Origin of the sequence: Rhodococcus indonesiensis (genome assembly GCF_047782815.1) — a bacterium.
Lineage (GTDB): Bacteria > Actinomycetota > Actinomycetes > Mycobacteriales > Mycobacteriaceae > Rhodococcus > Rhodococcus indonesiensis.
Genome location: NZ_CP180630.1, coordinates 4266808 through 4724009 on the forward strand (window position 1 = coordinate 4266808; position 457202 = coordinate 4724009).

Annotated in this window: 399 protein-coding genes, 1 tRNA gene, 5 pseudogenes and 2 riboswitches (2 of these 407 only partly in view); of the genes and pseudogenes, 184 read left to right on the forward strand and 221 right to left on the reverse strand. The window is 69.5% G+C overall.

Going from position 1 to position 457202, the window contains the following annotated elements; translation table 11 throughout:
- Nucleotides 1-458 carry the 3' portion of a hypothetical protein gene (locus ACM26Y_RS19580; protein WP_416061649.1) on the forward strand. Its footprint begins 520 nt before the window's first position, so 458 of the gene's 978 nt are visible here — the last part of the coding sequence; the start codon falls outside the window, past its left edge; it ends in the stop codon at nucleotides 456-458.
- A gap of 111 nt (nucleotides 459-569) precedes the next feature.
- Here the strand turns inward: ACM26Y_RS19580 and fbaA are convergent, their stop codons facing one another.
- A complete protein-coding gene (fbaA, locus tag ACM26Y_RS19585) occupies nucleotides 570-1607 on the reverse strand; it encodes a class II fructose-bisphosphate aldolase (protein ID WP_003938365.1) in 1038 nt (345 codons plus the stop codon).
- A 151-nt stretch (nucleotides 1608-1758) separates the two neighbouring features.
- Here fbaA and ACM26Y_RS19590 point away from each other — a divergent pair, with 151 nt between their 5' ends.
- Together ACM26Y_RS19590 and ACM26Y_RS19595 are read left to right on the forward strand one after the other, a co-directional pair.
- Entirely contained in the window at nucleotides 1759-2553 is a 795-nt protein-coding gene (locus tag ACM26Y_RS19590) for a DedA family protein (RefSeq protein WP_289381546.1), read from the forward strand.
- Between the two features lie 23 nt (nucleotides 2554-2576).
- Nucleotides 2577-3242 (forward strand): DedA family protein, encoded by a 666-nt coding sequence (locus tag ACM26Y_RS19595; RefSeq protein WP_289381545.1) that lies wholly within the window; start codon nucleotides 2577-2579, stop codon nucleotides 3240-3242.
- Between the two features lie 99 nt (nucleotides 3243-3341).
- Here ACM26Y_RS19595 and ACM26Y_RS19600 read toward each other — a convergent pair whose 3' ends face one another.
- From ACM26Y_RS19600 to ACM26Y_RS19620, 5 genes are all read right to left on the reverse strand, one after another.
- Nucleotides 3342-4388: a GTP-binding protein gene (locus ACM26Y_RS19600; RefSeq protein WP_416061650.1), complete on the reverse strand. Its 1047-nt coding sequence runs from the start codon at nucleotides 4386-4388 to the stop codon at nucleotides 3342-3344.
- 17 nt (nucleotides 4389-4405) lie between these two features.
- The gene (locus ACM26Y_RS19605) at nucleotides 4406-5566 is read right to left on the reverse strand and encodes a glycoside hydrolase family 76 protein (RefSeq protein ID WP_416061651.1); all 1161 of its coding nucleotides are present in this window, start codon (nucleotides 5564-5566) and stop codon (nucleotides 4406-4408) included.
- Nucleotides 5567-5642: 76 nt separating this feature from the next.
- Nucleotides 5643-6308, reverse strand: coding sequence for a TrmH family RNA methyltransferase (locus ACM26Y_RS19610; RefSeq protein ID WP_003938370.1), 666 nt, complete (start codon nucleotides 6306-6308; stop codon nucleotides 5643-5645).
- Nucleotides 6309-6310: 2 nt separating this feature from the next.
- Complete coding sequence (locus ACM26Y_RS19615; protein ID WP_416061652.1) at nucleotides 6311-6892, reverse strand: hypothetical protein; 582 nt, start codon at nucleotides 6890-6892, stop codon at nucleotides 6311-6313.
- A gap of 63 nt (nucleotides 6893-6955) precedes the next feature.
- Nucleotides 6956-7723 (reverse strand): SDR family oxidoreductase, encoded by a 768-nt coding sequence (locus ACM26Y_RS19620; protein ID WP_416061653.1) that lies wholly within the window; start codon nucleotides 7721-7723, stop codon nucleotides 6956-6958.
- A gap of 63 nt (nucleotides 7724-7786) precedes the next feature.
- Between ACM26Y_RS19620 and ACM26Y_RS19625 the strand changes: the two genes are divergently transcribed.
- Nucleotides 7787-8233 carry a hypothetical protein gene (locus tag ACM26Y_RS19625; RefSeq protein ID WP_289381535.1) on the forward strand — a complete coding sequence of 149 codons (447 nt, stop codon included), beginning with the start codon at nucleotides 7787-7789 and terminating at the stop codon, nucleotides 8231-8233.
- 25 nt (nucleotides 8234-8258) lie between these two features.
- Here the strand turns inward: ACM26Y_RS19625 and ACM26Y_RS19630 are convergent, their stop codons facing one another.
- The 9 genes from ACM26Y_RS19630 to clpB form a co-directional block, all read right to left on the reverse strand.
- On the reverse strand, nucleotides 8259-9002 hold the full coding sequence (locus ACM26Y_RS19630) for a lysoplasmalogenase family protein (protein ID WP_416061654.1): 744 nt from the start codon (nucleotides 9000-9002) through the stop codon (nucleotides 8259-8261).
- 46 nt (nucleotides 9003-9048) lie between these two features.
- On the reverse strand, nucleotides 9049-10185 hold the full coding sequence (galK, locus tag ACM26Y_RS19635) for a galactokinase (RefSeq protein ID WP_416061655.1): 1137 nt from the start codon (nucleotides 10183-10185) through the stop codon (nucleotides 9049-9051).
- Nucleotides 10182-11288, reverse strand: a complete 1107-nt coding sequence (galT, locus tag ACM26Y_RS19640; RefSeq protein WP_416061656.1) for a galactose-1-phosphate uridylyltransferase — start codon at nucleotides 11286-11288, stop codon at nucleotides 10182-10184. Before galT ends, galK begins: the two co-directional genes overlap by 4 nt.
- A 10-nt stretch (nucleotides 11289-11298) precedes the next feature.
- On the reverse strand, nucleotides 11299-11838 hold the full coding sequence (gene pyrE, locus ACM26Y_RS19645; RefSeq protein WP_048772104.1) for an orotate phosphoribosyltransferase: 540 nt from the start codon (nucleotides 11836-11838) through the stop codon (nucleotides 11299-11301).
- Nucleotides 11839-11915: 77 nt separating this feature from the next.
- Nucleotides 11916-12512: a LemA family protein gene (locus ACM26Y_RS19650; protein WP_416063713.1), complete on the reverse strand. Its 597-nt coding sequence runs from the start codon at nucleotides 12510-12512 to the stop codon at nucleotides 11916-11918.
- Between the two features lie 107 nt (nucleotides 12513-12619).
- Nucleotides 12620-13408: an SDR family NAD(P)-dependent oxidoreductase gene (locus ACM26Y_RS19655; protein ID WP_416061657.1), complete on the reverse strand. Its 789-nt coding sequence runs from the start codon at nucleotides 13406-13408 to the stop codon at nucleotides 12620-12622.
- A gap of 46 nt (nucleotides 13409-13454) precedes the next feature.
- Complete coding sequence (locus tag ACM26Y_RS19660; protein WP_416063714.1) at nucleotides 13455-14114, reverse strand: hypothetical protein; 660 nt, start codon at nucleotides 14112-14114, stop codon at nucleotides 13455-13457.
- A gap of 30 nt (nucleotides 14115-14144) precedes the next feature.
- Entirely contained in the window at nucleotides 14145-15050 is a 906-nt protein-coding gene (locus ACM26Y_RS19665) for a hypothetical protein (RefSeq protein ID WP_416061658.1), read from the reverse strand.
- A gap of 76 nt (nucleotides 15051-15126) precedes the next feature.
- Complete coding sequence (gene clpB / locus ACM26Y_RS19670; RefSeq protein WP_416061659.1) at nucleotides 15127-17682, reverse strand: ATP-dependent chaperone ClpB; 2556 nt, start codon at nucleotides 17680-17682, stop codon at nucleotides 15127-15129.
- Nucleotides 17683-17922: 240 nt separating this feature from the next.
- On the opposite strand from clpB, the gene ACM26Y_RS19675 reads away from it, so the two are divergent.
- Both ACM26Y_RS19675 and ACM26Y_RS19680 read left to right on the forward strand, forming a co-directional pair.
- Complete coding sequence (locus ACM26Y_RS19675; RefSeq protein WP_416061660.1) at nucleotides 17923-19083, forward strand: FAD-binding oxidoreductase; 1161 nt, start codon at nucleotides 17923-17925, stop codon at nucleotides 19081-19083.
- A gap of 153 nt (nucleotides 19084-19236) precedes the next feature.
- The gene (locus ACM26Y_RS19680) at nucleotides 19237-20283 is read left to right on the forward strand and encodes a type IV toxin-antitoxin system AbiEi family antitoxin domain-containing protein (RefSeq protein ID WP_003938384.1); all 1047 of its coding nucleotides are present in this window, start codon (nucleotides 19237-19239) and stop codon (nucleotides 20281-20283) included.
- A 32-nt stretch (nucleotides 20284-20315) separates the two neighbouring features.
- Here ACM26Y_RS19680 and ACM26Y_RS19685 read toward each other — a convergent pair whose 3' ends face one another.
- Nucleotides 20316-21869, reverse strand: coding sequence for an AMP-binding protein (locus tag ACM26Y_RS19685; RefSeq protein WP_416061661.1), 1554 nt, complete (start codon nucleotides 21867-21869; stop codon nucleotides 20316-20318).
- Between the two features lie 172 nt (nucleotides 21870-22041).
- On the opposite strand from ACM26Y_RS19685, the gene ACM26Y_RS19690 reads away from it, so the two are divergent.
- The 7 genes from ACM26Y_RS19690 (at nucleotide 22042) to ACM26Y_RS19720 (ending at nucleotide 27929) form a co-directional block, all read left to right on the forward strand.
- Nucleotides 22042-22824, forward strand: coding sequence for an FAD-binding oxidoreductase (locus ACM26Y_RS19690; protein WP_416061662.1), 783 nt, complete (start codon nucleotides 22042-22044; stop codon nucleotides 22822-22824).
- A 135-nt stretch (nucleotides 22825-22959) separates the two neighbouring features.
- The gene (locus ACM26Y_RS19695; RefSeq protein ID WP_416061663.1) at nucleotides 22960-24120 is read left to right on the forward strand and encodes a 4Fe-4S dicluster domain-containing protein; all 1161 of its coding nucleotides are present in this window, start codon (nucleotides 22960-22962) and stop codon (nucleotides 24118-24120) included.
- Nucleotides 24117-24578 carry a Crp/Fnr family transcriptional regulator gene (locus tag ACM26Y_RS19700; protein WP_416061664.1) on the forward strand — a complete coding sequence of 154 codons (462 nt, stop codon included), beginning with the start codon at nucleotides 24117-24119 and terminating at the stop codon, nucleotides 24576-24578. Before ACM26Y_RS19695 ends, ACM26Y_RS19700 begins: the two co-directional genes overlap by 4 nt.
- The gene (locus ACM26Y_RS19705) at nucleotides 24568-25428 is read left to right on the forward strand and encodes an FAD/NAD(P)-binding protein (RefSeq protein ID WP_416061665.1); all 861 of its coding nucleotides are present in this window, start codon (nucleotides 24568-24570) and stop codon (nucleotides 25426-25428) included. Before ACM26Y_RS19700 ends, ACM26Y_RS19705 begins: the two co-directional genes overlap by 11 nt.
- On the forward strand, nucleotides 25428-26201 hold the full coding sequence (locus tag ACM26Y_RS19710) for a hydrogenase (protein ID WP_003938390.1): 774 nt from the start codon (nucleotides 25428-25430) through the stop codon (nucleotides 26199-26201). Before ACM26Y_RS19705 ends, ACM26Y_RS19710 begins: the two co-directional genes overlap by 1 nt.
- A complete protein-coding gene (locus tag ACM26Y_RS19715; protein WP_416061666.1) occupies nucleotides 26185-27477 on the forward strand; it encodes a Ni/Fe hydrogenase subunit alpha in 1293 nt (430 codons plus the stop codon). The genes ACM26Y_RS19710 and ACM26Y_RS19715 overlap by 17 nt, the downstream gene beginning before the upstream one ends.
- Nucleotides 27474-27929 carry a hydrogenase maturation protease gene (locus tag ACM26Y_RS19720; protein ID WP_371382388.1) on the forward strand — a complete coding sequence of 152 codons (456 nt, stop codon included), beginning with the start codon at nucleotides 27474-27476 and terminating at the stop codon, nucleotides 27927-27929. The genes ACM26Y_RS19715 and ACM26Y_RS19720 overlap by 4 nt, the downstream gene beginning before the upstream one ends.
- Before the next feature lie 13 nt (nucleotides 27930-27942).
- Here ACM26Y_RS19720 and ACM26Y_RS19725 read toward each other — a convergent pair whose 3' ends face one another.
- Complete coding sequence (locus ACM26Y_RS19725; protein WP_416061667.1) at nucleotides 27943-29652, reverse strand: 3-ketosteroid-delta-1-dehydrogenase; 1710 nt, start codon at nucleotides 29650-29652, stop codon at nucleotides 27943-27945.
- 246 nt (nucleotides 29653-29898) lie between these two features.
- On the opposite strand from ACM26Y_RS19725, the gene ACM26Y_RS19730 reads away from it, so the two are divergent.
- The 4 genes from ACM26Y_RS19730 (at nucleotide 29899) to ACM26Y_RS19745 (ending at nucleotide 34085) form a co-directional block, all read left to right on the forward strand.
- Nucleotides 29899-31065, forward strand: coding sequence for a Rieske 2Fe-2S domain-containing protein (locus ACM26Y_RS19730; protein WP_003938394.1), 1167 nt, complete (start codon nucleotides 29899-29901; stop codon nucleotides 31063-31065).
- Between the two features lie 29 nt (nucleotides 31066-31094).
- Entirely contained in the window at nucleotides 31095-32276 is a 1182-nt protein-coding gene (locus ACM26Y_RS19735) for a hydroxylase (protein ID WP_416061668.1), read from the forward strand.
- A gap of 28 nt (nucleotides 32277-32304) precedes the next feature.
- Nucleotides 32305-33213: a biphenyl-2,3-diol 1,2-dioxygenase gene (gene bphC, locus ACM26Y_RS19740; protein ID WP_416061669.1), complete on the forward strand. Its 909-nt coding sequence runs from the start codon at nucleotides 32305-32307 to the stop codon at nucleotides 33211-33213.
- 146 nt (nucleotides 33214-33359) lie between these two features.
- Entirely contained in the window at nucleotides 33360-34085 is a 726-nt protein-coding gene (locus ACM26Y_RS19745; protein ID WP_003938397.1) for an IclR family transcriptional regulator, read from the forward strand.
- A gap of 71 nt (nucleotides 34086-34156) precedes the next feature.
- On the opposite strand, the gene ACM26Y_RS19750 is transcribed toward ACM26Y_RS19745, so the two are convergent.
- Nucleotides 34157-34804: a PadR family transcriptional regulator gene (locus tag ACM26Y_RS19750; RefSeq protein WP_003938398.1), complete on the reverse strand. Its 648-nt coding sequence runs from the start codon at nucleotides 34802-34804 to the stop codon at nucleotides 34157-34159.
- A gap of 240 nt (nucleotides 34805-35044) precedes the next feature.
- On the opposite strand from ACM26Y_RS19750, the gene ACM26Y_RS19755 reads away from it, so the two are divergent.
- The 4 genes from ACM26Y_RS19755 (at nucleotide 35045) to ACM26Y_RS19770 (ending at nucleotide 37440) form a co-directional block, all read left to right on the forward strand.
- Nucleotides 35045-35428, forward strand: coding sequence for a nuclear transport factor 2 family protein (locus ACM26Y_RS19755; protein ID WP_003938399.1), 384 nt, complete (start codon nucleotides 35045-35047; stop codon nucleotides 35426-35428).
- 11 nt (nucleotides 35429-35439) lie between these two features.
- Entirely contained in the window at nucleotides 35440-35688 is a 249-nt protein-coding gene (locus tag ACM26Y_RS19760) for a hypothetical protein (RefSeq protein WP_416061670.1), read from the forward strand.
- A gap of 118 nt (nucleotides 35689-35806) precedes the next feature.
- Nucleotides 35807-36346, forward strand: coding sequence for a flavin reductase family protein (locus tag ACM26Y_RS19765; protein WP_003938401.1), 540 nt, complete (start codon nucleotides 35807-35809; stop codon nucleotides 36344-36346).
- Nucleotides 36347-36450: 104 nt separating this feature from the next.
- Complete coding sequence (locus ACM26Y_RS19770; protein WP_054372660.1) at nucleotides 36451-37440, forward strand: LLM class flavin-dependent oxidoreductase; 990 nt, start codon at nucleotides 36451-36453, stop codon at nucleotides 37438-37440.
- Here the strand turns inward: ACM26Y_RS19770 and ACM26Y_RS19775 are convergent.
- Together ACM26Y_RS19775 and ACM26Y_RS19780 are read right to left on the reverse strand one after the other, a co-directional pair.
- Nucleotides 37418-38629, reverse strand: a complete 1212-nt coding sequence (locus ACM26Y_RS19775) for a sensor histidine kinase (protein ID WP_416061671.1) — start codon at nucleotides 38627-38629, stop codon at nucleotides 37418-37420. The two genes, ACM26Y_RS19770 and ACM26Y_RS19775, sit on opposite strands and share 23 nt — an antisense overlap.
- Nucleotides 38626-39258: a response regulator gene (locus tag ACM26Y_RS19780; RefSeq protein WP_010593252.1), complete on the reverse strand. Its 633-nt coding sequence runs from the start codon at nucleotides 39256-39258 to the stop codon at nucleotides 38626-38628. The genes ACM26Y_RS19775 and ACM26Y_RS19780 overlap by 4 nt, the downstream gene beginning before the upstream one ends.
- A 148-nt stretch (nucleotides 39259-39406) precedes the next feature.
- On the opposite strand from ACM26Y_RS19780, the gene ACM26Y_RS19785 reads away from it, so the two are divergent.
- Nucleotides 39407-39787 (forward strand): hypothetical protein, encoded by a 381-nt coding sequence (locus tag ACM26Y_RS19785; RefSeq protein WP_416061672.1) that lies wholly within the window; start codon nucleotides 39407-39409, stop codon nucleotides 39785-39787.
- 112 nt (nucleotides 39788-39899) lie between these two features.
- Here ACM26Y_RS19785 and ACM26Y_RS19790 read toward each other — a convergent pair whose 3' ends face one another.
- Genes ACM26Y_RS19790 through dnaK form a run of 4 tightly spaced genes read right to left on the reverse strand, consistent with a single transcriptional unit; the run spans nucleotide 39900 to nucleotide 44007 of the window.
- Nucleotides 39900-40307: a heat shock protein transcriptional repressor HspR gene (locus ACM26Y_RS19790; protein ID WP_003938406.1), complete on the reverse strand. Its 408-nt coding sequence runs from the start codon at nucleotides 40305-40307 to the stop codon at nucleotides 39900-39902.
- A complete protein-coding gene (gene dnaJ / locus ACM26Y_RS19795) occupies nucleotides 40307-41488 on the reverse strand; it encodes a molecular chaperone DnaJ (RefSeq protein ID WP_054372657.1) in 1182 nt (393 codons plus the stop codon). Before dnaJ ends, ACM26Y_RS19790 begins: the two co-directional genes overlap by 1 nt.
- Before the next feature lie 33 nt (nucleotides 41489-41521).
- Nucleotides 41522-42166, reverse strand: a complete 645-nt coding sequence (gene grpE / locus ACM26Y_RS19800; RefSeq protein ID WP_289379443.1) for a nucleotide exchange factor GrpE — start codon at nucleotides 42164-42166, stop codon at nucleotides 41522-41524.
- Nucleotides 42163-44007, reverse strand: coding sequence for a molecular chaperone DnaK (gene dnaK / locus ACM26Y_RS19805; protein WP_003938409.1), 1845 nt, complete (start codon nucleotides 44005-44007; stop codon nucleotides 42163-42165). The genes grpE and dnaK overlap by 4 nt, the downstream gene beginning before the upstream one ends.
- Before the next feature lie 239 nt (nucleotides 44008-44246).
- Here dnaK and ACM26Y_RS19810 point away from each other — a divergent pair, with 239 nt between their 5' ends.
- A complete protein-coding gene (locus tag ACM26Y_RS19810) occupies nucleotides 44247-44744 on the forward strand; it encodes a hypothetical protein (RefSeq protein ID WP_416061673.1) in 498 nt (165 codons plus the stop codon).
- A 169-nt stretch (nucleotides 44745-44913) separates the two neighbouring features.
- A complete protein-coding gene (locus ACM26Y_RS19815; protein WP_416061674.1) occupies nucleotides 44914-45822 on the forward strand; it encodes a type IV toxin-antitoxin system AbiEi family antitoxin domain-containing protein in 909 nt (302 codons plus the stop codon).
- 73 nt (nucleotides 45823-45895) lie between these two features.
- Here the strand turns inward: ACM26Y_RS19815 and ACM26Y_RS19820 are convergent, their stop codons facing one another.
- The 3 genes from ACM26Y_RS19820 to ACM26Y_RS19830 form a co-directional block, all read right to left on the reverse strand.
- The gene (locus ACM26Y_RS19820) at nucleotides 45896-47347 is read right to left on the reverse strand and encodes a dynamin family protein (protein WP_416061675.1); all 1452 of its coding nucleotides are present in this window, start codon (nucleotides 47345-47347) and stop codon (nucleotides 45896-45898) included.
- Complete coding sequence (locus ACM26Y_RS19825) at nucleotides 47344-49170, reverse strand: dynamin family protein (protein WP_416061676.1); 1827 nt, start codon at nucleotides 49168-49170, stop codon at nucleotides 47344-47346. The genes ACM26Y_RS19820 and ACM26Y_RS19825 overlap by 4 nt, the downstream gene beginning before the upstream one ends.
- A 119-nt stretch (nucleotides 49171-49289) precedes the next feature.
- Nucleotides 49290-51482, reverse strand: a complete 2193-nt coding sequence (locus tag ACM26Y_RS19830) for an IniB N-terminal domain-containing protein (RefSeq protein ID WP_416061677.1) — start codon at nucleotides 51480-51482, stop codon at nucleotides 49290-49292.
- A gap of 245 nt (nucleotides 51483-51727) precedes the next feature.
- Here ACM26Y_RS19830 and ACM26Y_RS19835 point away from each other — a divergent pair, with 245 nt between their 5' ends.
- From ACM26Y_RS19835 to ACM26Y_RS19855, 5 genes are all read left to right on the forward strand, one after another.
- On the forward strand, nucleotides 51728-53530 hold the full coding sequence (locus ACM26Y_RS19835; protein WP_416061678.1) for an Hsp70 family protein: 1803 nt from the start codon (nucleotides 51728-51730) through the stop codon (nucleotides 53528-53530).
- 3 nt (nucleotides 53531-53533) lie between these two features.
- On the forward strand, nucleotides 53534-56002 hold the full coding sequence (locus ACM26Y_RS19840) for a LuxR C-terminal-related transcriptional regulator (RefSeq protein WP_416061679.1): 2469 nt from the start codon (nucleotides 53534-53536) through the stop codon (nucleotides 56000-56002).
- On the forward strand, nucleotides 55993-57489 hold the full coding sequence (locus tag ACM26Y_RS19845; RefSeq protein WP_416061680.1) for a hypothetical protein: 1497 nt from the start codon (nucleotides 55993-55995) through the stop codon (nucleotides 57487-57489). Before ACM26Y_RS19840 ends, ACM26Y_RS19845 begins: the two co-directional genes overlap by 10 nt.
- Before the next feature lie 92 nt (nucleotides 57490-57581).
- Nucleotides 57582-58901: a S1 family peptidase gene (locus ACM26Y_RS19850; protein WP_416061681.1), complete on the forward strand. Its 1320-nt coding sequence runs from the start codon at nucleotides 57582-57584 to the stop codon at nucleotides 58899-58901.
- Between the two features lie 130 nt (nucleotides 58902-59031).
- A complete protein-coding gene (locus tag ACM26Y_RS19855; protein WP_416061682.1) occupies nucleotides 59032-60333 on the forward strand; it encodes a S1 family peptidase in 1302 nt (433 codons plus the stop codon).
- A 399-nt stretch (nucleotides 60334-60732) separates the two neighbouring features.
- Here ACM26Y_RS19855 and ACM26Y_RS19860 read toward each other — a convergent pair whose 3' ends face one another.
- The gene (locus ACM26Y_RS19860) at nucleotides 60733-61407 is read right to left on the reverse strand and encodes an ammonium transporter (protein WP_371382369.1); all 675 of its coding nucleotides are present in this window, start codon (nucleotides 61405-61407) and stop codon (nucleotides 60733-60735) included.
- Between the two features lie 482 nt (nucleotides 61408-61889).
- Between ACM26Y_RS19860 and ACM26Y_RS19865 the strand changes: the two genes are divergently transcribed.
- Nucleotides 61890-65222 (forward strand): heterodisulfide reductase-related iron-sulfur binding cluster, encoded by a 3333-nt coding sequence (locus ACM26Y_RS19865; protein WP_416061683.1) that lies wholly within the window; start codon nucleotides 61890-61892, stop codon nucleotides 65220-65222.
- A gap of 123 nt (nucleotides 65223-65345) precedes the next feature.
- Here ACM26Y_RS19865 and ACM26Y_RS19870 read toward each other — a convergent pair whose 3' ends face one another.
- The 3 genes from ACM26Y_RS19870 to ACM26Y_RS19880 all read right to left on the reverse strand — a co-directional run bounded on the left by ACM26Y_RS19870 (nucleotide 65346) and on the right by ACM26Y_RS19880 (nucleotide 68014).
- On the reverse strand, nucleotides 65346-66290 hold the full coding sequence (locus ACM26Y_RS19870; RefSeq protein ID WP_416061684.1) for a type IV toxin-antitoxin system AbiEi family antitoxin domain-containing protein: 945 nt from the start codon (nucleotides 66288-66290) through the stop codon (nucleotides 65346-65348).
- A 153-nt stretch (nucleotides 66291-66443) separates the two neighbouring features.
- Nucleotides 66444-67595: an alkane 1-monooxygenase gene (locus ACM26Y_RS19875; protein WP_416061685.1), complete on the reverse strand. Its 1152-nt coding sequence runs from the start codon at nucleotides 67593-67595 to the stop codon at nucleotides 66444-66446.
- A gap of 215 nt (nucleotides 67596-67810) precedes the next feature.
- Nucleotides 67811-68014 (reverse strand): cold-shock protein, encoded by a 204-nt coding sequence (locus ACM26Y_RS19880; RefSeq protein WP_003938894.1) that lies wholly within the window; start codon nucleotides 68012-68014, stop codon nucleotides 67811-67813.
- A 146-nt stretch (nucleotides 68015-68160) separates the two neighbouring features.
- On the opposite strand from ACM26Y_RS19880, the gene ACM26Y_RS19885 reads away from it, so the two are divergent.
- The 5 genes from ACM26Y_RS19885 (at nucleotide 68161) to ACM26Y_RS19905 (ending at nucleotide 74548) form a co-directional block, all read left to right on the forward strand.
- Nucleotides 68161-69426: a pyridoxal phosphate-dependent aminotransferase gene (locus ACM26Y_RS19885; RefSeq protein WP_054373990.1), complete on the forward strand. Its 1266-nt coding sequence runs from the start codon at nucleotides 68161-68163 to the stop codon at nucleotides 69424-69426.
- 363 nt (nucleotides 69427-69789) lie between these two features.
- A complete protein-coding gene (locus tag ACM26Y_RS19890; protein WP_416061686.1) occupies nucleotides 69790-71079 on the forward strand; it encodes a YibE/F family protein in 1290 nt (429 codons plus the stop codon).
- A gap of 114 nt (nucleotides 71080-71193) precedes the next feature.
- Entirely contained in the window at nucleotides 71194-72456 is a 1263-nt protein-coding gene (locus tag ACM26Y_RS19895; RefSeq protein ID WP_416061687.1) for a PP2C family protein-serine/threonine phosphatase, read from the forward strand.
- An 11-nt stretch (nucleotides 72457-72467) separates the two neighbouring features.
- Complete coding sequence (locus tag ACM26Y_RS19900) at nucleotides 72468-74108, forward strand: sensor histidine kinase (RefSeq protein ID WP_416063715.1); 1641 nt, start codon at nucleotides 72468-72470, stop codon at nucleotides 74106-74108.
- On the forward strand, nucleotides 74105-74548 hold the full coding sequence (locus tag ACM26Y_RS19905; RefSeq protein ID WP_003938889.1) for a response regulator: 444 nt from the start codon (nucleotides 74105-74107) through the stop codon (nucleotides 74546-74548). Before ACM26Y_RS19900 ends, ACM26Y_RS19905 begins: the two co-directional genes overlap by 4 nt.
- Before the next feature lie 21 nt (nucleotides 74549-74569).
- Here ACM26Y_RS19905 and ACM26Y_RS19910 read toward each other — a convergent pair whose 3' ends face one another.
- Both ACM26Y_RS19910 and ACM26Y_RS19915 read right to left on the reverse strand, forming a co-directional pair.
- Nucleotides 74570-74995, reverse strand: coding sequence for an ATP-binding protein (locus ACM26Y_RS19910; RefSeq protein WP_010593278.1), 426 nt, complete (start codon nucleotides 74993-74995; stop codon nucleotides 74570-74572).
- A 69-nt stretch (nucleotides 74996-75064) separates the two neighbouring features.
- Entirely contained in the window at nucleotides 75065-76471 is a 1407-nt protein-coding gene (locus ACM26Y_RS19915) for an Hsp70 family protein (protein ID WP_416061688.1), read from the reverse strand.
- A 154-nt stretch (nucleotides 76472-76625) separates the two neighbouring features.
- On the opposite strand from ACM26Y_RS19915, the gene ACM26Y_RS19920 reads away from it, so the two are divergent.
- Nucleotides 76626-77141 (forward strand): protein tyrosine phosphatase, encoded by a 516-nt coding sequence (locus ACM26Y_RS19920; RefSeq protein WP_416061689.1) that lies wholly within the window; start codon nucleotides 76626-76628, stop codon nucleotides 77139-77141.
- Here ACM26Y_RS19920 and ACM26Y_RS19925 read toward each other — a convergent pair.
- Complete coding sequence (locus ACM26Y_RS19925) at nucleotides 77112-78740, reverse strand: polysaccharide biosynthesis tyrosine autokinase (protein WP_289382312.1); 1629 nt, start codon at nucleotides 78738-78740, stop codon at nucleotides 77112-77114. The two genes, ACM26Y_RS19920 and ACM26Y_RS19925, sit on opposite strands and share 30 nt — an antisense overlap.
- Nucleotides 78740-97549, reverse strand: a complete 18810-nt coding sequence (locus tag ACM26Y_RS19930) for an amino acid adenylation domain-containing protein (RefSeq protein WP_416061690.1) — start codon at nucleotides 97547-97549, stop codon at nucleotides 78740-78742. The genes ACM26Y_RS19925 and ACM26Y_RS19930 overlap by 1 nt, the downstream gene beginning before the upstream one ends.
- Nucleotides 97550-97818: 269 nt before the next feature.
- On the opposite strand from ACM26Y_RS19930, the gene ACM26Y_RS19935 reads away from it, so the two are divergent.
- Both ACM26Y_RS19935 and ACM26Y_RS19940 read left to right on the forward strand, forming a co-directional pair.
- Nucleotides 97819-99600 carry a DUF4012 domain-containing protein gene (locus ACM26Y_RS19935; RefSeq protein WP_416063716.1) on the forward strand — a complete coding sequence of 594 codons (1782 nt, stop codon included), beginning with the start codon at nucleotides 97819-97821 and terminating at the stop codon, nucleotides 99598-99600.
- A 422-nt stretch (nucleotides 99601-100022) separates the two neighbouring features.
- Nucleotides 100023-101081: a right-handed parallel beta-helix repeat-containing protein gene (locus tag ACM26Y_RS19940; protein WP_416061691.1), complete on the forward strand. Its 1059-nt coding sequence runs from the start codon at nucleotides 100023-100025 to the stop codon at nucleotides 101079-101081.
- Nucleotides 101082-101144: 63 nt separating this feature from the next.
- On the opposite strand, the gene ACM26Y_RS19945 is transcribed toward ACM26Y_RS19940, so the two are convergent.
- Genes ACM26Y_RS19945 through ACM26Y_RS19985 form a run of 9 tightly spaced genes read right to left on the reverse strand, consistent with a single transcriptional unit; the run spans nucleotide 101145 to nucleotide 112797 of the window.
- On the reverse strand, nucleotides 101145-102194 hold the full coding sequence (locus tag ACM26Y_RS19945; RefSeq protein WP_416061692.1) for a nitroreductase family protein: 1050 nt from the start codon (nucleotides 102192-102194) through the stop codon (nucleotides 101145-101147).
- On the reverse strand, nucleotides 102187-103347 hold the full coding sequence (locus ACM26Y_RS19950) for a polysaccharide pyruvyl transferase family protein (RefSeq protein ID WP_416061693.1): 1161 nt from the start codon (nucleotides 103345-103347) through the stop codon (nucleotides 102187-102189). Before ACM26Y_RS19950 ends, ACM26Y_RS19945 begins: the two co-directional genes overlap by 8 nt.
- Before the next feature lie 2 nt (nucleotides 103348-103349).
- The gene (locus tag ACM26Y_RS19955) at nucleotides 103350-104918 is read right to left on the reverse strand and encodes a lipid II flippase MurJ (RefSeq protein ID WP_416061694.1); all 1569 of its coding nucleotides are present in this window, start codon (nucleotides 104916-104918) and stop codon (nucleotides 103350-103352) included.
- A gap of 19 nt (nucleotides 104919-104937) precedes the next feature.
- Nucleotides 104938-106122, reverse strand: coding sequence for a glycosyltransferase family 4 protein (locus ACM26Y_RS19960; protein ID WP_416061695.1), 1185 nt, complete (start codon nucleotides 106120-106122; stop codon nucleotides 104938-104940).
- Complete coding sequence (locus ACM26Y_RS19965; RefSeq protein ID WP_416061696.1) at nucleotides 106119-107618, reverse strand: O-antigen polymerase; 1500 nt, start codon at nucleotides 107616-107618, stop codon at nucleotides 106119-106121. The genes ACM26Y_RS19960 and ACM26Y_RS19965 overlap by 4 nt, the downstream gene beginning before the upstream one ends.
- Nucleotides 107618-108739, reverse strand: coding sequence for a glycosyltransferase (locus ACM26Y_RS19970; protein WP_416061697.1), 1122 nt, complete (start codon nucleotides 108737-108739; stop codon nucleotides 107618-107620). The genes ACM26Y_RS19965 and ACM26Y_RS19970 overlap by 1 nt, the downstream gene beginning before the upstream one ends.
- An 8-nt stretch (nucleotides 108740-108747) precedes the next feature.
- A complete protein-coding gene (locus ACM26Y_RS19975) occupies nucleotides 108748-109890 on the reverse strand; it encodes a glycosyltransferase (protein WP_416061698.1) in 1143 nt (380 codons plus the stop codon).
- A 48-nt stretch (nucleotides 109891-109938) separates the two neighbouring features.
- On the reverse strand, nucleotides 109939-111267 hold the full coding sequence (locus ACM26Y_RS19980) for a UDP-glucose dehydrogenase family protein (RefSeq protein ID WP_416061699.1): 1329 nt from the start codon (nucleotides 111265-111267) through the stop codon (nucleotides 109939-109941).
- A gap of 39 nt (nucleotides 111268-111306) precedes the next feature.
- Entirely contained in the window at nucleotides 111307-112797 is a 1491-nt protein-coding gene (locus ACM26Y_RS19985; RefSeq protein WP_416063717.1) for a sugar transferase, read from the reverse strand.
- Nucleotides 112798-113642: 845 nt separating this feature from the next.
- On the opposite strand from ACM26Y_RS19985, the gene ACM26Y_RS19990 reads away from it, so the two are divergent.
- Nucleotides 113643-114575: a UTP--glucose-1-phosphate uridylyltransferase gene (locus ACM26Y_RS19990; protein WP_416061700.1), complete on the forward strand. Its 933-nt coding sequence runs from the start codon at nucleotides 113643-113645 to the stop codon at nucleotides 114573-114575.
- A 23-nt stretch (nucleotides 114576-114598) separates the two neighbouring features.
- Here ACM26Y_RS19990 and ACM26Y_RS19995 read toward each other — a convergent pair whose 3' ends face one another.
- From ACM26Y_RS19995 to ACM26Y_RS20010, 4 genes are all read right to left on the reverse strand, one after another.
- A complete protein-coding gene (locus tag ACM26Y_RS19995) occupies nucleotides 114599-115918 on the reverse strand; it encodes a UDP-glucose dehydrogenase family protein (RefSeq protein ID WP_416061701.1) in 1320 nt (439 codons plus the stop codon).
- Between the two features lie 92 nt (nucleotides 115919-116010).
- Entirely contained in the window at nucleotides 116011-117252 is a 1242-nt protein-coding gene (gene manA, locus ACM26Y_RS20000) for a mannose-6-phosphate isomerase, class I (RefSeq protein WP_416061702.1), read from the reverse strand.
- Nucleotides 117253-117294: 42 nt separating this feature from the next.
- Nucleotides 117295-118374, reverse strand: coding sequence for a sugar phosphate nucleotidyltransferase (locus ACM26Y_RS20005; protein ID WP_416061703.1), 1080 nt, complete (start codon nucleotides 118372-118374; stop codon nucleotides 117295-117297).
- A gap of 109 nt (nucleotides 118375-118483) precedes the next feature.
- The gene (locus ACM26Y_RS20010) at nucleotides 118484-119134 is read right to left on the reverse strand and encodes a hypothetical protein (RefSeq protein WP_416061704.1); all 651 of its coding nucleotides are present in this window, start codon (nucleotides 119132-119134) and stop codon (nucleotides 118484-118486) included.
- Nucleotides 119135-119394: 260 nt separating this feature from the next.
- Here ACM26Y_RS20010 and ACM26Y_RS20015 point away from each other — a divergent pair, with 260 nt between their 5' ends.
- Together ACM26Y_RS20015 and ACM26Y_RS20020 are read left to right on the forward strand one after the other, a co-directional pair.
- The gene (locus ACM26Y_RS20015; protein ID WP_416061705.1) at nucleotides 119395-119571 is read left to right on the forward strand and encodes a hypothetical protein; all 177 of its coding nucleotides are present in this window, start codon (nucleotides 119395-119397) and stop codon (nucleotides 119569-119571) included.
- 140 nt (nucleotides 119572-119711) lie between these two features.
- Entirely contained in the window at nucleotides 119712-119855 is a 144-nt protein-coding gene (locus ACM26Y_RS20020; RefSeq protein WP_416061706.1) for a hypothetical protein, read from the forward strand.
- 81 nt (nucleotides 119856-119936) lie between these two features.
- Here ACM26Y_RS20020 and ACM26Y_RS20025 read toward each other — a convergent pair whose 3' ends face one another.
- The 3 genes from ACM26Y_RS20025 to ACM26Y_RS20035 all read right to left on the reverse strand — a co-directional run bounded on the left by ACM26Y_RS20025 (nucleotide 119937) and on the right by ACM26Y_RS20035 (nucleotide 121820).
- The gene (locus tag ACM26Y_RS20025) at nucleotides 119937-120815 is read right to left on the reverse strand and encodes a hypothetical protein (protein ID WP_416061707.1); all 879 of its coding nucleotides are present in this window, start codon (nucleotides 120813-120815) and stop codon (nucleotides 119937-119939) included.
- A gap of 318 nt (nucleotides 120816-121133) precedes the next feature.
- The gene (locus tag ACM26Y_RS20030) at nucleotides 121134-121439 is read right to left on the reverse strand and encodes a SelT/SelW/SelH family protein (RefSeq protein ID WP_416061708.1); all 306 of its coding nucleotides are present in this window, start codon (nucleotides 121437-121439) and stop codon (nucleotides 121134-121136) included.
- Between the two features lie 219 nt (nucleotides 121440-121658).
- Nucleotides 121659-121820, reverse strand: a complete 162-nt coding sequence (locus ACM26Y_RS20035; RefSeq protein WP_193788730.1) for a hypothetical protein — start codon at nucleotides 121818-121820, stop codon at nucleotides 121659-121661.
- Nucleotides 121821-121951: 131 nt separating this feature from the next.
- Here ACM26Y_RS20035 and ACM26Y_RS20040 point away from each other — a divergent pair, with 131 nt between their 5' ends.
- The 4 genes from ACM26Y_RS20040 to ACM26Y_RS20055 are packed head-to-tail and all read left to right on the forward strand — an operon-like array spanning nucleotide 121952 to nucleotide 128431.
- Entirely contained in the window at nucleotides 121952-123925 is a 1974-nt protein-coding gene (locus tag ACM26Y_RS20040) for a hypothetical protein (RefSeq protein ID WP_416061709.1), read from the forward strand.
- Nucleotides 123895-125403 carry an archaeosortase/exosortase family protein gene (locus ACM26Y_RS20045; protein ID WP_416061710.1) on the forward strand — a complete coding sequence of 503 codons (1509 nt, stop codon included), beginning with the start codon at nucleotides 123895-123897 and terminating at the stop codon, nucleotides 125401-125403. Before ACM26Y_RS20040 ends, ACM26Y_RS20045 begins: the two co-directional genes overlap by 31 nt.
- Nucleotides 125388-126821, forward strand: coding sequence for a glycosyltransferase (locus tag ACM26Y_RS20050; protein ID WP_416061711.1), 1434 nt, complete (start codon nucleotides 125388-125390; stop codon nucleotides 126819-126821). Before ACM26Y_RS20045 ends, ACM26Y_RS20050 begins: the two co-directional genes overlap by 16 nt.
- Nucleotides 126818-128431 (forward strand): ArnT family glycosyltransferase, encoded by a 1614-nt coding sequence (locus tag ACM26Y_RS20055; RefSeq protein ID WP_416061712.1) that lies wholly within the window; start codon nucleotides 126818-126820, stop codon nucleotides 128429-128431. Before ACM26Y_RS20050 ends, ACM26Y_RS20055 begins: the two co-directional genes overlap by 4 nt.
- Nucleotides 128432-129093: 662 nt before the next feature.
- Here ACM26Y_RS20055 and ACM26Y_RS20060 read toward each other — a convergent pair.
- Nucleotides 129094-129546 (reverse strand): MarR family winged helix-turn-helix transcriptional regulator, encoded by a 453-nt coding sequence (locus ACM26Y_RS20060; protein WP_416061713.1) that lies wholly within the window; start codon nucleotides 129544-129546, stop codon nucleotides 129094-129096.
- Between the two features lie 139 nt (nucleotides 129547-129685).
- Here ACM26Y_RS20060 and ACM26Y_RS20065 point away from each other — a divergent pair, with 139 nt between their 5' ends.
- Entirely contained in the window at nucleotides 129686-130870 is a 1185-nt protein-coding gene (locus ACM26Y_RS20065) for an MFS transporter (protein WP_416061714.1), read from the forward strand.
- A 259-nt stretch (nucleotides 130871-131129) separates the two neighbouring features.
- On the opposite strand, the gene ACM26Y_RS20070 is transcribed toward ACM26Y_RS20065, so the two are convergent.
- The 6 genes from ACM26Y_RS20070 to ACM26Y_RS20095 all read right to left on the reverse strand — a co-directional run bounded on the left by ACM26Y_RS20070 (nucleotide 131130) and on the right by ACM26Y_RS20095 (nucleotide 135017).
- The gene (locus ACM26Y_RS20070; RefSeq protein WP_003939556.1) at nucleotides 131130-131696 is read right to left on the reverse strand and encodes a dihydrofolate reductase family protein; all 567 of its coding nucleotides are present in this window, start codon (nucleotides 131694-131696) and stop codon (nucleotides 131130-131132) included.
- 207 nt (nucleotides 131697-131903) lie between these two features.
- On the reverse strand, nucleotides 131904-132527 hold the full coding sequence (locus ACM26Y_RS20075) for a GyrI-like domain-containing protein (protein WP_416061715.1): 624 nt from the start codon (nucleotides 132525-132527) through the stop codon (nucleotides 131904-131906).
- 228 nt (nucleotides 132528-132755) lie between these two features.
- Entirely contained in the window at nucleotides 132756-133529 is a 774-nt protein-coding gene (locus ACM26Y_RS20080) for an ABC transporter permease (RefSeq protein WP_416061716.1), read from the reverse strand.
- Complete coding sequence (locus ACM26Y_RS20085; protein WP_416061717.1) at nucleotides 133526-134320, reverse strand: ABC transporter ATP-binding protein; 795 nt, start codon at nucleotides 134318-134320, stop codon at nucleotides 133526-133528. The genes ACM26Y_RS20080 and ACM26Y_RS20085 overlap by 4 nt, the downstream gene beginning before the upstream one ends.
- On the reverse strand, nucleotides 134317-134685 hold the full coding sequence (locus tag ACM26Y_RS20090; RefSeq protein ID WP_054371969.1) for a DUF1048 domain-containing protein: 369 nt from the start codon (nucleotides 134683-134685) through the stop codon (nucleotides 134317-134319). The genes ACM26Y_RS20085 and ACM26Y_RS20090 overlap by 4 nt, the downstream gene beginning before the upstream one ends.
- A 2-nt stretch (nucleotides 134686-134687) precedes the next feature.
- Nucleotides 134688-135017 carry a PadR family transcriptional regulator gene (locus tag ACM26Y_RS20095; RefSeq protein WP_054371971.1) on the reverse strand — a complete coding sequence of 110 codons (330 nt, stop codon included), beginning with the start codon at nucleotides 135015-135017 and terminating at the stop codon, nucleotides 134688-134690.
- Nucleotides 135018-135579: 562 nt separating this feature from the next.
- Here ACM26Y_RS20095 and ACM26Y_RS20100 point away from each other — a divergent pair.
- Entirely contained in the window at nucleotides 135580-136689 is a 1110-nt protein-coding gene (locus ACM26Y_RS20100; protein ID WP_395705317.1) for a transposase, read from the forward strand.
- A 366-nt stretch (nucleotides 136690-137055) separates the two neighbouring features.
- On the opposite strand, the gene ACM26Y_RS20105 is transcribed toward ACM26Y_RS20100, so the two are convergent.
- The 3 genes from ACM26Y_RS20105 to bsh form a co-directional block, all read right to left on the reverse strand.
- Entirely contained in the window at nucleotides 137056-138336 is a 1281-nt protein-coding gene (locus ACM26Y_RS20105; protein ID WP_395705318.1) for a multidrug effflux MFS transporter, read from the reverse strand.
- A gap of 63 nt (nucleotides 138337-138399) precedes the next feature.
- Entirely contained in the window at nucleotides 138400-139422 is a 1023-nt protein-coding gene (locus tag ACM26Y_RS20110; protein WP_395705319.1) for a zinc-dependent alcohol dehydrogenase family protein, read from the reverse strand.
- 287 nt (nucleotides 139423-139709) lie between these two features.
- Nucleotides 139710-140681, reverse strand: a complete 972-nt coding sequence (gene bsh / locus ACM26Y_RS20115) for a choloylglycine hydrolase (RefSeq protein WP_119700014.1) — start codon at nucleotides 140679-140681, stop codon at nucleotides 139710-139712.
- A gap of 312 nt (nucleotides 140682-140993) precedes the next feature.
- Between bsh and ACM26Y_RS20120 the strand changes: the two genes are divergently transcribed.
- On the forward strand, nucleotides 140994-141887 hold the full coding sequence (locus ACM26Y_RS20120) for a helix-turn-helix transcriptional regulator (RefSeq protein ID WP_416061718.1): 894 nt from the start codon (nucleotides 140994-140996) through the stop codon (nucleotides 141885-141887).
- A gap of 251 nt (nucleotides 141888-142138) precedes the next feature.
- Here ACM26Y_RS20120 and ACM26Y_RS20125 read toward each other — a convergent pair whose 3' ends face one another.
- Complete coding sequence (locus tag ACM26Y_RS20125) at nucleotides 142139-143332, reverse strand: BTAD domain-containing putative transcriptional regulator (RefSeq protein ID WP_416061719.1); 1194 nt, start codon at nucleotides 143330-143332, stop codon at nucleotides 142139-142141.
- A 183-nt stretch (nucleotides 143333-143515) separates the two neighbouring features.
- Here ACM26Y_RS20125 and ACM26Y_RS20130 point away from each other — a divergent pair, with 183 nt between their 5' ends.
- A complete protein-coding gene (locus ACM26Y_RS20130) occupies nucleotides 143516-145399 on the forward strand; it encodes an endonuclease/exonuclease/phosphatase family protein (protein WP_416061720.1) in 1884 nt (627 codons plus the stop codon).
- A 62-nt stretch (nucleotides 145400-145461) separates the two neighbouring features.
- Here ACM26Y_RS20130 and ACM26Y_RS20135 read toward each other — a convergent pair whose 3' ends face one another.
- Nucleotides 145462-146526, reverse strand: coding sequence for a beta-mannosidase (locus ACM26Y_RS20135; protein WP_416061721.1), 1065 nt, complete (start codon nucleotides 146524-146526; stop codon nucleotides 145462-145464).
- Between the two features lie 186 nt (nucleotides 146527-146712).
- Here ACM26Y_RS20135 and ACM26Y_RS20140 point away from each other — a divergent pair, with 186 nt between their 5' ends.
- The 3 genes from ACM26Y_RS20140 to ACM26Y_RS20150 all read left to right on the forward strand — a co-directional run bounded on the left by ACM26Y_RS20140 (nucleotide 146713) and on the right by ACM26Y_RS20150 (nucleotide 148323).
- Nucleotides 146713-146961, forward strand: coding sequence for a type II toxin-antitoxin system Phd/YefM family antitoxin (locus ACM26Y_RS20140; RefSeq protein ID WP_124258610.1), 249 nt, complete (start codon nucleotides 146713-146715; stop codon nucleotides 146959-146961).
- On the forward strand, nucleotides 146946-147338 hold the full coding sequence (locus ACM26Y_RS20145) for a type II toxin-antitoxin system VapC family toxin (RefSeq protein ID WP_416061722.1): 393 nt from the start codon (nucleotides 146946-146948) through the stop codon (nucleotides 147336-147338). The genes ACM26Y_RS20140 and ACM26Y_RS20145 overlap by 16 nt, the downstream gene beginning before the upstream one ends.
- Nucleotides 147339-147504: 166 nt before the next feature.
- A complete protein-coding gene (locus ACM26Y_RS20150) occupies nucleotides 147505-148323 on the forward strand; it encodes a hypothetical protein (RefSeq protein WP_416061723.1) in 819 nt (272 codons plus the stop codon).
- A 75-nt stretch (nucleotides 148324-148398) separates the two neighbouring features.
- On the opposite strand, the gene ACM26Y_RS20155 is transcribed toward ACM26Y_RS20150, so the two are convergent.
- On the reverse strand, nucleotides 148399-148752 hold the full coding sequence (locus ACM26Y_RS20155) for a type II toxin-antitoxin system PemK/MazF family toxin (protein ID WP_416061724.1): 354 nt from the start codon (nucleotides 148750-148752) through the stop codon (nucleotides 148399-148401).
- Here ACM26Y_RS20155 and ACM26Y_RS20160 point away from each other — a divergent pair.
- On the forward strand, nucleotides 148660-149241 hold the full coding sequence (locus ACM26Y_RS20160; protein WP_416061725.1) for a GNAT family N-acetyltransferase: 582 nt from the start codon (nucleotides 148660-148662) through the stop codon (nucleotides 149239-149241). The genes ACM26Y_RS20155 and ACM26Y_RS20160 overlap by 93 nt on opposite strands.
- Before the next feature lie 7 nt (nucleotides 149242-149248).
- Here ACM26Y_RS20160 and ACM26Y_RS20165 read toward each other — a convergent pair whose 3' ends face one another.
- Together ACM26Y_RS20165 and ACM26Y_RS20170 are read right to left on the reverse strand one after the other, a co-directional pair.
- The gene (locus ACM26Y_RS20165; RefSeq protein WP_416061726.1) at nucleotides 149249-150280 is read right to left on the reverse strand and encodes a Ppx/GppA phosphatase family protein; all 1032 of its coding nucleotides are present in this window, start codon (nucleotides 150278-150280) and stop codon (nucleotides 149249-149251) included.
- A gap of 113 nt (nucleotides 150281-150393) precedes the next feature.
- Nucleotides 150394-150732 carry a helix-turn-helix domain-containing protein gene (locus ACM26Y_RS20170; protein WP_416061727.1) on the reverse strand — a complete coding sequence of 113 codons (339 nt, stop codon included), beginning with the start codon at nucleotides 150730-150732 and terminating at the stop codon, nucleotides 150394-150396.
- Between ACM26Y_RS20170 and ACM26Y_RS20175 the strand changes: the two genes are divergently transcribed.
- The 11 genes and pseudogenes from ACM26Y_RS20175 to ACM26Y_RS20225 all read left to right on the forward strand — a co-directional run bounded on the left by ACM26Y_RS20175 (nucleotide 150613) and on the right by ACM26Y_RS20225 (nucleotide 161008).
- Nucleotides 150613-151896 carry a competence/damage-inducible protein A gene (locus ACM26Y_RS20175; protein ID WP_416061728.1) on the forward strand — a complete coding sequence of 428 codons (1284 nt, stop codon included), beginning with the start codon at nucleotides 150613-150615 and terminating at the stop codon, nucleotides 151894-151896. The genes ACM26Y_RS20170 and ACM26Y_RS20175 overlap by 120 nt on opposite strands.
- 56 nt (nucleotides 151897-151952) lie before the next feature.
- Nucleotides 151953-152174, forward strand: a pseudogene (locus ACM26Y_RS20180) (hypothetical protein); the annotation flags it as partial.
- A gap of 57 nt (nucleotides 152175-152231) precedes the next feature.
- Nucleotides 152232-153095, forward strand: a complete 864-nt coding sequence (locus ACM26Y_RS20185) for a TIM barrel protein (protein WP_416061729.1) — start codon at nucleotides 152232-152234, stop codon at nucleotides 153093-153095.
- Nucleotides 153096-153218: 123 nt separating this feature from the next.
- A complete protein-coding gene (locus tag ACM26Y_RS20190) occupies nucleotides 153219-154616 on the forward strand; it encodes an MFS transporter (RefSeq protein ID WP_416061730.1) in 1398 nt (465 codons plus the stop codon).
- A gap of 2 nt (nucleotides 154617-154618) precedes the next feature.
- Complete coding sequence (locus ACM26Y_RS20195) at nucleotides 154619-155356, forward strand: alpha/beta fold hydrolase (RefSeq protein WP_003934560.1); 738 nt, start codon at nucleotides 154619-154621, stop codon at nucleotides 155354-155356.
- Between the two features lie 19 nt (nucleotides 155357-155375).
- The gene (locus tag ACM26Y_RS20200; protein ID WP_003934561.1) at nucleotides 155376-156536 is read left to right on the forward strand and encodes a hypothetical protein; all 1161 of its coding nucleotides are present in this window, start codon (nucleotides 155376-155378) and stop codon (nucleotides 156534-156536) included.
- A 5-nt stretch (nucleotides 156537-156541) separates the two neighbouring features.
- Nucleotides 156542-157336 (forward strand): HpcH/HpaI aldolase family protein, encoded by a 795-nt coding sequence (locus ACM26Y_RS20205; RefSeq protein ID WP_416061731.1) that lies wholly within the window; start codon nucleotides 156542-156544, stop codon nucleotides 157334-157336.
- A gap of 12 nt (nucleotides 157337-157348) precedes the next feature.
- Nucleotides 157349-158113, forward strand: a complete 765-nt coding sequence (locus ACM26Y_RS20210) for a FadR/GntR family transcriptional regulator (RefSeq protein WP_416061732.1) — start codon at nucleotides 157349-157351, stop codon at nucleotides 158111-158113.
- Nucleotides 158114-158120: 7 nt separating this feature from the next.
- The gene (otnK, locus tag ACM26Y_RS20215; RefSeq protein WP_416061733.1) at nucleotides 158121-159359 is read left to right on the forward strand and encodes a 3-oxo-tetronate kinase; all 1239 of its coding nucleotides are present in this window, start codon (nucleotides 158121-158123) and stop codon (nucleotides 159357-159359) included.
- Complete coding sequence (locus tag ACM26Y_RS20220; protein ID WP_416061734.1) at nucleotides 159356-160000, forward strand: class II aldolase/adducin family protein; 645 nt, start codon at nucleotides 159356-159358, stop codon at nucleotides 159998-160000. Before otnK ends, ACM26Y_RS20220 begins: the two co-directional genes overlap by 4 nt.
- Before the next feature lie 96 nt (nucleotides 160001-160096).
- Nucleotides 160097-161008 (forward strand): formylglycine-generating enzyme family protein, encoded by a 912-nt coding sequence (locus ACM26Y_RS20225; RefSeq protein ID WP_416063718.1) that lies wholly within the window; start codon nucleotides 160097-160099, stop codon nucleotides 161006-161008.
- Between the two features lie 52 nt (nucleotides 161009-161060).
- Here the strand turns inward: ACM26Y_RS20225 and ACM26Y_RS20230 are convergent, their stop codons facing one another.
- Both ACM26Y_RS20230 and ACM26Y_RS20235 read right to left on the reverse strand, forming a co-directional pair.
- Nucleotides 161061-161978: a TauD/TfdA family dioxygenase gene (locus ACM26Y_RS20230; protein ID WP_040781121.1), complete on the reverse strand. Its 918-nt coding sequence runs from the start codon at nucleotides 161976-161978 to the stop codon at nucleotides 161061-161063.
- Nucleotides 161979-162009: 31 nt separating this feature from the next.
- On the reverse strand, nucleotides 162010-162651 hold the full coding sequence (locus ACM26Y_RS20235) for a TetR/AcrR family transcriptional regulator (RefSeq protein ID WP_003934568.1): 642 nt from the start codon (nucleotides 162649-162651) through the stop codon (nucleotides 162010-162012).
- 299 nt (nucleotides 162652-162950) lie between these two features.
- On the opposite strand from ACM26Y_RS20235, the gene ACM26Y_RS20240 reads away from it, so the two are divergent.
- Nucleotides 162951-164441: an MFS transporter gene (locus tag ACM26Y_RS20240; RefSeq protein WP_416061735.1), complete on the forward strand. Its 1491-nt coding sequence runs from the start codon at nucleotides 162951-162953 to the stop codon at nucleotides 164439-164441.
- A gap of 17 nt (nucleotides 164442-164458) precedes the next feature.
- Complete coding sequence (locus ACM26Y_RS20245) at nucleotides 164459-166801, forward strand: arylsulfatase (RefSeq protein WP_416061736.1); 2343 nt, start codon at nucleotides 164459-164461, stop codon at nucleotides 166799-166801.
- Nucleotides 166802-166877: 76 nt separating this feature from the next.
- On the opposite strand, the gene ACM26Y_RS20250 is transcribed toward ACM26Y_RS20245, so the two are convergent.
- Entirely contained in the window at nucleotides 166878-168365 is a 1488-nt protein-coding gene (locus tag ACM26Y_RS20250) for an MFS transporter (RefSeq protein ID WP_416061737.1), read from the reverse strand.
- 178 nt (nucleotides 168366-168543) lie between these two features.
- Between ACM26Y_RS20250 and ACM26Y_RS20255 the strand changes: the two genes are divergently transcribed.
- The 3 genes from ACM26Y_RS20255 (at nucleotide 168544) to ACM26Y_RS20265 (ending at nucleotide 171645) form a co-directional block, all read left to right on the forward strand.
- The gene (locus ACM26Y_RS20255; RefSeq protein ID WP_416061738.1) at nucleotides 168544-170019 is read left to right on the forward strand and encodes an MFS transporter; all 1476 of its coding nucleotides are present in this window, start codon (nucleotides 168544-168546) and stop codon (nucleotides 170017-170019) included.
- Nucleotides 170020-170209: 190 nt separating this feature from the next.
- Complete coding sequence (locus ACM26Y_RS20260; RefSeq protein WP_416061739.1) at nucleotides 170210-170983, forward strand: IclR family transcriptional regulator; 774 nt, start codon at nucleotides 170210-170212, stop codon at nucleotides 170981-170983.
- A 74-nt stretch (nucleotides 170984-171057) separates the two neighbouring features.
- The gene (locus ACM26Y_RS20265) at nucleotides 171058-171645 is read left to right on the forward strand and encodes a TetR/AcrR family transcriptional regulator (protein ID WP_416061740.1); all 588 of its coding nucleotides are present in this window, start codon (nucleotides 171058-171060) and stop codon (nucleotides 171643-171645) included.
- A 31-nt stretch (nucleotides 171646-171676) separates the two neighbouring features.
- Here ACM26Y_RS20265 and ACM26Y_RS20270 read toward each other — a convergent pair whose 3' ends face one another.
- From ACM26Y_RS20270 to ACM26Y_RS20280, 3 genes are all read right to left on the reverse strand, one after another.
- Nucleotides 171677-172810, reverse strand: a complete 1134-nt coding sequence (locus tag ACM26Y_RS20270) for a Rieske 2Fe-2S domain-containing protein (protein ID WP_416061741.1) — start codon at nucleotides 172808-172810, stop codon at nucleotides 171677-171679.
- A gap of 47 nt (nucleotides 172811-172857) precedes the next feature.
- Nucleotides 172858-173124: a hypothetical protein gene (locus tag ACM26Y_RS20275; RefSeq protein ID WP_003934576.1), complete on the reverse strand. Its 267-nt coding sequence runs from the start codon at nucleotides 173122-173124 to the stop codon at nucleotides 172858-172860.
- A gap of 150 nt (nucleotides 173125-173274) precedes the next feature.
- Nucleotides 173275-174030: an SDR family NAD(P)-dependent oxidoreductase gene (locus ACM26Y_RS20280; RefSeq protein ID WP_416061742.1), complete on the reverse strand. Its 756-nt coding sequence runs from the start codon at nucleotides 174028-174030 to the stop codon at nucleotides 173275-173277.
- A gap of 132 nt (nucleotides 174031-174162) precedes the next feature.
- Here ACM26Y_RS20280 and ACM26Y_RS20285 point away from each other — a divergent pair, with 132 nt between their 5' ends.
- The 13 genes from ACM26Y_RS20285 (at nucleotide 174163) to ACM26Y_RS20345 (ending at nucleotide 189670) form a co-directional block, all read left to right on the forward strand.
- A complete protein-coding gene (locus tag ACM26Y_RS20285) occupies nucleotides 174163-175104 on the forward strand; it encodes an ERCC4 domain-containing protein (RefSeq protein ID WP_416061743.1) in 942 nt (313 codons plus the stop codon).
- 242 nt (nucleotides 175105-175346) lie between these two features.
- A complete protein-coding gene (locus ACM26Y_RS20290; protein ID WP_416061744.1) occupies nucleotides 175347-176099 on the forward strand; it encodes an SDR family NAD(P)-dependent oxidoreductase in 753 nt (250 codons plus the stop codon).
- Between the two features lie 161 nt (nucleotides 176100-176260).
- Nucleotides 176261-177301 carry an LLM class flavin-dependent oxidoreductase gene (locus ACM26Y_RS20295; RefSeq protein WP_064065753.1) on the forward strand — a complete coding sequence of 347 codons (1041 nt, stop codon included), beginning with the start codon at nucleotides 176261-176263 and terminating at the stop codon, nucleotides 177299-177301.
- Nucleotides 177298-178923, forward strand: coding sequence for a long-chain-fatty-acid--CoA ligase (locus ACM26Y_RS20300; protein ID WP_416061745.1), 1626 nt, complete (start codon nucleotides 177298-177300; stop codon nucleotides 178921-178923). The genes ACM26Y_RS20295 and ACM26Y_RS20300 overlap by 4 nt, the downstream gene beginning before the upstream one ends.
- 80 nt (nucleotides 178924-179003) lie before the next feature.
- Nucleotides 179004-180977: an LLM class flavin-dependent oxidoreductase gene (locus ACM26Y_RS20305; protein ID WP_416061746.1), complete on the forward strand. Its 1974-nt coding sequence runs from the start codon at nucleotides 179004-179006 to the stop codon at nucleotides 180975-180977.
- Nucleotides 180974-181699, forward strand: a complete 726-nt coding sequence (locus tag ACM26Y_RS20310) for an SDR family NAD(P)-dependent oxidoreductase (protein ID WP_054372017.1) — start codon at nucleotides 180974-180976, stop codon at nucleotides 181697-181699. Before ACM26Y_RS20305 ends, ACM26Y_RS20310 begins: the two co-directional genes overlap by 4 nt.
- A 138-nt stretch (nucleotides 181700-181837) precedes the next feature.
- A complete protein-coding gene (locus ACM26Y_RS20315; protein WP_416061747.1) occupies nucleotides 181838-182263 on the forward strand; it encodes a nuclear transport factor 2 family protein in 426 nt (141 codons plus the stop codon).
- 47 nt (nucleotides 182264-182310) lie between these two features.
- A complete protein-coding gene (locus ACM26Y_RS20320; protein ID WP_003934585.1) occupies nucleotides 182311-183408 on the forward strand; it encodes an LLM class flavin-dependent oxidoreductase in 1098 nt (365 codons plus the stop codon).
- A gap of 63 nt (nucleotides 183409-183471) precedes the next feature.
- The gene (locus ACM26Y_RS20325) at nucleotides 183472-183966 is read left to right on the forward strand and encodes a flavin reductase family protein (protein WP_003934586.1); all 495 of its coding nucleotides are present in this window, start codon (nucleotides 183472-183474) and stop codon (nucleotides 183964-183966) included.
- 5 nt (nucleotides 183967-183971) lie between these two features.
- Nucleotides 183972-185219, forward strand: a complete 1248-nt coding sequence (locus tag ACM26Y_RS20330; RefSeq protein WP_416061748.1) for a bifunctional 3,4-dihydroxy-2-butanone-4-phosphate synthase/GTP cyclohydrolase II — start codon at nucleotides 183972-183974, stop codon at nucleotides 185217-185219.
- Nucleotides 185220-185299: 80 nt separating this feature from the next.
- Nucleotides 185300-187201 (forward strand): helix-turn-helix domain-containing protein, encoded by a 1902-nt coding sequence (locus ACM26Y_RS20335; protein ID WP_416061749.1) that lies wholly within the window; start codon nucleotides 185300-185302, stop codon nucleotides 187199-187201.
- Nucleotides 187202-187296: 95 nt separating this feature from the next.
- Complete coding sequence (locus ACM26Y_RS20340) at nucleotides 187297-188349, forward strand: phosphotransferase family protein (RefSeq protein ID WP_416061750.1); 1053 nt, start codon at nucleotides 187297-187299, stop codon at nucleotides 188347-188349.
- A gap of 25 nt (nucleotides 188350-188374) precedes the next feature.
- Nucleotides 188375-189670, forward strand: a complete 1296-nt coding sequence (locus tag ACM26Y_RS20345) for an acyl-CoA dehydrogenase family protein (RefSeq protein ID WP_416061751.1) — start codon at nucleotides 188375-188377, stop codon at nucleotides 189668-189670.
- A 96-nt stretch (nucleotides 189671-189766) separates the two neighbouring features.
- Here the strand turns inward: ACM26Y_RS20345 and ACM26Y_RS20350 are convergent.
- A pseudogene (locus ACM26Y_RS20350) lies at nucleotides 189767-189853 on the reverse strand (hypothetical protein); the annotation flags it as partial.
- Nucleotides 189854-190026: 173 nt separating this feature from the next.
- Nucleotides 190027-191472 carry a cytochrome P450 gene (locus ACM26Y_RS20355; RefSeq protein WP_416061752.1) on the reverse strand — a complete coding sequence of 482 codons (1446 nt, stop codon included), beginning with the start codon at nucleotides 191470-191472 and terminating at the stop codon, nucleotides 190027-190029.
- Nucleotides 191473-191730: 258 nt separating this feature from the next.
- Between ACM26Y_RS20355 and ACM26Y_RS20360 the strand changes: the two genes are divergently transcribed.
- Both ACM26Y_RS20360 and ACM26Y_RS20365 read left to right on the forward strand, forming a co-directional pair.
- On the forward strand, nucleotides 191731-191943 hold the full coding sequence (locus ACM26Y_RS20360; RefSeq protein WP_416061753.1) for a hypothetical protein: 213 nt from the start codon (nucleotides 191731-191733) through the stop codon (nucleotides 191941-191943).
- Between the two features lie 25 nt (nucleotides 191944-191968).
- A complete protein-coding gene (locus tag ACM26Y_RS20365; RefSeq protein ID WP_416061754.1) occupies nucleotides 191969-192217 on the forward strand; it encodes an AAA family ATPase in 249 nt (82 codons plus the stop codon).
- Between the two features lie 25 nt (nucleotides 192218-192242).
- On the opposite strand, the gene ACM26Y_RS20370 is transcribed toward ACM26Y_RS20365, so the two are convergent.
- The 10 genes from ACM26Y_RS20370 to ACM26Y_RS20415 all read right to left on the reverse strand — a co-directional run bounded on the left by ACM26Y_RS20370 (nucleotide 192243) and on the right by ACM26Y_RS20415 (nucleotide 204682).
- Nucleotides 192243-194855, reverse strand: coding sequence for a LuxR C-terminal-related transcriptional regulator (locus ACM26Y_RS20370; RefSeq protein ID WP_416061755.1), 2613 nt, complete (start codon nucleotides 194853-194855; stop codon nucleotides 192243-192245).
- A gap of 153 nt (nucleotides 194856-195008) precedes the next feature.
- Nucleotides 195009-195425, reverse strand: a complete 417-nt coding sequence (locus ACM26Y_RS20375; protein ID WP_003934594.1) for a hypothetical protein — start codon at nucleotides 195423-195425, stop codon at nucleotides 195009-195011.
- Nucleotides 195426-195565: 140 nt separating this feature from the next.
- On the reverse strand, nucleotides 195566-196051 hold the full coding sequence (locus ACM26Y_RS20380) for a nucleoside deaminase (RefSeq protein WP_416061756.1): 486 nt from the start codon (nucleotides 196049-196051) through the stop codon (nucleotides 195566-195568).
- 295 nt (nucleotides 196052-196346) lie between these two features.
- The gene (locus tag ACM26Y_RS20385) at nucleotides 196347-197336 is read right to left on the reverse strand and encodes an ABC transporter ATP-binding protein (RefSeq protein WP_416061757.1); all 990 of its coding nucleotides are present in this window, start codon (nucleotides 197334-197336) and stop codon (nucleotides 196347-196349) included.
- The gene (locus tag ACM26Y_RS20390) at nucleotides 197326-198408 is read right to left on the reverse strand and encodes an ABC transporter ATP-binding protein (protein WP_416061758.1); all 1083 of its coding nucleotides are present in this window, start codon (nucleotides 198406-198408) and stop codon (nucleotides 197326-197328) included. Before ACM26Y_RS20390 ends, ACM26Y_RS20385 begins: the two co-directional genes overlap by 11 nt.
- Nucleotides 198405-199580, reverse strand: coding sequence for an ABC transporter permease (locus tag ACM26Y_RS20395; protein ID WP_416061759.1), 1176 nt, complete (start codon nucleotides 199578-199580; stop codon nucleotides 198405-198407). Before ACM26Y_RS20395 ends, ACM26Y_RS20390 begins: the two co-directional genes overlap by 4 nt.
- Entirely contained in the window at nucleotides 199507-200460 is a 954-nt protein-coding gene (locus ACM26Y_RS20400; RefSeq protein ID WP_416061760.1) for an ABC transporter permease, read from the reverse strand. Before ACM26Y_RS20400 ends, ACM26Y_RS20395 begins: the two co-directional genes overlap by 74 nt.
- Before the next feature lie 62 nt (nucleotides 200461-200522).
- The gene (locus ACM26Y_RS20405) at nucleotides 200523-202133 is read right to left on the reverse strand and encodes an ABC transporter substrate-binding protein (RefSeq protein WP_416061761.1); all 1611 of its coding nucleotides are present in this window, start codon (nucleotides 202131-202133) and stop codon (nucleotides 200523-200525) included.
- Between the two features lie 316 nt (nucleotides 202134-202449).
- Nucleotides 202450-203964, reverse strand: a complete 1515-nt coding sequence (locus tag ACM26Y_RS20410) for an MFS transporter (RefSeq protein WP_416061762.1) — start codon at nucleotides 203962-203964, stop codon at nucleotides 202450-202452.
- Nucleotides 203965-204046: 82 nt separating this feature from the next.
- Nucleotides 204047-204682: a TetR/AcrR family transcriptional regulator gene (locus tag ACM26Y_RS20415; RefSeq protein ID WP_416061763.1), complete on the reverse strand. Its 636-nt coding sequence runs from the start codon at nucleotides 204680-204682 to the stop codon at nucleotides 204047-204049.
- A gap of 453 nt (nucleotides 204683-205135) precedes the next feature.
- Here ACM26Y_RS20415 and ACM26Y_RS20420 point away from each other — a divergent pair, with 453 nt between their 5' ends.
- The 4 genes from ACM26Y_RS20420 to ACM26Y_RS20435 all read left to right on the forward strand — a co-directional run bounded on the left by ACM26Y_RS20420 (nucleotide 205136) and on the right by ACM26Y_RS20435 (nucleotide 209839).
- Nucleotides 205136-205825, forward strand: coding sequence for a nitroreductase (locus ACM26Y_RS20420; RefSeq protein ID WP_416061764.1), 690 nt, complete (start codon nucleotides 205136-205138; stop codon nucleotides 205823-205825).
- Between the two features lie 61 nt (nucleotides 205826-205886).
- A complete protein-coding gene (locus ACM26Y_RS20425; protein ID WP_416061765.1) occupies nucleotides 205887-207488 on the forward strand; it encodes an acyl-CoA synthetase in 1602 nt (533 codons plus the stop codon).
- Nucleotides 207485-208234, forward strand: a complete 750-nt coding sequence (locus ACM26Y_RS20430) for an enoyl-CoA hydratase-related protein (protein ID WP_416061766.1) — start codon at nucleotides 207485-207487, stop codon at nucleotides 208232-208234. The genes ACM26Y_RS20425 and ACM26Y_RS20430 overlap by 4 nt, the downstream gene beginning before the upstream one ends.
- Nucleotides 208235-208468: 234 nt before the next feature.
- Nucleotides 208469-209839 carry an aldehyde dehydrogenase family protein gene (locus tag ACM26Y_RS20435; RefSeq protein ID WP_416061767.1) on the forward strand — a complete coding sequence of 457 codons (1371 nt, stop codon included), beginning with the start codon at nucleotides 208469-208471 and terminating at the stop codon, nucleotides 209837-209839.
- A gap of 1389 nt (nucleotides 209840-211228) precedes the next feature.
- Here the strand turns inward: ACM26Y_RS20435 and ACM26Y_RS20440 are convergent.
- Entirely contained in the window at nucleotides 211229-212176 is a 948-nt protein-coding gene (locus ACM26Y_RS20440) for a TauD/TfdA dioxygenase family protein (protein WP_416061768.1), read from the reverse strand.
- Nucleotides 212173-212808 (reverse strand): TetR/AcrR family transcriptional regulator, encoded by a 636-nt coding sequence (locus ACM26Y_RS20445; protein WP_416061769.1) that lies wholly within the window; start codon nucleotides 212806-212808, stop codon nucleotides 212173-212175. The genes ACM26Y_RS20440 and ACM26Y_RS20445 overlap by 4 nt, the downstream gene beginning before the upstream one ends.
- Before the next feature lie 414 nt (nucleotides 212809-213222).
- Between ACM26Y_RS20445 and ACM26Y_RS20450 the strand changes: the two genes are divergently transcribed.
- Complete coding sequence (locus tag ACM26Y_RS20450) at nucleotides 213223-213813, forward strand: hypothetical protein (protein ID WP_416061770.1); 591 nt, start codon at nucleotides 213223-213225, stop codon at nucleotides 213811-213813.
- Between the two features lie 139 nt (nucleotides 213814-213952).
- Here the strand turns inward: ACM26Y_RS20450 and ACM26Y_RS20455 are convergent, their stop codons facing one another.
- Entirely contained in the window at nucleotides 213953-215209 is a 1257-nt protein-coding gene (locus tag ACM26Y_RS20455; protein ID WP_416061771.1) for a lipase family protein, read from the reverse strand.
- 171 nt (nucleotides 215210-215380) lie between these two features.
- Here ACM26Y_RS20455 and ACM26Y_RS20460 point away from each other — a divergent pair, with 171 nt between their 5' ends.
- The 3 genes from ACM26Y_RS20460 (at nucleotide 215381) to ACM26Y_RS20470 (ending at nucleotide 217842) form a co-directional block, all read left to right on the forward strand.
- Nucleotides 215381-215860 (forward strand): nuclear transport factor 2 family protein, encoded by a 480-nt coding sequence (locus ACM26Y_RS20460; RefSeq protein ID WP_416061772.1) that lies wholly within the window; start codon nucleotides 215381-215383, stop codon nucleotides 215858-215860.
- Between the two features lie 13 nt (nucleotides 215861-215873).
- Complete coding sequence (locus ACM26Y_RS20465) at nucleotides 215874-216704, forward strand: SDR family NAD(P)-dependent oxidoreductase (protein ID WP_237210665.1); 831 nt, start codon at nucleotides 215874-215876, stop codon at nucleotides 216702-216704.
- Between the two features lie 79 nt (nucleotides 216705-216783).
- Complete coding sequence (locus tag ACM26Y_RS20470) at nucleotides 216784-217842, forward strand: OsmC family protein (protein WP_416061773.1); 1059 nt, start codon at nucleotides 216784-216786, stop codon at nucleotides 217840-217842.
- 9 nt (nucleotides 217843-217851) lie between these two features.
- Here the strand turns inward: ACM26Y_RS20470 and ACM26Y_RS20475 are convergent, their stop codons facing one another.
- The 11 genes from ACM26Y_RS20475 to ACM26Y_RS20525 form a co-directional block, all read right to left on the reverse strand.
- Nucleotides 217852-218841, reverse strand: a complete 990-nt coding sequence (locus ACM26Y_RS20475) for an ABC transporter ATP-binding protein (RefSeq protein WP_416061774.1) — start codon at nucleotides 218839-218841, stop codon at nucleotides 217852-217854.
- Nucleotides 218838-219824: an ABC transporter ATP-binding protein gene (locus tag ACM26Y_RS20480; protein ID WP_003934601.1), complete on the reverse strand. Its 987-nt coding sequence runs from the start codon at nucleotides 219822-219824 to the stop codon at nucleotides 218838-218840. The genes ACM26Y_RS20475 and ACM26Y_RS20480 overlap by 4 nt, the downstream gene beginning before the upstream one ends.
- Nucleotides 219821-220726 carry an ABC transporter permease gene (locus ACM26Y_RS20485; RefSeq protein ID WP_003934602.1) on the reverse strand — a complete coding sequence of 302 codons (906 nt, stop codon included), beginning with the start codon at nucleotides 220724-220726 and terminating at the stop codon, nucleotides 219821-219823. Before ACM26Y_RS20485 ends, ACM26Y_RS20480 begins: the two co-directional genes overlap by 4 nt.
- Entirely contained in the window at nucleotides 220723-221670 is a 948-nt protein-coding gene (locus ACM26Y_RS20490; RefSeq protein ID WP_003934603.1) for an ABC transporter permease, read from the reverse strand. Before ACM26Y_RS20490 ends, ACM26Y_RS20485 begins: the two co-directional genes overlap by 4 nt.
- Before the next feature lie 79 nt (nucleotides 221671-221749).
- A complete protein-coding gene (locus tag ACM26Y_RS20495) occupies nucleotides 221750-223279 on the reverse strand; it encodes an ABC transporter substrate-binding protein (RefSeq protein ID WP_416061775.1) in 1530 nt (509 codons plus the stop codon).
- A 35-nt stretch (nucleotides 223280-223314) separates the two neighbouring features.
- Nucleotides 223315-224838 carry an ABC transporter substrate-binding protein gene (locus ACM26Y_RS20500; RefSeq protein WP_416063719.1) on the reverse strand — a complete coding sequence of 508 codons (1524 nt, stop codon included), beginning with the start codon at nucleotides 224836-224838 and terminating at the stop codon, nucleotides 223315-223317.
- 50 nt (nucleotides 224839-224888) lie between these two features.
- Nucleotides 224889-226433, reverse strand: a complete 1545-nt coding sequence (locus tag ACM26Y_RS20505; protein WP_416061776.1) for an ABC transporter substrate-binding protein — start codon at nucleotides 226431-226433, stop codon at nucleotides 224889-224891.
- Nucleotides 226434-226580: 147 nt separating this feature from the next.
- A complete protein-coding gene (locus ACM26Y_RS20510; RefSeq protein WP_416061777.1) occupies nucleotides 226581-227453 on the reverse strand; it encodes an alpha/beta fold hydrolase in 873 nt (290 codons plus the stop codon).
- A gap of 20 nt (nucleotides 227454-227473) precedes the next feature.
- Entirely contained in the window at nucleotides 227474-227905 is a 432-nt protein-coding gene (locus ACM26Y_RS20515; protein WP_416061778.1) for a PPOX class F420-dependent oxidoreductase, read from the reverse strand.
- Between the two features lie 4 nt (nucleotides 227906-227909).
- Nucleotides 227910-228935 (reverse strand): patatin-like phospholipase family protein, encoded by a 1026-nt coding sequence (locus ACM26Y_RS20520; RefSeq protein ID WP_003934609.1) that lies wholly within the window; start codon nucleotides 228933-228935, stop codon nucleotides 227910-227912.
- A 160-nt stretch (nucleotides 228936-229095) separates the two neighbouring features.
- Nucleotides 229096-229845 (reverse strand): DUF5995 family protein, encoded by a 750-nt coding sequence (locus tag ACM26Y_RS20525; protein ID WP_416061779.1) that lies wholly within the window; start codon nucleotides 229843-229845, stop codon nucleotides 229096-229098.
- Between the two features lie 120 nt (nucleotides 229846-229965).
- On the opposite strand from ACM26Y_RS20525, the gene ACM26Y_RS20530 reads away from it, so the two are divergent.
- Nucleotides 229966-230220: a hypothetical protein gene (locus tag ACM26Y_RS20530; protein WP_003934611.1), complete on the forward strand. Its 255-nt coding sequence runs from the start codon at nucleotides 229966-229968 to the stop codon at nucleotides 230218-230220.
- A gap of 30 nt (nucleotides 230221-230250) precedes the next feature.
- On the opposite strand, the gene dcd is transcribed toward ACM26Y_RS20530, so the two are convergent.
- Nucleotides 230251-230841 carry a dCTP deaminase gene (gene dcd / locus ACM26Y_RS20535; RefSeq protein ID WP_003934612.1) on the reverse strand — a complete coding sequence of 197 codons (591 nt, stop codon included), beginning with the start codon at nucleotides 230839-230841 and terminating at the stop codon, nucleotides 230251-230253.
- A gap of 98 nt (nucleotides 230842-230939) precedes the next feature.
- Here dcd and ACM26Y_RS20540 point away from each other — a divergent pair, with 98 nt between their 5' ends.
- Nucleotides 230940-232103 carry an alpha/beta fold hydrolase gene (locus ACM26Y_RS20540; RefSeq protein ID WP_416061780.1) on the forward strand — a complete coding sequence of 388 codons (1164 nt, stop codon included), beginning with the start codon at nucleotides 230940-230942 and terminating at the stop codon, nucleotides 232101-232103.
- A gap of 52 nt (nucleotides 232104-232155) precedes the next feature.
- On the opposite strand, the gene ACM26Y_RS20545 is transcribed toward ACM26Y_RS20540, so the two are convergent.
- Entirely contained in the window at nucleotides 232156-232533 is a 378-nt protein-coding gene (locus ACM26Y_RS20545) for a MerR family transcriptional regulator (RefSeq protein WP_416063720.1), read from the reverse strand.
- 202 nt (nucleotides 232534-232735) lie between these two features.
- Between ACM26Y_RS20545 and ACM26Y_RS20550 the strand changes: the two genes are divergently transcribed.
- The gene (locus ACM26Y_RS20550; RefSeq protein WP_416061781.1) at nucleotides 232736-234277 is read left to right on the forward strand and encodes a SulP family inorganic anion transporter; all 1542 of its coding nucleotides are present in this window, start codon (nucleotides 232736-232738) and stop codon (nucleotides 234275-234277) included.
- A 310-nt stretch (nucleotides 234278-234587) separates the two neighbouring features.
- Here the strand turns inward: ACM26Y_RS20550 and ACM26Y_RS20555 are convergent, their stop codons facing one another.
- The 4 genes from ACM26Y_RS20555 to ACM26Y_RS20570 form a co-directional block, all read right to left on the reverse strand.
- Nucleotides 234588-235013 (reverse strand): hypothetical protein, encoded by a 426-nt coding sequence (locus ACM26Y_RS20555; RefSeq protein ID WP_416061782.1) that lies wholly within the window; start codon nucleotides 235011-235013, stop codon nucleotides 234588-234590.
- 226 nt (nucleotides 235014-235239) lie between these two features.
- Nucleotides 235240-237498, reverse strand: a complete 2259-nt coding sequence (locus tag ACM26Y_RS20560; protein WP_234574764.1) for an NADP-dependent isocitrate dehydrogenase — start codon at nucleotides 237496-237498, stop codon at nucleotides 235240-235242.
- Nucleotides 237499-238530: 1032 nt separating this feature from the next.
- Nucleotides 238531-239061 carry a universal stress protein gene (locus ACM26Y_RS20565; protein WP_416061783.1) on the reverse strand — a complete coding sequence of 177 codons (531 nt, stop codon included), beginning with the start codon at nucleotides 239059-239061 and terminating at the stop codon, nucleotides 238531-238533.
- Nucleotides 239062-239194: 133 nt separating this feature from the next.
- Nucleotides 239195-239812, reverse strand: coding sequence for a TetR/AcrR family transcriptional regulator (locus ACM26Y_RS20570; protein WP_054371214.1), 618 nt, complete (start codon nucleotides 239810-239812; stop codon nucleotides 239195-239197).
- A gap of 62 nt (nucleotides 239813-239874) precedes the next feature.
- Here ACM26Y_RS20570 and ACM26Y_RS20575 point away from each other — a divergent pair, with 62 nt between their 5' ends.
- The gene (locus ACM26Y_RS20575; protein WP_416061784.1) at nucleotides 239875-240150 is read left to right on the forward strand and encodes an oxygenase MpaB family protein; all 276 of its coding nucleotides are present in this window, start codon (nucleotides 239875-239877) and stop codon (nucleotides 240148-240150) included.
- Here the strand turns inward: ACM26Y_RS20575 and ACM26Y_RS20580 are convergent.
- The gene (locus tag ACM26Y_RS20580) at nucleotides 240101-241378 is read right to left on the reverse strand and encodes an esterase/lipase family protein (protein WP_416061785.1); all 1278 of its coding nucleotides are present in this window, start codon (nucleotides 241376-241378) and stop codon (nucleotides 240101-240103) included. The two genes, ACM26Y_RS20575 and ACM26Y_RS20580, sit on opposite strands and share 50 nt — an antisense overlap.
- Before the next feature lie 214 nt (nucleotides 241379-241592).
- Here ACM26Y_RS20580 and ACM26Y_RS20585 point away from each other — a divergent pair.
- Nucleotides 241593-241663: transfer RNA gene (locus tag ACM26Y_RS20585), tRNA-Gly, on the forward strand.
- A 91-nt stretch (nucleotides 241664-241754) separates the two neighbouring features.
- On the opposite strand, the gene ACM26Y_RS20590 is transcribed toward ACM26Y_RS20585, so the two are convergent.
- The 7 genes from ACM26Y_RS20590 to ACM26Y_RS20620 all read right to left on the reverse strand — a co-directional run bounded on the left by ACM26Y_RS20590 (nucleotide 241755) and on the right by ACM26Y_RS20620 (nucleotide 250348).
- Entirely contained in the window at nucleotides 241755-242912 is a 1158-nt protein-coding gene (locus ACM26Y_RS20590) for a YeiH family protein (RefSeq protein WP_416061786.1), read from the reverse strand.
- 457 nt (nucleotides 242913-243369) lie between these two features.
- Complete coding sequence (locus tag ACM26Y_RS20595; protein ID WP_054371217.1) at nucleotides 243370-244404, reverse strand: AraC family transcriptional regulator; 1035 nt, start codon at nucleotides 244402-244404, stop codon at nucleotides 243370-243372.
- 186 nt (nucleotides 244405-244590) lie between these two features.
- Entirely contained in the window at nucleotides 244591-245415 is an 825-nt protein-coding gene (locus tag ACM26Y_RS20600) for an alpha/beta fold hydrolase (RefSeq protein ID WP_289378233.1), read from the reverse strand.
- Nucleotides 245412-245864: a MaoC family dehydratase gene (locus ACM26Y_RS20605; protein WP_416061787.1), complete on the reverse strand. Its 453-nt coding sequence runs from the start codon at nucleotides 245862-245864 to the stop codon at nucleotides 245412-245414. Before ACM26Y_RS20605 ends, ACM26Y_RS20600 begins: the two co-directional genes overlap by 4 nt.
- A 20-nt stretch (nucleotides 245865-245884) precedes the next feature.
- Nucleotides 245885-247591, reverse strand: coding sequence for a PHA/PHB synthase family protein (locus ACM26Y_RS20610; RefSeq protein WP_416061788.1), 1707 nt, complete (start codon nucleotides 247589-247591; stop codon nucleotides 245885-245887).
- Complete coding sequence (locus ACM26Y_RS20615) at nucleotides 247588-249108, reverse strand: long-chain-fatty-acid--CoA ligase (protein WP_416061789.1); 1521 nt, start codon at nucleotides 249106-249108, stop codon at nucleotides 247588-247590. Before ACM26Y_RS20615 ends, ACM26Y_RS20610 begins: the two co-directional genes overlap by 4 nt.
- Before the next feature lie 94 nt (nucleotides 249109-249202).
- A complete protein-coding gene (locus tag ACM26Y_RS20620) occupies nucleotides 249203-250348 on the reverse strand; it encodes an acyl-CoA dehydrogenase family protein (RefSeq protein WP_416061790.1) in 1146 nt (381 codons plus the stop codon).
- A 726-nt stretch (nucleotides 250349-251074) separates the two neighbouring features.
- Between ACM26Y_RS20620 and ACM26Y_RS20625 the strand changes: the two genes are divergently transcribed.
- The 8 genes from ACM26Y_RS20625 to ACM26Y_RS20660 all read left to right on the forward strand — a co-directional run bounded on the left by ACM26Y_RS20625 (nucleotide 251075) and on the right by ACM26Y_RS20660 (nucleotide 258303).
- The gene (locus tag ACM26Y_RS20625) at nucleotides 251075-251971 is read left to right on the forward strand and encodes a TauD/TfdA dioxygenase family protein (RefSeq protein WP_003934632.1); all 897 of its coding nucleotides are present in this window, start codon (nucleotides 251075-251077) and stop codon (nucleotides 251969-251971) included.
- Between the two features lie 49 nt (nucleotides 251972-252020).
- A complete protein-coding gene (locus ACM26Y_RS20630; protein ID WP_416061791.1) occupies nucleotides 252021-253073 on the forward strand; it encodes a 3-keto-5-aminohexanoate cleavage protein in 1053 nt (350 codons plus the stop codon).
- A 145-nt stretch (nucleotides 253074-253218) separates the two neighbouring features.
- Nucleotides 253219-254580, forward strand: coding sequence for an MFS transporter (locus ACM26Y_RS20635; RefSeq protein ID WP_416061792.1), 1362 nt, complete (start codon nucleotides 253219-253221; stop codon nucleotides 254578-254580).
- A 264-nt stretch (nucleotides 254581-254844) separates the two neighbouring features.
- Nucleotides 254845-255060 (forward strand): hypothetical protein, encoded by a 216-nt coding sequence (locus tag ACM26Y_RS20640; protein WP_003934635.1) that lies wholly within the window; start codon nucleotides 254845-254847, stop codon nucleotides 255058-255060.
- Nucleotides 255048-255422, forward strand: a complete 375-nt coding sequence (locus ACM26Y_RS20645; protein ID WP_416061793.1) for a hypothetical protein — start codon at nucleotides 255048-255050, stop codon at nucleotides 255420-255422. The genes ACM26Y_RS20640 and ACM26Y_RS20645 overlap by 13 nt, the downstream gene beginning before the upstream one ends.
- 291 nt (nucleotides 255423-255713) lie before the next feature.
- Nucleotides 255714-257540 carry an ATP-dependent zinc metalloprotease FtsH gene (ftsH, locus tag ACM26Y_RS20650; RefSeq protein WP_416061794.1) on the forward strand — a complete coding sequence of 609 codons (1827 nt, stop codon included), beginning with the start codon at nucleotides 255714-255716 and terminating at the stop codon, nucleotides 257538-257540.
- Between the two features lie 66 nt (nucleotides 257541-257606).
- The gene (locus ACM26Y_RS20655) at nucleotides 257607-257873 is read left to right on the forward strand and encodes a hypothetical protein (protein WP_371382294.1); all 267 of its coding nucleotides are present in this window, start codon (nucleotides 257607-257609) and stop codon (nucleotides 257871-257873) included.
- Between the two features lie 19 nt (nucleotides 257874-257892).
- On the forward strand, nucleotides 257893-258303 hold the full coding sequence (locus ACM26Y_RS20660) for a TIGR03668 family PPOX class F420-dependent oxidoreductase (RefSeq protein WP_416061795.1): 411 nt from the start codon (nucleotides 257893-257895) through the stop codon (nucleotides 258301-258303).
- 6 nt (nucleotides 258304-258309) lie between these two features.
- On the opposite strand, the gene ACM26Y_RS20665 is transcribed toward ACM26Y_RS20660, so the two are convergent.
- The 4 genes from ACM26Y_RS20665 to ACM26Y_RS20680 form a co-directional block, all read right to left on the reverse strand.
- Entirely contained in the window at nucleotides 258310-259722 is a 1413-nt protein-coding gene (locus ACM26Y_RS20665) for an alkaline phosphatase PhoX (RefSeq protein WP_416061796.1), read from the reverse strand.
- A 118-nt stretch (nucleotides 259723-259840) separates the two neighbouring features.
- Entirely contained in the window at nucleotides 259841-260506 is a 666-nt protein-coding gene (locus ACM26Y_RS20670) for an ArsR/SmtB family transcription factor (RefSeq protein ID WP_416061797.1), read from the reverse strand.
- Entirely contained in the window at nucleotides 260499-261803 is a 1305-nt protein-coding gene (locus tag ACM26Y_RS20675; protein WP_202967070.1) for an MFS transporter, read from the reverse strand. Before ACM26Y_RS20675 ends, ACM26Y_RS20670 begins: the two co-directional genes overlap by 8 nt.
- A gap of 447 nt (nucleotides 261804-262250) precedes the next feature.
- Entirely contained in the window at nucleotides 262251-262490 is a 240-nt protein-coding gene (locus tag ACM26Y_RS20680; RefSeq protein ID WP_416061798.1) for a hypothetical protein, read from the reverse strand.
- A gap of 190 nt (nucleotides 262491-262680) precedes the next feature.
- On the opposite strand from ACM26Y_RS20680, the gene ACM26Y_RS20685 reads away from it, so the two are divergent.
- Nucleotides 262681-263013 carry a hypothetical protein gene (locus tag ACM26Y_RS20685; RefSeq protein WP_416061799.1) on the forward strand — a complete coding sequence of 111 codons (333 nt, stop codon included), beginning with the start codon at nucleotides 262681-262683 and terminating at the stop codon, nucleotides 263011-263013.
- 24 nt (nucleotides 263014-263037) lie between these two features.
- Here ACM26Y_RS20685 and ACM26Y_RS20690 read toward each other — a convergent pair whose 3' ends face one another.
- The 5 genes from ACM26Y_RS20690 to ACM26Y_RS20710 form a co-directional block, all read right to left on the reverse strand.
- Nucleotides 263038-264420, reverse strand: coding sequence for a hypothetical protein (locus ACM26Y_RS20690; protein WP_416061800.1), 1383 nt, complete (start codon nucleotides 264418-264420; stop codon nucleotides 263038-263040).
- Between the two features lie 149 nt (nucleotides 264421-264569).
- Nucleotides 264570-265619 (reverse strand): TIGR03617 family F420-dependent LLM class oxidoreductase, encoded by a 1050-nt coding sequence (locus ACM26Y_RS20695; RefSeq protein ID WP_416061801.1) that lies wholly within the window; start codon nucleotides 265617-265619, stop codon nucleotides 264570-264572.
- An 18-nt stretch (nucleotides 265620-265637) separates the two neighbouring features.
- Entirely contained in the window at nucleotides 265638-266753 is a 1116-nt protein-coding gene (locus ACM26Y_RS20700) for an NDMA-dependent alcohol dehydrogenase (RefSeq protein ID WP_416061802.1), read from the reverse strand.
- Nucleotides 266754-266796: 43 nt separating this feature from the next.
- Nucleotides 266797-268230 (reverse strand): aldehyde dehydrogenase family protein, encoded by a 1434-nt coding sequence (locus ACM26Y_RS20705; RefSeq protein ID WP_416063721.1) that lies wholly within the window; start codon nucleotides 268228-268230, stop codon nucleotides 266797-266799.
- Between the two features lie 171 nt (nucleotides 268231-268401).
- Nucleotides 268402-268770: a hypothetical protein gene (locus ACM26Y_RS20710; protein ID WP_289381837.1), complete on the reverse strand. Its 369-nt coding sequence runs from the start codon at nucleotides 268768-268770 to the stop codon at nucleotides 268402-268404.
- Nucleotides 268771-269162: 392 nt separating this feature from the next.
- Here ACM26Y_RS20710 and ACM26Y_RS20715 point away from each other — a divergent pair, with 392 nt between their 5' ends.
- Nucleotides 269163-269609: a hypothetical protein gene (locus ACM26Y_RS20715; protein WP_416061803.1), complete on the forward strand. Its 447-nt coding sequence runs from the start codon at nucleotides 269163-269165 to the stop codon at nucleotides 269607-269609.
- A 116-nt stretch (nucleotides 269610-269725) separates the two neighbouring features.
- On the opposite strand, the gene ACM26Y_RS20720 is transcribed toward ACM26Y_RS20715, so the two are convergent.
- On the reverse strand, nucleotides 269726-270208 hold the full coding sequence (locus ACM26Y_RS20720) for a hypothetical protein (protein ID WP_416061804.1): 483 nt from the start codon (nucleotides 270206-270208) through the stop codon (nucleotides 269726-269728).
- A gap of 166 nt (nucleotides 270209-270374) precedes the next feature.
- On the opposite strand from ACM26Y_RS20720, the gene ACM26Y_RS20725 reads away from it, so the two are divergent.
- Together ACM26Y_RS20725 and ACM26Y_RS20730 are read left to right on the forward strand one after the other, a co-directional pair.
- Nucleotides 270375-271322 carry an intradiol ring-cleavage dioxygenase gene (locus ACM26Y_RS20725; RefSeq protein ID WP_416061805.1) on the forward strand — a complete coding sequence of 316 codons (948 nt, stop codon included), beginning with the start codon at nucleotides 270375-270377 and terminating at the stop codon, nucleotides 271320-271322.
- Nucleotides 271323-271445: 123 nt separating this feature from the next.
- Nucleotides 271446-274481 (forward strand): NAD-glutamate dehydrogenase domain-containing protein, encoded by a 3036-nt coding sequence (locus tag ACM26Y_RS20730; RefSeq protein WP_416061806.1) that lies wholly within the window; start codon nucleotides 271446-271448, stop codon nucleotides 274479-274481.
- 90 nt (nucleotides 274482-274571) lie between these two features.
- Here the strand turns inward: ACM26Y_RS20730 and ACM26Y_RS20735 are convergent, their stop codons facing one another.
- A complete protein-coding gene (locus ACM26Y_RS20735) occupies nucleotides 274572-276074 on the reverse strand; it encodes a PucR family transcriptional regulator (RefSeq protein ID WP_416061807.1) in 1503 nt (500 codons plus the stop codon).
- A gap of 136 nt (nucleotides 276075-276210) precedes the next feature.
- Here ACM26Y_RS20735 and gabT point away from each other — a divergent pair, with 136 nt between their 5' ends.
- Both gabT and ACM26Y_RS20745 read left to right on the forward strand, forming a co-directional pair.
- The gene (gene gabT / locus ACM26Y_RS20740) at nucleotides 276211-277599 is read left to right on the forward strand and encodes a 4-aminobutyrate--2-oxoglutarate transaminase (protein WP_416061808.1); all 1389 of its coding nucleotides are present in this window, start codon (nucleotides 276211-276213) and stop codon (nucleotides 277597-277599) included.
- Entirely contained in the window at nucleotides 277596-279041 is a 1446-nt protein-coding gene (locus ACM26Y_RS20745) for an NAD-dependent succinate-semialdehyde dehydrogenase (RefSeq protein ID WP_416061809.1), read from the forward strand. Before gabT ends, ACM26Y_RS20745 begins: the two co-directional genes overlap by 4 nt.
- 84 nt (nucleotides 279042-279125) lie before the next feature.
- Here the strand turns inward: ACM26Y_RS20745 and ACM26Y_RS20750 are convergent, their stop codons facing one another.
- Nucleotides 279126-279731 carry a TetR family transcriptional regulator gene (locus ACM26Y_RS20750; protein WP_416061810.1) on the reverse strand — a complete coding sequence of 202 codons (606 nt, stop codon included), beginning with the start codon at nucleotides 279729-279731 and terminating at the stop codon, nucleotides 279126-279128.
- A gap of 187 nt (nucleotides 279732-279918) precedes the next feature.
- Here ACM26Y_RS20750 and ACM26Y_RS20755 point away from each other — a divergent pair, with 187 nt between their 5' ends.
- The 4 genes from ACM26Y_RS20755 to ACM26Y_RS20770 all read left to right on the forward strand — a co-directional run bounded on the left by ACM26Y_RS20755 (nucleotide 279919) and on the right by ACM26Y_RS20770 (nucleotide 285591).
- Complete coding sequence (locus tag ACM26Y_RS20755) at nucleotides 279919-281337, forward strand: flavin monoamine oxidase family protein (RefSeq protein ID WP_416061811.1); 1419 nt, start codon at nucleotides 279919-279921, stop codon at nucleotides 281335-281337.
- A 262-nt stretch (nucleotides 281338-281599) separates the two neighbouring features.
- The gene (locus tag ACM26Y_RS20760; RefSeq protein WP_416061812.1) at nucleotides 281600-283027 is read left to right on the forward strand and encodes a gamma-aminobutyraldehyde dehydrogenase; all 1428 of its coding nucleotides are present in this window, start codon (nucleotides 281600-281602) and stop codon (nucleotides 283025-283027) included.
- 79 nt (nucleotides 283028-283106) lie between these two features.
- Nucleotides 283107-283997, forward strand: coding sequence for a universal stress protein (locus tag ACM26Y_RS20765; protein ID WP_289380644.1), 891 nt, complete (start codon nucleotides 283107-283109; stop codon nucleotides 283995-283997).
- Between the two features lie 52 nt (nucleotides 283998-284049).
- Nucleotides 284050-285591 (forward strand): APC family permease, encoded by a 1542-nt coding sequence (locus ACM26Y_RS20770; RefSeq protein ID WP_416063722.1) that lies wholly within the window; start codon nucleotides 284050-284052, stop codon nucleotides 285589-285591.
- Between the two features lie 34 nt (nucleotides 285592-285625).
- Here the strand turns inward: ACM26Y_RS20770 and ACM26Y_RS20775 are convergent, their stop codons facing one another.
- On the reverse strand, nucleotides 285626-286237 hold the full coding sequence (locus ACM26Y_RS20775; RefSeq protein ID WP_289380646.1) for a TetR/AcrR family transcriptional regulator C-terminal domain-containing protein: 612 nt from the start codon (nucleotides 286235-286237) through the stop codon (nucleotides 285626-285628).
- Between the two features lie 107 nt (nucleotides 286238-286344).
- Here ACM26Y_RS20775 and ACM26Y_RS20780 point away from each other — a divergent pair, with 107 nt between their 5' ends.
- Both ACM26Y_RS20780 and ACM26Y_RS20785 read left to right on the forward strand, forming a co-directional pair.
- The gene (locus ACM26Y_RS20780) at nucleotides 286345-287310 is read left to right on the forward strand and encodes a nitrilase-related carbon-nitrogen hydrolase (RefSeq protein WP_416061813.1); all 966 of its coding nucleotides are present in this window, start codon (nucleotides 286345-286347) and stop codon (nucleotides 287308-287310) included.
- Nucleotides 287307-288323 (forward strand): agmatine deiminase family protein, encoded by a 1017-nt coding sequence (locus ACM26Y_RS20785; RefSeq protein WP_416061814.1) that lies wholly within the window; start codon nucleotides 287307-287309, stop codon nucleotides 288321-288323. The genes ACM26Y_RS20780 and ACM26Y_RS20785 overlap by 4 nt, the downstream gene beginning before the upstream one ends.
- A gap of 176 nt (nucleotides 288324-288499) precedes the next feature.
- Here ACM26Y_RS20785 and ACM26Y_RS20790 read toward each other — a convergent pair whose 3' ends face one another.
- A complete protein-coding gene (locus tag ACM26Y_RS20790; RefSeq protein ID WP_416061815.1) occupies nucleotides 288500-289771 on the reverse strand; it encodes an NADH:flavin oxidoreductase in 1272 nt (423 codons plus the stop codon).
- A gap of 311 nt (nucleotides 289772-290082) precedes the next feature.
- On the opposite strand from ACM26Y_RS20790, the gene ACM26Y_RS20795 reads away from it, so the two are divergent.
- From ACM26Y_RS20795 to ACM26Y_RS20805, 3 genes are all read left to right on the forward strand, one after another.
- Complete coding sequence (locus ACM26Y_RS20795; protein ID WP_416061816.1) at nucleotides 290083-291390, forward strand: glutamine synthetase; 1308 nt, start codon at nucleotides 290083-290085, stop codon at nucleotides 291388-291390.
- Nucleotides 291391-291470: 80 nt separating this feature from the next.
- Nucleotides 291471-291821 carry a hypothetical protein gene (locus ACM26Y_RS20800; protein ID WP_416061817.1) on the forward strand — a complete coding sequence of 117 codons (351 nt, stop codon included), beginning with the start codon at nucleotides 291471-291473 and terminating at the stop codon, nucleotides 291819-291821.
- A 104-nt stretch (nucleotides 291822-291925) separates the two neighbouring features.
- Nucleotides 291926-292762 carry a mycofactocin-coupled SDR family oxidoreductase gene (locus ACM26Y_RS20805; RefSeq protein ID WP_416061818.1) on the forward strand — a complete coding sequence of 279 codons (837 nt, stop codon included), beginning with the start codon at nucleotides 291926-291928 and terminating at the stop codon, nucleotides 292760-292762.
- 63 nt (nucleotides 292763-292825) lie between these two features.
- Here the strand turns inward: ACM26Y_RS20805 and ACM26Y_RS20810 are convergent, their stop codons facing one another.
- Nucleotides 292826-293587 carry an SDR family NAD(P)-dependent oxidoreductase gene (locus ACM26Y_RS20810; protein ID WP_416061819.1) on the reverse strand — a complete coding sequence of 254 codons (762 nt, stop codon included), beginning with the start codon at nucleotides 293585-293587 and terminating at the stop codon, nucleotides 292826-292828.
- Between the two features lie 173 nt (nucleotides 293588-293760).
- Between ACM26Y_RS20810 and ACM26Y_RS20815 the strand changes: the two genes are divergently transcribed.
- The gene (locus ACM26Y_RS20815; RefSeq protein WP_003934691.1) at nucleotides 293761-294537 is read left to right on the forward strand and encodes an SDR family oxidoreductase; all 777 of its coding nucleotides are present in this window, start codon (nucleotides 293761-293763) and stop codon (nucleotides 294535-294537) included.
- 43 nt (nucleotides 294538-294580) lie between these two features.
- Here ACM26Y_RS20815 and ACM26Y_RS20820 read toward each other — a convergent pair whose 3' ends face one another.
- The 10 genes from ACM26Y_RS20820 to ACM26Y_RS20865 all read right to left on the reverse strand — a co-directional run bounded on the left by ACM26Y_RS20820 (nucleotide 294581) and on the right by ACM26Y_RS20865 (nucleotide 305003).
- Nucleotides 294581-295393 carry a MaoC/PaaZ C-terminal domain-containing protein gene (locus tag ACM26Y_RS20820; protein ID WP_371382232.1) on the reverse strand — a complete coding sequence of 271 codons (813 nt, stop codon included), beginning with the start codon at nucleotides 295391-295393 and terminating at the stop codon, nucleotides 294581-294583.
- Nucleotides 295394-295410: 17 nt separating this feature from the next.
- Complete coding sequence (locus ACM26Y_RS20825) at nucleotides 295411-296586, reverse strand: lipid-transfer protein (protein WP_268965719.1); 1176 nt, start codon at nucleotides 296584-296586, stop codon at nucleotides 295411-295413.
- Nucleotides 296583-297023 (reverse strand): MaoC family dehydratase, encoded by a 441-nt coding sequence (locus ACM26Y_RS20830; RefSeq protein ID WP_003934694.1) that lies wholly within the window; start codon nucleotides 297021-297023, stop codon nucleotides 296583-296585. Before ACM26Y_RS20830 ends, ACM26Y_RS20825 begins: the two co-directional genes overlap by 4 nt.
- On the reverse strand, nucleotides 297020-298132 hold the full coding sequence (locus ACM26Y_RS20835; protein WP_416061820.1) for an acyl-CoA dehydrogenase family protein: 1113 nt from the start codon (nucleotides 298130-298132) through the stop codon (nucleotides 297020-297022). Before ACM26Y_RS20835 ends, ACM26Y_RS20830 begins: the two co-directional genes overlap by 4 nt.
- Nucleotides 298133-299077 carry a bifunctional MaoC family dehydratase N-terminal/OB-fold nucleic acid binding domain-containing protein gene (locus tag ACM26Y_RS20840; protein WP_054371277.1) on the reverse strand — a complete coding sequence of 315 codons (945 nt, stop codon included), beginning with the start codon at nucleotides 299075-299077 and terminating at the stop codon, nucleotides 298133-298135. It abuts the gene before it with no gap.
- A complete protein-coding gene (locus ACM26Y_RS20845; RefSeq protein WP_289380113.1) occupies nucleotides 299074-300240 on the reverse strand; it encodes an acyl-CoA dehydrogenase family protein in 1167 nt (388 codons plus the stop codon). The genes ACM26Y_RS20840 and ACM26Y_RS20845 overlap by 4 nt, the downstream gene beginning before the upstream one ends.
- Before the next feature lie 99 nt (nucleotides 300241-300339).
- Nucleotides 300340-301224: an LLM class F420-dependent oxidoreductase gene (locus ACM26Y_RS20850; protein ID WP_416061821.1), complete on the reverse strand. Its 885-nt coding sequence runs from the start codon at nucleotides 301222-301224 to the stop codon at nucleotides 300340-300342.
- The gene (locus tag ACM26Y_RS20855) at nucleotides 301221-302087 is read right to left on the reverse strand and encodes an SDR family NAD(P)-dependent oxidoreductase (protein ID WP_416061822.1); all 867 of its coding nucleotides are present in this window, start codon (nucleotides 302085-302087) and stop codon (nucleotides 301221-301223) included. The genes ACM26Y_RS20850 and ACM26Y_RS20855 overlap by 4 nt, the downstream gene beginning before the upstream one ends.
- Nucleotides 302088-302091: 4 nt before the next feature.
- Nucleotides 302092-303795: an AMP-binding protein gene (locus ACM26Y_RS20860; RefSeq protein WP_416061823.1), complete on the reverse strand. Its 1704-nt coding sequence runs from the start codon at nucleotides 303793-303795 to the stop codon at nucleotides 302092-302094.
- Between the two features lie 14 nt (nucleotides 303796-303809).
- A complete protein-coding gene (locus ACM26Y_RS20865; protein WP_416061824.1) occupies nucleotides 303810-305003 on the reverse strand; it encodes an NADH:flavin oxidoreductase in 1194 nt (397 codons plus the stop codon).
- A gap of 218 nt (nucleotides 305004-305221) precedes the next feature.
- Between ACM26Y_RS20865 and ACM26Y_RS20870 the strand changes: the two genes are divergently transcribed.
- Entirely contained in the window at nucleotides 305222-306886 is a 1665-nt protein-coding gene (locus tag ACM26Y_RS20870; RefSeq protein WP_416061825.1) for a class I adenylate-forming enzyme family protein, read from the forward strand.
- Between the two features lie 68 nt (nucleotides 306887-306954).
- Here ACM26Y_RS20870 and ACM26Y_RS20875 read toward each other — a convergent pair whose 3' ends face one another.
- The 9 genes from ACM26Y_RS20875 to hsaA form a co-directional block, all read right to left on the reverse strand.
- Complete coding sequence (locus ACM26Y_RS20875; protein ID WP_416061826.1) at nucleotides 306955-308004, reverse strand: biosynthetic peptidoglycan transglycosylase; 1050 nt, start codon at nucleotides 308002-308004, stop codon at nucleotides 306955-306957.
- A 206-nt stretch (nucleotides 308005-308210) separates the two neighbouring features.
- Nucleotides 308211-308999 (reverse strand): SDR family NAD(P)-dependent oxidoreductase, encoded by a 789-nt coding sequence (locus ACM26Y_RS20880; protein WP_289380127.1) that lies wholly within the window; start codon nucleotides 308997-308999, stop codon nucleotides 308211-308213.
- A gap of 10 nt (nucleotides 309000-309009) precedes the next feature.
- Complete coding sequence (locus ACM26Y_RS20885; protein WP_003934705.1) at nucleotides 309010-309660, reverse strand: PaaI family thioesterase; 651 nt, start codon at nucleotides 309658-309660, stop codon at nucleotides 309010-309012.
- Entirely contained in the window at nucleotides 309657-310529 is an 873-nt protein-coding gene (locus ACM26Y_RS20890) for a MaoC/PaaZ C-terminal domain-containing protein (RefSeq protein WP_003934706.1), read from the reverse strand. Before ACM26Y_RS20890 ends, ACM26Y_RS20885 begins: the two co-directional genes overlap by 4 nt.
- A gap of 2 nt (nucleotides 310530-310531) precedes the next feature.
- Complete coding sequence (locus ACM26Y_RS20895; RefSeq protein WP_416061827.1) at nucleotides 310532-311782, reverse strand: lipid-transfer protein; 1251 nt, start codon at nucleotides 311780-311782, stop codon at nucleotides 310532-310534.
- Nucleotides 311779-313971: an acyl-CoA dehydrogenase gene (locus tag ACM26Y_RS20900; protein ID WP_416061828.1), complete on the reverse strand. Its 2193-nt coding sequence runs from the start codon at nucleotides 313969-313971 to the stop codon at nucleotides 311779-311781. The genes ACM26Y_RS20895 and ACM26Y_RS20900 overlap by 4 nt, the downstream gene beginning before the upstream one ends.
- Before the next feature lie 28 nt (nucleotides 313972-313999).
- Nucleotides 314000-315160 carry a steroid 3-ketoacyl-CoA thiolase gene (locus ACM26Y_RS20905; RefSeq protein ID WP_416061829.1) on the reverse strand — a complete coding sequence of 387 codons (1161 nt, stop codon included), beginning with the start codon at nucleotides 315158-315160 and terminating at the stop codon, nucleotides 314000-314002.
- A gap of 221 nt (nucleotides 315161-315381) precedes the next feature.
- On the reverse strand, nucleotides 315382-316056 hold the full coding sequence (locus ACM26Y_RS20910; RefSeq protein ID WP_003934710.1) for a TetR family transcriptional regulator: 675 nt from the start codon (nucleotides 316054-316056) through the stop codon (nucleotides 315382-315384).
- Nucleotides 316057-316225: 169 nt separating this feature from the next.
- Nucleotides 316226-317392, reverse strand: a complete 1167-nt coding sequence (gene hsaA / locus ACM26Y_RS20915; protein WP_003934711.1) for a 3-hydroxy-9,10-secoandrosta-1,3,5(10)-triene-9,17-dione monooxygenase oxygenase subunit — start codon at nucleotides 317390-317392, stop codon at nucleotides 316226-316228.
- Nucleotides 317393-317622: 230 nt separating this feature from the next.
- Between hsaA and ACM26Y_RS20920 the strand changes: the two genes are divergently transcribed.
- The 3 genes from ACM26Y_RS20920 to ACM26Y_RS20930 are packed head-to-tail and all read left to right on the forward strand — an operon-like array spanning nucleotide 317623 to nucleotide 319846.
- Nucleotides 317623-318798, forward strand: coding sequence for a Rieske 2Fe-2S domain-containing protein (locus ACM26Y_RS20920; RefSeq protein ID WP_371382223.1), 1176 nt, complete (start codon nucleotides 317623-317625; stop codon nucleotides 318796-318798).
- Complete coding sequence (locus ACM26Y_RS20925) at nucleotides 318776-319033, forward strand: hypothetical protein (protein WP_003934713.1); 258 nt, start codon at nucleotides 318776-318778, stop codon at nucleotides 319031-319033. Before ACM26Y_RS20920 ends, ACM26Y_RS20925 begins: the two co-directional genes overlap by 23 nt.
- Before the next feature lie 21 nt (nucleotides 319034-319054).
- The gene (locus tag ACM26Y_RS20930) at nucleotides 319055-319846 is read left to right on the forward strand and encodes an SDR family NAD(P)-dependent oxidoreductase (protein WP_003934714.1); all 792 of its coding nucleotides are present in this window, start codon (nucleotides 319055-319057) and stop codon (nucleotides 319844-319846) included.
- 419 nt (nucleotides 319847-320265) lie between these two features.
- Here ACM26Y_RS20930 and ACM26Y_RS20935 read toward each other — a convergent pair whose 3' ends face one another.
- Nucleotides 320266-320655, reverse strand: coding sequence for a VOC family protein (locus ACM26Y_RS20935; protein WP_416061830.1), 390 nt, complete (start codon nucleotides 320653-320655; stop codon nucleotides 320266-320268).
- An 837-nt stretch (nucleotides 320656-321492) separates the two neighbouring features.
- Nucleotides 321493-322230, reverse strand: coding sequence for an IclR family transcriptional regulator (locus ACM26Y_RS20940; RefSeq protein ID WP_371382220.1), 738 nt, complete (start codon nucleotides 322228-322230; stop codon nucleotides 321493-321495).
- Nucleotides 322231-322331: 101 nt separating this feature from the next.
- Between ACM26Y_RS20940 and ACM26Y_RS20945 the strand changes: the two genes are divergently transcribed.
- The 7 genes from ACM26Y_RS20945 to ACM26Y_RS20975 all read left to right on the forward strand — a co-directional run bounded on the left by ACM26Y_RS20945 (nucleotide 322332) and on the right by ACM26Y_RS20975 (nucleotide 329390).
- Nucleotides 322332-322763 (forward strand): nuclear transport factor 2 family protein, encoded by a 432-nt coding sequence (locus ACM26Y_RS20945; protein ID WP_416061831.1) that lies wholly within the window; start codon nucleotides 322332-322334, stop codon nucleotides 322761-322763.
- Nucleotides 322764-322820: 57 nt separating this feature from the next.
- Complete coding sequence (locus ACM26Y_RS20950; RefSeq protein WP_003934720.1) at nucleotides 322821-323660, forward strand: SDR family NAD(P)-dependent oxidoreductase; 840 nt, start codon at nucleotides 322821-322823, stop codon at nucleotides 323658-323660.
- 129 nt (nucleotides 323661-323789) lie between these two features.
- Nucleotides 323790-325250: an FAD-dependent oxidoreductase gene (locus ACM26Y_RS20955; protein ID WP_416061832.1), complete on the forward strand. Its 1461-nt coding sequence runs from the start codon at nucleotides 323790-323792 to the stop codon at nucleotides 325248-325250.
- Between the two features lie 44 nt (nucleotides 325251-325294).
- On the forward strand, nucleotides 325295-326629 hold the full coding sequence (locus ACM26Y_RS20960; protein ID WP_003934722.1) for an MFS transporter: 1335 nt from the start codon (nucleotides 325295-325297) through the stop codon (nucleotides 326627-326629).
- 19 nt (nucleotides 326630-326648) lie between these two features.
- Nucleotides 326649-327428 carry an SDR family NAD(P)-dependent oxidoreductase gene (locus ACM26Y_RS20965; RefSeq protein WP_416061833.1) on the forward strand — a complete coding sequence of 260 codons (780 nt, stop codon included), beginning with the start codon at nucleotides 326649-326651 and terminating at the stop codon, nucleotides 327426-327428.
- Between the two features lies 1 nt (nucleotide 327429).
- A complete protein-coding gene (locus tag ACM26Y_RS20970) occupies nucleotides 327430-327918 on the forward strand; it encodes a nuclear transport factor 2 family protein (protein ID WP_003934724.1) in 489 nt (162 codons plus the stop codon).
- A 584-nt stretch (nucleotides 327919-328502) separates the two neighbouring features.
- Nucleotides 328503-329390, forward strand: a complete 888-nt coding sequence (locus ACM26Y_RS20975; RefSeq protein ID WP_416061834.1) for an IS5 family transposase — start codon at nucleotides 328503-328505, stop codon at nucleotides 329388-329390.
- Between the two features lie 183 nt (nucleotides 329391-329573).
- On the opposite strand, the pseudogene ACM26Y_RS20980 reads toward ACM26Y_RS20975, so the two are convergent.
- From ACM26Y_RS20980 to ACM26Y_RS21025, 10 genes and pseudogenes are all read right to left on the reverse strand, one after another.
- Nucleotides 329574-329854: pseudogene (locus ACM26Y_RS20980) on the reverse strand (type II toxin-antitoxin system RelE family toxin).
- Nucleotides 329851-330126 (reverse strand): type II toxin-antitoxin system Phd/YefM family antitoxin, encoded by a 276-nt coding sequence (locus tag ACM26Y_RS20985; protein WP_416061835.1) that lies wholly within the window; start codon nucleotides 330124-330126, stop codon nucleotides 329851-329853. The pseudogene ACM26Y_RS20980 and the gene ACM26Y_RS20985 overlap by 4 nt, the downstream one beginning before the upstream one ends.
- A 539-nt stretch (nucleotides 330127-330665) precedes the next feature.
- Nucleotides 330666-332030, reverse strand: a complete 1365-nt coding sequence (locus tag ACM26Y_RS20990) for a Re/Si-specific NAD(P)(+) transhydrogenase subunit alpha (protein WP_416061836.1) — start codon at nucleotides 332028-332030, stop codon at nucleotides 330666-330668.
- A 443-nt stretch (nucleotides 332031-332473) separates the two neighbouring features.
- Nucleotides 332474-332860: an MmcQ/YjbR family DNA-binding protein gene (locus ACM26Y_RS20995; RefSeq protein ID WP_416061837.1), complete on the reverse strand. Its 387-nt coding sequence runs from the start codon at nucleotides 332858-332860 to the stop codon at nucleotides 332474-332476.
- A 258-nt stretch (nucleotides 332861-333118) separates the two neighbouring features.
- A complete protein-coding gene (locus tag ACM26Y_RS21000) occupies nucleotides 333119-333637 on the reverse strand; it encodes a gamma carbonic anhydrase family protein (RefSeq protein WP_416061838.1) in 519 nt (172 codons plus the stop codon).
- A 75-nt stretch (nucleotides 333638-333712) separates the two neighbouring features.
- Complete coding sequence (locus ACM26Y_RS21005; RefSeq protein WP_416061839.1) at nucleotides 333713-335098, reverse strand: FAD-binding oxidoreductase; 1386 nt, start codon at nucleotides 335096-335098, stop codon at nucleotides 333713-333715.
- Nucleotides 335095-336021 carry a PCC domain-containing protein gene (locus ACM26Y_RS21010; RefSeq protein ID WP_416061840.1) on the reverse strand — a complete coding sequence of 309 codons (927 nt, stop codon included), beginning with the start codon at nucleotides 336019-336021 and terminating at the stop codon, nucleotides 335095-335097. The genes ACM26Y_RS21005 and ACM26Y_RS21010 overlap by 4 nt, the downstream gene beginning before the upstream one ends.
- Before the next feature lies 1 nt (nucleotide 336022).
- Nucleotides 336023-337633, reverse strand: coding sequence for an AMP-binding protein (locus ACM26Y_RS21015; RefSeq protein ID WP_416061841.1), 1611 nt, complete (start codon nucleotides 337631-337633; stop codon nucleotides 336023-336025).
- A 5-nt stretch (nucleotides 337634-337638) separates the two neighbouring features.
- Nucleotides 337639-338808 carry an acetyl-CoA acetyltransferase gene (locus ACM26Y_RS21020; RefSeq protein ID WP_416061842.1) on the reverse strand — a complete coding sequence of 390 codons (1170 nt, stop codon included), beginning with the start codon at nucleotides 338806-338808 and terminating at the stop codon, nucleotides 337639-337641.
- Between the two features lie 52 nt (nucleotides 338809-338860).
- Complete coding sequence (locus tag ACM26Y_RS21025; RefSeq protein WP_416061843.1) at nucleotides 338861-339694, reverse strand: IclR family transcriptional regulator; 834 nt, start codon at nucleotides 339692-339694, stop codon at nucleotides 338861-338863.
- Between the two features lie 266 nt (nucleotides 339695-339960).
- Here ACM26Y_RS21025 and ACM26Y_RS21030 point away from each other — a divergent pair, with 266 nt between their 5' ends.
- The 3 genes from ACM26Y_RS21030 to ACM26Y_RS21040 all read left to right on the forward strand — a co-directional run bounded on the left by ACM26Y_RS21030 (nucleotide 339961) and on the right by ACM26Y_RS21040 (nucleotide 343295).
- Complete coding sequence (locus tag ACM26Y_RS21030; RefSeq protein WP_416061844.1) at nucleotides 339961-341298, forward strand: MFS transporter; 1338 nt, start codon at nucleotides 339961-339963, stop codon at nucleotides 341296-341298.
- A gap of 111 nt (nucleotides 341299-341409) precedes the next feature.
- A complete protein-coding gene (gene ilvC / locus ACM26Y_RS21035) occupies nucleotides 341410-342411 on the forward strand; it encodes a ketol-acid reductoisomerase (RefSeq protein ID WP_289380760.1) in 1002 nt (333 codons plus the stop codon).
- A 23-nt stretch (nucleotides 342412-342434) separates the two neighbouring features.
- Entirely contained in the window at nucleotides 342435-343295 is an 861-nt protein-coding gene (locus tag ACM26Y_RS21040; protein ID WP_416061845.1) for an SDR family NAD(P)-dependent oxidoreductase, read from the forward strand.
- A 299-nt stretch (nucleotides 343296-343594) separates the two neighbouring features.
- On the opposite strand, the gene ACM26Y_RS21045 is transcribed toward ACM26Y_RS21040, so the two are convergent.
- From ACM26Y_RS21045 to ACM26Y_RS21075, 7 genes are all read right to left on the reverse strand, one after another.
- Nucleotides 343595-343816, reverse strand: a complete 222-nt coding sequence (locus ACM26Y_RS21045) for a hypothetical protein (protein ID WP_416061846.1) — start codon at nucleotides 343814-343816, stop codon at nucleotides 343595-343597.
- Nucleotides 343817-344118: 302 nt separating this feature from the next.
- The gene (locus ACM26Y_RS21050) at nucleotides 344119-344595 is read right to left on the reverse strand and encodes a nuclear transport factor 2 family protein (RefSeq protein ID WP_416061847.1); all 477 of its coding nucleotides are present in this window, start codon (nucleotides 344593-344595) and stop codon (nucleotides 344119-344121) included.
- 36 nt (nucleotides 344596-344631) lie between these two features.
- Entirely contained in the window at nucleotides 344632-344790 is a 159-nt protein-coding gene (locus ACM26Y_RS21055; RefSeq protein ID WP_416061848.1) for an MmcQ/YjbR family DNA-binding protein, read from the reverse strand.
- A 14-nt stretch (nucleotides 344791-344804) separates the two neighbouring features.
- On the reverse strand, nucleotides 344805-345017 hold the full coding sequence (locus ACM26Y_RS21060; protein ID WP_416061849.1) for a hypothetical protein: 213 nt from the start codon (nucleotides 345015-345017) through the stop codon (nucleotides 344805-344807).
- Nucleotides 345018-345080: 63 nt separating this feature from the next.
- Nucleotides 345081-345809, reverse strand: coding sequence for an SDR family NAD(P)-dependent oxidoreductase (locus ACM26Y_RS21065; protein WP_416061850.1), 729 nt, complete (start codon nucleotides 345807-345809; stop codon nucleotides 345081-345083).
- 291 nt (nucleotides 345810-346100) lie between these two features.
- A complete protein-coding gene (locus ACM26Y_RS21070; RefSeq protein WP_416061851.1) occupies nucleotides 346101-346505 on the reverse strand; it encodes a hypothetical protein in 405 nt (134 codons plus the stop codon).
- Nucleotides 346506-346604: 99 nt separating this feature from the next.
- Entirely contained in the window at nucleotides 346605-347360 is a 756-nt protein-coding gene (locus ACM26Y_RS21075) for an SDR family NAD(P)-dependent oxidoreductase (protein ID WP_416061852.1), read from the reverse strand.
- A gap of 591 nt (nucleotides 347361-347951) precedes the next feature.
- Between ACM26Y_RS21075 and ACM26Y_RS21080 the strand changes: the two genes are divergently transcribed.
- The 3 genes from ACM26Y_RS21080 (at nucleotide 347952) to ACM26Y_RS21090 (ending at nucleotide 350949) form a co-directional block, all read left to right on the forward strand.
- A complete protein-coding gene (locus ACM26Y_RS21080) occupies nucleotides 347952-348884 on the forward strand; it encodes an alpha/beta hydrolase (RefSeq protein WP_416061853.1) in 933 nt (310 codons plus the stop codon).
- 24 nt (nucleotides 348885-348908) lie between these two features.
- Nucleotides 348909-350375: an APC family permease gene (locus ACM26Y_RS21085; protein WP_416061854.1), complete on the forward strand. Its 1467-nt coding sequence runs from the start codon at nucleotides 348909-348911 to the stop codon at nucleotides 350373-350375.
- A 193-nt stretch (nucleotides 350376-350568) separates the two neighbouring features.
- On the forward strand, nucleotides 350569-350949 hold the full coding sequence (locus tag ACM26Y_RS21090) for a DMT family transporter (RefSeq protein ID WP_416063723.1): 381 nt from the start codon (nucleotides 350569-350571) through the stop codon (nucleotides 350947-350949).
- Here ACM26Y_RS21090 and ACM26Y_RS21095 read toward each other — a convergent pair.
- The 8 genes and pseudogenes from ACM26Y_RS21095 to ACM26Y_RS21130 form a co-directional block, all read right to left on the reverse strand.
- Nucleotides 350921-351864 (reverse strand): annotated as a pseudogene (locus tag ACM26Y_RS21095) (integrase); the annotation flags it as partial. The gene ACM26Y_RS21090 and the pseudogene ACM26Y_RS21095 overlap by 29 nt on opposite strands.
- A 207-nt stretch (nucleotides 351865-352071) precedes the next feature.
- The gene (locus ACM26Y_RS21100) at nucleotides 352072-352569 is read right to left on the reverse strand and encodes a hypothetical protein (RefSeq protein WP_416061855.1); all 498 of its coding nucleotides are present in this window, start codon (nucleotides 352567-352569) and stop codon (nucleotides 352072-352074) included.
- A 104-nt stretch (nucleotides 352570-352673) separates the two neighbouring features.
- A complete protein-coding gene (gene bphC / locus ACM26Y_RS21105) occupies nucleotides 352674-353585 on the reverse strand; it encodes a biphenyl-2,3-diol 1,2-dioxygenase (protein ID WP_416061856.1) in 912 nt (303 codons plus the stop codon).
- Nucleotides 353586-353617: 32 nt separating this feature from the next.
- Nucleotides 353618-354796 (reverse strand): acyl-CoA dehydrogenase family protein, encoded by a 1179-nt coding sequence (locus tag ACM26Y_RS21110; RefSeq protein WP_416061857.1) that lies wholly within the window; start codon nucleotides 354794-354796, stop codon nucleotides 353618-353620.
- Nucleotides 354797-354828: 32 nt separating this feature from the next.
- Nucleotides 354829-355851, reverse strand: a complete 1023-nt coding sequence (gene dmpG / locus ACM26Y_RS21115) for a 4-hydroxy-2-oxovalerate aldolase (RefSeq protein WP_416061858.1) — start codon at nucleotides 355849-355851, stop codon at nucleotides 354829-354831.
- 39 nt (nucleotides 355852-355890) lie between these two features.
- On the reverse strand, nucleotides 355891-356793 hold the full coding sequence (locus tag ACM26Y_RS21120; RefSeq protein WP_003934759.1) for an acetaldehyde dehydrogenase (acetylating): 903 nt from the start codon (nucleotides 356791-356793) through the stop codon (nucleotides 355891-355893).
- Nucleotides 356794-356805: 12 nt separating this feature from the next.
- Nucleotides 356806-357591: a 2-keto-4-pentenoate hydratase gene (locus ACM26Y_RS21125; RefSeq protein ID WP_003934760.1), complete on the reverse strand. Its 786-nt coding sequence runs from the start codon at nucleotides 357589-357591 to the stop codon at nucleotides 356806-356808.
- A gap of 117 nt (nucleotides 357592-357708) precedes the next feature.
- Nucleotides 357709-358578 (reverse strand): alpha/beta fold hydrolase, encoded by an 870-nt coding sequence (locus ACM26Y_RS21130; RefSeq protein WP_054371298.1) that lies wholly within the window; start codon nucleotides 358576-358578, stop codon nucleotides 357709-357711.
- A 246-nt stretch (nucleotides 358579-358824) separates the two neighbouring features.
- Here ACM26Y_RS21130 and ACM26Y_RS21135 point away from each other — a divergent pair, with 246 nt between their 5' ends.
- From ACM26Y_RS21135 to ACM26Y_RS21150, 4 genes are all read left to right on the forward strand, one after another.
- Nucleotides 358825-359352, forward strand: coding sequence for a flavin reductase family protein (locus ACM26Y_RS21135; protein WP_040781099.1), 528 nt, complete (start codon nucleotides 358825-358827; stop codon nucleotides 359350-359352).
- A gap of 79 nt (nucleotides 359353-359431) precedes the next feature.
- A complete protein-coding gene (locus ACM26Y_RS21140) occupies nucleotides 359432-359881 on the forward strand; it encodes a VOC family protein (RefSeq protein ID WP_416061859.1) in 450 nt (149 codons plus the stop codon).
- 239 nt (nucleotides 359882-360120) lie between these two features.
- Entirely contained in the window at nucleotides 360121-361263 is a 1143-nt protein-coding gene (locus ACM26Y_RS21145) for a DUF6745 domain-containing protein (protein ID WP_416061860.1), read from the forward strand.
- A gap of 19 nt (nucleotides 361264-361282) precedes the next feature.
- Nucleotides 361283-361735 carry a hypothetical protein gene (locus tag ACM26Y_RS21150; protein WP_416061861.1) on the forward strand — a complete coding sequence of 151 codons (453 nt, stop codon included), beginning with the start codon at nucleotides 361283-361285 and terminating at the stop codon, nucleotides 361733-361735.
- A gap of 35 nt (nucleotides 361736-361770) precedes the next feature.
- Here ACM26Y_RS21150 and ACM26Y_RS21155 read toward each other — a convergent pair whose 3' ends face one another.
- The 13 genes from ACM26Y_RS21155 to ACM26Y_RS21215 form a co-directional block, all read right to left on the reverse strand.
- On the reverse strand, nucleotides 361771-362334 hold the full coding sequence (locus ACM26Y_RS21155) for an HD domain-containing protein (RefSeq protein WP_416061862.1): 564 nt from the start codon (nucleotides 362332-362334) through the stop codon (nucleotides 361771-361773).
- A gap of 277 nt (nucleotides 362335-362611) precedes the next feature.
- A complete protein-coding gene (locus ACM26Y_RS21160; protein WP_416061863.1) occupies nucleotides 362612-363817 on the reverse strand; it encodes a GNAT family N-acetyltransferase in 1206 nt (401 codons plus the stop codon).
- Nucleotides 363818-363924: 107 nt separating this feature from the next.
- Entirely contained in the window at nucleotides 363925-365364 is a 1440-nt protein-coding gene (locus ACM26Y_RS21165; RefSeq protein ID WP_416061864.1) for an ABC transporter ATP-binding protein, read from the reverse strand.
- A complete protein-coding gene (locus ACM26Y_RS21170; RefSeq protein ID WP_416061865.1) occupies nucleotides 365361-366197 on the reverse strand; it encodes an ABC transporter permease subunit in 837 nt (278 codons plus the stop codon). Before ACM26Y_RS21170 ends, ACM26Y_RS21165 begins: the two co-directional genes overlap by 4 nt.
- Nucleotides 366194-367141, reverse strand: a complete 948-nt coding sequence (locus ACM26Y_RS21175; protein ID WP_102031592.1) for an ABC transporter permease — start codon at nucleotides 367139-367141, stop codon at nucleotides 366194-366196. The genes ACM26Y_RS21170 and ACM26Y_RS21175 overlap by 4 nt, the downstream gene beginning before the upstream one ends.
- On the reverse strand, nucleotides 367141-368709 hold the full coding sequence (locus tag ACM26Y_RS21180) for an ABC transporter substrate-binding protein (RefSeq protein ID WP_416061866.1): 1569 nt from the start codon (nucleotides 368707-368709) through the stop codon (nucleotides 367141-367143). Before ACM26Y_RS21180 ends, ACM26Y_RS21175 begins: the two co-directional genes overlap by 1 nt.
- Nucleotides 368710-368764: 55 nt before the next feature.
- Nucleotides 368765-369595: a class I SAM-dependent methyltransferase gene (locus tag ACM26Y_RS21185; protein WP_416061867.1), complete on the reverse strand. Its 831-nt coding sequence runs from the start codon at nucleotides 369593-369595 to the stop codon at nucleotides 368765-368767.
- Nucleotides 369592-370848 (reverse strand): MFS transporter, encoded by a 1257-nt coding sequence (locus tag ACM26Y_RS21190; protein ID WP_102031595.1) that lies wholly within the window; start codon nucleotides 370846-370848, stop codon nucleotides 369592-369594. The genes ACM26Y_RS21185 and ACM26Y_RS21190 overlap by 4 nt, the downstream gene beginning before the upstream one ends.
- Nucleotides 370845-371873, reverse strand: coding sequence for an enolase C-terminal domain-like protein (locus ACM26Y_RS21195; RefSeq protein WP_102031596.1), 1029 nt, complete (start codon nucleotides 371871-371873; stop codon nucleotides 370845-370847). Before ACM26Y_RS21195 ends, ACM26Y_RS21190 begins: the two co-directional genes overlap by 4 nt.
- A complete protein-coding gene (locus tag ACM26Y_RS21200) occupies nucleotides 371870-372943 on the reverse strand; it encodes a PLP-dependent cysteine synthase family protein (protein ID WP_102031597.1) in 1074 nt (357 codons plus the stop codon). The genes ACM26Y_RS21195 and ACM26Y_RS21200 overlap by 4 nt, the downstream gene beginning before the upstream one ends.
- Entirely contained in the window at nucleotides 372940-373788 is an 849-nt protein-coding gene (locus ACM26Y_RS21205; protein WP_416061868.1) for a hypothetical protein, read from the reverse strand. The genes ACM26Y_RS21200 and ACM26Y_RS21205 overlap by 4 nt, the downstream gene beginning before the upstream one ends.
- Nucleotides 373785-375035, reverse strand: coding sequence for an ATP-grasp domain-containing protein (locus tag ACM26Y_RS21210; protein ID WP_416061869.1), 1251 nt, complete (start codon nucleotides 375033-375035; stop codon nucleotides 373785-373787). The genes ACM26Y_RS21205 and ACM26Y_RS21210 overlap by 4 nt, the downstream gene beginning before the upstream one ends.
- A gap of 285 nt (nucleotides 375036-375320) precedes the next feature.
- Nucleotides 375321-375992, reverse strand: coding sequence for a TetR family transcriptional regulator (locus ACM26Y_RS21215; protein ID WP_416061870.1), 672 nt, complete (start codon nucleotides 375990-375992; stop codon nucleotides 375321-375323).
- Between the two features lie 57 nt (nucleotides 375993-376049).
- On the opposite strand from ACM26Y_RS21215, the gene ACM26Y_RS21220 reads away from it, so the two are divergent.
- A complete protein-coding gene (locus tag ACM26Y_RS21220) occupies nucleotides 376050-376553 on the forward strand; it encodes an FBP domain-containing protein (RefSeq protein WP_416061871.1) in 504 nt (167 codons plus the stop codon).
- A 43-nt stretch (nucleotides 376554-376596) separates the two neighbouring features.
- On the opposite strand, the gene ACM26Y_RS21225 is transcribed toward ACM26Y_RS21220, so the two are convergent.
- The 3 genes from ACM26Y_RS21225 to thiD all read right to left on the reverse strand — a co-directional run bounded on the left by ACM26Y_RS21225 (nucleotide 376597) and on the right by thiD (nucleotide 379766).
- Complete coding sequence (locus ACM26Y_RS21225) at nucleotides 376597-377901, reverse strand: LLM class flavin-dependent oxidoreductase (RefSeq protein ID WP_416061872.1); 1305 nt, start codon at nucleotides 377899-377901, stop codon at nucleotides 376597-376599.
- Nucleotides 377901-378665: a 3-oxoacyl-ACP reductase gene (locus ACM26Y_RS21230; protein ID WP_416061873.1), complete on the reverse strand. Its 765-nt coding sequence runs from the start codon at nucleotides 378663-378665 to the stop codon at nucleotides 377901-377903. The genes ACM26Y_RS21225 and ACM26Y_RS21230 overlap by 1 nt, the downstream gene beginning before the upstream one ends.
- A 52-nt stretch (nucleotides 378666-378717) precedes the next feature.
- A riboswitch (TPP riboswitch) is annotated at nucleotides 378718-378810 on the reverse strand.
- Nucleotides 378811-378938: 128 nt separating this feature from the next.
- Nucleotides 378939-379766: a bifunctional hydroxymethylpyrimidine kinase/phosphomethylpyrimidine kinase gene (thiD, locus tag ACM26Y_RS21235; protein WP_416061874.1), complete on the reverse strand. Its 828-nt coding sequence runs from the start codon at nucleotides 379764-379766 to the stop codon at nucleotides 378939-378941.
- A riboswitch (TPP riboswitch) is annotated at nucleotides 379757-379852 on the reverse strand. Its footprint overlaps the gene before it by 10 nt.
- A gap of 338 nt (nucleotides 379853-380190) precedes the next feature.
- Here thiD and ACM26Y_RS21240 point away from each other — a divergent pair.
- Nucleotides 380191-381318, forward strand: coding sequence for a GAF domain-containing protein (locus ACM26Y_RS21240; RefSeq protein WP_416063724.1), 1128 nt, complete (start codon nucleotides 380191-380193; stop codon nucleotides 381316-381318).
- On the opposite strand, the gene ACM26Y_RS21245 is transcribed toward ACM26Y_RS21240, so the two are convergent.
- The 9 genes from ACM26Y_RS21245 to ACM26Y_RS21285 form a co-directional block, all read right to left on the reverse strand.
- On the reverse strand, nucleotides 381311-381583 hold the full coding sequence (locus ACM26Y_RS21245; protein WP_003934784.1) for a DUF3263 domain-containing protein: 273 nt from the start codon (nucleotides 381581-381583) through the stop codon (nucleotides 381311-381313). The genes ACM26Y_RS21240 and ACM26Y_RS21245 overlap by 8 nt on opposite strands.
- Nucleotides 381580-382593 (reverse strand): lipoyl synthase, encoded by a 1014-nt coding sequence (gene lipA, locus ACM26Y_RS21250; protein WP_416061875.1) that lies wholly within the window; start codon nucleotides 382591-382593, stop codon nucleotides 381580-381582. Before lipA ends, ACM26Y_RS21245 begins: the two co-directional genes overlap by 4 nt.
- A gap of 74 nt (nucleotides 382594-382667) precedes the next feature.
- On the reverse strand, nucleotides 382668-384068 hold the full coding sequence (gene lpdA / locus ACM26Y_RS21255; protein WP_416061876.1) for a dihydrolipoyl dehydrogenase: 1401 nt from the start codon (nucleotides 384066-384068) through the stop codon (nucleotides 382668-382670).
- A gap of 10 nt (nucleotides 384069-384078) precedes the next feature.
- Nucleotides 384079-385629 (reverse strand): 2-oxo acid dehydrogenase subunit E2, encoded by a 1551-nt coding sequence (locus ACM26Y_RS21260; RefSeq protein ID WP_416061877.1) that lies wholly within the window; start codon nucleotides 385627-385629, stop codon nucleotides 384079-384081.
- 1 nt (nucleotide 385630) lies between these two features.
- Complete coding sequence (locus tag ACM26Y_RS21265) at nucleotides 385631-386662, reverse strand: alpha-ketoacid dehydrogenase subunit beta (protein WP_017679840.1); 1032 nt, start codon at nucleotides 386660-386662, stop codon at nucleotides 385631-385633.
- Nucleotides 386663-386676: 14 nt separating this feature from the next.
- On the reverse strand, nucleotides 386677-387642 hold the full coding sequence (locus tag ACM26Y_RS21270; protein ID WP_416061878.1) for a thiamine pyrophosphate-dependent dehydrogenase E1 component subunit alpha: 966 nt from the start codon (nucleotides 387640-387642) through the stop codon (nucleotides 386677-386679).
- A 281-nt stretch (nucleotides 387643-387923) separates the two neighbouring features.
- A complete protein-coding gene (locus ACM26Y_RS21275) occupies nucleotides 387924-388187 on the reverse strand; it encodes a hypothetical protein (RefSeq protein WP_416061879.1) in 264 nt (87 codons plus the stop codon).
- A gap of 22 nt (nucleotides 388188-388209) precedes the next feature.
- Complete coding sequence (locus ACM26Y_RS21280; RefSeq protein WP_289378065.1) at nucleotides 388210-388503, reverse strand: hypothetical protein; 294 nt, start codon at nucleotides 388501-388503, stop codon at nucleotides 388210-388212.
- Nucleotides 388504-388907: 404 nt separating this feature from the next.
- Nucleotides 388908-389801: an IclR family transcriptional regulator gene (locus ACM26Y_RS21285; protein ID WP_040781113.1), complete on the reverse strand. Its 894-nt coding sequence runs from the start codon at nucleotides 389799-389801 to the stop codon at nucleotides 388908-388910.
- Between the two features lie 246 nt (nucleotides 389802-390047).
- Here ACM26Y_RS21285 and ACM26Y_RS21290 point away from each other — a divergent pair, with 246 nt between their 5' ends.
- Together ACM26Y_RS21290 and ACM26Y_RS21295 are read left to right on the forward strand one after the other, a co-directional pair.
- A complete protein-coding gene (locus ACM26Y_RS21290) occupies nucleotides 390048-390947 on the forward strand; it encodes a TIGR03619 family F420-dependent LLM class oxidoreductase (RefSeq protein ID WP_416061880.1) in 900 nt (299 codons plus the stop codon).
- Nucleotides 390944-391438 (forward strand): nuclear transport factor 2 family protein, encoded by a 495-nt coding sequence (locus ACM26Y_RS21295; protein ID WP_003934795.1) that lies wholly within the window; start codon nucleotides 390944-390946, stop codon nucleotides 391436-391438. The genes ACM26Y_RS21290 and ACM26Y_RS21295 overlap by 4 nt, the downstream gene beginning before the upstream one ends.
- 66 nt (nucleotides 391439-391504) lie before the next feature.
- On the opposite strand, the gene ACM26Y_RS21300 is transcribed toward ACM26Y_RS21295, so the two are convergent.
- Nucleotides 391505-393127 (reverse strand): acyl-CoA synthetase, encoded by a 1623-nt coding sequence (locus ACM26Y_RS21300; protein ID WP_416061881.1) that lies wholly within the window; start codon nucleotides 393125-393127, stop codon nucleotides 391505-391507.
- A 284-nt stretch (nucleotides 393128-393411) separates the two neighbouring features.
- Here ACM26Y_RS21300 and ACM26Y_RS21305 point away from each other — a divergent pair, with 284 nt between their 5' ends.
- The 6 genes from ACM26Y_RS21305 (at nucleotide 393412) to ACM26Y_RS21330 (ending at nucleotide 398394) form a co-directional block, all read left to right on the forward strand.
- Complete coding sequence (locus tag ACM26Y_RS21305) at nucleotides 393412-394350, forward strand: 3-oxoacyl-ACP reductase (protein ID WP_416061882.1); 939 nt, start codon at nucleotides 393412-393414, stop codon at nucleotides 394348-394350.
- A gap of 17 nt (nucleotides 394351-394367) precedes the next feature.
- On the forward strand, nucleotides 394368-395120 hold the full coding sequence (locus ACM26Y_RS21310) for an SDR family NAD(P)-dependent oxidoreductase (protein WP_054371312.1): 753 nt from the start codon (nucleotides 394368-394370) through the stop codon (nucleotides 395118-395120).
- Nucleotides 395121-395327: 207 nt separating this feature from the next.
- Nucleotides 395328-396467 carry a 12-oxophytodienoate reductase gene (locus tag ACM26Y_RS21315; protein ID WP_416061883.1) on the forward strand — a complete coding sequence of 380 codons (1140 nt, stop codon included), beginning with the start codon at nucleotides 395328-395330 and terminating at the stop codon, nucleotides 396465-396467.
- Nucleotides 396468-396510: 43 nt separating this feature from the next.
- The gene (locus ACM26Y_RS21320; protein ID WP_003939172.1) at nucleotides 396511-397401 is read left to right on the forward strand and encodes a hypothetical protein; all 891 of its coding nucleotides are present in this window, start codon (nucleotides 396511-396513) and stop codon (nucleotides 397399-397401) included.
- A complete protein-coding gene (locus ACM26Y_RS21325) occupies nucleotides 397398-397856 on the forward strand; it encodes a nuclear transport factor 2 family protein (protein WP_416061884.1) in 459 nt (152 codons plus the stop codon). Before ACM26Y_RS21320 ends, ACM26Y_RS21325 begins: the two co-directional genes overlap by 4 nt.
- Before the next feature lie 13 nt (nucleotides 397857-397869).
- Complete coding sequence (locus ACM26Y_RS21330) at nucleotides 397870-398394, forward strand: nuclear transport factor 2 family protein (RefSeq protein ID WP_416061885.1); 525 nt, start codon at nucleotides 397870-397872, stop codon at nucleotides 398392-398394.
- A gap of 9 nt (nucleotides 398395-398403) precedes the next feature.
- Here ACM26Y_RS21330 and ACM26Y_RS21335 read toward each other — a convergent pair whose 3' ends face one another.
- Nucleotides 398404-398988, reverse strand: a complete 585-nt coding sequence (locus ACM26Y_RS21335; RefSeq protein ID WP_416061886.1) for a helix-turn-helix domain-containing protein — start codon at nucleotides 398986-398988, stop codon at nucleotides 398404-398406.
- A gap of 49 nt (nucleotides 398989-399037) precedes the next feature.
- Here ACM26Y_RS21335 and ACM26Y_RS21340 point away from each other — a divergent pair, with 49 nt between their 5' ends.
- A complete protein-coding gene (locus tag ACM26Y_RS21340; protein ID WP_416061887.1) occupies nucleotides 399038-399877 on the forward strand; it encodes a class I SAM-dependent methyltransferase in 840 nt (279 codons plus the stop codon).
- A 37-nt stretch (nucleotides 399878-399914) separates the two neighbouring features.
- Here ACM26Y_RS21340 and ACM26Y_RS21345 read toward each other — a convergent pair whose 3' ends face one another.
- From ACM26Y_RS21345 to ACM26Y_RS21360, 4 genes are all read right to left on the reverse strand, one after another.
- Nucleotides 399915-400589, reverse strand: coding sequence for a hypothetical protein (locus tag ACM26Y_RS21345; protein ID WP_416061888.1), 675 nt, complete (start codon nucleotides 400587-400589; stop codon nucleotides 399915-399917).
- Nucleotides 400590-400635: 46 nt separating this feature from the next.
- On the reverse strand, nucleotides 400636-401550 hold the full coding sequence (locus tag ACM26Y_RS21350) for a TIGR03619 family F420-dependent LLM class oxidoreductase (RefSeq protein ID WP_416061889.1): 915 nt from the start codon (nucleotides 401548-401550) through the stop codon (nucleotides 400636-400638).
- A gap of 24 nt (nucleotides 401551-401574) precedes the next feature.
- Nucleotides 401575-402396 (reverse strand): SDR family NAD(P)-dependent oxidoreductase, encoded by an 822-nt coding sequence (locus ACM26Y_RS21355; protein WP_416061890.1) that lies wholly within the window; start codon nucleotides 402394-402396, stop codon nucleotides 401575-401577.
- A gap of 68 nt (nucleotides 402397-402464) precedes the next feature.
- A complete protein-coding gene (locus tag ACM26Y_RS21360; protein ID WP_416063725.1) occupies nucleotides 402465-403403 on the reverse strand; it encodes an NAD-dependent epimerase/dehydratase family protein in 939 nt (312 codons plus the stop codon).
- A gap of 80 nt (nucleotides 403404-403483) precedes the next feature.
- On the opposite strand from ACM26Y_RS21360, the gene ACM26Y_RS21365 reads away from it, so the two are divergent.
- Nucleotides 403484-404128, forward strand: coding sequence for a ScbR family autoregulator-binding transcription factor (locus tag ACM26Y_RS21365; RefSeq protein ID WP_040784311.1), 645 nt, complete (start codon nucleotides 403484-403486; stop codon nucleotides 404126-404128).
- Nucleotides 404129-404145: 17 nt separating this feature from the next.
- Here ACM26Y_RS21365 and ACM26Y_RS21370 read toward each other — a convergent pair whose 3' ends face one another.
- Together ACM26Y_RS21370 and ACM26Y_RS21375 are read right to left on the reverse strand one after the other, a co-directional pair.
- Complete coding sequence (locus ACM26Y_RS21370) at nucleotides 404146-405084, reverse strand: ScbA/BarX family gamma-butyrolactone biosynthesis protein (protein WP_416061891.1); 939 nt, start codon at nucleotides 405082-405084, stop codon at nucleotides 404146-404148.
- A gap of 404 nt (nucleotides 405085-405488) precedes the next feature.
- The gene (locus ACM26Y_RS21375) at nucleotides 405489-405803 is read right to left on the reverse strand and encodes a MerR family transcriptional regulator (protein ID WP_003939185.1); all 315 of its coding nucleotides are present in this window, start codon (nucleotides 405801-405803) and stop codon (nucleotides 405489-405491) included.
- A 432-nt stretch (nucleotides 405804-406235) separates the two neighbouring features.
- Between ACM26Y_RS21375 and ACM26Y_RS21380 the strand changes: the two genes are divergently transcribed.
- The 5 genes from ACM26Y_RS21380 to ACM26Y_RS21400 all read left to right on the forward strand — a co-directional run bounded on the left by ACM26Y_RS21380 (nucleotide 406236) and on the right by ACM26Y_RS21400 (nucleotide 409367).
- Nucleotides 406236-406853 (forward strand): TIGR03086 family metal-binding protein, encoded by a 618-nt coding sequence (locus ACM26Y_RS21380; protein ID WP_416061892.1) that lies wholly within the window; start codon nucleotides 406236-406238, stop codon nucleotides 406851-406853.
- Between the two features lie 82 nt (nucleotides 406854-406935).
- On the forward strand, nucleotides 406936-407721 hold the full coding sequence (locus ACM26Y_RS21385; RefSeq protein ID WP_416063726.1) for a pentapeptide repeat-containing protein: 786 nt from the start codon (nucleotides 406936-406938) through the stop codon (nucleotides 407719-407721).
- A 73-nt stretch (nucleotides 407722-407794) separates the two neighbouring features.
- Nucleotides 407795-408175 carry a hypothetical protein gene (locus ACM26Y_RS21390; protein ID WP_416061893.1) on the forward strand — a complete coding sequence of 127 codons (381 nt, stop codon included), beginning with the start codon at nucleotides 407795-407797 and terminating at the stop codon, nucleotides 408173-408175.
- A 10-nt stretch (nucleotides 408176-408185) separates the two neighbouring features.
- A complete protein-coding gene (locus tag ACM26Y_RS21395; RefSeq protein ID WP_003939189.1) occupies nucleotides 408186-408824 on the forward strand; it encodes a dienelactone hydrolase family protein in 639 nt (212 codons plus the stop codon).
- 249 nt (nucleotides 408825-409073) lie between these two features.
- A complete protein-coding gene (locus ACM26Y_RS21400; RefSeq protein ID WP_054371325.1) occupies nucleotides 409074-409367 on the forward strand; it encodes an ANTAR domain-containing protein in 294 nt (97 codons plus the stop codon).
- Here the strand turns inward: ACM26Y_RS21400 and ACM26Y_RS21405 are convergent, their stop codons facing one another.
- Nucleotides 409368-410978 (reverse strand): hypothetical protein, encoded by a 1611-nt coding sequence (locus ACM26Y_RS21405; RefSeq protein ID WP_416061894.1) that lies wholly within the window; start codon nucleotides 410976-410978, stop codon nucleotides 409368-409370.
- Nucleotides 410979-411073: 95 nt separating this feature from the next.
- On the opposite strand from ACM26Y_RS21405, the gene ACM26Y_RS21410 reads away from it, so the two are divergent.
- Nucleotides 411074-411397, forward strand: a complete 324-nt coding sequence (locus ACM26Y_RS21410) for a hypothetical protein (RefSeq protein ID WP_003939192.1) — start codon at nucleotides 411074-411076, stop codon at nucleotides 411395-411397.
- Between the two features lie 159 nt (nucleotides 411398-411556).
- Here the strand turns inward: ACM26Y_RS21410 and ACM26Y_RS21415 are convergent, their stop codons facing one another.
- Both ACM26Y_RS21415 and ACM26Y_RS21420 read right to left on the reverse strand, forming a co-directional pair.
- Nucleotides 411557-412477, reverse strand: a complete 921-nt coding sequence (locus ACM26Y_RS21415) for an alpha/beta fold hydrolase (protein WP_371382183.1) — start codon at nucleotides 412475-412477, stop codon at nucleotides 411557-411559.
- Nucleotides 412478-412538: 61 nt separating this feature from the next.
- A pseudogene (locus ACM26Y_RS21420) lies at nucleotides 412539-412856 on the reverse strand (helix-turn-helix transcriptional regulator).
- A 218-nt stretch (nucleotides 412857-413074) separates the two neighbouring features.
- Here ACM26Y_RS21420 and ACM26Y_RS21425 point away from each other — a divergent pair.
- A complete protein-coding gene (locus ACM26Y_RS21425; RefSeq protein WP_054371328.1) occupies nucleotides 413075-414139 on the forward strand; it encodes a TerC family protein in 1065 nt (354 codons plus the stop codon).
- Here ACM26Y_RS21425 and ACM26Y_RS21430 read toward each other — a convergent pair.
- Nucleotides 414123-414740, reverse strand: coding sequence for a TetR/AcrR family transcriptional regulator (locus ACM26Y_RS21430; RefSeq protein WP_003939196.1), 618 nt, complete (start codon nucleotides 414738-414740; stop codon nucleotides 414123-414125). The genes ACM26Y_RS21425 and ACM26Y_RS21430 overlap by 17 nt on opposite strands.
- Nucleotides 414741-414833: 93 nt before the next feature.
- Here ACM26Y_RS21430 and ACM26Y_RS21435 point away from each other — a divergent pair, with 93 nt between their 5' ends.
- Nucleotides 414834-416183 carry a cytochrome P450 gene (locus tag ACM26Y_RS21435; protein ID WP_003939197.1) on the forward strand — a complete coding sequence of 450 codons (1350 nt, stop codon included), beginning with the start codon at nucleotides 414834-414836 and terminating at the stop codon, nucleotides 416181-416183.
- Nucleotides 416184-416227: 44 nt separating this feature from the next.
- On the opposite strand, the gene ACM26Y_RS21440 is transcribed toward ACM26Y_RS21435, so the two are convergent.
- Both ACM26Y_RS21440 and ACM26Y_RS21445 read right to left on the reverse strand, forming a co-directional pair.
- On the reverse strand, nucleotides 416228-417439 hold the full coding sequence (locus ACM26Y_RS21440) for an FAD/NAD(P)-binding oxidoreductase (RefSeq protein WP_289381314.1): 1212 nt from the start codon (nucleotides 417437-417439) through the stop codon (nucleotides 416228-416230).
- Nucleotides 417440-417657: 218 nt separating this feature from the next.
- A complete protein-coding gene (locus ACM26Y_RS21445; RefSeq protein ID WP_416061895.1) occupies nucleotides 417658-419766 on the reverse strand; it encodes a thiamine pyrophosphate-dependent enzyme in 2109 nt (702 codons plus the stop codon).
- A gap of 128 nt (nucleotides 419767-419894) precedes the next feature.
- Here ACM26Y_RS21445 and ACM26Y_RS21450 point away from each other — a divergent pair, with 128 nt between their 5' ends.
- Nucleotides 419895-420869, forward strand: a complete 975-nt coding sequence (locus ACM26Y_RS21450; RefSeq protein WP_289381309.1) for an HAAS signaling domain-containing protein — start codon at nucleotides 419895-419897, stop codon at nucleotides 420867-420869.
- 6 nt (nucleotides 420870-420875) lie between these two features.
- On the opposite strand, the gene ACM26Y_RS21455 is transcribed toward ACM26Y_RS21450, so the two are convergent.
- Nucleotides 420876-421595 carry an HNH endonuclease family protein gene (locus ACM26Y_RS21455; protein ID WP_289381307.1) on the reverse strand — a complete coding sequence of 240 codons (720 nt, stop codon included), beginning with the start codon at nucleotides 421593-421595 and terminating at the stop codon, nucleotides 420876-420878.
- Complete coding sequence (locus ACM26Y_RS21460) at nucleotides 421595-422617, reverse strand: beta-ketoacyl-ACP synthase III (RefSeq protein ID WP_416061896.1); 1023 nt, start codon at nucleotides 422615-422617, stop codon at nucleotides 421595-421597. Before ACM26Y_RS21460 ends, ACM26Y_RS21455 begins: the two co-directional genes overlap by 1 nt.
- A gap of 262 nt (nucleotides 422618-422879) precedes the next feature.
- Here ACM26Y_RS21460 and ACM26Y_RS21465 point away from each other — a divergent pair, with 262 nt between their 5' ends.
- From ACM26Y_RS21465 to ACM26Y_RS21475, 3 genes are all read left to right on the forward strand, one after another.
- Nucleotides 422880-423938: a DUF4185 domain-containing protein gene (locus tag ACM26Y_RS21465; RefSeq protein WP_416063727.1), complete on the forward strand. Its 1059-nt coding sequence runs from the start codon at nucleotides 422880-422882 to the stop codon at nucleotides 423936-423938.
- Between the two features lie 30 nt (nucleotides 423939-423968).
- Nucleotides 423969-424577, forward strand: coding sequence for a class I SAM-dependent methyltransferase (locus ACM26Y_RS21470; RefSeq protein WP_054371335.1), 609 nt, complete (start codon nucleotides 423969-423971; stop codon nucleotides 424575-424577).
- A gap of 101 nt (nucleotides 424578-424678) precedes the next feature.
- Nucleotides 424679-426514 carry an acyl-CoA dehydrogenase gene (locus ACM26Y_RS21475; protein WP_054371336.1) on the forward strand — a complete coding sequence of 612 codons (1836 nt, stop codon included), beginning with the start codon at nucleotides 424679-424681 and terminating at the stop codon, nucleotides 426512-426514.
- A 116-nt stretch (nucleotides 426515-426630) separates the two neighbouring features.
- Here ACM26Y_RS21475 and ACM26Y_RS21480 read toward each other — a convergent pair whose 3' ends face one another.
- Together ACM26Y_RS21480 and ACM26Y_RS21485 are read right to left on the reverse strand one after the other, a co-directional pair.
- Entirely contained in the window at nucleotides 426631-429066 is a 2436-nt protein-coding gene (locus ACM26Y_RS21480; protein WP_416061897.1) for a VanW family protein, read from the reverse strand.
- Between the two features lie 244 nt (nucleotides 429067-429310).
- Complete coding sequence (locus ACM26Y_RS21485) at nucleotides 429311-430624, reverse strand: acetyl-CoA C-acetyltransferase (RefSeq protein WP_003939207.1); 1314 nt, start codon at nucleotides 430622-430624, stop codon at nucleotides 429311-429313.
- 143 nt (nucleotides 430625-430767) lie between these two features.
- On the opposite strand from ACM26Y_RS21485, the gene ACM26Y_RS21490 reads away from it, so the two are divergent.
- The 6 genes from ACM26Y_RS21490 (at nucleotide 430768) to ACM26Y_RS21515 (ending at nucleotide 436027) form a co-directional block, all read left to right on the forward strand.
- On the forward strand, nucleotides 430768-432114 hold the full coding sequence (locus ACM26Y_RS21490; protein ID WP_003939208.1) for a 3-oxoacyl-ACP reductase: 1347 nt from the start codon (nucleotides 430768-430770) through the stop codon (nucleotides 432112-432114).
- The gene (locus ACM26Y_RS21495) at nucleotides 432114-432971 is read left to right on the forward strand and encodes a MaoC family dehydratase (RefSeq protein WP_289380204.1); all 858 of its coding nucleotides are present in this window, start codon (nucleotides 432114-432116) and stop codon (nucleotides 432969-432971) included. The genes ACM26Y_RS21490 and ACM26Y_RS21495 overlap by 1 nt, the downstream gene beginning before the upstream one ends.
- Nucleotides 432972-433220: 249 nt before the next feature.
- Entirely contained in the window at nucleotides 433221-434444 is a 1224-nt protein-coding gene (locus tag ACM26Y_RS21500; RefSeq protein ID WP_416061898.1) for an alkane 1-monooxygenase, read from the forward strand.
- Nucleotides 434444-434605, forward strand: a complete 162-nt coding sequence (locus ACM26Y_RS21505) for a rubredoxin (protein ID WP_003939211.1) — start codon at nucleotides 434444-434446, stop codon at nucleotides 434603-434605. The genes ACM26Y_RS21500 and ACM26Y_RS21505 overlap by 1 nt, the downstream gene beginning before the upstream one ends.
- A gap of 1 nt (nucleotide 434606) precedes the next feature.
- Nucleotides 434607-434792 (forward strand): rubredoxin, encoded by a 186-nt coding sequence (locus ACM26Y_RS21510; protein ID WP_003939212.1) that lies wholly within the window; start codon nucleotides 434607-434609, stop codon nucleotides 434790-434792.
- Nucleotides 434789-436027 carry an NAD(P)/FAD-dependent oxidoreductase gene (locus ACM26Y_RS21515; protein WP_416061899.1) on the forward strand — a complete coding sequence of 413 codons (1239 nt, stop codon included), beginning with the start codon at nucleotides 434789-434791 and terminating at the stop codon, nucleotides 436025-436027. The genes ACM26Y_RS21510 and ACM26Y_RS21515 overlap by 4 nt, the downstream gene beginning before the upstream one ends.
- 131 nt (nucleotides 436028-436158) lie before the next feature.
- Here ACM26Y_RS21515 and ACM26Y_RS21520 read toward each other — a convergent pair whose 3' ends face one another.
- Both ACM26Y_RS21520 and ACM26Y_RS21525 read right to left on the reverse strand, forming a co-directional pair.
- Complete coding sequence (locus ACM26Y_RS21520; protein ID WP_054371341.1) at nucleotides 436159-436767, reverse strand: TetR/AcrR family transcriptional regulator; 609 nt, start codon at nucleotides 436765-436767, stop codon at nucleotides 436159-436161.
- A 66-nt stretch (nucleotides 436768-436833) separates the two neighbouring features.
- Nucleotides 436834-438009 (reverse strand): glycoside hydrolase family 3 N-terminal domain-containing protein, encoded by a 1176-nt coding sequence (locus ACM26Y_RS21525; protein WP_416061900.1) that lies wholly within the window; start codon nucleotides 438007-438009, stop codon nucleotides 436834-436836.
- Nucleotides 438010-438134: 125 nt separating this feature from the next.
- On the opposite strand from ACM26Y_RS21525, the gene ACM26Y_RS21530 reads away from it, so the two are divergent.
- The 4 genes from ACM26Y_RS21530 to ACM26Y_RS21545 all read left to right on the forward strand — a co-directional run bounded on the left by ACM26Y_RS21530 (nucleotide 438135) and on the right by ACM26Y_RS21545 (nucleotide 444339).
- The gene (locus ACM26Y_RS21530; RefSeq protein ID WP_010593519.1) at nucleotides 438135-438602 is read left to right on the forward strand and encodes a universal stress protein; all 468 of its coding nucleotides are present in this window, start codon (nucleotides 438135-438137) and stop codon (nucleotides 438600-438602) included.
- A gap of 44 nt (nucleotides 438603-438646) precedes the next feature.
- Nucleotides 438647-439729, forward strand: a complete 1083-nt coding sequence (locus ACM26Y_RS21535) for an isochorismate synthase MenF (RefSeq protein WP_289380178.1) — start codon at nucleotides 438647-438649, stop codon at nucleotides 439727-439729.
- A gap of 148 nt (nucleotides 439730-439877) precedes the next feature.
- Nucleotides 439878-440051 carry a DUF2613 domain-containing protein gene (locus tag ACM26Y_RS21540; protein WP_003939230.1) on the forward strand — a complete coding sequence of 58 codons (174 nt, stop codon included), beginning with the start codon at nucleotides 439878-439880 and terminating at the stop codon, nucleotides 440049-440051.
- Nucleotides 440032-444339: an alpha-(1->3)-arabinofuranosyltransferase family protein gene (locus ACM26Y_RS21545; RefSeq protein ID WP_416061901.1), complete on the forward strand. Its 4308-nt coding sequence runs from the start codon at nucleotides 440032-440034 to the stop codon at nucleotides 444337-444339. Before ACM26Y_RS21540 ends, ACM26Y_RS21545 begins: the two co-directional genes overlap by 20 nt.
- On the opposite strand, the gene ACM26Y_RS21550 is transcribed toward ACM26Y_RS21545, so the two are convergent.
- Entirely contained in the window at nucleotides 444275-445444 is a 1170-nt protein-coding gene (locus ACM26Y_RS21550) for an acyltransferase family protein (protein ID WP_003939232.1), read from the reverse strand. The genes ACM26Y_RS21545 and ACM26Y_RS21550 overlap by 65 nt on opposite strands.
- Before the next feature lie 191 nt (nucleotides 445445-445635).
- Between ACM26Y_RS21550 and ACM26Y_RS21555 the strand changes: the two genes are divergently transcribed.
- The gene (locus ACM26Y_RS21555; RefSeq protein WP_040784329.1) at nucleotides 445636-446856 is read left to right on the forward strand and encodes a DUF3068 domain-containing protein; all 1221 of its coding nucleotides are present in this window, start codon (nucleotides 445636-445638) and stop codon (nucleotides 446854-446856) included.
- 89 nt (nucleotides 446857-446945) lie between these two features.
- On the opposite strand, the gene ACM26Y_RS21560 is transcribed toward ACM26Y_RS21555, so the two are convergent.
- Nucleotides 446946-448172, reverse strand: coding sequence for a polysaccharide biosynthesis protein (locus tag ACM26Y_RS21560; RefSeq protein ID WP_416063728.1), 1227 nt, complete (start codon nucleotides 448170-448172; stop codon nucleotides 446946-446948).
- Nucleotides 448173-448262: 90 nt separating this feature from the next.
- On the opposite strand from ACM26Y_RS21560, the gene ACM26Y_RS21565 reads away from it, so the two are divergent.
- Nucleotides 448263-450020: a hypothetical protein gene (locus tag ACM26Y_RS21565; RefSeq protein ID WP_416061902.1), complete on the forward strand. Its 1758-nt coding sequence runs from the start codon at nucleotides 448263-448265 to the stop codon at nucleotides 450018-450020.
- Here ACM26Y_RS21565 and ACM26Y_RS21570 read toward each other — a convergent pair.
- Entirely contained in the window at nucleotides 449925-451160 is a 1236-nt protein-coding gene (locus ACM26Y_RS21570; RefSeq protein WP_003939089.1) for a glycosyltransferase family 4 protein, read from the reverse strand. The two genes, ACM26Y_RS21565 and ACM26Y_RS21570, sit on opposite strands and share 96 nt — an antisense overlap.
- 155 nt (nucleotides 451161-451315) lie before the next feature.
- On the opposite strand from ACM26Y_RS21570, the gene ACM26Y_RS21575 reads away from it, so the two are divergent.
- The 6 genes from ACM26Y_RS21575 to ACM26Y_RS21600 all read left to right on the forward strand — a co-directional run.
- Nucleotides 451316-452071 carry a class I SAM-dependent methyltransferase gene (locus tag ACM26Y_RS21575; RefSeq protein WP_040784250.1) on the forward strand — a complete coding sequence of 252 codons (756 nt, stop codon included), beginning with the start codon at nucleotides 451316-451318 and terminating at the stop codon, nucleotides 452069-452071.
- The gene (locus ACM26Y_RS21580; RefSeq protein ID WP_416061903.1) at nucleotides 452071-452955 is read left to right on the forward strand and encodes an ROK family protein; all 885 of its coding nucleotides are present in this window, start codon (nucleotides 452071-452073) and stop codon (nucleotides 452953-452955) included. The genes ACM26Y_RS21575 and ACM26Y_RS21580 overlap by 1 nt, the downstream gene beginning before the upstream one ends.
- 80 nt (nucleotides 452956-453035) lie before the next feature.
- A complete protein-coding gene (locus ACM26Y_RS21585) occupies nucleotides 453036-453950 on the forward strand; it encodes a dienelactone hydrolase family protein (protein ID WP_416061904.1) in 915 nt (304 codons plus the stop codon).
- Between the two features lie 70 nt (nucleotides 453951-454020).
- The gene (locus ACM26Y_RS21590) at nucleotides 454021-455160 is read left to right on the forward strand and encodes a phosphotransferase family protein (protein ID WP_416061905.1); all 1140 of its coding nucleotides are present in this window, start codon (nucleotides 454021-454023) and stop codon (nucleotides 455158-455160) included.
- The gene (locus tag ACM26Y_RS21595) at nucleotides 455157-456296 is read left to right on the forward strand and encodes a hypothetical protein (RefSeq protein WP_416061906.1); all 1140 of its coding nucleotides are present in this window, start codon (nucleotides 455157-455159) and stop codon (nucleotides 456294-456296) included. Before ACM26Y_RS21590 ends, ACM26Y_RS21595 begins: the two co-directional genes overlap by 4 nt.
- Before the next feature lie 29 nt (nucleotides 456297-456325).
- Nucleotides 456326-457202 carry the 5' portion of an aldehyde dehydrogenase gene (locus tag ACM26Y_RS21600; RefSeq protein ID WP_416061907.1) on the forward strand. Its footprint extends 572 nt past the window's final position, so 877 of the gene's 1449 nt are visible here — the first part of the coding sequence; its start codon is at nucleotides 456326-456328; its stop codon lies beyond the right edge, outside the window.

The following is a 457202-nucleotide window of genomic DNA, read 5'->3' on the forward strand; positions in this document are numbered from 1 at the left end:
TCGACCCCGTCGCACCCGCCCGGCGGGGCCGGCGAGGCTGGGTGATCGCCGCGCTCGTCGCGGGTCTGCTCGTCGGCGCCGCAGTGGCGGCCGCGGCCGTGAAGGTCTACCTGGACGACCGGGCGGCGAATTCCCCGGAGGCCCGGATCCGCGCCACCGTCGAGACCTTCGTCGGTGCGCTCGCCACCGGCGACCTGACGACGCTGCGCACCACGACGTGCGGCGGACTGCAGGAGTTCTACGCCTCGGTACCGCCCGAGCAGTTCGCCGACATCCACCGCACCGCCGTCGACCAGGGCACCGTGCCCGTCGTCACCGGCGTCGACAAGGTGCAGATCACCGACGGCCAGGCCATCGCACAGGTCACGGCGCACCCCGCCGGGACCCCGACCGACGTCACCCAGCGCACCTTCGACCTGGCCCGCGAAGGTGAGGACTGGAAGGTCTGCGGCGAATGATCCGTGACGAACGGTAGAGGGCGAACGGTAGAGGCGGAACGAAACGACGCGAGCGGTGACGCGGGCCGGGGCCCGTGTCACCGCTCGCGTCGGACTACTGCGCGGGCTGGATCAGCCGGCGGACACCGAGCGGCCCGCGGACTTGAGGTCGTTGCAGGCCTCGACGACCCGAGCGGTCATCGACGCCTCGGCCTTCTTCAGGTAGCTGCGCGGGTCGTAGGTCTTCTTGTTGCCGACCTCGCCGTCGATCTTCAGCACGCCGTCGTAGTTGGCGAACATGTGGCCGGCGATCGGACGGGTGAACGCGTACTGGGTGTCGGTGTCGACGTTCATCTTCACCACGCCGTAGCTCAGCGCCTCGTCGATCTCGGACTTCAGCGAGCCGGAGCCGCCGTGGAAGACCAGGTCGAACGGCTTCGAGCCGGCCGCCAGGCCCAGCTTCTTCGACGCGGCGGCCTGGCCGTCGGCCAGCACGGACGGCTTGAGCTTGACGTTGCCCGGCTTGTAGACGCCGTGGACGTTGCCGAACGTCGCGGCGAGCAGGTACTTGCCCTTCTCGCCGGCGCCGAGCGCGTCGACCGTCTTCTCGAAGTCCTCGATCGAGGTGTACAGCTTCTCGTTGATGGCGTTCTCCACGCCGTCCTCTTCACCGCCGACGACGCCGATCTCGACCTCGAGGATGATGTTCGCGTCCTTGGACAGGGCGAGCAGCTCCTGGGCGATCTGCAGGTTCTCGTCGATCGGGATGGCCGATCCGTCCCACATGTGCGACTGGAACAGCGGGTTCTCGCCGTTCTTCACCCGCTCCTGCGAGATGGCGAGCAGCGGGCGCACGAACCCGTCCAGCTTGTCCTTCGGGCAGTGGTCGGTGTGCAGTGCGATGGTGACGTCGTACTTCGCGGCGATGACGTGCGCGAATTCGGCGAGCGCGACGGCGCCGGTCACCATGTCCTTGACACCGAGGCCGGAGCCGAACTCGGCGCCACCCGTCGAGAACTGGATGATGCCGTCGCTGCCGGCGTCCGCGAAGCCCTTGATCGCGGCGTTGATGGTTTCGGACGAGGTGCAGTTGATGGCCGGGAACGCGAAGGAGTGATCCTTGGCGCGGGCGATCATCTCGGCGTAGACCTCGGGAGTCGCGATTGGCACGGCGGCTGTCCTCCAGATGAGAGTCGATGGGTGCCTTCCCGGGGGTGCGGGAGGGCTCCAGGGTTGTCCCTGCAGTATGTCAACTGTCGGCGCGCGGACACAGTCGGGTGCCCGCCATGATTCGGGTCACCGGCCTCCCACCGGTACTCTGGTGGCCGTGAGTGTGCTCGGAGGCCTGGAGTCCGTGACCGTCGTCCCGGAGACCGTGACGAATCTGGCGTTACTGCCGGGATTCCTGGACCCGGTGAATCTGCTCAACTCCTTCGGCACCTGGGTGCTCATCGGCCTGCTGCTCGTGGTGTTCATCGAGTCGGGTCTGCTGTTCCCGTTGCTGCCGGGCGACTCGCTGCTCTTCACCGCGGGTCTGATCGCCGCCTCGAAATCCGAGGAGATCCCGCCGTTCGCGCCGCTGTGGGTGCTGATGGTGACGATCCCGATCGCGGCGATCCTGGGCGACCAGGTGGGCTACTGGATCGGCGCCAAGGGCGGTACGCGCCTGTTCAAGGGCTACGACTCGAAGATCTTCAACAAGGGCTACATCGACCAGTCCGAGGACTTCTTCCAGCGGCACGGTCCGATCACGATCGTCCTCGCCCGGTTCGTGCCCATCGTGCGCACCTTCGCGCCGGTCGTCGCCGGCGCGTCCCGCATGAAGTACCCGGTGTTCCTCACCTACAACATCGTGGGCGGCATCGTGTGGGGTGCCGGCGTGACGCTGCTGGGCTATCTGCTCGGTCAGATCGCCTTCATCCGCGACAACATCGACATCATCTTCCTGCTCATCGTGTTCGTCTCCGTCGTCCCGATCATCCTCGAGGTCGGCAAGCACCTGATCGCCAAGCGCAGGGCCGCCGCCGTCGTCGAGGCCGAGGCCACCGCCGTCGAGGCCGAAGCCACTGCGGACACGGTGCCGGTGCCGACGACGCGTCGCGACACCACGCCCTGAGCACGCGCGCGAACGCGTCCTCCATGATTCTCGCCGCGGAGACCTTCGGTCCGCTCGAAACCGCCGGGCCCGCTCTGGTGTGGCTCGTCGTCGTGACGTTCGTGTTCGTCGAATGCGCCATCATCCTCGGCCTGTTCCTGCCCGGGGACTCCATGCTGCTGACCGCCGGGGTCGTGCTGGCCGCCCACCACTCCGGTGCGGCGCAGGTGTGGGCCCTGTCGGTCGGGGCGATGGTGGCCGCGATCGCCGGGAACCAGGTGGGTTACGTGATCGGCCACCGGCGGGGTCACCACCTCATCGCCCGCCGCAACGGCCGGTACCTCAACGTGGCGAACCTGCGGAAGGTCAATGCCCTGCTCGACCGGTACGGGTTCTGGGCGGTGCTGATCGCCCGCTGGATCCCATGGGTGCGGACGCTGTCGCCGCTGGTGGCCGGGGCCGCGCGGATGAACCACACCCGGTACACGATCGCGTCCACGATCGGTGCGATCCTGTGGGCGCCGGTCCTGCTGCTCGTCGGGTTCTACTTCGGCGAGTACCTCGAGCGGGTTTCGTGGCTGCTGCCGACGGTCCTCGCCGTGATGGCCGCCGTCCTCGTCGTGGGCACTGTGCTCGGCGTCCGGCAGTACCGGATCGAGATGGCGCGGCCGGCGGTGGACGTGGAGATCGCGGACGTCGACCCCGACTGACCGTCGGCCGTACGCGAGGTCCGACACGGCCTGAACGCTCCCGGACGTCGACAGCGGTCGCGACCGTTGTCGATGTCCTGAAGGTGTGTGGATGCGCGTTCAGGCGAGGGCGGGGTCCAGGATGCGGCGCGGAGTGTCCGGGTCCAGACGCACCCCGATGAAGACGATCTCCTGACCCGGCGTCTCGCCGGTCCGGGACCACGGCTGTGCCGGTTCGAGCACCAGGTTGGGGCCGGCCTGCGACCAGATCGCCGCGGTGTCCGGGTCGTCGGCGAACCAGCAGAAGCCCTTGCTGCGCAGCACCCCGTGCAGATTCTCCACGGCCGCCTCGAGCCGGGCGCGGTCGAAGGGGCGGTCGGCGCGGTAGACGACGCTGCGGATGCCGTACTCCTCGGTCTCGGGGGTGTGGCCGCCGGCGAGTTCCTCGGCCCAGCCCGGGGCGAGTGCCGCCGCCTCCGGGTCGTAGCGTCCGGTGCCGACGACCTCGCCGATCGAGACGGCGCCGTGGACGGTGCGCAGCAGCCGTGCCGTCGGGTTGAGCCGGCGCAGGGTGGCCTCGACGGCCCCGACGACGGCGTCGCTCACCAGGTCGGTCTTGTTGAGCAGCAGGACGTCGGCGAATTCGACCTGGTCGACGAGCAGGTCGGAGATGCTGCGCTCGTCGCCCTCGCCGGCCTCGAGATCGCGCTCGTCGAGTCGGTCGCCGCGCGTGAGCTCGGCGAGGAATGTGGTGGCGTCGACGACCGTGACCATCGTGTCGAGGCGCGCGAGCTGCCCGAGGCGGAAGCCGTCGTCGAACTCCCAGTCGAACGTCGCGGCGACGGGCATCGGCTCGGAGATGCCGGTCGACTCGATCACGAGGTGGTCGAATCGGTTCTCCCGGGCGAGCCGCGCGACCGTCTCGATCAGGTCCTCGCGGAGCGTGCAGCAGATGCAGCCGTTGGTGAGCTCGACGAGCTTCTCGGTGGTGCGGTCGAGGCTGCCGTCGACGAGCGCGGCGTCGATGTTGATCTCGCTCATGTCGTTGACGACGACCGCGACGCGTGCGCCGTCGCGGTTGGCGAGGATGTGGTTGAGCAGCGTGGTCTTGCCTGCGCCGAGGAAGCCGGAGAGCACGGTGACGGGCAGTGGGGTCGCGGCGGTCATGCCGTCGACGATAACTGTTATCGATAACCGTTTTCAAAACGGGTGCCGTCGGGTCGCGCAGAACTCGGCCCCGGCGCCCGCTCGGCGGCGACGGCGTACGCCGATTCCATCAGCATCCACCCGCTCAGCTGCACCGACAGATCCCGTTCCGCCACTCCCGAGCTGCGCACCGTGCCGCCGGAAAAACGCGCGATCCCGGGTGCCGTGCCGGGCAGCCGGGCCTGCACGGACCAGTCCCGCCCGAACAACGGCAGCCCCTCGATCTGCAGGCGGTTCGCCCACGCGGCCTGCGCGGACGCGAGCACGATCCGCGCCGCGAGCCGGCGAGCGCGTTCGTCCTCCGCGTCGACGACCGGCAGCGTCGTCGCGACCATCGCCAGGTACCGGACGAGGATGCCGTTGAACAGGCCCCCGTCCCCACCGCCACCGCCGGTGATCACCCCACGCTCGGCCAACTGGGTGTCGACGGCCTCGACGAGGGCGTGCACCCGCTCCCGGTGCCGCGGCTCGCCCATCTGCACCGCCAGCTCGGTCTCCAAGCCGAGCACGACACCCTGGCAGTACGTGTAGACCGCGCGCTCGACCCGGTCACCGCGGATCCCGTCGAAGATCAGGCCGGTCTCCGGATCGCGCAGCGTCTCGTGGATCCAGTCCGCCATCTCCTGGGCCCGCAGCAGCTTGCCGGTGCGGGCGAGCAGCAGCCCCGCCGGGCCGTTGGCCGGGGTGTTGTAGAAGTCGTCGCGGCGCCGCCAGGGGATGCCCCCGCCCCGCTCGGGTGCCCACGCCTCGAACAACTCCTTCTCGAGGACGGCGATGGCGTCGCGGCGGTCGACGTACAGGTGCCGCTGCGCGCGCTCGAGAGCGAGGCCGAGCCAGGCCATGTCGTCGAAGTAGTTGTTGGTCCAGCCGAGAAGGTTGCGGATCCGGTGCGAGCGCGTCAGCCGCACCACCCGGCGCCGGCGCCGCGGCGTCGCCTCCCGCTCGGCGGCGTCGACCGCGAGATCGATCAGGTGGGCCTGCCACCAGTAGTGCCAGGCGAGGAAGAGCCGCTCGCGGCGCACCGCCGGCCATCCGACGACTGCGAGCGCGGTGCCGGGCAGCGCCCACAACCGCCGCACGTGCCGCGACGTGACTGCAGCCTCCGCGAGATCCGCCCGCTCGGCCCACAAATCCGACATGTCGTCGCCAACCTCGTCTCACCGTCGCTACCGCTACCAGCTTTCCCCTATCGGCCGCACCTCGTCGAATGTTTCCTCACCAGGCGTGGTCGAGGTCGGCGTGCTGCCGGATCCAGGCGTGCATGGCGATCCCGGCGGCGACGCCGGCGTTGATGCTGCGGGTCGAGCCGAACTGGGCGATGGACACGGTCGTCGCGGCGACCTCCCGCGCCCGCGCCGTCACACCGGGGCCCTCCTGGCCGAACAGCAGCAGGCACGCGCGGGGCAGCTGCGCGGTTTCCAGCGGCACCGATCCGGGTGTGTTGTCCACCGCGACGATCGTCAGTCCCTGTCCGGCCGCCCAGCCGAGGAGGGAGTCGACATCGGGGTGGTGCACGAGATGCTGGTACCGATCGGTCACCATCGCGCCGCGACGATTCCAGCGCCGGCGGCCGACGATGTGCACGGCGGCCGCCGCGAACGCGTTCGCCGTGCGCACCACGGTGCCGATGTTCGCGTCGTGCCCGAAATTCTCGATTGCCACGTGCAGCGGATGGCGGCGGGTGTCGATGTCGGCGACGATCGCCTCGCGCGTCCAGTAGCGGTACGCGTCGACGACGTTGCGCCGGTCACCGTGGGCGAGCAGCTCCGGGTCGTAGCGCGGATCCCGCGGGGGTTCGGTGCCGTACTCCTCGACCCACGGACCGTACCCGTGCGGGTGCTCACCCCACTCGGTGGGACCCGGAACGTCGTCGAGTTGCACGGTCAGAACGTCGTGTTCGAGGTGGCAGCGATCGTGAAGCCGTGCCCGGTGGCGTCGTTGACGCAGGAGACGTCGGCGGCGGTGGTCTCGCACGTGTAGCCGAGCTTGCTCAACTTCGACCCGATCGGCAGGACCGGATCGTCGCCGCCGGAGGTGTAGACCGACCCACCCGAGCACATGAACTCCGCGGGTCCCGTGTCCTGCACACGAATACCGTTACCCCAGTTGACCATGCAGTTCTCGGGCCGCGGCGGCACCGGATCCGTGACGCCCTCGCAACCCGCCTCGGTGCGGGAGGGCAGCTTGACGATGCCGCACCGGAACCCGCCGTCCGGGCTGGTGAAGTAGTACGACTCGTTGCGCTCGTACTGCACGTCGGCGGGGGTCGTCGGAGCGCTCTCGGGGACCGAGGTGGTCGACGTGGTCTCGGTGGTCGTCGGGGCAGGGGCCACCGTCGTGGTCGTGGTGGTCGTGACGGCCGCGCTCGTCGACGACGCGGCAGCCGGCTCCCCCGCGTCCTCCGAAGAACTTCCGCACCCGGCCAGTGCCAGCACCGCGACCGCGGCCGCACCGATCGACGACATCCGACGCACGTTCACCCGACTCCCTTCCGTCGCTGATTCGCCCGCCACTCTAGCGAGACCGCGTCAGCTGCCGGTCACCCACCGGTTGACCAGGCGATTGAGCCGGGCGGGTGTGACCTGGGCGAAGGCGGCGAACGCCTTCGCCTGCCAGCCCACGGCGTGGTGGACACCTGCCGCCCGCCGGCCCGGACGGGTCAGCTCGTACAGGGCTCGCGCGACGTCGTCGGCGTCGAGCCGGATCCCCAGCCGCCGCGAGGCCCCGACGTTCATGTCCTGGGTCATCGCCGTGTCGACGAACAGCGGCCACAACGCGACCACCCGGATTCCGTGCGGAGCCCATTCCAGATCGAGGGCCTCGGTCAGCCCGCGCACGGCGAACTTGGTGGCGCTGTAGGTGACGAGCTCCGGCTGTCCGTACAGCGCCGACGCCGAGCAGAGGTTGACCACCTGGGCGCCGGGCGTGCGACGCAGGTACTCGAACGCGCTGTGGCAGCCGATGATCGTCCCGGCGACGTTGACGTCGACCATCTGCCGGTGCCGCTCGAGCGGGGTCGTCTCGAACGGCCCCGAGGCCAGGACGCCCGCGTTGTTGACGAGCAGGTCCAGGGTGCCGTCGGTGCAGAACGCCTTCAGTGCGTGCTCCCAGCCCGTCGCGTCGGTGACGTCGAGGACCGCGGTGACGACGCCGGGTTGCTCGGCGGCGAGCGCCTCGAGGCCGGCGGCGTCGACGTCGACGGCGGCAACCCGGTAGCCGCGGCGGGCGAGGAGCAGGGCGGTGGCGCGGCCGATTCCCGAGGCGGCACCGGTGACGAACGCAGTGGGCGAATCCATGGTTGCAGCGTAGCGACGCCGAACGTGGCGCAGGTCACGGACTATCCTGGCATCGGAGGAGCAATGAACCACGTTCGAGTCGTTCGTGCCGTCGCGTTCGTCACCGCCGGCTACCTCGTCGTCCTGGCCCTGTGGCTGGGGCTGTTCGTCGGCGACTCTCCCGAGGGCACCGTCCCCTACCAGATCATGTTCCTGCTGGCCGCGTACGGCTCGGCGCTGGGCATCGCCATGATGCTCGCCGGGCGGCCGCCGCGCGCCGACCGCCGCCTCGCCCGCCGCGGACTCGAGGGCTGGGCCACCATCACCTCGGCCCGGCACCTCGGGCACACCGTGGACAACGGCGAACTCACCGAGCTGGATCTCGACCTGACGGTGCCGGGTTCCCAGCCGTACCACGGACGGGTGCTCTACGAGATCGCCCGTGAGGATCTCGACCGGTTCGAGCCGGGCCGGGTCGTGGGCATCCGCGTCGACCCGCACGACCGGGACCGCATCGTCCTCTGCCCGTAGTCGACGTGCCCTGCGAGCGTGTCGTCTATACCGACGGCCGGGCTGCGGGGGCGGTCTCCCGGCCGAGCGCGAGCTTGCCTTCGACGAGGAGCAACTGCGCCAGCGCATAGGTCGCGAGCACGAACCCCTCCGCTGCGGCGCGCGCCCGCTCCGACCGCAGCAGCACCCGCCGCGCGACGATGGTGCCGTCCGACAGGGTGAACACCAGGCCGCCGAGACCCAGCCAGCTGCGCCGGTCCCCGCCCGGGATCGGCAGGTCGGCCAACCGGCGGGCTCCGGGGGCGAGCGACGGGTCCGCGGCGAGTGTCGCGGTGGTCCCGAGCAGCGCACCGTAGCCCGTCAGCGGGGCCGCCACCCGGGGCGCCTTCGCGCCGAGCAGACCGGCGGCGCCGAGTGCCGCGACCGCCCGCGGCACCGCCGCCGACCGGGTCGGGCGGGCACCGCGCCGGGCCAGCAGCGCCGAGTAGCAGACCTGCATCACGGCGAACGAGGACGCACCGCGCAGCAGCCGCGCGTCGTCGTCCGGGTCGATCATGAATACGTCGCCGACCGTCGCGCCGGTCAGGGCGAGCAGCAGCAGGGCGGTGTCCGACCGGTCGGTGTGCGGGGCGTGCCGCAGCACCCGCACCGCCAGCGCCGGCCCGATCAGCGGCTTCGCGACCCGCTGCAGCCGCTCGTTCCCGAGCACCCCGCCCACGACCGTCGCCGTCGCGGCTGCGGCGAACACCGCGTGCTCGGCGTTCCACCTGTCCCGGCTGAACCATCCCATGCCCGGCAGCGTACCGATCCGCGCGGCGTCACCCGGCCGGCTTTCCTCAGGCGCAGCGGCGGGCGCCCGCCGACGCCGTCGCCCGCAGGAATTTCGGGCGCGGCAGCTCCCGCTCGCGGGCGGCCACCGTGACGGCCTGTGCTACCGCGTCGACGTCCGTCGCCCGGCACAACGCGATCGCCGAGCCGCCGAATCCGCCACCGACCATGCGCGCACCCAGCGCACCGGCGCCGCGCGCGGCGTCGACGGCGCTGTCGAGTTCGACGGAGCTGACCTCGAAGTCGTCCCGCAGCGACCGGTGCGCGGCGTCGAGTATCGGCCCGAGCCGTTCCGGGGCATCGTCGCGCAGTGCGGCGACGGCGGCGCGGACCCGGGCGATCTCGGTGACGACGTGCCCGGCCCGGCGCCGCAGCACCGGGTCGGTCAGCGCATCGAGCGCAGCGACGGTGCCGACCTCGCGCAGGCTCCCGAGCCGGCGCGTGGCCTCCTCGACGTCGCGGCGCCGCTGCCCGTACTGTCCGTCGACGAGGCGGTGCGGGGCGTCGGTGTCGACGACGAGCAGTGCCAGGCCGTGCGATTCGAGGTCGATCGGGACGTGCTCGACCTCGCCGGTCGCGCAGTCCAGCAGAAGCGCGTGCCCGGCCCGCCCGCGCAACGCGATCTGCTGGTCCATGCCGCCGGTGGGGACGCCGACGTAGTCGTTCTCGGCCCGCATGCAGGCGGCGGCGAGGGCGGCCCGGCCCGGATCGTCGACCGGCAGTCCGGACAGCTCGGCCAGGGCGAGAGCGACGGCCGCCTCGAGCGCGGCCGAACTCGACAGGCCCGCGCCGATCGGCACGTCGGAGGCGATCGCGATGTCGGCCCCCGCGAATCCGGGCGGGTCGAGCGCGCCGATCACCCCGAGGACATAGGCGCCCCAGCCGCCGGTGTGTCCTTCGGGCTGCCCCAGCCGCCCGAAGGACACACCGCCGAAGCCCTCGCTCACCAGCCGGAGCGTGCCGTCGTCGCGGCGCCGGACGGCGGCGGCCGTCACTCGCGACAGCGCCAGGGGCAGGCACAGCCCACCCGCGTAGTCGACGTGCTCACCGATCAGGTTCACCCGGCCCGGCGCGCACCACACCCCCTCCGGCGCCGCGCCGAACGCCCGCGTGAACCCGGCTGCGGCGGCCGCGGCCACGGTCATCCGGCGAGTTCCCGCAGCCGCACCGCGATGCGTTCGGCGGAGGTGTCGCTGATCCATACGCCCATCGCGGACTCCGATCCGGCCAGGTACTTGAGCTTGTCGGCAGCGCGTCGCAGCGAGAATATCTGGCAGAACAGACGGCCGTACGGTCGCTCGTCGCCGACCGGCGCCTGGTGCCAGGCCGCGATGTAGGGGACGCGCTCCACGCCGTCGAAGAACAGGTCGACGCGACGCAGCAACTCCCGGTAGGCCACCGCCAGTTCGTCGCGCTCGGCGTCGTCGAGGGCGACGAGGTCCGGCACGTCGCGATGCGGGGCGAGGTGCACCTCGACGGGCCAGCGCGCCGCGGCCGGAACAAAGGCAGTCCACCGTCGTCCGGACCACACGACGCGGGTGCCCGCCCGGCGTTCCGCGTCGAGCACGTCGCGTTGCAGCAGCCGGCCCGTCGCCGCGTGGTGCGCGCGGGCACGCTGCAGCAGTACCTGCGAGCGGGGCGGCAGGAACGGGTAGGCGTAGATCTGGCCGTGCGGATGTTGCAGTGTCACACCGATTTCCGCGCCGCGATTCTCGAAGCAGAACACCTGCCGCACGTCGGGGGCGGCCGAGTGCTCGGCGGTGCGGTCGGCCAGTGCGTCGAACACCGTGCGGACCCGTTCGAGGCTCAGGTCGGCGAACCGGGCCTCGTGGTCGGCGGTGAACGCGACCACCTCGCAGCGTCCTGCCGCGGGCCGTCGCGGCCACAGCGGGTCGCCGTCCACCGGACCGGCGTCGGCGCTACCGGATCCGAGGGCCGGGAAACGGTTCTCGAACACCACCACGTCGTAGTCGTCGGCGGGGATCTCGGTGGCGGCCCGGCCCGGCCGGGTGGGGCACAGCGGGCAGTCCGCGGGGTCCGGCAGGAAGGTGCGGTCCATGCGGTGCGACGCCGAGACCACCCACTCCCCCGTGAGCGGGTCGAAGCGCAGTTCGGAGGCCGCCCCGGCCGGCGGCAGCCGCCGCGTGTCGTGCCGTTCCCGCACCGCGCCGCCCCCGGCGTACGGCTCGGTGTCGTCGAAGTAGAACAGTGCCCGGCCGTCCGCGAGGCGGGCCGCGGTCCGTCGCACCCGACCGGCCCTAGGCGTCCTGCAGTCCCAGGTCCTGCAGGCCCAGCAGGTAGCGGTACTCCACGCCCTCCGCGGCGATCACCTCGCCGGCGCCGGTGGCCCGGTCGACAACGGTGGCGACACCCACGACCGTCGCGCCGGCGTCGCGCAGGGCCTTGACGGCGGTGAGCGGGGAGTTGCCGGTGGTGGTCGTGTCCTCGACCACCAGGACCCGCTTGCCGAGCACGTCGGGGCCCTCGATCTGCCGCTGCATCCCGTGCGCCTTGGCGGCCTTACGGACGACGAACGCGTCGATCGGACGGCCCGGTGCGTGCATGACTGCGAGCGCGACCGGGTCGGCGCCCATGGTGAGTCCGCCGACGGCGTCGAAGTCCCAGTCGGCGACCAGTTCCCGGATGAGCTTGCCGATCAGGGGCCCGGCCCGGTGGTGCAGGGTGGCACGGCGAAGATCCACGTAGTAGTCGGCCTCCTTGCCGGACGACAAGGTCACCTTGCCGTGCACCACCGCCAGTTCTCGGACCAGCGCAGCCAACTCCTCGCGATCGGTCATCGCAACCCCTTACCGTCTCTCGTTCCACGCCGCGCCCGTGGGCGCCGGCGACGACGAGCCTAGCCGGGGTCCGGCGGTCAGGCGGCGACGGTGTCCGATCCGCCGGTCGGCGCGTCTGCGGAGGCGGCCGGCGCCGACGCCGGCGGGGCGACGGCGACGGGGGCGAGCGGGGCGGCGACCTCGAACAGCGGGACGGGCCCGACCGCGGCGATGCGTGCGAACACCGAGGTCGGGAAGGTGGTGGCCGCGGTGTTGATGGTGCGGCCGAGATCGTTGTGGACGCGGGCCGCCCCGGCGATGCGCTGCTCGCGGGTCCGCAGTTCGCGGGCGACGCGGATGAACGGCCAGTGGTTGACGCCGTCGAGGACGCCGATCAGCTCGTGCAGGGCCGCCGACAGGGTGTTCTCCGCGGCGGCCCGCTCCCCCAGGGACAGCCGCTGGTCGCGCATGGCGATCGCCAGGGATCGCGCCCCGACGACGGAGCTGAGCCGACTGCGGTCCATGCCTGCCCCGGCGGACGCCGCGATGAGTGCGGGTACCTGGTCGTAGCGGTCGTCGAGTTCGTTGGTCAGCAGGCGCAGGCTGTCGCGGTGGCGCATCTTCAGCACCCGGAGGCGGCGGACGGCGGCACGCGTCCACAGCAGCACGATCACCACGACCGCAACGACAATCACAAGAGCCACAGACGTCACAGGCCGGAATCTACCGCGCAGCCGCGGCGACACCCGGAGCGCGACGCGCCGTGTCGTGGCGCCGTGTCCGGACCGTTATCCGGCGCGGCCTACGTCCGGCCCCGGCCCCGGCCGACCAGGTTGGTCGCCCGGCGCACCAGGTTCTTCGGGACGAGCCGGCCCACCGTCGTGAGCACCTTGTACTGCAGGCCCGGGATGCTGATCACCTTGCCCGCCTCGAGGTCGGTGAGGGAGGTCCGCACCACGGTGTCCACGTCGAGCCACATCAGTTCCGGAATCGAGCTCATCTCGATCCCGGCCCGCTCGTGGAACTCGGTGTGCACGAAGCCGGGGCACAGCGCCTGCACCTTCACCCCGGTGCCGGCGAGCCCACCGGACAATCCCTCGGTGAACGAAACGACGTAGGCCTTGCTCGCCGAGTACGTCGACCCACGTCCGGAGAGCAGACCGGCGACGCTGGCGACGTTGACGATGCTGCCCTTGCCGGCGGCGATCATCGGCGGCAACGCGGCCCGGGTCAGCTGCATCACGGCGGTGACGTTGACGTCGAGCTGTGCCTGCAGCACCGCCGGGTCGGCCGTCCAGAACTCACCGGAGGTGCCGAAACCGGCATTGTTGACGAGCATCTCCACGCCCTCGGCGAGGCGGCGGGCGACGGCCGCGCGGCCGTCCTCGGTGGCCAGGTCGGCGGCGAGGATCTCGGAGGTGGTGCCGAAACGGGAGGCCAGTTCGTCGGCGAGGGACCGCAGGCTCTCCTCGCGACGGGCGACGAGCACGAGGTCGTACCCCTTGCCGGCGAGTGCGCGCGCAAAGCCTGCGCCGATGCCCGAGGTGGGGCCGGTGACCAGGGCGACGGGCCGGGTGGCAGCGGAAGTCATGGGGTAAAGCTAGCGCAGCGCGCCGGCCGTTTCCGGCGACGTGCGCTCAGCGCCGCGCGGAGGGGCGGCCGGGATCGTGCGCGGCCCGGTCGAGTTCCTGCGGCTCCACGATCGGCGGCAGCACGTGCAGGATTCCGGAGAGCCGGGCGACGGTCTCGATGGCCGAGTCCCATTCGCGGCCGGTGCTGCCCACGGGAATCGAGCCGAGGGTCCATTCGCCCTCGCTCCACAGCATCTGCACGTGCGGGGGGATCGACTCGGTGTACGCGACCATGCGCTGGTCACAGATGCGGCGGGCGATCTCGAGGTCGGTGGCGAACACGATGCGCGGTCCGATGGCGCCGAGCAGGTTCATGTCCGGGTCCTTCGGCGGCGGCGTCGACTTCAGGCGCAGGTCGATGTCGACGTCGGAGCCGACCTTGCGGCGCACCGCGACGATCGTCGCGGTCTCCTCGATGTCGAAGAGGATGAACTCCTCGCCGCGGCGGATGCCGTGGACGACGTCCACCGCGCCGAGATACTCCTGCTTGGCCAGGGCCGCCCGGTGCCAGTGCCCGGGCAGGGAGTCGTCGGCGGCGCTGTACTTGTAGCCCTGGGCGCGCGCCCAGATCTCCCGCACGCGACCGGACTGTTCACGCCGCGTGCGGTCGACGTAGAGCAGCGCCAACGCACCCGCGAGTGCGATCGCCGCCAGTCCGAACCACATCACCGTCATCGCGCGCCAGCCTATCGCGTTCTAGTTGCCCGGACTGCCGAAGGACGGCAGGGACGCGCTGACCACCGTGTCGGCGATCATCTCCCCGTTCCGCAGCGGCGACCCCTGCGCGACCACCGAGTCGCCGACCCGCAGCGCCGACGGCTCCGAACCGGCGAGCGACATGATCTGTGTCTCGGGGGTGAGCCGCACCGTGACGATCGAGCCGCCCATGCCGCTGAGCGTGAGGGACGTGCCGTCGTTGGCGGTGATGGTGCCGACGACGGTGCCGGCGGAGCCGATGACGTCGCCGAGCCCGCCGGGCAACTGCTCGAACGGCAGGCCGGGTACGGCCGGGTCGGTGGTGGGCGCGGGCGTCGTGGGGGCAGGCCGGGGCACCGTGGTCGTCGTGGTCGGGGCCGCGGCGCTGCGCTGCTGCGGGTCTTCGCCGCTGCCGCCGCTGAGCAGGTAGCCACCGAAACCGGCCAGCACGATCAACGCCACCGCGGCGAGCAGGATCAGGCCCCAGCGGCGGCGGGGCGGCTTCGCATCGAGCGGCGGGTACTCACCGGCGTGCGGCGGGGTCGGTGGCGCCGCGTAGTCCTGGGCATGGGGGTACTGCTGCGCCCCTGTGTACTGCTGCGTGGGGGCGTACTGCTGCGTGGGGGCGTACTGCTGGGTCGGGGCGTACTGGGGTTGCGGACCGTAGGGGCCGGGCTGCTCGAACGCCTGGGTCGGGTTCGGGGGCGGCGCCGTCGGATCGAACCGCGGGTCGTACGACGGGTAGACCAGGGTGGGGTCGACGGGCCGGCCGTACGCCTCGGTCGGGTCGGCGGTGTGCAGGACCCGGGTGTCGTCGGCGTCCGTCGCGCGCGCGTCGTCGTCGCGCCCCTCGTCGAGCGAGTAGGCGCGCTCCTGGGGAGTGCGCGGATCGTGCGGGTTCGTCATGGTCCCACCAAGGGTAGGCGCTCCGCGCCGGTGCGTCTTTCGGGCTGCTGGAGCAGCCCGAAAGACGCACCGGGCGCTATGCGCCTATGACCAGGTGGTCGCCGTCGTCGCTGACGCCCACCGAGACGGTGTCACCGTCCTTGATGTCCCCGGCCAGCAGCTTCTTGGCGAGCTGATCGCCGATCGACTGCTGGATGAGCCGGCGCAGGGGACGCGCACCGTACTGCGGGTCGTAGCCCCGCACGGCGAGCCAGAACCGGGCCGAACTCGACACGTCGAGCGTGAGCCGGCGGGCCGCCAGGCGCCCGGCCAGCTGCTCGAGCTGGATGTCGACGATCTGCTCGAGCTGGTCCTCCGTGAGCGAGTGGAAGACCACCACGTCGTCGAGCCGGTTGATGAACTCCGGCTTGAACGCCGCGCGCACCGCCGCCATGATGTGGTCCCGATCGCCACCCGCACCCAGGTTCGAAGTGAGGATGAGGATGGTGTTGCGGAAGTCGACGGTGCGGCCCTGCCCGTCGGTGAGCCGGCCGTCGTCGAGCACCTGCAGCAGCGTGTCGAACACGTCCGGGTGGGCCTTCTCGACCTCGTCGAACAGCACCACCGAGTAGGGCCGGCGACGCACCGCCTCGGTGAGCTGACCGCCCGACTCGTAGCCGACGTAGCCCGGAGGGGCACCGACGAGCCGTGCGACGGAGTGCTTCTCGCTGTACTCGGACATGTCGATCCGCACCATCGCGCGCTCGTCGTCGAACAGGAAGTCCGCGAGCGCCTTCGCCAGCTCGGTCTTGCCGACGCCGGTGGGGCCGAGGAACAGGAACGAGCCGGTGGGCCGGTTCGGGTCGGCGACGCCCGCCCGGGAGCGACGCACCGCGTCCGACACGGACTGCACGGCCTCGTCCTGGCCGACGACGCGCTTGCCGAGCTCGGACTCCATGCGCAGGAGCTTGGCGGTCTCGCCTTCCATCATGCGGCCGGCCGGGATGCCGGTCCACGCGGCGACGACGTCGGCGACGTCGTCCGGGCCGACCTCCTCCTTGAGCATGACGTCGCCGTCGGCGGCGGCTCCGGATGCGGCGGCCGCCCGCTCCAGCTCCTTCTCGAGCTGCGGGATGCGGCCGTAGCGCAGCTCCGCGGCCTTACCGAGATCACCGTCGCGCTCGGCGCGTTCCTCCTCGCCGCGCAGCGCCTCGAGCTGTTCCTTGATGCCACGCACCGAATCGATGGCGGTCTTCTCGTTCTGCCAGCGGGTGGTGAGCTGGTTCAGCTTCTCGCGTTCGTCGGCGAGTTCGGCACGCAGCTTCTCGAGGCGCTCCTTGGAGGCCTCGTCGGTCTCCTTCTGCAGCGCCATTTCCTCGATCTCGAGGCGACGGACGATGCGCTCGACCGAGTCGATCTCCTCGGGACGCGAGTCGATCTCCATGCGCAGCCGGGACGCGGCCTCGTCGACGAGGTCGATGGCCTTGTCCGGCAGGAACCGGGACGTGATGTACCGGTCGGAGAGGGTGGCGGCGGCGACGAGCGCGGAGTCGGTGATGCGCACGCCGTGGTGCACCTCGTACCGCTCCTTGAGGCCGCGCAGGATGCCGACGGTGTCCTCGACGCTCGGCTCGCCGACGAGCACCTGCTGGAAACGGCGTTCGAGGGCGGCGTCCTTCTCGATGTACTTGCGGTACTCGTCGAGGGTGGTCGCGCCGACGAGGCGCAGCTCGCCGCGGGCGAGCATGGGCTTGATCATGTTGCCGGCATCCATCGCCGATTCGCCGGTCGCACCGGCGCCGACGATGGTGTGCAGCTCGTCGATGAAGGTGATGACCTGCCCGGCCGATTCCTTGATCTCGTCGAGCACGGCCTTGAGGCGTTCCTCGAATTCACCGCGGTACTTGGCGCCGGCCACCATCGAGCCGAGGTCGAGCGCGATGACGGTCTTGCCGCGCAGCGACTCGGGGACGTCGCCGGCGACGATGCGCTGCGCGAGACCCTCGACGATGGCGGTCTTGCCGACGCCGGGCTCGCCGATGAGCACGGGGTTGTTCTTGGTGCGCCGGCTCAGCACCTGTACGACGCGGCGGATCTCGTTGTCACGGCCGATGACCGGGTCGAGCTTGCCCTCGCGGGCGCGGGCGGTGAGGTCGGTCGAGTACTTCTCGAGCGCCTGGTAGGTGCCCTCGGGGTCCGGGCTGGTCACGCGGGCGCTGCCGCGGACGGTGGTGAACGCGTCGCGCAGCGCGGCCGGGGTGGCGCCGTGCCCGACGAGGAGCTTGGCGACGTCGGAATCGCCGCCGGCCAGGCCGACGAGGACGTGCTCGGTCGAGACGTACTCGTCGTCGAGTTCGGTGGCGAGGTGCTGGGCGGCGGTCAGGGCGGCGACGGCTTCGCGGCCGAGTTGCGGTGTCTGGGTGGCGCCCGTGGCACGGGGCAGCCGCTCGACGAGCGTCTGCGCCTCCCGGTGCACGACGGTCGGGTCCACGCCGACCGCCTTGAGGAGCGGCGCGGCGATGCCGTCGGTCTGGTCGAGCAACGCGACGAGCAGGTGGGCCGGACGGATCTCCGGGTTGCCCGCAGCGGACGCGGACTGCATGGCAGCCGTCATCGCCGCCTGGGTCTTGGTGGTGGGATTGAACGAGTCCACTGCGAACCCCTTCCCTTCATTGAGCGAGCCGGTATCAATTCTGCACCCGCAAGCCTCCCGTCGCGGGCATTCGCAAGCTTCAACGGCACCAAACTTGAGTTTGTTCCGCTCAACTTTATCCGGCGATGTGATGTGCAGCACATACCGGGGTCGTCGAGCTGCCCGCCGTCGATTGTGGCCGAAACACCGTCACGGGACTACAGTGGCGGCGACCAGCAGAGACGGCGAGCAGGAGGGTGCGTGGAGGCCTTCGCCGTCGCCCGCGTCCAGCTCAGCTTCGCGTCGATCGTCGCGACCCCCGGCGGCGCCGAGCGCTTCGCCACCGCCTTCTACACCGCCCTGTGGAGCGACACCGTCGGGATCCGCGAGCTGTTCCCCGCCGGCATGGAGACGATGCGGCAACGGTTCGCGACCGCGGTCGGCTGGGCGGTCAACCGGCTCGGCGAGCCCGACACCGTCACCGCATTCCTCACTCAGCTCGGGCGTGACCACCGCAAGTACGGAGTCCGGCCCGAGCACTTCCGGGCCGCGGGCCGGGCGCTGCACACCGCCGTGCGCGAGTGCACCCCGCCGATCCTGTGGACCGACGCACTCGACCGCACCTGGGCCCGGGTGATCGACCTGCTCGTCGGGACCATGGCCGACGCCGTCGCCGACGACGAGCTGCCCGCCGCGTGGGGCGCCACCGTCGTCGGCCACGAACGAGTGCTGCCCGACCTGGCGATCATCCGGCTCGAGACGGACTCGCCGATCCCGTACCACGCCGGTCAGTACATGAGCGTGCAGATCCCGCAGCGCCCGCACATGTGGCGGTACCTGTCGGCGGCGATTCCTCCGAATCCCTACGGCCAGATCGAATTCCACGTCCGTCGCGTGTCGGGTGGCTGGGTCAGTCCCGCGCTCGTCGGCGAGACCGCCGTCGGCGACCGCTGGGTGATCGGACCCCCGCTCGGGGGGCTGCACGTCGACCGCGACAGCGGCGAGGACGTACTGATGATCGCCGCCGGCACGGGCCTCGCGCCGCTGCGGGCGCAACTGATGGAGATGGGCATGCGGGGCGACAATCCGCGCGTGCACCTGTTCTTCGGCGGCAAGTACCCGTGCGACCTGTACGACCTGCAGACCCTGTGGCAGCTGGCCACCACCAATCCGTGGCTCACCGTCGTCCCGGTCGTCGAGGAGACCGAGAACCCGTGGTGGCACCCGGTTCCCGTCGAGGATCCCCCACCGGGCCTGCACCGGCCCCTGCACGGCAAGCTCGGCAAGGTGGTGTCGCAGTTCGGCTCCTGGGCCGATCGGCAGATCCAGATCGCCGGCTCCCCCTCGATGATCCGCACCACCCTGTACGCGCTGTCCGCCGGCGGCACCCCGCGGCAGAACATCAGCTTCGACCCGCTCTAGGCGGCTGACGCCGCCGGTGTGTCCTTTGGGTTGCCCCGACCGCCCAAAGGACGCACCGCCGAGTTATCCCCAGCCGCCCGGTTCCTCCACAGATTGCGGCGATCGGCCGGCTGCCGGTTCCCGAAGAGCGTCGCGCGCCGAATCATGTCTGCCATGCGGTTTCTCCCGGACCTCCCCGAACTCGATCGCATCGTCATGTTCCAGCACGGGATCGTCACCCGTGCCCAGCTCGAACATTACGGACGTACCTGGCCGTGGATCCGGCACCGTCTCGAGAGCGGGCGGTGGCAGCAGGTGCTCCGAGGCGTGTACTCGGTGACGACCGGTCCACTGTCCCGGCCCGCGGCGCTGGCCGCGGCCGTCGCGTTCTCCGGTGAGGCCGCCGTCCTCAGTCACGGCACGGCCGCCGAGGAATGGGGAATGCTGTCCCACGATCCACTCGAACCGGTCCATGTCACCGTGCCGGTGGGATCGTCGGCGAAAGGGCAGTCTGCGACCTTCGCAACGGCGAGGCCGCGCGGCATTCGGTTGCCACATCTCGGAGAAATGCTCCATCCGGGTGTGATCGTCCACCGCAGCAAGGCCCACGCACACATCGGGGTGCCGACGATGCCCCCGCGCACCGGCCGGGCCGACACGGCGCTCGACCTGGCAACAGCCGCCCCCACCCCGCACGACGGCTACGTCCGGTTGATCCGGGTCGTCACCGACAGTCGCATTCCCCTCTCGGAGATCCGACGCCGAATGCAGGAACGAACCCCGTACCGCTACCGGAAAGCGCTCGAGGATGCGGTCCGATTGCTCGCCGACGGCGTCCAGTCGATGCTCGAACTCCGCTATGCGACCGAGGTGGAGCAACGACACGGTCTTCCCCCGGCGCATCGGCAGACGCCGACGGTCGTGGACGGGCGAACGCTGTACGAGGACTGCACCTACGACGTTCACGGCGCCGCGTTGACCGTCCGGCTCGACGGACGCAGGTTCCACTCGATGGCGGAGGTCGCCTTCCGGGACCGTCGCCGTGACAACGCCGCCGAACTCGCCGGCCGCTCCCGCCTGGTGTACGGGTACGACGAGGTCAGCCGTGACCCGTGCGGCGTGGCCGCAGAGATCGAAGCCGTCCTCACCCGCCTCGGGTGGCGACGCAGCACCGACAACAGGTGCAGTTGCGCTACCGGTGTGTCCTTTGGGTTGCCCTGACCGCCCAAAGGACACACCGGCGGCGAAGCCGCCTATCGGTACGACGCGCGCAGGGTCTTCTTGTCCAGCTTGCCCAGCGGGGTGAGCGGCAGGGCGTCGAGGAAGTCCACCGACTTGGGGGCGTGGACGGATCCCTTTGCGGCACGAACCTTCTCGATCAGTTCCTCCGCCGGAACGGACTGGCCCTCCCGCAGCACGACGCACGCCTTGACGGCCTCGCCCCACTTGGCGTCCGGCACGCCGACGACCGCGACGGACGCGACGGCCGGGTGCGACGAGATGACGTCCTCGATCTCGCGGGGAAAGACGTTGAAGCCGCCCGTGACGATCATGTCCTTCTTGCGGTCGACGATCGTCAGGAAGCCGTTCTTGTCGGCCCGCGCGACGTCGCCGGTGTGCAGCCAGCCGCCGCGCAGCGCCTCGGCCGTCTCGGCGGGCTTGTTCAGGTATCCCTTCATCACGAGCGGTCCGCGCACGCAGATCTCGCCGAGTTCGCCGCGGGGCACCTCGTTCAGGTCGTCGTCGAGCAGCCGCACGTCGAGCCACGGCACGGGCCGGCCGCAGGTGGCGAGGCGTTCGGGGTCGTCGGCGAGGTGATCCTCCTTGCGCAGCACGGAGATCGTCATCCCGCACTCGCTCTGCCCGTAGAACTGGAAGAACACCGGCCCGAGCCGCTCGATGCCCTCACGCAGCCGCGCCGGCGACATCGCCGACGCACCGTAGAACAGGGTCTCGAGGCTGGACAGGTCGCGGATGTCGAAGTCGGGGTGGTCGAGCAGCAGATAGATCATCGTCGGCACGAGCATCGTGGCGTTGATGCGGTGCTTCTCGATCGTCTCGAGCACCAGGCCGGGCTCGAAATACGGCAGTACGTAGAGGGATCCGCCGCGCAGGAGGGTGGGGACGAAGAACGCCGCCCCGGCGTGCGAGAGGGGCGTGCAGATCAGGAAGCGCGGCTCGTGGGGCCATTCCCACTCGGCCATCTGGATCTGGGTGAGCGTCGCGCCCGAGCGGAACGACCCCATGACGCCCTTGGGTTTTCCGGTGGTGCCACCGGTGTAGACGACGGACGAGGTGTCCTCCGCCGCCACGGGCGCCGCGACGAGCCGCTGCGGCGTGAACTGTGCCGCGAGAGCGAGGATGTCGGTGCCGACCCGTGAGGGACCGAGGGAGAAGACGTTCTTCAGCGTCGGAACCTGCGCCTTCAGTTCGGCGGCGCGTTCCTCGAAGTGGTTCGGATCGAAGATCAGCGTCTCGATAGCGGCGTCGCCGACGATGTACAGGTGATCCGACAGCGAGCCCATGGGGTTGAGCGCACTGTTGCGGCACCCGGCGACCATCGTCGCGCCCATCGAGATGAGCACCTCGGGACGGTTCTTCGACAGCATCGCCACCGACGAGCCCTGCCCGACCCCCACCGACGCGAGCGCCTGACCGAACCGGCTGATCTCGTCGCGCATCTCCCCGCCGGTGAGCACCACGTCGCCGAGGTACAGGGCCGGCTTGTCCGCGCTGCGTTCGAGGGCGGTGATGAGCAGGTCCGCGGTGAACACGGGGCGATGCAGGTCGGCGTACTCGTCGGTCATGGTCGTCCTTCCGGTCGTTGGGGCGGCGTGGTGACGGCTCGACGTGGCAGGGATCCCCCTTCGTCACCATAACCGCATCGGCGGCAGAATTGGAACATGTTTCATTCCGGGTGCGGCGCGGGCCTCCCCTAGAGTGGGGCCACCTTCACGCTCGAGTCCCGGGAGTCACACCATGCAGCCGGCCGGACAGTCCCTGCACGCCCCCACCTGTTCGGCGACCGTCGTCGAACACCACCGCCTGCGCCACGACGTCGCCGTGGTGCGTCTCGAAGCCGACACGATGGTGCCGTTCGCGCCCGGGCAGTACCTCGACGTCACGGTGCCGCAGCATCCACGGCTGCCGCGCCGCCTCTCCCCCGCCCTGCCGCCGTCGCTGGACGGCAAGCTCGAATTCCACGTGCGCACCGTGCCGGGCGGCTGGGTCAGCGGCACGATCGTCGTCGGCACCCGCCCCGGCGACGTGTGGACGATCGGCGCGCCGCAGGGCGGCACCCTGCACGTCGACGACTCCGGCCGCACCGTGATCATGGTGGCCGGCGGCACCGGCCTGGCGCCACTGCGCGCCCTGCTCCTCGACGTCGCGCGCCGGCCGGACCCGCCGCAGACCTTTTTGTTCGTCGGCGGCCGCACGCCCCGCGACCTGTACGCCGCCGACATGCTGATCCTGCTCGCCGAGGCGCTGCCGTGGCTGACGGTGGTGCCGGTCGTCGAATCGGTCGAGGACCCGGAGTTCGGCGACGAGTGGTACGAGCGCATCGTCGCCCACGTCGGCGACCCCGGGTTCCACCCCGACGAACTGCTCGAGGGCAGCCTCGACGAGGTGGTCACCTCCTACGGGGCGTTCGGCGACCACCAGGTGCTCGTGTGCGGGTCGGCGGCGATGGTCCGCGCGACCCTGCGCGAGCTCACCGGGACCGGGACGCCGGCCGGGAACATCCGGTTCGACCCGTACTGACCGACCCGTACTGACCGAGCCGCAACGGCCGGCCGGTTGACCGGGCGGTACGCCCGCGACGATACTCGAGGGGGCCACCAGCGCGACGAGTGAGAGCTGCGCCGGGTCGTGACCGTTCGAATCACGGGAGCTGCCATGGGTATTGCGGATTCGCACGCCGCCCCCCCGACACCGGCAATCCTGTCCCGCGCCCACCTCGACCGGCTGATCGAGGTGCTGCAGACCGAGGGATATCGCGTCGTCGGCCCCACCGTCCGCGACGACGCCATCGTGCTCGACGAGCTCGGGTCGGGACGAGAACTGCCCGACGGGTGGGGCGTGTCGACCGCACCCGGGCGGTATCGGCTGCGGCGGCGCGACGACACCGCCGTGTTCGGCCATTCCGCGGGTCCGCAGTCGTGGAAGCAGTTCCTGCACCCCGCCCGACAGCAACTGTGGTCGACCGCTCCGGACGGCAGTTACCGGCCCCCACCGGCGGGCGAGACCCGGTACGCCTTCCTCGGCGTCCGCGGCTGCGACCTGGCTGCGATCGGCATCCTGGGCACAGTGCTGACCCGCGGCGCCCATCCCGACGGGGCCACCGCGCGACGGTTCCGCGGGCTGTTCGTCGTCGCGGTCAACTGCACCGAACCCGGCGAGGTCTGCTTCTGCGCCTCGATGGCCACCGGTCCCGCCGCGGGCCCGGGGTACGACCTGGGTCTGACCGAGCGCGTCGACGAGCAGGGACACCGTTTTCTCGTGGACGTCGGGACCGACGAGGGCGCCCGCATCCTGGACCTGCTCCCCCACCGCGACGCCACCGCAGACGAGGCCACCGAAGCCCGCGACGCGGTGGCGGCGGCCGGCGACCGGATGGGACGGAGCATGCCCGAGGTCGACCTGCGGGCGATGCTCCGCGACGCCCGCGAGGCGGACGTCTGGGACGATGTCGCCGATCGCTGCCTTACCTGCGGAAACTGCACGATGGTGTGCCCCACCTGCTTCTGTACGTCGACGGAGGACGTCACCGACCTCGCCGACGGGCACGCCGGCAGGTGGCAGCACTGGGCGTCCTGTTTCGAACCGGACTTCTCCTACATCCACGGCGGTGACGTCCGGACGTCCGGCCAGAGCCGGTACCGGCAGTGGATCTCGCACAAGCTCGGCACCTGGCACGACCAGTTCGGCAGCTCGGGATGTGTCGGCTGCGGCCGTTGCATCGACTGGTGCCCGGTCGGCATCGACATCACCGCGGAGGCGGCCCGCCTCACCGGCGCGCTCGCCACCCACGACGACGAACCGGACGGGCATCGATGACGACCCCACCGCTCGACGGCATCCGGGCCCTGGCGGGGCTGGACCGGGAGGCGCGGGATCGGATCGCCGCGCTCGCCCACCCGGTCCGCTTCGCCGCCGGGGAGCACGTCTTCCACGAGGGCGGGGAGGCGCGCAGTTGCTGGCTGCTGCAGGAGGGCCGGGTGGATCTGTACACGGTGGTGCCCGGCCGCGGCCAGGTCACCCTCGACACGTTCGTCGACGGCGACGTCCTGGGATGGTCGTGGCTGACGCCGCCCCACCGCTGGCATTACGGGGCCGTCGCGGCCACTGCGACCTCGGCTCTGGAGGTGGACGCCGCGGCGCTGCAGGCGCTGAGCGAGGCCGACGCCGAGTTCGGATATGCAGTGATGCGGGCCCTGTTCGGGGCCCTCCTGGAGCGGTTGCAGGCCACCCGGGCGCGACTGCTGGACCTGTATGCGGGTTCCGATGTTCGGTGACCTCGCGCACGACACCGCAGCGGCGCCGGACGCGCCGATGCTGCCGAGCGCCCACCGGGTTCGCGCGCGGACCGTCGAGACCGCCGATGCGGTGACACTGTCGCTGGCCCCGCTGGGGGCGCCGCGACCGCGGTTCCGGCCCGGCCAGTTCATGATGCTCTACGCCCCCGGGGTCGGCGAGATCGCGATCTCGATCAGCGGGGATCCCACCGACACGACCGGGGAGCTGGTCCACACCGTACGGAAGGTGGGTGCGGTGAGCCGGGCCCTGCACGACGCCGCGCCGGGCGCCATCGTCGGCGTGCGCGGCCCGTTCGGGGCAGGCTGGGACCTCGAGTCGTGCACGGGCCGGGACCTGGTGATCGTCGCCGGCGGAGTGGGTTTGGCCGCGGTGCGGGCCGCCGTTCTCGGCGCGGTGGCCGCGCGCGGCGACTTCCGGCGCGTCGTGCTCGTGGTCGGAGCACGCCGGCCGGCCGAGATCCTGTATCGGCGCGAGCTACAGGACTGGGCCGACGGCGGCGTGGAGGTCCGGCTGACGATCGACCAGCCGGTCCAGGGCTGGTCCGGGCCGGTCGGATTCGTCACCGAGCCGCTGGCCCGGCTCGACCTCGATCCCGGGCGGACGACGGCACTGCTGTGCGGGCCGGAGGCGATGATGCGGTTCTCGGCCCGGGTGTTGCTGGGCAAAGGGATTCGGCTCCCGGACATCCGGGTCTCGCTCGAACGGAACATGCAGTGCGGGATCGGGCTGTGCGGGCACTGCCAGCTCGGCGAGATCCTGCTCTGCCGGGACGGCCCCGTGCTGGACTACGCGGTGGCCGGACCGCTGCTGCACGTACGGGAGCTGTAATGGACAGGCCGAAGCTCGCGGTGTGGAAGTTCGCGTCGTGCGACGGATGTCAGCTATCCGTGCTGGACTGCGAGGACGAACTGCTCGCCTTGTCGGGTGCGGTGCAGATCGCCCATTTCCTCGAACTGTCGAGCGCCGTCGACGACGGTCCGTACGACCTGTCGCTGGTCGAGGGCTCGATCACCACTGCCGCGGACGTCACGCGCATCCACCGGGTCCGGGAGCAGTCCCGGACCCTCGTCACTATCGGCGCGTGCGCAACAGCCGGCGGTATCCAGGCGTTGCGCAACTTCGCCGACGTCGCCGAGTTCACCTCGATGGTCTACGCCCACCCGGAGTACATCGAGACGCTGGCGACGTCGACGGCGATCGCGGCGCACGTGCCGGTCGACTTCGAGTTGCGCGGCTGCCCGATCGATCGGCGCCAGTTGCTCGAGGTGATCACCGCGTTCCTGGCCGGCCGCCGGCCGAACATCCCGAACACCAGTGTGTGCACCGAATGCAAGCGCCGGGGATTGACCTGTGTGATGGTCGCCGACGGCACGCCCTGCCTGGGACCGGTGACCCACTCCGGCTGCGGCGCCCTGTGCCCGGCGCAGTCGCGCGGCTGCTACGGCTGTTTCGGGCCGACGACCGACCCCAACATCGCGTCGCTGGCCGGGTGGCTGCGCACGTGCGGCATGAGCGACGACGACATCGACCGCGCCTTCGCGACATTCAACGTCGGCGCCCCCGTACTTGCCGAGAGGCACCGCGGTGAGCGGGAACCGTAGAGAGCTGACGGTCCGTGCTCTCGCCCGTGTCGAGGGCGAGGGCAGACTGAACGTGTCGGTGCGCGACGGGCAGGTGCAGCGCGCGGAGCTGAACATCTACGAGCCGCCCCGGTTCTTCGAGTCGTTCCTGCGGGGAAGGGATTTCCGCGAGCCTCCGGACATCACCTCCCGGATCTGCGGGATCTGCCCCGTCGCCTACCAGGTCAGCGCCTGCAATGCGCTGGAGCAGGCCTGCGGGGTCGAGCTCGACGAGCAGGTGCTGAACCTGCGCCGCCTGCTCTACTGCGGCGAGTGGATCGCCAGCCACGTGCTGCACATCTACTTCCTGCACGCCCCCGACTTCCTCGGCCTGCCCGACGCGATCGCCCTCGCCGAGCGGCACCGGAGCGCGCTCGAACGCGGGCTGGCCCTGAAGAAGGCCGGCAACGCGATCCTCGAGCAGATCGGCGGGCGACCCATCCACCCGGTCAACGTGCGGATCGGGGGTTTCCATCGCGCGCCGACCCGCACGGAACTCGCCCCGCTCGCCGAGCGGCTGCGCCGCGCCCTCGACGACGCGCTCGACACGGTCCGCTGGGTGGCCGGGTTCGACTTTCCCGATATCGATCTCGATCACGACCTGCTCGCCCTGCACCGGCCGGACCGCTACGCCATCGAGGACGGGCAGATCCGTTCGTCGACCGGATCCTCCTTCGCCGCAGCACAGTTCCCGGACCATGTGGTCGAACACCAGGTCCCGCACTCGACGGCCCTGTACGCGCGGCTCGACGGGCGCCGGTACCTGACCGGACCCCTGGCCCGATACACCCTGAACTCCGCGCAGCTGTCGGACACCGCACGACAGTCGGCACACGCGGCCGGACTGGGAGCACAATGCCGTAACCCGTTTCGCAGCATCGTTGTTCGCGCCGTCGAAACCGTCTATGCGGTGGAGGAGGCGCTCCGCCTGATCGCCGGATACGAGCGTCCCGGCCGGCCCGGCACCCAGGTCGCCGCCCGCGCCGCGACCGGGCACGGCGTCAGCGAGGCGCCGCGGGGCCTGCTGTACCACCGTTACGAGCTCGACGGCGACGGACTGATCCGCTCGGCCGTGATCGTCCCCCCGACCTCCCAGAACCAGGCTGCCGTCGAACACGATCTGCGCACGCTGATCGCCGGTCACCTGGAACTGTCCGATGCCGATCTGACATCGCTGTGCGAACGGGTGATCCGCAACTACGACCCGTGCATCTCGTGTGCCACACACTTCCTCGACCTCACGATCGACCGCGGGTGATCGCGACGAACTTCGTGGTGATCGGCGTCGGCAACGAGTACCGCCGCGACGACGGCGTCGGGCCCGCGGTGGCCCGGGCGGTCGGCCGGTCCCGGCCCGGATGGCGCGTCCTGATCTCCGACGGCGAGCCGACGGCAATGCTGGACGCGTGGGCCGGGACGCGGTTGGCGGTCGTCGTCGACGCCACCGTCGGCACCGGTCCGCCCGGCGCGATCCGGCGGCACGAGATCGGGGATGCGAGTCTCGCCCGCCGCCCGCGACACGCCGGCTCGCACAGCCTCGGCCCCGCCGAGGCGTGGGCGCTGAGCCGGACCCTGGGCGTCGACCCCGGTCGGGTCGTGGTCTACACCCTCGAGGTGGCCGAGGTCGGTTACGGCGTCGGCCTGACGCCCGCCACCGCCGCGGCACTGCCCGCCGTGGTGCGGGCAGTGATCGACGAATGCGAGCGGTAACGCCGCTGCCGAGTCATCCGTTCGCGGGAACGGCCGCCTTCGCGGCGTCCTGCGCGGCGATGTAGCCGTACACCAGACCCTGACCGATCGTCGCCCCCGCTCCCGGGTACGTGTTGCCGAAGGCGTTGGCGGCGGTGTTGCCGATCGCGTACAGGCCGTCGACGACGCTGCCGTCCTCGCGCAGCACCCGCGCCCGCTCGTCGGCCTTCACACCACCGCACGTGCCGAGATCGCTCAGCGTCATCTTCACCGCATAGAGGGGCCCGTCCGTCAGCGGCCGCAGGTTGGGATTGGGCTCGACGGTGGGGTCACCGTAGTACCGGTCGTAGGCACTCGCACCACGGCGGAAGTCGGCGTCCGTGCCGGCGGCCGCGGCATCGTTGAACCGGCGGAAGGTCTCGGTGAACGCCCCCTCCGGCAGGCCGGCCGCGCGGGCCAGCGCCGCCGGATCGTCCGCCCGGTGCGCGATTCCGGCCCGGATCCACGCCTCCGGGATGGGCTGCCGCGGGAACAGCCCGCCGCCGAAGATGTAGCTGTTGCGGTAGCGCTGGTCGAACACGATCCACATCGATTCGACCGGGTCACCGGCGCGTTCCCGGTCGAGCACGAGCTGGCCGAACGACATGTAGTCGGTCGCCTCGTTGACGAACCGGCGACCGGTGTGGTCGACGATGAAGGAGCCGGGCAGTGCCCGCTCGGCGAGCATCACCATCGGCGGGCGCCCCTTCATTGCGGCGACGGCGGGGAACCACCAGGCCTGGTCCATCAGGTCCGTCGCGGCGCCCACGTCGAGCGCGGCGCGGATGCCGTCGCCCGTGTTGCCCTCGGCGCCGAGACTCTCGTGCTCGCCGAGCCGTTCGGACTGGTACTTGTGCCGCAGCGCCATGTCGTGGTCGAAGCCGCCCGCCGCGAGCACGACACCGCGCCGCGCGGTCACGGTCACCTCCTGCCCGTTGCACGCGACGACGGCACCGGTGACCCGATCTCCCTCGGTGAGCAGCCGCACGAGCGTGGTCTCGGTCCACACCGGAATCCCGGCCCGGACCACGCCGGCGAACAGTCCGGCCGCGAGCGCCTGGCCCCCGGCGACGTACTCGCGCTTGAGGGCGAGCCCGGCGACACCCTGTGCGAGGCGACGGAAGATGCGCGGGAACGCCTTCGACGGCTTCCGCGCCATGAGGTTCATCCACTTGTAGTCGGCGCCGGTCACCGGCATCGGCAGGCCGGCCTTCATCAGTCCCGGCCGCAGCCGCTCGCGTTCGGGCCCGAGGACGGACACGTCGAAGGGACGGCACTCGCACGTGCGGCCGACGGCGGACCCGCCGGGCAGCTCGGGATGGTAGTCGGAATACCCCTTGGCCCAGAACAACCGCATGGGGGTGGTGCGCTGCAGCATTTCGACGGTGGCGGAGCCGTGATCGAGGAACGCCGCACCCCGCTCCGCCGGTGCGGACTCGCCGACCACGGACCGGATGTAGGTGCCGGCCCGGTCGAGCGTGTCACCGGAACCGGACTTGCGGAGCACGGGATTCGCGGGCACCCAGAAGGCCCCGCCGGAGCGCGCCGTGGAGCCACCGACGTACTCCGTCTTCTCGACGATCAGGGTGGACAACCCCAGCTCGTGCGCGGTGAGCGCGGCGGCCATGCCGGTGCCGGACCCGATCACGAGCAGGTCCACGGTGGTGTCGTGGGCGGGGGTCACCGGTACGGAATTCGTCGCCATCGATCTGCTCCTTCACGTCATTGCCGCTGGGGGACGAAAGGTCGTCGACGCCGGAGGGCGGTGCGGACCTCGGAGCGAGGCTAGGTCACGTCGACACCGCCCATCGGGAGGTGTCCCGCCCACCGGGACGCCCCCGGACGAACGGTCCGCCCAGCGGGAGAACCCCTTCTGTGCCGCTCACGACGCCGCCCAGCATGGCCTCGATGCCTGTTTCGGGCGCAGCACCCACCGGCTCCGGAGGACACGATGACGCAGAGCGCACCCCCCACCACACCCGACGACGAAGTCCGCACCATCGAGGCCGACGCGGAACCGACCCGCTTCGCGCGCGGCTGGCACTGTCTCGGGCTGGCCCGCACCTACCGGGACGGCAAGCCCCACCAGGTCGACGCGTTCGGCACCAGCCTCGTCGTCTTCGCCGACAGCACGGGCGAACTGCAGGTCCTCGACGCCTACTGCCGGCACATGGGCGGCAATCTCGCCCAGGGCGAGATCAAGGGCGACTCGGTGGCCTGCCCGTTCCACGACTGGCGCTGGGGCGGCAACGGCCGGTGCACCGGCATTCCGTACGCGCGCCGCGTCCCCCCGCTCGCGAGGACGCGGTCGTGGACCACCCTGGAGCGCAACCAGCAACTGTTCGTCTGGCACGATCCCGAAGGCAACCCGCCGCCGGCGGACGTGACGATCCCCGAGATCGAGGGCGCCGGCACCGACGAGTGGTCCGACTGGACGTGGAACTCGGTGCTCATCGAGGGCTCGCACTGTCGCGAGATCGTCGACAACGTCGTGGACATGGCGCACTTCTTCTACGTCCACTACAGCGTCCCGCGTTCGTTCGAGAACATCTTCGAAGGCCACGTCGCCACGCAGATCATGTCGTTCAACCAGCGCACCGACGTCGAGCTGGACATCGACTTCGGTGCGGACAACTTCTCGCGCTCCGAGGCGTCGTACCACGGCCCCTCCTACATGATCGACAAGCTGTGGACGGAGACCGGCGAGGCCACGATCGAGACGGTTCTCATCAACTGCCACTACCCCGTCACGCCCACCTCGTTCGTGCTGCAGTACGGCGTGATCGTCAAGCGCCTGCCGGGCATGTCCGCCGAGGAGGCGAATGCCATGGCCGCCCACTTCGGCGGGGGCACCGAGAAGACGTTCGAGCAGGACATCGAGATCTGGAAGAACAAGGCCAAGATCGACAATCCGCTGCTGTGCGACGAGGACGGTCCGGTCTACCAGCTGCGCCGCTGGTACCAGCAGTTCTACGTCGACGTCGCGGACATCACCCCGGACATGACCAACCGCTACGAGTTCGCGATCGACACCGCGAAACCGGCCGCACGGTGGGAACAGCAGATCGCCGAGAATCTCGCTGCCCGTGCGCAGTCCGCCCCCGAACCGGTCGCCTGAGCGTCCGCCGTCAGAGTCGAGGAGACACCATGAGTTACGAAGTCCTGAAGCACATCGACGCGATGGCGGACGATCTGTTCGCCGAAGGTGTGGAAGCCGAGTGGCTCGGCCGTCTCGCGGACGGGACCGCCGAGAAGATGAAGGAGGCCGGCTCGATCCGCATGCTCCAGCCCCGCGAGTTCGGCGGTTTCGAGTCGCACCCGAGGGAATTCGCGGAGACCGTGATGCGCACGGCCGCGCTGAACCCCTCCGCGGGATGGGTACACGGCATCGTGGGTGTGCATCCCTGGCAGCTCGCCTTCGCGGATCCCCGCGTGCAGCAGGAGATCTGGGGTGATGATCCGGACACCTGGATGGCGTCGCCCTACATGCCGGGTGGCATCGTCACCCCGGTCGACGGCGGCTTCCGGTTCTCGGGCAACTGGCAGTTCTCCTCCGGCACGGACCATTGCGACTGGGCCTTTCTCGGCGCCTTCGTCGGTAACCCGGACGGCTCGGTGGCGCAGCCCCCGAAGATGGCGCACGTCATCATCCCGCGCACCGACTACCGGATCGTCGAGGACTCGTGGGATGTGGTGGGCCTGCGGGGTACCGGGTCGAAGGACGTGGTGGTCGAGGACGCGTTCGTTCCCGAGTACCGCGTCATGTACTACGACGACCTGATCGACGGCAGCGCGGTGGCCCGCTACGGCCGCACCGAGACTCTCTACAAGCTGCCCTGGTCGACGGCCTTCCCGCTGGGCATCACCGCCGCCACGATCGGCATCTGCGAGGGACTGGTGCTGCACGCGGACGTCTACCAGGCCGACCGGATCAACGCGCAGGGCACCGCCGTCAAGGACGATCCGTACACGATGTACGTGTTCGGTGAGGCCGTCGCCGATCTGCGGGCCGCACGCGATTCGCTGCTGTCGAACGTCGACCGGATCTGGGATCTCGTCGACTCGGGGCAGACCCCGACGTTCGAGCAGCGCGCCGCGAGCCGGCAGACGCAGGTCCAGGCGGCGTGGCGGGCGGTGAACGCGATCGACCGCATCTACCCGCGCTGCGGTGGGAACGCGCTGCGGATGGACAAGCCCCTGCAGCGGTTCTGGCGCGACGCCCACGCCGGCCTGCACCACGCGATCCACCAGCCGGGCACGGTGCTGCACGCCGCGACCCTCAGCCGCCTCGGCGCGGACCCGCAGGGTCCGCTGCGGGCGATGATCTGACCGATTCGAGTTCAGCCGGGAGACGACAGTGTCCGACATCAAGAGTTTGGGCTACATCAAGATTCAGACCGACGACATGGACCGGTGGCGGACCTTCGCGTTCGACGTCCTCGGGTTCGCCGAGGGGTCGGGACCGGAACCCGGCGCCCTGTACCTGCGCATGGACGAGCGCACGGCACGCATCGTGGTCGTCCCCGGCGACAGCGACCGGGTGGTCGACGTCGGTTGGGAGGTGCGCGATCATGCGGCGCTGGCGCGGGTACGGCGCTCCGTGGAGGCCGCCGGCGTCGCCGTGAAGGTGCTCTCGGTCGACGAGGCGGACGCCCGGCGCGCCGAGGAGGTGATCGCCTTCCAGGACCCCTCCGGCACCTCCGTCGAGGTGTTCCACGGTCCCGTCCTCGACCACAGTCCGGTGGTGACGCCGCACGGTAATCGATTCGTCACGGGCGCACAGGGTCTCGGACACGTCGTACTTCCGGTCACCGATCCCGAAGCCACGTTCGGGTTCTACACCGAGGTGCTCGGCTTCCTGCCCCGCGGCGCCTTCCGCCTGCCGACGCCTCCCGAGGTCGGGCCGATGCGCATCCGGTTCCTCGGCGTGAACCAGCGACACCACAGCCTGGCGCTCATGCCCGTCCGCGCAGGCAAGGACCCCGGTCTGATCCACATCATGGTGGAGGTCGACACCCTCGACGCCGTCGGGCGGGCCCTCGACCGGGTGACGCGTGAGGGGTATTCCGTCTCGTCGACGCTGGGTCGGCACACCAACGACAAGATGGTGTCCTTCTACGTCCGCGCCCCCGGGGGTTGGGACATCGAGTACGGCACCGACGGGATGGTGGTCGACGAGCGGTACTACACCGCGGAGGAGATCACCGCCGACAGCTACTGGGGACACGACTGGTCAGGCAGCGAGCCACTCGGCGTGATGTCCTGATCGCCGCGACGGCCGGGCTCCGCACGACCGCCGTGCGGGGCCTCGCCACGCCCGGATCGGTGACGCACTTCACAACGCGCCCGTGATGTGACACTATTTCTAATCGAAATAGCCAGCTCATCCGCGCATGTGAGTGAGGAGCCTCCGTGACGATTCCCGCCACCCCCGCCACCCCCAGTGCCGTCATCGACCGGGTGGGTCTCGTCCTCGACACGTTCGACGAGACCGGACGGCTGACGCTCGCCCAGATCGTCCGCCGCACCGGTCTCCCCCGTTCGTCGGCGCACCGCATCCTCGAGCGCCTGGTCGAACTGCGATGGTTGCGACGCGAGGGCCGCGAGTACGCACTCGGGCTGCGGCTGATGGAACTGGGATCCCTCGCCGTGCACCAGGACGGCCTGTGCGCCGCCGCACGCCCCCACCTGCACGAGCTGCACCGCGTCACCGGACTGGTCGTCCATCTCGCGGTCCTCGACGGCACCGACGTCGTCTACCTCGACAAACTCGGGGGACGCCTCGACAGCGCCGTCCCGACCCGCGTCGGGGGGCGTCGGCCCGCACCGCACGCCGCCCTGGGTAAGGCGCTGCTCGCGTACGCCGGCGCCCAGGGTGCCGAGTTCGAACGCATCCGGGAGACGGGGGTTGCGTACGAACGCGGACAGGCCGTGCCGGGGCTCGGGTGCATCGCCGTTCCCGTCGGTCCCGTCGGCTCCGCTCCCGCCGCGGTCTCCGTGTGCGGGCCGTTGCAGCACATGCCGTTCGACCACCGGCTCAGCGGACGCGTGCGCATGGCAGCCACCGCAACCTGGCGCGGATACGACCGGCAGCGCTTCGCTGCCGCATCCCGGCGCCCCCGGCTGCACTCTGCCTGACCAAACCCGGCGCCTGACCAAACCCGGCGCCCGACCGACCCCGGCGCCCGACCGACCCCGGCGCCCGACCGCTATTCGGCGGGAGCCGGTCCGTCGCCGCCGTCCTCGTCGTGAGCGCTCAGCGTCTGCTCCACGGTGCGCCAGCTACCTCGCCGCCGCGGATGCGGAACACCGTTCTCGTCGATGTCGCTGCACGCGAATCGCGCTGCCGCCTCGTCGATCTCGTCGAGCAACTCCTCGAACAGCGCGATCTCCGTACGAAAGTACCGCTCGGACCAGCGCAAGCTCAGCAACGGGAACGCCCAGCTCGGTTCGACGTCCGAATGGTCCGCGTAGTTCCGGACGCGCCCGAGGTTCTCCTCGAGATTGGCGATGTGATCCCGCACGATCGACTTCAGCTTCTCGGGTTCGTTGAGGTGACCCAGGTACATACGCAGCATCACCCCGTGCTTGAGCACCGGAGCCTCGACCGGAGCCTCCCGCGACCATGCCCGGACCGCCCCCACGCCGGTCGGCGTGATCGAGTAGACACGCCGGCTGCGGGCCCCGGGCTCGGAGATCGATCGCGACCGCACGAAGCCCAGCTTCTCGAGTTTCTTCAGCTCCCCGTACACCTGGCTGACCGACGGACTCCAGTAGAAGAAGCTCAGGCTCCAATCCGCCCACTTCTTCACGTCGTTGCCCGTCATCTCCTCCCCCAGTGCCAAGACCCCCAGCACCGCCCAACTCGTCGCGGGTAGACCGGGATACGCGGCAGGAGCGGAATCGGACACCCCGCGAGCCTAACAACCCCGCCACCCTCGACCACCTGCGCCGATCTCCCGCTCCGCGGGCTGCACCGATGTCCCGCTCCGCGGGCTGCACCGATGTCCCGCTCCGCGGGAGACGAGCCCCCACTGCGGCGGCCGCGCCGTTAGCGTCCGGGAGAGCAGCCGCGAGAACCGACAGGAGCGTCCACGATGACCGACCTCGCCACCCGCACGGACCACATCCGCGCCACCGTCACGGCCTACCTCGCCGCCGTCGCGAACGGCACCGCGGACGAGATCACCGCCCTCTACGCGCCCGACGCCACCGTCGAGGATCCGGCCGGCAGCGAACCGAAGGTGGGTCACGAGGCCATCCGGGCGTTCTATCGCGCGGTGGAGAAGACCCGGAACGAAACGGAGTTGCTGACGCTCCGCATCACCGACGCCGGCGCCGCCTTCCACTTCCGGGTGGTCACCGAAGCCGACGGACAGCGCTACGAGATCGAACCCATCGATGTCATGACGTTCGACGAGAACGGCCTCGTCACGAGCATGCGGGCCTTCTGGGCCCCGGCCGACATGCGCCGGAACTGAGAGGGCCCGTCGTGCACCCTGTCACCTGCTGCACCTGCGGCAACCGCGTCCTCGCCGAGAAGTACAGTCCCGTCCACACGAGCATCCAGTGGCTCACCGACGCCGCACGGTCGTGCGCGCGCTTCCGCGCCGACGCCGAGCACGGTCGCGCCGCACTCCACACCTGCGCCGACCTGCGCGAGACCGTCGACGAGCTCGCCGACCGCGGTGAACTGTCGATCACCGCTCGCAGCTGCCCCACGCCCGGCCGGCTCGACTGACCGCGTCGTCCGAACCCGACCGGTCACCGCCGTCGCGCTCCCGCCGACCGGGAGCGATTTGCATCGCACGCACCGGCATGACGGACACTGGACACAGACCTACCCGAGAGGAGCCTCGATGGCCGCGGAACACACGGTGCTCGATCCCCGGACCATGCGCGACGTGCTGGGCAACTTCTGCACCGGCGTCACCGTCGTGACCGGCCACGACGGCCGTGAACCGCTGGGATTCGCGTGCCAGTCGTTCGCGTCGGTGTCGCTGGATCCACCGCTCGTGTCGTTCTGCCCCGCCCGCACGTCGCAGACCTGGCCGAAAATCCGGGAGATCGGCACCCTCGCGATCAACGTCCTGTCCCACGACCAGCGCGATACGTGCATGGCGTTCGCCGTCAGCGGCGGCGACAAGTTCACCGGCGTGGACTGGACGCGCGGGGACAACGGCGCACCCGCGCTCGCGGGCGCCCTGGCCCGGATCGAGGCGGTGGTCGAGGCCGAGCACGACGCCGGGGACCACACCATCGTCGTCGCCCGCGTCACCGGGCTCACCGCGCTGCACGACGACGGCCCGCTGCTGTTCTACCGCGGCGGCTTCGGGCGGTACACGACCGAGGCGATCCTCGACGCGGAGACCGCCACCGACGTGAACCCGGTGCGGTGACCGGCGACGAGGCGCACGTCACGGAATAGCGGACCGGCCGGGGTGGTTGGACCGGTCGTGTGCCCGGATCCCGACACCGGGCCCCGGACACGCGAAGGATCCCGGTGACCACACCACTATCGATTCTCGACCTGGCTCACATCGGCCGTGGCGAAACCGCGCGCGACAGCTTCGCCGCGAGCGTGGACATGGCGCAGCGCGCCGAGCAATGGGGCTACCACCGCATCTGGTACGCCGAACACCACAACATGCCGACCATCGCGTCGTCGGCCACCAGCGTGCTGATCGCGCACGTCGCCGCGCACACCTCCACAATCCGGCTCGGCGCCGGGGGCATCATGCTGCCCAACCATTCGCCGCTGACCATCGCCGAGCAGTTCGGCACCCTCGAGACCCTGCACCCGGGTCGCATCGACCTCGGTCTCGGTCGCGCCCCCGGCAGCGACCAGAACACGCTGCGGGCGTTGCGCCGCGACCCGTCGTCGGCCGACAGCTTCCCGCAGGACGTGCTCGAGCTGCAGGCCTACCTGCGCGGGCAGTCCCGCATCCCGGGCGTCGACGCCGTCCCCGGCAAGGGCACGAACGTGCCGCTGTACATCCTCGGCTCGTCGCTGTTCGGGGCGAAACTCGCCGCGCTGCTCGGTCTTCCGTACGCGTTCGCGTCGCACTTCGCGCCGCAGGCGCTCGAGGACGCCGTCGCGCTGTACCGGCGCGAGTTCCAGCCGTCCGAGCAACTGTCCGAGCCGTACGTCGTCGCGGGCGTCGGCGTGATCGCCGCGGACACCACGGACGAGGCAGACGCCCTGTTCGAGGCCACCAAGCGGCAGCGCATCCGGCAGATGCTCGGCCGGGGCCGCACGTTCACCGACGAGGAGGTCGAGATGCTGCTCGACGCCCCCGCCGGGCAGCAGGTGCTGCAGATGCTGCGCTACACCGCCGTCGGTACCCCGGGCGAGGTGCGCGACTATCTCGACCGCTTCACCGAGCGCGCGCAGGCCGACGAACTGATCGTCGTGTCCTCGGCGCCGGGCCGCAAGGCGTGGCTGCGCTCGCTCGAACTGCTGGCCCAGGTCAGCGGGCTCGTCCCGGCCTGAGGGCCGCGCCGTCGGGCTCGGTGGCCGGGACGGTGACGACCACCGTCGTCCCGTCGCCGGGCGCCGACCGCACCACGGCGGTACCGCCGACCGACTCGACGCGCAGCACGTGCGATGCCAGTCCGATGTGTCCCTGCCCGACCCGGTCGGGAAGCGTCGCCGGGTCGAACCCGCAGCCGTCGTCGGCCACCTCGAGCACCATGTCGGGGCCGCGGCGCACCAGCCGCACCCGCACCGACGTCGCCTTCGCATGCTTGACGACGTTTCCGAGCAACTCCCTCGCCACGGAGAACAGCAGCGTCTCCTCGCGCGGGAAGGACCCGTCGACGACGACGTCGACGGCGAACCCGCCGCGTCGGGCGCTCTGCTCGGCCAGCTCGCGCAGCGCCGTGGCGAGCCCGAGCTGCGACAGCACCTGCGGGTGCAGCGTCGTCACGGTCGAGCGCAACTGCCGGGCGGCCTCGCGCAGCGCGGTGTCCGCGGCGAGCAGCGCGTCGTCGGGACGCCGCTCGCCGGCCTCCTCCACGTCCAGGCGGGCGGCGAGCACGTTCTGCAGCGGACCGTCGTGCAGTTGTTCGGCGAGCAACTGCCGTTCGCGGCTCTCCGCGTCGAGGGCCTCGGTGACGAGCCGTCGCCGCGTGGCCAGCAGCGCGGCGACCGCGTCCGCCCGGTGCGCGAGCACCACGGACAGACCGGTCATCGCGGCAGCCAGCCACACCATGAAACCGAAGTAGAGGTACACCACCGCGGGCAGATCGACACCGTCGTCCCGGACCGCGTAGAACAACCACACGAGCAGGAAGCCTGTGGCGGTGGCGACGCCGACCGCCGCCGTCCACCAGGGCCGGTGCAGGAACGTGACGGTGACGGGCAGCAGGAAGAACACCGGCAGGAGCACCGACGTCGCACCACCGGAGGCGGCACACAGGCCGAGCAGCGCGACGATGTCGACCAGCGTGGGAGCCCACCACGAATGCCGGACGGGCCCGCGGAGCACCAGAACGAGCCACCCGAGCGCCGCGAGGGCGTAGCCGGTGAGGACGGTCAGGAACAGGACGGGCAGCCAGTGCGCCACCACGATCACCGGGCCCACCAGGGCCATGAGCGCGATCAGCGGCAGCCGCAGCATCGCCACCCAACGGACCGTGTCGCCGGAGTAGTCCCCGACCGCGGCGTCCCGGTCGCTCACTCGAGCATTCCCCGGCGCATCGCCTCCGCCACCGCCGCGGCCCGATCGGATACGCCGAGCTTCTCGTAGAGGCGCTGCACGTGCGTCTTCACCGTCGACGGCGCCAGGTACAGCTGCGCCGCGATCGACGGAACGGACCGGCCCTGGGCGATCATCGTCAGCACCTGCCGTTCCCGGTCGCTGAGCGCGGGCCCGGACGGTTCGCTGCGCCGGCGCACCTCCGCGACCAGCCCGGAGGCCAGCTCCGGGGCCAGCACGTCGCGGCCGTCCGCGCAGTCGAGCACCGCCGCGACGATCTCGGCGCGCGTCGACTCCTTGGGCAGGAATCCGCACGCGCCCTCCTGCAGCGCGTGATAGACGATCGCGGCGTCGTCGTGCGCGGACAGCAGCAGCACCCGCGTGGGCAACCCGTCGCGCCGGACGGCGGCCGCCACCGCGGCACCGTCGAGGTGCGGCATGCGGTAGTCGAGCAGGGCGACGTCCGGCCGGTGGGTGCGGATCAGATCCAGGGCGGCGGCACCGTCCCCGGACTCGCCGATCACCTCGATCCGTTCGCTGCCGGACAATGCCCGCACCACCCCGTCGCGGAACAGGGGGTGGTCGTCGCCGACCACCACGCGCACGGGCATACCTCATCGTGGCACGGGCACGCTTTCCGTGTCCCCCGGTCGGGGGACACGGGAATTCCTCCTCGCCGCATCCCGTCGGGGGACAGACCGGCGCCGGGAAGCGGCGCATAGTTGGGGCATCCCCGAGCAGGAGGGTCCCGAGCATCCGATGCACACCCGCAACCCGGTCGCGTGCCCCAGCATCGCACTCACCATCAGGAACGACACGAGCGAGCCGATGGTGCTGCGCGACAGCGCGTTGCCCGAGGGCCGGTGGGTTCTTCCACCGCCGCCGTCGCTGCGGCCCGGCGAAGCCGCGACCGTCGCCGCGAGCACCGGCGACGACCTCGGGATCGGGATCCGGTTGACGTATTCACTACCCGGCGGCGCCCGCGCGATCTTCCTCGCCCAGACGTACCGGTACGGCGACAGCAGCGTCGACGGCACCCGCATCGAACCGGACGAGGGATACGTCGTCCACACGCAGATCGACCGGCGCTTCCCGCACATGTGCGCGCACTACTCGGTGTCGCTTCAGGACCCCACCTGACAGCCGAACGTCCGCACCGCGTAACGACCGAATGTCACATCGCGTCGATCGAATCGACGCGATGTGACATTCGGCCACAACGGTATCGGGTGAATGCAGGGGCTGACCGGGGCTACCTGTCGCGCTGGTGCTTCGGCTTCCAGACCACCAGCGCGTTGCTGCGCGGTATCGGCACCAGCGCCCGGCGCGACGCGTGCAGCTGCGCGATCTCGGCTGCCATTTCCGTCACCCGCTGCTGCAGGGCCTCGACCTGATTGGTCAGCTCGATGATCCGCTTGATGCCCGCGAGGTTCACGCCCTCGTCCTGCGACAGGCGCTGCACCTCACGCAGCAGCGCCACGTCGCGGGGCGAGTAACGGCGTCCACCACCGCGGGTGCGGTGCGGGGTGACCAGACCGAGCCGGTCGTAGTTGCGCAGTGTCTGCGCGTGCATGCCGGCCAGTTCCGCCGCCACCGAGATCACGTAGACCCGGGCGTCGGGGTCCATCGGCGAATCGTTCCGGTTGCGGTTCTCGCTCATCATGCACCTGCCCAGCCCGCCCGTGGATCGAAGCCGTTCGCCTGCTCCGCGTGCATGTACGCCCGCAGCGCTTCGATCGCCTGATCGTCCAGATGCTGGGGCACAGCCACCTTGACCGTCACCAGCAGATCACCGGCGCCGCCCCCGCGCTTCGGGACGCCGCGCCCGCGCACCCGCAGCACCCGCCCGTCGGCGGTGCCGGCCGGGATCTTCAGCCCGACCCGTCCCTCCAGCGTGGGAACCGAGACGGTGGTGCCGAGCACCAGTTCGCCGTAGCTGACCGGCAGGACCAGCGTCAGGTCGTCGCCGTCGCGGCCGAAGACCTTGTCGGCGCGGACGTGCACGGTGACGAACAGGTCACCGGACGGCGCGCCGCGCAGTCCCGCCTCGCCCTGGCCGGCCAGCCGGATGCGCTGGCCGTCCCGGACCCCGGGTGGGATCCGCACCGTGATGGTGCGGGTGCGGTTCTGGACACCGGACCCGCGGCAGTCGGTGCACGGCTCGTCGATGATCGAACCGGTGCCCCGGCAGTCGTCGCACGGTTCGGAGAATCCGAACGCACCCTGGTTGCGCGAGACGATGCCACTTCCGTTGCAGCGCGGGCACACCCGCGGGCTGGTGCCGGGACGGGCACCGCTGCCGTGGCAGGTGGTGCACGGCGCCGGGTTGGTCAGCCGCAGCGGGACGGTCACCCCGAGCGCTGCGTCGCGGAAGTCCAGCGTCGTCTCGGCGTCCACGTCCGACCCGCGACGGGGTCGCGACGTGGCGCGCGCGCCTCCACCGCCGCCGCGGTTGAACAGACCGCCGAACAGATCGCCGAGACCGGCGTCGCCGGCCCCACCACCCCCGCCACCGAACAGGTCGCCGAGATCGAAGGTGGTGGTACCGCCGGAGAACCCGCCGCTACCGGCACCGGGACGGAACCCGCCGCCGAAGCCGCCGGAGGCGAACATCTGGCGGGTCTCGTCGTATTCCTTGCGCCTGGCCGGATCGGACAGCACGGCGTACGCCTCGCTGACCGCCTTGAAGCGCTCCTCCGTCTTGGTGTCCCCGGGGTTGGCGTCGGGATGCAGGTCCCGTGCCAGCTTGCGGTAGGCCTTCTTGATGTCGTCGGCCGACGCGTCGGAGGAGACACCCAGCTCCTTGTAGAAGTCCTTCTCGATCCACTCCCTCTGGCTCACCGGGTGTCTCCTCCTCTCGCTGCTTCTCTGTACTTACTCGTTGTCCGCACCGGAGTCCGGCTTTTCGGCCGGTGCGTCGCCCGACGGGACCGTGTCCGTCACGGTCACCATCGCGTGCCGCAGGATCCGCTCACCGAGCCGGTATCCCTTGCGCAGCACCGTGTCGAGCACCGGATTGGCGCCGTCGCCCTCCATGTGCACGGCCTCGTGGATCTCCGGGTCGAAGGCGTCGCCCGGGTCACCGAAGGCCTGGAGCCCCAGGCCCGACAGGACGCCGGTCAGCTTGTCCGCCACCGACTTCAGCGGCCCCTGCTCGAGGTCGCCGTGCGCGCGGGCCCGGTCGAGGTCGTCCACGACGTCGAGCAGCTGGGTGACCACCGAGGCCTTGGCCGCCTCGGTCGTGGCCACCCGCTCGCGCTCCACGCGACGCCGGTAGTTGGCGTACTCGGCGGTGAGGCGCTGCAGGTCCGCGGTGCGCTCGGCCAGCTGAGCCGATTCGGGCGACGGCTCGGCCGCGAGCGCGGCCTCCTCGTGTTCTCCCGCAGCCGGAGCTTCGGTGTCCGCCTCCTCCACAGGCTGCGACCCGGCGTCCGGGTCGCGCACCTCGAAGGTGTCGGGGTCGATCCGACGCTTGTCGGTGACGGTCACCGGCTCCTGCTCGGGCTGCCCCGCCGTCACTTCTTCTCCGAGTCGGTCGGCTCGTCGACGACCTCGGCGTCGACGACGTCGTCCGAGCCCGCAGCCGCGCCGTCACCGGCGGCAGCACCCGCGTCGGCGGCCTGCGACTCGTACAGGGACTGACCGAGGGCCTGCGACTCCGTCGCGAGCTTCTCGACGGCGGTCTTCACCGCACCGATGTCGGTGCCGGCGAGGGCGTCCTTGGTCTCCTTGATCGCGGCCTCGACCTTGCCCTTGGCGTCGGCAGCGACCTTGTCCGCGTTCTCCTGCAGGAACTTCTCGGTCTGGTGCACGAGCGACTCGGCCTGGTTGCGGACCTCGGCCTCCTCGCGACGCTTGCGGTCCTCCTCGGCGTGCGCCTCGGCGTCCTTGATCATCCGGTCGATCTCCTCCTTGGAGAGGCCGGAGCCCTCCTGGATCTTGATCGTGTTCTCCTTGCCGGTGCCCTTGTCCTTCGCGGTGACGTGCACGATGCCGTTGGCGTCGATGTCGAAGGTCACCTCGATCTGGGGGACGCCGCGCGGAGCCGGGGCGATGCCTCCGAGTTCGAACGAGCCGAGCAGCTTGTTGTGCGCCGCGATCTCGCGCTCACCCTGGAAGACCTGGATCTGCACCGAGGGCTGGTTGTCGTCGGCCGTGGTGAAGGTCTCCGACCGCTTGGTCGGGATGGTGGTGTTGCGCTCGATGAGCTTGGTCATCACGCCGCCCTTGGTCTCGATGCCGAGGGACAGCGGGGTGACGTCGAGCAGCAGCACGTCCTTGACCTCGCCCTTGAGGACGCCGGCCTGGAGGGCGGCGCCGACGGCGACGACCTCGTCCGGGTTCACGCCCTTGTTGGGCTCACGGCCACCGGTCAGTTCGCGTACCAGGTCGGTGACGGCGGGCATACGGGTCGAGCCGCCGACCAGGACGACGTGGTCGATGTCCTTGACGGAGATGCCGGCGTCCTTGATGACCTGCTGGAACGGCGCGCGGGTGCGGTCGAGGAGATCGGAGGTGATCTTCTGGAACTCGCTGCGCGAGAGCTGCTCGTCGAGGAACAGCGGGTTCTTGTCCGCGTCGACCGTGATGTACGGGAGGTTGATCGACGTCGACTGCGAGCTCGACAGCTCGATCTTCGCCTTCTCCGCGGCCTCGCGCAGACGCTGCAGGGCCATCTTGTCCTTGGTCAGGTCGACGCCGTGCTGCGCCTTGAACTTCTCGACCAGCCAGTCGACGACGCGCTGATCCCAGTCGTCACCGCCGAGGTGGTTGTCTCCGGAGGTCGCGCGGACCTCGACGACGCCGTCGCCGATCTCGAGCAGGGACACGTCGAAGGTGCCGCCGCCGAGGTCGAAGACCAGGATGGTCTGTTCCTTCTCGCCCTTGTCCAAGCCGTAGGCGAGGGCGGCAGCCGTGGGCTCGTTGACGATGCGCAGCACGTTCAGACCGGCGATCTGCCCGGCCTCCTTGGTGGCCTGGCGCTGCGCGTCCTCGAAGTAGGCGGGGACGGTGATGACGGCGTCGGTGATCTCCTCACCGAGGTAGGCCTCGGCGTCGCGCTTGAGCTTCATGAGCGTGCGCGCGCTGATCTCCTGGGAGGTGTACTTCTTGCCATCGATCTCCACGCTCCAGTCGGTGCCGATGTGGCGCTTGACCGAACGGATGGTGCGATCGACGTTGGTGACCGCCTGGTTCTTGGCAGGCTGGCCGACCAGCACCTCGCCGTTCTTGGCGAAGGCCACGACCGACGGGGTGGTGCGCGATCCCTCGGAGTTCGCGACGACTACGGGCTCGCCGCCCTCCAGCACGGAAACGACGGAGTTGGTGGTTCCGAGGTCGATACCGACCGCACGAGCCATAGTGCTTCTCCATTCTTCGCTGCGGCACGTCCGTGCCGCATGGGTGTTCATGCACAACCTGAGCCGATCCGACTCAGCTGAGCGCAGTCGACTCAAGCTTGCACCCGCCGGGAATCCCCAGTCAAGTCAAAGTTGAGTCATAGTCGCTCAAGTTGTCTGCCTTCTCCAACGGCACACCACCGCAGGTTGTTCCCGCCGTGATTCGCATCACACGAAATGTCGGAAGCTACGATCCCGGGGTGAGTACACGTCCGCAGCCGCCGCGCCCGGAGTTCTCGGTCACCCCGCTCCGCACCGCCGACACCCCCGGCCCGCGCATCGGCGCCGCGGTCTCGGCCTGGGTCCTGTCGTTCGTCGTCTTCGCCGGTCTCCTCGGCGCCGTCTACCTCGACCGCGAATCCGTCCGGGGCGCCCTCGAGCAGTCCCTGCGCAGCGCCAACCCCGGCACCACCGCCGAAAGCATCGCCGACACCGTCGCCCTCACCCTCGCCGGCTTCGCCGCCGCCGGCCTGCTCCTCGTCGCGCTCGCCGCCGTCTTCCTCGAACTGCTGCGCCGCGGCCGGCCCTGGGCCCGCCCCGCGCTCGCCGTCGTCTCCGCCGCCACCGTCGCCACGGCCGTCGCCGCCCGCAGCCTCCTCGCCGACGCCGGCGACGCCACCGCCGGCGTCCTGCTGTGGGCTCCCCTGCTGTGGGCCGGGCTCACCGTCGTCGGCGCCGTCGCGGCCTGGCGTCGCTGACCTCACCGCTCGTCGCGCGCGAAAGTGCCGTTTGCGCTCGTTCTTACGCGCGCAAGAGGCACCGACGCGCGCAAGGAGTTGTCCACAACCGGCGGCTTCGTCCACAGATCCCGCCCGCACGCGCGCTGAGCGCGCATCACGGACGGAGGTAGACCGCACGCTGACCGGTATGAACAACCCGACTCCACTACGGCGCGCGGCCCTGATCGCCTCCGGACACACACCTGCCGAACTACGCCACGCCCTGCGAACGGGACGACTACGGAAGATCGCTCCGGGCATCTATCTTCGCCGGGACGAGACCGACGGCCTCGACGACGTGGACCGGCATCGGCTGCGCCTGGAGGCCGTGGCTCCCACGCTGGACGCCGACGCGGTCTTCAGCCACGTCTCGGCCGCCGTCCTCCACGGCTTCGACCTGTGGAACGTGGACCTCTCCCGCGTGCACGTCACCCGCGGACGCACGTCGGGCGGCCGCCGGACCCCCCACCTGCACGTCCACGTCGGTGGCTGTGCCGCCGACGAGATCGCCACGTGCGACGGACTGCCGGTCACCTCCGCCGCCCGCACCGTCGTCGATCTGGCCCGCACCCTGCCCGGGGACCGCGCCACGGTGATCGGCGACTCGGCACTGCGCCTGCGCCGTGTCGACCCCGGCGCGCTGTCCGCCGCGGTGGCATCCGCGGGGACGAAGGCCGGCGTCGCCTCCGCCCGGCGGGTGGTGCCCTTCCTGGACGGACGTAGCGAAAGCCCGGGTGAATCCCTCAGCAGGCTGCGGATGCTCGAAATCGGGATGCCCCGGCCGCAGTTGCAGTACGAGCTGCGGACCGGCGAAGGCCGATTCGTCGCGCGCACCGACTTCTACTGGGAGGGAATCGCCGGCGAGTTCGACGGCATGGGAAAGTACGGTGCCGACGAGCCCGGTGTGACCGCCGAGATCGTCCGCCGGGAAAAGCTGCGGGAGGACGCCATCCGGCAGCTCGGCTTGGAGGTGATCCGGTGGACGTGGCCGGATCTGTTCCGTTTCCATGTCGTGCAGGCGCGGTTCGAACAGGCGGCACAGCGGGCGCGACGTTGAAGCCCACGAGCCTTGCGCGCCAAAGTGCCTCTTGCGCGGGTTCTTACGCGCGCAAGAGGCACCGACGCGCGCATCAGCCTGCGACGTCGGCGAGGATGCCCTCGCCGCTGCGGGCCGCCACGCTGCACGCGTTCGCGGTGAACCGGTCGAGCAGGGGGTGCTCGGCGCGGGCGCGCCAGGTGCGGACGGCGGCGACACCCGCGGCGTGGATCTCGGCGACGGTCGCATCCGGCGCGAGACCCAGGCGCTGGGCCGGGCCGATACCGAAACCACCGATCAGCCGCTGCAGTTCGAGCACGTCGTCCTCGCTCAGCGTGACCCGGGTCGAGCGCAGACGGCCGAGCAGGCGCAGCTCGGTGAAACCGTGGACGTCGGCGAGCAGCCGCTGCACGGAGGCGAGCAGAGGGCCGTCGTGGTGGGCGCGCAGGACCCGTTCGAGCGACATCAGCGCCGAATGGGCCTTGAGCTGATCGGCGCGCTGGCCGAACTGCACGTCGATCACCTGGCGCAGCTCGTCGAGCCCGCTGCGCGCCACCAGTTCCGCGGCCAGCGTCGGCGAGTCCCGCACGCCCAGAACGATCAGCGTGACGGCCATGCGAATCCCGAACAGGCCGAACCGGTCGACGAGGTGCGCCCGGGTGCCCGGGTCGACGGGCAGCGCGATGTCGGGACGGGCGAACCGATCCGCCGACAGCATCGCCACCTGGAGGTCCTGCGACGGCACCTGCGCGAGCGCCTCGAACGCGGCGAACTCGCTCTGCCGCAACGTCCGCGCGCCCAGCGCGAGCAGCCCCGCGACCGGCACCACGGCCTGGCACAGTCCGGTGCGCTCGAGCTCGCCGGCGAACCGGGCTGCCACCTCCTTGGCCGACATCATCGCGTCCATCCGGCCCGCGCCGACCTCGTCGGCACGCGAGACCACACCGATCACGCCGAGCGGGCCGGATTCGCCGCCCACGTGCTGGCCGATCCGGCCGAGGAACTGCACGTCGGCGGCCCCGAGGGTGCGCATGAGGTAGACGACGGCGTCGGCGCCGGAGGCGTCGTCGTCGGGGGTCAGCAGCTCGAACGTCCGGGCCGAGACGTCCTGTGACAGCGACGACGTGCCCGGTGTGTCGATGATCGTGGTCTGGGACAGCGCACTGGCCGGCCATTCGACGTCGATCCGGTCCACCCGGTCCGCGGTCAGCTCACCGAGATCGAAGGTGAGCCGGCCGTCGCGGCGCTGCACCGGCACCGGCAGGATCCGGTCGCCGTCGTAGTGGGCGGTCACCGAGGGGGTCGAGCCGCTGCGATACCACGTGACGACGCGCGTGCACTCGGTGGCATCGGTGGGGGCGATGTCCTGTCCGACGAGGGCGTTGAGCAGCGTCGACTTGCCGGCCTTGAGCGATCCGGCGAGCGCGACGCGCAGCGGCTGTTCGAGCCGCGCCGCGCACAGCGCAAGCTGCTCGGCGGCGCGCGGGTCGCTTCCGTACCGGGCACGCGCGGCCGCGACGAGTTCGCGGGCCTGCTCGACACTCACGCGTCGACCCCGGCCAGCTGTGCGGCCCGTTCGCGCAGCGTGGTCAACGCCCGCACGTGCGTCTCGAGTTCGGCGACGCGACGCTGCCGCTGCGCTTCCTCGACCGTCGCGGCCTCCTGCGCGGCGCGCAGCGACTCCGACAGCGACCGCAACGTCTGCTCGGCCAGCTCGGTGAAGTGGTCGCGCAGCTGGCGCTGGATCAGCCGGAGCCGGTCCTTCGACTCCTTGCCCACCTGGAACCCGACGTCGTCGGTGAACTTGCGGACGGCGATCTTGGCGTCTGCGCGGCGCTTAGCGATGCGTGCCTGCTTGTCGTCGCGATAGGCCTTGGTGCCGAGCACAACTCCCGCACCGACGGAGATCGGGTTGACCAGGGCCATACCCATGAGCGTGGTGATCAGCCCGAACATGAGCACTCCACCGTAGGAACCCTTCATTCCCACCAGCATCTTCTGGCCGACACCGATGCGGCCCGATTCGAGGTCCGAGAGCCGGGAGACGGGCTCGAGCAGTCCCTCGAGGTCGCCGAGGTGCAGATCGGGCAGGTCCACGGCATCGCTGTCGGCGAAGTGCCCCGCGACGACCTCGGCGAGCCACACCGAACGCTCGTGGGCCCACACGAAGTTGTCGCCGACGGACTCGGCGACCTGCTCCCCGAGCCATTCCCCGATCCGGGGCCACTCCTCGCCCGGGTCGCATTCGTCGACGGTGGCTTCGGCCTCGCGGGTGACGCGGCGCAGCCGGTCCCGCAGGTCGTGGTCGATGTCGGCGGCGAGGTCGGCGATCCCGTCGGCCAGGGTCTGCTGCCACTGGGCGGCCCGCGTGCGCAGCGCCTCCGCGGCGGCCTTCGCCCGCTGCAGTTCCGCGACGGCCGCCGCACCGGTCTCGGGATCGCGCAGCGCCGCGAGCTCGCTGCCCAGGCTCAGGGCGACGTGCTCGACGACCGACTTCACGTCCAGCGCGACGGAACGCCGGGCGACGTCGGCCCCGCGCGCGACGACCCGCTCGCGGAGGAATCCGTAGACCGATTCGAAGCCCGACTCCTCGTGCAGCGACGCGTCGTCGAGGCGCAGGGCGTGACTGCGCAGCAGCGACGAGACGGGCAGCAGGGGCACGTCGAGGTCCGCGCGCTGCAGGTGCCCACGGTCCGCGGCGACGATCTCGCGCCAGTGCGGGTACAGGTCCGTCTTGGTGATCAACACTGCCGCGGCCGGGCACAGCTGCAGCACCTGCCGCAGGAAGCTCAGTTCCGGCTCGGTGAACTCCTGGCTGGCGTCGGAGACGACGAACACCGCGTCGGCCGCCGGCAGTAGACCCAATGTCGCTGCGGCGTGCGGGTTTCCGTGCCCACCGACACCGGGCGTGTCGACGAGGACGAGTCCGTCGGCGAGCAGCGGGCTCGGCACGTTCACCTCGAGGCGGAGCACCTCGCGGCCACCCGCGCGCGGCGTGGCGGGCGTGACGCGCTGCAGCTCGTCGACGGGCAGGTCCACCCGGACGGGCTCGCGGCCGGGCTCGGCGAGCACGAGTTCGGCGAAGGTGCGGTCCGCGTTCTGCACGACGGTGGGGACGGCGGTGGTCTCGTCGTCGCCGACCGAGCACACCTCGAGGTTGAGGAGCGAGTTCACGAACTGGCTCTTGCCCTGTTTGAGCTGGCCGACGACGACGACCCGCAGGCGTGGGTCGACGACGCGGGTGCGCGCCGCGTCGAGCCTGGTGGCGAGGTCTCCGCGCTCGGCGGCGCGGATGTGTTCGGCGGCCGCGTCGATCAGGTCGACGAGGGCCGCGCGGCGAGCGGCGGCATCTGCGGAGGACGTGTGCATGGTGATCGCTTCGACTCGCCTTCTGTCGGAGTGCGGGCTGCACCGAGATTATGTCCTCTGCGAAGAACGCCGGCCCCGCGTGGTGCACGCGGGGCCGGCATCGGGGTCCGTGCAGTGGATCAGCCGAGGAAGGTGTCGAAGTCCGGGTCGGTGTCCGCACCGGCGCCGGCGTCGATCCCACCGTGCAAGTCGGCACCGGTTTCGGCGGAACCGAACAGGCCACCGGTGCCGCCGGCGCTGCCGAAGACGTCGCCGGCGTCGATGGACGACCAGGCACCGGTCGCGCCGTCGGCGGTGCCCGAGAGCTGGCCGCCGAGCTGCGAGGTGCTCTCGACCGCACCGCCGAGGCCGGCACCGAGCGAGCCGCCGGCGTCGGCGGCGCCCTCGATACCGCCGGTGACGGCGCCCTCGACACCGCCGGTGACGGCGCCCCCGAGCTGCGACGCGCCGCCCGCGGCGCCTTCGAGTCCGGCGCCGAGGCTGCCGCCCAGGTCGGTCGCGCTGTCCAGGCCACCGGTCAGCTCGCCACCCAGGTCGGTCGCTCCGCCGAGACCACCGGTCAGGCCCCCACCGAGACCCGCACCCAGATCCGCGGCACTGTCGAGACCACCGGCCAGGCCCCCACCGAGACCCGCACCCAGATCCGCAGCGCTGTCGAGCCCACCGGTCAGTCCACCGGCCAGCTCCCCGCCCAGGCCGGCCGCCCCGCCGAGACCGCCGGTCAGGCCCCCACCGAGTCCGGCGCCGAGGTCGGCGACGGTATCCAGGCCACCGCTCAGACCACCGGCGAGATCGCCCGCCGCCTCGCCGCCGCCGGCGAGCTGCCCGCCGAGGTCGAGCGCACCGTCGAGGGCGTAACCGAGCTGACCCGTCAGGTCGGCGTCGACGCCCAGACCGCCGCCGATAGCGGTGGCCAGCTGCGAACCGAGGTCCGCGGTGGAGTCGACGGTGCCACCGAGGCCCGCCTCGAGCACGCCACCGAGCGCGGAACCGAGGTTCGCGCCGGCCTCCCCGCCGACGGAGAACGCGGAGCCGAGCACCGCGGACAGGGTGCCGTCGGCACTCGATTCGACGGATGTGGACAGGTCGAGCGCGACGTCGAGGGCGTTGCCGAGTTCGAGGGTGGCAGAGTTCTCGAGGCCGAGTGCGCCGCCGAGCAGCCCGCCGACCGCGGTGCCGAGGTCCAGGCCGCCGGTGGCGTCGCCGCCGAGGAGGGCGCCGAGGTCGATGCCCCCGACGAGCCCTCCGTCGGCGCCGGCCTCGAGCACGGCACCGAGCGTGCCGCCGAGATCACCGGCGACGGAGCCGCCGGTCTCGAGCAGCGCAGACAGCGAGGCACCGAGTCCGGCGGTGACGCCGGTAAGGGCGTCGAGGTCCAGACCACCGGCGAGGCCGGTTCCGAGCTCGAGGACGGAGTCGAGGGCGCCACCGAGCTGGGCGGTGAGTTCGGTGCCCAGGCCGAGCGCCCCGCCGAGGGTCGCGCCGACGGCCGTCGCGAGATCCGCGCCCCCGGCGAGTGCCGCCTCGACGGCGGCGGAGAAGTCACCGCCCGCGGCGAGTGCCGTGTCGAGCAGCCCGCCCAGCGCCCCACCGAGCTGACCACCGAGCTCGCCACCGACCCCGAAGGCGGCTTCGAGCGCACCGGACAGGTCGAGCGCCGTACCGGCCGTCGCCCCGAGCGCCGCATCGAGCGCCGCGCCCAGATCGGCGACGACGCCGGTTGCGGCATCGAGTCCGAGGCCGCCGGCGAGTGCACCGGAGAGCACCGCGCCCAGGTCGAGGTCGCCCGCCAGGTCGAGGGCACCGGAACCGATGCCGCCGAGGGCACCGCCCGCACCGAGGGCCGCGCCGAACGCCGCGCCGAGTGCGGCACCGAGTTCGCCGCCGAGTTCCAGCGCCGCACCCAGCGTGCCGGTGAGACCGGCGGCCAGCTCGGCCGCGAAGTCGGTGTCGATGCCGAGCCCGCCGCCGAGTCCACCGCCGACGGCACCGGCGAGACCGAGGCCGGCACCGCCGGCGAGACCGAGGCCCGCACCGCCGGCCAGGCCGCCGGCGAGACCTCCGGCCGCACCGGCACCGATGGCGCCGGCCGCGCCCGCCGCCCCGCCGAGTGCCGCGGTGAGTTCGGCGGCCGTGCCCGCGAACAGTCCGCTGTCGGCGACCAGGGGTGCGACGGCGACGATGTCGGCGTGGCACACGTCGGCCAGTCCGGCCTGGGCCAGGGCGGCGTCGGGGTTCGCGCAGTAGCGGGCGAGGGCCTCCTCGTCGCGCAGCAGGCTGAGGATGAAGTCGAGCACAGCGTTGGTGGACATCGCATCTCCTGAGGTCGGTGTTCTGCGATTCACGCTACGAACGGCCGGTCCCCCGCCCAAGGGGGCCGAGACCCCCATCGGTCCGGGGCCCGTACGGGGGTGCGCGTTAGGGGATCGGGGCGGACAGGGGGATCGCCCCCGCACCAGGGTCGAAGGTCTCGTATCGGGCTAACGAGATCGTGTCCGATGACGACATTCAACGCGACACGGCGGACACGTCCGCCCCGAACAGGGAGCGAAACGACATGGCAGCAGGGCTCGGAGTCACGATCGGTTCGGCCGATTCGGTGGCGGCCACCGCGTTCGATCGCGCCGACACGTACCGCCCGGTCGTCCTGTCCCGTGCCAGCGAACTGCACCTTCCCCCCGACGACGCGCCACACCTCGGTCGCCGCCCGGCCGCACCGGGTGCACTGGTGTTCACCGACTTCGTGAGCCGCGTCGGGGATCCGGTCGGTGTGCTCGCCGACAACGGAGCGTCGTACTCCGGGGCGGACCTGACCGCGACGGCGATCGGCTGCCTGGTGCACGAGGCCTCGCTCGACCTGCCGGAGGCCCCCACGATCACGGTGGCGCATCCGGCGACCTGGGCCGGCTACACCGTCGACGCGCTGCGCGAGGCCCTGGTGCAGGCCGGGCTCGCGGACGTGACGCTGATGCCCGAGCCGATCGCCGCCGTGCGCTGGCTCGAGTCCACCCAGGGTTCCCTCGGCGACGGTGTGGTCGTCGTCTACGACCTGGGCGCCCGCACTCTCGACGTCTCGGTGGTACGCACCGGCGCCGAGCCGGTTCTTCTCGGCCGCCCGATCGCGAGCGAGGACGTGTGCGGCGGCCACCTCGACCATCTGGTCACCACCCATCTGCTGGACACCGTGCGCGACGACGTCGCCGACCTCGATCCGTTCGCCGCTCCGATGACGGCGGCGCTGGCGGAGCTGCGTACCCGGTCGAGGGCCGCGAAGGAGCAGCTGTCGACCGACACCGAGACGGTCGTCGCGATCGATCTGCCCGGTGTGCGGCGGGACGTGCGTCTCGTCCGCGACGAGTTCGAGGAACTGGCTCGCGGCCCGCTGCAGGAGTCGATGGCGCTGGTGCACGAGGCCCTGCGCGGGGCCGGGGTCGAGCCGTCGGATGTGGGGCGGGTGCTGCTCACCGGGGGCGGCGGCGCCATCCCCCTGGTCGCCGAGCTGCTCTCGGCGGAGCTGGGCGTCGCGGTGGCGGCCGGGCCGCATCCGGCCCACACCGCAGCCCTCGGGGCGGCTCAGCCGCGGGCGGGAGCCGCGGTCGCCGCCCTGGCGGACGACGATGTGCCCACCACCGTGCTGCCCGTGACGACGGACCGGCCGACCGAAGCGATCTCGACGGTTCGCCCGGCAGTCGTCCCCACCGCGACTCCGGCCGCCGCGGCTCCGGCCCCCTCCCGGTCGCGGCGCTACGTGCTCGCGGGGGCCGCGGCCGCTGCGCTCGTCGTGCTCGGTGCGGGTGGCCTCGCGGTGGGAACGCTCGGCACCTCCGACGCCTCGGAGGCCGGCGCGGGCGTCTCCACCTCCGCGACCGTCCCGGGCGCGACCCCCGCCTCGGCCGGGGGGCCGGCGACGACCGCGACCACGGGGTCCGGCACGAGCAGTGCCGTGCCCGGGACGACACCGGGTACCCGGGCCGCGGCCACGGCGGCGACGCCCGGGGCGCCGGGCACCGTCGCCCCTGCCGGGTCTGTTCCTGCCGGCACCTCCGCACCCGGTGCGGCGCCCGCAGCGCCGGCCCCCGGAGCTCCTGCTCCCGGAACCGTCGCCCCGGCTGCCCCCGTCCCCACGACCACGGTCGTCCCCGCTCCGGCTCCGGCACCCGCTCCGGCCCCGGCGCCCGCTCCCGCCCCGGCGCCCGCGCCGAACTACGGTTCGCAGGTCGGTGACGCCCTCGGCGGTGCCGGTCAGGGTGCCGGTGCGGTCGTCGGCGGCGCCGGCAACGCGGTCGGCGGTGTCGTCGACGGGGTCGGCGGTGCCGTCGGTGGCGTCGTCGACGGCGTCGGCGGACTCCTCGGCAACTGACCGATGCCGCAGCCTGTTTCCCTGCCGCGCGACGTCGCGCAGGCCGTCGCCGCGAGCCCACCCCGGCTGCTGCTCACCGGTCCCGCCGGCAGCGGCAAGTCCGCGTTGCTGTCCTCGGTGCGGCAGACGCTCGCCGATCGGGACCTCACCGTCGGCACCGATCCGGATTCGCCTGCGACGTCGGCGCTGGTGGTCGACGACGCGCACACCCTGCCCGCCGAGTCCGTCCTCGCGCTCGCCGAGCAGGTGCGGCGTGGCGAGCGGGCGGTGGTCGTCGCGACGGAGCCGCGGCCGCACCGCAGCGATCTGCGCGCGTTGTCGTCCGCGTTCGGCGCGCATTCGGCGCTCGTCGAACTGCGTCCCCTCAGCCCTCGCGAAATCGCCGGTCGGGCAGCAACTCTCGGACTCACGCCACGCCCGGAACCGATCCGCGCGGTGCACCGCCTGACCGGCGGGACCCGCGACGTCGTGGACGCGGCTCTCGTCGCACTGCGCGACGGCACCGATCCCCGACGGGCCGCCGCGGCCCGCGTCCGGGACCGGCTCGCCGGCGACGACCCGGACCTGCCTCGAATACTGGTGCTCGCCGCCCTCGGCGGCACCCTCGATCCGCTCGAGGTCGCCCCCGTCCTCGGCGTCGAGGCGGACCGCGCGCGTGAACTCGTCGACGCCGCGCGGGCCAGCGGTCTGCTCACCGTCGACGGCGACGTCCCGATCCCCGCGGCCGCCGCGGTGCCCGCCACCGTCCTCGGGTCCCACGGCGTCCGCACGCTCGCGCACCGGCTGGCGACGCTGCGTCTCGACGCTGGGCTGCTGTCCGCGGACGCCGCCCGAGCCCTCGCCGAGGCGGGCGTGGCCGACGCCCGCCTCGCGGACCTTCTCGTGATGCTCGCCGCCGAGGCCGCGCCCGCGCAGGCCCTCGCGCTGTACGACGCCGCGATCCGCGCCGGGGCCGACGCCGACGCGCTCGAGGTGCGCCGCGCCGAGACCGCCGGGCTCGCAGGTGATCTCGTTACTGCCGCCCAGCTCACCGACCGGCTGCTCGACCGCGCCGCGACCCTGCCCGGCGACGAGTTGACCGCCGCGACCCGCATCGCCGCGACCGTCGCCGCGCGCCGCGGCATGCTCGGCCGCAGCGCGGATCTGTACGAGTGGCTCGGTCCCGAACGCGCGGGCGCCGATGCGCCGATCGCCGCGACGGTGCTGCTCGCCGCGGGCCGTCCCGGCGCCGCTGCCCGGTTCGGCACGGCTGCGCCGGCACCGACGTCGTCCGCGGCGTCCGCTCAGTTGCTGGCTGCCGGCCTGCGCGAGTCCGTCGGCGGCGACGGGCGCGTCGCGATGAACAGCCTCACGCGGGCCCTGTCCGTGCACGGCGCCGGCGACCGGACACGGCTGCTGCCGGACACCCCGGAGGCGGTCACGGCCCTGCTGTGCCTGCACTCGGGCGAACTCGCCCATGCCGCCGCCGTGCTCGGCCGCGCCACCACCGTGCCCTCCGTGCGGCACCGCCTGCTCGCGGCCTGGACGGCGCTGGTCGGCGGCGATCTGCCGGCCGCCACGGCCGCCGCCGACGAGCTCGCCCCCGCGGTCACCGAGCAGCGGGACCAGCTGTTCCTGCACGGGCTGCGGGTGGGCCTGGCCCGCCGCGGCGGCGACGTCGGCGCGCTGACCGCCGCCTGGACCGCGGCGCAGGGCGTGGTGGCCGAGTACTCGGTGGACCTGCTGAGCCTGCTGCCCCTCGGCGAGTTGTGGCTCGCGGCGGTCCGGCTCGGCGAGGCCGACCGCATCGCCCATCTGATCGCTCAGGCGCAGGATCTCCTGTCGACCCTCGACGAACCGCCCCTGTGGGGCGCGACGCTGCACTGGTACGGGGTGCAGGCGGCCATCGCCGCGGACCGGCCCGCGGAACTGTTGCCACACGCCCGCGCGCTCGGGGCGGCGGCGGAGTCCACCGCCTACGCGTCAGCCCTGGCGCGGGCCGGTCAGGCGTGGCTGCGGGTGCTGCAGGGCGACGTCGACCCCGTGCGGGTGCAGGCGGCCGCGGAGTCGCTCGCCGCGATCGGCCTGCCCTGGGACGGAGCACGACTGGCCGGCGAGGCCGCGTTGCGGGTGGACGACACCGCGGCGGCGACGGCCCTGCTGCAGGTCGCGCGGGCCGTGCGGCACCCGTCCGCCGGGCCGCGCACCGCCGCACCGGCACCCGCTGCCGAGTCGCCGACGGCCCCGAGTCCCCTGTCGGATCGGGAGGCGGAGGTCGCCGACCTCGTCGTCGCCGGACTGACCTACCGCGAAGTAGGGTCCCGCCTGTACATTTCCGCGAAGACTGTCGAGCATCACGTCGCGCGCATCCGGCGGCGGCTCGGCGCCGGCTCGCGATCGGAGCTCATCTCGATGCTCCGTGCGCTCGGGCACGGGGCCGAGGCTCGGCAACCGGCAACCAGTGGGAACGGGGGGACTTCCGCATGTCCGTAGGCGTGGGCCTGAGAGTCGGCACCGTCGTGTCCGCCGTGGCCGTCACCTCCGCCGAGGGCATCCGTCCCGACCCCGAACCGGTCGAACGCCTCACCCGCCTGCACCTGCACTCCGACGGCACGGCGACGCTCGGCGTCCGCGACCCCGGCACCGGCGTGTGCAGCTCCTTCTCCGGCTTCGTCGACCGGGTGGGCGATCCGGCCGGGGTGCGCGCCGAGGACGGGGCGCTCTCCCGCGCCGAGGACCTCGTGGCGACCGCGATGGAATGCCTCCTCGCCGACGCCGCATCCCTGGTCGGCGACTCCCCGGCGACGGTGGCCGCCGCGCATCCCACCGAATGGTCGCCGGCCACCGTCGCAGTACTGCGCAACGCCCTCGACTACGTCGGGTTGCGGCACGTCGCCCTGGTGTCGGACGCCGAGGCCGTCGCGGCGTGGTTCGAGGCGCGGGTCGCGCAGCAGAGCGGCCGGCTCGTCGCCGTCTATCACCTGGACGCCGGCGGATCGACGGTGACGCTCGTGCGTTCCGGTGTCGCCGCGGGCCGCGCGTTCCGCTATCCCGAGGGCGACGCCCCGTCGGTGCCCTCGCAGCTGTCGGCCGCGCTCGGTGCGTTCGGCTGGCTCGTCAGCAACCTCGACGCCGTCGTGATCAGCACCGAGGACCCCATGGACCCGTCGGCGGCACAACTCGTCGCGCAGACCGTGAAGGCCGGGATGGGCGTGCGGTGTGTGCTGCCCCCGCAGCCGCAGCACACGGTGGTGCGGGGCGCGGCGCTCGCCGCCGCGGCCGGATCGGCAGACATGGTCGGCGCCACCCGGATCATCCCGGCGGTCCGTTCGGGCGCCGCCGCACGCACACCGCTCGAGCCCCCTGTCGCCACCGAACCGCCTGTCGCCACCGAACCCCCTGTCGACGCCGTCGCGACGACCGTCACCGACCGGATGCCTGCCGAGCCGGACCCCGCTCCGCGCAACCGGCTCGTCGTGAGCGGCGCCGTCGCGGCAGCCGTCGCGCTGCTCGTGGGACTGGGTGCCCTGGTGTTCTCGCTGCGGGACACCCCGGCCGGCACCCCGGTACGGGAGGCGGGCGCCGCCTATGAGTCGCTGTCGAGCGCCGTGCAGGTGCCGTCGACCACCGGGACTCCGCCTGGCACCAGCGCCGCCCCGGCGACCACCCCCGACGCGGCACCGGTCGCCGTCGACCCCGGGCCCGTCGATTCCGGGCCCGTCGTCACCGAATCGCTTTCCACCGCCGCGGTCGCACCGTCGGTCCGGTCCACCACGTCCCGCCCGGCGCCCACCACCACGCGCTCGACCACTACCGAACCCACCACGAGCGAGGCCACCCGCGACCGGAACCGGCCCACCCGGACGACAACCCCCACCGCCACCGCGACCGTCGCACCGACCACGACGTCCACGTCGACCCCCACCGGAACCACGGAACCGGACCCAACGGACACCACCAGTTCGGAGGCACCGGAGTGATACCCACCGTCCCGTACGCTGTCACACGGTCGTGCTCGCTCCCGCGACACGATCACGCACGAAACCCGTCAACTCATTCTCGAAGGGCCCCCATGCGTTACTCGTCGGCGTCGCGCGCCGCTGCTCGTACCACCGTCCGCCGTGTCGTCGTCGCTGCGGCGTCGGCACTGCTGCTGGCGGGGCCGCTCGCCGCGACCGCCCACGCCGACCAGCTGCCCGCGGATCAGTTGCCCGCCGAACTCGTCGAGGCCATCAGCCGGGACCTGAAGATCAGCGCCGACGAGTACCTCGAGCGGTCCGAGCGCGCCCAGGAACTGGCGGACTACGCGCGCACCTTCCGCGCCGAACGGCCGGACGACTTCGCGGGGGCATGGCTGGGCACCGACGGCCGGCCTGTCGTCGCGGTCACCAACCCCGACGCTGCCCGGCAGGCCGAGAACGACGGCTACCACGCCACCGTCGCGCCGGTGTCCGCGGACGGGCTCGAGCAGTCCCTCGCCGAGCTGAACCGCTGGGTCGCCGCGCTGCCCCGCGAACTTGCCTCCCAGGTGAACTCCACGTCGATCGACGTGTTCAACAACCGTCTGATCGTCGACATCGCCAACAGCCCCGCCGGCCGCGCCCTGAACCTGCCGACGCTGATCGCCAACGTCCAGGTCATGCTCACCCCCGGCCAGCCGCCGAACGAGCCGGGCCCGCTCGGAGGCGACACCTACATCACCGCCGACGGTGACGTCCGCTCGACGCCGCTCGACCGCATCGGCGTGTGCTCGTTCGGCTTCAACGCCGTCGACGCCGACGGATCGGCCGTCAACATCACCGCCGGTCACTGCGACGCGGTCGCCCGCGAGGAGGGCGGCTCCACCGTCTACCTGCCCAACCGGGAGAACATCGACGAGAGCGTGAAGATCGGCGCGTTCACCCGCTCGACCGTCGGCGAGGGCAGCACCCTGGACTACGGCATCATCGGCCTCGACCAGGCGGGCGCGGACGTCGGCCTGAACCGGCCCGTGATCCGCGGCGGCAACGGCTCGACGCTCACCGTCACCGGCACCGCGGCGCCCGTGGCCGGTGCCCCGGTGTGCAAGTCCGGGCAGTCGTCGTACTTCACGTGCGGCATCGTCGCCGCCGACCGGATCGAGACCCAGCTGGTCCGCGCCGACGGCACGAGCACCACGATCCGGGGCTTCGCGACCACGGTCTGCACCCTCTCCGGCGACAGCGGCGGTGCCATCGTCACCGGCACCCTCGCACTCGGGGTGATCAGCGGCTCCAACAGCTCCGGCGCCCCGGACTGCGTCGAGGCCAATCTCGTCCTCGCGCCGCAGGGCGGCACCTCCAGCCTCGGCATCGCGATCCAGGACATCGAGGCCGAGACCGGTGCGCGGGTGCGCACCGGCGCCGCGGCCTGACCGGTCCCGCGCCACGCCGCACGGCTGGGTGTTCGCGCGGCCGACCCCATATGATCGTCCCATCCAGCACCGGCCCGCCCGGGGCCGGTATCTCCACGCACCGTCGCGGAGATCAACGAGGAAGGCATCCATGCGACGCTCCTTCGCCCGTCGAGCAGCGGTCTACGGTTCGGCAGCGCTCATGCTGTTCGGCCCTGCCGCTGCCATCGCCCAGGCCGAACCGGCCCCGATCGAGGCGACGGCGCTGCCGAACGAACTCGTGGAGGCGCTGGCCCGGGACCTGCAGATGAGCCCCGAGCGGTACCTGACGGACGCAGCCCGCAGCCAGGAGCTGGCCCGCTTCGCCGAGACGGCGCGGGAGAAGTTCGCTGCCGTGTTCTCCGGGGTGTGGCTCGAGCAGGACGGCACGCCAAAGGTGGGGCTGACCGAGGGTGACGGTTACGACGCTGCCCGCGAGGCCGCCGAGGACGCCGGATTCACCGTCGAGGACACCGACCGGACCGAGACGGAGCTGCGCGACGAGCTGAAGGCGCTGAACGACTGGCTGGCCACCCAGCCGCCCGCCGTCGCCGACCTGATTCGCGGCGTCGCCATCGACGTCGTGCACAACGACGTCGTGCTGCGCACCGAGAACGTCGCCGGGATCCAGCTGCCCGACTTCCTGCAGGGCGCCCGGGTGCTGTTCGCGCCCGCACCGCTCGTCCCGGAGCCGGCCGCAGGAGACCTGCAGCCCGTCGCCGATCTCGCGGCCCCGACGGCCCTGTTCGGCGGCGACGCCTATGCCGCTCTCGGTGCCGGCGAGGGTCTGCGCTGCTCGCTCGGCTTCAACGCCGTCGACGGCTCGGACCGGCCGGTCAACATCACCGCCGGGCACTGCGACCCGAACCGGCCGTCGGCCGGCACCGAGTTCGCGTCGAAGGTGTACCACCTGATCGGCGAGGAGCTCGGCCAGCAGGTCGGCACCTTCGAGAAGACCAGCCTGGACGGTCACGACTACGCCCTGATCCGGCCCACCGGTGAGGCACAGGGGCGGTTCGAGAACAACGGGGTGCGGGTGCCGCTCGCGGCGCCGCTGCCGATCACCGGTATCGCCGAGCCCGTCGTCGGCGCCCCCGCGTGCAAGTCCGGCGTCCGCTCGGGCTACAGCTGCGGTGTCGTGACCGCGTCCGGTCAGACCGTCGAGGTCGGCCACCGCGTGCTGCGGGACGGCTTCTCCACCAACCTGTGTGCCCTGCAGGGCGACAGCGGCGGCACGATCGTCACCGGCACCCTCGCCCTGGGCATCTCCAGCGCGTCGAACGTCGGCCAGTACGGCATGTGCGAGATCGCCGGCGTGGTCAGCGGACTGCTCGGTGAGTCACCGGAGTTGTTTGCGACGCCGATTTCCGCGATCCTCGCCGAGAACCCCGGCCTGCGCGTGCGCACCTGGTGATCCTCACTGGGTGAGAGCTTCACGCTGAGTGCCTGACGAGGGCCCGCTTCCGATCGGAGGCGGGCCCTCGTGCTGTGCGGCGTGTCGCGCCGTCCGCGACGACCGGAAACCATCCGACCGGTTTAGGATCCTGAGCGTCCCGAGGTCCGGCTGTGGAGTGATCCGCAGCCGGACTGTTGTATATCCCGGCGTCCGTCGACGGCCGGTTCGACAGAAGGTGAGTGGCCGGTGTCAACAGATCTGTTGCTGGTCGGGGTCGATGTGGTGGTCTATGCCGCCGAGCTCGTGGTGCACCTTTTCCGGCTGATCACCCTCAACTCCTGAGGATGCCGAGAGAAAGCGACTGCGGCCCCGCCACCGGAACGGTGACGGGGCCGCAGGGGCTTGTCGGCGCGAGGACTACTTCTCGGCCCACTCCGTGGTGCCCGGGGGCGCCATGAGGGTGTTGATCAGGCCGATACCGGCGACGACCAGGGTCGGACCACCGGCAACGATGGTGCCGATGATGCCGCCGATGGTGGCACCCGGGATGCAACCGACGCCGACTCCCACGATGCAACCCGCGATCGCACCGATGATGGTGCCCACCAGTCCACCGACGGCGGTGGCGATGCCCAGCTGCGACGCGAAGTTCTGCTGCGCCTTCAGGTTCTCCTCGGGCGACGCGACGTCGTTCAGCTTCAGGCTGACGGGGTTGAGGCCCGGAGCGACCTTGTCCTCGGGGTCGACCGGAGTGGCCTTCGACGGGTCGACAACCGGCGTCAGGGTCAGGGTCTTGCCATCCTCGCTGATCTCCCGCTCGAAGGGCAGCTGCAGGTCACCGAGCTGGATGGCCAGCGGCAGGCTGACGACGGCGTTGCCGTCGCTGTCCTGCAGTTCCACGCTCTTGCCGTCGCCGGACACGGCGAACGAACCGGCGTCGATGACGGTGACGACGGAGTCGCCTTCCGCCTGGGTCTCGTAGTTGATCTTCTCCGGTGCCGTGACCGCGGGTGCGGCGTAGGACGTGCCGGCGGTGAGGCCGACGGCGGCGATGGTCATCGTCGCCACGGCGGCGAGCTTCCTGAACTTCATTCGATTCCGTTCTGTGACTTCGGCGCACGCCCCCGACGGACGCCCCCCAAGTTATGACACCAATGCGCCCCTGCGCACCGTAGGCCCTGATCGCGGGTGCGCGAAGCACATCTCGCGCAGCATCATAACCGACATCACAGGGATCGTCGCGTCCGGAATGTGCCGAATCCGTTGCCGGTCCGTTGCCCGACTCGGCGGTAGGGATATCGAAGCGTGACCGGTTACCGCACGTTAGGTATGCCTGACTCAATGAGTCGAAAGGTTTAACGCTTACCGTGGGCGGACACTCACGCTACGGCGCGATGCGGCAATTCGGCCGCCCCCCACGCGGTCGACCTCCACCAGGCACCGCGCCGCAGCACCGCGAGACTAGACTACCGTCCGGTAACTTCCTATAGCTACCGGCTGGTAACTTAGTTCGGGTTACGATGCGTGGGCTTATACCAGGCGGCCGCGGCCGCCCCCGACACGAAAGGCCACCTATGAATGCCCTGACGATCACGTTGGGCACGATCGGCGTGCTGCTCAGTCTGGTGTGCTGGTACTCGTTCATCGGTGGCGCGATGAAGATGGTGAACGTCGTTCGGATCGGCCAGCCGGCTCCGGATCGGTGGCAGCCGTTCTTCCCGCGCTTCAAGCAGATGCTCGTCGAGTTCGTCGCACACACCCGGATGAGCAAGTTCCGCACCGTGGGCTGGGCCCACTGGCTGGTGATGGTCGGCTTCATGCTCGGCGCGATCGTCTGGTTCGAGGCCTACGGCCAGACCTTCGATCCGGCGTTCCACTGGCCGCTGATCGGCAACACCGCCGTCTACCACCTGATCGACGAACTGCTCGGCCTCGGAACCGTGATCGGCATCACCGCGCTGATCATCATCCGGCAGCTGAACCACCCGCGGAAGCCCGAGCGGCTCTCGCGTTTCGCCGGCTCCGACTTCCGGGCCGCGTACTTCGTCGAGGCCGTCGTCCTCATCGAGGGCCTCGGCATGATCTTCGTCAAGGCCGGCAAGATCGCGACCTACGGCCACGCCAACCCGTGGACCGACTTCTTCACGATGAACCTCGCCAAGCTGCTGCCGGCGAGTGCTGTGATGGTGTCGATCTTCGCGTTCGTGAAGCTGATGTCCGGCATGATCTGGCTGTACGTCGTCGGCCGCAACATCACGTGGGGCGTCGCCTGGCACCGCTTCGCCGCGTTCTTCAACATCTACTTCAAGCGTGAGGACGACGGTGGCGTCGCCCTCGGCGCCGCGAAGCCGATGACGTCGAAGGGCAAGGCCATCGACATGGAGACGGCCGATCCGGACACCGACACCTTCGGTGCCGGGAAGATCGAGGACTTCTCCTGGAAGGGCTGGCTCGACTTCAGCACGTGCACCGAGTGCGGCCGCTGCCAGTCGCAGTGCCCGGCCTGGAACACCGGCAAGCCGCTGTCGCCCAAGCTGCTCATCACCTCGCTGCGCGATCACGGCTTCGCCAAGGCTCCCTACCTGCTCGCCGGTGGCCGTAAGGACCTCGGTGGCGACGAGATCGGACTGGTCGACGCCGAGGGCAACCCGGACGAAGCCAAGCTCGGAAAGATCCCGGCCGCAGCGCTGGCCGAGACCGACCGCCGGCTCGTCGGTGAGACCGTCGAAGGCGAGCTCGCACCCGTCATCGACACGGAGACGCTGTGGAGCTGCACCAACTGCGGTGCCTGCGTCGAGCAGTGCCCGGTGGACATCGAGCACGTCGACCACATCATCGACATGCGCCGCTACCAGGTGCTCATCGAGTCCGACTTCCCGTCCGAGCTCGCGGGTCTGTTCAAGAACCTCGAGAACAAGGGCAACCCGTGGGGCCAGAACGCCAAGGACCGGCTCAACTGGATCTCCGAGCTCGACTTCGACGTTCCGGTGTTCGGCCAGGACGCCGACAGCTTCGCCGACTACGAGTACCTGTTCTGGGTCGGTTGCGCCGGTGCCTACGAGGACCGGGCCAAGAAGACCACCAAGGCCGTCGCCGAGTTGCTCGCGACCGCCGGCGTGAAGTTCATGGTGCTCGGCGCCGAGGAGACCTGCACCGGTGACTCGGCCCGTCGCGCGGGCAACGAGTTCCTGTTCCAGCAGCTCGCGATGCAGAACATCGAGACGCTGAATTCGGTGTTCGAGGGCGTCGAGGACTCCAAGCGCAAGATCGTCGTCACCTGTGCGCACTGCTTCAACGCGCTCAACAACGAGTACCCGCAGGTCGGCGGCAACTACGAGGTCGTCCACCACACCCAGCTGCTCAACCGCCTCGTGCGGCAGAAGAAGCTGGTGCCGGTGGCGTCGGTGAGCCAGGACGTGACCTACCACGATCCCTGCTTCCTCGGCCGGCACAACAAGGTGTACGACGCGCCGCGCGAGCTGATGGCTGCGTCCGGTGCGAAGCTCACCGAGATGCCGCGGCACGGCGAGCGGTCCATGTGCTGTGGTGCCGGTGGTGCCCGCATGTGGATGGAAGAGAAGATCGGCAAGCGGATCAACATCGACCGCGTCGACGAGGCGCTGTCGACGAGTCCGTCGAAGATCGCCACCGGCTGCCCGTTCTGCCGCGTCATGCTCAACGACGGTGTCACCGCTCGCCAGGAGAAGGGCGAGGGTGAGGGCGTCGAGGTCGTCGACGTCGCGCAGCTCATGCTCGACTCGATCACGCGTCTCGAACCGGCGCAGCTCGGCAAGAACCTCGAGGTGATCCCGAGTGAGCGGCCCGCTCCCGCACCGGCCGCGGACTCGAAGGGCGCCGCCGTGGCGTCCGAGGCCGTCGCCGAGACCGAGGAGAAGGAACGCGTCGAAGAGATCGAGGAGGCGGCCGCGACGCCGGCAGCCCCCAAGACGGCCCCGGCCGGCGGTCTGCAGATGAAGGGCGCCGCCAAGGCTCCCGGCGCGAAGCCGGGCGGACTGCAGATGAAGGGCGGCCTGAAGGCTCCGGGCGCGAAGGCTTCCGGTGACGGCGCCGCAGCCGAAGCTCCCGCTGCACCCGCCGCCAAGCCCGGCGGACTGCAGATGAAGGGCGGACTCAAGGCTCCGGGCGCCAAGAAGGCCGCCCCCACCGGCGAATCCGCTCCGGCCACCGCCTCCACGGGCGAATCGGCCACCGCCTCGACGGGCGAATCGGCCCCGGCAGCACCGAAGGCCAAGCCGGGTGGGCTGCAGATGAAGGGCGGGCTCAAGGCCCCGGGCGCCAAGAAGGCCGCTCCGGCAGCTCCGGCCGCCGAGGCTCCCGCCACGGAGGCACCGGCTGCCAAGGCACCGGCCGCGCCGTCGGTCCCGAAGGCCAAGCCGGGTGGGCTGCAGATGAAGGGTGGGCTCAAGGCTCCGGGCGCCAAGAAGGCCGCCCCGGCGGCCGAGGCTCCCGCCACGGAAGCACCCGCCACGGAAGCACCCGCCACGGAAGCACCCGCTGCGGCGGCACCCGCTGCCGAGACTTCGGCGGCTCCCGAGCCGCCGAAGGCGAAGCCGGGTGGCCTGGCCTTCAAGGGTGGAGCAAAGGCTCCCGGCGCCCGTAAGGCCGCCGCGCCGACGGCTCCGGCCGCGACGTCCGAGCCGCCCGCGGAGAAGCCCGAGCCGGCTGAGAAGCCCGCCCCCGCGAAGGCACCGGAACCGGCGCACGCACCCCCGGGTGAGGCACCCGATCCGGACGCCCCGCCGGAGAAGGCACCGGAGCCGGAGACGCCGTCGACCAACGGAGCGGAAGCGTCGGCCAACGGTGCCGAGGCACCGGCCCCGCCGCAGGCCAAGCCCGGCGCGCTGGGCTTCCGGTCCGGCGCCAAGGCCCCCGGCCGGCGCTCGTAACACCCGCGACGCCCCCCACCTCGTGTGGGGGGCGTCGTCGTCTTCCTGAGCAGACACCTTTTCTACCGTGCTTGCACCCCCTGCAACGGGGGCAAGCACGCGACAGGGGGTGCAAGCTCGACGTCAGGGCCGGAACGTTCCGGTGGGCCGCGGCCCTCGCGCGGCCCGCACAATCGCCTCCCGGACACGCTCGGCGACCACAGCAGGTGTGGCCAGCTCGTCCCACACCCAGCGCACGACGGTCCAGCCGGCATCGCGCAGACGGTCTTCGCGCTGCTTCTCCCGCCACACCGTCTCCTCCGGCGCCACGCCGTCTCCCCGGTACTTCACACGACCGTCGAACTCACCGATCACCCCGTGGTCCGCGAGCAGGAAATCGACCCGGGCCAGCCACCGTCCACGGGCGTCGAGGATCGTCGCCTGGGTCAGGGGCATCGGAAGGCCGTCGCGGACGAACAGCACGCGGCTGCGGGACTCGCCGACGCTCTCGCTCCGCCCGTCCATGAACTGCGCCGCGCGCACGCCCTTCGCATGGCCGGGGTGGCGGACGTTGCGCGCCAGCGCATCGGTCACGTCGGCGACGGAGATCCCGCACGTGCGCAGGGCGTGATCCCCGGTGACGACGGCCTGCTCGAACGGAAGGGTGCGGACGAGGTCAGCGACCGTGCGCGCGACGGTGAGCACGCGCGCTCCGTCGACATCGGTGACCTCGTCCGGAGCGAACGGCGACGCATGCAGGTTCCGTCCCGGCGTGCGCTTCGCTCCCCCGGCGCGATTGCGGGTCAGGTGGACGTCGTCGAGCGGGGTGTTCCACAGGGCGAGGCCGTGCAGGACGGCGGCAGAGACGTGGCTGAGCGCGGCGTCGGACCGCATCCCGCCTGCCACCGCGACAGCCCGCCGCCGGTGGCGGCCGTATTCGTCGAGCTGCGCGAAACTCTCGGCCGGCAGGTAGGCGCCACGGTGGACGCGGTGCCAGTGACCGCGCCCGCACAGGCGCTGGATCTCGCGATCGCTGACGCCCCGCTCGAGTGCCGCGGCGCGCCGGATGATGTCGTGTTCGTCGCCCATGCAGTCACAGTGCCGTATCGGCCCGGGCGCGCACCGCGACGACGACGGGACCGACTCGATCTGTGGATGGATCTCCCGGTTGTGGACAACCGTGCCCGCACCGGAAACCACGTGCCGACACCTGAATTCGAGGGCGACCGCGGATGCACGGTGTCAGCTGTGCCGGGCGATCAGTTCCTCGCGACGGGCGGGATCGAGGTTCGCGCGTGAGACGTCCCCGTCGTAGTGGTCGAGCAGCCGTGGATCCATCACCTTGCGCCACAACGACGGAACGAACGACAGCAGGATCATGACCGCGTAACCGGCGGGCAGTTGCGGCGCCTCTTCCATCGTGCGCAGCGTCTGGTAGCGCCGCAGCGGGTTGGCGTGGTGGTCGCTGTGCCGCTGCAGGTGGTAGAGGAACAGGTTGCTGCAGCTGTGGTCGCTGTTCCAGCTGTGCCGCGGCGCCACGCGCACATAGGAACCGTCGGGTCGCTGCTCCCGCAGCAGGCCGTAGTGCTCGAGGTAGTTGGCGGCCTCGAGGAACATCACCGCCAGAACCGCCTGCACGATCAGCCACGGCGCGACGGACCACCCGAACACCGCGATCAGGCCGGCGTACAGCGCGACGGTCAGCGCCCAGGCGTTCAGGACGTTGTTGCGCGGGCTCCACCAGGGCAGTCCGCGACGGGCGAGGCGGTCGCGTTCGTACCGCCAGCCCGACCGCAGGCCCCCGAACACCGAGCGCGGCAGGAACTTCCAGTACGACTCGCCGAACCGCGCCGTCGCGGCGTCCTCGGGGGTGGCGACGCGCAGATGGTGACCGTGGTTGTGTTCGACGAAGAAGTGCCCGTACCCGGACTGGGCGAGGGCGATCTTGGCGAGCCGGCGTTCGAGGTCGGTGCGCTTGTGCCCGAGTTCGTGGGCGGCGTTGATGCCGACGCCGCCGACCACGCCGACGGTGGCGGCCATCGCGAACCGCTCGGGCCAACCCATCGGTGCGACGGTCCATACCCAGCAGGCGAAGACGAGTCCGGCGTACTGCAGCGGCAGGTAGAGGTAGGTGCACCAGCGGTAGTACCGGTCCTCCTCGAGCTCCCGCACGAGCTCGTCGGGCGGGTTGGCCTTGTCGACGCCGGTGAACCGGTCGACGAGCGGCACGATCACCGCGATCAGCAGCGCCCCGAACGCCCAGAACAGCCCGAGGTGCAGGTACTTTACGAGCGCCCACGCGACGAACGGGCTCAGCGGGACAGCGAGTCCGCAGAGCCACAGGTACCGTTTGCGGTCCCGCCACTGCGCCACAGCGGCACCGTCCCCCACCATCTACACCAACCCCCTGGTTGTCTCACCCGTCGTCCCCCGAACATCACGGTTTTCACCTTCATATGCCCGCGACGCGCCGGAATGTTACCGAATGGTAGGACAAAAGAGACGAAGTGCCCACGGCGTTGTGACCCGGCCCGAACCCACCTGACCGGAAAACAGCAGCGGCGCCGCACCCGAGGTGCAGCGCCGCCGAGATGTCGGGACGAACCCGCTCAGATGGGACGAACCCCCTGGGCCTGCGGACCCTTCTGTCCCTGTCCGATCTCGAACTCGACCCGGGCACCCTCGTCCAGCGACTTGAAGCCGGAACCCTGGATCTCCGAGTAGTGAACGAACACGTCGGGCCCACCGCCGTCCTGCTCGATGAAGCCGAAACCCTTTTCGGCGTTGAACCACTTCACAGTTCCCTGTGCCATACCGTACGACTCCTCAATCCACCCGCGCGTCACCCCGACGCAACGGTCACAAGTCGTCATGATTGCACTTTTCGGGCCGAACGTCGCGGTGGACGCGGCAATGCGCGCCAAATCCGGCTGAAACCCGGTTGCGGACGGGTGGCACCATGGACGCCGTGAGTACAGGAGAACAGGGCCACCTTCACCACCGCATCAGCCGGAAGCTCGAGCAGTCCGCGAAGCTGCAGAACGTGCTGTACGAGATCCGCGGGCCGGTGCACGCGCACGCCGCGCGGCTCGAGGCGGAGGGGCACCGCATCCTCAAGCTCAACATCGGCAACCCGGCGCCGTTCGGGTTCGAGGCACCGGAGACGATCGTGCAGGACATGATCGCCGCGCTGCCCCACGCCCAGGGCTACTCGGAGTCGAAGGGCATCGCGTCGGCGCGCCGGGCCATCGTCACCCGCTACGAGCTCGTGCCGGGCTTCCCGAAGCTCGACATCAACGACATCTACCTCGGCAACGGCGTCTCCGAACTGATCACGATGACGATGCAGGCCCTGCTCGACGACGGCGACGAGGTGCTGATCCCGGCGCCGGACTACCCGCTGTGGACGGCGATGACGTCCCTGGCCGGGGGCACGCCGGTGCACTACCTGTGCGACGAGTCCAACGACTGGAATCCCGATATCGAGGACATCGAGTCGAAGATCACGGACAAGACCAAGGCCCTGCTGGTCATCAATCCGAACAACCCGACGGGCGCCGTGTACTCGCTCGAGGTGCTCGAACAGCTGGTGCAACTGGCCCGCCGGCACCAGCTGTTGCTTCTGGCCGACGAGATCTACGACAAGATCCTCTACGACGACGCCAAGCACATCTCCCTGGCCACCCTCGCCCCCGACCTGCTGTGCCTGACCTACAACGGCCTGTCGAAGGCCTACCGGGTGGCGGGATACCGGTCGGGGTGGATGACGATCACCGGTCCGAAGGAGCACGCGGCCGGCTTCCTCGAGGGCATCGATCTGCTCGCCTCGACCCGCCTGTGCCCCAACGTGCCGGCTCAGCACGCCATCCAGGTCGCGCTCGGCGGGCACCAGAGCATCGAGGACCTGATCCTGCCCGGTGGCCGGCTGCTCGAGCAGCGCGACGTGGCGTGGGAGCGCCTGAACTCGATTCCCGGGGTGAGTTGCGTCAGGCCCCGCGGCGCCCTGTACGCCTTCCCGCGCCTCGATCCGGACGTGTACGAGATCCACGACGACGAGAAGCTGGTCCAGGACCTGTTGCTGCAGGAGAAGATCCTGATGGTGCAGGGCACCGGTTTCAACTGGCCGGATCCGGACCATCTGCGGATCGTGACGCTGCCCTGGGCTCGCGACCTCGCGGTGGCCATCGAACGGTTCGGCAACTTCCTGTCCAGCTACAAGCAGTGATCTCGGCCGGTAACGAGCCGACCGCGACACGCCCGGGATGCGCGACACGCCGAGCGTTGTCGAAAGTATATGTTGCCGCGAACGAACCGCATCGTCGCAGGCCGAGCGGGTGGGAACGAGCGTTCGGCCGGGTTCCGGTGAGGACCGACACACCGTAGGTACTACCCGGTGGACCGACAGACGCAGTACGTTTGTCTACGGCACCTCAGCGTGCTGGGCTCCCTGATCATCGCCACCCCCCCTGTGCGAGATCAGGTCGACGGTGGCGGGGACACCCCCCTGCTCCCCGCCACCACCAGCCCTTCCCCCTCGAGTGACCGCGTATTCCGCGATGCGACCTCACCGCGACCGCGTCGTTACCCTGTGGCAGTGACACCAGCAGAGCCCACCGGCCACGGACACGGACACGGCCACGGACACTTCTCCGGGCCCGTCCCTGTCGGACCCACCGCCGCGAAGGTCGTCGTCGGACTCCTCGTCGTGATCGGCATCGCCGTGCTCGCGGGCGCCGTGGCCCTGTGGCCGAGCCGCGAGGCCGTCGACATCCCCGCCCCGCTCCAGACCACCGGCGGCGGAGCCGTCGTCACCGAAGCCGGCACCGTCGTCGAACAGGACATCGGCGCGTGCGGCAGCAGTTCGGCCGGCCGCCCCTTCACCGGCGACCCCGTCCCGCCTCCCACCGAGGCCTACCAGTGCCAGCGCAGCATCGTCACGATCGATTCGGGCCCCAACGAGGGCACCCGCACCCTGCTCGAGATCGGGCCCGGCCCGGGGCAGCCCGACCTGCGTGTCGGCGAGGAGATCCGGCTCGTGCGGCAGGTCGACCCGTCCGGCGCCACCCAGTACTCGTTCTACGACTACGCCCGCGGTCTCCCGATCGCGCTCATCATCACCGCCTTCGCCGTGGTCATCGTCGCCGTCGCCCGCTGGCGTGGCCTGCGCGCCCTGATCGGCCTGCTGATCGCGTTCGGTGTGCTCGTGGTGTTCATGCTCCCCGCGTTGCTCGACGGCAAACCCGCCGTGCCCGTCGCCCTGGTCGGTGGCGCGATCATCCTCTACGCCGTGCTGTACCTCGCGCACGGGGTCAACCTGCGCACGAGCTCGGCCCTGCTCGGCACCCTCGCGTCGATGTTGCTCGCCGCCGTGCTCTCGTACGTCACGATCCGGATGACCCATCTGACGGGACTGTCCGAGGAACAGAACACCGACGTGCAGCTCTACCTCGAACAGGTCAGCATCACCGGTCTGCTGCTCGCCGGATTCATCATCGGCTCCCTCGGCGTCCTCAACGACGTGACCATCACCCAGGCAGCCTCGGCCTTCGAACTGGCGGCGCTCGATCCCACCGCCTCGCGCCGGAAGGTGTTCTCCTCCGCGATGCGGGTCGGCCGCGACCACATCGCCAGCACGGTCTACACCCTCGTGCTGGCGTACGCCGGTGGCGCCCTGCCGCTGTTGCTGCTGTTCAGCGTCGCCGGCCGGTCCATGTCGGACGTGCTCACCGGCGACGCCGTCGCCATCGAGGTGGTGCGGGCGTGTGTGGGCGGTATCGCACTGGCGCTGTCCGTTCCGCTGACCACGGGCATTGCCGCGCTGCTGGCCCGGCCCGGCGCCCCGGAGCCCGCAGCCCGCAAGGGCCGCCATGCCCGGTGACCGGTTCGACGGCCGCGGGCGTCGGTGAACGTGCGAACGATAGGTATTCTTCCCCTGTTGTCGTCCGGTGCGAGGGACCGGAGTCACGACACACGAGATCGAAGGGCAGGGGCCATGTTCTCCGAGCAGCACAGGCCTGCCGGCGCACCACCAGGAATAGGCACCACAACTTCGCCGGTCGCTCTGGACACCGACTGGGCCCAGGAGGAGCCGTCGGTCCTCCTGATCGAGGACGACGCCGGCGATGCGCTCATCGTCGAGGAGCTGGTGGCGGACAGCGCGCAGGGCATGCGCCTGGAATGGGTCCAGACGATGGCCGCGGCCCGCGCCGAACTGGCCGCCGGTCTGCCCGACTGCATCCTGCTGGATCTGCATCTGCCCGACGCCCAGGGCATGGACGCCCTCGCGCGAGTGCAGCAGTACGCCGCCGGCGTCCCGGTCGTGGTGCTCACCGGCCTCGCCGAGGAGCAGACGGGCCTGGCGGCGGTCGCTGCCGGCGCCCAGGACTATCTCGTCAAGGGCCGCGTGGAGCCGGACCTGTTCGGCCGGACCGTGCGCTACGCCATCCAGCGCAAGCAGGCCGAGCACGCCGCCGTCGCGTTGCAGGCCAGCCGGCTGCAGGCGCAGGAGAACACCCGCCTCGAACGCGGACTGCTGCCGTCGCCGATGCTGCACCACGCCGGCGACGTGGACATCGTGGCGCGGTACCGGCCCGGAAGTGAGCAGTCGCTGCTCGGCGGGGATTTCTACGACGTCGTGCAGACCGAGGACGGCGCCGTGCACGTGCTCATCGGCGACGTCTGCGGGCACGGTCCCGACGAGGCCGCCCTCGGGGTGAGCTTGCGGATCGCCTGGCGCACCCTCGTGATCACCGGCGTCACCGGTGTCGCCCAGTTGCAGAAGCTCGAACGGATCATGGTCGCCGAGCGGGCGAACGAACGGCATTTCGCCACCCTCACCAGTCTCGTCATGTCGCCGGACCGGCGCCGGGTGCAGGTGATGCGCGCCGGGCATCCGGGTCTGCTGCTGCACAGCTCCCGGGGGGTCGACTGGGTCGAGGCGCCCGGCGGACCCGCGCTCGGGTTGCTGCCCGGTGTCTCGACGTGGCCCGTGCACGAGTTGGAGCTGCCGGAGGGCGGCGGCATCATGATGTTCACCGACGGGCTGTTCGAGGGCCGGGTCGGCGACGGCGGGGAACGCCTCGGCGAGGAGGGGCTGCTGCGGCTGGCCCGCGAGGAGGGGCACCTGGCGCCCGAGGCCTTCGTCGACACCCTGATCGACCGGGCCGAGGCCCTGGCGGAAAGTCACGGAGGACTCGGCGACGACGTGGCCGTGGTGCACGTGCGATGGAGCGAGAAAGTAGCGGAGCAGACATGAGAGACCCGTCGATGCCCGAACCCAAGGTCGAGCGGGTGCGCTCGCGGCTGACGGTCCAGAGCTGGTTCCAGGTCGCCTTCGCGGTCCTTGCCGTGTTCGTCGTGCTCGGCACCATCGTGGGCGGGTACTTCATCCAGCGCACCGCGCAGATCACCGACGAGCTGGTCGACCAGGTCCAGCCGGCCCGCGCCGAGGCATATCGGCTGCAGGCGGCTCTGCTGGATCAGGAGACCGGCGCCCGCGGCTACGCCGCCACCGCCGACGTCGAGTTCCTTGCGCCGTACCTGACGGGCAAGCAGGTCGAGCAGGAGGCCTCCGACCGGATGCGGGAGTTCACCGCCGAACACCCGGAGCTGCTCGCCGACGTCGTCGAGATCGAGGCGGCGGCCGAGGCCTGGCGCACCGACTATGCCGACCCGCTCGTCGCTAGCGTCGTCCCCGGCGTCCCCGCCCCGGTGGATCCCGCGGCCACCGAGCGCGGCCGGACTGCGTTCGACGCGATGCGCACCCTGTTCGAGGAGCAGAACGCCGCACTCGTCCAGGCCCGTGCGGACGGCTACGACGACCTCGTGCAGGCCCGGACCATCCGCAACTCCGTGCTGGTGGCGATGGTGGCGGGCTTCCTGCTCACCGGCCTGCTCATGGTGATCCTGGTGCACAACCTCGTCGCCATGCCACTGGTCAGCCTGCGCGCGGCGACGCGGCGGGTCGTCGCGGACGGCAACTTCGACCAGCACATCCACCCTCAGGGCCCGAAGGACATCCGGATCCTGGCCCGGGACGTCGAGGCGATGCGTGGGCGCATCGTGTTCGCGCTGGCTGCCGCCCACACCCAGCACCAGCAACTCGCCCAGCAGAAGGCGGACCTCGACACCCAGGCCGAGGAACTGCGCCGTTCGAACGCCGAACTCGAGCAGTTCGCCTACGTCGCGTCCCACGACCTGCAGGAGCCGTTGCGCAAGGTCGCGTCGTTCTGTCAGCTGCTCGAGAAGCGCTACGGCGACAAGCTCGACGAGCGCGGCGCCCAGTACATCGCGTTCGCCGTCGACGGCGCCAAACGCATGCAGGTCCTCATCAACGACCTGCTGACCTTCTCCCGCGTCGGCCGGGTCAGCGACGATCACGTGCGCGTCGACCTGGATCAGCCGCTGGACAAGGCCGTGGCCAATCTCGCCGCCGCGATCGACGAGTCCGGCGTGCGCATCGAACGTCCCGAGAATCTCCCCGAGATCACGGGCGATCCGACCCTGCTGACGATGCTCTGGCAGAATCTGGTGGGCAACGCGATCAAGTTCCGCCACCCCGACCGCACTCCCACCGTGCAGATCACCTGCGACCGGGACGAGGGGGATCAGGACGGGCCCGGAACCTGGACGTTGTGCGTCACGGACAACGGCATCGGCATCGACGCCGAGTTCGCCGAGAAGGTGTTCGTCATCTTCCAGCGTCTCCACGGCCGCGACGTCTACACCGGCACCGGCATCGGGCTGGCGGTGTGCAAGAAGATCGTCGAGTACCACGGTGGCAGGATCTGGATCGACACCGAGCACACCGAGGGCACCCGGTTCTGCTTCACGGTCCCCGCCCTGCCCGACGAAGAACCCGAAGCGCCCGCCCCGGCCGACGCCGACCTCGAAGGAGCCCCCGCATGACCCCCGCCGAGCCCATCGACGTCCTGCTGGTCGAAGACGACCCGGGCGACGAACTGATGACCCGCGAGGCCTTCGAGGACAACAAGATCGGCAACGAGCTGCACGTGGTCCGCGACGGCGAGGAGGCCCTGGACTTCCTGTACCAGCGCGGCGCGTACACCGAGGCGCCGCGTCCCGACCTGATCCTGCTCGACCTCAACCTGCCCAAGTACGACGGGCGGCAGGTCCTCGAGAAGATCAAGTCCGACCCGGATCTGTCCGACATCCCGGTCGTGGTGCTCACCACCTCGGCCGCCGAGGAGGACATCCTGCGCAGCTACCGGCTGCACGCCAACGCGTACGTCACCAAGCCGGTCGACCTCGACCAGTTCATCGGGGCGGTCCGGCAGATCGACGAGTTCTTCGTCCAGGTGGTGCGGCTGCCCCGCCGTCGCCAGTAGTCCCGGGCGGCCGGACCGGCGTCAGATGCTCCAGCGCATGGTGACGACGGTCCCGCTGTCGGCCGGGGCCACGGTCGCCGTGTCCGCGAGGGAGTTGATCAGGGTGAGGCCGTGCCCGCGCGAGCTCGTGCTCGGGTCGGTGTCGTTTGCGCGCCAGCTGCCCCGGTCGATGATGGCGACCTCGACCTGGCGGTCGGCCGGGATCAGCGTCGCCTCGAGGTCGAGCGTGCCCGACGCACCGTCGCGGTAGGCGTGCTCGACGGCGTTGGCGAGGGCCTCGTAGCTGGCCAGCAGCACGTCGCGGGCCAGCTCGGGGCTCACGTGCACCGCGTCGAGCCAGCGTTCCAGGGCTCGCCGCAGCACGGTCAGCTGACCGGGCTCGGCGCGCACGCGCCGATAGGCAAGCGTGACCGAGTCGCACAGCGGGGTGTTCTGCGGCGAAAACATCGTTTGTACTCTAGCCTGTCGCGCTGGGCGCCATCAGGTTCGCGGGTCCCCGGCAGCGGACGGGACCCGTCAGATGGGTAACCGCAGCTCCGGCGGCACTTCGATCGTCGGCAGCGGCGGTAGCGGCGGCAGCGTCGGCACCGGGATGTTCAGGCCGGGGATCAACGGCGGCGGCGCCGTGGCGGGGGGCGGCGGAGGCGGCACCACGCGCGCGGTCGTGGGGTCCTCGACCGGCGGGACGGTCGTGGTCGTCGTCGGTGCCGGTGCCGGCGCAACGGCGGGCGCCGGCTGCGGGGTCGGCGACGGCGTCGTCACGATCACCTCGGTCTGCCGGATATCCGACTCGTCGTCGCCGGCGAGGGTGTTCTGGGCGCCGAGCGCCAAGCCGATCATGGCAACCACGCCCAGGGCGGTGCCGGCCAGCCCGGCCCCGCTGATCTGCCGTTTGGACACGTGCGGTTCGTGAGCGGTCGCCGCCCGCTTCCGCCTCGGTGTCCTGGTCTCGCCGGACGGGGCCGGTGCGGGCGACTCGGCACGCGACAGCCGCTCGGTGCGGTGCGGCGCCGTGCCGCCGGGCGGGACGATGCGTTCGGTCACCGCCGGCGGCACGAGCAGTTCGGTGACCGCCGGTTCCGCGGCGACGGCGCGCAGGGCACCACCCTTGGCCAGGACGAGCTCGGGTTCGTGCGGAACCACGACGGGCAGCTTCGTCCACGTCTCGAGCACCCGGCGCACCAGGCGGACGTGGGCGCCCCCACCGAGCAGCACGATCGTCTCGGGCCGGGCGCCGGACCGCTGCACGACGTCGCGCACGAACCGCGCCGAGGCCTCGACGAGCGGGGTGATCAGCGGTTCGAACGTCTCCAGGGACATCAGGATCACGCCAGCGGTGCCCGGCACGGCGACGGCGTCGCTGCCGGACAGCTGTTCCTTCGCCGCGCGGCACTGGGCGACGAACTCCTCGTCCTGCGGGTCGTCGGGCCGCCACACGCCGTCCGAGCCGAGCAGGTGCAGGCGCACCGCGTCGTCGAACAGGCGCCCGGCCACGGACCCGGTGCGTTCGGTGTGCACGGCGCCGGTGCTGCGGTCGGCGACGGTGACGGTGAGTCCGGACGCGCCGAGGTCGTAGAGGACCGCGACGTCGGCGGTGAGCTCACCGGTGGCCCGCAGGTACGTCAGGGCCGCTTCGGACTCGCCGACGAGGCTGTACCGGTCGAGTCCCTGCTCGGCCATCGCGGCGCGGAGCCGTCCGGCCTCGGCGGCGTCGCGGTACACCAGGCCCGCGCGCTCGACGCTCTCGCCCGCGATGCCGGCCTGCACGAGCACGCCCACGGTCTGCGCCGCGAGGCGAGCCGGGTCGTCCCGTCTGGTCTCGACCACCTGGAACTGGTAACCCGCGGAAGGTGCGTCCGGATCGATCGGACGAACGATCCGGACGGCACTCGTCCCTGCGGTCACCCCGAGAACCGAACTCATCAGCCGCCTTCTGATCGTGTTGTGCGCCGCACAGCCTCCCCCGGCGCATCCCGACCGCCCGATGCTACCGAACGGTCCGGACAGACCCCCTGGCGAATCGGACATGCGGCCCGGCAACCGGACGAACGGCCCGGGGGCTGCCTAGGATCGAGCGATGCGGGTTCTGTACGTCTGTACCGGGAACATCTGCCGATCGCCCACCGCCGAACTGCTGACCACCGCGTTCGCGCGGGAAGCGGACCGGGGTGAGCTGTCCGCGCACAGCGCCGGCACCCGCGGCATGGTGGGCCGGCCCATGGAGCCGACGGCGGCGCTGGTGCTGCGTCAGCTCGGCGGCGAGCCCGACGGCTTCGTCGCCCGGCGTCTGTCGCCGCGCATCGCGCAGGACGCCGACCTGGTGATCACGATGGCCGAGTCGCACCGCGGGGCCGTGCTGCAGTCGGCACCCCGGATGCTCAAGCGGACGTTCACGCTGCGGGAGGCCGCTCGGCTGCAGCAGCTCAGCGGCGCCGAGACGGTCACCGAACTGGCAGCGGCCCGGGCGCAGTTTCCCGCGCCCGGGCCGGAGGACGTGACCGATCCGATCGGCCGCGACGAGGACACGTTCGTCACCGTCGGGACCGAGATCGCCGATCTGCTGCTACCGCTGCTCGCCCGGATCCACGACTGACCCGTTGCGCGGGCCCGGCAGCGGCGAGGGCGCGACGGGTCGCGACACCGCCGTCGGCACCGACTGTTCGCGGTAGGCGGGCTCGGCGGAGTACGCCTGCGGGGCGCGGTAGTGCTGCCCCGCCTGTGCGTCGTCGTGGCCCTCCTGCTCCGGCCGGTACGGTTCCGGCCGGGTGGGCTCGCCGCGGTGGCGACGGCCACCGGTGGGTTGCGCGGCGGGCTGCTGCGCCGGCGCGTCCTTCTTCACGTCGGACTCGTAGTAGTAGCGGTACTCGTAGGCGCCGCGGCCCTTGTTCGGTGTCATCGTCATGATGGTGCCGAGCAAGTGCGCGCCGGCGCTGCCGAGATTGCCGACGGCGCGGCTGAGCTGCTCGCGGGTGGTCTTGCCGTGACGCGCGATGAGCAGTGCGCCGTCGGTGGCCGCGGCGAGCACGACGGAGTCGGTGACGGGCAGGACCGGCGAGCCGTCGATGATGACGTACTCGAAGCGCGCCCGCAGGTCGTCGATGACGTGCTTGGCGGTGTCGGAGCCGAGCAGCTCGCTGGGATTGGGCGGCAGTGCGCCGGAGGCCAGCACCCACAGGCCCTCGTACTGGCTGGGCTGCAGCACGTCCTCGAGACCGGCTTGACCCGAGAGCACGGTGCTGAAGCCGACGTCGCCGACGACGCCGAGGTACTTCGACACCCGCGGCCGGCGCAGGTCACCCTCGACGAGCACGACGGAGTGACCGGCCTCGGCGAGCACCAGTGCGGTGTTGATGGCGGTGGTGGTCTTGCCCTCGGCGGGCAGGGCGCTGGTGACGACGATGACGCGCGGCGGGTTGTCGACGTCGAGGAACTTCAGGTTGGTGCGCATCTCCCGGTACGCCTCGGCGCTGCCGGAATTCGACTCCTGGAACGCGATTGCCGCGTGCTCCTGCCGTTCCTTGTCGAGCGGGATGGTGCCGACGAGGCCGGTGTGGGCGAGTTCCTCGACCGTCTTACGGTCCTTGACCGTGTTGTCGAGCCGGTCGCGCAGCACCGCGAGGGCGATGCCCAGGAGCAGGCCGACGGCGAAGCCGAGCGCGAGGTTGCGCTTCGTCTTCGGCGACACCGGGGTCGCCGGGGTGTCGGCGTGCTGCTCGACGACGACCCGTGCGGTGGGCTCACCGCCGTTCTCGGGAGTCTCGAGCTCGCGGGCCATCACGACGAACTCGTCGGACAGGGCGTTGGCGAGGTCCCGGGCCCGTTCCGGCGACGCGTCGTCGACCTTGACGTCGACGAGCACGGTGTCGGGGGCCGACGAGGCGGTCACCTTCTCCGCCAGCTGCGACGGCGTCAGGTCGGACAGTCCCAGCCGGTCGAGGGTGCGCTGCGCCAGCGTGGTGCCGGTGAGCAGCTTCGTGTAGGAGGCGACGCGCTGCTGCGAGAACAGGTTGCCCTGGTAGATCTCGTTGACCGACGCCCCCGACGACGTGGAGACGAACAGCCGGGTGCTCGCCTGGTAGATCGGGGTGGTGAGCAGGGAGGCGCCGAGCGCACCGAGTACCGCCACCACGGTCGTCACGGCGACGATCTTCCATCGCGCCTGCAGAATGCGTAGGTAGTCGTGTACTTCCATTACGGTGTCTCCCTCGTTGCTGTGACACTGTCGGTGCACCCTACGGGCGCGGAAATCTGTCGTTCGGTCAAGTGGCGGGCGAGCGTGGGGCCGATCACGGCCAGCGCGCCGGGGGTGGTCAGGTCGGAGTGCGGGTAGGGCACGTCGTGCGCGGTGACGCGGCCGCGGACGTGTCGGCGCCAGCTCGCGGCGAGGTCGGGTCCGGCCGGCCCGTCGGGGCGGGCGCGGAACAGCAGCGCGTCGCCGTCGAGGACGCGGGGCGTGTGCGCGGTGACGGCCTCCTCCAGGGCGGCGCCCGCGGCGAGCGCTCGCTTCCGGATCTCGGCGACGAACGCCGACGGCAGGCCGGGCACCTCGAGTTCGACGACGGGCTCGTCCGGCAGGGCCGCGATGTCGGGAAGGGTGTCAGGGGTGAGCGTGTCGAGCAGGATCAGCGACGCCACCTGCTCCCCCGCCTCGTGCAGTTGCACGGCCATCTCGTGCGCGATGGTTCCGCCGAGGGACCAGCCCAGCAGGTGGTAGGGGCCGTCGGGCTGGACGGCGCGGATCTCGTCGAGGTAGCGGGCGGCGAACTCGGCGACGGTGCGCGGCAGCGGCTCGAGCCGGGTGGCCTGCAGCCCGTACAGCGCGACGCCGGGTAGGTGCGGCGCGAGTCCCGTGTAGCACCAGGACATTCCGCTGATGGGGTGGACGCAGAACAGGGGTGTGCCGTCGGGGCGTCCCGCGAGCGGCACCAGGGTGGCGAGGGGGTCGGTGTCGTCGCCGCCGTGGTCGATCCGGTCGGCGAGGTCGGCGACGGTCAGCGCGGTGAGCAGCCAGTCGAGCGGGACGTCGCGGTCGAGCGCGGCCCGCAGGTCGGCGGCGACGGCGACGGCGCCGAGCGACGTGCCGCCGAGGTCGAAGAACCCCTGGTCGGCGGAGACCGGCCGGCCGAGGTGCCGGGCGAACACCTCGGCGACCGCCTCGGCCGTCGGGCCGGTGGGAGGAACGAAATCGTGTGCGGATAATGCGAAGTCGGGTCGGGGCAGCGCGGCGCGATCGACCTTGCCGGACGGCAGCAGCGGCAGCGCGTCGACGACGGTGATCGCGGCGGGCCGCAGCGCCCGCGGCAGGTGCGCGGCGGCGCGGGCCCGCAGCGCGGCGGCGTCGGCGCTGCCCTGCACGTAGGAGACGAGGACGGTCTCGCCCGTGGGGCCGGGCACGGCGACGGTGACGGCGGCGTCGACGTCGTCGGCGGCGGTGAGCACGGCGTCGATCTCGGCGGGTTCGACGCGGATGCCGTGCAGCTGGAGCTGCTCGTCGACGCGGCCGAGGATGTCGAGTTCGCCGGCGGCGGTGACGCGGGCGAGGTCGCCGGTGCGGTACAGCCGCCCGCCCGGCGCACCGTACGGGTCGGCGACGAATCGTGTTGCGGTGAGCCCGCTTCGGTTGTGGTAGCCGCGGGCCAGGCTCGGCCCGGTCACGTACAGCTCCCCGATCACCCCGGCCGGGACGGGGTGCAGGCGCGCGTCGAGGACGTGGGCGGTGGCGCCGGCGACGACGGTCCCGACGGTGGGCCGGGCGCCGGGTGCGAACGGGCCGCCGAACGACACGGCGATCGTGAACTCGGTGGGCCCGTACCCGTTGAGCAGCCGGTGCCGCTGCCAGCGCTCGACGACGGGCGCGGTGAGCGCCTCGCCCTCGGACAGGACGGTGACCGGGCGCGGCAGTGTGTCCGGATCGAGGGTGGCGAGCACGGAGGGGGTGGCGACGACGTGGGTAACGTGCTCGGCGACGATCAACTCCTGCAGCGCCTCGCCCGCGTACACGTGGTCGGGTGCGACGACGAGGGTCGCGCCGTGCGCGTGGGCGGTGAGCAGTTCGAACACCGACGCGTCGAAGGTGTGCGACGCGGCGTGCAGCACCCGGCTGCCGGGCGTGACGCCGAGAACGTGCGCGTCGGTGAGGGCGGTCAGGCCGCGGTGCGGCACGGCGACGCCCTTGGGTGCGCCGGTGCTGCCGGAGGTGTAGATCAGGTACGCGGTGTCGTCGGGGTGCGGCTCCGCGGCGACATCCGGGGCTTCGTCTTCGGACTCGTCGGCGGTCAGGTCCAGCCAGTCGACGCCCTCCCCCGCCGGGTCCACGCCCGGCACGGTCAGGCCGACGGTGGCGCCGCTGTCGCGCAGCACGGTCGCGATGCGGGCGGGCGGCTGCGCCGGGTCGACGGACACCCACGCCGCGCCGGCCTTCGCGACGGCCCACACCGCGAGCGGCCAGTACTCCCCGCGCGGCACGGCCACCGCGACGACGCCGGTCACCCCGCGGGCGCGCAGCCGCGCGGCGACGGCGGCGGCGCGGGCGTCGAGCCCGGCGTAGGTCCAGGCGACGGTCCCGGCGCGCACGGCGATGGCGCCGGGGTGGGCGCGGACGGTGGCGGCGAGGATCTGCGGCAGCGTCCGCGGCGCCGCGGCGGGGGCGGTCAGCGGCGCGGGCGCGGGGGCGGCGAGATCGCCGACGGCGGCGGCGGGGTCGTCGAGCGCGGCGCCGAGCAGCGCGAGGTAGTCGGCCAGCAACGCGTCGGCGGTGGTGGCGTCGAACAGGTCGGTGGCGTACACGAGGCGCACGTCGATGCCGTCGTCGCCGCGTTCGGTGACGTCGACGGTCAGGTCGAACTGGGCGGCCGGGGTGCCGGCGTCGAATTCGCGCACGCGCAGCCCGGGCAGCTGGGGCAGGTCCTGCCCCGCGGGCACGGTGCGGTGGGCGAGCAGCACCTGGAACAGCGGGTGGTGGGTGCCGCGGGCCGGCGCGACCCGCGCGACGACCTGATCGAACGGGACGTCCGCGTGGGCGAGGGCGTCGAGGTCGGTGGTGCGGACGCGGCGCAGCAGGTCCGCGAACGGCTCGGCGACATCGACGGTGGTGCGCAGGGTGAGGGTGCCGACGAACATGCCTACGAGGGCGTGCAGGCGCGGGTCGGCGCGGCCGGCGACGGCGGTGCCGACGGCGATGTCGGCGCGGCCGCTGCGACGGGCGAGCAGCGCGGCGAGAGCGGCGTGCAGCACCATGAAGCCGGTGGCGTCGTGGGCGCGCGCGACGTCGCGCACGCGGCGGTGGGTGGCGGCGTCGAGGTGGGCGGTGACGGCGCCGCCGACGTGGCTGGGCCGCACGGGCCGGGGCCGGTCGGTGGGCAGCGGCAGCGGCGTGTCGGGCAGTCCCGCGAGAGTCGTTGCCCAGTGGTCGAGTTGGCGGGCGGCGAGACTGTCCGGGTCGGCGGGGTCGCCGAGCAGGTCGTGGTGCCAGCGGGCGTAGTCGCGGTAGCGCACGGGCAGCGGCCACCAGATCGGTGCGGCACCGGCGACGCGGGCCGCGTAGGCGTGCTGCAGGTCGGTGAGCAGCGGCGCGACCGAGCCGCCGTCGAACGCGATGTGGTGCACGGCCGCGGCGAGCACCCGTTCGCCGCCGCCGAGGTCGATCAGCCGGAGCCGCAGCGGCGCCTCGGCGGTGAGGTCGAACGGCGCGGTGAGCACCTCGGTCACGGCGGCGGTCACGTCGGTGCCCGGAACCGATTCGAGCGCAGGCGGATCCACGATCGTGGCGATGCCGTCGGGGTAGGCGGTGCGCAGCACCTCGTGCCGGTCGGCGACGTCGGCGACCGCCGCGGCCAGCGCGGCCGTGTCCAGGTCGCCGCTCAGATGCAGCGCAACGGGCACGGTGTACGCGGCGCTGCGCGGTTCGGCGCGGCCGATCAGCCACAGCCGCTGCTGCGCGGGAGCGAGCGGCGTGGGCGCGTCGTCGTCGTAGCGGCGCAACGGGATCCGGGTGGTGTCACCGTCGCGCAGGTGCGCGGCGAGCGCCGCGAGCGTGGGGGCCTGCAGCACCGCGCGGGCGGGCACGTCGACACCGAAGGCGTCGGCGAGGCGGGCGGCGAGGACGACGGCGGACAGCGAGTCGCCGCCCGCGGCGAAGAACCCGGCGTGGATGTCGGGCCGCGCACCGAGCACGCTCTCGGCGACGGTGACGACGAGGTCCTCGACGTCGGTGAGGGGCCGGTCGTCGGCGGCGTCGTCGCGGGCGGTGTCGAGCTCGTGCAGGGCGGCGACGTCGAGTTTGCCGTTGACGGTGGTCGGCAGCTCCGGCAGCAGCCGCAGGCGGGCCGGCATGCGCTGCGGGGGAACGATTTCGGCGAGACCGGCACGCACGCGGGTGTCGTCGACGTCCGGGTCGGCGGCCGCGAAGGCGACGAGCGCGCCGTCCGAAGCCAGCAGGACGGCGTGCCGGATGCCGGGTTGCGCGAGCAGGGCGGCCTCGAGTTCCCCGGGTTCGATGCGCACGCCGCGGACCTTGAGCTGCCGGTCGGTGCGGCCCCGGAAGGCGAGGGTGCCGTCGGGGCGGCGGTGCACGAGATCGCCCGTGCGGTACCGGCGGGTGCCGCCGGGGGCGGCGACGAACCGCTGCGCGGTGAGACCGGGGGCGCCGAGGTAGCCGAGGGCGACGGACGTCCCGGCCAGGTACAGCTCGCCGACGGCGTCGTCGGGCACCGGGCACAGCCGGGCGTCGAGGACGTGCGCGACGGTGCCGGGGACGGGCCGGCCGATGCCGCCGCGGCCGTCGACGTCGGTGAGGGTCGCGACGATCGTGGCCTCGGTGGGGCCGTACGCGTCGAGCATGTGCCGGGCCGCCGCACTCGAGCCCCGGGTCCAGCGGGCGGCGAGCGCGGGCGGCAGGGTTTCGCCGCCGGAGGCGACGACCCGCAGGTCGGGCAGCTGCTGCGGGTCGAGGGTGCCGAGCACCGCGGGGGTGGACAGGTAGTGGGTGATGCGCTGGGCGCGCAGCACCTGCTGCAGGTCCGCGCCCGCGTATACCTCCGGCGGGGCGACGACGAGGGTCGCGCCGGTGGTGTGGGCGAGCAGGAGCTCGAGCAGGGCCGCGTCGAACGCCGGGTGGTAGCCCTGCAGCACGCGGTCGCCGGGTCCGACGCGGTAGCGGCGGGCGGCCTCGGCGGCGAGCGGCGCGAGACCGGTGTGGGTGACGGCGACGCGTTTGGGAGCGCCGGTCGAGCCGGACGTCGACACCACGTACGCGACGTTCGCCGGGACGGGCTCGTCGGCGGCACCGGAGAAGTCGGAACTGGTGAAGGCGGCGCCGGTCTTGGTGATCGCCCACAGCCGCAGCACGTGGTCGAGGCCGCGAGGACGGTCGATCGGGATCACGGTGCCGGCGCCGGCGCCGGCGGCGCGCAACTCGTCGGCGAGCGCGTCGGAGCGCGCGTCGAGTTCGCGGTAGGTCAGGGCGGTCTCGCCCTCGCACAGCGCTTCCCGGTCGGGGTGCGCGGCGGCGGTGGCGCGCAGCAGCTCGGGCAGCGTACGAGCGGGGGCGGGGGCGGCTCCGGTCAGCGGCGCGGCGGGCCGGTCGACGGGCAGGTCGCCGACGAGCGCGTCGGGTGCGGCGACGACGTGCCGCAGGACGGCGACGAACCGGTCCGCGAGCCGGCGCGCCGTGGATGCGGCGAACCGGGACGCGTCGTGCACGAGGGTGCCGGTGTAGCCGTCCGCGGCGGGCGCGAGCGCGAACTGCAGGTCGAACTTCGGTGCGCCGGCGAGGACTTCCTGCGCGTCAACGGTGAGGTCCCCGATCCGGACGGGGTCGAGGGCGAAGTCCTGCAGGGCGAGCGCGACCTGCGGGGCGCGGCCGGACAGGCCGGCGAGGATCTGCTCGTAGGGCACCCCGGCGTGGTCGAGGGCGGCGACGTCGAAGTCGCGGACCTGCGCGAGCAGCCCGGCGAACGGCATGTCGGGTTCCACGCGGGCGCGGAGCACGAGGGTGTCGAGGAACGGGCCGACGAGCTGTTCGACCTGCGCCCAGCGGCGGGCGGAGACGACGGCGGCGACGGCGACGTCGTGGCCGGCGCCGACGCGGGCGAGCAGCACCGACAGGGCGGCGTGCAGCACCATGAACTCGGTGGCGCCGTGGACGCGGGCGAGGACGGCGATCCCGGCGCGCACGTCGGCGGGCACCTCGAACGCGACGGTCTCCGCCACAGACTCGGAAGCGGCTGTGTCCGTGGGCAGTTCGACGGGGTCGAGGCCGTCGAGGGCGCGTCGCCAGTGCGCGACGTCCGGCTCGGGGATCCCGCGGGCTTGTTCCCACAGCGCGTAGTCGGCGTACTGCAGCGGCAGCGGTTCCCACTGGGGCGGCTGCCCGGCCGCGCGGGCGGCGTAGGCGACGGCGAGGTCGCGCAGCAGCGGCGCGAGCGACGCCCCGTCCGCCGCGGCATGGTCGACGGCCAGCCGCAGCCGCCGGGTGCCGTCGGTCTCCTCCAGGTCCCAGTGGACAGCACGGTCCGCGAGGACCTGGTGCGGGCCCTGTTCGTCGACGACGATGCGGGTGCGCAGGATCTCGTGCCGCGACGCGACGTCGTCGAGCGCGGCCTCGAGGGCGGGCACGTCGAGGGGCCCGGTCAGGTGCACGTCGGCGCGCAGCCGGTAGGCGTCGGGGTCGAGGCGGCTCAGTCCCCACAGGCGACGTTGCGCCCGGCTCAGCGGGATCCGGCCGGGGCGCGGGTGGACGGGCACCGGTCCGGTCTCGGCGTCGAGCCCGCCGGCGTCGAGCGCGGCGGCGAGGGACTCGACGGTGGGGTGCTCGAAGATCAGCCGCAGCGGCACCGCGGTGCCGGTCTCCTCGCGGAGCCGGCCGACGAGGACGGTGGCGAGCAGCGAGTTGCCGCCGACGGCGAAGAAGTCGTCGCCGCGGCCGGGGTCGGTGCCGGTCAGTTCGCCGAAGATCCGCGCGACGAGACTCTCGGTCTCGGTGCCGGGTTCGTCGCGCCCGCCGAGGTCGGGTGCGGGCAGCCGCGCGACGTCGAGTTTGCCGTGTGCGGTGCGCGGGACCGCGTCGAGCGGGACGACGGCGACGGGCACGAGGTGGGCGGGCAGGCTGCGGCGCAGCTGCCGTCGCGCGTCGTCGGCGTCGACGGTCGCGGGCACGACGTAGGAGACGAGCGCCCCGTCGCGCACGACGGTCGCCGCCTGCTGCACCCCGGCCACCCCGCGCACCGCGGCATCGACCTCCCCCGGCTCGATCCGCACCCCGCGCAGCTTGACCTGATCGTCGCCGCGCCCGACGAACCGCAGGGCGCCCCCGCCGCCCGTGCGCGTTTCTGGTAGCTCCGACGACCAGAAACACGCACGGGTCCAGCGGGTCAGGTCGCCCGTGCGGTACCGGCGACGGCCGCCGGGCGCGGCCACGAACCGGGTCGCGGTGCGGCCGGGATCGTCGCGGTAGCCGTCGGCGAGCCGCTCCCCCGCCAGGTACAGCTCCCCCGCGACGCCCGTGGGCACGGGCCGCAGCCGCTCGTCGAGCACGACGGCCTCGACCCCGCGCACGGGGGTGCCGATCACGACGTCCGCGCCGGGCGTCAGCGGCGGCGAACAGGTCGCGAAGACCGTGGCCTCGGCGGGGCCGTACCCGTTGTAGAGGCGACGGCCCGCGCCCCACCGCGCGACGAGCTCGTCGCTCACGGCCTCGCCGCCGAGCATGAGCACCCGCAGGTCGGGCAGCGCGCGCGACGGCACCGTCGCCAGCGCCGACGGGGTCAGGCAGGCGTGGGTGATGCGTTCACCCGCGAGCAGGTCGGCGAGGGCGTCGCCGCCGTAGGCGTCGGCCCCGGCGACGACGAGGGTCGCACCGGACGTACCCGCGACGAGCAGCTCGAGCATCGCCGCGTCGAAGCTCGGCGACGCGACGTGCAGCATGCGGTCACCGGGCGCGGCGGCGAACAGTTCCGTCAGGTCCTCGACGAGGGCACCGACCCCGCGGTGAGTGATGCTGACGCCCTTGGGGTTTCCGCTGGTGCCGGAGGTGAACACCAGATAGGCGGGCGCGCCCGGATCCGGGTCGGCCACCGCGACGGTGCCGTCGCGGGTGTCGGCGACGTCGAGCCAGGTCACGGCGTCGGGCAGCGACCCGAGGTGCGCGGCGCCGGTGACGCCGACGGTCGTGCCGGCGAGCATCGAAGCGAGCCGCACGGCGGGCTGGGCCGGGTCGACGAGCATCGGCGCGGCCCCGAGCCGAGCGATCCCCCACACGGCGACGACGGCGTCGAGCGAGCGGGGCAGGGCGCACGCGACGGCCGTGCCGGGCCGGACGCCGGCGGCGTGCAGCCGAGCGGCGAGCTCCTCGGCGCGCGAGAGGAGTTGCGGATACGTCAGTTCCACGTCGCCGTCACGCACGGCGATACCGTCGCCGCCGCGGGAGGCACCGTCGGCCAGCCACTGCCACAGCGTCCGCGCCGGGGCGGGCTCGGGTCCGGCGGCGGGGACGAGCGCGGCCCGTTCCGGCTCGGTGAGCAGGTCGATGTCGCCGATCCGCACGGCCGGGTCGGCGACGGCGGCGCGCAGGATCGCGACGTAGCGGTCGGCGAACGCGGCGACGGTGCCGGAGTCGTACAGGTCGGTAGCGTAGACGAATTCGAGGTCGACGCCGGTGCCGGTCTCGGTGACGACGAGCTGGAGGTCGAAGTTGGCGTGTTCGTCGGCCACCGGCAGCACCCGCGCGGTCAGGCCGGGCAGCTCGAACGCGTCGACGGCGGGGCGCCGCAGCGACAGCGCGACCTGGAACAGGGGGTGCCGGGCCGGGTTGCGGGCGGGGTTGAGGCGCTCGACGAGGGTCTCGAACGGCGCGTCCGGGTGGGTGTAGGCGGCCAGGTCCCGGGCGTGGACGTCGGCGAGCAGGTCCGCGAACGCGGCGTCCGGGTCGACGGGCGTGCGCAGGACGAGAGTTCCGGCGAACATGCCGACGAGGTCGTCGAGCTGCGGGTCGCCGCGCCCGGCGACGACGGTGCCCACGGCGATGTCGGCGCCGGCGCCGTGCCGGGCCAGCAGCACGGCCAGCGCCGCGTGCAGCACCATGAACGTCGTCGCGTGACCTTCCCGCGCGAGCCGCGACACACCCTCGGCGACGACGGGCTCCACGCTCGTGCGGTGGGTGGCGCCGCGCCCGGTGGGGCGGGCGGGCCGGGGCCGGTCACCGGGCAGGGTCACCTCGTCGGGCAGGCCGGCGAGCACGCCCGTCCAGTGTTCGAGCTGCGCGTCGGCGCCGGCGCGCTGCCAGCGGCTGAAGTCGGTGTACTGCACGGGCAGCGGCGCCCACCGTGGCTCGTGCCCGGCGAGCCGGGCGGTGTAGGCGTCGACGATGTCGAGCAGCAGCGGGGTGAGCGACCAGTCGTCGGCGGCGATGTGGTGCACGACCACGGCGAGCACGTGCCGCTGCGGCCCGAGCCGGTACAGCCGCATCCGCACGGGCGGCTCGTCGGTGAGGTCGAACCCGGGGGCGGCGAACTCGCGGACGAACTCGTCGAGCCCCTCGGCGGGCACGGCGACGGGTTCGAGGACGGGTCGCGCGACGGGCCGCACCACCTGCGCGGTGGGGTCGGGGTAGACGGTGCGCAGGGTGCGGTGCCGGCCGAGGACGTCGGCGACGGCGGTGGTCAGTGCCGCGACGTCGAGCCGGCCGTCGAGACGCACCGCGAACGGCAGGTTGTAGCTGCCGGATTCGGGGTCGAGGCGGTTGACGAACCACAGCCGCTGCTGCGCCGGGGACAGCGGCGCGGGGGTGTCGTCGCCGGCCGCGACGAGCGGGGCGCGGCGGCGGGGTGTGCCGGCGCGGGCGGCGAGCAGGGCGGCGAGGTCGGTGACGGTGGGGGCGGCGAACACGTCGCGGACGGTGACGTCGACGTCGGCGATGTCGGCGAGGCGCCCGGCGAGGCGGGTCGCGAGCAGCGAGTTGCCGCCGAGGTCGAAGAAGTCGTCGTCGGCGCCGACGGGTCCGGCGGCGAGCAGTTCCCGGTACACCTCGGCGACGAGTTCCTCGAGCGGCCCGTGCGGGGCGAGGCCACTACTGGGTGCGACGGTGGGCGCGGGCAGCGCCGCCCGGTCGAGTTTGCCGTTGGCGGTGCGCGGCAGCGTCTCCAGCGCGACGGCCGCGGCGGGCACGAGGTAGTCGGGCAGGGTGCGGCGCAGCTCGCGCAGCGCCGCGGTGGGGGTGCCGCCGACGAGGTAGGCGACGAGCCGGTCGTCGCGCAGCACCACGGCGGCCTGGGTGACGCCGTCGCAGCGCAGCAGCGCGGCCTCGATCTCGCCCGGTTCGATGCGGTAGCCGCGCAGTTCGAGCTGGTCGTCCGCGCGGCCCCGGTGGTGCAGCACGCCGTCGCGGCCGCGGCGGCCGAGATCACCGGTGCGGTAGCGGCGGACGCCGCCGGGCGCGGCGACGAACCGCGCAGCGGTCAGGGCGGGGCGGTCGCGGTAGCCGCGGGCGAGTTGCTTTCCGGCGACGTACAGTTCGCCGACGGTGCCGGGCGGGGTGCGGCGCAGCGACCGGTCGAGGATCTGCACGTCCAGTCCGGGCAGGGGCCGGCCGACGCCGGGCTGGTCGGCGGGTCCGCGGGTGACGTGCACGGTGGTCTCGGTGATGCCGAACATGTTCACCGCGCGCACGTGCGGCCGGTCCGCGAGCCACGGCCGGGCCTGTTCGGGGTCGAGGGCCTCGCCGCCGAAGATCAGCAGCCGCACCGTGTCCAGCGGGGTGTCGACGGTGGCGAGCTGGTGGAACGCGGTGGGGGTCTGGTTGAGGACGGTGACACCCTCCCCGTCGAGCAGCGCGGCGAAGGCGCCGGGGTCGCGGGCGGTGTAGTGGTCGACGACGACGAGCCGGCCGCCGGTGGTGAGTGCACCCCACATCTCCCACACGGAGAAGTCGAAGGCCGGGGAGTGGAACAGCGTCCACACGTCGCGCGGCCCGAACCCGAAGTCGGCGGTGGCGGCGAACACCGCGGCGGCGGCCTCGTGGCTGACGAGCACGCCCTTGGGGGTGCCGGTGGAGCCGGAGGTGTAGATCAGGTACGCGCCTGCCCCGGCCGGGACTGCCGCGTCGCATTCGCCGCCGGCGTCCAGGCGTTCCCGGATCTCCGTCGAATCGATCTGCAGCGCAGGTACTTCCACATCGACCGCGAAGTCTGTGTCGCACAGCACCGCAACGGGGGCGGCGTCGTCGAGCAGGGCACGCAGCCGCGCCGGCGGGTGCGTGACGTCCAGCGGCAGGTACACCGCGCCGGCGCGGGCGACGGCGAGGATCGCCACCACCAGGTCGAGCGAGCGGGGCAGCGCGACGGCAACGACGTCCTCGACGCCGAGTCCGCGCTCGGCGAGCAGCGCGGCGAGCGCCCCGGAGCGGGCATGCAGCTGCCCGTAGGTCAGGGTGTCGTCGCCGTGGGTGAGCGCGATCGCGTCGGGCCGGCGGCGCGCCTGCTCGGCGACGAGCGCGGGCAGCGTGGCCGTCGCCGGGTCCGCCGAGGGTGCGGAGGTGTCGCCGTCGGGGCCGAGTAGGTCGATGTCGCCGATCGCGGCGGCCGGGTCGGCGGTGACGACGTCGAGGATGCGCAGCAGGAACGGCGCCCACCCCGCGACGGTGTCGTGGTCGAACAGGCCGCGGTCGTAGGTCAGCACGCCGTCGAGCCCGGTGGGGGTGCCCGCGTCGGAGCGGTTCTCGCGGACGGTCACCTCGAGGTCGAATCGGGCTGTGCCGGTGGACAGCTCGCACACACCGGTGACGTCGGGCACGTCGAGGCCGTCCAGCGCGAAGCTCTCGTAGGCGAGCATCACCTGGAAGATCGGGTGGTGGCCGGCGGTGGAGGCGCCGAGCGCGTCGACGACCCGGTCGAACGGCACGTCGGCGTGGGCGAACGCGTCGAGGTCCACGCGGCGGGCGTCGGCGAGCAGTTCCGCGAACGTCGCGCGGGCGGGTACGGGCAGCCGTAGCGCGACGGTGCCGACGAACATGCCGACCACGTCGTCGAGCATGGGGTCGATGCGCCCGGAGACGGGGGTGCCGACGGTGACGTCCTCGGTGGCGGCGAGCGTCGCGAGCAGCACGGACAGCGCGGCGTGCACGACCATGAACGTCGTCGCGTCGTGGGCGCGGGCGAGTTTGTCGACGGCGGCGTGCAGTTCGGCGGGCACCGAGAAGCGCACGCGTCCAGCGGTGGAGTCGCCGTCGCCGCGGGGCCGGTCGGTGGGGAGGGCGAGCAGCGGCGGGGCGCCGGCGAGGGTGCGGGTCCAGTGCGCGAGCTGCCGGGCGGCGAGGCTCTCGGGGTCGGCGGGGTCACCGAGCAGGGTGCGCTGCCAGCGGGCGAAGTCGCGGTAGGTGACCGGCAGCGGCGGCCACGCGGGGCTGCGTCCGTCGCGCCGGGCGGCGTAGGCGACGGCGAGGTCGCGGCCGAGCGGCAGCAGCGCCAGCCCGTCGACGGCGACGTGGTGCAGCACCACCGCGAGGGTGTAGCCGGTGGCGGTGCGGTACAGGCGGGTGCGCAGCGGCGGGTCTACGGTGAGATCGAAACCGGCGCGGGCGAAGTCGGCGGCGTCGAGGTCGGTGGGCGCCGCGTGCGGTTCGAGGTCGAGGTCGATGCGCGGCAGCACCTGCTGAGTAGGTCCGTCCGGGCCGTCGGGGTGGACGGTGCGCAGCACGGCGTGCCGGGCGATCACGTCCGCGGCGGCGGCCGCGAGGGCGTCGAGGTCGGTGCCGGCGTCCAGGTCTACGACGAACGCGACGTGGTCGCCGGGGGCCGCGTCGGCGACGTCGAACCGGTTGGCGAGCCACATCCGCTGCTGGGCGGGTGCGAGCGGCACCGGCCCGGTGTCACCGGTCGGCAGCAGCGGCAGGCGTTCGCCGGTGAGCGGATCCGTCACGGCGGCGGCGAGGCCGGCGACGGTGGGGTGCTCGAAGATCTCCCGCACGCCCACCCGGTGACCGGCGACGGCGCCGAGCCGCGCGGCGAGCTGGGTGGCGAGCAGCGAGTTGCCGCCGAGCGCAAAGAAGTCGTCGGCGGCGGCGACGGCGGGTAGGTCCAGCAGGTCGGCGACGACCCCGGCGACGAGTTCCTCGGCGGCGCTGCGGTATCCGGCCGGGGCGCCGGGGGCGACGACGGGCTCGGGCAGCGCGGCGCGGTCGATCTTGCCGGTGCTCGTGAGCGGCAGCACGTCGAGGACGGTGACGGTGGCGGGCACCATGTGCCGCGGCAGCCGCGCGGCCGCGAACTCCCGCAGCTCGGCCGGGTCGAGGCGGGCGGTGTCGGGTCCGTGCACGTACGCGGCAAGCGCGTCGCCCCGCACGACGGTGACGGCAGCGGCGACCGCCGGGTGCGCGGTGAGGGTGGCCTCGATCTCGCCGAGCTCGATCCGGAACCCGCGCAGCTTGACCTGATGATCCACCCGCCCCACGAACTCCAGGGCGGCTCCGCCGCCCGTGCGCGTTTCTGGTAGCTCCGACGACCAGAAACGCGCACGGGTCCAGCGGACCAGGTCGCCGGTGCGGTACATGCGACCACCGCCGAACGGCGACGCGACGAACCGGCTCGCCGTCAGCCCCGGCATGCCGAGATAGCCGCGCGCGACGCCCGGCCCGAGCAGGTACAGCTCCCCGACGACGCCGACGGGAACGGGCCGCAGCCGCGGACCGAGAACGAGCGCAGTGACGCCGTCGAGGCCGGTGCCGATGGTCAGCCGCTCCCCCGGCACCAGCGGCGCGCTGGCGGTGGCGAGGACGGTGGTCTCGGTGGGCCCGTACACGTTGAGCATGGTCCGGCCGGGCGCCCAGCGGGCGGCGGTCTCGGCCGGCCACGCCTCCCCGCCGACGGCGAGCACCCGCAGCGCGTCCAGACCCGACGGGTCCAGCAGGGTCGGCACGGCAGGGGTGGAGAACCAGTGCGTGATCTGTTCGGCGCGCAGCAGTTCCAGCAGCTCGTCGCCGCCGTACACGTCGGCCGGCGCGACGACGAGGGTGCCGCCGGCCGCGGCGGCCAGGAGGTATTCGAGCACCGACGCGTCGAACGCGGGCGACGCGAAGTGCAGCACCCGCGCCTGCGGGTCGAGGTCCATGCGACGACGCAGCGCCGCGACGAGCGGCGCGAGCCCCCGGTGGGTGACGACGACGCCCTTCGGCGTGCCGGTCGAGCCGGAGGTGTAGACGAGGTACGCGGCGTGGTCGGGTCGCAGCGGACGCACCCGGTCGGCGTCGGTGATCGGCGCCGGTTGCGCGGATCCGGCGTCCGGGTCGATGCGGGCGACGCCGTCGGGCAGCGACGTGCCGGGCCGGGCGACGGCATACCGCACGTCGGCGTCGGCGAGCAGCCGGGCGATGCGGGCGGCGGGCTGGGCGGGGTCGACGGGCACGAACGCCGCCCCGGTCAGCGCGACGGCCGCCACCGCACGCACCGAGTCCACCGACCGCGGCAGCAGGATCGCGACGCGGTCCTCCGGCCCGAGCCCGCGCTCGAGCAGGTGCCACGCCAATGGTGTTGCGGCCGAGATCAACTCGATCGGCTCACCGCCCGGCGCGACGACGTGCAGCGGGTGCGCGGCAAGCAGTTCCGGCAGCGTCGCGACCGGCCCGGCCGGGGCCACGACGATCTCGGGGGCGCCGAGGTCGAGATCGCCGACGGGGACATTCGGCGCGGCGACGGCCGCGTCGAGCACCGCGTGCAGCCGGGCCACCGCGTCGGCAACCGTCGCGCGTTCGAACAACCCGCCGTCGTAGATCACCCGCCCGGCGAGTGAGCCGTCGGGCAGCTCCCGCACCGCGAGCTCGACGTCGAATCGGGCGAGACCGGAGGGGATCTCCTCGGCACGCACCCGCAGGCCCGGCAGGTCGAAGTCGGGCACGGCGACGTTGTCGTAGGCGAGCATCACCTGGAACGGGGCGAAGCCGAGCGTGTCGACGACGCGGTCGAACGGCACCGTCGCGTGCGCGTACGCGTCGAGGTCGGTGCGACGGGCGGCGGCGAGCAGGTCGGTGAACGACGCGGCCGGGTCCACGTCGAGCCGCAGCGCGACGGTGCCGACGAACATGCCGACGAGGGCGTCGAGGTCGGGGTGTTCGCGGCCGGCGGTGCCGGAGCCGACGGCGACGTCGCGCCCGCCGGTCCACGTCGACAGCCACACGGCGACGGCGGCGTGCACCGCCATGAACGCGGTGGCATCGTGCGCGGCGGCCAGGCGGCGCAGTGCCTCGAACCGTGCGGCGGGGACGGCCAATTCGAGCGACTCGGCCGGGCCGGGGCTGCCGGCGCGGGGGTGGTCGGTGGGCACGGTGGGGGCCTCGCCCAGTCCGGCGAGGGCGGTGGTCCAGTGCGCTAGTTCGCGGGCGGCGAGGCTGTCGGGGTCGTCCTCGTCGCCGAGCAGGGCGCGGTGCCAGCGGGCGTAGTCGGAGTACTGCAGCGGCAGCGGCTCCCACCGCGGCCCGTGCCCGGCGGCGCGGGCGGTGTAGGCGGCGGCGACGTCGAGGGTGAGCGGCCCGAACGACGCACCGTCCACGGCGATGTGGTGGGCGACGACGGCGAGCACGTGCCGATCCGGTCCCACCCGCAGCAGCCGCGCCCGCAACGGAATGTCGGTGGTGAGGTCGAACGGCGCGGCGGCCCATTCGGCGATCAGGGCGTCCACGTCGGCGGGATCGACGGGTTCGGCGTCGAGGTCGGGCAGCACCTCGGCGACGGGCCGGACATGTTGGCGCGGGCCGGGTTCGGTGAACACCGTCCGCAGGATCTCGTGCCGGTCGAGGACATCGCCGAGCGCGGCGCGCAGCGCGGCCGTGTCGAGGGTGCCGTCGAGGTGCAGCGCGAACGGCAGGTGGTAGGCGGCGGTGTCGCCCTGGGCGAGCAGCCACAGCCGGCGCTGCGCGGGGGCGAGCGGGGCGGGCGTGTCGTCGTCCGAGCGCACCGGGGCCGGCACGGTCGCCGCCGGTCCGGCGTCGACGGCGGCGGCGAGGTCGGCGACGGTGGGATGGTCGAACACGTCGCGCAGGTGCACGTCGCGGCCGAGGGCGGCCCCGAGCCGCGCGGCGAGCTGGGCCGCGCCGAGCGAATGTCCGCCGAGGGCGAAGAAGTTCGCGTCGGCGCCGACCGTCTCGACGCCGACGATCTCGCACATCAGCTGCGCGACTAGGGTCTCGGTGGGCCCGGCGGGCGCCCGCGAGTCGGTGGCGGTGTCCACGGCGGGGGCGGGCAGCGCACGACGGTCGATCTTGCCGCCCGGGGTGAGCGGCAGCGCGTCGAGCACGGTGATCGTCGCGGGCCGCAGGTAGGCGGGCAGGCGTTCGGCGAGGCGGGCGTGCACGTCGTCGGGCGCGACGGCGCCGACGACGTAGGCCGCGAGGGTGTCGCCGTGGACGACGACGGCCGCGTTGGCGACGCCGTCGAGCGCGGTGAGCGCCGCCTCGACCTCGCCGGGCTCGATGCGGTAGCCGCGAATCTTCACCTGCCGGTCGGCGCGCCCGATGAACTCCAGGACGCCCCCGCCGCCCGTGCGCGTTTCTGGTAGCTCCGACGACCATAAACGCGCACGGCTCCAGCGCACCAGGTCTCCCGTGCGGTACAAGCGCCCGAACGACGACGCGACGAACCGGGCCGCGGTCAGCGCCGGGTCGCCGAGGTAGCCGCGCGCGACGGCCGGCCCGCCCAGGTACAGCTCGCCGACCGCGCCGACGGGCACGGGCCGCAACCGCGCGTCGAGCACGAGCGCCGTCACGCCGTGGACGGGTGCACCGATGGGCACGCCCCCACCCGGGCGCAGCGGGTCGCTGAGCGTGGCGAGGACGGTGGTCTCGGTGGGCCCGTACGCGTTGAGCATGGTGCGCCCGCGCGACCACCGGTCGGCGACGTCGACCGGCAGCGCCTCCCCGCCCGCGTCGAGCATCCCGAGCGCCGGCAGGTCGGTCTCGGGCGTGACGGCCAGGACGGCGGGCGCGGTGATCGCGTGGGTGACGGTCTGCTCGCGCAGCAGCGCGGCCAGGTCCGGTCCGCCGACGACGTCGGGCGGGCAGATCACCAGGGTGGCGCCGGCGTCGAAGGCCAGCAGCAGTTCCTGCAGCGACGCGTCGAAACTCGGCGCGGCCACATGCAGCACGCGGGAGTCGGCGTCGGCCGGGTACCGCGCGCGCAGTGTCGCGACGAGTCCGGCGAGACCGCGGTGGCCGACGGCGACGGCCTTGGGGGTGCCGGTGGAGCCGGACGTGTGGATCACCCACGCGAGGTGGTCGGGGTGCAGCGGACGCACCCGCTCCCCCACCTCGAACGGCGCCGGCGACGTCTCGCCGTCGGACGGGTCCACGCGGGTCACGCCGTCGGGCAGGGCGACGTCGTCGCCGCACACCGCGACGGACACGTCGCGCAGCAGTTGGGCGAGCCGCCGCGTGGGGGTGGCCGGGTCGATCGGGGTGTAGGCTGCGCCGGTCTTGGCGACGGCCCACAGTGCGGTCACCGAGCCGGCCGAGCGCGGCAGCAGCACCGCCACCCGGTCGTCGGGTCCGACGCCGGTGGCAATGAGCTTGCGCGCGAGCGCAGTTGAACGATCGTCCAGGTCGCGGTAGGTCAGCTCGACCGCCCCGTCGCGCACGGCGACGCGGTCCGAGCCCGCGTGCGCGGTGAGCACGTCGGCCAGCAGACACACACCGTCGGCCTGCGGGCCGCGCGCAGGCACGAGGCCGGCCAGTTCGTCGGGCGTCGCGAGCGGCAGATCCCCCACCGCGCGCTCGGCCGACCGCGCGAACGCGCCGAGGAAGTCCAGGAAGCGGCGATGGTGCCGGGTGAGCGTCTCGTCGCCGTACAGCCGCGGGTTGGCCTCGAAGTCCACCCGCACGCTGCGCCCGGCGATCCCGGCGTACACGTTCACCGACAGGTCGTCGACCGGGCCGGTGGAGAGCAGGTTGTACTCGCCGGAGATGTCGCCGTACGCGTACTCCGGGTTGAACATCATCAGGTTCACCACGGGCCCGAACGCGCTGCGCGTCTCCCGGTGGTCGCCGACGGCGTGCAGGTCGCGCAGCATGTCCTCGTAGCGGTACCGCTGGTGCCGCAGCGCCCCGGTCAGCTCCACCTGCACGCGGCGCACCAGGTCGGCGACGGTGACGTCGGATTCCACGCGGACCCGCAACGGCACGATGTTCGAGATCGACCCGGCCGAGCGGCGCAGCGGTGCGGTGGTGCGGGCCGAAACCGGCAGGCTCAGCGCGACGTCCGTGGCGCCGTTCATGCGGGCGAGGTACGCCGCGAAGGCGGCGACGACGATCGGCACGTCCGTGGAGTTGGCGCTGCCGGCCAGGTCGGCCACGGCGGCGGTCACCTCGGCGGTGAGTTCCGCGCCGACGTGCCGGCACGGCATCGTGGGGGCGGCGGAGCCGGCGGCGAGCGTGACGGGCGGCGGCAGGTCCACCAGGCGCTGTGCCCAGTGCTCGCGGTCGGCGACCTGCCGCGAGCTACCGACGTAGGCGAGCTCGTGCTCGGCGATCTGCTCGAGGCTCAGTGCCCTGATCGGCGGCGGCTCCTCCCCGCGCGCCCACGCCGTGTACAGCTCGGCGCTGCGGCCGAGCATCACCATGCCGCCGTGCCCGTCGAGGGCGAGGTGGTGGATGTAGGTGAATAGGTAGAAGTGCTCGTCGGCGAGCTGGATCAGCGTGGTGGCGATGAGCCGGTCGCGCAGCGGGTCGAGCGGACGGGTGTACGTCTCGTCCATCCACTGTCGCGCCTCGGCCTCGGGGTCGTCGTAGCCGCGCAGGTCCAGGTAGCCGGGGTAGTCGTCGACGTCGGGGATGACCCGCTGGCGCGGCTCGCCGTCGACCATCTCGAGGAACAGCGTGCCGGATTCGACCTCGCGGGCAGCTTTCTCGCACGCGTCGCGGATAAGGTCTGCGTCGAGCGGGCCGTGCAGGTCCAGGTACTGCGCGATGGTGAACGGGACGTCCGGGGTGAGCTGCTGAGCGAACCACAGTCCACGCTGACTCGTGGACATGGCAAAAGACGGCACCGCACCCCCTCGTGTTTCCCTCGAGATCGACGGGCGTGCAGTGGGGACCCCTCGATCGACAACGGCGTGGACGCCTCCCTGCATCCATCACCGTCGAATACATCGACCCTAACGATCCTCAGCGTTACTCACCACTCGAACCGACCAGCCGACCGGTTTCTCGGTTATGGTCACCCCGGAGGAATCGAAGGGGGCAGGACCGCGTGAACGATGTTACCGACGAGTCACTTTCGCCGGAGCCACGCCGGCGCAAGGTGCGCCGGCGCAAGACCGACGAGCAGATCGCACAGGAGCGCCGCAAGCGCCGGAACATCGCGATCGGTTGCACCGCAGGAGCGGTCGTCGTCGTCGGAATGGGCGTCTGGCTGGCTTACGAAGGCCTGCAGGCCAAGTCGAGCCTCGAACAGGCCCGGGAGTACGCCACGAGCTCGAAAAAGGCTCTGCTGGCCGGTGATACCGAGACCGCGCTGCGCACCGCCGGCGACGCCGACAGGTACGCGAAGCAGGCGCAGGACTCCACCCACTCGCTGCCGTGGAGCATCGCCGCGGCGATCCCGTGGCTCGGCAGTCCGTTCGCCTCGAGTCAGCAGATGAGCGACGTTGTGACGGGTCTCACATCCGACGTTCTGGTCCCCGCCGTGGACGCAGGCTCGGCCGTCTCCCCCGATCAGCTGATCCTCGACGGCGCCCGCATCAATCTCGCCGCCCTGCGCGACGCCGCACCGGTCCTCGAGACCACCGCGGCTGCGGCCGCCGAGCTCGACGCCAGGGCGCAGAACATCGACGGCACCTACCTGGGCCTGATCGACGACGCGCGCGTCCAATTGCAGGACCAGACAGGCGAATTGTCCGGTTTGCTCCACAACACTTCCCTCGCGGCAGAGATCGCACCGGCCATGCTGGGCGCCGACGGGCCGCGCAGCTACTTCATCGGCTTCCAGACCAACGCCGAGGCCCGCGGCACGGGTGGTCTGCTCGGCGGGTTCGGCATCGTGCGTGCCGCGGACGGCGCGGTACGGGTCGACGACCTGGCGAGCAACCGGGAACTGCGCACCAACTACCAACCCCTCGATCTCGGCCCGGACTTCGCCCGTACCTACGGGCACAGCCGGCCGACGGTGGACTTCCGCAACAGCAACGTCAGCTCGCACTTCCCATACGCGGCGCAGATCTGGCAGTCGATCTGGCAACAGGAGTCGGGCGAACGCGTCGACGGGGCGGTCGCGACGGACCCCGTGGCACTCAGCTACGTCCTCGAGGTGGTCGGCCCGGTGACGCTGCCAGGCGGGGAGAAGATCACGGCCGACAACGTCGTTGAGCTGACCGAATCGACCGCCTACTCGCGATTTGCAGACAACAACGCCGCGCGCAAGCAGTACCTGCAAGACGTAGCAGCGGCAGTGGTCCAGAAGATGACGGGGAGCATCAGCCGGCCGCAAGCCCTGCTGGAAGCCCTCGGCCGTGCAGCGAGCGAGGGGCGACTCGCGGTGTGGAGCGCCAACCCGGGCGAGCAGGCCGTTCTTGCGGGAACACCGCTCGGCCACACCGTTCCCGAGGATTCCGCCCCGTACGCGGGCGTGGTCGTCAACAACTTGGGCGGCAACAAGCTGGACTACTACCTGCGACGCGAGATCGAGTACACCGCGGGCTCGTGCGATGGCGACACCCGGAACTCGACGGTCACGGTCCGCCTGAGCAACGACCTGCCTGCTGGTGAGTACACCAACTACGTGGCGGGTATGTTCGACAACCCGGTCGGAGCGCCGTTCGGCGCCAATCTGACAGATCTATCCCTCGTCGCCACCCAAGGCGCAAGGCTCGACAAGGTGACCGTGAACGGCACCCCGGCCATGAGCTTCACCGGCAAGGAACTGGGGCACCCTGTCTACAGCGTGCAATTTCCAGTTCCAATGGGCAGTAGCGTCGAGGTCAAATATGACCTCATCGAACCGACGAACCCCGGAAAAGCGCAAGTCCCAGTGCAACCCCTCGTCGATCAGCCGGACGTCAAACTCGACGTTCCTGAATGCAGTTGACCTGGAGCACCCAGGCACTCACGGCGATGGGCACCAGTGCAGATCGCCAGCGTCCGACAAACCCTGTGATCTCCTCAACTCCCAAAGGCATACCCATGAACGTAAATCGCCGAACAGTTCTCCTCTCCTCATTGGGTGGTGCGACCGCAGGAATCATCTCGGCTGTGGTCGGGAACTCCCTTATCGATTCTCTGACGACCTCTCCACGAAAGACCCGATGGCACTACCATGTCGATGAGTCGACCAGTACAGATGACATCAACGCGTGGTTGAGGGACCGCACAGACACTGGGACAAAGACTCTTTCCGGCGTCCATACCACGAGCACTCAACTCGTCGTACCATCAGACACCAGACTCGACCTGTCGGGATGCACCCTGATCCGAGGCCACAGCGCCGGTGGCAACGGAGGCGCCACTATCGTGAACTCCGACCAGGAAAAAGGGAACCACAACATCACAATCATCGGTGGAATACTGCTGGTTGCCCCCCACCATGTCGGCAAGCATTTCGGATTTGTCAATGTGTCCGAGCTCCGTATCTCCGACAACACAATCAAAGGAGCGGCTGGGGACTTCATGGCTGTTCTGAAGAACTGCAATAATGTATCCATCACCCGCCTGCAGTGGTCCGGCAGCAGCCGCCACGGCGAAGACGGTCTTCACCTATACGGCGGGAGCAACTACAACATCTCCGACTGTCACATCCGATCCGGGGATGACGCCTTGGCCTTGACGGTCGAAGCACCGGACAATACCGTGCTCGAGAATGTCAACGTAACCAATTGCAGCCTCAGCTCCACAATGGCTTCCGCCATCAAGATACATGCGAAGTCCAAGGCACGGGATGCCGCAGTTCGTTCCATTCACATCACCAACGTGAGCATTGTCCAGCCCGCACTAAACACTGGACATGACGCGATTCGGATGCTCGACGAATCCAGCGATGATAACAAAGTCCACAGCATCACACTGAGTAGCATCAGTATCGATAATTCGGGTGGGCCTGGAACGGGTGTGAGGGCGTCGGGGATCGATCAACTCAGGCTCGACAATATTTCCATTCGAAATATCCAGGGCCAATCGGTGTGGGTATCCGGCAAATCCCGGGACCACAAGGATCTGATACTGGAGAACATCCTGATGACCGATCAGAAGTCCGGAAGCGGGCCGGGAATCACAGTCTCCGAGGCGGAGAGGTTCACCATATCCACATGCGTGATCGATAACCCTGCAGCGCATGGGATTCTAGTCCGAAACTCCAACTACGGGATCATCCGAGGAAACACCATTTCGGGAAGTCCACAATCTGCAATCCGCATCGAGCACTCCTCTGACCTCACCTTGACGGCTAACGTACTACCAATGAACGAAAGCACGGTTACAGAAGTCGCAGACTCAAGCGGAAACTCGTACGACTCCGGGGTTGCGGGAAGCTCAGCCCGAAGGCCGGCTAGAATTGAACCGGCTGAGGGAGGCTGAATCCGCTGCGGATGCGTACTGCCTGGTCCGGCCGCTCTGGCCCAAGCAACCGGGCAGTGTGGGTCACACCCTGCCCTTGGGCAATCCAAAGGTTCGGATGGCGTCGACAGGAAGCTTCCCCGAATAGGGTGTCAATCCCTGCTCGTCGGCATACCCGAACAGAATCAGCATGACGACGCGCTCGTGCGGCTCCAGTCCGAGGAGCGACGCCATCTTCTTCTCGCGCGTGGCGATGTCGGGCCAGTTCACACAGCAAGACGAAACTCCTTGCGCCTGCAAGGCAAGGATGAATGACATAGCTGCGAGTGATCCATCGATGTAGATTAGGTGCCGGTCTCGCTCGTTCGAATAGGCCCCCAGATTGCCCACCAGCACCGCGACATTAGACACCTGCTCCGAGTACCCCGCGGTTCCCATCGCCACGCCCGCGACCAGCCTTGCGTTCTCAGGGTCGTCCATGATCCGCATCGTCCATGGCACGCGGTTGCAAGCCGAGGGTGATTCAAGCGCAACCATCAACGCCCTGTCGATTACGCCCCTATCCACGGGTTTCGAATGGTATGACCGGACGGACGTGCGGCTGACGGCGAGCGCTTCGAGCGCCTCGATCGACACGACGTCCTGGAGTGTCCCGACCTTGTACGGTGCGCTCTCTTGAATGGGCACATCGGGCCTCGCCAGATCCAGGAATTCGTCGCGGGCCGTCTTGATCCGCGCATTCGGCGAGGTCGACGTTGCGTCGAAGTACGCCGAAAGAACATCGAAGCACCACTTGAGTTCGATGTCGCTGAGTTCGCTTCCGGCCATACACTTTCCAAGGTCGCCAACCGTCGTCTCGATGTAGTCGACCGCAAACGTCTCGCGTCGAGGTCGCATACACAGGCCTTTTTCGAGCATGTGTACGTGTCGGCGCAGTGCAAACCGCTGACCCCGACTGCGGTCCACCCGGTAAAACTCGGCCGCGCCTGAGAACACCGCGTTCATCTCTCGGTTATGGGACGTGCCGAGGACCCGATATATCGCGCGACCGAGCCGACCGCCACGACGGAAAAACATGCTTCTCATCGATTCCCTGGCACTGACGAGAACAATCTTGACATCCTTCTTATCCATCAATTCCTCCCACCATCGCGCCGGACTGACTGCGCCACCCCAGATCCGATGCGATTTCGCTCCACATCGCGTTGTTCCGTGCCTTCAACTTGTCGGTCGCGAGTACTATGCGTTCGCGAGCGGATTCACTATCCACTGCACGGGCGATCAAGTCGCCGACGATGTCGCCAGGGTAGTAGGGATCAGCGACAAATTCCCTACAATCGAAATCCTCCGCCAACCATCGATACTTGTGGCTCCAACCATGCAGTATCGAAGGAACTCCTTGAGACAGCGAGCTGACTAGTGCGTGGTATCGACCGGACACCACGACCGAAGCCGCACCGAGAACTCCCTTGAGTTCCTGCCCGTTCAGTCCGCCGAGCACCTCCATTGCCGGAACCTGAGTACGGATCCTGTCCAGGATCTCACGATCACGTCGTCCTTCGTGACAGAGTCCCACCACACTCAATCCATGCTGCTGCATCACCAGCGACGCTTCTACGAGCCAATCTAGATAGCCGCTTGCATGAGCAGCGCTAGAGGCCCGCTCCATAATGTTCCAGTTCGGCACGATCACACCGAATCCGTTGTCGTGACGAGGTACGGCGTTCAGTGCCCCCTCTACACCGATGGTGAAGTCCGGCGAGGTGCTGATCCTAACCCCTTCAGACTCGCCGACCAGATTGCGCAGGTGATCGTATGAATCCATATCTCGGGCATAGACGATTCGACTCGACTGCACGGCAAGCTTGGCCGGTTCCGCCGTGAGCTCGAACGGGCCGAACGCCTGTGGGAGCATATAAACGGGAATTCCCTTCTTTGCCCACATTTCGTAGTTGCGCGCCCGTCTCATCAGGGGAGCATCGGCCCATTGGTCGCCGAATGCGAATCCCGTGATATCGAACACTGCGTCCACCTCGGAAGCGGTCACGAAGGGAAGGCGATCCCGCCAGCTGCCCTCAACTGCCCGACCCAGTCGCGGAAAAAACCCGACGCGCTCCTCGGCTAGCAGCGTATCGTAGCCGATCCACGCCTTTTGCCGCTGTGTGCCGAACCGTACCGGGATGACCGGCTGCGCGCCAAGATGCTGGCGAATTCCCGCACCTGCCGCGACGAGCATGAGATACGCACCTTGATTGAGAAAGTTTCCCCCAGTGACCAGTACCTTCATTGTCATAGTGAACCTCTCGAATTCTGTTCCCCCGCATGCGCAGGAACTTCGGACTTCCGGTGCCTACCCATGTATTGCTGCTTACTTGCGTGCCGACGCTTACCTGTGCGAGTTATCGCGATGACCGCTTCCCTGAGTTCCCGATTCAGCAGAACGTTCATACACCACACCGCGGCGACGCAGACACCTGCGGCAAGGGCGCTGGAAGTGCCGTTCGGAATGAGTGCGGATGCGGCGAAGATCGTGGCCAGCGTAGGGGAAAGGACCAGCAGACCCCGCAGCAGTGCTAGAACAACGCCAGCGAGCAGCGCGGCAGTAAGCGCCCCAAAGACAGCGCCGATCGAGACCGCTTTACCGAGGCCCGCCGCGCCGTAGGTGTCGACCAAGAATGGCCGCGCCACGATCGTGACTACGGCGGCGACCCCCACTGACAAGATCGCCTGGATGTTTGCCCCGCGCGCGTTGAGTGCCTTTGTCAAAACGTAACTGAGGAGGAGTCCCCCAATGCCCACACTCAGTCCACGCACAATCGAACTCGTGATGGCGACCGACGATTCGCCGAACTCCCCACGGCCAAACAACAGTTGCACTAATGGCCCGGACAGCAAGTAAAGCAGCGAGCCGCATAGGACGGCAAGAGCCAGCAGTGGCCTCGTTAATGCTGCGAGCCGTGCCCGAAACTCCGCCTCCGCGAGGACTGCAAATGCCGGCAGACTCGCGAGACCGATCGGCACCGCGAGCAGGAGGATCGCCGTGTCCGAAATAATGCGGGCGTAGTCGACGGCGGCAACGGCATCCACTCCTACGTCAGACGCTTCGATCTTTTCAGTAATGATGACGCTCTGAGAGAAGAGCGGCATCCAGATCAGCACCGATGCGCTCTTGAGGAAGGGCTTCGCACTTGAGAGGGCGTCTCGTGTAGACAGCGACTCGGTGACATCGTCCGACGAGAGGTAACCACGCCTCCGTATCCGCGCGACCGCCCAGGCCGCCATAAGCGCATACGCCACGGTAAATCCCCATGCAAGCAAGGAAGGCCGTCCGAGGCTGTAGCCGGCCACGATGCCGATGACAAGTCCGACGCTCTGACCCGACGCGCGCACACTGCTGATCCGATAGTCAGCGTTCGCCATCGCGAAATACCCGGCAATATTGTAATAGAGGTAGAATGGCGCACCGACAGCCATCGCGACGACCATCGACACCGTCAGATCGACAAAACTCGCGTCGAGCCCTGGTGCAAGAATTATGACGAACTGCTGGCCCAGCAGGATTGATCCGGAGGCGAACACCAAACCAATACAGATTAGTCCGACGCGCACGACTCGGTACAGCGCGAGTGCTCGCGCGTGATCATCCTTCCGCAGACGGGCCTCGTGAGGCAGGAACGCTCCGCTCAAGGCGTCCGTCGTGACGAGATTGAGGGGGGACAAGACCGCAGTTTGGGCCATTCGGTTGGCTGCCGCAACCTCCGAGGTCCCGTACAGGTAGGCGAGTAACCCCTCCCGAAAGACCCCGAGAAGCTTTCCCATGAGCCCGCCAGCGAAAAGACTGATTGCGCCGCGCAACATCAGTACTCAATCGATCGGGTCATAAATAAGTCCGCTCCGGCTTCCTATCGAGGAAGATCGTTCGGTACAGTGCGAGGTAGCGCTCCCTTTCCGTGTCGGCACTGTACTTTTCTCGAACCAGCCTTGCGGCGGCGGCACCGGTCGTCGGGTTTCGAATTGCACGAATGACGGCGTTGGCGATTTCCTCGCTTGTGGGTTTGGAAGCCAAGTAACCCGTCACCCCTTCCAAGATTTTATTGGGTATTCCGCCGACGGCGCACGCAACAATTACTCGGCCGTGCGACATCGCCTCCAGCGTGGTGAGGCTGCTTCCTTCGAAACGCGACGGCTGTACAAATAGGTCGGCATCTGCAAGGCCATTCCGGACCTCATCGTCAGAGCGGCCTCGCAGGATGCTCAGCGTCACGACCGGTTGGACCGCAGCCTTCGTCACCAATTCATCTGCTGCTGTCCCATCCCCAAAATGGATCCATTCCCAGCCCGCCGGCATGGCGTCGCGAACCGCGGGATTTTTCAACGCGTCCAGAAGAAGATCATATCCCTTGTTTCTGACGAGTCTGCCCACAGTCACGATCCTGAAGGTTTTCCGATCGGGCTCCTGCATCGGGTCGACGCTCGACAACGGCACGAGGTCTACTGCGTTAACGACACATTCGATGCGAGAGGCGCTGCAGCCGACGTGCCGCGCGATAACTGGCGCAAGAAGTTCGTCGGTGGCAATGATCTTGTCAGCGAACCGCCCTTTTCGTGCAAGGCGGCGAAGAAACAGCCGGTTTGGTACCCGCTTCAAAGAGAAGCTTCCGAATGCCTCCAACCCATGGGGATTGACGACGGTGCGGGCAGCTGCAAATCGGGCAGACCGATCGAGGACGCCTGCAGCCGCGCCGTGCAGATGCAGAATCTCTCGGTACCGATCCGACAGTGCGATCGATTCCCGCAATCGCTGAACCCAGAGCCAGTATGCAAGTCCGAAGGTTGGTCCACCCCCGGTGGAGAGTCCTGAGGGCCAAGGCACATCGACCACGTCCACACCGGGCGGGACGATTCCCTGCAAGGTATCCGACGCGGTGTAGAGCCGCACAGTAAGTCCTGCCGCCAGCATTCCCTCTATGTGACGAACGGCGGCGCGTTCCATACCCCCAACACCATCGCCGAATGCGATTTTTCTGATGCAGATATTCACGCGTAAGGGCTCGTTACTCATCGATCCACCACCCCGTTTTTCCACTCAACGGCACGATCGCGTGTCCGGTACACGATGTATCCGATCACGGCGACCGAACCCATGAAGATAACCTGCGCACCGAGCGGCCCACGCAAGAAGCCGAACATACAAACAGCAACTAGGACGCACATGTGCGCAGACGTCGACATGGGACGCAGGTAGTACGCCAGGTCAAGCCTGCCGGAAATGAAGCCGAAGGCGATCAGACCGGCTATGACCCCTATTATTCCGAAATCGATATAGAATTCGGACCAGATTGGCAGCGACAGATTCTGGAAGGAGTACCCACGCGCGCCGGCGACGTCCATGCTCGCCGGGTTGGCTTTACCTGCCCAGAGTGCGCGCGGAATAAAGAAGAGGCCCGCGGAAAGAACGTACTTCCCGAAAGTATGTCCGCTCTCGTCAACAAAGTAAATAGAGTTGATCAACTGCTGGTAACCGTCGTAATCAACAGTGAAGAACATGTCTGGGAACCCTCGAAAGGGGCTCGACTGGACCGATTCCCTCTTGAACCATGTGGCGAGAGGATACACGAATAGCAGTCCCACTACGCACACAAACGCAAACATCAAACGTCGCTTCGCGCTGTCGATGCGTACAGCCGCCAAGAGGACTGCCGCGATGGCACCGAAGGCGATGTAGCGCGAACTCGAGAATGGGTTTGCCAACAGCAGAATGAGGGAAATCCCCAAAACCAGGATGACTAGTGGTCCACCCCGCCCACGGCCAGTTCGACGTGCGTACTGGAAGAAATAGTGCGATGCCGCATATGCGGCAACTAGTGCGGCTGCCGCCGGAAGTCGGTTAAGCAAGAAGAGCTGGATGGTGTCACCGTCCGCCGCAGAAATACCGTTCTCCGCGAACGCGCTTCCAACATCGTCGCGGGTCGCGAAGCGGCCAGCAACTCCCCCCGTGATCGCGAGCACCGGCAACGCCAGAACGAGAGCCATTGCAAACGGAATCCACATTCGACCATATCCGGCCTCTCCACTCCCGGATTCTACCTGCGGCTCAGACCCCACCCTGTCGGATGTGATCTGCGCCGCCGTACGGCGAGCGATCAGCTTGCCTGCTATGAACGAGAGCAACGCGACGGTGGTGATCAGCTGGGCCTCGACGTAGAACTCGTCCATGAGCGAGTCGGGCCACGGCAACTGCTCCGCATCGAGCTGTGCCAGTGGGGCCACACACAGCCATACCAGCGAGAACGACCAGAAGGTCAGGGTGATTGGCCCGCTATCGCGACATCGGATCCCCCTCGCGATTTGCCGCATACAGATGAACGCATTAAGCAAGCCAACAGCGCTGGCTACGTTTAGATCTTGGACAAGGTTGTACCAGAGGAATAGCACACCCCCAAACGGCATCAAGATACTGAACGTTCCGCCAGCCGCCTTGGTGGGACTCGGCACCGCTGAGAACTCCGGGGATGAGGCAACGACTCGAGCACTCCCGTTATGATCCAGAATGCGCATCAGGACGACCTGTCGCCGACTAGCAGACCACGCGCTTGCTCGATTCTCCCGGACCACGAGTGGCCTTCCGCGAGCCTTGACAACATCGCAGACTGGTCGACCGTCCAATTCTGCAGCACGTCCGCTACCTCAGCCGAGAAGTTTTCGCTCTCAGCGATAACCACCCCTTCGGGGTTAGCGGCGACGACACTCTCAATCGGCGTGCAAACCACGGCCATTCCTGCCGCCATGTACTCGTACACCTTCAACGGGAACACGCCGCTCGTGTACTCGTTTATGTGGTACGGAATAATTCCGACCTTAGCCCGACCGCAGACAGCGGCAAGTTGGTCGAGCGACAGCCTTCCCAGATACTCAACGTTCGGATGGGATAGCAGTTTCTGCAACTCGTTTTCGCCCGACACGCCGTCGATGCTCACCGGGCCGGCCAACCGCACTTTGATTCCGCTGTTGACCAGGCCCTTCACGAGCTGGAAGTCGACCTTGGTGGGTGTGAGGTTCCCGGCGAACACGACCCGATCGTCACGCTCAAGTGACGCTGCTGACGAGAACCTCTTCACGTCTGCGACGTTCTGCCAAACCTGGGGACGACCGCCCAGCTCCGTGAGATGATTGGCAACACCCGCGCTGCTCGCGATCACATGGTCTGCGCGCGCAATCAGTTGCGCCTCCGCTGCGAGCAGTGCCTCTCTGGGCACTCCAGGAAGGGTGTGCAGCAGGTCGACCGAGTGGTACACAACCCTTGAGTGGAAATCCTCAAGTCCGTAAGTAAGGGGGGAGAAGGTCCACAGGACAGAGCCCGGCGTCGGCTCCAGCTGGCGCGCCAGGGTAGCACTGACGAGACGTCTATTGATCGCTCGTACTACTCCCGCTCCGTGGTATGGAATCACTTTCGGCGAGAATATCCGCACGTTCGGCACAGAGATCTCTCCACCGGAGCGTCGCAGACTCCTCCCGACCCGCGACGCGAGACGCGCCAAGTCCGCTTTGGATACGGTCGGCGCACGCAATCCCATCGATTCGATATACGAGACCTTCGTGTGCTCGGCCAGTCCAACAGCCATGTACTGCTTGTTCGTCCACACCGAACTGTGGAAGTCCGCTGTCGAGAGCACGGTCACGTCAGGAATCAAGATCCACCGCCCATGTTGGACGGAAGTGCCGCTCGATCCCGAATCCTCTCGGATCCGAGCCATTCAACGATGTTGCTGTTGAACCTGTGCGTATCGAATCGTCTCGCCTGCTCGACGCTAGCGTTAGGATCGCAGGACGCGGCGACAGCAGTCGCATCACGCAACTCGGTGGCGTCGTCGGGATCGCACAGTGCACCTGTCACCCCGTCGACGACAGTCTCCGACACCCCGCCGATTCGATTCCCTACCACCCGCGCTCCGGCAGCCATTGCCTCCACGGGCATGATTCCGAAATCCTCGACTGCTGTGAACACATAGACCGCACAACGTTGATACAGCGCGTACAGCAGCTCGTCATTGACTCGTCCGAGGAAATAGACTGGTACAGAGGATGTTTCAGCCATTGCCTCAAGACGTTCCCGGTCCGGCCCGTCGCCCGCAACGACAACCGGGGTGTCCGTCAGCCTACCTGCGTCGATAGCCGCCTCGATCTTCTTGTACCGAACAAGCCTCGACGCTGCGAGGACGAATTCGCGCGGTAAGGCATCAAGCGTCGCCCTATCCCTTGGACCCAGTACGCCGGCCCAATCGGCCACGGATTGGATCCGCTCGACATTCACGGGAGGGTAGATTACTCGCGCGTCAACGTGCCAGCACTGCCGAATCCGCTCGGCGACGAACCGACTGTTCGCCGCCAGTTCGGCGCCTTCCTGAGCGCGCGCTCGGTCGAGCGAACGGAACAGCGGCGCAACTGCGCGCACTGGTCCCGACGAACCCCGTTCGTCCAACTCTGGAACCCACAAGTAGCGAGCGGGCGTATGGACATACACGAAACGATCGATGTTCGGAGCATTGGCGAACCGTACGTGGTGTGCAAAGAGATGACTGCTCACCAATGCCCATTCGATGTTGGAGCATCGCCTCGTACGCCAGATCGCCGGCATGATCGGCAGTGACAGGGCTTTGCTCCGGCGCAGCGGCGTTCGAGCAAGTGCGCTCTCACGGACTCGTTCGGCACCGAATCGTCCCGGTGCGTCATCCCACAAGCAGATAACCGGCGCCGACGGAATCAACTCTGCGAATGCCTCGACAACATTCTCCGCGCCGCCGGTACGTTCGATCCATTCGTGGACTATCACACCGCCATTCATATCGTCACATCCCTGTCATCTCTCACAGACTGCGGATTACACTCGACCGAGAGCACGGAAGGCCCATCCTGCGTCTCTCCAGACCTGCGAGTCCAGGCAGTTCCGTCCATCGATGATGCTGGGGCGGCGAACCGCCTTCCGCAGGACCTGCGGATCGAGCACGAGGAATTCGTTCCATTCCGTCAGTACGAGGACGAGGTCGGCGTTCGCACACGCCTCGATTGCAGACGTCGCGTAATTCAGGGTGGGGAATACAGCACGCGAGTTTTCCATCGCCTTCGGGTCGAACACGTTCACCGAGGCTCCCTGAAGTTGAATCTGCCCCGCGATGCTGAGTGCTGGGGAATCACGGACATCGTCCGAGTCTGGCTTAAAAGCAGCACCGAGCACGGCAACGCTCGTCCCCAGGAGAGTGCCGCCGACGGCTTCACGGGCCAACTCGACCATCCGGGTGCGCCGCCGCATGTTGATGTTGTCCACCTCGCGCAAGAACGTCAGCGCTTCATCGGCACCGATCTCACCCGCTCGCGCCATGAAAGCACGAATGTCCTTGGGTAGGCAGCCGCCCCCGAAGCCGATTCCGGCGTTCAGAAAGCGGCGTCCGATCCGAGCGTCGTAACCAATGGCGTCAGCAAGCACAGAGACGTCTGCGCCGGCCATCTCACAGACTTCAGCCATCGCGTTGATGAACGAGATCTTGGTCGCCAGGAAGGCATTTGCCGCGGTCTTTACCAGTTCTGCCGTCGCCAGATCTGTCACGAGGAACGGTATGTCCTCACTCAGCAGGCGGGCGTAGACTTCTCGCGCAACTTCTTCAGCCCGACCTGGTCGGTTGCGGTCTACCCCCAGGACAAGACGGTCGGGATGGAGAGTGTCTCGGACAGCGTAGCCCTCGCGCAAGAACTCCGGATTCCAAGCTACGTCGACCTCCACACCGTTGGGCACCAGCTGTCGTACCCGGCGCCCAATGCGCTCGGCTGTCCCGACTGGAACTGTCGACTTGCCGAAAATAACGCTCGGTCGATCGAGGAGCGGTGCCAGCGTATCGACGACTGCATCGACGCAAGTGAGATCGGCGGCGTACTCGCCTCGCTTCTGCGGCGTCCCTACACCGATGAAATGGTTGTCAGCGAAGTCCGCGGCTTCCTCATACGAAGCGGTGAACCGCAAGCGGCCGTTCTCGATATTCCGCTTGAGGATCTCCTCTAAGCCAGGCTCATAAAACGGCACTTCGCCCGATCCGAGCTTTGCAAGTTTGGAGGTGTCGACGTCAACACCCAGAACCTCATGCCCGAGCTCAGCCATGCAGGCAGCGTGGGTCGCTCCCAAATATCCGGTGCCGAAGACAGCAATGCGACAACTCATGGAGGAAACTCCGACTTTCTCTGGAGAAGGACTTCGGTATCAGTACGCGCCATCGCTCGCGGCGACGGCCTTAATGGTCTTGCCGATAATCAACACATCCGAAACCATCGACCAGTTCTCCACATACGACAGGTCCAGACGAATGGACTCGTCCCATGAGAGGTCCGAACGTCCACTCACCTGCCAGAGTCCTGTGACGCCCGGTCGGACCAGCAGCCGGCGACGGATCATGCCGTCGTAGTTCTCGACCTCGCGTCGCAGCGGCGGACGTGGCCCCACGACACTCATCTCCCGACGGACGACGTTGATGAACTGCGGAAGCTCGTCAATGCTGTATCGACGGATGAACTTGCCGACACGGGTGATCCGTGGATCGTCACGCATCTTGAACAAGAGCCCGGCTCCCTCGTTTCGATCGAGGAGCGCATTGACCTGCTTGTCGGCGTCGGTGACCATCGACCGGAACTTGATCATGCCGAAGGGCTCGCCGTCGAGACCGATGCGTTCGGAGCGATAGAACACCGGGCCCTTGCTGTCCAGCTTGATGGCGAGCGCCACGAGGGCGAACACGGGAGCCAATAGCAAGAGAGCCGTGAGCGAGAACGCCAAGTCGAACGCGCGCTTTCCGCTTCGCTTGGCGCCGTGGTAGCTGGGCTTCTCCACATGGATGAGCGGCAGGCCGGCGACGGGTCGCATCTCCATGCGTGGACCTGCCACATCGACGACGCCGGTGGCCACGACGAGATCCGCCTCGTAGGGTTCGAGTTCCCAGACCAAGTCGCGGATGCCCTGGTGCCCTAGAGTTTCGGTTGCGGTCACTACTACCGTATCTGCGCCCGACTCGGCCAGGGCATTCACGACTGAACACTCGTCGCCATAGATGGCGATCCGATTCCCGTCCACCTCGATGGACTCACCGCGTGCGCCGGCGTAGCGCGGAACGCAGACTCCGACCACTCGATAGCCGTCGGATGCTCCGCGCTGGAAGGTCCGCGTCATGTGGCGTACCGCGTGCTCGCTGCCGACGACGAGGACCGAGGTCTGGAATTCGCCACGGCTTCGCTTCCGTGCCACGACCCGTCGCCATATCCATCGGCTGAAGATCAGCATCATGAGCCCGGCGGGCAGTGCGATGGCGAGGTAGCCGCGGGCCAGGTCGAGCTTGAAGACCAGCGAGACGATCGCGATGGCCCCGAAAAGCCGCAGCGTTCCGGAGATTACACGTTGGTACTCCTCGTACCCGCTGCCGATTACGCGGCGCGACCGGGTACGGAAGAGTATGAGAGTCCCGATCCATGCCGCTGCTAGGCATACCGACACGACGGCGTAGTTCAACTCACTGAACGAAGTAGCCGTGAGCAAGTCCGCCTCACCGAAGCGAACGACGTGCGCAAGGACGACGGCCACGACGACGATGACGTTATCAGTCCAGAACAGTCGCCGGACGTACGCGTTCTGCCAGGACCATCGGGTGTTGCCGGAGCGGTCTCCGACCAAGTAGGGGCCGTGCCTGACCGGCACCTCGCTCATCGAGTCGGCCGTGGTGTGCACCCGGTCCGACTGATCCACTGCTGAATTCATTCCGTTCCCTCCCCGAGCCCCACACGGGCGAGTTGCCCGTATTGGTGCGATCACCTCGGACGGAACACGCAGACGGCCTCGATGGTGTGCACGTACCTCCCCGTACCGCACACATCTCAAACCTGCGTTGCCCTCGGTAAGGAACATCTTGGGTCATTCGGCCGCGACTCGCATCTCGATCGGGACACGACTGGGACTGCCGCTGACACACTTTGACCTGCGGAAACTACCTACTTCTCAGTAACTTCTCAGCAAGTACCAGGTCAGACGGTATGTTTGCGCTTTAGCTGCGCCAACCGTTCGGTGGCAAGCTATTTTTCGTTACAGTGTGAAATGTCACACAACGCCAGGACACGAGGTGCATTCGTCACCTAGTTGGACGACTGACCAGTTCATCCGAACGTACAGACAGCAGGACGCAAACGCTAGTACATAACCGGTATTCACGGTGCAAGATTTCGAATCGCGAAGGAGCGAGTCCCGCTGTGTTCACCGGCACGGCAGTGCGGGCAAGCTCCACGAGGGCAACCGGCGAGTCCGACATGCCTTGACCTGGAGGGATCTTCGGCAAGCATTGGCGACGGCGCGAACTGCTGCTCCAGCGCCCCCGAGGTCGCACAAGTAAGTCGCGAATTTCGCTCGATGGGTTAAACTTCGCACAATCGCGCATTCTGCGGCAACTCTCCCACCGCAATGGCTCGGGCGCGTACCTATTTCGATCGATATTTCCGTTCCCGTGGGCATGGTCCGCCAACGAGCGTCCGATTGCCCCAATCGAGAGACGAGGTGTCGCCATGGGCGAATTGATCGCCGAGAATCCGTGCGTATTCAAGACCGCGGTGGTGCCGGCCGCCGGCATGGGCACGCGGTTCCTGCCCGCCACCAAGACGGTTCCCAAGGAACTTCTGCCGGTCGTGGATACCCCCGGTATTGAATTAGTCGCGTCGGAGGCTGCCGAGTCGGGTGCGGGCCGCCTCGTCATCGTCACCGCACCGGGCAAGGCCGGCGTGGTCGCGCACTTCGTCGAAGACCTGGTCCTCGAGAATCACCTCGAAGCGAAGGGCAAGCACCACCTGCTCGAAAAGGTGCGCAAAGCACCGAGGTTGCTCGACGTCGAATCCGTCGTGCAAGCCGAGCCGCTCGGGCTCGGGCACGCCGTCGGGTGTGCCGAGCAGGCCCTCGACGACGACGAGGACGCCATCGCGGTCCTCCTTCCCGACGACCTCGTCCAGCCTTGCGGCGTCCTCGAAGTGATGGCCCGTGTCCGCGCCAAGCGCGGTGGCACCGTCCTGTGCGCCATCGACGTGCCCAAGTCCCAGGTCAGTTCGTACGGCATCTTCGAAGTACAGGAGGTTCCTGGTGTCGCGAACCCCGACGTGATGCAGGTGCTCGGCATGGTCGAGAAGCCGAAGCTCGAGGACGCGCCCTCCACCCTCGCCGCGGCCGGCCGTTACCTGCTCGATCGCGCGATCTTCGATGCGCTGCGCCGCGTGAAGCCCGGAGTGGGCGGTGAATTGCAGCTCACCGACGCCATCTCGCTGCTCATCGACGAGGGTCACCCCGTTCATGTCGTGGTCCACCGTGGCTCGCGGCACGACCTCGGCAATCCCGGTGGCTATCTGCGAGCCTGTGTCGACTCTGCCCTCGCCAGTCCGGAGTACGGCCCGATGCTGCGGTCATGGCTGACGGACCGGCTCAAGCAGATCGACCCCGACGCACAGCAGTAGGGGCTGGGCCACCGGCGAAACTCTTATCGGCCCATGCCGTGATAGCGCCAGCCATGGGAACGCCAGCGCTGGGCGTCGAGGCAGTTGCGCCCGTCCAGAACGGTGCGCGCTCGAACCACTGCGGCGATCTCTTCCGGATCCAGGTCTCTGAACTCCCGCCATTCGGTGAGTACCAGCACCGCGTCGGCACCCTTGCACGCGTCGGAGATGTCGGCCGCATAGGTGAGAGTGGGGAACAGCCGTCGAGAGTTCTCCATTGCCTTCGGATCGAAGACCGTCACGGCTGCGCCCTGCAGTTGGAGTTGTCCGGCGACGTTGAGTGCCGGCGAGTCCCGGACGTCGTCGGAGTCGGGCTTGAAGGCCGCGCCAAGAACTGCGATGCGGGTGCCCAGGAGCGATCCGCCGCACGCTTCCCTCGTCAGCTCCACCATGGTGCTGCGGCGCCCCATGTTGATGCCGTCCACCTCCCGGAGCAGGTGGAGAACGTTGTTGGCACCGAGTTCGCCGGCCCTCGCCATGAACGCTCGAATGTCCTTCGGGAGGCACCCACCTCCGAATCCGAGGCCGGCGTTGAGGAATCGCCGTCCGATCCGGGCGTCGTAGCCGAGCGCGTCGGCCAGCTCGACCACATCCGCGCCGCTCGCGTCGCACACCTCGGCGACGGCGTTGATGAAGGAGATCTTCGTCGCCAGGAATGCGTTCGCAGCAGCCTTCACGAGTTCGGCGGTGGCGATGTTCGTGACCAGGAAGGGCACGCCCTCGGCGATCTGGCATGCATAGAAGTCGCGCAGGGTCGCTTCGGCTCGCCCGCCGCGACTGCGGTCGACCCCGACGACCAGCCGGTCCGGGGTCAGGGTGTCGCGTACGGCGTACCCCTCGCGCAGGAACTCGGGGTTCCACGCCACCTCTACGCCGTCGCCGGCCGGTGCGGCGCTTCTGGCACGCTCCGCCAGCTGCTCGGCCGTGCCGACCGGCACCGTCGACTTCCCGACGATCAGCGCCGGACCGGTCAGGAGCGGGGCGAGCGCGTCTACGACCGCATGCAGCTGGGACAGATCCGCGGCGAATTCGCCGCTCTTCTGCGGGGTGCCGACACCGATGAAGTGCAGCTCCCCGAAGTCGGCGGCCTCGGCGTAGGACGTCGTGAAACGCAGCCGTCCGCTGTCGAGATTGCGTCGCAGTACCTCTTCGAGTCCGGGCTCGAAGAAGGGCACCTCCCCTGCCGTCAACTTCGCGATCTTCCCGGCGTCGATGTCGACGCCCAGGACGTCATGCCCCAGTTCTGCCATGCAGGCGGCATGAGTGGCACCCAGGTATCCCGTGCCGAAGACTGTGCAGCGCATGCACCCAGAGGTACCCAGTAAGGGTGTTCAGCACACCGATGCACGCTGAGGTCTGAACCAACAGTGCATGAAGAGTAGGCGCTGTCGGCCGATCAGGCCGATTCGGACCGAACCGGCGAGGTTGCCACAAACACCGTCGCGTGAGAGCTCCGGACGACGAGTTCGGGGTCCGAGCTCGGAACCCACGCCGCCTCCCCCTGCGCGAGGTTCAGTACCGTATCACCACACCGCAGCTGCACCGATCCCTGCACACACAGCAGGATCCGTGGGATCGCGCCGGCGAATGCGGCAATGGCGGGTTCTGGCGTGCCCGAGTTGTGCAGCCTCACCCGCCACAACTCGAACTCGTGCACCGGCGGTGCGTACAGGCGTTCGTGTCCGTCGCGGCGTGCACGCACCCACGGCACACCCACCGAGTCGAAGTCGAGCACGCGCAGCAGTTCGGGTACGTCCACGTGTTTGGACGTGAGCCCGCCGCGGAGCACGTTGTCCGAGTTCGCCATGATCTCCACGGCGGTGCCCCGCAGGTACGCGTGGAGGTTGCCCGCCGGGAGGAACAAGGCGTCACCCGGCTCCATGCTCACCCGGTTGAGCAGGAGTGAGGCGAGGACGCCGGGGTCCTCCGGATACGCGAGACCGAGCTCGAGGGCCGTCCGCGCCGCGACGGTGAACTCGTCCTCCGACCCGGATCGTGCTTCGAGGTAGCGCTCACAGCCCGAGAGGACGGCGTCCGTCAGCCCCACGAGCGATTTGGTCGGCAGCGTCATCCATGCGGTGAACAGGGCGCGGAGCCCTGTTGCATCGAGGTTGTCACCGAGTTCGGAGGCGTACGGCGTCAACTCCGACACCCCGAGGTCGCGGAGGAACTCGACCGTCTCGGTGGGTTCCCGGAATCCGGCCAGCGCCTCGAACCGGCTCAGCGCGACGACCATCTCGGGCTTGTGGTTGTCGTCGCGGTAGTTCCGGTGTGGGGCATCCAGCGGAATACCTGCCGCGTTCTCGCGCGCGAACCCTTCCCGGGCCTGTGCCCGGCTCGGGTGCGCCTGCAACGAAAGCGGCTGCTCGGCCGCGAGGACTTTCAGCAGGAACGGCAGCCGGCCGTCGAACTGCCGAGCGCAGTCCGGTCCGAGCTGACCTTCGGGGTCGCGAGCGATGAGATCGCACAGCGGCACCGCGGCATCTTCGGTGTCCACCGTCGCCGGGGCCACCGGATGGGCACCGAGCCACAGCTCGGCCTCCGGCTCCTCGGTCGGCGCAGGCCGGCCGGTCAGCTCGGCCAGCGCGGTGTGCGAACCCCACGAATAATGTCGAACGGCCCCGCGAAGCGGATACATCGAACTCCTCTCCGGAACCGGATCAGCTTGCCCTGCATGTCGCTACACGTCGGTCGAGAATCGGACCCCGCCGTCCGGCAACACGACTCCCGGCCACACCCGCGCCCCGCGCAGCAGCTCGCAGCGGGCACCGACCTCGGCGCCGTCGCCGATCACCGCGTCCCGGACGAGTGCGCGCGGCCCGATGCGGGCTCCGAATCCCACGATCGACCGCTCCACCACCGCCCCGGCGTCGATGCGCGCGCCGTCGAACACGGCAACACCGTCCAGGCGGGCACCGCCGCCGACCACGACGTCGCGGCCGATCACTGTCCCACCGATCAGCATCGCGCCGGGCGCGACCCGAGCGGTGGGGTGCACGCGGGATTCGCCGCACTCCCCCGCGAGCACCGGCGACGGCGCGATGCCGCGCACCAGGTCGGACGAGCCCTGCACGAAGTCACCGGGCGTGCCCATGTCCCGCCAGTAGGCGGAGTCGACGTGCCCGAACACGCGTGCGCCGTCCACGAGCAACGCCGGGAACATCTCTCGCTCCACCGAGACGGGACGTCCGGCCGGGATCTTCTCGATCCACTCGCGGCGGAACACGTAGCAGCCCGCATTGATCTGATCGGTCGGCGGATCCTGCGTCTTCTCCAGGAACGCCGTGACCCGTCCTTCTGAATCGGTGGGCACACACCCGAAAGCCCGTGGATCGGCGACGCGCACCAGGTGCAGCGTCACATCGGCGTCGTTGGTCTCGTGCGTGTGCAGGATCTCGCGCAGGTCGCTGCCGCCGAGCACGTCGCCGTTGAACACCATGACGTTGTCGGCGCGCAGCTGCGGGAGCACGTTCCGGATTCCGCCGCCGGTGCCGAGCGGTTCGGTCTCGGTCACGTACTCGATCTCGAGGCCGAGGCTCATGCCGTCCCCGAAGTGCTCCTCGAAGACCTCCGCCTTGAACGAGGTACTGAGCACCACGTGAGTGATGCCGGCTGCCTTGATCCGAGCCAGCAGGTGCGTCAGGAACGGCACGCCCGCGGTGGGCAGCATGGGCTTGGGAGCCGACAGGGTGAGGGGACGCAGTCGGGTTCCCTTGCCTCCGACCAGGATCACCGCATCCGGTGCGTGTTCTGCATTCATGATTCCCCCGGTGCGACGCATGAGCGAGACGTGCGCGCACGAAGTCGTCGTCCCGGAAGCACGCCGTGGCGACATCCCGTCAGGGGATGCCGCCAGCGGGCGCTCGGGATCAGCTCTGCGAGAGGTCCGGCAGTCCGCCGAAGAGGTCGATCACGAGACCGATCAGTTCCTCGGGGGTGTCGATGATGTCGTCGGTGCTCGGCCCGTCCTCGGCCTCGGCCTGCGGCACGGTGCCCTCGGACTTGGTCGGCGCGGACTGCGCGGCCGGGGCCGCGGGCGCCGGAGCGGCGCCGTCACCGGCGATGTTCACGACGATCGGATCCTGGAACGGCGCTCCGGAGCGGAGGCCGACGTTGTCCCACTGGGTGCCGGCAGCGTCCTGGCAACCCCAGTACACGTAGTAGGTGCCGGCGGCGATGGGCTGCGGGCCCTGCGAGACGGGCTGGCCGTCCTGCACGAAGGTGATCGCGGAGGTGCTGGTGTTCTCGATGGAGAACTTCGAGCCCGGAGCCTGCGCGTCCGCGCGGCCCGACGGGTCGGCGGCGTCGAGGCCGCTCTGCTTGGTCGACACGTACGACACACAGGTGACGCCGGCAGACACGTCGACCCCGGCGAAGTCGAAGTCGACGGTGATCGAGCCCGGCGTGCCCGAGGCCGAGACGTCCGGATTGCCTGCGGCGGACGCGGTCCCCGGCACGAACAGCGCCAGCGCTCCCACCCCGGCCACGGTCACGGCAGTCTTCTTCAGAACGGATTGCATCAAAGCTCCCTCGAGTACGGCGTCTCCGCGAGAAGTCGCGGCGTCCACTTCGACCCCCCGGTCGGAATGTTCGGAGACACCGTAACCCGAGGCGGCCTCACATGCGAGTCGGTCGGTCTGTTTCCGGCGGCGCCCCAACGCGCCCGCACCCCACGCCTCCAATCTGCACTCTCGGTGTCGTTTCAGCGGACTATTCCAGTCCGCGCCCGTCGCCGCGGACAAAACGATGGACTCGGTCGGCATCGTTTAGGGTTCGACGCATGGACATCGTCTTGTGCCTGTTGGTGCTGTGGGCAGCGCTGTCGGTGCTGGTCGCGGTCGTGGTCGGTGACGCCGTCCGGCTCAGGGAGGAACGGTCCCGCCCGACGCGCGCCGCGGACGCGCCGGCCGCGCCGACCAGGCCCGAAACGATCGTCCGGACCCCGGTCGGAGTCTGAACACGTCCGCCTCGGTCCTATCCGGCCACGGGAAGGGATACCGGATCGGCAGCGCCGATCACGCCGCCCGGCGCGGGAAGCGGAACCAGAGCGCACTGACTGGACCCGGACGTGAGGGCGCAGATCGCGGCAGGAAGAAGGTGGGGAAGCAGATCGGTGCTTCCGGTGGCCGCATTTGCGGTGGCCGGTACGGCGACGGTGATCGCGGCACAGCCCAGGATGCCGACGAGAAGACGCTTCACGAAGACCTCGATTCGAAGAGGAAAGACCTGACGGTCGGTTGAATCGGGCAAATCCTCGAAACGTTACGTCTGCGAAGGACAGCGCTGCACGAGAGCAGCACCCGCAGTGCCCGGCCCTCGACGTCACGGCGTAGGAGCGCGCTCCCGCGAGAAGAAGACCGGAACCACGAGGACGATGATCAGGCCCACCCCGGCCAGGGCAGCAGACCACGCATTCAAGCGACCTTCCCGCTTCTCGAATTCGACACTCTGTTGCGCGGATTCCGCTATTGCGTTGTTTCGTTCGAGAACCGCCCGCCGGAATTCGTCGACTTGGATGAGGAACAATTCGACTGCGCGGGGCTGCAGAGCCGGGTCTGTCGCGGCCGGCGCGGTCGGCGGGGTGGGCATGGCAGGAATGTCGGGAGGGCGCGGACTGCTGACGAAAGGGGCGACGATGAAGATGAGCCCCACTGCCAGACTGAGCACACTCGCCTGAATGAAGTACCGTCGCTGCCCCGTCGCGCGATTGACCCATTCCATGAAGAAGATCAACCTCTGCATCTGGTGGTTGTGGAGGGTGCCCACCGGTGGCTGCAGCGTGGATCGGCTCGCCGGCATGAGGAAGGCCAGATAGAACCCGGAGAAGGCGACGGCCATACCCAGGAAGAGCGGGGCGAAGACCCCGCGCAGAGGTAGCGAATTGTCGGTGACGGAAAACGAGACACCCAGCACGCCGATATAGATGGTTCCGATGGCAGCGGCGGCGGTCTGCACGAATTTAGCGCTGTCACGGCTTCGCTCGAAACCGCCCTTCGATGCGTCGTACAGGTTCTCCTGGAACACCTTCCGCAGTTCGTACTCGGCAGCCCAGCCGGCCATCTGGAAATCGGTCGTCGCCTTGTCGAGTGCGGCGCGACGCTCCTCCTCCGCGCGCTCGGCCTCCAGCCGGAGCCTTTCGAGTTCCTGCGAAGGCCTCGTGGCAGGACTCCACGATCGCACCACGGCGAGCGGGGATCTCAATCGGCTTCCTCGGCCGACTTGGACGGCATCACGTAACTGTCCGGAATTCCCCACGCTCGGCCCTGGCAGTGCATATGCACGTCGCCTCGGAATTCCTCCGCCGGGAAGAATTCGTTCTCGGCTTCGCACCACTTCTGACCGACTGGCATGGCCTGAGTGTGCTCCCGAAATCCGGGGACGGACATTGCGCAGCCGCAACGAGTGGGTATCGATACAGAGCACGGCATCCACTCCCCCCATCGACGACGAGCGAAACACGGGCGCGGCCGGAAGGCGGCCGTTCCGACGACACCGGCGCCGGATACGGCCGTGGAAACCCTACTCCTGCGTCCGGCGCGCAGCGTCCCCGTGGCCGAGATCCCGCTCGGGATCGACGACGTCCCGCACCCGTTGCTTGAGCGTGACGATGTCGGGGAAACCGCCGTCGACCTTGCGGTCCCACACCGTCCGGTCGCCGGCGGTGACGACGAAGATCCCGCCGGTGCCGGGTACGAGGGCGACCTCGCCGAGATCCGTGCCGAAGGTGTTGAGCAGTTCCTGCGCCATCCAGCCGGCCCGCAGCAGCCAGTTGCACTGTGTGCAGTAGGTGATGGTGATGCGGGGTGCGGTGCGCGGCTCGGTCACCGCCCGAGCGTATCGGCCGGCCGCCCGAAGAAGGTGAGGCCCCGCCGACCGTGGTGGCGAATCGGCGGGGCCTCGTCGCGAGCCGGTGATGGGGGGTAACCGGCTCGCGAGTTGTCGCCTTCGCAGGGGGGACAGGAAGGCGACACGGAAACACTAGTCCTATAGATAGTTACTCGCGAGTACAAATGATCTTGTGCCGGTCGGCGCGGTGACGCGCGGTCAGGACTGGGTGCTGTGACGGTCGCGTTCGCGCTCGGCGCGCTGGATCTCGACGAGGGATTCCTCGGTGTCGGCGACGCGCAGGACCCTGCCCAGCAGCAGGCCGAGCGCCAGCGAGACGATCAGCCAGGCGACGAGGATCGCCGCAACCCACCACCACATACACCCAGTGTGTACGAAGTTCGTCGCCGATGGGTAACGCGGACGCAAGTGTGACCGATATTGCGTCACCCTAGCCCGGTGTTGCCCCACTTGTCCCACATTCCGTACCGAACAACCGTAAAGTTCCCGACGTGCCGACCCAGACAATTCGCCGCGCCGGACACGCCCTCCTCGTCCCCGCCCTCGCCGCGCTGACCGTGCTGGCCGCGGGACCTGCCGCCGCGCAGGACCCCGTCGACCCGCCCGGCGACGTCGTCTTCGGCACGCAGACGCTGGGATTCGGCGACACCGTCGCCTTCCGCGGCCACAGCGACACCGCGACCCTCACCGTCCCGGTGCCGGACGGGCTGCGGCCCGCCGCGCTCGACACGACGGTGCAGATGCCCGCCAACGTCTCCCGCGGCTGGATCGACGTCGAGTCGCAGGGCCTGCTGCTCGCCCGCATCGACCTGCCCGCCGCCGGAACCCTGGTGCCGGTGTCGCTGCCCCTGGAGGCGGCACCGATCGTCGATCGCGCCGTCACCGTCACCCTCACCGTCCACCTGCTGCCGTTCGACGGCATCTGCCCCGAGGACTGGACGGATCGTTCGGTGGTGCTGCGGGACGGACGCGTCCGCTACACCGGGGCACCGACCCCACCCGCCGTGGTCGCCGACTTCCTGCCGCCGATCCTCGAGTCGTTGGAACTCGCACTGCCCGCCGACCCCACCCCTGCCGAGTCGGCCACCGCGCTCGATCTCACCGCGGCCGTCACCGCCCAATACACGGGCCGGCCACTGCGGGTGACGGTGCAGCCCCTGCCCGGCGACGACGCGGTGCCGCCCACCCCGGCAGGCCCGTTCACCCGGCAGATCGCGATCGTCGAAACCGACGGTGACGGTGCCGCCGCCCTCGTCGACGTGCCCGGCGGCCCCCCGGCCCTGGCGGTGACGGGTAACGCCGACGCGCTGCGCAACCAGGCCCGCCTCGTCACGAGCGACATCTCGTCGGTCGCGGTGGCCTCGGCCGCCACCGTCGGCGCGTTGGGCCTGCCGCCGCGGCTATCCCCCGACGCGACAACCCTCGGCGAACTGGGTCTCGGGGCCCTCACCGACACCGGGGTCGGCGTGGTGGAGGTGCCGCTCGGCATCGACCAGACCCGTCTGGGACGCCCGTCCCACAATCTGCGGATCAACCTGCAGGGCTCCTACACCCCGCTGCCCACGACCGAGGGCGGCCTGGTGTCGGTGACGGTCGGCGACACGGTCGTCGACTCGTGGCCCGCCGACGCGACGGGCCGTCTGGATCGGTGGATCACCGTGCCGGACAACGTGCTCGGGCGGGTCACCGACGTGGTGGTGTCCCTGCGCGCCACCGGCGGGACCTACCAGTGCGGCCTGCAGCAGCCGATGACGCTGACCGTCGACGCCGGCAGCCGCGTCACCACCGAACCCGCCGATCCGCCGCAGCCCGGCGGGTTCCGGTCGCTGCCGCAGGCGCTGCTGCCGAAGGTGAACGTCGCCGCCACCGAGGCCGGGATCGCCGACACGGCACGGGCCGTCGCGCTCGTGGCCGGGCTGCAGGGTCTGACGTCGGTGCCGCTCGACCCCGAGTGGGTGAGCCTCGACGAGGCCGCCACCGGCAGCACCCCCGCCATCGTCGTCGCCGCCGACGGCCGCGTCCCCGACCAGCTCGAGCTGCCGCTGGCCGGCACGCAGGGCCGCACCCTCGAACTCGTCGACCCCGCCACCGGCAACGCCACCACCGTCACCTTCCCCACCGACGTCGAATTCGCGTCGCTGCAGGTGGCGCGCGACGGCGAGCGTGCCGTCCTCGTCGCCACCGCGACCGACGTGCCCGCCGAACTCGACCGCACCCTCGGCTGGCTCGCTGCGCAACCGCAACGCTGGGCCGAGCTCGACGGCGACGTGCTGTTCACCACCGCGGACCGCGATCCCGTCGAACTCGCGCTCACCGACCCGGCCACCGAGACCACCGCGCAGCAGTCCCTCGCCGTCTCGACGAGGTGGGTGCTCGTCGGCGGCGGCCTCGTCCTCGCCGCCGGTCTCGCCGCGGCGCTGATCGGCGCGCTGCGATGGCGTCGCGGCCGCCCGCGCCCGCACTGATCGGACCCGCCATGAGCACCATGACGACCACCGAGCGCGCCGCACTGTTCGCGCACACCAGTGCCCGCTGGGCCATCGTCGTCGCCGCGACCCTGATCGGCTACTGGAGTACGTGGCAGGCGCTGGTCGAGGAGGTCGCGCGCGGCACCAGCGGCGGCTACGTGGCGCTGGTGCCGCCGTTCGCGGTGCTGGCCGCCGAGGGCGTCACCCGGCGCCGGCACGGCGAGCTGCCGATCCACGACCGGCAGACCGACCGGATCGTCGGCGGTGCCGTCCTGCTGATCGCGATCGCCGTCAAGTGGCTGCTGCTGCCGCGGTACGGGCCGAACCACCAGATGATGCACCTGGACGTGCTGTCCGCCTGGCTGTTCGTGATCGGCATGTGCGTGCTGCTGTTCGGGCTGCGGGTCGCCTCCCGCTACTGGCCGGTGTGGCTGCTGCTGCTGGGCACCTCGCCGCTGGCCTACCGGGCGATGCTCGTGCAACTCGGGGGCAGCAAGTTCGCCGCCGGGTTCCTGATGGTGCTGCTGGGTTCGATCGCGATCGCCGTCGCGGTCGGCCGCACCCGACGTCGGGCGCTGATCGGCTTCAGCGCGACGATGCTGCTCGGCCTGGCACTGCTGGTCGCGGTGACCACCCGCTACCCGGATGCGCGGGTCGCCGTCGCGCAGATCGTGCCGTCGGCGGTGGCGGCGCTCGTCGTCGGCGCCGCGTTCTACCTGTACCGGTACCGGGGCCTCGCGCCGCGGACCCTGCCACCGAACCCGGTGTCGCCGCGGGAGGCGGCCCGTACGTTGCTGCTCATCGTGCCGACGACCGTCGTGCTGGCCGCGGCGCCGCTGCCCGATCAACAGCTCACGCCCGTGTCGGTGGGCCCGCCGCCGAGTGGCAGCGTCAGCCAGGTCGTTCCTGCCGGCTGGTATCAGCTCGAGTCCGTCGACTACGACTGGCCGCGACGATATTTCGGATCGACGGCTCAGCTGCGACGGCAGATGATCCGTGCCGTCGAGCCGCGCGCCGACTGGGACCGGCTCTCGCGCCCGCGGACCGTCGCCGTGCAGACCCTGCAGGTGCGGCGGGTCGGGGTGTTCGAGGTGTATCCCGTGCACACCAGTTACGACCTCGGGCAGGCGCGGGTGAGCCCGAAGATCCGGGTGGATCTCGGCCGGGGTGTGCAGGCCGACTTCTTCACCGTCGTCGACGACGAGCTGCTGCTCACGTGGAGTTTGATGAGTTTCATCTGGACACGCGGCGACGCCCTTGCGCAGCGGGTGAGCCTGCTGACCGTCGACAATCACGAGCTCGACGCCCCGTTCCCCCAGCCCACCCCGAACATGGCCTCGAACGCGAGTGCGCTGCTGTCGGTGTTCCTGCGCGGCCGGGCGTCGGTGGAGGACTCCGACCCCGAGTACAAGGATCTGAACCTGCTGACGGAACTGGGTCGCGATCTGGTGGAGGCACAGTGGCGCGGAATCTAGTCGACGAGGAGTTCAAGGCCGCGGCGCTGCACGACGCGGTGTACGGGCTGCGAGAGAAGCGGCCGCTGTCGTCGGCGTCGGTGGCGTTCGTGCCGTGGCAGAAGTGGCTGACGCTGGGCCTGGTCGCCGTGGTGATCCTGGCGCTGGTGGTCGCGACGATCCCGACGCTGACCGTGCTCACGGCGGTGTGCACGGCCGGGTACATCGCCACGCTCGCCGACCGGTTGCTGCTGTTCTCCCGCGGCCTGGCGCGCGACGCGATCTTCACCGTCGACGACGACGTCGCCCGGGCCGTGCCCGAGCAGGACCTGCCGACGTACACGGTGCTGGTGCCGGCCTACAACGAGCCGGAGGTGGTGGGCGATCTGATCGCGGCGATGACCGCGATCGACTATCCGGCCGAGAAGTTGCAGGTGCTGTTGCTGCTCGAGGAGGACGACGCCGTCACCATCGCCGCGGCGCAGGAGGCGGGCCTCGGCGAGATCGTGGAGATCCTGCTGGTGCCGGCGGCCGATCCGCGGACCAAGCCGAAGGCGTGCAACTACGGGCTGCACTTCGCCACCGGCGACATCGTCACCATCTTCGACGCCGAGGATCTGCCGGAGCCGTTGCAGTTGCGGCGGGTGGCGGTGGCGTTCGACCGGCTCGGCGACGACGTCGCGTGCGTGCAGGCGAAGCTGGCGTTCCACAACGGAACGCAGAACATGCTCACCGGCTGGTTCACCGCCGACTATGCGCTGTGGTTCAACTTCGTGCTGCCCGGGCTCATGCGCTCGAATTCGCCCATCCCGCTGGGTGGTACGTCGAACCACATCCGGCGCAGCGTGTTCGACGAGATCGGCGCATGGGATCCGTACAACGTCACCGAGGACGCCGACCTCGGGGTGCGCATCGCCGAGACGGGCTACCGTACGGCCGTATTGGACTCCACGACGCTCGAGGAGGCCAACAGCGATCCGATCAACTGGATCCGGCAGCGTTCCCGCTGGTACAAGGGATATCTGCAGACGTGGCTGGTGCACGTGCGCCGGCCCATACGACTGTGGCGGGGCATCGGCACCGTCGGGATGCTGCGGTTCACCACCCTGCTCGCCGGGACGCCGATCATCGCGTGCCTGAACATGATGTTCTGGCTGATCACCATCTCCTGGCTGCTGGGCCAGCCGTTCCTGGTCGAGGAGATCTTCCCCTGGTACGTGTACTTCCCCGCGCTGATCTCGCTGGTGTTCGGTAATTCCGCCGTGCTGTACATGAACCTGGTCGCGTGCCGGGAGACCGGCAACTCGGCGCTGTGGCTCGCGTGCCTGACGGTGCCGCTGTACTGGCTGATGATGTCGGTCGCGGCGATCAAGGGCACCTACCAGCTGATCCGCAATCCCTCCTACTGGGAGAAGACGTTCCACGGGCTGTCCTCATGAGGAGCAGCGCCGCCCGGGTGTTCTGGCTGTCCTGCCTGCTGTACGCGGCGGTGGGCCTGTACCTGGCGCTGGATGTCTCTTATTTCCAAGGTGATTCGCTCAGCCGCGTGGCGGCCGCGCGCAGCGCCCTGCACAGCCGCGACCCGCACCTGGCGGCGATCGGGTTCGTGTTCACTCCCCTGACGGCGCTGCTGCAGTTGCCGCTCGTGGCGCTGTCGGACTGGTGGCCGGCGCTGACCCGGTGGGGCATCACGGCGGTGGTGATGTCGGCGCCGTTCATGGCCGGGGCGGTCACGCAGGTGCACCTGTTCGCCCGCGACCGCGGGGCGTCGCCGTGGCTGGTGTGGACGGTGACCGTGCTGTTCGCACTGAACCCGATGATCGTGTACTACGGCGCCAACGGCATGAGCGAGGCACCGTTCCTGATGCTGCTGTGCTGGGCGACGCGCCGGCTTGTGCGGTGGATCAGCACCGACGACGTGCACGACCTCGCCGTCGCCGGGATCGCGGTGGGCCTGGCGTACCTGGCGCGGTACGACGCGCTCGCGGTCGGCGCGGCCGTCACCGTCCTCGTCGCCGCCGTGACGCGGTGGCGCACGGGCGGGTGGCGCCCAGCGCTGCTCGACGCGATCCTCGTCGCGTCGCCGGTGGCGTTGTCGTTCCTGGTGTGGGCGGCGACGAGCTGGCTGATCACCGGCGAAGCGCTGCAGCAGTTCTCGTCGGCGTACGGCAACGCGGCCATCCTCGAGCAGAGCGGCGGCGGTTCGGCCGGGGGCCTGGCGGCGCTGGCGTTCTCCGTCGCCGAGATCGTGGTGCTGGGACCGGCGCTGCCGCTGCTCGCGCCGGTCGTCGCGGTGCTGGCGTGGCGCCGCCGGGACTTCGAGCCGGTCGTGCCGTTCGTGGTGCTGGGGGCGGTGCTGGCGTTCGCGGCCCTGTCGTACTTCCGGGGCATGACGTTCCCGTTCCTGCGGTTCTACCTCGCCGCGGTGCCGCTGGCGGCGATGTGGGTGGTGCAGCTCGCGCCCCGTCGCGGGCAGCTGACGGCACGCCGGCTCGGCGCCCACGCGACGGCGCGCCTCGAGGACCGCGGCTCCCTCGCGCCGGTCGGGGCGCTGGCGCTCGCGGTGTCGGTGCCGGTCACGTTCGTCGCGATGGGCGATGCGAACCTCTCGCAGGAGCAGCATGCGCTGCGCACCGTGCTGTTTCCCGACCCGGACGACACCTCGGAGCTGCGCGACCAGGAGAACCGGATCATCGCCTCGTTCGGCACGGAACGGCGCATCGCCGACTACCTGGACAACCTCGACCTGCCCGACGGCTCGGTGGTGATGGACACCGTGTACGGGTTCGCGGTGCTCACCGCGACCGACCGGCCCGAGCAGTTCGTCGTGCCGTCCGACGCCGACTTCACTCGCATCCTCAACGATCCCGCCGCGAACGGCGTGCGCTATCTGCTGACCGTGCCGAACGAAGGCCGCGGCGTCTCGGATGCGGTGAACCGCCGCTACCCCACCGTGTTCGAGAACGGCGCCGACATCGCGACCCTCGATCTGGAGATCCCCAACGACGGTGACAACCAGCCGACCTGGCGTCTGTACCGGATCGGTTGACGCACGGCGGGCAGCATGCCACCATCGCTGCACCGACCCCGAAAACGGGGCGACCCCGGCCGGTGCGCCAACACCGAACCGGGGTCTGGGCACACGACAGAAGAGGACCTGTCATGCACCGTGAGGTGGATTGTATCCACACGCCGATTCCAGGCGCGTATCCCCGGGAGTGGCCGCGTGCCACGCACCCCGACGCGGCGCCGTCCGCCGTCCTGACCTGCGCGAGCCCGCCGACGACCTGACCTGCACCCCGCCCTGCACCCGTGTACCGGGTCCGGGGCTGTCGGTGTTTCCCTGCGTGCGTGCAAGGGCCGTTCCGGTGACCGAGGCGCGCGCGGTCACGTCGTTTTCCGTGCGCGTCCGACGCTAACCAACCGCATCCGGCAATCCACCGTCCCGGTGAACGGCACCGGGCACCCGATCGAGCACGGGTCGACACGTCCGACCGGGTCCAGCTCAGCCGCTTGCCTTTTCGGCAGGCGGCCAGACGTGCTGGCCGAGACGCGGTATCGGGGCATGGTCCGTGGGTTTGCTTGGGGAAGGGGCCGACGAGTCAGGGACCCGAAGGGTCTCCGTCTGCTTTGCTGACCCGAATTCTTCTCCGCCGAGCCGAACACGTGCACTCACTCCGGCGACGTGCGCCCGGTGCACAGCGCCCGGGATCAGCGCGGGCTGGGCGGCAGCTCGTGCAACGCGCGCACCAACGGCGCCAGCTCCGGGATCTCGCAGGCCTCGCCGAGGGCGGCTTCGAGGGTGGCGTCGTGTGTCGGACGCGCACTGTCGAGTAGCTCGCGCCCGTCGGCGGTCAGTTCGGTGTAGATGCCGCGGCGATCGTCCTCGCACAGGATCCGCGTGAGCAACCCGCGCTTCTCGAGACGATTGACCAGGCGGGTCGTCGCGCTGCTGCTCAGCGCGGCCGCGCGGGCGAGCTGCGCCATCCGCATGTGCCAGCCGTCCTGCCGGCTCAGCGCGTCGAGCACGGTGTACTCGACCACCGAGAGCTGGTGCTGCTGCTGGAGGGCACGTTCGAGCTCGGTGTCGAGTGCCCCGTGCAGTGCGGCCAGCGTGCGCCAACCTTGCGCGCGGATCTCCACCGCGTCGTCCGCAATGCCCACGTCGCCTCCTTGCTTCCTGCCCTCCCCGATACTACCCGCTTGCGCATGTATAGAGCGCGTGCAACTATTTATAAGGCGTCTGCAACTACTGCACACGCGCTCTATGCGCTGACGCGCAGATCTTCGAAAGGAACTCGACGTGCCTTCAGGCCTCATCGCCCTCGCCATGGGCGGATTCGGGATCGGCCTCACCGAATTCGTGATCATGGGACTGCTGCCGGAGGTCGCCGCGGACTTCGCCGTGAGCGAGTCCGTCGCCGGCTACCTCATCTCCGGGTATGCACTCTCGGTTGCCCTCGGCGCCATCCTGCTCACCGCCGCCCTCACCCGCTTCGACCGGAAGCGGGCCCTGCTGTCCCTGATGGTGCTGTTCATCGTCGGCAACCTGCTGTCGGCCGTCGCCCCGTCGTACGAGGTCATGATGGGCGGACGCATCGTCGCGGCCCTGTGCCACGGCGCGTTCTTCGGCATCGGATCGGTCGTGGCTGCGGACATGGTCGCACCTTCCAGGCGCGCCGGCGCCATCGCGATCATGTTCGCCGGCCTCACCACCGCCAACGTCCTCGGCGTGCCGTTCGGCACCCTGCTCGGGCAGCAACTGGGGTGGCGCTCGACCTTCTGGGCGATCACCGCGATCGGCGTGGTGGCGCTCGTCGGCATCACCGCCCTGGTGCCGACCACTCCCCCGGCCGCCACGCACGGCGGCCTGCGCGGCGAACTCCACGCATTCCGCAACAAGCAGGTCTGGTTCTCGATCGCGCTGACCGTCCTCGGCTACGGCGGCATGTTCGGCGCCTTCACCTACATCGCCTTCACCCTGACCGAGGTCAGCGGCTTCGCGACATCCAGCGTGCCGTGGCTGCTCATCGTCTTCGGCTCCGGCCTGTTCGTCGGAAACTACTTGGGCGGCAAGGCAGCCGATCGAGCCCTAACCCCGGCTCTGACGTGGATTCTCGCGCTGGTGACCGCCGTTCTGGTCGTCTTCGCCGCGACCGCCGACAGCCGGGCCATGACGATCCTCTCGCTGTTCCTCATGGGCGCCTTCGGTTTTGCGACAGTCCCCGGCCTGCAGATGCGAATCATGAACTACGCCTCCGCCGCCCCCACCATGGCCTCCGGCGCCAACATCGCCGCCTTCAACGTGGGCAACGCCCTCGGTGCCTGGCTCGGCGGACTGACCATCGCAGCCGGCCTGGGCTTCACCTCCCCGATCTGGATGGGTGCAGTCGTCACGGCCGCCGGCCTCGTCGTGCTGCGGATCGCCACGGCGATGGATCGGCCGAGGGCCGAGGCGCCGGCGGACTCGACGCTCGTGAAGATCTGACCGTGGTGCGCTGACCCCGCGTCCACCGGACCGCCGAAGCTCGCAGTTCGCGGTGGGCACGGGACGGGTACGCGACCGCCCATCCGCAATGCGGGGAGGGACTCGTAGCCGGTCATTCATGTTTCAGGCTCTGGAAGAACGACTTCGCCAGAGCGTTCTCGTCACTCCGCGCGGCCGCCGTCCAGCAGCAATAATTGCGGGCCGCTCGAGTCGTGTATCGCGTAGTGCATCCGCAGCTCGCCTGGACGTGTATGGCCGATCAGTCGTGTTTCGCCTCGTAGCGCAGCAGGACCGTGCCACCCGGGAAGGTGCGGTTCTCCAACAGTCGCAGCGAGATCCATGACGGCAGTGTCGGGAAGAACGGGGTGCCGCCGCCCACGGCGATGGGGGCGACCACGAGCCGGTATTCGTCTACCAGTCCCGCCTGCACGATCGGTGCGGCCAGCGTCGCGCCGGCCACCTCCAGCGTCCCGTCGGTTTCGGCCTTCAGCTTCGTCACCACCTCGACCGGGTCACCGCGTTCCAGGCGGGAGTTCCAGTCGACGGACTCCAGGGTGCGCGAGAACACGACCTTGGGCATGTCGCGCCAGACGCGGGCGAAGTCGACGATCAGAGGGGTGGCGTCCGGGGCCTCGTCGGCAGTCGGCCAGTACGCGGCCATCAGTTCGTAGAGCCGCCGCCCGTAGAACGACAGGGCGGTCTCCCGCTCGAAGTCGTTCCAGTACTGGTGTAGTTCTTCGCTCGGATCGGTCCAGTCGATGTTTCCTTGCGCATCGGCGATGTACCCGTCCACCGACACGTTGAAGCCATAGATGAGTTTGCCCATGCAGATCAGACTGCCCCGGAGGGCGAAACTCATCGCGACGCCGCACAAGTTATTGCCGAATCGTTGTGGACGGACGACCGTCAGGCGGCCCCCTCCCACTTGCAGGCCGGAAGCGCCGCCTCCGGTTCACGGCCGAACGATGCCGGAGTGGGCACCGGCGGCAGCGCCGGCTGACCGGAATCGACGAGATCGGGCTCTCGCTCGGTGTCAAGGGATTGGGGCGACCGGCTGTCGGAGTATGGTGCGCAGTCGGTCGGGCGCGGTCCTGCGGAAGTCGGTGAGATAGATCTCGTGATGCTTGCCGGTCAGGCGCAATTCGTTGTCCGGGACGAACTCTTCGTGAAGTTGCGCGAGTACGGCAGCTTCGTCGTCGAAGGGGCCGATGTGCAGTGTCTGCACGCATCGGCCTTCGTGAAGCGTCTCGAGGCGGACGTCGTCGAGGCCCTGGGGGCGATTCCCGGCTCCGGCGCGTTCGACGGCCGCGGCGAACATCGCGTGGTCGATCCAGTCCGGCGTCATTATCATCATGGTCCAGTCCCATCGTGATTTGTCCCGCGCCGCGGTAAACGAATCCATGTCGTCCGCCCACCACAATCCCTCGAGTGGGGGAACGACGTAGTCCCGGTCCAGATCGCGCTTGCTGGCAAACTTCAGCTTGTACGCCACGGGGTACAGAGCGCGGACTGCCCGGTCGAAGTCGGGAGAGGTATTGGGGTCGCCATGACCGTCGATCATCAGGTATTGCATCGTTGGTACGTCGACCAGGCGGAACTTGCCCCGTCGTGCCTGATAGGCGTCGAGGGTCTTCTTGAAATCAGTCTTCTCCGTCATCGGGTGCCTGGACTCGCGCTGCGAGCCACGTCCTTTCCGCCTCGAGGAGGCTGAGTGAGTACGAGAACACCTCGCGCGCGGGCCGCGGACGATACGGATCCGATCTCTGGACCGCGTGCAGCGCGGCGATTCGAGCGTCGATCTGGGCTGGTCGAGCGGTCTGAGAGTTGCGGCGTCAGGTGGAGAGAGTCACGGGGGCGAGCTGCAACTGTTCCGGCGTGATGACGGTCAGGAGAATCTGCGTCGGTAGATCATGACCGCTGCGGCGTACGAGGCGACCAGGATGCCGGCGCACCAGGCGAGGGCCACCCACAGGTCACCGGCCACCGGCTGGCCTGTGAGCAGGTCACGGACCGCGTTCACGATCGACGTCACGGGCTGGTTGTCGGCGAATGCCCGCACCGGGCCCGGCATCGACTCGGTGGGCACGAAGGCGGAGCTGACGAACGGCAGGAAGATCAGCGGGTAGGCAAATGCCCCCGCGCCGTCGACGGTGCTCGCCGACAGGCCGGCGATGACCGCGAGCCAGGTCAGCGCCAGCGTGAACAGGGTGAGGATTGCGGCGACCGTGAGCCATTCGAGGATGTTTGCCCCGGAACGGAACCCCATGAGGACGGCGAACCCGACGACGATGGCCAGTGCGGTCAGGTTGGCGACCAGTGAGGTCAGGACGTGTGACCACAACACCGAGGACCGGGAGATCGGCATCGACTGGAATCGTTCCACGATGCCGCCCTGCAGGTCGTTGAACAGTCGCACCGAGGTATACGCGACGCCCGAGGCGACGGTGATGAGCAGGATGCCGGGCAGCAGGTAGCTCACGTACGCGACTGTGCCCGTTCCGGCGCCGGTGTCGATGGCGCCGCCGAGGACGAACACGAACAGCAACATGATGGCCACCGGCGTGACCGCGGTCGTGATGATGGTGTCGGGGCTGCGGGTGATGTGGCGCAGGGATCGTCCGGTGAGGGCCGCGGTGTCGGCGACGACATGGGTGGTCATTTCTGTTCCTTTCCATCTGTGGCACTGGGATTTTCGACGTCGGCGCCGCCACCGACGATGCTGAGGAAGACCTCTTCGAGGGTAGGCTGCTTCTCGACGTATTCCACCTTCGAGGGGGGAAGCAGACGCTTGAGTTCGGGGAGGGTGCCGTCGACGATGATCCGGCCCTCGTGCAGGATCGCGATCCGGTCGGCGAGCTGCTCGGCCTCCTCCAGGTACTGCGTGGTCAGGAGGACGGTCGTGCCCCTTGCGGTGAGGTCTCGAACGACCTGCCACACCTCCGTGCGCGCTTGCGGATCGAGCCCGGTGGTGGGTTCGTCGAGGAACACGATCGGCGGGTTGCCGATGAGGCTCATCGCGATGTCGAGGCGCCGGCGCATGCCTCCCGAGTACGTCGAGACCCTTCGGTCCCCGGCTGCTGCCAGTGAGAAGCGCTCGAGCAGTTGGTCGGCCACCACCTGCGGATCGGGTAGATGACGCAGTTTGGCGATCAGCACGAGGTTCTCCCGGCCGCTGAGAATCTCGTCCACGGCGGCGAACTGGCCGGTGAGGCTGATCGATTCGCGCACTTCGGCGGCGTCCTCGACAACGTCGAAGCCGGCGACGGCGGCGTGCCCGGCGTCCGATTTCAGCAGCGTGGCGAGGATCTTCACGAGCGTGGTCTTGCCGGCGCCGTTCGAGCCGAGCAACGCGAAGATGCTGCCTGCCTCGACCTCGAAGTCGACGCCGCGCAACACGTGCAACTGCTCGTACGACTTCTCGACGCCCTTGACGCTGATGGCGGTGGTCATCGCTGCTCCTTGCGTTCGGCGTCCTCGATCGCCTTGGTGAGGCGAGCACGCTCTTTGTCGATCCACTGCGCGCCGGTGTAGGCCTGCGCGAACGTCTCGGCGAACTCGACGGGGTCTTCGCCGACGATCTCCCGGAGCGGAGTTCCGTCGGCCGCGGCGCGCTCCCACAAGTCGGCGGAGTCGCCGAGCATCGTTACGAGAGTGCCGCCGTCGGTGATGCCACCGTAGTAGGTGAGGTACCGCTGGAAGGCCTTCGCGGTGCTCGAGTAGGGTTCCGGGAGCTTTTCGATCCGGGCCTTGTACCGCTTGAACTGCTTCTTCTGCTCGAGTGATCCGGTGAGGAATTCGATCCATTTGGCGGCCATGATCACTTCTCTCCTTTGTGCAGCTGTTCGATACGTTCTGCGAGGAAGCTCCAGTTCCTCCAGAATTCGCTGAGTTGGTCTCGTCCCCGCGCGTTGAGGGTGTACACCTTGCGCGGCGGGCCCTTCTCGGATGGAACCTTTTCCACGTCGACGAGGTCACGCTGCTCGACCCGGACGAGCAGGGCGTAGACGGTGCCCTCCGCGATGTCCGTGAAGCCCTGCTCGCGTAGCTGTGCGGTGATCTCGTACCCGTAGGCGGGCCGTGTCGCGAGGATCGCGAGCACGATGCCCTCGAGGACTCCCTTGAGCATCTCGGTCGCCTGCTTGCCCATCACTCTCTCCCGGTACCTGGTGTCACTGACTACCAGTACAAAGTAACACTGAGTACTGGTAGGTGGCAACACTTAGTAGTGGGAGAATTCTCGACCCTGTCGGACACGCGGAACCTGCCACTGGGACCGGAGGGGCCCGGCTGACGGGCACGTTCTTCGTCGGGAACGATCTGCGACGATTGGTCGATCCGCGAGGACGACAGGTACCGATCCGGCCGGACCTGACAGCCGGAGAGGTCGAGGGTGTCCCGATCAGGGGATCTGCGGGCGGAACGGCCGGGCCGTGGGTGTGGGTCGTGCATCCCGGGGGTGACCGGAGTGTCGAACCGAACCCCTCAGTGATTGGCATTTGCCTGCTGTCGGTGCTCGACCCGGTCACCATTGCGTTGAAGTGCCGTCTGGCTGTCTTTTCGCCGTACCCGGAGGTGTCGTACGACGGCGAAGGACGAATGTGGATCGTCGCAGGTGGGATGTGGCTGGTCGATCCATCATCACGAAATCCGGTGCAACGAGTACACCTCGCCTGATTCGTGGGCGTCACCACCCGCGATACGGTCTCGTCGTGATCCAACACGGAATCGTCATCGCGGACCACTACCAATTCGTGCTCGGCACACCCACCGGAGAAACGTACCTGCCGAAGGAAACCGGCAGCGTCATCGAAGTTGGCCCGAATTTCGCTACGGTCATGACCGGCATCGCCTCGGGACCGGTCCGGTTGACCGTCGATGTCCTCGACAGCGAACCCGAGGCCCCGGTCGGTATCGAACGATGGGGCGTCATCGAGGAAGCCACAGTCGAGTTCACCGCCTCGGCACACGTGCTCACCCTGGACGGAATGAAAGCTCCGGGCTTCCGGAAACTGCCGATCAAACGAGGTCCGCATCGATTCCGGGTTTTCGGCCGCGGACGTGATTCCTACACCGGGCAATCCGTCACCGAACCGAAGGAAGACTACCTGGTTCAGGTTTGGCAGACGACGCAACCGCGAGAGATGGTGCGATTGCACAAGTGCGATGCCGCGTGGGACCAGAGCATCGTCACCCATCCCAAGCGCAACTGGTGGGATCCCGATCCGGCCGGCGACGCCACTCTCTATGTCAAGTACGGATACGACCGGATGGCCCAGTGGGCGAAGGACGAAGCAATCCGATGGGGTGGGCGGCCGCCATCGGACAAGCTCCGCGCCAACTACTACGCGATGGGCATCGCCGGTCTCGACCGCCCCCTGGCCGATGCGATCACCCGTGCTCGGTCCCCGAAACTGCGTCGCATCGCGGCCTGGGCAGCACGCCGCGCATATACCACTGCAGGCATCGCAGAGATCGAGTGGATTCGCCCGGCACTGGCAGCCTTGGATCGGGACGAACCACTACCGTACCCTTTCGGAGAACACGAGTCCCAGGCACTGCGGCAGGCATTCGACGACGATCCGACTATCGACACGACCGTCACCGGCAATGATGTCGAGAATGCCGAGGTATCTGCCGCTCTACGGGTGATACACGTTGTTTCCATAGCGGTGAAGCCTGATCCGCTGAATGCCGCGTTCCACTGTTTGGACATCGCCGCAAAGACTGAAGACTCGAACTATGCATCGCTGATCAAGGATCTGCGACGCGCGTTCTTCCCGAAGTTGACGCCGGTGGAGCAGTACGAACGGTGGATCTGACGACAGTCGGGGGTGACGCTCGGGCAAAGAGTCGACACTGGTGTGAACCAACCGAGACTCTTTCGCGGCCGAGCTTTCCAATCCTCCTACGCCTCAGGTAGCGCCCTCGGGTGCCGATCACCGACCTGCTCGATAGGCCGACGGTTATGCGTACGGCGGGTCCAGGTAGGTCGTCACCGCGAGAATGACGATGACCAGCCCGAAGAGGAAAACGTCCCGGCGACGGCTGCGCGTGTTCACCGGGCCTCCATAGGTGGGTTGTTCGAGTGCGTCCCGGTTCCAATTCAGTGCTGCTGCACTCACCGGCTTGTAGTTCCGGACCGCGGAGCGGCCGAGGATCGCAGTGACGCCGGACGGGCTGAAGGGTCAGGCGAACGCAGTGTGTTCCGGCACGTCGGCTGCCGGTCGGCGGAGCAGGACGTAGCCGCCGACGCCGAGCAGAGCCGCGGTGACGGTGACGACGCCCAGCGGCACCGCGGTCCCCGGGCCGGCGAGACCGACGAGGGGCGCGGTGACACCGCCGAAGGCGAACCGTGCCAGCCCGAGCAACGAGGCGGCCGAACCGGCGACGTCGGGATAGTGCTCCAGTGCCAGGGAAGTCGACGGCGGGGTGGTGACCGCCACCCCGCTGACCATCGTGAGCAACGAGACGACCATCGCGGCCAGCGGCAGGTGCGCAGCGGCGGTGAGTAACACCCCACCGGCGCCGACCACCACCATGATCAGACCGACAACCAGGGTTCCCCGGACGGACCACCGCTCCGCGATACGGCCGGCGAGGAAGCCGAAGACCATGAAGCCCAACGAGTTCAATCCGAAAGCGTACGAATAGCCCTGCGGTGAAAGGCCGTAGATACCCTGGAGCACGAAGGTGGCGCCGCTGAGATAGGCGAACAATGCGGCATTGACGAACCCCGTGACGAGGACTGCGCCGAGGAACACCCGGTCGGCCAGCAACCGGCGGAACACTCGCCCGGTGTCGGCCAGGCCACCGGTCCGCCGACTGCCGGGCGGCAGCGTCTCACGCAACACGCCGGCACTGGCAACGAGGATCACCACGCCCACGACGGCCAGGAACACGAAGGTGCCCCGCCAGTCCGTGACCGTCGCCAGCTGCCCGCCGATGACCGGGCCGACGATGGCCGCCAGACCACCCAGGACGGTGAGCCGCCCGTAGTACCGCAGGAGGCGGGCACCGGAGTACAGATCGCGGCCGGCGGCCTGAGCGATGACGATGCCGACCGCGCCGGTCAACCCCTGCACCAGGCGCGCCGCGACGAGCGTCTCGATGGTCGGGCTCACCGCACACCACGCGGACGCCACGATGTACGCGGCGACGCCGAGCAGCAGCGGGCGACGGCGGCCGAACCGGTCCGACAGCGGACCCGCGACGACCTGCCCGAGTGCGAGCCCGAGCAGGCACGCGGTGACGGTCAGCTGTGCCGCCGACGTGCTCGCCCCGAGGTCGGCGGTGAGCGCGGGCAGGACCGGCAGGTACAGGTCCATCGAGATCGGGCCGAATACGGTGAGCAGGCTCAGCACGATGCCCAGCGGCCGGCCTGGCGGGGCGGGGTTCGAGACGCGGGCGACTTCGCGCACGGTGACCCGAGGGTCGTCGCGGCGGCCCGAGGTCAAGGACGCAGACATGAACGAAATGTTCCTGATTCGTCGTGAGTCCGCCGTGCGGCAGACTCGAGGTGGTGGGTGAGGTCAGGGGCGCAGCAGGACCTTGATGGCGCGGCGCTCGTCCATGGCCTTGTAGCCTTCGGCGGCCTGCCCGAGCGGCAGTTCCAAGTCGAACACCTTGCCCGGATCGATCTTTCGATTCCAGATCAGGTCGATCAGCTCGGGCAGATACTGCCGGACCGGGGCCGGACCACCGTGCAGGTGCACGTGGGAGAAGAACAGCTCGTCGCCGGGCAGCTGCACGTCGTGCGCGACACCGACGTAGCCGACGTGCCCGCCGGGCCGGGTGGACCGGATGGCCTGCATCATCGACTCCTGGGTGCCGACGGCCTCGATCACCGAGTGCGCGCCCAGCCCGCCGGTGAGCTCCTTGATCCGGGCCACGCCCGCGTCGCCGCGCTCGGCGACGATGTCGGTGGCACCGAACTCGCGGGCCAGCCGCTGGCGCGGTTCGTGGCGGCTCATCGCGATGATCCGTTCGGCGCCGAGTTGCCTGGCCGCGAGCACCGCGAGCAGGCCGACGGCTCCGTCGCCGACGACCGCGACGGTCTTGCCCGGTCCGGCTTCGGCAGCGACCGCACCGAACCATCCGGTGCCGAGGACGTCCGAGGCAGCCAGCAGGGACGGGATCAGCTCCGGATCGGGCATCCCGGGTGTGGGCACAAGCGTGCCGTCCGCGAGCGGAACCCGCAGGAACTCGGCCTGGGAACCGAGGCTGCCCATGATCACCCGGTGGATGCACGAGCTCTGGTAGCCGGCGCGGCAGATCTCGCAGGTGTTGTCGGACGCGAAGAACGACCCGACGACGAAGTCGCCGACCTTGATGTCGGCGACGTCCTCGCCGATCTCCTCGACGATGCCGACGTACTCGTGGCCCATGGGGATCGGGCCGTCGTAGGTCTCGACCCCGCGGTAGGGCCACAGGTCCGAGCCACACACACAGCTCGCGGACAGTCGGATGATCGCGTCGGTGGGTTCGACGAGGGACGGACGGGCGCGTTCCTCGACACGGACGTCGCCGGGGGCGTGCAGGACTGCTCCTCGCATGACGGTGCTCCTTGATGTTCGAACTCGAGGTCCGGCATGTCTCCGGCCCGGTTCCCATGGAACCCCGCTCACCGCCCGCGCGGGAGGTCGCGTTCATGGGGGGTACAACTGCAACCTCCCTCGGCGACACACCGGACCCGAGTCGCACCAGGTCGACCGATTCTCGGGACCGATCTGGCGTTCGCTCCGGTGACAGCGGTGCGGGTTCGGGAAATGACACACTTGCTGTATGACTACGACTCGTCGTGCCCGAACACGACAGCACAACGACCCTGCCGTCTCCCGGCTCAGTTCTGCATGAGGATCTGCTGTTCTTTGACCAGCGGGTATGCCGCGAGGGCGCTTCCGTCGAGATCTTCTCTGTGCATATCCACGCCGGTGACCTGACTGTTCTCGTAGGTCCGGTAGTAGTAGACGCCCTTGCTCGTATTGCAGCACGACGAGTAGATGGTGATCTCGTACTTGCCGTCGAGCCGAACACATCCCCGCTGTTGCTCCACGGAGCCGAGAATATGGAAGAACTGACTGATCGCCTCGGATTCCGACTCGCCCGATACCGAATTCACTTTGGTGAAGGCAGCTTTGACGAAACGCGACATCGAGGACAGGTCTCCGGGCAATCCCACAGCACCAAGTCCGCGACTGTAGGTGTCGAAGGGTATCTCTTTCGAGAATCGCGGTTCCGGCGGATCGACGGACAGACTCATGTAGTTGTTGATGTTGAACAACTGGATATCGAATGTCGGGTTGTTGGTGAGGACCTGGATCGGATTGTCGTGGACTTCCAGGCCCTCTCGGACCGACTCGACAGAGATGGATTCGTTCCGGTCGGAGATGATCCAGTGCAGCGGGGAAGGTGGGAACTCTTCGCTGAACGCGAGGTCGACGATGCGCACGTCTGCCAGTGCGTCTCGCACCTGAGCCACGGTCTCGAACTGTCCCAGGACCCAGGGAATGAACTCGAACGACGCGATATTGATCCCGTCCTCCGAGACTGGCTTGTAGTCGGCATTATCGGGGAAATTCAGCCCCGCCATGCTCAAGCCCTTCTCGTTGGTCGCGTCGTAGTAGAGCGGGTAACCATCGGCCACGGTCGCCATACCGATCATGGCGTGATGCGTCCTCTGCGCAGGCACCCTGCGGAACTCGAACGGAAAGTTACGCGGCGTGACCGTCACCGATTCCCTGTACGAATACTCGAGGTCGAGGTTCCGGCCGAAGTAGTGGTCCTTGGCGGTGTAGTTGGCGGCTGTGCACATACGGCTCCTCCGGACGATCTCGACCCACGGTATCGGCATCTGCGTGCAAGTTCAGGATGTCTGATTCTGCGAGCTTCTTCCAGTACGTCAGCGCGGCGTTGCCAGAAAGTCACGATCGCCGGGCACGAACACACCGCCGTCGATCCGCTCACCGACGACGCCGTGAGCATCCTCGATTGCCTCGAGATCTCGAATCCGAGGTCGGGGTCGGCACACTGAATTGGTGCAACTCGGGCGGGCGCCACCCGCGCGGGAGGTCGCGTTCATCGGGGGTACAAGCACAACCTCCCTCGACGACACTCCGGACGTACCGTGGACGGCGTGGACAATCGCGCCGACATCCGGAACTTCCTCGCCACCCGGCGGGCCCGGCTGACCCCCCAGCAGGTCGGGCTACCCGCCGGCGGCGGCCGTCGGCGGGTCCCCGGGCTGCGACGCGAGGAGGTCGCCGTCCTGGCCGGGGTGAGCACCGAGTGGTACACCCGCCTGGAGAAGGGCCACATCGGCGGCGTCTCCGAAGACGTCCTCGAGGCGGTCGCCCGGGCACTGCAACTCGACGAGGCCGAACGCACCTACCTGTTCGACCTCGCCCGCGCCGCCCGGCCCACCCACCGCGCACCCCGCGCCCGCAAACAGGCCCAGGTACGGCCGAGGGTGCAGTGGATGCTCGACTCGATGACCGCCTCCGCCGCGTTCGTCCGCAACGGACGCATGGACATCCTCGCCACCAACGCGCTCGGCCGCGCGCTGTACTCGCCGCTGTTCACCGACGACCGCCGACCCGCCAACATCGCCCGGTTCCAGTTCCTCGACCCCGGCGCCGAGGACTACTTCCCGGACTGGGACGGCGCCGCCAACGTCACCGTGGCACTGCTGCGCGCCGAAGCCGGCCGCGATCCCCACAACAAGGACCTGCGCCACCTCGTCGGCGAACTATCCACGCTCAGTGAGGAATTCCGCACCAGGTGGGCGGCCCACAACGTCCGCATCCACCACGCCGGGAACAAGCAGTTCAACCACCCCGTGGTCGGAACGCTCGACCTCGTCTACCACTCCCTCGATCTGGCCGCGGACGACGACTGGGTCCTGGACCTGACCATCTACACCGCCGAACCCGCAACCGCGTCCGAGGACCGGCTCAAGCTTCTCGCCAGCTGGGCCGCGACGCACCTCCCGGCCCACCCGGCGACCGAACCGTCCAGCTGACCCGGGCCTTCGCGTCGGGTGCGGCCGTCCTGCCCCGTCTCGACGGGTCGCCCGCGGCCGATTCGTCAGCGCCAACGCAGCGAGGATGCGCAACGATCGAGTTGTCGACCGCCACCGCTTGGCCGTGATTCGCCGTCGATCGGCGTGCTCGATCACCGCTTCACGGCGTCGTCGAGCAGGTTGGTCGGCGACAGCAAGTTCGGATTGCCGCCAGATCATCCCTGAACCGACGCACCGGTAGCGTGTCGTTTCTAACCTTCTTGATAAACGAATGTGGCGGTACCGATCCGAATGACGTCTCCGTGACGCAACGGGGTATTTGTGTAGGTCTTGATACGGTAGCCACCGAGATAGACGCCGTTGGCGGAGTCGAGATCCCGTATCACCGGAAATCCTTGACAAAAAACAACTTTCGCATGTCGTCGGCTGACTTTGGGGTCGTCGAGCCGGACGTCGCTGTCGGATCGGCGGCCGATGAGCAGTCCGCCGGGTGGAATCGACACCGCGTGACCGTCGGGCAGCAGCAGCCGAGGACGACGTCGGACCAGGGCCAACTCGGCGACGGTGGACATCAGAGTCCGAGAGAGTGCATCGGAGTCCGGGAGCGGCGCCGCGAGGGGTTCTTGGTTGAGGACCTTGCGTTCGAGCTCCACCAGTGGAGCGGAGAGGTCGATGCCCAACTCCGCGAGTATCGTCCGGATTCTCCGACAGGCATGAAGAGCGTCGGCTTGACGACCGCCGAGACACAGGGCTGTGATCAACTGCCCCCACAGGGCTTCGTGAAGTGGGTATTCGCGCGTCAACGTCTGTAGTTCTGCGATGGGTTCGGTGTAGTTGCCGCAGATCAGATCGGCACCGATACGTTCGGAGATGGTGGTGAGCCGGTCTTCCGCCATCGCGACTGCGAAGCTGTCGGCGTAGTGCAGACCACGAAGATCGGCCATGACGTCGCCGCTCCATTGGTTCGAGGCGGCGCGGAAGTGGGCGGCCGCGGCAACGGGATCACCAGCCGCCGCGGTCGCGCGGCCCGCTTCACGGGAACACTCGTAGCGACCGAGGTCGCACTCGGAGTCGAGAATGTCGAGACGATATCCGGGCGGAGCGGTACCCAGAATCGAACGAACGACACCCCCGTCGGTGATCGACTTGCGTAGTTTGGCGACATACGAGTGCAGGTTCTGGCGATGTGTCGGAGCGGGACGACCGTTCCAGAGAGCATCGGCCAGAGCGTTCACCGACACCACCTGCCGCCGGTTGATCGTCAGGACCGCCAGCAGGGCCCTCTGAGTCGGGCCGCCGAGAGGCACGGACCGCCTGTTGACGAACAGTGTTACCGGACCGAGAACGCGGACATCGATCGGCGTAACGGCCGCCTGGCCAGTGCCGCCCCCGGATCGGGTGCCGCTGTCATGGTCGCTGCCGGGTTCGGTTGATGCACCGGGCATGGTTCGACGATATCGGGTGACCGTTCCCCGTCGAAACCCACGACCGGAGGCGCCGCGGCCGACCGTCCCGCCGACAGCCTGCAAGGTTTCTGCAGGCCGGCGGCAAGTACGGGACAGCACCATGAGCGAGGAGTCGACGAGGCACTTCGTGGACACATCCACACAGCATCAAGGAGCCCTGACATGCCCGACAGGAATGATCGTGACACCCGCATCACTTTCGATCCGAGAATTCTCGAGATCATCTCGGCAGGAAGGGCGGAGCAGTTACGGGCGGCGTTGGCCGCATTGGGCTCGGCGGCCGCCGAGCTGGCGTGGGTGGGAGAGCCGGCCGGTCAGGCCGAATCGACGAACAGGATCGGCGGAAAGTACCGACGTTTCACGAACGGGATCTTGTATCGGTACAACCACGACGACGGCACGACCGTTCTCGGCGGCGTGCCGCGCGGAGGGGTGTACGAACTGTGGACGAAGAGCGGCTGGGAGTACGGGCCGTTCGGCTATCCGGTCGGCATGCCCAAGACGAACGGGAACTCGACGGTGTGCCGGTTCGAGGGCGGCACGATCACCGCGACCGCCGAGAAGCAACGCAAGATCATGTTCTACAACACCGCCCTGATCGGCATGGATGTCGCCGGCACAACGAAGAACAGAGCCACCGTCGACGTTCCGGGCATCGGAAAGATCATCGACGAACCTATCTACAGTGGCCGCGGCCGCGTCGCACAGTTGAGCGCGCTGATCGAGACGATATCCCGCTCGAAGGACGACGTGGTGGTGCTGGCGGAGATGATGGGTAACGGTGAACGCCGACAGCTCGCGAACGCGGTTAAGAGAGCGTTTCCCCATAGCGCCGAGGGACCCGACGAGCGGGACATCGAAGAGGACGGTGGGCTGCTCATCCTCAGTCGCCACCCGATCACCGAAATTCGAAGCACGATATTCCGGTCGTGCACCGGCGTGGACTGCTTCGCCAACAAGGGTGCGGTGATGGTGCGGGTGGACCCCGCCGACGGACCGCCGTTCCACGTAGTCGGCACCCACTTGCAGGCCGGAAGCGCCGCCTCCGGTTCATGGCCGACCGATGCCGGAGTGGGCACCGGCGCGAAGGGTAAGCGCGCAGCGCAGCTGCGGCACCTGGACTCGTGGATTCTGGGAGTGCGCGATCCGGACCTGCCGGTCGTCGTCATGGGCGACTTCAACATCGATGTCAACGAGACCGCGGGCCGAACCACCCTCGCAGACAATCTGCCCGAAGTGCGAGACCTGTGGCCCGAGTACCAGATGTGGCTGCCCGCGGACCGGAAGCGATACGACCCCATCACCTACGACAAGGCCAGTAGCTACCGTCCGGGCAGAGCCCCCGTCCCCTTGCTGAGCGCGAGCCGCGGGAAGAACGGCGAACGGATCGACCTGGCCTTGCTCGACCAAGGCGAACGCGTCACCGCACACGTCACCCACATGGGTGTGTACTGCCACGAACTCAGCCCCGGCATCGATCTGTCGGATCACTACGCGATCAACGTCACCCTCGGCATGTCGACGGTGACGCACACGCTGACCCGGAAAGTCCGCAAGACCACCGCCTGGCTGCACAGAATCCACGCGCTCGAACTGACCAACGGTGCAGGGGTGGCGCACTTTTCGAAGGCCGATCCCGACGAGGTGAAGGTGTCGGCCCGGATCTACAAGGGCGGCCGCGGAGTGTCCGATCGCCCCTTCGTGCGGGTCAGCTACAGGACGGTCACACTGTCGCCGGGTGAACGACATGACTACGCGTTCGACGAGGGCCGGGCGCTGACCTTCAAGGGCGCGGACCAGGTGCACCTCGAAGTCACCCTCGACGAGATCGACACAGCCCCAATTCTCGGCGAGGTGGACCGGACGGCGATCGGCCGGGACCGCGATGTGGTGGCGTCGAAATCGTCGCAGCTACTCCACGCCTTGCGGGGCGGGCGATACGCGCCGAACGTCATGACCGGGGACGGCTCCGAATACGTCGCGGTTCTCCGTGTGGAGGTCGCTCTCGAACCGTTCACGCACCGGCAGCAAAATCACTTCCCTTGATCACGGCCCAGCGCGATGTCCGGTCCTGCCGGCACCGTCGTGCAGTCACAGAAGGGACGAATTCACGACCCTGCACGCCCGTGTCGCGCCAGCACCTCACGCACCGGATCGCCGGGGCCGATGTCGTAGGTGCACTGGTCACCGCGCGGGTCGGGCACGAACGCCCACAGCAGCGCCCCGGCGGCCCCGGCCTCGCGGTAATCGGTCAGCGCCTCGTCCACCCGCTGGGCACGCTCGGCGAGCGACAGGCAACTGCCGGCTTCGATACCGAGTTCGGCCACCAGGATCGGCTTGGTCACCTGGCCGAGGCGCACCGGCAGCCACGCCGCGTCGTCGTAGTCGTGGTACTGCAGCACGTCGAGGTAGGGCGACTGCGCGAGTTGCGCGTAGCCGTCCCCGGCGCTGCCGCACTGGTCCCCGCCGATCAGACCGAGGGTGATCGGGTGCCGCGGATCTGTCTCGCGCACGATGCGGCCGACCGCGTCGGTCCACGACCGCAGCAGCTGCGCCGAGTCGGCCGGGCACGAACGTCGCGGCAGGCTGCACGCCTCGTCGCCGCACACGCCCGGCTCGGGTTCGCCCAGCAGATCCCACGTGGCGAGCGCCGGGGAGACCCGCCAGCGGTCCACGGCCAGCCGCACCCAGTCCGCGAAGCTCACCGCGAAAGGAGCCCGGCGCTCGGTCCAGCCGTGCTCGTACCAGGCGCGATCCTTGTACAGCTCGTTGCCGCACGCGCCGTCCTGCGGGGACAGCACCGGCATCACGAGCTGCCCGTTTCGTTCCGCGGCGGCGAACACGGCGTCGATCGCGGAGAAGTCCAGCGTCCCCGTCACCCGGTTCAGGGCGAGCGCCTGGAAGGCGTTGAACCGGGTCAGCGACGTCGGGGGCAGGGACGAGAAGTACGCATCCAGGTCCACCTGCGCGCCGCAGCCGCCGTTGACGTCCCAGTCGGACGCGAGCTGGTACGCGTTGAGCCCGGCCGGCCACCACGGTTTTCCGTCCAGGGTCAGGCCGCGGTGGTCGACGGCGACGCGCGCCGGTGGCGGCGGCTCCGGCGCCTCGGGTGGCGGTGGTGGCGCGCATGCGGTCGCCGCGATCAGACAGGCGACGACCACGGCTGCGCGCATGCGCGAACGGTAACCTCTTGCCGGCCCGGCAGGAAGACCGTCCACTGTGTCGACGGCAGGTGAAGACCGGTTCGGGTCCACTTGCCGCGCGAGCCGTCCGCCGGTCGTCGAAACAGAGCTCTGCAACCCGGCACTCGCCACGCACGAAGTCGAACTCCATAAGTAGCATTAGTGCTACCATCGGGTATGGAGAGTTTGGGGTTGAAGGAACTGCGCCAGCACGCCAGCGACTACGTCAAGCGTGCCGAAGCGGGAGAGACGATGCTGATCACAGTCGCCGGCCGCCCGAGTGCGATCCTCGGCCCGGCCGGCCGGAAGACGTGGTGTGCCTTCGACGAGGTCGCCGGCATCTTTCGAACCGACACCGATCCGACGTGGGAGGCCGACCGCAACCTGATCGACGACCCGATCGCGGACCCGTGGGCATCGCGGTGAGGGCGGTACTCGATACGAGCATCCTGATCGCGAGGGATGTTCCGCCCATTGACGGCGAGGTCGCGATCAGCGCCGTGAGTCTGGCGGAACTGCACTTCGGAGTCCTGGTCGCGACCACCGCGCAGCAGCGAGCTCAGCGGTTGCAGCGCCTGGTCGCCGTGGAGCGCGCGTTCGAGCCACTCCTTGTCGACGCCAGTGTCGCTCGAAGTTACGGACAGCTTGCCGCGGCCGTGCACGCGTACGGTCGCAAACCTCAGCCTCGAGCACTCGATCTGATGATTGCCGCCACCGCGCACGCGAACAACGCCCGACTCGTCACCCGCAACGCGGACGATCTCCGCGGCATCGAACACCTACTGGAGGTCGACACCATCTGAAGGACAACCTGCGATCGCTGCAGGCTCCGATCACCGGGACTCGCTCAGTTCAGGAAGCTCCTCAGGCATGCCGGCGTGCTGCAGCGACGAGGACGAGACCGACACCGACGTCGGGGGATTGCGGAGTTCGAGTCGACAGCGCGACCGATGCGGCAACATGTCGATCATGTGTTCCGATGTGGCGGCGAACCTGCTCGACACCGTGCCGGGCCGCATGCTCGTCCAGTGGTATCTGCGCGCCCACCGCACTGCCGATCCGCAGCCGTCCGTCACCGAGTTCGTCGAGGCGGACTCGCTCGAGGACTTCGTCGAGGACACGCTGCTGATCATCGGCGAATACCTCTACGGCAACGGCGCCAACGAGATCCTGGATCTGCCCGTCACCTCCCCCGCCGTCCGTGAGATGAGCGAGGCGATCTGCGCAGCCCTACGTGCGCCGAGCCGCGACACGCTGATCAGCCCGCAGGTGCATCAGGGCGCCGTCACCGAACTGAGCGTGCCGCGCGTGCGCAACCGCGCGCGGCCCGGGGCGCTGCCCGAGGGCGCGTTCTGGACCGCCACGCCCCTCGACGACGGGACATCCGACACGTGGGGTGCCAGCGGCGAGAACCTGCGCAGCGCGACCGACCCCGCTCGCTACACGGTGCACTTCGACCAGGACGTCGCGCGGATCGTCCGGATCGACACCGCCGACGACTGGGCCGAGCTGATCGCCGCGCATCCGCTCGAATACCGCGGGGCGCACGTCCCGGACTGGCCGTCGATCGCGGAGCGGTGGGACGCGGTGCACCTGTCGGCGCTCGGCCTGCTGTGCGCCCATCCACGGCTGTCGGAGGTGCCGTACGACCGGTACGAGGCGGGCGGCTACCGCCACAGCCAGTCCGGACCGTGGCCCGGCGTCGGAGACTGGTCGACGGTGAGCACCGCGTGGCTGCGGATCCCCGAGCGGTTCGAGATCCGCCCCACCACCCCGGTCAGGCGATGAGAACCGGGGCGACGGACTTCGACCGGCAAGGCGACAGCAACTCCCCCGCGACCGCCCGACCAGACCTCGTGGACGTCAACGCAGATCGAGATGCAGCCGTAGCGCTTCCTCGAGCGCTGCGAGTGTTCTGACCCCGAGCTGTCCGACAGGTTCGGTGTCCAGGCGGCGCACGGACACCGAACGTACCTGTTCTGCCCGAGCTTTCGATGCTCTGGCCAGACCTGACTCCTCGGGTTCCACGAGTACCTGGAACGGAAAGACGTGTGAGTGTTGGTGGTCTGTGAGGAACAGAAAAGAACTCGCGGCCGCCGCTGGCCGGCCTCTACGCTCGGCGCGATGACCGAGATCCGCCCTGCCGAACCCACCGACGTCGACCGCGCGACCCGCACCCTGGCGCGCGCCTTCGCGGACTACCCCTTCACTCGCCATACCGTCGACGCCCGAGACCACCTGCGGCGAGTCGAGGAGTTGCAGCGGTTGTACCTGACCGAGATCGGTCTGCGCTGCGGGCGGGTGTGGGTGTCCGACGACGCCACGGCCGTCGCGGTGTGGACCACTCCCGAATCCACCGGAATACCAGAGGCTTTCGCGCACATCGCCGGGCGCGTCGCCGAGCTGTCCGGCGATCGGGCCGCCGCGGCAACGGCCGCGGAGGAGGCGCTGGCTCCGCTGCGGCCGAGCGAGCCGGCGTGGTTCCTCGCGACCGTCGCCGTCGATCCGGACCGGCAGGGCTCGGGCCTCGGTGGCGCGGTCCTCGCCCCCGGCCTTCGGGAAGCCCGCAAGGCGGGGGTACCGGCGTATCTGGAGACGTCGTCGGAGCGGAACGTCGCGTTCTGCCGCAGGCTCGAGTTCGGCGTCGTCGGCACGGTGGACCTGCCCGGCGACGGGCCGCGCACGTGGACGATGATCCGCAAGTAGTGTCCCGTCACGCGAACCCCGTTCGCCTCGACGCTTCCGTCGGCAACGAGACCAGCTGCGCCTTCTCCGGCTCGGCGGGCACCAGCGGTTGCAGCGGCAACACGGCATCCGGGGCCGTCACCGTCGCCAGGTGCTGCAGCATCACGCCTTCACGCAGCGCCCACGGACTGACGTCGAGGAGATCGACGTCGAGCGCCCGCATCGCCTCGTCGGCGACGATCGCGCCGGCGGGGATCTGCCGAGCCCGGGCCGGCGAGATGCCGCGCAGCCGCGCCCGCTCGCTTGTCGGTAGCTGCGTCAGCCGTCCCGCCCAGCGATGCACGTCGCTGCGGCGCAGGGTGCGCCGCACGAACGGACCGTGCCGCTGAGGCGCTCCGCCCGTCAATCGGGCCAGCTGCTTGAATGTCTTGGAGGTGCCCACCACCCGCCCGAAGTCTCCCTCCCAGCGCAGCCGCTCCGCCGACTCGCTCAGCGTGTCGCGCACGAAATGACGCAGCTCCCGGACCTGACCCCGGCGCGGCGGATCGGAATGGAGATAGGTGCGGGTGAGCAGACCGGCGCCGAGCGGCAGCGACAGGACGAACTCCGGTTCGGCGTCGCGCCCGAACGCGATCTCCATCGACCCGCCACCGATGTCGAGCATCAGGATGCGGCCCGCCGACCACCCGTACCAGCGGTGCACCGCCATGTAGGTCAACCGGGCCTCCTGCAACCCGGACAGGTACTGCGGACGGATCCCGCATTCGGTGTGGATCTGTTCGAGGACCGCATCCCGGTTCGCCGCGTCACGAATCGCCGCCGTGACGAACGGATACAGCTGTTCCACCTCGTACCGGTGTGCCGCCGCGAGCGTGCGGCTCACGGCCTGGCACACCCGTTCGATACCGGCCTCCTCCAGGCAGCCGTCGTCGCCGATCGCCTCCCCCAGCAGCGTGGAGGTCTTGACCGCGTGGATCGGCAGCGGCGGAGCCCCCGGCAACGCCTGCACGATCTGCAGTTGCGCCGAGTTCGAGCCGATGTCCAGGACTCCGAGCCGCATATCTTCGAGTATTCTCCGGTCGCCGCTCCCCCACCACCGCTCCGAACCCGGGGCCGCAGCATCGTGCCCGTGACGACCGGCCACCGGCGGTGACGGCGTGTCGGCTTCCGATGTCACAACCGTGTCTTCGCGCGAACCGGCGGGGCCGGTGCGAACTGCCTCCGATAGGCCGTAGGGGTGACTGCGAAGGCGGCGCCGAAGTTCTGCCGGAAGGTGACGGCGCTGGTGAAGCCGCACGCGAACGCGACGGCGTCGATGCTCCAGTCGGTCGCCTCCGACTGGCTGCGCCGCGCCCCGTTCTGCGGTGGACGCTGCCGACTAGGCTCGACGCCGTGAGCGTGCGTGCAGGAATCGTCGTGACCGGGACCGAGGTACTGACCGGGAGGATCGCCGACCAGAACGGACCATGGCTGTCCCAACAGCTCCTGACGCTCGGCGTCGACGTCGCCCACATCACGATCTGCGGCGACCGGCCCGCCGACCTGACCGCACAACTACGCTTCCTCGCCGACCAGGGCGTCGACCTCGTCGTCACCAGCGGTGGGCTCGGCCCCACCGCCGACGACCTCACCGTCGCTACCATCGCCGAGTTCTGTCATCGCGAGCTACTACTCGACCCCGAACTCGAAGAACACATCGCGGGCATCATCCGCCGCCACCGCCCGCACACCCCGGACCTCGACGCAGGGCCGACGCGAATCGGGATCCGCAAGCAGGCGCAGGTCCCCACCGGTGCCACCGCCCTGCCGCCGACCGGCACAGCACCGGGCGTGGTCATCCCCGCAGTAGCCGGTGACCGGCCGGTCCCGACCATCGTCGTCCTCCCCGGGCCGCCCGGTGAGTTGCAGGCGATGTGGCCGAGCGCGATCACCTCACCTGCGGTCGCCGAGGTGCTGACCCGAGCCGACGACCTGCAGCAGGGAACCGTGCGCGCCTACGGACTGCACGAGGCACAACTCGCCGAGACACTGCGCCGGGCCGAAGCAGAGATCGCAGACCTGGATCGACTCGAGATCACCACCTGCCTTCGACACGGTGAACTCGACATGGTGACCCGATTCGCCTCCGGCGACGCGGACGTCTATCGCCGTCTTCTCGACGTTCTCGCCGAACACCACGGACCCCAGATCTTCTCGACCGATGGCTCCACCATCGACGACCAACTGATCGACGCCCTCGACGGCCGGTCGATCGCGACTGCGGAGTCGTGCACCGGCGGGCTCGTCGCTGCGCGTCTCACCGCTCGCCCCGGGTCGTCGGCCTACGTCACGGGCGGCGTCGTCTCGTACTCCAACGACGCGAAGTCCGATCTGATCGACGTACCGGCCGAGATGATCGCCGCGCACGGTGCGGTCAGCGAACAGGTCGCCGCAGCGATGGCCGAGGGCGCCCGACGCCGTCTCGAGGCCGACGTCGCGGTCTCCACCACCGGGATCGCCGGTCCCGACGGTGGCACCGAGACCAAGCCGGTGGGCACAGTCTGCTTCGGCGTCGCGATCGCCGGACGGCCGACATACACGCTCACCCGCCGCTTCCCCGGGGACCGCGAACGGGTCCGAACCCTCACCACCACCGCCGCACTGCATCTGGTTGTCGCACAACTCGAACGACGTTGAACCTGCACCGAACCACCGTTCACTGCGGCCGGGGTGGAAACAGCCGACGCATCGGCGTGACCGACAACTGCGACCTCGCGACCGTCGCGGAAGCCGAGTCCCTGCACACCACGCTGATGGTGCTGCTGCAGTCCAACTTCGCCGCGGTCACCACGACCTCCGAGTGGATCGCGGCCGTGCGGTCCGGCGCGGCGCTACCCGAGAGCAACCTGGTCGAATCTGCCCATCGCGGGAGGTCCGCGGCCACGACGCCTCCCACCCCGAACATCGTCAATTGATAACCGAAAGGTAACAGTCGGGTTCGATTGGAGAACCAGTTTGGGAGGATGGGTGTCATGCACTCGCTCCCGCCCTCCCCCACCATCCGCCACCGAGACCCACTCTGGGTCGACCTCTTCCGTGCGCAGCGGCTCACGGTCAACTGCTCGACCTTGCTGACCGACCTGCCGATTGCCGCCCGCGCGGAGGCCGTCCGAGCCGCGGGCTTCGGTGCGATGGAGATGTGGTGGCCGTTTCCGGGTCCGAATCCGTCCGACGCCGAGGTCGACGGTTTCGTCCGGGCGGTGCGCGATGCCGGCGTGAGGCTGTCGGCGCTGAACTTCACCGGTGGCGCGTTCGAGGCGGGCGAACGCGGACTGGTGTCCCTGCCCGGGCGCGAGAGCGAGTTCCGGGACAGTGTCGACGTCGCCGTCGCGATCGGGTCCGCGCTCGGCAGCGCCGGCTTCAATGCGCTCTACGGCTGCCGCGACGACGCGCACCGTCCGTCCCGCCAGGACGAGGTGGCCCGCGAGAACCTGCACTACGCCGCTCGTGCGGCTGCATCGATCGGGGCGACGGTGTACGTGGAGCCGTTGAGTGGCGTACCCGCCTATCCGGTACGTCGCATCGACCATGCCCGAGCAGTCGTCGACGCGGTGACCGGTGTGCCGCCGGGCTCGATCGGCGTACTGGCGGACCTGTACCACCTCGCGGTGAACGATGACCCGGCCCTGGCCGATCCGACGGGCTGGGCCGGGGCGATCGCGCACGTGCAGATCGCCGACGTTCCCGGTCGCGGCGCGCCGGGCAGCGGTCGCCTCGACCTGCACACGCCCCTGCGCACGCTGCACACGCAGGGCTATCGCGGATACGTGGGTCTCGAGTACTTCGACACCACGGACGACCCGTTCGGCTGGCTCCGCGAGGAGGTAAATTCATAACGAATTGATAACGTAAGTGGGTTACCGGTAGACCAATATTGGGTGCGCTTCCTACCGTAGGGGTAATCCGCCTCACAGAGCAGACCCCGCTCCGCGACCAGCACCCCTGACAAGGACACCCGTATGCCACCCTCCCTCCCCGACACGGAAACGATCGCGTCCCCGCCGCATCCGACCGTCGCGAAGAGCACGATGCGTCGAGCCGTCCTCGCCGGCGTCATCGGCAACTACACCGAGCAGTACGAGTTCGCCGTCTACGCCGCGATGGCCCCGGTCCTGGCCACCGTGTTCTTCCAGACCGACAACCCGACCGTCGGCACGCTCAGCGTCTACGCCGGCCTGGCCCTCGGATTCCTCATCCGCCCGCTCGGCGGCTTCATCTTCGGGCGTCTCGGCGACACGGTCGGTCGCAAGAAGATCCTGTCGCTCACCATCATCCTGATGGGCCTGCTCACGACGCTGATCGGCCTGCTGCCCAGCTACGCGAGCATCGGCATCGCCGCACCCCTGCTGCTGCTGCTCATCCGCCTCGGGCAGGGACTGGCAGCCGGCGGCGAGTACGCAGGTGCCGTGTCCTTCATCGTCGAGTACGGTCCGTCGCACCAACGAGCGCGGTACACCTCGTTCGTCTCCATCTCCGTGTTCGCGGGCCTGCTCACCGGCACCGGACTGACGTTCGCGCTCAGTGAACTCCTCGGCGACGACGCCATGCACGACTGGGCCTGGCGCATCCCGTTCCTGATCGCCCTGCCGATGACCGTCGCCGGCTTCTACATCCGCCGCGCCGTCGAGGAAACCCCCGAGTTCCGCCGCCAGAAGGCCCTCGAAGCCGAACTCGCAGAACAGCATTCGGAGGACATCCCGGCCACCGGCATCCTCGAGACCCTGCGGACGCAGTGGAAGCCGATCGTGGTGTTCTCCGGCTTCGCGATGACCAACGCCGTGCTCTCCTACAGCTGGACGGCGTACATCCCCGGCTACCTCAAGGACAAGCAGGGCCTGACCCTGGGTCTGTCGACCCTCTCGACGAGCATCGCCCTGCTGGCCATTCTGCCGCTGCTGTACCTGTCCGGCCGCCTGTCCGATCGCATCGGCCGCCGGAAGATGCTCATCGCCGGCACCGTCACCCCGCTGTTCATCGTGCCGTTGTCGTTCACGATCGTCTCGCAGGGCGGATTCGGCAACGCGGTGATCGCCCAGCTGATCTACCTGGTGCCGCTGTTCTTCATCGCCGTGACGACCACGTGCTGCATCGCCGAGATGTTCCCCACCCGCCTGCGCTACACGGCCGGCTCGATCGCCTTCAACCTCGCCTTCTGCATCTTCGCCGGCACCTCCCCGTTCATCGCCTCGGCGCTGGTCGAGCAGACCGGCACGATCATGTCCGTCGCCTGGTACATCTGCGCGATCTCACTGGTTTCGCTCGTCGTCGTCCTCGCGTTCTACCGGGAGACCTACCGCAAGGACCTGGCCGCCGACGACTACAACGACACCCCCGCCGTCGGGCAGCGAGGCGTCTGACCATGCACTTCCCCACCGCACCGTTCACCCTTGTATTCGTTCCCGGAATGCAATGCACCGAGGACACTTTCGCCCCCGTCGTCAACTATCTGCGCGGCCGGTTCGGCGAGCGGGTACCGATGACGATCCGTCCCGTCCGAGCCTATTCGCTCGAGGAGGCCGTCGACGATCTGCTCGGGACCGGCGACCGGATCGTGCCGGTCGGGCATTCCCTGGGCGGCACCGTCGCTCTGGCTGCCGCCCGCCTCGCACCGCACCGGGTACCCGCACTGGCGACGGTGTGCGCCAATCCCCGCGGACCGCGACCCACCCAGCGGGCCGCGTGGAACGATCAGATCTCGCGGGTCGCCCGGGGCGAACTGGCCGGGTGCATCGACGAGGTGCTCCCCCAGCTCGTCGGTGACGCCTCACCGGACCTCGCGGCCCGTGTGCGCGCCATGATGGAGGCCACCGGGGAGCTGCGATACCTGCAGCAGTTGCAGATCCAGCACCAGCGGATCGACGAACGTCCGGCGCTGGCCGACTTCGACGGGCCCGTGCTGGCCGTCGCCGCGGAGAACGACAGACTCATCCCCGTTCCGGTGGCGACGGAGATCGCCGACACAGCCCCGAGGGGCACGTCGACCGTCGTCCCCGGGGCCGGTCACATGCTCCCCCTGGAACAGCCCGCCACCGTCGCCATCGCCCTCGGGTCGTGGGTCGAGCAGCTGCTCGACAGCTACGCCACCGCCCTGCAGTAACCGAGAAGGAAGAAACGTCATGTCCACCCGCCCCATCGTCGTCGACGCCGCCGAGGCCGAACGGCGCACCATTCGGCGCACCGCGCTGGTCTCCTGCAACCAGGCGTTCATCGACTGCCGCACTCCCGGATCCGACAAGAAGGAGAACTACTCCCTCATCGGCAACGGCGTCAGCCAGAATCCCGGGCAGGTCATCAACCTGCAGGAAGACCACGGCTACAACATCGGCGCCGCCGCGATGCCGAACGGTGTGACCAACAACCTGCACATGCACTTCACCGCCGAAGTGTTCCTCAACTTCCGTGGCGACTGGCTCTTCCGGTGGGGCAAGGACGGCACCGGCGGCGAGTACATCTCGCACGAGGGCGACATCGTGTCCATGCCCACGTGGATCTTCCGGGGCTTCACCAACGTCGGGCCCGACGACGGATGGCTGTTCACCGCCCTCGGGCGACCCGACACCGGTGGCATCATCTGGGGTCCTTCCGTGCTGAAGGAGGCCGAAGGCCACGGGCTGTACCTCACCGCCGACAACGAACTGATCGACACCGTCGCCGGCGATCCCCTCCCCGAGGAGGGCGCCCTGATCCGACCCATGCCCGAGGACGTGGTCGACAGCCTGCGCACCTACACCCCCGAGCAGATCCGTGCGCGCGTCACCACCGCCGCCGACCGTGTCTACTCCGAGCATCCCTTCGTCTGCTCGACCCTGCCCGGCGGCCGCGCCGAACTCGCACCGGTGATCGGGTACGGCATGATCGAGGACCGGGACGCCGCACCGCGGGTCACGAATCCCCACTCGTTCAACCTGGCGTGGATGCGGGCGACGGTGGGCGAAGGCATGCTGCGTCACTGGCATGCCGAAACGCAGGTGCTCATCGTCAAATCGGGTCGCTGGCGGATCACGCTCAACGAGCCCGGCGCCGAGACCGTCGTCGAACTCGGACCGTGGGACACCTTCTCGGTTCCGCCCCACGCCTGGCGGATGTTCACCGTGCTCGAGGCCGGCGACGACAGCGACTTCGCCGAAATGGTGGTCGTCAACGGCGGCGACGCCCGCGTGACGCTGCACTGGTCGAAGGACGTGTGGGAGGAAGCCAACCACAAGGGCCTGTCCCGTGACGCAGACGGTTACGTCGCCCCGATGTTCCTGCTCGCCATGACCACGCAGGACGACTGATCCACATGCGCGCCAACAACGTTCGCAGCATCATCGCCGACGGCCGATGCGCGGTCAACGCGTGGCTGTCGACGGACAGCCCCTACACGGCGGAAGCCATCTCACACTGCGGATTCGACAGCGTCACCGTCGACGCACAACACGGCATGTTCGGTCGCGACGCGCTGGTGCGGATGTTGCAGGCGATCGCCGCCGGACCCGCGACCCCGATGGCCCGGCCGTCCACCCTCGACCCGGCCGAGCTCGGCTGGCTCCTCGACGCCGGTGCCTACGGGATCGTCGCCCCGGGGATCGACACCGCCGAGGCGGCCGAGCATCTCGTCGCCGCCTGCACCTACCCGCCGCGCGGACGCCGATCGTTCGGCCCCTCCCGGGGTCTGTTGTACGGCGGTCCCGACTACCTCGACCAGGCCGACCGCACGGTCACCCTCTGGGCGATGATCGAGTCCGCGCAGGCGCTGGGCAACCTCGAGCAGATCGCCGCCGTCCCGGGACTGTACGGGCTGTACATCGGGCCGAACGACCTGGCGCTCGACCTCGGCGAACGGCCCGGCGGCCGCATCGGCGACACGGTCGCCCGGCACTGCGCCACCATCCGGGACGCCGCCCACCGGAACGGCCTGGCCGTCGGGGTGTTCTGCGCCGACGGCGACGAGGCGGCCCGGTGGCGTTTCGAGGGGTTCGACCTGGTCACGCCGGGCAACGACCTGTCGATGATCCGTGCGGAGGCGCAGAAGCGAATTGCTAGCGTGCGAGGAGTCGTAGGTGCAGCCGCTCCCGCGACCGGATCCGGATACTGAACGAGGAATGCTGTGAACGACCCGAGAAGCACCGCCACCGTCGGCTCCTTCCCGACTTCGACCCGGCACAGTGCCAGTGCCGGAGTGGAACTCACCCAGGATCTGTTGCGGTATCTCACCAGCGGACAGTTCCAGCCCAACCAGCGTCTGCCCGGGGAACGCGCCCTGGCCGAGCACATGGGCGTCGGCCGCACGGTCATCCGCGAAGCCATCCGGTCGCTCGTGCTGCTCGGCGTGCTGGAAGTGCGTCAAGGTGACGGCACCTATCTGCGTGGTGCTTCCTCGGACCTGCTGCCCCGGGTGATCGAGTGGGGCGTGCTGCTGGGCACCCACAGCATCGACTCACTCGCCGAAGCCCGCCAGTACATCGAGATCGATCTCGCCGGCCTGGCCGCCGGCAACCGGACCGACGTGGACCTGGCCCGCATCCAGCAGTGGTTCTACTTCATGGAGAGCGCTGCCGAGGCCGGGGACGTCGCCAAGTTCGTCGAGGCGGACACCGAATTCCACCTCGCCATCGCCGCTGCGAGCGGCAACACCGTCCTGGCCGGGGTCCTCACCAACATCCGCAGCCTGCTGCGCGTGTGGACCGAACGGGTGTTGACGACCAGCGTCCGCCTCGGCGACTCGCTCGACGTCCACCGGCCCATCTACCTCGCCATCGAGGCCGGCAACGTCGACGACGCCCGTGCCGCCATGAGCGAGCACATGCATCAGGCGATCGACAACCTGCGGCGGGTCCTCGACACCAGCCCGCTGTCCAACACACGAATGTAGGGAACTCATGCTCGGCGGTATCGCTGACGACTTCACCGGGGCCACCGACCTCGCCACCAATCTCGTAACCCGCGGATTCCGCACCACCGTCACCCTCGGCGTCCCCGACGGCGACCTCGACGACCTGCGCGACCACGACGCAGTCGTCGTCGCGCTCAAGAGCCGCACCGCCCCGGTCGCAGAGGCCGTCGCAGACAGCCGCGCCGCGCTGTCGGTGTTGCGCGATCTCGGTGCCGACCGCATCTACGACAAGTACTGTTCGACGTTCGACTCCACCCCGGAGGGCAACATCGGGCCCGTCGCCGACGCCCTGATGTCCGAACTCGGCGTCGACACCACGGTGGTGGTCCCGTCGTTCCCCGACAACGGCCGCACCGTCTACCAGGGGCACCTGTTCGTCGGCGACAGGCTGTTGTCGGACAGTTCGATGCGCCACCACCCCCTGACCCCGATGCGCGAGTCCGACATCGTTCGACTGCTCGCTCCGCAGACCACCCGTCCGATCGGACTCGTCCCGCACGCCGTCGTCCGCGCCGGGGCCGATGCCGTGCGCACCGAGCTCGCCACCCGCAGCGGCCTGCAGGTGATCGACGCCGTCGACACCGCCGATCTGTCGATCGTCGCCGCCGCCACCTCGCACCTGCCACTGGTCACCGGAGGATCGGGACTCGCACTGGGGATGCAGGGGCCGTCCGATGCCGCCGGCGCCCGCGCCGTCACCGTGCACCGCGGCTTCCGCGCGGTCCTCGCCGGCAGCGCGTCGCGCACCACCCAGGCGCAGATCGCGCACGCTCGACCTCACCTGACCCACCTCATGCTCGACGCCGAACGACTCGTCGACGACCGCGACGACGTCCTGGGGCAGATCCTCGACTGTGCCACCGCGTCGTGGAACCGCGACCCGGAGCGACCCGTGATGATCTACTCGGTCGGCGAGCCGGCCGACGTGGCCGCCACGACCTGCTCCGGACATTCCAGCGCCGCACTGATCGAGGCCGCGCTCGCGGAACTGGCCGTCCGCTTCGTCGACGCAGGGGTCCGCCAACTCGTCGTCGCCGGAGGTGAGACCTCCGGAGCCGTGCTGCGCGGCCTCGGGGCCTGCCGTCTGCGCATCGGTCCGCAGATCGCGCCCGGCGTGGCGTGGGCCGAGACACGTTCCGGCTCCATCGCTCTCGACGTCGCGCTCAAGTCCGGGAACTTCGGGACGACCGACATGTTCACCTCCGCGTGGGATGTGCTGGCATGACCGACTCGCGCGACGAACTCGTCCGTGCCGGTGCCCGGTTGACCGATCTGGGCTTGAGTCCCGGATCGTCGGGCAACCTCAGCATCCGGGTGGGTTCGACGATGGTGATGAGCCCGACCGGTGTGTCCCTCGGCGCCCTCGATGCCGAGCGGCTCTCGGTGCTCGACCTGGCCACGGGACAGCTGTTGGACGGTCCTCCGCCGTCGAAGGAGTTTCCACTCCACCGTGCGCTGTACGCGCGGTCCGGCGACGCCGGCGCGGTCGTGCACCTGCACTCGGCGTACGCCGCGGCCTGGTCGTGCACGCACCACCACGACAAGGCCAGCGCGGTCCCACCCGTTACGCCCTACTTCGTGATGAAGGTCGGCCGCACCCCGCTCATCGGCTACGCACCGCCGGGGGATCCCCGTCAGGCCGAGGCGTTGCACGCGCTTCCCGGCGCGTTCGAAGCCGCCCTGCTGCAGAACCACGGGCCGATCGTCGCGAAAGCCTCCCTCGCCGCGGCGGTGGACGCTGCGATCGAACTCGAAGAGGTCTGCAAGCTGTTGATCCTGCTCGGTCCGCACCCGGTGCGTCACCTCACCGACGACGAGGCCGCCCACCTCGCGGAGAAGTACCGCGTGCCGTGGGGCTCGCCGTAGTACCTCTCTTCGGGATACTCGGTCCCACGGCCGAGCACATCTGAGATTCTGGTGGACATGGCAACTGCTGCAGAGCCTTCCACCGCACCGAAGAACATGACCTGGATCCCCGGGGGAACGTTCTGGATGGGGTCGGAGGAGTTCTATCCCGAGGAGCGTCCCGTGCACCAGGTGCGGGTCGACGGGTTCTTCATGGACGAGCACCCGGTGACCGTCGCCGAGTTCCGGCGGTTCGTGAAGGACACCGGGCACGTCACCACCGCCGAGACGGCACCCGATCCGAAGGACTACCCCGACGCGGAACCCGACCTGCTGGTTCCGGGGTCGCTGGTGTTCGTGCCGCCGCCCGGGCCGGTGCCGCTCGACGACTACCGCCGCTGGTGGGCGTGGACGCCGGGCGCGCAGTGGCGGCACCCGGAGGGGCCCGGCAGCACCGTGGCCGGACGCGACCGTCACCCGGTCACGCACGTGTCGTACTTCGATGCGCTCGCCTACGCGCAGTGGGCCGGCAAGGAGCTGCCGACCGAGGCGGAATGGGAGTTCGCCGCACGCGGTGGCCTGGATCGGGCGCGGTTCGTGTGGGGCGACGAGTTCGCTCCGCGCGGCCGCTACCGCGCCAACACCTGGCAGGGCCGCTTCCCGTGGGAGAACACCGGCGAGGACGGTTTCGTGGGCACCTCGCCCGTCGGCTCCTACCGTCCCAACGGGTACGGACTGGTCGACGTGGCCGGCAACGTGTGGGAGTGGACGGCGGACCACTACACCGCGCACCACGGCGCCGACGGACGGGACACCGCCCCCGCGCACGCCTGCTGCATCCCCAGCAATCCCCGCACGGGTGCCGGCGACGAGTCCGGCCCGTACCCGCGGCGCGTGATCAAGGGTGGCTCGCACCTGTGCGCGCCGAACTACTGCCTCCGCTACCGTCCGGCGGCGCGGCAGGGCGAGTCGGTCGAGACGTCGACGTGCCACATCGGTTTCCGCTGCATCGTGCGCCCGGACATGTGACGAGGCCGGTGACCGGCATCGCGGTCACCGGCCTCACCGCGCCGTACGGCGGTCAGCGCGGAACGTCGCCGAGGATCGAGACCCGCTCCATCACGCGCCGGTGCGGGAAGTAGTCGCTGGCCGCGTAGTGCTGGGTGGCCCGGTTGTCCCAGAACGCAACAGAATTCGGTTCCCATCGGAATCGGCATTGGAAGTCGGGGACCTTGGCCTGGTCGAACAGGTGCTGCAGCAGCCGGCCGCCCTCGACGGGATCCATGTCGGGGATGTGCGTGGTGAACAGGCTGTTGACGAACAACGTCCTGCGTCCCGTCTCCGGATGCGTGCGCACGATCGGATGCCGCACCGGCGGGTACTGCTCCCTCATCTGCTCGAGGCGCTCGGCGGTCATGCCCCGGCCGAAGGACGGTACGAAGTCGTGCACGGCGTCGAGTCCGTCGATACGGTCCTTGATCTCGTCGGAGAGGCAGTCGTACGCGTTACCCATGTCGGCCCAGAGGGTGTCGCCGCCGGCGGGCGGGACCTGCAACGCCCGCAGCACCGACCCCATCGGTGGACGCTGCTGCCACGTGACGTCGACGTGCCAGATGTTCTCGGTGCCGGGGTTGTCCTCACCGCGTTCGAAGTGGACCACCTCGGGTACCTCACCCTGCGGGAGCAGCGGGTGGACCTCGAGTTCACCCCAGTGCCGGGCGAAGTCGCGGTGCTGAGCCCCGGTGATGCGCTGGTCGCGGAAGAACAGCACCTTCCATTCGAGGAGGGCGCGGCGCAGTTCGGCGATCTGCTCGGGCTGCGGGTCGCCCAGGTCCACGTCGGTGACCACGGCGCCGATGTAGGGCGTGACGGGCTCGAGGCGCAGGCTCACGTACGGTTCGTCGCTGGACGCACTGGAAGAGCGCCGCATGAACCTCGGACCGAACTCGATGGTGTGTGAGCCTATTTCGACGGAACGGGACGTGATCATCGGGGGCATGGCGACTCCTGTCGGATAGCTGGCGAACGGGTCAGTGGTCGAGCCGGGCATGCGAGTCCTCGGCCTGCAGCGCCCCGACGGCCATGTCGATCAGGTGATCGACGGTTTCGTCGAAGTCGGCTCGCACCACTGGAATTCCTTTTTCCTGACGCTGCTCGAAGATCGCCAGGGCGGATACGGACATGTTGAAGACGAGATCGATGCGCTCGACCGCGGTGCGCGGAGACAAGTGCGGCAACAGGCGCGTGAGACGGCGGACGACTTCGGCATTGGCGTCCCACAGGGCCGCGAACTCCTCGTCGAAGAAGTCCACCGAGGGCGACACCCTCGCGAGGAAGCGCGCATAGTGGGTTGCCTCCGGCGCGGAGGCGAGGAAGTCGGTCAGCGGGCGGATGCCGGCCTCGACCAGGGCGCGCACGTCTTCACCGCGGCCCTGGCGGTCGAGCTCGTCGAGGCGGTCTCGCCGCACGTCGTTGATGGCGCTCATCCGGGATCTGAAGATGGCCGTCAGCAGCCCGTCCCGGTCGCCGAAGTGGTACTGCACCGCGGAGTTGTTGCGGTGACCGGCGGCCGCCGCGATGTCCCTCAGCGACACTCCGTCGATGCCCCTTGTGGCATAGAGCTTTTCGGCAACCTCGACCAGCGCGCGCCGGGACTCGTCCGTGGATGACATGACGCCACCGTACGGCGCCCGGCCCAGCGGCGTCAAGACACTGACTTAAATTCTGCCGAGGCGGTGAAATATCGTGTTTTCCAGCCAGTTTCGGGATACGGTTCGATCGCGGACGCAGAGTGCACCCTCAGGTCCCACTCAGCGGGACGGCGTCCGTCGCACCCCGCAACCGTGATTAGCGTCACCGACCCGAGGCCCCTGCGCCGGTGGTGGACAGTTCCCCCGCCGTGAAGCGCCCCGCCTGCTTCCCAACGCTTTCGGCCACCGTGCCGCCCCGCCCATCCGAACAAAGGAAAACGATGGTGCCCGACCCGCAGCCGCCCACGGCCACAACGTCCCGGCGACGACTGTTCGTCCTGCTCGCCGTGATCATCCTCTTCTCGGAGATCGCCACGTTCGAAATCCTGATGGTCTACCCCGCCGTCCCCCACATCGCCGCCGCGTTCGGCACCCTCGACGTCGCCTGGGTGATGTCGATCGTCACGCTCGCCGGCGCGACCCTGATGCCACTGATCGGCAAGGCCTCCGACAAACTCGGCAAGAAGCGCGTCATCTTGGGGCTTGCGGTGGTGTTCGTCCTCGGCAGCGTGACGAGCGCGGCCGCGACGTCGTTCGAGATGATGCTCGCCGGCCGCGCCGCCCAGGGCGCCCTCGTCGGCATCGTGGCCCTGTCGTACAGCCTCGTACGCGACATCATGCCCCGCGACTTCGTGCCCGTTGCGCTCGGCGTCGTCGCCACCGGCATCGGGATGTCGGCGGTGGCCGGCCCGTTCGTCGCCGGCTGGCTGATCGACAGCTTCGGCTTCCGGTCGGTGTTCTGGTTCCTCGCCGTCTACGTCACGGCGCTCGTCCCCCTCTACGCGGCGGTGGTCCCGGAAAGCCCGGTCCGCGTCGACCGGCCGGTCGACTACCTCGGCACGCTGCTGCTCGGCCCCGGTGTGGCCGTCCTGCTGCTCGGCATCACCAAGGGCTCGGCGTGGGGCTGGTCGTCCACGCCGACGATCGCGCTGCTCGTCGTCGGCGCGGTGATGCTCGCGCTGTTCGTCGTCCGCCAGCGCACCGCGACCCACCCGCTGATCGACTTCGGCATCCTCTTCGGCCGCCGCTTCGGACCGACCGTCGTCGCCGTCGGCTGCGTCGCCTACATGATGAACGCGCACGCATTCCTGATGCCCACACTGCTGCAGACCCCCGCCGGACTCCCCGGGATCTCGTACGGAGCAGGCCTGACCGCCACCCTGTACGCGCTGTGGACGTGTGCACTCGGTCTGTGTGCGATGGTCGCCGGCCCGCTCGGCGGATTCGCGGCGAAGAAGTTCGGGCCCCGCCAAGTCCTCATCGGCGCCGCGCTGCTGTTCCTGCTGGTGATGTTCCTCGGCACCCGGCTGCCCACGACGTTGTGGCAGGTCGTCGCACTCAGCGCCCTGGCCGGTTTCGCCGTCGGATTCCTGCATTCGTCCAACGCGAACCTCGTGCAGGACGCGCTGCCTGCCGAACAGAGCGGCGTCGGCACCACCATCGCCGGCGTCGGGATGCAGCTGACCTCCGCAATCGCGGTGACCGTCACCGGTGCCGTCATGGCCGGGCACGCCGCCGGCATGCGCCCCGGCGGACGCGCGGTGCTCTATGCCGACACCGCCCTGGTACACGGCTTCCGCTACGCGGCCCTCGTCGGCGCCGCCGGGCTCGTGATCGCGCTGGTCATGAAGCACGGCCGCGCCCCCGCCACGGGCGGCCTGCGGACACCGGATCCCACCCCCGTCGCCGCCGCCCAGCCCCAGCGCGCCTGACCCCCAGGAGATCAGCGATGAACCGCCATTCCCTCCCCATCGTCACCGACCTCCCGCAGCCGTCGGCCGCCGTCGACTACCGCAGTCAGGAGCGCCCGTTCCGCCGCCCCGACCTGGTGCGACCCCCGGCGGGCGCCCCGAACGTCCTGCTCGTGATGGTCGACGACGTCGGATTCGGTGCCGCGTCGGTGTTCGGCGGCCCGTGCCGGACGCCGACGGCCGAACGCCTCGCCGACGACGGCCTGAAGTACACCCGATTCCACACCACCGCGCTGTGCTCCCCCACCCGCGCCGCCACCCTCACCGGCCGCAACCACCACTCCGTCGGCATGGGCGTGATCTCCGAAATGGCCGGAGCTGCACCCGGATACAATGGGACACGACCCGCCTCGGCGGCGACGGTCGCCCGCATCCTGCAGGGCAACGGGTACGCGACGGGCGCCTTCGGCAAGATGCACCAGACCCCGACGTGGGAGATCACCCCGGCCGGACCGTTCGACAGGTGGCCGCTGCGGGAGGGCTTCGACAAGTTCTACGGCTTCCTCGGCGCCGAATCGGACCAGTTCTCCCCCGTCCTCTACGAGGACTTCACCGTCGTCGACCCGCCCCGCACCCCGGAGCAGGGCTATCACCTGTCGGAAGACCTGGTCGACCGGGCCGCGGCGTGGATCGAGGGGGTCCGAGCCGTCGACGAGAACAAGCCGTGGTTCTGCTACCTGCCGTTCGGTGCCTGCCACGCGCCGCTGCAGGTACCGGCGAGCTATCTGGACAAGTACCGCCACGAGTTCGACCACGGGTGGGATCGCCAGCGGGAGATCACCCTGGACCGTCAGCGCCGGCTCGGGGTCGTCGCGCCCGACACCGAACTGGCCCCGTGGCCGGACGACCTGCCCCGGTGGGAATCGCTGAACGAGGACCAGCGGACGGTGTCGGCGCGCCTGATGGAACTGTATGCGGCGTTCCTCGAGCACACCGACGACCAGGTCGGCCGGCTCGTCGACCGGTTGCAGGAACTCGGGGAACTGGACAACACCCTCGTGCTCTACATGCTCGGCGACAACGGCGCCTCTGCCGAGGGCGGATTCGAGGGATCGTTCAACTATCTGGCCGGGCTCAACGGCTATCCGAGCACCACCTCGGACGTCCTCGCGCGATTCGACGAGCTCGGCACCCCCACCAGCTACCCGCACTATCCGGCGGCGTGGGCGCTGGCCCTCGACACCCCGTACCAGTGGGCCAAGCAGGTCGCCTCCCACTACGGCGGCACCCGCAACGGGCTCATCGTGCGCTGGCCGGACGGCATCGCCGACAAGGGCGGGCTGCGCCACCAATGGCACCATTGCGTCGACATCACCCCCACCATCCTCGAGGCGGCCGGGATCCCGGCGCCCCACAGCGTCGACGGCGTGACCCAGATGCCGATGGAAGGCGTCGCCATGAACTACACCTTCGACGACGCCACCGCACCGGACCGGCACACCACGCAGTACTTCGAGATCTTCGGCAACCGCGGCATCTACCACGAGGGCTGGACCGCGGTCACCGCGCACCGCGCGCCGTGGCTGATGGCCACGCACGGTCTCGAGCTCCCGAGCCTCGACGAGGACCGGTGGGAGCTGTACGACACCCGCACCGACTGGTCGCAGGCCCGCGACCTGGCGGACCGGCACCCGGACACCCTGGAGAAGCTGAAACAGCTGTTCCTCGTCGAGGCGGCCCGACACCAGGTCCTCCCGCTCGACGACCGCACCGTCGGCCGCCATGCCGATCCCGGCTCACGACCACCGCATCCGTTCGCGGGCCGGCGCACCGTCACCCTCTACCCGCACATGCAGGGCCTCGTGGAGAAGGCGGCGCCGTCGTTCTTCAACCGCTCGTTCACCCTCACGGCCCGGATCGACACCCACGACCGGCCCTGCCGGGGCATGCTCGCCGGAATCGGCGGGCGCTTCGGCGGATTCGCGTTCTACGTCCTCGAGTCCCGGCCGGTGTTCTGCTACAACTTCAGCGGCAGTCACCACACCTTCGTGCGCTCACCCCGCCCGCTGACCGGCGACGTGCGCGAAGTGTCGCTGCACTTCGACTACGACGGCGGCATCGGGCAGGGCGGCGAGGCCGTGCTCTCCGTCGACGGCGAGGTCGTGGCGCGCGAGCGCATCGAGCGCACCGCACGGGCGATCTTCTCGATGAACGAGCAGCTCGACATCGGCGTCGACCGGGGCAGCCCGGTCGCGGAAGAGACCGCCGAGTTCGGACGGTTCGCGTTCACCGGCACCCTGCATCACGTCCGGGTCGATCTTCCGCCCGGCGGGGGTGCGCAGGCCGACGACCGCCGCCGGGTCGCGCTCGCCACCCACTGACCGGTCGACTGCGCAGTTGTCGTGACGCCACGCCGATGCGGGCGACGACAACTGCGCAGTCGCGGACGACCGATGTTCAGCGAGCGGCGCTGCGCGGCCCCACAGGCGATGCCGCGTCCGACGACTCCCCGCGTCTCCCGGCCGTGATCCAGAACGCCAGCACCGCGCCGGCGAGCGCGGCGACGGCAGCCACGAGGAACGCGACGAAGAAACCGCGGCTGTCGTAGACGATTCCCGTCGCGTCGGCTGTCACCACGTGCTGGGCCAGCAGCGCGAACCCGACGGACGAGAGCATGCCGCCGAACATGGACTGCGACAGGCCGGTGAAGTTGGCGCCGACGGCGCGTTGCTCGGCCGGCAGGGCGAGCATGACGAGGTTCGGCACCGCGGCGTAGATCATGGATCCGAAGCCGACGAGCCCGTACGCGGCGACGATCTGCCACGGGTGGGACGGCGTCGTGCCCAGGATCAGTGCCCCCACCGCGATCAGCACGGACCCGGCGATGAGGTGCTGCCGGAACCCGATCCGCCGAGCCGTGGCACCGACGAACACGCCGCTGACGACGATGAGGACGCCGCCGGGCAACAGCCACAGCGCCATCTCCGTCACCGACAGCCCGAATCCGTAGTCCGCGGCGGGTGTCTGCAGCAGCATCGGAATGAGGGTGGCGATCAGCGTGGTTGCGCCGTAGGCCACGCCACCGGCGAGCAGAGTGATACCGACTGCGCGGCTGGTCAGGACCTCGATGCTGATCAACGGTTCGGCGACTCGCCGTTCCCACGCCACCCACGTCGCGAACGCGGCGAGCGCGAGGCCGAGCACTCCGAGGGTCCTGCCGCTGAGCCAGCCCCATCCGGCGCCCATCGACAGCATCAGCATCGCGGCGAACAGACCCGCCGTAAGCAGCAGTGCACCGACCCAGTCCACCGAGACGCGGGCGCGCACAGGGGTTTCGGGCACGAACAGCAGCGTGAGCACGCCACCCACCGCGCAGAGCGCGAAGGAGAACCAGAACACGGAGGCGACACCCGTGCGGTCCAGCATGAATCCGGACACCAACGGCGCCAGGACGGTGACGACGCCGACCCCGGTGTTGGCGATGCCGATCGACATGGGCTGCAGCCGGGCCGGGAAGACGTCCCGGATCAGCGAATAGCCGAGGGCCGTGAACGCGAAACCCACCCCCGACAGGAAGCGACCCACCAGCAGGATCCCGAAGGTCGGGGCGAGGGCGGAGATCAACGCTCCGGTGCTCGCCACCGCGGCGGTCACCACCAGGATCCGCTTCTTGCCGTAGATGTCGGCGAGCTTGCCCAGGACGGGTGAGGCGATGGCGGCGGCGAGAACGAGCGCGGTCATCACCCACACCACCTGCGTGGTCTGGTAGTGCGCGGCGATCTTGGGCAGCGCCGGGGTGAACAGCGCGAAGGCGAGCGCGGCCTGCTCGGTGAGCAGGACGAGGATCAGCAGGATGCCGATCCAGCGAGCCGTCGACTCCGGCGCTTCGAGGGACGCATCCCCGGAGAGAGGCGGACGTTCGTCCGGTCCGAGTGAAACCGACATGGTTCGGCACCTGCATTTCTCGAGGGCGAAAGGGATTGCCGGACACAGTGCCCGAGCATTCGTCGGCCGTGCACCGGTTGTTCCGCTCAGCTGGACGGCTCTGTCGCAGGCTCGAACGGCATTCTGTAATGGCGGTCACATGTCGGCGCGAGGCCGACCGTGAGTCGAGGACGATGTGATGACAGGGTTGACAAGCACACCCGCTACCACCACCGGACCCGGTTGGACGCCACGACTGGTGCTGTCGCTGGTATCGATGGCTCTTGTACTGGAGATCATTTCGATCAGCTCGTACATGGTGGCCACCGCGTTGAAGCCGATCGGCGAACACTTCCGGACCGGTCAGATCGCCTGGGTGATGACGGCATGGTTGCTGATGGCGGCAATCGCGTGCCCGGTGGTCGGCAAGCTGGCCGACATCTACGGCAAGCGCCGCATGTTCCTGATTTCCCTCGGGGTTTCCGTCGTTGGGGCGGCCCTGTCGGCGATGGCCCCGACGTTCTGGGTGTTCATCGTCGGCCGGGCACTGTTCGGCTGCCTGATCACCTGCATGTTCCTGGCGTACTCGCTGATGCGCGACGTTTTTCCGCCCAGGACGCTGGCGCTGTCGGTCAGCGTCACCGCCGCCGGGATGGGGTTGATGTCGATCCCGTCGCCGTTCCTGACCGGGATGCTGCTGGACCTGTGGTCGTTCCGCAGCATCTTCTGGTTCTTCGTGGTCGTACTGGTCGTGTGCGCGCCGCTGGTGGTGATGACGACGCCGGAGTCCCCGGTGCGCACGCCGGCGCGGGTGGACGTACTCGGTGCCGCACTCCTGGGCACCGGCCTGGCGTCGGTCCTGGTCGGGGTCAGCTTCGGGCCGACGTGGGGATGGATTCACACCGAGACGCTCGGATTCCTCGGCGGCGGCACAGCCCTGCTCGCGATCTGGGCGGTGTCGAGCCTGCGCATGTCCTCGCCGCTCATCGACCTGAGGTTCTTCCGTGAGGGTCCGATGTTCCGGATCACCGCGGCGGCCGGCCTGGGATACGGGACGATCACCCTGTACACGACGGTCCTGCCGCTGATGTGCATGGCGCCGATCTCGCTGGGCCTCGGCTACGGTTTCGGCGTCGACGCCCGCCAGTTCGCGATCCTGCAGGCCCCCATCGGTGTCGGCAGCCTGGTCGGCGGACTGGCGGCGGGACGCGCCATCCGGTCCGCCAGGCCGGCACTCACCCTGGTCGTCGGTCTGTCGGTGATGGCATCGAGCTCTGTGCTCACCGCGTTCGCGCACTCGGCGAAGTTCCCGCTCGTGCTGTGGGTGCTGCTGTTCGGCATCGGTATGGGCATCACGACCGCGTCCATCCCCAACCTGGTGATCCACTCGGTGCCGGCCGACGTGCAGGCGTCGATGTCGAGCATGGTGCAGACCTCCCAGACGCTCATCGCGTCGATCTTCCCCGTCGCGGCGTTCACCATGCTCAACTCGCACGTGGCGACGGTGATCGAGGGCTACGCCTACTACACCGACACGGGCATGGTGGTGGCGTACCTGATGTGCGCCGGCGCATCCGCGGCGTCGCTCGCCGTCGCGGTGGGACTGCTCCGTCGTCGCGTCCACACCGCCGAGGATGCGAACGCGACGTCCCCGGAGGCGGCCGCGCTCGTCTGACCGAGTTTGTCGATACCGCTGCCGGGTGCGCTCTCGGGCGCACCCGGCAGCGGTCGTGTCCGTGCGGAACGCGGACACATTTCCGTCCTGTGTTTCTCTTCACGGCCCGTCGCGGAGCTGTTAGAGTCATCACAACCATTGATTGATCGCTTGATCAGTAGAAGGACCCTCTGTCGCAGTGGGAGGCATAGTGACGACGCACAACGATGTGCCGGTGGCGGTGATCGACCGCGCTGCCCGGCTGCTCGAGGCGTTCCGCGACAGCGAACGGCTCACCCTGGCCGAGCTCACCCGGCTGACGGGCATGCCCCGCTCGTCCACGCACCGGTTACTGAACCAGCTCGTCGAGATCGGCTGGGTCCGCCGGGACGCACCGGCGTACTCGCTGGGCACGAAGATGCTCGAGCTCGGCTCCCTCGTCCAGCACAACGACGCCCTGCACCGGGCAGCGCTACCCGTCATGCACGAGTTGCACGGCCGCACCGGTCTCGTCGTCCACCTGGCGGTGCTCACGGGCACCGAGGTGCTGTACCTGGAGAAGGTCGGCGGCCCCTACTCGATGCGGATCCCGTCCCGCGTGGGGGGCCGGCAGCCGGCCCACTGCACCGCGCTGGGCAAGGCTCTTCTCGCCCAGGGTCAATGCGACGTGGAAGCACTCTTCGCCGATCACCCTCTCCCCGCCCGGACCCCGCACAGCGTCACCGACCCGGACCGGCTGCGCAGTGAACTCGCCCGCATGCGCGAGCAGCACGTCGCGCACGAACGTGACGAGGCCGCGCCCGGCGTCTCCTGCGTTGCGGCGCCGATCGGACCGGCCGGCAAGTGCGTCGGGGCGATCTCCGTGAGCGGCCCGACGGCATCGATCCGAGCCACCGCCCTGGCTGCCCCGGTGCGCGTGGCCGCACTGGCCGCGTGGCGGCGCTTCACCCACCTGCGCGCCGGAAATGTCCGGACAGCGGTATGACACCGTATTGATCGGCTGATCAATAGATGTGGCACAATGGACCGGCCGACGACGACCGAGTCCCGAGGAGTGCCATGGATCCGCACGAGCGCCGCCGCCAGATCCTGGACAGCTCCGCGCAATTGTTTGCTTCCAAAGGGATTGCAGCAACTACAATCCGGGAGATCGCCGACGAGGTCGGCGTCTACTCCGGAGCGCTCTACCACTACTTCCCGTCCAAGGAAGCGATCGTCACCGAACTGATCCGCGAGTACATCGACGATCTGAACGGGCGGTGTCGCGAGATCACCGCGCGGTCCCAGACCCCGATCGAGCGGATCGAGGCGCTCGCGTTGCTGGCCCTGTCCACGTCGGAGGACTACCGTGGCGCCACGACGATCTGGCAGCGCGAGGGCGAGTACATGCGCGACCGCCTCGTCGAGGCCGACCTGGCCGAGACCGCCGACGAGGTCGAGAGAGCGTGGCGGGCGGCCATCGCCGACGGCGTGGCCGAGGGTACGTTCCGCGACGATATCGACCAGGAGGTGTTCTACCAGTTGATCCGTGACGCCGTCTGGCAGGCATCGCGCTGGCACCGCCCGTCGGCGGAGCGTTCCAACGCCGATCTCGCTCGCGACGTCACCCGCATCTTCGTCGACGGATTCCGCCCCCGGGCCGGCTGACCGGCCACGGGGGCGCTCACGTATCGACCGTTCAGGCCTGGCGTGCCATGGTCTCGTCGACCTCCTTCTGCCAGTTCTCCAGCGCACGAGTGGTGTCCACCTCGAATTCGAAGCGTTGCACCATCTCCGGGGTGACGTCCTCGACGTCGACGAAGAACTGGCTGTACCAGCGACGCAACTGGTAGACCGGCCCGTCCTCCTCCGTCAGCAGCGGATTCTCGATCCGGGTCTTGTGCTTCCAGATCTCGACGTCCTGCTTGAACTGCGTCTCCACACCTTCGGTGAACATCGTCGCCATCGCGGCGGCCTCCTCGTCGCCGACGCCCTCCACCTTCCTGACGATGGTGCCGAACTGCAGCACGAACGAGTCCTGCGTGACCGGGTAGTGGCAGTTGACGAGTTTGGTCTCGACCGTCACATCCCCGGACACCGTGTAGACGGTGTCGAGCATGAAGGACGGACCGTAGTACATCGCGTCCGAGATGGTCTGGGAATCCGGAAGATCGAGCTGCACGCCCGTCTTGATGTCGTCACGGCCCGTCGAACGCATGTGCTGCGCGGCGATGTGGCCCTCGAAGACGTTCTTGAAGTACTGCGGCATCTGGAAATGGACGTAGAAGAAGTGCGCCATGTCGACGACGTTGTCGACGATCTCCCGGCAGTTCGACCCGGTGACGTGGAAAGTGTTCCACGTCCACTCGCTCCAGGCGTCGGTCCCGTAGTCGGGGATCTCCGGAATCGTCACGTCCGCCGGCGGCGGATTCCCCTGCGGGTCGTTCCACACGAACAGCAACCCGTTGCGCTCCATACTGATCCACGACTTCGTCCGGGCGAGCTTCGGCGTGCGACGGGCGTACGGGACCTCGGCGCACCGACCGTCGCCACCCCACCGCCAGTCGTGGAACGGGCACGCGATCGTGTCGCCCTTGATCTCGCCCCGGGCCAGATTGCCGCCCATGTGGCGGCAGAACGCGTCGAGCACGTGCAGTGCGCCCTTCGAGTCCTCGAAGACCACCAGATCGGTTCCGAAAATCTGTATCTGGTGCGGCTTTCCGTCGTGGAATGTCTTGGCCAGGCCGAGGCAGTGCCAGCCGCGGGCATACCGCGTCGGGTTGCTCCCCGTCTCGATGCTCCGGACCTCGATGGTCTCGAGTTCAACAGTCATGAAGTCCTCCAGGTGATGTATGTCCGAGTGCGGCGGCGCCGGACCGGCTACGGCTCGTTCGGCCGGGATTCGATCGGCTGGGGTTCGACCCGGCGGGAGGGCACGAGCCGGCCGTCGCGCACGGCGCGATCGACCGACTCATGCAGTGCCCCACAGCGAGGCAGATAGTGCGTGTCCTCGTCCGCGATTGCCGCCGAGGCGAATTCGCGGCAGGTGTCGCGAGCCGGGCCGATCCATTGAATGCTCGTGTGCACGGGGCTGTACTTCGCCACCAGCACCTTGTTGCCACACGCGTGGCATTCGAGCGACTGCATCCGATCACTTCCTTCCTCGGGTACACCGAGCGTAGGAAGTTCCCCACACGGTGGCTGCCGGATGTCAGCTCAGCGGGACACCTTTTCGGAGAGGGGCTTCGGGGACCAGCACGCTTCTCTCTTTCGTCGGGTGTTCGTCGGTGGATCGGTTCATCGCATGAGCGCCTGGCCGCCGTCGACGGGCAGCGAGTGACCGGTGATGTAGTGCGCTGCCGGACTGCACAGGAACACCACCGCCGGGCCGATGTCGGCTTCGGGGTCGCCGAGGCGGCCGAGCGGCACGGTGTCGAGGTAGGCCCGCGCCTCGTCCGGACTCTTCTGCGCCCACACCTCGAGCGCGGGTGAATTCGCCAGCGGGAGAATCGCGTTGACGCGGATTCCGTCGGCCGCCCATTCGCACGCCGCCGCGCGGGTCAGAACCCGGATCGCCTCCTTGGCGGCCGCGTAGCCCCCGTACCCGGACGGGTCCCAGCGCACTCCCGCCGCGGACCCCAGGTTGACGATCGACCCCCGGCCCTTCAGGTGGGGGTGGCATGCCCGCATCAGGCGCAGGGTGGCGGTCGGCCCCGAGTCCATTCCCCGCTGGTAGACCTCCTCGTCCAACTCGAGCAGGCGGCCGTGGACCGTGGTCTGGGCGTTGTTCACCAGGATGGACAGCTCGCCGAATCGCGCGACGACCTGCTCGACCAGCCGGTCGATGCGATCCGCGTCGGTGACGTCGCACTCGAACGCGGCCGCGTGACCGCCCCGCTCCTCGATCTCCGCCGCCACCTTCTCGACCTTCTCCGCCGTACGGCCGGCGAGAGCCACGCGGGCCCCGGCCGCCGCGAGCGCGAGGGCGATACCGCGGCCGACGCCCTGGCCCGCCCCGGTCACCAGGGCCGTCTCCCCATTCAGACAGTTCACGTGCGTCCTCCTCCATTGAGTAATCGATCAATCAATCGGCAATGATGCCGCGCCGGTGCTGGTTCAGCGGCACGAACCGGCGAGTAACTTCCGCGGACAGTTCCACTGGATGGGAATCTGACAGCTGTGGAGATGGTGATTGCAGTGAACCCCGACCCGGCGTCCAAGCTGGGCTACCTGCTGCGCGTACCCCTCGACGGCGGACTGGTGTTCCGCACCTCCGGCACCTGGCCACGCACGAAGGCGCTGTACTGCCACCCCGTGCCGAGCGACGAATGGCCCGACGACCCCGAGGTCGTCGAACGCGTCGTCGTCCGATCGTGCGCACGCCGCGGCGCGGCGATCGACCTGGTACTCGACCGCGGCCGGGAGAATCGGTCGCAGATCGTGTACACCACCGCCCGCGGGCGCGACGTCGTGTTCTGGCAGTCCCCGCGCACCCGCAAACAGGCCCGCCCCAATGTCCGCACCCCCACCGCCCGCGCCGCGGGCGTCGCCGACCTGCCGATCGTCGTGGACTCGCACGAGCGCTACGCCTACCGGTTCGCCGACCAGCAGGTCGTCCTCACCAAGCGGGCGCTGCCGTGCGGCGACTACGGCGTCTTCCACGACGACCGACTCGTGGCCTCGGTCGAACGCAAGTCGGTTCCGGACCTGGTGACCAGCCTGACCAACGGCACCCTGCGCTACGCACTGGCCGAGCTGGCGGCACTGCCGCGCGCCGCGGTTGTCGTCGAGGACCGCTACTCGGCGATCTTCGCGCTCGACCGGGTGCGGCCCGCAATCGTCGCCGACGGCCTGGCCGAGCTGCAGGTGCGCTGGCCGAACGTACCGATCGTGTTCTGCGACACCCGCGCCCTCGCCGAACAGTGGACCTACCGGTATCTCGCGGCCGCGTACGTCTGGGCCGAGACCGAGAACCCGGCGATCGCCCGCATCGCCGCCCCCGCCACCACGACGCCGTCGACGGCCGAGGTCCGAGGCTGGGCCCGCACGCAGGGCCTACCCGTGCCGGACCGCGGCCGCCTCCGCCCCGAGGTCTGGCAGGCGTGGCGCGCGGCGCACCCGGACTGACGAGATCACCGAGCGTGCACTTCTCGTGGCGACACGCCGGGCAGTGGCACGAGAAGTGCGCACTCGCGGGTCGGTGCGATGCGGTACGCGACGGCCGCCGCGCCACCCGTTGTGCGCGCCTCCAAATGCCTCCTGGCAACGGTGTGTCGCCGGGGACATCCGATCCCTACTGTCGGCGGCACCGACGTGTCCTGCATCACATCGAGGACGTCGGGCCTCCATCGAACAGAAGGAAGTCGACGATGACACTCAACGGGAAGATCGCGATCGTCACCGGTGCCGCGCAGGGAATCGGCGCAGCCACCGCCCAGCGACTGGCCGCCGAGGGTGCGACGGTGATCGCGGCGGACATCCAGGACGCCGCGGCGACCGTGGACGCCGTCCTCACCGCCGGCGGCAAGGCCGAAGCGCACGCACTCGACGTGCGCGTCAAGAGCAGCTGGGCCGACACGGTCCGCGAGGTGATCGAGCGGCACGGCCGCGTCGACCTGCTCGCCAACGTGGCCGGTGTCGTCAACATGATCAGCGAGGACAGCGTCGTCGGGCTCACCGAGGAGGCGTGGGATCACGTCATCGGCACCGACCTGAAGGGTGTGTGGCTCGGGATGCAGGCGGTGATCCCGAACATGATCGAGCGTGGCGGCGGCCGGATCGTCAACATCGCGTCGATGGCGGCGCTGCGCGGCCTGCCGAACCTCGCCTCGTACTCGGCGGCGAAGGGCGGCGTCGTCTCCCTCACCAAGCAGGCAGCGTTCGAGTACGGCGACAAGAACGTCCTCATCAACGCGATCTGCCCCGGCACGATCGACACCCCGATCCTGGCGGACATCACCGACGAGATGCGCGCCGCGAACGCCAACGCCCACATCGTCCGGCGTCTGGGCCGGCCGGAGGAGATCGCGTCGATGGTCGCCTACCTGATGCGGGAGGGCAGCTTCCTGACCGGCGAGATCTACCCCGTCGACGGCGGGTGGGCCGCAAAGGGCAACTTCTGATCGGACCGCCGCGCGAGCGTGGGTGGATCCGGCAGCACGGTTGGATCCGCCCACAATCGCCCTCGCATCCCCCTCTTCACCGTCGGGCCTCATCCCACCAAAGTGTGATCTGCGACATAGCTCGATCCGAATAGCCCGATCCGACTCGAAGGACGCGCACCGTGAACGACGAGCACTGCACTTTCGGCCTGTGGTACGACTTCCGCAACCCCACGCGATGGCCGCGCAGCTTCACCGACTTCTACCGGCAGAGCCTCGAACAGATCGCCTGGGCCGAACGCTGTGGGATCGGCTCGGTGTGGTTGACCGAGCATCACTTCATGGAGGACGGCTACACCCCGTCGCCGTTCGTGCTCGCCGCCGCGATCGGATCGCACACCGAGCAGCTGCGCATCGGCACCAATCTGATCGTCGCCCCGCTGCACAACCCGATCCGGCTCGCCGAGGACGCGGCCACCGTGTCGCTCCTGACGGCGGGCCGCTTCGATCTGGGAGTCGGGCAGGGGTACTGGCAGCCGGAGTTCGAAGCGTTCGGCCGCTCGCTGCGGCACCGGCCGAGCCTGCTCGAGGAGGGCATCGCGCTGATCCGGCAGGCGTGGGACGGCGACTGCGTCGAGTTCCGGGGCAGCCGCTTCGACTTCCCGGCACTGCCGGTGACGCCGCAGCCGGAACGCACCCCGCAGGTGCTCGTCGGCGCGATGGCCGACCCGGCCATCGACCGGGCGGCACGCATCGCCGACGGGTTCCTCAGCACCCAGAACGCGCACCACGAGACGTACCTCGACGCACTCGAGCGGCACGGGCGCCCCCGCGACGCCGGCCGCATCTACGCCGGGCAGTGGGCGGTGATCGCCGACGATCCGGAACGTGAATGGGCCCGGATCGGGGAGCACGCGCTGTACCAGATCAACGGCTACATCCGGATGGGGGCGTTCGGGCCGCCGGAGTCCACCCCGTTGTTCGACTCGCCGCAGGCACTCGTCGACGCGGGGGCGTTCCAGCTGTGGGACGCGGCGACCGCGGTGCGGGAACTCACTACCCTGCTCGTGGCCCGGCCGCAGGTCAAGGACGTGCACTTCTGGGCGCAGCTGCCCGGCGAATCCGTCGACAGCGGTTCGGCCCGGATCGAGCTGCTCACCTCGAAGGTGATGCCCGAGGTCCGGTCGGCGGTGGCCGCCGCCCGGCAGGAGGTGCCTGCATGACCCCGTCTCCGGGCAGCCCGCTGGTGATCACCGACTTCCTGTATCGCGCGCGGGAATTGTTCTCGGCCAAGACGATCACGCAGTACCAGGACGGCGGGGCGATCTCGCGGTACACGTACCGCGACTACACCGACCGGGTGTTCCGGTTGGCGGCGGCCCTGATCGAACTCGGGGTGCGGCCCGGCGACCGGGTGGCGACACTGGCCTGGAACCATCGCCGGCACCTCGAGCTGTACCTGGCGGTGCCCCTGGCGGGTGCGGTGTTGCACACCGTCAACCTGCGGCTCGAGGCCGACGAGATCGCCTACATCGTCGACCACGCCGACGACCGGATGATCTTCGTCGACACCGCGCTGCTGCCGCTGCTCGACACCGCCCGCGCCCGGCGGCCCGGCATGCTCGTCGTCACCACCGACGGCGACGGGATCGACCTGCCCGCCCAGGACGCACTCACCGACGCCGCCGCACCCTTGACCGAGCCGGTTCCCCGCGACGAGAACGACCTCGCGGCACTGTGCTACACGTCCGGCACCACCGGTTTCCCCAAGGGGGTGGGGTATTCGCACCGCGGCCTGTACCTGCACACGTTCACCGCGTGCCTGGCCGACGGGCACGCGATCTGCGAGCGCGACACCGTCTGCCACGTCGTGCCGATGTTCCATGCCAATGCGTGGGGAATTCCGTTCGCGGCGTTGATGACCGGCGCGAACCAGGTGCTGCCGGGACCGCACCCCGCGGTGCCGGACATCGCCCGGATCCTCGAGGCCGAACGCGTCACCTACGTCGGGATGGTGCCGACGGTCGCCGTCGAGCTGGTGCGCCACGCCCTGGCGACGGGAGCGGACCTGACGAGTCTGCGCGCACTGGTGCTCGGCGGCTCGACCCCGACCCCGGAACTGATCCGCAGCATCGAGGAGGACCTCGGGGTGCCGGCCTATCAGGGCTGGGGTATGACGGAGATGTCGCCGATGGGCACGTTCGCCCGGCCTCCCCGCGCCGCCGACGACGATCCGGGCAGGCGCTACGAGTACATCCGCCGGCAGGGGCGGTTGCTGCCCGGGTTGCGGTGGAAGCTCGTCGACGACGATGGCGCTGTAGTTCCCCACAACGGTGTCGATCGGGGCGAGCTGCTCATGCGGGGCCCGTGGGTGGCCGAACGATACTTCCGCGACGAGCACCCGGAGGCGTTCGTCGACGGCTGGTTGCGCACCGGCGACATCGCCACCATCGACGAGGAGGGTTACCTCACCATCGTCGACCGGGCGAAGGACCTGATCAAGAGCGGCGGCGAGTGGATCAGCTCGGTCGCGCTCGAACAGGCATTGGTGCAGGTCCCGCACGTCGCCGACGCCGCGGTCGTGGCCGTGCCGCACGAGAAGTGGCAGGAGCGGCCCCTGGCGTTCGTCGTCGCCGAGGAAGGGCAGGTTCTCGACCCGGAGGCGGTGCGTACCGCGCTCGCCGACCTCGCACCCCGCTGGTGGGTGCCCGAGCAGGTGGTGGTCGTCGAGTCGTTGCCGCGCACCAGTGTCGGCAAGGTCGACAAGAAACGCCTGCGCAGCACCGTCGACGCCCGGGTGTTTGTGGACTCCCACAACGGCGGCGGAGCCAGATTCCCCGCCTGAACCGGGCACCGCTCTAGCGTCGGGTCCACCGGTGCGGCGCGGGCGGCCCCGCCGGAGGCGTCGTCGCAAGGAGGCACACCGTGAAGTTCGGCATCTTCTACGTCCTCGAGTGCCCGGACCGGGACTTCTCCCGGGCCTACCGCGAGATGCTCGAACAGATCGCCTACGCCGAGCAGCTCGGCTTCGACGAGGTGTGGCTGGCCGAGCATCACGGCAGCGACTACGGGTCGATGCCGTCGCCGCAGGTGGCGGCGGCGGCGATCGCCGCCCGCACCGAACGGATGCGGATCGGCATCGCGGTGAGCAACCTGACGTTCGACTGGCCGGTGCGCATCGCGGAGGACTATGCGATGGTCGACGTCATCTCCGGTGGCCGCCTCGATTTCGGGGTCGGGCGCGGCTACCAGCCGGACGAGTTCCACAACATGGGCGTCGCCGATCTGCAGGGCGAGAGCCGCGAGGTGTTCGTCGAGGCGCTCGAGATCGTGCGGGGCCTGTGGAGCAAGAGGCCAGGCGAACCGTTCTCCTACCACGGCAAGCACTTCGACCTCGACAACGTCGACTGCCGTCCCACCCCGGTGCAGCGGCCCACCCCGCCGATCTACATCGCCTCGATCAGCCCGGAGACCCTGGATCTGGCGGCCGATCAGGGCTACAACATGCTGGTCACGCCGACGTTGATGACGATGCCGGAGCTGAACGCGTTCGTCGTCGACGCCAAACGACGGCTGCGCGACCTCGGCCGGGACGTGCTGAGCCTGGATTTCCCGATGAACTGGCAGATCCACCTCGCCGACACCGAGGACGTCGCGGTCGAGAACGCGCGGGACGCCCTGACCTGGTATTTCGATGCGGCGCTCGCGGCGGTGCCGCAGGGCCCGGACGTGCCGCCGACCTACGAACGCTACGCCGAGTTGGTCACCGCGGCCGACGAGGCCGGCGGCATGACCGTCGAGGGTCTGCGCGACGGCGGCGTCGTGTACGTCGGTGATCCCGACGGCCTGACCCGGCAGCTCGAGGCCCTGCACGACGAGACCGGCCTGCAACACCTGATCTGCTGGATGCGGTTCGGCGGCCTGGCCCACGAGAAGGTGATGCGCTCACTCGAACTGTTCGCCGAACACGTCATGCCCCGGTTCCGGGATCGCCCGGCCGTGGTGCCGCGGGCCTTGCGACACGACCCGGCCACCCCGGCCACCCCTCTGCTTCCCCATCCGTTCCATCCCACTTCCCCACTCGCACAGGAGGACACCATGGGTTATCTGCCCGTCGAGAACGACCGCCGGATCTACTTCGAACACCACCGCGGGGAGGGCCGGCCGATCGTGCTGATCCACGGCTGGGGTGCCACCGCCCGCGCCTGGGACACGACACTGCCGGCGCTGCGCGCCGACGGCAACGAGGTCGTGACGCTCGATCTGCGGTGCTGCGGCCGGTCCGACAAGGACTTCGACGACGTGTCGATCGCCGCGCTGGCCGCCGACGTGGTGGCGCTGGTCGAGCATCTGGACCTGGACCGGCCCGTGATCAACGGTTGGTCGCTCGGCGGGGCGGTGGCGACCGCGGCCGCCGCGCAGCTCGGGGAGCGGGCGTCGGCGTTGGTGCTCACCGGCGGGGCATCGCCGCGATACACCGCCACCGACGACTGGCCGCACGGGGGGACGGTCGCCGACGTCGAGGGTGTGCTCGCCGGGGTCGCCGCGAACCGGGCCGAGACGTTCCGCGGGGTCGCTGCGGCGGTGTGCGCCCAGGACCCCGGCGAGGCCGTGCTCGAGTCGATCTGGGACATGTTCATGTCGATGGGGCCGCGGGGCGACGACTCGCTGCGTGATCTGGCGACGATCGACCTGCGCAAGGAGATCGCAGCGCTCGAGGTGCCGATCCTGCTGCTCCACGGCCGGCTCGATGCGTTCGTGCCGTTCTCCGGGGCCGAGGCGGTGCCGACGCTCAACGACCGCGCCGAGGTCGTGGAGTTCCCGTCGAGCGGGCATGCCCCGTTCCTCGAGGAGCGGGACCGCTATCTCGCCGCGTTGACGGGATTCCTGAACCGATGAGCGGCGTCAGGACGTGGCTGGTCACCGGCGGTTCCCGGGGCATCGGACGGGCCGTGGCGGAGGCCGCGGCCGCCCGCGGCGACAACGTCGCGGTGTTCGCCCGCAAGCCGGCGGCGGCACCGTGGACGCACCCCGACCGGGTGGTGGAGATCAACACCGACATCAGCGATACGGCGTCGGTCGGACTCGGGGTGGACGCGGTGTTCGACCGGTTCGGTGCGCTCGACGTCGTGGTCAACGCCGCGGGTGTGCACCGCGGCGGCCGGATCGACGATCTGCCCCGCGCCCACTGGGACGAGGTGCTGGCCACCAACCTCACCGGTGCGTTCGAGGTGGCCCGGACCGTCGTTCCCCGGCTGTCCGCGGGGGCGGCGATCGTCAATGTCGGTGCGGTGGTGGGCTTCCGGGGGTTCCCCGGCGACGTCGCCTACGGCGCGGCGAAGGCGGGGCTGAGCGGGCTGACCCAAGTGCTCGCCGTCGAGCTCGCACCACGGGACATCCGCGTCAATCTCGTCATCCCCGGCTTCGTGGACACCGACATGACCTCGGCGCTGACGGGCCGGGCCCGGGAGCGGGTCGTCGCGGCGATCCCGATGGGCCGAACGGGCCGTCCCGAGGAGATTGCGCAGGTCATCGTGGGTGTCGCGGACGCGCCGTACATGACCGGTTCGGTGGTGGCCACCGACGGTGGGTTGATGTCCTCGTTCAGCTCGCGGTCGTGACCGCGCGGTCGTTGTAGCGGCCTACAACGACCGGAAAACCGGCGTGACCCACACCACAGTCTTCCGGATACCGTCGGACGCAGCAGTTGGGAAGTTCTTTTCCCGCTACCTGATTCGTCCTCACTCGAAGGAGCTCAGATGGACAACGTCGCGAGTGCCGGAAGCCTCGAAGCGGCCAACAAGAAGCTCGTCGCCGAGTTCATGGAGGTGTTCACCTCCGGCGACGTCGAGGCGATCCTCGGCTACCTCGCCCCCACCGCCACCTGGTGGGTGGCCGGCACCATCGACGGAATCTCCGGTACCAAGACCAAGGAGGAGTTCCGCGAGATGCTTTCGGGCCTGTCCGCGACCACCAGGACCGGGGCGATCGCCCTGACCCCGCGGGCGTGGACGGCCGAGGGCGACCGGGTCGCCGTCGAAACCGAGTCGTACTCGGAGATGGCGAACGGCCGCGACTACAACAACCTCTACCACTTCGTCTTCGAGATCCGGGACGGCCTGATCGAGTCGGTCAAGGAGTACCTCGACACCGAACACACCCGGGCCGTGTTCCTCGCACCCTGATCCGCTCCCCGTCTCCCTCCATCCCTCTCACACAAGGAGTTACGTTCATGGACGTCGGCATGCTGCTCGTGTTCCAGAACTACCACGAAAACGTCAGCGACCAGGAAGTGTTCGTCCGCGAACTCGAAATGGGCGTCGCGGCGGAGAAGTACGGCTTCGATGCCGTCTGGTCCGCCGAACACCACTTCGACGACTACTCGATGTGCCCGGACAACATGCAGATCATGTCGTACCTCGCGGCCCGCACGTCGACCGTCAAGCTGGGCACCGGCGCGGTGATCCTCCCGTGGAACAATCCCGTCCGGGTCGTCGAGAAGATGACGATGCTCGACATGATGTCCGAGGGTCGCGCCCTGTTCGGCATGGGCCGCGGACTGGCCAAGATGGAGTACGACGCGTTCGGCATCCCGATGGACGAAGCGCGTGGACGGTTCATCGAAGCCGCCAACCTCGCGATCGAGGGGCTGCGCACCGGCGTGGTGGACCAGCCCGACGGCGAGTTCTACCCGCAGCAGCGCGTCGAGATCCGTCCGGCCCCGAACCCGGCGTACGAGTGGGGACGCGACCGCCTGTTCGGCGCTGCGATGTCGCCCGACTCCGTTCCGGTCATTGCCGATCTGGGCGTCCGCATGATGACGTTCATGCAGTTCGAGTTCGGCAAGCACGCCGAGGCGATCAACCGGTGGCGCGATCTGTACCGCGAGCGCTGGAACACCGAGCCCCTGCCGCCGGTCATCCAGGACTTCGTGATCTGCCACGAGGACGCGGAGGAGGCCCGCCGCCTCGCCTACGAGCACGTCGCGCGGTATTTCCTGTCGGTCATCAAGCACTACGACTTCGCCGGCGAGCACTGGCGCGAAACGAAGGGCTACGAGACCTACCAGGTCGGCGCCGACATGATCCGCGAGGCCGGAATGGAGGCCGCGGCCGACGCCTACGTCGAGGCCAACGTCTACGGCACGCCCGAGCAGATCGTCGAGAAGTATGCCGCCCGGCACGAGATGATCGGCGACTTCTTCGCCAACGCGGCGTTCGCATTCGGCGGCCTGCCGATCGAGCAAGCGGAGAAGGCCCTGAAGCTCTACGGCGAGAAGGTCGTTCCCGAGCTCCACAAGATGAAGGCGCCGGTCCCGGCGACCGCCTGAGCCGCTCGGAGCGGTGCCCGGTCCCGCCGGGCACCGCTCCGGCCGATCCCGTCGGAGGACGTGATGAATCCAATTGCCGCCCAAGAGTTCACCGCTGAGTTCCGGGACGTGATGGCCAGTGTGTGCACTCCCGTGACGGTGGTGACCGCACTCGACGGCGCCCGTCCGCACGGCACCACCGTCAGCGCCTTCGCTTCGCTCTCACTCGATCCTCCGATGGTCCTGGTGGCCCTCGACCGCGGGTCCGATCTGCTCACGGTCGTACGGTCCGGGGGACGGTTCGGGGTCAACGTCCTCGGCCACGGTCAGGACGCCCTCGCCCTGACGTTCGCCCGCAAGGGCACCGACAAGTTCGACGGCGTCGACTGGTCGCTGTCGGCCGGGGTGCCGCGGGTCGACGCGGCGCCGGGGTGGTTGGCGTGCCGGGTCGCCGACCTCGTCGACGGCGGCGACCACGTCGTCGTCCTCGGGCACGTCGAAGCCGCCGCCCGCGTCGATCATCCGCCGCTGACGTACCACCAGCGCACCTTCGGCACCCACAGCGCAGAACAGGAGTAGTCGCCATGCCACGGACCAGCCCCGCTCAGGACGTCGAACTCGCGGTCGAGACCCTCGCCGCCGGCGGCATGGTCGTCGTCGTGGACGACGACGACCGGGAGAACGAAGGTGACCTCGTCGCGGCCGCCGCCACGATGACCGCCGAGCAGATGGCGTTCATCGTCCGGCACAGCACCGGCATCGTCTGCGCCCCCATGACCGCGCACCGCGCCGACACCCTCGACCTGCCGCTGATGGTCGAACGCAACACCGACGCGCACGGCACGGCGTTCACCGTCACCGTCGACCACGTCTCCACCGGGACCGGGGTCAGCGCGCAGGACCGGGCCGCGACCGTGCGGGCACTCGCCGACGACACGACCGAACCTGCCGATCTGCGCCGACCGGGGCACGTGTTCCCGCTGCGAGCCCGCGAGGGTGGAGTGCTCGCCCGCGCCGGGCACACCGAGGCGACCGTGGATCTGCTGCGTCTCGCCGGGGCCGGAGACGTGGGGGTGATCGGGGAGATCGTCGCCGAGGACGGCTCGATGCGCCGCGGCGCCGATCTCGTCGCGTTCGCCCGGGGGCACGGCCTGCCCCTGCTGCGGATCGCCGACCTGGTGCGATACCGGGCTGCGACGGAGCCGTTCGTCGAACTCGTCGCCGAGTCGACGATGCCCACCGAGTTCGGGGAGTTCCGGGCCGTGGCGTTCCGGTCGGTGCTCGACGGCACCGAGCACCTCGCGCTGGTGATGGGCGACGTCGCCGTCGCAGGACGCTCCTCCGACGGGGTGCTGGTGCGGGTGCACAGCGAGTGTCTGACCGGCGACATCCTCGGTTCGCTGCGATGCGACTGCGGGGCGCAGCTCGAGCGTGCGCTCGCCGAGATCGCCCGGGAAGGGTGCGGGGTGCTCGTGTACCTGCGCGGCCACGAGGGCCGGGGCATCGGACTGGCCCACAAGATCCGCGCGTACTCGCTGCAGGAGCAGGGCCTCGACACCGTCGACGCGAACCGGGCGCTCGGTCTGCCCGACGACTCGCGCAGCTACGGGGTGGGCGCCCGGATCCTCGCCGACCTGGGTGTGCGGCGGATGCGGCTGATCACCAACAATCCTGGCAAACTCGGTGGGCTGGAAGGCTATTCGATCGAGATCGTCGGCCGGGTGGCCCTGCCGACCGTCGTCACCGCACACAACGTGCGCTACCTGCGGGCCAAGCGGGACCGGATGGGCCACGAGCTCGACAGCGCACTGGCGACTGTGATCGCGACCTGATTTCCCGTAGATTGTGATAATGAACAACATCGACACGCGGCGGCGCCGCACCCTCGGGCGCCGGGAGGTGAGGTAGACGCATGGCGCTGCCGAGCGGGAACGTCGAGCCCACGACGCCTGAGCACGGCCCCGCCCGTGCGACGGTTCCGACCGCCGCCCACGCGCCCACCCTGGCGGCCCACCCCACCACCCGACCCCGCGAACGCGACGTCATCACCGCGTTCGCCGAGATCACCGGCGAAGCCATCGGCGACGCCGACCTCGAACAGTTGCTGCGCTCGGTGTGCGTGAAGCTGTGCACCGTCCTCGGGGTGTCCCGCAGTTCGCTCTACCTCCGACGCCCCGACGGCCGGTTCCGCGGCGCCGCGGGACACTGCGCCGACGACGGTGACATCACCGAAGCGGTCAAACGCCAGGAATCCGGGATCGCGGGCGACCACTTCAGCCGGGAGATCATCGAGACCGCCCGTTCGGTGCTGATCGAGGACGTCCCCAACGACCCGCGCCCCCATCGCCGGACCATGGAGCACTGGCGGGTCCGCGCCATGCTCGGGGTGCCACTGGTGTTCGACGGAGAGGTCATCGGTCTGCTCTTCGTCGACAACAAGGATCTCCCCCGTCGTTACACTGCCGAGGACATCGAGATCGCCGAGATGTTCGCCCAGCTCAGCGCGTTGTTCCTCACCCAGGCGATGCTCAATTCGCGGCTGCGGGCACAGGCCTCGGAGATCACCCGCAGCCGCAACACGCTCGCCTACCTCGCGGACGTGCATCGCAAGCTCACCAACGCCGTGCTCGAGGGCGCCGACATCCACCGCGTGGTGCGGCTGCTCAGCGACCTGTCGACCAAGCCCGTCGTCCTCTACGACGAGGACTTCCGGGTACTCGCCTGGGCGGCGCCGGCCACCCTCGGATTGGATCGCGCCCCGGTGATCTCCGAGCAGATCCGGCGGATGCCCTCGGTGGAGACCGAGCTCGCCGGCCTGAGCCCGGACCGGCCGTCGGCCGTGGTGCCGCCCACCTTGTCGGTAGGCCTCGGCCGCCGGCATCTGCTGTGCCGGCTGATGATCGAGGGCAAACCCAACGGCTACCTGGGCATCGTCGAAGTGGGTCGCTCGCTCGAGCAGGTCGACGCGAACATCGCCGAACACGGCGCGACGGTGCTGTCCTTGCAGATCCTCTCCGAACGCCGCCAGATCGAGACCCAGGGCCAGGCTCGCGACGACTACCTGTCGGATCTGCTGCGCAACACCCGCGACAAGGAACACCTGGTGCGGCGCGGCCCGCAGTTCGGCATCGACCTCACGTATCCGCACGTGCTGGTCCGGTTCACACTGGCGGCGAACCAGCGGATGTCCGCCTCCGCCGCGCAGCGCCTGGTCACGCGCCGCTTCCAGGAGGTGCTCGGGATCGACGAGCCCGCGGCGGTGAAACTGCCCGGCAGCGTGACAGTGCTGGTGCCGCTACCCGACGGCGGCTCCGGCGAGGAACTACAGCGAGTGCGCGACGCGGTGTCCCGGATCCGCGCGTCGCTGCAGCCGCAGCTGGCGACCGGCGCCACCGTCATCTCCGGCGTGTGCCGGGAAGTCACCGATTTCCCGCAGGCCTCCCGGGAGATGCGGGAGGTCGCCGAGATCGCGCGGTCGTTCGAATGGTCCGCCGGGGTCCTCGACGTCACCGAGCTGGGGCTGTTCCGGCTGGTCGTCAGCTCCGGCCGGGTCAAGGAGGCGGTGCACTTCGCGCACGAGTACCTGCACGCCGTGCAGACCGCCGACGACAGCGTCCTGCTCGACACGTGGCGCGCGTTCGTCACCGCCGAGGGACGGGTCCAGGGCGCCGCACAGGCCCTGGACGTGCACGAGAACACGGTGCGCTACCGGATGGGCAAGGTCAAGGAACTGACCCGGCTCGATCCGGCAAGTCTCGACGTCATGCTCTCGGCGCGGCTCGCCTTCCAGATCCTCGACTTCTCCGGCCACTGACCAGCGCGGACCCCGCTCCGCAGTGGTTGTGGAAACCCACAACGAGCGGTGAAAGCCGCACTGCCCCCTCCGGACCCGGCCGATACCGTCGTTGTATGCCGACCGATACGACAGACAGCGAACTGATGGGGGTCGACCTCCCCGCGCTGCGCGACTGGATGGACGCAAGGGGCCTCGGTGCCGGCGACCTCACCGAGGTCTCCCCGATCGGCGGCGGAACGCAGAACATCATGCTCGCGTTCGAGCGGGCGGGAACCCGCTACGTTCTACGCCGCGGACCGAAACACCTTCGACCGCAATCCAACCGGATGATGCTGCGGGAGATGACCTTGCTACGTGCCCTGGCCGGGACCGCGGTGCCGCACCCGAGCTTCATCGCCGGGTGCGAGGATACCGACGTCCTGGGCGCCGTCTTCTATCTGATGCACGCTGTGGACGGCTACAACGCAGCGGAGAGTCTGTCCCCCGCCCACGCCGCCGACCCGGACACCCGCCGTCGCATGGGACTGGCGATGGTCGACGCGCTCACCGAACTCGGCCGGATCGACCCAGCCGCGATCGGCCTGACGGGATTCGGACGCCCGGAGGGGTTCCTCGAGCGGCAGGTGGGCCGCTGGACCAGCGAACTCGAGTCCTACACGCTGCTGCCCGGATATCCCACGGTGCTGCTGCCCGGCGTCGACCGCATCGCGTCCTGGCTCGACGACAACCGGCCCCGGCTGTGGACACCCGGCATCCTGCACGGCGACTATCACATCTCCAACGTCATGTTCGACCGCATCGCCCCCACGGTGAATGCCATCGTCGACTGGGAGATGGCCACCGTCGGCGACCCGCTGCTCGACCTCGGCTGGCTGCTCGCGATCTGGCCCGAGGCCGACGGCGAGCCCGACCTGCTCGAAAGCCGCCTCGCCGACGCCGGTGGACTGCCCACCCGTGCGGAACTGGTGCAGCGGTACGCCGAGAACACCGACCGCGATCTGGCCGCCGTCGACTGGTACACCGCGCTGGCCGCCTTCAAACTCGGCATCATCCTCGAAGGCACCTACGCCCGCGCCTGTTCCGGGCAGGCCCCCCGCCCCGTCGGCGACCGGCTGCACCGGTACGCCCTCCACCTGTTCGAGCGCACCCTGCGCTTCCTCGACTGACCCGCCGATCCGGAGGTAGACACACATGGCATGGGATTTCTCCACCGAACCCGAATTCCAGCAGAAGCTGGACTGGATGACCGCCTTCGTGCGCGAGGAGATCCGTCCGCTCGAAACCCTCGAACTGACCTGGCCGCAGCTACTCACCGCGATTGCGCCACTGCAGCAACAGGTCAAGGCGCAGCAGCTGTGGGCCGCGCACCTCGACCCCGAACTCGGCGGACAGGGCTACGGCCAGGTCAAGCTCGGTCTGATGCACGAGATCCTCGGTTCGTCACCCCTCGGACCGATCGTGTTCGGTTGTCAGGCACCGGATTCGGGCAACGCAGAAATCCTCGCCGCGGTCGGCACCGACGAACAGAAGCGCCGCTGGCTCGATCCGCTGCTCGCCGGTGAGAAGTACTCGGCCTTCGCCCTGACCGAACCGGACAACGCCGGCGCCGACCCGACCAACCTGCAGACCACCGCCGTCCGCGACGGCGACGACTGGGTGCTCGACGGCGACAAGTGGTTCATCAGCAACGCCTCGACGGCCGACTTCGTCATCGTCGTCGCAGTCACCGATCCCGACGCCGAGCGACACCGCCGCGCCTCGCAGTTCATCGTCCCCATCGACACTCCAGGTCTGGAGGTGGTGCGCGACATCGCGTCGATGGAAAATCCGTCGCCGCGCGAGAACACCTACGGCTCGCACTGCGAGGTGACACTGCGCGACGTGCGGGTCGGTGCCGACGCGCTGCTCGGCAATCCCGGTGACGGCTTCCTCATCGCCCAGAAGCGGCTCGGCCCCGGCCGCATTCACCACTGCATGCGGTGGATCGGCCAAGCCAACCGCGCCTTCGACATGATGTGCGAACGCGCCACCTACCGCTTCGCGCACGGCAGCGTCCTCGGTGAGAAGCAGACCGTGCGCAACTGGATCGCCGACTCCGCCGCCGAGATGCAGGCGCTGCGGCTGATGACGCTGCAGGCCGCCTGGGTGATCGACACCCAGGGCACCAAAGCGGCCCGCAAGGAGATCGCCATGATCAAGTACTTCGGCGCGAAGATCCTCCACGACGTCATCGACCGGGCCGTGCAGACCCACGGCTCCCTCGGCTACAGCTCCGACCTGCCGCTGGACTTCATGTACCGCGCCGCACGCGCCGCGCGACTCTACGACGGCCCGGACGAGGTGCACCGCGACACCGTCGCCAAGCTCATCCTGCGGGGCTACGAGGCGCCGGCCGACCGGATTCCCACCGAGCACGTGCCCACCCGGCGCCGGGCCGCACAGGAACGCTACGCCGCACTGTTCGACGAGATACTCGCGTCCGTGTGAACCGGGGCGCTCGCCACCCCCGCGGCGCCCGAGCGCGCACTTCTCGTGGCGACACGCCGGGCGGTGGCACGAGAAGTGCACAGTCAGCGTGTGCCGGTTGCGGGCGGGGGTGTGCACGACGGACGCGTCCGCCGGGACGCGGCCCAAGGCCCGGTCCCAGCCTGCGCGGGCGCGTGGATGGCGCGGCCCGGAGGGTGTCAAGGGCACACGGACTTGCTCGCATCTTCGGAATCTGCCCACGCCGTGCACCGCGCATCTTCCGAAGACACGCGGGGATCTGCGGTCGGTCGGGCATGCGCCACCACCTCGGGCTCAGCGGTCGTCACTCGCGACCGCCGTCCGGTTCCAGCGCCTGATCACGACGGCCGGCACGTCCGACGCACCGGTACACGTCGGCGGACACGGCACGGCACCGCACCGACCGGGTGCAGCAGTAGGTCGGTGGTCACCGCCACCGATCCCGAAGGGGAACGGAACTCGAACTCACGCACCAGGATCGCCAGGGATATCGCCGCCTCCAGCATCGCGAAGCGCTGACCGATACAGCCACGGGGGCCGTGCCCGAACGGGAACCACGCATACTTGTGACGCTCCTTCACCCTGTCCGGGGTGAAGCGATCCGGGTCGAACCGGAACGGATCCGGCCACAGATCGGCACGATGGTGGATCACCCACGGCGCCAGATTGACGTCCGCACCGGCGGGGATCCGGTACCCACACACGTCCCTCTCCTCGACGGCCCGCCGCGTCAGGTACGGCGAGGGCGGATACAACCGGGCGGCCTCCTCGAGCACCATCGTCGTGTACGTCAGCGCGTGGACACCGGAGGCCGTCGGTGTCTCGTCCCCCAGCACCCGTTCGACTTCGTCACGCACTCGATCCTGCACACCCGCGTCCTTGCCCAGCAGGTGCAGCGCGAACGTCAGCATGGTGGCCGTGGTGTCATGCCCTGCCAGTAGGAACACCTTGACCTGATCACGAATTTCCTCGGTGGACAACGCGTCACCACCTTCTCGGGCCGCCACCAGTCGGCCGATCAGATCCGTTCCCGGCTCGGCGGAGGTGCGGCGACGCTCGATGATCGCGTCACACAACCCGTCGAGACGGGATTCCGCATTTGCGATTCTGCGATTCCCCGGCGTCGGCCACGAAGAGGGAATCCGAATCGCGGACGCACCCTGCTGCAGGACGGCGCGTCCGAGGACGGGCAATGTCGTGCGTAGGATCGGCAGCATCCGGGGCGCCTGCACGCCGAACAGGATGCGAGCGGCGACACCGAGCGTCAGCGCCCTCATCTCCCCGTCGAGGTCGACGAGACGACTCGAGCAGTTGTGCCACCGAATGGCCACACGATCGGCTTCCGCGACCATCGGCGTCACGTAGCCGTCTACGCTCTGCGGGGTGAACAGGGGCTGGATGAACCGACGCTGACGCAACCACGTCTCGTCCTGGCTCGTGACCAGGCCGTTCCCGTACAGGTCACGCATTGCGCGGTAGAACTCCGAGTCCTTCCGGTAGTCGAGGTGGCGCGGGGCGTTCAGCAGTTCCCCGACCCCGTCCGGGTGATTGACCGTGAAGAACTCGCGGCGCCGGCCCGGCAGTCCGACGACGTAGCGTACGACGTCGCCTCCCTCTGCATACCCGCGTAGACCGAGTTCGAGGGGATCGCGAAGCAGCTCCCTCGTGGATCCCAGCAGCCACGTTCCCCGGACGATCGGTGGCTCCCGCGACGATGTACACGGTGGGGGCGTTCGCCTCGGCTGCGGCGGTGACAGCGGGCTGCGGATGCTGTTGGATGTCATGGCTGTCCTTGTCGTTCCGATGGTCCGGGCAGAAGTTCGACGCGGTGACGACCGCCCGGGCGGGCCGGATCTCCGGACCGCACACTCAGCATCGGACGCCCAGCGTCGGGAGAGGTGAGTAGCGCACTACTCCAGTCCGGCCCTCGTGCCGGACCGCGATACGCAGGGGCCACGACGTGGCGTACCGGTCCGGCACGGACCCGAATCGAGTACCTCTCTACGCGTGCCACCCGCGCGCCGCGGCGCAACCCTCGAGGCATGGACGAGAACATCGAGACCACGGATGCGATATCCGAGAAGCCGCCGAGGCCGAACGCGACAGTGCGACCGATACGGGCAGGGAAAGCCGGCAACGAGCCGTTCGCCGAGTACATCGACGTAGGCGCGCCGGACAGACTCGTGCGCGTCGCGGAGGCCGAACCGGAGACCCTCCAGGTGTCGTCCGACGCTGGATTTCCGCTGCTGTGGTGACCTGGAATCCGCATGTGCTCAGCGCGTGGCCGCTGACAGCTCCTGCGCCGGCGTCGTCATTGCCGGCGCACCGGGCGTCGGCAAGACCCGACTCGCGCGCGAGACCCTGAACCGAGCGCGCACCCGTCGACGTACCTACTGGACGGCAGGGACGGAGTCGTCCCGAAGCATCCCGCTCGGTGCGTTCGTCGACGTTGTCACCGACTTCGGTTCCGACCCCCTCAGGCGGGTTCCTGACGTTCCCACCGAGCTGGCCGGGGGCCCGACCGAGTAGTTCCACTACTCGAAGCGGTTCTGCGTCAACGCCACTGTTCGCGCAGCAGAGCCGCGAGTTCGTGCCGGTCGTGGGTTCCGGTCTTGGCCTGGGCCCGATACAGATGGCCCTCGACCGTTCGTACCGACATCGTCAGCGCCTCGGCGATCTGCCGATTCGTCAGACCCCGCATCACCATCGAGATGATCTCGCGCTCGCGGGGCGTGAGAGGAAGGTCGCGGTCGAGCGTCTCGCGGAGCGCCGGGGTGGTCAGCCCTCCGCACTCCCGGGCAAGACGTTGCGCGCGGGTGCTCAGCGTCAATGACGATCCGCGTAGGTTCGCGCGAGCGAACGCGAGGGCGGCGCGCGCAGCAGCATCGGCGGCCGCAGCGGTATCCCCCATCTCCTCGAATTGCGTTGCAACCGAAGCTAATTCCTCTCCGTCGTGGTCGTACACCGCGGAGGCGAACGCGGCCGCAATACGCGCGCGACGGCTTCCCGTGCTCTCCGCAAGCTGCGCCAGCCGCCCTCTTCCCGTCGTGTCACCCAGTTGAACTGCGACCTGGAGGCACATCACTTCCCGGGCCTTCTGACGATGCGCGACGGCGTACTCCGCGGCCCGGAGCGCGACGGCCACCGCTGTACTGACCTCCCCCGACGCCGCGTGGCTCCAGGCGTGGGCGAGCAACCGCTCCGAGTCGACGAAGTCGAAGGCCGGGTGCCGGTTCCGGTCGACGTCGGACAGCAGCGCCGTCGCCGCAGTACTGCGGCCTGCCATTGCCAATGCCTGAGCGAGGAGCATGCCGTACCGATACATCAGGACCGGGTAGTCGAGCGACTCGAACTCGGCGAAGGCCCGCTCGAGGTGTTCGAGGGCGAGTGCCAGCCGCCCGCCCCCGAGGGCGGCCATGCCCGCGATCGCGGTTCCCACCGCGCTCGTCACGCCGGGGAGGCGAATGCACTCGCGGTAGGTGCGAGCGGCAACGGCTTCGGCTTCGGCCACCTCGCCGGCGAGGAGCATCGCGCCGACATGGAACTCGACGAGGCCTACGCGCTGGTACGAGGCTTCCTGCCAGGATTCCGCCAGTCTGTAGCCCTTCGATGCGGTTTCCGAGGCCAGCTTCGACTCGCCCACATCCCCTGCCGCGATGACGGTTCCCCAGATCGCGCACATCGCCGCCGACGCGGGCACCCGTGTCGGGTCGACATCCCGGCCGAGTTCGAGTGCGGCCAGGGGATCACCCGCGACAGCGCTCTGTACGGCTCGAACGGCGCGCAACGACTCCGCCACGGTCGGCGGGGCGTCGCCGAGCGCGTTGTCGACGATCCGTTTCGACTCCTCCGCCCGCGCCAGGATCCACAGCATGTTCGTAGCCCGAAGCGTCAGCACACGCGCGAGCCGATCGTCCGTCAGGCTTTCGAGCGGCATGGCGGCGAGCACATCCTCGGCCTCGGTTCCCCGGTTCAGCAGCAGGAGGGCGTGAGCACGACAGAGGTCGGCTTCGGCCCCGCCTCCGGCGAGCGAACTCGCATGGACCAGCCTCTCGCAGAGGGACAGATCCAGCAGCGCCATCGCGCCTCGAGCGGCGCGCAGGAACAGGTCCGGGTCGATCGGCAGGTCCGAGTCGGCATGCAGGACCGCCCGCCGTACGACGTCCTCGGGTTCGGACGGCGGGCGAGCCGCGAGCGCCGACACGACCCGCCCTCGCAGGCGCCGCAGTCGCGTGTCCCCGGCTCGTGCTCGACGCACCTCTCCGTACAGCGGATGAGCCATTCGCGCAGTTCTCGCTCGGTCTTCGGCGTCTATCCGGATCAGCCCGCGGTTCTCCGCCTCTTCCACCGCATCGAGGTCGGACAGCGCCGACAGCACCGCGACGGGCAACGGTTCCGCCACCGCAACCAAGTCCAGGACCGTGCGCACCGCCTCCGGGAGGCGGCGGATCTGTTCGCCGAGCAGGTCCGCAATACTGTCGGAAACGGTGAATTCCTCCTGCCAGAACCACAATCCGTGACATTCTCGAAGTCGGCCGCTGGTTACCTCCTGTGAGACGAGATGCCGCAGGTACAAGGCATTGCCGCGCGTCAGATCCCATATCTGCGACGCCGACTTCTCGGCTACGGGACTGCCGAGCACACTGGCGAGCAGTGCGTCGGACTCGGATCGCGACAAGGGCTGAAGGTCGCGCCGCAGCAGCATGCCGTCCTTCCACAGGGCGGTGACGGCATCAGGTGCCGGCTCCCCGGACCGTACTGTGACGATCAGCCGGGCAGTCCCCCGTAATGCCACATGGTGGATCACGAACGCCGAAAGTTCGTCGAGCAGATGCGCGTCGTCGATCGACAACACCTCGTCGGAGCCTTCGGAAGTGGACGACTGTACGAGCTGGTCGATCAGCTGAAGGGGGTTGGAGGTGGGGTGGTCACACCATCCGGCGAGAGCTCCCAGCGGCACCGTCCGCGCCGATGCCGTCCCCACCGCCGACCGCACGGAAATGCCGGCCGCCGACGAGCGGAGCACCAGCTCGTGCGCCAGTCGGCTCTTGCCCACCCCGGCCTGGCCGGCGATCACACATCCCCGGTAACCGTCGGTGCCGTCGAGCGCCGCCTCGAGTAGACGCAAGTCCCCTGCGCGTCCGATGAGCGGCCCTTCCCCCGCCATAACCGCATGGTAGGGATATCGCTCCTACCGTGTCCACCATCACGCGGCGGTGCGGAGGGTGCCCAGACTTGCCCGCACCTTCGGAATCTGCCCACGCCGTGGCCTGTGCGAATCCCGGAGATGCGAGCAAGTCCTTCCCCAGTGGCGGTTCGTTCAGCCGAAGGAGAAGTGCTCGCTTCCGACGAACCGGGTCTGCGCCGGGCCCGGGATCGAGACATCGATCGATCCGACGCTTCGATACACGTGGTCGTCGTCCTGGCAGTCGGAACGAACGGTGTAGTCGCCGTCGGGCACGTTGTCGAAACGCACGGTTTCGTAGTCGGCATAGTAGATCTTCGCACTCTTCACCAGGGGAATCTCGTCGATCACCGCGTTGCAGTAGTGCGGGTAGTCCGCCTCGGGGGCGCGGTAGTAGATGAACTTGACCGTGATGGTGTGCTCTCGCACGCTCACACTCCAGCTGCCGTACGGGTAGGGATCCACTGCCGATGCCGTGGGCGCGAGGCCCGTCGTCAATGCGAGCGGCGCCGCGAGGGCGATCGCTGCGCGTCCGAGCTTCGAGCCCTTCATGGGCGTTCCTTTCGACCGTGACCAGCCCCGACCGGTTCAATGGTCGGCCCAGGTGCGGGTACAGGAACTGCAAAGCGCCGCAGTCGATCACAACCCGTGATCGACTGCGGTCGGCCGTCATCTCACCGTGACGCAGTAGGTCACGAAGCAGTCACGCCGTGGCATCGCCGGTGCAGCGCACGCACCTCGTCGACGAGTTCCGGCACCGGACCTTCGACCGTCACCCCGGGCGCGACCTCCTGGATCGGCAGAGACCGAACGGGCGCCGCCGGCACCCCCATCTCCTCGAGCCAGCCGGCGAGTTGCGCCGAGGACGCCACGTACACGACGCGTCCGAGCCCGACCCAGCCGTGCGCGGCCGCGCACATCGGGCAGTGCTCCCCGGAGGTGTAGACCGTCGCGCCGGCACGCTCGGCCTCGGTCAGGTGGCCGACGGCCCACCGGGCGAGCTCGAACTCGGGGTGGCGGGTGTGGTCACCGCCCGCGACCCGGTTGCGGTCCTCCGCCAGACGCGTGCCGTCGGCCGACACCAGCACCGAGCCGAACGGTTCGTCGCCGGCGTCGAGCGCCTCCCGTGCCAACTCCACGCACCGCCGCAGGTGCGTCATCTCCGCGTCGTCGATCACGTGACCTCCCGATCTCACAGTCGTCGACCCGATCATCCCAGAACCTCCTCGGATGTTCGTCCGGTGCCGCGAGTTCGACGTCCGGCCCGAGTCCGAGGGCCTCGGCATCAGCCGCTTCCCCACGGGCGCGGTGCTCGTCTCCGCAGCAGGACGTCAGCGGAGCGAATCTGTTCGGAGTCCAGGTGGATCGGCAGTAGACAGGCTGTGCCGACGGCACGCCGGGCACCGGAAGGGACAACCTCATCACCCGCCGCGCCTGGCACGAGGAGGGCACAGGTACGGGGGTCCGTTGGTTTCAGACGTTGTGGCATGCCACGTAGTGACCCTCGCCCACCTTCCGCAGCAGTGGCTCCTCCGCCACGCACCGCTCTGTCGCCAGGGGACAGCGGGTGCGGAACCGGCATCCGGACGGTGGATTCAGGGGTGAGGGAAGGTCACCCTCGATCTCCGGTGTCTTTCCGGCTTGCCCGCAGTGGATGTCGGGGTCGGGGATCGATGTTAGTAGCAGTCGGGAGTACGGATGCCGTGCCTGTCGCTCCATGCCGCGGGACGGAGCGATTTCGCACACCTTGCCCAGGTACATCACCATCATGCGGTCGCTGATGTTCTTGACCACCGCCATGTTGTGGGCGATGAAGATCATCGTCAGCTCGAACTCGGTCTTTGTCTGTTCGAGCAGATTGAGGATCTGCGCTTGCACCGACACGTCGAGGCTGGAGACCGGCTCGTCGCAGATGAGAACCTTCGGCTCGAGCATCATCGCACGTGCGATGCACACACGCTGGCATTGACCACCGGACAGTTCACTCGGTAGCCGGTCCCACACCATGTCTGGATCCAGCCCGACCGCCTGTAGGAGTTTGCGTCCCTTGCTCTCGAGGTGTTCTCTGTTGCGTTGCCCCCACATCCGGGGTCCTTCGGTCACCAGATGCTTGACCTTGCGGCGCGGGTTCAGGGAGGAGATCGGGTCCTGCATGATCATCTGCAATTTCGCCCGGGTCTTGCGCAGCGCAGAGGGGCTCAGCGTGGTCAGTTCGATGCCGTCGATCGCGACGCTGCCGGATGTCGGGGCCGGCAATTGCAGCACTGCCCGGCCGGCGGTGGATTTGCCGCAGCCGGACTCGCCGACGATGCCGAGGGTCTCACCGGGGAGCAGGTCGAAGCTGATGTCGGACACTGCGTGCACCGTGTGATTGCGGCCCGAGGGAAACTCCACGACCAGGTTCTCGACGGAAAGGATGGGGTTTTCGTCACTGCGCAGGTGCGCGACTCCACTACCGGCCATCAGTTGCACTCCACTTCCCACTCGGGCTTGTCGGCACCGGCGACGCGGGCGTTCCGAGCTCGACGGCTCCGATGCCGGGCAGCGGAAAATGACAAGCAGTTGCATGCGGACGACCGGCCACCACCGGATCCGGCGCGGGTGTCAATGCCGGCACGATGTTCCGGCAGGCGGGCTGCGCGTACTTGCATCGGGGTGCGAACGCACAGCCTTCCGGCGGGGCGGTCATGTCCGGTAGGGCGCCTTCGATGGATTCGAGTCGGGTGTGCGGTTCCTGGTCGAGTCGGGGAACCGCGGCCAGCAACGCCTCTGTGTAGGGATGGCGAGGATTGGCGAACAGCTGACCGGTCGGTGCGGTCTCGACGACTCGTCCCGCGTACATCACGGCGACCCGGTCGGTCCGACCGGCCACCACGCCCAAGTCGTGGCTCACGAGGATCACGGCCGTACCCATCTCGGCGCGCAGGGATTCGAGCAGTTCGAGGATCTGCTTCTGCACCGTGACGTCCAAGGCAGTGGTCGGCTCGTCGGCGATGACGAGCTCGGGACCGCATGCCAGCGCCATGGCGATCAACACACGCTGACGCATACCCCCCGACAACTCGTGCGGGTACTGGTCCATCCGCCGAGTCGGCTCGGGGATCCGGACGTCGCGCAACAGCTCGATCGCACGTTCGCGCGCGTGTATGCGGTCCAGCCCGAGGTGAGCCCGCAGCGATTCGGTGAGGTGCATGCCGATCCGCTTGAACGGGTTGAGCGCCGACATCGGGTCCTGGAACACCATCGCGATGTCCTTGCCCCACAGGTGCTGCTGTTCCTTACGGGAGAGCGCCTGCATGTCCCGGCCCTTGAAGCGAACGTTGCCTGTGACGGTGGTGCTGCCGCCGTGCGAGACAAGACCCATGATCGTCTGGCCCAGGACAGATTTTCCCGACCCTGATTCGCCAACCACGCCGAGGGTTTCGCCGGCGTCGAGTTGGAGCGAGACCCCGTCGACAGCCACGAGGTTGCCTCTCTTGGTGCGGAACTTCGTGGACATTCCGTCTACTAGCAGGAGTGGATGGTCGGTGGTCACAATTTCACCTGCCGCGTTCCGCCGGTGCGCTTCTGAGCCTTCTCACCGACCAGGTTGAACGAGAACACGGTCAGGAACAGGAACGTGCCCGGCACCAGCACGATGTAAGGATGGTTTTCGAAGACGTTGCCTTGGCCCTCACCGATCATGTTGCCCCAGGTCGGAGTCGGCGGCTGGATCCCGAGGCCGAGGAAGCTCAACGATGCCTCGGCCACGATCAGCACCGAGATCATCACCATGCCGAAGGAGAGGAGTGGCAGCGCGACGTTCGGCGAAATCTCCCGCAGCATCACTCGCCGCTTGGTGGCGCCCATTGCCCGTGCTGCCAGTACGAATTCTCTTTGCGAGAACGCCAGGGTGTTAGCCCTGGCGATACGGACCATGCTCGGGACCGCCAGGATCGCCAGTGCGAACGAGATGTTCCGCAGATTCGGTGAGAGGACCGAGGCGAGCGCGATGAGCAGTATCAATGCCGGCACCGCGAGCAGAGAGTTCGTCAGCACCCCGACGACTCGGTCGATTCTGCCGCCGAAATAGCCGGCGACGATGCCGATCGCACCGCCGACCAGCATGCCGATCAGGACCGCGGCCACCGCGACGATCAGCGACGAGCGGGCACCGAACAGCGCTCGCGCAAGCATGTCGAGACCGAAGTTGTTAGTACCCAGCGGGTGTTCCGAGAACAGGTTCGGCGGCGCGTAACTCCTCGCCCCGAGGGTCGTGGCGGTGTCTTCGTGCTCGGCCAGCGGCAACACCGGGGCGAGCAGCGCCGCAGCAACCAGCACTGCCAGCCACGCACAGGACAGAACGAATGTCAGGTCGAAGTCGGGGCCGAACCGTGCCAGCCCCAGCCGGCGCAGACCCGCGAAGATCCCGACGAGCCCCACCAGAAAGACCACGATCCGCGCCGGCATCACCACACCGGCTGCCCCCAGGCCGAGGCCGGCTGCGACCACACCGACGACAGTGAGGGCCGTGCCCATGCGGAACAGGTTCCGGCGTGCAGCCGCGCCTGGCGAATCGACAACGATTTCCGCAGTCGATTCTTGCGCCCCCCGGTCTGTCCCGGCGGGCATCTCGTGGTCTTCGGCGGTCGTCTCAGACGTGAGCACGGCGACTCCTTGGGTCGAGGTATCCGTAGGAAATGTCGATGACGCCGTTGACCACCACATAGATGACGGCGATCACCAGCACCGCACCTTGCACCATCGGCATGTCGCCCTGCTGGGCCGCACGCACGACGAGCGAACCCATACCCGGCAACGAGAACAGCATCTCGACGATGACCGTGCTGCCGATCATCGACCCGAGCACGATGCCGAGCATCGTGATCAGCGAGAACGACGACGGACGCAGCGCGTCGCTGAACAGCAGCCGGGCGTTGGACATGCCCTTCGCCTTCGCGACGAATATGTAGCTTTCTCTCAACGTCGTCACCAGGTCGCTGCGAAGGATTCGGGTGAACATCGCCATCTCCAGCAAGCTGACGACGAGCGCCGGAAGGATGGCGTGATAAAGGTTCTGCCCCAGCCCCTCCGAGATGCGAGCCCACTGCGAGCGGGGGAACCACCCGAGGTAGTTGACCAAGACCATGATCAGCAACAGTCCGGACAGGAAGCTGGGGATCGACAGCACGCCGAAGGTGCCGGCGCTGACAGCGCGATCGATCCAGCCATCCTGATGACGCGCGGAGTACATCGCCAGTGGTATCGCCACCACCAGCGCGAGGACCAGGCCCATGACGGCGAGTTGCATACTCACCGGCAGGGCCGCGCCGATGCTGTCGATCACCGGACCTTGCGGCGGGACCAGAGACTGGCCGAGGTCGCCCTGCAGGGCACCCGACAACCAGTTCCAGTACCGCACGACGAAGGGTTCGTCGAGACCGAGTGCGGCCCGCGCGCTCGCGTATTCTTCGGGCGTTCGTCCTTCCCCGAGGACCGCCACCGACGGATCGCCCGGGATGAGCGAGACCAGGGTGAACGTGCCGAAACTGACGACGAGAAGCACAACGATCAGTTCGATGAGTTTGTCCAGCACTGTGCGCGCCATCGCGTCACCGACGCCTTTCCGCTCGTGTCCACACCATGTCGACGGTCGGGGCCGACGCCGGCTCAGGCTGTCGGCCCGGATACGAGCCAGGCATTTCCGAACAGCATGATTCCGTCCGCACTGGGAGTGATCCCGTAGGCATCGGAGCTCCACGGAACGAAATACTTGCCGGCGCCGATGACGGCCATCGGTGCCGTCTCGTTGACCAGGGACTGAATGTCTTGGAGCACACGGCGCCGCTCGTCGTCGTTCGGGGCGGTCTGCAGCCGATCCAGTAACGCGTCCATCTCGGGGTTCGAGTAGCCGAGGACATTGGAGGCCGACGTGCTGGCGAAGTTGCCGTACATGCGCACGAACGGGGATTCGTCGAGAACATTGAATCCGACGTAGGAGATGTCGTAGTCGTGCTGCGCGTACATGGTCTTGACCAGTTCGTTGATGCTGGAGGTGTACACGATCTCGACCGTGAAACCCACTGCCTGCAGCATCGACTGGAAGGCCAGTGCGCTGCGCTGGGCGATCGGATCGTTGAGTCCGACATAGGTGAGCTTTCCGTCGTACCCGTCCGCTTTCGCCTCGGCCAGATACGCCTCGGCGGCGTCCGGGTCGAATCCGGACCCGGACACATCGCCGTGCCATTGCGACCACGGCTGGAACATGTCGCTGCCTGGTATGCCGAAGCCGCTTTCAGTGCGTTCGGTGAAGGTGGCGGGATCGAGGGCCGCCACGATGGCCTTGCGCACCCGCTCGTCCGCTCCTGCTCGGCCCTCACGTTGGTTGATCAGACCCAACGCGCCCATGTTCACGGTGTAGACGTAGCCGACGTCCCCGGCGTCGAGCGCATTGTGGACAGTTTCGGCATTACGCAGGTAGGCGGCTTGGATGTCCCCATTGTGTAGAGCATCGAGCTTGGCTTGCTCACTGACGATCGCGGGGAAGCGCAGCTTGTCCAGATGTGGACGACCATCCCAATAATTCGGATTCGCTGCCAGTACAAGCTCGTCCTGAGAGGCAAATTCGTCGACCGTGAACGGACCGGCCCCGATCGGAGTGAACGTGCCCGATGCCATCGACGATGGCGCGACGACCATGCCCGGACCGGTAGTGAACAGGATCGGGAACTCGTCCCACGGCTGCTCGAGCGTGAAGACGATCGTCTTCGCATCCGGGGAGGAGATGCGATCGACCGATGCCGTCCAGACTTGCGCGTGCGTCCCCTTCTTCTCCAGGTAACGATTGATACTCCACTGAACGGCATCGGCGTCGACCGGGGTGCCGTCACTGAACGCCGCATTCTCGCGCAGTGTAAGTGTCCAGACGGTGTTCTCACCGTTTGAGGTCAGGGACTGTGCCAGTTGAGGTTCGAACTCCCGTGTCGCTGGGTCGTAGCGCATCAGCAGGTCGTATATCGCGGCCATCTCGCTGCCGCCGGTCGCACCTCCGTCCTGGCGATTGGCCGGATCCAGACTGCTGACGCTGTTGTACGTAGCGAAGGACAAGGTGCCACCCGGCGTCGGCTCACCGCCGTCTGCCTGCTCACCGACGAGTCCGGTGGAAACGGCCGAGGCATCTGTCGCCGTGGTGGGCTCACCGGCGCATCCCGCCAACAGCATGGTCGCTGCTGTGAAGGCCGAAGTCAGCACCCAGGCACGAGCTCGAATCGATGGGGTCAATGAAATCTCCCTTGGTCGACGACGGTGATCGGTATCGAATAGATACTGCTTCGGTTCGGTGAAAACCCGCTTGCCGGCGCAGCCGGTGCAGTTGTGAATCCTTCGGGCAGGGCAACGAGGGGGCGTCGACAGTCGATGTCGAGGCGGGTGGTCGACTCCCCCGCTCCTCGCTCCTCGGTATGCGCTCCGCCGGCGGGCGGGGACGATCGATGTGGCTACGGCCGATTCGGCACCCGATCCCGGTGACGTGCGAGACGCATACATCGAACGTGGCGACCCACGACCTCGAAGCCGCCTCGGGTGCGGCCGCGGCGTGTCACGACGATCGATGTCCGGCCATCGAGGTGGACGATTCGGGTGACATCGTGGAAGGGTCGACGATTTCCGTCATTCCGCCCTGGGCCGGGGATCGGCCGTGCCGCATCACGAGCGCGACTATCAGGCCCAGCGCACCGGCGAGGGCGGCGAACAAGTATCCACGCGTGAGTCCGGTATCCGAATAGATCACATGTGATCCGGCCGTCACCGTCAACACGTGGTTCGACATGACGACACCTGTCAGGGTAGTGGCGATGCCGCCGGCGAGGAGAACACCCATGCCTCCGATGGAATTGCCCACACCGCCTTGGGAGGGCGGAAGCGCGTCCTGGATCAAGTTGGCGTTGGACGAATGCAGCAAGCCGATCCCAAGGCCGCACAACGAACTCATTGCGGCGACCTGCCAATGCACGGTGAACAGCCGCGATCCGAGATACATCACGGCCAGCAGCGTGACGGTCGCTGCGATGAGCACTTGCCGTGCCCCGATCTTCCTGGCGAGATATCCGCCGACCGGTCCCATGATCATCGAGACCACTCCGACCGGAAACGTCCAGAACGCCAGTTGAGTTGCGGACAAGCCGGATCCGTACGTGATGCCGGGGATTCCCGCGGGCGTCTGCAGCATGGTCGGGATGATGAGGGCGTGCGCGTTCATCATGTAGGACACACACGAGACCGCCAGAATGGCCGGGCCGAACCGTGGACCGAGAAGGATCTTCAGATCGATCAGCGGGTGGGGACATACTCGCTGCCATGCCACGAAGGATCCGAGCATCACGGTACCGAGAACCAAGGCCGCCAGAGTGGCCGGCGAAGTCCAACCCCAGCGTGAGCCCACCGTCAACCCCAGCAGCAGGACTGCGATACCCGGCCCCAGAAGTGCGGTTCCGAGATAGTCGACGGCCCGCCGTACACGCACCGGACTTTCCGGAACCATCACCGCGTATATCGGCAGAAGGACCAGCACGTACGCCGCCATGAACAAGAAGATGCCTCGGAACCCGACGCCATCGATGATCCATCCTGCAATGAACGGGCTTGCCACAGCGGACATTCCGATTCCGGTCACCACTGCGCCGAGAGCTACGGGCACGATTCTGCGCGGAAAGGTGTCACGAACCAGACCGTAGGAAATGGACACGATTCCCACGAGCGCACCCTGCATGGCGCGACCGACGAGCATGAGGGCGAGGGTCGGTGCTGTCGCGCTGACGACGCTGCCGAGGACGAAGCCTCCGGCCAGGATCATGATGACACGCTTCTTGCCCCACTTGTCGGATGCCTTGCCGACCAGTGGCATGACGGTTGCGCCGGTGAGAGTCACAATCGACACGACCCATGCGACGTCAGTCGTCTGGAACTCGGCGGCCATGTGGGGCAGGGCCGGAAGTACCATCAAGATCTCGAAGGTGGCGATCTCCGACAAGAGAATCATCGCCGCAAGAGCGCCGACGATCCGGGCGGTACTCATGGTGCGATCGGCGTCCGGCGACGCGGTGGGGGCGCTCATGGCAGCAATCCGATGCTGGCAGTTGCGTTCACACGGGCGCGGACTGGTAATGGGGGGCGGTTCTGCGGCCCCGCTGATGCTGTCATTGGCTGGCTCCGAAAAAGCTTGTAATGGAGGGGGAAACGTCGGCGCGGGCTATGCCCAGACTGGTTTCCACGAGGTCGAGAACAAGGACGCGGCTCTGCGAGCGGCTGCGCGGTTTGGCTTCCCACGTAGCCAGGGTGACGATGACGTGGGTCAGGATCTGATCGGCGCGTAGCCGAGCGAGACCCGCAGGTGCGGGGATTGTTGCGACGATCATGTCCGTCACCTGCCGGAAACTCTCTGCTTCGACCTGCTTCCAGATGATCTCGGCCAGCTTCGGATCGAACAGGGCCTGCACGAGGAATCGCGCATAGCGGCTATCTGTCCGGAGCAGAGTGTGTTCTGCCAGGGGATGGATATGGGTCTCGACGAGTTGCCTGAGGGTAGGCCTTTCCGAGTCGGCCAGGAGCTCGTCGAGGATAAGTCGCCGCCGAGCGTCGACCGGAGCCATTCTCTCTTCGAGGACAGCTTTGATCAGTCCCTCACGGGAACCGAAGTGGTACTTGGCGGCGGACTTGTTGAGCTGACCGGCGCGAACTTGGACGTCTTTGAACGTCAGAGCTGCCATCCCGTGCTCTGCCACGAGGTATTCCGCAGCCTCGATCATCGCCCTGCGAGCTGTGCTTCGCGTCACAACGTCGACATTAAGGGAGTATCCTTATTTCGTCAATCCCCGTACCCGCCCCCACGGCACCCACTTCGGCACGCATACCTCGAAGTCCCCGCACCCTCAGCCGCACAAGGGAAGCCAGGACACCGGGGCAAACCGACGCGGGGCCAGGACCCGAGCTCGTAGCACCGGCGAACGCCCGTCACAGTTCGGGATTCGTGCGCGAACACCTCGATCGGCTCACACCCAGCCGATCCGTGTGCACAGACCATGGCGCTCCGGCGTGCAGGCCGGCAACAGCCCTGTGAGATTGACAGTGCAGCCGGGTGTTGCTCTAATCGACCGCACAGCTGGATTGTCCGCTGTCACGGCCGGCAAGGCCGACGTCGACCTAATCTGCGGTCTGCCATTTCCCGGTTCTGTCGCTCCCAGACGTCGACCGGCGCGACCGCGTTCTCACCGAACGGGACCATTGATGTGATCGAAGCACCTGTTACGCCGACAGCGGAGGATTTCGAACGTTTGCTCGCTACTCGCCACAGTTGCCGAGCCTTCCGCCCGGATCCGGTACCCCGAGCCACCATCGAGTCGCTCCTCGCTGCCGCGCAGTGGGCTCCTTCCTGGTGCAATACGCAACCCTGGTCGGTGTACCTGACCGAAGGCGACGCCACAGAGCGTTTCCGAGTTGGGCTGGCACACGCCGTCCGGTCCGAGCCCCAGGATCCCGACTACCCATTTCCCGAGGAATACAACGGGGTATACCGAGACCGCCGTAAAGAGTGCGCCGAACAGCTGTACACCAGCGTCGGAATACCGCTCGGTGATCGACAGGCCTCGGCACGGCAGACCATGAAGAACTTCGATCTGTTCGGTGCCCCGCACGTCGCAGTCCTGACGTGTGAGGAATCGCTCGGCGTCTACGGTGCCGTGGACTGCGGACTGTACCTCGGAACCCTCCTGCTCGCCGCCCACAGTCACGGCATCGCCGCAGTACCCCAGGCCGCTGTTGCCGGATGTGCCCCGTTCGTGCGGCAGTTCTTCGACATCCCCCCGCAGCGCAAGGTGCTCTGCGCCGTCTCGTTCGGTTTCGAAGACCACACACGGCCCGAGAACCGGTTTCGCACCACCCGCGCAGATCTCGACGCGGTCGTCACGTGGTGCGATTGACAGCTCACATCCGCACTATTCGGAACTCGACCCACCCAGCGCTACCGGAAGGTGCTACTTCATGTCGCTCAATCTTGCAGACTTGTTCGAGGCGGTCGCGGAGGCCCTCACCGACCGCACCGCGGTGGTCTGCGACGGTATCCGCCGAACGTACGGTGAGCTCGACCGACGAGCGAACCGGATCGCCCGTCATCTCGAAAACAGTGGCATCCGCCCGGGGCAGCACGTCGGCATCCACATGCGTAACCGTATCGAGTACGTCGAAACACTGCTGGCGTGCTTCAAGATCCGCGCTGTTCCCGTCAACGTCAACTACCGATACACCGCGGCAGAACTCCGATACCTCTACACCGACGCCGCGCTGACAACGCTGGTGACCGAATCCGAGTTCGTCGACGTGGTCGCGGAGGTCGCCCCGCATTGTCCCCGGTTGCTGCGCGTGGGTGTCTTCGATGCCGACACCCTGCCCCACACCACAGGGTTCGCGCCGTACGATATTGCAGCGGCTGCATCTCAGGCCTCCGACGAGCGCCGGTTCCGACCCCGTAGTGACGATGATCGATTGATCATCTATACCGGGGGCACCACCGGAATGCCCAAGGGAGTGGTGTGGCGTCACGAAGACTTCTACATGGCCGCACTCAGTGGCGGTAATCGAGAAGGCGCGCCCTATCGCACCCCGGAGGCGCTTGCCGCTGCGGCTGCCGCAAGAGCGAATCCGATGACGATCCTCGTCCCGGCCCCGCTGATGCACGGCGCCGCGCTCTACTCGCTCCTGTCCGGACTCTTCGCGGGAGGCAGGATGGTCCTGATGCGGACCTACGATCCCGTCGCTGCGCTCGAGGCGGTTCAGGCCGAGCAGGTGCAGTGCATCATGCTCGTCGGTGATGCGATGGCACGGCCGATTGCGGATTGCTTGCGCGAGCACAGCGCCCGGTTCGATCTGTCCTCCCTGACGACGATCGGCTCCGGTGGTGCCCTGTGGTCGCCGACCTCCAAGCGGGAACTGCAGCGTCTGCTGCCCGACGTATTCCTGCGGGACAGTTTCGGCACCTCCGAGAGCGGTGCCGACGGCACCCTCGAGTTCGGCGCCGACGGGACCGTCCGGGTCCGCAGCAATCCGAACATGCACGTCGTCGACGACAAGCTGCAGCCCCTTCCCGCCGGCTCACCGCTGACCGGCTACCTGGCCCGGACCGGCCATGTTCCTCTCGAGTATCTCGGTGACGAGGAGAAGACGGCGCGGACGTTCCCTGTGATGAACGGTGTGCGGATGGCGGTGCTCGGCGACATGGGCAGAGTGGAGGCCGACGGTTCGATCGTATTGCTCGGCCGTGGCTCGATGTGCATCAACACCGGCGGCGAGAAAGTCTTCCCCGAAGAGGTCGAAGCGGCACTCAAGAGCCACCCGGCCGTGATGGACGCCCTAGTGGTGGGCGCGGACCACGAGAGGTTCGGCGAACAGGTCACGGCCGTGGTCGAACAACGTGGAGGCGGGAACACCGTCGATGCCGACAGGTTGATCGAGCACTGCCGAGAAGTCCTCGCCGGCTACAAGATCCCTCGCACGATTGTCTTCGTGCCGCGTATCCGGCGCTCCCCCGCAGGCAAGGCCGACTATCGTTGGGCGAAGGCGACAGTCGCCGAATTGGTGGCACAATGACGGTCGTGGCCGAGCAGCACGGCCGGATCCTGATCGTCCGTATCGACCGCCCGGCCAAGCGCAATGCGATCGACCGCCCCACGGCCGAGGTACTCGAAGCCGCCCTCGACCGCCTGGACGACGATCCCGGTCTGTGGGTGGGCATCCTCACCGGCAGCACAGAGGTCTTCAGTGCCGGAACAGATCTCAGCGCCCACGAAAATCTGCGCACCCCACGCGGTGGCGAATACGGCGTCATCCGCCGCGCCCGTGACACGCCGCTGATCGCTGCCGTCGAAGGACCGGCCTTCGGTGGAGGATTCGAGATCGCCCTCGCGTGCGACATGGTGGTCGCGTCCACGACAGCTCGATTCGCACTGCCGGAGGCACGGCGCGGACTCGTCGCAACCTCGGGTGCGCTCTTCCGTGCCACACGCATGCTTCCGCCGAACGTCGCCAGGGAGATGCTGCTGTCCGGGCGGGCGATCGGTGCCGAGCGGGCATACGAACTCGGGATCGTATCCGAACTCGCAGAGCCGGGGCGAGCCCTCGAACAGGCGATGCGACTGGCAGAGGACGTCTGTCGGTGTTCACCGATGTCCACTCGTACCACCTTGCGCGCTCTTCGCGATCTGACGGCCGCAGAGGATGTCCGTGGTTGGGCGCTGACCGAGCAGGCCGTGGCAACGCTGCTGGACTCGGCCGATATGCACGAGGGCGTCAGTGCATTCCTCGAGAAGCGCCCCCCGAGATGGCAGGGACGCTGAATCTCGACCAGGCAGTGCAACACCGAACCCCGCGGTGAGCTGTTCCCGGACGCGTCGAGTATACGCGCGGTGCCTGCGAATCGACCTGCACGCACCACGGAACGCCGTGCCGGTTCTGTGGGCGGGACGGAGATCTCGACCCCCGGTGCGCCCGACCGAACCCGGAGAACGCAACCTCTCCGACGACGATCGCCGCCGGCCGGAGATGCCTTTCAACGAACGAACGGAGCCATCGTGGACGAACTGATTTCTCGCAATCCCGCTACTCTCGAGGAGGTCGGTCGAGTACCCGTCTCCTCTACGGAGGGGGTGGACCGCGCGGTCGAACGCGCCCACGCCGCGTTCGGTTCCTGGCGCACCGACCGCCGGTACCGGCAGGACCTGCTGCGCCGGTGCTCGCTCGAACTGACACAGAATGCTTCCCTGCTCGCATCGACGCTCGTGGCCGAACAGGGAAAGGTCGGCTCCGAGGCGCAGGGCGAGGTGTGGATCAGCGCTCGAGCCTTCGCCCATGCTGCCGCAGCCGACTGGATGGAAGAGACGCCCGGCCCGGAGTCGGTGGGCCGGACCGCCCGGATCCAGAAAGTGCCTTTCGGTGTGGTCGCCGCGGTGGTTCCGTGGAACTTTCCGGTATTTCTGACGGCGGCGAAGATTGCGCCGGCGCTCGCGGCCGGTAACACCGTGGTCGTGAAACCCGCCGAGTCGGTGACGATGGTCGTGGAGCAGATGGTGTCGGTATTGCAGTCGGTCCTGCCCCGCGGAGTTCTGGAGATCGTCCACGGGGGTCCTGAGGTCGGGCGACGACTTGTCGAGCACCGATCGATACGGAAAGTCAGCTTCACGGGCTCGACCGCGGTCGGACGCCGGATCATGAAGCAGGCCGCCGAGACGATCACTCCCGTCACCCTCGAACTCGGCGGGAACGATCCGGCGATCGTCCTCGACGACGCCGATATGACACGGACCGCCGCCGCGCTGGTGCGTTCGGCCTTCTTCAATGCCGGACAGATGTGTGTCGCGCCCAAACGGGTCTACGTACCGCACGGCCGGTTAGAGGAGTTCTGCGATGCCTTCGCCGCCGACGCCGGCCGGATCGTGGTCGGGGACGGCGCTGTACCGGGTACCGGGATGGGACCGCTGCACAACGAAGCCCAGCTCGACTTCGTCCGATCCTTGCTGGACAAGGCGATCGCCGGAGGTGCCACTGTGGTCACCGGAGGAGGCCGTGGTACCGATCTTCCCGGCTGGTTTCTGGAACCGACCCTGGTGCGTGACGTCGACGACTCCGACGACCTCGTCGCCCTCGAACAGTTCGGCCCCGTGCTTCCCGTTGTCACGTACCGCAGTCTCGATGCTGTGATCGAGACCCTCGACAGCCAGGAATTCGGCCTCGGGGCATCGGTGTGGGGTACCGACGAGACCTTCGCCACGGCAGTTGCCGAACGCATCGAGGCCGGGAGCGTGTGGGTCAACCAGCACAATGCGGTCGAAGTGGAACTGCCCTTCGGCGGTGTCAAGGCCAGTGGATTCGGACGCGAGGGTGGCCTCGCCGGAATCAAGGACTTTCTGCAGAGCCGGGTGCTGAGCGTCAAACACCCGACCTGAGTCCGATCTGCACTCGGCGGCACCGACTCGTCCACAATCGATTCGGTCGGTGAGGTGAACGCTATGCGCGGCGCAAGAGCCTCCCGAACGGATGCTATCCCTGACGGGCGCGTCCGATCGGGAGGCCGGCGTCCGACCGGTCGATATCCGCCGGCCCCCTCCTAAGTGCGCGGGCGTGTGCCGGAGTCGGATGGTGGTCGCGTCGGCAGACCGAACCGCAAGAGACTGCGCCCGAGAGCATATCCGCGCTGTGTGCGGGCGTAGCGCACGTGACCCTGGGCATGCCCACAGAACGTTCGACCTGGTTGAGACCTGAACGGCCCTGGTCCGCTCAGACGACATTCCGCTGACGGCGCCGTGGAGGACGGCCGGAACCAGGATTCTCCTGCCGTCGGCAGGAATGGTCCGATGAGCGGTTCTTCGCTCCCGGAACGGGAGCTGGTGGACAATTTTCGATCGCCGAAATCGCCCTGCTACCAGTGAGCGACCCGTATGGGCGCTATCGCGGGCAGTCGCGGCACGAACTGGTGGCCACTACGGGAGGGCTACTGTACGAAGTCGTAGCCGGCCAATTCGGCCTGGCCGGTATCCGCCGCCCCAGACAGTTGCGTCGGTGCACGAGGTGTTCGTCGACAAGCCGTGACACAGTCCAAGGCACCGATGCACAAGATTCCGCGTCACCCGATAGTGACGGCACAGGAAGGACCGATGGACAGTTCCCGCACCAGTCGGTCCGGTCGATGTGGCGGCTGCAACGCAAGCACCGCAGGTCGCGGGCAGCGGCGACGACTGCATCGATCCACGTTTCGGGGACCGGAATTCTGTCCCGGGTCCTTCAAGGACCTCGGAGTAGTTGCCGACGACCACGCGGTGCCGAATCAGGCACTCCACGCTCTGGGATTCCGGATGGACCTGCCATGCACTGCCGCGCGATCCGGCGAGGTGTCGCCCTCCCGTGGCTTTCCGGGAGCGCAACCGGATGGGAGGCACGGTCAGTGCTGCCGGCCACCTGACCGGCGATCTGCCGCGCGGGAGGGTGCCTCCCCGCTGCGGTATAGAACTGCGAACGGTGGACGGAGGAGCGATGGGATCTGTCGCTTCCGAGTATTCCTTCAGGACAGCTTCCTTTCGATCGTTCGACACCGACAGATCCCATCCGACCTCGGACGCGTCGGCCGTTGCCGCCGGTAGCGGCAGCGAACCTCATTTCGCGTACGAGGACGCGGCACCGCGGTCGTGCATGAGGCGGCAGGATGTCCTGGCCGGCCCCCTCGACTCGCCTCGACTCGACTCGAAGCGCTCACCACCACCGTGGGTCCTGCGCTGATGCGCTGCACAGCAGCGTGGTGCGGGTGGACTCATTGTCGGTGCCCGTCCTCGGTCACCTTCTCAGGAGAAAATCCCGAGGGGTTTGTCACCGACAATCGAAATCCGATCCATCACCCGACGAGCGGGAAAGTAGTCACTCGATGCGTAATGCTGACAGGATCGGTTGTCCCAAAAAGCAATTGTGTTTTTGCGCCAGCGCAGACGTACCTGGAACTCGGGTCGTTGCACATGCCGATAGAGGAGACGGAGGAGTTCGTTCGACTCTTCCTCCGATACTCCCAAGATCCTTTGAGTGAAAGCAACATTCACGAAGAGAACGCGTCGACCGGTCTCGGGGATGACCCGCACGACCGGATGAACGGCCGGAGGAAAGTGCGGTCGGAGCATCGCCACGGCATCTTCCGGCATACCCGACCCGAACGATCTGATCCAGTCGTGCTCGGCGTGAAGCCCGTCGATCCGTGCGCGGATATCCTCGGGCAGAAGGTCGTAGGCGGCTCCCGTGTCCGTCCAGAGGGTGTCGCCGCCGACCGGTGGCACCTCCACTGCCCGCAGTACCGCCGCAAAGGAGGGGAACTCGTGCCACGTCACGTCGTTGTGCCAGACATTCTCGGCTCCGACGATCGTCGCGTCCTTGGCGAGCGTTGCCACATCCGCGTCGTCCTGGCCGGGCTGGGTGTACTTGAAGAACGGGTGCTGCTCGAGCTCGCCCCACCGCGCCGCGAAACTGCGATGCTCGCTGCGATCGATGTCCTGGTCACGGAAGAACAACACCTTCCATTCCAGCAGTGCCCGTCGGAGCTCGGCGAGCACATCGTCGGACATGTCACCACCGAGGCGTACTCCGGATATTTCAGCTCCGATGGTAGGAGTTTGAGGATCGAGCGAAAAAAGCTTGTAAGGGCGGTCTTCGATCGCGTCCGGCATCCGCTGCGCAACGAGTGGACCGAATGCGGCGAGCGGATCGGTCGGTGTGGGCATGGCGGTGGCAGGGAGGGCATATGTCATGGTGTGACTCCTCGGGGTTCGGGCGCAGCCGGCGAATTCGGTGCTCCGAGCACCGCCGCACAGCTGTCGACAAGATCGGAAACGATTTCTGCAGTCTGTTCCGGTGTGCGAACTCGGCCTTCCTGAGCAGCAAGGGCAGCCATGGTGAGCATCACCACGTTGTTGGCACGGCGAACGGCGGATGCGTGGCCGGCGCAACTGAGCTCGACCATCAATTGGTGTACGCGCCTGTAGCTTTCGCCGTTCATATGCTTCTGCATGATGTCGGCGAGAGCAGGATCGGTGAGCGCTTGGACCATGAAGCGGGCATATCGGCTGCCGGGTCGACCCAGCGTCTCGGCGGCAAGGGGCCGTACGAGCGCCTCCACGGCCTGCCGGATCGTCACGAGGGCACCCAGCCGATTCATGTCGTCGAGCAGTTCCTGCCTGCGCGCATTCACGGGAGCCATTCGAGCCTCGACGATGGCCTCGAGGAGGCCCTCCCTTGATCCGAAGTGATACTTCGCAGCCGACTTGTTGCCCTGATTTGCCGCGAGCTGAACACCTTTGAGCGTCATCGATGCAATGCCCTTCTCGGCGATAATCCGCTCTGCCGCATCGATCATTGCTTCTCTGGAAGTGGCCTCTGTCACGTCGACCATATTAAGTCTGCATCCTTAATCGGTCAATGCCGGACCGCTGCTCCTTCGTGTCACCTACGGTCGCCGGCGGAACCGACGATCGTGCCCATGCCAGGAGCCGCAGCACGCCACCGATCCGACGAAACCTGAATGCTGGGTCTTCGGATACCCGGATCCCGATCATCACCGAGGCGATCGACGCGATTCCGATCGAGTCCGTGCCGGACGGTTTCGCCGATACGCAGTCGTCCGTCGGGGCGAGGACAGGCAGCACATGTCGCATCGGTGCGATTCGCATGACGAATCCGGGGACAGGCCGACCGAGAGCTCAGCTGCCGGGATCGTAACCCGACCGAGACGGATGCCGGCGGTGACGTCGCATCGACGTGGGTACGTCCGGTAGCGAGACGACAGTGAGGAGATGTCATGCCGACGAACACTTCGGTCCGCTTTCGAAGCGGACGCGCAGGGCTGGTGCTGACGATCGCCGCAGCAGTCGGACTGACCGTCGGATGCGGGGCCGGGCAGATCTCCCAGACCGCCACCCAGCAGGCCGCAGTCAACGGCAACGATGCCCGGCTCGACGACCTGCACCTGCTCAATGTGTATTTTCACGCCGAACCCACCGACACGTCCGAGGCACGTTACGGTCAGGTCAGGCTTTCGTTCACGGTGACCAACAATTCCCTCAACACCGAGCGCCTGGTGTCGATCGACTCCCCGGCAGCCTCGTTCACGGTCACCGGCCCTGAACAAGCACGTGAGATCCGGCCCGGCACCTCCCTGTCTGCGGGCCAACCCGTCGAGCAGCTCGAGAAGCCCCCGGCACCTGACGAGCCGCTGACCGTTCGCGCAGAAATGCCCGCCGAGTCGATCCGGCCGGGGTTGACCCATCCGGTGACCTTCACTTTCGCCGAGGCCGGTCCGGTGACGCTTGCCGTACCGTTCGACGCATGGACCCCGGCCGAACCGCTGCCGACCCAGCGGCCGCTGCCGCCGCTGCCCGCCAGTCCGTGACCGGACAGTTCGACCCAGTCTCGGGACCCGCGCTCGTCCCGGCGGCTGCAGAGTACCGGGACAGGTCGGCGGGACGCCGGATCGGCGCAACGGCACGATGTCCGGTGTCGGGTCATCCATGGTCGGCAGGGTGACCCCTTCAGCCCACGCAGGTGTTCTCCTCCGGCATGCCGGCGAACCGCCGGCCCATCCAGTCCATGCCTTCGACGGCGGCGGGAAGCAGGCCGATTCCGTGACCCGCGCCGGTCCCGGGCAGCACCGGCGGAATGGCGTAGCGGCGATAGGTGACGGATGCGTCTCCGGCACACCATTTCTCGACCATCGTGTCGACGCCGCCGACCTGGACGAAGTCGTCCGTCGCGTTCTGCGCGACGAACGTCGGGATCGTGGGGGCGATGTTGCCGAGTTCCTGCTCGCGCACGAGCGACGCCCACGGTTCGGCGGCCAGGTGATCGGCGATGGGCCGGCCGTCGACCGTGTACCAGGCCGTCGGGAAGAACGGATTCATGCGGGGCGCGTCGTAGACGCAGTACGTCTCGGCGCGCGCGAGAATGTCGCGTCCGGCGGGATTGAACACCCCGAGCAGTTCCTCCCGCACCTGCGGATAGGCCGCGGCGAAGCCGTTGACGACCCAGCCGATCCCGCCGGAGAGCAGCGATCCGTCGCCGGCGACGGCGAGGTCGGCGAGCGACGCGGGCGGGGAACCGGCGACCGCGGCGACGACGGGCAGTTCGGGGGCGTAGGTGCCGGCCAGTTCCGCGGCCGCCGCCGACGACATGCCGCCCTGCGAGTACCCCCAGAAGCCGATGCGGGTGCCCTCGTCGATACCGCGGTCGGTCAGCTGCAGCGCCGCACGGGCCAGGTCGAGCATGGCGTGCCCCTGCGAGACTCGGTTCAGGTAGGGATGCCCGCCGGGCGTGCCGAGGCCCTCGTAGTCGGTCATCGCGACGGCGTAGCCGCGCGCGAGCAGCGGCACGATGTGCAGGTACTCGTACTCCTGGAGGTGGTTCGTCAGCTTCGACGGTGCGCACTGGTCGCCCATGCCCTGCGTGCCCGGACCGAGGACGATCGTCGGACGCGGACCGTCGCCGGACCAGGGTTGCGAGGGCACGAACACGGTGCCGGTGACCGCGGTCGGGCCGCCCGTGGCGTTCTCGCTGCGGTACATCACCCGGGTGGCGGTGGCGTCGAGCGCCGGGGCGACGACGGGTTCGGTGCGCAGGACGTCGCCGGCCGCGCCGCCGGGCAGCGGATCGGGTGGGAGGTAGAACTCGTCGTAGCCCGACGCAGACCCCGTGGGAGCGGCAGCCGCGACGGACCCGGCGACGAGAGGCGCCAGCAGCACGGTCAGGGCGGCGGTGAGCAGGCGGGCGGTGCGCGTGGGCATGCCGAGCATTCTGCACACATATGTACTCCGAAGGAAGGCGCCGCGACGAAGATTCTGAAACGAGTTCTACGCTCTTTCCGGTGCTGCGGCCCGGTCACCGGGACGATCGCTGCCGCCACCCTCGCGGCGCGGCTAGGGTCCGGGTCGCCGCTGTATCCGCAGGACGGAAGGGACGCGAGTATGACCGTCGAAGAGCGACTGGCCCGGCTCGAGGCGCTCGAGGAGATCCGGATGCTCAAACACCGGTACTTCCGCGCGTGCGACGCCAAGGACCCGGAGGGCATGCGCGACTGCTTCGTCGCCGAAGGTGCCGACATCTACTACGGCCCCGCGCTGGGCAGCTTCGACGACGCCGACGGTCTCGTCGACGTCTACGCCCGCCTCGCCCTCGAACGCGTCGACGACCGGTATGTCATCCTCGACATGCACCACGGCATGCACCCGAGCCTCGAGATCACCGGCGACGGCACCGCCACCGGGGCGTGGACCCTGCGGTTCCGGCAGGTCGATCTACGGACCCGCACCGAGCGGGTCAGCGCACTCGACTACGACGACGACTACGTCGTCGAGGACGGACGGTGGAAGATTGCCCGGTGCCACGTGCGGGTGCACTGGTCCATCGAACGCCCACTGACCGACGACGTGAAAGTGGCGCAGTGACATGCCCGAAGACATGACCGAACGCAAGGTAGCCCTCGTCACCGGCGCGAGCCGCAGCGTCGGCAAGGGCATTGCGTGCGCCCTCGGCTCCGACGGCTGGACCGTCTACGTCACCGCCCGCGGACCGGTCGGCACCGACGGCCCACTGGACCGCACCGCCGCCGAGGTCACCGCCCGCGGCGGGACCGGCATCGCCGTGCAGTGCGACCACACCGACGACGAGCAGATCCAGGCGCTGTTCCGGCGCATCGCCGACGAGCAGGGCGACCGGCTGGACCTGCTGGTGAACAACGTGTGGGCCGGGCCGCCCGGGTTCGCGGGCTTCTCCGAGCCGTTCTGGCAGCGCCCGCTCTCGGACTGGGACTCGCTCGTCGGCCTCGGACTGCGTGCGCACTACGTCGCGTCCGTCGAGGGGGCGAAGCTCATGGTGCCGCGCGGCAGCGGAACGATCGTCAACATCTCCTCGTTCGGCACGCGCGGCTACCTGCACTCGGTGCTGTACGGCATCTCGAAGGCGGGGCTGGACAAGATGGCCGCCGACATGGCCGTGGACCTGCGCGGGACCGGTGTGACCGCCCTGTCGGTGTGGCCGGGGCTGGTCAAGAACGAGGCCATGCTCGCCCGCGGCATCGACAACTTCGAGGGCTTCTCCCTCGCCAACGCCGAGACCCCCGAATTCGTCGGACGAGTGATCGTCGCGCTCGCGAACGACCCGAAGGTGAACAAGCGCAGCGGGCACACCCTGATCACCGCCGAGACCGCCCTCGACTACGGGGTCGTCGACGTCGAAGGCAATCAACCGGATTCGCACCGCGGGGCGTTCGGCGGCGGCCCGCTGTACTGATCCGCGGAGGGCGCCGAATCCTCTGTGGTCCCTCCCGGGAACGAGATAGCCTCCGGGAAAGGGCGAGAGGGCGGGCACCATGCACAGCGAGAAGATCCCCGTCGCCGGCTCCGGCGGCACGGAATCGACGGCGGTGCTGGATCTGCCGGAAGGCCCGCCGCGCGCGTTCGCACTGTTCGCCCACCGCTCCGGCACGGCAGCGTCGCGGATCTCGGAGACCCTCACCGAGCACGGCATCGGCGTCCTGCGCGTCGGCTGCCAGGGCACCGCCTCGGAGTCCGAGGTCGCCGCTATCGTGCACGCCGCAGATCACCTACGCGACCACTACGCCGCTCCCAGCGTCCTGATCGGCCACTCCTTCGGGGGCGCGGCCGTCCTCGCGGCGACCGAGCACGTGCCCGAGGCGCGAGCCGTGGTCACGATCGGCGCCCCTGCGGCGACCGAGCAGATCGACAAGCTCGGTGCCGCACTGCTGGTGATGCACTCCCCCGACGACGACACCGTCGACATCGACAACGCCCGGCAGATCTTCGAGGCGGCCCGTCACCCCAAGTCCTTCCTGTCCGTCGACGGCGCCGACCACCTGCTCACCCGGAAGTCCGACGCCCGGTTCGTCGCCTCGACGCTGGCGGTCTGGGTGGGCAGGTACCTCGACGAGCACCCGCGGCCCGGGCCGCCCCCGGCCGAGGGCGTCGTCGAAGTCTCGTGGAACGGGGCCACCCGGTTCGGGCAGCGCATCGCCATGGGCCGGCACCTGATGACCGCCGACGAACCTACACCCGTGGGGGACGACACCGGGCCGTCACCGTACGACCTGCTGCTCGCCTCCCTCGGTGCCTGCACGTCGATGACGTTGCGCATGTACGCCGACCGCAAGCAGTGGCCGCTCGAGAACGTGTCGGTTTCCCTGCGCCACAGCCGGATCCACGCCGCCGACTGTGAGGACTGCGAGACCCGGACGGGGCGGCTCGACAGGATCGAACGCGTGATCCGGCTCGCCGGTGATCTCGACGAGCAACAGCGGCAGCGCCTGCTCGAGATCGCCGACCGCTGTCCGGTGCACCGGACCCTGCACTCGGAGATCGTGGTGGACACCGCCCTGGCAGCCGGTGATCGGACCGACGACGCGCCGTCCTGAACTCGCCCGTCACGCCAGGTGGCAGGCCACCTGCCCGCCCCCGGGCACCTCGGTGATCTCGGGACGGCGTTCCCGGCACACCGGCAGCACCTTCGGGCAGCGGGAACTGAATGCGCACCCGGCGGGCGGATTCGCCGGGTCGGGCAGCTCGCCCGTGAGCCGGATCCGTTCGCGGCGGCGCTGCCGTGCCGGATCCGGCACGGGCACCGCCGACAGCAGCGCCTGCGTGTACGGGTGCGCCGGCTCGGTGAACAGCCGCTCCGACGGACCCCACTCGACGATCCGGCCCAGGTACATCACCGCCGTGGTGTGGGCGATGTGCCGGACCACCGCGAGGTCGTGCGCGATGAACAGGTACGCGATGCCCAGCTCGGCGGACAGCTCCTCGAGCAGCGCGATCACCTGGTTCTGGGTGGAGACGTCGAGGGCGCTCACCGCCTCGTCGGCGACGACCAGTTTCGGCTCCACCGCGATGGCCCGGGCGATGGCGATGCGCTGGCGCTGCCCGCCCGAGAACTCGTACGGGTAGCGCTCGGCGTGTTCGGGCCGCAGCCCCACCTGTTCGAGCAGCTGCCCGACCTTGCGGCGGCGGGCAGCGGCGTCGAGGTCGGTGTGCACCTCGAGCGGTTCGGCGACGGCGTCGCCGACCGTGCGCGACGGATCCAGCGACGAGTACGGGTCCTGGAACACCATCTGCATGTCGCGGCGCGCGGTGCGCAGCTCCGACTTTCCCAGGGCGGTGACGTCGACACCGTCGAGTACCACCGACCCGGCGGCGACGTCCACCAGCCGCAGGATGCCGCGCGCGGTGGTGGACTTCCCGGAGCCGGATTCTCCGACCAGGGCGAAGGTTTCGCCGGCCCGGATGTCGAACCCCACCTCGTCCACCGCGCGGATCGTGCGCTTCTTCGCGAACGCGCGCCCCCGCACCGGGAACTCGACCCGCAGGCCCCGCACGCTCAGCAGCGGCGCGTTCGTGTCCTTCTCGACGACGGTCATACGGTTCCCTCCAGGATCAGATCGGTCACCCGGGCGCAGCGCGCCGTCCGGTCGTCGCCCACGGCGAGCAGCGGGACGTCGGCGGCGCACTCGTCGGCCCGGTGGGGGCAGCGCGGCGCGAACCGGCAGCCGACGGGGATCGAGCCGGGCGGCGGCGGTGAGCCTGCGATGGTGTGCAGTTCGCTGCGCCCGCCCACGTCGGGCACCGAACGCAGCAGGCCCGCGGTGTACGGGTGGCGGGGCGTCGCGTACAGCGGCTCGGTGCGGGCCCGTTCGACGACCTGCCCCGCATACATCACGACGACCTCGGTGCACAGGTCGGCGACCACTCCCAGGTCGTGGGTCACGAACAGCACGCCCATCCCGAACCGGCCGGCCATCTCGCGGATCAGGTCGAGCACCTGCGCCTGGATGGTGACGTCGAGCGCGGTGGTGGGTTCGTCGGCGATGAGGAGCTTCGGCTCGCACGCCAGCGCCATCGCGATCATCACCCGCTGCCGCATGCCGCCGGAGAATTCGTGCGGGTACTGACGGATCCGGCGGGCGGCGTCGGGGATGCCGACGAGGTCGAGCACCTCCACCGCGCGGGCCGTCGCCGCCTTCCGGTTCACGCGACGGTGCCGCCGTACCACTTCGGCGATCTGGTCGCCGACGGTGAACACCGGGTTCAGGCTCGTCATGGGTTCCTGGAAGATCATGGCGATGTCGTTGCCGCGCACCGCTTCCAGCTCGCGCGACGGCATGGTCAGCAGGTCGCGGCCCTGGAAGCGGATGCTGCCGGCGACGGTGCGGGACTGCCGGGACGGCAGCAGCCGCAGCACCGACGAGCAGGTGACGGATTTTCCGGATCCGGACTCGCCGACGAGCCCGACGAGTTGACCGGCCGCGACGTCGAAGGACACGTCCTGCAGCACCGGTGTCCAGCCGGACGCGGTGGCGAACTCGACGCCGAGACCGTCGACGCTCAACAGTGGTTCGGTCACTTCTCGCTCCGATTCTCGCGGCCCACCGAGTCGCGGATCCCGTCGCCGAGGGTGTTGCAGGCGAGCACGGCGAGGATGATCGCGACGGCGGGGATCAGCACGGGCCAGGTGGTGTAGTTCCATGCCTCGCGGCCCTCGGCCAGCATCCGCCCCCAGCTCGGATCCGGTGGTTGCACCCCGAGTCCGAGGAAGCTGAGCGAGGATTCGGCGAGCATCGCGAAGCCGCACGCGAGGCTGATCTGCACGATCAGCGGGGAGAGGGTGTGCGGGAGGATGTGCTGGCGCACGATCCGCGTGGTGGGGGTGCCGATGCTGCGGGACGCCTCGATGAAGGTGTTCTCCCGCACCGCGATCACCGCGCCGCGCACGACGCGGAAGAACCTCGGGCCGAAGACTATTCCGATCGCGAACATGGCGTTGGTGAGATCGGGTCCCATGACGCCGACGATCGCCATCGCCAGCAGCAGCGGCGGGAAGCTGAGGAACGCGTCGGCGATGCGCGAGAGCAGCGCGTCCCAGCGGCCACCGAGGAATCCGGCCGCGAGGGCTGGGATCACGCCGAGGAGCAGACCGACCGTCACCGAGATCGCCGCGGCCGTGACCGCGACGCGGGCCCCGTAGAGCAGCCGCGAGAGGGTGTCCCGACCGAGGTTGTCGGTGCCGAGCAGATAGCCGTCGGACAGCGGCGGCAGCCGGCGGGCCGTGAGTTCCTGCATCAGCGGGTCGTGCGGGGCGATCAGCGGTGCGGCGAGCCCGAGGACGGTGATCAGGGCCAGGAACACCGCCGCGGCGACGGCGGCCCGCCGGCCTCGGAACCGGCGCAGGAACCGGCGGCGCGGCGATTCGACGGCGGCCGGCGCCGTCTCCGCGACGGGGTTCGGGGAGGTGAGGGTTTCGCTCATGCCGCGCTCCTGGTCCGAGGGTTCAGGTACCCGTAAGAGATGTCGACGAGCAGGCTCATCACGACGGTGGCGAAGACACCGAAGATGACGACGCCCTGGATGGCGGGCAGGTCGCCGGACAGCACCGCCTGCACGGCGAAGTCGCCGAGTCCCTTGAGGCCGAACACCGACTCGATGACGGCCGTGCCGCCGAGCAGGAACGCGATCTGCATGCCGAGCACGGTCGCGGTCGGGATGAAGGCGTTCTTCAGGGCGTGCTTCCACAGGACCGAGCGCCGCCCGAGCCCCTTGGCGGTGGCGGTGCGCACGTAGTCCTGCTGCATCACCTCGATCATCGAACTGCGCAACTGGCGGGCGATCTCGGCGGCGGCGGCGAGGCCGAGCGCGATCGCCGGCAGCAGCAGGTGACTGAGCCAGGGCCACACGCCCTTGGCGAGCGGGGTGTAACCGGTGGCGGGCAGGACCCTCAGCTGCAGCGCGAAGACGAGGACCAGGATCAGGCCGAGCACGAAGTTCGGGGTCGCGACGCCCAGGGTGGATCCGACGCTGGTGGCGCGGTCCTGCCAGCTGCCCGGCCGGCTGCCGCCGACGATGCCGGCCGGGATACCGACGGCCAGCGCGACGAGCACCGCCACCAGGGTCAGGGACACGGTGACCGGCAGCCGGTCGACGATCATCTCGAGCACCGGCGCCTTGTAGGTGAAGCTGGTCCCCAGGTCGCCCCGCACCAGTCCGCCGAGGAAGTCGGCGTACTGCACGACGACGGGCTGGTCGAGCCCGAGTTCGGTGCGCACCAGCTCGATCTGTTCCGGGGTCGCGGTCTCGCCGGCGATCCGGTGCGCGGGATCACCCGGGATGAGGAAGATCAGGCCGAAGGTGATGGCGGTGGCGATCAGCAGCAGCGGTAGCACCGCGAGCAGCCGTTGCCCGATCAATCGAAGCATCCTGCCGGTCCTTTACATCGTGTCGAGGTGTCGCTCGGGACGCTGCCGCCCCGGTCACTCGGCGGCGGTGCCGCCCCGGTCACTCGGCGGCGGTGAGGCCGATCCCGCCCCATTCGTCCAGCGCCCGGTACGGCCGGTAGCCGACGACCCGGTCGGTGAGGGTGGCGCCGAGGTCGGAGAAGGCCAGCGGGATCATCAGTGCCTGGTCCACGACCGTGGCGGAGACGTCGCCGAGGAGCCGTCCGCGGGCCTGCTGGTCCGGTTCGGCGTTCGCGGACGCGAGGGCCTCCGCGAAGCCGGGGGTGACGTCGTGCGACGGGTTCTGCGGCGAATCCGGCGCGAAGTACGTGGTCAGCAGCAGTGACGGATCGGCCCGTCCGGAGAAGGTGGTCAGCACGGCGTCCAGCTCGCCGCGGTTGAAGACCGGCGACATCTCGGCGGGGCTGAGCAGCCGGATCTGCATGGTGACGCCGATCGCGTCGAGCTGCTGCTGGACGATCTGTGCGATCCGCTCGTTCTCGGGCAGGTTCATCACGCCCGCGGTGAACGTGAACCCGGCCGGCAGCCCGGCCGCGGCGAGCGTCTCGTGGGCGGCCTGCTCGTCGTAGGCGTACCGGTCGGCCAGCTCCGGGTTGTAGGCGAAGTAGCCCTGCGGGAAGTTCTGGCTGGCCGCCTCGCCGTGGCCTTCGAGTGCGGAATCGACGAGGGCCTGCCGGTCGATCGCGGTGCTCAGCGCCCGGCGCACGTCGACGTTGCCGAACTCGCTGCGGGTGCGGTTGAAGTGCAGGACGTAGTGGTTCAGGCTCGTCTGCACCTGCGAGTCCAGGCCCTGCGCGGCAGCGGGGTCGATCGAGAGCGGCGTGGCCATCGCGATGTCGAGTTCGCCCGACGCCAGCGCGTTGATGCGGGTCTGCGGGTCGGTGACGACCTCCCATTCGAAGCTCTCGGCGGTCACCGACTCCGGATCCCAGTAGCCGTCCCACGCCACGAAGTCGTACGACGCGCCGGGCTGCGCGTCGGCGACGGTGTACCGGCCCGCGCCGACCGGCCGCAGCACCAGGGCGGCGTCCTTGTCCGGCGTGCCGAAGGCGTTCGGGCTGACCATCATTCCCGGCAGATCGGACAGGGTCAGGACGAGCTGGGTGCCGGGCCCGTTCAACCGCAGCACCACCGTGGTGGCATCGGGGGTCTCGATCGCCTCGACCGGTGCGAGCATCGTCGTGGTGATCGAGTCCGGCTCCTGGGCACGTTCGAGATTGGCCCGGACCGCCTGCGCGTCCAGGGGGGTGCCGTCCTGGAACTGCAGGCCCTCCCGCAGGTGGAAGGTGAGGGTGCGACCGTCGTCGGAGAACTCCCACGACTCGGCCAGTCCCGGAACCGGATTCGCGTCCCGGTCGCGGTGCACCAGCCGGTCGTACACCTGGGTCAGCATGATGTTGTCCTGCGCGACCCGGGTCTTGTGCGGGTCGAAGGACGACGCCCCGTAGGTGGTCGCGTACCGCAGCGTCGCCTGCGGGTCGACGGCGTCCGACGTCGGGGCGGAACCGCACCCGGCGAGGAGCGCGACGGCCAGTGCGGCGCCCAGGGCGAGTCTCGTGCGACGGGCCATGTTGTTCTCCGTTTCTCAGGGGATGGAGACGGGCGTTACGGTGCGGCCACTCCCACGCCGCGCCACTCGTCGAGCACCCGGCTCGGCTCGTAGCCGACGACGGTGCCGGAGGTGATCGCGCCGAGTTCGGCGAACGCGACGGGCAGCATCGCGGCGTGGTCCATCACCACGGCGTTGACCTCCCCGAGCAGAGCGGCCCGTTCGTCGGGGTCGGTGGCCCGGTTGGCCGCCTCCATCGCCTCCCGGAAGCCGGGGATGTCGTCGTGCGACGGGTTCTGCGGCGAGTCCTGCCCGTAGTACGACGTCAGCAGCAGCGACGGTTCGGCGCGACCGGTCAGGGTGGTGAGGATGGCGTCGAGTTCACCGCGGTTGAACGCGGGATTGAGGTCGGTCGGCGTCATCGACCGGATCTCCATCGTGATGCCCACCCGCGCCAGCTGTTCCTGCATGATCTGCGCGATGAGCTGGTTCTCCGGCAGGTTCGACGCGCCGGCGACGAACGAGAATCCGTTCGGCACACCGGCCTGCGCGAGCAGGGCCTTCGCGCGTTCGGGGTCGAAGGCGTACTGGCCGTCGAGGGCGGCGTTGTGCGCGAAGTACCCGGAGGGGAAGTTCTGGCTGGCGGCTTCGCCGTGTCCCTCGAGGGCGGTCTCGACCACGGCTTCCCGGTCGACGGCGTGGGCGAGGGCCTGCCGCACCTCGAGCCGGCCGAATTCGCTGCGGGTCCGATTGAGGTTGAGCACGTAGTTGTTGAGGGTGGTCTGCACGTCCGCTTCGAGGCCCTGCTGCTCGGCCGGGTCGACGGACAGCGGCGTGGCGATCGCGGCGTCGAGCTGGCCGGAGGCCACCGCGCTCACCCGGGTCTGCGGATCGGTCATGACGATCCACTCGAAGGCGCGGGACTGCACCGCCTCCGGATCCCAGTAGCCGTCCCGGGCGACGAATTCGTACTGCGCACCGGGCTGTGCCTGCGCGACGGTGTATCGGCCGGTGCCGGCCGGGGTCAGTACGAGGGCGGCGTCCTTGTCGGAGGTGCCGAACGCGTTGGGGTTGACCATCATTCCGGGCAGGTCGGAGAGGGTGAGCACGAGCTGCCCGCCCGGACCGTCGAGCCGCAGCACCACGGTCTGCGGGTCGGGCGCCTCGACCGCGGCGACACCGGCGAGCATGGCGGCGGTGATCGAGTCGGGCTGCATCGCGCGTTCGAGGTTGGCCACCACCGCGGCCGCGTCGAACGGGGTGCCGTCGGAGAACGTCACGTCCTGCCGCAGACGCAGCGTCAGGGTGGAGCCGTCGTCGGCGAACTCCCACGACTCGGCGAGCCCGGGAATCGGGTTCGCGTCCCGGTCACGGTGCACCAGCCGGTCGTAGACCAGATTGAGCATGATCGAGTCGCTGGTGATTCTCGTCTTGTGCGGGTCGAACGACGACGCGCCGTAGGTGGTGGCGTAGCGCAACGTCGCGTTCGGGTCGGCGGTCTGTGCGACGTCCGTCGCCGCGGAGCTGCCGCACCCGGCCACCGCGACGGTCACGGCGAGCACGGACAGGGCGGCCTTCATCGATCTGCGAAACATGACAGTCCTCGGGGTGATTCGGTTCGTCGAACGGTTCACGGGGCGGCGACGCCGACGCCGCGCCACTCGTCGACGAGCAGGGTGGGTTCGTAGCCCACGACCTCGTCGGTCAGGGTGGAGCCGAGTTCGAAGAACACCAGCGGGATTGCGAGCGCGTTGTCGCTGACGAGTTTCGACACGTCGCCGAGCTTGTCGGCACGCGCCTGGAGGTCGAACTCGCGGTTGGCCGCATCCAGGGCTTCCTGGAATCCGGGAGCCGTGCTGCGGGACGGGTTCTGCGGCGACTGCACCCCGTACAGCGCGGAGAACAGCAGAGCGGGATCGGACCGGCCGGTGAAGGTGGTGACGATGGCGTCGGCGTCGCCGCGGTTGAACGTCGGGGAGGCTTCGGACGGCGGCATCGGCTTCAGCTGCATGTCGATGCCGACCTCGGCGAGCTGTTGCTGCACGATCTGCGCCACCTGCACGTTCTCGGGCAGGTTGAGCAGGATCGCGGTGAAGGAGAACCCGTTCGGCAGTCCTGCCTGCGCCAGGAGCTCCCGTGCCCGGTCGGGGTCGTACGGGTAGGCGCCGGCCAGGTCGGGATCGTAGGCGAAGTAGTCCTTCGGGAAGTTCTGGGTCGCGGCCTCGGCGTGACCTTCCATCGCGGTGTCGGCGATGGCCTGCCGGTCGATCGCGTACGCCAGCGCCTGCCGCACCTCGAGCTTGCCGAACTCTCCGCGCGACCGGTTGAGGTTGACGGCCATGTGGTCGAGCCGCAGGGCCGTCTCGACCCGCAGGCCCTGCTGCTCGGCGGCATCGATGGTCAGCGGGGTCGTGATGGCGGCGTGCAGGTCTCCGGAGGTGACGCCGGCGAGCCGGGCCTGCGGGTCGGTCATCACCGTCCACACCACACTGTCCGTGCGGACCGCGTCGGGATCCCAGTAGCCGGGCCGGGCCGTGAACTCGTACTCGGCGCCCGGCTGTGCGCGGGTCACCGTGTAGCGGCCGGCGCCGGCCGGGGTGAGCGCCAGCGCGGCGTTCTTCTCGGGGGTGCCGAAAGCGTCGGGGTCGACGATCATTCCGGGCAGGTCGGACAGTGCGAGGACGAGTTGCGCGCCGGGCCGGTCCAGGGCGAGCACGACGGTGCGCTCGTCGGGGGTCGTGATGCCGGTGACCCCGGCGAGCATCGGTGCCGTCACCGAGTCCGGTTCGAGCGCGCGGTTCAGGTTGGCCTGGACGGCGGCTGCGTCCACCGGGGAACCGTCGGCGAAGCTCACCCCCTCACGCAGATGCAAGGTGAGCGACTCGTCGGTCAGCTCCCACGATTCGGCCAGGCCGGGGACGGGTTGTGCGTCGACGTCGCGGTGCACGAGCCGGTCGTAGACCAGGTTGAGCATCGTGGCGTCACTGGTGATCTTCGTCTTGTGCGGGTCGAAGGAGGACGCGCCGAAGACCGTCGCGTAGCGCAGCGGAATCGCGGGATCGGCGACCCCCGAGTTCTCGGACACCTCGGAGCCGCATGCGGCCACCAGCACCGCGCACGTCCCGACGGCGGCCGTCCACCGCCGGACGGCAAACCTGCCCATAGCGACCGGCATCTCACCCCTTCCTCGAAGCGCTCGCGCGCACAGTCGATTTCAGGACGGACGACGATGCGCACGGCCCTGTTGCCGACCGAACCTAAGGGGTTGTGACGTGCCGCACATCGCCGTTCCCACTGAACGAGACCGCGCGGGAATCGGTGGTCAGCCGAGCGCGCCGAGGAGGGCGGCGTTGACCTCCGCGGCCGGGACCATGGGCATCGTGTGGTGCGTCGCGCCCTCGACGAGCACCGCTCGCAACCGCGGATTCGCGGCCGCGACCGCGGCCGCCACCTTCGCGCCGTCGTGGACCTTGCTGCCGGCCGCGAGGACGACCGTCGTGTCCACCGCGAGCCCGGCGAGGGCGCGGCGTGCGGGGCGTTTCGGGACGACGAGCTTGCCCGTCGGGAAGTGCTCGGCACCGAGGGCGACGAGCTCGAGCCAGTCCTCGTCGAGTGGCCGGCCGCCGGTCTCCCAGCGCAGGAATCGGCGCTGACGGTCGCCGCTGGGCCGCAGCAGCAGCGGGACCGCGCGAGTCAGGTACCCGGCGCGCATTCGGGCGAAGCACGAATTCGGATCGAGCAACACCATGTTCCGGATCCGCTCGGGGCGTTCGAGTGCGTAGGCGAGCGCGACCATCGCCCCGTACGAGTGGCCGACCAGGTGGAACGACGACACACCGAGCGCCGCGGCGACGCCGTCGAGCCACACCCGCAGATCGTCCACGCCGCGCATCGGCTTTCCTTGCGCGATGCTCCGGCCCACGTCACCGAGCGGATCCACGGCCAGGACCCGGTACCGTCCGGCGAGCGCCGCGGCATTGGCGAACCACACCGCCGACGTCGCTCCCCCGCCGGGCAGCAGGACGACCGGCGGCGCGTCCTCGGGGCCGCAGACATTGACATGCGTTGTGCCGAAGTCCGATTCGACCGTCACCGCGCGGACATCTGCCGGCCACTTCGCGAGCACGGCATCGTAGGCGCGGAGAAACCGCTCTCCCTCGGCGGTGGTGGCGAACTCTGTCGACGCACGCGGCATCGTCTCCCCCTTCGTCCGGATCAGCCCGTCGGCCCGGCCATACCGTAGAACCGTTCCACCCGCATCCGCAGCACGAGCCGGCGATCGGCGACCATCGCGGCCCGGAACTCGTCCCAGTCCGGATGTTCGCCCTGCACCGTCCGGTACAGCGCGACGAGGTCCTCGACGGTGGCGTCGTGCGGATCCGCCGCGACGGGCGACAGCTCGGCCGTGCCCTCGGCGACCGCGTACGCCCAGCCGTCGGCGGCGCTGACGTACAGGCTCACGCGCGGGTCGCGGCGCACGTTCGCGGTCTTGGCTCGGCCGTCGGTGACGGAGACCGCGAAGGTCCGGGCGCCCGGGTCGTAGTGGTAGACGATGTTGGACAGCTGCGGCCGCCCGTCCCTCTTCAGAGTGACGAGGGCACCGATCTTCGAAGTGGCGAAAAGTCTTTCGAGTCCGTCGGCAGTCACGACATCACCATCGCTTTCCGTGGGATCGGTAGCGTTTGACGTACTCCACCCAGTTCCAGGTGGACAGGAAACCCTGCGCTGCCTCGTACCCCTTGGCGAACTGCGCCTCGATCTCGGACTTGTCGATGTCGAAGTCCAGGACGCCGACCTCGGTGGAGTCGACGCGGATCGTGCGGGCGCTCACCCACGGCTGGTTGAGATGCGCCTGGTCGCGGCCGACGAGGACGGTGGTGACGATGCCCTCGATCAGCTCCGGGGAGTCGCCGAGCGCCGAGAACGGACGCAGCAGCCGCAGCGGTGGCAGGACCTTGTCGTTGCCGGCGGGCAGGTTCGGCAACACGGTGACACCGAACGTGGGCCAGCGGGGCTGGTCGGTGTCGATCCGGTCGAGCGAGTCGATGGGGAAGTTCGACAGCAACCCGCCGTCGACCAGCGTCGACCGCAACCCGGATGTGGCCGTGAGTGTCGCAGGCCGGAAGTAGAAGGGGATCGACATGGACGCGCGCACGGCGTCGGCCACCGACTGCTCGTCCGGGTCGAGCCCGTAGACCGAGCGGTAGTCCCACGGCAGCCGGACCAGCAGCCCGCGCGTGATGTCCGTGACCGTGACCACCAGGCGGTACCGTCGTTCCTCGGGGATCTGGTCGTCGGCGATGCGCAGATCCCCGAACGTACTGATGCCCAGATCCTTCAGTGTGTCCCGGATCCAGGCGTGGGCGTAGTCGCCGCGATAGATGCCCGATCCGCGCAGCACCCCGATCGCGGGGCCCAGCAGGGGAATCCGTTCGACCGGACCCGAGTCGAGGAACTTGTGGTACTCGAGGCCGAAGACGGCGTCGCGCATCTGTTCGCCCGTCCACCCGGCCTTCGATCCGGCCGCGACGACGGCGCCGACCACCGCACCCGCCGACGTTCCCGAGACCCGGTTGAGCCGGTACCCGGCGTCGGCGAGAGCGACGACGGCGCCGGCCAGTCCGATGCCTTTCACCCCGCCACCGGCGAGGACGAGGTCGGCGGGACCCGCGGTCATCGCCCACCCCCGAGGTCGCGTCCGCCGCTCGGGACGATCCGTTCGCACCCGTCCATGGCCGCCCCCTCCTGCAGCATCCGGGAAAGGAGTCTGGCTCCCCGTGCTCCCACCCTATGCCGCACATCACGGAGCGTCGGCGGTAATCGCAACGTGTCCCCGCTCAGGCCACGATGCTGTCGAGGGCGGCGATGATGCGGGACGGCGCGTGCTTGCTCTCCGTGCGCCGGATCATCCGGATCCAGGTGGCGAGCGGTTCTTCGGGTCTGGCAATCAACTGGCCGAGAACTGCGGCGGAGTTGTCGAGCTGGGTCTCCATGAGCGGCCGCTGCTGCGGTGGAAGAGCGGCGATCAGCGTCGCCGCGTTCCACGCGTTGTCCCGGGCGCGGTCGAGGCTGAAGTCGAGTATGCGGTCCGAACTGTCCCCGAAGTCGCCGAGCAGACCCAGCAGCGGTGAGAACTGCCCGATTGTGGCGCGCACCCGGGGGATCAACGAGGAGAGGATGTCGTTGATGCGGACGAAGTCGTCGTGGAAGCCGGCGAGCGCGGCGCCCTGGAAGGTCTGTCCGGTCACCACGGCGAGGTCGAGATTGATGTGGGCGTTGATGCCGAGCAGCAGGTTCTGCAGGATCACGGATTGCCCCGAGCGGACGGCGTCGAACGCGACACGCCAGCACCGGGCCGCTGCCGCATCCGCGAGGTAGGCGTCGAAGTAGCGGTTGGCGAACAGGGCGTCGAACCGGCTCATCCGCGGGCCGTCGTCGAACCAGCCGTCCACGATGCGGGTGCGGACCTCGAGCGTCACCTGCCGGTACAGCGCCGCAAAGTACCCGCGCGGGTCCTCGGCGCTGCGGGCGCCGGCCACGATCCCGTCGAGGATCGTGAGCACCTCGTCCACATTCGTGGCGCGCATGGTTCCCCAGTGTGGCAGCGCCGGGTGCGGAATCGGGCACAAGGACGGTCGTTGCGATTGAATCGCAACCGGACGGGTACGCCTCGGGCAGCGAAGACCACGACCGGAGGAGACAAGCCCGTGAACACGCATGTCACCGCGGACACGCTGCGCACGCTGCTCGAGTCGTCGCTCGACGGTGCGACGCTGATCCTGCAGGGCGGCCGGCCGCAGGTCGTCGCCGCGGACGAGCTGAGCGACGAGAACCGCGCGCTGGTGATCGTCACCCGCGACGAGCTGCGCGGGCAGTTGCCGAAAGACCGGGACTACAACGACACCGATCTCGAACTCCACGCCACGACGCTCGAGGCGACCGTCGCGAATCTCGGCGGCTGAACGGCACGAGCCGGCGCGGCGGGCGCCCGGTCAGCTCGGCCGGGCGTCGGGATGCTCGCGCACGAAGTTGAGATACGCCTTCGACGGCGTCGGCCCGCGCTGGCCCTGGTACTTGGAGCCGACGGCGGCGCTGCCGTAGGGGTGCTCGGCGGGGCTGGTCAGCCGGAACAGGCACAGCTGCCCGATCTTCATCCCCGGCCACAGCGTGATCGGCAGGTTGGCGACGTTGGAGAGCTCGAGGGTGATGTGCCCGCTGAAGCCCGGGTCGATGAATCCGGCCGTGGAATGAGTCAGCAGCCCGAGCCGGCCGAGCGACGACTTGCCCTCGAGACGACCGGCGAGATCGTCGGGCAGGCTGCACGTCTCCATCGTCGACCCGAGCACGAACTCCCCCGGGTGCAGGACGAACGGCTCCCCGGGCGGGGCCTGCACGAGCGAGGTGAGTTCGTCCTGTCGCAGCGCAGGGTCGATGTGCGTGTAGCGGGTGTTGTTGAAGACCCGGAACAGGCTGTCGAGCCGCACGTCCACGCTCGACGGCTGCACCATCGCGACGTCGAAGGGGTCGATGCCGAGACGCCCGGAGGCGACCTCGGCGCGGATGTCGCGATCGGAGAGCAGCACGGGGTAGAGACTAACAACCCGCCCCGGGCGGTCCCGCGGCTCGAGGCCCCCGGCGACGGGGGCAGGCGGCCGGGCTCGGCGACTAAGCTCGATCACACATGGTGCACGATCGGTCCCTCGCGCCGTGCCCGGTGACGGACTGGAGCAACGAGCGTCGCAAAGAGTGCCTGCGCTCCACCCGGCTCGGGCACCGCTGGCGGCGGTTCGGGCGCGCGCGCCGCGGTCTCGCGTGGCTGGCGCTGCTGGCGGTCCCGGTCTCGATCCTGGGCGGGCAGTACTGGATCCACGACGTCGCCCCCGAACGCGACCGGCTGGCCCACACCCGGCCGCACCTGCATCCGGTCTTCGACGCCGCGGATCCGGCCGATCGTGCCACCGCGGTGGTGAGCATGGTCGGACTCGGCAATCTCGATGCCACCGACACCGCCGTCGCCCTCCCGGCGCTGGCCGCGCTCGGGCAGGTGTGGGCGGTGCAGTACGACAACAGCGGTCTCGACACCGCGGTGATCAGCCGGATGATCGTCGACCACGCGGAGCAGGCCGGGGTGGAACGCGTCGTGCTGACCGGGCACAGCATGGGCGGCATCATCGCCCTCGAGGTGGCCGGGCACATCGTCGCCGACCCGGACCTGGATCTGCTGGCGGTGATCCTGGACTGCACGCCCGTCGATCTGCACGCGGTGCGGGCCGACAAGCGCGACGCCGGGGAGGATCTGCTGCGCTGGGTGGGGTGGGTGCCCGGGGCGCGTGAGAGCCGCACCCTGCGACTGGTGGTCGAGACCGCCGCCCGCAAGGACCGCTACGTCGTTCCGCATCCGCACGGCTTCCCCACCGTCGATCCCGGTGGGCTGGTCGACGCGGTCACCGAAGTGCTCGAGGACAAGATCTTCGCCCCCGACGTGGCCAGTACCGGGCTGATCGAGTCCCAGTTCGAGGCCATCGTCGCCTCGGGTGCGCTCGACGATCTGGGGGCGCTGGCGTCACGTCGCGGGGACAGTCGCGGTCCGGCGGTGGTCTTCGTGCGGCCCGGGCGCGGCACCGACGACGACGTCGTCGACGTGGACTACAGCCAGCGGGTGCTGTTCGAGCGGGTCGGCGGTTCGAGGGGATCGCTGCTGGTGGTCCGGTTGGCCGGCACCGGGCACGCCGACCCGATCCAGCAACCGCAGGCCTACAACGCCGCTGTCGCCACGAAGATCGTGCCGTTCGTCGATCGGCTCGCCGAACGGGACACCCGGCCGGTACAGGCGAGCGGGCGGTAACCGACGCCGCGGTCGACCTCCGCGCCTCAGTGGATCGTCGTCGCCGCGAGGGTCAGTCACCGGTGGCGTGCTCGCCCAGGATGGCAGTCAGTTCCTCCGCATACGCAAGCTGGGTGCGCAGACGGGCACAACTGTCCTCGGCTCGCCGGTGGAACTCCGCCAGCACGCCGCGGGCGTCGGCGGCCGCCTGCCCGGACGTCGCGGCGTCGGCGATCCGATCGAGAGCGGCGAGCAATTCGCGCATCTCCTCGAGGGTGAATCCGAGCGGCTTCATCCGCCGGATCACCAGCAGTCGCCGCACGTCGTCGTCGGTGTAGAGACGGAACCCGCCGCTGCTGCGGGCGGACGGGGTGACCAGGCCCACCTCGTCGTAGTGGCGGATGGTCTTGATCGACAGTTCGGTGCGCGAGGCCACCTGCCCGATCTGCATATGCCCCGAATCGATGGTCACAGCCGCACCCTTTCCTCCCGGTCCGCCTCCACCGTAGCGAGCCGTCCGACCCTCGATTCGAACTCTACCCTCACCGGAGGGTAGAGTTCCGGGGGTTCCGCTGACGCGACGACGCCGTCCCGTCCCCGCACGGGCGCCTCGACCCCGGTCCCCATCCCACCGCTGGAAAGAAGACCCGACTGTGACCACTCCTGCCGGCAGCGCGCCGGCCGTCCCCGAGGCGGACGCCGACCCCGCTCTCTCGGTGCGCGGCGCCCTGCGTTCCCCGAACCGCCTGAAGACCGAGATCCTCGCGGGATTGGTCGTGGCACTGGCGCTGATCCCCGAGGCGATCTCGTTCTCCATCATCGCCGGGGTGGACCCGCGGGTGGGGTTGTTCGCCTCCTTCACCATGGCGGTCACCATCTCGATCGTCGGCGGGCGGCCGGCGATGATCTCCGCTGCCACCGCCGCGATCGCGTTGGTCGTCGCGCCGGTGGCCCGTGAGCACGGCTTCGACTATCTCGTCGCCACCGTCATCCTGGGCGGCATCTTCCAGGTGGCGCTCTCGGTGCTGGGGGTGGCCAAGCTGATGCGGTTCATCCCGCGCAGTGTCATGGTCGGCTTCGTCAACGCCCTGGCCGTCTTGATCTTCACCGCGCAGTTGCCGCACCTGATCGACGTGCCCTGGCTGGTCTATCCCCTGGTCGCGGTGGGGCTGGCGGTGATGTTCCTGCTGCCGAAGCTCACCTCGGTGGTGCCGGCGCCGCTGGTGGCGATCGTGGCACTCACCGCCGCCGTGCTCGTCTTCGGGTGGGAGGTGCCGAACGTCGGCGACGAGGGTGAGCTGCCCGAGTCGCTTCCGATGCTCTTCGTCCCCGACGTGCCGCTCACCACCGAGACCCTGTCGATCATCGCCCCCTACGCGCTGGCGATGGCGCTGGTCGGCCTGCTCGAATCGCTCATGACCGCCAAGCTCGTCGACGACATCACCGACACCCACTCGAACAAGACCCGCGAGGGGTGGGGACAGGGCGTGGCCAACCTGGTCACCGGGTTCTTCGGCGGCATGGGTGGCTGCGCGATGATCGGGCAGACCATGATCAACGTCAAGGTCTCCGGGGCCCGCACCCGCATCTCCACGTTCCTGGCCGGGGTGTTCCTGCTGATCCTCGTCGTCGCGCTCGGCGACGTCGTCGCGCTGATCCCGATGGCCGCCCTGGTCGCGGTGATGATCATGGTGTCGGTCGCCACCCTCGACTGGCACAGCATTCACCTCCGCACCCTGAAGCTGATGCCGCGCAGCGAAACCCTGGTGATGCTGGTGACCGTGGTTGCCACCGTCGCGACCCACAACCTCGCGATCGGGGTGATCCTCGGCGTGCTCACCGCCATGGTGCTCTTCGCCCGCCGCGTCGCCCACATGATCAGCATCGAGAAGGTCTCCGAGGCCGACACCGATCACGACGGCACGGTCGACACCCGCGTCTACAAGGTGCACGGCGAGCTGTTCTTCGCCTCGTCGAACGACCTGATCTACCAGTTCGACTACGTCGGCGACCCCCGCCACGTCGTCATCGACCTCACCGGCGCCGACATCTGGGACGCGTCCACCGTGGCCACCCTCGACGCGATCCGGCACAAGTACGCGGCGAAGGGCAAGCACGTGGAGATCGTCGGCCTCGACGGCTCCAGCCTCGACCGCCTCGACCGGCTCTCCGGCCGGCTCGGCGACGGCCACTGACCACCGCTGGGCAGAGCGTCCTCGCCCGATCCGCGGCCCCCACCGACACCACCCATCACGCTCCCCTCCCCGGTATCTGAGCCTGCTCGAACGCCAGCGCATTGCCACGCTACGGGCCGCTGGACACTCGATCCCGCAGGCGGCCGGGCGCTTGGTCGATCGGCGTCGACTGTCAGTCGTGGCGCACGCACGCGCTACCGGGTGCTCACTTTGATCCCGCCAGGACCGTCTGCTCGACGACACGGATGTTTGGGCGAAGGCGCAGGAAAAGCCGCGCTGCGGTGCGGGAGTGAGCGTCGGACAAGTCCACCTACCGGGAAGTCTTGGTTTTGTTCTTGGCTTTGCCCTGGGCCGTGCCCGCCGTGGGAATCCTCGTCCTGCGGGCGGTACCGGAGGAGGCGGGGACCGCTCCGGCAAGGGCGGCGTATTGCATGTCGGAGAGCACATCGAACAGGCCTTCCGGGACCTGCGCCAGAATCTCGAGCTGCTCGGCAGTGACCTCGACACCGGGGTCGGGCTCGCAGCTCTTCAGGGCCCTCAGCAGGTAGGCGCGGGCGACGGTGGAGACGGGCAGTTCCTTCTCCGCGGCGAGGGTTTCCAGGCGCGTGTACTCGTCCTCGTTGAGCCGGATCTGGAGGACCTTCGCGCGAGGATTGCGATGGGAGATCTTCGCGGTGGCCGGGATGTCGTAGTCCTCACCCTGCGCGTCGGCGGCGATCCGGGCGGTCCTTGGCACAACCGATCTGATGATCGACAAACTTCGTCAACTCAGTTCTCATCGGTGTGATTTCGTACCAATGCTGGCCGTCGTCCGCGTAGTACGCGAGCAGGTCGACCGGCCCTCCGTTTTGGGGGCCAGTCGACCTCCCCTCTGCCCGTGCATACTTCGGTCTGCTCGACGACCCGCGGTCGCACCGGCCGTGGAGTGGCGGACCTTACTCACAAGGACGCAGGTGTACCTGTCACGGTGCGGTTCCGGACTCAGGGTTGACGGCCGCCAGCGCGGTGTTCAAGGTCTGACTCGGCCGCATCACGGCCACGGTCTTATCCCGGTCCGGCTTGTAGTAGCCGCCGATGTCAACCGGCGCGCCCTGCACCTCGATCAGCTCCCGCACGATCGTGTCCTCGTCCCTGGCCAGCGCCTCGGCCAGCGGGGCGAACTGTTCTGCGAGTTCCGGGTCCTCGGTCTGCGCGGCAAGTTCCTGCGCCCAGTACATCGCGAGGTAGAACTGGCTGCCCCGGTTGTCGAGCTCGCCGGTCTTGCGCGACGGGCTCTTGTTCGTCTCCAGCAGCTTGCCGGTCGCTGCATCGAGCGTGTTTGCCAGGATCTTGGCGCGCTCGTTGCCAGTCTTGATGCCGAGGTCCTCCAGGCTTACGGCCAACGCCAGGAACTCACCGAGCGAATCCCAGCGCAGGTGGTTCTCCTCCACCAACTGCTTGACGTGCTTGGGCGCCGACCCGCCGGCGCCCGTCTCGTACAGGCCGCCGCCCGCCATCAGCGGCACAATCGACAGCATCTTGGCGCTCGTACCGAGTTCGAGGATCGGGAACAGGTCGGTGAGGTAGTCACGCAGGATGTTGCCGGTCGCGGCGATAGTGTCCATCCCGCGGATCAGCCGCTCCAGCGTGTACCGCATCGAGCGCACCTGCGACATGATCTGGATGTCGAGGCCCTCGGTGTCATGATCCTGCAGGTACAGCTCGACCTTCTTGATCAACTCGTTCTCGTGAGGGCGGTACGGGTCGAGCCAGAACAGGACCGGCATACCGGAGTTGCGTGCCCGGGTGACCGCGAGCTTGACCCAGTCGCGGACCGGCGCGTCCTTGACAGTGCACATGCGCCAGATGTCACCCGCCTCGACATGCTGGGTGAGCAGCACCTCACCGGTGTCGACATCGACGAAGTTGGCTTCGCCCTGCTCTGGAATCTCGAAAGTCTTGTCATGCGAGCCGTACTCCTCGGCCTTCTGCGCCATAAGCCCGACGTTGGGGACGGTACCCATGGTCGTCGGGTCGAACGCGCCGTTGGTCTTACAGAAGTTGATGATCTCCTGGTAGATGCGCGCGAAAGTAGACTCCGGCATGACCGCTTTCACGTCCTTGGGTCTTCCGTCGGCGCCGTACATCTTGCCGCCTGAGCGGATCATCGCGGGCATCGAGGCATCCACGATGACGTCGCTGGGTGAATGGAAGTTCGAGATGCCGCGGGCGGAATCGACCATGGCCAACTCGGGACGGTGCTCATGGCAGTTGTGCAGGTCCTGATTGATTTCGTCGCGCTGCGTGCTGGGCAGCGTCTCGATCTTGTCGTACAGGTCGCCGAGACCATTGTTGACGTTGACGCCCAGTTCGTCGAACAGCTTCTGATGCTTGGCGAAGGCGTCCTTGTAAAAGGTCTTCACCGCGTGGCCGAAGACGATGGGGTGCGAGACCTTCATCATCGTCGCCTTGACGTGGAGGGAGAACATCACGCCCGTCTTGCGCGCATCCTCCATCTGCTCCTCGTAGAAGTCGAGCAACGCCGTCTTGCTCATGAACATGCTGTCCATGATGTCGCCCTCACCCAGGTCCACCTCGGGCTTGAGGACGATCGTCTCGCCGCCCTCGGTCACCAGCTCCATCCGGACCTTGCGCGGCCGGTCGAGCGTCATCGACTTCTCGCCGTGGTAGAAGTCGCCGTGCCGCATGTGCGCGACGTGGCTGCGTGAGGCCATCGACCACTCGCCCATGCTGTGCGGGTGCTTACGGGCGTACTCCTTCACCGCCCGGGGTGCGCGCCGATCGGAGTTGCCCTCACGCAGGACCGGGTTGACCGCACTGCCGAGAATCTTGCCGTAGCGCTCCCGGATGGCACGCTCCTCTTCCGTCTTCGGGGCGTCCGGGAAATCCGGGACCTGGTAGCCCTTGCCCTGCAGTTCCTTGATGGCGGCCAGGAGCTGCGGCACAGACGCGCTGATGTTGGGCAGTTTGATGATGTTGGTCTCGGCCAGTTGCGTCAGACGACCCAGCTCGGCAAGGTTGTCCGCGACGCGCTGCTCTTCCGTGAGGCGGTCGGGGAACTCGGCCAGGATCCGCGCCGGCACCGAGATGTCGCTGGACTCGATCTCGATGCCCGCGGCACCAGCGAAGGTACGCACGATCGGCAGGAAGGCGTAGGTCGCGAGCAACGGTGCCTCGTCGGTCAACGTGTAGATGATGGTCGACTGCTTATCGGCGCTCATTCTTGTCTCGTCTCCCACGTCAGTTCGGTCCGCTTCACGAAGTGCTTTGCGTGCGGTATTGCATCGAGTATCAGGCTACGTGCGAGAACACAAGAACCATATTTACCCGCCAGTAGCGCGAACTCCGCTAACAGGCTCCGACAGCCCGCTGACGGCGAGCACCCGATCGTGCGCCTGCTCTCCCGTGACGCGAACGCGAGTCGGCGCACCCCCGGGTGCACGCCCCACCGTGACCGCCGACGGCCGTCCGGCTCAAACCCGGCTGTGGATAGTCCGGTCGGCGGCGGTACCCCTCCCCTGTCGAATTTCCGAAAGCGCCCTTTGTCTCAGTGTGTTCGGTGTGATCATCGCGCTTGCCGCACCGGTCGACTCCTCCGCGCGTTGCCGACCCTCCCGACGTCGAACGATTCGATGATCCGTTGTGACGGTAAGGATTACGGTCGTCTCATCCTCGGCCCGACCCGCCTCGTCGGCATCGCCTGATCAGCATCGTCGTCGTTACACCACCCAATAGTTTTGTCGCTCTACCGGGCCTGTGCATGGGGGCAGGACTGCGTTGACCGTCGCGGCGATCCGGCTCCGCCGCACCAATCAGCAAATCGGCGAGTCGTACGCGGACTCGCTCAGCGCGGGCGAGTGGGACAGTGTTTGTTCTCGTCGGTGTCGGGCTGTTCTGGGCTGTCCCGAACTATTCAGCCGCCGTCGGAACCGGACGGGCAAATCGAACAGGTCGAGCAGTTCCCGGCACAACCGAGCGTGTCGGTCTGTTCAGCGCAGAGTCTTGGACTTTCCGCGCCAGGCGTCATCGAGCTCGACTGTAAGGACGCCGATGCGGCCTACCCCTTCCGCTACGACGGACTGAAACTCATCCTTCCGTCAGGCGACCAGTATCTGTTGTTGCCGGTCGAATGGAGCCGCGATACCGGAGTCGCCTTCCTCCTACCGCGGTCGGAGGCGATCCGCATCGACTTTTTCCCGGCGGAAGTCGCGCCGCCCCACGGTGTGGCTGAGCGCCCGCGCCACGACCCGACGTCAGTCGGGCTTGCGGCCGGTACCGGAACCGGTACCGAGCCGGGCGACCGTGTTGTGCGGCACCAGCACCACCGGGCGGTGACTGTGGTGGACCAGGCGAGCCGAGACCGACTCACCGAGCAACCGGTCGATGCGGGCCATCAGGTCCCGCCGGGGCGTGCCGATGAGGATCATCGCCGCGTCGTGGGCGTCGGCGAGCGCGATCAGTACCTTCGCCGGATCCCCGGCACGACCGTGATACGTCCAGTTTCCGGCCGAGGTGGCCAGCACCGCGCACGCCTGCTCACGCTCGCGGTCCAAGGCCTCGCAGATCCGGGCCTCCCAGTCGTCCGAATCCGGATCGATCGGCAGATCCTCGGTGTCGACGCCGTGCGCGACGTGCAGATACGCTCTCAGGCCGGCGCCGAGCTCGATCGCGAACTCCAGGGCCGGCGGCTGGCCGCGTGCCGGTCGAACCCGACCACCAGGGCGGTCGAGGCCCGCGTCGGTGCGGCGGGGCCGTCGATGCGCCGCGGAACCCGCCAGTCCCACACCTGCGCCTCGGATTTCCGCTCGGAACGTTTGCTCATCACGGCCTCCTCACAGCGCGGCCAGCGCCAGCCCCGCGGCACCGGCGGCGACCGTCGTTCCCAGTGTGCCTCCCGCACGAGTGGGCGGGGCCACATCAGCGTGCCTGCGACGACATCGTGAGCAGAAAGTCGGTGCACGCGTCGATCACTTCGTCCTCGCCGAGCGGGCTGTCGCCCTCGAGCCACGCGGTGAGGACCTGGGCGAGGCCGCCGACGACGAAGTGGGCGGCGAGGTCGAGCCGGGGCGTGGAGCTCACCTCGAAGAAGTCCACCGCTTGCGCCGTCACCAGGCCCGCGAACATGCGTGACGACTCGAGTCGTCGGCTCACCAGATGCGGGTTGGCCTGGCTGACGGAGAAGACGAGCCGGCCCAGGCGCGGATCCTCGGCGACCTCGTGGACGATGTTCGCCACGCCGGCGCGGACCACCGCCCGCTCGTCGCGCGGCGCCTCCGTCACCGCCCGCAGGGTGCTCTCGGCGATGCGCTGGATGACGTGGTCGTACACGGCGACGGTGAGTTCGTCGCGGTCGGCGAAGTTCTCGTAGAAGTAGCGTGAGGCCAGGCCGGTCCGCTTGCACACGCCGCGGACGGAGAGCGTGTGATCGCCCTCGGGTCCGCCGAGGATGTCGAGCCCGGCCTCGATGAGCTGCGCCCGTCGTTCCGCCTGCCGCTGTTCTCCCCCGCGTCCTCCGTAGAGCCGTCCTGTCACCATCGGTCCATCTTCGCAGGCGACCCCTTCACCCCGATCATATATGTGAGTGCAGTCGTGATCACATGCCGGACGTGCGAAGGGATCGACGTTGTGACCATCCTGTGTCGCTGCTGGTCGGCCGGCTCAACCTGTTCCTCACCACCGGCTTCCTGCCCCCGATGTTCCGCGACCGGATGCGGCTGCCGTGGAGCCCGCGCGACCAGCGCCGCTTCGACCGGCTCATGCGCACCCTCGGTGCGGTCAACTCGCGGATCCCGGTGGCGCTGCGTGAAGCGCCCTACCGGCTGCTCATGGCCGATCTGCGCCGGCGGATCCGGACGGGTCGTCCCCTGGTCTAGATCCTTCGGGCCCGGTGCGCAGCCACATCAGCAGCTGCCGGTAGACCTCGTCGTCGTTGAGCAACGTCAGATGATGCGCCGGCGCCCGGTGCATGCCGTCCTCCGTGCGGAAGCCGATGCGCCGGGTCCGGCCACGCCCCGACGCACTCGGCACGAGGACGAGCCCGTCCCCGAGCAACCGCCCCAGCGGATGCCGCGGACTGCGGGTCAGGGTCGCCGTCACGAAGCAGTGCATCGCCCCGTCGAGCAGAGGCACCTCCCGGCACACGGCGCGGCGCAGGTCGTCCGCGTCGCGACCGGACCAGTCCTCGTCGACGACCGCGCCCCGGTTCAGGTCGCGAATGCCGGCGCTGCGCCGTCGCAGCAGCGTCCCGAACGGCTTCGCCTCCGGGATCGCGACGAGCGCCGCGCTCGCATAGTGCACCGCCTGCTCGAGCGGCGCGCCCAGATGCGGGGACCCAAGCGAAACAACTTGCCGCACAAGACGAGTCCACGCCTTCTCGGTGCCGTAGAAGCAGGCGCTGCGCGCGACGAGTCCACCCATCGAGTGACCGACGAGCGCGATCTGTTCGACCTCGCGTGGCCACACCCGCACGAGCGTGTCGAGCAGCTCCGCCAGCTCGCGACCGTTGGTGGAGATGTGCCGGCCGGTGTTGTAGCGCACGAACACCGATGCGCATCCGAGATCGTCGACGAGCCGTTCGCCGTAGGTGCGGCGACCGCCGAACCGCCACGTCGCCTCGGTCTCCATCAATCCGTGCACGAACACCACCACGCGGCCGGCCGCGTGCGGGAACGCGCGGGCGAGGGCGTCGGCCGTGAGCGGCACGGCGCGGCCGTCCACCCGCACCGACATCGGCAGCGCCAGCGGCGATCCCTCCGACTCGAGGACGTCCCCGATGAGGCCGTCGACCGCAGCGATCGCCATCGCGCCGCGAACGGTCTCCGACGGCACCCGGTCCCCGGTGGACTCCGCGAGCCCGAACTCGGTCAGTTTCCCCGTCGCCGACGCGGCCTCTCGAATCACGGAGTAGACCCCGTCGGTGATCGCGTCGTGCGCGGCCTTGACCGCCAGCGCCGGTGTCCCGACTCCCAGCGCGACCGCCCCGAACACCCGGTCGGAGATGCGGCGGTGCACCGCCTGCACACCGCCGGTCGCCGCACCCACCTCGTCGAGCAGCAACCGAGCCAGCTCCGACGCCTCGGACCGCTCCCCCGTGGCCTTCATGCCTTCAGTGTGGGGGAACGACGCGCCGCTGTCGTCCGAGCGGGAGGATCTCGCGGCGAACGGGTGGTTTCGGACGTCGCCACTCGGCGTTTGCCGCAACCACGGCCCGCTCGACGCGGGACCATCCCGGTCGGTGTGACAACGGCCGCGCGGAGTCTGCTACAGTGTGCGACGAGCTTGGGACGAAGCCGAGAAATCGGCAAAAGCCCAGCGTGCCGATGTAGTTCAATGGTAGAACATCAGCTTCCCAAGCTGAATACGCGGGTTCGATTCCCGTCATCGGCTCTCCAGAAGGGCCCCGGCCGGCGCACCGCGCGCAGCCGGGGCCCTTCGTCGTCGGTCGGACTCGGCGCATGCCCGCGTGCAGATGCACGGCCTAGCCGACCAGCAGAACTCCGGTGAGTGCGATCGCGACGACGAGGATCGTGGAGCCGGCGGCGAGAGCGAAAGGCCGCCACCCGACACCACGCAACACGGACAGCCGGACCCCGGTGCCGAGGGCGAACATCGCGGCGGTGAGCAGCGCGGTCTGGGTCACGCGCGCGGCGTCGAGCCACGCCGGTCCGAGAACCCCGGTGGCCCGCACCGCCACGCAGGCGAGGAATCCGATCAGGAACAGCGGCACCAGGGGCGGTCGCCTCGTCTGTGTGGGCGCGGCGGTGCGGCGTCGTGACGCCACCCCGATCCAGGCGACCACCGGCGCCAGCAGCGCCACTCGGGCCAGCTTGACCGTCACCGCAATGGCCAGGGCGCCGCCGCCCACCGCCGCGGCCGACGAGCCCGCGTCGAGCGCGCCGCCGGCAGCGACCACCTGCGCCACCTCGTGGATCGCGGCGCCGGCCCACATCCCTGCCTGGGTCGAGTCCAGGCCCAGGGCGGCCGCAGCCGCGGGAAGAGCCGGAATCATCACGGTGCCGAAGACGACGACCAGCGCGACCGTGGTCACCAGTTCCCGTTTGCGCGCGTTCACCACACCGTCGACCGCGGCCGCGGCGGCGGCACCGCAGATCGAGAAACTGCAGGCGATCAGCAGCCGTTGCGTCCAGCCGATCCCGAGCAACCTCCCGAGCACCATCGACCCGGCGATGCCGAGACCGACCACGGCAGCGACCACAGCGAGTGTCCCCCACCCCAGTGCCAGCACGTTCGACAGCAGCAGTTGCAGACCGAGCAGCGCGACTCCGATGCGGAGCAGCCGCCGCGATGCGACGGTCACACCCGGTTCGAAGACCGCCGGCAGGGTCCTCACATTCGCGACCGCTGCGCCGAGCAGGATCGCGATCAGCAGCGGGCTGATCCCGCCGAGCAAGCGTGCCGCGACAACGGCTACTGCCGCCGCGGCGGCAGACAACCCCAATCCGGGTAGCAGTGCACGCGCGCGTTCGAGCGAGACGTGCCGGGTGAGACCCGTGCGGCGGCCGCCGTTGCGTCCCGGCCCGGCAACCGGGCGCGTGGCCGGCCCGGCCGACGTGTCGTGGTCGGGATCTCTGCGGTCGGTCTCCGCGGCCGCGATAGCACCCTGCACGCTGCACACTCTCTTTCTTCCACGTATCGGCACGAGAACCCGGCCCGGCCGGGGTCTTCGGCCTGTGGCCGGTTCGTCGTTCTCGCTCGGTGACCGAGATCTGCCGGTTCGTTACGGACCCATCGCGACGACCGGCGGCTGCGATGAACGGCGCCGCGATCGAGCGGGCCACGTCGAGCAACCGCGCCGAGAGATGTCCTTGCAGGACCCCGAATGCGACGTACCTCACGGTATCCGGATTCGGCACGCCATACTGTTCGCGTCGGGACACGATCTGTTCCATATGGGACGCGACGTGGCGCAATCCCCGAACCCCCGACGTCCGGACCACGCCGATCGACGACGCCACACACCGCCGGTGGGATCGGCGTGAGGTCAGGAGGCGGTGCGGATCAGAGTGGGAACACGTCGCCGGTCCGAAGTGCCTCGGGAAGACACGCGCAACCGTCGATCCGGGAGCTCGGTCTCATACCGGCACGCCCCCGGCTCCGACGCCGGCATCGATCCGGTGTTCGGCACGCCATTTCCTCGGGCTGCAGCCGAATTCGTTGCTGAACCAGCGGGAGAAGTTGCTCGGGGAGGAGAAACCGAGCAGGTCCGCAACCTCGGTGAGCGAGTAGCGCCGACCGGCGACGAGGTGTTCGGCCAGGTCCACGCGGGTGGCATTGAGCACCGCGGTGTAGTTCTGCCCGGCCTCGGCGAGGTGACGGTGCACGGTGCGCCGGTCCACCCCGAGGCTGCGGGCGACCTGTTCGACCGAACATCGCCCGGTGGGCAGCAGCAGTTCGATCAGCTCGCGCACCCGGGTGACGAGCATCGCCTCCGGCCGGGTGTCCAGGGTGTCGAGGTACCGGCGCGCATACGGACCGATGGAGGGACCCGACATGGCGTTGGGCGCGTCGAGATCGCTTGTGTAGAGGACGATTCCGGTGAACTCCTGGTCGAACTTGACCATGGGCCCGAACACCTCGAGGTGGGTGCTGGTGTTCTCGGGGGCGAGGTGGGTGAAGCAGACCGCCAGTGGCTGCCAGCGGCCACCGCGGAAATCGCGCAACAGCCCGTGCAGGACCCCCATCACCAGTTCCATGGCCTGCCGGGTGTCGGCGGGCTCGCCCAACTCGAGTGTCACCCGGATGGTCGCCACGTCCTCGGCCTCGACCAACCGCATCCGCAGGGCCTCGTTGTACATGTGCTGATAGCGCATCAGGAACTTCAGCGCGCTGCGGACGTCGGGTTCCTCCCGGAGGACCAGACTCACCGGGCCGAGGCTGGCGAAGCGCCGTCGCTCGACGAGCCGCAGCCCGAAGTCGGGGCAGCGGGCCGCGGCCGCCGAACGTTCCAGCAGACGCGCGATCGCGACGGCAGGGATCCACCGGTCCGGCAACCCCAAACCGGTGGGATCGAGCCCGACGCTGCGCAGCAACGGCGTGGGGTCCATTCCCAGCGACGCGCACAGGTCGGCATACCCGGTGATGGCGGCGTAGCGGGCCAACGGCTTCATGTCCGACCCCACATCCCGTCCCAGAGGGAACAACCTAGGTCACCTCAAGATACGCCGGCCCGGGTCGCGACACGCCCGGGCAGGTAGTGATCGAAATGGTCGGCGGGAGCATCGAGAACCACGAGCACCGGGCGCATCGGAGGCTGGTCCGCAGCCCGGGCGGACGGTGGCATGCGTCGACGATCGTCATGGCCGTCGTCCGGGTTCGCGGAGGAAGGCCTCGATGACCGGGGCGAGTCGGGCCGCGTCGGTGATCAGTTCGATGTGCCCGCCGGCGTGCCGGTGCAGGGTGGCGTGCGGCAGCAGTCGGTGCAGGATGTGGGCGTTGGCGATCGGGACGATGGGATCGTCGGTGCCGGCGACGATCAGGGTGGGCTGGCGGATGGCGGGAAGCAGCGGCAGGCTGGTCCACACGGCGCCGGCGAGCAACTGGTGCAGGTAGCCGATCGCCGATCCGGTCCGGGCCTGGGCGCCGAAGAGGGCAGCGATGTCGTGACTGTGCTCTGCCGCGGTGCCGCCGTAGATCCGGCCGGCGATCGCCGCGGCACGGCCGGGGTCGGTGAACCGGCGACCGGTGAGCATCTTGGCGAGCACCCGGGGGTGTCCCGGCACCATGAGCGCCCCGGTGGCAGTGGCGACGAGCACGAGACGCCGGCACCGGCGCGGGTTCTGGAAGGCGAACTGCTGGGCCAGCGCCCCGCCCCAGGACAAGCCGAGCACGTCCACCGTGCCGATGCCGAGCCGGTCGAGCACCCGCCCCAGGAGCCGCGCGAGGTAACCGAACCCGTAGGGCGCGAACGAGGGCGGCGACGCCCCGGCGCCGGGGACGTCGAACCGGACGATCGTGGCGGCCGGATCGAGGGCGGCGACGAAGGGGTCGAGCACCTCGAGCCCGGCGCCGATCCCGTTGCACAGCACCAGCGGCACTCCGAACCCGTGCCGGACGTGGACCCGGATGCGTTGCCGGCCCACGGCGATCTCGTGCCGCGTGGTACGAGCGTCGTCGGTCATCGGTAGACGATGACGACCTCGGCGACGCACACCGGCCGCACCCCGCCCCGGATCTCGTAGGTGAGGGTGAACACTGCCTCGATGCCGGCGGGCTTCTCCGCCGCGGCGGTGAGGGTGACCGTGGCGCGCAGTTCCGATGCGACCGGGACCGGTGCAGGAAACCGGACCTTGTTCGTCCCGTAGTTCACTGCCATACCGAGGTCGTCGAAGGCGAGTACCTCGGCGAGCACGATCGGTGTCAGCGACAGGGTGAGGTAGCCGTGAGCAATGGTGGTGCCGAACGGTCCGGCCGCGGCCCGGTCGGGCTCGGTGTGGATCCATTGGTGGTCTCCGGTGGCGTCGGCGAACCGGCCCACCTGTTCCTGGGTGATCTCGCGCCAGTCGGTGCGGCCGAGCTCGCGCCCGACCAGATCGAGCAGCGCCCGCGGGTTGTCGAGTGTGGTGGTCATGATGTGGCCTCCTGGGTGGGTCAGCTGTGGTGGACGTAGGTGCCGGGAGCGGCGTCGAGCGGGGAGTGGGTGGCACCGCCGACGGCGGCGGGTGCAGGAACGGTGGGGCCGCTGCGTGCGGCGAGCCAGGCGGCGTAGTCGGGCCACCAGGAGTCTCGGGTGACCTCCGCGCGGTCGAGCCACTGCTCCGGGGTGTCCGCGTCGACGGGCCCGACCCGGAAGGACGCCTTGGGATTTCCGGGTGGATTGACCAGCGCGGCGACGTGCCCGCTGGTGGAGAGCACGAACCGGGTGTCGGCACCGCCGAGCAGAGCGGCGCTGCGGTAGCAGCCCTGCCACGGCGATATGTGGTCGGCGATACCGCCGATCACATATGCGTCGGCGGTGACCGCGCCGAGGTCGATCGGGGTACCCGACAGCTCCATCGAGCCGGGGGCGGCCAGCGCGTTGGTGACGCCGATGCGGACCAGGTCGCGGTGCAGGCCGGCGGCCATGCGGGTGGTGTCGGCGTTCCAGTGCAGCACGTCGAACGGCGCGGGCGGGCGGCCCTGCAGATAGTTGTTGACCCAGTAGCGCCACACCAGGTCGGTCGGGCGCAGCCAGGCGAACACCTCGGCCAGCTCGTCCCCGTCCAGGTAGCCCCTGGACTGCGAGCGTTCGATTGCGGTCGCGGCGGTGCGTTCGTCGAGGGCGGCGGCTGCGAACCCGGCTCGCGCCTGGTCGAGCACGGTCACCGCCAGGGTCAGTCCGGCAACGCGGTCGCCGTGCCCGGTGGCAGCCAGGTACGCGGCGGTCGTCGCGGCCAGGATCCCGCCCGAACAGCTGCCTTGCAGGTGCGTGCGGTCGGTCCCGGCGATCGCCTGGACGGCGTCCATCGCCTCGATTATCGCTGTGACGTACGTGTCGAGGTCCCAGTCCCGATGTTCTGCGTGAGGGTTGCGCCAGGAGATGGTGAACACCTGCTGGCCCCGGGCGACGAAGTACTCGATCATGCTGCGGCCGGGGGCGATGTCGGTGATGTAGTACTTGTTGATCACCGGCGGCACCATCAGCAGCGGCACCTCGTGCACGGTGGCGGTTTGCGGCGCGTACTGGATCAGCTCGAACACCGGGGTCCGCAGCACCACCGCCCCGGGTGTGACTGCGACGGTCTCGCCGAGGGTGTAGGCACCGGGTTCGACCATGGCGGGCACCCGCGGCTTGGTGGCCATGTCGCGGGCGAACGCACGCGCCCCGCGCAGCGCGGACAGTCCGCCGGTGTCGATGAGCGCCTTCCACCCGAGCGGGTTGAGCAGCGGATTGTTGCTCGGCGCGAGGCCCTCGACGAGGTTGTCGAGCACGAACCGCAGCCGTTCGGTGTCGCGCCAGTCCAGGTCGGCCTCGGCGAGCAGGGCATAAGCGGTGTCGGCGGTGGCGAGGTAGGCCTGCATGCTGCGGCGCAACCACGGGTTGTGCTGCCAGGCCGGGTCGGCGAATCGCTTGTCGCCCTTGGCGGGTGCGCGGTCGGCGCGGCCGGTGGCGACGGCGGCGAGCTCCCTGGCCAGGGTGCCGCCGCGGTGCGCGAGCGTGCCGGGGCGGGTGGCCAGCTTGCCCGCGAGCCGGGCCCAGCCTCGGTCGGGGAGCATCCGGCCGGCCAGGCCGCGGGCCGAGCCGGCCAGCAGCAGGTCAAGCGGCGCGGCGGGCTCGTCGGAGCGGTGCACGGTCTCGGTGATGGTGGGGGTGGTCATGCTCGGTTGCTGCTGCTTTCGAATGTGGGGATGGTGATGTCGCGGCGCAGGATCTTGCCGGTGGGTCCTTGCGGGAGGGAGTCGAGGATCCATACGTGGCGCGGATACTTGTAGGCGGCGACCCGCTGCTTGACGAATTCGACGATCTCGACGGGGTCGGCGCTCGTGCCGGCCCTGAGCGTGACCGCGGCGCCGATCTCCTCGCCGAGGCTGTCGTGCGGGATGCCGACCACCGCGGCCGCCGCCACGGCAGGGTGCTCGTAGACGACCTCCTCGACCTCGCGGGGGTAGACATTGAACCCACCGCGGATGATGAGGTCCTTCTTGCGGTCCACGATGTAGAAGTAGCCGTCGGTGTCGATCCGGCCGATGTCGCCGGTGGAGAACCACCCGGCGGCGTCGATCGCGGCCGCGGTCGCCTCGGGCAGGTTCCAGTAACCCTTCATCACGTTCGGTCCCGCGATCTGGATCTCACCCGGTTGGTCGGCCTCGACCTCGACACCGGCGCCGTCCACCACGCGCATCCGCACCCCCTCGATCGGGGTGCCGATCGAGCCCGCCTTGCGGACGCGGTTCGGGTGGTTGAACGAGGCGACCGGCGAGGTTTCCGACAGTCCGTATCCTTCCAGGATCACCGCGTCGAAGGTCCGCTCGAAGTCCTCGAGAACCGCCACCGGCAACGACGCACCGCCGGACACGCACACTCGCAGGCTCGCCGTCGCCGCCGCGTCGAATTCCTCTGCGACACCCAGCATCGCGGCGTACATCGTCGGCACGCCCTCGAAGACGGTGACCCGGTCGCGGGCGATCACCTCGAGCGCGGTCCGCGGGTCGAACCGCGGCACCAGGGTGAGCATGGCACCGACGAGGACCGAGGCGTTGAGCCCGCACGTGAGCCCGAAGACGTGGAACAGCGGCAGTGCGCCCATCACCACGTCGTCGGCGCCGATCTGGATCAGGGTGCGGGCGGTCACCTCGGCATTGCCGGCCAGTCCGGCGTGGGTGAGTTCGGCGCCCTTGGGCTTGCCGGTGGTGCCCGAGGTGTGCAGGATCACCGCGGTGTCCTCACCCGCCCGCGCCACCGGGGCAGCCTGCGCAGGCAGGTCGGCGATCAGCCGGGCAAGGTCGTCGTCGTCCACCAGCCACAACCGGGCGTCGGCCACATCGGCCGCAGCGCGGGCCTCCTCGGCGAACACCGGGGTCGCGAACAGCGCCGCCGCGGCGGTGTTCGTCAGGAAGAACTCGATCTCGCGGGCCTTCAGCAGCGGGTTCATCGGCACCGCGACCGCCCCGCGACGCAGAATGCCGTAGAACACGATCGCGAACGCCGCGGTGTTGGGCAGCATCACCGCGACCCGGTCACCGGGTGCGATCCCAGCCCGTTCGAGCAGGGTGGCTACCCGCGCGGCGGCCGCGTCGAACTCCGCGAACGACAGCGTGTCCTCGCCGCACCGCAGCGCGGTCTTGCCGGGGTAGTTACGCGCCGAGAAGACAAGGTTGTCACTGAGGTTGGTCATGTGGTGGGTCTCCGGTGTGATTCGAGGAGGGTCGTTGTCAGCTGTGCGAACCGCTCGCTGGGTTCGTTCGCACGAGTGGTCGGCGCGTTGATGCTCACAGCCCGAGATCCCGTCCGATGATCTCCTTCATGATCTCGTTGGACCCGGCCCAGATCTTGGTGACCCGGGCGTCCTTCCATGCCCGCGCGACCCGGTATTCGTTCATGAACCCGTAGCCGCCGTGCAGTTGCACGCAACTGTCCAGAATCTGGTTCTGCACCTGCGAGCTCCACCACTTGGCCTTCGCGGCGTCCACCGCGGTCAGCCGGCCTTCCGTATGCGCCTGCACGCACCGATCGACGAATGCCTGTGCCACCTCGAGCGTGGTGACCAGTTCGGCGAACAGGAACTTGTTGTACTGGAACGAACCGATCGCCTGGCCGAACGCCCTGCGCTCCCGGGCATAGTCCAGAGTCTCGCCCAGGATCGCCTCGGCGTGCGCGAGATTCGACACCGCCGCGCAGATCCGCTCCTGCGGCAGCATTCGCATCATGTGCGCGAACCCGCTGTCGACCTCGCCGATCACGTTCGCCGCGGGGACCCGGACGTCGGTGAAGAACAACTCGGCGGTGTCGGACTCGGGCTGACCGACCTTGTCCAGCTTGCGGCCCCGTTCGAAGCCCGCCATACCGGTCTCGACCGCGAACAGGGTGATGCCCTTGGCCTTCTTCTCCGGGCTCGTCTTCGCTGCCACGATCACCAGGTCGGCGTAGTAACCGTTGGTGATGAACGTCTTGGAACCGTTGAGGATCCAGTCGTCCCCGTCGCGGCGTGCCGTGGTCTTCAGCCCGGCCAGATCCGATCCCGCGGCCGGTTCGGTCATCGCGATTGCCGCGACCAGTTCACCGGTACAGAACCCCGGCAGCCACCGCTGCTTCTGTTCCTCGGTGGTCAGCTCCACCAGATACGGCGCCACGATGTCGTAGTGGATTCCGAAACTCGACGCGATCGCCGCACTCACCCGCGAGAGTTCCTCCCCCACCACCGCGTTGAACCGGTAGTCCCCTGCCGCGCTGCCTCCGTACTGTTCGGGTACCTCCAAACCGAGTAGGCCGAGCTTGCCCGCCTCGATCCAGATCTCGCGGTCGATGAACCGCTGCTCGATGATCCGCTCGTGCTCCGGAATCAGGTGGCGTTGCGTGAAATCACGGACCGTGTCACGAAAGGCGAGGTGGTCGGCGGCGTAGATGGTCCTGGTCATCGGTCTTCCTGGTGGGGGTGGCGACGGTGGCGTCCGAGCACGCCGGGCAGGTAGCTGCGCCTGCCGGCGACATCGACGATCCCGGGGCTGGTGATGCGGCCCCGTCGAGTGCGGGATTCGATCGAGAACCCATGTGGGTCTTCGGGGTTGCGACTTCACAGTAGCCGAACCACCCTCGTCGCACTTATCCCATCGGGTCGGCAAACTGTTCAGATCGGGACAGGCGCGTTCCTGCGCCGACGGCACTGTATGCCGCACGACTCCGACGCGCACCCTGCAGCCCCCCGTCGGCGCGATCGACCGACACCGCCCCGTACTACGCCCTCCACAGTGCCAGGGAAGCGATGTCGGCATCTCAGACCCGTCGATCCGGACGCAATCGAACCCGACGTCTCGAAGTGAATAGTTGATGTCCCACCAAGAGAAGTAATACCGGGAATGTGCGGGTAATGTTAGGTCCATCACAAGAGGAGCAGGCCGGTGACCGACCCCACAACCCGAACCGACGCAACCGCTTGAGCGTGAATACCGTTACACCTCAGGATTTTTCGATCAAGTAGCCGTCAGGCGCGCAGGGTCCGGGACCGACGAGAGAGATCCGCGGGGCACACATCGTTCGTTTCCATGAGCGATCCACCGGCCGGCCCGGACGCGATGGCGGCGCCCATCGATATCGGCGGCCACCCGACACCGTACTCCACCCCAATTCTTCTAGGAGACAAAGAAATGTCTGTCACGAGCGAGACGCCCCGGCGGGCCCGAACGGTGACCCCGTTCCGGGTCGAGCCGTTGACCGCCACGATCGGCGCGGAGCTGTTCGACGTGAACCTGGGGGAGGTGTCCCGCGACGACGCGCTGTTCGCCGAGCTGCGGGCCCTGCTGCTCGAGCACAAGGTGCTGTTCTTCCGCGACCAGGACATCACCCGTGCCGAGCACGTCGCCCTGGCCGAGCGGTTCGGCCCGCTCGAGGATCACCCGGTGGCCGGCAGCGACCCCGACCATCCCGGACTGGTGCGGATCTACAAGGACCTCGACAGTCCGCCCGAGCACTACGAGAACGCCTACCACTGCGACGCCACGTGGCGGGTGAACCCTCCGATGGGTTCGGTGCTGCGCGCCGTGGAGATCCCGCCGGTCGGCGGCGACACCATCTGGGTGAACATGGTGCAGGCCTACGCGCGGCTGCCGCAGTCGGTGAAGGACCGGATCGAGGGACTGCGCGCCCGGCACAGCATCGAGGCCAGCTTCGGCGCGAACATGCCTGTCGAAGCACGCCACGCGCTCCACGGGCGGTTCCCCGACGCCGAGCACCCGGTGGTGCGCACCCATCCGGAAACCGGCGAGAAGATCCTGTTCGTCAACTCCTTCACCACCCACATCGTCAACTACCACACCCCCGACAACGTCCGTTTCGGGATCGACTACGCCCCCGGCGCCGGAGATCTGCTGCGCTACCTGATCAGCCAGGCCACGATCCCGGAATACCAGGTGCGATGGCGCTGGACACCCGGCAGCGTCGCCATCTGGGACAACCGGTCCACGCAACACTATGCGGTGCAGGACTATTGGCCCGCCGTCCGCAAGATGGAACGCGCCGGCATCATCGGCGACCCCACCTTCTGAGCCCCTCTCACCCTCCCACCCTCACGACAACTCCGATCGGAGCAGCACCATGCACTTCCACGACGACGCCCTGTTCCCCGAGAACCAGGAAAAGCTGGTCATCACCGTCGCCCCCTACGGCCCCGAGTGGGACATCGACGACTTCGCCGAGGATCTGCCACTGACCATGGACGAGCACGTGCAGAAGGCGGTGGACTGCTACAACGCCGGCGCCACCGTGCTGCACATCCACGTCCGTGAACTCGACGGCAAGGGCTCCAAGCGGCTCTCGAAGTTCAACGAACTGCTGGCACGGCTGCGCGAGGCGGTGCCCGAGATGATCCTGCAGGTCGGCGGCTCGATCTCGTTCGCCCCCGAAGGCGAGGGCGCGGACGCGAAGTGGCTCTCCGACGACACCCGCCACATGCTCGCCGAACTCGACCCCAAGCCCGACCAGGTCACCATCGCCATCAACACCAACCAGATGAACATCGTCGAGCTGATGACGGCCGACGACATCGCCGGCACCTCCTTCGAGCGCCCCGAGGTGTACGAGGCGTACCGGGAGATGACCGTCCCGGCCGGGCCGGCCTGGGTCGAGGAGCACCTGCGCCGGCTGCAGGCGAACGGTATCCAGCCGCACTTCCAGCTCGCCAACATCGCCCAGCTCGAGACCGTCGAGCGGTTGATCCGCCGCGGCGTCTACACCGGCCCGCTGATGGTGACCTGGGTCGGCATCGGCGGCGGCTTCGACGGCCCCAACCCGTACAACATGATGGAGTTCATCCGCCGCACTCCCGACGGCGCAGTGCTCACCCTGGAAACCCTGATGCGCAGCGTGCTGCCCGTCAACACCATGGCCATCGCGATGGGCCTGCACGCCCGCTGCGGCACCGAGGACACCCTGTGGGGCCGCAAGGGCGAGAAGATGACCTCCGTCGCCCAGGTCGAACAGCTCGTCCGCATCGCGAACGAACTCGGTCGTGAGGTCGCCACCGGCAAGGAGGCCCGCGAGATCTACCGCCTCGACGAGCACTACACCAGCGCCGAGGAGACCCTCGCCAAGATCGGCTTCGCGCCCAACCGCCGCCCCGGTCAGCGCGGCTTCACCCAGCACGCCTGACACGGCATCCGCGTGACCGGTGGGCGCGACGCCGCAACCCGGTGTCGCGTCCCCGGATGCGCGAAACCGCTTCCCACCCATCGTCACCATCATCGGTTCCACCTCGACCCTCGCGCTCATTCCCTCACCTCGAATTAGGAAGATCATGTCGTCTGTCATCACCACCGCGCCGGAGCAGTCCGCGGCCGTCTCGGCGCCGTCGCGCCGCAGCGGGCGGTCCCGGTTCTACCCGTGGCTCGTGTTCGCGCTCACCTTCGGACTGCTGCTTTCGGACTACATGTCCCGGCAGGTCCTCAGCGCGGTGTTCCCTTTCCTGAAAGCCGAATGGGCGCTCTCGGATTCGCATCTCGCATCGCTGAACAGCGTGGTCGCGTTGATGGTCGGGTTGCTCACCCTGCCGCTGTCGATGCTGGCCGACAGATGGGGCCGGGTGCGCAGCCTCGTCGTGATGGCCGCGTTGTGGAGCGTGGCGACCCTGCTGTGCGCGGTGGCGGGCTCCTACGAGCAGATGCTCGGCGCCAGGTTCCTGGTCGGGGTCGGTGAGGCCGCCTACGGCAGCGTCGGTATCGCGGTCGTGCTCAGCGTGTTCGCACCGCGGCTGCGGGCCTCGCTCTCGGGTGCGTTCATGGCCGGCGGTTCGTTCGGGTCGGTGATCGGCGTCGCATTCGGTGGGGTCATCGCTGTGCAGCTGTCCTGGCGCTGGTCCTTCGCGTCCATGGCGATCTTCGGGCTGGTCCTGGTGGCGCTGTTCTGGGCGCTGGTCAGCGAGCGCAAGCTCGCCCGCCACGCGGTCGACGACGACGGGGCAAACCCCGCCGCCGCGACCGCCGCGCCGGGCAGCGCGGCACGTGCCCCGATCTCGAGCCTGTTCACCAACCCTGCGGTGCTGTGCGCCTACATCGGTGGCGGCCTGCAGATGTTCACCGCCGCCGCTCTGATGGCGTGGCTGCCGAGCTACTTCGGCCGCTCCTACGGGCTGGCCGCGGACAAGGCCGCCGCGACGGCAGCGATCTTCGTGCTGCTCATCGGCGCCGGCATGATCGTCTGCGGCATCTTCGCCGACCGGATCGCCCGCATCGACCCCGCCCGCAAGTGGACGGTCGCGATCGCGATCAGCCTCGCCGCCGGAGTGCTGCTGATCGTCGGGTTCCAGCTGCCGGTCGGCACCGCGCAGCTGGTGCTGCTCGGACTGGGGGCGTTCTTCTCCGCCGGCTCCACCGGCGCGGTCACCGCCATGGTCGCCAACCTGACCCACCCCACCGTGCGGGCGTCGGCGTTCGGCACCACCACCCTGGCCAACAGCCTCCTCGGACTCGCCGCGGGCCCGTTCGTGGTCGGCGTCCTCGCGGACCGGATCGGTCTCGCCGAGGCTCTGCAGCTGGCGCCGCTCGTCTACCTGGGCGCGGTCGCGGTGCTGCTGGTCGGCAAGCGCGTCTACCCCGCCGGCGTCCGAAAGCTCGCCACCCTGTCCGCCGCCCCCGCGCAACGGACCGGAACCGGGCAGTGACCCCTCTCCACCCCGTCGCGGCGGACCTCGTCGGCGAGCGCGCCGAGGCTCCGCAGCCCCGACCCGCCCCCCTCGAGGGCTGATCCCGGACCGTGGCGGCGAACCCCCTGGGGTTCGCCGCCACGGTCGCCGTTCCGACGTCGGGCCCATGGTGGCAGCTGGCGACCGTCGCCGTCCTGCTCGATGGAACGTGGAGCCCAGCACACCGCCATATTTGTCTAGTCAGAATTGACTTGATCCGTCTAGTTCGAATAGACTACGCTGGTGACGAAGCGCAGGGACATCCTGAAACGCCTCCGCACCGCCGCCGAGTCCGCAGGCCTCCCCATCGAAGTCACCGAGGGCGGGCGTCACACCATCGTCGACATCGACGGCCTTGTGATCCCAGTCCCGCGCCACAGCGAAATCAAGGAACTGACTACGACGGCGATCTACAAGGAGGCCGCCGTCAAGCTCGGAAAGAACTGGTGGAAGAAGTGAAGTACACCGCGCAACTGACCCGCGACGACGGATGGTGGTCGGTCCACGTGCCCGAAGTGGACCGCACCACCCAAGCCCGCCACTTGCGCGAGGTCAGGGCGATGGCGGCCGACCTGGTGCACATCATGACGGGATCGCCGGTCGACGAAATCGAGATCGAGATCGAATTGCCCGAAGACCTGGCGGCCGCGGTTCGTGAATTCCACGCGGCCCAGCACGCCGCGGAGGAAGCACGCGCCCGCGCAGCGTCGGCGCAGGTCGCAGCGGCCCGAGCACTTCAAGCGCGCGGTGCAACCCTCCGCGACATCGGGGAGGTGCTGGGCGTGTCGTTCCAGCGCGTCCACCAGCTGGTGAACTCCTGACCCACCGGCCCACGACGGCAGCGTTCTCCTCGAAAGGAGGCGGAAGCGCCGCGGGCCGAACAGCATGCGTCGCATCAAGCGCCTCTTCGTACCACTTGTCGATCCCGGCGACCTGCGTGAGGAGCTCCGCGTGTGCGGATACCGTGGACCCGACACGAAGAGGTCAGGGAGCACCGGATGATCACGCGGACGAGGTTCTTCTCCGTTCATCTCTCGCGGTCGGCGCGATCGGGGCCTCCCCCGGACCCGCCGCCTCCGCCGGCGCCGTCGTCGGGCCTGTGGTGGCAGCTCGTGGCCGTCGCCGTCCTGCTCGGCGGTCTGGTGATCGCCCTGGCGCTGCAGACCCCGACGTCGAGCACCCTGTCCTACAGCGACTTCGTGGACCGGGTCGACGCGGGCACCGTCCAGCAGGTGACGATCGACGACCGCGGATCGGCCTACGGAACCCTTTCGGACGGAACGGAATTCGTCACCCAGCTACCGACCGCACTGAACCTCGCCGGGCTCGACGCGAAGCTGCGGGCGAAGCAGGTCCAGGTCAGCGCGGAACAGACCGACGACAGCCCGTGGGCTGCGATTCTGCTCAGCATGCTGCCCTTCGTCGTGTTCGCGGGGCTGTTGCTGTGGGTCGGCCGCCGGGCGCAGCGCGCCTTCAGCGGCGGCGCCGGAGGTATCGGGGGCATCGGCGCGTTCGGCCGCTCGAAGGCCCGGGTCATCGAGGCGAACCGGCCGACGACTCGCTTCGCGGATGTCGCCGGGTACGACGGAGTCAAGCAGGAGGTCAGTGAGGTCGTCGACTTCCTGCGGGATCCGGAGAAGTACGCGGCCGCCGGTGCGAAGGGCCCCCGCGGGGTGCTGATGATCGGCCCGCCGGGCACCGGCAAGACGCTGCTGGCCCGCGCGGTGGCGGGCGAGGCGGAGGTGCGCTTCCTGTCCGTCACCGGCTCGGAGTTCGTGGAGATGTTCGTCGGTGTCGGCGCATCCCGCGTGCGGGACCTGTTCGAGCAGGCCCGCAAGAGCCCGCCGTCGATCATCTTCATCGACGAGATCGACGCCATCGGCAGCAAGCGGGGCGTGGGGACGTATGCCGGGAACGACGAGCGGGAACAGACGCTCAACCAGTTGCTGGCCGAGATGGACGGCTTCGACCAGAGCGTCGGCATCGTGGTGCTGGCTGCGACGAACCGCCCGGAGGCGCTCGATCCGGCCCTGCTGCGGCCGGGCCGGTTCGACCGCACGGTGGTGATCCCCCTGCCCACCCAGTCGGAACGGGCCGCGATCCTGGCGGTGCACCTGCAGGGCAAACATCTCGGACCCGACGTCGACCTGAACGTGCTCGCACGGGCCACCCCGGGCTTCTCGGGTGCGGACCTGGCGAACCTAGTCAACGAGGCCGCCATCAACGCCGTCCGGGACGACCGCACCGTCATCTGCGCCGACGACCTGTCGTCCGCGCGTGACCGCCTGCTGCTCGGGCGCCGCGAGAGCGCCAATGCCCTGCTCCCCGAGGAACGGGCCTCGGTGGCGGTCCACGAATCGGGCCACGCGTTGCTCGCGGCCCTGTGCCCGCACGCCGACCCGGTGGCGAAGGTGACGATCCTGCCCGCGGGCATGGCGCTGGGATCGACCCAGCAGCTGCCCGAGGTCGAGCGGCACCTCTACAGCGAGGGGTATCTCAACGATCTGCTCACCGTCCGGGTCGGTGGGCGGGCCGCGGAGCTCGTGGTGTTCGGGGAGGGGTCGACCGGCGCCGCCGACGATCTGAGCGGCGCGACCCGCATCGCCGTGCGCATGGTGCGGGAATTCGGGCTGTCCGAAGCGTTCGGACCGGTGGGGTACGGCTCCGGCGACCCCAACTATCTGCATGCCGACACCAGTGAGCGCAGCCTCGTGCGGCCCTACTCGGAACACACCCAGCAGCTCGTGGACCGCGAGGTCGCCCGGCTGCTGCGGGCCGCCGAGGAGCGGGCCGTCGCGCTCCTGACGCAGCACCGGGCGGCGCTGGACCAGCTGGCCGCGATCCTCGTCGAGGAGGAGACCGTCGACGGCGGCGTCGTACTCGACGTGCTGCGGGCGGAGGCGGACGGCGCCCGGCCGCAGCGCCTCGGCACCACCTGAGCGGCGCGCGGGCCGGAATCGCATCTTGCCGACATGATTTGCCACGCGGCGGGGAAACCGGTCTGCATGGCACCTCTCCCCGACCCCGCGACGATCCGGCGCTACCGCATCCACGCGACTCCCGACGGTCACCGGTGGGTGATCGGCACCCACGATCCGTCGCTCGGCATCGACTTCGGGCCGGGCCCGGAGGCGGAGACCTGGGCGCAGGAGGCCTGCGCCGACCTCGAATCTCCGCCGCCGCACAACCTGTACAACTGGCGGCCGGTGCCCCCGGGAATCACGGGCTCACGGTTCGGCCCCGACCGGGGTATGCCCGGGCCGAGGAGATGACCCCCTGCGTGGGCCTACCGTGAACGACGTGGACGCCCGTGCTCTCGTCACCGCCGCCCGCGTCGCCCGGCTGGCCACGACCGGGCCGGACGGACGGCCGCACCTCGTGCCGATCGTGTTTGCGCTCGTCGACGACACGCTCTACACCTGCGTCGACGACAAGCCGAAGACGACGCGACGGTTGCGGCGCCTGCGCAACATCGAGAACGACCCGCGGGTGGCCGTGCTCGTCGACCACTACGACGACGACTGGTCGCGGCTGTGGTGGATCCGTCTCGACGGCACCGCCACCGTCCACGACCCACGCTCGGAGCTCGGCTCGTGGGGTCTCGACGCGCTGGCCGTCAAGTACGCGCAGTACCGCGCGGCGCACCCGTCGGGACCGGTGCTCCGGATCGACAGGCTGCGCTGGCGGTCGTGGTCCGCGTGAGGCGACTCAGCCGATCGGGCGACGCCACGGCCCGGTGATCGCGAGGGTCAGGCCGGGTGACTGGATGTTGACGAACAGGGTCCTGCCGTCGGCGCTGAAGGCCGGCCCGCAGAACTCGCTGTCGTTGAGTTCGTTGCGCGCGATCGTGAACGGCCGGCCCTCGGCGGTGACGCCGATGAGGTGGCTGATGCCGTCGCCGTCCTCGGCAAGGATCACCCCGCCGTACGGCGAGACGGTGATGTTGTCGGGACCGTCGTAGTTGCCGGTGTCCACGGACGGGTCGGGGTTGACCCCGAACAGCGTCTTCAGCGTCACCGTCTGCGAGGCCGGATCGAAGAACCACACCTGGCCGTCGTGTTCGGCGACGCTGCCGTCGCTGGTTCGGGCGTAACTGGCGACGAAGTAGGCGCCGCCGTCGCCCCACCACTGACCCTCGAGCTTGCGGCTGCGGGTCACCTGGTCGGCGGCGAACTGCTCGCGTACCGGGGTGGTGGCGGCATCGCGGTCGGGGACGTCGACCCACTGCACGGCGTAGCGCACACCCGGCTCGGTGGCCTGCGACAGGTCGGGCACGTGCGCGCCGCCGTCGAAGCAGACCATCGCCTGCAGGCTGCCCGCGGTGTCACCGCCGGGCGACTGGGCGAGTTCACGCAGTGCGCCCGGGCCGGCCCGGAAACCCTGCGGAGGGCTCCACCGGTAGAACAGGCCGTTGGGCTCGTCGGCGTCCTCGGTGAGGTAGATCGCGCCGGTGGCCGGGTCCACGGCGACGGCCTCGTGCGCGTACCGGCCGAGGAACTTCAGCGGCACCGGACTCCTGCCGCGGTTGGCGTCCTGACTCGCGGGATCGACCTCGAAGACGTAGCCGTGATCGAGCGTGAATCCCTTCGAACCGGCCCGGTCCTCGGTCTCCTCGCACGTCAGCCACGTGCCCCACGGGGTGATGCCGCCGGCACAGTTGTTCACGGTCCCGGCGAGGCTGACGTACTGGCCGGTGCGCTGCCCGTTCGGCCCCACGGTGACGGTGGTGGTGCCGCCGCGCGCGCCGGGGTCGTAGGTCAGACCGTCGACGACGGGCACCCCGAACGGCTCGTCCTTGCCGATCTCGTGGTTGGTGACGATGGTGGAGCCGTTGCCGTGCGCGAACACCCCGTTGGCGTCGGGATCGCTGGGGACGGGCGTGCCGTCGTCGAGGGTCGTCTCCCCGGAGCGCGACACCACGGTGTACGAGAAGCCTACGGGCAGAGCGAGAATGCGCTGGGGATCCGGGACGAGCGGGCCGTAGCCGATCGCCCCGCCCGGCACTGCGGACGCGAGTCCGGGACGGACGAGGGCCTCGACGCTGCCGGCGAGGGCCACGCCGAGTCCGGCCAGTGCGGTGCACCCGAGGAATCCCCGGCGATTCAGTGGTGCCGTCGTCACGGTTTCCGATACCTCCATCGATGCGGTCGGGTCCTCCGGACCGTAGGTGCCGGAAAGCCCGGTTCCGTGGACGGCGGGTGACCGCGAATCGAACCGGAGGCGAACGTCGCGGAGTCGGTCAGGCGACGTCGGAGTCGACGGGCAGCCCGGCGAGTCGCCACTCGAGCACACCGTCGGCGGCGCGCCGAGCGGGCACGCCGTGGGTTCGCAGCAGCCGGACGGCGTCGTGGGCGAGCACGCAGTACCGGCCGCGGCAGTAGGCGACGATCTCCCGGTCCGCCGGCAGTTCGGCGAGCCGCTCGGTCAGCTCGTCGAGCGGCACGTGCAGTGCGCCGGGCAGGTGCCCCGCGGCGTACTCGGCCGCCGGCCGCACGTCGAGCAGGACCACCTCGCCCGTCGCGAGGCGGTGCAGCAGTTCCTCGGTGTCGACGGCGGTGGTGTCGTCCGGGCCGAGGTAGGCGCGCCGGGCGAGTTCGGTGTGCGGGCGGTGCCGCTGGGCCACGCGGCGCAGGGTGTCCCACAGTTCGGCGACGTCGTCGCCGGCGAGCGAGTAGAAGATGCGTTTGCCGTCGCGGCGGGACCGCACCAGCCCGGCCGCGCGCAGGGTCTGCAGGTGCGCCGAGCAGGTGCTCACGCCGAGGCCGGCGGCAGTGGCGAGCTCGTCGACGCTGCGCGGTCCCTGCGCGAGCAGGTCGAGCAGTTCCAGGCGTGCGGGGTTGCCGAGCACCTTGCCGACGGCGGCGAACTCGGTGTACAGCGCGTCCTTGGCGGCTCGGTCAGCCACGGGTGGGTCCTTCCTGTGGGGCGCGGGTGGGCCGTGGATGCGTTTCGTACATGCGCACCGCGACGATCAGTCCGGACAGGGCGGTCAGCGTGGCCACGACCCACACGGCGGCGTGGATGCCGAACGCGTCGGCGACGATACCGGCCAGCAGGGCGCCGGCGGCGAAGCCGCCGTCGCGCCAGAGCCGGTACACGCCCACGGACCTGGCCCGCCAGGCGGGATGGGCGACGTCGCCGATCGAGGCCAGCAGGGTCGGGTAGACCAGCGCGGTGCCCGCGCCGAGCGCGGCCGCGGCGATCGCCCACGGCAGGAAGGAGTCCGAGACGGCGATGACGGCCAGAGCGAGCGCCTGCAACCACATGCCGGCGACGATCATCCACTTGCGGCCCCACCGGTCCGACAGTGCCCCGGTGACCAGTTGACCGACTCCCCACACAGCCGGGTACAGCGCCGCGAGGACGCCGATCCGGCCGACGGACAGGCCGGCCGCGGCGAACAGGATCGGGAACAGCCCCCACGCGAGTCCGTCGTTGAGGTTGTTGACCAGCCCGGCCTGGCTGGCCGAGGACAGGGCCGGCTCCTTGAAGCTGGTCTGGACGAGCACCTGCCGGTCGGTGAGCTTGTCGTGCAGGTGGTCGTGGCGTCCGTCGGCGCGGGCGACGTGGCCGACGGCTTCGAGACGCGCGTGTTCGCGGGTCTCCTTCACGGCGAGGGTGGACAGTCCCAGGCCGAGGGCCGCGAAGGCGATGCCGAGCAGGAACGGCGCGGGCCGCAGACCGTAGACCTCGGCCAGGTAGCCGGTGGCCAGCGCGGTCGCGGCGACCGCGGCGTACCCGGCGGCCTCGTTCAGTCCCATCGCGAATCCCCGCCGGGCCGGGCCGACGAGGTCGATCTTCATCACCACGGTGGTGGACCAGGTCAGTCCCTGGCTGATGCCGAGCAGCACGTTGGCGAAGATCACCCAGCCCCACGAGGGTGCCCAGATCAGCAGCAGCGGTACCGGGAGGGCGACCAGCCAGCCGGTGACGAGCACCGGTTTGCGCCCGTACCGGTCGGAGAAGGTGCCGGCGAAGTAGTTGGTGATCGCCTTCGACAGCCCGAAGACGAGGATGAACGACAACCCGGCGGTGTAGGCGCGGATGCCGAACTCCTCCTCGGCGAGCAGCGGCAGCACGGTGCGTTCCTGGCCGAGCATGCCGCCGACGAGCGCGTTGACGACCACCAGCAGCGTGAACTGGGCGAGGTTGCGGCGCAGGCCCAGTCCGATCTGCTGATCGAGCGGGGTGGTGGGGGGCATGGAGGTGTTCACGAGCGCCTTCCGGGACCTGTCGGGACGTACCGTTACAACATTCTACGGAATTATGGAATGTCCCCGGATGCCTCTGCCGCGATCGGCTCACGACCGCGGAGCCTCGGCGCGTCCACAGCGTCATCGCGGCCGCAACCCAGATCGCGGCGAACCCCGCCGCGAGCCACCACCCCGCGTTGGCGAGGTTCACGCCCGCGGCCCAGGACGCGACGGGCTGATAACCCGCAGCAGTTCGTCGACCGCGGACAGCGTGATGATCGCCCCGAGCACACCCGCGGCGACCACGGACACGGACGTGACGACGACGTCGAACTCGGCTGCAGCATTGCTCGGCCTCCTTGTCTCCGGTCGTCTGCGAAACCCACCGCGATACCCGACGCCTGTGGGCCGACCGCGAGTTCACCGACCCCACCGCCCGTGGGCGGTCCCGGTGGGTCAGTGCAGGCTTTCCGCGTGCCGGACCGTCGTCTCGAGGTGCCGGTCGACGCTGCGCAGATCGAGGCGCGCGTCGGCCAGGAGGTCGAGAATCTCGAGGAGCGCAGCCTCGGCGGAATCGCCGTGGGAATGCCGGTCGATCCGCCCGAACTCCTCGCTCAGCTGCTGGATCCGCCGGTCGAACGCGTGCAGATCCGCGCGCAACTGCGAGGCCTGCCGGGCCAGCTCGGGAGTACTCATGGGCGGGACCGTCCTTCGAGTCGACGCGCGGGGTGTGCACTCATCGTGGTGGACCGGGTTCTCCGGCGCCACAGATTCGGCCGACGCCGGCTCTCCCGGATCGACTCGGGTAACCACGTGCTCGATCCTTGCGCGAGTGGGATAATCACGGCCGAGCGACCTGGAAAGCACCGCGGGAAGGCGTGGCGAGATGGATCCGGGACGGCACAGCTTCGGTGTGTACAGGTGGTCGGACGAGCATCTGGACCGGCTGGTGCAGGAGAACCCCACGGACGCCGTGCCCGAGCGGAGCGGGCAGGTCCACGCCGCCCGGATCGAACTGGCCCGCAGACGCGCCGGCGGAACGTTCGACTGGACGTGCCTCGTCGAGGACCCGAGCGATCCGGATCGCCGTCTCGATCCCCTGGTCCTGTCCCTGCCGACCGGCGTGACCGAGGAGCAGGTGCACACGGCCCTGCTGGCCCGCGCGCGCGTCCTGTACGGGCCGCACGTGCTGATCCGGCACATCTGTGCCCGCGACTGATCCCTCGCGACGGACGGCCCACGCTCACGGCCCGTCGAAGGTCGTGAACCCCACCTCGGACAGCGACGTGCGGAAGCGGTCGCCGGCCGGTCCGAGCCGGGTGATCCACACCAGCACCTCCGACATCGGGGCCGCCGTCGCCGCCACCGGGATGCGCGTGATGCCCTCGTCGAGCGTGGCGGTGCCCACCACCTGCGACAGGTGGAGCGGACCGCCCCCGTCCGGTGCCGTCCGGATCTCGACGTGCGTACCGGCGCTGAGGCTGTCGATCCACACCTCACCGAGCCGCACCGGTTGCGCGAACGCGACGGTCAGGCCCAGTCCGGCCCGTCCCGCGGGGAGCTGACGCGGATACAGTTCGGTGCTCCACGCCGTGTTCGGGTTCCCGTCGACCGTGAGGTCCGCCGTCACGGCGTTGTCCGCCGCGCCTTCCTGCGCATGGGCACGCACCGCGCGGGGCACGACGGGGACGATGGTCCCGCCCACCGTCGGCGGCGACGCGGCGACGATCACCGGAAGCGTCGGCGGCGCCGCCGACCCGGCACGCGGTCCGCTCAGCGCGGTGCCGGCCACCCAGCCGACCGCGGCGAGGCACGCCACGCCCACGAGCGCCACCACTGCCGGCACCGCTGCGCTGCGCCGGGTGGTGGCCGGGGACGGGTCCGGGTCCCGTACGGGCGCCGCGATCCGGGCCACCGGTTCCGGACGGTCCGGCGGTGCCCCCGGCAGCAGCCGCCCCAGTCGCTCGGCGAACACTGCTGCGGTCCGCACACTTCCGTCGACCGCCTCGTCGGCCAGTGCCCGCATCGCCGGTGCACTACCCCGGTCTCCGAGCATGCACTTCAGGGCCGCGCCGAGACCGGCGACATCGGTCGTCTCGTCCGCACCGGGCAGCGTCGCGGGGAAGGCCAGGACCGCGGCGCCGGACTCGTCGACCCGGATGCGCACGGGGTCGTCGAGGCCCAGGATCGTCGACTGCCGGTGCGCGGTGCGCACCGTCTCGGCCAGTCGGAGCACCGTGCGCGCCGCGACGGCCGGATCGGGACGGTCCCCGGCGACGTCGTGCAGCGACCGGCCCGGCGTCCATTCGGACACGACCACGCAGCGGGCGGCGTCGTCGGCGACGTCGAAGACCCGGGCCGCCGACCCCACCCGGGCGAACGCAGCCGAGGCCGTGCGCACACACAGCGCGTGGAAGAAGGCACCGTCGTCGCCCGCCGGGCGCGGGGCGACGGTCAGCGCGACGGTGCGATTCATGACCGTGTCGTGTCCGCGCCAGCACTGCAGGCCGACCGTGGTCCCGGCCCCGTCCACCAGCCGGTAGCGTCCGTCCGCGACGAGCGACCCGGCCCCCACCGGCTGCCGGTCCGGCGGCTCACCCGGAGTCGCGCCGTCCTGCTCGGTCATCGACGATCCCTCCCCCGGATCCGGGTCCCTGGCCGTCATTGTCCATCGCGGCGCTGCCGGATGGGCATGATTTCGGTGTCGGCGCGCCGGTCGGCAGTTGCCGCACTGCCGTCACCGGTCAGCGCGCCGGAGTTCCTGCCGCGTCCGCCTCAGCGATCCTGAGCCGGGCGGCGTTCCGGCAGCACGCGGAGACGATCGAGCAGGCGCGCGAAGTCGTCGTCACCCGACGGTTCGGCAGGCGGGTCGATCGACAGGCCGTCGCACAGCCCGCCGTACCAGGAGCCGAGGACCTCCGGCAGCTGCGCGTAGGTGCCGCACGGCACGAGGGCATGCAGCACGTCGTCGGTCATCAGCGGCGCCATCTCGGCCCAGCGCTGGTCCCGGGCGAGCGCACCGAGCCGTTCGCCGAGACCGGCCAGACAGTGCATCTCCAGGGTGCGCCGGTAGGCGGGGGTGGAGTACAGGAACGCGAACTCCGAGCGTGCGGCGTCGGTGGCGGCGGCGACGGCGGCATCGTCGCGTCCGGTGATCGGTTTGGGCACCACCACGACGCGGGGACCGCCGTCGTCCCGGCCGGCGCGGGCGGCGCCCTCACGCAGCGCCGGCAGCACCCGCTCGCGCAGGAACAGCGGATGCGAATTCGTGGGGTGGGTGACGAAGCCGTCGGATCGCTCCCCGGCGAGCACACACATGCGCCGGTTGACCCCACCCGTCCACAGTTGCGGGGCGGCGACGTCGAGCGGACCCGGCCGGAAGTACGGCTGCAACCGGTCGAACGTGTAGTGGGTTCCGCTGTGCAACAACGGATTCCCCGTGGAAAACGCATCGAAGATCGCCCGTAGGGAGTCGAGGTAGTCACGCAGCTGCGCGGCAGGATCGCTCCACGGCATCGAGAAGCGGCCCACGATGTTGCCGCGGACCTGCGTCGCGATCCCGAGCTGGAAACGGCCCCCGGAGAAGCGGGCCAGCTCCCAGGCCGAGTACGCGGTGGCCATCGGGCTGCGGGCGAACGCCACCACCATGCTGGTCCGCACCGTCAGCCGCGACGTGTGCTCGAGCGCCAGCGCGCACACCGCGAACGGGTCGCGCACCGTCTCCGACACGTGCACGGTGTCGTAGCCGAGGGCCTCGATCCGGCGCACCCGCTCGGCCACCCGGCTCAGCGGCGTGTCCGCCGGCAGCGATGCCACCACTTCCATCTCGGGACCTCGCGTCGATCAGAAGAGGACGATCCCGCGCAGGTTCCGTCCCTCGTGCATGTCGGTGAACCCCTGCGCGATGTCGTCGAGCTTGTAGGTGGCGGTGACCAGTTCGTCGAGCTTCAGCTTGCCGGAGGTGTACAGCTCGATCATCCACGGGATGTCGGCAGTCGGGGCGGAGGCGCCGAACAGCGAACCCTGCAGCCGCTTCTGGTACAGCACCAGCTCCATCGGACTGATCGGGATACCGACGTCGGTCATCGCACCGAGACCGGTGACCACGCACGTGCCGGCCTTGCGGATCGCGGCGAACGCCTGCGCGATGTGCTCGCCGGTCGTGACACCCACGGTCACGATCGCGGCGTCGGCACCCTGACCGTCGGTGAAGGAGCGGGCGATCTCCGTCGCCTCGGCCATATCGGCGACAGCGTGCGTCGCGCCGAACCGCAACGCGCTCTCCCGCTTGAACGGCACCGGGTCGACGGCGATGACCCGGGCCGCGCCGGCGTGGGCGGCGCCCTGGACGGCGTTGATCCCGATCCCGCCGATGCCCTGCACGATCACGGTCTGCCCCGGATACACCTCGGCGGAGTTGACCGCCGCACCCCAGCCGGTGCCGACACCGCAGCCGAGCAGGCACAGCTTGTCCAGCGGCAGGTCCTTGTCGACCTTGACCGCCGAATCGACGCTCACCGTGGTGTATTCGCTGAAGGTGGACAGGCCGCAGGTCTGCGCGACCGGTGCCCCGTCGAGACTGAGCCGGAAGCTCGCCGGGTCGTCGGGCCGGCTCCCGGTCATGATCGCCGCACCCCGATCGCACAGGTTCTGCAGTCCCTTGGCGCACCACCGGCACCGGCCACACGCGGCGAGGAACGAGAACACGACGTGGTCGCCTTCGCTCCAGCCGGATGTTTCCGGCCCGACCTGCACGACGACGCCGGCGCCTTCGTGACCGCCGCAGATCGGGTAGCTGCCGACAGCGTGGTCACCGGTGGCGATGTGGTCGTCGGAGTGGCACAGTCCCGCCGCCACCATCTTCACCGTCAGTTCGCCGCGCCGCGGCTCGTCCAGTTCGAGGTCGGCGATCTCGTACGTGCCGGGTGCCTGGCGGATGATCGCGCCGCGGGTTCTCATCGGGTTCCTCCGGGTGTGGGACGGTGTCGGGATCGGTCCGGTGTCAGGGGGTGACCTGGGCATCCATCGCGGCGCGGTAGCCGTCGCCGTACGGCGGCAGCATCCCCCACTCGCGGCGCGGATCCAGATCGGGTGCGACGAACACCGTTCGGGCGTGGCTGAATTCGAGGAATCCCTCGCGGCCGTTGTAGTGTCCCGTGCCGGAGGCGCCGACCCCGCCGAACGGTGCGTCGAGCATGCCCGGATGCATCATCACGTCGTTGATCGTCACGCCCCCGGAGGTCGTGGACTCGACCACGGCGCGCTGCTCGTCGGCGTCCCGGCCGAAGTAGTACAGGGCCAGCGGTTTCGGCCCGGCATTGATCTGCGCGATCACGTCCGCGAGATCGTCGTAGGTGCGCACCACCATGGCCGGTCCGAAGATCTCCTCCTGCGAGATCGCCGCGGCCGCCGGCGGGTCGACGACCAGCCGCAGCGGGCGGCGCCGGTCGGTCGCGTCGATCGGCTCCGCGGGCACGGTCTCGATGCGCGCCCCCCGCTGTTCGGCGTCGCGGATGTAGCCGTCGATGCGTGCGGCGTGCCGATCGGTGACGACAGCTGTGGCGTCGGCGTTGCCGGTGGCGGTGGGCAGCAGTTCGAGGTAGGACTCGCGGACCGCAGCGACGAACGCCTCGAGGCTCTCCGAGGGGACGTACACGGTGTCCGGGTTGACGCACAGCTGACCGGCATTGGTGGCCTTGCCGACCGCGATCCGGTGCGCGGCGGCGGCGAGATCGGCCGAACGCCCGACGATCGTCGGGGACTTGCCGCCGAGCTCGAGCGTGACGGGCACCAGGTTACGGGCGGCGTTCTCCAGTACCGAGCGGCCCGCGGTCTGACCGCCGGTGAACACGATGTGGTCGAACGGCAACGCCGTGAGGGTCTGCGCGACGTCGGGACCACCGGTGACGACCGCGACGTCGACGGGGTCTAGGAACTCGGCGGCCGCCTCGGCCAGCACCTGCGCGGTGCGGGGGACGAGTTCGGACGGCTTGAGCACAGCCCGGTTCCCGGCTGCCAGCACCCCGGCGAGCGGGCTGAGCAGGGTGAACACCGGCGCGTTCCAGGTGCCGATGATCGCCACCGAACCCTTCGGCTGGTACTGCACCGAGGCGGTGGCACCCAGCTGGTCGTACGGGGCGAAGGCCGACCGCTGCTCGGGTTGCATCCACTCCTCGAGGTGATCGCGCGAGTACTTCAGCGCGGCCAGCGAACCGAGCACGTCGTTGACGGTGGAGTATCCCGGGTGTCGGCCGCCGAAGTCGGCGTCGATCGCCTCGACGATCTGTCCGCGCCGGGCGACGAGCATGTCGATCACCCGCTGGATCCGGGCGCGGCGCTCCGCCGCGGAGCTGGTCCGTCGTGCGCGAAACTCCTTCTGCTGGTTCTCGAGCAGCGCGTGCACGTCGGTGCCGATGGTTGCGGTCATGGCGCGGATGCTATGAGCGGTGCCGAACGGCCCCGGGCGCAGTCCCGTTGAGCGAGACCGCCCGCTCGGTCCGCCGAGTTCGAGGCGCGCGCGGGCGCGGGTATCCGCGAACTCGTCCCCGGCCTCACCGCGTTCCGGCTCGAGTTCGTCGTCGCGGCCACCCGCCGCTTGCCGATCGGGTCAGCAGATCCCGTCCGCCGCATTGCGGACCGCGCTGTGCAGGTTCGACTGCTCAGCCGAGGTCAGCACCTGCCACCGCACGCCGGTACCTGTCTCCCCACGCTGCACGAACTCGAGAAACTCGTCGGCGGTGCGAACGGGATCGTAGGCGCCGTGGATGAGTTCTTCCACCTGCTGCTGCGAGCGGAATACCTCGACCAGTTCGGCGCACGTGCGTTCGGGATCGAACAGATCAACGCCACCGAGGCGCTTCTCTGCCTCGACAAACGCTGTCTTCACGACCGCGGCAGGCGGGACAGCGGTCGTGGTCGCAGTGTCGACAGTCGCGCTGCTCTGGTCCGCGCATCCGGCCAGAACGACCGCGAGCACACCGGCGACCAGAACGGGGCGGGATCTCATGGGCGCTCTTTCCGGTGTAGAAGCCGAACAACCCGAGGGACAACCGAACGGCCGACGAGCGGACCGCGACAAATCGAGATCGAACATGTCGGACGGGAGAGTACGGCGTCTCGCGAGAGACGTCACGTTACAGACATCATGCGCAGTGCCCCCCTGCGGCTGCCTCGATACCGGGCCGCTCTCCGCACGTCACCACCGCGTCTTCGCGTGCCGGACCTCGCCGCGGAACGCTGGGGAGACGGTCGTCGCAACCTCGACGACCGGTTGCCGACTTCGATCGGGGACCCGATCCATACAGAACAACAGCCCACACTGACTACTGTGAACCCGAGCACCTCGTCAGCCGACAGAGGAGAACACTCATGCGCACCTTCGTCCATCTGGTCCTGTTCGCGTGTGCCATCGCGGTGGCGGTCGGGGCCTTCCTTCCCCTCGTCGGCGGAATACAGCCGAGCGATGTCGCGCTGGTGGATCTGCGCGACGGCTTCCCCGCCGAGTTCACCTTCGAGCAGGTCGAGACTCAGGCCGTGCGGTTCTACCAGTCGATGACGGCCTTGCTGTTGCTGGCCGCGATCCTGCTGCTGATCGCTGCGCTGGTGGGGGCACGCGCGGTCGGGTGGCTCGGCGTGATCGTCGGGATCGGTACCACCGCCGTGTTGCTGTGGCGACTCGACGACAGTTTCGGGGACTTCGTCCGCGACAACTACGCCGACTTGCTCACCGATCGCTGGGGGTTGTATCTCGTCGGCGGCGGTCTCCTGCTCGCTCTGCTGGCCCTGCTGGTGCCGAAGGAACGGTCGACGGTGTGAAGCCGACGGTGTGGAGTACTCCCGATCTCCCGGCAGTCGACAGGAACCCCTGACAAGTTCCTTCTGTCAGGCATGCCCGACAGCTCCCGAAACAGGCACGATACCTCCCCGAAGGGTCACCGCCCGCGGTGCCGACGTGCCGCGGACGAGTCCGCCCAATGTTCCCACGCGGCCTGTCGCGTCATTCCCACCAACTCCGCCACCTGCGCCCAGGACGCCCCCTCGGCGCGCAGACGCCGCACCGCGTCGTCCAGCACCTCGGTCACCGCCTGCTGCCGGGCCGCCAACCGGTCGAGCTGTTCGAGCGAGTCGAGCACCGCCGCCGTCGCCGACACCTCGTAGATGTGCCGTACCCATTGCTCCTCGAGCCTGTCCACCGTCCGGGAGCTCGGACGCGGTGCCGACCCCGCACCGATCCGCACCGCCGTCTCACCCAGCCAGGGACAGTGCAGGCACTTCGCCCGCCACGCGTATGCCCCGGCTCCGACAGCGTCGGCACTCGGCACCTCCCGCCCGGCTGCGTCCTCGCACCGCATCGTGCCGACATACGGCCCCTCCCCGGGGACCAGCAACTCCCACTCCGGCAACGGTCTCGCCATCCCGTCAGGCTCCGCTCCCCCGGGCGCGCCGTCAACCGCCAAGCTGTCCGGCGATCGCTGCACTCGTCCCCGCTCCGCTCCCAGCAGGTTCACAGCCTGAGCCCACCATTTCCCCAGCATCGCTTCGTAGCGTGAACTCGACCGAACGAACGGAGAGGACACCGGTATGAGTTCACGGCACACCCACGACGGCGCCGAGCCGCACGAGCACGACCTGGGGCTGGGGCACGACCTGAAGACGATGCTGTCGCGCCGCCGGATGCTCGCGGTCTTCGGCGCGGCCGGCACCGCCGCCCTCGCCGCATGCTCGACGGGTGGGTCCACGTCCACCTCGGCGTCCGCGTCGGTCACCACCGCGGCGAGCACCACCACCGCTGCGGGCGAGTGCGTGGCCGCCGCCCCGCAGGAGACCGCCGGCCCATACCCCGGCGACGGATCGAACGGACCCAACGTCCTGATCGAATCGGGAATCGTGCGGCGCGACATCACCACCAGTTTCGGCAGCTACACCGGCACCGCCGAGGGCGTGCCGACGACCGTCACGCTGCACCTGCAGGATCTGACCGCCGACTGCGCCGCCGGTGCGGGCATGGCGGTCTACCTGTGGCACTGCGACCGCGACGGCAACTACTCGCTCTACAGCGAGGGTGTCACCGATCAGAACTACCTGCGCGGGGTGCAGGTCGCCGACGCCGACGGCACCGTCTCGTTCACGTCGATCTTCCCGGCCTGCTACTCGGGCCGCTGGCCACACATCCACTTCGAGGTCTACGACTCCCTCGAGGTCGCCGTCGCCGGCGACAACGCCCGGCTCACTTCGCAGATCGCGTTGCCGCAGGACGTGTGCGAGACGGTGTACGCGCAGGCCGAAGGCTATTCGCAGAGCACCCGCAACCTCACACAGATCAGTCTCGACTCCGACAACGTCTTCGGGGACGGCTGGGACGCCGAACTCGCCGCCGTGACGGGCAGCGTCGACACCGGCTATGCCGTCGACATCACGATCGGTGTCGCCGAGAAGTCGGCGAACGTCCAGTCCGACATGCCCCCGCAGAGCGGGATGGGGGGCGGCCCGACCGGCGGCCGTCCGGCAGGTCCGCCGCCCGGGCAGTGACCGGCGGGGTCCACACCGATTCGGCGTCCTTTCGCGCCCCGACCGCTCCATTTCGGCCCTGCCCTGCCGGGGTGCGACGGCGGCAGACTCGCCTCATCGCCGCCGCCCCGGAAAGGACCCCCCGTGAGCGCCCCCTCCCTGACCCAGCACACGACGACCCTGCGTTTCCTCGATCCTGCCGACGGCACTCCGCTCGGCTGTGTCGCGACCTGGCCGGACCACCGGTTCACCCTCACCGACGTCGTCGACGTCCTGCGGCGCTTCGGACTCCACGTCAGCGATCACCGGCCGCTGGGTGAGCCGGGGACGCACCACTTCACGCTCGCGCCGTCCGCGAGCCCCGCACCGGATCCCGGGGTGCTCGACCTGATCGCGGACGCGTTCGTCGCGGGCACCGAGGGCCGCACCGAGATCGACGACTTCTCGATGCTCGTTCTGCAGGAGGGCATCTCCTGGCGGTGGGTCGACTTCGTCCGGGCGGCCGTCCGGTTCCTGGCCCAGGCGGGGATCGGCCTGTCCCCGGCGTACATGCTCGGCTGCCTGACGGCCACTCCCGGCTTCGCGGCGGACCTCGCCGCGCTGTTCGACGCCCGGTTCCGGCCCGGACTGCCCGATCGGGACGGCGCCGTGGCCGCCACGGCCGCGGCAGTGGCCGGCCACATCGATCGCGCCGCGACCTTCGATCTGGACCGGACCCTGCGGGGGTTGCACTCCTTCGTCGATGCGACGTTGCGCACCAACTGGTTCCAGAGCGGGGGCAGCAGGTCGTACGCGTCGTTCAAGCTCGATCCGTCCGCGCTGAGCGTCGGCGGTGCGGTCGTGCCGGTGCGGGAGATCTACGTCCACTCCCCCGACGTCGAGGGTGTGCACGTGCGGGCCGAGCTCGTCGCACGGGGCGGGCTCCGCTTCTCGGAGCGCCCGGAGGACTACCGCACCGAGGTCCTCGGGTTGATGGCGACCCAGGCCGTCAAGAACGCGCCCATCGTCCCCGGCGGCGCGAAGGGCGCGTTCGTGATCCGGCCCGGCTCCGGCGCGGACCTCACCACCGCCTACACCACGTTCGTGCGCGGCCTGCTCGACGTCGTCGACAACATCGTCGACGGATCACCCGTCACCCCGCCCGACACCGTCGCCTACGACGGTGTCGACGCCTACCTGGTCGTCGCCGCCGACAAGGGCACCGCCCGCATGTCCGACACCGCCAATGCCGTTGCCGCCGAATACGGTTACTGGCTCGGCGACGCCTTCGCCTCGGGCGGTTCGGCCGGCTACGACCACAAGGCCATGGGCATCACCGCCCGCGGCGCGTGGGTGGCCGTGCGGCACCGCTTCGCCGAACTCGGCCACGACGTCGACACGCAGACCTTCACCGTCGCGGGCATCGGCGACATGTCGGGTGACGTCTTCGGCAACGGCATGCTGCTCAGCGACCGCATCCGCCTCGTCGCCGCGTTCGACCACCGGCACATCTTCCTCGACCCCGACCCGGACCCCGCCGCCTCCCACCGCGAGCGCGCGCGGCTGTTCGCGCTGCCGCGATCGTCCTGGGCCGACTACGACCCCGCGGTGATCTCCGCGGGCGGCGGCGTGTGGCCGCGCACCGCCAAGTCCGTGCCGCTGTCCGCCCCCGCCCGCGCCGCCCTCGGGACCGACGCCGAGACGCTGACCCCCGACGAGCTGATCGCGACCGTCCTTCGCGCGCCCGTGGACCTGCTGTGGAACGGCGGTGTCGGCACGTACGTGAAGGCCTCCGGCGAAACGCACGGCGACGCCGTCGATCCCGCCAATGACCGCGTCCGGGTCGACGCCCGCGACGTGCGGGCCCGCATTGTCGGGGAGGGCGGCAACCTCGGCTTCACCCGCGCCGCCCGCATCGAGTACGCGCGCTGCGGCGGCCGCTGCGACGGCGACTTCATCGACAACGCCGCCGGCGTCGCCACCTCCGACCGGGAGGTCAACATCAAGATCGCGGTCGACCGTGCGGTGGCGGCCGGAACACTGGAGCTCGGGCACCGGGAGAAGCTGCTCGCCGCGGTCACCGACGACGTGGCGGGTGCGGTGCTCACGGCCTCCCGCGATCAGGTGCTCGCGCTGGGATGCAGCGAGCACGACGCCCCGGCGCTGCTCACCCAGCACGAACGCCTGATCGAGGACCTGGCGCGGGCCGGCCGGATCGCCCGGAGCGACGACAGTCTGCCCACCGCGGACCAGATCCGGGAGCGGCGGCGGGCAGGCACCGGCCTGCTGCGACCGGAGCTGGCGGTGCTGCTGGCGCAGTCGAAGAACGTCGTCGCGAGCGAGCTGGCCGCATCGCCGCTGCCGGACTCCCCCGCCTGCGCCCCGTGGGCCGAGAACTACTTCCCCGCCGAGATCGTCGCCCGCGCCGGAAGCGGCGTGGCCGAGCACCCTCTGCGCCGGGAGATCGTCGTCGCGTCGCTCGCGGACGAACTCGTCAACCGGCTCGGCCCCGGCGCCCTGTACCGGTTCGAGGAACGCTTCGGCGCCGCCACCGAGGACTCGGCGCGCGCCTACGTGGTGGTCAGCCGGGTGCTGCACACCGAGGACATCCGGGCCCGGGTCCTCGCGGACGGCTCCGACGCACGCAGTACGGTGTCGGAACTGAGCGCGCTGGCGCGCGTCGTCGAGGCCGAGATGGCCTGGCTGCTGCGCCACACCGCGCGCCGAACGCTCCGCGATGTGCTCGCAGGGACGGGCGACGACGCGGACACACCGGAGGCTCTCGTCGCGCTCTTCGCCGCACCCGTCGCCGAGGCACTGGGCGAGCGGCCCTCCGCCGAGGACTGCCGCGGCGCGTTCGCGAACGCCGCGGTGGCGCTGCGCCTGGGCATCGAACCCACCCGCGTCGCCGTGGCCCGCGACGAAGTGGTCGAACTCCTCCACATTCGTTGGCTCCTCGACGGTTTCGTGACCCGGGTGCGCGGGCCGTACTGGGAGGCCATGGGCGCGGCGAGCCTGCGCGACGAGATCGCCGACCGCCTCGACGCGCTCGTCGTCACCGCGCTCGACGGCGGTGCCGCGGAGCTGCCCGATCGAGCGCACCGGCTCGTGCGGCTCCTCGACCGGCTCCGCGGCGAGGACGCGGTGGACACCGCCCGGCTCGCCGTGGTCGCCGGGGAGTTGCGCCTGCTCGACCGCTGAGCGTGTGTCTCTTATGGATCGGCTCTTGCGTGCGGCATGACGCACGAACTGCCTGGTCCCGGCTCTTCCTCCCACGATGAGGCCGGTGAGCTAAGGCGCCGGTTCCCCGATCAGCAAGGCGAGCAGCAGCTCTGCCCGGACGCGGGCATCACCGAGGTCCACGCCGAGCACCTGCTCCGCCTTGGCGATCCGGCTGCGCAGGGTGTGCCGGTGTATCTCCAGGGCGGTGGCCGCCGCCTCCCATTGCCCGTTCGCTTCGAGGAAGGCCCGCAGCGACGCGACGAGCCTGGTCCCGCGGCCGCGGTCGTAGTCGGCGAGGGCGGAAACCGTGGAGGCGGCGACGGATTCGAGGACGGCCCGCACCGCCGGGGACGCGAGCAAGGCGGTTCCGTGCGTGGCGTCGAACTCGACGATGCGGCGCGCCGCGTCCGCCGCGGCCACGGCATGCTCGGCCTGTTCGAGGGCGCGGCGGGTGTCGGCGAGCCGGTGCGCAGCGCTGAGCCCGCCACGCAGGGTGCGGGCCTGCGGCGGGGACAGGTCCGCCAGCAGCGCCGTCACGTCGGACAGCGTGTCCTCACCCCGCAGCAGCACGGTGAGCGCCTCGTCCTCGCTGCGCGCGTACAGCGGACGCTGCCGGGCACCGAGACCGGCGTCGAGCACGCGCCGCACGTCGGCCGCGGCCGGGGTGTGCAGCTGCAGGATCCGGATCCGGCTGCGCGCGCCGGCCGCGTCGGCGAGATACTCCGCAGCGTCGCCGGAGTCGAGGACACCGGCGACGAGCAGTCCGAACACCTTCGCGCCCAGTGCATTCCGTTCTGCACGCAGCCGTCGCGGTTTGTCCAGCTCGAGGGTGACGAGGGAGACGGCGTGGCCGATGAGGACGAGTTCGACGTTCTCGAGCGGCCGGTCGGCCTGCACGGTCAGGTATCCGCTGACGACGCCGGCGTGCGTGACCGGCTGCACGGTCAGCGTCCGGCCGGGCCGGCTCGCGGTGACCGAACCGGCGCCGTCCGGGCGCAGCTCCGAGATCTGCTCCGCCAGCTCCGCCGCGGCCTCGGGGTGGGCGACCACGTCCCCGGTGCGCTCGTCGAGATAGGCGACGGCGGTGTGAGTGGCGACGGCCAGTTCCCGCACGATCGCCGGCACCCCGCCGCGCAGCACGGCACGGGTGATGCGCACCTGGGTGTCGGCCGCGCGCCGCACGAGTTCGTACTGCTGTTCGGCGAGCCGGGCGGTGACGGCACGGCTCACGGCGGCGAACGGCGTCGTGTACGGCACCTCGAGCAGCGCCAGCCCCACCGCGTCGGCCGCCTCGAGGACCGCCGGCGGAATCCGCTCGTGCGACAGGCCGGTGCCGAAGCCGAGAGCGGCGACGTCCGCCTCCGCGAGGCGGCGCACGTAGTCGCCGCCCTCCTCCGGCTGTAGTCCCAGGCCGGTGGTGAGGACGAGTTCCCCTCCGGAGAGCCACGGCCGCGGGTCCAGCAGTTCGGTGGGTTGAACGAAGCCGATCTGGCGATCCTTCCCGGCCCGGCCACCGCGCAGTGCCAATCCCAGTCCCGGTTGCCGCAGCAGCCAGGCGATGCCGACACTCATGGGGTCATCGTAGAACGACTCGACGAAATGGCGCGGTGCGTTTCGCCGTGTTGTACGAAACGGCCCTGTCTCGGGTACCTGGCCCACTTTCATACTCGAATCGTCTTTTCCGCCGCCGAGCCCGAGGAAGTCCCCCATGACGAGCATCGAATACCGCCTTCCGCAGCAGCGCCGCCTGGTCACCGCGCTGCCCGGCCCGCGCTCGGCGGCACTGACCGAGCGGCGCCGTACCGCAGTCGGGGCGGGTGTGGCGTCCTCCGTGCCGGTCTACGCGGCCGATGTCGACGGCGGCATCGTCGTCGACGTCGACGGCAACGCCCTGATCGACCTGGGTTCCGGCATCGCGGTCACCAGTGTCGGCGCCTCGGACCCGGCGGTCGTGGCGGCGGTGCAGGAGCAGGTCGCGCACTTCACGCACACCTGCTTCATGGTCACCCCCTACGAGGGCTACATCGCCGTCGCCGAGAAGCTCGCGGCCCTGACCCCCGGCGACCACGCCAAGCGCACGGTGCTGTTCAACAGCGGCGCCGAGGCCGTCGAGAACGCGGTGAAGATCGCCCGCGTCGCCACCGGCCGCAGCGCTGTGGTGGTCTTCGACCACGCCTACCACGGCCGCACCAACCTGACGATGGCGCTCACCGCGAAGAACCAGCCCTACAAGGAGAGCTTCGGCCCGTTCGCCCCGGACATCCACCGCGTGCCGGCGTCCTACCCGTTCCGGGAAGGCCGCAACTACGACGGCACCGAGGTCACCGGCGAGCAGGCCGCCCACCGCGCGATCTCGCAGATCGACAAGCAGATCGGCGCGCACAACGTCGCCGCGATCGTGCTCGAGCCCATCCAGGGCGAGGGCGGATTCATCGTGCCGGCCAAGGGATTCCTGCCGACCCTCGTCGACTGGGCGAAGGCCAACGGCATCGTCTTCGTCGCCGACGAGGTGCAGACCGGCTTCGCACGCACGGGTGACTGGTTCGCCAGCAACGACGAGAACGTCGTCCCGGACCTGATGACCCTCGCCAAGGGCATCGCCGGCGGCATGCCGCTCGCCGCGGTGACCGGCCGCGCCGAGCTGATCGACGCCGTGCACGGCGGCGGACTCGGCGGCACCTACGGCGGCAACCCCGTCGCGTGTGCCGCGGCGCTCGCCACCCTGGACCGAATCGAGCAGCTGGACCTGTGCGGCCGCGCGCGTCGCATCGAGCAGATTGCGACCGAGCAGTTGCGGGCGCTCGCCGCGGACGTCGACATCGTCGGCGAGGTCCGCGGCCGCGGCGCGATGCTCGCCGTCGAATTCGTCCAGCCCGGCACCCGCGAGCCGAACCCGGAGGCCACCAAGGCGATCGCCGCGAAGGCGCTCGAACAGGGCGTCATCGTGCTCACCTGCGGCACCTACGGCAACGTCGTCCGCCTGCTGCCGCCGCTGGTGATCTCCGACGAACTGCTCACCGACGGCCTCGACGTCCTCACTGCCGCCGTCCGCGACGTCGCGGGCGTGCGCCCGACCCTGGCAGGAGCCACCCGATGACGCACACCCTTCCCGCGGGGGTCCCGACCCGCCTCTGGCTCGGCGGCAAGCTCACCGACTCCGCCACCGGCGCGACGTTCCCCGTCGAGGACCCGGCCACCGGCGCGGTCCTCGCCGAGGTCGCCGACGCCTCCGCCGACGACGGACTGCGCGCCCTCGACCTCGCTGTCGCCGCGCAGGCCGAGTGGGCGGCGACCCCGCCGCGCGTGCGGGGCGAGATCCTGCGCACCGCTTTCGAACTCGTCCACGCCCGCGCCGACGACTTCGCTCGCGTCGTCACCCTCGAGATGGGCAAGACCGTCGCCGAGGCCCGCGGCGAGGTGAACTACGGCGCGGAGTTCCTGCGCTGGTTCGCCGAGGAGGCCGTGCGCATCGGCGGCCGCACCGCCACCGCCCCCGCCGGCAACGGGCGCATCCTCGTCACCAAGGAACCCGTCGGGCCCGTCCTGGCAATCACCCCGTGGAACTTCCCGCTGGCGATGGCCACCCGCAAGATCGGGCCCGCCCTGGCCGCCGGTTGCCCGATCCTGGTCAAGCCAGCCGCCGAGACCCCGCTGACGATGCTGCTGCTCGGGCAGGTCTTCGCCGACGCCGGCCTGCCGGCCGGGGTCCTGTCGATCCTGCCCGCCACCGACGCCGCGGCGCTCACCGGGCCGCTGCTCGCCGACGCGCGGCTGCGCAAGATCACCTTCACCGGCTCCACCGGCGTCGGCAAACTGCTGGTCCGCCAGTCCGCCGACCGGCTGCTGCGCACCTCCATGGAACTCGGCGGCAACGCCCCGTTCCTGGTGTTCGACGACGCCGACGTCGACGCCGCCGTCGACGGCGCGATGGCCGCGAAGATGCGCAACGGCGGCGAGGCCTGCACCGCTGCCAACCGCTTCCACGTCGCCCGCACTGTCGCGGACGAGTTCACCGACAAGCTCACCGCCCGCATCGCGGCGCTGCGCACCGGCCACGGCCTCGACGACGGCACCGACCTCGGCCCGCTCATCACCGCCCGCCAGCGCGCCACGGTCGACACGCTGGTGCGCGACGCCGTCGAACGCGGTGCCCGCGTCCGCACCGGCGGGCAGATCCCCGACGGGCCCGGCACGTTCTACCCGCCGACCGTGCTCGACGAGGTGCCGGCCGACGCGCGGCTGCTGCGCGAGGAGATCTTCGGCCCGGTCGCGGCGATCACCGTCTTCGACACCGAGGACGAGGCCGTCGCGGCCGCCAACGACACCGCATACGGCCTGGCCGCCTACTTCTACACCCGCGACCTGAACCGCGCGATGCGCGTGGCGGGCGCGCTGAAGACCGGCATGGTCGGCGTCAACCGCGGGGTCATCTCCGACGTCGCCGCCCCCTTCGGCGGCGTCAAGGAGTCCGGTTTCGGCCGCGAGGGTGCTGCCGAGGGCATCGAGGAATACCTCGACACCAAATACATCGCCCTGTAGCGGGACCACCAGGAAATCGAATACCGGCTCGGTCCGGGAGTGCGGCACGTCGCACCCCCGGACCGAGCCGTATCCTGTTGCGGATCAGCCCTTCCGAAGCCGGTCCAGGCGGGCCTCGAGTCCGGCGATCATGGCGTCGAGGCCGGCGTCGAAACCTGCGTCCGGGGTGTAGTCGCCGCCCGATCCGGCGAACGCGTCGATCGCTGCGGTGAACACCGGGCTGCCGTCGGCGAGGTCGGCGGTGTCGAAGATGTCGGCCGGGGCGTTGGCGTCGAGCGCGGAGCCGAAGATGAACGACTCCAGCGCGACGACGACCGGCACGATGGTCTCGATCGGCCACCCGGCGTCGGCGAAGCCCGCGGCCACCGCCTCGTAGACCGCCAGCGTGCGGGGCGCGCCCGCCACGGGCATCACGGCGATCACCGGGACCAGCGGCGCGTGCCGGGCGAACACGTCCCGGTAGGACAGGGCCCAGCGCCGCGTCGCCACGGCCCACGGCTCGACGCCGAACCCGCTCACGTCGACCTTGGTCATGAGATCCTCCTGCACCCACAGCAGGACGTCCTGCTTCGAGCTCACGTGGTTGTACAGGGCGGACGGGGCCACACCGAGGGCGCGGGCGAGCTTGGCGACGGTGAAGGCGTCGTAGCCGCCGTGTTCGATCACGTCGAGCGCGGCGTCGGTGATCACTTGCCGAGACAGCACTTTCGTCGACGGCCGACCGGCGCGCCGGTGCGTCCCCTCTCCCACGCCGCTTCCCTTCGTCTCACGATTCCCGGCCACGAATTGCCGCGAAGGTCTTCTCCTCGCGCCTCGATGAGGTTACAGTGTGATGCGACACATATGAATGTCGTTCATTTTCTCGAAGGGGAATCCCATGCAATCCATCGAGCGTGACGTCGTCGTCGTGGGGGCGGGCCCGTCCGGTCTGACCGCCGCCCACCGCCTGCGGCAGGCGGGCCTGCGGGTCGCCGTCCTCGAAGCCCGCGACCGTGTCGGCGGCCGCACCTGGACCGACACCATCGACGGAGCGATGCTCGAGATCGGCGGTCAGTGGGTGTCCCCCGACCAGACCGCCCTGATCGCCCTCCTCGACGAACTGGGCCTGCGGACGTTCGCCCGCTACCGCGAGGGCGAGAACATCTACCTCGACGCCGAGGGCCGGCCCGTCCGGTACCGCGGCGAGACGTTCCCCACGTCCGAGCGCACCCGCGCCGAGATGGACAAGCTGATCGCGCTGCTCGACGAGCTCGCCGCCGAGATCGGCCCCCACGAGCCGTGGGCGCATCCGCGGGCGCGGGAACTCGACACCGTCTCCTTCCACCACTGGCTCCGGGCCAACTCGGACGACGAGGAGGCGTGCGCCAACATCGGGCTGTTCATCGCCGGGGGCATGCTCACCAAGCCGGCCCACGCGTTCTCCGCGCTGCAGGCGATCCTCATGGCGGCCTCCGCGGGTTCGTTCAGCAACCTCGTGGACGAGGACTTCATCCTCGACAAGCGCGTCGTCGGCGGTATGCAGCAGGTGTCGGAGCGGCTGGCCGAAAAGCTGGGCGACGACGTGTTTCTCGGCAATCCGGTGCGGACCCTGCACTGGTCCGAAGGTGAGGAGGCCGGGGCACCGGGGCGCGTGCGCGCGGTGGCCGACGGGGTCGCCGTCGATGCCCGGTTCGCCGTGCTGGCCGTGCCGCCGAACCTGTACTCCCGCATCTCCTACGTCCCGCCGCTGCCGCGCCGCCAGCACCAGATGCACCAGCACCAGTCCCTCGGGCTCGTCATCAAGGTGCACGCCGTGTACGACACCCCGTTCTGGCGTGAAGAGGGCCTGTCCGGCACGTGCTTCGGCGCCGGGGCACTCGTCCAGGAGATCTACGACAACACCAATTTCGAGGATCCGCGGGGCACCCTGGTGGCCTTCGTGGCGGACGAGAAGGCCGACGCCGTCTTCGAGCTCTCCGCCGCGGAACGCAAGGCCGCGATCCTCTCGTCCATGGCTGGTTATCTCGGCGAGAAGGCGCTGAACCCGGTGGTCTACTACGAATCCGACTGGGGTTCGGAGGAGTGGACCCGCGGGGCCTACGCGGCGAGCTACGATCTCGGCGGACTGCACCGCTACGGCAAGGACCAGCTCACCCCCGTCGGACCGATCCTCTTCTCGTCGTCCGACCTCGCCGCCGAGGGCTACCAGCATGTCGACGGCGCCGTGCGCATGGGCGAGGACACGGCCCGGCGCATCCTCGACGCCCTCGGCTCCCCCGCGACGGCGACCGCAGCGTCCGGCGCCCCGACGCACTGACCGGCCGGACCACGACAAGACCGAACATACTGTTCCACAACACTTTTCACGCTCGCCCGGCGCCGGTTTCGGCATCAGGCCCGCTCACGACGAGGTGAGCATTCCGGTCCCGGCGACGCCGCCCCTCCGGCGGCGCCGCCCTCCGAACCCTCCGCACCCCATCCGCCGGCCGGATCCCCTGGCCCGGCACCACCGGTGCGGCCCACACTGATCACCAGAGTCCCTGCCCCCGGCCGGGCAGGCCTCCGAGAGGAACCCCGCCATGACCGATCTCCGCGAGAACTACATCGACGGCGCCTTCGTGCCCTCGACGGCCACGCAATCCCTGCCGCTGATCGACCCGGTCGACGAATCCCTCGTCGGCTCGATCCCGGTGTCGACCGCCGCCGACGTCGACGCCGCCGTCGCGGCCGCGCAGCGCGCGTTCCGGACCTGGGGCAGGACCACCCCCAAGGAACGCCAGACGGCGCTGCTGAAGCTCGCCGACGCCCTCGAAGAGCACTGCGACGAACTCGTCGAGGCGGAGTGCCGCAACACCGGCCAGCCGAAATCCATGATCGCCGACGAGGAGGTCAAGGTCGGCGCGGACCAGCTGCGCTTCTTCGCCGGCGCGGCCCGCATGCTCGAGGGCAAGGCGGCCGGCGAGTACATGGAGGGCCACACCTCCTACGTGCGGCGCGAGCCGATCGGCGTGGTCGGGCAGGTCACGCCCTGGAACTACCCGCTGATGATGGCGCTGTGGAAGATCGGGCCCGCGCTCGCGGCCGGTAACACGATCGTGCTCAAGCCGAGCGACACCACCCCCGACAGCACGCTGGTGCTGGCCCGCCTGACCCGGGGCATCCTGCCCGACGGCGTCTTCAACGTCGTGCTCGGCAACGCCGCCACCGGCACCGCCCTCGTCGAGCATCCCGCGCTCGGCCTGGTGTCGATCACCGGCTCGGTCCGCGCCGGCACCGAGGTGGCGATCTCCGCGGCCCGGCAGCTCAAGCGCGCGCACCTCGAACTCGGCGGCAAGGCCCCCGTCCTGGTGTTCGACGACGCCGACGTGCCGAAGACCGCCGAAGCCGTCGCGGCGGCCGCCTTCTTCAACGGCGGCCAGGACTGCACGGCCGCCACCCGGGTACTGGTCCACGAGTCGATCCACGACGACCTCGTCGACGCGCTGGTGCGGCAGGCCGAGCAGCTGCGTCCGGGCCGGCCCGACGACCCGGACGCCTTCTACGGCCCGCTCAACAACGCCGTGCACTTCCAGCGCGTCACCGAGAAGATCGCCGCCCTGCCCGCCTCGGCGACGATCGTCACCGGCGGCAAGCGCGCCGGCGAGAAGGGCTTCTTCTTCGAACCGACGATCGTCACCGGCGTGGATCAGCACGACCCCATCGTGCAGGACGAGACCTTCGGCCCGGTCCTGACGGTGCAGTCCTTCGCCACCGAGGACGAGGCCGTCGCGCTGGCCAACGACGTCCGCTACGGGCTCGCCGCGAGCGTGTGGACCCGCGATCACGGGCGCACCCAGCGGCTGTCCGCCGCGCTCGACTTCGGCGCGGTGTGGATCAACTGCCACATCCCGCTCGTCGCGGAGATGCCGCACGGTGGGTTCAAGCAGTCCGGCTACGGCAAGGACCTCTCCGCCTACAGCGTCGAGGACTACACCCGTATCAAGCACGTCATGAGCACCCACGACTGACCCTCCGCGGCCCCACCGCGCCGTTGCCGGAAGCCGGCCGTACCCCTACCGCCGGCTTCCCCTACCGGATCGGAATCCCATGAGACTGGTTGTCGGATACCTCGCCACCCCCAGCGGCGCGGACGGGCTGGCGCTCGGCGTCCAGCTGGCCCGCAGTCTGGGCGCCGAACTCGACATCTGTATGGTCCTGCCCCCGGACCGCCCGGTGCCCTCCCGGGTGCCCGCCGAACCCGGATACGAGGACGTCCTCGCCGGCACGGGCGAAGCATGGCTCGCCCAGGCGGCGGCCACGGTGCCCGACGACGTGCGGGCACACACGCACCTGAGCTTCCACGACTCCTTCGCGCAGGGCCTGCTCGACGAGGTGGCCCGGCTCGGCGCGCGCGCCGTCGTTCTCGGGGCGGCGGGCGACGGGCTCCTCGGCCGGCACTCCGTCGGCACGGTGTCCTCCGAGCTGCTGCATTCGGCGCCCGTGCCGCTGGCCCTGGCACCGCGTGGATTCCGGCACTCCGCCGCGCCCCACGTCCGCGAGGTCACGTGCGCACTCGGCACCCGCACCGGAGCGGACGTCCTGCTCAGGACCGCGGTCCGCGCCTGCGAGCGGATGCGCACGCCGCTGCGGCTCGTCTCGCTCGTCGCCCTCGACCCGCAGGCTCTCGGCCGCGACGCGCGCAAGTCGCACGAGCTCGCCCTCGAGTCGGCGCGGGACCACGCCCGCACCCTGCTGGACACCGCCCGCGCCGAGCTTCCCGGCGACTACCCGGTCAGGTCGCTCGTCGCGGACGGGGACACCGTCGAATCGGCGGTGGCGAAGCTCGAATGGCACGACGGCGACGTCGTGATGGTCGGCTCGAGCCGGCTCGCCCAACCGCACCGGCTCTTCCTGGGTTCGACGGCAGCGAAGATGTTGCGGGTCGTTCCGGTGCCCATGATCGTCGTTCCCAAGCACGAGTTCGAGAACAGTGAGTAGACCCGTCATGACGAATTCGCTTCCCACCACCGAGATCCGGGAGGTCATCCCGATGACCGCACCCACCGACGGGGTCGTCTCCAAGGGCCTGGCCGCCGGCCGGATCGGCACGTTCGCCGGGGCCGTCCTGGGCATCTCGTCCGTCGCGCCGGGGTACACGCTGACGGCGAGCATCGGCCTGATCGTCGCGGCCGTGGGGCTGAAGATGCCGGCGATCTTCATCGCCGGGTTCATCCCGATGTTCCTCACGGCGTATGCCTACCGGGAGCTCAACTCCGAATCACCGGACTGCGGAGCGTCGTTCACGTGGTCGACGAAAGCCTTCGGCCCGTACGTCGGGTGGATGTGCGGCTGGGGCATGGTCATCGCGACGATCATCGTGCTGTCCAATCTGGCCGCGATCGCCGTCCAGTTCTTCTACCTGTTCCTCGCTCGGGTCACCGGAGACGCCGCGCTCGCGGATCTACCCGGGAACAAGCTCGTCAACGTCGGCACGACCCTGGTGTTCGTCGCGATCGCGACGTGGATCGCGAGCCGTGGCATCACCACCAGCGAACGCGTCCAGTACGCGCTCGTCGGCTTCCAGATGGTGCTTCTGCTCGCGTTCGCGGTCGCGGCGCTCGTGCACGTCGGCGCGGGCGACGCGCCCGCCGGACTCTCGTTCGACGCGGACTGGTTCGACCCGTTCCACGGGCTCGCGCTCGGCGCCTTCGTAATCGGCGTGACCGGGTCGATCTTCGCGTTCTGGGGATGGGACACGTGCCTGACCCTCGGGGAGGAGTCCCGGGACCCGAAGAAGACCCCGGGGCGGGCCGGGTTGCTGTGCGTGGCAACGATCCTGCTGACCTACCTGCTCGTGTCGGTCGCGGCGATGATGTACGCGGGAGTCGGCACGACGGGTCTCGGGCTGGGCAATCCCGACAACTCCGAGAACATCTTCGGCGCCCTCGCCGATCCCGTCCTGGGCCAGTGGGGCGGCCTGCTGCTCTTCCTCGCCATCTTCGTCTCGTCGGTGGCAAGTCTGCAGACCACCTTCCTGCCCGCGGCGCGGACGATGCTCGCCATGGGCGCCTACGGCGCGTTCCCGCGCCGGCTGGCCGCGGTGCACCCCCGCTTTCTGGTGCCCTCGTACGCGACGGTCGTCGCCGGGGTCGTCACCGCCGTGTTCTACGCGGGCGTGACGTTCCTGTCCGAACGGACCCTGCTCGACACCATTGCGGCGCTGGGGATCATGATCTGCTGGTACTACGGGATCACCGCGTTCGCGTGCGTGTGGTACTTCCGCGGACGGCTGTTCACCAGCGCCCGCAACGCCGTGTTCCGCTTCGCCTTCCCCCTGTCGGGCGGGATCATGCTCGCCGCCGTCTTCGCGATCTCCGTGGGCGAGAGCATGAATCCCGACAACGGCAGCGGTGCCGAGATCGGTGGGGTCGGGCTGGTGTTCTTCCTCGGCTTCGGGATCCTGCTGCTCGGCGCGGTCCTGATGCTGGTGATGCGGGTCCGCAACCCGCAGTTCTTCCGTGGGGAGACCCTCACGCGCAGTACCGCCGCGCTCACCGGTGAGACGGACGTGCTCTCCACCGACCGCGGTTGACCTCGGGCCGCACCGATCCCCGCCGGCCGGGCGCTCAGCGCCCGGCCGGCGTCTGTGCGATCAGGCCGGCGACCAGTACGCGCAGGCCGAATTCGAAGGCGGCATCGGCCCGTTGCGGATTCGGGCCGGCGGTCTGCAGCGCGGCGCGCATCGCGTCCCCGGTTTCGGGGACGCTCGCCCACACCACCTCGGGTGCGGCGAGATCGAGCGCCGAGCCGAGAACGAAGCTGTCCACCGTCGTGACGGCATGCAGCACCTGCTCCGGCGTGAACCCGGCATCGGTGAAAGCCTGTGCCAGAGAGTTGTACATCCCGAACGCGACCGGTGACTGCACGGTCTGCGCGGTGAACAGCGGGATCAGCCGCGGATGCGCGGCGTAGGCGCGACGGTACTCGCGGGCGAGGGCGGCGACGGTCTCGGACCAGTCGCCGGCCGGGTCGCCCACGACGATGGTGGACATGATGCGTGCCCGCATGGCCTCGACGATCTCGGCGCGTCCGGACACGTGGTTGTACAGCGACGACGGCCGCACCTTCAGCCGTTCGGCCAGTCCGGGCATGGTGAAGTCCCCCGCGGTGTCCACCATCCGAATGGCTGCGTCCGTGATGATCTCGGGCGAGAGCAGCCGCTTGGGCGGTCGTGGCATACGAACACTCCTCGAAATCGTCGTGGGCTCTTGCCCTGAACGCGCTCGTCCACCATACTTAACGAATCAAATTCGTTTTATCCCCCGGACCGATTCCCGAGGACTCCATGCTCACCATCACCGCCACCACGCCGCCCGACTCGCTGTGCCGGGTGGAATCCCCCGATCGGCCGCCGCTGCGCGTCGGACTGGTCCAGCACCGCTGGCACGACGACGAACGGACGTTGCGCGCCGAACTCACCGAGGGCATCGCCGCCGCCGCCGGGCTGGGCGCACGCGTCGTGTTCCTGCCCGAACTCACCCTCAGTCGCTACCCGGCCGACACACCCGGCGGCGCCGACGCCGCCCGGACCGCCGAGGACCTGCGGACCGGCCCGACCGTCGCCTTCGCCGCGGCCGCCGCCTCCGCCCACGGCGTGTTCGTGCACGCCTCCCTCTACGAACGTGCCGACGGTGCCGACGGACTCGGCTACAACACCGCCGTCCTCGTCTCCCCGGCCGGCGAACCCGTGGCCCGCACCCGGAAACTGCACATCCCCGTGACCGCCGGATACCACGAGGACACCTACTTCCGGGGCGGACCGGCCGACGACCCGTATCCCGTCCACACCCCCGACGGTCTCGACGGCGCCCGCATCGGCATGCCGACCTGCTGGGACGAATGGTTCCCGGAGGTGGCGCGCGCGTACTCGCTCGCCGGCGCCGAGATCCTCGTCTACCCGACGGCGATCGGATCCGAACCCGACCATCCCGAGTTCGACACCCGTCCGCTGTGGCAGCAGGTGATCGTCGGAAACGGCATCGCCAACGGCACGTTCATGATCGTGCCGAACCGGCACGGCTGCGAGGGAGCCGTCACCTTCTACGGCTCCTCGTTCGTCTCCGATCCGTACGGCCGCATCCTCGTGCAGGCACCGCGCGACGAATCCGCCGTGCTGGTGGCCGATCTCGACCTCGCCCAGCGCCGGGACTGGTTGTCGCTGTTCCCGTTCCTGGCCACCCGCCGCCCGGACACCTACGGCTCGCTGACCGCCCCGGTGGACGCGCACGCACCCTTCGGAGCCGCGCGATGAGCTGGCGCATGCCCGCGGAGAGCGAACCGCACGAGCGCACGTGGATGGCCTTCCCCACCGAGGGATACTCGCTGGGCGACACCGCGGAGGAGCACCACGAGGCCCGCGCCACGTGGGCGGCGGTCGCGCATGCCGTCGCCGAGTTCGAACCCGTCACCGTGGTGGCCGATCCCGGCCAGGTCGACGCGGCTCGCCGGTACCTGTCCCGCGACGTCGAACTGATCGAGGCTCCGCTGAACGACGCCTGGATGCGCGACATCGGGCCGACCTTCGTCCTCGACGACGACGGGCGCCGCGGCGGGGTCGACTGGGTGTTCAACGGCTGGGGCGCCCAGGACTGGGCCCGATGGGACCACGACGCCCGGATCGCGTCGTTCGTGCTCGAGCGCGCCGGCGTCGAGCGTGTAGCATCGACGCTCGTCAACGAGGGCGGCGGCATCCAGGTCGACGGTCTCGGCACCGTCCTGCTCACCGAGACCGTTCAGCTCGACCCCGGCCGCAACCCGCACCTGGACAAGGCCGCGGTCGAGGCGGAACTGCGGCGCACCATCGGTGCGACCTGCGCGATCTGGCTGCCACGCGGGCTGACGCGGGACCAGGAACGCTACGGCACGCGCGGGCACGTCGACATCGTCGCCGCGATCGCGTCTCCGGGTGTGGTGCTCGTCCACGACCAGCGCGACCGGGACCACCCGGACTTCGACGTCACCGCCCTGATCGTCGACCGGCTGCAGCACAGCACCGATGCCCGCGGCGAGCCGTGGCGCATCGTCCGGGTGCCGGCCCCGGCGACGGTGCGCGACGACGAGGGCTGGGTGGACTACAGCTACATCAACCACTACGTCGTCAACGGCGGGGTGATCGCCTGCCGCTTCGGCGACGCCGCCGACGACGAGGCCGCGGAGATCCTGGCGGCCGCGTATCCCGGCCGGCGCGTCGTGGGGGTGGACGCACGGCCGCTCTTCCGCCGCGGGGGCGGCATCCACTGCATCACCCAGCATCAACCGCGGTGACGGGTCCTGCGGTGCCGCCGCGGGACCGCCGCGGCGGTGCCGCGCAGGACCGATGCGGCGGTGCCGCGCAGGACCGATGCGGCGGTGCCGCGCAGGACCGATGCGTCGGCACGTCCGGCATCGACCGGTCCGCTGGGGAGCGCCCGGAACGGATTCCCGAGCCGCGTCGGTGGTCGCTACCGTGCGGCCGTGCGGGACGCGGTGAAGGGCGTCGGACCCGCGATCGCCACGTTCCCCGGGCGCTCATCGGGGACGAGCACACAGTGGGTACGGCCGTAGACGGTGTACATGCACTTGTTGTTGTGGTTGCACCGTCCGGTCACCGTGTGGTCCGCGCGGATGCGCTCGATCAGATCCGGCTCCCGCAGCAGCGCGCGCCCCATGGCGACGAAGTCGAACCCCTCCCGCATTCCGGTGGTGATGTGGTCGTAGTTGTTGATCCCACCCAGGAGGATCAGCGCGGTGTGCTCCATGACGGGAACGAACTGGCGAGCGGACTCGAGCATGTACAGATCCTCGTAGGGATACGAACCCAGCGCCCGTTTGCCGAACAGGCGCACACCCGTCCTGAAGGGTTCCTTCATGACCGACGCGAACTCGTCGACCGGCACGTCGCCGCGGAACAGGTACATCTGCTTGAAGAAGGACGAGCCCTGCGTCAGCTCGAGCGCATCGAGGTTGCGGTCCTGGTCGAGCAACTGCGCTGTGCGAAGGGACTCGGTGAGCCAGATGCTGCCGCGGATCCCGTCGTCCATGCTCATCTTCGCGGTGACAGCCACTCGCGTGCCGACCACTTCCCGCACCCGCCGGGCGATCTCACGGACGAAACGGGAGCGATTGTCGATGCTGCCCCCGTACTCGTCCTTCCTGCGGTTCAGAAGCGGACTGAGAAACGAGCTCGGCAGATACAGATGGCCGAAGTGCAGTTCGATTGCATCGAACCCGGCCTCGACCGCGACGGCGGACGCCTCACCGAATTGATCGACGACCTTCTGGATCTCGGCACGACCGATTTCGCGGCAGTACTCGAAAGACGACGGGTTGATCACCCGGCTCGGTGCCATCGCGGTGACACCTGTGATCTTCTTCGAGGCCACGACACCGGCGTGGCCGAGTTGAGCGGAGATTGCGCCGCCGGCCTCGTGGACGGCATCCGTCAGCTTCCGCAGCCCGGGAAGCGCCTTCCGGTTCATCAGTATCTGGCCGGGCGCGCTGGCGCCCTCGGGAGCCACACAGCAGTACGCGACCGTCGTCATGCCCACCCCACCGCGGACGAAGCCGAGGTGGAAGTCGATCAGGTCGTCGGTCACCAGCCCTTCGGGTGAACGCCCCTCCGACGTCGCGGCCTTGATGATGCGGTTGCGAAGCCGGACAGGGCCCAACATCGTGGGGGCGAACGGATCCCGGGGCGCAGTGGCCGACCCGGTCGAAGTTTCCGAAACGGTCATGACGAGCAGCCCTCCCGACTGATGGAATGTGACCCTACTTACATTCCGCAGGCATCCGTGGCCGTGTCAACGAACGTCCCTCTCAGCGGACACCCTCGCGAGCTCGACGCTCGCCCGGGACGGCCGCCCCGGCGACGGTGCGTGACGAGGAGGACCACAATTCCGCCGCCGGGACGGCGTCCACTGCATCCCGGCATCGACCGCGGCGGTCGTCACCGGCGCAGTCCGGTGTCGGCGAAGACGCCCCCGGGACCCGCCCCCGCCTCTACTGTGTCTTCGGGACGGCCGGCGGCGCGTGCGGGAGGTTTCCAGTGACGGAGGAACGACCCGACACCGGGACGGCAGATCGGATCGTCGGTTCGATCGTCGACTCCACCGGCATCTCCCGCGCGAAAGCATTTCCCGCGCACATGCTTCCGTGGTTCGCCGAGGTCGGCGCCGGGGCGTCGCCGAGCTGGGCGGTGTTCTGCGTCGACGACCACCTGGCGTTCACACCGTCGCTGTCGGTGACGGGTGATCTGCGGCTCCGGATCGACCGCGACCGGCTCCGGTGCGTCGGCGACGGGATCCGGTGGGCTCCTGCCGGCCTGTACGACCAGGACGGGACCCGGTCGTCGCTGTGCACCCGCGGGGTGCTCGAGCGCATCGTCGACGCTCTCGCCGGGATCGGGGTGCAGGCCCGGATCGGGCACGAGGTGGAGTTCACGCTCGTCGGCGGGCACGGCGAGTGGGCCGCATACGGACTCGGCGCCGTCCTCGGGCAGGACGAGTTCGTCGCCGACCTGCTGCGTGCCGCCGCAGGCGCCGGACTGGGGATCGAACAGATCCACGCCGAGGCCGGTGCGCAGCAGTTCGAACTGTCCCTGTCGCCCGCCGACCCGGTCGGCTCGGCCGACGACCTCGTTCTCGCGCGCATCCTGATCGGTCGCACCGCGCGCGCCCACGGGATGCGCGCGTCGTTCTCGCCCGTGCCCGTCACCGGCGGGTCGGGCAACGGCGCCCACGTCCACGTGTCCTTCACCCGGGACGGGCGGCCGCTGCTGTCCGGCGGCGACGGGCCACACGGGATGACGGACGCGGGCGGCAGCGTCGTCGCCGGCATTCTGCGCGCCCTCCCCGACTTCGGTGCCGTCCTCACCGGGTCCGTGCTCTCGCACCTGCGCCTGCGCCCGGGCATGTGGGCGGGCGCCTGGTGCTGCTGGGGACTCGAGAACCGCGAGGCCGCGGTGCGGCTGTGCGCCCTCACCCGTGGGAATCCGCACGGCGCGCATCTCGAGGTCAAACCGGTGGATCCCTCGGCCAACCCGTACCTCGCCTGCGCGGCGATCCTCGGGGCCGCGCAGGCCGGCCTCGTCGATGCGCTGCCGGTGCCGGCGGAGGTCCCGGTCGATCCGGCCCGGCTCACCGAGGCCGAACGCGCCGCGCTCGGGGTCGGCCTCCTGCCCACGGGCCCCGACGACCTGCTCGCGGCGCTCGCGTCGTCGCGGCTCGCCGGGGACCTGTTCGGGCCGTCGCTGCTCGAGGCGCTGCTGGCGGTGAAGAGCTACGAGTTCGACGAGTACCGTGCGCGGCCGCCCGCCGAGCTCGTGGAGCGGTTCCGATTCGCATGGACCACCTGAGTGCGTGGCGAATCTCACCGTAACGGGCGTGCGGGGACCGTCGATCTACGGCCGTCGGTAACTGTGGAGAACGGACGACCATGCACAACCCCGAGTCGGTGGACCCCCTCGCGGCCACCCAGCCCATCGCCAGGCTGCTCGCCCCGAGCGAGCCGGCCGCGGCACCCGCGTCGCGTCCTGCCGCCCCGCCCCCGATCTCCGGTGCCGAGGTCCGGCGCGTCAAACGGCTCACCTACGGTGACGAGCCCCGCGGGCGCTCGTGGCGGCCGGATCTGTGGACGGTCGTCGGCGTGCTGGCCGTGCTGCTGGCGGTCGCGTTCGTCGTCGTCGCGGTGCTCGTCTCGGGGAACCGGTCGCAACCGTCGTACCGGCCCGGTTATGCACCGTCGGGCATGGGCGCTGCGTCCGTGCCCGTCGCGGCCGTCGCGTGAGGACCCGCGACCTGCTCTCCTCCCGCTGAGCGGGATCGCCGGAGTGTCGACGCCCTCCCGGGGCAGCAGCATCGACCTGCTGACCGAGTAGGAGGAGTGAATCGATGAGTGAGTTCGAAGGCCGGGTCGCGCTGATCACGGGCGGGGCACGCGGACAGGGACGCAGCCACGCGGTGGCGCTGGCCGAGCGCGGCGCCGACATCGTGCTGTGCGACCGGTGTGCCGACAGCCCCGTGGTGCCGTACCCGCTGGCCACCGAGGCCGACCTGGAGGAGACGGCGGAGGCGGTGCGCGCCACCGGGCGCCGGTGCCTCACCGCGAAGCTGGACAGCGCGGACCGCCCGGCGATGGACGAACTGGTCGCGCAGGCGCACGCCGAGTTCGGCCGGATCGACATCGCGGTGGCGAACGCCGGAGTGTCGGTCGCCGCCCCGGTCCAGTCGATGACCGAGGCGCAGTGGGCCGAGGCGATCGGATCGAACCTGACCGGGGTGTTCAACACGGTCGGGGCAGTGGCGCCCGGCATGGTCGAGCGGGGCTACGGCCGGATCGTGACGATCTCGTCGATGCTCGGGCGCGCGGGCAACACCAACATGGCGGCGTACAGCGCGTCGAAGTGGGGCGTGATCGGGTTGACCAAGAGCGCCGCGCTGGATCTGGCTCCGCACGGGATCACGGTGAACGCGATCGCGCCCGGGAACATCTCGACGCCGATGATCCACAACGACTTCCTCTACGGTCTGATGCGCCCGGATCTCGAGCACCCCGGCGCCGACGACGTGGCGCCGGTCTTCCAGAGCCTGCACGCGCAGCCGGTGCCGTGGCTCGACCCCGAGGAGATCACCCGCGTGGTGCTGTTCTTCGCCGCCGAGGCGAGTGCCCACATCAGCGGCACCGTGCTGCCGGTCGACGCCGGCAACGCGGGCCGGGTGACCGCATAGGCGCCTCCGGCGCCGGTGCGTCCTTCGGGCTGCCAGGGCAGCCCGAAGGACGCACCGGGGGCGTCAGCCCCAGCGGGACTGGCCGCCGTCGAGGGGGATGGTCGCGCCGGTGAGGTAGCCGGCGTCCTCGCCGACGAGGAAGACGACGGCCCGGCCGATGTCGGTTTCGGGGTCGCCGATGCGGCGCAGGGGGATTCCGGCGCGGAACTCCTCGGCCTCCTCGGGGTTGCGTTCCATCCAGCGCTCGAGTCCCGGCGACAGCGCGTGGGGGGCAATGGCGTTGACGCGGATGCCGTCGACGCCCCACTCGCACGCCGCGGCACGGGTCAGCGACCGCATGCCCTCCTTGATCGACCCGTAGACGCCGTAGTTGCTCGCGTCCCACCGGACCGCCGCCGAGGTGACGAGGTTGACGATCGATCCGCCCCCGCGTTCCTTCATCACCGGGTAGCAGGCCCGCATGAGCCGCAGCGTCGCGAGCGGGCCGGTGGCGAAGGAGCGCTCGAACTCGTCGTCGGTGAACGACAGCAGCGGTCCGGGCCGGCAGTTGTTGGCGTTGTTGACCAGAATGTCCACGCCGCCGAAGTGCTCGACGGTGCGCTGGACCGCCGCGTCGACGTCGTCTGGGTTGCTGACGTCGCAGCGCACGGCGAGCGCCTTGCCGCCGAGCTCCTCGATCGCCTCGGCCGTCGAAACCACCTTGGATTCGGTGCGGCCGGCCGCCGCGATCCGCACGCCCTCCTTGGCGAGGGCGAGGGCGATGCCCCGGCCGATCCCCTGCCCCGCGCCCGTGATGAGCGCGACCTTGCCGTCCAGCTTGCTCATGTGTCCTGCTCCGGTTCTCTCGCCACTTCGGAAGTCCCGGTGTGTCCCAGGCTTCCCGTCCACTATCCTTGACCAAGCACTTGCTTGTCTATGCCGGTTTCCCTGTTCTTCCGCGAAAAACGTCGGACGGCAAGCAGTCTCGAACCGATCCGAACTCGCAGAAAGGTAGCCACGTGCACCTTCCCAATCCTGCCGACCACACCGGGCGCGCCGTGATCGTCACCGGCGGCACCAAAGGCATCGGCTTCGTCGTCGCCGAGCACTTCCTCGCCGCCGGCGCCGACGTCCTGGTCTGCGCCCGCAACGAACCCGAGACGCTGCCCTCGGTCGACGGCCGCAGCGCCGCGTTCCGGGCCGTCGACGTGCGCGACCCGGCCGACGTCGCCGGCCTCGTCGACGACACCGTCGCCCGGTTCGGCCGGCTCGACGTGCTCGTCAACAACGCCGGCGGGTCGCCGGACGCCGACGCCGCCACCGTCTCCCCGCGTTTCGTGGAGAAGATCGTCGCACTGAACCTGCTCGCCCCGTTCTACGCCGCGCAGGCGGCGAACCGGGTGATGCAGGAACAGCCCGAGGGCGGCGCGATCGTCAACATCGGCAGCGTCTCGGCGCACGACCCGCAGCCCGGCACCGCCGCCTACACCGCCGCCAAGGCCGGCCTGCTGGGCCTGACGAAGGCTCTCGCCCTCGAATGGGCCCCGAAGGTGCGGGTCAACCACATCACCACCGGCCTGATCCGCACCGAGGCTGCCGCGTCGGTGTACGGCGACGACGGCGGCGCCGCCGTGACCCGGACCCTGCCGATGGAGCGGATGGCGGTCCCGTCGGACATCGCCCGGGCCTGCCTGTTCCTCGGCAGCGACCTCGCCGCCTACGTCAACGGCGCCGACCTCGCCGTCCACGGCGGCGGCGAGTTCCCGGCCCGGTACATGGCCCTGCACGGGAAGTGACCCGGCGCGGATCGGTGCCCGGATGCCGGGCACCGATCCCGCCTCACGCGAACGACGCCCGCGCCCCCGAGATCACGGCCCGCCCGTCCCCGACCACCTCGAACGACACGTCGTCGCGGCCACCCCAGGCCCGCAGCTCGGCGACGTCGCCGGGGAACACCGGCGCCGCGAAGCGGCCCTGCAGCGTGGCGAGATCCGCCGGATGCGCACCGACGAGCCGCGCCAGCGGCAGCGTCGCCGCCGCGAGCGTGCACAGCCCGTGCATGATCGGACGCGGTTGCCCGATCCGCGCGGCCGCCTCCGGGTCGATGTGGATGTGGTGCCGGTCGCCGGTGAGCCGGTAGAGCGCGGCCTGGTTGGCGGCGGTGACCAGCGAGGCGGTCAGCTCCGGCTCACCCTGCGGGCCCGCCGGCTTCGACGGACCGCGCTCGCCGCCGAATCCGCCCGCGCCGGGCGCGAAGATCGACCAGGTCGCGACGAAGTACTCGCACTCGACCCGGACCTCGAACACGGCCGCGGCACCCTTGTCCCACACCTCGCCCACCGACGCCCGCAACTCCACCTCACCGCGGCGCGGCAGCGGAGCCAGCACGGTCAGCTCCTGCGAACCGTGCAGTGCGGTGCCGGTGTCGAACGCACCGCGCGAGCCCAGCTCGTCCGGCGCCCACTGGGCCAGGGTCAGCGCGAACGTCGGCAGCACCCGCAGCCGGTCCTCGAGCACCAGGTCCAGGTCGGTGGCCGGCTGGGCACCGACGGCGAGCGCGTACAGGATCGCGTCGCGCTCGTCGTAACTCACCGTGCGGGTGCCCAGGTCGGCACCGCGCCACGCCCCGGCCTTCTGCTCCACTGCCGTCATGTCGTGTCCTTCCGGGTTCAGGCCGCGCCGAGGATCAGGCCGGAGGTGGGAACCGCGGTTCCCGCCGTCACCAGCACGTTCTCGACGCCGTCGGGTTGGTTGGTGGAGGTGCCGCGCAGCAGCCGCACCGCTTCGGCGATGCCGTTGACGCCGTGCAGATACGCCTCGCCGACCTGCCCGCCGTGGGTGTTGGACGGCAACCGGCCGCCGAGCTCGAGGTTGCCCTCGCGGATGAAGTCCTTCGCCTCGCCGGGGCGGCAGAAGCCGAGTTCCTCGAGCTGCGGCAGCACCAGCGGGGTGAAGTGGTCGTAGAGGATCGCGGCGTCGATCTCGTCCGGGCTCAGGCCGCTCTGCGCGTAGAGCTGCCGGCCGACCAGGCCCATCTCCGGGATGCCGGTGATGTCCGGCCGGTAGTAGCTGGTCATCATGTGCTGGTCCTTGCCGGACCCCTGCGCGGCGCCCTTGACGAGGACCGGCGTGTGCTGCAGGTCCCGGGCCCGCTCGGCGGAGACGACGACGAGCGCCTGCCCGCCGTCGGTTTCCTGGCAGCAGTCGAGCAGGTGCAGCGGCTCGGCGATCCACCGCGAGTTCTGGTGATCCTCGAGCGTGATGGGCTTGCCGTAGAACCACGCCGCCGGGTTGTTCGCGGCGTGCTTGCGGGCGACGACGGCCACCCGGCCGAAATCCTCACTCGTGGCCCCGTACTGGTGCATGTACCGGCGGGCGAACATCGCGACCCACTGGGCGGGAGTCGCCAGCCCCTGCGGCGTCAGCCATGCGTAGGCCGCGCGGTCGGCGGTCGAATCCATCGGCCGGTCGTGCTGGCCGAGACCGAACCGGACCCCGGAACGTTCGTTGAACGCGCGGTAGACCACGACGACCTCGGCGACGCCCGTCGCGACGGCCATCGCGGCCTGCTGCACCGTCGCGCAGGCCGCCCCGCCGCCGTACCCGATGCGGGAGAAGAACTTCAGCTCCCCGAGCCCGCAGTTGCGGGCGACGAGGATCTCGCCGTTGGTCTCCATCGTGTAGGTGGCCAGGCCGTCGACCTCGGACGGGTCGATGCCGGCATCGGCGAGCGCCGCGACGATCGCCTCGCACGCGAGCTGCAGCTCGGAACGGCCGGACTTCTTCGAGAACTCGGTGGCGCCGATGCCGACGATCGCGGCGGCACCGGAGAGCGGACTGGTCATCGGGTTCCTCCCGGCCGGTCGGTGAAGGCGATCGTGACGGTGCCGGTGGCGTGATCGCCGAGGCTGTTGGCCCCGCGGACCCGGACCTCGACGAGCCCGTCGGACTTGCCGACCACCTCACCGGTCATCGTCATGGTGTCGCCGGGGTAGTTCGGCGCGCCCAGGCGGATCTTCACCCGCCGCACCACGGCGCACGGACCGGCCCAGTCCGTGACGAACCGGCCCACCAGGCCGTTGCTGGTGAGGATGTTCATGAACACGTCCTTCGATCCGCGCTCACGGGCGAGTTCGGGATCGTGGTGGACGTCCTGGAAGTCGCGGGTCGCGAGGGCGGTCGCGACGATCAGGGTGCGGGTGAGCGGGATCGCGAGTTCGGGCAGCACCTCGCCGATCTCGATGTCGTCGTAGCTGCGGTCCGTGGACACGGTGGCGGTCATGCGACCACCTCGACCCCGGCGGCGAGCTGGGCGCCCAGCCGTGCCAGGTCCGACGCGGACCCGCCGAGAGTGGCGCCGATCTGCTTGCCCCACAACAGGTGCCGGTGCACCGGATAGTCGGTGTCGACCCCCATGCCGCCGTGCACGTGCGTCGTGCGGTGCACGACGCGCTGGCCGCCGTCGGTGGCCCACCACTTGGCGACGAGCACCGACGTACCCGGATCCACGCCCTCGGCGAGCAGCCAGGCCGCCTGCCACAGCGTCACCCGCATGGCCTCGAGGTCGATGTAGCAGTCGGCGAGCTGATGGCCCACCGCCTGGAACGTCGCGAGCGGACGCCCGAACTGCATGCGCCCGTTGAGGTAGGTGACGGCCTGCTCGACCGCCCCCGCACCGACACCGAGCTGCAGGGCGGCAAGTGCGAGCTCGACGCGGTCGAGCAACCACTGCACCGCGGTGCCGTCGGCCGGGCCGAGCAGCTCCGCGGACGCCCCGTCGAACGTGACGTTGCCGCAGATCTCCCACGTGGTGGACTGCGTCTGCTCCACGGAGACACCGTCACCGGCAAGGTCGACGACGAACAGCGCGGCACCGGCCGGCGTCGTCGCCGACACGATCGCGCGCTCCGCGACGTGAGTGACCGGGACGACGGCCTTGGCGCCGCTCAGGTGCCACCGGCCGTCGGTCTCGGTCGCGGTGGTCGCCGGAGCACCGTCGACGTACGGGCCGAACTCCTCGAGCCCGATCGTCAGGAACCGGCTGCCGTCGGCGACACCGGGAACCAGAGCGGTGCGCTGCGCGTCGGTGCCGAACTCGACCACCGCCAGGGCGGCGAGCACGGACTGCCAGATCGGGACGGGCGCCACGTGCCGGCCCTGCTGCTCGAGCAGCACGTACAGCTCGGACAATCCGAGACCGCCGCCGCCGAGCTCCTCGGGCAGGGCGACGCCGAGCAGACCGGTGGTGGCGAGTTCGCGCCACAGCTCCCGGTCGACGCGCTCGTCGCCGAGCTCGACCTGCTTGACCCGGTCGATGCCGGCCTTGCCGGTGAAGACCTCGCGGGCGAGGCCGCGAATCGCTTCCTGCTCTTCGGTGAAGTTGAAATCCATCTACGCGTCCTCCCGTGCGGCCGGCCGGAACGCGGGCAGCGTCAAATCCGGGTCGGCGTCGATCCAGTCCAGTTCCACCGGCATGCCGATCTCCACCGCGTCCGGCGCGACACCGGTCATGTTCGCGATCAGGCGGGTGCCCTCCTCGAGTTCGATCGTCGCCACGACGAGCGGGTACTCGAAGCCGGGGATCTGCGGGTGGTGGTTGACCACGAAGCTGTAGACGGTGCCGCGGCCCGACGCGTCGACGGTGTCCCAGTCGAGCGAGCGGCACTGCCCGCACATCGGCCCGGTCGGGTGCCGCAGGGTGCCGCACGACGTGCAGCGCTGGATCACCAGGCGGTGCTCCTTCGCCGCCTCGAACCAGAAGGCGTTGTCGGCGTTGAGCGCCGGGCGCGGCCGCAGCCCCTTCGGCTTCGCCTGTCCCGCGTCCTTCGGCCGGAAACGCAGCGTGCGCCACCGCTGGGTGGCGACGACCTCGCCGGCGCCGTTGCGGTACGTCTTGAGTGTGGTCACGAAGTGCCCGGCGCCGAGGCCGGTCTTCTTCTCCTCCGAGATCGACTCGATCACCTCGGTGAGCGAGACCCGGTCGCCGGGACGCAACTCGGCGAAGAACTCGAAGTCCGAGTCGGTCGCGACGACGGAGGTGTACCCGGCGGCGTCGAGGGTGGCGATCAGGTCGGTCCACACCTGTGACGGGTCGTTGTTCGCCATCTTGTCGGTGAAGGTGCGCATCGTCCACACCTGTGTCATGAGCGCGGGTGCGACGGCACCGTCGCGCCCGGTGGCGCGGGCGGCCTCGTCGTCGAGGTAGATCGGGCTGGTGTCGCCCATCGTCTCGACCCAGTGCCGGATCATCGGGGTGTTGACCTCGTCCGGACCCCACGTCGTGGGGGTCAGGGTCTGCCCCTCGAACGCGCGCAGCGCGGTCAGCAGTTCGCTCACTTGACCCTCTTCTCCCGCACCAGGCCCAGGCCCATGGTGCCGACCATGTCGCGCAGGACCTCGTTGACGCCACCGCCGAACGTGTTGACCATGCCCTGCCGGGAGATCTGCTCGATCTGACCGGCCAGCACCGCGCCCGGCGACTCGGGCCGGATGCGACCGGCCGCGCCGAGGATGCCCAGCAGCGTCCGGTAGACGTCGACGTGCGTCTCGGTGCCGTACACCTTGGTGGCGCCGGCGTCCGCGCCGGAGAGGGTGTCGGCCGCGACGGCGGCGGTCATCTTCCAGTTCAGCAGCCGCATCGCCTCGAGCTTGGCGTGGGTGCGGGCGAATTCCTGCTGCACCCAGGGAATCTCGATGGTGCCGTTCTCGCGGGCCCAGTCCAGCACCTGATGCCACAGCCCGTAGGTGCGGCCGCCGATCGCGGCCAGGCCGATGCGCTCGTGGTTGAGCTGGGCGGTGATCAGCGGCCAGCCGCCGTTGATCTCCCCGACCACGTCCCGGTCGGGGACGCGGATGCCGCTGTAGTAGGTGGCGGTGACCGACAGGCCGCCGACGGTGTGGATCGGCGACCACGAGAACCCGGGCGCGTCGGTCGGCACCATGAGGATCGAGATCCCGCGGTGCTTGGGGGCGTCGGCGTCGGTGCGGCACGCCAGCCACACGTAGTCGGCCGTGTTGGCGCCCGAGGTGAAGATCTTGTTGCCGTCGACCACCCACTCGTCGCCGTCGCGCACCGCGCGGGTCTTCAGCGACGCCAGGTCGGTGCCGGCCTCCGGCTCGGTGTAGCCGATGGCGAAGACGATGTCGCCGGAGAGGATGCCGGGCAGGAAGCGGTCCTTCTGCTCCTGCGTGCCGTACTTCATCAGGGTGGGGCCGACCGTGTTGACGGTGACGAACGGGAACGGCAGGCCCGCGCGCTGCACCTCGTCGAAGAAGACGAACTGCTCCTCGATGGACCGGCCCTGCCCGCCGTACTCCGTGGGCCAGCCGATCCCCAACCAGCCGTCCTTGCCGAGCAGCGTGACGACCTCGCGGAAGTACTCGCCCCCCACTCCCTGCTCACCGGCGCGGCGACGCTTGTCCTCCGGCAGCAGCGACGCGAAGTAGGCGCGCAGCTCCTTCCTGAGCGCGACCTGCTCCGGGGATTCCTTCAGATCCATCGCGAATTCTCCTAGCGACCGAATGTCGTTGTGACCTCGGACGCTAGTCAGCGGGGCCGCCGCGCGGGCGAACCGTCTCGAACAGCGGGAACCGGCCGGTCACACCCGGCCGAGGCGTTCGGCGCAGGCGGCCATCTCGTCGACGACCCGGTCCAGCGTCCCAGCCTTCGGCGACGCCGACAGCACCATCCGCGTCGCCCCCAACGCGCGGGCCCGGTCGAGGCGGGCCTCGTCGAGCCGCGGCAGCGTCGCCCCGAGCACCAGTTCCACGGCGCCGGGATCGCGGCCGGCCGATTCGGCGGCGCGGCGCATCTGCCCGATCGCCCGATCGAGGTCCTCCCCGGCCAGGCCGAGGGGCTGAAATCCGTCGCCCAGGCGTCCGGCCCGCCGGGCCGCGGCGGCGCTGTGCCCGCCGATGTACAGCGGCACCCCGCTCTCGCAGTGCGGCTTCGGCCAGCTGTGGGCGCCACGGAAGGCGTAGAACTCGCCGTCGAAGTCCACGCCCGCCGGGTCGGTGCCGGCCCACAGGGTGCGCATCACCGCGATCGCCTCGTCGACGATCTTTCCGCGCCGGTCGAAGTCGCCGCCGCACGCCTCGATCTCCTCCCGCATCCAGCCCAGTCCCAGACAGATCCGGACGCGGCCGCGGGAGAGCCGGTCGAGGGTGGCCAGTCGCTTGGCCAGCACCACCGGATGGTGGTTGGGCAGCACCAGCACCCCGGTGGCGAGGCCGAGGTCGGTGGTGGCACCGGCGACGAACGACAACAGCTCGAGCGGGTCGGGCAGGTCGCAGTCGTCGGGCAGGTGGGACTTGCCGGTCGACGAGTACGGATACGCGCTGCCGGTGTTCGAGATCACCACGGAGTGCTCGACGGCGGAGATCTCGTCGAACCCCAGTTTTTCTGCGGCACGAGCGAATTCGAGGATCCTCTCGGGGTCCCCGCTGTGTCCCAGCTCGATCGGCACCACCACACCCAGCTTCACGTACGTCCGTCCTCTCGTGTCGCCGCTCCCCGAGCGGTCGTCTCCTCGATCAGCTTCGGCGCCCACACCACCTTGCCGAGCAGCCGGTCCGCGTCGGGCGCGGTCGCCAGCCACACCGCGGCGGCGGCGGGCACCGTCGCCGACACGGCCTCGAATCCGGCGTCCTCGACGGCGCGCGTGCCGCCCCGGGCCCGGCCCGCCTCGGTGACGACGAACCCGGGGCTCAGATTGAACGCCCGGATCCCGCGGGCGCGGTACTCGGCGTTGATCATCCCGGCGATCCGGGCGAACGCGGCCTTCGACGCCGCGTACGACAGGCCCCAGCCGCCCTCCCCCGGCGGGGCGGGCGGGTCGACCGCCGCCGACCCGGACACCAGATCGATCACCACACCGCTGCCGCGGTCGAGCATCGCCGGCAGCACCGTCTGGATCAACGCCACCTGGTGCAGGTAGTTGCCGTCGATCATGGCGGCGGCGTCGGCGAGGTCGATGTCGAGCAGCCGGTCCATGTTTCCCGCGGTCTGCGCGTAGGCGTTGGCGACCAGCACGTCGATCCGGCCCCACACGTCCAGGACGTGCCGGCCCGCGGCGCGCACCGATCCGACGTCGAGCAGGTCCATCGGGACGGGCAACGCCCGCACCCCGAGAGCCTCGATCTCCGCGGTGGTGGTCTCGAGGCTGCCGGGCACGGCGATGGGTTCGTCGCCGTCGCGGCGGCTCCGGGGCGGTACGGCGCCCTGTCCCTCGCGCACCGTGCGGGCGGTGACGGCGACGTCGAAGCCCGCACGGGCGAACGCGAGGGCGGTCTCGCGTCCGATGCCGCGGCTGGCGCCCGTGACGAGGGCGACGCGGGTGCCGGACACCGGGCTACACGCTCAGCAGCCGCTGCCGGCCGTGTGCGGCGAATTCCTCGTCCAAGGCAGACTTGTCGGCCTCGCTCATGGCGGTGTACTCCGGCGCGCCGCGTCCCACCCACCGGTAGACGGGTTCGGTGGTGTGCCAGCGCTGCGCCTGCAGCTCGCGCTTGAGGACCTTGTTCGAGCCGGTCACTGGCAGGTTCGTCGACACCCGCACGAACCGGGGAATCGCCTTCGAGCCGAGATCGGCTTGGCCGGTGAGGAATTCGGCGAACTCCACCGGGTCGAAGTCGGCGAGCGAGGCGACCTCGATCGCCGCCATCACCTGATCGCCCGAACGCGGGTCCGGCACCGCGTAGACACCGGTGGTCACGACCTTCGGGTGCCGGCGCAGGACCCGCTCGATCATCAGCGCCGAGGTGTTCTCGCCGTCGACCCGGATCCAGTCGCCCTTGCGGCCCGCGAAGTAGATGAAACCGGCCTCGTCGACGTAGCCGAGGTCGCCGGTCCAGTACCAGCCGTTGCGGATCCGCTCGGCGTCGGCGACGTCGTTCTTGTAGTAGCCCTCGAAGGCGCGGGCGCCCTCCTTGTTGATCATCTCGCCGATCGCCTCGTCCGGGTTGAGCACCCGGCCGTGCTCGTCGAGCACCGCACGGGCGCACTCGGCGAACGTGTCCGGATGCACCACCGCGATCCCGGCGTGCGCGGGCCGGCCGAGCGCGCCCTCCGGCGCCGCCGGATCGAGCCGGACCGACCCGGCGCCCTCGCTCGAGCCGTACCCCTCGTACAGCACCGCGCCGAACCGGCGCACGAACTCGGCCTTGTCCTCCGGCGAGGCCTCGGTGCCGAAGCCCCGCTCGAGCCGGTTGTCGGCGTCGTCGGGCTGTTCGGGGGTGGCCATCAGGTAGGCCAGGGCCTTGCCGACGTAGGTGAAGAACGTCGCGCCGAAGAACTTCACGTCGGGCAGGAACCCGGACGCGGAGAACTTGCGGGTCAGGCACACCGTCGCACCGTTGGCCAGGGCCGGCGCCCACAGCGCCATCAGCGCGTTGCCGTGGAACAGCGGCATGCAGCAGTAGTCCACGTCGTCGCGGTGGTGCCCGTACTTGGCGGTGTTGGCGTACGCGAGCCGCGACAACCGGCCCTGGGAGCACTTGACGGCCTTGGACCGGCCGGTGGTGCCGGAGGTGAACAGCAGCAGGAACAGGCTGTCCTCACCGACGCCGTCGGCGATGGCCGGCTCCGCTCGGTGCGCATCGATCCGCGCCGCATAACCGGGATCGTCGATCAGCAGGAAACGGTCCTCGTCGAGGCCCAGGGCGAGTCCGCGCAGCTTCGCCATCCCGGCGGTGTCGGTGACGATGAGCTGGCAGTCCACGTAGCGGATCTCGGCCTCGAGTTCCGCCGCGCCGCGTGTGGGATTGATGCCGACGACCGTCGCGCCCGCCAGGGCGGCCCCGCCGAGCCAGAACAGGAAGTCCGGGACGTTGTCGAGGAGGATGCCGATGTGGAACGGGGCGTCGACGCGCAGCGACCGCGCGAGTGCGCCACGCGCGGCGCTCTCGCGCACCACGGCGTCCCACGTCCAGTCCTGTTCCCGGGTCCGCAGGCCGAACCGGTCGTCGCCGACGCGGTCGAGCAGCATCTCGGCGATGGTGGCGCGCTGCACCCCCGTCTCCGTCGCGGCGGTACCGGGGTTCACGGTGCTCGTCATCGTCGCAGCTCCCTTCATGCCGTCCGGAGCACGCAGTGGGTGCCCCCGTAGATCGCGGTCATGCACTTGTTGCAGTGGTTGCACAGCGACGCGGCGGCCGCGTCCTCCTGCATGCGGTTGACGAGGTCCGGCTCGCGCAGCAGCGCCCGCGCGGCGGCGACGAACTGGAAGCCCTCGGCCATCGCCTCGTCGATGATCGCCCGGCCGGTGATGCCGCCGAGCAGCACCAGCGGCATCTTCAGCTGCGACCGGAACTGCTTGGCGTCTTCGAGCAGGTAGCCGTCGCGGTAGGGGTACTCACGCAGGAAGTGCTTGCCCACCAGCTGGATTCCCAGCTTCGTCGGCTGCGGCATCACGGCGGCGAAGTCGCGCAGCGGCGCGTCGCCCTTGAACAGGTACATCGGATTGAGCAGCGAGCTGCCGGCGGTCAGCTCGAGGGCGTCGAGCGAGCCGTCGGCCTCGAGCCACTTGGCGACCTGGATCGACTCGTCGAGCCAGAAGCCGCCGGGCACACCGTCGTCCATGTTGAGCTTGGCGAGGATCGCGATCTTGTCGCCGACGGCGTCACGGACGGCACGGGCGGCCTCCCGCGCGAAGCGGGCGCGGTTCTCCAGCGACCCGCCGTACTCGTCCTTGCGCTTGTTGATCTTCGGGCTCAGGAACGAGCTGATCAGGTAGTTGTGCCCGAAGTGGATCTCGACGGCGTCGAAGCCGGCCTCGACGGCGCGGCGCGCGGCCTCGGCGTGTCCCTCGGTGATGCGGGCGATGTCCGCCTTGGTGGCGGGCTTGCTGAAGTTCTGGGTCGTCATGCGGAAGGCGCGGCTCGGCCCGAGGGCCGGGGTGCCGAGGTACTTCGCGGCGGCGACCGGACCGGCGTGGCCGATCTGCGCGGAGACCGCGGCGCCCTCGTTGTGGATCGCGTCGGTGAGCTTGCGCATGCCGGGCCGGGTCTCGTCGGTCCACTGCAGCTGGCCGGGGGCGGTCCGGCCGTCGGGTGCGACGGCGCAGTAGGCGACCGTCGTCATGCCGACGCCGCCGGCGGCGGGCCGGCGGTGGAACTCGATGAGCTCGTCGGTGACGAGCCCCTTCGGGGTCAGGCCCTCGAACGTGGCCGCCTTGATCACCCGGTTGCGCAGGGTCAGCGGGCCGATCTTCGCGGGGGCGAAGGGATCGATCCTCGTCGTCGGGGTATCGAGAAATGTGGACATGCGGTTGCTCCTCCGGCAGCGATTCTGCGCCGAACGTAGCCCCGGCTGTCGGGTGGATCACGGCAAGTCTCGCTCAGTGGTAACCACTACCGCAGTGGCTGCCCGACGTGAGAAATTGCAGTGGTACGCCTCACACGCGGCCGCGGCCGGGGTGGGGTTCCAAGGTCTATCGCCGCAGGTGGCACGGTGTTCACGTGACACGAAGGAAAGGTCCCCGCATGACTGCGTCCGCAGATCCCCGGCTCTACCTCGACGAGGTCGTCTCCCGTCTGACCGGCCCGGGTGGCCGGTTCGAGATCGTCGAGGAAGAGGTGCTCGGCGCCTCGATGCCGGTGATGAAGAACCGTGGCAAGGCCGTGGGTGAGCTGCTCGCCGACTCCCTGCGCTGGGGGGACCGGGACTACCTCGTCACTGCCGACCGCCGGCTCTCGTTCGCCGAGCACGCCGCCGCCGCGTACTCCCTCGCCCAGGCGCTGCGCAGCGACTACGGCGTCGAGAAGGGCGATCGCGTCGCGATCCTGGCCGCGAACACCCCGGAATGGGTGATTACGTTCTGGGCGAGCCAGACGCTCGGCGCGATCACCGTCGGGCTCAATGGCTGGTGGGTGCCGCGGGAGATCGAGTACGGCCTCGGGCACAGTCGGCCGAAGATCCTCGTCGTCGATGCCAAGCGCGCCGAGGCTCTCGCGGACGTCGACACCACCGGGATCACGGTCCTGACGATGGAGGAGGATCTGCCCCGCCTGATCGCGCAGTACGCCGGGGCCGAGCCGCCGCACGTCGACATCGACGAGGACGACCCGTCCGTCATCCTCTACACCAGCGGCACCAGCGGCCGGCCCAAGGGCGCGCTGCACTCGCACCGCAACCTGCTGGCGGTCGTCGACTACCACCGGTTCAGCGACGCCCTGCTCGCGGCGTTCACCGGCCGGACCTACAGCGACGACGTCCCCAGCGACCTGCGGTACCTGCTCACCTCGCCGCTGTTCCACATCGCGAGCCTGCACAACCTGGTGATCCCGCGGCTGGCGACGGGCAGCGCGGTGATCATGCACCAGGGTTCGTTCGACGTGGACAAGGTGCTGAGCCTGATCGAACGCGAACGCGTCACCAACTGGGGCGCGGTGCCGACGATGGCGTCGCGGCTGCTCGAGCACGAGGGCCTCGACAAGTACGATCTGTCGTCGCTGACGGCGTTCGCGCTGGCGTCGGCACCGTCGTCGATCGCATTCAAGGACCGGCTGCGCGAGAAGGTGCCGTTCGCGCGCGACGCCCTCGTCGACAGCTACGGCCTCACCGAGTGCAGCACCGCCATCGCGGTCGCCAACTCGCAGGACCTCGAGGCGTTCCCCGGCACCCTGGGCCGGCCGATCATCACGGTGAGCCTCGAGATCCGCGACCCGTTCGGCGAATGGCTGCCGGACGGGGTCGAGGGCGAGGTGTGCGTGCGCAGCCCGTTCGTCATGCTCGGCTACTGGGAGGACGAGGAGGCCACGGCCGCGGCGATCACCCCGGACCGGTGGCTGCGCACCGGCGACTACGGCGTCATCGAGAACGGCCGGCTGCGCCTGACGGGCCGTCGCTCGGACCTGATCCTGCGCGGCGGCGAGAACGTCTATCCCACCGAGATCGAGCAGACCCTCGACGAGCATCCGGCCGTGCGCGAGTGTGCCGTGATCGGCGTCCCGCACCCCGACCTCGGCCAGGAGGTCGCGGCGGTCGTCGTCCTCGCCGACGGGGCGAGCGCGACGGAGGAGGAGCTGCGCGAGTACGCGGCCGAGCGCCTGTCGTACTTCAAGGTGCCCACACGCTGGCGGATCACGTCCGACCTGCTGCCCCGCAACGCGACGGGCAAGACGGTGCGCCGCGAGGTCAGCATCTAGTTGCGCGGGGCGGTGCTTCTTGCGCGCGTTCTCACGCGCGCAAGAAGCACCGCCGGTCGCGGATGCGGCTACCGCGACCGGGACACGAACCCGGGGTCCTCGACCGCCAGGCGCTGCCGCACCGGCTCGGGCATCGTCGAGCACGAGTCCGCACTCGGGCGGTCGTCGGCGTGGTCGGCGGCCGAATCCTCGATCCCCACCGACGCGACGATGTTCTCCCAGCCGCCCCAGCCGGCGAAGCGGGCGGGCAGATCGACGTTGGCGGCGCCGTTGATGTGGAACGCCGCGCTCGGGTACGGCGCGTCCGGCGGCGTGGCGACGCCCCCGCCGGGCAGGCGCACCACGTCCTCCGGATTGGGCAGCATGCCCGCGAGCTGCATCGCGTGGTACTGGTACATCTCCCACGGCGCGGTGTCGAAGTAGTACCAGCTGGCCGCGCACACCCCGTACAGGTCGGGACCGAACTGCGCGTAGTTCAGGTACAGCTCCATGATCCGGGCGTCGGGCAGGGTGGTGCTCAGCAGGATCGACGGCACCGTCTCGACGGCTTTGCGGATCGCGCTCTGGTCGGGGGTGAAGAACATGTTCTTCGCGAGTTGCTGCGGGATCGTCGAATACGTCTGCTGTGGCTCACCCGTCAGGTGGGCGACGGCACGGTCGGCATAGTCGCCCCAGTGGAATGCCTGCGCGCGAAGACCCATCTGGTCGTCCTCGTGCGCGATCACCGAGGCGACGACATAGCGGCTGACATGATCGAGCGAGACGTACTGGTAGGTGACCGGACCGTCGTCGATGCGCATGAACCGCGACGACGCCGGCGTCCACACCCGCAGCGACGCGGTGGCCGTCAGCGCGATCAGCACGAGCGCCGCGACCGCCGCCCCGGCCCACTTCGCGCGCGCAGGCCACGGGTTGCGCGGCGGCTGCGCCGGCAGCGGCGGCTGCCCGGGCCGGGCGACGGGTGGCCACGGCGGTTCGGGCCGACGGAATCCTGCGTATTCGGGCTCGCGGCGGGGCTGCGGCTCGGACCGGCGGGGCCACTGCACCGCGGAGCGCCACAGCCGGCGCGGCTTCGGGCCGCGGCCCTGCGGTTCGCGGCGCACCGGTGCCTCGGGCATCGCCGCCCAGGCGCGCAGACGGGCGGCGACACACCGGGTGCACCGGCCGTCGACCCGCCTCTCGAACGGACCCACGGTCCGGCCGCACGTGGTGCACCTGCCCGGCCTCATCGCTGCACACGCCTCCCGCTGGTCACCGACACGACCCCCTCATCTTCGTCGCCGACGGTCACGGGCCGGTCTCGGGGGGGTCGGGACCCGGATGCTCAGTCCACCCGCGGCGCCCACTGGACGCCGTTGATGTGCGCACCGCCGTCGACGAACAAGGTGTTGCCGGTGAGGTAACGCGCGGCGTCGCTCGCGAGGAACACCGCGACGGGCCCGATGTCGTCGAGCGGGTCACCGATGCGGCCCATCGGGTTGGCCTGCGCCGACGCCGCCGCCATCTGGGGGTCGGCTGCAGCCACCCGGCGGAACGCCTCGCTCTGCGCGCCCGGGCAGATCACGTTGCAGCAGATCTGCTTCGGCGCCCATTCCCGCGCCGCGGTGCGGGTGAGGGTGCGCAACGCCTCCTTGGCGGCGTTGTACTGCACGGAGTACATGTGCGCGTTGACGCCGTTGAGCGAGCACAGGTTGATCACCCGGCCGGTGCCGTGGCGCTCGAGTTCCGGGAGGGCGCGCTGCATCGCCCAGAACGCCGCCATCACGGCCGTATCGAATCCGGCGCGCAGCTGCTCGTCGGTCATGTTCTCGAAACGGGCGTACCCGGAGCCGCGCCAGGCGTTGTTGACGAGGACGTCGAGACGGCCGAACCGCTCGACCGCGCCGTCGACCGCGGCGTGGACCTGGTCCTTGTCGGTGACATCGGTGCGCACGAAGTGGGCACGCGCACCCCACTCGTCGCGCAGCCACCGGGCGGTGGCGTCGCCGGCCTGCTCGTCGATCTCGGCGACGAGGACGTCCGCGCCCTCCCGCGCGTACGCCGCAGCGATGCCGCGTCCGATGCCCATGCCGGCGCCGGTGACTACCGCGACGCGGCCGTCGAGTGCTCCCATGCGGACTCTCCTATCGGGGGCGCGGAACCGTCTTGTCGATGAAGAGTCCCTCCACCGAGACGCACAGCTGCCCGTCGGCCGTCGTGATGCTGCCGACGGTGCGGATCTTGCGGCCGTCGACGGAGACGAGCCGGCCGGTGATCACCAGCGGCTCGAACAGCGGCGTGGGCCGGTGGTAGTTCGTCTCGAGCTTCGCCGTCATCCCGGACTTGCCGCCCCACGCGTTGGCGACGCCGAGCACATGGTCGAGGATGAGCGCGGACACCCCGCCGTGGACGCACCCGGGCGGACCCTGGTACGGCATCGTCAGCGTGACCGTGCCCCGCACCGAGCCGTCCTCGAGCCCTTCGAGGACCAGCGGTGGGGCGATGGCGTTCTCGGGCCCGGTGACCGGGTCGTGCCGGGTGACGCCCTCGCCGTTCCACATGTCGATCAGTCGTTCGGCGACCTCCGGGGCGTGCTCCTCGAGGTGGTCGGCGATGCTGTTCAGCTCCTCGGCGACCCGGTCGAGGTTGGCGTTGCCGCGGTCGGTGCGCAGCATGGCGTCGACGACGCGGCGCGCGGCGGCGGTCGCCCGGTCCACCGGCGCGTCCTGCGGCGCCGAGGTCAGCACCGTGCCGTGGGCGTGGGTGGCGGCGGTGGGATGCGTGCCGACCTTCACGGACGCACCTCCATGACGGCGTGCGTGAGGACGGGGGCGCCGTCGCGCTCCGGGCAGGTGGCCAGCAACGTCAGCCGGTCACCGTCGCGCCAGACGGCGGTCTCGATGGTCTCGCCCGGGAACAGCGAGCCGGCGAACCGCACCGACCAGCTCCGCACCCGCGCCGGGTCGCCGTCGAGCAGACCGTCGACGACGGCCTTGCACACGATTCCGTAGGAGGCCAGACCGTGCAGGATCGGCCGGTCGAATCCGGCGGCCTGTGCGAATGCGGGCTCGGCGTGCAGCGGGTTCATGTCGCCGCTGAGCCGGTACAGCAGCGCCTGCCGGGTGCCGGTGGGCGAGACGAGGACGGTGTCGGCGTCGCGTTCGGGCACCGCGTGCGGCGTCTCCGGGCCGGGTTCGCCCCCGAAGCCGCCCTCGCCGCGGGCCCAGATCTGCATGCCGGTGGTCCACAGCGGTGCACCCTCAGGGGTGGCGGCGGACTGTTCGAGCACGATGACGGCGGCCTTGCCCTTGTCCCACACGTGGGCCACGCGCGACGAGATGTGCGCCGTCCCGGAGGCGGGGATGGGGGCGTGCAGCTGCAGCGACTGCCCGCCGTGCAGGATGCGTCGCAGGTCGATGTCGATGCCGGGCAGGTTCATGCCGGCCGGCTTCAGGGCGCCGGCCGAGATGCCCTGACCGGCCACCATCGCGAACGTCGGCAGCACCCGCAGGTCCTTCTCGTACACCCAGCGCAGCTCGGCCGGGTCGAGTCCGTCGCCGCCGGCACCGAGGCCGAGGTGATACAGCATGACGTCGCGGTCGGTCCAGACCGCTTCGCGCACAGTCGGTTCGGCGGACAGCGCGATCTTCGGGTCGATGGGCACGGTCAGTTCTCCTTCTCGTCCGCGGATCCGGTGAGGGTCCCGGCCCGGTACAGCGTCACCACGCACGCGCCGCCGAGCCCCAGATTGTGTTGCAGGCCCACGCGGGCGCCGTCGACCTGGCGGTCACCGGCCTCGCCGCGCAGCTGCCAGGTGAGTTCGGCGCACTGGGCCAGGCCGGTGGCACCGAGGGGATGGCCCTTGGAGAGCAGGCCGCCCGACGGGTTGACCACCCACCGGCCGCCGTAGGTGGTGGCCCCCGACTCGACGAGCTTGCCGCCCTCCCCCGGGCCGCACAGGCCGAGCCCCTCGTAGGTGATGATCTCGTTGATCGCGAAGCAGTCGTGCAACTCGATCACGTCGACGTCGTCGACGGTGAGCCCGGACTCGGCGAACACCCGGGCGGCGGCCGCCCCGGTCATCGGGGCGCCGACGACGTCGATCATCGAGCGGCTGTCGAACGATTCGCCGGTGTCGGTGGTCAGCGTCTGCGCCACGATCTCGACGGCCCGGTCCTCGAGGCCGTGCTCGCGCACGAACGCCTCGCTCACCAGGACCGCCGCGCCGGCGCCGTCGGAGGTGGGCGAGCACTGCGAGCGGGTGAGCGGCGCGTGGATCATCTTGTCGCCCAGGACCTGTTCGAGGGTGTACTCGTCGCGGAACTGCGCGTAGGGGTTGTGCACCGAGTGCCGGTGGTTCTTCACCGCCACGGCGGCGATCTGCTCGGCGGTGGTGCCGTAGCGCTCCATGTGCTCGACCGCGGCATTGCCGAACAACTGCGCGGTCATCGGCCCGGTGCCCCACTCGTGCAGGTCGGTCATGACCTTCAGGTGGTGGTCGAGGGTGGTGACCTTGGGCAGTTCGCCGGTGCCGGTGAGGGAGGTGCGGGTCATCTTCTCGAACCCGACGGCCAGCGCGACGTCGGCCTGCCCGCCCTGCACCCAGTCCCGCGCCGTCATCAGCGCCGTGGACCCGGTGGCGCAGTTGTTGTCGACATTGACGATCGGGATGCCGGTCAGCCCCACCTCGTACAGGGCGCGCTGACCGGCGGTGGACGGCTGGAACACGTAGCCGACGGCGGCCCGCTGCACCCGCCCGTAGCCGATGCCGGCGTCGCCGAGGGCGGCGTCGACGGCCTCGCGGACCATCTCGGGGTATTCCCGGCCGCTGGTCTCGATCTTCTCGAACTTCGTCATCCCCACGCCGACGACGAACACACGACGCCCGTGCCGCGCCGACGTCACCGCGGCGCTCACTTTCCGGGCTCGGGGTCGCGGGGCAGGCCGAGCAGGCGCTCCCCGATGATGTTGAGCTGGACGTTGGTGGTGCCGCCGGCGATCGACATGCACTGGGAGTTGAGGAACATCTGCGTCGCCGACCGGCGGTCCTGCGCGCCGAGCAGCGAACGCGGTCCGGCCCAGTCCATCGCGACCTCCCACACCTGCTGGATGTGCTCGACGCCGAGCAGCTTCGCGACCGAGGACTCGGCGCCGGGCTGCGCCCCGGCCAGCGACCGCAGCGTGGTGCGCAGCGCCATCAGCCCGCCGGTCTGCGCGTCGCACAACACCTTCCCGAGGACGGTGGCCTGTTCGTCGTCGAGCCCGCCGGGCAGTTCGGCGCCCAGTTCGAGCAGGGCCTCGCCGCCGGAGCCGAGGGACGAGTCGTGCGAGAGGGAGACGCGTTCGTTGGCGAGGGTGGTGCGGGCGAGCTTCCAGCCGTCGCCGGGCTCGCCGACGAGGCACTCGTCCGGGACGAAGACGTTGTCGATGAAGATCTCGTTGAACAGCGCCTCGCCGGTGATCTCGCGCAGCGGGCGGATGTCGAGACCCTCGCTGCCGCGCATGTCGACGAGGAAGTACGACAGGCCCTTGTGCTTGGGAGCGGAGGCGTCGGTGCGGGCCAGGCAGATGCCCCAGTGGGCGTCGCGGGCCATCGAGGTCCACACCTTCTGCCCCTGCAGGATCCACCCGCCGTCGACCTTGGTGGCCTTCGTGGTCAGCGACGCCAGATCCGAGCCCGCGCCGGGCTCGGAGAACAGCTGGCACCAGACGATGTCGCCGCGCAGCGACGGCGGCACGAACCGCTCGAGCTGCTCCGGGCTGCCGTGCGCGATCAGGGTCGGCACCACCCAGTTGCCGATGATCATGTCGTGCGGCCTCAGGCTGGCCCCGCGCAGCTCCTCGGCGATCACCAGCTGGGTGACCGCGTCGGCGCCCTTGCCCCACGGTGCGGGCAGATGTGGTGCGGTGTAGCCCTTCTCGGCGAGGTACGCGGTGCGTTCGGTGCCGTCGAGAGCGACGGCGGGCTCGAGTTCGCCGCGCACCTCGGCGCGGATCCGTTCCGCCTCCGGCGGCAGGTCGATGCCGAGGACGCGGCGGGTGCCGCCGCGGGTGAGGTCGGTGACGCGCCGGCGCCACGAGGCGGTGGAGCCGAGCAGGATCCGCAGCGACTGGGCGCGGCGCAGATACAGGTGCGCGTCATGCTCCCACGTGTAGCCGATGCCACCGAGGATCTGGATGCAGTCCTTGGCCACGGCGAACGCTGCCTCGGGGGCCGTGGCGCCGGCGACGGCGGCCGCGAGGGACGCCTCGTCCGCCTCGGCACCGCCGGGGGTCAGGGCGCGGGCGGCGTCCCACGCGCACACGCGGGCCTGCTCGGCGAGTGCGAGCATGCGTGCGGCGCGGTGCTTGACGCCCTGGAACTGGCCGATCGGCCGGCCGAACTGGCGGCGCACGGCGGCGTACTCGGCGGCGGTGCGCACGCACCAGTCCGCGATGCCCGAGGCCTCGGCCGCGAACAGAGCGGCGGCGAGATCGGTGACGCGCTGCGGATCGATCCGCAGCACGTCGTCGGCGCCGAGCGCCAGCCGGTCCACCTCGAACTGCGAATTGCCGCGGACCACATCGTGACTGGGCAGGTCCTCGACGTCGATCCGGTCGCGGCGCAGCAGCACCCAGGCGCGGTTGCCGGCGTCCTCGGCCGCGACGAGCAGCAGATCGGCGGTGTGGCCGCCGAGGACGAATCCGGATCGTCCGGACAGTGTGGTGCCGGCCGAGCCGCGCCCCACCCGCAACGTGCCCGGCTCGAGGGCGACGCCGGCGAGCGTGGCACCGTCCGCGAGACCGGCGAGTTCGGCGGTGCGGCCGGCCTCGCGCAGCACCGCGGCGGTCAGCACGGTCGGCAGGAACGGGCCGGGCACCATCGACCGGCCGAGTTCCTCGGTGACGACCGCGAGTTCGACCAGACCGCAGCCGGCGCCGCCGACCTCTTCGGGCAGGTGCAGACCGAGCACACCGAGTTCGGCGAGCGAGTTCCAGAACGCGGGACGGGTGTCGGTCTTGGCTTCGACGGCCTGGCGCACCACGTCGGCGGTGACGTGGCGGGTGGCCCAGCCGCGCACCGCGTCGCGCAGGTCGCGGTCCTCGTCTGTCAATCCAATGGTCATGTCGGCCTCGCGAATTCGATGGTGTCGGTCAGATGCGTTCGATGACGGTGGCGGTGGACAGTGCGCCGCCCGCGCACATGGTGACCAGTGCCGTGGACCGGTCGGACCGCTCGAGCTCATGCAGGGCACTGGTGAGGAGCCGGGCACCGGTCGACCCGACGGCGTGACCGAGGGCGATGGCGCCGCCGTTGACGTTGACCTTGGACATGTCGGCGTCGAGCACCTGCGCCCACGACAGGACGACCGCGGCGAATGCCTCGTTGATCTCGACGAGGTCGACGTCGTCGAGCGTCATGCCGGCCTTGCCGAGGACGTGGCGGGTGGCGTCGATCGGACCGTCGAGGTGGTAGTACGGGTCGGACCCGACCATGCCCGAGGCGACGATCCGGGCGCGGGGCCGCAGGCCCAGCTCCTGGGCCCGCTCGGCGCTGGTGAGCAGGACCGCGGCGGCGCCGTCGCTGATCTGCGACGCGGAACCGGCCGTGTGGATGCCGCCCTCGACGACCGGCTTCAGTGCGGCCAGGCCTTCGGCGGTGGTCTCGCGCAGGCCACCGTCGCGGGTGACGACGGTGGTCTCGCCGGTGGGCACGCCGTCGACGAGGACGGGCGCCTCGGTGGGGACGATCTCGCGGTCGAACCGGCCCTCGGCCCATGCGGCTGCGGCGCGGCGCTGCGACTCGAGGCCGAAGGCGTCGGTGTCGCCGCGCTTGATGCCGCGCTTGGCGGCGATGCGCTCGGCCGAGGTGAACTGGTCGCCCATGTCGATGGTCCAGTCGTCCGGGTAGGGGCTGCCGGTCTCGGGGGTGAGGGCCTGGCCGAGGAACACCCGGCTCATGGATTCGACGCCGCAGCCGATGCCCGCGGTGATCTGGCCGGAGGCGATGAGACCGGCGACGATGTGGACGGCCTGCTGGGAAGAGCCGCACGCGCAGTCGATCGACGTGGCAGCTGTCGTGTAGGGCAGTCCGGCGTGCAGCCAGGCCTGCCGGGTGACGTTGTTGGACTGCTCGCCGGCCTGGGTGACGCAGCCGCCGACGATCTGTCCCACCTGGTCGGCGGCGAGGCCGGTGCGCTCGAGAACGGCGCGCTGGGCGGTGCCGAGCAGGGTGGCCGGGTGCAGACCGGACAGGGCGCCGCGGCGGCGGCCGACGGGGGTACGGGCCGCGTCGACGATGACTACGTCGGTCATGAGCTGGCTCCTCGGAACATGAGTGCTGGGCAGGTGTTCATGGGACGCGCCGGGGAACAGAACCGGAACGCGTTCATTTTTGGAATGTATTCCATTTCTTACGCCGAGGCAATGGTCTGCCTAGGACCGGATGTCGGTCTATGCCCGGCCGACAGAATTAGAATTCATTTCAGTTCTATGGGTACGCCACGGTTCGACGCACGAGTGCGCGACCGCGGGGGTCAGACAGAGAGCGCCGGGCTCGCGTTCGCCGGGCTCGCGTTCGCCGGACTCGCGTTCGCCGGACTCGCGTTCGACAGCCCCGCGAGCAGCAGCTCACACGCCACCCGCAGGTCGGACTCCGCATCGGGAACCGAGATCCGGCCGTTGAGACTGGACTGGATGATCCCGAACCACGCCTGCTCGAGGACCCGCACGAGTGTCGCGTCCCGTTCGGTGACGTACTCGAGCCCGGCCGCACGGTAGAGCACCTCGCGGAAACGGTGGTCGATCTTCGCGACGTCGGGAATGGACGTCGCCTTGGCGGTACTCGTGGACTGGATCATCGCCGTCGCCAGCAACGGCCGTCGCCGCAGCGCCCGCGTCGCCCGCACGAGCGCCTCGTAGACGGCCTCCTGCGGAGTGGCGTCCGGATTGGTGCGCTGGGCCATCCGGTCGCTCATCTGATCGATCTGATCGACCATGACCGCCACGAACAGGTGTGTCTTGGACGGGAAGTACCGGTACAGGGTGCCGATGGCGACGCCGGCCATCTTCGCGACCTCGTGCATCTGCACCCGCTCGAGTTCCTTCTCGGTCGCCAGGCTCGCGGCGGCGTCGAGGATGCGCCCGAACCGCGCGCGCTGCTCGGCGGACGTCGGCTCCGCGGCGTCCCGCGCTTCGGCAACTCTGGGCACGGGGTCCTCCTCCGTCGTCTCGTCCCTGCGGCAACGCCGCGCCCTCCAGCATCCCGCGTTCCACGCCGAGCCGCCGGAGATCTTCCACTCAGTGGGACGTGCCCGTGCTCGACGCACGAGAGGCAGGATACAGCGGTCCCGGTCACCCCTCGTTCCGGCAGGCCCCGGGTCAGATCAGATTGTCCTCCACCGGCAACCCGAACGCGCCCCGCCCGTACATCGCGAGGGCACGCTCGGGATCGTTGGCGACGTGCACGCTGCCCGCGTGCGCATCACGCCATGCCCGCTCGACGGGGTTCCCCCGGCCGAGCGAGTTGCCACCCGAGGTCTTGAACAGCAGATCGATCGCCTCGACGGCACGCTCGGTGCCCCGCACCTGGTCGCGGCGCAGCCGCAGCCGCAGCCTCGTCGGCAGCGGCTGCCCCGCCACCGCCAGCTCGTACAACTCCCGGATGTTGCGGTCCGTCTGGAGGATCGCCGCGTCGATCTCGGAGGCGGCCCGGGCGACGGCGACCTGCGCGAACTGGTCCTCGGCGAACCGGCCCCCGCCCAGGCTCAACCGCACCCGGTCCCGCATCGCGCCCAGATACTGCTCGTAGCAGCCGGCGACCGTTCCGATCACCGGCGCGGCGACCGCGGTGGTGAAGATCGCCGCGAACGGCAACCGGAACAACGGCCCCGGATTCACCGCATGTCCGGGGGCCCGTAGCTGCGCCAGGTCGTAGTTGCGCACCGTGCGGTGATGCGGCACGAACGCGTTGTCGACGGTGATCTCGTTGCTGGCGGTTCCGCGCATGCCCACGACGTCCCACACGTCCTGGATCCGGTAGTCGCTGCGCGGCACCAGGACGGTCATGAAGTCCACCGGCCGGCCCTCGGCACCGACGACGAGCGCCCCGAGCAACGCCCAGGTCGCATGCTCGCACCCGGACGAGAACCGCCAGCTGCCCGACAGCCGGAAACCGCCGTCGACCGGGACGAGTTCGCCGACCGGCGCGTACGACGAGGACAGCAGCGTCGAATCGTCCTGCCCCCACACGTCGTCCTGGGCCTGCGGGTCGAACAGGCCCAGATGCCAGGAGTGGACCCCGAGGATCGACGTCACCCAGCCGGTCGACCCGCACGCCCCCGAGATCTCCCGCACCACCTCGTAGAAGCGCACGGGGTCGCATTCGAGACCGCCGTACCGGGCGGGCTGCAACATCCGGAACACCCCCGCGGCGGCCAGGTCCTGCACGGTCTGGTCCGGCACCCGGCGCGAGTCGTCGACCACGTGCGCGCGTTCCGCGATGGACGGCAGCAGTTCGCGCACCTTCGTCAGCACGTCGTCGGGCATCGGCGTCACTCCTTCGTGACCGGGGCGGGTACGAGCTCCCCCATCGTGCGGCGCCGTCGCCGCGGACCGCCGGAACGTGTCCCGGACAGTGGGATCGTCGCCCCCCCGGTGACCGGCCTCACCTAGCGTCGAATCCACGGTCGCAGGCGGCTGCCGTCCCCCGGCCCACCCGCGCACAGCACCGAGGTGCTCCATCCGATACGACATTTCCTCCGAAAGGACGGACGACAGTGAGCTCCAGCAAGTCCGACGACGTCGAAGTTCGCGAGATCGTGGCCGGTGCCGCGCCCACCCGGTTCGCCCGGGGATGGCACTGCCTGGGCCTGTCCGAGTCCTTCAAGGACGGCAAGCCGCATTCGATCCACGCCTTCGGCACCAAGCTCGTGGTGTTCGCCGACAGCAACGGCAACCTGAAGATCCTCGACGCGTACTGCCGGCACATGGGCGGCGACCTCAGCCAGGGCACGATCAAGGGCGACTCGGTGGCCTGCCCCTTCCACGACTGGCGCTGGGGCGGCAACGGCCGGTGCACCTCGATCCCCTACGCGCGGCGCGTCCCGCCGATCGCGAAGACCCGTGCGTGGCACACCCTCGACCAGGACGGAATGCTGTTCGTCTGGCACGATCCCGAGGGCAACCCGCCGCCCGCCGACGTCACCATCCCCCGCATCGAGGGCGCGACGAGCGACGAGTGGACCGACTGGGTCTGGTACACCACCGAGGTCGACACCAACTGCCGCGAGATCATCGACAACATCGTCGACATGGCGCACTTCTTCTACGTGCACTACTCGTTCCCCACGTACTTCAAGAACATCTTCGAGGGCCACGTCGCGACGCAGATCATGCACGGTCAGGCGCGCGAGGACATGCGGCCGCACGCCGACGGCCAGCCGAGGCTCGTCGGCAGCCGCTCCGAGGCGGCGTACTTCGGTCCGTCGTTCATGATCGACGACCTGCAGTACAAGTACGAGGGCTACGACATCGACTCGGTGCTGCTCAACTGCCACTACCCCGTCAGCGAGAACAAGTTCGTCCTGATGTACGGGATCATCGTGAAGAAGTCGGACGCCCTCGGCGACTCGGCCGACGAGACGGCCCGCAAGTTCGGTGACTTCATCGCCCGTGGCTTCGAGCAGGACGTCGAGATCTGGAAGAACAAGACGCGCATCGAGAATCCGCTGCTGTGCGACGAGGACGGCCCGGTCTACCAGCTGCGCCGCTGGTACGAGCAGTTCTACGTGGACGCCGCCGACGTCAAGCCGGAGATGACCGAGCGGTTCGAGTTCGAGATGGACACCACCCGCCCCGTGGCTGCGTGGATGAAGGAGGTCGAGGAGAACCTCGCCCGCAAGACGGCAGCCGAGGAGGCGGCGACCACCGATGCAACCCCTGCAGTGCACTGAGTGCGGCGCCCGGGTTCTCGTCGCCAAGAACAGCTGGGAGCACACCTCCGTCCAGTGGAACGAGGAGGCGCGGTCCCGGTGCCCGGAGATGCGTGAGCAGGGTGGGCAGGACTGCCGCCCCGGGGCGCCGCGCCGCGGTTGCGCGAAGCTCGCCGAGACCATCACGTGGGCCGCGACCGAAGGCCGCCTGACCGTCCTCGACGACACCCCGGTCCCCGGACCGATCGTCCAGTAAGCCAGCCGGAAAGGAACTTTCGTGATCGACGTCAAGCAGTACGGCCCGTGGGCCGTCATCGCCGGTGGCTCCGAGGGCGTCGGTGCCGCGTTCGCCGACGAGTTGAGCAAGGCGGGCCTGAACCTGGTGCTCATCGCCCGCAAGCCGGGTCCGCTCGAGGAGACCGCCGAGAAGGTTCGCGGCAACGGGGTCGAGGTGCGCACCCTCGCGCTCGATCTGCTCGCCGCCGACGCGGTCGAGCAGATCCGGCAGGCGACCGACGACGTCGAGGTGGGTTTGCTCATCTTCAATGCCGGCGCCAACAGCTACGGCCACGAGTTCGTCTCCGGCGACCTCGACGGCTTCCGCGGCGTGATCACCCTCAACATCGATCGGCAGCTGGAACTTTCGCACCTGTTCGGGTCGAAGATGAAGGAGCGCGGACGCGGTGGCATCATGCTGCTCGGCTCGCTCGCCGGCTACATGGGGTCCGAGCACCAGAGCATCTACGCGGCGTCGAAGGCGTTCAGCCGGGTCTTCGCCGAAAGCCTGTGGCTCGAACTGGCCCCGCACGGGGTGCATGTCGTCGAACTCGTCCTCGGCGTGACCCGCACCCCGGCGATGATCCGCGCCGGGTTGAACTTCGACATCCCCGGCATGCTCGTCGCCGAGCCGGAGGAGGTGGCCCGGGAGGGCCTCGAACACCTCACCGACGGCCCGGTGTGGGTGGCCGGCGGCAACTACGAGGCCGCGGTCAAGCGCAGCGGATTCCCCCGCGACAAACTTGTCCGGGGCGCGGCCGAGGCGATGCGCAAGTTGCTGAACCGGAGCTGACCGAACGAATTTCCGGGCGCCGGTGTGAAAGCACCGACGCGGGGGTACCTTACACACGATCGGGTCGGCCGGACTGCGCACATTCCATGACAGTCGGTCCACCGTCGACTTGCTGCGCAGGACGGCCGGCCCGATCGGTTCTCGTTTCCGAACTGCCCATCCGCCGAGCACGGCGGGTGGGCAGTTCGTTTCGGTACGGGCCGGAGCGACGGCGGTCGGGACCAGAAGTTCGATACCGCAGATTCAGCGCCCGGGGCCCTGATGCGCGAGGCGGCATCGAGGTTCTCTCGGTGTCGGCGGATTGGGTGCCCGTTCGAGCGGGGCGCGTTCGAAGTAGGCCGCGTGCTCGAACGATCAGACCATGACCGTTATCGGCATCTACCCTCAGCAACTGGATCCATACACGCTGATGGACACCACTATGCCCCGGTTTCCTCGGGTTGCATCACATGCACGAGCGCTCCGGTGGGGTCGGTGAACATGGTGATCCGTCCTACGCCTGGAACGTCGTGTGGCTCCTCGAGTACCTTGCCGCCGAGTTCGGCAACCTTGGCGGCGGTGGCGTCCGCATCGGCCACGGCGATGTAGCCGATCCATCGTGGCGGAGGGGATCCGTCGTAATCTCGCGCCGTGGGATTCATCATTCCGGCGATGTCCTTGCCCTCGTGACGGAACAGTGTGTAGGTGCCCAGTGGGCCCGCGTCGACCTCGTGTCTCTCCCAGCCGAAGAGGGCACTGTAGAACTCCCCGGCCGACGCTTGATCGGGTGTGACAAGTTCGTTCCAGATGAAGCTGTTCGGTTCGGTCACGCCGGCCTCCTCGGAAGCGTGTGTGGCGCTCCTTCAAGAGATTTACAAGTCCTGTCGAACACGGGTTCGTCCAAGCAAATGTCATTGTCTCAGGAGTCTCGTGCCTGCGGTGCCAGCATTTTCATCGACCCGTTGTGGGTCCAGTTCCAGGCCCTGATCCCTGCACGGGTCGACACCCATCCGTTGGGCTGTCACGGGCGGCGGGTACCGGACCGGGTGGTGTTCGACGAGCTCGTGGCCCGGCTCGTGCCGGGGGGCTCCTACCAGGCGTACGCCGATGACCGGGTCTCGGCCACGACCCTGCGGGCCCGGCGACGAGTGGATCAGCGCGGGGTGTTCGACCAGCTCGAACAGGCTGCGCCGGTGGACGGCGAGGGCCACCCGTCGGGGTCGCCTCGATCCGTCGAGTTGCATTCGCCAGCAACGACTTCCACGAGTACCGTGACGGCAGGGTGGCCCGGTTGTGGACCGCCTTCGACGCGAGGGATCTGCTCGTGCAGCTGAGTGTGCTCCCCAAGTCGGGGAGTACCGCCGAGAAGGCCGTGATCGGCCTGCACCGACTCCGCCTTCGTCTCCGGCGCGCGAGAATCGACCGGTGATCGTGTGCGCCTTTCGTGCGACGTGCCTGGCACGATACGCACACCGGAGACAACGACATCAGGAGCTGCGGTCACCCACGTCGGTGCCGGTTCGTCGTCCGTCGTAGTCCCCGGGTGCCTGCCGTTCCCGGTGCCCGGAACGCACCCGGGGGCGTGGGCGTGTCCCTGGTGCTTCGTCGGGCGCCCGCTCTGCAGATGACTTCGCGCATACTCCTCACGGAAGAATGGAATCTCGGCCTCAGTGCAACAGCTTTCCCAGGGCACCCGCGGCGGCCATTACGGCCGCGGCGAGCTTTTCCTCTCCTGCCGTGAGCTCGAATACAGAGATGCCCACGGCAGCTTGGGTGCCGCCGGGACGACTCGGGACGGCGGCGGAGATGCCGATGGCCGCGGGGACGATTTCGCCTTGCGATAGCGCATAACCGCGGCGGCGGGCCGCGGCGACTTCGGGGCGTTCACCGTCCATCGGCGGCATCGAGGCCAGCATCGCCAGGCCCGCGGAGCCGCGGTCGATCGGATCCACCTGGCCGGGCCGGAATGCGATGTGCATTTTCGATCGTCGCGGCTCGACCACCATCATCGCGCGCACATCGGACTCCGATTCACGCACTACCAGGTGGGCGGTTGCCTCCACCGTGTCCGCGAGTTCCTCGAGGATCGGCCGCGCCAGGGTACGCAGGTCCTGCTCGACGGAGTCGGCAAGCGTCACGAGCCCGGTGCCGAGCGAGATCCGCTTGCGGTTGTCGCGCCGGCACAATCGGTGTGCCTCGAGGGTGCGGATCAGCCGGTGCGCGACCGTGCGGTGTACGCCGATCCCGTCCGCGATCTCACTGACCGTCAGTCCGCGTGGATGGACGGCAAGCAGTTCGAGGATTTCCAGTCCGTGATGCAGGGTCTTCGACATTCCCGAGTCCGCCTGTACGCGGACGATGTCCGAGTCGGCCGTTCGCTCCGGCCGTGACCCCACCTGTGTCATAACCACACCTCCCTTGACAGGTGTGAACCGTACCACCTAGCGTATTCGTTAGTCGCACACACAGTGCGATAATAGCACACAGTGGGGACGGTTCAAGTGTCATGACGCCCAGCGATACGGATGTCGACGCGACGGTGCTCGCGCAGCTTCACCAGCTCTACGCTCGGCAGAGCCATCTCATCGACGGTGGCGCGGCAGACGAGTGGGCGCGGACGTTCACCCCGGACGGGGAGTTCCGCTCGCCCAGTTACCCGGCGCCCGTCGTCGGTGCCGAAGAGCTCACGGCGTTCGCCGAGCGGTTCTTCGCAGCTGCGACCGCGGCCGGCGAAGTGCACCGGCATGTGATCACCAACGTCGACATCGAGCCCGGCGGCGGGGACACCCTCGCGGTACGGGCCTATCTGCAGATCGTGGCCACGGTCCGAGGCGGGAAATCGCGCGTGGTGCGCTTCACCACCCTCACCGACCTGGTGGTCCGCCACGACGACGCCTGGCGGATCGCGCGACGCATCGTCCGTCGCGACGACTTCTGAAAATCCACAAGACCTTTCGTACTTCTTTCGATACCGCTCTCCTGGAGGACCTCGACCATGGATACCGACACCACCGACGCCCAGAACCCGGGCCGCACCGTCACCACCGCGCTGACCACCGTGTACCCGGAAATGGTCGGCAAGGTCGCCGTGGTCACCGGCGCCGCCCGGGGCATGGGCGCTCGATTCACCCAGGGCCTGGCCACCCGCGGCGTACACGTCGTCGCCGCCGACATCGACGACGTGCAGATGAAGGAAACCGCCGAGAAGATCAACGCCGCGCTCGCCGCGAATTCCTTGGCGGACCAGCCCGGTACGGTGCTCGGGACACGCGTCGATGTCACGAACGCCGAGGACCACGAGAGCCTCGCGCAGGTGGCGCTGCAGACGTTCGGTCGCATCGACTTCTGGGTCAACAACGCGGGCATCTTCCCGTTCGCCCTGGCCGAGGAGATCTCACCCGAGCAGATCGCCGCGACACTCGACGTCAATGTCGAAGGTGTCCTCTTCGGCGCGCAGGCCGCCGCCCGCCACCTGCAGCCCGGTGGGGCAATCGTCAACATGTCGTCGGTGTCGGCGCTCCGGGTCCGTAAGGGCCGCGGCGCCTACTGCACGTCGAAGGCCGCGGTCGCACATCTGACCGAAGCCCTCGCCGTCGAGTTCGGTGACAAGGGCATCCGGGTCAACTCGATCGCTCCCGGCTATATCGACACCGAGATGACCCGGTGGGTGCAGGACGATCCGGCTGCGCTGGCGCACGCCCTCGACGTCGTGCCGCTGCACCGCCTCGGTTCCCCGGAAGAGGTCCTCGGCCCGCTGTTGTTCCTGCTCTCCGACAGCGCCCGCTACGTGACCGGTCACTCCATCGCTGTGGACGGCGGCTCCCGTCATGTCTGAGTCCACCGTCCTCGTCCCGTCGGCCGACCAATTCACCTCCCGGACCGCCGGGCAGGCCGCCGTCGACGGCGGCCTCCCTTCCCACTGTTCGAACGACCGCACCAGCGCGGAGACAGGGAACGCATTGTCATGACCGACGACACCTGGGACGTCATCGTCATCGGCGGCGGCGGAGCCGGCCTGGCCGCTGCGGTCACCGCGGCCGAGCAGGGCGCATCGGTGCTGTTGTTCGAGTCCGAGACCGAACTCGGCGGCTCCACGCAGCTCTCGGCCGGTCTGTTCACCGCCGCCGGCACCAGCGTTCAGCGGGGCCTGGGCATCGAGGACTCGGCCGAGAAATTCTTCCAGCACTACATGGACCTCAGCCAGTGGATGCTTCAGCCGGGACTGATCCGCACTTTCTGCGAGAACGCCGGACCCACCCTCGAATGGCTGATCGAGCTCGGTGTGCAGATCCCGGCCCGCGAGTCCGCGAACGCCCACATGCCCGGACTCTGCCAGGCCGGCGTCGAGGACGTCTGGCGCGGGCACGTGCCCAAGGACCAGGGATACGGCTTGGTCCAGGTCCTTGACAAGGCCCGACGCAGGCACGGTGTCGAGGTGGTCCTGGGCACCCGGGTCCAGAAACTGCTCGCCGAGGACGGCCGCGTCGTCGGTGTGGTCGCGGACGACCTCGACGTCCCGGGTCACGCTGTGGTCGTCGCCTCCGGGGGCTTCGCGCAGGATCCCGAGCTGGTCGACCGCTACTATCCTGTCGCGAACAACGCCGGCGAGTCGCTGTTCGTGGTCGCCGCCCCGGGCAGCCGGGGCGATCACCTCGCGTTCGGTCGTGACGTCGACGCCGCCGTCACCGGCGACGGTTGGGGACTGATGCTCCCGACCGCCTACTTCCAGCGTTACCACCACTGGCAGTCCGGCTTCCCGCCGAAGTCGCGGATCCACGTCAACCGGCACGGCCGCCGGTTCATGGACGAGGATGCCTCCTACGCGGTCTCCGCCGGCATCATCGAGGCCCAGGACGGCCCGGTGTGGGCGATCTTCGACGAGCGGGCCCGGCTCGGCCTGCCCAGCGGGTACACCGACTGGATCCCCGGGCGCGTCGCCGAGGAGGCCGACGCCGGTCGGACGCTGCGAGCGGGCACCCTGGCCGAGCTGGCCGCGCTGCTCGAGGTACCCGCCGACGCGCTGGCCGTCACCGTCGAGCGGTGGAACGCGCAGCTCCCGGCTGGCACCGACGACGACTTCCTGCGCCACCGCACCCTGGCCAACAAGGGCTCCACGGCCGCCCCGGACCCGATCGCGCACGGTCCGTTCTACGCGGTGAGAATGCTGCCCGCCGAGCTGGTCTGCACGCACGCCGGCCTCGAGATCGACAGCAACGCCGCCGTCGTCGACCGGACCGGATCTGCGATCCCCGGCCTGTTCGCTGCCGGGGAGGCCGGCGCCGGAATCCTCGGACTCCGGTACGTCGGCGGCGGCAACGCCGTCGCCAACGCTCTGACCATGGGCCGGATCGCCGGTCGCAACGCGGCACGCGCCTCCCGCCTCTCGTCCACGCACCCCTCCGCCCTCACCTCTGCCCGCCCCTGACCTCAGGGTCTTCACCCCGGTCCCGCACACCCAAAGGACGCGCCATGATTGGTGATTCCCCCGTGATTCCCGTCGCGGATGAACCTGCGCACACCCAGTCCCACCCGAAGAAGCAGTCGACCGCCACGGTCATCCGCGCCGCCGTCGTCGGCACCGTCGTCGAGTACTACGACTTCGGCATCTACGGCTACATGGCCACCACTATCGCCGCACTGTTCTTCGTCTCGGACAACCCCACGGCCGGCTTGCTCGGCACCTTCGCCACGTTCGCCGTCGCGTTCTTCCTCCGGGTGCCCGGTGGAATCTTCTTCGGTCACATCGGAGACAAGTACGGCCGCAAGAACGCCCTGTCGTGGACGATCCTGCTGATGGTGGTGGCCACCGCCGGCATCGGCCTGTTGCCGTCGTACTTCACCCTCGGCCTGTGGGCCACGGCGATCCTCGTCCTGGCCCGCTGCCTGCAGGGCTTCGCCGCGGGTGGGGAGCTGGGCGGCGCCAACGCCTTCGTCTCGGAGTCCGCACCCGCCCGCTGGCGCGGGATGCAGACGTCGATGGTGAACACTGGCACCTACCTCGGCTCGCTGGCGGCCTCGCTGGTCGCGCTCGCCCTGACCTCGGTCTTCGACGACGAGACCGTGCTCGCGTGGGCATGGCGGATCCCGTTCCTGCTCAGCATCGTCATCGGTGTCATCGGGGTGTGGATCCGAACCCAGCTCGAGGACACCCCGGAATTCGAAGAACTCGCAGAAAGCGGCGAGACGAAGAAGCTCCCGATCCGGGAACTGCTGGCCACTTCCCGCAGCAGCGTCGTGAAGATCATCTTCCTCGGCGCCCTGATCACCGGTGGCTACTACATCGCCTCGGTCTACGCCGCCACGTACCTCAAGACCACCGGCGGCCACACCTCCCAGGTCGCGTTCCTGTCCACCTCCCTGGCCCTGGTGCTCGGTGTCATCACCCTTCCCCTCGCCGGCTGGGCGTCCGACAGGTGGGGCCGCAAGCCCGTGCTGTTCACCGGCAGCTTCGCCGCCATCGTCCTCGGCGTCCCGATGTTCATGATGATGGCGGGCGGCAGCATCTGGCAGGCCGTGGTGGGCCAGTCGGTCCTGTTCATCTGCGTCTCCGTGGTCAACGGGGCGTCGTACGTCACGTACGTCGAGATGCTCAAGACCTCGGTGCGTTACACCGGACTTGCGTTCGGCAACAACGTCACCAACATGGTCCTCGGCGGCACCGCCCCGTTCATCGCGACCTACCTCATCGCCCTCACGGGTAATCCCCTCGCCCCCGCCGGGTATTTCGTGCTCACTGCGGTCCTCACCTTCGTCACGGTCTTCTTCGTCACCGAGACCAAGGGCTGCGAACTGAAGACCGACTGACCCAGACAAGGACAGCGCTATGAACACCGAGTTCTCCGGCAAGACCGTCGCCGTCACCGGTGCCGGCAGCGGGATGGGCCGTGCCGAAGCACAGCTGCTCGCCTCCCTCGGGGCGCATGTGTGGGTCGCCGACATCGACCCCACCGCCGGCGAAGCCGTCATCGACCAGATCAGGGACAAGGGCGGTGCCGCCGACTTCTACCGGCTCGACGTCACCGATCCCGAGGGGTGGAGCCGATTCGCCGAGGTGATCGACGCCGCCGACGGGACCCTCGACGGACTGGTGAACAACGCGGGGGTCAGTTTTCGATACGGAATCGAGGACACCTCCGTGGAGGATTGGCGGCGGGTCATGGCGATCAACCTCGACAGCGTGTTCTACGGAATGCGGGCGTGCGCACAGTTGCTCAAACGCAACAGTGGTGGCTCGATCGTCAACATCTCCTCGATCGCCGGCATGCTCGGTTACTTCGCCGCCGCCTACGGCGCCAGCAAATGGGGCGTCCGCGGCCTGTCGAAGGTCGGCGCACTCGAGTTCGCCGAACACCATGTGCGGGTCAACTCGGTCCACCCCGGGCTCGTCGAGACGCCGCTGCTGACCTCGGGTACGACGAAATTCGTCGACGAGAGCCTGAAATCCGTTCCCGCCGGCCGGTCGGCCGACCCCGACGAAGTGGCCGAAACCGTCGCATTCCTGTTGTCGGACAGATCGAAGTACATCACCGGCACCGAGATCGTCATCGACGGCGGCCTGACTTCCGGCGGCCTCTACCACCGCATCACCCGCGAGCTCGGCTGACATGTCACTCGAGGACAAAGCCGTCATCACCGACGTCCTGCACCGGTATGCCCGCTACGTCGACCGCGCAGACTTCGACCGCGTCGCCGAATGCTACTTCCCGGACGCCATCGACACCCACGGCGGCTACATCGGGACGGTCGACGGACTGATCGAGGACATGAAAACCCGGCACCGCACGATCGACTCCTCGATGCACTACATCAGCAACATCCTGATCGACCTGGACGGCGACACCGCAAACGTCGAGTCCTACTGCCTGTGCTACCTGCGCCAGGCACCGGCCGACGGCGAGTCGACTCAGATGCTGAGCACCATCAAGTGCCGATACGTCGACCGGTTCGAGAAACGAAACAGCCAGTGGCGCATCGCCGAACGTATCGTAGTATTCGACGAATCACGACACGAGCGGATCGAGAACGTCCTCGATCCGACCTGGGTGAGCTCCCGCAGGACGGCCGACGATTCCCTCTACACCGGGAAGCCGTAACCGGAACGCGCACGAGGGAGGTGACCGCGGCGGCAGAAACCGCCGCGCTCACCTCCCCCCGGTTCGCAGAGAAATGCTTCCTGAGCTGCGCGCATACTCCTTTTCGCTATCCGATACGCGATGCCCGCGGGGCGGCGGCGACCGCCACGGCGCGGTGTACATGCCGACGGCGGGATGGACCATCCAATAGCCGCACGAGGCACTACCAGCCCACTACGCCCGTGATGAAGTGCGACACGGTGACGCACTCGTGCACAACGTGTCGAGACCCTGCCGAATCCGGAAAAAATGGACAATTCCGGTTATTTATCAAAAGCGTTGTAAGGAAGTGGATTTGGTGGATGATTCCCGGAGGTCGATGGCGTGTATCCCGGTGTCCGGCGCCGCCGTATGCGTAGCCGATCGTCGCAGTCCGCGAACATCTGCCGGGATGGAACGGTATCCGCGTACCGATTAGGCCGTGTTTCAAAAGTGGGAGATCACCAGGTTGTTCAGACGTGGAGGTGTGTCGTGAGCGCTGAATGAGCGAGGTCTCCGGTAGAGGGGTTTAACGACCAAGAAAAACCCTGAATACCGGAGACCTCGTGACCAGCGTAGCGGTGACGGGCCGGGCGGACCTGACCGACGCGCAGTGGGCGGTGCTCGAAGCGCTGCTGCCGCGCCCGGCCAGGTCCGGACGGCCCTGTGTGTGGACGAAACGGCAGCTCATCGACGGTATTCGCTGGCGCACCCGCGTCGGTGCGCCGTGGCGTGACGTCCCGACCCGGTACGGGCCGTGGCAGACGGTGTACGGACTGTTCCGCCGCTGGCAACGGGCCGGGGTGTGGGCACAGATCCTGACCGCGCTGCAGGCGTCGGCCGACGCCGTCGGCCGGATCGTGTGGGATGTCAGCGTCGACTCGACCGTCGTGCGCGCCCACCAGCACGCCGCCGGCGCCCGCCGATCGCTGCAGCTCGAACCGGCCGGCGGCGTCGAGACCGAACCCGACGACCATGCCCTCGGACGCTCGCGCGGTGGGTGGAGCACCAAGCTGCACCTGGGCTGTGAGCAGAACCGCCGGCCGCTGGCGGTGCTGCTCACCCCCGGCCAGCACGGCGACAGTCCGCAGTTCACCGCGGTGCTCGAGCGGATCAAGGTACCCCGACTCGGAGCCGGCCGGGCCCGCACCCGGCCGGTGCGGGTGCTGGCGGACAAGGCCTACAGCTCCCGCGCCAACCGCGCCTACCTGCGTCGACGCCGGATCAGAGCGACGATCGCGATCCCGTCCGATCAGCTCGCGCACCGCCGCAGACGAGGCTCGCGAGGCGGCCGACCCCCGGCGTTCGACCGTCAGGTGTACCGGCAGCGGCACGCGGTCGAGTGCGGCATCAACCAACTCAAACAGCACCGGGCGGTGGCCACCCGCTACGACAAGCTCGCCGTACGTTATCTGGCCACCGTCCACGTCGCTGCCCTCAACCAGTGGCTATGAATGAGAACACATTTGAAAGACGCCCTAGCAGACTCGGGCGATCGTCGCTCCGACGAACCCGGACAACTCCGCCATCGCGTCCCGCCTGCGGGCGATCCCGGGTAACTACTACGACCACGTCCGAGGCGACCTGCACGGATCACTCAGCCGTGCGTGGCCCGCCGCAGGACCAGCTTCGAGGTTTCAGGGTCGATAGATGTAAGCGCGGTGGTCGACGCCGACGATCAGGATGGTGCGGTGGTCGTCGTCGACACGGAGCAGGATGCGGTAGTTGCCGCGACGGGCACTGCGCAGGCCTGCGAGACCGTTGCGCAGCGGTGTGCTCAGTCGGTGCCGATTCTCCGCCATTGGGCCGGAGAGGAATTCGACGACCGCGTGCGCGATCCGTCCCGGTAGTCGGACAGGGCTCGGCGGGCCGGTGAGGCGATCGCGACGTCGTAGGGTGCCGGCGCCTCGTCGGTCATCGAGGCGGCAGGCCGTGCTCGGCGCGCAGCTCGTCGAGCGAGGCGGTCCGGCTGGCGGCGTACTCACGGTCGGCGACCGCGACCGACTCGGCGGTACCGGACCGAGACAGCCAGTAGATCGTCTCGTGCAGCGATTCCAGATCGTCGGCCGACATCAGGACCGCGGCCGGTTTGCCGTGCCGGGTGATCGTGATGATGTCGTGCGTGGCTTCGACACTGTCCACCAGCGCCGAGAGCTTGTCCTTGGCTTCGCCGATCGGTACCGTCGTCACGCGTTCATGGTTGCCCAAGTATTAGCCATAATCTAGCCCGACATTTAGCCTACAAGTGATATTACGTAAAGTAGTACGTGGCCGGCAGGGGCATACACCGACATGTCGACAACGTCAGATCGGCCCCAGCCGAGCGGGGATGCATCGTGCTGGCCTGGGTAGAGGACGCGTCGAAATACCGTCGTGGCAGGGGATCCCGGCGCCCCGGAAAGGTGGCGTCGAGATAGCGGCGGAAGTTCGCTGCCGAGCGGTTCGATGGGCTGGTCTGGGGTCGGGTCGAACCGGCGGCCGAAGGGAGAGCCGGCACCGAGCGGGGACGTGTGAACGCATCTGAGACCATGGGCGTAGGGGACGAAAACCGTCTGGCATCCGGCGATGCTGGCGAGCTTCGTGCCGTGCTGCGGCGAAGCCGGCATGAACAAGCAGGCCGCGGGCGACCTCGGTGTCGGTAGATCGACCGCCGAACCCTGGCAAGCACGTTTCCGCACTAACCGACTCGACGGGCTGGTCGACGCGCCCGGGCCAGGTCGAAGACGTGGTCACCGCGACCTTGGAGTCCGCTCTCGGTGATACATCCTTCCGATCACGTGATAGCTGGTCACGATCGCCAGCACCAGGAGGGTGAAGTGCTGTGCGATAGGGTCCGGGGTGTAGGCGACGAGAAGGAACAGCACGGCGATGCCGACTGCGACGAGGCGCAGTGCGACACCGGTCGACGACGGACTTCCTGTCGGTGCGGGAGCGGTCGGTTCGGGCGGCGGGACGGTGCCGGCCTGGACCGGCGTTGCCGGCCACAGTCTTTCACCGTCCCGGGCGACGGTGATTCCGCGTTGGACGATGTCGTCGAGGTCGAGGGTCCACTGGCCGTCCTTGTTCGGGGTGACCAGCTCGGCGAGATGGACCAGGTTGGTGGCATACAGCTGTGAAGCCTGGGCGGGCGAACGTCCGGCGAGGTCGGTGTAACCGAGGATGGTGACGCCGTTGGCAGTGCGTACGACCTGGTCGGCGATGCTGCCTTCCACGTTGCCGCCATGGGCGGTGGCCATGTCGACGATTATCGAGCCGCTTTTCATGCTCGCCACGTCGGCAGCGGTGATCAGCCGCGGCGCCGGCCGACCGGGGACGAGCGCGGTGGTGATGATGAGGTCGACCTCCCGGGCCTGCTGCGAGTAGATCTCGGCGGCGCGGCGACTGTAGGCGTCGCTGGTGTTTCTGGCGGATCCGTCGGTGCACGGCGTCGGGCCCTCGTCGGCCACGACCGGTAGGTACTCGCCGCCGAGGGCCCGGACTTGTTGGGCAGCGTCCGGTCGTGGGTCGGTGGCGCGCACGATTGCCCCGAGGCTGCTGGCTGCTCCGATTGCGGCCAGGCCCGCGGTCCCGGAGCCGACGACGAGGACTTTCACCGGCGACGCCGTCGCTGCCGCGGTGAGCTGTCCGGTGAAGAACCGGCCGAACTCGCGGGCGGCTTCGATCACCGCGTGGTAGCCGGTGAGGTCGGCGACCGAGCTCAGCGCGTTCTTCGACGGTGCCGGCGAGATGTGGGGGGCGGCGTCGATGGCCAGTGCGGTGATCTGACGATCGGCCAGTTTGTCGACGAGGTGTGCATCGTGTGCGGGGCCGAGCAGGCCGACGAGGATCGCACCGGGGCGCAGCCGATCGATCTCGTCGTCGGTGGGTGCATTGACCTTGAGAACGATCTCGCGCGCCCAGGCCTCGGAGGTCGAGACCACGGTGGCGCCCGCTGTGGCATAGGCATCGTCGGCGAAGCCGGCTTTGATTCCCGCGTCCGATTCGACGTGTACCCGATAACCGAGGCCGATCAGGTGTGTGACGGTGGTCGGGGTGGCCGCCACTCTCGACTCGGCGGGCAGTGACTCCGCGACTACACCGATGGTCGCGCCCACCGGTGTGTCGCTAGGGGGTGATATCGCGGCCCCCTCACGACTTGACATCGTGATCTTGTGTCGTGCAAGAGCGGGGTGACCGACATCCTGAGACGGCGGCCATGATTGATTCGTGTACATCGATCGGACGCTGGTGCGAGGAGGCAGCGTTCGCTGGTCATGGTCTGGGGGCCTGGGGGCACGGCAAGACGAGGACGATCTGGCCGGGGCGGTTCGCTCCGTGAGCTTGTCCGGCGTGGCGCGTTTTCTCCTGGGGGCCGTCGCCGTACCGCTGCCTGGAGCCTTCTCCGCCTGCCCGCTACCCCTGGAAATAGTCTCTCGAGAGCAGCTCGAACACGAGATTGGTGTGCTCGGTGAGCGACCCAGCGATCGTTGCTCGACCGCACCTTGATGGTGCCACAGGATCGTGGTAAGCCGACTCTCGGCACGTCCATTCACGAGCGTCATACCCGACTCCGCAAGAAAGTCTTCGGGTCAACAGGCTGCTGAGCCTTGGGTAGCTTTTCGACCACGAGCAGATACGACTCGGTCACCAGTTCGTCGACCAAGGTCGCGTCGATGTCCTCACCGGGCGTCAAGGTGATCCAGTGTTGCTTGTTCATGTGATAGCCCGGCGTGATGTGCTCGTGCGACGACCGCAGCGCCTTCCCGTCCGCTGGGGCCGATTTCAAGATCACCATCGGTTCACCGGTCACCTGGGTCAGCAGCAGGAAGACCTTTCCGCAGACTTTGAACACCCCCCAGTCCGGACCGAACGGGTGCTCGAGTCCTGTGCCGGGCAAATCTTCGGCTCGGGCGGCCGCCCGGGCTTGGAGCTTCGTTCCCTTCATTCAATTACTCCTTCCACGGTCCTGACGCGGTCGAGTGCATCAAGACCGACGTGCTCCCGTGATGGGTGCGTCGCCCCGGCCCGGGGTTGGGCTCTGCATGGACACAAGATGTTTCGCAAGCGATCATCAGCTCCGGTATCGGCGGGGGCTGGACCGATCACCACGAACAGTTGCCGTTACCGGCCATCAGGATCGGTGCGCCGAGCGAGCGGATCGACAGTTGTTGCCGTCCCGCACGGTACGGCCGGCGAAGCGAGGTCACCATAGCTTCGCGTTGGCGTGCACCTCGCGTCGTGTCACGTAGTGCGCCGCGTTCGTCTGGATGTGGTTGATCTCTTCGTCGGTGAGGGGACGCCGAACCTTGGCCGGCACCCCGGCAACCAGTGACCGGGGCGGGACGACCGTTCCTTCGAGCACCAGCGCGCCGGCGGCGACAAGGCTGCCCTCCCCCACCACGGCATCGTTCATGATGACCGCACCCATTCCGACAAGTACGTTGTCCCCGACGGAGCACCCGTGGATGGTGGCATTGTGGCCGATGGACACATCGTCCCCGATGGTCGCGGGGCTGCCTGGGTCGGCGTGGACGACGCAGCCGTCCTGCACATTCGTCCGCTGACCGATGGTGACAGTTTCGGCGTCGGCGCGGAGGACGGCGTTGTACCAAACTCCGGATTCTGCGCCGACGGTGACCGCTCCGACCACGACAGCGGTAGGTGCGACCCAGGCATCCGCGGCGATCGAGGGAGCCCGGGTCTCATCGAGGCTGAGGATCATGATGTCCTTGTCTATCGGGCCGGTGCGACCGACCTCGGCCGTACGTCGCACCGGTCTGGGTGGGTGAATGTCAGATCAGTCCCGACCGAGCAGCACGGCACCGGGATTCAGGATTCCGGCGGGGTCGAGGGCTCGCTTGACCGCGTGATGGGCCTCGAGGTTCACCGGGTCGAGTTCCTTGCGCAGCCACCCCGCTTTCAAACGACCAACACCGTGTTCACCCGTGATGGTCCCTCCGAGCTCGAGGGCTCTCTGGGTGATCGCGTTGAACGCTTCCCAGGCAGCCTCGCAGCTGGCCGGATCGGACTTGTCGTAGATGACGGTGGGGTGCAGGTTGCCGTCCCCGGCGTGGCCGAATACTCCGATCGTCAACCCGGTCTGCTGCGCGATCTGCTCGATCGCCGCAATCAGATCGGTGATACGCGAGCACGGCACGCAGACGTCGTCGAGCAGCCAGTCACCGAGCCGTTCCAGGGCGGGCAAGGCTTGCCGTCTCGCCTCGAGCAGCATTTCCGCTTCGGCGGGGTCGGAACTGGCCACGATCTCGCTGGCCCCGTGCGTCGTGCAATGCCGTTCGATATCGGCGAGGATACCGAGCGCCTCGGCCCCGTCATGCTGAATCAGCAGCAGCGCAGCGGTGTCGTCGCCGATTCCCATTCGCGTCATGTCGTCGACAGCCTTGATGGTCGCGCGGTCCAGAATCTCCAGCATGGACGGAGTGATCCCGGCGGTCGTGAGAGCCTTGACCGCTTGCCCGGCGCTGTCAAGTGTGGGGAACGACGCGACGAGGGTGTGGGGTGGGCGTGGGGCCGGGATCAGCCGCAGGGTGATCTCGGTGATGATGGCGAGGGTTCCTTCGGAGCCCACGAGAAGACTGGTCAGATCGTAGCCGGCAGTCCCCTTCACCGTCCGCCGGCCCGTTCGCATAATGCGACCGTCGGCGAGAACGCATTCGAGAGCAAGCACGAAATCGCCAGTGACACCGTATTTCACGCAGCACATACCACCAGCGTTGGTGGCGACGTTGCCGCCGATCGTGCAGAACTCGACGCTACCGGGGTCGGGCGGGTAATACAGTCCGGCCTTGCTGACATGGTCGCGGAGTTCGGCGGTAACGACGCCCGGTTCGACCACGACGACTCGATTGTCGACATCGAGTTCGCGGATGGCGGTCATGCGGTGCAGACTGACCACGAGCGCGCCCGCGGGTGTGTTCACCGCGCCGCTGAGTCCGCTGCCGGCGCCGCGCGGCACGACCGCAACACCGTGGGCATGAGCGGCGCGAACGCATGCCGCCACCTCCTCGGTGCTCCGGGGCATAGCTACTGCGAGGGGCAGTGCGCGATGGGTGAACTGCGATTGATCTGCGGCATACGCCGCGACGACATCGGGATCACAGGTGACGATGCCGGTAGGGAGCGCATCGACGAGCCGGTCGATCGCAGTGGTTTCGGTGATCACAGGATGGCCTTCGCTGGTTCGGAGAGTGCGAGCTCGAATGTCATGGCGATGGGATTGTGTCCCCGGACCAGTTGCCCGCTGTAGACGTTCCCGTCGAGCGCAGCGGCCGCACAGGTCAGCTCTGCTCGTACTGTGCCGGTGTGGTCGCGGCGGATCGAACCGTCGAGGTACATGACCTCCACCGCGGGGCCGGGAGCGCTGACGAGCTGATCACCCTGCTGCAGGGTGGTACCGACGAATGAACCGATCTTGCCGCGGATGATCGCCGTGTCGAAGCCGTGTTGTTCGGCGAGGTCTTCGACCGCTTCGACGATGTCGACATTGGGATGAATGCGAGCCACGACCGACCGCAGACCGCCGGGTGTGGGCAGGGGACCATCTGCCGGATCCACCGCGTGGGGCTGAAACACCGAGAAGTTGATTTCGGTATCCGGCAGGACCGTCATCGCGACATCGCGACTGGCATACAAGTCGGCCGTCACGCCTGCACCGAGAACAACAGAGTCCGGAATGAGATGCCCTGCACGCATGACCCCGTCGGCATCGACGAACTGTGCATGGCAGTGCGTGAAAGTCGCGCCGTCACGCAGACCGACAGTCAGTCCGCCCCGCATGAAGGTGGCCGGGGCGCGGCCTTCGAACGGCGCACTGAACGTCGCAACACTGGTCCCTGCCTGGCACACCGCCGGGATGTAGTAACCGAACGATGCGAACGTGCCACCGCGTAGCTCACCGAACGCACAGGTATACCCCTGATCGAACACCACTTGCTTGAGAGCTGTCAGCAACGGCGTTCCGGCCGGAAGCTCGACACGGACGGGGTAGAGCGTGGTGGGATAGACATCGACTCGTTGGGGCAGCGGCTCACCCGGCTGGGTGAGGTAGCGGACCTCCGGTAGCGCGTTGGGCGGGAAGGCTGTCATGTCAGACCTCGCCCGGCCAGGAGCCCCGTTTACGGAACTCTTCTTTCAGAAGCGCGGTGGTCACCTTGCCGTATCCTGATGTCGGAAGCATCGTAGCGAACTCGATGTGCTTCGGGATCTTGTAGCGCACGATGTTCTCTTGGCACCACGCCCGCAGCTCTTCCACCGTCAAAGACGAGCCTTCGCGAAGCACACACAGGGCGTAGCCGACTTCGCCCCATGTCTCGTCGGGGGCACCGACGACACCGGCGGCGACGAGATCCGGGTGCTTGAGCAGCTTCTCCTCGACCTCGCGCGGGTCGATGTTGGATCCACCGGAGATGAACATGTCGGAGGCGCGGCCGGTGATGTAGAGCAGTCCGGACTCGTCGAGGTATCCAAGGTCGCCGGTGCGGAGCCAGCCGTTGCGGAACGCCTTCGCGTTGGCTTCCGGGTTGTCGAGGTAGCCGGCGAACACAGCGGGTCCGCAGGCGCAGATTTCGCCTCGCGTACCGGGCTCGAGTTCGCGCCCCTCGTCGTCCTGGATACTGATCGTCATCCCGGTGCGCACGTAGCCCGCTGTCGGGATGCCGTCGGGTTCCGGTGTGGTTCCGTGCAGTTCCGGCGGCAGGACAGTGATGTTGCCGGTGACCTCGGCGAGTCCGTAGTACTGCACGAGCACCTTGCCGAGCTTGTCGAGCGCCGCGCGTTGATCGCGTGAGGTCATGGGCGCGCCTGCATACACGACATAGCGCAGGCTGCTGCGTTCTGGGTCGTAGTCGGCAGCGGCGGTGTGGACCAGCTTGTTCAGGATGGTCGGAACCGTGAACATCGTGGAGACCGAGTGGCGTTCGATCAGATCCCAGGCCTCCTCCGGATCCAGTCCGTCCGACGTGGTGAGGACGACCGCGGCACCGCGGGCGACGTGGGTGAGGGCATGCACCCCTGCGCCGTGCGAGAGCGGCGCCAGCACGAGGGTGGCGTCGCGCTCGGACAGGGTGGGCATCAGGTCGCAGATGTGGTTGGTCACGACGAACGCCATCTGGTCGTGCGTGAGCACCGCGGCCTTGGGTCGACCACTGGTCCCGGACGTGAAGAAGTACCAGGCGGGCGAGTCGACGTACACCGCGGCGTCGGTGGTGACCACACCGGCGTCGATGTACTTGTCGATCATCTGCGCCACGTCGGCGGTGCCGAAACCGGCAACCTCACCGTCGTCGGTCATGGACCAGATCTGACGGCCCGACAATGCCCGAGCATGCGCGCCACTCGACGCGTGGAGCACGACGAGGTCCGGGGAGACGAGGTCGGCGAGCACCGAGACGTCGTCGGGAAGCAGCTTGCAGTTGGTAGGCACGATGACCGCGCCGATCCGCCAGGTCGCGTAGAGGACGGTCAGCGAGTCGAGGCAGTTCTTGCTGTGCAGAAGGACTTTCGATCCCGGTCCGATCCCGTTGTCCCGCATGGCGGTGACCAGGGCGGTGACGCGGGCGTCGAGTTCGGCCCACGTCCAGGTGGTGTCGCCCCGGATCACCGCAGGCCGGTCCGGGAGCCGGCTGGCGGTCTGGGTGAGGAATGTCGCGAGGTTCGTGGTGCGCCGGCCGTGGGTGCTCGGAGCCATCTGTGTGGTCATGCGAGTCACCACCTTTCGAGGATGGATGCGTAGTTGGTGACCGCGGTGCCACCCATGTTGAAGATGCCGCCGATGTCGGCGGTCGGAAGCTGGAAGGTGCCGGCTTCGCCGGTCAACTGCATTGCGGCAATGGCATGCATCGACACGCCGGTGGCGCCGATGGGGTGCCCCTTGGCCTTGAGTCCTCCGGACCGGTTGATCGGGAGCTTCCCGTCGGGGAGGGCGATACCCTCGTCGACCACGTCACGACCATGACCACGTTCGGCGAGCCCGAAGACCTCGTACTGGATGAGTTCGGCGATGGTGAAGCAGTCGTGGGTCTCGATGAAGTCCAGGTCGGTGGTCCCGGTCGACGCCTGCTCGAGTGCCTGGTTCCAGGCGCGTCGGGCACCCGCGAACTCGATCGGATCGCGCCGTGACAGCGGCAGGAAGTCGTTGGCGTGCGCGCGAGCGCGGAACGACACCCGTCGTGGTGCGGCCTTCGCGCGGTCCGCACTGGTGATCACCAGTGCGACCGCCCCGTCGGAGATCAGCGAGCAATCGGTGCGGCGCAGCGGTGCCGCCACGTACGGGTTCTTGTCCGAGACTTCGTTGCAGAACTCGAAGCTGAGGTCCTTGTGCAGCTGGGCGTAGGGGTTGGTCATACCGTTGTGATGGTTCTTCGCCGCAATGGCCGCCATCGCCGCACTGGGGTCGCCGTAGCGGTCGGCGTATGCGCTTGCGATACCAGCAAAGACCCCGGCGAAGCCGCCGGAGACGTTTGATTCCTCCGGCCGGTAGCACCCCGACAACAGAATCTGACCGGCCCGAGGGGTGTCGACTCCGGTCATCTTCTCGGCACCGATCACCACAGCCACGTCCCCCCGGCCGGAGTCGATGAAGTCGACCGCCGCATAGATTGCAGCACTTCCGGTACCACAGGCGTTCTCGACCCGCATGGCAGGGGTGAACTGGAGATCCGGGGTGGTGAGCGACACCAACGAGGCCTGGAAACCCTGGTCGGAGAACCCATTGTTGTAGACGCCGACGAACAGGCCGTCGACCTCGTCGGCGCTGATCTGTGCGTGCGTGAGGGCCTGCGGGACCACCGAGCCGATCAGTGCGGTGACGTCGGGCTCGTCGAGCCTGCCGAACTTCGAGTGTCCCCACCCGATGATGGACGTGCGACTTGTCATGGGAGCTCCTCCATGGGTTCAATAAGTTGCTGAAATAGCTGGTGTTTCGGATCTACACGTGCTGGTCGAGAGCTGCGGTGCCGCGGGATGCGGGCGCGAGGCGGGCTGCTTCCTCGCGGAGGAGGAGCGCCAGGCGTGACTGTCGGTCCGGTCCCATACGCGAGCTGATCGCGGCGATACTCAATGCCATTGACGGCGTTCCCGAGGCGTCGGGAACGGCGATGCCGATTGCCCACGACTCGGGGACGACCGTGCCCTCGTTGACAGCGACACCGCCCCGTCGGCGGGCCAGCTCCGCCTGCTCGAGAATCCAGTCCGGGGTGTGGTGCGGGAAGTTCTGCGCGAGTTCCGCGGCGTTGGCTGCCGTGACTGCGGACGCCTCCTGGGGCGACATCGCCGCCAGCAAGGCCATTCCGTGGGCGCCGACTCCGAGCGGGTAGCGATCCCCGGCCTGCAGCACGTGGCTGCGGATCGGCCAAGTTCCCTCCTCTCGGTGCAGACACACGACATGTGTCCCGCGCCGGACCGAGATGAAAGCGGCGTCCTCGGATATCTGCGCAAGACGCACCACTGAGGCGAGTGCCTGCTGCCGCAGCCCGTGCCGGCCCTCGGCAGCGCTGCTGACCAGGTACGCCTCGGTACCCAGCCGATACCGACGGTGTTCGGACTGTTCGAGATAGCCGCTGCTGACGAGTTCGGCGAGGAGCCGGTGCACGGTGGGCTTGCTCAGGCCTGTTTCCGAGGACAGTTCGGCCAGTGACAGGCCTCCCGCTCGTTCGTGCCCGGCGATCAGCGACAGCAGGCTCAGTGCCCGGCGCACGCTCTGGGTACCGGTGGGATGCCGCCGCCCAACGGCGGTATCCGGATCGCTTCCATCGTTCCGCATTATGGAACTCCTTCGGCTGTCTTTTTATTTGCGCCCGCCCGGTCTAAGCGCTGATCGATGCGATCCCCACCGTATGAGTGACGCGAATCTCAGTCAACTATTCCGCTATATGGATCGTTTTGCTGGGGTTTTGTGGACGTATTTGACGCGGCGGGCGGGCGAGTTTCACTGTTGTTTCACAACGTGATGCAGCTCACCTCATCGGTGGTGGGGTTGCTCCGATCAAAGGTTTCCAGTGGACAGACAGGACCGTAATAGTGACTTCGATGGTGAGTGAGCGGGCACCGCGGATCGATCTGCGTCAGGCGCGGTGGTCGCGGATCGGTGTGCCGTTGTTCGTGACGTACTTCGTGTGCTTCATGGATCGGACGAACATCAGTGTGGCCGCGCCGCATCTGGCGGACGAATTGCAGTTGGGTGCGGCTGCCATGGGAGTGGTGTTCTCGGCGTTCTTCTGGGGTTACGTGCTCAGTGGTATGCCAGCGGGTGCCTGGGCAAACAAGGGGCACGCGAAGTCGGTGATCGTGGCGTGCATGGTGGTGATCGGACTGGCTGCGGGTGCGACCGGTCTGGTGCACGACTATCCGCTGCTGCTCGGGATGCGCATCGTGCTCGGTCTCGCCGAGGGAGCGATCTTCCCGGCGTTCGCGGTGTTGTTCCTCAGCTGGTTTCCCTCGCGGGAGCGTGCCCTTGCAGTGGCGTTGACGGTTTACTCGGTGCCGTTGTCGACGGCAGTGATGGCGCCGCTGTCGGGGTGGCTGCTCGAGGCCACGAACTGGCGTGCGATGTTCGTCATCCAGGCGGTGCCGGCGATCCTGGTGGCGATCTGGCTGCAGTGGTCGGTGTCCGAGCGTCCGGAGGACGATGCGCGACTCCGGGCCGAGGAGCGTGACTACATCGTCGCAACCCGTACGGTCGGTACCGCCGACGAGTCGACCCTGTTGCAGGTGTTCGCACGCCCCGTCGTGTGGGTACTGGCGGTGGTCTACTTCTTCTGGACAATGGGCATCTATGCGCTCACGTTGTGGTTGCCGACGGTGATCGGTGAGCTCACCGGTGAGGGTTCCCTGGTTGTCGGCTTCCTGACTGCGGTTCCGTTCCTGTGCGGCACGGTGGCGATGTACGCGGTGACGAAGACGGCGGTGGCGTCAGGTCGGTCTCTGGGAGGGTTCATCGCGCCGTCCATCGGGCTGTGTGCGGTCTGTCTGCTGGTTCAGCATGTGGTCGAGCTCTCACCGGTAGTCGGGTTCGCGGTACTGGTGGTGGCGACGGCGTCGATCTACGCGGCGTTGGCGCTGTGGTGGACCTGGGTCATGCAGATCGTTCCCCGCAACCGCACGGGGGCGTCGGTGGGATTCATCAACCTGTGCGGAAACTTCGGCGGTCTGGTGGGGCCGATGCTCATCGGTCTGGTTGCGGCCGCGGGCGACACCGCGTCGGGGTTCTGGATCGTCGGTGTGGGCATCCTGGTGGCCACGGTTCTGGTCGTCGCCGTCAACGCGCGCCGCACTCGTCCCCATGTCGAGACCGCCGACCCCGAACTCGCCGAAGGCAACAATCCGGCTGCCGGTGAGGCCGTCGCATCGGACAGCAAACGCGACTGAGAGCAAGCAGATTCCACGTCATTGTCCGCTGCACCACGGGTGCGGCGGACAATGACGCGAAGCCTCCCGTCGACGCGCGGGAACAACGAAAGGACAACTGTGGCAGTCGAGATGTTCTACGACGACGACGCCGATCTGTCGATCATCCAGGGCCGCAAGGTCGCGGTGATCGGCTACGGCAGCCAGGGACACGCGCACTCGCTGAGCCTGCGCGACTCCGGCGTCGAGGTGCGCATCGGCCTGAAGGAAGGCTCGAAGTCGCGGGCCAAGGCCGAGGAGGCCGGCCTCACCGTCGGTACCCCCGCCGAGGTCTCGGAGTGGGCCGACGTCATCATGGTGCTCGCGCCCGACACCGCGCAGGCGTCGATCTTCAAGAACGACATCGAGCCCAACCTGAAGGACGGCGACGCGCTGTTCTTCGGCCACGGCCTCAACATCCACTTCGGTCTCATCGAGGCGCCGGAGAACGTCACGGTCGCCATGGTCGCCCCCAAGGGCCCCGGCCACCTCGTGCGCCGGCAGTTCGTCGACGGCAAGGGTGTGCCCGCGCTCATCGCCGTGCACCAGGACCCGAAGGGCGAGGGCCAGGCGCTGGCGCTGTCCTACGCCAAGGGCATCGGCGGCACCCGCGCCGGCGTCATCAAGACCACCTTCAAGGAAGAGACCGAGACCGACCTGTTCGGTGAGCAGGCCGTCCTCTGCGGTGGCACCGAGGAACTGGTCAAGACCGGCTTCGACGTCATGGTCGAGGCGGGCTACGCCCCCGAGATGGCCTACTTCGAGGTTCTCCACGAGCTCAAGCTCATCGTCGACCTCATGTACGAGGGTGGCATCGCCCGCATGAACTACTCGGTGTCCGACACCGCGGAGTTCGGCGGCTACCTCTCCGGCCCGCGCGTCATCGACGCCGGCACCAAGGAGCGCATGAAGGAGATCCTGAAGGACATCCAGGACGGCACCTTCGTCAAGCGTCTCGTCGCCAACGTCGAGGGCGGCAACAAGGAGCTCGAGGGCCTGCGCAAGAAGAACGCCGAGCACGGCATCGAGGTCGTCGGCAAGCAGCTGCGCGACCTGATGAGCTGGGTGGACCGGCCGATCACCGAAACCGCCTGACCCCTTTGTCGAGGAGATATCCCGTGTCCCATAGTTACGAATCCGGTGCCGCCGAAGGTTCGCCGACGAGCCCGGTCGACGTGGGCCCGTCGGCGGCCGGGGAGCTGGACGGCGTCGTCGTCGCGGTCTTCGGAGCAGGTTCCCGGGGCGACGGCCTCAGCAACGGCCAGGCTGCGGCGCTCACATTCGCCTGGGCGGGGGCTGCGGTCGCCTGCATCGACGTCGACGCCGCCGCCGCCGACTTCGTGACACAGCAGATCGTGGCCGAAGGCGGGACGGCGCTCGGAATCCAGGCTGACGTCACTTCGGAAGACGATGTAATGCGGGCCTTCTCGACGATCGGCACCGAGTGGGAGCCGCCGCTGGCGCTGCACAACAACGTCGGTGTCACCATCGCGGGTGACGTCGTGGAACTCGACCGTGCGGGCTGGGACAAGGGAATGGCATTGAACGCCACCAGCTGTTATCTCACCGCGCGCCACGCCCTGCCGCACATGCTATCGAAGGGCAAGGGGGCGATCGTCAACGTCTCCTCAACTGCGAGCATCCGGCACACCGGCTACGTGTATCCGGTGTACAACGCGAGCAAGGCAGCGGTGAACCAGTTGACGGTGTCCTTGGCGTTGACGTACGCGTCCCGGGGTATCCGAGCCAATGCGGTCCTGCCCGGCGTCATCGACACCCCGATCGGCCGCCAGGTCCGCGGTCCCGACGTGGATCTCGAGAGCGAACTGGCCGCCCGCAATGTTGCCAGTCCTACCGGGAGGATGGGCAGTCCGTGGGACGTCGCCAACGCCTCGCTCTTTCTTTTGAGTGAGCGAGCGCGGTATGTGAACGGAGCGCTGCTCCCCGTCGACGGCGGTCTGAGCGCGCGGTGTATGTAAGCCGGCCCTGATCCGGGCACAGTGAACGGCAGTGGGCGGTCGCACCTCCCGATCGGGGGTGCGGCCGCCCACTGGCGTGTGCTGTCAGTGCGGAGCGGTGATACTGCGGAAGCGTTCCTCCGCCCGGTCGATCTCGGCGATCTGCTGGATGATCTCCTTCGGAGACTGTTCCCCGATCACCTTCTGCAGTAGCGGGGTGTGGTCGAAGATCGCATCTCGGATTGGGCATAGGGGGCAGGCGCGTGGTGAAAAAGCTCTCCCTCCGTCCAGGCGCGCTGTACCTGACGCGAGGTGTGACGTCAACGGGGAGCCTCGAAGTCCTCGAGTGCCGCTCTGACTGAGGTGTAGTCGGACAGGTCGCCGCCGGCGAGGCGGCGGCCGAGGAAGTAGCCGTCCTCGGTGGCCATCCCGGCGCCGTATACAGCATACGGCGACGTTGCGTGAGCAGCGTCGCCGACGAGCTTCCAGCTGAGGACCGCGTTCGGCCGGTTCCACATCGAGGTGTCGACGAATTTGATCATCGAGGGGTGTCAAGGCGGTTGTCCAGCTCCGCACCGGGATGTCGGGAGCGCTCGACGTCCCGGGTACCGCAGTGTCCCGGATCGCTACGGACGCGGGCAGTTCGGCCGTCGGACCACGTTCCCGTCACCTCGACCACGGCAGCGCGGGCTGCTACGGAATCCAGGGCGTCAGCTCGGGGGCGTACGAATAGCTCACGGTTCCCTCGTCGTCGTAGGAGCCACGGCCGAATGGCGGCGAGCGTTCGTGCGCAGTACAGGCTGCCGCGAGAGTCGACTCTCGCGGCAGCCTGCATTCGAGGGTCTCAGACGACGGTCTCGACGGAACCGAAGTCCATGTCCATCGGGCGGATGAACGACCAGGTGGAGTGGACGACCCGCCACTGCGAATCGTCCTCGCGCTGGTAGAGTTCGATGCAGTTGTACTTCATGTCGATGAGGTTGGTGTCCGCGAAGAGCTGGTAGGTCAGCAGTGCCATGTCGGTGCCGAACTGCACGCGCGGACTGCGGAATTCGTAGGTGTCGGCGTGGAGTTTTCCGTCCAGTTCGTCGAGGAACTTGTCGACGGTGTCGTGGTTCTCGACCCGCTCGGTGTTCGTTCCGTCGAAGTAAGTGAAGCTCCGGCGGGACCAGAGTTCGCGGTATCCCGACACGTCGCCGGCGAACCACTTGTCGAGGGCTGCCTTTTCCAGCCCGATGATATGCTCGGCAAGCTGCTTCTGCTCGGGGGTATAACCCTGTTCGTACTCGGTCACGCGGGTGCCTTTCGCAGTGTTCTGCATCGACTTTTCCTCAGCGAGAACGATTTTCGTGCGTCTTCAGCCGGCGCGGTGCGCGAAGGTTTCGGGGTCGACCGGCCGCTGCGTCCTCGGGAGGCCCTCGACGACCAGAAGGTACGACTCGGTGACCAGGTCGTCGACGAGCCCCGGGTCGAGGTCGCCGTCGGGGTGCAGGGCGATCCAGTGCCGTTTGTTCATGTGGTAGCCCGGTGTCACGTCGCTGTGGCCTCCCGGAGCGAACGCGCATCGAACGGAGCGGACTTGAGGATCACGATCGGCACACCGGTGATCGCGGTCTGCAACATGAACACCTTGTCGCGGAACTTGTAGACGTCCCAGTTCGCGCCGAAAGGGTGGGTGAGCACGGCTCCCGGGAGTTCTTCTGCGCGTGCGCACGCACGCTGCTGCAGCGCGGTGCCCTTCATCGTGCCTCCTCGTGTCGTCGTGCTCGGTTCCCGACGATTCCGATTATGGTCCGGACACTCGGCTCACATGCAGCGCGCCGTCAGCCCTCCGTCGACGGGCAGCGACACGGCGTTGACATAGGCGGCGCGATCGCTCAGCAGGAACTGCGCAGCGTGTGCGATGTCCCACGGGCTGCCCATCTGTCCGGTCGGGCTTGCGGCGTGGCGCGCCGAGAGCTGTGCGTCCAGGTCGCCGCGGCCGGAGACGAAGGCGCGGCCGATCGGCGTGTCGATCAGCCCGGGCAGCACGGCGTTGACCCGGATACCGCGCTTCGCGTACGTCAAAGCCAGCGACACAGTCAGCTGATTGACCGCGGCCTTCGTCGCGTTGTAGACGGGGTACACGTATCCCATGTCCCGGATACTGGCAGTCGACGATACGTTGACGATTGCACCCTTGCCTCGGTCCAGCATGGCGGGGAGTGCGTGCCGGATGGTCGAATAGCAGCTGGTGAGATTCACCGCGATTCCCTTGTTCCACTCTTCGGGTTCGAGGGTGGTGATCTCTCCTGCCATCGCCACGCCCACGTTGTTGTGCACCGCCGTCGGCGGTTCCCAGGTGGCTGCGATCTCGGCGTACGCCTTGACGATGTCGGACTCGCTGGTGACGTCGGCCTGGATGGCCAGGGCGGAACCGCCCTCGTCCGTGATCTGCTGCGCGACGTGTTCGGCTGCGCTCGCATCGAGATCCATGCAGGCGACTGAGGCCCCGGCGCGCGCGAAGGTCACCGCGGCGGCCTGCCCATTGCTCACCCCGCCCCCACGGGAACCTGCGCCGAACACGGCCACGACCATCCCCGCGAGTTCGTTGCTTCTGGAAGGAGTGCCTGCCGCGTCAGCGGGCGCGGCGTCCGTGTCGAGATTGGGTGATCCTGCGTTCGTCATCTGAAGACTCTCTCGTGGTGCGCCGCACGTGGCAGCGGAGATCAGGGGCAGGGTGAGGTGGCTCGGCCTGCTCGACTGTCGAGTGGTACCGGCTGACGCCCCGCGGTCCGTAACACGGACCGCGGGGATCGCAGATACGCGACGCACAGAGGTCGGGGGTCAGTCCCTGTCGCGGGCGTGGAGCAGCAATTCGACGAACTCGGCTACCGACATGCCCGGAGCGGCACCGATCCCGGCGGCCAGTTCGTTGACGGTGGAGAGGATTCCGTTCTCGTACACGTCGCGGGCATCGCCGATTCGGGCGGTGTCGTGCGAGACGGCTGCGGCGGGAAGTCCGGCAGCGCTGAGTGCGCCGAGCGACGAGACTCCCGCATTGTCTTTTCCGATTCCGGCGTCGTTGAAGACGGCGCCGCGCAGCGGCATACTGAGTGCGTAACGGGGCACGTTCTGCGAGCAGTGCGAGCCGGCGACGATAAACTTGTTCGCGTCGCCGCTCTCGATCTCGCTGATCGAGTCCATCAGGAGGACCAGGTTGTCGTCCCGGTCCTGGGGGTCGTATCTCATTGTTCCTTCGTCCCTTCGTGGGTGGAGATCTCGCATTCTGCGGGTCGAGATCGGCGCGGTATCTGGATTCAGCTGTGCAGAAGTCGGTTTCGCGGCTTCCTAGATGCGGAGAACGCCTGCGGCCGTCATGCCTCCGTCGACCGGTAGAACCTGACCGTTCACGAAGTCGGCGCCTTCCGAAGCCAGGAACGACACAGCTGCCGCAATCGAGGCAGGGGAACCGTACTGACCTCCGGGTAGGAGGCGGCAGAGTTCGTCACGCGTGGTCTGGGTGTGCACCTCGCGCGCGAGGGCAGTCTCGGTCGGTCCAGGGGCCACGGCATTGGCCGTGATCCCGAAGGGAGCGAGTTCGACGGCGATCTGCCGTGTCAGCCCGTTGAGCGCACTCTTCGACGTGCCGTAGGCGGTGCGTCCGACGCCTGCACGGAGGCCGCTTACCGAGCTGATGTTGACGATGCGGCCCCAGTTCCGGTCGCGCATCAGTCGCGCGGCGCGTCGGCTGCAGTGGAAGGGGCCGGTGACGTTGATCCGGAGGGTCCGCTCCCAGTGATCGACAGGAAAGTCGAGGAAGTCGAAGGTCGTCGCGACCCCGGCGTTGTTGACCAGGATGTCGCATCGGCCGTGCTCTCGCTCCACCTGATCGAACGCCGCATCGATCGACGTCGTGTCACCTACGTCCAAGGCCAGGGACTCGGCACTGTAGCCGAGTTCGGTGAGCTTCGCTGCGACCTCCTTGGCGCTGTCGACGTCGCGATCGCTGGCAATGACGTGGTGCCCGTCCTCGGCCAGTCGTTCGGCGATCGCCGCGCCGATGCCGGCGCCGGCGCCGGTGACGAATGCGATTCTTCGTTCCATCACTTCTCTCCTGCGAGTTCGGCGAGTGGTGCCCGGACCGGTTCGACGCCGTCGATCCGCGACCTTCGTCACCAACGTGTCATCCGATGCGGTTGTCGTTCCGCATTATGGAATCATCCCCACTCATATGGGATGGGCGTGGTCCCGATCTATGCATTTCCAGGTGCCAACCCGGTCACAACTGCACGATAGGAGTGGCGTGCGCCTCAGTCAACTATTCCGCTATGTGGATCGGTTACCTGGGGGTTTGGTGCGCGCACCGGGTCGTGAGTCTGCGCGGGCAGGAAGCGTTACCTCGGCCGATTCCGTGGAACCGCTGCGTCGGCGGTTTCCCGTCGAACAGCTCGGCACGTAGCGGCCGGCATCCAGGCGGGATCGCGACCTCGGCAGGTTTCAGGGCTTGTTCGGGGACTTGTCGCACTCTCCCTCCACATCCCTCTGTTCCGTGATGTGGATCACTTTGCTGGGCCTACGCGGACCTGCTTGACGAGGTGAGCGGTCTGACTCACAGTTCTTCTGCGATGTGATGCGTCGCATTCGCTCGGCCGAGTTGGGCCGCTCCACTTCAGATTTCGGTTGAAGGAGATCTCGGTGACTTCTGGACACGGCAATGCCGGAAACCCGTCGAATTCGGACGAGGCATGGTTCGCCGACAAGAACATGACCCTCGAGGATCGAATGGGGTACGCAGCGTGTGACGACACACTGCCCGAATACAGTCTCAGCCCGTACTCGCGTCCGCGTGACGGCGTCCCGCGGGGAGTCGTCACCGCGCACACGCACCGGAGCACGGCGTCCTATCCGGGCGTTGAGCGGGACTACACCCTGTATGTCCCGAGTCAGTACGACGGGTCCGCTCCGTTGGCGCTCGTCGTCTTCCTGGACGCGTACGAGTACCTCGGTGCGGATTTCGGGGCCATCGCAGCGTTGGACAACCTCAATGCGGATCAACTCATTCCGCTCACGGCGGCGCTGTTCGTCGATGCGGGCAAGACCGGTCCCGGCTACCCCATCTTCGGCGGCAGCGACAACCGGAGCATCGAGTTCGATTCGATCGACGACACCTGGGTCCAGTTCCTGGTGGACGAACTCTTACCGGCGGCGACCGGACACCTCAACATGTCGTCCGAGGCTGCCGATCGCGTCATCGTCGGATACAGCTCCGGCGGGAACGCAGCCTTCACCGCCGCGTGGCACCGGCCGGACGTCTTCAGGAATGTCATCTCCCATTGCGGATCGTTCGTCGACATCCGCGGTGGACACAACCACATCCCTCAGGTGCGCCGATCGCCGCGCAAGCCGATTCGCATCTGGATGCAGACCGGACGCCGAGACGCACGAGTGGTGTTCGGCGATCTCGTGGCCGCCAACCGTGAAATGGCCGCCGCCCTCGAATGGAGCTACTACGACTACAAGTTCGTCATCGGTGAAGGTGGCCACACTCTCCGTCATGGTGGCTACGAGTTCCCTCGAACGCTGCGATGGCTGTGGCGAGACCACCCGGCCACCGCGAAGACCTACTGAGTCGACCGAGAGCTAGGGGATCAGGTGAGTACAACCAACACCCTCTCGAAACGAGGGAACGGTGCGCCGTCAACGGTCGGCGATTCCACCAAGCTGCAGGGTTCGATCGGCACGTTCGGGCTCTTCTTCAGCATCATGTCGTTCAACGCCCCTCTCGTCGTCGTCATGGGCGTCATCCCGATCATGGTCGCAACCGGGAACGGCGTCGGCACGCCCTTCATCTTCGTGGCCGGAGGGGCAATCGTCTTCTGCTTCGCAACCGCATTCCTGCGCATGTCGAATGTGCTGGACCGACCGGGAGCGTTCTATGCCTACGTGACGGCCGGGCTCGGAAGAAAGCTCGGGCTGGGCGCCGGCTTCACCATGCTGCTGGCATATTTCACCTGCGCGTGCGGGTACCTACCGTTTGCGGGCGCCTCCATCGGCACACTTGTGTCGGACAAGCTCAATGGGCCCAGCCTGCCCTGGTACGTGTGGGCGCTGACGGTCTGGGCGTTGGTCGCAGTACTGGGTTTCCTCCGGATCGACGTGTCGGCGAAGGTCATGGCCGTCATCCTGATCATGGAGATCGCCGTCGTCCTGACCTACGACGCCGTCGTGTTCGCTCGCGGCGGTGCCGACGGGTTGAGCGCGGCGCCGTTCTCTCCGGTGCACTGGTTCGACGGTTCGTTCGCCACCGGACTGCTCTTGGCGTGTGCGATGTTCGGCGGTTACGAGATGACCGTGCTGTTCCGTGACGAGGTGAAAAGGCCGGAACGCACGATTCCGCGTGCGGCGTTCGGTCTCATCGCCTTCGCCGTGGTTCTGTACGCAGGTACGACATGGCTCTTCGTCAACGCGCTCGGCGTCGACAATGCCGTCGGTGTGGCATTCGCAGAGGGCACCGCCGCATTCGACGCGTCGATCGTCGCGTTCGGTGGACGCGCGCTGCTCGATATCGCGGCCGTTCTGCTCGTGACCAGTTCGTTGGCCGTTGTCATCTGCGCCCACAACGTGGCGGCGCGGTACCTGTTCAACCTGGGCGCCGACGGCGTCGTGTCGCGATCTGTCGCCGCGGTGCATCCGCGGTTCGGCTCACCGTATCGTGCGTCCATGATTGTCAGTGCCGCGATGTTGATCGCCAACCTCGTTGTGGTCGTCGCGGGCGTCGACTCCATGGTGTTCTATGGTGCGTTGCTCGGTATCGCGGCGCTCACCGGAATCTCCGTGCAATTGCTTACGGCCGTCGCCATACCGGTGTACCTGACCCGACACGACAAGTGGCGAGGCCACCTGTTCTCCTCGTTCCTGGCGCCGTTCGTAACGATCGTCGGATTCGGGTGGGCCGTGGTCATGTCCATCACCGACTTCTCCTCGCACACTGCTGGAGTCACGTGGTTGTCCGCTCTGCTCATCACTATTGTGTATGGAGTATTCATTGGCGGCGTCCTCGTCGCGGTGCGGTTGGAACGCACGAAGCCAGACGTCTATCTGAGGATCGGCCGTCAATGAGAACAAGTCGCTGCGGAGCTGGGGGGTATTGGACACCTTCCGTGGACGACTGCGATGGACCTGAACGGCGGCTCGCACTATTCGATGGGAAGAAGGACGTTCTCGGCGATGGAGGCCCTGATGAGCATTCAACGACCCGCCCACAACAAATCATCCGGATCATGAATGGAGCTGGCCAGTGGTTGCGTACGTGATGTTGGCAGTGGCCATAGTGAGCGAAGTGATTGCAACACTTGCTCTCAAAGCCTCCGATGGCTTCTCGAAGTTGCAGCCGTCGATAGTTGTGATTGCTGGCTATGCCTTGAGTTTCGCGCTATTGGGATTGGCGTTGAGTCGAGGACTCCCAATGGGGCTGGCGTATGCGACGTGGGCTGCAATCGGGACAGCGACTATTGCGATCCTAGGTGTTCTGTTATTCGCAGAGTCGCTCTCGTTGCAAGCGATGATCGGCCTCGGCATGATCATCGTGGGTGTCGTGCTGCTGCATCTCAATACTGAGCATGGGATCAAGCACGAGGAGGACAGCGCGGCATCCGTATCGGAGCAGCGCGAGGTCGAAAGAATCTATGAGTAGCAGACGCGGTGACCGATAGGTTGCCGTTGCGGCGGATCGCGCGCAACAACGGCGCCCTGCCGCCGGTGCGGGGGCGGGTGCTGCGGCACACGTGCGCCGCGAACCGCTCGGTGTTCCGGAGCAGCCGGATGACGGCGGGCCGGCCGCCCGCGTCTTGGCGGCGACCACCTGCGTCCACCGCAGCCACGCGCACGGTGGGCAACTGGTGTGGCTGTGGGTGAAGGGCAGGGCGCGGACGGTGCCGCGGCCCTCCTGATCGGTCTTGGTCTTGCGCAGGCGGATGTGCAACCCGTCCAATCGATGAAGTGAGACGTCGCTGCAGGTGAGGGCGACGAGTTCGCTGCGGCGGAAAGCCCCGGCGAACCCGAGCGGCAGGAGGGCGGTGTCGCGGCGTTCGACCACTTCGTCCGCCCAACTCTGGCAGTCGGCGCGGGTCTTGTCGACGATGGCGACGATGTCGGCGGTGAGCAGCGGCGCCCGCGGGGTGCGGGGGCGCTCGCCGGTGGTGGCGTAGTCGCGGCGGATCCCGGACATCGTCGCTTTGACCAGGTCGTCGCCGGTGGGGTTGGGGTGCCCGCTCTGGCGGTGGTGGTGGGCGATCGCGGCGAGGCGATGCGCGAGGGTGGCCGGGGCGTAGGTCCGCTCCCCCGCCTCGGTGACGGTGTCGGCGCACGCGACCAGGTAGGCGGCCACGGTGACCGGGTGCGCCGGCACCGCGGTGTGGCCCTCGGCGGCGCACCAGGGGGTGAAGGCCCGCCACGCCGAGGCGTAGGTGCGGCGGGTGCCGGCGCCCCGCACCCCGGCCACCGACTCCGCGATCCGGTCGGCGGTGGCCGAGGCGAGATCCGGCAGCGCGTGCCCCGGCGGGGTCCCGGGTACCGCGAGCGGCGCGTCGTCGGCGGGTTCCGTCTCCATATCCTCGGGTGCAACCCGTACCGCACAGCGCCGACAGGGCCTCGGCGTGGGAAGACACGCTCACCTCGGGGTTCGCGGCAATAGCTGCGTGAATGGCATTTTCATGCTCGACATGTTCAGCGGTCGAAGCCTCGGATCGAGGGTCGGCACATCCGCGCCCGTCAGATCGTGCTCTCCGAGCAGCCCGACCATCCGTCCCTACCGAAGTCACTCGCGCAGATGTTCGCACGGCGGCGTCGCGCCGTCGGTGAGCGGAACGATCTCGAACCCCAACGATTTCCGGAACAGAACAACGCGGCGGAACAACGATTCCGGGGCGAGCCGATCGGCCACCACGGTCGGTGAGCCGATCCGCTGGGCCGGCCACGAACCCGCCAGATCCCATTTGCCGCTGTGCGTCACCGCCAGCACCGCGCCCCGCCCACCTTCGACCGCCCCGTGGATGTGTTCGAGTCCGCCTGCCACGGATTCGACGCGCTCGGCCAGCCGCACCACGATCCATCGACGGCAGCCGGAACGCCTCACACCAGTACCTGGTGTTGGAGCGCAGGCTCGCGCGCACCAGCTCGTCAGGCACCTGCGTTGCGGTGGTGGACAACACCGGGCCAGGTTGCGCCGCACCTGAACCGGCCCACCACCGCGGGCCGCGCCGTCGGCGGCCACCTCGAACATGCGCATCGCCCACTGCTGCGGCAGTGCGCGCACCGGGATGACCGCCCGCGCACCGCCTGATCCACGCGCCGGCAGACCACGGCGCACGAAGGCCCGGCCGGTGCTCCCCGGCCGGGCCTTCGTCGTGCCTCTGCGCGCTAGGACTTCGGGCTGAACGCCGCCAGCGGCTCGGAGCCGGACCAGTCGTGGCCCCAGTAGCTGTCGGCGGTGATCTCTTCGGCCGTGTAGTACGACTCGTCGACGAGCATTCCCTCGGTACCGAACTCGAGGTCCCAGCCGCCGGGGGCGCGCACGTAGAACGAGACCATCTTGTCGTTCGTGTGCCGGCCCAGCGTCGAGGAGATGGAGAACCCGAGTTTGCGCACCCGGTCGAGTGCCTGGCCGACGGCGTCGAGGGTGTCGACCTCCGTCATCAGGTGCACGAGGCCGGGTTCCTCGGTCGGCGGCGCCGGGCACAGGGCCAGGCTGTGGTGGCGCTGGTTCACACCGAGGAACCGCACGCGTCGCGCCGGGCCGGGAGCCTGGAGCCGGATCGCGCCGCGCGGCAGGAAGCCGAGCACCTCGGTGTAGAACGCGTGCGCCGCGTCGAAATCGGTGGCGGGCAGCACGACGTGGCCGAGGCCCTGCTCGCCGGTGATCCACCGGCCGCCGTGCGGGGTGACGACGGGGCTGTGGTCGAGCACCGGACCGAAGAACACCTCGACGCGGGTGCCGATCGGGTCGTCGAACGCGATGACCTGCTCGGCGTCGCGGTAGTCGCACTCTTCCTGGGAGAGGACCTCGACGGTGACGCCCGCCTTCTCGACGGTCTCGCGGACACGCTGCAGGGCGAACTGATCGCGCACCTCCCAGCCGACGGCGAGCGCCTTGTCGGATTCGCCGGGCAGCACGATCAGGCGGGCCCGCCGCTCGTCGACCCGCAGGTAGAGGCCGTCCGGCTCGGGGCCGGAGCCGACGGCCATGCCGAGGCCGTCGACGACGAGTTCACGCCAGCGCGCGACGTCGGTGGTCTGGATCCGGAGGTATCCGAGTCCTCGAATATCCGTCATTTGTGTTCCTTCCGGGACGTTCGGCGGGAGAGCTAGATCATCGAGCGGTGGACGCCCTGCGGCTCGCCGCCGAGCTGGCTCAGGGCCGACGCATAGAAGATCGAGCCGGGCACGTGGATCGCGTGCGTCAGGCCGGCGTGCGCGTCGCGCCAGAACCGCTGCATCGGGGTGTTCAACTGCAGCGCACCGCCGCCCGCGCGGGCGAAGATCTCGTCGACGGCCCGCACGGCCCGCCACGCCGCGGCGGTCTGGGTGCGGCGCCCGATGGCGCGGTCCTCGAAGGTGACTTCCTGGCCCTTCTCGGTCTTGTCCCAGAAGCGGTCGACGGTGTCGAGGATCGCGGCGCGGGACGCGGCGATCTCGGCGGCGGCTTCCCCGATCGCGAACAGCACGTGCGGGTCTTCCTTGATCGGCACACCCGTGATCGCGACGCGTTCCTTCTGCGCGGCGATGTGGCACTGCAGCGCGCCCTCGGCGATGCCGATCAGCGACGAGGTGATGCCCAGCGGGAAGATGCACGAGAACGGGAAGTTGTACAGGGTCTGGGACAGCCCCGCCTCCTTCGGGGCGGTGCCGTCGAAGACCTTCGCCGCGTCGAGGGTGCGGTAGTCCGGAATGAACGCATTCTCGACGATCAGGTCCTTCGAGCCGGTGCCGCGCAGACCCACGACGTTCCAGCTCTCCTGGTCGATCTCGTAGTCCGAGCGCGGCAGCAGCACGTGCAGCACCTTCGGCGGCATCAGGCGGTTGCCGTCCTTGTCGCCCACGGCCGCGCCGATCATCACCCAGCCGCAGTGGTCGGTGCCGGACGAGAAGGACCAGCGGCCGTTGAGGATGTACCCGCCGTCGGTGGGCACGGCGACACCCATCGGGGCGTAGGGCGAGGCCATCCACATGTCCGGGTCCTCACCCCACACCTCGTCCTGCGCCTTGGTGTCGAAGAACGCCAGCTCCCACGGGTGCACGCCGACGATGCCGGTGACCCAGCCCGTCGCGCCGTCCATCGCGCCGATCGCCATCGCGGTCTCGGCGAACTCGCGGGGATGGACCTCGAGGCCGCCGTACTTCTTCGGCTGCAGCATGCGGATCGCTCCGGCGTCGCGCAGCCGCTTGGCGTTGCTGTCGGTCAGGCGCATGAGCTTGTCACCCTCGGCGCCCTCGGCGCGGATCTCGTCCGCGTACTGGATGATGTTGTCCAAAACCTGGCCCATGACTGTCAGCTCTCTGCTCGGGACCCGGGGGTCTACTTCTGGGCGGCGAGACCGACGGCGATCTCGATGAGTTGGTCTTCCTGGCCTCCGACGAGGTTGCGGCGGCCGGCCTCGATGAGGATCTCCGCGCCGGAGACCCCGTACCGATCGGCGTGCGTGGCGGCATGCTTGAGGAAGCTCGAGTACACGCCGGCATACCCCATTGTCAGCGACATCCGGTCCAGGAGGCACTCGCCGTCCATGATCGGCCGCACCACGTCCTCGGCGGCGTCGATGATCTTCAGGGTGTCGATACCCGTTCGGATACTGAGCTTCTCGGCGACGGCGACGAACGCCTCGACGGGCGTGTTGCCCGCGCCGGCGCCGAACCGGCGGGTGGAGCCGTCGATCTGCAGTGCACCGGCGCGCACCGCGAGCACCGAGTTGGCCACGCCGAGCCCCATGTTCTCGTGCCCGTGGAAACCGACCTGTGCGTCGTCGCCGAGCTCGGCGACGAGGGCCGCGACCCGGTCCGAGACCCCTTCGAGGACGAGGGCGCCGGCCGAGTCGACGACGTACACGCACTGGCAGCCGGCGTCGGCCATGATGCGCGCCTGCTTCGCGAGCACCTCGGGCGGCTGGCTGTGCGACATCATCAGGAATCCGACGGTCTCGAGTCCGAGCTCGCGGGCCAGACCGAAGTGCTGGGCGGAGATGTCGGCCTCGGTGCAGTGCGTGGCGATCCGGCAGATCGACGCGCCGTTGTCGGCGGCCTCACGGATGTCCGACCGGACACCGAGACCCGGCAGCATCAGGAACGCGATCTTCGCCTGCGTCGCGGTCTCGACGGCGGCCTTGATCAGCTCCTGTTCGGGGGTACGGCTGAAGCCGTAGTTGAACGACGAGCCACCGAGGCCGTCGCCGTGGGTGACCTCGATGACGGGCACACCGGCGGCGTCGAGTGCACCGACGATCGAGCGCACGTCCTCGACGGTGAACTGGTGACGCTTGGCATGGGAGCCGTCACGCAACGACGAGTCCGTGATCCGGATGTCGAGATCAGCGCTGTAGGGCATCGACTGTGTTCCTTCGAAAGTACGGTCTGCGGTGGGGGTCTACACGCGGGCGGTGAGCAGCTTGGCCGCGAAGCTCTCGCCCACCTTCGTGGCGGCCGCGGTCATGATGTCGAGGTTGCCCGAGTACGGCGGCAGGAAGTCGCCGGCGCCCTCGACCTCGAGGAAGATCGCCACCCGGGCGCGTCCCCCGCTCATCGGGGTGGGGTCGTCGAACTGCGGCTCGGCGCGCAGGCGGTATCCGGGGACGTAGCCCTGCACCGTGGCGGCCACCTCGTGGATCGACGCGGCGATCGCGTCGCGGTCCGCGTCCTCGGGGATCGAGCAGAACACGGTGTCGCGCATGAGCATCGGCGGCTCGGCCGGGTTGAGGATGATGATGGCCTTGCCCTTGCGGGCGCCGCCGATGGTCTCGATGCCGCGGCTGGTGGTGATGGTGAATTCGTCGATGTTGGCGCGGGTTCCGGGGCCGGCCGACGGGGAGGCGACGCTCGCGACGATCTCGGCGTACTCGACCTCGGTGACCCGGGAGACGGCGTGCACCATCGGGATCGTGGCCTGGCCACCGCAGGTGATGAGGTTGACGTTCGGCGCATCCTCGTGTTCGCCCATGTTCACGGCGGGCACGACGGCCGGCCCGAGGGCGGCCGGGGTCAGGTCGACGACCTGGATGCCGAGCTCGGCGTAGCGGGGGGCGTTCGCGCGGTGCACGTAGGCCGAGGTGGCCTCGAAGATCACGTCGGGCCGCTCGTCCTGGGCGAGCAGCCAGTCCACACCCTCGTGGCTCGCGACCAGGCCCTCCGTCGCTGCGCGGGCGAGACCCTCGCTGCTGGGGTCGACACCGATCATCCACCGCGGCTCGATGACATCCGAGCGCAGCAGTTTGTACATCAGGTCGGTGCCGATGTTGCCGGGCCCGACGATCGCGGCGGTAGCCTTCGTCACTGGTGCACTTCCTTACTTGAATTCGACTGAGACGGAGCCGATGTCGCTGAAATCGGCGCGGAAGACGTCGCCCGGGCGGGCATCGACGGCGCGAGTGCACGAACCGGGCAGGATCACGTGCCCGGCCTCGAGCCGCACCCCGAAGCTCGCCACCTTGCGGGCCAGCCACGCGACGGCGCGGGTCGGGTCACCGAGCACTGCTGCCGCCTCGCCGCGCGCGATCTCCTCGTCGCCCTGGTACAGCACCGCCGAGATCGCTCCGATGTCGACCTTGTCCGGTTCGATGCGGCCCGCTCCGAGGATCACTCCCGCGGACGAGGCGTTGTCGGCGATCGTGTCCGCCAGGCCGATGCGCCAGTCCACGATGCGCGAGTCGATGAGTTCGATGCTCGGGACGATGTACTCGGTCGCCCGCAGCACGTCCGCCTCGGTGCAGTCCTCGCCGGGCAGGGTCTCGCCCAGGACGTAGCCGATCTCGACCTCGATGCGCGGGTAGCAGAACTGCGCCGTGTCGATCGGCTCGTCCTCGGAGTACACCATCGTCGAGAGCAGGTGTCCGTAGTCGGGCTCGTCCACGCCCATCATCTTCTGCATGACCTCGGACGACAGGCCGACCTTGTGGCCGTAGACGGTGGCACCCGCCTCGAGCCGGCGGCGGATGTTGATCAGCTGGATCTCGTACGAATCCACCACGTCGATGTCGGGAAAGGTCTCCGTCAGCGGGGCGATCGCGACGCGGTCGCGCTCGGCGGCCCAGAGGAGATCGGCGGCGGCGAGTCGCCGGGAACCGTCGAGCATCGTGCACTCCTGGAACTGGTCGATGATCCGCGCGTCGTCGCGCCGATCGGGCTGTCTCGAAGGTGACATATGCGCAGGTGGGACGGCGGAAGCCCTCCCGCTCAGCGGGATCGTGGACTAGCTGCGGTCGTCGTCGCGCAGCAGGAACGCGAGCACGGCCGACAGCCACGCGTCGCGGGCTTCGATCATCGTCCAGTGCCCGCACTTCGGGAACGTGTGCAGCTCGCAGTTCGGGATGTCGCGCATGGGCAGCATCGCCATGTCCACGGGGCTGACCCGGTCGTCGCGGCCCCACGTCAGCAGAGTGGGCGCGGTGATCTTGTGCAGCTGCGCCCAGTACGGGGTGACGTTCGACGCGGCCGCTGCGGCGGCACCGGCGGCGAATGCCTTCGAGCTGTACATCCGGCGGGCGATCTCGAGGGTCTTCGGTTCGGTGGCGAGCGCCCAGCGCTCCTCGATGAGCTGGTCGGTGACCACGGCGGGGTCGTAGACCATGGACTGCAGCCAGCGGACGAGGCCCTCGCGGGTCGGGTTGTCGGTGAACTCCATGAGCAGCTTGATGCCCTCGCCCGGACCGGGCGCGAAGACGTTCTTGCCCATCCCGCCGATCGTGACGAGCTTGCGCACGCGGTGCGGCTCGTCGATGGCGACCTTGGCGGCGACGATCCCGCCCATCGAGTTGCCGACCATGTCCACGGCACCGAGACCGAGCCCGTCGAGGAAGGTGCCGACGGCCCCCTGCGCCATCACCATCGGGTGGCCGTCACCGGGGTCGCTGACGCCGAAACCAGGAAACTCGAGCACCAGGCAGCGGAAGTGCTGTGCGAAGTCGGCGAGGACGCCGCGGTAGTTGCGCCACCCCGTTACGCCGGGTCCGGAGCCGTGCAGCAGGAGCAGCGGCGGCCCGTCGCCGGCCTCGTGGTAGCGCAGCACACCCTGATCGGTGGAAAGTTCCTTCAGGGTCCCCTCGTAGCTCACTTCGGTCATCGTCGTCCCTGTTCGTCGCCGTGGTGCCGGGCACACCGCCCATTCGAACCGCAGGCTGCCAGCCCTGGTCGACGACGGCCATACACCATCCCGTTCAGCGAGATCACCGCTCCGGCGACCGGGTCGCCGCCGGCCGCGTCCGCTCAGCGGGACGCCCGTTCGGACCTCCCCTGGCCTGTCCTAGCGTCGAGCCCATCGACCACGGCGTGCTCACGCCGATCCGTCCCACGACCCGGAGGTGGACTCATGCCCCTCGAGACGACGACCCTCGCACCATCGACAGCTGACGCGCCCAGCCCGGAGGACATGCGCCGGGTGATGGGACAGTTCGCCACCGGAGTCACGGTGGTGACGGGACTGGACGACGAGGGCCCGGTGGGGTTCGCGTGCCAGTCGTTCGCCTCGGTGTCGCTCGAGCCGCCCCTGATCCTGTTCTGCGCCGACCACCGCGGCCGTGCCTGGCCCCGGATCCGTGCGACGGGGCGGTTCTGCGTCAACGTCCTCCGCGAGGACCAGTCCGACCTGTGCGCCCGGTTCGGCTCGAGCCGGGGACGCAAGTACGAGGATCTCGCGTGGGAGGTGTCCCGCTGGGGGACGCCGGCGCTGCCGGACGTGCTGATGCGCGTGCACGCGGAAGTGCACGACGTCCACGTCGCCGGCGATCACGACGTGATCATCGGCCGGGTGCTCGAGCTGGACACGGTGTGCGAGGAGCGGCCGATGGTGTTCTTCCGGGGCCGGTTCGGGATCGACCACCCGGTGCCGGTGGCCTGACCGGGTCCGTCGCCGGGAACGGACATCACCGTCGCCGATACCGTCGCCGTCCCGGGATCGGCACGACGACAATCGGAGGATGGACCCCAGGGCGCACGTGAGACGTTTCGACCACATCGGCATCACCGTCGCGGACCTCGACTCGGTGACGGCGTTCTTCGTCGGACTGGGTTTCGAGGTCGAGGGCACCGGATCCGTGGAGGGCGAGTTCGTCGAGACCGTCTGCGGCATCCCCGGCGCGCACTGTGAGATCGCCGTGCTGCGGCCGCCCGACGGAGGGACGCGGTTGGAACTCGCGAGCTTCGTCACGCCCGACCACGCGCCCGGATCGCCCATGGCGATGGCCAACGAACTCGGACTGCGCAACGTGTCCTTCGAGGTCGGCGACCTCCAGGCGGCCGTCGACGCGGTGGCTGCGGAGGGGTACGGCCTCGTCGGCGGCATCGGCGAGTACGAGAACAGCGTGCGGATGGCCTACGTGCGTGGACCCGAAGGGATCATCGTGTCACTGTTCGAGCAGATCGGCTGATGCGCGTACGCCGTCGTCATGTGTCGATGCGCCGCCGTGGGCGCGACGGAAGGTCCGAGAACGCCCTTCTGCAGCAGCCCCTTACGAGGATCGTCGCCGGTCGCGATCGGCCGGCGAAGTAGGCGCCGGCCTTCGCCGCATTCGGCCGCCCGGGCGAGGGCACTTGCTTGCGCCCGGAGCCTTCCCGTGCCATCCTCGATAACCATGACTACAGGAAAGGCGGCCACCGCCACCATCCGGTGAGCGCCGTGCCGATCTCGTCAGCGGTTCCGCACCGCACCCTGTCCACCCGAATCACCGATCCTCACGCCCTTGCCGCCGCCGTGTCCGCCCGGCGTGACCATTGGCTCGCGCAAGGACTGTGTACGAGACCTTCGGACCGGCCCGCCGCGGAATCCGCCGTCGCAGAGCTCTACCGGCGAGCGGGATTCGAGGAACCGGAGTTCGTCTGGGTACCTTCTCCCCCGGCGGCCCTGCAGTTGATTGCCGACGAGGGCTTCTCGGTCCCCCCGCTGCGCTTCGGAGAACCGGCACACCCTTCGGCGGGGATCGCCGCAATCTGGTCCGCGTCCCGTGACCGAATGGACGCGCGCACACCTCGGCGGCAGGACCCGCTTCTTCGTGCGGCCGTGTGGGATTCGTTGCGGACCTCGCTGTTCGTCGGTGTCGCGACGGCGATACGCACACTGTTGCCGGGCCCGACTCCCGGCGTCACCTGGTACGGGCAACAGGAGGCACATCGGGTCGCGTACTACGACACGCTCCGACGCTACGGTCTCGCGGGCTTCGAGTCGCGCGACGACGACCTTCTCGAGCTTCAGGGCGCACTGGTCCGTGCCACCGGATGGTGGTGGGCCTTCGAACGTGTCTGCGTCATGGCCGAACGGCCCACCGCACTGCACACCGAACCCACACCCGGGGGCGTCCACAACGAACGCCGCTTACACCACTCCGATCGTCCGGCGCTCGAATTCGCGGACGGCAGTCATGTTTTCGTGCAGAACGGCACGATCGTTCCCGATTGGGTCGTCCTCGATCCCACCGTCGAGCGGATCAACGACGAGCGCAATGTCGAGGTCCGCCGATGTGCTGTCGAACGCATCGGCTGGGACAGGTACATCGACATGGCCGCGCTCGCACTCGTGGACCGTGCCGACGATCCGGGAAACCCGGGATGCACGCTCGGACTGTATGCATCCCCGACCGGTTGGGGTCGGTCCGGCCGGATCCTGCTCGTCGTCAACGGTTCCGTCGAACGCGACGGGCAGCGGCGCCGTTACGGCCTGCACGTCCCCGATTGGGTTCCCTCCGCACTGGACGCCGCGGGCTGGACCTACGGCATCAGCGGTACCGACTATGCACAACTCGTTCGCCGAACCTGAACTCCACCGAGGTGATCCCATGCATTCCGATCTCACCCTGTCCGACCTCACGGCCCTCAGCGGTCTGGACGTCCTCGACCACCTGGACCGGGAGGTGACCGTCCCGGTGACCGATGGTCTCCAGACTCAAGGCGATCTGATCGTCATTCCGTACGCGCTTGTCGGTGCCGCCGTCGAACGCACACCGTGGGCGCGCTCCATCCGGGTGCCACTGTCGGGAGTGGAGTTGTTGCGGAGCGCCGCCGGCGGCAACCCGCACTCTCTCGTGGCCGACGAGGGCACCTGCAGGTGGACGACCCCCGTCCGGGACACCATGGGTCTCGCCCTGGGCATCGTCGAGACGACCGGGACGGCGTATCTCCTCCATCCCGAGCACGGGGCGACGGGGATCGCTCCGGGTTGCTACGTGATCCGTCGACAACGCGAGCACGGCGCAGGACGGCACGGGTCGACGCGGCTGGTCGCCGACTAATGGGAGGCGCCAAGCCTGGCCGGCAGGGTCAGGGCTCAATCCCGGGCAGACTCTTTCGTGGTCGTCACTTTGGTTCCGGCGCGTACCCGCAGGGCCACACCGAGTACATCTGCGATCGTCGGGGCGTGCGCTCCTGGAACTTTCGCGCGGTCGTCGTAGCGCCGCAACCGGACGGCATCCGCCCACCAGGGATGGGCCACCCTCTGCGTTTCGATCGCGGGTCCCCCCTGATGATCCAGTGTCGCAATCGATTCCGGCGACAGAGTTCGGGTGTAAGCCGGGTCGGTGGCCACCAGGTAGCGCTTGGCGGCGACGTGGGCTCCGGCCAACCAGCCGACCCGCTCCCCGAAGCGCGGCGCGAGCCACTCCCGAGCCACACGGTCGTGCTGCGCATCGGTGGTCAGCCCCATCAGCGGGCTGCGCGCGAGATCGTGCAGCGCACTGGCCAACACGAGCTCGTCGTCGGCTCCGTCCGCGATCGCGTGGCCGGCGGCTTGCAATGCGTGATCGAGCTGGTCCACCGCTTCACCGTCGAACACGCCGCGGAGCGAGTCCAGCAGCGCAGCAGTCTCTTCCAAGACCTCCGTGTCAGAGCTCATGCGTGTCAGCGTACACCAAATTTGGTCTATACCAATTTGTCGTCGGCCGTTTCCCGAACGTTCACCCCGTGTCGGCACCCCCGCCTGTGGGCACGTACGCGCCAGGCTGCAGGTACGCGATCACTGCCGGGGAGTTCGCAGGACCACCCGGGGAATCGCGCCTCTCACACGGATGAGATGTTGTCCTGCACAAAAAGGCATGACGACTTCCCGATACCGTTTCCGTCGTGTCGACCGGAGAGGAGGCTTGTCCGACGCTTCCTGCGAGAGTTCACCGTCAGAAGTGCCAGCCCAGCATTGCGGGGCGGGCGACGTCGAACGCGCGGTCCAGGTCGGCGATATCACCGGCGCTGCGCGCCTCAACCCGGCCGGCTGCAGCAATCGTGCGGGCCCTGTGCGCGCCGAGATACACCGCGGACAGCGCGTCCAGATCCAGCGTGATCACCGGAGTCGAGTCGGTGCGGACGCACCGGGCCCGGCCGTTGCGTACCGTCAACGCGAACGTTCCCCCGGCGCTGCGGAACGGGTCACGGACCGCCAGCACGGTGTCCAGATCGGCGGCATAGTCGCGGGCAGTCAACGCGGCCGGCACGTCCATGATCCGCAGCCACAACTCGTCGAACCGGGCGGTGGTGCGCGGCAGACGGTAGTCGGTCAGCAGCAGACGCAGCGGGTCGTCGGGATGCTGGACGGCTTCGATGCGGTGGGTCAGGTCCAGCCCGCACAGGGTGCGCCACAGCGCGGCGTGGGCGTCGTCGGTGATCGCGACCAACTCCTCGACCACCGCGACCGGCTCGTCGTCGGATCCCTTGCGGCGGAAGGTGGCGTATCCGTCGGGATGAACCAGGAAGAACAGCGCCGAGGCGCCGTCGCGGCGCTCCTCGGGATCGGCAAAGGTGTAGTCCCACTCGGCTTTCGGTCGGGCCTGCGCACCCGGCGTGCGCAGCCGCCACCAGTCGTACAGTTCCGGCAACCGGCCCGCCGCCGTCGCAGCGTCGGCCAGGACCACCCCGCCGGGATCGGGAGCGTCCTCGCGGAAGCGAGCGAAACGCCGATCGATGGTGACCTCGGTAGCGACGGTGGCCGGCCCGTATCCGAAGCGCCCGTAGATGCCGGCGTCGCGGGCGGTCAGGGCGGCCAGCGGTGCCCCGGTCGCCTCCATCCGGCGGTGCAGTTCGGTGAACATTGTCCGCAGCACGCCGCGGCGACGGTGCGTCGGGGCGACCGAAACCCAGCTGACACCGCACGCCGGGACCTGGTGCCCGCCGGGCACGGTGATCTCCATGTCCAGATACAGCGCCAGACCGATCGGCACCTCCCGCTCGGTTGCCACCACGATGTTCTCCGTACGGAACATCGGACGAAGCAGCGTCCGCTCGGCATCGATGGGGTGATAGCCGAAGCCCACCGAGTCGAGCAGCTCCAGGGCCGGCCAGTCGTCGTCGGTGGCGGTACGGATGGTGAGGAAATCGTGCACGGTCATGTCCGAGAGACTGACACAACCAGCCCCTCGAACGCGAGTGATTTGTCCGGTTCGGGCTCGGTGCGGAGGCAGTCGGATTCCTCCGCGACGGACGCGGCGATGCGTGCTCACAGCGGCCCCCGGTTCGTGACCTGGAGGCTCATGTCGACGACCCGGTCGGCGATCGCGTCCACCACGGCGCCGTCGTGGCTGATCACCAGCAGGGAGATGCGTTGTGTTCGTACGAGATCGGACAAGATGTCGAGCACCCGCTGTCGGGATGCGGGGTCGAGTCCCGTGGTGACTTCGTCGCAGATGAGCAGCGACGGCTCGACCGCCAGGGCACGGGCGAGCGCGGCGCGCTGGGCCTCGCCGCCGGAAAGGGCGGACGGATGTTGCCGGGTGATCCGTTCGGCCAGACCCACCTGGTCGAGCGCGCGGCGGGCCGCCGTGGCCGATTCCGGGCCGGTGGCACCGCGCAGGCGTGTCGGACCGCGCAGGATCTGCTCCCACACGCTGCGATACGGGTCGAAGGCCGCCTTGGCGTCCTGGAAGACGTACCCGATCGCCGCCGTCTGGTGCCGGGTCCGTCGCCGTACCGATGCGGCCAACGGGTGGCCGTCGAGAAGAACCCGTCCGGCCGTGGGTGGGTGCAAGCCGGCGACGATCCGGGCCGCGGTGGTCTTGCCGCAGCCCGAGGGGCCGTGAAGTGCCAGACATTCGCCCGGCTGGAGCGAGAGCGAGAAATGCTGCAGAACTCCGGTGTTGCGGTACCCCGCCGAAACGGCGTCCAGGGTCAACCGGGCGTCGACCCGGGTCGGGCGGCGATCCGTAGGGTCGGCGCATGTCTGCGGGATCCGCGGGGCGGCGACCGGCAGGATCTCGGCATCACCGGTCTCGAGCACCCGGCCGCCGCCCATGACGATCACACGCTGGGCGACTGCGCGGACCGCATCCAGGTCGTGGGTGACGAGCACGATCGTCAGGCCCTGCCGGGCAAGTCGGGTGATCTCGTCGAGGACCGCCGTCCGACGAGCCGGGTCCTGCCCGGTAGTGGGTTCGTCGAGGATCAGGCATGTCGGGTCTGTCAGCAGAGCCTGGGCGATGACCAGTCGTTGTTGTTGCCCACCCGACAGTTGATGCGGGTAGCGGCGCAGCATGCCCGGATCGTCGGCGAATCCCGCACGTTCGAGTGCGTCGCCCACGGTCACCGGATTCCCGCGCCCTCGGCCGGCACGAGCGATGTCGTCGAGCACGGTACCGATCCGCAGGGCGGGGTTCAGCGCCGAGGAGGGGTGCTGGGGCACGTACCCGAACCGTGCCCCGCCCGTGTCCAGGACGGCCGTGGTCACCTCCACCCCCGGGCGGTGCTCGCCCATCAATGCCAGCGCGGTGGTGGTTTTGCCGCTCCCGGAAGCCCCGACGAGCGCGGTGACAACCCCGGTGGGAATGTCCAGGTCGACGACTTCGACCAGGATCCGATCCGGTGTCCGTGCGGTCAGTCCGCGCACGCGGATGGTGCCGCTGGGCACAGCGGCGGCCTGGGCCGCCGAGATTACCTCGGTCATCGCCACTTCCTCGTCGACACCTCGCGTGTTGCCGCGCGAGCACCGGAGTCGAACAGCAGATTCACCCCCATCGCCAAGTCGATGATCAGGGCCGCGGGCAGCACGACACCCCACGGAACGAGGGCGAGGCCGGCGCGGTTGCGGTCGATCATCACGGCCCAGTCGGTGCCGGCCGAGTCCGCGCTCACCCCCAGGAAGCTGGCCGAGGCAACCAGGTAGATCGCCCCGACGAACCTCAGTCCGGCGTCCGCGGCGAGGATCGGGAGCAGTGATCGTCCCAGGTAGCCGAGGTGCCGGCGCCACCAGGTTTCCTGTTGTAGGACCAGCGCCTCCATGGCCGGGGTGTGCGCGGCGTGCAGCGCCGAGGCCCGCACCAGACGCGCCGCATCCGGGAACAGCAGCACCGCCACGGTCACTGTCAGAACGGGCAGGTCGGCGTCGGTGAGTGCCACGGCCAGCAGCAGTACCATGATCGACGGCAGCGACAGCAGCAGATCCAACGGCCGCATCAGCATCTCGTCGACGATCCGTCGCCTGGCGGTCGCGGCAGCTACCCCCCACGGCACGGCGAGCAGGTAGGTCAGGGCCACGGCCGCGGCGGCCACCAGCACCAGCGACCGCCCCCCGAGAAGGACCTGTGTGAGCAGGTCGCGCCCCTCGGAATCGGTTCCCAGGAGCCACTGGTCCCCGTAGGTGAACGCCGGGCCACGGGCACCGGGTTCGGTGAGCAGGGGCCCGAGCAGCGCGACCGCGAGCGGGACCGCGGTCAGGGCAGCCCCGATGCGCACCCGGGACCGCCCACTCGCACGCCCGAGAAACGTGGAGCCGGTCACGATGCCAGTCCGGCCGTGGGGTTGAGCTGGAACGCCACGATGTCGGCGACCGTGTTCACGGCCACCGTGATCATCGCGAACACCGTCACCAATCCCATCAACAGCGGAATGTCGCGGCTGCTGACCGCGCTGACCAGTAACTGCCCGAGACCGCCGAGCGCGAATACCGCCTCGACGACCACGACCCCGCCGAGCAGCCAATCGGCGACCCGCGCGAGATGCTGTGTCGCCGGCGTGAGCGAGCCCGGCAAGGCATGCCGCCAGATCACCCGCCGCACGGGCACACCGAGGCGACGGGTGTGCCGGATGTATTCGGAGTCGAGGGTGGTGATCAGCGACGAGCGCACCAACCGCGACAGCGAGCACACCGGGCGGATCACCAGCACCAGTACGGGCAGCACCCACAGCTCCGGTTGCATCAGCAACGGACCGCCGGCGCCGACCGCGGTGGGCGCGAACCATCCCAACCCGACCGCGAACACTGCCACCAGCACGATCGCCACCGCGAATTCCGGTGCCGCGTAGAACGCTACGGTCAGGGCCGTGACGGCCCGGTGGACCCGGTGGCCGCGGCGCACCGCGGCGACCACCCCGAGGAGCAGCGCCAACGGGACGAGCACCACGAACGCCAGGGCAGCGAGGGTCAGCGTCGGCGCCAGCGCCGAGCCCAGCATCGCTGTGACCGGGCGCCCGGATACCACGGAGGTGCCCAGGTCGCCGCCGAGCAGACCGGTCAGCCAGTCCCCGAACTGCACGGACAGCGGCCGGTCCAGCCCGAGGAGCTCGCGCAACTGCGCAATCCGCCTCGGATCTGCGTCATCGCCCGCGATCACCACCGCAGCGTCCCCCGGCAGCGCGGCGGCGATCGAGAAGACGACGACGAGTACGCCCAGCACCTGGACCAGTCCCACCGTGAGGCGGGTACCGGCGTAGCGGGCGAGCATCACGAAAGCCAGGCCCGGTCGAAGCGGGCGTACCCGAGGGTGTTGCTGGGCGCGTTCTCGGCCATCCCCGCCAGATGCGGCGCCATGCCGTGCAGGCCGTCGGAGAAGCCCCACACCAGCAGACCTCCCTCGCTGTGGAGCTGCGACTGCATCTGCTGATATGCGCGGGCCCGGATGTTCTCGTCGGTGGTTTCGCTGGCGGTGGCGAACAATGCGTCGAATTCGGGGCGGCGCCACTGGGTGTAGTTCTTTGCCGATGTCGACAGCATCCGCTGTGCGAGGTGGGTTTCGATGGGCATGGCCCCGGAGCGAAAACTCGACAGCACACCCTCGTCGAGGGTTCGCGTCCAATAGGTCGATCCCTCAGTGACTTTCACCTCGATCTTCAGTCCGGCGCGCCCGGCCTGTTCGGCGAGGATGTTCGCCGCCTTGACGAATCCGTTGGTGGCACCGGTGGTCTGCAGTTCGATGGTGGTGTTCCGGACGCCGGCCTTGCGGATCAGGGCCTCGGCCTCGTCCAGATCCAGAGCGCGCTGCGGCAGATCCGCGGCATAGTATTTGGCGTCCTTGCCGAACAGGTCGTTGCCGACCACACCGGTGCTGCCCAGCACGGTGGTCACCAGTTCCTCGCGATCGACGAGGGCGAACATCGCCCGCCTCAGATCCACGTTGTCGAAGGGGGGCCGGTCCACCTTCATTGCGAACGCCGACATCGCGCTGCGTGGCGACCGCAGGATCTGCATCCGGGCGTCGCTTTCGTAGGTGCGCGCCGAGGTGACACCGAGGTCGTCGGCGTAGTCGACCTGCCCACCGAGCAGGGCGTTGATCCGTGCGGTCTCGTCCGGAGCGGTGAGGATCTCGAGTTCGTCCACATGGGGGGCGCCGTCCCAGTAGTCCGGGAATCGCGCGGTGACGAGCGAGCGACCCGGTTCGAACGAGACGAACGTGAACGGCCCGGAGCCGATCGGACGGCTGAAGTCGGTGGTGCCCTCCGGGATGATGTAGGCGCCGAACGCGGCCAGCACGTTCGCCAGTTCCCCGCACGGGCGCGCGCAGACGAATTCGATGGTGTGGTCGTCGAGGGCGCGGGAGCGGGCGATGTCGATCACCTCGAGTGAGGCCCGCGGGCGCAGTGCGTTCGCCGGGTTGAGGATGCGCTGGTAGGAGTACAGCACGTCGGCGGCGCGCACCGGCCGGCCGTCGTGGAAGACCGCCGGGCGCAGCTTCACCGTCCAGGTGGTCGCGTCGGCGTTCGGGTGCCAGGCGGTGGCGAGCCGCGGTACCGGGCCGAGGTCGTCGCCGTATTCGACGAGTTTGTCGTAGAGCGCGTTCGCGCGGGCGACGTCGGCGTACAGGTTGGTCTTGTGCGGGTCCAGCACCTCCTGTGCGCCACCGCCGGCGAACACCGCTCGCAGTCGGCCGCCGTCCCGGGGCGCGGCGGTGGGCGCGGGGGCGGTCTCGCCGCTCGTGCTGCATGCGCCGAGCAGTACGGCGCCGGCGGCGGCGCCGAGGCCGAGGAACGAGCGCCGGCTCAGGTGCGGCAGCGCGGACAGGGTGACCGGATTCATCGGGGTTTCTCCTTGAGCAATGGATCGAGGGGTCGAGGTGAAGCGTGGGGGTGAGTCAGAGAGCCTCGGCGATCACGTGGATCCGGTCTCCGCAGAGTGCGGTGCCGGCGAGATCGGTCAGGGCTGAGCGCCCCGGCCAGCCGGTCTCGGTACGGGGTCCGGGTGTGTCGAACAGGGCCCGCACCGCGAACCCGGCGCGCTGCAGGTGGCCGGTCAGCTCCAGCGGAAACAGCAACCGCCACGCCGAGGTTTGGACGAGGGGCTCGGCGGATTCCGGGATCTGCCACTGCCGACGGCGGCGTAGCAGCTGGGCGGCGTGGTCGATCCACAAGGTGGTCTCGGCCCGCCAGGTGCGGGCGTGCCAGGAGAAGGACGAGTGGGTGGGCTCGTCGAGAAGTTCGGTGTTGCCGAGGAAGAAGGCGCCGTTGCGCATTTCGGCGATCAGCAGCCCACCGGGACGTAGGTGCCTGCGGCAGCAGCGCAGGCATGATTCCAGCTCGGCGTCGGTGTGGCAGTACAACAGGGCACTGTCGAGGCAGACGATGGCGTCGACGCCCGCGTCGACCTCGAAGGTGCGCAGGTCGCCGACCTCGGCTCTCACACCGGGATACTGTTGCTGCGCGTATCGCACCATCGCCGGGGATTGGTCGATGCCCAGGCAGCGGTATCCCCGTCGGGCCAGGTATCCCAGGTCGCGGCCGGTGCCGCAGCCCAGGTCCAGCACCGTCGCGGGGTGTGTCCGCGGCGCCGGAGCGTCGGAGGTCAGGTAGGTCGCGAGAATGTCGTCGACGAACCGGGCGGCACTGTGGTCCGAGTCGGGAAATCGTGCCTCGTACAGAGCGGGGTTGTCCGTCAACAGGTTCCGCGCCCCTGCAGCCGCGGTCACGTCCGTGCTCCGGCCGGGTCGGCGAGCAGGCCGCGGCGGTGCAACAGCCAGATCCCGGTGGCCGAACCCCACGCGAGGGCGACGCACACCAACACCCCGGGCCACCCGTTGCCCAGGTCGAGGCCGTACCCGATCAGCGCGTTTCCGCCGGCGGCGGCCAGCCCGGAGACCAGGTAGAACATCCCGAACAGAGTCCCGGAGATGTTCGACGCCCCGTATGCCGGGATCAGCTCCATCACGAACGGCTGCGCGATCAGGATGCCTGCTTCGAGGATCAGGGCGGAGAGCACCAGTGGCGCCAGCGCCAACGCGATCCGTCCCGCCCCGGGGGAGGGTGCGCCCCACAGGACCGGCAGTGCCACCACGAACGCGGCACCCATCAGGATCAGTCCCGCCGCGATGGCGGTGCCGCGGCTGGTGTGGCGATCGAACCATCGAGTCAGCCGCACCTGGGTGAGCAGACCGAAGACGGTGGTGGACAGGAACAGCACCGCAACAGCTCCACTCCAGTCGGTGATTCGCCCGGCCAGTACCGGATACACCAGGTACATCTGCGTCTGCAGGGCGAACATCCCGAGCATGGCCACCGTGAACAGCACGAACCGGCGGTCGGCTAGCACCGCACCCCAGCCGCGCAGCACCGTCGTCTCGGCGCGGTCCACCGGGTGGGCGGGCAGAAACCGCCACTGCGCCAGTGTCAGGGCGGCGAAGACGACCGCCGCGGCGACGGCGACGGTACGGAAGTCCACCGTCAGCAGCGCGCTGCCGATCAGCGGTCCCGACAATGCCCCCGCCTGTGCGAAGACGTTGAAGACCGCGAACGCCTCCGCCCGGCGCCGAGGCTCGGCGACCGCGATGTAGGAGCGCACGGCCGGATTGAACAGAGCCCCAGCCAATCCCGACAGAACGGAGGCGAGCAGCAGCAGCGGCACGCTGGTGCCCACAGCGAACACCGCGAAGCCCACCGACCGCAGTGCGCAGCCGGCGATGACGACCCGATGGGGTCCGAGCCGGTCGGCAGCGGTGCCCCCGATCAGGAACAAGCCCTGCTGGCTGAGGGTGCGCGCCCCGAGGACCAGGCCGGTGATCGCCAGGGACAGACCCAGGTTCCCGGTCAGATGCATCGACAGGAACGGCACCAATATGTAGAAGCCGGTGTTGACGCCGTACTGGTTGAGCACCAGCAGTTGTACCGAGCGGGGGAAGCTGCGCAGCAGAGCGAATGTCCCTGCCGGGGAGTCGGTGGCGGTCATCGCGATTCCTCGTTGTCGGGCCGGTACACGCCGAGTCCGGGCAGGCCGCTCGGACGCAGCTTTCCGTCGTCACCCCCGAGGCCGGCCCACGGGTCCCGGGCGAGCAGCAGGTGCCCGTCCAGATCGCACCATCGGGCCAGGGACGCCAGCTGCGCCGCGGGGGCGACACCCAGCGAGCTGCACACCAGACAGCCGAGCATCACCTCCATTCCGCGCGCGCCGGCCGCTACGGCCAGTGCGTGGGCGCGGTAGATGCCGCCGCACTTGGTGAGTTTGATGTTCACCACGTCCGCGAGGCCGGTCAGCTCGTCCAGGTCCGCCAGGTCGTGGACCGCCTCGTCCGCGACGAGCGGAAGATCGGTGCGGCTGCGCAGCTCCCGTATTCCGTCTCGATCGTGCACCGGCAGTGGTTGTTCGAGCGCGACGACCGGCAGACCATCGCTGTCGGCGAGCACCGACAGGGCGGTGGCCGCGCTCCACGCCTCGTTCGGGTCGACGATCAGATCCACGCCTGGCGCGGCAGCGGCGATGGCGGCCAGCCGCCGTACCGATTCGGTCGGGTCGGCGTCGGTCTTGACCTTCAGCAGAGCGAACCCGCGCCGCGACAACTCGGCGGCCTCGGCGGCCATGTCCTGGGGCGCACCGATTCCGAGGGTGCGGGAGATCGGGATCTCGGCGGACAGCGGCAGTCCGAGGTGCGCAGCGACCGTCTGCCTGTTCACGCGTGCCCGGTAGTCGGCGACGGCGGACCACACGGCGCCGGCGACCGCCGGGTGCACCTGCGCCGGGATCGTTTCGGGAATCCCTGGGGCACCGCAGCACGCCGCGACTGCCCGCAGCTGGGTCTCGATGAGGTGCACGTCCAGGCCCGCGAACACGGAGGTGACGACCTCGCCGCGGCCGCACGATCCCGTGCCGGGGTCGGTCACGGTGACCGTGACCGCCTGGCGGGACGACATCACCGCCCGGCTGATCCGGAACGGCCGGGCCAGGGCAAGGGTGCTCACCGACCAGGTCAGCCTCATCGCGCCGTCTCCATCCGGTCCCTCGCCCCCGGGTGCGGGGCCCGCACGGCTTCGCACCGCGTCCAGCACTCCGCCGGGTCCCCGCACTCGGCGATCTCGTGCGGATGTGTTCGCGGCGGAGCGAGCAGGCCGTACCGAGCACACCAGTCGTCGTCGAAGATGGTGCGCAGGTAGCGGTCGGGGCCGTCCGGAAAGACGGTGACCACCGGGCCCGGCCAGCGGGTGGCCGCCCACCCGGCCACCGTGGCCACCGCACCCGTCGACCAGCCGCCGGTGTGGAAGCCGTCCCGCGCCAGGCTGCGGCAGGCGTGCACGGCCTCGCGCGGGCCGACCCAGTGCACCTCGTCGAACATCTCGTATCGCACATTGCCCGGATGCACGCTGCTACCCAGTCCCCGCATGACCCGGCAGGTGGCGGGCTGTCCGAAGATCGTCGACCCCACCGCATCGACCCCGATGATCCGCAGGTCCGGCCACACCTGCCGCAACCGCAGACCCACTCCGCTGCTGTGGCCGCCGGTGCCCACACTGCACACAAGCACCTCGGCCCGCTCGATACCCTGTGCGGCCAGGCCCGCGACGATCTCGTCGGCGAGCCCGTGGTAGCCCACGGCGTTGTCGGGATTGTCGTACTGGTTGGGCCAGTACGCATCCGGGTCGGCGGCAAGAATCCGGTGCAGGACATCGAGCCTGGCCTGCTGCCACCCGCCCTCCGGGTGCGGACGGTCCACGATCTCCAAGGTGGCACCCAGCGCGCACAGCAGATTGCGCATGGCGGGCTCGAGCTCGGAGTCCACCACCAGGGTGACGGGGTGGCCGAGTGGCTGTGCTACGTATGCCAGCCCCACCCCCAAAGTGCCGCTGGTGGATTCGACGATCCGCGCACCGTCCCGCAGCTGCCCGCGTCGCCGGGCACCGACCAGCATCGACAGGGCCGACCGCGCCTTGAGCCCACCGAAGCCGAGCGACTCGATCTTCGCGAAGTAGCCCGGATGCGGGTTCGGCACCGGGGTGAGGATGCGCACGAGTGGGCTGTCCCCCACCCGCGCCGGCGACTCGATCACGGTCATCGTGCCCGCGACCCGTGGTACAGGTAGATCGGGCCGGCGTCCCCGGTGAGCCAGAAGAACGGGTACGGCTCGGCCGAGAGTGCGTCGATGCCGTGTCCGAGCAACTCCCGGGCGACCGCGGCGCCACTCTGGGCGAACATCGTGACCGGAATCCGCCGGCCGGACGCGGCTACCCCCGCGAACAAGGTGTCGGCGGTGCCGTTGCCCAGCATCATCCCGCTGGCCAGCACCGCATCACACTCGTCGAGGTGCTCGGCGAAGTCGGTGACGATCGGCTCACCCCACTCGGTGGTGCCACCCTTCAGATCACAGGGCACGTACCGCAGCCCGCGCTCGCGCAGGCTGACGAGCAGCGAGTTGACCACTCCGATCACCAGCACCCGCCCGTCGGATGGTGCGTCGACCAGCCCGGTCACGTGATGCGCCCGGGCCAGCGAGCGGTGCAACGAATCCCCGGAATCCAGCTGCGCCGCCACTGCGCGAGGCTCACCCGAGTGCGGCCGCCGGTGCGTCAGGTAGGCGTCGAGTGCAGCGATCTGCACGGCGGTCTCGGCATGGTGCAGCAGGTCGGCCACCGCCACCCCTGCACAGGCGTGCACGATCTCCGGGTCCACCGAGCCCGGCTCGACCGCGCACGAGCCCGTCGCAGCCCCGACCCGCAGCGAGATCACCTGGTTGCGGTAGCCGCCGCTGCGCCCGCTGTGCCGTACTCCCTGTGATGTGGTGAACGCAACCGACACCATCACGTCGCGCGCGGGACGCCGGGCAGGGTCGGTGCGGTAGCGCTCGAGAAGCGCAGCCAGGCGGCCGTTCGTCGCGGCGCCGATCGCAGTGGTGGCGGTCACGACGCCGGCTCTTCGCCGTATGTGGCGGAGATCGACGACAGCAGGTGCTCAGCCAGCGGGCGGGCCCCGAACCGCTCCGACGAGACGACGACGATGCTGCCCAGGTAGCTGTTGTTGTCCATTCCCACCGTAGTTCGGTGACCGGGCCCCTTGAACGCCGCCGAGGCCACCGCCGGATCGGCTGTGACGGTGTCGATTCCTTCGATTCCGGTCACAACACCCGCCCTCGTCGGCACCAGCATGCTCACGGCTGCGCTCGAGGGCCGTCCGCCGTCACGGTGCTCGTCCGGGACCGTCGGGAGGATCGGCTCGCGTCCCAGTGCGAGCTCGACCGCCACCCGCGGCAGGTCGACTCCGCTCACATGCCGGATCAGCTCGGTGATCTGGTTGCCGGCCGGCCGCGGATTGATCTCGATGATCCGGGGCCCGGCGGAGGTCAGGCGTAGTTCGGTGTGCACCACCCCGTGATCGAGACCCACCGCCTCGATCGCCTCCTCAGCGGCGGTCACCACTCTCGCGCGGTCTCGCTCTGCCAGGTCGGCCGGGAACATGTGCCCGGTCTCCACGAAACCCGACGCCCCACCCAGGCTCTTGTCGGTCACGCCGACCGTGTGGACCTTGCCGCGCGAAATCCAGCTCTCCACACTGAATTCCGGGCCGGTGAGGAACTCCTCGAGCAACACCGCCGAGTTCCGCTGCTGCCCGCGCGCATTGATCTCGAACCCCCGCAGCGCGTGCACCGCCGACTCGACATCCGACCAACTGTCCGCGCGCCGCACGAACATTCCCGCACAGAGATCGGTGGGCTTGACCACCAAGGGGAATCCCACCGACTCGGCCGCGGTACGGAGCCGGATCGGGTCGTCGACCGACACGGTGGTGTGCCGCGGCCCCGGGACACCGACGCAATCCAACACCGCCCGGGTGCGCGCCTTGTCGCAGGCCGTCTCGATCGCCTCGGGTGCCGGACCGGGAAGTCCGAGTGCGGCGGCAATTCGCGCGGCGGTCGGCAGGTAGTAGTCGCAGCTGGTGAGGACGCCGTCGATCCTTGCCTCGGCATCGATCCGCCGCGCCGCCTCGAGTGCGGCAGCCGGATCGTTGGTCTCGGCAGTCGCTACCGCACGACCGAGACGCAGCGGATGCGGGGAACCGTCCGGCAGGGTGTCCGGGTAGTGCTCCGGTCGTCGGGTCAGGAACGTGAACTCGACTCCCAGGTCGGCAATCGCTCTCGGCAGCAACGTTCCCATTGCTCCGACCCAACTCTCTACCAGCAGTAGGTGTGCCACACGTGGCCTTCCGCTCGCATCCTCCGCAGTACCCAGCGACACAGAAGCTACTGATAATCGTTGTCGTTAGCAAGACTGGTTGTGCCGGGGAATTCGGAGGCCGGTGCGAACGGTGGCCCCCGAAGGTCCGGCAGCTCGTGCCGGTCCGCCGACCGAGCCGGGGCTCGATACCACCCCGGCCGGCGACGCCGGGAAAGCCCGGAACAGCGCGGGAATCGGAAGCGTGACGAACCACCGGCGGGCCGCTCACTTCGCCGCGTCATGCACCTCGTGCAGGTCGGAGGAAGTCGCACGGAAGATCTCGGCACGGACCGTCAGGACGGCGTCCCGATGCGCTGCATCGGTGGCGACGTTGCAGCCGAGCGCGAGATCCTCGAGGAGGAGACCCCGATGGGCCGCGAGGATGCGTGAGGCGACGGACCGTGCCGCGCCCGGTGACGCGCCCGCGGCCTCGATCGCCGCGGCCATGGGGTCGAGCCATTCGGTTACCACGGGGACGAGGAATGTCTGCTGCAGCTCGGGATCCCGCGTCGCTGCGGTATAGATCTCGAAGAACATGGCGGTTCGCCGGCGCCCACCCGGCGTGTGCGCGTCTACCCAGGCCATCTCGAGCCCCTGCGAGATCACGGAGGTCACGTGGGCGGCGGTCACCGACGGCGACGACTCGTCCACCGAGAGATCGCGGATCCGCAGGAGCAGCTCCCGCGACGCGGCCAGATGGGTCACCAGAGTGCGGTCGACGATCTCGGCGATCAGGTTCTCACGACTGCCGAAGTGGTGGAGGAGATTTCTGGTCGACGTTTCGAGCCGCTCGGCCAGCGGACGCAGAGTGAGACCGAACAGCCCGCGCTCCTCGGCGTAGGCGCAACAGCCCTCGAGGAGTGCGCGCCGACGCTCGACATCCTTGTGGCGACCCATGCCGGCGAGTTTATACTCCACACGTTTCATGAATCAAACGTGGAAGGAAGAATGGTGATGCAGGCACTGTCCCGCGACGAGATCCTCGGGTCGTTCGTCAACAGCTCGCGCAGCAGGATCAGGACGGTGACGTTCCCACCCGACTTCGACGCGGTGCGCTGGGCGGAACTCGACTTCTTCGGCTGGACGGACCCTCGAGCTCCGCTCCGCGCATATCTGATTGCCCAGCGCGCCGAGCACACGGTCGGCATCGAGTTGCGCCAGGCCGACACCGACGGGTCCCGGTCGCGCAGCACGATGTGCACCCTCTGTCACGCCGTTCACCGCGCCGGTGGGACGTCGCTGTTCACGGCGCGCAAGGCCGGCGCCGGCGGCAAGGCCGGAAACAGCATCAGAACCTACATGTGCAGTAACTTCGCATGCTCACTGTATGTGCGGGAGCTGGCGCCTCTGCCCGGCAATCAGCCCGATCGAGCACTGCCCACCGAGACTCGGATCCGGCAACTCGAGACTCGACTCGGCGGATTCGTCGGGCGGGTGTTGGACGAGCAGGATCCGTGACCACGCTGTGCACTACCCGGGCGGCGCCGTCACCCGGGCGTCTTCACGCGAAGGACCACAGTCCCAGCGTGTCGCGCAATGTGGTCCCGGGGTATGCGGTGCGAAACAGGCCGCGGCGCTGCAGTTCCGGGACTACCAGGTCGACGAAGTCGTCCAGCGAATCCGGATACGCCGGACACATCAGGTTGAATCCGTCGCAGGCGCCGGCGACGAACCACTCCTCGATCCGATCCGCGATCGCCTCGGGCGTGCCGATCATCGTCGCGTGCCCTCCTCCGGCCGCGAGGTAGCCGAGCAGTCCACGCAGTGTGGGCCGGTGCGATCCGATGATCCGTTGCACCGTTGCGTAGCGACCCTGGGGGCCGGAGAACTGGTCGATGGGCGGTAGGTCGGCAACCGGCGCGTCGAGATCGTGGCCCGTGTAGTCCTGACCGGTGAAGACGCCGAGCTGGGCGAGCGCGGCGTCGATGTCGATCAACGCGTCCAACGTCGCCTTCTTTGCCCGGGCCTCGTCCTCGGTGCGACCGACATAGGGGACGAGGCCCGGAAGTATCGCGATCGACGCGGGATCTCGTCCGGCGGCGGCAGCGCGGCCACGCAGATCGGTGGCGAAGTCGAGCGCCATGGTCGAATCCCACGAAACCGAGTACACCGCTTCGGCGTGCCGCGCTGCGAGGCTGCGTCCGGTCTCCGACGCTCCTGCCTGGAACAGCACCGGACGCCCCTGTGGGCAGCGCGGGACGGTGAGCGGACCGTCGACGCGGAAGTGCTGACCGCGGTGCTCGATCCGACGGATGGCGTCGGCGTCGAGGTATCGACCGGCGGCGCGATCGACGGCGATGCCGGCCTCGTCCCACGAGTCCCACAGCGCAGTCAGCACCTCGATGAACTCCTCGGCGCGGCCGTAACGCTCGGCATGGTCCGGCAGAGCGTCGAGCCCGTGATTGCGGGCCTCCGCGTCGAACATCGAGGTCACGATGTTCACCCCGGCCCGTCCACCGCTGATGTGGTCCAGCGACGCGAGCATCCGCGCCGCATGGAACGGTGTGTAGAAGCTCGCGGACACCGTGGTGACCAGCCCGATGCGTTTCGTCGCGCGCGCCATCGCGGACAGCGCGGTCAGGGGTTCGAGAAACCACGTGGTCCCGGCCGTGTAGCTCGGATTCACGCAGTGACCGTCGGCGAAGAACACCGCATCGAAGCAGCCACGCTCGGCTGTCCGAGCGAGTTCCTCGAAGTAGGTGATGTCCCCGATTCGCTCCGCCGCGGACGTCGGATGCCGCCACGCCGCCGAATGATGGCCGACACCATGGAGAAAGGCATTGAGATGGAGGGTGCGGGACAGCATCAGTTCATCACCAGCCCGCCGTCGACCACGAGGTTCTGACCGGTGACTGCTCGCGACCAGTCGGAAGCGAAGAACAGGACAGCGGCAGCGAAGTCCTCCGGGGTGGTGACCTTCCGCAGGGGCGTGGAGGCGGCGATCAGTTCGAATACCTCCTCGGGGGTCGCTGCCGATGCGTCGGTGGTGCGCAGCAGCCCACCGGAGACCATGTTCACGCGGATGCCTTCAGGCCCCAGGTCTGCCGCGAATGTGCGGGTCAGCGACAGCAGTGCTGCCTTGGCGGCGGTGTAGTCGTGATACGGCACCACCGGGTTCTGGAACAGGTTGGTGCCGATATTGATGACGCTGCCGCCGCCGGCCTCGCGCATGCCGGGCAGAACCGCCTGGATCGTGTTGACCGCGCCGCCGACGATACCGTCGAGTTGAGCGGCGAAATCGCCGTAGCCAATCTGGTCGGCTCTGCGGCGCGCGTCGCCGTTGAAGGAGAAGTCGGGCAGCGCGTTGTTGACGACGGTGGTGACCGGTCGGCCGAAGTGCTTCCTGGCCTGTGTGAGCATGGCGTCGATCTGGGCGGGGTCGGTCACGTCGGCGGCCAGCGCGACAGCGCGGTCCGAGCCGATCTTCTGGGCAAGGGCGTGGGCGGCGTCGCTGCTGTTGCGGTAGTTGACTACGACGGCGGCGCCCTCGTCGGCGAACGACTGCGCGAGGTGGTGACCGAGACCGCGCCCGGCGCCGGTGACGAGTACCGTCTGGTTCTGCAAGAGCATTGTGTTGTTTCCCTTCGGTGGGAAGGGGTTCACCGCAGCGACGGACCACACGGCCGCGCCGGCTCGGCATCCCTTCGCTCGCATGATCGAGATCAGGTTCGACGGGTCTGTCTCTCAGCCGTTTCCGGCACCCCGTGTCGAGTCCGTCGCAAGACTACCCCGGTTATGCCCGTCCGTCGAACATCACTGTCACTTCGGGCAACTCACGAGACTGCCCGGGGTCCCAGCCGGCACGAGGACGACGTGCACGGCAGCATTGTTCCTCGCAGCAGGTCACGTCCACAGATCGACGAAGTGGTGGACAGGGCCGTGGCCGCGACCGACATGCAACTCCCTGCCTGCTTCGATGCCTGCGGTGAGCCACCGTTTGGCTTCCTCGAGCGCGGCATCCCAGCTTTCTCGCTGCGGCCGAAGGGTAGCCATGGCTGCCGACAGCGAGCAACCGGTGCCGTGCGTGTTCGAGGTGCGTATGCGGGGACTGTCGACCACGACCGCATCGTCCTCCCCCGCTACAGGGCCGATGACGGTGTCGTAGACGGTGTCTCCAGGAAGATGTCCGCCCTTGGCCAACACCGCCACCCCGTAGCGATCGGCAATCTCATGGGCCTGCCCGAGCAGTTCCTCCCAGGAGTCGGCCGGAGACGTGGAACTGAGGACTGCGAGTTCGGGAACGTTCGGCGTGATCAGATGGACCTGGGGAATGAGGTCTTCGAGCGCGCCTTCGGCCTCGCGGCTGAGCAACCGGTCGCCGCTGGTGGCGACGATGACCGGATCGAGCACAACCACGGGGGGCGCGACCGTGGCAAGCCATTCGGCGACGGCTTGCACCTGATCGGTCTCGGCGAGCATGCCGATCTTGACGGCGTCGACGGTGACATCGTCGCTGACCGCTTCGAGTTGAGCGGTGAGAAACGATGCCGGAGGAAGGTGGACACTGCGCACGCCGCAGGTGTTCTGGGCGACCAACGCCGTGACCACCGCCATTCCGTAGCCTCGATGCGCGGCAATGCTCTTCAGGTCCGCCTGGATGCCGGCGCCGCCGGTCGGATCCGTACCGGCAATGGAAAGCACTCGCGGCGGTGGAACAGCAGACATCGTCATTCGGACATCCCTTCGCTAGTACGAACTAGAGCAGGTTCGACGGGTGTGATCTCAGCCCTCTTACCCGGGCACCCCGTGTCGAGAGGATCATAGGCGTCGACTTCGTTCGGCGGCCCCGTGGGTCTGGGCTGTGGCGGGCCCACTTGCCGCGCCCACCCAGGCGGGCCGCACGGCAGAAGCGTGGGCCCGAGGACCGAAAGCGTTCGTGCGGAACGTTCTTGTCCAAGCAGTGTGCCGGTCGACCCGCGTCTCGCCGAATGTGCGAACTCGTCGACGGGTTTGCTGTTGGGGTGGCCGCAGACGGCAGGGGACATGGTGCGGCTGACCCCCTGACGGTAGGCTGGACGCTGTGAGTAGGGCCAGTTCGGCGCGCCAGCGGTTGCTCGCTTTCGGTTCCGGAGAAGACTTGTCGCGACGCGCCCGATTGTTGAGCGACGTCCACGACGCGGTGATGTCCGGCCGGACGCCGCCGGTGCCTCCGCGTGACGTTGTCGCCCGGTCGTGGTCGCGTCTCCAGGCAGACGGCGTCAGTCCCGCCCGGTGTGAGGACGTGGTACTCGCGGACGTCTCCGAACTCGAAGCGCGCCGTGCACGAAGCGCCCTGAGGTCGGTTCTGCCCGAACTACGCGGCACCTTGACCGAAATGGCGAGCGACGCGAACTTCATCGTGGTCGTCGCTGACTCGGACGGGGTGGTGCTGTGGCGAGAAGGTGCACGTGACGTGCAGAGGGAAGCCGACGTCCTCGGATTCGTGGAAGGCGCCCGCTGGTCGGAGAAGTCGGTAGGCACCAATTCTGTCGGCACGTCGCTGGTCGAAGACGCTCCGGTACAGCTTTTTTCGGCCGAACACTATGCCCGGTCCCACTACGGCTGGTCGTGTACGGGGTCACCGGTCCACGATCCACGCTCCGGCGAGGTCCTCGGCGTACTGGATATCAGCGGGTCGGCGATGTCGGTGCATCCGGCCACCGTGGCCCTCGTGCAGACGGCTGTGCGGTTGGCCGAGTCGATGCTCTGGCGCGAGCATGCCGTCCACCTCGACAGGCTCCGTACCGATGCGGCGCCGGTGCTGGCAAGGACGTGCGGGCCTGCCGTCGTCGTGGACGGTCACGGATGGGTCGTGGCAGCCAGCGGCATCGGCGTTCCCGAACGACTGGCCTCACCGGAGGCCGACCGACCGCTGCTCGTGCCCGGTCTCGGACTTTGCGTACCCGAACCGCTCGGTGACGCATGGTTGGTGCGCCGCCGCGCGGAACGGGCGGCCATCCGACTCGAACTCGACCTGGGGACGGCCCCTCGGGCGACGGTGCGGGGGGAGATGGAATGGACGCGTGCCCTGTCACCGCGGCACGCGCAGATTCTGAGGGTATTGGCACGTACCCGGTCGGCCGGCATCGATGCCGCGTCGTTGAGCGAGGCCCTGTTCGGCGACCGGGACCACATCGTTGCCGTCCGCGCCGAGGTCTCCCGGCTGCGCAAGAGCCTCGGCCCTGTGCTGACGCCCCAGCCGTACCGGTTCGCTGACGGTGTCGAAGTTCGTGTGATCAGGTGACATTCCGCCTCCGAACCTGGTCGCTCCGATTCGGCGCGGCGCGCGAGGCAGAGGTGCGCGCAGCGACGAAGTCGCGCAGGTCCGCACGTAGTCGGGGGTGCAGTCGTAAGGCGGCGGGGCTGTCGAGGATCTCCCCCAGCCGGGTCAGGTAACCGGCTGGGGTCATTCCGAATTCGACCAGAAGGTCTCCGGGACTTCCGCCGCCGTAGGGCAGCCAGCGACGGGCGAAGTCGATGATGCGGTCGTCTTCGGTGGCGGAACTCATGTGGGTCGAACTCCTGGCGGGTGCGATTCGGCGAGATGACTGAGGGGAGAAGTGAGTTCACGGTCGTGGTGGGCCATGGCGTCGGCGTAGAGGCGGCCGGCGCGATACGAGGAACGCACGAGCGGCCCCGCCAGGACGCCGGCGAAACCGATCTCCTCGGCGGCTTTCGAGTGTTCGACAAATTCTTCCGGCTCGACCCACCGCTCGACCGGGTGGTGTCGCGGCGAGGGACGCAGATACTGGGTGATGGTGAGGATGTCGCAGCCGGCATCGTGCAGGTCGATCATCGCCTGCTGCACTTCCTGTGGGGTCTCCCCCATACCGAGGATCAGGTTCGATTTGGTGATCAGGCCGAAGTCGCGGGCCGCGGCGAGCACACCGAGCGAGCGTTCGTAGCGAAACGCGGGACGGATCCGCTTGAAGAGCCGCGGCACGGTCTCGAGGTTGTGGGCGAGCACCTCGGGCCGGGAGTCGAACACCTCGGCCAGCAGGTCCGGCCGTCCGCTGAAGTCGGGGACGAGATTCTCGACGCCGGTGCCGGGGTTGAGGGCGTGGATCTGTCGGACGGTCTCGGCGTAGAGCCATGCGCCGCCGTCGGGCAGGTCGTCGCGGGCAACCCCGGTGACGGTGGCGTACCGAAGTCCCATCGCCTGCACGGACTCGGCGACGCGGCGGGGCTCATCCCGGTCGAGGTCGGCGGGTTTGCCGGTGTCGATCTGACAGAAGTCGCAGCGGCGCGTGCACTGCCGACCGCCGATCAGGAACGTGGCTTCGCGGTCTGCCCAGCATTCGAAGATGTTGGGGCAGCCGGCTTCCGCACACACCGTGTGCAGTCCTTCGCGTTCGACCAGGCTCTCGAGTTCGGCGTACGCGGGACTGTTCTTGACGCGGGTCTTGATCCAGTTCGGCTTGCGTTCGACGGGGGTTTGCGCATTGCGGACCTCCAGTCGAAGCAACCTGCGGCCCGACGGGACCGGCGCGTCGGGTGTTGTTCCAGGTATGGGATTCACGTTTCGTTCGATTCCTGGGCGTGGGTTCCCGCCGAACCGCGGTTCCACGCGGGTCCGCGGTTCGGCGGGACTTGCTACATGTTGATCGGACGGCCCAGCGCGGCCAGAACCGATTCGTGCATCGCCTCCGACAGCGTCGGGTGCGCGAAGACGACCTCGGCGAGATCGTCGGCGGTCGCCTCCAGGGATCGAGCGATGCCGAATCCCTGAATCTGCTCGGTGACATCCGGGCCGACCATGTGGGCACCGAGGAGTTCGCCGCTGTCGGCGTCGAAGATCGTCTTCACGAACCCGTCGGCTTCGCCGATCGCGAGCGCCTTTCCGGACGCCTGCAGATCGAACTGCCCGATCTGCAGGCGACGGCCGGTCGCACGGGCTCGTTCTTCGGTGAGACCGAGGCTGGCGACCTGCGGCCGCGCGTAGGTACAGCCCGGAACGTAGTCGCGGTCCAACGGCCGGACGTGATCCGCACCGGCGAGCTTGTCCACACACAGGACGGCTTCGTGGCTTGCCTTGTGGGCGAGGCAAGGTGCGCCCGCCACGTCACCGATCGCGTACACGCCGAATGCGGTGGTGCGACACCACTGGTCGGTGGTGACGAATCCGCGATCGACCTCGACACCGAGTTCCTCGAGACCGAGGTCCTCGACGTTGCCCTGGATTCCGGCCGCGACGAGTACTCTGTCCACGGTCGACTCGTCGATCGTTCCGTCGGCCGACCGGACGGCCACGGTGACGGCGTTCGTGCCGACCGTCAGTTCGGACACCGAGGCGCCGGTGTGAATCCTGATGCCTCGCTTCTCGAACTGCCGCCGTACATGGCCCGCGACGGCAGCGTCCTCGATCGGCATGATCTGCGGGGCCAATTCGACGAGGGTGACGTCGGTGCCGAGATCGTTGTACAGACTCGCGAATTCGACGCCGATGGCGCCGGAGCCGATGACCAGCAAGGACTTCGGAAGCTCCGACGGGACCAGAGCCTCGAAGTATGTCCAGACCCGGTCGCCGTCGGGCACGACACCGGGAACCGAACGGGGCCGGGCCCCGGTGGCCAGGATGACGTGGTCGGCCCGGTACTCGGACACCGACTCGTCCGCGGCCGTCACGGCGACGACTCCCTTGTCGAGCAGCCGCGCCGACCCCCGGACGACGTCGATGCCGTTCTTCTTCATCAGGTAGCCGATGCCGTCGGACAGTCGCCCCGACACCGACCGGCTGAACTCGACGAGGCGTGCCATGTCGAATTCCACACCGCTGGCACTGAACCCGAGCGGCCGAAGGTTCGCCAGCGTGTGGGCGACATCGGCACCGTGCAGCAACGCCTTGGTAGGGATGCACCCCCAGTTCAGGCAGATCCCCCCGAGCCGGTCCCGCTCGACGACGGCGGTGCGCAGACCGTGCTGCGCAGCACGGATGGCCGCGACATAGCCACCCGGCCCGCTCCCGACGACGATGACGTCGTACTTCTCTGTCATGGTGTACCTCTCAGACGAGCATCAGCGCGGGTGACTCGACGAAACGCCGGAGTTCTCGCAGGAAGGTGGCGCCGAGCGCGCCGTCGATCACCCGGTGGTCGCACGAGAGCGTGACGGTGAGCATCGTGCGCGCAACGACCTGACCGTCGACGACGACGGGACGCTCCTGTCCGGCACCGACTGCGAGGATGGCGCCCTGCGGTGGGTTGATGATCGCGTCGAATTCCCGCACACCGAACATGCCGAGATTGGACACCGTGAAAGTGCCGCCCTGAAACTCGTCGGCCGTCAGTTTCCCGGTCTTGGCCTTGGTCACCAGCGACTGCACCTCCCCGGAGATCTCGGCGAGAGTCTTGCCATCGGCCCCGCGCACGATCGGGGTGATCAGACCCGACGGCAGTGCGACAGCCACCGAGATGTCGGCACTTGCATAGCGCAGCACCGACTGTGTCGCCTCGTCGAACTGAACGTTGACATCGGGTACCTTCCGCAGCGCCGCGGCACACGCCTTGACGACGAAGTCGTTGACCGACAGCTTGACGGCGGGCACGGTCGCATTGATCTTCGTCCGCAAGGCGAGAAGGTCGTCGATCTGCAGGTCCGCGGTGAGCCGGAAGTGCGGGGCGCTGCGCTTCGACTCCTGCAACCGCTGCCCGATCGCCTTGCGCATCGCCGTGAACGGAATCGTCTCGAACTCCGCCTCCGCGACGGGTTCGGGCGCTGCGACGACTTCCGGTTGCAGCCGGAACCGGCGCTCGGCCTCGCGAACGTCGGCCTCACACACCCGGCCGCGTGAACCGGTGGCGCGGCAGTCGTGCAGATTGATCCCGAGGGATGCGGCCAGACGTCGGGCCACGGGGGTTGCCGGGATGGCGGTGTCGTCCTCGAAGGAACGTCCCGGAATACCTGACGGCGTCGGCGACGGCTGTGGTGCGACGGTTCCACCGCCCGCCCGGATCGTGTCGTGGATGTCGGCAACGGAGATCCGGCCGCCCCGGCCGGTCCCTGTCACACGGGCCAGGTCGATCGACAACTCGTCTGCCAGGCGGTGGGCGTGCGGGGTCGCAAACACGTCACCGTTCGTCCGTCCTCGCAGGGCAGCGGGAACGATCGTCGCACCGGGACGCTGACGGGACCCGGTGGCCGCCCCGGTCACCGGTACCGATTCGTGGGCCGCCGACGCCGGCGGGCTGCTCTGGAGATCCGGCTGCGCGGCGGTGGGCTGTCCGCCCGGTGAGCGCCCGGACTCGGCCGGGGTCGGCAGCTGGTCTGCCCCGATGCCGGCGAGGAATTCCTCGATTTCGGCGTCGGAGACTGCAGCCTCGGCGGACACCGCCAGCACCGCACCGACCGGCAACGTCTCCCCCGGCTTGGCGACGACCCGTCGGAGCACCCCGTCGAACGGCGCCTCCAACTGGTTGGCGATCTTGCTGGTCTCGATCTCGCAGATCAGGTCGCCCTTCGAAAAGGATGCTCCCTCCTCGACCAGCCACTCCGCCACGGTGCCTTCCTCCATGGACAGGCCCCACTTGGGAACTTCGATCAGTTTGATCTCACTCATGTCAGGCACTCACAACCTTGCGGACGGCGGCCTCGATCCGAGCGGCGTTCGGCAGCCACGCCTGCTCGAGGACCGGGGAGAACGGCACCGGGGTGTGCGGCGGGGTGACCAGTTCGATCGGCGCCTTCAGTGACCCGAACGCACGCGTCGCGATCAGCGCGGCGACGTCGTGACCGAACCCGCAGCGCGCCGCGGACTCGTCGGCGATCACTACCCGGCCGGTGGAGGCGACGGATTCGAGGATGCCCTCCTCGTCGAGGGGCGACACCGTGCGGGGGTCGACGACCTCGACGGAGATCCCCTCGGCAGCCAGCTTGTCCGCGGCGGTGTTGGCGGCGTTCACCATCGCCGACAGCGCGATGATCGTGACGTCCGTGCCTTCACGGGTGTAGTTGGCGACACCGAACGGGATCGTGTACGGCTCGTCCGGAACCTCGCCCTTGACGTCGTAGAGTGTCTTGTGTTCGCAGAACACGACGGGATCGTCGTCGCGAATCGACTGGATCAGCAGGCCTTTGGCGTCGTAGGCGTTCGACGGGGCGACGACCTTGAGGCCGGGAACGGCGGCGAAGACGTTGTACGGTGACTGCGAGTGCTGGGCGGCGGCGGAGAATCCGGCGCCGATCATGCCCCGCACCACCAGCGGGGTGCGGGCCTTGCCGCCGAACATGTACCGGAACTTCGCGGCCTGGTTGTAGAGCGCGTCGTAGCAGACTCCGAAGAAGTCCATGAACATCAATTCGGCCACCGGACGCAGCCCGGTCAGAGCAGCACCGGCTGCCATGCCGATGATCGCGGACTCGGTGATCGGGGTGTCGATGACCCGGTCGGAACCGAACTCGGTCCACAGACCCTTCGTCACCCCCAGCACGCCGCCGAACGCCTCCACCTTCCCGGACTCGAGTTCCGGATTGGTGCCGGCGTGACCGCCGCGCAGGTCCTCACCGATCTGCACGACCGTCGCGTCCCGCTGCATCTCCTGCGCGAGTGCGGCCTTGATCGCTTCGCGATATGTCGTCTTCGACGTGGTCATTCTCGTTCTCTCTCTCAGTACGACACGTAGACGTCGGTCAGCAGGTTCGTCAGCGGCGGGTACTCGGCAGCTCGCGCCTTCGTGACGGCGACGTCGACCCGTTCACGAGCCCCGGCCTCGATCGCATCGAGTTCCTTCGCCGTGACCTTCTTGCCGTCGACCTTCGCGCGGAACTTCACCAGCGGATCCTGGGTCCTGCGGAGTTCGGCGACCTGCTCCGCGGTGCGGTACAGCTGCGCGTCGCCCTCGAAGTGGCCGTGCCAGCGGTGTGCCACCGCCTCGATGGTGGAGGGACCGCCTCCTCTGCGGGCTCGCTCGACCGCCTCGCGCGCTGCCTCGTGCACCTCGAAGAAGTCGGTACCGTCGACGGTGGTTGCGGGCATCCCGAACGACGCGGCGCGCGCAGCGATACTCGGTGTGCCGACCGCATAGTCGCGGCCGGTGGCCTCACCGAATCCGTTGTTCTCGATGACGAAGACGATCGGCAACTCGAGCACGACTGCCATGTTCATGGCCTCGAACACGGTGCCCTGATTGGATCCGCCGTCGCCGGTGAACGAGGCCGCGACACCGCCGTTCCCCAGGGTCTTGGCGCTCAGCGCAGCGCCGATCGCCAGCGACGGGGCACCGCCGACGATTGCGTTCGCGCCGAGCATGCCGACCGACAGGTCGGCGATGTGCATCGATCCGCCCTTGCCGTGGCACAATCCGTCGTTCTTGCCGAAGATTTCGGCCATCATCCCGTCGAGGTCACACCCCTTGGCAATGCAGTGGCCGTGCCCGCGGTGGGTGGAGCCGATGTAGTCGGTGTCGTTCAGGTTCTCGCACACACCGACTGCGATCGCTTCCTGCCCCGAGTACAGGTGGATGAACCCCGGGATGTCACCGGTCGCGTTCTCCTCGTGCAACCGGTCCTCGAATTCGCGGATCTCCGACATCTTGCGATACGCGCTCAGTAATGCACTCTTGTTCAGCGCCATTGCTCTCCTCTGCTTTCTGCCTGAGGGCCGGCCGCACAGGGCCAGGCCCCGAGCGTGACGAGACTTCGGGACGGTTCCCGTCTCACGCCGTGTAACCCAGGTCACGAATGTAGGGAGAGGGTGCGAGCCAACTCAACGTTGCAGCGGATTGCAGCCCGGACGCCGCGCGGGCACTCGCGGTGACAACCGGGTCGACCGCCGCACGGAACGCGGTTCGGCGGCGACCGCTGTGGCCTGCCCGAAGTGGGCCGGTGCCGCGGCTACCGGCCCATGGCTGGAACTCACAGCGAGTCGAGCAGATCCAGCGCCGTCGGAACGGCGGCCGGTGTCAGCACTCCGAGGCCGAACGAGGCCACCGGTGCTCCGATCGGCCGGTGGCGCAGAGAGAACACCGCTATACCCAGCAGGATCAGCCAGGCACCGACCACCGCGACACGGATCGGCGTGACCCCCAGCAGTGCCCCGATGCTGCAGACGCCACCCAGCAGCACCCATCTCCAGCGCAGATTCCGCTCACAGAACGCCCGGATGCGCGGCTCGCTCACGCCCCGGGTCGGGTTCTGCCGGTCAGTGGTCGTCGTAGTGCCCCTCGTGCGCGGCGTGCCGATGCCCGTCGTGGATGTAGTCGACGTGGTCGCCGTGCGGGACGGCCACGTGCCCACAGCCCTCGCCGTGGGTGTGGTCGTGTCCTTCGTGGACGTGGTGCTCGGTGGGCTCGCACTCGTCGACGTGCCCGTCGTGGGCCCGGTGCAGATGCCCGTCGTGCACGTAGTCGACGTGGTCACCATGCGGGACGGCTACGTGCCCGCAGGATTCGCCGTGGGTGTGGTCGTGGTCTGCATGCTCTCGGTGGTCGGTCATCGCTGGACTCCTGCGTCGGGTTACGGCACCCCTCGTTCAGTATCCCATCGCGACCGGCGGTGAAGACCCGTCTCGGGCGCACACCTCGGACACCGTTCTCCGGCGGAGACCGCCGCGGCGCGAGTCGGAACAAGACCGGCACGGAGCGAGAGGCGGGTCCCGGTACCGACGGGCAGTCGACACTTCGGCACCGCAGACCGACTCGCAGTAGGAAACCTCGACCGACCGACCGATGTGCCGGACCCCGGCTCGAGAATCCGGCTGTGCCGACTCAGGTAGTCCCGGCGTCTCCGATACGCCGGTGTCGGATCACGCGCCCGGGTGGTGGCCCGGACGCAGTTCCCTGGTGGCGGAGCAGGACGCGCCGACGAATCGTCGTCGGCGCGTCCCGGTCGGGAGATTCCTCAGAGCCACTGTCCGCTCTGGACCGACAGCAGGCGGTCCATCGCATCCGGCGACCACGTGCTCTCGGGGGGCTCGGGCGCCCGGCGGCCCCGGCGCGGGGCGCCGAGTTCGGGGTAGAGACTGCGGGAGACCTCCCGGGCGGCGTCCACCACGAGCGGTGCGACCCGCTCGAGCTGCGCGGTGCGGGCGTCGCCGCACAGCGAGATCGCCGCAACCGGACCGTCGTGCCCGCGCACAGCGACGGCGACGCATGCGACGCCGCGCACGGACTCGCTGCGCTCGAACGACAGACCGCGCCGCTGCCGGATCCGGCTGAGTTCCTGGTGCAGAGTCGCGAGGTCACCGATGGTGTGTTCGGTGCGGCGGGCCAGGCGCCGCTCGTACAGGTCGTCGACGCGCTCGGGCTCGAGCCAGGCGAGCATCGCCTTGCCGCCGGCGGTGGTGTACGCCGGGGCCCGGCCGCCCACCCGCGACGGCAGTGCCGTGGCGAACCGGCCGCCGACCTTGTCGAGGTAGACGCTCTCGGCCCCGTCGAGGACGGCGAGATGAACGACCATGCCGGTCTGCATGTGCAGCTCGTGCAGGAGCGGCGCCGCCGACGCCCGGATCTCCCCGTGGCCACCGTCCCCGCCGCCGAGACCGAGCGCCCGCCGGCCGAGGCAGTAGCCGAAGGATGCGTGATCGACCCAGTTCAGCTTCACGAGCTGATCGAGGATGCGGTGCACGGTCGAGCGGGGCAACCGGGTGCGGCAGGCCACCTCCTCCAGCGTCAGCCGCGAGGACCGGCCCTCGAACGCGTCGAGGATGAGTGTCATCCGTTCGACCATCGACGGCGGCACGTCGCGCCGCGGGGCGGAGGTAGCTGTCGGTTCCGTTGCTTCGACGACTGCCATCTGCGGCCTCCCGATACTTCTGCTCCCGGGGGGAGCGGGAAAACTGAAATGAATTCTGAAAGTGTATCAGCTCACTCTCGCCACCAGTAGTGATCGGGGGCGCGAATTTCCCACCTGCGACCCTCGCGCGCCTCGCATCCGCGGTCGACCCCGGATCCCGCTCATCGGAACGTCGGCCGCGACGGAGCGGCGCGGTCCGGTACAACGGACCGACACCCTCCCAGTCCCGGCAGCGGAGAGGCTCGCATGCGCATCGGAATCGTCAGCCCCGTCGTGGTCCAGCACCCCGGCGTGCACTCCCCGTGGGAACGCACCGCCGGCGTCGACGACCTCGTCCGGGTGGCCCGGGCCGCCGATCGGCTCGGCTTCCACCATCTGACCTGCAGTGAGCACGTCGCCGTCCCGGTGGACGTCGCAGCCGCCCGCGGCGGCACCTACTGGGATCCGCTCGCGACCCTGAGCTATCTCGCCGCCCGGACGCAGCGCATCCGGCTCGCCACCCAGGTACTCGTCCTCGGCTACCACCACCCGCTCGAGATCGCCAAACGCTACGGCACCCTCGACGTCCTCAGCGGCGGGCGGCTGACGCTCGGCCTCGGGGTGGGCAGCCTGCGCGAGGAGTTCGACCTCCTCGGCGCATCCTTCGAAGACCGGGGCCCCCGCGCCGACGACGCCCTGGCCGCGTTGCGCGCCGCGTTGTCCCGACGCCTGCCGGAGTACCACGGCTCCTATTACGAATTCCAGAACCTGCTCGTCGAGCCGCACGCCGTCCAACCCCGCGTCCCGCTGTGGATCGGGGGGCGCACGCTGCGCTCGCTGCGCCGCGCCGTCGCCCACGGCGACGGTTGGGTGCCGTTCGGGCTGCCCCTGCCCGATCTGACCGCGATGCTGGGCCGGGTGGACCTCCCGGCGGGCTTCGACGTCGTTCTCGACACCGGGGCGCCCCTCGACCCGCTGGGCGCGCCCGAGCGCACCGTCCGGTCCCTGGAACGACGTCGCAAGGCCGGCGCCACCGTCGTAGGGGCGACCGTCGCCGCGACCGACGTGACCCACTACTGCGAACAGCTCGAGTGTCTGCGGGCACTCGGCACCGACCTGGGGCTGGACTTCGCCCCGGCCGAACCATCCGAACAGGAGACCCGATGACCGACACCGCAGCGACCGACACCGCAGAGCTCGTCCAGTCCCTCCTCGCCCGCGTCCAGCTCCTCGAGGACAAGATCGCCGTCCAGGAGATCGTCACCGCCTACGGCCCCGCCGTCGACGCCGGTGACGCCGACGCGGTGGGCGAACTGTGGACCGAGGACGCCGTCTACGACGTCGACATGCGAATCATGAACGGCCGCAAGGAGATCATGGAGATGGTGCGCACGCGGCCGCACCAGGACTACATCCACGAAGGATGCGGACACCTCCTCGACCCCGTGCACATCCGGGTCGAGGGCGACACGGCCGTGGCCACCTGCCACTCGCAGCTGCTGCGTCACGACGAAAACGGCTTCCGCGTCTGGCGCGTGACGGCCAACCGCTTCGAACTCGTCAAGAACGACGGCCGGTGGCGGATCCGCAAGCGCACGGCCCGGGTGCTCGACGGCCGCGACGAGTCGCGTGAGCTGCTCGCCCGCGCCGGCCGCTGACCCGGCCGCTGACCCGGTGACGGCCGGCCCCGCATCCGGGGCCGGCCGTGTGCGTGTCCGACCGCGTCAGGCGTCGACGGTCGCGTTCTCGAGCGTCGCCTTGGCCCACCGGTAGTCCGCCTTCCCCGCGGGCGAACGCAGCACCTCGGGAACCGGCACGATCGTCTTCGGGATCTTGTACCCGGCGATCAGGGTCCGGCAGTGGTCGGTCAGTTCCCTGGCCGAGGGCGCTGTCACCCCGGGACGGAACTGCACGGCCACCGAGACCCGCTCACCCAGGAGCGGGTCCGGGATGCCCGCCACGACCGCGTCGAGGACGGCCGGATGGCTCTTGACGGCCTCCTCGACCTCCTCCGCGTAGACCTTCTCGCCGCCGGTGTTGATGCAGGCCGAGCCCCGGCCGAGCACGACGATCGAGCCGTCCGCCTCCACGGTGGCCAGGTCACCGAGCAGGCACATGCGCACGCCGTCGCGTTCGGGGAACGTCGCCGCGGACTTGTCCGGGTCGTTGTAGTAGCCGAGGGGGACGTGGCCGATGCGAGCGAGGTAGCCGATGGTCTCCGAGCCGGGCTCGACCTCGGTCAGATCCGTGTCGACCACCCGCAGTGTCGGCGACGGGGAGATCCGGGCACGCCCGTCCGCGCCGGCGTCGACGGTGCCGGTCGCGCCCGCTTCCGACGAGCCGAAGGAGTTGCGCAGGTAGACGTTCGGCAGCAACTCCGCCAGTTGCGCGCGGACACTCGCCGACCACAGCGCTCCGCCGGAGCCGATGACCAGCAGAGAACTCAGGTCGAACTCCTTGCCGCGTGCGGCCACCGCGTCGGCCAGCGGCCGGCTGATGGCGTCGCCGACCACCATCACGATCGCGATCCGGTGCCGGTCGATCAGGCGTAGCGCCTCGATCGGCTCGAACGACCGCATCAGCACCTGCTTCGCACCCGCGAACAGCCCCATCAGCACCGAGTACATCGCGGCCCCGTGCATGAGCGGCGCCGTGACGAGATAGGACATCGGGTGCTCGTTCGCCGCGGCGGCCGCGGCGAGATCGGCAGAGCTGCGGTGCGGTTCGCCGTAGGGGTTGCCGCCGGCCAGCGCCGCGAAGTAGAAGTCCTCGTGCCGCCACATCACTCCCTTGGGCATGCCCGTCGTGCCGCCGGTGTAGAGGATGTACCGGTCGTCGCCGCTACGCTCACCGAAATCCCGCTCCGCCGAGGCGCTCTCCACCGCTTCCGCATACCGAGCCACGGTCGCACCCACACCTGCCGCAGCCTGTTCGAGTGCCGCCGTCTCCGCACTTCCGACGACGACGATGCGCCGCAGCTGTGAGGTGTGCGGCACGGCCTGCGCCGCGACGTCGGCGAACTCGTCGTCGATCACGAGTGCCACGAGGTCTGCATCGGTGTAGAGGTGCACGAGCTCGGCACCCACGTAGCGGAAGTTGATGTTCACCGGCACCGCGCGAATCTTCAAGCAGCCCAACATGACCTCGAGGAATTCGAGGCTGTTGCGCATGTGCAGGCCCACATGATCACCTGCCGCCACCCCGACGGCCGCGAGGTGGTGCGCGACCCGGTTGGCGCGGGCGTCGAACTCGGCGTACGTCCGGGACTCGTCCCCGCAGATCAGGGCCGTCCGGTCGGGTATCGCATCGACGACGGCCTCGGTGAGATCGGCCAGGTTCAGAGACATCGCGGGTCCTTCCGGGGTTCGTGGGTGGGTGAGGACGCGCACGACCACGCGATCGTCGCGTGTGTGCCGCGGATCACAGCGGCCTAAGTAGAACATATTCTCGTTTCGGGATCAAAGGCCGGACAGCGACGACGGGGAGCCGGGTCCCGGGCCTGGCTGCAGTCCCCGAGGACCGCCCCGCCATCCGGGGACCACGGTCCGAGGACGCCCTTGCGCAAGTAATAGAATGAATACTAGTTTTCAGTCATCGTTCCGCACCTCCGCACGGACCCAAGGAGCCCACCATGACCCAGAACACGACCCTCGACGGCCGCACCGCCGTCGTCACCGGAGCAGGCGCCGGCCTCGGCCGCGCCGAAGCCCTCGCCCTCGCCGACGCCGGTGCCGCCGTCGTCGTCAACGACATGGGCGCCGCCGCCCACGACGTCGTCGACGAGATCCGCGCCGCCGGAGGCCGCGCCGTCGCCGTCACCGGCGACGTCTCGGACTGGGCGCTCGGCGAGGAACTCGTCCGCACGGCGGTCACCGAGTTCGGATCGATGGACATCCTGGTCAACAACGCCGGCATCCTGCGCGACAAGATGATCTTCAACCTGTCCGAGTCGGACTGGGACGACGTGATCCGGGTACACCTCAAGGGCCACGCTGCGACGTCGCGCGCCGCGGCCGTGCACTGGCGGCAGGCGTCGAAGGACGCGAACGGACCGGTCTACGGCCGCGTGATCAACACCTCCTCCGAGGCGTTCCTGTTCGGCTCGGCCGGGCAGCCCAACTACTCGGCCGCCAAGGCCGGCATCACCGCCCTGACCCTGTCGACCGCCCAGGGCCTGTCGCGCTACGGAGTGCGGGCCAACGCCATCTGCCCGCGCGCCCGCACGGCCATGACGGCGGACGCGTTCGGCGAGAGCAACACCGGCGCGTCGGGCCTGGACCCGCTCGCGCCCGAACGAGTGGCCACGCTGGTCCGGTACCTCGCCTCCCCCGCCTCCGACAAGGTCAACGGCCAGGTCTTCGTCGTGTACGGCAAGATGGTCGCGCTCATGGAGGCCCCCAAGGTCGAGCACCGCTTCGACGCCGCGGGCTCCGCGTTCACCGTCGACGAACTCGGCGACCAGCTCTCGTCCTACTTCTCCGGTCGCGGCCCGTACGAGACCTACGCCGCCTACAGTGTGGCCGAGCTGGAGAAGGTCGCGCTCGCCACGGGCGACCCCGTCGACGCATGAGCGGAAGGGACACGGTCGTGAAACTGAGCGGGAAGACGGCCGTCGTCACCGGCGGTGCGGGCGGGATCGGCCGCGCCGTGACCCGGGTGTTCGTCCGCGAGGGCGCCCGCGTGCTGTTCGTCGATGTCGACGACGACCGCGGCCGCGCGCTCGAAGCCGAGCTGACCGGCGCCGGCGGCGAGGCGAAGTTCCTGCAGGCCGACATCTCCCGGCGCGAGAGTGCGGAACAGATCCGCGATGCCGCCGTCGCGGCGTTCGGCGGCATCGACATCCTGGTCAACAACGCGCACGCGTCGCGCCAGGCACCGCTGCTCGAGCACACCCCGGAGATGTTCGAGCTGTCGTTCGGCACGGGCTTCTACCCCACCGTGCACCTCATGCAGGCCTGCTACCCCCAGCTGAAGGAGGCCCGCGGTTCCGTCGTCAACTTCGGCTCCGGATCCGCGCTCGACGGCATGCCGACGCAGACGTCGTACGCGGCGGCCAAGGAGGCGATCCGGGCGGTCAGCCGGGTGGCTGCGAACGAGTGGGCCGCCGACGGCATCCGCGTCAACGTCGTGTGCCCGTTCGCCGCGACCGAAGGCGTGCAGGCCTGGCAGCAGGCCTTCCCCGACCGGGCGGCCGCCGCGGCGGCGAAGGTGCCGTTGCAGCGCATCGGCGACCCGGAGACGGACATCGCGCCGGTGGTGGTGTTCCTCGCCTCCGACGACTCGAAGTACATGACGGGACAGACGCTGATGGCCGACGGCGGCAGCATCAAGCTGCGCTGATCGGCCGCCGGCCCACCGCGCCGGGTTCCGTCGCGCCGGGTCCATCGCACTGAGTGGGACACCCGGTCGACAGCGCCGGCGCCGCGTGGAAATCTGCGTCCTACAGGCCCGCCGGCCGGTGTCGTACCCGGCCGGCGGGCCGCTTCCATACCCGGCCTGCCGCACGGCAGGTCACGCCCGTACCGTCCGAGAGAGGGTTTCGACCGCATGGCTGCCTCCTCCCCCCTGTTCCGCCCGCTCCGTGTGCGTTCGCTGGAGCTGGCGAACCGCATCGTGATGTCACCGATGACGCGGTCGTACTCGATCGACGGTGTGCCGGGCGAGGACGTCGCCGCGTACTACCGGCGGCGGGCCGCGGGCGGGACCGGCCTGATCGTCACCGAGGGTGTCGCCATCGATCACCCGACGGCCGTGGACAATCCGCGGGTGCCGCGCATGCACGGCGCCGAGGCGCTCGCGGGCTGGCGCCGGGTCGTCGACGAAGTACACGACGCCGGGGGCCGGATCGTCCCGCAGCTGTGGCACGTCGGACCGCTGTGGGGCGCGATGAGCGCGGTCGATCCCGCGCTGAAGCCGATGCGCCCGTCGGGCAGCTGGGGCACCCTGGGCATCACCTCGTACCCGGAGGACTACGTCGCGTGGGCCACCCGGCCGACGGAGGCGATGACCGAGCAGGACATCGCCGACGTGATCGCAGCCTACGCTCGCGCCGCTGCGGCCGCCGCGGAGGCCGGATTCGACGGCATCGCGCTGCACGGCGGGCACGGCTACCTGCTGGACTCGTTCCTGTGGGAGGGCACCAACACCCGTACCGACGCGTGGGGCGGTGACCTCGAGCGGCGCACCCGATTCCCCGCGGCCGTCGTCGCGGCCATCCGCGCCGAGATCGGCGACGATCTGCCCATCGTGTTCCGCTTCTCGCAGCACAAGCAGCAGAACTACACCGCGCGCATCGCCGAGACGCCCGACGAACTGAAGGTGATCCTCGGTGCCCTCGTCGAGGCCGGCGTCGACATCCTCGACGCGAGCATCCGGCGTTTCGACACCCCCGCCTTCGAGGGCAGCGACCTCTCCCTCGCCGGCTGGGCCAAGCAGCTGACAGGCGTGACCACCATGGCCGTCGGCAGCGTCGGCATCGGCAAGTCGCTGCGGGAGAGCCGGATCAGCGGCTCGGCCCCGATCGACGACAACGTCCACGAGGTCGAACGGCGGATCGACAACGGCGAATTCGACCTCATCGCGGTCGGCCGCCTGCACCTGGCCGACCCGGCCCTCGCGACCACCCTGCGGTCCGGGGGGCCGTTGCCCGAATTCGACCGCGCGATCCACGAAGCGTCGCTGACCTGACCCCGAACGGGCGGGTGCGCGGCGGTGACGACAGGAGGCCTCCATGGGATCCTCGTTCCCCGAGCAACTTTCCGCTGTGCTCGACCGGCAGCGCCGGACGCCGGCCACGGCGTCGGCCACCGATCCGGGCCAGCGGGTCCGGCCCGTCCGCGCCATGATCGATCTGCTCGTGCAACACCACAAGCCGCTCACCGAGGCGGTCCACGCGGACTTCGACGGACAACTGCCGACGCACGTGGTCATGGACGACATCCTCACGTCCCTGACGGCACTGCACCGGGTCCGGGAGTCGTTGGAAGGCTGGGACAGCGCCGGTCGGCCCACCTACCGGATACCCGGACCGTCGGGGGCGCTGTGGCACTGCGGCCCGCATCACGACGCCGGGACGGTGGCCATCGTGGGAAGCCGCACCGCTCCCCTGTTCTCGCTCCTGGGACCGTGGGTCAGCGCGATCGGCACCGGTCACCGCGCCGTGCTGATGCCCGCCCACGGACTGCCGCGCACCGTGCGGGTGCTGTCGGACGCCGCCGCAGCCCTGCTCGACCCCGCCCACATCGCGGTGCTCGTCGGGATCGAGAACCACGACGACCAGATCACCGCCGACCGCTTCGACCACGTCGTGGTCACCGGCGAGCACCACGCGTCGCCCCCCGGCGGGACCGCGACGACCTCCTTGCTGCGTCCCGGCGCTGCGGGACCGGTGAATCCGCACCGGCGCACGTTCGCCGACGCGCTCGCGACGACGTACGCCGCACTGCTGCCCGCCGTCACCGACCACGCCGGTCTCGTCGTGACCGTCGCCGACCACCCGGGCAGCTGCCCGGTCCTGCGCTTCACCCGTCCCGGCGCGGCCTCTGCTCCGACCGATCCGCCGACCGATCAGTGGGACGAGGATCGAGCTCCGGGTGTCGACCGGTGGAGAATGCCGGCATGAGCAGTCCATTCGAGGATCGCCTCGAACTCGCGGACGTCGTCGCCCGGTACGCCCGTGCCGTCGACCGCCGTGAGCCGGCCGTGCTGCGTTCGCTCTTCACCGACGACGCCGAGTTCGTGCAGCCGCCCGGGCTGGTCCGTCGCGGGCACGACCCGGTACTCGCCGGCGCGGGACCGATCGCCGACGGCGTGCTCGCCGCGGTCGCGCACCTGCACTCCACGCGCCACGTCCTCGGCCAGCACGTGGTCGACCTCGACGGCGACCGTGCCCGCGGCGAGCTGTACTGCGAGGCGCACCACGTGTACCCGAGCGGTGAGGGGTACCGGGACTACGCGGTGTCCGTCCGCTACCGGGACGAGTACCGGCGCGGGCCCGGCGGCTGGCGCATCTCGCGCCGGGAACTGGTCGTCGATCTCACCGCCGACCGTGAAGTGACGTTGCTCCGATCCGAGTGAAGGGAAAATCTTCGTGACACAGACGGAACCGGCCCTGACCCTGAGCGCCGCGGAACAACTGCTGGCCGTCGAGGAGATCAAACGGCTCTTCGCCGCACGGCTGCGGGTGATGGACACCAAGCAGTGGGATCTGTACCCTACGCTGCACACCGAGGACGTGGTGAGCGAGACCTGGGGCGGCCTGCCCGAGGACACCCAGCCGCGCACCGGTGGGCAGTCCAATCGGGTGGTGGGCCGCGAACCGTTGCGTCGCGCCATCGAGAACCTGCTCGACGGAGGCACTCCGGTCACCAGTGCGCACCACGGTCACAATCCCGAGATCACCCTCACCGGTGACACCACCGCGACCGGCGTCTGGGCGATGGAGGACGAACTGTGGTGGACGAACGGGACCGTCGAGGAACACCTGCACGGCTGGGGCCACTACCACGAGCGGTACCGCAAGGTCGACGGTGTGTGGTTGATCAGCTACCGCAAGCTCACCCGGCTGCGGCAGGTGCACACGCCCGGCTTCTTCGACTTTCTGAAGCCGCTGTAGCCGCCGGCGTCACGGCCGCGACGAGCCGTGCTCACCGTGGAGGTGGGCACGCTCGCCGTCGTGGTCGAAGATCGTGAGAATCTCCACCGGGCCGTCGTGGGCACCGATGACGTGCGGGACCATCGTCGAGAACGCGGCGGCCTCCCCGGTCCGCACCAGCATCGTCCGCTCGCCCAGCTGCAGCCGGGCGATGCCGGAGAGCACGGTGAACCACTCGCGGCCCGGATGCACCGCCGCCGCACCGGTTCCGGTGGGCCGGTCGGGGGTGATCCGCATCTTCGCCACCGTCACGCCGTGCAGGGCACGTTCCCGGGACAGTAGCCACGTCGTCACGCCGGGCATGTGCTCGGGCTGCGGCCGGATCACCACGTCCTCGTCTTCGGCGGATTCGACGAGCTGATCGAGCGTGGTGCCCAGGGCCCGGGCGAGGGGCACCAGTTGATCGAGAGCGATCCGGCGGTTGCCGGTCTCGATGCGGCTCAGCGTCGACGGGCTGAGCCGGCAGCGGGCGGCCAGCGAATCGAGCGACCAGCCGCGGGCCAGGCGCAGGCTGCGGATGCGGCGGCGGATCACGGCGTCCAGATCTTGCGTCATACGCAAGATGGTATGCGTTCTCGGCACTACGCCCGCTACCGTGGGCGACATGGCGCACCACTCCCACTCTCCGGATCACCCGCACACGCATCACGAGGCCGGGCTGGCGGACCTCCTCGACCTCGACGCCGAGGTGCTCGGCGCGTATCTGGACGAGGTGACGGCGTGGGCCGAACCGTACGCCCCGGCCCGTCCCCGGCTGATCGCCGACGTGGGGGCAGGAACCGGAACCGGCAGCGTGGCCCTGGCCCGCCGATTCCCCGACGCGGAGATCGTCGCGATCGACCGGTCGGCATCGATGCTCGACCGCGTGCGCACCGCCGCTCGCGAACACGGTGTCGCCGAACGTATCCGGACCGTCCTGGCCGACCTGGACACCACCGGGATTCCGGTCGACGAGATCGACCTCGCATGGGCGGCGTCGTCGCTGCACGAGGTCGCCGACCCCGCCCGGGTGCTGCGCGACCTCCACACCGGCCTGACGTCCGGCGGACTGCTCGTCGTCGTCGAGATGGACGAACTGCCGCGCTTTCTGCCCGACGACACCGGACGGGACCGGCCCGGTCTCGAGGAGCGCTGCCTTCGGGCGCTCGAGGAGGCGGGGTGGAACGCCCATCCCGATTGGCAGGCCCATCTCGAGCGCGCCGGATTCGAGGCCGTCGGCCGGCGACGGTTCACGACGGAAGCCACTGCGGCGCACCCGAATACGGTGCGGTATGCGTCGACCTACCTGGCGCGCATCCGTGAGGCGCTCGACGATCGACTGGACAGGGACGACCTCGGCCGTCTCGATCGTCTGCTGTCACCCGGCAGCCCCGAACACCTGGCGCGGCGACCGGACCTGACGGTCCGCAGTGTCCGCACGGCGTGGGCTGCCCGGCGGCCCTGACCGACACCGTCCGGTTCGGACGGCGAACATTGCGCGACTACCTGCGTGGCCTGTCCCCGAAGGGCAGCACTCCCGCGACGTCCGCGATCTCGAAACCGAACAGCACGTCGTCACCCCGTCTGGCGGCGTGGACCTTGCGGATCCCGGTGGGCAACGGCGGCAACGGGACTCGCCGAGCCGCCACGACCGGCACGAGCAGACCGTAGCAGCGCAGGCGCAGCAACTCCACGTAGGCGACGTCGTCGACGACCGCCCCGTCCACGAGGGCGCTGACGTTCAGCCGACGATGATCGGCGCGGATGTCGTCCCCGTCGCTCAACCGCCACGGCGTGTCGAGGGAGTTGAACCAGTCCAGCACGACGGTGATCGGCGCGATGCCCTGCACGTCGAGACGCGCCGCGCTGATCCGGGTGGGCAGGCCCGGCACGATCCGCAGCCCGTGGGCGGTCACCGTCAGGCTGTCGATGCGCCGATCGTCCCAGTCGAGATCGTTCAGCCGGACACGGGCACGGAGATGCGCGCGGTCACGGCGGATCCGGACGCCGTCGACGACGGCACGCAGCGGCACTCCCTGCACGGTCTTCTCGATCGGACGGCCCGCGTACCGGAGGGCGAGGCCGCGGCCGAGGAGGTCGACGAGGGTGTCGGGAACCAGCGCGGTGACAGTGCCCGCGCCCAGTTCGGCGAGCGGCTGCATCCATGCACGTTCCACCCCGGCATGATGCCACCGCACCACCGGTCATGGCGGGACCATCGCTCTAGGCCGCCGCCTCCCGCAGCACCGTGACGAGCGTCGCGAGCCGGTCCGCGGCCCGGTCCGGATCGGGATGCAGCATGGTCAGCGGGACCATCACATCGGTGACTCCGACGGCGAGAAGCTCCTTCATCGCTCGCGCGGTCTCCGGCACGGCGATCTCGCCGCTCGTCTCGTGCACCACCTGCAGTCGCCCGCGAATCTGCAGGTCCTCGGGATCGCGCTCCTCCCCTTCGAGCGCGGCACGGAGCAGGTCGCGGCCCCGCTGCAGCTCGTCCGGTCCGGCACCCATGATGGGAATCCACCCGTCGCCCCACCGGGCGAGCCGGCGGATCACCGGCTTCGACAACGACCCCGAGACCCAGACCGGGATCCGCCGGTCCCCCGGGCGCGGCGAGCAGTACACGTCGGTGAAGGCGACGCTGGGGCGCTGCACCGAAGCCGGGGCGTGCGCCCACAGGGCCCGGCAGGCGGCGAGCGTGTCGTCGAGCAGCGGCCCACGATCGCGGAAGCTCAACCCGGCCGCCTCGTATTCCTTCTCCTGCCAGCCGGTTCCGACGCCGAGATCGAGCCGCCCACCCGACAGGTGGTCCAGGGTGGCCGCGGTCTTGGCGAGCACGGCCGCGCCCCGCAACGCCGCGATGATCACGCCGGTGCCGAGGCGGATCGTGCGGGTCCGGCCGGCGATCACCGCGAGGACGGTCATGGGTTCGAGCCACACGGCATCCGGTTCGGTGGCGAACGGTCCCCACGCGTAACCGGAGGTGTCGGCTCCCATCACGACGTGGTCGGTGACGTTGACCCGGTCCACCCCGCTCTCCTCCGCGCGGACCGCGACGTCCAGGAGGTGGGCGTAGTTGTCGCGGGCCAGCACGTCGCCGAAGTTGGGGAGATTGACGCTCAGGGTGGGAGAGTTCACGCGAAAGGTCCTTCGGGGGAGGGGTCAGGGCGCCAGGGGACGATTGGTCCACGACCCGTCTGGGCGGGCGAACCACCCGCCGGCCGCGTAGCTGCCGCCGTCGACGTGCAGCGTGGACCCCGTCATGTAGCGGGAGAGGTCGGACGCGAGGAACAGGGCCGGTCCAGCGACGTCCTCGGGCCGGCCCGGGCCGCCGAGCGGCGCCCAGCCCGGCCAGCGGTGCCGGTCCTCCTCGGGCACGAGCCGCTCGTACGGCACCTGCGGCGTCTCGATCAGGTCGGGTGCGATCGCGTTCACCCGGATGCCGTGCCGGCCGACCTCGACTGCGAGACTGCGGGTGAAGTGCCGCAGCCCGGCCTTGTACGTGCCGTACACGACGTGCCCGGGAATGCCCCGGTGTGCCTCGACCGTGGTGACGTTGACGACGGAACCGCCCCGCCCCCGGTCGATCATGCCGGGAAGGACGGCGCGGGTCATCCGCAGGGCGTGGTCGAGGTTGACGCGGGCGAGGGCTTCCCACTCGGACTCGTCGGCTTCCGCGAAGGGCGTCGCGGCGCGGAGGAAGTCGCCGACGTTGTTGACGAGCACGTCCGGGTAATGGCCGGCCGCCTCCGTCGCGACGGCCGGGTCCGCTGCGTCTCCGACGATCGGTACCGCGCCGGGGACTTCGGCGGCGAGCCGCTCGGCCGCCCGGCGATCGGTGTCGACGAGGACGACGTGGGCGCCGTGCTCGGCGAACAGCCGCACGACGGCCGCGCCGATGCCGTTCGCTCCTCCGGTGACGAGCGCGGTCCGTCCGGACAGCAAGGGATGCGACGGATTGTTCGAGGTCGGCACGGGGGTCATCGCCGCGACGGTAGCCGTCCCACCCCGCCGGCATCAGGCCGTTCCCGTTGGCCGGGAACGGCGCCGGGCTACCCCTGCGGACCGAAGGCCTGCGGTGGCACGCGCAGCCCGGTCTCCCGCCAGATCCGCGTCGCGTCGTAGTAGTGGTCGTGGCCGGCGAGATCGATGTGCCGCTCGGTCAGTCCCCGCTCCGCCGCGACGGCCACGGCCTCGTCGTACCCGAGACTGGTGCGGGGCAGGTCGAATCCGGCTTCGCGCGCGACGGCCGAGGCGAGTGCCCGCACACTCACCGGCTCGGGATGGGCGGCATGCAGGACAGCGCCACCGGGCCCGGGACGGGTACCGCGAACCGCGAGTGCCGCGATCAGGCGGCCGAGATCGCCGACCGAGATCACCGACAGCAGTGGACGACCGTCCTCGACCCATGCGCCGAGACGAGAGAGGATCTGCGCGATTCCGGGCACGAACCAGCGGTCTCCGGGTCCGTGGACGAAGGCGGCGCGCACCACGGTGCCCCCGTAGTCCCGCACGGCCAGCTCGGCCGCGAGCCGGCTCGCACTGAGCGCCGAGACCGGGTTCGGCTCGACGGCGTCCTCGGCGACCCCGCGGTGCGGGCCCGGGCCGTAGACCCCGATCGTGCTGACGTAGATCACGTGGGGCCGGTGCTGCCGGGTCGATGCCGCCAGCAGGTTCTCGGTCCCGGCACGGTTCACCTCGTCGCACGTCTGCGGGTCCGATCCGGTGTACGAGGCCGCGTGCACGATCACGTCGGCGGCGGCGATCACGGCGCCGAGGGACGACGGTTCGGTCAGGTCCGCCGCGATCCTCCGCGTTGCCGCGGCAGGCACGTCGTCGGGCCGTCGCGCGACGCCCGTGCAGGGCACGCCGGACTCCGCGAGCCCCGTCAGCACGGCGCCGCCGACGAAGCCGGTCGCGCCGATCACCGCGATCCGCGGGTGTCGCACCGAAGGTTCGTCACGGCGGCACTCCGTGGCGGCGGGTACCATTCGGCCGGGTGGGGGAAACCCGATGGGGTTCGTCACGATGCACCTCGTCGGAACACAGGGTGGGAACGGAGTGAGGACGGATGGCTCAGCAAGCGCGGGCGGTGGCTACCAGGCAGCAGATCGTCCTGGGCGCGGCAGAGAACTTCGAACGGTCGGGCTACGAGGGCGCAAGCCTGGGCGCGATCGTCGAGAGCTCGGGTATCACCAAGGGTGCGCTCTACTTCCACTTCCGGTCGAAGGACGAGCTCGCGCAGGTCGTGATCGAGGAGCAGCATCGCATCTCGATCGCCGCGGTCGAGGCCATCGCGAACCTCGACATTTCCGCGCTGGAGCAGATCGTGATGCTCTCGCACGAGATGGCGCGCCAGATGATCGACGAGCCGATCGTGCGGGCCGGAATCCGTCTGACCCTCGAACTCAGTGCCACCAACGGGCCCACCGGTCCGTACCTGGACTGGATAGCCGCCTGCGAAAAGCTCACCGAGCAGGCGATCGCCCAGGGCGACATCCTCGACACGATCGACGCGGCCATGCTGGCCCGGTTCGTGATCTCCGCCTACAACGGTGTCCAGCTCGTGTCCAACGTCCTCACCCACCGGCAGGATCTCGAGCAGCGCCTCGACGAGATGTGGATCCTGCTGCTGCCCGCCGTGATGCCCGCCGACCGCCACGGTGAGATCCCGCGGATCCGCGCGGCTCGCTGGACACCGCCGTCCGGCGACTGAACGACGGTCGCCGGCGGTCAGCATCGCGACCGGTCCGGTGCGAGCCGCACGACACCGCTCGCCAGTACCTCGCCCCACTGCTCGACGGTGGTGTGCACGGTCCAGGAATCGTGCGGATCGGTCCGCGCCACCACGTTTGCAGGCTCGTCCAGTTCGACGAACCGGTGGTAGGTGGCCTCGACGAGCGCGATGTCGGCGTGCGGGTAACCGCACGCGGCCCGGGCACTCTGGCGGAACGCTTCGAGGAGCAGCATTCCGGGGACGTGATCACTGGGATGGTCGAACAGCACGGGGTGCCGATCGTCGACCCGCAGGCGCCAGCGGTTCTCGGCGTACTGCGGACCGAGTACGACATCCACGGGCCGGGACTGGCCGACGACGCCAGGGGAAATCGGCGGAGGGCACACGGGATCCCCGATCCGGCGGGGGCCGGCGCCGTTCCAGCGCAGCCGCTGGTAGGCGTCCGGGGTGAGGACGTTGGCCACCCCCTCACCCGTACCCACCCGCTGTCCGTCGACGGTGAACACCACCGTGAGATCGAACTGGGAGAGCAACCCGCCGCGATGGACCGGGTCGTCGAGGGAGGCGTCGAGCACGACCTCTGCGGCTCCGGCCCCGATGGCCAGCGCGTCCACCGCCGCGTCCACCCGCAGGGTCTGCATGACGAACGGATGGCCGAGCGGCACACGATACTGAGTGTGCCCCAAGTAGATTGCCGTCTGGCGTAGAGTCTCGGCGATCAGCATGGCGTCGTAGCGACCGGTGTCGGTCCGGTAGAAGCCGTGCAGCCGCGGCCATTGCGCACCCAGAAGGAACCGATGGGCGACGCCGACGGACGTGCAGTCCGTCAGGAACACCTCCGACACCGATTGCCGATGGACGTACCGCCTGGGCACCGTCGACTCGAAACCGAGGACGGGACTGTTCCGGGGTACTGCGTCCGCATCCACGGTCATTGTCGCTTCTTTCATTGCAAACCGGCCGGACTGCTTTTATCGAGGGACTATAGACGACCGGGACGAATCGGGACACGCTCGAGTCCGGTAGCCGGCACGCCGGTGGCGAACAGCTTCCGTCCCCCGTCGATCGCTCGGATGAATTCTTCGAACTCGACAAACCGATCGACCGGTTTATGCTAATGTGTAGTGCAGTCGGGAAACAAAAAGGGTCGGTCATGGAGCACGCGGAGGGGTGTTCCCGATCGACCCGAAATCACAGCACCTCCGCGCCGCCGGGACTATACGAGGGGTAGTCCCAGCGGCGCGGAGGCGTGTCCGTACCCGCATCGTTTCTGTACCCGCATCGTTTCTGTACCCGCATCGTGTCTGTGCCCGCACCGACCCGGCCGGAACCTGGCGCTCTACTTGGTCGGGATCCGGCTCCGCGCTTCGGCGAGCTGGTCCTCGAGGCCGACGATACGGCACGCCGCGTCCACCGCCGTGCCGCTGTCGACCAGTTCCCGCACCCGCGCGACGATCCGGAGCTGGTTGCGGGAGTAGCGGCGGTGGCCCCCCTCGGAACGGTGCGGAACCACGAGGCCGGGGGCGTCGAGGCTGCGGAGGAAGGCGGGAGTGACGCCGAGCGCCGCAGCGGCGCGGCCCATGCTGAAGGCAGGGTAGTCGTCGTTGTCGAGTTCGTTGGTGACCGCGGGAGCGCGGTCGTCGGTGGGATCCACGTGCCCTTCGTTGCTACGAGAGGGAACCCCGGCACGTGCAGCGCCGGGGTTCGTGACGGTTATGACAATGCCGGCCTCGACCGGCACGAGGAAATGACATATACGAGTTCGCAATCCCGATGGATACGCATCACCAGCCTCTCGCTCTGCTCTCCGGTGGCGACGTGGTCGGCCTCCCAGAGTCCGCCCCGTCGCGTCGTCGGGGTGGAGCCGCAGAACCGAGTGCGGCTCCACCCCCCTCTGCAACTTCGCCGGCAACCCGTCGGTTGCCCCTCTTCCGGATCCTTCGCGTTGACGCCCTCGATGTTATCGGCCTCGCTACCGAAAGTCTACCGCTGCGACTGCAGGTTTTTCCGGCCGACGCGAGACCGCCCTCCGATCCTGTCGGACCGGTGCGGCACCATGAGCGCACCGCCGCCGAAAGGAACGCTCATGTCCGAGATCCTCGACCTGGCACCGGCCGCCCACGAGATGGCACGGCTCGTCGGCGCGCTCACGCACGAACAACTGGCGCGTCCCACCCCGTGCGCGGGCACCACCCTCGGAGACCTGGTGGATCACGTGGGCGGACTGTCCCTGGCGTTCACCGCCGCCGCGACGAAGGCTGTCGCCGACCACAGACCGTCTGCGGATGCCTCCCGACTCGGCGACGACTGGCACACCAGAATTCCCGCCCAGGTCCTCGCCCTCGCCGAGGCGTGGCACGACCCCGGCGCATGGACCGGAACCACCCGGGCCGGCGGCATCGACCTGCCCGGATACGTCGCGGGAATCGTGGCGCTCGACGAACTCGTGATCCACGGCTGGGACATCGCCACTGCCAGCGACCAGGAGTTCTCCTGCGATCCTGCCGCGCTGGCCGCGTGCCTGACGTTCGTCGCCGCGACCACCGACGAGGAGCGCGCAGCCGGCGGGCTCTTCGGGCCGGCCGTCGCGGTTCCCGACGACGCCCCGGACCTCGATCGCTTGATCGGGCTCAGCGGACGTGACCCGTCGTGGCGTCCACCCCACGACCGCCCGGAAGGGACCCCGCACGACGGTCCGGACTAGGCTCGGCGGGCGCACCGATCACCGTCCGCCCGCCGAGAAGGACACGTATCCCTTGCCCGACCGCTCCTTTCCCCGCCCGGAACTGCTGGCCGACTGCGCCGACTGCTTCGGATTGTGTTGCGTAGCTCTGCCGTTCGCCGCATCGTCGGACTTCGCGATCGACAAGGACGCGGGCCGGCCCTGCCCGAACCTGCAGGACGACTTCCGATGCGGCATCCACCGGGACCTGCGGGCCCGGGGCTTCACCGGATGCACCGTCTACGACTGCTTCGGTGCGGGGCAGAAGGTTTCACAGGTCACCTTCGGCGGGGAGGACTGGCGGCGCTCGCCGCAGCTGGCCCGGAAGATGTTCGACGTCTTCCCCGTCGTGCGCCAACTGCACGAGCTGCTGTGGTATCTCGACGAGGCGGCCGCACTGCCCACCTCCGGGCCGATCCGCGCGGACCTGCGCGCTGCGCGGGCCGCGACCGACCGGCTGAGCAACGGCGACGCCGACACCCTCGCCCGCCTCGACGTCGCGGCGCATCGGCAGCAGATCAACACCCTGCTGTTGCATGCGAGCGAACTCGCCCGGGCCGCCGTGCCCGGCCGCAGGAAGAACCGCCGCGGCGCGGACCTGGTCGGCGCGAGGCTCCGGCGGGCGAACCTGCACGGCGCGAATCTGCGGGGCGCCCTCCTCGTCGCCGCGGACCTGCGCGAGGCCGACCTGCGCCGCGCCGACCTCATCGGCGCCGACCTGAGGGACGCGGATCTGCGCGGCGCCGACCTCACCGGCAGCCTGTTCCTCGTCCAGTCCCAGCTCGACTCCGCGCGGGGCGACGGCCGTACCCGGCTGCCCGCCACAGTGACCACACCGAAGCACTGGTAGCGCAACGGGCGAATCGGGCCCGTTGCCGTCGAAAGCCCTCGATCCGGCCGCGATCGGGTGTGCAATAGGTGCCATGAACATCCCCGACCTCCTTCCCACAGACCGCCGCCGGATGGCTCGTGCTGCCGTCGATTCGCTGGGCACCCAGCGCAGTGACCACGCCCTCGTCCGCGTGAAGTGCCCCGCCAGCCACAACGTCGCCACCGTCTACCGCACCCCGGAGGGGCCGGTGCTCGTCGCCGGCGGTGGGCCGACGGCGCACGGCAATCGCGACCGCTCCGAGACCGCACACCACGGCGGCGCCCTCGGGTCCGAATTCGTCGACACCCTCGAGACGACGCAGTTCGAGGACGACGACGTGCCCGCGCGCTGCGCGTGCGGCCCGCACACCCTGTCGCGCCAGGACCTGCAGGACGCGGTCCGCTCGCACACCCGCACGGTCACCCTCGCCTGAGCCGACCCCGATGAGCACCGCCGACAGCGCGCGAGACGTCGAGCTCGAGCTTCGCGACGTGGCCCTGGCCGGCACCCTGACCGTTCCCGCCGGCTCGGACGGCCTGGTGATCTTCGTGCACGGTAGCGGCAGCAGCCGGTTCAGCCCGCGCAACCGGTACGTCGCCGGGGAACTGAACGCCGCCGGTCTGGGCACGCTGCTGTTCGACCTGCTGACGGCCGGCGAGGAGGGCGACCGCAATCTCGTCTTCGACATCGAGTTGCTCGCGGGCCGGCTCGGCGAAGTGACCGACCTCGTCCGCACGGAGGCCGGGTGGATCGGTTACTTCGGGGCCAGCACGGGTGCTGCCGCGGCGCTGTGGGCCGCCGCGGATCCGGACCGGGAGATCGCCGCCGTCGTCTCCCGGGGCGGGCGACCCGATCTCGCGATGCCCCGGCTCGGCCGGGTCCGCGCCCCCACGCTCATGCTCGTCGGCGGCCTGGACCGCACGGTGATCGAACTGAACCGGCAGGCCGCCGCGGCCATGCGGTGCGAACACGACCTGCGGATCGTGCGCGGGGCGACGCACCTGTTCGAGGAACCCGGCACGCTCGAGGTCGTGGCGCAGCAGGCGCGGGACTGGTTCCTCGACCACCATCCTTCGACCTGAGCGGCGCGCAACATACACGATGTCGGAAACCCGTGCAGCTGCGACGAATTCGGACATCGAAGACGGAATGCCCAGGGCCCGGCTCCGCGTCACCGGCCTGCGCTGGGTAAACACGGGTACGGTGGACACGACGACGCAGTCCTCGTACTGTGACGGAGGACACAAGAGCGGGTAGTTGCCGAACCGGCGGGGTACCCGAACGACAACGAGTTGACACACGCCCAGTGGCGACACCTCAGAGGCGGACAATTGACGATCGAAGCACACCGTGACATCCCTGCGGTACGACGCCTGACGGCACTCGACACCGCGCAGACCCTGCTCCGCGCCGCGCGGGGCCGCTCCTACAGCGAAGACCAGGCGTTCGACGAACTGCTCGACGCCTCGATGCGTTTCCACGTCGACATCGTCGACCTGTGCGAAGCCCTCACCGACCTGACCACCACTCCCGATACGGTTCCGGCGCACCGGCGCGCCCACACCGTCGCGACCGAACTGTGGGGTGCGCTGATCACCCGGCGGGCCACCACCGTCGAGAACTGATCACCTGACGCGGAAGCTGAGCGTGCGACGGACGAGGTCACCGACCTCGTCCGCCCACGCGAGAATGCCGAGCGTCGAGTCGATGTTCCCCGGGGGCGTCCGCACGAGGGTGTCCCTGCGGATCAACCGCTCGAAGTCCACCGTCACCGGATCGGGGCGTACGCCGCCGTTGGCGTGGTGGAACTGCACCCCTGCGCGACGCATCACGTTGATCAGTTCCTGCGCGAGGATCCCGTTCGCCACCGTCGTCGGGTGCACACCGTCGAGGGAGAACAGCCCGCCCGCGGCCCGACCGCCTCGGCCGTCGGCCGTCAGGAACCGCGAATCGGGTACGGGGTCGAGCGCGGCGAGCGCGGGTGGAAGCGGATAGGGCGTCCACCACGCCGGACGGGCACCGACGTCCGTGACGAAGCGCCGGGACGCGAGACGCTCGAGCAGACCGGCCACGTCCAGCAGATACCAGTCCCGTGCCGGCCCGTGTGCTCCGGCGCGCGCGTCGACCACTGCCTGCTCGATGTGCTCGTTGTAGAGGTCGATCGCGACGTCCACCGAGTACGCCCCGGCTCCCGTGATGTGCTCGTCCTGGGCGGGATCGAACCGGGACTCCTCGATCCACGGGCGGGTGTAGTACGGGAAGTAGGGCGAACCCGGTTCCATCTTGTGGCCGAGTCCCTTGGCGATCGGGGCGATGGTGACGTGGGGAATCGTGCACCACACGACGTGCCGCGCCCGGATCGCCGCCACCCGATCGACCACCTCCGCGAACTCGGACGCGAAGTGCCCTGGTCGCCAGATGGTGTAGGCGTCCTTCGCGGTGAGGTCACGGAAGTCGGGACCGCTCCACGCGATGCGCAGGTCCGTGACCGTCCCGAGCGCGTTGTTGGAGCCGAGGAAGACCACCAGCGTCTCGATCCCGGCTTCGGTCGTGTCGTCGTGGTCGTCGCCGAGGGCCGCGGCCGCGTCGAACACCGTCATCGCCTTCACGTCGTCGCTCCAGCGTGGATACACCCGCAACGCGGCCCGCTCGCCGTTGTTCTGCACGATCTGGTCGAGCAGGTCGTCCTTCGGCGTGGCGATCGCCGCCTCGCACGTCGCGGCGGTCTTGCTGAGGGCGTCGCGCAGGTCCCAGCCGAAGCAGGACAGGTTGTGCCGGTACGTCGCGGGCACCGGCGCGGCCAGACCGGGTCCGCGCTCCCAGTAGTCCTCCACCTCGTCCATCAGCGCACGCACGGCGAACAGCGCGAGGGGTGTCTCCCACACATTCACCGAGGACCCGAAGCGTCGCTCCAGGTCGCGCAGAAGCAGTTCGATGTTGAGCGGCAACCCGCCCGGGCCGGCGTAGCGAGGGTAGCGGAACCGGCGCAGCCAGCCGAGTTCGTAGGCGACGATCGCGGGTACCGAGACGTCGGTGTGGAAGACGGCGCCGCTCTGGAACCCCTGCAGCACCGAATCCCCGATCGCGACGAGCCGGTGCGGTGGGACTCCGCGGGCGTCGACCCGCACGTCGCGCCCGAGCGTGGGATCCGACACCGGCACCCGGGGGGCCGACGCCGCACGCCTCCGCACGTCTTCGGGGGTGCCGTCCGGGAGTTCGATCGGAGTCACCGGCATGTCGTCCTCCCCCGGGCCGCAGCTACGCCTGCTCCGAGCGTGAGCCGCGCGGGGTGGGTTGTCAACGGCACGGCCGGCGGCCAATCCTGTAGGGCATGGCCACCGACGAGGACTTCGCGCACACCGACGAGGCAGCCCGCAACCGTCGGGAAAAGGCGATCGTCCTCGCCCGGTTCGCGTGGAATCGCGGCATCACGGCGGAGGAGTTGCTGGCCCTGAGCGAGGACGTGCGCCGGAAGCTGGCACGGGCGGCCGGGGCGCACCCGCCGCGCACGATGGAGACGTGGACGCTCGTCGCTCGGCTGCTCGACGAGAAGTCGGCCTGGGCCGCGCAACACCCCGACCACCCCGCGGCCTCCCCCACCGCCGCGGACGAGAAGATCATGTGGGTGAAGAAGCCGCCCCGCCGGTGGCTGTGATCGGCCGGCGGGAGCCGCACGCGCCGTGCGCACCCCGTCGCTGTGGCGACCGAATGTCACACCGCTTCGATCACATCGAAGCGGTGTGACATTCGGTCACGGCGACGGGCACGGCCACCGGGCACCAGGGCCACCAGGGCCACCACTGGGCACCAGGGGTCAGCGGTCGGCGTCGTCCCAGATCCGCAGGACGGTCGAGAGGATGTCCTCGGACACGCCGAGACCGCCGAGGTGGCTCTCTCCCGGCAGGTGGTGGAAGTGGGCGTCGGGGAGCCGGCCCACCACGTGGAGGCCGTGTTCCATGGGGACGATGTGGTCGGTGTCGCCGTGCCACCACCGGACCGGCACCTTGACGTCCTCGAGGCGGAAGCCCCAGTCCCGCGTGAACACCACGACGTCGGCGAAGGGGGCGGCCATCTGCTTGCGGCTGCCGTTGAGCAGATCGTCGAGGAACATCGCCTTGAACTCGGGGCGGGCCAGCAACTGCCGGTCGGCCTCGGGAGAGAGCCGGCCGTACAGGTCGATGATCGGCGACGCGAACGGACGCACGACCCGGATGATCGAGGTCACGCCCATACCGATGGGGACACCCGCCACGGCGAGCAGCGGTGCGACCATCGTGCCGAGCCGCATCAGGCCGCTGCTGATCGCGTCGGGACCGACGACGGGTGCGACACCCCCGAGTACCGCGGCGGCCATGACGCGTTCGGGCATCGCGTGCGCCGCGGCGAGGGTGTAGGGCCCGCCACCGGAGAGTCCGACGACCGCCATCCGGTCCACCCCCAGGGTGTCCGCGACGATCTGCAGGTCGTCCGCGAAGGCGAGGACGTTCTCGTAGCGGTGCGGGCTCGACGAGCCGATGCCGGGGCGGTCGAGGCCGATGAGCCGGACGTGCTCGCGCTCAGCGTAGCGGCGTGCCTCGACGGGGATCTGCCGGCGCGCCCCGGGGGTGCCGTGCAGCCAGAACACGGCGCGGCCCTGGGCCGATCCGAACTCGGCGAATCCGATCCGGCGGTCGCCTCCGACCGCAACGGTGCCCTCCAGTTTGGGACGTTCGACGTCGATCATGATCGCCAGCATGCCACGTGACCGTGGCCACACGAGGCAGGTGTCCGTGACGACGCGTGCCGGACACCTCCGCTCAGCGCAGCGCGTCGATCAGTTCGCCGACGGTGTGCAGATTCGAGCGGATGCCGCAGCCGCCCTCCGGATTCAGCGAGTAGGTGCTGCGGCGGCCCACCCGGATGCGGGTGAGGTAGCCGCCGTCGACCGGATCGGCGAAGATCGTCTGCACGGAGCGCTCGGTGATCCCGATCCGTTGCGCGAGCTCGCGGACGGTGGAGTGTCCGCCCCGCGCGACACACAGCAGCACGTGCGCGTGGTTGGTCAGGAACGTCCAGCCCCGGGGGTGGTCCTCGCTGTCGGTGAGTGACGGGCGGGCGGAGGAGTTCACCCGCACCACAGGGCACCACGATTTCCGGTATCGCTCTTCGTGTACGCCAACCCCGCCTCTTGACAAGTAACCAGAAATACTCTTCACTAATTTAAGTTCGCGAAAGGGAGTATCCCTCCGCGCTTCGTCGTCAACTCGGGCGCCGTTCACCGGCTCCCCGGCGGAGCGGGCTCACCGGAGCCGGGAAAGACTTTCGGCCGTTTCGAGGCTGAAGGGTGGTCCCGATGACCGTTCCGTTGTGGTTGTGGGCGGCGGTGCTCGCCGCGATCGTGGCGATGCTCGCCGTGGATCTGTTCGCGCACCGGCGTGCTCACGTGATCGGCGTGCGCGAGGCCGCGGGCTGGTCGGTGTTCTGGGTCGGCACCGGTGTCGGATTCGGTGCGCTGATCTGGTGGCAGTACGGCGCGGAGTTCGGCCAGCAGTACTTCTCCGGCTACCTGATCGAGAAGTCGCTGGCCGTCGACAACGTCTTCGTCTGGGCGATCATCCTGACGTACTTCGCCGTGCCGCGCGAGTACCAGCACCGGGTCCTGTTCCTGGGTGTACTCGGCGCCCTGGTGTTCCGCGGCCTGTTCATCGCGGCGGGATCGGTGCTCATCGCGAGCTTCGGCTGGATCCTCTACCTGTTCGCGGCGTTCCTGCTCTACACCGGCTACCGGATGATCCGGCAGCGCGACGAGCACCTCGATCCCGAGAAGTCCCGGGCGCTGCGGCTGTTCCGCCGCTACGTGCCGATGACGGACGCGTACCACGGACAGAAGTTCCTCGTCCGCCGCGGCGGCGCCCTGCTCGCCACCCCGCTGCTCGCGGTGCTCGTCCTCATCGAGATCACCGACATCATCTTCGCGGTCGACTCGATCCCCGCCATCTTCGCGGTCACGGACGAACCGTTCCTCGTCTTCACCGCCAACGCATTCGCGGTGCTCGGACTGCGGGCGATGTACTTCCTGCTCGCCGACCTGATCCACCGCTTCGTGTACCTGAAGATCGGGCTGGCGCTGGTGCTGGTGTGGGTCGGCATCAAGATGCTGCTCAAGATCGACGTGTTCTACATCCCGACGCCGATCTCGCTGGGTGTCGTCGCCACGATCCTGACCGTGTCGATCGTCGCCAGCCTGCGCGCCACGCGCGGCCAGGGCCGTCGCAGCCTCGAGGCGCCCACGACGCCGCCGTTCCGGGTGGCCACGGCCGAGGAGACCGCGGCGCTCGAACCCGTGTGGCGGATGCCGGGCACGCGACGGCGGGCAGAGCGGGCCGAACGCGACGACAGCCTCAGCGGTGGGCGGTGAATGCGTACTGGCGGGTCGCGGCCTCGACGATCTGATCGGGGGTCACGTCGATCTCGCCGCCGAGCCAGGCGGTCGTGAGTTCGGCGAGACCCCCGACGAACAGGAGCGCGGCGATCTGGTCGTGGGGCGGCTGCAACGCGCGGTCGCCCCACAGCTCGTGGGATTCGGCGGCGACGAGGCCGGCGAACTGGCGCAGCAGTTCCCGGCGACGGACGCGCACGGGCTCGGATCCCGTGGACTCGACGACGGCGACCCGGCCCTTGCGCGGATCGTCGGTGAGGACCGCGACGAACGCGGCGATGGCGGCGCGGGCGCGCTCCTCCGGCCCGCGCTCGGACTCGGCGAGTGCGGCCAGCGCGCGCTCCCGGATCTCGTCGGCGATCCGCTCGACGACGCACACGAGCAGTTCGTCCCGGCCGGAGAAGCTCTCGTAGAAGTACCGTTCGGTGAGCCCGGCCTCCTGGCAGATCGCGGTCATGGTGGCACGGTCCCCACCCTCGCGGCCGAACACCGTCAGACCGGCCTCGAGCAACTGCTCACGGCGGTCGGCCGTGCGCTGCTCGGCACTCTTTCCGCGGTACTGACGACTGGGCCGGTCCATAGTCGAATCTTGACAGATCGCCGTCTGTGATCCACGCTACAGTCAATTGACAGAGCTTCATGTCAGATACGGTCCGACGAATCGAGAGACCTCATGACGAAAGTGCTCGCGCCCTCCCCGCCCGGTCTGACCGCCGTTCCCGGGGACGCCGGCCTGCCGTACGTCGGGTACGCCCTCGACTACATGCGCAACCCGCTGAAGGCCTACGACCGGCGCTACCGCGAACACGGGCCGGTGTCCTGGTTCCGGTTCGCGGGCCGGCCCTGGGTGGTGCTGCTCGGCCCCGACGCCTGCGGCGCCGCGCTGCAGAACCGCGACCGGGCACTCGCGAACGGTCCGGGCTGGCGCACCCTCATCGGCCCGTTCTTCGACCGCGGCCTGATGCTGCTCGACGGCGACGAGCACCGCACGCACCGCCGGATCATGCAACAGGCCTTCACCCGGGACCGCCTCGCGCGTTACACGGACTCGATGCAGCCCGCGATCGCCCGGGCCCTCGACTCGTGGACACCGAGCGAGGACTTCCGCGCCTACCCGGCGCTCAAGGAACTCACCCTCGGGCTCGCCACCTCGATCTTCATGGGCGGCGCCGAGGGTTCGTCGGCCGCGGAGATGGCCGAGGTGAACAAGGCCTTCATCGGATGCGTGCAGGCGGCCACGGCGATCGTGCGCTACCCCCTGCCCGGAACCCGCTGGCGCCGTGGCGTGGTGGGCCGTCGCCGGCTCGAGGAGTTCTTCCGGCGCTACCTTCCGGCGCGGCGCGCCGGCGACGGCGACGACCTGTTCACCGCACTGTGTCACGTGGAATCGGAGGACGGCGAACGGTTCTCGGACGAGGACGTCGTCAACCACATGATCTTCCTGATGATGGCCGCGCACGACACCTCGACCATCACGCTGTCCACCGTGCTGCAGTACCTCGGCCAGTTCCCGCAGTGGCAGCAACTGTGCCGGGAGGAGTCGGAGGCGCTCGGTACGACCACCCCGACCCTGGCGGACCTGGAATCCCTCACCAGCCTGGACCTGGTGATCAAGGAATGCCAGCGGCTCGTGACGCCGGTGCCCGGCATAGTCCGGTACACCACCGCTGACACCGACATCCTCGGCCACTTCGTGCCGCGCGGCACCCTGATCAACGTCGGACTGCACTACAGCCACCACATGTCCGAGTTGTGGCCGGAACCGGAGAAGTTCGATCCCGGGCGCTTCGCCCCGGAACGCCGCGAGGACCGAGTGCACAAGTTCGCGTGGACGCCGTTCGGCGCCGGAGAGCACCGCTGCCTGGGTATGTACTTCTCCGGCGCCGAGATCAAGACGGTACTGCACCACCTGCTGCTCGGGTACAGCTGGCATGTGCCGTCCGATTACGTTGCCCCACTGAACTTCACATCGTTGCCGTACCCGTCCGACGGGCAGCCGATCGCGCTGCGCCGGCGGCGGTGACCGGACGGCCGTGACTCGGACTGCGGTGACTCGGACTGTAGGGCTCAGACGCGGCCCTTGACCATCCCGTGCCAGTACATCGCCGGCAGGCCGTAGCGCTTGAGCAACCACATGTCGCGGCGGTCCTTGGTGGTGTCGATGACGGGAATGGTCGGGGACGGTTCGAGCTCGTAGTCGAACTCCGCGAGCATCATCCGGTCCCGGGCGGTGACGAACGGGCACGACGAGTACCCGTCGTAGCTCTTGCGCTTGCCGACCCCGCGCATCTCGGCGACGAGGTTGGCGACGAGGACGGGCGCCTGCTTGCGCACGGCGGCGCCGGTCTTCGACGTCGGCAGGTCCGCGACGTCGCCGAGTGCGAAGACGTTGGGGTACCGGCGGTGCTGGAGGGTGTGCTTGTCGACCTCGACGTAACCGAAGGGGCTCGCCGGGTTGGCGAGCGGGCTCGCTGCGACCCAGCCGGGCGCGCGCTGCGGGGGCACGGCGTGGAGCATGTCGAAGTCGAGAATCTCCTCGGCTCCGGTGGCGTTGTTCACGATCGTCGCCTTGTGCGACGGTCCGTCGAGCGCGGTCATCTCCGAGCTCAGCCGGACCTCGATGCCGTACCTCGCGGCGACCCCCTCGAGGGTCTGCCGCCAGGACGCGATGCCGAACATGGAGTCGCCGGGCAGGACGAGAACCACCCGGATCTTGTCGAGCAGGCCCTGCCGTCGCCAGTAGTCGGAGGCGATGTAGGCGATCTTCTGCGGCGCGCCGGCACACTTGATCGGCCCCGCCGGCTGGGTGAAGATCGCTGTGCCGGAGCGCATGTTGCGGATCAGTTCCCATGTGTAGGGGGCGTACCGCGGGGAATAGTTGCTCGAGACGGCACCGTGCCCGACGGCGTCGGCGAGGCCCGGCACGCCGTCCCAGTCGAGCTGCAGGCCGGTGGCGAGGACCAGGTAGTCGTAGCCGACGACGGACCCGCGATCGGTCGTGACGGTCTGCGCGTCGGGGTCGACGGCGGTCGCGGCGGCGCGGATCCACCGGACGCCCTCGGGGATCAGTTTCTCCTCGGCTCGGCGGGTCTCGTCCAGCGAGGCCTGTCCCCCACCGACGAGCGTCCACAGCGGCTGATACCAGTGGTCGTCGGAGGGCTCGATCACCGCGATGTCGGTGACTCCGGCCCGGCGCAGGCGTGCTGCGGTCGCGATGCCGGCCGTGCCTCCCCCGACGACGAGTACTCGATGTCGCGCGGCACCTGAATGGAGCGACATGTGAACAGTCCTTTCCGTCCGTGACGCAGGCGCGGACGCAGGCTGGGCCTCCACGCCCCCAGATACCCGGTGGGGTATCCACCGACGACTGTAGGCGCCCGGCACCGGCTCTTCAAGTACCCCGGCGGGTATTTCCGCCCTGCGAAGGTCCCCGCTTTCCGGGACCTTCGTCCCGGCGGACGGACCGCGGACGGACCACAGCCCCCCCGACAGCGCCGCTACTCGGCGGCCGCGCTGACGACGTCGTCCTCGGACAGCAGTACCTCGGCCGCCGCCGGACCGAGTGGCACGAAACTGTCGCGGCTGGTGACCCGCGAGATCCGGCCCCGGTAGCCCGCGTCCACCAGTGCGGTGACCACCGCCTCCGACACCCCACCGCTGCGCCGCGTCTCGTCCACCACCAGCACGCGCGGGAAGGACTGCGCGCACGCGAGGAGTTCGGCCAGCGGCAGCGGAGCCAGCCACTGCAGGTCCAGCACCGCGGCCTGCACACCGCGCGCCGACAACCGACGCGCCGCACGCAGGCTCATCCGGACGCCGTTGCCGAACGTCACGAGGAGCACGTCTTCCCCCGTGCCGTACAACCGCACCGAGCCCGGCTGTACCGCAACGGAATCGGGCGGCTCGCGCCACAGCCCGTCACCCTCGTCGTACAGGTCGCGTTCGTGGTAGAGCGCGATCGGCTCGAGGAACACGCACACGCGGCCCTCGCTGCGCGCGAGGTGCACGCAACTGCGCAGCAGCGCCCCCGCCGCCGACGGGCGGCTCGGCACCGCGAGCACCAGACCGGGGATGTCGCGCAGCACCGCGACGGAGTTGTCGTTGTGGAAGTGCCCACCGAACCCCCGCTGGTAGGCGAGGCCGGCGATGCGCACCACCATCGGATTACGGAAACGGCCGTCGGAGAAGAACATCAGGCTCGCCGCCTCGCCGCGCAACTGGTCCTCGGCGTTGTGCAGGTAGGCCAGGTACTGGATCTCCGGAATCGGCAGCAGGCCCGTCACCGCGAACCCCAGGGCCGTGCCGAGGATCGTCTGCTCGTCGAGGACGGTGTCGAAGACGCGGTGCGGCCCGAATCGGCGGAGCAGACCACGCGTGAGCCCGTACACCCCGCCCTTGTCGGCCACGTCCTCCCCGAACACGAACGACTCCGGTATCTCGTCGAGAATTCCGGCGAGCGCACCGTTCACGGCCTGGGCGAGCGTGCAGGGCTCCGTCGTCGCAGGCTCCGGCCCGTCCGGAACCCGGCGCCGGCCGTGCACGTGCAGCGGCCGCATCACCTCGGCCGCCGATCCCAGTCGGGGGGCGTCCGCGACGGCGTCCACCTCCGCGGCGACGGCGGCACGCATCGCCTCGTATCTTTCGAGCACCTGTGCGGGCGTGAGCGTTCCGTGGTCGACGAGGATACGTGCGGTGGCCGGCAACGGATCCCGGGCATAGTCGGCGGCGATCTCCTCACGGCTGCGGTACGCGGTCTCGGCATCGGAGCCGGCGTGGCCGAGGAACCGCACCGTCCTCAGATGCAGCACGGCCGGTGCGCGCGCGGTCCGGACGGCGACGAGCAGGTCCGCGACGGCGGCGAGCACGCCGATCGGGTCCGCGCCGTCGGCCGCGCGGTAGCTCACCCCCGGATACGAGGAGAGGGCGCGTTCCGTCCAGCCCTCCGGCGTGCGGACACTGATGCCGAGACCGTTGTCCTCACACACGAACAGCAGCGGCAGCGGCAGGCCCCGGTACGCGCAGTAGGCAGCCGCATTGAGCGCACCGACCGCGGTGGAATGGTTGGCGGAGGCGTCCCCGAAGCTGCACACCACCACCGAATCCGCCGGCCACGGGCACTGCAGGCCCAATCGGGCCGCGCGGGCGAGGGCGAACGCCGTCCCCACCGCGCGCGGCAGATGGGAAGCGATCGTCGAGGTCTGCGGGAGGATGTTCAACTCGGCGTTGCCGAACACCTTGTGCCGACCGCCGGAGATCGGATCGAGCGTCGAGGCGGCGCACCCGGCGAGCACGTCCCGCACCGGCGTCGTACCCGGCACCTGCGCCGCCCGCGCGGCGTAGAAGGCACCCGACCGGTAGTGCAGCAGCGCCGGATCGGTGACCCGCGACAGCAGCCCCAGCGCGGCGTTCGCCTCGTGGCCGGACGATCCGATGGTGTAGAACCCGGCACCGCGTCGCTGCATCTCGCGGGCCGCGAAGTCGAGGTGACGGGACTGCAGTTGCGCGTCGAAGTACCGCAGCAGCGGTTCGTCCGACGCCTGCCCGCCCGCGGCGCTCCAGCCGCGGACGGTGGCGGTGAAGTACTCGTCGAGCGGCTCGGCCGTCATCGCGCTGCCCCACACCCTCGCAGGTCCTGCCCAATACTGTGTACCGGCACAGTACCGCCCGGTCCCGGGCGGCGCGGGTCGTCGCGCCGGCCGCTCGCAGACCGGCGCCGAACGGAAGGAACACCGGGATGCCCACCCGCCTCACCGACGACGAGCTCGTCGACCGGTACGTGCATGCCGTCGTCGTCCACCTGCCCCGGTCCCGGCGCGCCGAGGTGGCCGCCGACGTGCGCGGCCGCATCGAAGGCGCCGGTGCCGAGCGCGAGGTACGTGCGGTGCTCACCGACCTCGGCACTCCGGAGGATCTCGCGCGCACCTACCGGGGTGCGCCGCGGCATCTGATCGGCCCGAAGTTCTACGACACCTATCTGCGTGTGCTGTGGCCCGTCGTCGGCGTGGTGGCGGCGGTGCTCGGCGGTCTGACCCTGCTCGGCGCCCTGACCGAGGCCACCGACCCCGCGGCCGCGCCGCTCGACAGCGCCGGCGTCGTGTGGGACGCGATCGACGCGGCCCTGACCGGCGGTGTGTACGCCGCGTTCTGGGTGACCGTCGTGTTCGCGGTGATCGAACGCACCGCGCCCACCGCCACGGATCTCGGGCGGTGGGATCCGGACGACCTGCCCGCAGTGCCGCACGGCCGGGAGATCCCGGTCGGGGAGGCGATCGCGGAGCTGGTGTTCGCGGTGGTCGTGCTGATCGGGGTGGCCGGTCTGTCCCCGTCGCTGGCGCCGTCGTTCTTCGGCGCCGGGTACGAGGCGCTCGACCCCGGTTTCACCGACCGGCTGGTGCCGGCGATGGTGGCCGTCGCGGTGCTGTGGGTGATCTCGGCGAGCGTCGCGCTGGCCGTGCGCAGCTGGACGCTCGTCGTCACCGCCCTGTCAGTGGTCTCCGATCTGCTCGCCGTCGCGGTGGCCACGGCCGTGCTCGTGCACCGGCCGTACTTCTCCGCCCAGTTCCTATCCGACCTGCGCGACAGGACGGGCTCGGACCTGACGGCACAGCTGAACCTCGCCGTCGGCATCGTGTGCATCGTGGTGATCGTCGCCTCGGCGGTCGGGGTGGTGACGGCGGTCCGCAAGTACCTCGCGCACCGCCGCGCCTGAGAGCGGTCAGCAGGTGGCCAGGACGCCCGCCATCGCGTCCTTCTCGTCCGGCGTGATCCACAGTCCGTACTCGGCCTTCACCTCGATCTGCCGGGACACGTAGGTGCAGCGGTACTCCGAGTTGGGGGGCAGCCACTGCGCGGCGTCCTTGTCGCCCTTGCCCTGGTTCGTGGGGCCGTCGACGGCCTGCAGGTTCCGGGGATCGTTCGCGAGGTTCTTGCGGGTCTGCGCGTCGAGCAGTCGCGCGCCCTTCTGCCACGCGTCCGACAGGGCGACGACGTGATCGATCTGCACCGCCGACGACGTGTCCACCCCGCGCCGGAAGTAGATCTCCCGGCCCGTGTACGGGTCGTACAGGGTTCCCGCCTCGACGGTGCACTCCTTCGTCACCGGCGCCAGCTTGATGTTCACCAGATCCCGCTTCAGGACGTCGTTGCGGGTGTCGCAGCCGTTGCGCCCGCCCGCGACGGTCACGTCGTCGGTCCACGCCGGCCCGAACTGGGCACGGTCGTACCCGCCCGAGGGGTCCGGTGCACGCACGGCAAGGCTCTTCAGCAGTTCGACTGTCTCGGCTGCGGCAGCCGACGACGGTGCCGGCGCCGGCGCCGGTCCGGGGCCCGCCTCGTCGCCGCCGTACGTCTGCTGGAGGACGACGAAGACGACGAAGGCGAGCACGTAGGCGAGCAACCACAGCCGGCGGCGGCCGGCGGAGTTCGCCGCGGCCACTACTGCGCGAGCTGCGGCATCTTCACGACCTGCCCCGCGTAGGACAGCCCGGCGCCGAAGGCGAGCAGCAGGGCGAGCCCGCCGGGCCGGACCTGACCGGTGCGCAGCATCTTCTCCATCGCGAGGGGGATGGAGGCGGCGGAGGTGTTGCCCGTTTCGATGATGTCGTCGGCGACGGCCACCGTCTCCGGAAGGTCGAGCTGCCGGACGATGACGTCGTTGATGCGCAGGTTGGCCTGGTGCGGCACGAACGCGTCGAGGGCGGCGAGTTCGACCCCGGCCTTGTCGGCGACCTGGCGGGCGATCTTCCCCATCTCGAAGGCCGCCCAGCGGAACACCGCCGTGCCCTCCATGATGATCCAGGGCCGCTTCTGATCGGGGTTGTCCGCGAAGCTCACCCAGTCCGGTTCCTGGCGGATGGCGTCGGCCTGGGAACCGTCCGACCCCCACACGGTGGGGCCGATACCCACCTCGTCGGACGGGCCGACGACCACGGCGCCGGCGCCGTCGCCGAAGATGAACCGCACCGAGCGGTCGGTGGGCTCGGTGGTGTCGCTCATGCGCTCGACGCCGACGACGACCACGTAGTCCTCGGTGCCGGTGCGCACCATGTCGGACGCCACGCCGAGCGCGTAGCAGAATCCGGCGCACCCGGCCGAGATGTCGAGAGCGGCCGCGCCCCCGGTGCCCAGGGCGTGCGCGACCAGGGCCGCGGACTGCGGCGTCTGATTCGGGTAGGTCGAGGTGGCCACGATGACGGCGCCGACGCGGTCACCGGTGATGTCGGCGGCCTCGAGCGCCTTGCGGGCCGACGTGATCGCCATGTCCACCACCGACTCCTCGGGGTGCGGCTTCGCGAAGCGCCGTTCCTTGATGCCCGACCGCGACTGGATCCACCCGTCGCTCGAGTCGATCTGCTCGCAGATCTCGTCGTTGGTCACGACCCGCTCGGGGCGGTGCACGCCCAGCCCGAGCAGTGCGGTGTTCCGCAGCGGGGCGGGACCGGCGATCTGTGCACCCATCAGGCGAATCTCCTCTGCTTCGTGCACTGCCTGTCAGTGCATCGCGTCCCTGACACGGTAACGCGCGCGCGAATCGTAGCGGAGCCGACCCGTCGGCCCGGCCCTCGTGCGAGCACCGCCGGGACACGCCGACGGACATCGAAGGACGTGTGACGGTTGTCACCTCCTGTTACCGTCTGTGGCCGTGCACACACGTAATGGGGGTTACCGACGTGCTTCGATCCGGCTCGGGGTCACCGTACTGACCTGTGCGGTCGTCACCATGGTCCCGTTCGTGGGCACCTCCGCGGCGAACCCGAACGCGATCAATCCCATCCCGGGCCTCAACGGGGTCAACGGCCTGCCGGAGTTGCGCGGCCGCACACAGGTGGTGGCACAGCAGACCGGGATGCTCAGCACCAACCGCACCCAGGACCTGAACGTCCTGGGCACCGACCTGGGCGTGATGTGGGACAACGGACGCGGCCAGGTGCTGACCGCGTTCGGCGACACCGCGGGCCTCGGCCTGCCCAATCTGCTGTCGGGCAGCATCTGGGCCTGGCGCAGCAGCTCGCTGTTCCGCAGCTCGGACCGCAACCTCGCCGACGGGATGACGTTCGACAGCGCGGCCCGCGACTTCTTCGGCCAGGCGAAGGAACTCGTCCCGAGCCCGAAGATCCCGTTCCTGGAGATCAGCCGGATCCCCACCGCGGGGATCGCCGTCGGCGACACCCAGTTCCTGAGCCTGATGTCGGTGAAGAACTGGGGGCCGGCCGGTTCGTGGGAGACCAACTTCTCGGGCCTGGCCTTCTCCCACGACAACGGGGAGAACTGGACGGTGGCGCCGCAGACCGAGCGGCCGAACGCCGACGGGAACCGGAACTTCCAGATGGGCGCCTTCGTCCGGCACGGCGGGTTCGTCTATCAGTACGGAACCCCGCCCGGTCGCGGCGGGCCGGTGCACCTGGCGCGGGTACCGGAACAGCAGATCCTCGACCTCGCGGCGTACGAGTACTGGGACGGCGGCGCGTGGGTCCGCGACGTGAACGCGGCGCGCCCGGTGATGACGGGTGGTGCGGCGGAGCTGTCGGTGCAGTGGAACGACCACCTCGGGCAGTTCGTGCTGCTGACCACCGACGCGCACAACTCCGTCGTGCTGCGCCGGGCACCGTCGCCGACAGGCCCGTGGAGCGCGCCGGAGGTCGTCCTCGACTCCCGCGAACTGCCGACGGCGTACGGCGCGTACATCCACCCGTGGTCCTCGGGCCCGGATCTGTACTTCCTCACGACCGTGCACCAGAACTACAACGTGCTCCTGCTGCGCACCACGCTCCATCCCTGACCGGCGCGGCGTCCGGGCTACCGTGCGTCCATGGACGCACAGGACTGGGATGCGCGGTACTCGAAGAGCGAGACGGTGTGGGGGGTGCCGCCGAACCCGGTGCTCGTCGAGTTCGCGACGTCGCTGCCGCACGGCCGCGCCCTGGATCTGGGCTGCGGCGAGGGCCGGCACTCGCTCTGGCTGGCCACGCGCGGCTGGGAGGTGACCGGACTCGACTTCTCCCGCGTGGCGGTGGACAAGGCCCGGGCGATCGCGGCGCAGGCGCCACGGCGGGTACGCGAACGCCTGACGTACGAGTGCGCCGACGTGACCGGGGCCACTTTCGACGCTGGTTATGATCTCGTCCTCTCGGCCTATCTCCATTTCCCTCCACCACAGCGACGGGCATTGATCGACAATGCGGTCGCGGCCCTGAAACCTGATGGAATCCTCATATTTCTGGGACACGATTCGCTCAATCCCACCGAGGGCGCCGGCGGCCCCCAGGATCCCGAAATCCTCTATACCCCAGCAGATGTCGTCGCGGAAATCGACGGACGACTGGAAATCCGGACCGCCGAACGGAGAATGCGGGAAACGGACGCAGGAATGGCGATCGACGCGTTGGTGGTGGCCCGCAAACCAACCCTTGGCAGTTAGTTGCCCGACGGGTAACATAGGCGGATGTTACCGACGAGTAATAACTTGGGCGGTACTCGAACACAGCTTGACCGCACCATCTCACTGGGAGTAGCGCAGACATGGGCCATTACAAGAGCAACCTCCGGGATCTGGAGTTCAACCTCTTCGAGGTGCTGAGGATTCAGACGCTCCTCGAGGCCGGGAAGTTCGGCGACCTCGACGAGGAGACCTCTCGTGGCATTCTGGCCGAGGTGAAGACCCTCACCGAGGGCCCCGCGGCGGAGTCGTTCGCCGAGACCGACCGCACCCCCCCGGTCTTCGATCCCGAGACCCACTCGGTCTCGCTCCCCGAGGGCTTCAAGAAGGCGTTCAACTCCTGGTACGAGGCCGGCTACTGGTCCATGGGCCTCGAGGAGGAGATCGGCGGAACGCCGGCACCGCGCGCCCTGAGCTGGGCCGTCAACGAGATGATGCTCGGCGCCCAGCCGGCCGCCTTCATGTACGCCGCCGGCCCCTCCTTCGCCGGTGTGCTCCACGCGAACGGCACCGACGAGCAGAAGCAGTGGGCCGCGACCATCGTCGAACGCGGCTGGGGCGCCACCATGGTGCTGACCGAGCCCGACGCCGGCTCCGACGTCGGCGCCGGCCGCACCAAGGCGATCAAGCAGGACGACGGCTCCTGGCACATCGAGGGCGTCAAGCGGTTCATCACCTCCGCCGACTCCGACGACCTGTTCGAGAACATCTTCCACCTCGTCCTCGCCCGCCCGGAAGGCGCCGGCCCCGGCACCAAGGGCCTGTCGCTCTTCTTCGTCCCGAAGTTCCACTTCGACTTCGAGAAGAACGAGATGGGTGAGCGCAACGGCGTGTTCGTCACCAACGTCGAGCACAAGATGGGCCTCAAGGCGTCCGCCACCTGCGAGCTCACCTTCGGCGGCCACGGCGTCCCGGCCAAGGGCTGGCTCGTCGGTGAGGTCCACAACGGCATCGCCCAGATGTTCGACGTCATCGAGCACGCCCGCATGATGGTGGGCACCAAGGCCATCGCGACGTTGTCGACCGGTTACCTCAACGCCCTGGCCTACGCCAAGGAGCGCGTGCAGGGCGCCGACCTGACCCAGATGACCGACAAGACCGCTCCCCGGGTCACCATCACCCACCACCCGGACGTGCGGCGCGCGCTGGCCATGCAGAAGGCCTACGCCGAGGGCCTGCGCGCGGTCTACCTCTACACCGCCGCGCACCAGGACGACGTCGTCGCCGAGCAGATCTCCGGTGCCGACCACGAGCTGGCGCACCGCGTCAACGATCTGCTGCTGCCGATCGTCAAGGGTGTGGGCTCCGAGCGCGCCTACCAGTACCTGACGGACTCGCTGCAGACGTTCGGCGGCTCGGGCTTCCTGCAGGACTACCCGATCGAGCAGTACATCCGCGACGCAAAGATCGACTCCCTCTACGAGGGCACCACCGCGATCCAGGCGCAGGACTTCTTCTTCCGCAAGATCGCCCGTGACCGCGGCGTCGCCCTGGCGCACGTCACCGGCCAGATCCAGAAGTTCCTCGCCTCCGACAGCGCCGACGAGCGCCTCAAGTCGGAGCGGGCCCTGCTGGCCACCGCGCTCGAGGACGTCCAGGCCATGACCGCCACCCTGACCGGCTTCCTCATGGGTGCCCAGGAACAGCCCACCGAGCTGTACAAGGTGGGTCTGGGCTCGGTGCGGTTCCTGCTGGCCTTCGGCGACCTGCTCATCGGCTGGCGGCTGCTCGAGCAGGCCGAGATCGCCCTCGCGGCCCTCGACGCCGGCTCGGACGCCAAGGACAAGGCGTTCTACGAGGGCAAGGTCGCCGTCGCCGGCTTCTTCGCCAAGAACGTCCTGCCGGAGCTGACCGCCGTCCGCAGCATCGTCGCCAACGTCGACCTCGACATCATGGAGCTCGACGAAGCGGCGTTCTGAGCCGGCGCTCGGACGGAACCGAACAGGTAGACAGAAGCCGAGTACGTAGACAGAAACACTGTGCCCTCCCGTCTCGCGACGGGAGGGCACAGTGCTGTGTGCACTTACTGCCGCGGCTACTCCGTCCCGGCCGGCGTCTGCGATGCCGCCGCGGGCGTCTCGGCAGGAGCTTCCTCCGCCTCGTCCGCGCCGCTCGGTGCGGGCTGCGGGGTCGTCGTCCCGGCCGGGCGCGCGCCGGCGGGTTCGTCCGAGCCACCGCCGGGCGTCTCCGCCTCACCGGGTGCCGGCTGCGACGGCGCGGCCGGTGCCGACTCCCGCTCGGGCTCCGGCTCGGCGCTGACGCAGCGCACCACCGGCACCGGGTCGTAGCGGACCGTGCGGGTGGTGCTCGAGATCTGCCGGCCGGTGGCTGCGTCGGTGATGATGCGGGTGTCGCTCACCGTGAACCCTTGCGCACCGCTCGACGGGATGCACCCGGGCCCGGCCGGAAGGGTGATCGTGTTCGGTGCCGTGAAGTTGGTGCGGGAACCGGTCACGGACTCGACGTCGACGGTCTTGGTGCCCCAGATCCGCACCGTGATGTCCGACGACGTGCCGATCGCCTGGATCAGCACTCCGGTGTCGGAGGGATTGCGGAACTTCAGGTCGATCGCGCCCTCGTAGACCGTCGCCTCCCGGGCCGCCGGGTACCGCGAGATGTAGTAGCTGTGCTCGGTGTGCTCGACGTCCTCCATACCGGCGAAGTACGTCGCGTTGTACAGGGTGGTCGCGAGCTGGCTGATGCCGCCACCCACAGCCTTGGACGGGCGCCCGTTGTTGATGATCCCGGACTCGACATACCCCTGTGCCGCGCCGCGCGGGCCCGTGTAGCCGTTGAGCGAGAACGTCTCCCCCGGCTTCACCAGGGCACCGTTGATCTCCGACGCCGCCAGGCGGATGTTCACGCCCGAGGCGTACTCGAAGCCCCCGGTGGTGAACTCACCGATCACCTCGCGGATGCCCAGCTTCTCGGCGGCTTCCGTGGTCAGCGCAGGCTCGGCCGGCTTGTACACGGCGTCGGTCACCCGCTCGCCCGGCGCGGCCAGCAGCTGCGGCAGCGACTCGAGACTCACCGGCCAGTCGACGAGCTCGCCGGCGACCGACGGGATCACCGTCGGGCCGCCGCCTTCGATCACGATCCGGGCATCCTTCGGTTCGACCTCGGTCGCCGCCAGTTGCGGCCGGAGGATCTCGGTCGCGGCGTCGATCCCGTACTGCGGGGTCAGGCCCCCGTTGCCGTCCGGCACGAAGGTCAGCACGGCGCCGATCCGGTCGCTGGGCAGGGTCGCGACGGCCCCGTCCCGTCCGCGCACCGTGACGTCGCCGGCGACGGCCGGGTCCGCGACCTCCCGCAGTGCGCGCTCGAGCCCCTCGGGCGTGACCGTCACGTCGACCGTCTCGACCGGGAACTCGACGTCGCCGAACGCCCATCGCTCGGCGAACAGGTCGGCGGCGGCCTCCACATCGAGAGTCTGCCCGGGCAGCGGCGCCACCGGCACGGGCGTCGCCCCGTCGAACACGAGGTTGCCCTCGCGGGGCGGGCGGTCGGCGACCGCGCGCACGCCGCCGATCGCGGCCGCCAACGCGGCGTCGTCGCGGGTCGACACGACACCGATCTCGTCGCCACCACCGAAGAACGACGTCACGCGGGTGATCGGATCGAGCGGCTGCGATCCGATGCGGTCGAGGGTGTGCTCCCAGTCGACGTCCAGACCGGCCTGCGCCGGCACGATCTGTGCGGTCACATCGCCCGCGGTGACGGTGACGGGCTCCTCGGTGCGCGGCCCGAGTTCGGTCCGCAGGATCTGTTCGGCCTCCGGGACCGACCGTCCGCCGATGTCGATGCCGGCAACGGTGACACCGCGCGGAACGTTGCCCGAGGAGACGACGAGGTCACCGACGTAGAGGGCCGCGAGCACGGCGAACACCCCGCCGGCGACGAGGGCGATGCGGCGCCAGGGCGGACCGCCGTCGCCTCCGGGTCCGGTCGGCGCCGGCTCCTCGGGTGAGGGCCCGGCAGGCGGGGGTCCCGGGGGCGGGGGTCCGGCGGGCGGGGGTCCGGCGGGCGGCGGGGTGTCCGCTCCCTCCGACGGAGTTGCCGAGTGGGCGGTCGCGTCCCTCGCGACGGCAGGCTCGCGGGAGGCGTCGTCCGACAGAGTGGGGAGGACCTCGGTGTCGGCGTCGGTGCGGCCCGTCGCCGGCCCTTCGGCGGCGGTGCGGTCCGTACCCGGCCCGTCGGCGGCGGTGCTGCCTATCGCCGGCCCGACGACGGGCAGCACGGCCGTGGGCGCCTCCCAGGGCGGTACCTCCGCCGGCGGCACCGGCTCGGCATCCGGGCTGGGCTCGGGCGCAGCGTCGTCGGCGACGGACTGCGGGGCGCGGCCGGGGCTTTCCACGGGGACGGCCTCCGACCGGTCACCGGCAGCGTCCCGGGCCGCCTCCGGTTCGGGGACGACCGGTCGAACGTCGTCCTGGCCGCCCTCGGGGTCGTTCGTCCCGTTCTTGCCGCTCACCCGTGTCCTTTCACCGGGGTGCGCCCCGGATCGGGCGCACCACTCGGTATCCAGCCTAATGTCGGATCCCGGGGCTCCCGATCGGACGGGCAGCCGGAGCGCCCGCGGAGAAGCGAAAGACCTCGCGCTGCCGCCAGGTCGGGGGTCAAGCAGCAGCGCGAGGTCGACTGGTTTATCGGCGGTCCCGCCGGGGCGTTACAAATCTCCGAAATTTTTTTCCGGACGGGACCGCGGGACGCGGGACTCAGGCCTCGAGAATGGCGGTCACACCCTGTCCACCTGCGGCGCAGATGGAGATGAGTCCCCGCACGGGCTTACCGGTCTCCTGCTTCTTCTCATGCAGCATCTTCGCCAGGGACGCGAGAATGCGTCCGCCGGTCGCGGCGAACGGGTGCCCGGCCGCCAGCGACGAGCCGTTGACGTTGAGCTTGGTGCGATCGATGGATCCGAGCGGAGCGTCCAGGCCGAGCCGGCCCTTGCAGTACTCCTCGGACTCGAACGCCTGGAGCGTGGCCAGCACGACGGACGCGAACGCCTCGTGGATCTCGTAGAAGTCGAAGTCCTGCAGGGTCAGGCCGTTGCGGCGCAACAGCCGCGGGATCGCGTAGGTGGGGGCCATGAGCAGGCCGTCACCACCGTGGACGTAGTCGACGGCCGCGGTTTCCGAGTCCACGAGGTAGGCCAGCACGGGGAGCCGGCGCTCCGCGGCCCACTCCTCCGAGGACAGCAGCGCTGCCGACGCACCGTCGGTGAGCGGGGTCGAATTACCCGCGGTCATGGTGGCATCGCCGAGTTTCACGCCGAACACCGGCTTGAGGCCGGAGAGCTTCTCGACGGTCGAGTCCGGACGCAGGTTGTCGTCGCGGGTGAGGCCCAGGAAGGGGGTGACGAGATCGTCGAAGAAGCCACGGTCGTAGGCGGCGGCCATGTTGCGGTGGCTCGCGGCGGCCAGTTCGTCCTGCGCCTCGCGGGAGATGCCGAACTCCTTGGTGGTGATCGCCGCGTGTTCCCCCATGGACAGCCCCGTGCGGGCCTCGCCGTTACGGGGGATCTCGATGCCGAGCATCGACGGCCGGACCTGGCCGAGCAGCTTGATGCGGTCGCCGGTCGAACGGGCCCGGTTGAGGGAGAGCAGGAACTCGCGCAGTTCGTCGTTGACGCCGATGGGAGCGTCGGAGGTGGTGTCCACACCGCCGCCGATGCCGGCCTCGATGCGGCCGGCGGCGATGGCGTCCCCGACGGAGATCGCCGACTGCAGACCGGTGCCGCAGGCCTGCTGCAGGTCCCAGGCGGGGGTGTGGGGGTTCAGCGCACTGCCGAGCACGCACTCACGGATCAGGTTGAAGTCGCGACTGTGCTTGAGGACGGCCCCACCGACGACGGCACCGAGCCGCTCACCCTGGAGATTGAACCGGCTCACCAGGCCGTCGAGCGTGGCGGTGAACATGTCCTGGTTCGAGGCACGGGCGTACGTGCGGTCCGAGCGGGCGAACGGGATCCGGTTGCCGCCGAGGATTGCGACACGGCGCAGCTGCGTGGAACGGGCGGTGGTGGTCACTGACGTCTCCCGGGATGCTGGTGGATGATGGCGGTGAGTACTGGCTCTCGCTACTATTCTTACTCGCGAGTAAGTTCATTGTCGACACCACATCGTCGGCCCCTCCCGACAATACCGACGTCCGAACCAGAGAAGGTGGAATCGTGGCTGAAACCAAGAACGCCCCCGGCCTCTACGCCCAGTTGATCGGGTCCGCACCCGGAGCATTCCTCGCCAAGCAGTTCGGCCTGCCGCAGCCGGAGAAGCTGCGCCGGTACGAGCCGGGGCAGCCGCCGCTGGCCGGCCCGCTGCTCGTCGGGGGCAACGGCCGCCTCGTCGAACCGATCCGCACGCTGCTGTCCGACTACCCCTTCGCCGACCCCGCCGACACCGAATACGGCGCGCTCGTCTTCGATGCCACCGGCATCACGGACGTCGCCGGTCTCGAACAGCTGTTCACCTTCTTCCAGCCCGCGATCAAGGGCCTCGGGCCGAGCGGCCGCGTCGTCGTGCTCGGCACCACCCCGGAGGAGGCCTCCTCCGTGGACGAGCGCATCGCCCAGCGGGCACTCGAGGGCTTCACCCGCAGCGTCGGCAAGGAACTGCGCCGCGGTGCCACCGCGCAGCTGGTGTACGTCTCCCCCGACGCCGCCACCGGGCTCTCCGGCCTCGAATCCACGCTGCGTTTCCTGCTGTCCGCGAAGTCCGCGTTCGTCTCCGGTCAGGTGATCCGTGTCGGAGCCGGCGACGCGACGGCGCCCGAATCGTGGGAGCGTCCGCTCGCCGGGAAGGTCGCCGTCGTGACCGGCGCCGCCCGCGGCATCGGTGCCACGATCGCCGAGGTACTCGCCCGCGACGGAGCGCATGTCGTCTGCGCGGACGTGCCGGCGGCCGGCGACGCCCTGTCGCAGACGGCGAACAAGGTGGGCGGCGTCTCCCTCGCGCTGGACGTCACCGCCCCGGACGCGGGCGACAAGCTCGCCGAGTACCTGCTCGAGCGGCACGGCGGCGCCGACGTCATCGTCCACAACGCCGGGATCACCCGCGACAAGCTGCTCGCCAATATGGACGCCGCGCGGTGGAATGCCGTCATGGCCGTGAATCTGCTCGCCCCCCAGAAGATCACCGAGAAGCTGGTCGAGCGGGGCGCACTGAAGGAGGGCGGCCGGGTGGTCGACGTGTCGTCGATCGCCGGCATCGCCGGCAACCGCGGCCAGACCAACTACGGCGCGTCCAAGGCGGGCGTCATCGGCATGGTGCAGGCGACCGCGCCCGTGCTGGCCGCGAAGAACATCACCGTCAACGCCGTTGCACCCGGCTTCATCGAGACGGCCATGACCGCGGCCATCCCGGTGGCCACCCGCGAGGCCGGCCGGTTGATGAGCTCGCTGCAGCAGGGCGGGCAGACCGTCGACGTCGCCGAGACCGTCGCCTGGTTCGCCAACCCCGCCTCGAGCGCGGTCACCGGCCAGGTCGTGCGCGTGTGCGGCCAGTCCATGCTGGGGGCGTGATGGCTGTCGTCGAACTTTCCTCGCGGCCTTCGACTCTCGACGTCTACTCCCGGGCGGTGCTCTCGGCGCTGCCGGTCGTGGGCGCCTCCGGCGACAGCCTGCCCGACGACACCCTCGTGCTGCGCGGCCTGCGCGTGGACCCGGACAACCTGGCCGGGTACACGAAGGTGTGCGGGCTGCGCTTCGGCGACACACTGCCGCTGACGTATCCGTTCACACTGACGTTTCCCCTCGTGATGAAACTGATGGTGTCGAAGGGCTTCCCCTTCCCCGCTGTCGGTTCCGTCCACGCCGAGAACGTGATCGAGCAGTTGCGGCCCGTGTCGGTGACCGAGCCGCTGGATCTGAAGGTCCACGCCGAGAACCTGCGGGAGCACCGCAAGGGGCTGCTCGTCGACCTGGTGAGCGAGATCAGCGTCGGCCGGGAGCCGGTGTGGCGGCAGACGTCGTCGTTCCTGCACCAGCAGCGCACCTCGTTGTCGGATCAGCCGAAACCCGAACCGAAGGCCGAAGAGATCGCCCCCGTGCCGACGTCGACGTTGCGGGTGGACCAGAAGACGATCGACCGCTACGCCTCGATCTCGGGCGACCGCAACCCGATCCACGTCTCGCGGCTCGGCGCCAAGGCGTTCGGGTTCCCGAGGACCATCGCGCACGGCATGTGGAGCGCGGCCGCTGCGCTGCGGGCAGTGGAGGGCCGCATCCCGTCGCACGCGACGTACTCGGTGCGGTTCGGCAAGCCGGTCCTGTTGCCCGCGACCGTGAATCTGTACGCCGAGCGCGCCGCCGACGGCTGGGACCTGGCGCTGCGCAACCCGAAGAAGGGCTACCCGCACCTCACCGCCACCCTGCGCTGAGAGCCGCTGCGCCGCAATCGCACCACCACCGCCGTGCGTGTTTTCGGTAGTACCGACTACCGAAAACACGCACGGCGTAGCCGACTCTGGCGTCCCTCGCACGGGAAGGCTTCTCCGTCGCGGACTGCCGTCGTGTACAAATTTTCATCTTTGTCTACCGCGCGGACCCGAACTGTTGTACTGTCCAAGAGACAGTGAGCTGGCTCATACCGGCTCCTCCGAGCATCACGGGGACAGGGAGGTCGAACGGTGACGACGTCGGACATCGGCCGGCACGCGCACACGCCGGTGGAACAGTGGCGCGATCGCAAGCGGCATTTGTGGCTCATGGGGCTGATTCCGCCCACGGCGATCTTCCTCGCGACCGCCCTGGTCTGGGGATTCGGCCAGCTCGGCTGGACCGCGGTCGCGCCGGTGTGGTGGTGGATCGGTCCGCTCCTGGTGTACGTGCTGCTGCCGATCCTCGACCGGTTCTTCGGCCCCGACGGGCAGAACCCGCCCGACGAGGTGATGGAGATGCTCGAGAACGACAAGTACTACCGGTACTGCACCTACGCCTACATCCCGTTCCAGCTGGCCAGCCTCGTCTTCGCCTGCTACCTGTGGTCGGCCACGGACCTGTCCTGGCTGGGCATCGACGGCGGCCTGGGGCTGGTCTCGAAGATCGGCCTGGCGTTCAGCGTCGGCGTGATGGGCGGCGTCGGGATCAACACCGCCCACGAGCTCGGCCACAAGAAGGACGACCTCGAACGGTGGCTGTCGAAGATCACCCTGGCCCAGACCGGCTACGGCCACTTCTACATCGAGCACAACCGCGGCCACCACGTGCGGGTCTCCACCCCGGAGGACCCGGCCTCCGCCCGTTTCGGCGAGTCGTTCTGGGCGTTCCTGCCGCGCAGCGTGTGGGGCAGCCTGAAGTCGTCGTGGGAGCTCGAGAAGACCCGCCTGCAGCGGCTCGGCAAGAGCCCGTGGACCCTGCGCAACGACGTCCTCAACGCGTGGGCGATGTCGGCGGTCCTGTTCGGCGTGCTCGTCGCGGTGTTCGGCCCGGTCATCGTGCCGTTCCTGATCCTGCAGGCCGTCTACGGTTTCTCCCTGCTCGAGACGGTGAACTACCTCGAGCACTACGGACTGCTGCGGCAGAAGACGGCCTCGGGCCGGTACGAGCGCTGCACCCCCGCGCACAGCTGGAACTCCGACCACATCGTCACCAACATCTTCCTGTACCACCTGCAGCGGCACAGCGATCACCACGCCAACCCGACGCGCCGCTACCAGACCCTGCGGAGCATGGACGGCGCCCCCAACCTGCCCAGCGGCTACGCGAGCATGATCGGCCTCGCCTACATCCCGCCGCTGTGGCGCAAGGTCATGGACCACCGCGTCGTCGAGCACTACGACGGCGACCTCACCCGAGCCAACATCCAGCCGGGCAAGCGCGACAAGGTCCTCGCGCAGTACGGAGCACGGTGATGGCCGCCTACGAATGCCCGGTGTGCAACTACGTCTACGACGAGACCGCCGGCGCGCCGCGCGAGGGTTTCCCCGCCGGCACCCCCTGGGACGCGATTCCCGACGACTGGTGCTGCCCCGACTGCGGGGTTCGCGAGAAGATCGACTTCGAAGGACGCTGAGATGACCACCGACTACAAGTTGTTCCGTTGCCTGCAGTGCGGATTCGAGTACGACGAGGCCGAGGGCTGGCCCGAGGACGGCATCGAGCCCGGCACCCGCTGGGACGACATCCCCGACGACTGGTCCTGCCCGGACTGCGGCGCCGCCAAGTCCGACTTCGAGATGGTCGAGGTCAGCCGGACGTGACCGAGACGATCGTCGTCGTCGGCACCGGGGTGGCCGGCGCGACCGCCGCACAGACCCTGCGCAAGGAAGGCTTCACCGGCCGCGTCGTGCTGATCGGCGAGGAGGCCGCACTGCCGTACCGGCGGCCGGTGCTCTCGAAAGACCTGCTCGCCGGCAGCATCACCGACGAGAAGGCGCAACTCGAACCGGCCGGCTACTGGACCGATCACGACATCGAACTGCGCACCGAGACCCGGGTCGTCGAACTCGACCCGGAACGTCACCGGCTCCGGCTGTGGGACAACGAGATCGTCGACTACGACGCGGTGATCCTGGCGACGGGCGCCCGCGCCCGCCACCTCGAGCACGACGCCGGGGACAGGGTGCTGAGCCTGCGCACGGCGGAGAACGTCGCGCCGCTGCGGGCCGCGATCGCGGCGCACCGATCGCTCCTCGTCGTCGGAGCCGGCCTGATAGGCTGCGAGGTCGCTTCCACCGCAAGGGAATTGGGAGCCGAGGTCACGGTGCTCGAGAGCGCGCCGTCGCCGCTCGCCCGCATCGTCCCGCCCGCGGTGGCCCGGATGTACGTCGGTCTGCATGCCGAACACGACGTGCCCGTCCATACCGGCGTCGCGCTGCGCTCCCTCGCCGGGAGCGACGACGGGGTGCACGCCGTCGCGGAGGACGGGCGCTTCTGGACGGCGGGCTCCGCTCTCGTTGCGGTGGGTTCGGTGCCGGACACCGCGCTTGCCCGGGCGGCCGGGCTCACCGTCGGTGACGGCATCGTCGTCGACGAGTCCTACCGCACCTCGGCCGCCGGGGTGTACGCCGCGGGCGACGTGACCGAGCAACCCAACCCGGTGCTCGGCGGCCGGCACCGCACGGAGAACTGGAACAGCGCCCGGGCGCAGGGCGTTGCCGTGGCGAAATCCGTACTCGGGCAGCCGCTCGGCGCCGCGGAGGTGCCGTGGGGGTGGACCAATCAGTACGGACACAACCTGCAGTTCGCCGGCTGGTCCCGGCACGACGACGACTACGTGGTGCGCGGGTCGATCGAGGACCGGGACTTCACGGCGCTCGCGCTGCGCGGCGACCGCCTCGTGGGGGCGATCGCCCTCGGCCGTCCGAAGGACATCCGCACTGTGCGCCGGCTCGTGGCCGCGAGCGCGCCGATCGATCGCGCCGCGCTCGCGGACGAGTCCGTCGCACTGGACGACGTCGCCGGTCGGGGCGCGGCCGTGCCGGCCTCGCTGTAACGGGAAGCCACCTCGGCTCGCCCGGGCGAGGTCCGGGCGCCTGCTCCTTCCGCCGACCCCCCATCCGGCGGAAGGACCCCCGGTTCCGTCGGGGTCGTCTCCGGACGGCCCCGACGGGGCCTCGGGGCTGCTCAGCCGTGCTGGTCGGTGCGTTTCTTGCCGGCCAGACCGCGCCAGGCGAGGTTCTCGAGCAGATCGGCGGCCTTCTCCACGTCGATCTCGCCGCCCGCGATGCGGTCGGCGACCGCCTCACCGGCGCCGACCAGCGCCACCGCCATGATGACGAAGTCCGTCCCGGGCTCAGGGTCGCGGGTGCTCGACTCGAGCAGATGCGCGGTGAGCTCGATGAGCCGGTCCCGGCTGCTGCGGACCTGCCCGGCGAACGCCTGCTGCGACATCGCCTGGCGGTAGAGCACCATCCACGAGTTGCGGTGGGCGTCGACGAATCCGAGGAACGACTCGAGCGCCACCCGCAGCTGGTCGCGCGGCGTGAGCCCCGGGTCGCCGGCGGGTGTCAGCGCCTCGACGAACCGCTGTCCCTCCCGGCTGATGCACGCGGCGAACAGTTCGTCCTTCGAGCCGTAGTACAGGTAGAGCATCGGCTTGGAGATCTGCGCCCGGGCCGCGATGGCGTCCATCGAGGTGTTGTGGAATCCGTTCTCGGAGAAGACCTCCACCGCGGCATCCAGCATCTGCTGTTCCCGCACCGCGCGAGGCAGTCGCTTGGTACCGCCGGCCATGTCTCCTCCAAGTCCCGATGCTCCGATTCCTTACCCTAGAGTAAGGATGGGGTTTCCGACGTCGATTCAGCAGTTCAGCGCGCCCTTGGCGCGCGCGACGGTGCGTACCGCGTCGTCCACCCGCGCGGCCGGCAGCGCTCCCGTCGCCACCGCCTGCTCGAGATGGTCGAGCACCCGGGGGACGTCGTCGGTGGACAGCCACAGCGCCTGATCCACCCCGGCGGCGAGCGCCGCCTGCACCGCCTCGGTGATGTCGTAGGTATCGGTGATGGCCTGCATCCCCGACAGGTCGTCGGTGAAGACCACCCCGTCGAACGGCGGGGCGCCGTAGCCCGTTCCGGAGCGCAGCAACTGCACGGCCTGCGGGCTGATGCTCGCCGGCAGACCCTCGGTCAGACCGGGCACGTCCAGGTGCCCGAGCATCACCGCGACACCGGAATCGACCAGCTCCCGGTACGGCACCAGGTCCACCTGCTGCAACTGGTCGAGCGGCGGCGCGGTGACCGCACCGGTGTGCGAGTCGCCCGACGCCGAGCCGTGGCCCGGGAAGTGCTTGAGCACCGGCAGGATTCCCGCATCGCGCAGCCCGCGCGCGTAGGCGTCGGCGTACTGCACCACCACCTGCGGATCGGCGGAGAAGGACCGGTCGCCGATCACCGCGTCGTCGGGCTGGCTGCTCACGTCCACGTCGGGCGCGAAGTCGACGGTGACGCCGAGCTCGCGGAGCTCCCGGCCCCGCTCGAGCGCCATCCGGTAGGTCTCCTCCACCGTCATGGTCTGCGCCGTCACCCGCGCCGACGGATCGGGACCCAGCAGTGCCCCGACGCGCGAGACCCGGCCGCCCTCCTCGTCGATGGTGACCATCAGCGGCAGCCGGCTCGCCGCCGCCACCTGCGGGATCTCCCGGTTCGCCAGCATCGACACATCGGTCCAGCTGCCGACGAAGATCCCGCCGATCTGTTCGGACTGCACCGCCTCGAGGGCGTCGGCCGTGCCGGTGACGCCGACGTTGAGCAGCTGCGCGAGCCGCTGCCGCACCGTCAGCGACGCGAGTAGCTCGTCGCCGCACGCCGGCGCGGCAGACGCGGTCGCCATCGGGGCGGGCGACGGTGGCGGCGCGACGGCCGAGGTGTCCGTGGGCGGCGGCGTGGACTCGGCAGCCCGGGGAGCGTCCTGTCCTCCGCACCCGGCGACGGCGAGGACGGCCGCGACCGCGACGGTGAGGGTGTGACGGATCCGCATGGCCTCCGACGGTAGCCGACCACCACCGTGGCGGTCCCCACGACCCGCGGCGGCAGGTGGTCCCCGCGGCCTACGACGGCCGGTAAAGTGTCCCCCAAGGACCGCCACGACAGCAGGGATTCGTGATGCCCGCAGATCTCATCCTCATCGCCTACGACGGCTCCGAGAACGCCAAGCGGGCCGTGGAATATGCGGGGAGATTCCTCGCCTCGTGCCGCGCCGTCGTCGTCACGGCCTGGGAACCGATGGTCCGTCAGGCCGCCCGCATGTCCGGGCTGTCGGGGGTGATGCAGCCGGAATGGGTCCCCGACGAGGAGACCGAGGACGTCGCACTCACCGACGCGAAGGTGATCAACGCGGAGGGACTCGACCTGGCCCGCTCCGCCGGGCTCGCCGCGGAGGGCCGCACCCTCGAGGTGGTCAGTGCCGTGTGGACCGCCATCGTCGAGGCCGCCGACGAGCTGAACGTCGACATCATCGTCACCGGCACCCGCGGCACCACGGGCCTGCGCTCGCTGCTGCAGTCGTCGGTGGCCGACCATGTGCTGCGGCACAGCCATCGGCCCGTGCTGATCGTCCCGCCGGGACGCTAGCCGCGGCGCGAACCGCACGCGGGCGGGGATATCGTCGACCCACCATGGACGGTTTCCTCCTCTCCCGCGCCGATCGCACCGTGCACACCACCGGGACGCGCCGCCGGTTCACCGACATCGCCGAGGCCTCCCTCGCGTTGCGCCGCGGGGAGGCCGACCTGATCGTGGGCGCCCTGCCCTTCGATCCCGAGCGTCCGGCCGCGTTGACCCAGCCCGAAACGGCCGAGGTGACCGGCACGGCCTGGCAGCCGCCGGACACCCTGCCCGACCTGCCCACGGTGCGGATCGCCGCGCAGACCCCCGAGCCCGAGCAACACGTCGCGCGGGTCGCGGCGCTGCGCGACCGGCTCGGCCGCGGCGAACTCGACAAGGTCGTCGCCGCCCGCTCGGTCACGCTCGTCGCGGACACACCCGTCGACCCGCTCGCCCTCGCGGCCCGGATGGCCGAGCGCCACCCCACCGCCCACGTCTATGCGGCGGATCTGAGCGCCGCCGGCGAGCGGTACCGCGGTCACACCCTGGTCGGTGCGACGCCCGAGCTGCTGGTCAGCCGCCGCGGCGACGCCGTCACCTGCCGTCCGCTCGCCGGCACCGCCGCGCGCTGCGCCGACCCGGACGCCGACCGGGAGGCGGGCCGGCAGCTGCTCGCCTCGGCGAAGAACCTCGCCGAGCACGCCTTCGTCATCGAGTGGATCCGCGCCCGCCTGGCCCCGCTGTGCGGTGACCTGCAGATCCCCGGCACACCCGTGCTGACCGCGACGAGCGACGTGTGGCACCTGGCCACCCCGATCACCGGCACCCTGCGCGATCCCGCGACGGACGTCCTGACCCTGGCCGCCGCGCTGCACCCCACCCCGGCCGTGGCCGGCACCCCCACCGAGGCCGCGCTCGCCGCGATCCGCGGCACGGAGGGCGACCGTCGCTTCTACGGCGGGGCGGTGGGGTGGTGCGACGCGAACGGCGACGGGGACTGGCTGGTGGCGATCCGCTGCGCCGAACTCAGCGCCGACGGCAGGCGCGCCCTCGCGTGGGGCGGCGGGGGCATCGTCGCGGCATCCGATCCGCAGGCCGAACTCGACGAGACCACCGCGAAGCTGCGCACACTGCTCGGCGCGCTCGGCCTTTAGGCCGCCACGAGTGGAGCACGCCACAGTTGTCTCCCTACGGGTGATACCTTGACGCGGAGCGCGACGACACCGGGTCGGACCCGGCGACGGCGCGCGCGACGGATGTCGGCTCACACGGGAGCCGACGATGGACGATGGGGAGATGGGTATGGCGAAGTTCGTGGGCCCGGGCCTGGCCAGCGCGGCGATCGGTGCCGTCCTCGGCGCCGTGGCGGTGTTCGGCGTCACGGCGGCGGTTCAGGAGAACACCCGCCCGCAGGTCGACCGCAGCGGCAACGCCGATTCCTCCCTGCTGAACCAGGTTGAGTACGGCAGCCGCTGACGGCGCCGTCCACGCGACGAGTTCACGCACTTCCCACGGCACGGCACCCCACCCCGGTGGTGCACCGTCCGCCGACCCCTTATCCAGGCGGTGGTTGTACGGGGCCGCCGTGGTGTCGCTGCTGCTGGCGTTCGCGCAGGCCCCCGGCCTGATCGTCGCCGACACCAAGTACGACCTGACCCAGAATCCCCTCGGATTCCTCGCCCGCGCCGCCCACCAGTGGAGCAGTATCGCGCCGCTCGGCCAGGTCCAGAACCAGGCGTACGGCTACTTCTTCCCGCACGGTTCCTTCTTCGCCGTCGGCCAGCTCCTGCACATCCCGCCGTGGATCACCCAGCGGGTGTGGTGGGCGCTGCTGCTGCTCGCCGGGTTCTGGGGCGTGGTGCGGCTTGCGGAGGCGCTCGGTGTCGGCAATCGTGGCTCCCGGCTGATCGCCGCGGCGGCGTTCGCGCTCTCTCCCCGCGTGCTGACCACCCTGGGATCCATCTCGTCGGAGACGCTGCCGATGATGCTGGCGCCGTGGGTGCTCCTGCCGCTCGTGCGCTACCTCGACGGCGACGGGTCGCATTCCGCTCGTCGAACGGCAGCTCAGTCCGCCGTCGCCGTTGCGCTCATGGGCGCGATCAACGCCGTCGCCACCGTCGCCGCGTGCCTCGTCGCCGGGCTGTGGTGGCTGGCGCACCGCCCGAACCGGCGCTGGTGGCGGTTCACGCTGTGGTGGATCCCGGCCTGCGTCGTCGCGGTGCTGTGGTGGATCGTGCCGCTGCTGCTGCTCGGCCGCGTCAGTCCCCCGTTCCTGGACTACATCGAATCGTCCGGGGTGACCACGCAGTGGACCTCACTGGCGGAGGTGCTGCGCGGCACCGACAGCTGGACCCCGTTCGTCTCCCCCGAGCGCATCGCCGGCGCGGTGCTGGTCACCCAGCCGGCGGCGGTCCTCGTCACCGGGCTGCTCGCGGCCGCGGGCCTGGCGGGACTGGCGACGCGCTCGATGCCCGCCCGGGGGCGGTGGACGCTGATCCTGTTCGCCGGCATCGCCGGGCTGGCCGCCGGGTACGTCGGTGACCTCGGCTCGCCGATCGCCGAGCAGGTCCGGCTCTTCCTGGATTCGACCGGCGCCCCGCTGCGCAACGTGCACAAGCTCGAGCCGCTGGTGCGGTTGCCGCTCGTGCTCGGGCTCGCGCATCTGCTGCGCCGGGTGCCGCTGCCCGGTGCGGTGCCGTGGCGGCAGGCCCGGACCGCGTTCGCGCACCCCGAGCGACAGCCGATGGTCGCGTTCACCACCCTGATCCTCGTGGCGCTGACCCTCGCGACGTCGCTGGCGTGGACCGGCCGGCTCGCCCCGCGCGGTGCCTACGATGCGGTGCCCGGATACTGGCACGAGACCGCCGCGTGGCTCGACGAGCACACCCGCGGGGAACGCGCGCTGATCGTGCCGGGCGCCCCGTTCGGCAGCCAGATCTGGGGCCTGACCCGCGACGAGCCCATCCAGGCGCTCGCGTCGACGCCGTGGGCCTCCCGCGACGCCGTGCCCCTCGTGCCGCCGGGTGCGATCCGGGCCCTGGACTCGGTGCAGCGGCACATCGCCGACGGCCGGCCCACCCCGGGGCTGGCGGCGACGCTGCGCGGTCAGGGCATCGGATATGTGGTGATCCGCAACGACCTCGACCCGGAGACGTCGCCGTCGGCGCGGCCGGTGCTCGTGCACCGGGCGATCGAAGGTTCCCCCGGGCTGGTCCGGGTCGCGGAGTTCGGCAACGAGATCACCCGGAACTTCGAGGAGGGCTTCACCGCCGATTCCGACCTGCGGCCGGCGTACCCGGCGATCGAGATCTACCGCGTGGACCTGCCCGGCGCCCCGGTCGGGCCGTACGCGGTGGACGCGGCCGACGTGCCCCGGGTGCAGGGCGGCCCCGAGGCCCTGCTGCGCCTCGACGACGCCGAGCCGGGCAGCACCGGCCCCGCCCTGCTCGCCGCCGACGCGAACCGCGCCGGTCTGCCCGTCGACGACGTCCTCGTCACCGACACCCCCACCGCCCGCGAAACCGACTACGGCCAGGTCGACCACCACAGTTCGGCGATCCGTGCCGCCGGTGACCCGCGGCGCACCTACAACCTCGTGCCGGACTATCCGGTGCCGGACACCGACCTCGTGCACGCCGAATGGGAGGGCGCCCGGATCAGTGTGTCCAGCTCCGCGGCCGACGCCACCCAGCTCGGCGGCACCTCCGTGGGGAGCGGACCGGCGGCCACCGTCGACGGCGATCCCACCACCGGCTGGCACAGCAACGGCCTCGAGTCCGCGGTCGGCCAGTGGCTGCAACTCGACCTGGACCGGCCCCTCGAGGCCGGGCTGCTGCGGCTGAGTACCAGCCCCGGCGCGCTCGGCCCCGCCGTGAAATGGCTCGAGGTGACCACCGACCGCGGCAGCACCGCCGTGCGCGTCGAGAAGCCCGGCCGCGAACAGACCGTGGCGCTGCCGCTCGGACGGACGACCTGGATCCGGATCACCTCCACCCGCACCGAGGACGGGTCGGTGGGCAACCAGTTCGGGCTGACCGAGGTCGCGGTGGACGACTTCACCGACCGCGACAACCCCCGGCCCGTCGAGATCCGGCAGCGGATCGTGTTGCCGGACGTCGTCGCCGGGGCGACGGTGCGGGGCTGGAATCTCGGTCAGGAACTGCCCGGACGCGGCGGCTGCGTCGACACCCCCGATCGGGTGCGGTGTGCGCGGGGTCTGGCCGTCGCGGCCGAGGAGCCGAACCTCTTCACCCGCACCCTGTCGGTGCCGGAAGCGACGTCGGTGGCGCCGCAGCCGTGGGTGCGGGCCCGGCCCGGCCCGGCCCTCGCCGAGATCGTCGCGCTGCCGGACCGGGTGGTCGCCCGCGGCGCCGCGGACGTCGTCGACCTGCAGGGCTCCGCGTTCGCCGCGACCGACGGTGATCCGCGGACCACGTGGACGGCGTCGGAGGAGTCGGTGCGTCCCGGCGCACCGCGACCGACCGTCACGCTCGACCTGCCGTCCCCGCAGCTGGTGACCGGCCTGGAGGTGGCCGCGGGCCTGGGACCGCTGCCGGCGCGCCCGACCCGCGTCGCCGTCGACCTCGGCAACGGACCCCAGGTGCGCGACGTCGAATCATCAACGGCGACAATCGATCTCGAACCACATGTGACGGATCGGGTGGTGCTCGGCCTGGTCGACTGGGAGGACGTGCTGGACCAGACGGTGCTCGGCTTCGCCAAGGTCGTCCCGCCGGGTCTGGCGGAAGTGACCGTCCTCGGCCCGGACGGTCCGATCGGCCCGCAGGATTCGGTGTACGACCGGCAGGTCACGGTCGGCTGCGACACGGGCCCGGTACTCACCGTCGACGGCCGCAGCTACCGGACCTCGGTCACCGCGACCGTCGCGGACCTCGCCGCCGGCGTCGAGGTGCCGGCCACCCTGTGCGACGAGACCGTCGCGCCGCTGCCCGCCGGGCACGTCGACGTCGAGATCGATCCGGGTCAGGCGTTCACCGTCGGGACGGTGCGGCTCCCGGTTCCGGGCGCCGCGAGCCCGCCGGCCCCCGAACCCACCGAACTCGCCGTCGGCACCTGGACCGAGAACCTGCGCGAGCTCGAGGTGCCTGCGTCCGAACGGGACCGGATCGTCGTCGTGCCGGAGAGCACCAACGTCGGCTGGGTCGCCACGGCCGCCGACGGCACCGAGCTGACACCCGTGGTGGTCGACGGCTGGCAGCAGGGCTGGGTCGTGCCCGCCGGCACCGGCGGCACCGTGACGCTCGAGTTCGCCACCGACCGGTGGTATCGCCTCGGCATCTTCGGCGGTCTGCTCCTGCTGCTGCCGCTGTTCGCGCTCGCGGCGTGGCCGCGCCGACGCCCCGTCGCCGATCCGGGGCCCGCGCCCCGGGTCTGGGGCAGTACCACCGTCGGGTTCGCCGGCGTGCTGGCCGTCGCCGTCCTCGCGGCCGGCGCGGTGGGGGCGGCGACGACGATCGTGGCGGCAGCGGCGATCGTGGCGGTGGGTGCGCGCTGGGGCCGCGACGTGGCGGCCCGCACGCTGGTCGTCGTGACCGGATGCGCCACCATGACGGCGATGGCGTTGCTGTCCACCGGGCCGTGGCGGGCCCCGGGCGGCTACGTCGGGCACTCGTTCCTCGTCCAGTTCGCCGCGCTGTGCGGGCTCGTCGCGCTGGGACTCGCCGCGCTGCCGGTCTCGGTCAGGGCGCGGCGGAGTCTGCGACGCGTTCTGCGGTGGAGGCGACGCGGCTCTGCCGACGCCTGACCTCCCGGCGCACCGGTTCCTCGACGAGGGCGTAGCTGACCGACGCGACGGCGATGCTCAGCACGAGGGTCACCGCGAGCACGAACCAGAAGTCGCCCTGGAACGGGATGATGCCGAAGACCGGGAACACGATGGACAGCACGGCCAGATGCCAGATGAAGATGCCGTACGACCATCGGCCCACGGTCAGCGCCGGTCCGCTCGCCAGGATGCGGTGCTCGGCGCGCGGCGCCAGGACGAGGGGCGCGAGCAGCGCGAAGCTCATGAGCGCACCGAGCAGGATCTTGCCGTTGTACTGCCACGGATCGATCTTCACGAGTCCTTCCGGCCCGCCGAGGGCCGTGGTGGACAGCGCGAACGCGGTCACGGCGACCACCGCCATGAGCACCCGGTGCGCCGCGAGGCGGTGCACCCAGGTCCGCTCGCCCGTCACGAGCTCCGCGAGCACCATGCCGGCGGCGAACCACGGCAGATAGCCCGGCAGCCAGTTGTCGTGGTTGATGTGGCCAGGGGTGGGAACCGGCAGCCACGCCCACACCAGCGACAGCGCACTCAGGGCGAGGAGCAGCGGGACGCGGAACCGGGCCCGTTCGCCACGCAGACCGGCGAGCGCCGCGGCGAACAGCGGCAGCAGCAGGTAGAAGGCCACCTCCACCGACAGGCTCCACATCTGGGTGAGCCCCTCGGTGAGACTCAGCGGCACGAACACCTGCACCAGGGTCAGGTTCGCCAGCCACAGCCGCCACCCGCTGCCGGCCTCGGGCAGCAGGAGCAGCACGATGCACACCACCACCCAGTAGGCGGGCAGGATGCGGGTAGCCCGGGACAGCAGGTAGCGCCCGGCGGGCGGCGCGGCCCCGAGACCCCGCGCGGCCGCCGCGTGCGGCCGCCACAGCAGAAAGCCCGACAGTGCGAAGAACAGGGCGACGGCCAGGTCGAACCGCCCCCAGATGCGGCCGAGCACCGGGTCGTGCACGGCGCCGGTCTGGAATGCCACATGCGTGATCAGGACGCCGACGGCCGCGAATCCGCGCATGCCCTCGAGCGCCGGCAGGAAGCCGGAGACGGCGGGAGCCGAGGCGGTGGGCGGGGCGCTGCTGGTCATCGACGACAGTCTGCCCGGTCGCTGCGGGGCGGGGAAGCCGGGATCTCGAGTCCGAACGGTGGCGCGCGCCGGGCGGATGCCCTGTTAGTGTCTGGGCTCACGTGGTATTCGCGAGCCGGATGCCAGGCGATCCGTGCAGACCGGCTGCCGGTGGGGGTACTCGATGGAACCGTTGAGTGAGGAGACACAGCATGGCTGAGCGTTCGGGCTCGGGCCGGAAACTGGCATTGGTATTGGTGGGCCTCGGCGCCTTCCTCATCGTCGCGGCAATACTGATCCCGACGTACACCGTCGGCAAACTCGCCAAGACGCCGCTGGACCTCGAGGTGACCACGGTCGCCGAGGGCACCGGCGACATCCTCAACGCGCGGGCGCTGCTGTCGGGGCGGGCGCAGGTCGACACCGACGTGCCGATCGTGGCGCAGCGGTTCGTCACCGTCGAGGACCCGGCGGATGCGGACATCATGACCCTGCAGGCGGGCCAGACGGTCCGTCGTCTGGACATGCAGGGCGACACGGGTCTGGTCTCCGCCACCGTCGACCGGGTCACGGTGGACCGGGTCAGCGGCATGCCGGTCACCAAGGAGGAGAACCCGGACGCGGTCAGCACCATCCAGACCTCGGCCACGGCTCCCCCGACGGAGATCCCGGACCGCGACGGCCTGCAGTACCGCTTCCCGTTCGGCACCGAACAGAAGTCCTACCCGTACTTCGACCTCAATGCGCGTGAGACCTACCCGATCGACTACGTCGACGAGACCGAGATCAACGGCGTGAAGGTCTACCACTTCCGGCACGAGATCGAGCCGGTCGACCTGTCCGCGGTCGATCCGTCGGTGCCGACCTACAAGCTGAGCCTGCCCGCCTCGACGTGGGGTGTCGAGGGCGGCGAGACGCCGGTGACCATGACCCGCTGGTACACCAACGTTCGTGACCTGTGGGTCGAGCCGGAGACCGGCGTCGTCATCAAGGGCCAGGAGCAGCAGTACCAGTACTACGCCCGCGAGGCGGACCGTCCCGAGGTGACGGTGCTGCAGGTGTCCCTGCCGTTCAACGAGGACACCATCGAGTTCCAGGTGGAACAGGCCAAGAACGGTATCGACACGCTGAACCTGTTCGGTCGCACCGTGCCGATCATCCTCGGCATCCTCGGCCTGCTCGCGCTGATCGCCGGCATCGTGCTCGGCCTGCGCGGTGGCAGCGGCCGCACCGGCCGTCCCGTCGCCGCGACGGGTGGCCCGACCGCCCCGGCCGGACCGGCCCACGCCGCCCCGGGCCAGCGCGACTGGACCAGCGACCGCACCGAGGAGATCCCCCGCACGGACGCTCCCCCGCAGCAGCGGGACTGGACCACGGACCAGACGCAGGAGATCCCGCGCACCGACCTGCGCAAGGAACCGCCGCAGCAGTAACTACCCGGCCGATGCCCCTTCCGATCCGTTCGGGAGGGGCATCGTCGTGTGACCGAATGTGACATCGCGTCGGTTGGATCGAACGGATGTCACATTCGGTCAGAGGGGGCGGGCCTCGTATCCGGCCCGACGGTGCGGGCGGCGCGCACGGCGAGAACGGAGACCACCGCGGCCGTCGTCGCCGCGACGGCCACCGCGACGAGCACGAACTGCCGCGTGGTGGTGGCGACGGTGAGCATGAGCGCGGCCTCCGCCGCGAGACCGACCCACGCGACGGCCGCGAGGTGGGTGCGTTCGCCGGCGATCGCGGACAGCAGCGCGCCCTGCAGGACCGCCAGGCACGCCCCCTGCAGTGCGAACAGCCACAGCAGCGACTGCACCGGGGCGTACGCCTCACCGACGAGCAGCGGCACCAGCGGCGCGCCCACGGCTGCGCCCGCGACGAGCGCCGCGCCGATCCCGACGAGGACGGTCAGGGCTGATCGGACCGCGGCCGCGGACTGGGCGGGGTCGGCCATCCGCGGGTACAGCACCACCCCGACCGCCTGCGGCAGCCAGAACGCGACCTTCGTCGCGACGGCGCCGAGCGCATACAGTCCCGCGTCCCGCGGGTCGAGCACGGTGCGGGCGAGCAGCAGATCCAGCGACGTCAGCGCGATCAGCGCCAGCTGCACCTGCGAGGCGCGCAGCACCGCGAGCACACCGACTACCGGAGTCGCACCGGATCCGGGGCCCGCCGGGGAGCGCGACACGAGCGTGGCGGCCGCGGCCGCGACGAATCCGGTACCGACCGCACCGGCGAACAGCGCCGCCCCCGGCCCGCCGCCGACGGCGAGCACCGCGACGGCGGGCACGACCTTCGCCACGCCGGCCGCGGCGAGAACGACGCTGAGCGCGCCGAACCGTCCCCGGCCCTGCAGCAGGCCCTGTTCGGCGGCGAGCAGCACGAGCAGGGGTGCGGTGACGAGCGAGCCGAGAGCCCCGGCGACGCTGGTGTCGAGAGCCCACGCGACGAGGGGCACGACGGCGAGCGCGACAAACCCGGCGAGGCCGGCGCAGCGATACCCGAGGCGGCGCAGAGCCGCGGTGCCGGCCCCCCGCACGGTCTCCCGGGCGACGACGGTCTGCAGGGCGAGGGCCGGCACCGCCAGGACCAGCTGGGCGGCCAGCAGACTGGCGAACTCGCCGTATCCCGCGGGCCCGAGCCACTGGGCCGCCGGCAGGTGCAGCAGGTAGGACGCCAGGTTGGCGGTCATGGCACCGGCGGTCACCATCGTCATCCCGGCGACGGCGGTTCCGGTGGCCGAGCGCGGCATCTCAGGTCGCGGCATCGGACCATGGTTGCACGCGGCAGGTGCGGGCGACGAGGCGCCGGGAGACCGGCGCGGGATGGGTATTGTGCGGCCATGCCCAGGCCGGTGTCGCTGCGTCCCGCTGTCCCGGCCCTCTACAGCCTCGCGCTGGCGGCCGTGGTGCTCGGGCCGCTGCTCACCTCCCCCGGCTACCTGCTGTTGCGCGACGCGGTGAGCACTCCACGGTCGTTCCCGACGGACTCGGCGCTGGGCCTGACCGATGCCGCGGCGCGGGCCGTGCCGCAGGACGCGCTGCTGGCGGCGGCGAGTTCGGTGGTGGACGGCGGTCTGGTGGTGACGGCGTTGCTCACCGGCGCGCTGTGGGCGGCCGGCTGGGGCAGCGCCCGCCTGGTGGCGGTGCTGTTGCCGACGGCCGGGCTGCCGGCCCGCCTGGTGGCGGCGACGGTGGGCGTGTGGAACCCGTACGTGGCGGAACGGCTGCTGCAGGGGCACTGGAGCCTGCTGGTGGGCTACGCGGCGCTGCCGTGGACGGTGGTGGCCGCGGTGGCGGTGCGGCGGGGCGACCGCTCCGGGTGGCCGTCGCTGGCGGTGTGCCTGGGCGTGGCGGGCCTGACACCGACGGGTGCGCTGCTGGCGTCGGTGACGGCGCTGGCCGTGCTCGCGCCCCCGGGCGGGCGGTCCCGGCTGGTGCCGCGGCTGGCCGGCGCGGTGGCGCTGGCGGGTGCGGTGGCGGCGCCGTGGCTGGTGGCGACGGCCGTGTCCGGCGGCGCGGGCGACGGATCGGATCCGGCGGGGGTGCGCGCCTTCGCGGCACGGGCCGAACCCGCGCTGGGCACGCTCGGCAGCGTGGCGGGGCTCGGCGGCATCTGGAACGCCGACGCGGTGCCCGCGTCGCGGACGACGGTGTGGGCGCTGGTCGGCACGGCGGCGCTGCTGCTGGTGGTGGCGTGCGGGGTGCCGGCGCTGTGGCGGCGGCGGCGCAACCCGGTGCTCGGTGTGCTGACGGCGCTGGCCGCGGTCGCGGTGCTCGGTCCGGCCCTCGCGGCGACGGGGCCGGGGCTGCAGGCCGGCGAGTGGGCGATGGTGCACGTCCCGGGTGCGGGTCTGCTGCGCGACACGCAGAAGTGGGTGGCCTGGGCGGTGCCGCTGTACGCGCTGGCCGCGGCGGCGGGGGTCGGCACGTTGCACGCACGCTTCGGCGGGCGAGCCGGCGTCTGGGCCACGGCGACCGCACTGACGGTGCTGCTGGCCCTTCCGGACCTGGCGTGGGGCGTGGGTGGACGCGTGCGTCCGGTGCAGTATCCGGACGCGTGGCAGCGGGTCGCGGCGACGGTCCCGTCCGGCGACGGCGATGTGGCGGTGCTGCCGGCCGGCATGTTCCGGCGATTCGAGTTCAGCGGCGCCGCACCGGTTCTCGATCCGGCCCCCCGGATGCTGCGCGCGGACGTGCTGCAGTCCGGGGAACTGGTCGTCGCCGGCGGCACCGTTGCCGGCGAGGGCCGGGGGGCGGCGGAGGTGGAACGCCTGCTGCTGGCGGGGGCGGCGCCGGCCGACCTCGCGGCCCACGGCGTGGGATGGGTGCTCGTCGAGCACGGCACGCCCGGGGATCTCGGCGACTCGGCCCGCACCCTCGAGCAGCTCGAGCCGGTGGTCACCGACGCCGCGCTGTCGCTGTACCGGGTGCCCGGGGTCGCCGGGACCTCGTCGGACGACCGGACGGCGGCGCTCGCCGCGCACGCGCTGTGGGCGGCGGTGTCAGCAGGCGGGCTCGTGGGCCTGCTGGTCCTGGGACGGCGCGTCCGGCGCCGCGAGCACCACGGCGGTCGGCGCCGGGCGCGGGAACAGTCCTGAGACGCGACGGCCCGCGGCCGTCGCGGCGAGCACCTCGTGCACCCCGTCCCCGGTCGCGGACCAGGAGAACTCGGCGGCGCGCACCCGGGCCTTGCCGCCCAGGGTGCGACGGCGGTCGGCGTCGGCGAGCAGGTCGGCGACGGCACCGGTGAGCTCGTCCGCGGAGTCGACGAGCACGCCGGTGACACCGTCGATGATCGAGTCGGTCAGGCCCTTGGAACTGCGGTAGCCGATCGTGGGCACACCGTGCTGGGCGGCCTCGACCACCGCGAGCCCCCAGCCCTCCTTGCGGGACGGCATCACGTGCACCCAGGACCGGGCGAGCAGTTCGTGCTTGCGGTCCTCGGCGACGTGGCCGTGGAAGGTGACGGCGTCGGTGATGCCGAGGTCCGCGGCGGCCGCGCGCAGGTTCCGCTCCCACCAGCCGCCGCCGATGACGTCGAGGTGCAGGCCGGGGACGCGGTCGCGCAGCGCGGCGACGGCGACGAGGGCGTCCTCGATCTGCTTGTGCGGTACGAGCCGCGACAGCACGCACACGGTGGGGTGCGCGGTGCGGGTGTGTTCGTCGCCGGGCTCGACGCCGGCGGGCACGGCGTCGGCACCGTTGCGCACGACGGCGATGCGGTCGCGGTCGACCCCGAGGGCCATCAGCTCGTCGGCGGACGGCAGCGACACGGTCAGGTACTGGTCGTCGCGGTGCACGCGCGGCGACAGCGTGGACTCGATCCACCAGCCCAGGGCGGCCATGACGCGGCCGGCGACGGGCCACTGCTCGCGGTGGCAGTGGTGCACGAGCACGGTCACGGGCGCCCCGGCGACGAGCCGGGAGAAGAACGGGATGCCGTTCTGGGTGTCGATCACCGCGTCGGGCCGGAGGTGGCGCAGCGGGCCGAAGCCGAGACGCCCGGCGGCGATCGCGGCGAGAGCCCGGGGATAGACGGTAAGCCGTCCGCCGCCGCGGCTGACGGTGATGCCGTCGATCTCGTCGCGGCGGGGGGCACCGGGGTAGGCGGCGGTGCGAAGGGTGACGCGGATGCCGCGCGCGGCGAGCTGGGCGCCGACCTGCTCGAGGTACCGTTCGCTGCCTCCGCCCTGGGGGTGCCCGGTATCGCGCCAGCACAGCAACAGAACCTCGCGCACGTGGCGACCCCCTGTGGTTCGTCGTCGACGGTTGTATCCCGGAACACACTAACGGGTGCAGGGGCACCCGCGGTGGAGGGTTACCGGCGGGTAGTGCAGTGCGAGGGCCGCTATGGTTGCTCCTCGTGGTTGTTCCGACCCTGCCCGTCCCTCCGGTGGCCCGCACCTTCGCCCGGCGCGCCACCCTGCGCCGGTCCGTCGGACTGCTCGGCGACTTCCGGCACGAGCAGTCCGCACCCGAGCTGTTCTACGGTTCGCTCGCACGCGACACCGTCGACCTGATCGGTGATCTGTACGCGGGCCTGACCGGCCGGGACCTCACCGGCACGGCCGTCGTCGACGTCGGCGGCGGACCGGGATACTTCGCGGAGGTGTTCGGCGCGGCGGGCGCCCGCTACGTGCCGGTCGAGCCGGATCCGTCGGAGATGCACGCGGCCGGCCTCGCCGTGGGCGGATCGGTCCGCGGCTCGGGCCTCGCGCTGCCGCTGCGCACGGGGTCGGTGGACGTGTGCTTCTCGTCGAACGTCGCCGAACACGTGGCGCAGCCGTGGGTGATGGCCGAGGAGATGCTGCGGGTGACGCGGCCGGGCGGATTGACGGTGCTGTCGTACACGCTGTGGTGGGGCCCGTTCGGGGGGCACGAGACCGGCCCGTGGCACGCGTTCGGCGGTGAGTACGCGGCCCGGCGGTACGCCCGCCGGCACGGCCGGGAACCGAAGAACCGGTACGGGGTCTCGTTGTTCGAGGTGGGCTGCCGCGACGGGCTGCAATGGGCACGGTCGACGCCGCACGGGGAGCTGCTGGCCGCGTTCCCCCGGTACCACCCGCGCTGGGCGTGGTGGCTGGTCCGGGTTCCCGCGCTGCGGGAGTTCCTGGTCAGCAACCTGGTGCTCGTGCTGCGCCGGCGCTGATGGTCGCGCTCGCCCTCGACGTCGGCGGCACCAAGATGGCGGCTGCCCGCGTCCGCGTCGACGGCACGCTCGACCCACCGCGGACGGTGCCGACGCCGGTGCACGGGGTGTGGGCGGCGTGCGCGCAGCTGCTGCGGCAGGCCGCCGCGGGGGGCGAGGTGACCGCCGTCGGAATAGCCAGTGCCGGACCGGTCGACGCCGGCGCCGGCTCGGTGGCGCCGATCAACATCGGCGAGTGGGCGCGCGGATTCGATCTGGCCGATGCCGTGCGCGGGCTGTTCCCGCGCGCACGGGTGCGGCTCGCGGTCGACGGGGCCGCGGCCGCGCTGGCCGAACACCGACTCGGGGCGGGCCGGGGTGCGGCCGACCTCGTCGGCGTGGTGGTCTCCACCGGCATCGGCGGTGGCCTGGTGCTGGGCGGCCGGATCGCCGGGGGCCGGACCGGCAACGCGGGCCACATCGGGCACATGGTGTCGAGCGCGGGTACCGATCCGTGTGCGTGCGGGGGCATCGGGTGCGTGGAGACCGTGGCGAGCGGGCCCGCCGCGGTGCGGTGGGCGCGGGCGCACGGCTGGTCCGGTGCCGACGGGGCGGCGCTGGCCCGCGACGCGGGTGCGGGTGATCCTGTCGCGGTGGCCGCGCTGGAACGGGCGGGGACGGCCCTGGGGGAGGTGATCGCGTCGGCCGCGGCGCTGGTCGACGTGGACCTCGTGGTGGTCGGCGGGGGATTCGCCCAGGCCGGCGCGCCGCTGTGGCAGCCGATGCGCGCGGCTGCGGCCCGGCACGCGCGGCTGCCGTTCCTGTCCGGGCTGCGGCTCGTCCCGGCGCGGCTCGCCGCCACGGGAACCCTGGCCGGCGCCGGGTTCCTCGCCGTCGCGGACTGAGCTTCGGCGCGAATCGCCCGCGCCGCGGCCCCTTCTCGCGTCACAATACGAAGGTATTGCCCTCGGGGACGGGAGCGGCCATGACGCCTTTCCAGCGCTACATCGCCGAGGAGATCGCGGTGGACCACGCCGACGGTCTGCTCACCCGCCGCGAGGCGCTGCGTCGGCTGGGGCTGATGGGGCTGAGTCTCACCGCGTCCGCCGCCCTGCTGGCGGCCTGTGCGAACGAGAACGATTCGCCCGCAACATCTTCCACCCCGACCGGGGCCGCACCCGCATCCCCGGACCGGCCGCCGCCGGGCACCGCGGAGGCCGTTGCGACGGAGCCGATCACGTTCGCCGGGCCGGAGGGACGGACGCTGCAGGGCGCGTGGGCGCCGGCGGCGGACCCCCGGGGCGCCGTGCTCGTGATCCACGAGAACAAGGGGCTCACCGACCACATCCGCTCGGTGGCCGGGCGCCTGGCCGGGGCCGGCTACTCGGCGCTCGCGATCGACCTCCTCTCCGAGGAGGGCGGCACGGCCGTGTTCACGGACCCGGCACAGGCCACGGCGGCGCTGAGCACCGTTCCGCCGCAACGGTTCTCCCAGGACATGCGGTCGGGCATCGACGAACTGACCCGGCGGGTACCCGATCGGGGCATCGGCGCCGTGGGATTCTGCTTCGGCGGCGGTATGACCTGGCTGCTGCTGACGACCGGCGACCCGCGCGTCGCGGCGGCCGTCCCGTTCTACGGACCGCTGCCCGACGCTGCCGACTTCGCCGGCTCCCGCGCCGCCGTCCTCGCGATCTACGCCGAACTCGACCAGCGGGTGAACGCCTCGCGGGACGCGGCGACCGCGGCGCTCGAGCGGGCGGGCCTGGCCCACGAGGTGGTCACCTACCCCGGCGCCGACCACGCCTTCTTCAACGACACCGGCCCCCGGTACAACGCGGACGCGGCCGCCCAGGCGTACGACCGGATGCTCGCCTGGTTCGGGACCCACCTGGCCTGACCCCTTCCGAAAACTTGTAACGTGTTCTAGTGTTCGAGGTCACAGTCCCCGGTGGCCGGAAGGAGAGCGCGTGAGCATCGACCCTGCCGCGTCGACGTCCGCCGGCCACGACGCCGAGGTCGCCCGGCCCAGCGACTCCCGGCGCGATCCCGAGCAGGTCCGGGAGAACCTGCGTTCGTGGCTCGCGACGAAGGTGACCGACCCGGTCGTCGAGAACGTGCACATCCCCGAGACCACCGGCATGTCCAGCGAGACGCTGCTGTTCGACGCCCGCTGGGACGGCGTCGACCGTCCGCTCGTCGCCCGTGTCGCCCCGGCCGAGACCGCCGTGCCCGTCTTCCCCACCTACGACCTCGAGGGCCAGGCCCGTGTCATGCGCGCCGTCGCCGAGCACTCCCGTGTGCCCGTCCCGGCTGTGCACTGGTACGAACCCGACCCCGCACCGCTCGGAGCCCCGTTCTTCGTCATGACCCGCGTCGCCGGTCGCGTACCGCCGGACGTGATGCCGTACAACTTCGGCTCCTGGGTCACCGAGGCCGGCGACGCCGAGCGCGCCGCCATGCAGGACGCCTGCGTCGAGGTGCTCGCCGGGGTCCACGGCGTCCCGCCGGCGAGCGCCGGGCTGGGACCGGCCGGCACCGTCGCCGACGCCGTCCGGGCGCACCTGGATCGTCAGCGCGCCTACTACGAATGGACCACCCGCACCGGCGGGCCCCGCTCCCCGCTCGTCGAGCGGGCGCTCACCTGGCTCGACACCCACCGTCCCGACGACCGCTCCCCCGCGGTGCTGTGCTGGGGCGACGCGCGGATCGGCAACATCCTCTTCGACGGGTTCCGGCCCGTCGCGGTGCTCGACTGGGAACTGGCCACCCTGGGCGCCCGCGAGATGGACCTGGCCTGGATGACGTTCCTGCACCGGTTCTTCGAGGACATCGCCGTCGCCGCCGGGCTCCCGGGCCTGCCGGACTTCCTGCGTCTCGACGACGTGGCCCGCACGTACGCGCAGCGCACCGGTCACGTCCCCCGCGACCTGCACTTCTACACCGTCCACGCGGCGCTGCAGCACGCGATCATCATGCTGCGCATCCACACTCGCGCGGTGCACTTCGGGCAGGCGGAACCACCCCACGACCCCGACGACGGGATCATGCACCGCGCCACCCTCGAGGCGATGCTCGACGGCACCGACCGGCAGGGGCCGGCGTCGTGAGCTCCCTCTCCCCGCTGGACGACTACCCCGTCCATCAGACGGCCGAACCGATCCGGCGCGTCGCGACGTCCGATCGCAACTTCTACGACCGGTACTACTTCAACTGCTACCCCGCCGACACCGCCGACCTGTTCCTGATCGTCGGCATGGGCCAGTACCCGAATCTCGGTGTGGCCGACGGTTTCGCGGTGCTGCGCCGCGGCGACGACCACCTCGTCGTCCGGGCGTCGAAGGCACTCGGGACCGATCGGACCGACACGACCGTCGGACCGCTGCGCGTCGAGGTGCTCGAGGGACTGCAGCGGCTGCGGGTGGTCCTCGAGCCGGGTCACGCCGAGACCGCCGACCTCTCCTTCGATATCACCTTCGACGGCACCGTCCCGGCCACCGAGGAGACACCGCAGCGACTGCGCCAGCTCGAGCGCGTCGTCATGGACACGTCACGGTTCGTGCAGTCCGGCCGATGGTCGGGCACTCTCACGGTCGAAGGGCAGACGCGGCAGGTGGATCCGCGGACGTGGCTCGGCAACCGCGACCGTTCGTGGGGCGTGCGCCCGGTCGGGGAACCGGAGCCGCCCGGACGCAAGGCACACGAGGGCACGCCCGGCTTCTTCTGGATCTATTCGGTGATGCAGTTCGAGAACGACACGCTCGTCACGATCGTGCAGGAGGACGACCAGGGTCGGCGTCTGGTCGAGGAGGCGATCCGGATCCGGTCCGGCGCCGAGCCCGAGTGGCTGGGCCGGCCGGAACACCGGCTGGTGTTCGCGCCGGGCACCCGCAACGTCACGGGGGCGGTACTGACGTTCCACCGGCCCGGGTCCGAAGTCGTGACCGTCGACTGCGAACTGCTGGTGCCGAACCTGCTCGCCGTCGGTACCGGCTACGGGCTCGAGCAGGACTGGCGGCACGGCATGTGGCAGGGCGAGCTGGTGGTGCAGTCGCTGCGCCGCGACGTCCGCGAGATCGACCCGGCGTTGCTGCTGTTCTGCCCCACCGACCATCTCGCGCGGTTCCGGATCACCGGATCGGACGCGGTCGGTACGGGGCTGTTCGAGGTCGCCGTGATCGGGCCGCACCGGCAGTACGGCTTCACCGGGTTCGTCGACACCCACCCCGCCCGGTCGGACAAGTGAGCAACCGAAGATCGTTGAGGAAAGGTGACATGACCGATTACGACAAGCTCTTCATCGGCGGACGCTGGGCCGCCCCTTCCACCGACGAGCGCCTCGAGGTGTTCTCCCCGGCCACCGAGGAACGCGTCGGTTCCGTGCCGGTCGCCGGGCCGCAGGACATCGACGCCGCCGTCGCCGCTGCCCGTCGCGCCTTCGACGACGGGCCGTGGCCCCGGACCGCGCCGTCCGAGCGGGCCCAGGTGCTCGCCAAGGCGGCCAAGCTGATCGAAGAACGCAGCGCCGACCTCGCGGCGTCGCTGTCCGCCGAGATGGGCCAGCCGCCGGCCTCGGTGCAGATGATGCAGGTGACGCCGTCGCTGGCGACGATCAACTACTTTGCGGGACTTTCCGATTCGTTTCCCTGGACGGAGGAGCGCACCGGCGCCTTCGGACGCTCCCGGGTGACGCGCGAACCCGTCGGCGTGGTCGCCGCCGTCATTGCGTGGAACGTGCCGCTGTTCCTGATGATCAACAAGCTCGGGCCGGCCCTGCTCGCCGGCTGCACCGTCGTGCTCAAGCCCGCGCCCGAGTCGCCACTGACCACCAACGCGGTCGCCGAGATCTTCGCCGAGGCGGGCCTGCCCGAGGGCGTGCTCTCCCTCGTCCCGGGCGGTGCCGAGACCGGCGAGTACCTCGTCTCGCACCCGGACATCGACAAGATCACCTTCACCGGTTCGACCGCCGTCGGCAAGCACATCGGCGAGATCGCGGCCCGCAACCTCAAACGCTGCTCGCTCGAGCTCGGCGGCAAGTCCGCCGCCATCGTCCTCGAGGACGCCGACCTCGACTCGACGATCGCGATGCTCGTGATGTCCGGTCTGATGAACACCGGACAGGCCTGCGTCGGCCAGACCCGCATCCTCGCGC

What these genes read in the sequence shown, in the direction of transcription:
- ACM26Y_RS19595 (WP_289381545.1), top strand. Translation starts at nt 2,577, where the DNA reads ATGATTCTCGCCGCGGAGACCTTCGGTCCGCTCGAAACCGCCGGGCCC.
- ACM26Y_RS19600 (WP_416061650.1), bottom strand. Translation starts at nt 4,388, where the DNA reads ATGACCGCCGCGACCCCACTGCCCGTCACCGTGCTCTCCGGCTTCCTC.
- ACM26Y_RS19605 (WP_416061651.1), bottom strand. Translation starts at nt 5,566, where the DNA reads ATGTCGGATTTGTGGGCCGAGCGGGCGGATCTCGCGGAGGCTGCAGTC.
- ACM26Y_RS19615 (WP_416061652.1), bottom strand. Translation starts at nt 6,892, where the DNA reads ATGTCGTCGATCGGTGCGGCCGCGGTCGCGGTGCTGGCACTGGCCGGG.
- ACM26Y_RS19620 (WP_416061653.1), bottom strand. Translation starts at nt 7,723, where the DNA reads ATGGATTCGCCCACTGCGTTCGTCACCGGTGCCGCCTCGGGAATCGGC.
- ACM26Y_RS19625 (WP_289381535.1), top strand. Translation starts at nt 7,787, where the DNA reads ATGAACCACGTTCGAGTCGTTCGTGCCGTCGCGTTCGTCACCGCCGGC.
- ACM26Y_RS19630 (WP_416061654.1), bottom strand. Translation starts at nt 9,002, where the DNA reads ATGGGATGGTTCAGCCGGGACAGGTGGAACGCCGAGCACGCGGTGTTC.
- galK (WP_416061655.1), bottom strand. Translation starts at nt 10,185, where the DNA reads ATGACCGTGGCCGCGGCCGCCGCAGCCGGGTTCACGCGGGCGTTCGGC.
- pyrE (WP_048772104.1), bottom strand. Translation starts at nt 11,838, where the DNA reads ATGACCGATCGCGAGGAGTTGGCTGCGCTGGTCCGAGAACTGGCGGTG.
- ACM26Y_RS19655 (WP_416061657.1), bottom strand. Translation starts at nt 13,408, where the DNA reads ATGACTTCCGCTGCCACCCGGCCCGTCGCCCTGGTCACCGGCCCCACC.
- ACM26Y_RS19660 (WP_416063714.1), bottom strand. Translation starts at nt 14,114, where the DNA reads ATGTGGTTCGGACTGGCGGCGATCGCACTCGCGGGTGCGTTGGCGCTG.
- ACM26Y_RS19665 (WP_416061658.1), bottom strand. Translation starts at nt 15,050, where the DNA reads ATGACGAACCCGCACGATCCGCGCACTCCCCAGGAGCGCGCCTACTCG.
- ACM26Y_RS19680 (WP_003938384.1), top strand. Translation starts at nt 19,237, where the DNA reads ATGCGGTTTCTCCCGGACCTCCCCGAACTCGATCGCATCGTCATGTTC.
- ACM26Y_RS19685 (WP_416061661.1), bottom strand. Translation starts at nt 21,869, where the DNA reads ATGACCGACGAGTACGCCGACCTGCATCGCCCCGTGTTCACCGCGGAC.
- ACM26Y_RS19690 (WP_416061662.1), top strand. Translation starts at nt 22,042, where the DNA reads ATGCAGCCGGCCGGACAGTCCCTGCACGCCCCCACCTGTTCGGCGACC.
- ACM26Y_RS19695 (WP_416061663.1), top strand. Translation starts at nt 22,960, where the DNA reads ATGGGTATTGCGGATTCGCACGCCGCCCCCCCGACACCGGCAATCCTG.
- ACM26Y_RS19700 (WP_416061664.1), top strand. Translation starts at nt 24,117, where the DNA reads ATGACGACCCCACCGCTCGACGGCATCCGGGCCCTGGCGGGGCTGGAC.
- ACM26Y_RS19705 (WP_416061665.1), top strand. Translation starts at nt 24,568, where the DNA reads ATGTTCGGTGACCTCGCGCACGACACCGCAGCGGCGCCGGACGCGCCG.
- ACM26Y_RS19710 (WP_003938390.1), top strand. Translation starts at nt 25,428, where the DNA reads ATGGACAGGCCGAAGCTCGCGGTGTGGAAGTTCGCGTCGTGCGACGGA.
- ACM26Y_RS19725 (WP_416061667.1), bottom strand. Translation starts at nt 29,652, where the DNA reads ATGGCGACGAATTCCGTACCGGTGACCCCCGCCCACGACACCACCGTG.
- ACM26Y_RS19730 (WP_003938394.1), top strand. Translation starts at nt 29,899, where the DNA reads ATGACGCAGAGCGCACCCCCCACCACACCCGACGACGAAGTCCGCACC.
- ACM26Y_RS19735 (WP_416061668.1), top strand. Translation starts at nt 31,095, where the DNA reads ATGAGTTACGAAGTCCTGAAGCACATCGACGCGATGGCGGACGATCTG.
- ACM26Y_RS19755 (WP_003938399.1), top strand. Translation starts at nt 35,045, where the DNA reads ATGACCGACCTCGCCACCCGCACGGACCACATCCGCGCCACCGTCACG.
- ACM26Y_RS19765 (WP_003938401.1), top strand. Translation starts at nt 35,807, where the DNA reads ATGGCCGCGGAACACACGGTGCTCGATCCCCGGACCATGCGCGACGTG.
- ACM26Y_RS19780 (WP_010593252.1), bottom strand. Translation starts at nt 39,258, where the DNA reads ATGCCCGTGCGCGTGGTGGTCGGCGACGACCACCCCCTGTTCCGCGAC.
- ACM26Y_RS19785 (WP_416061672.1), top strand. Translation starts at nt 39,407, where the DNA reads ATGCACACCCGCAACCCGGTCGCGTGCCCCAGCATCGCACTCACCATC.
- ACM26Y_RS19790 (WP_003938406.1), bottom strand. Translation starts at nt 40,307, where the DNA reads ATGAGCGAGAACCGCAACCGGAACGATTCGCCGATGGACCCCGACGCC.
- dnaK (WP_003938409.1), bottom strand. Translation starts at nt 44,007, where the DNA reads ATGGCTCGTGCGGTCGGTATCGACCTCGGAACCACCAACTCCGTCGTT.
- ACM26Y_RS19815 (WP_416061674.1), top strand. Translation starts at nt 44,914, where the DNA reads ATGAACAACCCGACTCCACTACGGCGCGCGGCCCTGATCGCCTCCGGA.
- ACM26Y_RS19825 (WP_416061676.1), bottom strand. Translation starts at nt 49,170, where the DNA reads ATGCACACGTCCTCCGCAGATGCCGCCGCTCGCCGCGCGGCCCTCGTC.
- ACM26Y_RS19830 (WP_416061677.1), bottom strand. Translation starts at nt 51,482, where the DNA reads ATGTCCACCAACGCTGTGCTCGACTTCATCCTCAGCCTGCTGCGCGAC.
- ACM26Y_RS19835 (WP_416061678.1), top strand. Translation starts at nt 51,728, where the DNA reads ATGGCAGCAGGGCTCGGAGTCACGATCGGTTCGGCCGATTCGGTGGCG.
- ACM26Y_RS19840 (WP_416061679.1), top strand. Translation starts at nt 53,534, where the DNA reads ATGCCGCAGCCTGTTTCCCTGCCGCGCGACGTCGCGCAGGCCGTCGCC.
- ACM26Y_RS19845 (WP_416061680.1), top strand. Translation starts at nt 55,993, where the DNA reads ATGTCCGTAGGCGTGGGCCTGAGAGTCGGCACCGTCGTGTCCGCCGTG.
- ACM26Y_RS19850 (WP_416061681.1), top strand. Translation starts at nt 57,582, where the DNA reads ATGCGTTACTCGTCGGCGTCGCGCGCCGCTGCTCGTACCACCGTCCGC.
- ACM26Y_RS19855 (WP_416061682.1), top strand. Translation starts at nt 59,032, where the DNA reads ATGCGACGCTCCTTCGCCCGTCGAGCAGCGGTCTACGGTTCGGCAGCG.
- ACM26Y_RS19860 (WP_371382369.1), bottom strand. Translation starts at nt 61,407, where the DNA reads ATGAAGTTCAGGAAGCTCGCCGCCGTGGCGACGATGACCATCGCCGCC.
- ACM26Y_RS19865 (WP_416061683.1), top strand. Translation starts at nt 61,890, where the DNA reads ATGAATGCCCTGACGATCACGTTGGGCACGATCGGCGTGCTGCTCAGT.
- ACM26Y_RS19870 (WP_416061684.1), bottom strand. Translation starts at nt 66,290, where the DNA reads ATGGGCGACGAACACGACATCATCCGGCGCGCCGCGGCACTCGAGCGG.
- ACM26Y_RS19875 (WP_416061685.1), bottom strand. Translation starts at nt 67,595, where the DNA reads ATGGTGGGGGACGGTGCCGCTGTGGCGCAGTGGCGGGACCGCAAACGG.
- ACM26Y_RS19880 (WP_003938894.1), bottom strand. Translation starts at nt 68,014, where the DNA reads ATGGCACAGGGAACTGTGAAGTGGTTCAACGCCGAAAAGGGTTTCGGC.
- ACM26Y_RS19885 (WP_054373990.1), top strand. Translation starts at nt 68,161, where the DNA reads ATGGACGCCGTGAGTACAGGAGAACAGGGCCACCTTCACCACCGCATC.
- ACM26Y_RS19895 (WP_416061687.1), top strand. Translation starts at nt 71,194, where the DNA reads ATGTTCTCCGAGCAGCACAGGCCTGCCGGCGCACCACCAGGAATAGGC.
- ACM26Y_RS19900 (WP_416063715.1), top strand. Translation starts at nt 72,468, where the DNA reads ATGCCCGAACCCAAGGTCGAGCGGGTGCGCTCGCGGCTGACGGTCCAG.
- ACM26Y_RS19905 (WP_003938889.1), top strand. Translation starts at nt 74,105, where the DNA reads ATGACCCCCGCCGAGCCCATCGACGTCCTGCTGGTCGAAGACGACCCG.
- ACM26Y_RS19910 (WP_010593278.1), bottom strand. Translation starts at nt 74,995, where the DNA reads ATGTTTTCGCCGCAGAACACCCCGCTGTGCGACTCGGTCACGCTTGCC.
- ACM26Y_RS19915 (WP_416061688.1), bottom strand. Translation starts at nt 76,471, where the DNA reads ATGAGTTCGGTTCTCGGGGTGACCGCAGGGACGAGTGCCGTCCGGATC.
- ACM26Y_RS19920 (WP_416061689.1), top strand. Translation starts at nt 76,626, where the DNA reads ATGCGGGTTCTGTACGTCTGTACCGGGAACATCTGCCGATCGCCCACC.
- ACM26Y_RS19925 (WP_289382312.1), bottom strand. Translation starts at nt 78,740, where the DNA reads ATGGAAGTACACGACTACCTACGCATTCTGCAGGCGCGATGGAAGATC.
- ACM26Y_RS19930 (WP_416061690.1), bottom strand. Translation starts at nt 97,549, where the DNA reads ATGTCCACGAGTCAGCGTGGACTGTGGTTCGCTCAGCAGCTCACCCCG.
- ACM26Y_RS19945 (WP_416061692.1), bottom strand. Translation starts at nt 102,194, where the DNA reads ATGGATAAGAAGGATGTCAAGATTGTTCTCGTCAGTGCCAGGGAATCG.
- ACM26Y_RS19950 (WP_416061693.1), bottom strand. Translation starts at nt 103,347, where the DNA reads ATGAAGGTACTGGTCACTGGGGGAAACTTTCTCAATCAAGGTGCGTAT.
- ACM26Y_RS19955 (WP_416061694.1), bottom strand. Translation starts at nt 104,918, where the DNA reads ATGTTGCGCGGCGCAATCAGTCTTTTCGCTGGCGGGCTCATGGGAAAG.
- ACM26Y_RS19960 (WP_416061695.1), bottom strand. Translation starts at nt 106,122, where the DNA reads ATGAGTAACGAGCCCTTACGCGTGAATATCTGCATCAGAAAAATCGCA.
- ACM26Y_RS19965 (WP_416061696.1), bottom strand. Translation starts at nt 107,618, where the DNA reads ATGCGCATTCTGGATCATAACGGGAGTGCTCGAGTCGTTGCCTCATCC.
- ACM26Y_RS19980 (WP_416061699.1), bottom strand. Translation starts at nt 111,267, where the DNA reads ATGAGTTGTCGCATTGCTGTCTTCGGCACCGGATATTTGGGAGCGACC.
- ACM26Y_RS19985 (WP_416063717.1), bottom strand. Translation starts at nt 112,797, where the DNA reads ATGAGCGAGGTGCCGGTCAGGCACGGCCCCTACTTGGTCGGAGACCGC.
- ACM26Y_RS19990 (WP_416061700.1), top strand. Translation starts at nt 113,643, where the DNA reads ATGGGCGAATTGATCGCCGAGAATCCGTGCGTATTCAAGACCGCGGTG.
- ACM26Y_RS19995 (WP_416061701.1), bottom strand. Translation starts at nt 115,918, where the DNA reads ATGCGCTGCACAGTCTTCGGCACGGGATACCTGGGTGCCACTCATGCC.
- manA (WP_416061702.1), bottom strand. Translation starts at nt 117,252, where the DNA reads ATGTATCCGCTTCGCGGGGCCGTTCGACATTATTCGTGGGGTTCGCAC.
- ACM26Y_RS20005 (WP_416061703.1), bottom strand. Translation starts at nt 118,374, where the DNA reads ATGAATGCAGAACACGCACCGGATGCGGTGATCCTGGTCGGAGGCAAG.
- ACM26Y_RS20010 (WP_416061704.1), bottom strand. Translation starts at nt 119,134, where the DNA reads ATGCAATCCGTTCTGAAGAAGACTGCCGTGACCGTGGCCGGGGTGGGA.
- ACM26Y_RS20015 (WP_416061705.1), top strand. Translation starts at nt 119,395, where the DNA reads ATGGACATCGTCTTGTGCCTGTTGGTGCTGTGGGCAGCGCTGTCGGTG.
- ACM26Y_RS20035 (WP_193788730.1), bottom strand. Translation starts at nt 121,820, where the DNA reads ATGTGGTGGTGGGTTGCGGCGATCCTCGTCGCCTGGCTGATCGTCTCG.
- ACM26Y_RS20045 (WP_416061710.1), top strand. Translation starts at nt 123,895, where the DNA reads ATGGCGTCGCGGCCGCCCGCGCCCGCACTGATCGGACCCGCCATGAGC.
- ACM26Y_RS20055 (WP_416061712.1), top strand. Translation starts at nt 126,818, where the DNA reads ATGAGGAGCAGCGCCGCCCGGGTGTTCTGGCTGTCCTGCCTGCTGTAC.
- ACM26Y_RS20070 (WP_003939556.1), bottom strand. Translation starts at nt 131,696, where the DNA reads ATGGGCAAACTCATCTATGGCTTCAACGTGTCGGTGGACGGGTACATC.
- ACM26Y_RS20075 (WP_416061715.1), bottom strand. Translation starts at nt 132,527, where the DNA reads ATGACGGAGAAGACTGATTTCAAGAAGACCCTCGACGCCTATCAGGCA.
- ACM26Y_RS20080 (WP_416061716.1), bottom strand. Translation starts at nt 133,529, where the DNA reads ATGACCACCCATGTCGTCGCCGACACCGCGGCCCTCACCGGACGATCC.
- ACM26Y_RS20085 (WP_416061717.1), bottom strand. Translation starts at nt 134,320, where the DNA reads ATGACCACCGCCATCAGCGTCAAGGGCGTCGAGAAGTCGTACGAGCAG.
- ACM26Y_RS20090 (WP_054371969.1), bottom strand. Translation starts at nt 134,685, where the DNA reads ATGGCCGCCAAATGGATCGAATTCCTCACCGGATCACTCGAGCAGAAG.
- ACM26Y_RS20095 (WP_054371971.1), bottom strand. Translation starts at nt 135,017, where the DNA reads ATGGGCAAGCAGGCGACCGAGATGCTCAAGGGAGTCCTCGAGGGCATC.
- ACM26Y_RS20105 (WP_395705318.1), bottom strand. Translation starts at nt 138,336, where the DNA reads ATGTCTGCGTCCTTGACCTCGGGCCGCCGCGACGACCCTCGGGTCACC.
- ACM26Y_RS20110 (WP_395705319.1), bottom strand. Translation starts at nt 139,422, where the DNA reads ATGCGAGGAGCAGTCCTGCACGCCCCCGGCGACGTCCGTGTCGAGGAA.
- bsh (WP_119700014.1), bottom strand. Translation starts at nt 140,681, where the DNA reads ATGTGCACAGCCGCCAACTACACCGCCAAGGACCACTACTTCGGCCGG.
- ACM26Y_RS20125 (WP_416061719.1), bottom strand. Translation starts at nt 143,332, where the DNA reads ATGCCCGGTGCATCAACCGAACCCGGCAGCGACCATGACAGCGGCACC.
- ACM26Y_RS20130 (WP_416061720.1), top strand. Translation starts at nt 143,516, where the DNA reads ATGCCCGACAGGAATGATCGTGACACCCGCATCACTTTCGATCCGAGA.
- ACM26Y_RS20135 (WP_416061721.1), bottom strand. Translation starts at nt 146,526, where the DNA reads ATGCGCGCAGCCGTGGTCGTCGCCTGTCTGATCGCGGCGACCGCATGC.
- ACM26Y_RS20140 (WP_124258610.1), top strand. Translation starts at nt 146,713, where the DNA reads ATGGAGAGTTTGGGGTTGAAGGAACTGCGCCAGCACGCCAGCGACTAC.
- ACM26Y_RS20150 (WP_416061723.1), top strand. Translation starts at nt 147,505, where the DNA reads ATGTGTTCCGATGTGGCGGCGAACCTGCTCGACACCGTGCCGGGCCGC.
- ACM26Y_RS20160 (WP_416061725.1), top strand. Translation starts at nt 148,660, where the DNA reads ATGACCGAGATCCGCCCTGCCGAACCCACCGACGTCGACCGCGCGACC.
- ACM26Y_RS20155 (WP_416061724.1), bottom strand. Translation starts at nt 148,752, where the DNA reads ATGGCGAGTGAAGGGGTAGTCCGCGAAGGCGCGCGCCAGGGTGCGGGT.
- ACM26Y_RS20165 (WP_416061726.1), bottom strand. Translation starts at nt 150,280, where the DNA reads ATGCGGCTCGGAGTCCTGGACATCGGCTCGAACTCGGCGCAACTGCAG.
- ACM26Y_RS20185 (WP_416061729.1), top strand. Translation starts at nt 152,232, where the DNA reads ATGCACTCGCTCCCGCCCTCCCCCACCATCCGCCACCGAGACCCACTC.
- ACM26Y_RS20190 (WP_416061730.1), top strand. Translation starts at nt 153,219, where the DNA reads ATGCCACCCTCCCTCCCCGACACGGAAACGATCGCGTCCCCGCCGCAT.
- ACM26Y_RS20195 (WP_003934560.1), top strand. Translation starts at nt 154,619, where the DNA reads ATGCACTTCCCCACCGCACCGTTCACCCTTGTATTCGTTCCCGGAATG.
- ACM26Y_RS20200 (WP_003934561.1), top strand. Translation starts at nt 155,376, where the DNA reads ATGTCCACCCGCCCCATCGTCGTCGACGCCGCCGAGGCCGAACGGCGC.
- ACM26Y_RS20205 (WP_416061731.1), top strand. Translation starts at nt 156,542, where the DNA reads ATGCGCGCCAACAACGTTCGCAGCATCATCGCCGACGGCCGATGCGCG.
- otnK (WP_416061733.1), top strand. Translation starts at nt 158,121, where the DNA reads ATGCTCGGCGGTATCGCTGACGACTTCACCGGGGCCACCGACCTCGCC.
- ACM26Y_RS20220 (WP_416061734.1), top strand. Translation starts at nt 159,356, where the DNA reads ATGACCGACTCGCGCGACGAACTCGTCCGTGCCGGTGCCCGGTTGACC.
- ACM26Y_RS20225 (WP_416063718.1), top strand. Translation starts at nt 160,097, where the DNA reads ATGACCTGGATCCCCGGGGGAACGTTCTGGATGGGGTCGGAGGAGTTC.
- ACM26Y_RS20230 (WP_040781121.1), bottom strand. Translation starts at nt 161,978, where the DNA reads ATGCCCCCGATGATCACGTCCCGTTCCGTCGAAATAGGCTCACACACC.
- ACM26Y_RS20235 (WP_003934568.1), bottom strand. Translation starts at nt 162,651, where the DNA reads ATGTCATCCACGGACGAGTCCCGGCGCGCGCTGGTCGAGGTTGCCGAA.
- ACM26Y_RS20240 (WP_416061735.1), top strand. Translation starts at nt 162,951, where the DNA reads ATGGTGCCCGACCCGCAGCCGCCCACGGCCACAACGTCCCGGCGACGA.
- ACM26Y_RS20245 (WP_416061736.1), top strand. Translation starts at nt 164,459, where the DNA reads ATGAACCGCCATTCCCTCCCCATCGTCACCGACCTCCCGCAGCCGTCG.
- ACM26Y_RS20250 (WP_416061737.1), bottom strand. Translation starts at nt 168,365, where the DNA reads ATGTCGGTTTCACTCGGACCGGACGAACGTCCGCCTCTCTCCGGGGAT.
- ACM26Y_RS20255 (WP_416061738.1), top strand. Translation starts at nt 168,544, where the DNA reads ATGACAGGGTTGACAAGCACACCCGCTACCACCACCGGACCCGGTTGG.
- ACM26Y_RS20265 (WP_416061740.1), top strand. Translation starts at nt 171,058, where the DNA reads ATGGATCCGCACGAGCGCCGCCGCCAGATCCTGGACAGCTCCGCGCAA.
- ACM26Y_RS20270 (WP_416061741.1), bottom strand. Translation starts at nt 172,810, where the DNA reads ATGACTGTTGAACTCGAGACCATCGAGGTCCGGAGCATCGAGACGGGG.
- ACM26Y_RS20275 (WP_003934576.1), bottom strand. Translation starts at nt 173,124, where the DNA reads ATGCAGTCGCTCGAATGCCACGCGTGTGGCAACAAGGTGCTGGTGGCG.
- ACM26Y_RS20285 (WP_416061743.1), top strand. Translation starts at nt 174,163, where the DNA reads ATGGTGATTGCAGTGAACCCCGACCCGGCGTCCAAGCTGGGCTACCTG.
- ACM26Y_RS20290 (WP_416061744.1), top strand. Translation starts at nt 175,347, where the DNA reads ATGACACTCAACGGGAAGATCGCGATCGTCACCGGTGCCGCGCAGGGA.
- ACM26Y_RS20300 (WP_416061745.1), top strand. Translation starts at nt 177,298, where the DNA reads ATGACCCCGTCTCCGGGCAGCCCGCTGGTGATCACCGACTTCCTGTAT.
- ACM26Y_RS20310 (WP_054372017.1), top strand. Translation starts at nt 180,974, where the DNA reads ATGAGCGGCGTCAGGACGTGGCTGGTCACCGGCGGTTCCCGGGGCATC.
- ACM26Y_RS20315 (WP_416061747.1), top strand. Translation starts at nt 181,838, where the DNA reads ATGGACAACGTCGCGAGTGCCGGAAGCCTCGAAGCGGCCAACAAGAAG.
- ACM26Y_RS20320 (WP_003934585.1), top strand. Translation starts at nt 182,311, where the DNA reads ATGGACGTCGGCATGCTGCTCGTGTTCCAGAACTACCACGAAAACGTC.
- ACM26Y_RS20325 (WP_003934586.1), top strand. Translation starts at nt 183,472, where the DNA reads ATGAATCCAATTGCCGCCCAAGAGTTCACCGCTGAGTTCCGGGACGTG.
- ACM26Y_RS20330 (WP_416061748.1), top strand. Translation starts at nt 183,972, where the DNA reads ATGCCACGGACCAGCCCCGCTCAGGACGTCGAACTCGCGGTCGAGACC.
- ACM26Y_RS20335 (WP_416061749.1), top strand. Translation starts at nt 185,300, where the DNA reads ATGGCGCTGCCGAGCGGGAACGTCGAGCCCACGACGCCTGAGCACGGC.
- ACM26Y_RS20340 (WP_416061750.1), top strand. Translation starts at nt 187,297, where the DNA reads ATGCCGACCGATACGACAGACAGCGAACTGATGGGGGTCGACCTCCCC.
- ACM26Y_RS20345 (WP_416061751.1), top strand. Translation starts at nt 188,375, where the DNA reads ATGGCATGGGATTTCTCCACCGAACCCGAATTCCAGCAGAAGCTGGAC.
- ACM26Y_RS20355 (WP_416061752.1), bottom strand. Translation starts at nt 191,472, where the DNA reads ATGACATCCAACAGCATCCGCAGCCCGCTGTCACCGCCGCAGCCGAGG.
- ACM26Y_RS20360 (WP_416061753.1), top strand. Translation starts at nt 191,731, where the DNA reads ATGGACGAGAACATCGAGACCACGGATGCGATATCCGAGAAGCCGCCG.
- ACM26Y_RS20370 (WP_416061755.1), bottom strand. Translation starts at nt 194,855, where the DNA reads ATGGCGGGGGAAGGGCCGCTCATCGGACGCGCAGGGGACTTGCGTCTA.
- ACM26Y_RS20375 (WP_003934594.1), bottom strand. Translation starts at nt 195,425, where the DNA reads ATGAAGGGCTCGAAGCTCGGACGCGCAGCGATCGCCCTCGCGGCGCCG.
- ACM26Y_RS20385 (WP_416061757.1), bottom strand. Translation starts at nt 197,336, where the DNA reads ATGGCCGGTAGTGGAGTCGCGCACCTGCGCAGTGACGAAAACCCCATC.
- ACM26Y_RS20395 (WP_416061759.1), bottom strand. Translation starts at nt 199,580, where the DNA reads ATGTGGTGGTCAACGGCGTCATCGACATTTCCTACGGATACCTCGACC.
- ACM26Y_RS20400 (WP_416061760.1), bottom strand. Translation starts at nt 200,460, where the DNA reads ATGGCGCGCACAGTGCTGGACAAACTCATCGAACTGATCGTTGTGCTT.
- ACM26Y_RS20410 (WP_416061762.1), bottom strand. Translation starts at nt 203,964, where the DNA reads ATGAGCGCCCCCACCGCGTCGCCGGACGCCGATCGCACCATGAGTACC.
- ACM26Y_RS20425 (WP_416061765.1), top strand. Translation starts at nt 205,887, where the DNA reads ATGTCGCTCAATCTTGCAGACTTGTTCGAGGCGGTCGCGGAGGCCCTC.
- ACM26Y_RS20430 (WP_416061766.1), top strand. Translation starts at nt 207,485, where the DNA reads ATGACGGTCGTGGCCGAGCAGCACGGCCGGATCCTGATCGTCCGTATC.
- ACM26Y_RS20440 (WP_416061768.1), bottom strand. Translation starts at nt 212,176, where the DNA reads ATGACATATGCCCTCCCTGCCACCGCCATGCCCACACCGACCGATCCG.
- ACM26Y_RS20450 (WP_416061770.1), top strand. Translation starts at nt 213,223, where the DNA reads ATGCCGACGAACACTTCGGTCCGCTTTCGAAGCGGACGCGCAGGGCTG.
- ACM26Y_RS20455 (WP_416061771.1), bottom strand. Translation starts at nt 215,209, where the DNA reads ATGCTCGGCATGCCCACGCGCACCGCCCGCCTGCTCACCGCCGCCCTG.
- ACM26Y_RS20460 (WP_416061772.1), top strand. Translation starts at nt 215,381, where the DNA reads ATGACCGTCGAAGAGCGACTGGCCCGGCTCGAGGCGCTCGAGGAGATC.
- ACM26Y_RS20465 (WP_237210665.1), top strand. Translation starts at nt 215,874, where the DNA reads ATGACCGAACGCAAGGTAGCCCTCGTCACCGGCGCGAGCCGCAGCGTC.
- ACM26Y_RS20470 (WP_416061773.1), top strand. Translation starts at nt 216,784, where the DNA reads ATGCACAGCGAGAAGATCCCCGTCGCCGGCTCCGGCGGCACGGAATCG.
- ACM26Y_RS20475 (WP_416061774.1), bottom strand. Translation starts at nt 218,841, where the DNA reads ATGACCGTCGTCGAGAAGGACACGAACGCGCCGCTGCTGAGCGTGCGG.
- ACM26Y_RS20485 (WP_003934602.1), bottom strand. Translation starts at nt 220,726, where the DNA reads ATGAGCGAAACCCTCACCTCCCCGAACCCCGTCGCGGAGACGGCGCCG.
- ACM26Y_RS20490 (WP_003934603.1), bottom strand. Translation starts at nt 221,670, where the DNA reads ATGCTTCGATTGATCGGGCAACGGCTGCTCGCGGTGCTACCGCTGCTG.
- ACM26Y_RS20495 (WP_416061775.1), bottom strand. Translation starts at nt 223,279, where the DNA reads ATGGCCCGTCGCACGAGACTCGCCCTGGGCGCCGCACTGGCCGTCGCG.
- ACM26Y_RS20500 (WP_416063719.1), bottom strand. Translation starts at nt 224,838, where the DNA reads ATGAAGGCCGCCCTGTCCGTGCTCGCCGTGACCGTCGCGGTGGCCGGG.
- ACM26Y_RS20505 (WP_416061776.1), bottom strand. Translation starts at nt 226,433, where the DNA reads ATGCCGGTCGCTATGGGCAGGTTTGCCGTCCGGCGGTGGACGGCCGCC.
- ACM26Y_RS20510 (WP_416061777.1), bottom strand. Translation starts at nt 227,453, where the DNA reads ATGCCGCGTGCGTCGACAGAGTTCGCCACCACCGCCGAGGGAGAGCGG.
- ACM26Y_RS20520 (WP_003934609.1), bottom strand. Translation starts at nt 228,935, where the DNA reads ATGACCGCGGGTCCCGCCGACCTCGTCCTCGCCGGTGGCGGGGTGAAA.
- ACM26Y_RS20525 (WP_416061779.1), bottom strand. Translation starts at nt 229,845, where the DNA reads ATGCGCGCCACGAATGTGGACGAGGTGCTCACGATCCTCGACGGGATC.
- ACM26Y_RS20540 (WP_416061780.1), top strand. Translation starts at nt 230,940, where the DNA reads ATGGTGCACGATCGGTCCCTCGCGCCGTGCCCGGTGACGGACTGGAGC.
- ACM26Y_RS20545 (WP_416063720.1), bottom strand. Translation starts at nt 232,533, where the DNA reads ATGCAGATCGGGCAGGTGGCCTCGCGCACCGAACTGTCGATCAAGACC.
- ACM26Y_RS20560 (WP_234574764.1), bottom strand. Translation starts at nt 237,498, where the DNA reads ATGAGCGCCGATAAGCAGTCGACCATCATCTACACGTTGACCGACGAG.
- ACM26Y_RS20570 (WP_054371214.1), bottom strand. Translation starts at nt 239,812, where the DNA reads ATGGTGACAGGACGGCTCTACGGAGGACGCGGGGGAGAACAGCGGCAG.
- ACM26Y_RS20575 (WP_416061784.1), top strand. Translation starts at nt 239,875, where the DNA reads ATGCCGGACGTGCGAAGGGATCGACGTTGTGACCATCCTGTGTCGCTG.
- ACM26Y_RS20580 (WP_416061785.1), bottom strand. Translation starts at nt 241,378, where the DNA reads ATGAAGGCCACGGGGGAGCGGTCCGAGGCGTCGGAGCTGGCTCGGTTG.
- ACM26Y_RS20595 (WP_054371217.1), bottom strand. Translation starts at nt 244,404, where the DNA reads ATGAAGCCGTTGGCCCGCTACGCCGCCATCACCGGGTATGCCGACCTG.
- ACM26Y_RS20600 (WP_289378233.1), bottom strand. Translation starts at nt 245,415, where the DNA reads ATGACCGACGACGCTCGTACCACGCGGCACGAGATCGCCGTGGGCCGG.
- ACM26Y_RS20605 (WP_416061787.1), bottom strand. Translation starts at nt 245,864, where the DNA reads ATGACCACCACACTCGACAACCCGCGGGCGCTGCTCGATCTGGTCGGG.
- ACM26Y_RS20610 (WP_416061788.1), bottom strand. Translation starts at nt 247,591, where the DNA reads ATGACCACCCCCACCATCACCGAGACCGTGCACCGCTCCGACGAGCCC.
- ACM26Y_RS20615 (WP_416061789.1), bottom strand. Translation starts at nt 249,108, where the DNA reads ATGACCAACCTCAGTGACAACCTTGTCTTCTCGGCGCGTAACTACCCC.
- ACM26Y_RS20620 (WP_416061790.1), bottom strand. Translation starts at nt 250,348, where the DNA reads ATGACCAGGACCATCTACGCCGCCGACCACCTCGCCTTTCGTGACACG.
- ACM26Y_RS20625 (WP_003934632.1), top strand. Translation starts at nt 251,075, where the DNA reads ATGTCTGTCACGAGCGAGACGCCCCGGCGGGCCCGAACGGTGACCCCG.
- ACM26Y_RS20630 (WP_416061791.1), top strand. Translation starts at nt 252,021, where the DNA reads ATGCACTTCCACGACGACGCCCTGTTCCCCGAGAACCAGGAAAAGCTG.
- ACM26Y_RS20635 (WP_416061792.1), top strand. Translation starts at nt 253,219, where the DNA reads ATGTCGTCTGTCATCACCACCGCGCCGGAGCAGTCCGCGGCCGTCTCG.
- ACM26Y_RS20655 (WP_371382294.1), top strand. Translation starts at nt 257,607, where the DNA reads ATGGCACCTCTCCCCGACCCCGCGACGATCCGGCGCTACCGCATCCAC.
- ACM26Y_RS20675 (WP_202967070.1), bottom strand. Translation starts at nt 261,803, where the DNA reads ATGCCCCCCACCACCCCGCTCGATCAGCAGATCGGACTGGGCCTGCGC.
- ACM26Y_RS20680 (WP_416061798.1), bottom strand. Translation starts at nt 262,490, where the DNA reads ATGAGTACTCCCGAGCTGGCCCGGCAGGCCTCGCAGTTGCGCGCGGAT.
- ACM26Y_RS20685 (WP_416061799.1), top strand. Translation starts at nt 262,681, where the DNA reads ATGGATCCGGGACGGCACAGCTTCGGTGTGTACAGGTGGTCGGACGAG.
- ACM26Y_RS20690 (WP_416061800.1), bottom strand. Translation starts at nt 264,420, where the DNA reads ATGACCGAGCAGGACGGCGCGACTCCGGGTGAGCCGCCGGACCGGCAG.
- ACM26Y_RS20695 (WP_416061801.1), bottom strand. Translation starts at nt 265,619, where the DNA reads ATGGAAGTGGTGGCATCGCTGCCGGCGGACACGCCGCTGAGCCGGGTG.
- ACM26Y_RS20700 (WP_416061802.1), bottom strand. Translation starts at nt 266,753, where the DNA reads ATGAGAACCCGCGGCGCGATCATCCGCCAGGCACCCGGCACGTACGAG.
- ACM26Y_RS20715 (WP_416061803.1), top strand. Translation starts at nt 269,163, where the DNA reads ATGCGCACCTTCGTCCATCTGGTCCTGTTCGCGTGTGCCATCGCGGTG.
- ACM26Y_RS20720 (WP_416061804.1), bottom strand. Translation starts at nt 270,208, where the DNA reads ATGGCGAGACCGTTGCCGGAGTGGGAGTTGCTGGTCCCCGGGGAGGGG.
- ACM26Y_RS20725 (WP_416061805.1), top strand. Translation starts at nt 270,375, where the DNA reads ATGAGTTCACGGCACACCCACGACGGCGCCGAGCCGCACGAGCACGAC.
- ACM26Y_RS20735 (WP_416061807.1), bottom strand. Translation starts at nt 276,074, where the DNA reads ATGAGTGTCGGCATCGCCTGGCTGCTGCGGCAACCGGGACTGGGATTG.
- gabT (WP_416061808.1), top strand. Translation starts at nt 276,211, where the DNA reads ATGACGAGCATCGAATACCGCCTTCCGCAGCAGCGCCGCCTGGTCACC.
- ACM26Y_RS20745 (WP_416061809.1), top strand. Translation starts at nt 277,596, where the DNA reads ATGACGCACACCCTTCCCGCGGGGGTCCCGACCCGCCTCTGGCTCGGC.
- ACM26Y_RS20755 (WP_416061811.1), top strand. Translation starts at nt 279,919, where the DNA reads ATGCAATCCATCGAGCGTGACGTCGTCGTCGTGGGGGCGGGCCCGTCC.
- ACM26Y_RS20760 (WP_416061812.1), top strand. Translation starts at nt 281,600, where the DNA reads ATGACCGATCTCCGCGAGAACTACATCGACGGCGCCTTCGTGCCCTCG.
- ACM26Y_RS20765 (WP_289380644.1), top strand. Translation starts at nt 283,107, where the DNA reads ATGAGACTGGTTGTCGGATACCTCGCCACCCCCAGCGGCGCGGACGGG.
- ACM26Y_RS20770 (WP_416063722.1), top strand. Translation starts at nt 284,050, where the DNA reads ATGACCGCACCCACCGACGGGGTCGTCTCCAAGGGCCTGGCCGCCGGC.
- ACM26Y_RS20775 (WP_289380646.1), bottom strand. Translation starts at nt 286,237, where the DNA reads ATGCCACGACCGCCCAAGCGGCTGCTCTCGCCCGAGATCATCACGGAC.
- ACM26Y_RS20780 (WP_416061813.1), top strand. Translation starts at nt 286,345, where the DNA reads ATGCTCACCATCACCGCCACCACGCCGCCCGACTCGCTGTGCCGGGTG.
- ACM26Y_RS20785 (WP_416061814.1), top strand. Translation starts at nt 287,307, where the DNA reads ATGAGCTGGCGCATGCCCGCGGAGAGCGAACCGCACGAGCGCACGTGG.
- ACM26Y_RS20790 (WP_416061815.1), bottom strand. Translation starts at nt 289,771, where the DNA reads ATGACCGTTTCGGAAACTTCGACCGGGTCGGCCACTGCGCCCCGGGAT.
- ACM26Y_RS20800 (WP_416061817.1), top strand. Translation starts at nt 291,471, where the DNA reads ATGCACAACCCCGAGTCGGTGGACCCCCTCGCGGCCACCCAGCCCATC.
- ACM26Y_RS20805 (WP_416061818.1), top strand. Translation starts at nt 291,926, where the DNA reads ATGAGTGAGTTCGAAGGCCGGGTCGCGCTGATCACGGGCGGGGCACGC.
- ACM26Y_RS20810 (WP_416061819.1), bottom strand. Translation starts at nt 293,587, where the DNA reads ATGAGCAAGCTGGACGGCAAGGTCGCGCTCATCACGGGCGCGGGGCAG.
- ACM26Y_RS20820 (WP_371382232.1), bottom strand. Translation starts at nt 295,393, where the DNA reads ATGACGGCAGTGGAGCAGAAGGCCGGGGCGTGGCGCGGTGCCGACCTG.
- ACM26Y_RS20825 (WP_268965719.1), bottom strand. Translation starts at nt 296,586, where the DNA reads ATGACCAGTCCGCTCTCCGGTGCCGCCGCGATCGTCGGCATCGGCGCC.
- ACM26Y_RS20830 (WP_003934694.1), bottom strand. Translation starts at nt 297,023, where the DNA reads ATGACCGCCACCGTGTCCACGGACCGCAGCTACGACGACATCGAGATC.
- ACM26Y_RS20835 (WP_416061820.1), bottom strand. Translation starts at nt 298,132, where the DNA reads ATGGATTTCAACTTCACCGAAGAGCAGGAAGCGATTCGCGGCCTCGCC.
- ACM26Y_RS20845 (WP_289380113.1), bottom strand. Translation starts at nt 300,240, where the DNA reads ATGGATCTGAAGGAATCCCCGGAGCAGGTCGCGCTCAGGAAGGAGCTG.
- ACM26Y_RS20860 (WP_416061823.1), bottom strand. Translation starts at nt 303,795, where the DNA reads ATGACGAGCACCGTGAACCCCGGTACCGCCGCGACGGAGACGGGGGTG.
- ACM26Y_RS20865 (WP_416061824.1), bottom strand. Translation starts at nt 305,003, where the DNA reads ATGTCCACATTTCTCGATACCCCGACGACGAGGATCGATCCCTTCGCC.
- ACM26Y_RS20870 (WP_416061825.1), top strand. Translation starts at nt 305,222, where the DNA reads ATGACTGCGTCCGCAGATCCCCGGCTCTACCTCGACGAGGTCGTCTCC.
- ACM26Y_RS20875 (WP_416061826.1), bottom strand. Translation starts at nt 308,004, where the DNA reads ATGCCCGAGGCACCGGTGCGCCGCGAACCGCAGGGCCGCGGCCCGAAG.
- ACM26Y_RS20880 (WP_289380127.1), bottom strand. Translation starts at nt 308,999, where the DNA reads ATGGGAGCACTCGACGGCCGCGTCGCGGTAGTCACCGGCGCCGGCATG.
- ACM26Y_RS20900 (WP_416061828.1), bottom strand. Translation starts at nt 313,971, where the DNA reads ATGACCATTGGATTGACAGACGAGGACCGCGACCTGCGCGACGCGGTG.
- ACM26Y_RS20905 (WP_416061829.1), bottom strand. Translation starts at nt 315,160, where the DNA reads ATGACCGACGTAGTCATCGTCGACGCGGCCCGTACCCCCGTCGGCCGC.
- hsaA (WP_003934711.1), bottom strand. Translation starts at nt 317,392, where the DNA reads ATGCCCGACGACGTGCTGACGAAGGTGCGCGAACTGCTGCCGTCCATC.
- ACM26Y_RS20925 (WP_003934713.1), top strand. Translation starts at nt 318,776, where the DNA reads ATGCAACCCCTGCAGTGCACTGAGTGCGGCGCCCGGGTTCTCGTCGCC.
- ACM26Y_RS20940 (WP_371382220.1), bottom strand. Translation starts at nt 322,230, where the DNA reads ATGACACAGGTGGGGTCACGGCCGGAGCGAACGGCCGACTCGGACATC.
- ACM26Y_RS20945 (WP_416061831.1), top strand. Translation starts at nt 322,332, where the DNA reads ATGACGCCCAGCGATACGGATGTCGACGCGACGGTGCTCGCGCAGCTT.
- ACM26Y_RS20950 (WP_003934720.1), top strand. Translation starts at nt 322,821, where the DNA reads ATGGATACCGACACCACCGACGCCCAGAACCCGGGCCGCACCGTCACC.
- ACM26Y_RS20955 (WP_416061832.1), top strand. Translation starts at nt 323,790, where the DNA reads ATGACCGACGACACCTGGGACGTCATCGTCATCGGCGGCGGCGGAGCC.
- ACM26Y_RS20960 (WP_003934722.1), top strand. Translation starts at nt 325,295, where the DNA reads ATGATTGGTGATTCCCCCGTGATTCCCGTCGCGGATGAACCTGCGCAC.
- ACM26Y_RS20965 (WP_416061833.1), top strand. Translation starts at nt 326,649, where the DNA reads ATGAACACCGAGTTCTCCGGCAAGACCGTCGCCGTCACCGGTGCCGGC.
- ACM26Y_RS20970 (WP_003934724.1), top strand. Translation starts at nt 327,430, where the DNA reads ATGTCACTCGAGGACAAAGCCGTCATCACCGACGTCCTGCACCGGTAT.
- ACM26Y_RS20995 (WP_416061837.1), bottom strand. Translation starts at nt 332,860, where the DNA reads ATGAAGGGAACGAAGCTCCAAGCCCGGGCGGCCGCCCGAGCCGAAGAT.
- ACM26Y_RS21000 (WP_416061838.1), bottom strand. Translation starts at nt 333,637, where the DNA reads ATGATCCTCAGCCTCGATGAGACCCGGGCTCCCTCGATCGCCGCGGAT.
- ACM26Y_RS21010 (WP_416061840.1), bottom strand. Translation starts at nt 336,021, where the DNA reads ATGACAGCCTTCCCGCCCAACGCGCTACCGGAGGTCCGCTACCTCACC.
- ACM26Y_RS21015 (WP_416061841.1), bottom strand. Translation starts at nt 337,633, where the DNA reads ATGACCACACAGATGGCTCCGAGCACCCACGGCCGGCGCACCACGAAC.
- ACM26Y_RS21020 (WP_416061842.1), bottom strand. Translation starts at nt 338,808, where the DNA reads ATGACAAGTCGCACGTCCATCATCGGGTGGGGACACTCGAAGTTCGGC.
- ACM26Y_RS21025 (WP_416061843.1), bottom strand. Translation starts at nt 339,694, where the DNA reads ATGCGGAACGATGGAAGCGATCCGGATACCGCCGTTGGGCGGCGGCAT.
- ACM26Y_RS21030 (WP_416061844.1), top strand. Translation starts at nt 339,961, where the DNA reads ATGGTGAGTGAGCGGGCACCGCGGATCGATCTGCGTCAGGCGCGGTGG.
- ilvC (WP_289380760.1), top strand. Translation starts at nt 341,410, where the DNA reads ATGTTCTACGACGACGACGCCGATCTGTCGATCATCCAGGGCCGCAAG.
- ACM26Y_RS21045 (WP_416061846.1), bottom strand. Translation starts at nt 343,816, where the DNA reads ATGATCAAATTCGTCGACACCTCGATGTGGAACCGGCCGAACGCGGTC.
- ACM26Y_RS21050 (WP_416061847.1), bottom strand. Translation starts at nt 344,595, where the DNA reads ATGCAGAACACTGCGAAAGGCACCCGCGTGACCGAGTACGAACAGGGT.
- ACM26Y_RS21055 (WP_416061848.1), bottom strand. Translation starts at nt 344,790, where the DNA reads ATGAACAAACGGCACTGGATCGCCCTGCACCCCGACGGCGACCTCGAC.
- ACM26Y_RS21060 (WP_416061849.1), bottom strand. Translation starts at nt 345,017, where the DNA reads ATGAAGGGCACCGCGCTGCAGCAGCGTGCGTGCGCACGCGCAGAAGAA.
- ACM26Y_RS21070 (WP_416061851.1), bottom strand. Translation starts at nt 346,505, where the DNA reads ATGAGATACGACCCCCAGGACCGGGACGACAACCTGGTCCTCCTGATG.
- ACM26Y_RS21075 (WP_416061852.1), bottom strand. Translation starts at nt 347,360, where the DNA reads ATGGAACGAAGAATCGCATTCGTCACCGGCGCCGGCGCCGGCATCGGC.
- ACM26Y_RS21090 (WP_416063723.1), top strand. Translation starts at nt 350,569, where the DNA reads ATGTTGGCAGTGGCCATAGTGAGCGAAGTGATTGCAACACTTGCTCTC.
- bphC (WP_416061856.1), bottom strand. Translation starts at nt 353,585, where the DNA reads ATGACGGATATTCGAGGACTCGGATACCTCCGGATCCAGACCACCGAC.
- ACM26Y_RS21110 (WP_416061857.1), bottom strand. Translation starts at nt 354,796, where the DNA reads ATGGGCCAGGTTTTGGACAACATCATCCAGTACGCGGACGAGATCCGC.
- dmpG (WP_416061858.1), bottom strand. Translation starts at nt 355,851, where the DNA reads ATGCCCTACAGCGCTGATCTCGACATCCGGATCACGGACTCGTCGTTG.
- ACM26Y_RS21125 (WP_003934760.1), bottom strand. Translation starts at nt 357,591, where the DNA reads ATGCTCGACGGTTCCCGGCGACTCGCCGCCGCCGATCTCCTCTGGGCC.
- ACM26Y_RS21130 (WP_054371298.1), bottom strand. Translation starts at nt 358,578, where the DNA reads ATGACCGAAGTGAGCTACGAGGGGACCCTGAAGGAACTTTCCACCGAT.
- ACM26Y_RS21135 (WP_040781099.1), top strand. Translation starts at nt 358,825, where the DNA reads ATGCCCCTCGAGACGACGACCCTCGCACCATCGACAGCTGACGCGCCC.
- ACM26Y_RS21140 (WP_416061859.1), top strand. Translation starts at nt 359,432, where the DNA reads ATGGACCCCAGGGCGCACGTGAGACGTTTCGACCACATCGGCATCACC.
- ACM26Y_RS21150 (WP_416061861.1), top strand. Translation starts at nt 361,283, where the DNA reads ATGCATTCCGATCTCACCCTGTCCGACCTCACGGCCCTCAGCGGTCTG.
- ACM26Y_RS21155 (WP_416061862.1), bottom strand. Translation starts at nt 362,334, where the DNA reads ATGAGCTCTGACACGGAGGTCTTGGAAGAGACTGCTGCGCTGCTGGAC.
- ACM26Y_RS21160 (WP_416061863.1), bottom strand. Translation starts at nt 363,817, where the DNA reads ATGACCGTGCACGATTTCCTCACCATCCGTACCGCCACCGACGACGAC.
- ACM26Y_RS21165 (WP_416061864.1), bottom strand. Translation starts at nt 365,364, where the DNA reads ATGACCGAGGTAATCTCGGCGGCCCAGGCCGCCGCTGTGCCCAGCGGC.
- ACM26Y_RS21175 (WP_102031592.1), bottom strand. Translation starts at nt 367,141, where the DNA reads ATGCTCGCCCGCTACGCCGGTACCCGCCTCACGGTGGGACTGGTCCAG.
- ACM26Y_RS21180 (WP_416061866.1), bottom strand. Translation starts at nt 368,709, where the DNA reads ATGAATCCGGTCACCCTGTCCGCGCTGCCGCACCTGAGCCGGCGCTCG.
- ACM26Y_RS21190 (WP_102031595.1), bottom strand. Translation starts at nt 370,848, where the DNA reads ATGACCGCCACCGACTCCCCGGCAGGGACATTCGCTCTGCTGCGCAGC.
- ACM26Y_RS21195 (WP_102031596.1), bottom strand. Translation starts at nt 371,873, where the DNA reads ATGAGGCTGACCTGGTCGGTGAGCACCCTTGCCCTGGCCCGGCCGTTC.
- ACM26Y_RS21200 (WP_102031597.1), bottom strand. Translation starts at nt 372,943, where the DNA reads ATGACCGTGATCGAGTCGCCGGCGCGGGTGGGGGACAGCCCACTCGTG.
- ACM26Y_RS21210 (WP_416061869.1), bottom strand. Translation starts at nt 375,035, where the DNA reads ATGGGAACGTTGCTGCCGAGAGCGATTGCCGACCTGGGAGTCGAGTTC.
- ACM26Y_RS21215 (WP_416061870.1), bottom strand. Translation starts at nt 375,992, where the DNA reads ATGGGTCGCCACAAGGATGTCGAGCGTCGGCGCGCACTCCTCGAGGGC.
- ACM26Y_RS21220 (WP_416061871.1), top strand. Translation starts at nt 376,050, where the DNA reads ATGCAGGCACTGTCCCGCGACGAGATCCTCGGGTCGTTCGTCAACAGC.
- ACM26Y_RS21225 (WP_416061872.1), bottom strand. Translation starts at nt 377,901, where the DNA reads ATGCTGTCCCGCACCCTCCATCTCAATGCCTTTCTCCATGGTGTCGGC.
- ACM26Y_RS21230 (WP_416061873.1), bottom strand. Translation starts at nt 378,665, where the DNA reads ATGCTCTTGCAGAACCAGACGGTACTCGTCACCGGCGCCGGGCGCGGT.
- thiD (WP_416061874.1), bottom strand. Translation starts at nt 379,766, where the DNA reads ATGACGATGTCTGCTGTTCCACCGCCGCGAGTGCTTTCCATTGCCGGT.
- ACM26Y_RS21245 (WP_003934784.1), bottom strand. Translation starts at nt 381,583, where the DNA reads ATGAGTTCCGCCACCGAAGACGACCGCATCATCGACTTCGCCCGTCGC.
- lpdA (WP_416061876.1), bottom strand. Translation starts at nt 384,068, where the DNA reads ATGACAGAGAAGTACGACGTCATCGTCGTCGGGAGCGGGCCGGGTGGC.
- ACM26Y_RS21260 (WP_416061877.1), bottom strand. Translation starts at nt 385,629, where the DNA reads ATGAGTGAGATCAAACTGATCGAAGTTCCCAAGTGGGGCCTGTCCATG.
- ACM26Y_RS21265 (WP_017679840.1), bottom strand. Translation starts at nt 386,662, where the DNA reads ATGACCACGTCGAAGACGACATATCGCGAAGCGATCAAGGCCGCACTC.
- ACM26Y_RS21270 (WP_416061878.1), bottom strand. Translation starts at nt 387,642, where the DNA reads ATGGCGCTGAACAAGAGTGCATTACTGAGCGCGTATCGCAAGATGTCG.
- ACM26Y_RS21280 (WP_289378065.1), bottom strand. Translation starts at nt 388,503, where the DNA reads ATGACCGACCACCGAGAGCATGCAGACCACGACCACACCCACGGCGAA.
- ACM26Y_RS21285 (WP_040781113.1), bottom strand. Translation starts at nt 389,801, where the DNA reads ATGGCAGTCGTCGAAGCAACGGAACCGACAGCTACCTCCGCCCCGCGG.
- ACM26Y_RS21290 (WP_416061880.1), top strand. Translation starts at nt 390,048, where the DNA reads ATGCGCATCGGAATCGTCAGCCCCGTCGTGGTCCAGCACCCCGGCGTG.
- ACM26Y_RS21295 (WP_003934795.1), top strand. Translation starts at nt 390,944, where the DNA reads ATGACCGACACCGCAGCGACCGACACCGCAGAGCTCGTCCAGTCCCTC.
- ACM26Y_RS21300 (WP_416061881.1), bottom strand. Translation starts at nt 393,127, where the DNA reads ATGTCTCTGAACCTGGCCGATCTCACCGAGGCCGTCGTCGATGCGATA.
- ACM26Y_RS21305 (WP_416061882.1), top strand. Translation starts at nt 393,412, where the DNA reads ATGACCCAGAACACGACCCTCGACGGCCGCACCGCCGTCGTCACCGGA.
- ACM26Y_RS21315 (WP_416061883.1), top strand. Translation starts at nt 395,328, where the DNA reads ATGGCTGCCTCCTCCCCCCTGTTCCGCCCGCTCCGTGTGCGTTCGCTG.
- ACM26Y_RS21320 (WP_003939172.1), top strand. Translation starts at nt 396,511, where the DNA reads ATGGGATCCTCGTTCCCCGAGCAACTTTCCGCTGTGCTCGACCGGCAG.
- ACM26Y_RS21325 (WP_416061884.1), top strand. Translation starts at nt 397,398, where the DNA reads ATGAGCAGTCCATTCGAGGATCGCCTCGAACTCGCGGACGTCGTCGCC.
- ACM26Y_RS21335 (WP_416061886.1), bottom strand. Translation starts at nt 398,988, where the DNA reads ATGACGCAAGATCTGGACGCCGTGATCCGCCGCCGCATCCGCAGCCTG.
- ACM26Y_RS21340 (WP_416061887.1), top strand. Translation starts at nt 399,038, where the DNA reads ATGGCGCACCACTCCCACTCTCCGGATCACCCGCACACGCATCACGAG.
- ACM26Y_RS21355 (WP_416061890.1), bottom strand. Translation starts at nt 402,396, where the DNA reads ATGACCCCCGTGCCGACCTCGAACAATCCGTCGCATCCCTTGCTGTCC.
- ACM26Y_RS21360 (WP_416063725.1), bottom strand. Translation starts at nt 403,403, where the DNA reads ATGGTACCCGCCGCCACGGAGTGCCGCCGTGACGAACCTTCGGTGCGA.
- ACM26Y_RS21365 (WP_040784311.1), top strand. Translation starts at nt 403,484, where the DNA reads ATGGCTCAGCAAGCGCGGGCGGTGGCTACCAGGCAGCAGATCGTCCTG.
- ACM26Y_RS21370 (WP_416061891.1), bottom strand. Translation starts at nt 405,084, where the DNA reads ATGACCGTGGATGCGGACGCAGTACCCCGGAACAGTCCCGTCCTCGGT.
- ACM26Y_RS21380 (WP_416061892.1), top strand. Translation starts at nt 406,236, where the DNA reads ATGTCCGAGATCCTCGACCTGGCACCGGCCGCCCACGAGATGGCACGG.
- ACM26Y_RS21390 (WP_416061893.1), top strand. Translation starts at nt 407,795, where the DNA reads ATGAACATCCCCGACCTCCTTCCCACAGACCGCCGCCGGATGGCTCGT.
- ACM26Y_RS21395 (WP_003939189.1), top strand. Translation starts at nt 408,186, where the DNA reads ATGAGCACCGCCGACAGCGCGCGAGACGTCGAGCTCGAGCTTCGCGAC.
- ACM26Y_RS21405 (WP_416061894.1), bottom strand. Translation starts at nt 410,978, where the DNA reads ATGCCGGTGACTCCGATCGAACTCCCGGACGGCACCCCCGAAGACGTG.
- ACM26Y_RS21410 (WP_003939192.1), top strand. Translation starts at nt 411,074, where the DNA reads ATGGCCACCGACGAGGACTTCGCGCACACCGACGAGGCAGCCCGCAAC.
- ACM26Y_RS21415 (WP_371382183.1), bottom strand. Translation starts at nt 412,477, where the DNA reads ATGCTGGCGATCATGATCGACGTCGAACGTCCCAAACTGGAGGGCACC.
- ACM26Y_RS21425 (WP_054371328.1), top strand. Translation starts at nt 413,075, where the DNA reads ATGACCGTTCCGTTGTGGTTGTGGGCGGCGGTGCTCGCCGCGATCGTG.
- ACM26Y_RS21430 (WP_003939196.1), bottom strand. Translation starts at nt 414,740, where the DNA reads ATGGACCGGCCCAGTCGTCAGTACCGCGGAAAGAGTGCCGAGCAGCGC.
- ACM26Y_RS21435 (WP_003939197.1), top strand. Translation starts at nt 414,834, where the DNA reads ATGACGAAAGTGCTCGCGCCCTCCCCGCCCGGTCTGACCGCCGTTCCC.
- ACM26Y_RS21440 (WP_289381314.1), bottom strand. Translation starts at nt 417,439, where the DNA reads ATGTCGCTCCATTCAGGTGCCGCGCGACATCGAGTACTCGTCGTCGGG.
- ACM26Y_RS21445 (WP_416061895.1), bottom strand. Translation starts at nt 419,766, where the DNA reads ATGACGGCCGAGCCGCTCGACGAGTACTTCACCGCCACCGTCCGCGGC.
- ACM26Y_RS21450 (WP_289381309.1), top strand. Translation starts at nt 419,895, where the DNA reads ATGCCCACCCGCCTCACCGACGACGAGCTCGTCGACCGGTACGTGCAT.
- ACM26Y_RS21460 (WP_416061896.1), bottom strand. Translation starts at nt 422,617, where the DNA reads ATGGGTGCACAGATCGCCGGTCCCGCCCCGCTGCGGAACACCGCACTG.
- ACM26Y_RS21465 (WP_416063727.1), top strand. Translation starts at nt 422,880, where the DNA reads ATGGTCCCGTTCGTGGGCACCTCCGCGGCGAACCCGAACGCGATCAAT.
- ACM26Y_RS21470 (WP_054371335.1), top strand. Translation starts at nt 423,969, where the DNA reads ATGGACGCACAGGACTGGGATGCGCGGTACTCGAAGAGCGAGACGGTG.
- ACM26Y_RS21475 (WP_054371336.1), top strand. Translation starts at nt 424,679, where the DNA reads ATGGGCCATTACAAGAGCAACCTCCGGGATCTGGAGTTCAACCTCTTC.
- ACM26Y_RS21495 (WP_289380204.1), top strand. Translation starts at nt 432,114, where the DNA reads ATGGCTGTCGTCGAACTTTCCTCGCGGCCTTCGACTCTCGACGTCTAC.
- ACM26Y_RS21505 (WP_003939211.1), top strand. Translation starts at nt 434,444, where the DNA reads ATGGCCGCCTACGAATGCCCGGTGTGCAACTACGTCTACGACGAGACC.
- ACM26Y_RS21510 (WP_003939212.1), top strand. Translation starts at nt 434,607, where the DNA reads ATGACCACCGACTACAAGTTGTTCCGTTGCCTGCAGTGCGGATTCGAG.
- ACM26Y_RS21520 (WP_054371341.1), bottom strand. Translation starts at nt 436,767, where the DNA reads ATGGCCGGCGGTACCAAGCGACTGCCTCGCGCGGTGCGGGAACAGCAG.
- ACM26Y_RS21525 (WP_416061900.1), bottom strand. Translation starts at nt 438,009, where the DNA reads ATGCGGATCCGTCACACCCTCACCGTCGCGGTCGCGGCCGTCCTCGCC.
- ACM26Y_RS21530 (WP_010593519.1), top strand. Translation starts at nt 438,135, where the DNA reads ATGCCCGCAGATCTCATCCTCATCGCCTACGACGGCTCCGAGAACGCC.
- ACM26Y_RS21535 (WP_289380178.1), top strand. Translation starts at nt 438,647, where the DNA reads ATGGACGGTTTCCTCCTCTCCCGCGCCGATCGCACCGTGCACACCACC.
- ACM26Y_RS21540 (WP_003939230.1), top strand. Translation starts at nt 439,878, where the DNA reads ATGGCGAAGTTCGTGGGCCCGGGCCTGGCCAGCGCGGCGATCGGTGCC.
- ACM26Y_RS21550 (WP_003939232.1), bottom strand. Translation starts at nt 445,444, where the DNA reads ATGACCAGCAGCGCCCCGCCCACCGCCTCGGCTCCCGCCGTCTCCGGC.
- ACM26Y_RS21555 (WP_040784329.1), top strand. Translation starts at nt 445,636, where the DNA reads ATGGCTGAGCGTTCGGGCTCGGGCCGGAAACTGGCATTGGTATTGGTG.
- ACM26Y_RS21560 (WP_416063728.1), bottom strand. Translation starts at nt 448,172, where the DNA reads ATGCCGCGCTCGGCCACCGGAACCGCCGTCGCCGGGATGACGATGGTG.
- ACM26Y_RS21565 (WP_416061902.1), top strand. Translation starts at nt 448,263, where the DNA reads ATGCCCAGGCCGGTGTCGCTGCGTCCCGCTGTCCCGGCCCTCTACAGC.
- ACM26Y_RS21580 (WP_416061903.1), top strand. Translation starts at nt 452,071, where the DNA reads ATGGTCGCGCTCGCCCTCGACGTCGGCGGCACCAAGATGGCGGCTGCC.
- ACM26Y_RS21585 (WP_416061904.1), top strand. Translation starts at nt 453,036, where the DNA reads ATGACGCCTTTCCAGCGCTACATCGCCGAGGAGATCGCGGTGGACCAC.